Origin of the sequence: Anaeromassilibacillus senegalensis, assembly GCF_001261775.1 — a bacterium.
Lineage (GTDB): Bacteria > Bacillota > Clostridia > Oscillospirales > Acutalibacteraceae > Anaeromassilibacillus > Anaeromassilibacillus senegalensis.
On sequence record NZ_LN868536.1, the window covers coordinates 343,193 to 714,155 of the forward strand.

320 protein-coding genes, 2 tRNA genes, 2 pseudogenes and 2 other annotated features (1 of these 326 only partly in view) are annotated in these 370,963 nt (G+C 52.6%); of the genes and pseudogenes, 199 read left to right on the top strand and 125 right to left on the bottom strand.

Features of this window, described 5'->3' with window-relative positions; all coding sequences use genetic code 11:
• Both BN2106_RS03920 and BN2106_RS03925 read left to right on the top strand, forming a co-directional pair.
• Positions 1 to 1,152: the 3' portion of a phenylacetate--CoA ligase family protein gene (locus BN2106_RS03920; protein WP_050697267.1), read on the top strand. 156 nt of this gene lie to the left of the window's left edge; the window shows 1,152 of its 1,308 coding nt (coding positions 157-1,308); the start codon falls outside the window, past its left edge; it ends in the stop codon at positions 1,150 to 1,152.
• Positions 1,153 to 1,165: 13 nt separating this feature from the next.
• A complete protein-coding gene (locus BN2106_RS03925; protein ID WP_050697268.1) occupies positions 1,166 to 1,597 on the top strand; it encodes an ACT domain-containing protein in 432 nt (143 codons plus the stop codon).
• Between the two features lie 107 nt (positions 1,598 to 1,704).
• On the opposite strand, the gene BN2106_RS03930 is transcribed toward BN2106_RS03925, so the two are convergent.
• From BN2106_RS03930 to BN2106_RS03940, 3 genes are read right to left on the bottom strand one after another with little or no spacing between them, the layout of a single operon-like run.
• Positions 1,705 to 2,157, bottom strand: coding sequence for a GNAT family N-acetyltransferase (locus BN2106_RS03930; protein WP_050697269.1), 453 nt, complete (start codon positions 2,155 to 2,157; stop codon positions 1,705 to 1,707).
• A gap of 16 nt (positions 2,158 to 2,173) precedes the next feature.
• Positions 2,174 to 2,542 carry a VOC family protein gene (locus BN2106_RS03935; RefSeq protein WP_207641692.1) on the bottom strand — a complete coding sequence of 123 codons (369 nt, stop codon included), beginning with the start codon at positions 2,540 to 2,542 and terminating at the stop codon, positions 2,174 to 2,176.
• A 26-nt stretch (positions 2,543 to 2,568) separates the two neighbouring features.
• Positions 2,569 to 4,182: a peptide ABC transporter substrate-binding protein gene (locus BN2106_RS03940; RefSeq protein WP_050697271.1), complete on the bottom strand. Its 1,614-nt coding sequence runs from the start codon at positions 4,180 to 4,182 to the stop codon at positions 2,569 to 2,571.
• A gap of 1,192 nt (positions 4,183 to 5,374) precedes the next feature.
• On the opposite strand from BN2106_RS03940, the gene BN2106_RS03945 reads away from it, so the two are divergent.
• Entirely contained in the window at positions 5,375 to 5,761 is a 387-nt protein-coding gene (locus BN2106_RS03945) for a desulfoferrodoxin family protein (protein ID WP_050697272.1), read from the top strand.
• Between the two features lie 176 nt (positions 5,762 to 5,937).
• Here the strand turns inward: BN2106_RS03945 and gpmI are convergent, their stop codons facing one another.
• The 4 genes from gpmI to BN2106_RS03965 form a co-directional block, all read right to left on the bottom strand.
• The gene (gene gpmI / locus BN2106_RS03950; RefSeq protein WP_050697273.1) at positions 5,938 to 7,452 is read right to left on the bottom strand and encodes a 2,3-bisphosphoglycerate-independent phosphoglycerate mutase; all 1,515 of its coding nucleotides are present in this window, start codon (positions 7,450 to 7,452) and stop codon (positions 5,938 to 5,940) included.
• 42 nt (positions 7,453 to 7,494) lie between these two features.
• Positions 7,495 to 8,265 carry a triose-phosphate isomerase gene (tpiA, locus tag BN2106_RS03955; protein ID WP_050697274.1) on the bottom strand — a complete coding sequence of 257 codons (771 nt, stop codon included), beginning with the start codon at positions 8,263 to 8,265 and terminating at the stop codon, positions 7,495 to 7,497.
• A gap of 126 nt (positions 8,266 to 8,391) precedes the next feature.
• Entirely contained in the window at positions 8,392 to 9,588 is a 1,197-nt protein-coding gene (locus tag BN2106_RS03960) for a phosphoglycerate kinase (protein ID WP_050697275.1), read from the bottom strand.
• Positions 9,589 to 9,737: 149 nt separating this feature from the next.
• Positions 9,738 to 10,289: a tRNA (cytidine(34)-2'-O)-methyltransferase gene (locus tag BN2106_RS03965; protein WP_050697276.1), complete on the bottom strand. Its 552-nt coding sequence runs from the start codon at positions 10,287 to 10,289 to the stop codon at positions 9,738 to 9,740.
• A 201-nt stretch (positions 10,290 to 10,490) separates the two neighbouring features.
• On the opposite strand from BN2106_RS03965, the gene BN2106_RS03970 reads away from it, so the two are divergent.
• From BN2106_RS03970 to BN2106_RS15760, 18 genes are all read left to right on the top strand, one after another.
• Complete coding sequence (locus BN2106_RS03970) at positions 10,491 to 10,676, top strand: hypothetical protein (protein WP_242846242.1); 186 nt, start codon at positions 10,491 to 10,493, stop codon at positions 10,674 to 10,676.
• 254 nt (positions 10,677 to 10,930) lie between these two features.
• On the top strand, positions 10,931 to 12,637 hold the full coding sequence (locus BN2106_RS03975; RefSeq protein ID WP_050697277.1) for an MORN repeat-containing protein: 1,707 nt from the start codon (positions 10,931 to 10,933) through the stop codon (positions 12,635 to 12,637).
• Positions 12,638 to 12,654: 17 nt separating this feature from the next.
• Positions 12,655 to 13,959 (top strand): ComEC/Rec2 family competence protein, encoded by a 1,305-nt coding sequence (locus BN2106_RS03980; RefSeq protein ID WP_050697278.1) that lies wholly within the window; start codon positions 12,655 to 12,657, stop codon positions 13,957 to 13,959.
• Positions 13,960 to 14,287: 328 nt separating this feature from the next.
• Positions 14,288 to 16,978: a hypothetical protein gene (locus tag BN2106_RS03985; protein ID WP_050697279.1), complete on the top strand. Its 2,691-nt coding sequence runs from the start codon at positions 14,288 to 14,290 to the stop codon at positions 16,976 to 16,978.
• A gap of 440 nt (positions 16,979 to 17,418) precedes the next feature.
• Positions 17,419 to 19,044, top strand: coding sequence for a phosphoenolpyruvate--protein phosphotransferase (gene ptsP / locus BN2106_RS03990; protein ID WP_050697577.1), 1,626 nt, complete (start codon positions 17,419 to 17,421; stop codon positions 19,042 to 19,044).
• Between the two features lie 62 nt (positions 19,045 to 19,106).
• The gene (gene nagE, locus BN2106_RS03995) at positions 19,107 to 20,564 is read left to right on the top strand and encodes an N-acetylglucosamine-specific PTS transporter subunit IIBC (RefSeq protein WP_050697280.1); all 1,458 of its coding nucleotides are present in this window, start codon (positions 19,107 to 19,109) and stop codon (positions 20,562 to 20,564) included.
• A gap of 134 nt (positions 20,565 to 20,698) precedes the next feature.
• Entirely contained in the window at positions 20,699 to 21,175 is a 477-nt protein-coding gene (locus BN2106_RS04000; protein WP_050697281.1) for a PTS sugar transporter subunit IIA, read from the top strand.
• Positions 21,176 to 21,904: 729 nt separating this feature from the next.
• Positions 21,905 to 22,822, top strand: a complete 918-nt coding sequence (locus tag BN2106_RS04005) for an ABC transporter permease (protein WP_050697282.1) — start codon at positions 21,905 to 21,907, stop codon at positions 22,820 to 22,822.
• Positions 22,823 to 22,851: 29 nt separating this feature from the next.
• Positions 22,852 to 23,901, top strand: coding sequence for an ABC transporter permease (locus BN2106_RS04010; protein ID WP_407921739.1), 1,050 nt, complete (start codon positions 22,852 to 22,854; stop codon positions 23,899 to 23,901).
• A gap of 15 nt (positions 23,902 to 23,916) precedes the next feature.
• Positions 23,917 to 24,936, top strand: coding sequence for an ABC transporter ATP-binding protein (locus BN2106_RS04015; RefSeq protein WP_050697283.1), 1,020 nt, complete (start codon positions 23,917 to 23,919; stop codon positions 24,934 to 24,936).
• The gene (locus BN2106_RS04020; RefSeq protein WP_050697284.1) at positions 24,929 to 25,897 is read left to right on the top strand and encodes an ABC transporter ATP-binding protein; all 969 of its coding nucleotides are present in this window, start codon (positions 24,929 to 24,931) and stop codon (positions 25,895 to 25,897) included. Before BN2106_RS04015 ends, BN2106_RS04020 begins: the two co-directional genes overlap by 8 nt.
• 108 nt (positions 25,898 to 26,005) lie before the next feature.
• A complete protein-coding gene (locus BN2106_RS04025) occupies positions 26,006 to 27,667 on the top strand; it encodes a peptide ABC transporter substrate-binding protein (RefSeq protein WP_050697285.1) in 1,662 nt (553 codons plus the stop codon).
• A 524-nt stretch (positions 27,668 to 28,191) separates the two neighbouring features.
• Positions 28,192 to 29,358: an ABC transporter substrate-binding protein gene (locus tag BN2106_RS04030; protein ID WP_050697286.1), complete on the top strand. Its 1,167-nt coding sequence runs from the start codon at positions 28,192 to 28,194 to the stop codon at positions 29,356 to 29,358.
• A 90-nt stretch (positions 29,359 to 29,448) separates the two neighbouring features.
• A complete protein-coding gene (locus tag BN2106_RS04035; protein ID WP_050697287.1) occupies positions 29,449 to 30,330 on the top strand; it encodes a branched-chain amino acid ABC transporter permease in 882 nt (293 codons plus the stop codon).
• Between the two features lie 13 nt (positions 30,331 to 30,343).
• The gene (locus BN2106_RS04040) at positions 30,344 to 31,321 is read left to right on the top strand and encodes a branched-chain amino acid ABC transporter permease (protein WP_050697288.1); all 978 of its coding nucleotides are present in this window, start codon (positions 30,344 to 30,346) and stop codon (positions 31,319 to 31,321) included.
• 3 nt (positions 31,322 to 31,324) lie between these two features.
• Positions 31,325 to 32,086 carry an ABC transporter ATP-binding protein gene (locus BN2106_RS04045; protein ID WP_050697289.1) on the top strand — a complete coding sequence of 254 codons (762 nt, stop codon included), beginning with the start codon at positions 31,325 to 31,327 and terminating at the stop codon, positions 32,084 to 32,086.
• Position 32,087: 1 nt separating this feature from the next.
• Positions 32,088 to 32,798, top strand: a complete 711-nt coding sequence (locus tag BN2106_RS04050) for an ABC transporter ATP-binding protein (protein ID WP_050697290.1) — start codon at positions 32,088 to 32,090, stop codon at positions 32,796 to 32,798.
• A gap of 76 nt (positions 32,799 to 32,874) precedes the next feature.
• Positions 32,875 to 33,228: a helix-turn-helix domain-containing protein gene (locus BN2106_RS15760; RefSeq protein WP_082236353.1), complete on the top strand. Its 354-nt coding sequence runs from the start codon at positions 32,875 to 32,877 to the stop codon at positions 33,226 to 33,228.
• 166 nt (positions 33,229 to 33,394) lie between these two features.
• On the opposite strand, the gene spoIID is transcribed toward BN2106_RS15760, so the two are convergent.
• Positions 33,395 to 34,378: a stage II sporulation protein D gene (spoIID, locus tag BN2106_RS04060; RefSeq protein WP_050697291.1), complete on the bottom strand. Its 984-nt coding sequence runs from the start codon at positions 34,376 to 34,378 to the stop codon at positions 33,395 to 33,397.
• 316 nt (positions 34,379 to 34,694) lie between these two features.
• Here spoIID and BN2106_RS04065 point away from each other — a divergent pair, with 316 nt between their 5' ends.
• From BN2106_RS04065 to BN2106_RS04110, 10 genes are all read left to right on the top strand, one after another.
• Positions 34,695 to 36,059: a citrate/2-methylcitrate synthase gene (locus tag BN2106_RS04065; RefSeq protein ID WP_050697292.1), complete on the top strand. Its 1,365-nt coding sequence runs from the start codon at positions 34,695 to 34,697 to the stop codon at positions 36,057 to 36,059.
• A 189-nt stretch (positions 36,060 to 36,248) separates the two neighbouring features.
• A complete protein-coding gene (locus tag BN2106_RS04070; protein ID WP_050697293.1) occupies positions 36,249 to 37,127 on the top strand; it encodes a hypothetical protein in 879 nt (292 codons plus the stop codon).
• A gap of 129 nt (positions 37,128 to 37,256) precedes the next feature.
• Entirely contained in the window at positions 37,257 to 38,276 is a 1,020-nt protein-coding gene (gene gap / locus BN2106_RS04075) for a type I glyceraldehyde-3-phosphate dehydrogenase (protein WP_050697294.1), read from the top strand.
• Between the two features lie 137 nt (positions 38,277 to 38,413).
• Entirely contained in the window at positions 38,414 to 40,309 is a 1,896-nt protein-coding gene (locus BN2106_RS04080; protein ID WP_050697295.1) for an NACHT domain-containing protein, read from the top strand.
• Positions 40,310 to 40,640: 331 nt separating this feature from the next.
• Positions 40,641 to 42,725 (top strand): 1,4-alpha-glucan branching protein GlgB, encoded by a 2,085-nt coding sequence (glgB, locus tag BN2106_RS04085; protein WP_050697296.1) that lies wholly within the window; start codon positions 40,641 to 40,643, stop codon positions 42,723 to 42,725.
• A gap of 62 nt (positions 42,726 to 42,787) precedes the next feature.
• A complete protein-coding gene (locus BN2106_RS04090; RefSeq protein ID WP_050697297.1) occupies positions 42,788 to 44,011 on the top strand; it encodes a glucose-1-phosphate adenylyltransferase in 1,224 nt (407 codons plus the stop codon).
• A complete protein-coding gene (gene glgD / locus BN2106_RS04095; protein ID WP_242846243.1) occupies positions 44,008 to 45,126 on the top strand; it encodes a glucose-1-phosphate adenylyltransferase subunit GlgD in 1,119 nt (372 codons plus the stop codon). The genes BN2106_RS04090 and glgD overlap by 4 nt, the downstream gene beginning before the upstream one ends.
• 46 nt (positions 45,127 to 45,172) lie before the next feature.
• Positions 45,173 to 46,597, top strand: a complete 1,425-nt coding sequence (gene glgA / locus BN2106_RS04100; RefSeq protein WP_050697298.1) for a glycogen synthase GlgA — start codon at positions 45,173 to 45,175, stop codon at positions 46,595 to 46,597.
• Positions 46,598 to 46,774: 177 nt separating this feature from the next.
• Positions 46,775 to 48,028: a glycoside hydrolase family 3 protein gene (locus BN2106_RS04105; RefSeq protein ID WP_050697299.1), complete on the top strand. Its 1,254-nt coding sequence runs from the start codon at positions 46,775 to 46,777 to the stop codon at positions 48,026 to 48,028.
• Between the two features lie 39 nt (positions 48,029 to 48,067).
• Entirely contained in the window at positions 48,068 to 48,466 is a 399-nt protein-coding gene (locus BN2106_RS04110; RefSeq protein ID WP_154666422.1) for a hypothetical protein, read from the top strand.
• Here BN2106_RS04110 and BN2106_RS04115 read toward each other — a convergent pair.
• Positions 48,458 to 49,456, bottom strand: a complete 999-nt coding sequence (locus tag BN2106_RS04115; RefSeq protein ID WP_074017402.1) for a D-alanyl-D-alanine carboxypeptidase family protein — start codon at positions 49,454 to 49,456, stop codon at positions 48,458 to 48,460. The two genes, BN2106_RS04110 and BN2106_RS04115, sit on opposite strands and share 9 nt — an antisense overlap.
• 636 nt (positions 49,457 to 50,092) lie before the next feature.
• Positions 50,093 to 51,412 (bottom strand): erythromycin esterase family protein, encoded by a 1,320-nt coding sequence (locus BN2106_RS04125; protein ID WP_050697302.1) that lies wholly within the window; start codon positions 51,410 to 51,412, stop codon positions 50,093 to 50,095.
• A 227-nt stretch (positions 51,413 to 51,639) separates the two neighbouring features.
• Between BN2106_RS04125 and BN2106_RS04130 the strand changes: the two genes are divergently transcribed.
• Positions 51,640 to 52,104, top strand: coding sequence for a helix-turn-helix domain-containing protein (locus BN2106_RS04130; RefSeq protein ID WP_050697303.1), 465 nt, complete (start codon positions 51,640 to 51,642; stop codon positions 52,102 to 52,104).
• Positions 52,105 to 52,624: 520 nt separating this feature from the next.
• On the opposite strand, the gene BN2106_RS04135 is transcribed toward BN2106_RS04130, so the two are convergent.
• The gene (locus BN2106_RS04135) at positions 52,625 to 53,353 is read right to left on the bottom strand and encodes a helix-turn-helix domain-containing protein (RefSeq protein ID WP_050697304.1); all 729 of its coding nucleotides are present in this window, start codon (positions 53,351 to 53,353) and stop codon (positions 52,625 to 52,627) included.
• A 470-nt stretch (positions 53,354 to 53,823) separates the two neighbouring features.
• On the opposite strand from BN2106_RS04135, the gene BN2106_RS04140 reads away from it, so the two are divergent.
• The 5 genes from BN2106_RS04140 (at position 53,824) to BN2106_RS04160 (ending at position 58,871) form a co-directional block, all read left to right on the top strand.
• Positions 53,824 to 54,543: a histidine phosphatase family protein gene (locus BN2106_RS04140; protein ID WP_050697581.1), complete on the top strand. Its 720-nt coding sequence runs from the start codon at positions 53,824 to 53,826 to the stop codon at positions 54,541 to 54,543.
• Positions 54,544 to 54,581: 38 nt separating this feature from the next.
• Positions 54,582 to 54,809, top strand: a binding site (T-box leader).
• Between the two features lie 68 nt (positions 54,810 to 54,877).
• Entirely contained in the window at positions 54,878 to 56,587 is a 1,710-nt protein-coding gene (gene leuA / locus BN2106_RS04145) for a 2-isopropylmalate synthase (RefSeq protein ID WP_050697305.1), read from the top strand.
• Between the two features lie 104 nt (positions 56,588 to 56,691).
• Positions 56,692 to 57,765, top strand: coding sequence for a 3-isopropylmalate dehydrogenase (leuB, locus tag BN2106_RS04150; RefSeq protein ID WP_050697306.1), 1,074 nt, complete (start codon positions 56,692 to 56,694; stop codon positions 57,763 to 57,765).
• 72 nt (positions 57,766 to 57,837) lie between these two features.
• Entirely contained in the window at positions 57,838 to 58,530 is a 693-nt protein-coding gene (locus BN2106_RS04155; protein WP_050697582.1) for an AzlC family ABC transporter permease, read from the top strand.
• The gene (locus BN2106_RS04160) at positions 58,527 to 58,871 is read left to right on the top strand and encodes an AzlD domain-containing protein (RefSeq protein WP_050697307.1); all 345 of its coding nucleotides are present in this window, start codon (positions 58,527 to 58,529) and stop codon (positions 58,869 to 58,871) included. Before BN2106_RS04155 ends, BN2106_RS04160 begins: the two co-directional genes overlap by 4 nt.
• 135 nt (positions 58,872 to 59,006) lie before the next feature.
• Here BN2106_RS04160 and BN2106_RS04165 read toward each other — a convergent pair whose 3' ends face one another.
• Complete coding sequence (locus BN2106_RS04165; RefSeq protein ID WP_050697308.1) at positions 59,007 to 59,495, bottom strand: deoxycytidylate deaminase; 489 nt, start codon at positions 59,493 to 59,495, stop codon at positions 59,007 to 59,009.
• Positions 59,496 to 59,641: 146 nt separating this feature from the next.
• Between BN2106_RS04165 and rsmA the strand changes: the two genes are divergently transcribed.
• The 6 genes from rsmA to BN2106_RS04195 all read left to right on the top strand — a co-directional run bounded on the left by rsmA (position 59,642) and on the right by BN2106_RS04195 (position 62,929).
• On the top strand, positions 59,642 to 60,508 hold the full coding sequence (gene rsmA, locus BN2106_RS04170) for a 16S rRNA (adenine(1518)-N(6)/adenine(1519)-N(6))-dimethyltransferase RsmA (RefSeq protein WP_074017403.1): 867 nt from the start codon (positions 59,642 to 59,644) through the stop codon (positions 60,506 to 60,508).
• Positions 60,509 to 60,533: 25 nt separating this feature from the next.
• A complete protein-coding gene (locus BN2106_RS04175; RefSeq protein WP_050697310.1) occupies positions 60,534 to 60,857 on the top strand; it encodes a hypothetical protein in 324 nt (107 codons plus the stop codon).
• Between the two features lie 14 nt (positions 60,858 to 60,871).
• Positions 60,872 to 61,363: a hypothetical protein gene (locus tag BN2106_RS04180; protein ID WP_154666423.1), complete on the top strand. Its 492-nt coding sequence runs from the start codon at positions 60,872 to 60,874 to the stop codon at positions 61,361 to 61,363.
• Between the two features lie 170 nt (positions 61,364 to 61,533).
• Positions 61,534 to 61,710 (top strand): ribbon-helix-helix domain-containing protein, encoded by a 177-nt coding sequence (locus BN2106_RS04185; protein WP_050697312.1) that lies wholly within the window; start codon positions 61,534 to 61,536, stop codon positions 61,708 to 61,710.
• A 146-nt stretch (positions 61,711 to 61,856) separates the two neighbouring features.
• Positions 61,857 to 62,156, top strand: a complete 300-nt coding sequence (locus BN2106_RS04190; RefSeq protein WP_050697313.1) for a DUF6809 family protein — start codon at positions 61,857 to 61,859, stop codon at positions 62,154 to 62,156.
• A gap of 416 nt (positions 62,157 to 62,572) precedes the next feature.
• A complete protein-coding gene (locus tag BN2106_RS04195) occupies positions 62,573 to 62,929 on the top strand; it encodes a nuclear transport factor 2 family protein (protein ID WP_050697314.1) in 357 nt (118 codons plus the stop codon).
• Between the two features lie 952 nt (positions 62,930 to 63,881).
• Here BN2106_RS04195 and BN2106_RS04200 read toward each other — a convergent pair.
• Genes BN2106_RS04200 through BN2106_RS04220 form a run of 5 tightly spaced genes read right to left on the bottom strand, consistent with a single transcriptional unit; the run spans position 63,882 to position 69,185 of the window.
• A complete protein-coding gene (locus BN2106_RS04200; protein ID WP_050697315.1) occupies positions 63,882 to 65,108 on the bottom strand; it encodes a homocysteine S-methyltransferase family protein in 1,227 nt (408 codons plus the stop codon).
• A 29-nt stretch (positions 65,109 to 65,137) separates the two neighbouring features.
• Positions 65,138 to 66,832: an arginine--tRNA ligase gene (gene argS / locus BN2106_RS04205; protein WP_050697316.1), complete on the bottom strand. Its 1,695-nt coding sequence runs from the start codon at positions 66,830 to 66,832 to the stop codon at positions 65,138 to 65,140.
• Positions 66,801 to 67,265, bottom strand: coding sequence for a YwiB family protein (locus BN2106_RS04210; RefSeq protein ID WP_050697317.1), 465 nt, complete (start codon positions 67,263 to 67,265; stop codon positions 66,801 to 66,803). Before BN2106_RS04210 ends, argS begins: the two co-directional genes overlap by 32 nt.
• A 23-nt stretch (positions 67,266 to 67,288) precedes the next feature.
• Entirely contained in the window at positions 67,289 to 68,101 is an 813-nt protein-coding gene (murI, locus tag BN2106_RS04215; protein WP_050697318.1) for a glutamate racemase, read from the bottom strand.
• 16 nt (positions 68,102 to 68,117) lie between these two features.
• The gene (locus BN2106_RS04220) at positions 68,118 to 69,185 is read right to left on the bottom strand and encodes a D-alanine--D-alanine ligase family protein (protein WP_050697319.1); all 1,068 of its coding nucleotides are present in this window, start codon (positions 69,183 to 69,185) and stop codon (positions 68,118 to 68,120) included.
• Positions 69,186 to 69,601: 416 nt separating this feature from the next.
• On the opposite strand from BN2106_RS04220, the gene BN2106_RS04225 reads away from it, so the two are divergent.
• The 8 genes from BN2106_RS04225 to rplL all read left to right on the top strand — a co-directional run bounded on the left by BN2106_RS04225 (position 69,602) and on the right by rplL (position 74,219).
• Positions 69,602 to 70,402, top strand: a complete 801-nt coding sequence (locus BN2106_RS04225) for a DUF7674 family protein (protein ID WP_050697320.1) — start codon at positions 69,602 to 69,604, stop codon at positions 70,400 to 70,402.
• 214 nt (positions 70,403 to 70,616) lie between these two features.
• The gene (gene rpmG, locus BN2106_RS04230) at positions 70,617 to 70,766 is read left to right on the top strand and encodes a 50S ribosomal protein L33 (RefSeq protein WP_050697321.1); all 150 of its coding nucleotides are present in this window, start codon (positions 70,617 to 70,619) and stop codon (positions 70,764 to 70,766) included.
• Positions 70,767 to 70,787: 21 nt separating this feature from the next.
• Complete coding sequence (secE, locus tag BN2106_RS04235) at positions 70,788 to 71,111, top strand: preprotein translocase subunit SecE (protein ID WP_074017407.1); 324 nt, start codon at positions 70,788 to 70,790, stop codon at positions 71,109 to 71,111.
• Positions 71,112 to 71,128: 17 nt separating this feature from the next.
• The gene (gene nusG / locus BN2106_RS04240) at positions 71,129 to 71,650 is read left to right on the top strand and encodes a transcription termination/antitermination protein NusG (RefSeq protein ID WP_050697322.1); all 522 of its coding nucleotides are present in this window, start codon (positions 71,129 to 71,131) and stop codon (positions 71,648 to 71,650) included.
• 151 nt (positions 71,651 to 71,801) lie between these two features.
• Positions 71,802 to 72,227 (top strand): 50S ribosomal protein L11, encoded by a 426-nt coding sequence (gene rplK, locus BN2106_RS04245; RefSeq protein WP_050697323.1) that lies wholly within the window; start codon positions 71,802 to 71,804, stop codon positions 72,225 to 72,227.
• A 55-nt stretch (positions 72,228 to 72,282) separates the two neighbouring features.
• Positions 72,283 to 72,975: a 50S ribosomal protein L1 gene (rplA, locus tag BN2106_RS04250; RefSeq protein WP_050697324.1), complete on the top strand. Its 693-nt coding sequence runs from the start codon at positions 72,283 to 72,285 to the stop codon at positions 72,973 to 72,975.
• Between the two features lie 69 nt (positions 72,976 to 73,044).
• Positions 73,045 to 73,199 (top strand) — a sequence feature (ribosomal protein L10 leader region).
• A gap of 41 nt (positions 73,200 to 73,240) precedes the next feature.
• Positions 73,241 to 73,774: a 50S ribosomal protein L10 gene (rplJ, locus tag BN2106_RS04255; protein WP_050697325.1), complete on the top strand. Its 534-nt coding sequence runs from the start codon at positions 73,241 to 73,243 to the stop codon at positions 73,772 to 73,774.
• 67 nt (positions 73,775 to 73,841) lie between these two features.
• Positions 73,842 to 74,219, top strand: a complete 378-nt coding sequence (rplL, locus tag BN2106_RS04260; RefSeq protein WP_082236354.1) for a 50S ribosomal protein L7/L12 — start codon at positions 73,842 to 73,844, stop codon at positions 74,217 to 74,219.
• 167 nt (positions 74,220 to 74,386) lie between these two features.
• Here the strand turns inward: rplL and BN2106_RS04265 are convergent, their stop codons facing one another.
• Entirely contained in the window at positions 74,387 to 75,736 is a 1,350-nt protein-coding gene (locus BN2106_RS04265; RefSeq protein ID WP_050697327.1) for a D-alanyl-D-alanine carboxypeptidase family protein, read from the bottom strand.
• A 175-nt stretch (positions 75,737 to 75,911) separates the two neighbouring features.
• Here BN2106_RS04265 and BN2106_RS04270 point away from each other — a divergent pair, with 175 nt between their 5' ends.
• The 3 genes from BN2106_RS04270 to BN2106_RS04280 are packed head-to-tail and all read left to right on the top strand — an operon-like array spanning position 75,912 to position 80,406.
• On the top strand, positions 75,912 to 76,574 hold the full coding sequence (locus BN2106_RS04270) for a metallophosphoesterase family protein (RefSeq protein WP_050697328.1): 663 nt from the start codon (positions 75,912 to 75,914) through the stop codon (positions 76,572 to 76,574).
• Positions 76,571 to 77,704 (top strand): exonuclease SbcCD subunit D, encoded by a 1,134-nt coding sequence (locus tag BN2106_RS04275; protein WP_050697329.1) that lies wholly within the window; start codon positions 76,571 to 76,573, stop codon positions 77,702 to 77,704. Before BN2106_RS04270 ends, BN2106_RS04275 begins: the two co-directional genes overlap by 4 nt.
• A complete protein-coding gene (locus BN2106_RS04280; RefSeq protein WP_050697330.1) occupies positions 77,701 to 80,406 on the top strand; it encodes an AAA family ATPase in 2,706 nt (901 codons plus the stop codon). The genes BN2106_RS04275 and BN2106_RS04280 overlap by 4 nt, the downstream gene beginning before the upstream one ends.
• A gap of 425 nt (positions 80,407 to 80,831) precedes the next feature.
• Here the strand turns inward: BN2106_RS04280 and recG are convergent, their stop codons facing one another.
• The 6 genes from recG to rny form a co-directional block, all read right to left on the bottom strand.
• Complete coding sequence (gene recG, locus BN2106_RS04290; protein ID WP_330379777.1) at positions 80,832 to 82,871, bottom strand: ATP-dependent DNA helicase RecG; 2,040 nt, start codon at positions 82,869 to 82,871, stop codon at positions 80,832 to 80,834.
• A gap of 278 nt (positions 82,872 to 83,149) precedes the next feature.
• A complete protein-coding gene (locus tag BN2106_RS04295; protein ID WP_050697583.1) occupies positions 83,150 to 84,817 on the bottom strand; it encodes a DAK2 domain-containing protein in 1,668 nt (555 codons plus the stop codon).
• A gap of 282 nt (positions 84,818 to 85,099) precedes the next feature.
• Positions 85,100 to 85,360, bottom strand: coding sequence for a stage V sporulation protein S (locus tag BN2106_RS04300; protein WP_050697333.1), 261 nt, complete (start codon positions 85,358 to 85,360; stop codon positions 85,100 to 85,102).
• Positions 85,361 to 85,472: 112 nt separating this feature from the next.
• A complete protein-coding gene (locus tag BN2106_RS04305; protein WP_050697584.1) occupies positions 85,473 to 86,240 on the bottom strand; it encodes a TIGR00282 family metallophosphoesterase in 768 nt (255 codons plus the stop codon).
• Positions 86,241 to 86,266: 26 nt separating this feature from the next.
• A complete protein-coding gene (locus BN2106_RS04310) occupies positions 86,267 to 86,539 on the bottom strand; it encodes an acylphosphatase (RefSeq protein ID WP_050697334.1) in 273 nt (90 codons plus the stop codon).
• Between the two features lie 270 nt (positions 86,540 to 86,809).
• Positions 86,810 to 88,366: a ribonuclease Y gene (gene rny / locus BN2106_RS04315; RefSeq protein WP_242846245.1), complete on the bottom strand. Its 1,557-nt coding sequence runs from the start codon at positions 88,364 to 88,366 to the stop codon at positions 86,810 to 86,812.
• Between the two features lie 792 nt (positions 88,367 to 89,158).
• On the opposite strand from rny, the gene thrS reads away from it, so the two are divergent.
• From thrS to BN2106_RS04330, 3 genes are all read left to right on the top strand, one after another.
• A complete protein-coding gene (thrS, locus tag BN2106_RS04320) occupies positions 89,159 to 91,063 on the top strand; it encodes a threonine--tRNA ligase (protein WP_050697335.1) in 1,905 nt (634 codons plus the stop codon).
• Between the two features lie 576 nt (positions 91,064 to 91,639).
• Positions 91,640 to 91,921 carry a CD3324 family protein gene (locus BN2106_RS04325; protein ID WP_050697336.1) on the top strand — a complete coding sequence of 94 codons (282 nt, stop codon included), beginning with the start codon at positions 91,640 to 91,642 and terminating at the stop codon, positions 91,919 to 91,921.
• 248 nt (positions 91,922 to 92,169) lie between these two features.
• Positions 92,170 to 92,760 (top strand): DUF1062 domain-containing protein, encoded by a 591-nt coding sequence (locus BN2106_RS04330; protein ID WP_050697337.1) that lies wholly within the window; start codon positions 92,170 to 92,172, stop codon positions 92,758 to 92,760.
• Here the strand turns inward: BN2106_RS04330 and BN2106_RS04335 are convergent.
• The 9 genes from BN2106_RS04335 to BN2106_RS04375 all read right to left on the bottom strand — a co-directional run bounded on the left by BN2106_RS04335 (position 92,716) and on the right by BN2106_RS04375 (position 116,229).
• Entirely contained in the window at positions 92,716 to 93,147 is a 432-nt protein-coding gene (locus BN2106_RS04335; RefSeq protein WP_050697338.1) for a MarR family winged helix-turn-helix transcriptional regulator, read from the bottom strand. The two genes, BN2106_RS04330 and BN2106_RS04335, sit on opposite strands and share 45 nt — an antisense overlap.
• A 14-nt stretch (positions 93,148 to 93,161) precedes the next feature.
• The gene (locus BN2106_RS04340) at positions 93,162 to 95,027 is read right to left on the bottom strand and encodes an ABC transporter ATP-binding protein (protein ID WP_050697339.1); all 1,866 of its coding nucleotides are present in this window, start codon (positions 95,025 to 95,027) and stop codon (positions 93,162 to 93,164) included.
• Complete coding sequence (locus BN2106_RS04345) at positions 95,027 to 96,754, bottom strand: ABC transporter ATP-binding protein (RefSeq protein WP_050697340.1); 1,728 nt, start codon at positions 96,752 to 96,754, stop codon at positions 95,027 to 95,029. The genes BN2106_RS04340 and BN2106_RS04345 overlap by 1 nt, the downstream gene beginning before the upstream one ends.
• A 325-nt stretch (positions 96,755 to 97,079) precedes the next feature.
• Positions 97,080 to 103,523 carry a glycoside hydrolase family 2 TIM barrel-domain containing protein gene (locus BN2106_RS04350; RefSeq protein ID WP_050697341.1) on the bottom strand — a complete coding sequence of 2,148 codons (6,444 nt, stop codon included), beginning with the start codon at positions 103,521 to 103,523 and terminating at the stop codon, positions 97,080 to 97,082.
• Positions 103,524 to 103,899: 376 nt separating this feature from the next.
• Positions 103,900 to 105,123, bottom strand: a complete 1,224-nt coding sequence (locus BN2106_RS04355; RefSeq protein WP_050697342.1) for a GGDEF domain-containing protein — start codon at positions 105,121 to 105,123, stop codon at positions 103,900 to 103,902.
• 1 nt (position 105,124) lies between these two features.
• The gene (locus tag BN2106_RS04360; RefSeq protein WP_207641693.1) at positions 105,125 to 106,219 is read right to left on the bottom strand and encodes a GGDEF domain-containing protein; all 1,095 of its coding nucleotides are present in this window, start codon (positions 106,217 to 106,219) and stop codon (positions 105,125 to 105,127) included.
• Between the two features lie 391 nt (positions 106,220 to 106,610).
• The gene (locus BN2106_RS04365; RefSeq protein ID WP_050697344.1) at positions 106,611 to 113,009 is read right to left on the bottom strand and encodes a 3-keto-alpha-glucoside-1,2-lyase-like domain-containing protein; all 6,399 of its coding nucleotides are present in this window, start codon (positions 113,007 to 113,009) and stop codon (positions 106,611 to 106,613) included.
• Between the two features lie 495 nt (positions 113,010 to 113,504).
• Positions 113,505 to 114,332 carry a response regulator gene (locus BN2106_RS04370; RefSeq protein WP_050697345.1) on the bottom strand — a complete coding sequence of 276 codons (828 nt, stop codon included), beginning with the start codon at positions 114,330 to 114,332 and terminating at the stop codon, positions 113,505 to 113,507.
• A complete protein-coding gene (locus BN2106_RS04375; RefSeq protein ID WP_050697346.1) occupies positions 114,313 to 116,229 on the bottom strand; it encodes a sensor histidine kinase in 1,917 nt (638 codons plus the stop codon). Before BN2106_RS04375 ends, BN2106_RS04370 begins: the two co-directional genes overlap by 20 nt.
• A gap of 198 nt (positions 116,230 to 116,427) precedes the next feature.
• Between BN2106_RS04375 and BN2106_RS04380 the strand changes: the two genes are divergently transcribed.
• Positions 116,428 to 118,020, top strand: a complete 1,593-nt coding sequence (locus BN2106_RS04380) for a peptide ABC transporter substrate-binding protein (RefSeq protein ID WP_207641694.1) — start codon at positions 116,428 to 116,430, stop codon at positions 118,018 to 118,020.
• 439 nt (positions 118,021 to 118,459) lie between these two features.
• On the opposite strand, the gene BN2106_RS04385 is transcribed toward BN2106_RS04380, so the two are convergent.
• Positions 118,460 to 126,859, bottom strand: coding sequence for a glycoside hydrolase family 97 N-terminal domain-containing protein (locus tag BN2106_RS04385; protein ID WP_050697348.1), 8,400 nt, complete (start codon positions 126,857 to 126,859; stop codon positions 118,460 to 118,462).
• A 259-nt stretch (positions 126,860 to 127,118) separates the two neighbouring features.
• Positions 127,119 to 127,646 (bottom strand): putative immunity protein, encoded by a 528-nt coding sequence (locus tag BN2106_RS04390; protein WP_050697349.1) that lies wholly within the window; start codon positions 127,644 to 127,646, stop codon positions 127,119 to 127,121.
• A gap of 197 nt (positions 127,647 to 127,843) precedes the next feature.
• Between BN2106_RS04390 and BN2106_RS16590 the strand changes: the two genes are divergently transcribed.
• A complete protein-coding gene (locus BN2106_RS16590) occupies positions 127,844 to 130,144 on the top strand; it encodes a collagen-like triple helix repeat-containing protein (protein WP_050697350.1) in 2,301 nt (766 codons plus the stop codon).
• Between the two features lie 97 nt (positions 130,145 to 130,241).
• On the opposite strand, the gene BN2106_RS04400 is transcribed toward BN2106_RS16590, so the two are convergent.
• Positions 130,242 to 130,317 (bottom strand) — tRNA-Ala (locus tag BN2106_RS04400).
• A gap of 138 nt (positions 130,318 to 130,455) precedes the next feature.
• Positions 130,456 to 131,556 carry an O-antigen ligase family protein gene (locus BN2106_RS04405; RefSeq protein WP_242846256.1) on the bottom strand — a complete coding sequence of 367 codons (1,101 nt, stop codon included), beginning with the start codon at positions 131,554 to 131,556 and terminating at the stop codon, positions 130,456 to 130,458.
• A 549-nt stretch (positions 131,557 to 132,105) separates the two neighbouring features.
• On the opposite strand from BN2106_RS04405, the gene BN2106_RS04410 reads away from it, so the two are divergent.
• A complete protein-coding gene (locus BN2106_RS04410; protein WP_242846246.1) occupies positions 132,106 to 134,502 on the top strand; it encodes a cation-translocating P-type ATPase in 2,397 nt (798 codons plus the stop codon).
• A 26-nt stretch (positions 134,503 to 134,528) separates the two neighbouring features.
• Here BN2106_RS04410 and BN2106_RS04415 read toward each other — a convergent pair whose 3' ends face one another.
• Positions 134,529 to 135,575: a serine hydrolase gene (locus BN2106_RS04415; protein ID WP_050697352.1), complete on the bottom strand. Its 1,047-nt coding sequence runs from the start codon at positions 135,573 to 135,575 to the stop codon at positions 134,529 to 134,531.
• 148 nt (positions 135,576 to 135,723) lie between these two features.
• Here BN2106_RS04415 and pgeF point away from each other — a divergent pair, with 148 nt between their 5' ends.
• The 4 genes from pgeF (at position 135,724) to BN2106_RS04435 (ending at position 139,722) form a co-directional block, all read left to right on the top strand.
• Entirely contained in the window at positions 135,724 to 136,578 is an 855-nt protein-coding gene (gene pgeF / locus BN2106_RS04420) for a peptidoglycan editing factor PgeF (RefSeq protein WP_050697353.1), read from the top strand.
• Entirely contained in the window at positions 136,566 to 137,465 is a 900-nt protein-coding gene (locus BN2106_RS04425) for a radical SAM protein (protein WP_050697354.1), read from the top strand. The genes pgeF and BN2106_RS04425 overlap by 13 nt, the downstream gene beginning before the upstream one ends.
• Positions 137,466 to 137,539: 74 nt before the next feature.
• Entirely contained in the window at positions 137,540 to 138,229 is a 690-nt protein-coding gene (gene trhA, locus BN2106_RS04430) for a PAQR family membrane homeostasis protein TrhA (protein WP_082236359.1), read from the top strand.
• Positions 138,230 to 138,759: 530 nt separating this feature from the next.
• Positions 138,760 to 139,722, top strand: coding sequence for an alpha/beta fold hydrolase (locus tag BN2106_RS04435; protein WP_050697355.1), 963 nt, complete (start codon positions 138,760 to 138,762; stop codon positions 139,720 to 139,722).
• 636 nt (positions 139,723 to 140,358) lie between these two features.
• On the opposite strand, the gene BN2106_RS04440 is transcribed toward BN2106_RS04435, so the two are convergent.
• A complete protein-coding gene (locus BN2106_RS04440) occupies positions 140,359 to 141,030 on the bottom strand; it encodes a helix-turn-helix domain-containing protein (RefSeq protein ID WP_050697356.1) in 672 nt (223 codons plus the stop codon).
• A 153-nt stretch (positions 141,031 to 141,183) separates the two neighbouring features.
• Between BN2106_RS04440 and BN2106_RS04445 the strand changes: the two genes are divergently transcribed.
• From BN2106_RS04445 to BN2106_RS04460, 3 genes are all read left to right on the top strand, one after another.
• Positions 141,184 to 141,408 carry a helix-turn-helix transcriptional regulator gene (locus BN2106_RS04445; RefSeq protein ID WP_050697357.1) on the top strand — a complete coding sequence of 75 codons (225 nt, stop codon included), beginning with the start codon at positions 141,184 to 141,186 and terminating at the stop codon, positions 141,406 to 141,408.
• A 622-nt stretch (positions 141,409 to 142,030) separates the two neighbouring features.
• Positions 142,031 to 147,073 carry a glycoside hydrolase family 97 N-terminal domain-containing protein gene (locus BN2106_RS04455; RefSeq protein WP_050697359.1) on the top strand — a complete coding sequence of 1,681 codons (5,043 nt, stop codon included), beginning with the start codon at positions 142,031 to 142,033 and terminating at the stop codon, positions 147,071 to 147,073.
• A gap of 148 nt (positions 147,074 to 147,221) precedes the next feature.
• Positions 147,222 to 154,565 carry a glycoside hydrolase family 97 N-terminal domain-containing protein gene (locus BN2106_RS04460; protein ID WP_050697360.1) on the top strand — a complete coding sequence of 2,448 codons (7,344 nt, stop codon included), beginning with the start codon at positions 147,222 to 147,224 and terminating at the stop codon, positions 154,563 to 154,565.
• 69 nt (positions 154,566 to 154,634) lie between these two features.
• Here BN2106_RS04460 and BN2106_RS04465 read toward each other — a convergent pair whose 3' ends face one another.
• On the bottom strand, positions 154,635 to 154,829 hold the full coding sequence (locus BN2106_RS04465) for a hypothetical protein (RefSeq protein WP_050697361.1): 195 nt from the start codon (positions 154,827 to 154,829) through the stop codon (positions 154,635 to 154,637).
• Positions 154,830 to 155,218: 389 nt separating this feature from the next.
• Between BN2106_RS04465 and BN2106_RS04470 the strand changes: the two genes are divergently transcribed.
• Positions 155,219 to 155,845: a GNAT family N-acetyltransferase gene (locus tag BN2106_RS04470; protein WP_050697362.1), complete on the top strand. Its 627-nt coding sequence runs from the start codon at positions 155,219 to 155,221 to the stop codon at positions 155,843 to 155,845.
• A 132-nt stretch (positions 155,846 to 155,977) separates the two neighbouring features.
• Here the strand turns inward: BN2106_RS04470 and proC are convergent, their stop codons facing one another.
• Positions 155,978 to 156,784: a pyrroline-5-carboxylate reductase gene (gene proC / locus BN2106_RS04475; protein ID WP_050697363.1), complete on the bottom strand. Its 807-nt coding sequence runs from the start codon at positions 156,782 to 156,784 to the stop codon at positions 155,978 to 155,980.
• Positions 156,785 to 157,357: 573 nt separating this feature from the next.
• Here proC and BN2106_RS04480 point away from each other — a divergent pair.
• Positions 157,358 to 160,243, top strand: coding sequence for an SH3 domain-containing protein (locus tag BN2106_RS04480; protein ID WP_050697364.1), 2,886 nt, complete (start codon positions 157,358 to 157,360; stop codon positions 160,241 to 160,243).
• Between the two features lie 146 nt (positions 160,244 to 160,389).
• Here the strand turns inward: BN2106_RS04480 and BN2106_RS04485 are convergent, their stop codons facing one another.
• The 4 genes from BN2106_RS04485 to BN2106_RS04500 all read right to left on the bottom strand — a co-directional run bounded on the left by BN2106_RS04485 (position 160,390) and on the right by BN2106_RS04500 (position 165,272).
• The gene (locus BN2106_RS04485) at positions 160,390 to 161,154 is read right to left on the bottom strand and encodes a DUF4261 domain-containing protein (RefSeq protein WP_050697365.1); all 765 of its coding nucleotides are present in this window, start codon (positions 161,152 to 161,154) and stop codon (positions 160,390 to 160,392) included.
• A 107-nt stretch (positions 161,155 to 161,261) separates the two neighbouring features.
• On the bottom strand, positions 161,262 to 162,794 hold the full coding sequence (locus BN2106_RS04490; RefSeq protein ID WP_050697366.1) for a YifB family Mg chelatase-like AAA ATPase: 1,533 nt from the start codon (positions 162,792 to 162,794) through the stop codon (positions 161,262 to 161,264).
• A 102-nt stretch (positions 162,795 to 162,896) separates the two neighbouring features.
• Complete coding sequence (locus BN2106_RS04495) at positions 162,897 to 163,367, bottom strand: NADH-quinone oxidoreductase subunit NuoE family protein (protein ID WP_050697367.1); 471 nt, start codon at positions 163,365 to 163,367, stop codon at positions 162,897 to 162,899.
• Between the two features lie 1,200 nt (positions 163,368 to 164,567).
• On the bottom strand, positions 164,568 to 165,272 hold the full coding sequence (locus BN2106_RS04500) for a putative ABC transporter permease (protein WP_330379763.1): 705 nt from the start codon (positions 165,270 to 165,272) through the stop codon (positions 164,568 to 164,570).
• Between the two features lie 277 nt (positions 165,273 to 165,549).
• Here BN2106_RS04500 and BN2106_RS04505 point away from each other — a divergent pair, with 277 nt between their 5' ends.
• The 9 genes from BN2106_RS04505 to BN2106_RS04545 all read left to right on the top strand — a co-directional run bounded on the left by BN2106_RS04505 (position 165,550) and on the right by BN2106_RS04545 (position 174,665).
• Positions 165,550 to 166,146 carry a sigma-70 family RNA polymerase sigma factor gene (locus tag BN2106_RS04505; protein ID WP_050697368.1) on the top strand — a complete coding sequence of 199 codons (597 nt, stop codon included), beginning with the start codon at positions 165,550 to 165,552 and terminating at the stop codon, positions 166,144 to 166,146.
• A gap of 102 nt (positions 166,147 to 166,248) precedes the next feature.
• Positions 166,249 to 166,524 (top strand): zinc-ribbon domain containing protein, encoded by a 276-nt coding sequence (locus BN2106_RS04510; RefSeq protein WP_050697369.1) that lies wholly within the window; start codon positions 166,249 to 166,251, stop codon positions 166,522 to 166,524.
• 176 nt (positions 166,525 to 166,700) lie between these two features.
• On the top strand, positions 166,701 to 166,904 hold the full coding sequence (locus BN2106_RS04515; RefSeq protein ID WP_050697370.1) for a DUF1858 domain-containing protein: 204 nt from the start codon (positions 166,701 to 166,703) through the stop codon (positions 166,902 to 166,904).
• 72 nt (positions 166,905 to 166,976) lie between these two features.
• A complete protein-coding gene (locus BN2106_RS04520) occupies positions 166,977 to 167,684 on the top strand; it encodes a class I SAM-dependent methyltransferase (RefSeq protein ID WP_050697371.1) in 708 nt (235 codons plus the stop codon).
• Entirely contained in the window at positions 167,681 to 168,451 is a 771-nt protein-coding gene (locus tag BN2106_RS04525; RefSeq protein WP_050697372.1) for a Nif3-like dinuclear metal center hexameric protein, read from the top strand. Before BN2106_RS04520 ends, BN2106_RS04525 begins: the two co-directional genes overlap by 4 nt.
• A gap of 51 nt (positions 168,452 to 168,502) precedes the next feature.
• On the top strand, positions 168,503 to 170,257 hold the full coding sequence (locus BN2106_RS04530) for an Rqc2 family fibronectin-binding protein (protein ID WP_330379765.1): 1,755 nt from the start codon (positions 168,503 to 168,505) through the stop codon (positions 170,255 to 170,257).
• A gap of 151 nt (positions 170,258 to 170,408) precedes the next feature.
• The gene (locus tag BN2106_RS04535) at positions 170,409 to 171,968 is read left to right on the top strand and encodes an O-antigen ligase family protein (protein ID WP_050697374.1); all 1,560 of its coding nucleotides are present in this window, start codon (positions 170,409 to 170,411) and stop codon (positions 171,966 to 171,968) included.
• Positions 171,969 to 171,986: 18 nt separating this feature from the next.
• Positions 171,987 to 173,219, top strand: coding sequence for a glycosyltransferase (locus BN2106_RS16915; RefSeq protein WP_050697375.1), 1,233 nt, complete (start codon positions 171,987 to 171,989; stop codon positions 173,217 to 173,219).
• A gap of 63 nt (positions 173,220 to 173,282) precedes the next feature.
• Positions 173,283 to 174,665, top strand: coding sequence for a lipopolysaccharide biosynthesis protein (locus tag BN2106_RS04545; protein ID WP_050697376.1), 1,383 nt, complete (start codon positions 173,283 to 173,285; stop codon positions 174,663 to 174,665).
• Positions 174,666 to 174,719: 54 nt separating this feature from the next.
• On the opposite strand, the gene BN2106_RS04550 is transcribed toward BN2106_RS04545, so the two are convergent.
• Entirely contained in the window at positions 174,720 to 174,920 is a 201-nt protein-coding gene (locus tag BN2106_RS04550; RefSeq protein ID WP_050697377.1) for a hypothetical protein, read from the bottom strand.
• Between the two features lie 156 nt (positions 174,921 to 175,076).
• On the opposite strand from BN2106_RS04550, the gene BN2106_RS04555 reads away from it, so the two are divergent.
• The 11 genes and pseudogenes from BN2106_RS04555 to BN2106_RS04600 all read left to right on the top strand — a co-directional run bounded on the left by BN2106_RS04555 (position 175,077) and on the right by BN2106_RS04600 (position 184,145).
• On the top strand, positions 175,077 to 175,412 hold the full coding sequence (locus BN2106_RS04555; RefSeq protein ID WP_050697378.1) for an arsenate reductase family protein: 336 nt from the start codon (positions 175,077 to 175,079) through the stop codon (positions 175,410 to 175,412).
• Between the two features lie 5 nt (positions 175,413 to 175,417).
• Positions 175,418 to 175,786: an arsenate reductase family protein gene (locus BN2106_RS04560; protein ID WP_050697379.1), complete on the top strand. Its 369-nt coding sequence runs from the start codon at positions 175,418 to 175,420 to the stop codon at positions 175,784 to 175,786.
• Positions 175,783 to 176,136: pseudogene (locus BN2106_RS16705) on the top strand ((deoxy)nucleoside triphosphate pyrophosphohydrolase); the annotation flags it as partial. The gene BN2106_RS04560 and the pseudogene BN2106_RS16705, both read left to right, overlap by 4 nt.
• Positions 176,137 to 176,166: 30 nt before the next feature.
• On the top strand, positions 176,167 to 176,547 hold the full coding sequence (gene gloA2 / locus BN2106_RS16710) for an SMU1112c/YaeR family gloxylase I-like metalloprotein (protein ID WP_050697589.1): 381 nt from the start codon (positions 176,167 to 176,169) through the stop codon (positions 176,545 to 176,547).
• A gap of 45 nt (positions 176,548 to 176,592) precedes the next feature.
• A complete protein-coding gene (locus BN2106_RS04570) occupies positions 176,593 to 178,191 on the top strand; it encodes a peptide chain release factor 3 (protein ID WP_050697380.1) in 1,599 nt (532 codons plus the stop codon).
• A gap of 433 nt (positions 178,192 to 178,624) precedes the next feature.
• Positions 178,625 to 180,244 carry a hypothetical protein gene (locus tag BN2106_RS04575; protein WP_050697381.1) on the top strand — a complete coding sequence of 540 codons (1,620 nt, stop codon included), beginning with the start codon at positions 178,625 to 178,627 and terminating at the stop codon, positions 180,242 to 180,244.
• Positions 180,245 to 180,263: 19 nt separating this feature from the next.
• Positions 180,264 to 181,013 (top strand): SipW-dependent-type signal peptide-containing protein, encoded by a 750-nt coding sequence (locus BN2106_RS04580; protein ID WP_050697382.1) that lies wholly within the window; start codon positions 180,264 to 180,266, stop codon positions 181,011 to 181,013.
• Positions 181,014 to 181,153: 140 nt separating this feature from the next.
• A complete protein-coding gene (locus BN2106_RS04585; protein ID WP_082236363.1) occupies positions 181,154 to 181,927 on the top strand; it encodes a TasA family protein in 774 nt (257 codons plus the stop codon).
• Positions 181,928 to 182,044: 117 nt separating this feature from the next.
• Positions 182,045 to 182,611 (top strand): hypothetical protein, encoded by a 567-nt coding sequence (locus tag BN2106_RS04590; RefSeq protein WP_050697384.1) that lies wholly within the window; start codon positions 182,045 to 182,047, stop codon positions 182,609 to 182,611.
• A 35-nt stretch (positions 182,612 to 182,646) separates the two neighbouring features.
• Complete coding sequence (locus tag BN2106_RS04595; RefSeq protein ID WP_050697385.1) at positions 182,647 to 183,471, top strand: signal peptidase I; 825 nt, start codon at positions 182,647 to 182,649, stop codon at positions 183,469 to 183,471.
• A gap of 65 nt (positions 183,472 to 183,536) precedes the next feature.
• Complete coding sequence (locus BN2106_RS04600) at positions 183,537 to 184,145, top strand: hypothetical protein (RefSeq protein WP_050697386.1); 609 nt, start codon at positions 183,537 to 183,539, stop codon at positions 184,143 to 184,145.
• Positions 184,146 to 184,275: 130 nt separating this feature from the next.
• On the opposite strand, the gene BN2106_RS04605 is transcribed toward BN2106_RS04600, so the two are convergent.
• From BN2106_RS04605 to thpR, 4 genes are all read right to left on the bottom strand, one after another.
• The gene (locus tag BN2106_RS04605; RefSeq protein WP_050697387.1) at positions 184,276 to 184,620 is read right to left on the bottom strand and encodes a phenylpyruvate tautomerase MIF-related protein; all 345 of its coding nucleotides are present in this window, start codon (positions 184,618 to 184,620) and stop codon (positions 184,276 to 184,278) included.
• 27 nt (positions 184,621 to 184,647) lie between these two features.
• Positions 184,648 to 184,938: a GIY-YIG nuclease family protein gene (locus BN2106_RS04610; RefSeq protein WP_050697388.1), complete on the bottom strand. Its 291-nt coding sequence runs from the start codon at positions 184,936 to 184,938 to the stop codon at positions 184,648 to 184,650.
• Positions 184,939 to 184,957: 19 nt separating this feature from the next.
• The gene (locus BN2106_RS04615) at positions 184,958 to 185,845 is read right to left on the bottom strand and encodes an SPL family radical SAM protein (RefSeq protein ID WP_050697389.1); all 888 of its coding nucleotides are present in this window, start codon (positions 185,843 to 185,845) and stop codon (positions 184,958 to 184,960) included.
• A 61-nt stretch (positions 185,846 to 185,906) separates the two neighbouring features.
• A complete protein-coding gene (gene thpR / locus BN2106_RS04620) occupies positions 185,907 to 186,440 on the bottom strand; it encodes an RNA 2',3'-cyclic phosphodiesterase (protein ID WP_050697390.1) in 534 nt (177 codons plus the stop codon).
• Between the two features lie 527 nt (positions 186,441 to 186,967).
• On the opposite strand from thpR, the gene BN2106_RS04625 reads away from it, so the two are divergent.
• Complete coding sequence (locus BN2106_RS04625) at positions 186,968 to 188,164, top strand: aminotransferase-like domain-containing protein (protein WP_050697391.1); 1,197 nt, start codon at positions 186,968 to 186,970, stop codon at positions 188,162 to 188,164.
• A 183-nt stretch (positions 188,165 to 188,347) separates the two neighbouring features.
• On the opposite strand, the gene BN2106_RS04630 is transcribed toward BN2106_RS04625, so the two are convergent.
• Positions 188,348 to 189,175 carry an undecaprenyl-diphosphate phosphatase gene (locus tag BN2106_RS04630; protein ID WP_050697392.1) on the bottom strand — a complete coding sequence of 276 codons (828 nt, stop codon included), beginning with the start codon at positions 189,173 to 189,175 and terminating at the stop codon, positions 188,348 to 188,350.
• Positions 189,176 to 189,293: 118 nt separating this feature from the next.
• Positions 189,294 to 190,043 carry an alpha/beta hydrolase gene (locus tag BN2106_RS04635; protein ID WP_050697393.1) on the bottom strand — a complete coding sequence of 250 codons (750 nt, stop codon included), beginning with the start codon at positions 190,041 to 190,043 and terminating at the stop codon, positions 189,294 to 189,296.
• Positions 190,044 to 190,554: 511 nt separating this feature from the next.
• Here BN2106_RS04635 and BN2106_RS04640 point away from each other — a divergent pair.
• Both BN2106_RS04640 and BN2106_RS04645 read left to right on the top strand, forming a co-directional pair.
• Complete coding sequence (locus BN2106_RS04640) at positions 190,555 to 190,950, top strand: VOC family protein (protein WP_050697394.1); 396 nt, start codon at positions 190,555 to 190,557, stop codon at positions 190,948 to 190,950.
• Positions 190,951 to 191,347: 397 nt separating this feature from the next.
• Complete coding sequence (locus BN2106_RS04645; protein WP_050697395.1) at positions 191,348 to 191,611, top strand: hypothetical protein; 264 nt, start codon at positions 191,348 to 191,350, stop codon at positions 191,609 to 191,611.
• Here BN2106_RS04645 and BN2106_RS04650 read toward each other — a convergent pair.
• Positions 191,606 to 192,544, bottom strand: coding sequence for an AraC family transcriptional regulator (locus BN2106_RS04650; RefSeq protein WP_050697396.1), 939 nt, complete (start codon positions 192,542 to 192,544; stop codon positions 191,606 to 191,608). The two genes, BN2106_RS04645 and BN2106_RS04650, sit on opposite strands and share 6 nt — an antisense overlap.
• Before the next feature lie 270 nt (positions 192,545 to 192,814).
• Here BN2106_RS04650 and BN2106_RS04655 point away from each other — a divergent pair, with 270 nt between their 5' ends.
• Entirely contained in the window at positions 192,815 to 193,279 is a 465-nt protein-coding gene (locus tag BN2106_RS04655; RefSeq protein WP_050697397.1) for a pyridoxamine 5'-phosphate oxidase family protein, read from the top strand.
• 64 nt (positions 193,280 to 193,343) lie between these two features.
• Here BN2106_RS04655 and BN2106_RS04660 read toward each other — a convergent pair whose 3' ends face one another.
• From BN2106_RS04660 to BN2106_RS04680, 5 genes are all read right to left on the bottom strand, one after another.
• A complete protein-coding gene (locus BN2106_RS04660) occupies positions 193,344 to 194,261 on the bottom strand; it encodes a SufB/SufD family protein (protein WP_050697398.1) in 918 nt (305 codons plus the stop codon).
• 2 nt (positions 194,262 to 194,263) lie between these two features.
• A complete protein-coding gene (locus tag BN2106_RS04665) occupies positions 194,264 to 194,986 on the bottom strand; it encodes an ABC transporter ATP-binding protein (RefSeq protein WP_050697399.1) in 723 nt (240 codons plus the stop codon).
• Positions 194,987 to 195,220: 234 nt separating this feature from the next.
• Positions 195,221 to 195,730 (bottom strand): GNAT family N-acetyltransferase, encoded by a 510-nt coding sequence (locus tag BN2106_RS04670; RefSeq protein WP_050697400.1) that lies wholly within the window; start codon positions 195,728 to 195,730, stop codon positions 195,221 to 195,223.
• Between the two features lie 73 nt (positions 195,731 to 195,803).
• Complete coding sequence (locus BN2106_RS04675; RefSeq protein ID WP_050697401.1) at positions 195,804 to 196,013, bottom strand: hypothetical protein; 210 nt, start codon at positions 196,011 to 196,013, stop codon at positions 195,804 to 195,806.
• Positions 196,014 to 196,222: 209 nt separating this feature from the next.
• On the bottom strand, positions 196,223 to 197,287 hold the full coding sequence (locus BN2106_RS04680) for a hypothetical protein (protein ID WP_050697402.1): 1,065 nt from the start codon (positions 197,285 to 197,287) through the stop codon (positions 196,223 to 196,225).
• A 198-nt stretch (positions 197,288 to 197,485) separates the two neighbouring features.
• On the opposite strand from BN2106_RS04680, the gene BN2106_RS04685 reads away from it, so the two are divergent.
• The 37 genes from BN2106_RS04685 to htpG all read left to right on the top strand — a co-directional run bounded on the left by BN2106_RS04685 (position 197,486) and on the right by htpG (position 232,895).
• Entirely contained in the window at positions 197,486 to 197,698 is a 213-nt protein-coding gene (locus BN2106_RS04685; protein WP_050697403.1) for a YabP/YqfC family sporulation protein, read from the top strand.
• Between the two features lie 36 nt (positions 197,699 to 197,734).
• Positions 197,735 to 198,910, top strand: coding sequence for a sporulation protein YqfD (locus BN2106_RS04690; RefSeq protein WP_050697404.1), 1,176 nt, complete (start codon positions 197,735 to 197,737; stop codon positions 198,908 to 198,910).
• A gap of 128 nt (positions 198,911 to 199,038) precedes the next feature.
• Positions 199,039 to 199,998 carry a PhoH family protein gene (locus tag BN2106_RS04695; protein WP_050697405.1) on the top strand — a complete coding sequence of 320 codons (960 nt, stop codon included), beginning with the start codon at positions 199,039 to 199,041 and terminating at the stop codon, positions 199,996 to 199,998.
• Positions 199,999 to 200,007: 9 nt separating this feature from the next.
• Positions 200,008 to 200,517 (top strand): rRNA maturation RNase YbeY, encoded by a 510-nt coding sequence (ybeY, locus tag BN2106_RS04700; RefSeq protein WP_050697590.1) that lies wholly within the window; start codon positions 200,008 to 200,010, stop codon positions 200,515 to 200,517.
• A 2-nt stretch (positions 200,518 to 200,519) separates the two neighbouring features.
• Positions 200,520 to 201,005 carry a diacylglycerol kinase family protein gene (locus tag BN2106_RS04705; protein WP_050697406.1) on the top strand — a complete coding sequence of 162 codons (486 nt, stop codon included), beginning with the start codon at positions 200,520 to 200,522 and terminating at the stop codon, positions 201,003 to 201,005.
• A 13-nt stretch (positions 201,006 to 201,018) separates the two neighbouring features.
• Entirely contained in the window at positions 201,019 to 201,954 is a 936-nt protein-coding gene (gene era, locus BN2106_RS04710; protein WP_050697407.1) for a GTPase Era, read from the top strand.
• A gap of 282 nt (positions 201,955 to 202,236) precedes the next feature.
• Entirely contained in the window at positions 202,237 to 202,404 is a 168-nt protein-coding gene (locus BN2106_RS16040) for a hypothetical protein (protein ID WP_154666425.1), read from the top strand.
• Positions 202,355 to 203,116, top strand: coding sequence for a DNA repair protein RecO (gene recO / locus BN2106_RS04715; RefSeq protein ID WP_050697408.1), 762 nt, complete (start codon positions 202,355 to 202,357; stop codon positions 203,114 to 203,116). The genes BN2106_RS16040 and recO overlap by 50 nt, the downstream gene beginning before the upstream one ends.
• A 19-nt stretch (positions 203,117 to 203,135) precedes the next feature.
• Complete coding sequence (locus tag BN2106_RS04720; protein ID WP_050697409.1) at positions 203,136 to 203,579, top strand: GNAT family N-acetyltransferase; 444 nt, start codon at positions 203,136 to 203,138, stop codon at positions 203,577 to 203,579.
• Between the two features lie 26 nt (positions 203,580 to 203,605).
• On the top strand, positions 203,606 to 205,966 hold the full coding sequence (locus BN2106_RS04725) for an endonuclease MutS2 (protein ID WP_050697591.1): 2,361 nt from the start codon (positions 203,606 to 203,608) through the stop codon (positions 205,964 to 205,966).
• Between the two features lie 60 nt (positions 205,967 to 206,026).
• Positions 206,027 to 206,440, top strand: a complete 414-nt coding sequence (locus BN2106_RS04730; RefSeq protein WP_050697410.1) for an EamA family transporter — start codon at positions 206,027 to 206,029, stop codon at positions 206,438 to 206,440.
• Between the two features lie 127 nt (positions 206,441 to 206,567).
• Positions 206,568 to 207,245 carry a hypothetical protein gene (locus BN2106_RS04735; RefSeq protein WP_050697411.1) on the top strand — a complete coding sequence of 226 codons (678 nt, stop codon included), beginning with the start codon at positions 206,568 to 206,570 and terminating at the stop codon, positions 207,243 to 207,245.
• A gap of 70 nt (positions 207,246 to 207,315) precedes the next feature.
• Entirely contained in the window at positions 207,316 to 207,678 is a 363-nt protein-coding gene (gene ylxM / locus BN2106_RS04740) for a YlxM family DNA-binding protein (RefSeq protein ID WP_050697412.1), read from the top strand.
• A gap of 25 nt (positions 207,679 to 207,703) precedes the next feature.
• On the top strand, positions 207,704 to 209,014 hold the full coding sequence (ffh, locus tag BN2106_RS04745) for a signal recognition particle protein (RefSeq protein WP_050697413.1): 1,311 nt from the start codon (positions 207,704 to 207,706) through the stop codon (positions 209,012 to 209,014).
• 74 nt (positions 209,015 to 209,088) lie between these two features.
• On the top strand, positions 209,089 to 209,331 hold the full coding sequence (rpsP, locus tag BN2106_RS04750) for a 30S ribosomal protein S16 (RefSeq protein ID WP_050697414.1): 243 nt from the start codon (positions 209,089 to 209,091) through the stop codon (positions 209,329 to 209,331).
• 29 nt (positions 209,332 to 209,360) lie between these two features.
• Entirely contained in the window at positions 209,361 to 209,594 is a 234-nt protein-coding gene (locus tag BN2106_RS04755; RefSeq protein ID WP_050697415.1) for a KH domain-containing protein, read from the top strand.
• A 176-nt stretch (positions 209,595 to 209,770) separates the two neighbouring features.
• Entirely contained in the window at positions 209,771 to 210,286 is a 516-nt protein-coding gene (gene rimM / locus BN2106_RS04760; protein ID WP_050697416.1) for a ribosome maturation factor RimM, read from the top strand.
• The gene (trmD, locus tag BN2106_RS04765) at positions 210,276 to 211,016 is read left to right on the top strand and encodes a tRNA (guanosine(37)-N1)-methyltransferase TrmD (RefSeq protein WP_050697417.1); all 741 of its coding nucleotides are present in this window, start codon (positions 210,276 to 210,278) and stop codon (positions 211,014 to 211,016) included. The genes rimM and trmD overlap by 11 nt, the downstream gene beginning before the upstream one ends.
• Positions 211,017 to 211,278: 262 nt before the next feature.
• A complete protein-coding gene (locus BN2106_RS04770; protein WP_050697418.1) occupies positions 211,279 to 211,542 on the top strand; it encodes an HPr family phosphocarrier protein in 264 nt (87 codons plus the stop codon).
• Between the two features lie 82 nt (positions 211,543 to 211,624).
• Positions 211,625 to 213,523 (top strand): excinuclease ABC subunit UvrC, encoded by a 1,899-nt coding sequence (gene uvrC, locus BN2106_RS04775; RefSeq protein ID WP_050697419.1) that lies wholly within the window; start codon positions 211,625 to 211,627, stop codon positions 213,521 to 213,523.
• Positions 213,524 to 213,664: 141 nt separating this feature from the next.
• Complete coding sequence (gene rsmD, locus BN2106_RS04780) at positions 213,665 to 214,207, top strand: 16S rRNA (guanine(966)-N(2))-methyltransferase RsmD (RefSeq protein ID WP_050697420.1); 543 nt, start codon at positions 213,665 to 213,667, stop codon at positions 214,205 to 214,207.
• 72 nt (positions 214,208 to 214,279) lie between these two features.
• Positions 214,280 to 214,768 carry a pantetheine-phosphate adenylyltransferase gene (gene coaD, locus BN2106_RS04785; RefSeq protein ID WP_050697421.1) on the top strand — a complete coding sequence of 163 codons (489 nt, stop codon included), beginning with the start codon at positions 214,280 to 214,282 and terminating at the stop codon, positions 214,766 to 214,768.
• Between the two features lie 48 nt (positions 214,769 to 214,816).
• Positions 214,817 to 215,281: an ATPase gene (locus tag BN2106_RS04790; RefSeq protein WP_050697422.1), complete on the top strand. Its 465-nt coding sequence runs from the start codon at positions 214,817 to 214,819 to the stop codon at positions 215,279 to 215,281.
• A 305-nt stretch (positions 215,282 to 215,586) separates the two neighbouring features.
• The gene (mraZ, locus tag BN2106_RS04795) at positions 215,587 to 216,006 is read left to right on the top strand and encodes a division/cell wall cluster transcriptional repressor MraZ (protein ID WP_050697423.1); all 420 of its coding nucleotides are present in this window, start codon (positions 215,587 to 215,589) and stop codon (positions 216,004 to 216,006) included.
• Between the two features lie 47 nt (positions 216,007 to 216,053).
• Positions 216,054 to 216,980, top strand: a complete 927-nt coding sequence (gene rsmH, locus BN2106_RS04800) for a 16S rRNA (cytosine(1402)-N(4))-methyltransferase RsmH (protein WP_050697424.1) — start codon at positions 216,054 to 216,056, stop codon at positions 216,978 to 216,980.
• A 27-nt stretch (positions 216,981 to 217,007) separates the two neighbouring features.
• The gene (locus BN2106_RS04805) at positions 217,008 to 217,508 is read left to right on the top strand and encodes a hypothetical protein (RefSeq protein WP_050697425.1); all 501 of its coding nucleotides are present in this window, start codon (positions 217,008 to 217,010) and stop codon (positions 217,506 to 217,508) included.
• A gap of 249 nt (positions 217,509 to 217,757) precedes the next feature.
• Entirely contained in the window at positions 217,758 to 219,983 is a 2,226-nt protein-coding gene (locus BN2106_RS04810) for a penicillin-binding transpeptidase domain-containing protein (protein ID WP_050697426.1), read from the top strand.
• A 312-nt stretch (positions 219,984 to 220,295) separates the two neighbouring features.
• Positions 220,296 to 221,306 carry a phospho-N-acetylmuramoyl-pentapeptide-transferase gene (gene mraY, locus BN2106_RS04815; RefSeq protein WP_050697427.1) on the top strand — a complete coding sequence of 337 codons (1,011 nt, stop codon included), beginning with the start codon at positions 220,296 to 220,298 and terminating at the stop codon, positions 221,304 to 221,306.
• 89 nt (positions 221,307 to 221,395) lie between these two features.
• Positions 221,396 to 222,628: an FtsW/RodA/SpoVE family cell cycle protein gene (locus tag BN2106_RS04820; protein ID WP_082236364.1), complete on the top strand. Its 1,233-nt coding sequence runs from the start codon at positions 221,396 to 221,398 to the stop codon at positions 222,626 to 222,628.
• Between the two features lie 43 nt (positions 222,629 to 222,671).
• On the top strand, positions 222,672 to 223,787 hold the full coding sequence (gene murG, locus BN2106_RS04825; RefSeq protein WP_050697428.1) for an undecaprenyldiphospho-muramoylpentapeptide beta-N-acetylglucosaminyltransferase: 1,116 nt from the start codon (positions 222,672 to 222,674) through the stop codon (positions 223,785 to 223,787).
• Positions 223,788 to 223,992: 205 nt separating this feature from the next.
• Positions 223,993 to 225,303, top strand: coding sequence for a UDP-N-acetylglucosamine 1-carboxyvinyltransferase (gene murA, locus BN2106_RS04830; protein ID WP_050697429.1), 1,311 nt, complete (start codon positions 223,993 to 223,995; stop codon positions 225,301 to 225,303).
• Between the two features lie 121 nt (positions 225,304 to 225,424).
• The gene (locus BN2106_RS04835; protein WP_050697430.1) at positions 225,425 to 226,444 is read left to right on the top strand and encodes a cell division protein FtsQ/DivIB; all 1,020 of its coding nucleotides are present in this window, start codon (positions 225,425 to 225,427) and stop codon (positions 226,442 to 226,444) included.
• 137 nt (positions 226,445 to 226,581) lie between these two features.
• Complete coding sequence (ftsZ, locus tag BN2106_RS04840) at positions 226,582 to 227,718, top strand: cell division protein FtsZ (protein WP_050697431.1); 1,137 nt, start codon at positions 226,582 to 226,584, stop codon at positions 227,716 to 227,718.
• Between the two features lie 347 nt (positions 227,719 to 228,065).
• Entirely contained in the window at positions 228,066 to 228,989 is a 924-nt protein-coding gene (locus tag BN2106_RS04845) for a magnesium transporter CorA family protein (protein ID WP_050697432.1), read from the top strand.
• A gap of 57 nt (positions 228,990 to 229,046) precedes the next feature.
• Positions 229,047 to 229,577, top strand: a complete 531-nt coding sequence (locus BN2106_RS04850) for a FumA C-terminus/TtdB family hydratase beta subunit (RefSeq protein WP_050697433.1) — start codon at positions 229,047 to 229,049, stop codon at positions 229,575 to 229,577.
• A gap of 31 nt (positions 229,578 to 229,608) precedes the next feature.
• A complete protein-coding gene (locus tag BN2106_RS04855; protein ID WP_050697434.1) occupies positions 229,609 to 230,793 on the top strand; it encodes a cation diffusion facilitator family transporter in 1,185 nt (394 codons plus the stop codon).
• A 221-nt stretch (positions 230,794 to 231,014) separates the two neighbouring features.
• Entirely contained in the window at positions 231,015 to 232,895 is a 1,881-nt protein-coding gene (gene htpG / locus BN2106_RS04860) for a molecular chaperone HtpG (protein ID WP_195891790.1), read from the top strand.
• Positions 232,896 to 233,022: 127 nt separating this feature from the next.
• On the opposite strand, the gene BN2106_RS04865 is transcribed toward htpG, so the two are convergent.
• From BN2106_RS04865 to BN2106_RS04875, 3 genes are read right to left on the bottom strand one after another with little or no spacing between them, the layout of a single operon-like run.
• Positions 233,023 to 235,317 (bottom strand): transglutaminase TgpA family protein, encoded by a 2,295-nt coding sequence (locus BN2106_RS04865; protein ID WP_050697436.1) that lies wholly within the window; start codon positions 235,315 to 235,317, stop codon positions 233,023 to 233,025.
• Complete coding sequence (locus BN2106_RS04870; RefSeq protein ID WP_050697437.1) at positions 235,314 to 236,351, bottom strand: DUF58 domain-containing protein; 1,038 nt, start codon at positions 236,349 to 236,351, stop codon at positions 235,314 to 235,316. The genes BN2106_RS04865 and BN2106_RS04870 overlap by 4 nt, the downstream gene beginning before the upstream one ends.
• Positions 236,352 to 236,359: 8 nt before the next feature.
• Positions 236,360 to 237,289 (bottom strand): AAA family ATPase, encoded by a 930-nt coding sequence (locus tag BN2106_RS04875; protein ID WP_050697438.1) that lies wholly within the window; start codon positions 237,287 to 237,289, stop codon positions 236,360 to 236,362.
• A 391-nt stretch (positions 237,290 to 237,680) separates the two neighbouring features.
• Between BN2106_RS04875 and BN2106_RS04880 the strand changes: the two genes are divergently transcribed.
• Genes BN2106_RS04880 through BN2106_RS04890 form a run of 3 tightly spaced genes read left to right on the top strand, consistent with a single transcriptional unit; the run spans position 237,681 to position 239,660 of the window.
• The gene (locus tag BN2106_RS04880) at positions 237,681 to 238,373 is read left to right on the top strand and encodes a CatB-related O-acetyltransferase (protein WP_050697439.1); all 693 of its coding nucleotides are present in this window, start codon (positions 237,681 to 237,683) and stop codon (positions 238,371 to 238,373) included.
• Positions 238,374 to 238,375: 2 nt separating this feature from the next.
• Positions 238,376 to 239,104, top strand: coding sequence for an NAD-dependent protein deacylase (locus BN2106_RS04885; RefSeq protein ID WP_050697440.1), 729 nt, complete (start codon positions 238,376 to 238,378; stop codon positions 239,102 to 239,104).
• Positions 239,105 to 239,150: 46 nt separating this feature from the next.
• The gene (locus BN2106_RS04890; protein WP_050697441.1) at positions 239,151 to 239,660 is read left to right on the top strand and encodes a GyrI-like domain-containing protein; all 510 of its coding nucleotides are present in this window, start codon (positions 239,151 to 239,153) and stop codon (positions 239,658 to 239,660) included.
• Between the two features lie 96 nt (positions 239,661 to 239,756).
• Here the strand turns inward: BN2106_RS04890 and BN2106_RS04895 are convergent, their stop codons facing one another.
• The 3 genes from BN2106_RS04895 to BN2106_RS16920 form a co-directional block, all read right to left on the bottom strand.
• Entirely contained in the window at positions 239,757 to 240,086 is a 330-nt protein-coding gene (locus BN2106_RS04895; protein ID WP_050697442.1) for a DUF1540 domain-containing protein, read from the bottom strand.
• A 111-nt stretch (positions 240,087 to 240,197) separates the two neighbouring features.
• Positions 240,198 to 241,403: a bifunctional phosphopantothenoylcysteine decarboxylase/phosphopantothenate--cysteine ligase CoaBC gene (coaBC, locus tag BN2106_RS04900; protein ID WP_050697443.1), complete on the bottom strand. Its 1,206-nt coding sequence runs from the start codon at positions 241,401 to 241,403 to the stop codon at positions 240,198 to 240,200.
• Between the two features lie 77 nt (positions 241,404 to 241,480).
• Positions 241,481 to 242,020: a helix-hairpin-helix domain-containing protein gene (locus BN2106_RS16920; protein ID WP_082236366.1), complete on the bottom strand. Its 540-nt coding sequence runs from the start codon at positions 242,018 to 242,020 to the stop codon at positions 241,481 to 241,483.
• Between the two features lie 209 nt (positions 242,021 to 242,229).
• Here BN2106_RS16920 and BN2106_RS04910 point away from each other — a divergent pair, with 209 nt between their 5' ends.
• Positions 242,230 to 242,973 (top strand): ECF transporter S component, encoded by a 744-nt coding sequence (locus tag BN2106_RS04910; RefSeq protein WP_050697444.1) that lies wholly within the window; start codon positions 242,230 to 242,232, stop codon positions 242,971 to 242,973.
• Positions 242,974 to 243,007: 34 nt separating this feature from the next.
• Positions 243,008 to 243,787: a type III pantothenate kinase gene (locus BN2106_RS04915; RefSeq protein WP_050697445.1), complete on the top strand. Its 780-nt coding sequence runs from the start codon at positions 243,008 to 243,010 to the stop codon at positions 243,785 to 243,787.
• Between the two features lie 83 nt (positions 243,788 to 243,870).
• Here BN2106_RS04915 and BN2106_RS04920 read toward each other — a convergent pair whose 3' ends face one another.
• From BN2106_RS04920 to cysK, 3 genes are all read right to left on the bottom strand, one after another.
• Positions 243,871 to 245,238, bottom strand: a complete 1,368-nt coding sequence (locus BN2106_RS04920) for an MATE family efflux transporter (RefSeq protein ID WP_242846248.1) — start codon at positions 245,236 to 245,238, stop codon at positions 243,871 to 243,873.
• A 122-nt stretch (positions 245,239 to 245,360) separates the two neighbouring features.
• Positions 245,361 to 245,987: a cytidylate kinase-like family protein gene (locus tag BN2106_RS04925; protein ID WP_050697446.1), complete on the bottom strand. Its 627-nt coding sequence runs from the start codon at positions 245,985 to 245,987 to the stop codon at positions 245,361 to 245,363.
• 319 nt (positions 245,988 to 246,306) lie between these two features.
• Positions 246,307 to 247,239, bottom strand: a complete 933-nt coding sequence (gene cysK / locus BN2106_RS04930; RefSeq protein ID WP_050697447.1) for a cysteine synthase A — start codon at positions 247,237 to 247,239, stop codon at positions 246,307 to 246,309.
• Positions 247,240 to 247,431: 192 nt separating this feature from the next.
• On the opposite strand from cysK, the gene BN2106_RS04935 reads away from it, so the two are divergent.
• Both BN2106_RS04935 and BN2106_RS04940 read left to right on the top strand, forming a co-directional pair.
• Positions 247,432 to 247,872 carry an RrF2 family transcriptional regulator gene (locus BN2106_RS04935; protein ID WP_050697448.1) on the top strand — a complete coding sequence of 147 codons (441 nt, stop codon included), beginning with the start codon at positions 247,432 to 247,434 and terminating at the stop codon, positions 247,870 to 247,872.
• Complete coding sequence (locus BN2106_RS04940; protein ID WP_050697449.1) at positions 247,869 to 248,303, top strand: RrF2 family transcriptional regulator; 435 nt, start codon at positions 247,869 to 247,871, stop codon at positions 248,301 to 248,303. The genes BN2106_RS04935 and BN2106_RS04940 overlap by 4 nt, the downstream gene beginning before the upstream one ends.
• 52 nt (positions 248,304 to 248,355) lie before the next feature.
• Here BN2106_RS04940 and BN2106_RS04945 read toward each other — a convergent pair whose 3' ends face one another.
• Positions 248,356 to 248,559: a hypothetical protein gene (locus BN2106_RS04945; protein WP_050697450.1), complete on the bottom strand. Its 204-nt coding sequence runs from the start codon at positions 248,557 to 248,559 to the stop codon at positions 248,356 to 248,358.
• A 180-nt stretch (positions 248,560 to 248,739) separates the two neighbouring features.
• On the opposite strand from BN2106_RS04945, the gene BN2106_RS04950 reads away from it, so the two are divergent.
• Positions 248,740 to 249,279 carry a ferritin-like domain-containing protein gene (locus tag BN2106_RS04950; protein WP_050697451.1) on the top strand — a complete coding sequence of 180 codons (540 nt, stop codon included), beginning with the start codon at positions 248,740 to 248,742 and terminating at the stop codon, positions 249,277 to 249,279.
• Positions 249,280 to 249,433: 154 nt separating this feature from the next.
• Here BN2106_RS04950 and BN2106_RS04955 read toward each other — a convergent pair whose 3' ends face one another.
• The 4 genes from BN2106_RS04955 to BN2106_RS04970 all read right to left on the bottom strand — a co-directional run bounded on the left by BN2106_RS04955 (position 249,434) and on the right by BN2106_RS04970 (position 253,329).
• Positions 249,434 to 249,616, bottom strand: a complete 183-nt coding sequence (locus tag BN2106_RS04955) for a hypothetical protein (protein ID WP_050697452.1) — start codon at positions 249,614 to 249,616, stop codon at positions 249,434 to 249,436.
• A 300-nt stretch (positions 249,617 to 249,916) separates the two neighbouring features.
• Complete coding sequence (locus BN2106_RS04960) at positions 249,917 to 251,320, bottom strand: hypothetical protein (protein WP_050697453.1); 1,404 nt, start codon at positions 251,318 to 251,320, stop codon at positions 249,917 to 249,919.
• 14 nt (positions 251,321 to 251,334) lie between these two features.
• Entirely contained in the window at positions 251,335 to 252,963 is a 1,629-nt protein-coding gene (locus BN2106_RS04965) for a M56 family metallopeptidase (RefSeq protein WP_050697454.1), read from the bottom strand.
• Between the two features lie 6 nt (positions 252,964 to 252,969).
• Complete coding sequence (locus tag BN2106_RS04970) at positions 252,970 to 253,329, bottom strand: BlaI/MecI/CopY family transcriptional regulator (protein WP_050697455.1); 360 nt, start codon at positions 253,327 to 253,329, stop codon at positions 252,970 to 252,972.
• Positions 253,330 to 253,514: 185 nt separating this feature from the next.
• On the opposite strand from BN2106_RS04970, the gene BN2106_RS04975 reads away from it, so the two are divergent.
• Positions 253,515 to 254,882, top strand: a complete 1,368-nt coding sequence (locus BN2106_RS04975) for an aldehyde dehydrogenase (protein WP_050697456.1) — start codon at positions 253,515 to 253,517, stop codon at positions 254,880 to 254,882.
• Between the two features lie 264 nt (positions 254,883 to 255,146).
• Here the strand turns inward: BN2106_RS04975 and pepT are convergent, their stop codons facing one another.
• Both pepT and pdxR read right to left on the bottom strand, forming a co-directional pair.
• On the bottom strand, positions 255,147 to 256,364 hold the full coding sequence (gene pepT, locus BN2106_RS04980) for a peptidase T (RefSeq protein WP_050697457.1): 1,218 nt from the start codon (positions 256,362 to 256,364) through the stop codon (positions 255,147 to 255,149).
• A 77-nt stretch (positions 256,365 to 256,441) separates the two neighbouring features.
• On the bottom strand, positions 256,442 to 257,815 hold the full coding sequence (pdxR, locus tag BN2106_RS04985) for a MocR-like pyridoxine biosynthesis transcription factor PdxR (protein ID WP_050697458.1): 1,374 nt from the start codon (positions 257,813 to 257,815) through the stop codon (positions 256,442 to 256,444).
• Between the two features lie 148 nt (positions 257,816 to 257,963).
• Here pdxR and BN2106_RS04990 point away from each other — a divergent pair, with 148 nt between their 5' ends.
• The 7 genes from BN2106_RS04990 to srtB all read left to right on the top strand — a co-directional run bounded on the left by BN2106_RS04990 (position 257,964) and on the right by srtB (position 264,575).
• Positions 257,964 to 258,551 (top strand): ECF transporter S component, encoded by a 588-nt coding sequence (locus tag BN2106_RS04990; RefSeq protein ID WP_050697459.1) that lies wholly within the window; start codon positions 257,964 to 257,966, stop codon positions 258,549 to 258,551.
• Between the two features lie 348 nt (positions 258,552 to 258,899).
• Positions 258,900 to 260,225 (top strand): lipopolysaccharide biosynthesis protein, encoded by a 1,326-nt coding sequence (locus BN2106_RS04995; RefSeq protein WP_050697460.1) that lies wholly within the window; start codon positions 258,900 to 258,902, stop codon positions 260,223 to 260,225.
• A 24-nt stretch (positions 260,226 to 260,249) separates the two neighbouring features.
• The gene (locus tag BN2106_RS05000) at positions 260,250 to 261,197 is read left to right on the top strand and encodes a DUF2207 domain-containing protein (RefSeq protein WP_050697461.1); all 948 of its coding nucleotides are present in this window, start codon (positions 260,250 to 260,252) and stop codon (positions 261,195 to 261,197) included.
• Positions 261,198 to 261,209: 12 nt separating this feature from the next.
• Positions 261,210 to 261,944 (top strand): AzlC family ABC transporter permease, encoded by a 735-nt coding sequence (locus BN2106_RS05005; protein WP_407921737.1) that lies wholly within the window; start codon positions 261,210 to 261,212, stop codon positions 261,942 to 261,944.
• Entirely contained in the window at positions 261,938 to 262,267 is a 330-nt protein-coding gene (locus BN2106_RS05010) for a branched-chain amino acid transporter permease (RefSeq protein WP_050697462.1), read from the top strand. Before BN2106_RS05005 ends, BN2106_RS05010 begins: the two co-directional genes overlap by 7 nt.
• A 197-nt stretch (positions 262,268 to 262,464) precedes the next feature.
• Entirely contained in the window at positions 262,465 to 263,676 is a 1,212-nt protein-coding gene (locus BN2106_RS05015) for an AfsR/SARP family transcriptional regulator (RefSeq protein WP_050697463.1), read from the top strand.
• A 32-nt stretch (positions 263,677 to 263,708) separates the two neighbouring features.
• Positions 263,709 to 264,575, top strand: coding sequence for a class B sortase (gene srtB / locus BN2106_RS05020; RefSeq protein ID WP_050697464.1), 867 nt, complete (start codon positions 263,709 to 263,711; stop codon positions 264,573 to 264,575).
• 437 nt (positions 264,576 to 265,012) lie between these two features.
• On the opposite strand, the gene BN2106_RS05025 is transcribed toward srtB, so the two are convergent.
• From BN2106_RS05025 to BN2106_RS05045, 5 genes are all read right to left on the bottom strand, one after another.
• Positions 265,013 to 265,852, bottom strand: a complete 840-nt coding sequence (locus BN2106_RS05025) for a MetQ/NlpA family ABC transporter substrate-binding protein (protein WP_050697465.1) — start codon at positions 265,850 to 265,852, stop codon at positions 265,013 to 265,015.
• A 50-nt stretch (positions 265,853 to 265,902) separates the two neighbouring features.
• Positions 265,903 to 266,562: a methionine ABC transporter permease gene (locus BN2106_RS05030; protein WP_050697466.1), complete on the bottom strand. Its 660-nt coding sequence runs from the start codon at positions 266,560 to 266,562 to the stop codon at positions 265,903 to 265,905.
• Positions 266,552 to 267,571, bottom strand: coding sequence for a methionine ABC transporter ATP-binding protein (locus BN2106_RS05035; protein ID WP_207641696.1), 1,020 nt, complete (start codon positions 267,569 to 267,571; stop codon positions 266,552 to 266,554). The genes BN2106_RS05030 and BN2106_RS05035 overlap by 11 nt, the downstream gene beginning before the upstream one ends.
• 123 nt (positions 267,572 to 267,694) lie before the next feature.
• Positions 267,695 to 268,369: a tRNA (guanosine(46)-N7)-methyltransferase TrmB gene (gene trmB / locus BN2106_RS05040; protein WP_050697468.1), complete on the bottom strand. Its 675-nt coding sequence runs from the start codon at positions 268,367 to 268,369 to the stop codon at positions 267,695 to 267,697.
• The gene (locus tag BN2106_RS05045; RefSeq protein WP_050697469.1) at positions 268,353 to 268,853 is read right to left on the bottom strand and encodes a YbaK/EbsC family protein; all 501 of its coding nucleotides are present in this window, start codon (positions 268,851 to 268,853) and stop codon (positions 268,353 to 268,355) included. The genes trmB and BN2106_RS05045 overlap by 17 nt, the downstream gene beginning before the upstream one ends.
• A gap of 308 nt (positions 268,854 to 269,161) precedes the next feature.
• Here BN2106_RS05045 and BN2106_RS05055 point away from each other — a divergent pair, with 308 nt between their 5' ends.
• From BN2106_RS05055 to hcp, 12 genes are all read left to right on the top strand, one after another.
• A complete protein-coding gene (locus BN2106_RS05055; RefSeq protein WP_050697471.1) occupies positions 269,162 to 270,217 on the top strand; it encodes an FAD:protein FMN transferase in 1,056 nt (351 codons plus the stop codon).
• Positions 270,214 to 270,639 (top strand): NusG domain II-containing protein, encoded by a 426-nt coding sequence (locus tag BN2106_RS05060; RefSeq protein ID WP_050697472.1) that lies wholly within the window; start codon positions 270,214 to 270,216, stop codon positions 270,637 to 270,639. Before BN2106_RS05055 ends, BN2106_RS05060 begins: the two co-directional genes overlap by 4 nt.
• Entirely contained in the window at positions 270,636 to 271,181 is a 546-nt protein-coding gene (locus tag BN2106_RS05065; protein ID WP_050697473.1) for a Gx transporter family protein, read from the top strand. The genes BN2106_RS05060 and BN2106_RS05065 overlap by 4 nt, the downstream gene beginning before the upstream one ends.
• Before the next feature lie 50 nt (positions 271,182 to 271,231).
• On the top strand, positions 271,232 to 272,575 hold the full coding sequence (gene rsxC / locus BN2106_RS05070; RefSeq protein WP_050697474.1) for an electron transport complex subunit RsxC: 1,344 nt from the start codon (positions 271,232 to 271,234) through the stop codon (positions 272,573 to 272,575).
• Complete coding sequence (locus tag BN2106_RS05075) at positions 272,575 to 273,540, top strand: RnfABCDGE type electron transport complex subunit D (protein WP_050697475.1); 966 nt, start codon at positions 272,575 to 272,577, stop codon at positions 273,538 to 273,540. Before rsxC ends, BN2106_RS05075 begins: the two co-directional genes overlap by 1 nt.
• Positions 273,537 to 274,115, top strand: a complete 579-nt coding sequence (locus BN2106_RS05080; RefSeq protein ID WP_050697476.1) for an RnfABCDGE type electron transport complex subunit G — start codon at positions 273,537 to 273,539, stop codon at positions 274,113 to 274,115. The genes BN2106_RS05075 and BN2106_RS05080 overlap by 4 nt, the downstream gene beginning before the upstream one ends.
• Positions 274,116 to 274,117: 2 nt before the next feature.
• On the top strand, positions 274,118 to 274,801 hold the full coding sequence (gene rsxE, locus BN2106_RS05085) for an electron transport complex subunit RsxE (RefSeq protein WP_050697477.1): 684 nt from the start codon (positions 274,118 to 274,120) through the stop codon (positions 274,799 to 274,801).
• Positions 274,798 to 275,406 carry an electron transport complex protein RnfA gene (locus BN2106_RS05090; RefSeq protein ID WP_207641697.1) on the top strand — a complete coding sequence of 203 codons (609 nt, stop codon included), beginning with the start codon at positions 274,798 to 274,800 and terminating at the stop codon, positions 275,404 to 275,406. The genes rsxE and BN2106_RS05090 overlap by 4 nt, the downstream gene beginning before the upstream one ends.
• Before the next feature lie 15 nt (positions 275,407 to 275,421).
• Positions 275,422 to 276,216 carry an RnfABCDGE type electron transport complex subunit B gene (locus tag BN2106_RS05095; RefSeq protein ID WP_050697478.1) on the top strand — a complete coding sequence of 265 codons (795 nt, stop codon included), beginning with the start codon at positions 275,422 to 275,424 and terminating at the stop codon, positions 276,214 to 276,216.
• Positions 276,217 to 276,324: 108 nt separating this feature from the next.
• A tRNA-Leu gene (locus tag BN2106_RS05100) sits at positions 276,325 to 276,411 on the top strand.
• A 398-nt stretch (positions 276,412 to 276,809) separates the two neighbouring features.
• Positions 276,810 to 277,508: an ATP-binding protein gene (locus tag BN2106_RS05105; RefSeq protein ID WP_050697479.1), complete on the top strand. Its 699-nt coding sequence runs from the start codon at positions 276,810 to 276,812 to the stop codon at positions 277,506 to 277,508.
• Positions 277,509 to 277,528: 20 nt separating this feature from the next.
• Positions 277,529 to 279,127 carry a hydroxylamine reductase gene (gene hcp / locus BN2106_RS05110; protein WP_195891781.1) on the top strand — a complete coding sequence of 533 codons (1,599 nt, stop codon included), beginning with the start codon at positions 277,529 to 277,531 and terminating at the stop codon, positions 279,125 to 279,127.
• A gap of 126 nt (positions 279,128 to 279,253) precedes the next feature.
• On the opposite strand, the gene BN2106_RS05115 is transcribed toward hcp, so the two are convergent.
• The 3 genes from BN2106_RS05115 to BN2106_RS05120 all read right to left on the bottom strand — a co-directional run bounded on the left by BN2106_RS05115 (position 279,254) and on the right by BN2106_RS05120 (position 280,278).
• Positions 279,254 to 279,499, bottom strand: a complete 246-nt coding sequence (locus BN2106_RS05115) for a spore coat protein (RefSeq protein WP_050697480.1) — start codon at positions 279,497 to 279,499, stop codon at positions 279,254 to 279,256.
• 13 nt (positions 279,500 to 279,512) lie between these two features.
• Complete coding sequence (locus BN2106_RS16440) at positions 279,513 to 279,686, bottom strand: hypothetical protein (RefSeq protein ID WP_195891782.1); 174 nt, start codon at positions 279,684 to 279,686, stop codon at positions 279,513 to 279,515.
• A 172-nt stretch (positions 279,687 to 279,858) separates the two neighbouring features.
• Complete coding sequence (locus tag BN2106_RS05120; protein WP_050697481.1) at positions 279,859 to 280,278, bottom strand: YjdF family protein; 420 nt, start codon at positions 280,276 to 280,278, stop codon at positions 279,859 to 279,861.
• Positions 280,279 to 280,588: 310 nt separating this feature from the next.
• On the opposite strand from BN2106_RS05120, the gene BN2106_RS05125 reads away from it, so the two are divergent.
• Both BN2106_RS05125 and BN2106_RS05130 read left to right on the top strand, forming a co-directional pair.
• Entirely contained in the window at positions 280,589 to 281,257 is a 669-nt protein-coding gene (locus BN2106_RS05125) for a class I SAM-dependent methyltransferase (RefSeq protein ID WP_050697482.1), read from the top strand.
• Between the two features lie 141 nt (positions 281,258 to 281,398).
• Positions 281,399 to 281,989, top strand: coding sequence for a nitroreductase family protein (locus BN2106_RS05130; RefSeq protein ID WP_154666426.1), 591 nt, complete (start codon positions 281,399 to 281,401; stop codon positions 281,987 to 281,989).
• Positions 281,990 to 281,999: 10 nt separating this feature from the next.
• Here BN2106_RS05130 and BN2106_RS05135 read toward each other — a convergent pair whose 3' ends face one another.
• The 6 genes from BN2106_RS05135 to BN2106_RS05160 all read right to left on the bottom strand — a co-directional run bounded on the left by BN2106_RS05135 (position 282,000) and on the right by BN2106_RS05160 (position 288,031).
• Complete coding sequence (locus tag BN2106_RS05135) at positions 282,000 to 282,410, bottom strand: RrF2 family transcriptional regulator (RefSeq protein WP_050697483.1); 411 nt, start codon at positions 282,408 to 282,410, stop codon at positions 282,000 to 282,002.
• Between the two features lie 188 nt (positions 282,411 to 282,598).
• Positions 282,599 to 283,393 (bottom strand): MerR family transcriptional regulator, encoded by a 795-nt coding sequence (locus BN2106_RS05140; RefSeq protein WP_050697484.1) that lies wholly within the window; start codon positions 283,391 to 283,393, stop codon positions 282,599 to 282,601.
• An 89-nt stretch (positions 283,394 to 283,482) separates the two neighbouring features.
• A complete protein-coding gene (locus BN2106_RS05145; protein WP_050697485.1) occupies positions 283,483 to 285,459 on the bottom strand; it encodes an ABC transporter permease in 1,977 nt (658 codons plus the stop codon).
• Positions 285,452 to 286,219 (bottom strand): ABC transporter ATP-binding protein, encoded by a 768-nt coding sequence (locus tag BN2106_RS05150; RefSeq protein WP_050697486.1) that lies wholly within the window; start codon positions 286,217 to 286,219, stop codon positions 285,452 to 285,454. Before BN2106_RS05150 ends, BN2106_RS05145 begins: the two co-directional genes overlap by 8 nt.
• Before the next feature lie 126 nt (positions 286,220 to 286,345).
• On the bottom strand, positions 286,346 to 287,353 hold the full coding sequence (locus BN2106_RS05155) for a sensor histidine kinase (RefSeq protein WP_050697487.1): 1,008 nt from the start codon (positions 287,351 to 287,353) through the stop codon (positions 286,346 to 286,348).
• Positions 287,354 to 287,356: 3 nt separating this feature from the next.
• Positions 287,357 to 288,031: a response regulator transcription factor gene (locus BN2106_RS05160; RefSeq protein WP_050697488.1), complete on the bottom strand. Its 675-nt coding sequence runs from the start codon at positions 288,029 to 288,031 to the stop codon at positions 287,357 to 287,359.
• A gap of 567 nt (positions 288,032 to 288,598) precedes the next feature.
• Here BN2106_RS05160 and BN2106_RS05165 point away from each other — a divergent pair.
• Together BN2106_RS05165 and pdaA are read left to right on the top strand one after the other, a co-directional pair.
• Positions 288,599 to 296,299 (top strand): Ig-like domain-containing protein, encoded by a 7,701-nt coding sequence (locus BN2106_RS05165; protein WP_050697489.1) that lies wholly within the window; start codon positions 288,599 to 288,601, stop codon positions 296,297 to 296,299.
• Positions 296,300 to 296,452: 153 nt separating this feature from the next.
• Positions 296,453 to 297,262, top strand: coding sequence for a delta-lactam-biosynthetic de-N-acetylase (gene pdaA, locus BN2106_RS05170; RefSeq protein WP_050697490.1), 810 nt, complete (start codon positions 296,453 to 296,455; stop codon positions 297,260 to 297,262).
• A 70-nt stretch (positions 297,263 to 297,332) separates the two neighbouring features.
• Here pdaA and BN2106_RS05175 read toward each other — a convergent pair whose 3' ends face one another.
• On the bottom strand, positions 297,333 to 297,797 hold the full coding sequence (locus BN2106_RS05175) for a divergent PAP2 family protein (RefSeq protein ID WP_050697491.1): 465 nt from the start codon (positions 297,795 to 297,797) through the stop codon (positions 297,333 to 297,335).
• On the bottom strand, positions 297,798 to 298,565 hold the full coding sequence (locus tag BN2106_RS05180) for a TVP38/TMEM64 family protein (RefSeq protein ID WP_050697492.1): 768 nt from the start codon (positions 298,563 to 298,565) through the stop codon (positions 297,798 to 297,800).
• 144 nt (positions 298,566 to 298,709) lie between these two features.
• Between BN2106_RS05180 and BN2106_RS05185 the strand changes: the two genes are divergently transcribed.
• From BN2106_RS05185 to BN2106_RS05205, 5 genes and pseudogenes are all read left to right on the top strand, one after another.
• Positions 298,710 to 299,657, top strand: coding sequence for a tRNA modification radical SAM protein MnmL/YtqA (locus BN2106_RS05185; RefSeq protein WP_050697493.1), 948 nt, complete (start codon positions 298,710 to 298,712; stop codon positions 299,655 to 299,657).
• Positions 299,658 to 299,788: 131 nt separating this feature from the next.
• Complete coding sequence (locus BN2106_RS05190) at positions 299,789 to 300,010, top strand: DUF1653 domain-containing protein (RefSeq protein ID WP_050697599.1); 222 nt, start codon at positions 299,789 to 299,791, stop codon at positions 300,008 to 300,010.
• 9 nt (positions 300,011 to 300,019) lie between these two features.
• Positions 300,020 to 301,081 (top strand): alcohol dehydrogenase, encoded by a 1,062-nt coding sequence (locus BN2106_RS05195; protein ID WP_050697494.1) that lies wholly within the window; start codon positions 300,020 to 300,022, stop codon positions 301,079 to 301,081.
• An 18-nt stretch (positions 301,082 to 301,099) separates the two neighbouring features.
• A pseudogene (locus BN2106_RS05200) lies at positions 301,100 to 301,659 on the top strand (hydrolase).
• On the top strand, positions 301,656 to 302,843 hold the full coding sequence (locus tag BN2106_RS05205; protein WP_242846249.1) for an alanyl-tRNA editing protein: 1,188 nt from the start codon (positions 301,656 to 301,658) through the stop codon (positions 302,841 to 302,843). Before BN2106_RS05200 ends, BN2106_RS05205 begins: the two are co-directional and overlap by 4 nt.
• A 44-nt stretch (positions 302,844 to 302,887) precedes the next feature.
• On the opposite strand, the gene BN2106_RS05210 is transcribed toward BN2106_RS05205, so the two are convergent.
• A complete protein-coding gene (locus tag BN2106_RS05210) occupies positions 302,888 to 303,637 on the bottom strand; it encodes a hypothetical protein (protein ID WP_050697495.1) in 750 nt (249 codons plus the stop codon).
• 113 nt (positions 303,638 to 303,750) lie between these two features.
• On the bottom strand, positions 303,751 to 304,782 hold the full coding sequence (locus BN2106_RS05215) for a threonine aldolase family protein (protein WP_050697496.1): 1,032 nt from the start codon (positions 304,780 to 304,782) through the stop codon (positions 303,751 to 303,753).
• A gap of 149 nt (positions 304,783 to 304,931) precedes the next feature.
• Between BN2106_RS05215 and BN2106_RS05220 the strand changes: the two genes are divergently transcribed.
• The 4 genes from BN2106_RS05220 to BN2106_RS05235 all read left to right on the top strand — a co-directional run bounded on the left by BN2106_RS05220 (position 304,932) and on the right by BN2106_RS05235 (position 309,770).
• Entirely contained in the window at positions 304,932 to 305,366 is a 435-nt protein-coding gene (locus tag BN2106_RS05220; RefSeq protein ID WP_050697497.1) for a YaiI/YqxD family protein, read from the top strand.
• Between the two features lie 93 nt (positions 305,367 to 305,459).
• On the top strand, positions 305,460 to 306,854 hold the full coding sequence (locus BN2106_RS05225) for an MATE family efflux transporter (RefSeq protein WP_242846250.1): 1,395 nt from the start codon (positions 305,460 to 305,462) through the stop codon (positions 306,852 to 306,854).
• A 402-nt stretch (positions 306,855 to 307,256) separates the two neighbouring features.
• Positions 307,257 to 308,678, top strand: coding sequence for an NAD(P)/FAD-dependent oxidoreductase (locus tag BN2106_RS05230; protein WP_050697499.1), 1,422 nt, complete (start codon positions 307,257 to 307,259; stop codon positions 308,676 to 308,678).
• A 75-nt stretch (positions 308,679 to 308,753) separates the two neighbouring features.
• Positions 308,754 to 309,770, top strand: coding sequence for a hypothetical protein (locus tag BN2106_RS05235; RefSeq protein WP_050697500.1), 1,017 nt, complete (start codon positions 308,754 to 308,756; stop codon positions 309,768 to 309,770).
• Between the two features lie 69 nt (positions 309,771 to 309,839).
• On the opposite strand, the gene BN2106_RS05240 is transcribed toward BN2106_RS05235, so the two are convergent.
• On the bottom strand, positions 309,840 to 310,574 hold the full coding sequence (locus BN2106_RS05240) for an SGNH/GDSL hydrolase family protein (RefSeq protein ID WP_050697501.1): 735 nt from the start codon (positions 310,572 to 310,574) through the stop codon (positions 309,840 to 309,842).
• Positions 310,575 to 310,951: 377 nt separating this feature from the next.
• On the opposite strand from BN2106_RS05240, the gene BN2106_RS05245 reads away from it, so the two are divergent.
• The 4 genes from BN2106_RS05245 to BN2106_RS05265 all read left to right on the top strand — a co-directional run bounded on the left by BN2106_RS05245 (position 310,952) and on the right by BN2106_RS05265 (position 316,150).
• Positions 310,952 to 311,638, top strand: a complete 687-nt coding sequence (locus BN2106_RS05245; RefSeq protein WP_050697502.1) for a response regulator transcription factor — start codon at positions 310,952 to 310,954, stop codon at positions 311,636 to 311,638.
• Entirely contained in the window at positions 311,625 to 312,614 is a 990-nt protein-coding gene (locus BN2106_RS05250; protein WP_050697503.1) for a sensor histidine kinase, read from the top strand. Before BN2106_RS05245 ends, BN2106_RS05250 begins: the two co-directional genes overlap by 14 nt.
• A gap of 82 nt (positions 312,615 to 312,696) precedes the next feature.
• The gene (locus BN2106_RS05255; protein ID WP_050697504.1) at positions 312,697 to 313,386 is read left to right on the top strand and encodes an ABC transporter ATP-binding protein; all 690 of its coding nucleotides are present in this window, start codon (positions 312,697 to 312,699) and stop codon (positions 313,384 to 313,386) included.
• Positions 313,387 to 313,573: 187 nt separating this feature from the next.
• Complete coding sequence (locus BN2106_RS05265) at positions 313,574 to 316,150, top strand: ABC transporter permease (protein ID WP_050697506.1); 2,577 nt, start codon at positions 313,574 to 313,576, stop codon at positions 316,148 to 316,150.
• A 182-nt stretch (positions 316,151 to 316,332) separates the two neighbouring features.
• Here the strand turns inward: BN2106_RS05265 and BN2106_RS05270 are convergent, their stop codons facing one another.
• From BN2106_RS05270 to BN2106_RS05285, 4 genes are all read right to left on the bottom strand, one after another.
• Complete coding sequence (locus BN2106_RS05270) at positions 316,333 to 317,718, bottom strand: DHHW family protein (protein ID WP_050697507.1); 1,386 nt, start codon at positions 317,716 to 317,718, stop codon at positions 316,333 to 316,335.
• A 14-nt stretch (positions 317,719 to 317,732) separates the two neighbouring features.
• On the bottom strand, positions 317,733 to 319,190 hold the full coding sequence (locus tag BN2106_RS05275; protein WP_050697508.1) for an MBOAT family O-acyltransferase: 1,458 nt from the start codon (positions 319,188 to 319,190) through the stop codon (positions 317,733 to 317,735).
• Positions 319,191 to 319,431: 241 nt separating this feature from the next.
• Entirely contained in the window at positions 319,432 to 320,043 is a 612-nt protein-coding gene (locus BN2106_RS05280) for an HAD family hydrolase (protein WP_050697509.1), read from the bottom strand.
• Positions 320,044 to 320,115: 72 nt separating this feature from the next.
• Positions 320,116 to 320,544 carry a metal-dependent transcriptional regulator gene (locus BN2106_RS05285; RefSeq protein WP_050697510.1) on the bottom strand — a complete coding sequence of 143 codons (429 nt, stop codon included), beginning with the start codon at positions 320,542 to 320,544 and terminating at the stop codon, positions 320,116 to 320,118.
• A gap of 103 nt (positions 320,545 to 320,647) precedes the next feature.
• Between BN2106_RS05285 and BN2106_RS05290 the strand changes: the two genes are divergently transcribed.
• Together BN2106_RS05290 and feoB (BN2106_RS05295) are read left to right on the top strand one after the other, a co-directional pair.
• Positions 320,648 to 320,884 carry a FeoA family protein gene (locus tag BN2106_RS05290; RefSeq protein WP_050697511.1) on the top strand — a complete coding sequence of 79 codons (237 nt, stop codon included), beginning with the start codon at positions 320,648 to 320,650 and terminating at the stop codon, positions 320,882 to 320,884.
• A gap of 84 nt (positions 320,885 to 320,968) precedes the next feature.
• The gene (feoB, locus tag BN2106_RS05295; RefSeq protein WP_050697512.1) at positions 320,969 to 323,116 is read left to right on the top strand and encodes a ferrous iron transport protein B; all 2,148 of its coding nucleotides are present in this window, start codon (positions 320,969 to 320,971) and stop codon (positions 323,114 to 323,116) included.
• Positions 323,117 to 323,216: 100 nt separating this feature from the next.
• Here the strand turns inward: feoB (BN2106_RS05295) and BN2106_RS05300 are convergent, their stop codons facing one another.
• The 12 genes from BN2106_RS05300 to BN2106_RS05355 form a co-directional block, all read right to left on the bottom strand.
• The gene (locus tag BN2106_RS05300; protein ID WP_050697513.1) at positions 323,217 to 324,557 is read right to left on the bottom strand and encodes a VWA domain-containing protein; all 1,341 of its coding nucleotides are present in this window, start codon (positions 324,555 to 324,557) and stop codon (positions 323,217 to 323,219) included.
• A gap of 21 nt (positions 324,558 to 324,578) precedes the next feature.
• Positions 324,579 to 327,293 carry a calcium-translocating P-type ATPase, PMCA-type gene (locus BN2106_RS05305; RefSeq protein WP_050697514.1) on the bottom strand — a complete coding sequence of 905 codons (2,715 nt, stop codon included), beginning with the start codon at positions 327,291 to 327,293 and terminating at the stop codon, positions 324,579 to 324,581.
• A complete protein-coding gene (locus tag BN2106_RS05310; protein WP_050697515.1) occupies positions 327,280 to 328,065 on the bottom strand; it encodes a hypothetical protein in 786 nt (261 codons plus the stop codon). Before BN2106_RS05310 ends, BN2106_RS05305 begins: the two co-directional genes overlap by 14 nt.
• Complete coding sequence (locus BN2106_RS05315; protein ID WP_050697516.1) at positions 328,062 to 329,171, bottom strand: cysteine protease StiP family protein; 1,110 nt, start codon at positions 329,169 to 329,171, stop codon at positions 328,062 to 328,064. The genes BN2106_RS05310 and BN2106_RS05315 overlap by 4 nt, the downstream gene beginning before the upstream one ends.
• Complete coding sequence (locus BN2106_RS05320; RefSeq protein ID WP_050697517.1) at positions 329,168 to 330,424, bottom strand: phosphoribosyltransferase domain-containing protein; 1,257 nt, start codon at positions 330,422 to 330,424, stop codon at positions 329,168 to 329,170. The genes BN2106_RS05315 and BN2106_RS05320 overlap by 4 nt, the downstream gene beginning before the upstream one ends.
• On the bottom strand, positions 330,421 to 331,548 hold the full coding sequence (locus tag BN2106_RS05325; RefSeq protein ID WP_050697518.1) for an HpcH/HpaI aldolase/citrate lyase family protein: 1,128 nt from the start codon (positions 331,546 to 331,548) through the stop codon (positions 330,421 to 330,423). The genes BN2106_RS05320 and BN2106_RS05325 overlap by 4 nt, the downstream gene beginning before the upstream one ends.
• An 85-nt stretch (positions 331,549 to 331,633) precedes the next feature.
• On the bottom strand, positions 331,634 to 332,206 hold the full coding sequence (locus tag BN2106_RS05330; RefSeq protein WP_050697519.1) for a TerD family protein: 573 nt from the start codon (positions 332,204 to 332,206) through the stop codon (positions 331,634 to 331,636).
• A 44-nt stretch (positions 332,207 to 332,250) separates the two neighbouring features.
• Positions 332,251 to 332,859: a TerD family protein gene (locus BN2106_RS05335; protein ID WP_050697520.1), complete on the bottom strand. Its 609-nt coding sequence runs from the start codon at positions 332,857 to 332,859 to the stop codon at positions 332,251 to 332,253.
• Positions 332,860 to 332,884: 25 nt separating this feature from the next.
• A complete protein-coding gene (locus BN2106_RS05340) occupies positions 332,885 to 333,463 on the bottom strand; it encodes a TerD family protein (RefSeq protein ID WP_050697521.1) in 579 nt (192 codons plus the stop codon).
• Between the two features lie 60 nt (positions 333,464 to 333,523).
• A complete protein-coding gene (locus tag BN2106_RS05345; protein WP_050697522.1) occupies positions 333,524 to 334,660 on the bottom strand; it encodes a toxic anion resistance protein in 1,137 nt (378 codons plus the stop codon).
• Between the two features lie 3 nt (positions 334,661 to 334,663).
• On the bottom strand, positions 334,664 to 337,021 hold the full coding sequence (locus BN2106_RS05350) for a YceG family protein (RefSeq protein ID WP_050697523.1): 2,358 nt from the start codon (positions 337,019 to 337,021) through the stop codon (positions 334,664 to 334,666).
• A 159-nt stretch (positions 337,022 to 337,180) separates the two neighbouring features.
• On the bottom strand, positions 337,181 to 338,023 hold the full coding sequence (locus tag BN2106_RS05355) for an AIM24 family protein (protein WP_050697524.1): 843 nt from the start codon (positions 338,021 to 338,023) through the stop codon (positions 337,181 to 337,183).
• 174 nt (positions 338,024 to 338,197) lie between these two features.
• Between BN2106_RS05355 and BN2106_RS05360 the strand changes: the two genes are divergently transcribed.
• Together BN2106_RS05360 and BN2106_RS05365 are read left to right on the top strand one after the other, a co-directional pair.
• Complete coding sequence (locus BN2106_RS05360; RefSeq protein ID WP_050697525.1) at positions 338,198 to 338,680, top strand: GNAT family N-acetyltransferase; 483 nt, start codon at positions 338,198 to 338,200, stop codon at positions 338,678 to 338,680.
• Positions 338,681 to 338,713: 33 nt separating this feature from the next.
• The gene (locus BN2106_RS05365; RefSeq protein WP_050697526.1) at positions 338,714 to 339,241 is read left to right on the top strand and encodes a GNAT family N-acetyltransferase; all 528 of its coding nucleotides are present in this window, start codon (positions 338,714 to 338,716) and stop codon (positions 339,239 to 339,241) included.
• 62 nt (positions 339,242 to 339,303) lie between these two features.
• Here BN2106_RS05365 and BN2106_RS05370 read toward each other — a convergent pair whose 3' ends face one another.
• The 4 genes from BN2106_RS05370 to BN2106_RS05385 all read right to left on the bottom strand — a co-directional run bounded on the left by BN2106_RS05370 (position 339,304) and on the right by BN2106_RS05385 (position 343,300).
• Positions 339,304 to 339,561, bottom strand: coding sequence for an HPr family phosphocarrier protein (locus tag BN2106_RS05370; protein WP_050697527.1), 258 nt, complete (start codon positions 339,559 to 339,561; stop codon positions 339,304 to 339,306).
• A gap of 117 nt (positions 339,562 to 339,678) precedes the next feature.
• Positions 339,679 to 341,598, bottom strand: a complete 1,920-nt coding sequence (locus BN2106_RS05375; RefSeq protein ID WP_050697528.1) for a PTS fructose transporter subunit IIABC — start codon at positions 341,596 to 341,598, stop codon at positions 339,679 to 339,681.
• A 32-nt stretch (positions 341,599 to 341,630) separates the two neighbouring features.
• Positions 341,631 to 342,533, bottom strand: a complete 903-nt coding sequence (gene pfkB, locus BN2106_RS05380; protein WP_050697529.1) for a 1-phosphofructokinase — start codon at positions 342,531 to 342,533, stop codon at positions 341,631 to 341,633.
• The gene (locus tag BN2106_RS05385) at positions 342,530 to 343,300 is read right to left on the bottom strand and encodes a DeoR/GlpR family DNA-binding transcription regulator (protein WP_050697530.1); all 771 of its coding nucleotides are present in this window, start codon (positions 343,298 to 343,300) and stop codon (positions 342,530 to 342,532) included. The genes pfkB and BN2106_RS05385 overlap by 4 nt, the downstream gene beginning before the upstream one ends.
• A gap of 294 nt (positions 343,301 to 343,594) precedes the next feature.
• Between BN2106_RS05385 and BN2106_RS05390 the strand changes: the two genes are divergently transcribed.
• From BN2106_RS05390 to feoB (BN2106_RS05405), 4 genes are all read left to right on the top strand, one after another.
• Positions 343,595 to 344,836, top strand: coding sequence for an aminopeptidase (locus tag BN2106_RS05390; protein WP_050697531.1), 1,242 nt, complete (start codon positions 343,595 to 343,597; stop codon positions 344,834 to 344,836).
• 34 nt (positions 344,837 to 344,870) lie between these two features.
• The gene (locus BN2106_RS05395; RefSeq protein ID WP_050697601.1) at positions 344,871 to 345,815 is read left to right on the top strand and encodes an L-lactate dehydrogenase; all 945 of its coding nucleotides are present in this window, start codon (positions 344,871 to 344,873) and stop codon (positions 345,813 to 345,815) included.
• A gap of 166 nt (positions 345,816 to 345,981) precedes the next feature.
• Positions 345,982 to 346,212: a FeoA family protein gene (locus BN2106_RS05400; RefSeq protein WP_050697532.1), complete on the top strand. Its 231-nt coding sequence runs from the start codon at positions 345,982 to 345,984 to the stop codon at positions 346,210 to 346,212.
• The gene (gene feoB, locus BN2106_RS05405) at positions 346,209 to 348,212 is read left to right on the top strand and encodes a ferrous iron transport protein B (RefSeq protein ID WP_050697533.1); all 2,004 of its coding nucleotides are present in this window, start codon (positions 346,209 to 346,211) and stop codon (positions 348,210 to 348,212) included. Before BN2106_RS05400 ends, feoB (BN2106_RS05405) begins: the two co-directional genes overlap by 4 nt.
• Before the next feature lie 390 nt (positions 348,213 to 348,602).
• Here feoB (BN2106_RS05405) and BN2106_RS05410 read toward each other — a convergent pair whose 3' ends face one another.
• Genes BN2106_RS05410 through BN2106_RS05420 form a run of 3 tightly spaced genes read right to left on the bottom strand, consistent with a single transcriptional unit; the run spans position 348,603 to position 351,274 of the window.
• A complete protein-coding gene (locus BN2106_RS05410) occupies positions 348,603 to 349,724 on the bottom strand; it encodes a radical SAM/SPASM domain-containing protein (RefSeq protein ID WP_050697534.1) in 1,122 nt (373 codons plus the stop codon).
• Positions 349,724 to 350,503, bottom strand: coding sequence for a hypothetical protein (locus BN2106_RS05415; RefSeq protein WP_154666428.1), 780 nt, complete (start codon positions 350,501 to 350,503; stop codon positions 349,724 to 349,726). The genes BN2106_RS05410 and BN2106_RS05415 overlap by 1 nt, the downstream gene beginning before the upstream one ends.
• A gap of 39 nt (positions 350,504 to 350,542) precedes the next feature.
• Positions 350,543 to 351,274 (bottom strand): hypothetical protein, encoded by a 732-nt coding sequence (locus BN2106_RS05420; protein ID WP_050697536.1) that lies wholly within the window; start codon positions 351,272 to 351,274, stop codon positions 350,543 to 350,545.
• Positions 351,275 to 351,712: 438 nt separating this feature from the next.
• Here BN2106_RS05420 and BN2106_RS05430 point away from each other — a divergent pair, with 438 nt between their 5' ends.
• Positions 351,713 to 352,159 carry a hypothetical protein gene (locus tag BN2106_RS05430; protein ID WP_050697538.1) on the top strand — a complete coding sequence of 149 codons (447 nt, stop codon included), beginning with the start codon at positions 351,713 to 351,715 and terminating at the stop codon, positions 352,157 to 352,159.
• Positions 352,160 to 352,245: 86 nt separating this feature from the next.
• Here the strand turns inward: BN2106_RS05430 and BN2106_RS16445 are convergent, their stop codons facing one another.
• Positions 352,246 to 352,419 carry a hypothetical protein gene (locus tag BN2106_RS16445; protein ID WP_195891785.1) on the bottom strand — a complete coding sequence of 58 codons (174 nt, stop codon included), beginning with the start codon at positions 352,417 to 352,419 and terminating at the stop codon, positions 352,246 to 352,248.
• A gap of 66 nt (positions 352,420 to 352,485) precedes the next feature.
• Between BN2106_RS16445 and BN2106_RS05435 the strand changes: the two genes are divergently transcribed.
• Positions 352,486 to 352,740, top strand: coding sequence for a hypothetical protein (locus tag BN2106_RS05435; protein ID WP_050697539.1), 255 nt, complete (start codon positions 352,486 to 352,488; stop codon positions 352,738 to 352,740).
• Between the two features lie 61 nt (positions 352,741 to 352,801).
• Here BN2106_RS05435 and BN2106_RS05440 read toward each other — a convergent pair whose 3' ends face one another.
• Entirely contained in the window at positions 352,802 to 353,014 is a 213-nt protein-coding gene (locus BN2106_RS05440; RefSeq protein ID WP_050697540.1) for a hypothetical protein, read from the bottom strand.
• Positions 353,015 to 353,357: 343 nt separating this feature from the next.
• On the opposite strand from BN2106_RS05440, the gene BN2106_RS05445 reads away from it, so the two are divergent.
• On the top strand, positions 353,358 to 353,774 hold the full coding sequence (locus tag BN2106_RS05445; RefSeq protein WP_195891786.1) for an SH3 domain-containing protein: 417 nt from the start codon (positions 353,358 to 353,360) through the stop codon (positions 353,772 to 353,774).
• Between the two features lie 36 nt (positions 353,775 to 353,810).
• Here BN2106_RS05445 and BN2106_RS05450 read toward each other — a convergent pair whose 3' ends face one another.
• A complete protein-coding gene (locus BN2106_RS05450; protein WP_050697542.1) occupies positions 353,811 to 355,067 on the bottom strand; it encodes a glycosyltransferase in 1,257 nt (418 codons plus the stop codon).
• A 214-nt stretch (positions 355,068 to 355,281) separates the two neighbouring features.
• Between BN2106_RS05450 and BN2106_RS16050 the strand changes: the two genes are divergently transcribed.
• The 7 genes from BN2106_RS16050 (at position 355,282) to BN2106_RS05485 (ending at position 363,354) form a co-directional block, all read left to right on the top strand.
• Positions 355,282 to 356,436 (top strand): glycosyltransferase family protein, encoded by a 1,155-nt coding sequence (locus BN2106_RS16050; RefSeq protein WP_050697543.1) that lies wholly within the window; start codon positions 355,282 to 355,284, stop codon positions 356,434 to 356,436.
• A 26-nt stretch (positions 356,437 to 356,462) separates the two neighbouring features.
• The gene (locus BN2106_RS05460) at positions 356,463 to 357,527 is read left to right on the top strand and encodes a glycosyltransferase family 2 protein (protein WP_050697544.1); all 1,065 of its coding nucleotides are present in this window, start codon (positions 356,463 to 356,465) and stop codon (positions 357,525 to 357,527) included.
• A gap of 20 nt (positions 357,528 to 357,547) precedes the next feature.
• Positions 357,548 to 358,744, top strand: coding sequence for a glycosyltransferase (locus BN2106_RS05465; protein WP_050697545.1), 1,197 nt, complete (start codon positions 357,548 to 357,550; stop codon positions 358,742 to 358,744).
• A 63-nt stretch (positions 358,745 to 358,807) separates the two neighbouring features.
• Positions 358,808 to 360,271 (top strand): UDP-N-acetylmuramoyl-L-alanyl-D-glutamate--2,6-diaminopimelate ligase, encoded by a 1,464-nt coding sequence (locus BN2106_RS05470; RefSeq protein WP_050697546.1) that lies wholly within the window; start codon positions 358,808 to 358,810, stop codon positions 360,269 to 360,271.
• Between the two features lie 67 nt (positions 360,272 to 360,338).
• Positions 360,339 to 361,712 carry a UDP-N-acetylmuramoyl-tripeptide--D-alanyl-D-alanine ligase gene (locus BN2106_RS05475; protein WP_050697547.1) on the top strand — a complete coding sequence of 458 codons (1,374 nt, stop codon included), beginning with the start codon at positions 360,339 to 360,341 and terminating at the stop codon, positions 361,710 to 361,712.
• Between the two features lie 275 nt (positions 361,713 to 361,987).
• A complete protein-coding gene (locus BN2106_RS05480) occupies positions 361,988 to 362,665 on the top strand; it encodes a hypothetical protein (RefSeq protein ID WP_050697548.1) in 678 nt (225 codons plus the stop codon).
• A 251-nt stretch (positions 362,666 to 362,916) separates the two neighbouring features.
• Positions 362,917 to 363,354, top strand: coding sequence for a hypothetical protein (locus BN2106_RS05485; protein ID WP_050697549.1), 438 nt, complete (start codon positions 362,917 to 362,919; stop codon positions 363,352 to 363,354).
• Between the two features lie 179 nt (positions 363,355 to 363,533).
• Here BN2106_RS05485 and BN2106_RS05490 read toward each other — a convergent pair whose 3' ends face one another.
• Positions 363,534 to 363,770, bottom strand: a complete 237-nt coding sequence (locus BN2106_RS05490; protein WP_050697550.1) for a hypothetical protein — start codon at positions 363,768 to 363,770, stop codon at positions 363,534 to 363,536.
• 116 nt (positions 363,771 to 363,886) lie between these two features.
• Positions 363,887 to 364,150, bottom strand: coding sequence for a hypothetical protein (locus tag BN2106_RS05495; protein WP_050697551.1), 264 nt, complete (start codon positions 364,148 to 364,150; stop codon positions 363,887 to 363,889).
• A 292-nt stretch (positions 364,151 to 364,442) separates the two neighbouring features.
• Between BN2106_RS05495 and BN2106_RS05500 the strand changes: the two genes are divergently transcribed.
• A complete protein-coding gene (locus BN2106_RS05500) occupies positions 364,443 to 364,805 on the top strand; it encodes a LysM peptidoglycan-binding domain-containing protein (protein ID WP_050697552.1) in 363 nt (120 codons plus the stop codon).
• Positions 364,806 to 365,041: 236 nt separating this feature from the next.
• On the opposite strand, the gene BN2106_RS05505 is transcribed toward BN2106_RS05500, so the two are convergent.
• Both BN2106_RS05505 and BN2106_RS05510 read right to left on the bottom strand, forming a co-directional pair.
• Positions 365,042 to 365,713: a hypothetical protein gene (locus tag BN2106_RS05505; RefSeq protein ID WP_050697553.1), complete on the bottom strand. Its 672-nt coding sequence runs from the start codon at positions 365,711 to 365,713 to the stop codon at positions 365,042 to 365,044.
• 69 nt (positions 365,714 to 365,782) lie between these two features.
• Positions 365,783 to 367,276 (bottom strand): recombinase family protein, encoded by a 1,494-nt coding sequence (locus BN2106_RS05510; protein ID WP_074017413.1) that lies wholly within the window; start codon positions 367,274 to 367,276, stop codon positions 365,783 to 365,785.
• An 89-nt stretch (positions 367,277 to 367,365) separates the two neighbouring features.
• Between BN2106_RS05510 and BN2106_RS05515 the strand changes: the two genes are divergently transcribed.
• Both BN2106_RS05515 and BN2106_RS05520 read left to right on the top strand, forming a co-directional pair.
• On the top strand, positions 367,366 to 367,647 hold the full coding sequence (locus BN2106_RS05515; protein ID WP_050697554.1) for a type II toxin-antitoxin system RelB/DinJ family antitoxin: 282 nt from the start codon (positions 367,366 to 367,368) through the stop codon (positions 367,645 to 367,647).
• Entirely contained in the window at positions 367,637 to 367,912 is a 276-nt protein-coding gene (locus BN2106_RS05520) for a type II toxin-antitoxin system YafQ family toxin (RefSeq protein ID WP_050697555.1), read from the top strand. Before BN2106_RS05515 ends, BN2106_RS05520 begins: the two co-directional genes overlap by 11 nt.
• Before the next feature lie 304 nt (positions 367,913 to 368,216).
• Here BN2106_RS05520 and BN2106_RS05525 read toward each other — a convergent pair whose 3' ends face one another.
• On the bottom strand, positions 368,217 to 368,663 hold the full coding sequence (locus BN2106_RS05525; RefSeq protein WP_050697556.1) for a helix-turn-helix transcriptional regulator: 447 nt from the start codon (positions 368,661 to 368,663) through the stop codon (positions 368,217 to 368,219).
• Between the two features lie 146 nt (positions 368,664 to 368,809).
• Between BN2106_RS05525 and BN2106_RS05530 the strand changes: the two genes are divergently transcribed.
• The gene (locus BN2106_RS05530) at positions 368,810 to 369,034 is read left to right on the top strand and encodes a helix-turn-helix domain-containing protein (RefSeq protein WP_050697557.1); all 225 of its coding nucleotides are present in this window, start codon (positions 368,810 to 368,812) and stop codon (positions 369,032 to 369,034) included.
• 38 nt (positions 369,035 to 369,072) lie between these two features.
• Here BN2106_RS05530 and BN2106_RS05535 read toward each other — a convergent pair whose 3' ends face one another.
• Positions 369,073 to 370,086: a structural protein gene (locus BN2106_RS05535; RefSeq protein ID WP_050697558.1), complete on the bottom strand. Its 1,014-nt coding sequence runs from the start codon at positions 370,084 to 370,086 to the stop codon at positions 369,073 to 369,075.
• Between the two features lie 124 nt (positions 370,087 to 370,210).
• Between BN2106_RS05535 and BN2106_RS16055 the strand changes: the two genes are divergently transcribed.
• Together BN2106_RS16055 and BN2106_RS05540 are read left to right on the top strand one after the other, a co-directional pair.
• Entirely contained in the window at positions 370,211 to 370,357 is a 147-nt protein-coding gene (locus BN2106_RS16055; RefSeq protein ID WP_154666430.1) for a hypothetical protein, read from the top strand.
• Positions 370,358 to 370,680: 323 nt separating this feature from the next.
• Positions 370,681 to 370,902, top strand: coding sequence for a hypothetical protein (locus BN2106_RS05540; protein ID WP_050697559.1), 222 nt, complete (start codon positions 370,681 to 370,683; stop codon positions 370,900 to 370,902).
• Positions 370,903 to 370,963 lie beyond the last annotated feature (61 nt).

Sequence of the window (370,963 nt, forward strand, 5' to 3'; positions counted from 1 at the left end):
GATATCAAATCCATCGACGACATCAGCAAGCTGCCGTTTACCTATAAGGACGACCTGCGCGACAACTATCCCTTTGGCATGTTTGCGGTGCCGAAGGAGCAGCTGGTGCGCATCCACGCGTCCTCCGGCACCACCGGCAAACAGACCGTTGTGGGGTATACCAGACATGACATTGACGTGTGGGCGCGCAGCGCGGCCCGCAGCATTGTAGCGGTGGGCGGCACCAAGTCGGACTATGTACATGTTTCCTACGGCTACGGCCTGTTTACGGGCGGTATGGGACTGCACTACGGTGCGGAAAAGCTGGGCGCGACGGCAATCCCGGTTTCCACCGGCAATACCAAGCGGCAGGTGCAGATCATGCAGGATTACGGTTCTGATATCCTATGCTGTACGCCGTCTTATGCGATGTACATCGGCGAGACGGTGCGCGACATGGGGATTGATCCCAAAACACTGAAGCTGCGCGCCGGAATTTTCGGTGCGGAGCCGTGGACGGAGGAAATGCGCCGTGAAATCGAGCGATTGCTCGACATCCGTGCTTATGATATTTACGGCCTTTCAGAAATTGCCGGTCCCGGCGTTTCCTGCGAATGCCAGATGCAGGCGGGCATGCACGTCAACGAGGATATGTTCTTCCCGGAGATTATCGATCCGGAAACGGGCAAATCCCTGGCGGACGGCGAGTTCGGCGAGCTGGTCTTTACGTGCATCGGCAAAGAGGCGCTGCCGCTGATCCGTTACCGCACGCGCGATATCTGCACTTTGAACCACGAAACCTGTGAGTGCGGAAGAACCCTGGTCCGCATGGGCAAACCGCGCGGCCGCACGGACGACATGCTGATCATCCGCGGTATCAACGTATTCCCATCCCAGGTGGAAAGCGTACTGCTGGAGCTTGGCATGGCGCCCAGCTATCAGCTGGTGATCGACCGTGTCAACAATCTGGACTGCATGGAAGTGCAGGTGGAGATGACGGAGGATATGTTCAGCGACACCGTCCGCAGTTTGGAAAGCACGGAACACAAGATTGCCAACGCACTGCAGTCCACACTGAACATTGCGGCGAAGGTCCGCCTGTTGGAACCCAAGTCCATTCCGCGTTCGGAAGGCAAAGCAAAGCGCGTCATCGACAAACGAAACAAAGGTTAAAGGAGGAATTGGCATGCAGATCCAGCAGATTTCGATTTTTGTGGAAAACAAATCCGGCCGGCTGGCGGAGATCACGGAGGCGGTCGCGGAAGTGGGCGTGGATATCCGTGCGGTTTCCATTGCTGACACCAGCGATTTCGGCATTCTCCGCCTGATTGTCGACAAACCGAAGGAAGCGGTGGAAGCGCTGAAGGATAAGGGCATGACGGTATCCCTCACCAGCGTCATCGCCATGGGCATCAACGACCAGCCCGGCGAATTCGCCAAGGCGTTGCGCGTGTTGGCGGACAATACCATCGGCGTGGAATACATGTACGCCTTTGTCAGCCGCGAACACGGCAAGGCGTTTGTGATTCTCCGTGTGGACGACAGCAACCGTGCCGTGGAGGTGCTCAAAGAAAACGGCATCACCATTTTGAGTGCGGAAGAAATTTACGGAATGTAATTTTTAAAAGATTGATACAGATAGAAAATACCGCTTTGCCATGTATGTGGCAAAGCGGTATTTTTTGCAGCACAACTATATTTTTGGGGGAAGGGGAAGACATGAAATCAGCGGGATCCGTCTTTTTGCAGAAGCAGCCTTCCGCTGGAGAAGGTGTTCCGAACCCGGAATCCCAACCTGGTATACAACGCGACTGCCCTGGTGTTGGCAGTGAAGACATACAAATAGACCGGCAGATTGGTGTTCAAACAGCATTGCAGCAGAACGGCAGTTCCAATGCCTTTGTTTTGAAAGGCGGGAAGGATACACAGGTCATCCAGCTCCATTTTGCCGTTGGCAGGATGGAAATAGTAGTATCCGGCCTTTTGATTCTCATAGAGAATGCAAGTATACGCTTCGATGTGCGATTGGATTTTTTGCCGTACCCACGTCAGTGCTTTTTCGTAATCGATGGCCTGCCGGTCTTCATAGCGGTCGATCTGCTCCTTGTTCAAGAGAAAGATGGCTTCAGCATCGGCTGCGCCGGCTGGTTCGTATGTTAATGTTATAGCGTTTTTCATTTCGGCAGTCCTGTACTCAAAGATTCAGCCCATCAATTTTCTGAAATTCAACGGTGTAGCCGTTTGGATCTTCCAGAAAGAAGGAGTAAACCGGCTGGGAGAGATGCGGTGCCGGGCAGCTCTTGGTCTGGATGCCCAGCGCCAGGATGCGCTGGTATTCCGCGTCGACATCCTCTCTGCTGGCGCAATTCAGGGACAGACATAACTTGCCGGAGGCGGTCTGTCCGTCGCCATATTGGACAAATGCAAACGAGCCGTGCCCAATGCCAAAAATACGGACTGTCTCCGTGGAGAAAACCGTCTGCAGGCCAATCACCTTTGTATAAAAATCCTGTGTCTCCGCGAGGTCGAGACAGGGATAAAAAGCGACCATAGATGTAATCATATCCATTCCTTCCTTTTTGTGAACAATCATCCTTTGCCCGCGCTGATAAAATCAACTCCGCCGCCGTAGGGATGAAAGACAATGCCGGTCACGCCCGGTGCGGAGGCGAAGTAGTGGCTTTCGTAATAGAGCGGGTAAAAGATACACTGTTCGTTTAAATAGCGCTCCATGGCGGCACAGGTGGCGGCCGCTTTTACACCGCTCTGATGCTCCGCAGCGGAAAGGTGCTCGTCATATCCGGTGGAGCGCAGGCCCGCAGGATTGTTTTGGCTGCTGCTTTTAAAGAGGTTCAGAACGGCGAGCGGACCTTCCGCGTCCGGCGTAATGGAACAGATGGCAAGCTGATAATTGCCGCTGGCGACGCGGGACGCGAGTTCCCTTTTAGAAAGCGATTCCATATTAAAATAGTAGTCGAACTGGGCGTTCCATTCGGTCAGCATTTCGTTGACCATCAGGCGCACCTCCGGGTCGTCCGGGCAGAGGATGGTCACCTTGGGCAGCGTTTCCAATCCCAGCTCCTGAATACCGGCGGCAAGGTATTGCACCGCTTGCGCATCCTGTTGAAGATAAAAGGGCCCGCCCGCCTGCTCGCGGTAGTTCTTTCCCAATAGCTTGGTATCCGGCGTGATGATGTTTTCCGCCGCTGTGGTTCCGGCGGGAAGATGGGAAAGCACCCTTGCGCGGTCAAACGACTGGGTAAACGCTTTTCGGATATTCAGATTCCGCATCAGCGCGTTTTGCGTATTGAAGCAGAGCCCCCAGGTGGTGTCCTCAAAGCGGGTGATCGTGCAGCCCATCTCTTTGGCTTCTTCCACGCGTTCGGCCGGCATGGCGATTGCATCCACCGTGCCGTTTTTTAATGCGGCAATGGGGTCGGAGACATCCGCTTTTTTGCTGCCAATGCTGAATTTGATGTCGGAGGGCAATGGCTTTATGTCGCCGGAATAACCGGAGAACCGGCGCAGATTGATATAGGAGCCGTGTTCCCAGCCATAGATTCCGTCAATGGCAAACGGGCCGTTTCCGAGCAGGGTGGATTTCTCCAATCCGTAGCGGCCCTTGGTAGATTCAAAAAACGGTTCGTGGCACGGCATACAGACGGCGGAGGCGGTTAGCTTTGGGAAATCCTCATACGGATAGGCCAGCGTTACCACAAGCTTGTGTGTTCCCGCTGCGGTTATGCCCAGCTGCTCCAGGGGGAGTTCCCCATTGCGGACCGCCCGGGCGTTTTGAATGCACAGCAGCGGATCACTGGTGGTGGAGCCGGTTGCGGGATCGAGCGCCCGGCGGAACGCGTAGACAAAGTCGTCCGCGGTGACAGGCGTTTTTTCCTTGTCGTTCCATACGGCGTCCTGCCGTAGGGTAAAGGTAAATTCCGTAAAAGTATCGTTGGGAGTCCAGCTTTCTGCCACACCGGGGGTTGGATTCCCATCCGCATCCAACCGTGTCAGACCTTCAAACAGTGCCTGAATCAGGATTGTCCCCGATGTATCGTTGGCAATCTGCGGGTCGAGTGTTTTCGGTTCCGCGTCCAAATGGTATTGAAAGGATTTATTGGCGTTGCTCGGCGCTTTTTCCTCACAGGCGGTAACGCACAACAGGAGGGAGAAACAGAGCAGCACCGCCGCCAGTCGTTTCATCCGGTCAACTCCTTATCTATCTTTAAAGTCAAATGCAGCATATTTCGATCAGAGTGCTTATATTTTAACATCTTTTCCCAAGTGTTGCAATCGAGGGGGTGGAAATGTCACACAATCGTAAGGTTGCTGTGGGACTGAACTTTTGATAAAACGGAATATTTTGGGAATTCGCTTCATTGGTATCTGTTTTTTGTCCTATGGATAGGGTATAATAACCTCACGCCGTGACCGGAAGTAAAACTTCCGACGGCTGGGAGAACATTGAATCATCCTGGATTAAAGCGGTAAAGGGGCTTTGGTGGTTGTTTTTCAAGGTCACTATAGGTTTAGGATGATTGAATAACCTCACGCCGTGACCGGAAGTAAAACTTCCGACGGCTGGGAGAACATTGAATCATCCTGGATTAAAGCGGTAAAGGGGCTTTGGTGGTTGTTTTTTTAAGGTCACTTTAGGTTTAGGATGATTGAATAACCTCACGCCGTGACCGGAAGCAAAACTTCCGACGGCTGAGAGAACATTGAATCATCCTGGATTAAAGCTATAAAGGGGATTTGGTGGTTGTTTTTCTAAGCCGCCGTAAGTTTAGGATGATTGAATAACCTCACGCCGTGACCGGAAGTGAAACTTCCGACGGCTGGGAGAACATTGAATCATCCTGGATTAAAGCTGTAAAGGGGCTTTGGTGGTTGTTTTTCAAGGTCACTATAGGTTTAGAATGATTGAATAACCTCACGCCGTAACCGGAAGTAAAACTTCCGACGGCTGAGAGAACATTGAATCATCCTGGATTAAAGCTGTAAAGGGGCTTTGGTGGTTGTTTTTTAAGGTCACTATAGGTTTAGGATAATTGAATAACCTCACGCCGTGACCGGAAGTAAAACTTCCGACGGCTGAGAGAACATTGAATCATCCTGGATTAAAGCGGTAAAGGGGCTTTGGTGGTTGTTTTTCAAGGTCACTATAGGTTTAGGATGATTGAATAACCTCGCGCCGTGACCGGAAGTAAAACTTCTGACGGCTGGGAGAACATGGAATCGTATTTTACATCAGGTAAACTGATGGACCGTCTAAAACGACGGTTTGGACTGTTGCACAGTCTTTAAAATATGATATAATAAAAAAGCAGAAAGATACATTCTGTAAAAAATTTGCATGGCAATTTGCTGTGCGCAATGAACGGAGGTCAAAGAGATGGATCAGAGAGTAAAGTTTTACATCTGCAAACACTGCGGCAATATCGTGGGCTTAATCAACAACGGGGGTGTCCCAATGGTTTGCTGTGGGGAAAAGATGCATGAGCTGGTTCCCAATACATCCGAAGGCGCGACGGAGAAGCATCTCCCGGTGGTGGAGGTTGTCGACTATCTGGTGAATGTCAGCGTTGGCAGTGTGGAGCATCCGTCCACGGAGAAGCATTTTATTGCCTGGATTTATCTGGAGACCGCGCACGGCGGCCAGAGAAAAGCAATCAAACCGGGCGAGCATCCGGTGGTTTCCTTTGCATTGCAGGATGACGAGCCGATTGCCGTCTATGCGTATTGCAACCTGCACGGCCTTTGGAAAACAGAAATCCAATAATCATAGTATGTCCGCATATTCAAAATATGCATAGCACAGCAAAAGGACGGTTTCCCATCCGGGAAACCGTCCTTTTGCTGTTTGGAGGACAGATTTGCATCTAAAATATGGCGGACAAAGTCCGCTGAACAGGGCGGAAGCCTGTTTCCAACCGCCCCCTTATACACGGAGAAATTTTATTCAATAATGGAACGGCCGTCCATTTCGGCCGGCTGGGGCAGGCCCAGTATCTTCAGCATAGTCGGCGCGATATCCGCTAGCCTGCCGCCTTCGCGCAGTTTGCAGGGATATCCCACTACGCAGAACGGAACCGGATTGGTGGTGTGTGCGGTAAACGGAGAACCGTCTTCCTCGTACATCTTATCCGCGTTGCCGTGGTCGGCAGTGATCAATGCGACGCCTTCCTGCTTCTGGATCGCGTCTACAACGCGGCCCACGCAGGTGTCAACTGCTTCCACAGCTGCCTTCGCTGCCTCAAACACGCCGGTATGGCCGACCATGTCGCAGTTGGCAAAGTTCAGGATGATGACGTCGTAAGCGCCGCTTTCAATGCGTTCCACCAGCTTGTCGGTGACTTCGTAGGCGCTCATTTCCGGCTGCATGTCATAGGTTGCAACCTTCGGGGAATTGACCAGTACACGGTCTTCGCCCGGATACTGCTTTTCCACGCCGCCGTTAAAGAAGAACGTCACATGCGCGTACTTTTCCGTCTCTGCAATGCGCAGCTGGGTCAGACCCTTATCGGAGATGTATTCGCCGAAGGTGTTTTTCAGGGACTGCGGCTTAAAGGCAACCAGAACGTTCGGCATTGTCGCGTCGTACTGCGTCATGCAGACATACTTAAGCGGGAAGAAGCCCTTTTTGCGCTCAAAGCCGGTGAAGTCCGGGTCCACAAAGGTGCGGGTGATTTCACGCGCACGGTCGGGACGGAAGTTAAAGAAAATGACGGAATCATCCGGGCTGATCTCCGCGCCCTTGGCGCATACGGTCGGAACGACAAATTCGTCCGTGACATCTGCCGCGTAGGAATCCTCCACCGCCTTGACCGGGTCGGCACACTGGACGCCCTCACCGTATACCATGGCAGCGTATGCTTTTTCCACGCGTTCCCAGCGATTGTCGCGGTCCATCGCGTAGTAACGGCCCATCACTGTTGCAATTTCGCCCACACCGATTTCCTTGAGCTTTGCCGCGCATTCCGCGACAAAATCCTTGCCGGAAGACGGGGGAACATCGCGGCCGTCGAGCAGCGCATGCACATAGACCTTTTTCAGACCGCGATTTTTCGCCAGCTCTACCAGCGCATACAGATGGCTGTTGTGGCTGTGCACGCCGCCGTCAGAAAGCAGGCCGATCAGGTGCAGGGCCGTCTTCTTGGCGATGGCGTTGTCCACCGCGGAGATGAAGGCGGAATTCTCAAAGAAATCGCCGTCCTTGATGGATTTGGTGATGCGGGTCAGCTCCTGGTAAACAATGCGCCCAGCGCCGATGTTGGTATGACCGACTTCGGAATTGCCCATCTGGCCGTCCGGCAGACCGACGTCCATACCGGACGCGCCGATCTGTGTGATCGGGTTGCTGCTGAAGATGCGGTCCAGGTTCGGTTTACTGGCGGCTTTGATGGCGTTGCCGTAGTCGCCGGCAATGCCAAAACCGTCCAGAATCATTAAAATCAAAGGTTTTTTACTCATAGTATGAAAATCTCCTACTCTTATTCAAAACAGCCGGGAACATTATCCCTCTGTTGCCGCCTTGACAATTTCCGCGAAGTCCGCGGGTTTGAGGGAAGCGCCGCCGATCAGGCCGCCGTCCACATCCGGCTGTGCCAGCAGCTCCGCCGCATTGGCCGCATTCATGGAACCGCCGTACTGGATGGTCATCGCGTCCGCTGCCGCTGCATCGTACAGTTCTTTAATGGTTGCGCGGATGATGGCGCAGACCTCGTTTGCCTGCTGTGCGGTCGCTGTTTTGCCGGTGCCGATGGCCCAAACCGGCTCATACGCGATGATCACGCGGGCCAGCTCTTCCTTGCTGACGCCCTGCAGCGCGATCTTGGTCTGGAGGGCGACCAGCTCGGCGGTAATGCCCTGCTCACGCTGTTCCAGATACTCGCCGACACAGAGAATAACGGTCATGCCGTTGTCCAGCGCCGCGCGCACGCGCTTGTTGACCGTGACGTCCGTCTCGCCAAAATAGGTGCGGCGTTCGCTGTGGCCGATAATGACATAGTTTACGCCCATTGCGGTGAGCATATTCGCGGAAATTTCTCCGGTATAAGCGCCGGAGGCTTCCCAGTGGCAGTTCTCCGCGCCGACGCCGACGTTGCTGCCGGCGGTCGCTTCAAGAGCGGCGGCCAGATCCACGTAGGGGACGCATACGACAACGTCGCAGCCCGCATTGGCGACCAGCGGTTTGATGTTCTCGATCAGTTCCTTTGCCTCCGCGGGGGTTTTGTTCATTTTCCAGTTGCCGGCGATGACGGCTTTTCTCAGTGCTTTATTCATAATATGTCTGCTCCTTATCTAAAGATATATTTCAATATAAAATAAAAACGGACCCGCGGCCGGACCGGCACGGATAGAACCAGAATCTGGTTCCACGGCCGAAACCCGACCGGGGTCCGGATCAGATTATTCCTTTTCGTTCAGGCAGGCAATGCCCGGCAGCTCCAGGCCTTCCAGGAACTCCAGGGAAGCGCCGCCGCCCGTGGAGATGTGGGTCATCTTGTCGGCAAAGCCGAGCTTCTCAACCGCCGCAGCGGAGTCGCCGCCGCCGATGATGGAGATGGCGCCGCTCTCGGCAACCGCCTTCGCAACAGCAATTGTGCCGGCTGCAAAGTTATCCCACTCGGAAACGCCCATCGGTCCGTTCCAAACAACGGTTCCGGCATCCTTGACCGCCTCAGTGAAGAGGTCGCGGGTCTTCGGGCCGATGTCGAGGCCCATCCAGCCGTCCGGAATCTGATCGGACTCAACCAGCTTGTGCTCGGTGTCCGGCTTGTACTCCAGGCCGACGATGTTGTCCACCGGAATCAGGAACTTAACGCCTTTATCCTTCGCCTTGGCCATCATGTCCTTCGCCATCTCCACTTTATCGCTCTCGCAGATGGAGGTGCCGATGGAATAGCCCAGCGCGTTCATGAAGGTGTATGCCATACCGCCGCCGATGATGAGCGTGTCAACCTTATCGAGCAGGTTGGTGATGACGCCGATCTTATCGGAAACCTTCGCGCCGCCCAGGATCGCAACAAACGGACGCTTCGGGTCTGCCAGCGCGCCGCCCATGATGGAAATTTCCTTCTGGATCAGGTAGCCGCAGACAGCCGGGAGATAATCCGCAACGCCGGCGGTGGAGGCGTGCGCTCTGTGCGCGGTGCCGAACGCGTCGTTGACATAGATTTCCGCGAGGGAGGCCAGCTCTTTCGCGAATGCCGGATCGTTCTTTTCCTCTTCTTTATGGAAGCGGACGTTTTCGATCAGCTCGACTTCGCCGTCCTGCAGGGAAGCAGCGATGCTCTTCGCGCTCTCGCCGACGACATCCTTCGCCATCTTGACTTCCTGGCCGAGCGCCTGGGAAAGATAAGCGGCAACCGGAGCCAGGGAATACTTCATGTTGAACTCGCCCTTCGGACGGCCCAAGTGGGAGCAAAGGATCACCTTCGCCTTATGGTCGATCAGATATTTAATGGTCTTGAGTGCTTCATTGATGCGCTTCGGGTCGGTAATGTTGCCCTCCGCGTCAAACGGCACGTTAAAGTCACAACGGACAAGAACCTTTTTTCCGGATACGTCAATGTCCTCTACAGTTTTTTTGTTGAGGTAATTCATACTCTTTTGCGCTCCTTTATTTGAATTTTCCAGAGTCTCAAACACTGTTCCCAGTATACAATAAATGGGAGTTATTTTCAAGAGGGAAGCACGCCAATGCGCATTTTTGTCAAAAGTTAGACAATCCCCCCGAAACGCGCGGCGGCGTTTTATTCCGTTTGACCGGAAAGGCGGCTTTCATGGGCTTTTTCCGCGGATGGTTCCCAGGAGAGGCGATGCAGATTTCCTTTGCAGAGCAGCTCTGGATAGTTCCATTGGCGCAGCGTTTCATAGACGCCGACCGCGACGGAATTGGAGAGATTCAGGCTGCGCGCGTCCGGGTGGTTCAGCATGGGAATGCGCACGCAGGAATCCGGATGCTGTACCAGGAGTTCTTCCGGCAGGCCGGCGGTTTCTTTGCCAAAAACGAGATAGCAGTTGTCCGGATATGAAACCTCCGAGTGGATCTGTCTCGCCTTGGTGGTGAAGTAGAAGAAATTGCCGCTGTTGCGATTGAAAAAATCGGACAAACTATCGTAGTAGGAAATGTCCAGAAGATGCCAGTAGTCCAGACCGGCGCGCTTTAATTTTTTATCGTCAATTTTAAAGCCCATCGGCCCGACCAGATGCAGGCGCGCGCCCGTTGCGGCGCAGGTGCGGGCCACGTTGCCGGTATTCTGCGGAATTTCCGGCTCAACCAGTACGATATTGAGTGTTGCCATCTGTTTATTAACCCCGTTTCTATTTTGCACATGTTTTTCCCATTATATCACCCGTCTCGCAAAAGCACAAACCAGTCAATCTTTGACGGTTCGCCGCAATAAAACTTGGAAGCAATAATTAAAAAGAAGGAGGGGAAAATAATGCGGGGATTCTCCCTGGTGACTCTGTTGGAAAGAATAAACGGAATGTGGAGGTCGTATATGATGTACAAAGAAACAATGGGCTTTGTCAAGGGCATTGGCGCGGGCGTTGTTGCCGCTGTGGCGGTGGCTGCCGTTGGCAACCAGATGATGAAAAACAACAAGCATCTCAAACGCGATGCAAACAAGGCAATGCACGCGGTAGGCGACGTGCTGGAAAATGTGGAGCACATGTTCAAGGCGTAACACGCCAGAGGCAAAAGCAGACTGTCCGGATGGCTTTTCCGGACAGTCTGCTTTTTTGTGGGGTTGTGAAACGGACATACATATATAAGATTCCTGACAGCGGCGTTGTGGATACAGCCGGGCGGGGAGAAGTTCTTGCGGAAAAAAGGGGGAACGTGTATAATAACCCTGTATAACAGTCTATCAATATGTGCGGCCTTTGCCGCCGTGGTCAAGGCGCGGGGGAAGCCCCCTGCCGCAAGGAAGGACAGAACATGCAGAAGGACGAAGCCATTCGCATTTATCAAATATATAACCGGGCCTATGACGGCCCTTCGGCGGGGAATTCCCTGCTGAGCGCGGCGCGCCGGGAGTACTTTACGTCCGGCGGGCATGTCTCGCGCCGGGAGCGCAGCGTCGCGTCCGGAGAAAAGATCAACAGCGTCTGTAAAATCAGCAAAAACGGATTTGCATGGAGCCGCAAATGCGAAAAACAGCTCCTGCAAAAAGCGTTTATTGATGAAAGCGGTTATTATGTTGCCAGTTGGAACCGGCGCGGCGGTCTGGTCAGCAAGATGCGCTTTTCCAAGGACCACCGATGGATGAGCACTGCTTATTACGCGGAAGGCATGGAAAACACGCCGGTAACGGTCCTCAGCCCGCGGGATGACGGGGATGGGATTGCTTTGCTGGAATGGGACGCGGATACGCGCAAATACAAGCGGACGTTCCTGCAGGCCAGCCCGATGCGGCGCGGGAGTGTGGAGCAGAGTCTGGCGGACGCCCGGTTGGGCGAGCCGCAGATTTACGCGGAGACCTCCGCGGGAGATTTTTGCTACTGCACGCCGGAGGAGGCGCAGCTCCGCGAAACGCTCATGAGGGGCGCGGCAGAAACGCTGCCGGAGGACATCACCCTGCGGACGGAACATCTGGAGGAAGCGAACCCGTTTGCTTCCTTTACCTATATAGAAAACAAAAACGCATCGGAGCAGGAACCGGAAAAGGCCCCGCCCGCTGTGGAGCCGGAAGAAGCGGTGCTGACGATGGAAGCTTTTGCAGTGGACGAATCGTTCACTCCGGAGGAAAAAGCGGTCGCGTCGCGGGACTATGCGGCGGACCATGAGCTGCTCAGCATCGACCCGGGGGAAAAGGAGACGGGGAAGCTTCCTCCAATTATACCGGAACAGGAGCTGCCGCTCCCGGCGCTAAATTCCGGGCTGTCTCAGTTGTTAAAGCTGGTACAGGAAGAGCTGAAGGCGCAGCAGAGCCCCCCTGTGCGGGAGGAGCCGAAGGAGCCGCCGCAGCCAATCGTGCGGGAACCGGCGCCCGGACAGTCAGGCCGTTATTCCGTAGCGTCCAAGAATCGCCACGGCGTGGTAGTGCACGCGCCGGAGCTGGAACAGAAGTCCGCGGCGCAGGGAGAAGATCCCGGCTGGAGAGTGCCGGAGTCGCCGGCCCCATCGGTTAAGCAGATCATTATCAGCGCGGAGGAGAGCTACGCGTATTTTGGCGAATTGCTCAACGGCCTGCGCGAGGGCCAGGGCCGCACGGAGATGCAGAACGGGCATACGGCCTACGAGGGCGGCTACCGCGCGGACCAGCGGGACGGCTTTGGAACCTACTATTATAAGTCGGGCAAAATCTGTTACGTCGGGGATTGGAAACAAAACCTCCGCCACGGGCAGGGCATTTCGTTCAGTTCCCGCGACGGCTCCGTCTTTGTGGGAAAATGGAAGGACAATGTGCCGACGGGCAGCGGCACCGCCTTCGACGCCGAGGGCAACCTGATCTATACCGGCGAATGGAAGGACGGAAAGCGCAACGGCTACGGCACGGAGTACCGGGACGGCGCGGTCCGCTACGCGGGCGAATGGAAGGAAGACCGGTATCACGGGAAGGGGACGCTGACGCTGGCGAACGGAACCGTGCTGTCCGGACAGTTTGCGGACGGAAAAGCGCAGGGCCTGGAAGAACTTTTATAGAAGCGGGGGAGATCGTCTTGCAGTGGCTGGAGTTACATAATGTGGAGTACGGGGAGTGCATCGTCCTGGGCGGCGCGCATCACGATATATTGATGGTGGACTGCGGCAGCATCAATCAGAAAATCCGCGAGGGGGATGTCAGCTTTACCTCTTATGTGGACCCGGTGCTGCTGGAACGGTACGCCGGATGCTCGGGAAAAGAGTTTTTGCTCACACACTACCACCGGGACCACCTGTGCGGCCTGTACCAGATCCTTGCCAAGCGCGGCGGGTATTTTGACCGTATCTTCCTGCCGGTTTCCCCGGCGGATGCAAAGGGGAGGGCCCTGCTGTTGGAATTCGCCCTGTTCGTCTATGCGTTCCTGCCGCGCCACAGCGATTACGCGCTGGTGAACATCAGCGCGCTGCGCATTTTCAGCCGCGTTGCAAAGCTGGCGGGGGCGGACCGAGTATACCCGCTGGCTGCCGGGAGCAATTTTGCCTTTGACGGCGTGACATACGATGTTATCTGGCCGGACGCGTCCGGCTACCCGTTCAGCAGCCTGTTTGCTTCGATTGTGGAGAATCTGGACGTCTGTCTCTCGTCTCCTTTCCTGCCGGAGGTCGCGGGGCGTTTTATGGAGAAGAAGGAAGCCTTCTGCAAAGCATATGCGGAATGCTGCAAAACCGCGCCGCTGATGCCGGAGTGTATCGCCCGATTGGACGCGCTCCTGGACGATGTGGACGCGATGATCCCGGAGCTGCTGCTGCTTCCCTCCGCGCCGGATGTGGTACAGATTCTCACGGATGCCGTCACGCGTACGGCCTATTCGGACGAGCTGAATGCCGCGGGGATCATTTTCCACAACCGCCGCACCAGCGAGGCCAGCCTGGATGACATCCTGATGACCGGCGACGCCACGCCGGAGAGCCTGGACGCGGTGGCGGACCGCCTGTACAGTGATTATTACATTATAAAGGCGCCGCACCACGGGACGGCCAGCCATTGGAGCCATCTGCTCTCGGAGCTGTCATCGTCCCATATATTGATTAGCAACGGCGAGTACCAGAAGGGCGGCAAGATCGCGGAGGAATACATTGACCTGCCCGCGATTAAACACTGCACCAACTGTACGGCCTGCGGCTGGTACCAGTCCAGCGGCTGTTCCTGCAACCGGCTGGCCTGCTGCTATGAGCTTCCGCAGGGCGCGGGGCTGACGATCAAATGCCCGCGCTGCCAGAAGCGGGAAGGAAGCGCGCCGTGCGGCATCTATGTGGTTACCCACGGGGGTGAACGTTCCTGTTTGTGCGACGAGTATCCCGTAGAACCGGCGGGGGAATAGCACTTGGCGTGTGATGGCAGCTCTGCCAATATTTTAATGAAAATGCTGCCAAAACGGCAGAAAGCCAGCGCTGATGCGGCTTTTTCGGCTGATAAATGAAAAAATATTGTATTTTACGCACTTGACATTGCGAAACAAATATCTTATAATCCAAGTAAACATATGAGAGATGTGTTTGATTCGTGTTGTTCTAGCGCCATCTAGGAGGAACGCGGCGGATGCATCTTCGTCAGGGGCCATCCTGTTAACGTCCGTGACTTTTCAATATGTTGTTTTTTAAGTATTGCGTTTCAAAACGCACACGACGATTTTAAGGAGGACACAAAGGATGAGAAAAATTACAGGAAAAGCTCTGGCTACAGTGCTCGCAATGGCGCTGATTACCTCCAGCTTTTCGGGAACATTTGCTTTCGCTGCGTCTAAGACAGAGAAGGCCGGTAGCGTTGATATCAATGGTAAAGATGAAATTACTCTGGTGAAGAACACGAATAATACTTCTGTGTACGACTTTGATATGCGCGATTTTGTTGACAGTCTGAAAATGACGACTGCTGACAAGGATCAGACTGTTGAAGCTAGCGGTGAGGATCTGAGTTTCCGCCATGCAAAAGGCGATACTCTTCTTTCCATTAACAAAGATGGTAAAGCAAGAGTTAAGAGCGACAAGACCGGTACAGAAACTATCATGGTTTACGGTGAAGGTACAATTGACAGAGACGACAAAGAAGTCACTTTGAAGGGCCAGGCGGAAATTACGATTCACGTAATCAAGAGTGGCACTGTGTTTGTTGGTGTCAAGGGCACTGGCATCGAAGACAAAGTCGGCGATGAAATTCCGGATCTTGAGATGTCCAGAAATGATCTTGAAGAAAAGGAACTGGCTATTTACATGGCCAAACCGGCTCAGGATGTTGATCCTGAAAAGGGAACCTTAGAGGCGATGTTTGAGGAAACAACAAAGAATACAGATGATGAGGATCTTCGTATTGAAGCTTCCAATAGTAGCAAATTCATTATCACCCGTGCTGATGATGGAAAGTCTGTTACTAAAATTAAGAACAACAATGTGGGAACTGGTACGCTGAAGTTGACCATTAAAGGTGGTTCCAGCTTTAACAGCACTGAAGATTCCACTACGGCGACAATTCTGAAGAGAATTGATGTTACTGGTTCTGCAACAGTTTCTAAGAGTGGAAGCAGTACGAGAATTTCCGGTGATGTTGTTTCTATTGATGACAAAAAAATTAAGGATCTGAGTGTTTCTGGCTATGACATCAGATTGATTGATGCACCGGCTGCTCCTGCTGCTGAAGAAAAGAATCCGATTATTACAATCGATGAGAGTGTTAGTGTTGGCAATATTAAGAATGACAGCAAGGGTAAGATGGATGTTTCCCTTGGCGACAAAGCTAAGGCTGGCGACATCGAAGATGCTAACACTGTTTCTGTAAGCAATAGTACTGTTGGTGAAATCAAAGATGCAACTGGCACGGTTACTGTTGATGAGGGCCGTGTAGCTTCCATCAATACAGATGATGATGCTGCAGACGCAGAAATCAAGTTGAACGGCGGTACCGTTACTGGCGATGTGAAGGGTAACAAGGTTGGTATTGATGCTAGCGATGATGAAATCAACACCGTTGTTTCCGGCACAGTTGAGGCAAAAGATCTGACCATTGAAGCGACCAGCGAAGATGGTAAAGTACAGCTTGCGAACGTTGTGCTCAGAGACGATGCAGAGGCTACGATTTCCGATAGCAATATCGAGATTGCAAAGCTGAATGCTGATTATAAGGGCAATGTTAAGTTCAATAGCTTTGAAGGTAAGATTGCTAGCCTTGTAAATGCGGCGGATGTCACTGTTGACGAAGATTCTGTCGTTATTATTGAAGGCGCTGCTGATATTGAGAACCTTGATATCGCAGAAGATACTTCCATCGAGTTCAGAGATGCTGTTACAGTTGCAAGCGTTTCCGGCGATGGTAAGCTGATTGTTCCGGTTGAGAAGCTGCATGTAACGGATAATGTTTCCGGTGAAGTGAAGCTGAGACTTGCTGGCGCGAATGTAAGTGTTGGCGATAAGGCGTTTACTGCTGATAAGGATGTTGCTGATGTTGAGTCCTTTGTTGGCGACGGCTATAAGATGGAGAAGAAGTCTGTTGATAAGAACACAGATGCTTTCCTGGTAAAGAGCACTTTCTTTGCTGGCCTCGCTCTGGATAAGAACGAAGTTACGATTGCTAAGGGCTTCTCCAACACCGTTACTGTTTCCAACTATCCGGCAAGCACCTCTCTGCCGACCGGCGCTTCCGTTGTTTGGGACTTCAGCGACGCTGACAAGGATATCTTTGATATCACTGCAGACGGCGCAACCCTGAACATTGCTGTTAAGGATTACGATGATGTTTATGCAACCTCCAACAGCTTCGACCTCTATGCCACTGTTGTTGACAAAGATGGCGACGCTTTGGAAGATTACGATTCCGTCAAGTGCACTGTAACTGCGATCAAGGAAGTTCCGGTTTCCAGCGATCTCTCCGGTATCGTAGAGGTTCCGCAGGGTTCCACTAAGGACTTCGTTGTGAACTCCTCTGTTGAGGCTCCGGTAACCATCGGCACCGGCGACGTTGCGGTTCACGCTGTAAAGACTCCGTTTGCGAACGCACAGGCAACTTACACCATTAAGGCTACGGGCGCTGTCGGCACCACCGCTGGTGTCTATGCAACTGTTCCTGGCCAGGTTGCTACCAAGTTGTTCGTTATCAAGGTTACAGCTCCGGTTGTTACCTCCGATACCACTGTTGACTTTGACCTGACCGCTGGCAGCCGCTATGTCTTCAAGATCACTGCTCCGGCAGCTCCGTCCTTTACCGTCGGTAATGGCGCGGTTCTGAAGACTCAGGCTGGCAAGATCGATGGCAACGACTACTACTTCGCAGTTTATGCGCAGAACGTTGCTGGTCAGAGCACTGGCGTCTATGTCAATGGCGTGAAGGTTTGCACAGTTACTGTGAAATAAGAACCTTTTAAACAATCGAACATGACTGTGTAACGGCCGTGTTTGTTGGATGGCGGTCCAAGCGAAAGCTTGGGCCGCCATTTCTTTTTTAAATGTTCCGTCAATGTGTGGATGTACCAATCAATAGAAAAATGCAGGCATTTGTACAAAGTGACGATTCATAAACAAAATATGATAGGAAAAACGCGCATTTCCATTATCCGGCGTTCGATTTGATTGACGGTTTTTGTTTGATCAATGCTTTTTTTGTCATTTTATGGATGGAGCGCCATAGATGGCAGGGCATTTTGTACGAAAATGGACAAGATTTACCAATACGTCTGCTTTTTTTTGAAACATATTGACAATTTCGTGAAAAAGCCTTAATATAAATATTACATTAACAGAATGTTCACAGTTGTTGCATAGACCGTGAAAACGGATAGAAAGTGGTGAGCGATGTGAATACCATAAAAGGAATTGCCGCCTCAAAAGGCGTGGCAATTGGAAATTTGAAATTATGTGTGAAACTTGACGATAAAATCAGCAAGCAGTCCATTACCGATGTGGAAAAGGAATTGGAACGCGTGGACGCCGCAAAAGAAGAGGCGGTCAAGGAGCTGAATAAGATCTATTTAAAGGCTTTGAAGCGCGTAGGGGAAGAGAACTCGATGATTTTCCAGATCCACATCATGATGCTGCAGGACGACGATTTCTTCGATGCGATTCAGGACTGCATTAAGGACGAGAAGGTCAACGCGGAATATGCCGTTTGGAAAGCCGCGCAGCAGTTTTCTGAAATGTTTGCGCAGATGGATGACGAATATATGAAAGCCCGCAGCGCGGACGTCATAGATATATCCAAGAGGGTTTTAGGGTGCCTGAATCCCGCGCTGGAAAGCGGGTTGGACAGCCTGAAATCGGAAGCGATCGTTGCGGCGTCCGATTTGATGCCCAGTGAGACGGTCCAGATGGACAAAAGTATGGTGCTGGCCTTTGTGACAGAGCAGGGCTCCAAGAGCTCTCATTCTGCCATTCTGGCGCGTACCATGGGGATTCCCGCGGTGGTTGGTCTTCGCGATAGCTTTGCGGCCCTCCAGAACGGCGTGGTGACCATTGTGGACGGCAGCGAGGGTACGATTGTGATTGACCCGGACGAGGCCACCCTGAAGGCGTATGAGCAAAAGAGAGAGCAGTTCTTACAGCATCAGCAGAAGCTGCAACAGTTGAAGGGAACGAAGGCCGTTACAAAGGGCGGCGTGGAAATCGAGATTAACGCCAACATCGGCCATCCGAGCGACATTGAAATGGTATTGGACAACGACGCGGACGGTGTTGGTCTGTTCCGCAGTGAGTTCCTCTACATGGAGAGCGACGATTTCCCGACTGAGGAACAGCAGTTTGAAGCGTATAAGACAGTCCTGGAGAAGATGGACGGCAAGCGTGTGATCATCCGTACGCTGGATTTGGGCGCGGATAAACAAGTTCCTTACCTGAACATTCCCAAGGAAGAGAACCCGGCCATGGGGTATCGTGCGATCCGCATCAGCCTGGACCGCAAAGAGTTATTTGTCACACAGCTGCGCGCCCTGATTCGCGCTTCTGCCTTTGGCAAGCTGGCCATCATGTTCCCGATGATCACATCGGTGGAGCAGGTACAGGAAATCAAAGGCATGGTGGAACAGGTTAAACATGAATTGGAAGAAGAAAAGATTGCGTTTGCGCCTGATTTTGAATTGGGCATTATGATTGAAACACCCGCGTCGGCGGTTCTGAGCGACCTGCTTGCAAAAGAAGTGGATTTCTTCAGCATCGGAACCAACGACCTGACGCAGTACACCCTTGCGGTGGACCGTATGAATCCCTCCATTTCCGAGATGTACGATCCGCGTCATCCCGCGGTGCTCCGCATGATCCAGATGTCTGTGGAGAACGCGAAGAAGGCCGGCATTTGGATTGGAATCTGCGGGGAATCCGCGGCGGATACGGCGCTGACCAAATTTTATTTGGAAATCGGTGTGGATGAGCTCTCTGTTACGCCGTCCGCGGTATTGGAGCTGCGTAAGACGGTGCAGCAGCTGGATTAAGTCAAGAACCAGGCTCCGGCTTGGTTTGATATTAAATTCATTTTATTGAGGAGGTAAAACTTATGCAAAAAGTCCTTGCAAAGCTTCAAAAGCTCGGTAAAGCTTTGATGCTTCCAATCGCCTGCTTGCCTGCAGCAGGTATCCTGATGGGCATTGGTTACATGATCAGTTCGTCCGTTATGTCCGGTGTAGGCGATCCCAACCCGATTGCGTTCTTCCTGGTAAAAGCCGGTGGCGCAATCATCGACAACATGCCGATCCTGTTCGCAATTGGTGTTGCAATTGGTTTGAGCGACGACCACGAAGGCACATCCGCTCTCGCTGGCCTGGTTTCCTGGCTGATGGTTCAGCAGATTCTGAGCCCCGGCGTTGTTAGCGTATTGACAGGTGCCGAGGCAAATGCGGCTTTCGGAAAAGTAAGCAACCAGTTTATTGGTATCCTGTGTGGTGCTGTTGGCGCGATCTGCTACAATAAGTTTAAGAACACCAAGCTGCCGGAGGCGCTGTCCTTCTTCAGCGGCAAGCGTTCTGTTGCAATCGTTACCGCGCTGTTCAGTATTGTACTTGCATTGATCCTCTTCTTCATTTGGCCGTTCCTGTATACGGCGCTTACAAGCTTGGGTGAAGCAATTATCAGCTTGGGTGCGCTTGGTGCCGGCCTCTATGGTTTCTTCAACAGACTGTTAATCCCAGTTGGTCTGCACCATGCTCTGAACTCTGTGTTCTGGTTTGATGTGGCGGGGATTGATGATCTTGGTAAATTCTGGGGTACTGTTGCTGGTGGCGAATATGGCGTCACTGGTATGTATATGTCCGGTTTCTTCCCGGTCATGATGTTCGGTCTTCCGGCTGCTGCTTTGGCGATGTACCACACCGCGAAGCCCAGCAAGAAGAGCATCGCTGGCGGTCTTCTGTTCTCCGGCGCACTGTGTGCATTTGTCAGCGGCGTTACCGAGCCGTTGGAATTCGCATTCATGTTCCTTGCACCGGCTCTGTATGTGGTTCATGCGATTCTGACCGGTATTTCTATGGCGGTTGTTGCGGCTCTGCCGGTACGTGCTGGCTTTAACTTCAGCGCGGGATTCGCAGATCTCTTCTTCAGCTCCTGGGTGCCGATGGCACAGAATCCGTGGATGTTAATCCCGATCGGCCTGGTAGTCGGCGTTCTGTATTATGTTATCTTCCGTTTCTGCATTGTCAAGTTCAACCTTAAGACCCCGGGCCGTGAGGATGACGACGATGAAGAAGCAGAAGGCTTCTCCAAGCTGGTCAAAGACCAGGGCTATGACGGCCTTGCCAAGAAGTACATAGAGGCTATTGGCGGCAAAGAGAACATCAAAGAGATTGAGTCCTGCATCACCCGTATTCGTTTGGTTCTTGTCAGCAACAAGAAGATCGAAGAGAAGACCTTCAAAGCACTGGGCGCTTCCGGTGTCATGAAGGCTGGCGATCAGGTTACACAGATTATCGTTGGCACAAAGGCAGAAGCCCTTGTCGAAGCGATGAAAAAGTTCCTGTAAGAAATGAAGGGAGCCAGGTTGGCTCTTTGATGCACAGCAGTCCCCCTCATGCGAACAAGGGGGGCTGCTGTTTTCACATGGATAACCTTTTGGATTGTTGGAAAGATATTGAAAGATAAATAGGAGGTATTAGTATGGGACTGTTTGGTAAAAAAGAAAGCAAAATGATGGCTCCGCAGACAGGCAAGGCCGTACCGATTACGGAGGTGCCGGATCCGGTGTTTTCCGGAAAAATTCTGGGAGACGGCATCGCCGTGATCCCGTCCAGCAATGCAGTGCTTTCCCCGGTTTCCGGTACCATTGCGCAGGTGGCACATACCTTCCATGCGCTTGGCATCGAGACGGACGACGGTGTAGAAGTGCTTGTGCATCTGGGAATTGATACAGTCAAACTGAATGGAGAAGGGTTTACCTGCCATGTGAAAGTGGGGGACCATGTTTCCGTGGGCGATAAACTGATGGACATGGATATCGACGCCATTTCCGCAAAGGGTTTTCAGACGATTTCTCCCTGCATCATCACCAATCTTGACGACCTGAAAAGCTTTGATACGATTACCGGAGACGTCACAGCGGGGCAGACAACGGTTATGACCTATAAAAAGAAGTAAGAAAAAATGAACAGGTCCTTGGAAGGAGTTCTTTCAAGGACCTGTTTCTTGTTAAATTAATTATTTGTATAATTTGATTTTAAAATACGAATTGTATATACACTTTTTCAATTTTCCTGCATAATTGGAATTGTTTGGACGATCAGCTATGATAAAATATTCTACATCAGGATTCCGATATAGATGCTTTGCGTTGATTCGGGTAAATATTGTACAGCTTTTCATAACAAACAATGTTTTAATAATGTTAACTTGAGAAATATACAGCGGCTGTTTGCAGGCTTTCTAAAAATATCCTGCAAATTAATTTTAAATAGACAATGATTTCTGGAAAAACACACTGTTTTTCCAGAGTTTGTGAATATATTATTTGTGCTTATGAAAATCCATCATTTGCATCTTGCAAAACAGGGACGTGCTTGGTATAATAGTAACCATTGATAGGGTACGTCCGAGGATGGAGGTGCCCTATTTGGTATTATAGCAATCAATTCCTATTGAATTGCGTTTGTATCTATGCTACAATATAAAAATGTTAATATTTTATTCCATTTTTCGACATATTTTCTGTAAGATATGCTTGGTTTTACATCATCGTTTTGTACAGAATGGTTGCGGGCGGGTTTATGTCATGGCAAGACGCAGAACCGTGCGGTCTTTGACAGAGATGGAATTTTGATTTTACAGAGGGAAGAAAATGCAAAAAAATAGTTAAGGAGTGGCAAAGCATTGACTAAATATGTATGTAAGCGTATTGGTTACGCACTTTTGACCATTTTTCTGATCTCCGTCATCACATTTACTCTGATGAACCTGATTCCCGGTGGTCCGTTCATGAGTGAAAAGGCGGTGACGCCGGCCACACAGGCCGCGCTGGAGGCCAAGTACGGATTGGATGTGTCCAAGCCGCAGCAGTATGTCAACTATATGAGCGGGCTGTTGCAGGGCGACTTGGGGCTTTCCCTGAAGCAAAAGGGAAGAACCGCAAACGACATTATCTTTTCCACCTTCCCGACTTCCGCAAAGCTGGGTGGAATCTCCATTTTGCTGGCGATCGTTGCGGGAACAGCGTTGGGATCTCTGGCGGCGAGGCTGCGCGGGAAATGGGGCGACCAGCTGATTATGGTGGTTTCCACATTGGGGATCGCTGTGCCAAGCTTTGTCGTGGCGTCAACCCTGATGCGTATTTTCGGTGTAGAGTTAAAATGGCTGCCAACCATGGGCTTGTCAACGCCGATGCATTATATTTTGCCGGTCTTTACATTGGCGTTCTATCCGATGGCGTACATCACCCGTCTGATGCGGTCCAGTATGCTGGACGCGCTCAATCAGGATTATATCCGCACAGCGCGGGCGAAGGGTGTCAGCAAATTCAGCATGTTGTTCAAGCATGCGCTTCGCAACGCGATCATTCCAGTGATCACCTACGCGGGTCCGCTGCTTGCCTATACAGTGTCCGGCAGCTTTGTTGTTGAAAAGATTTTCAACATCCCCGGTTTGGGCCGTGAATTTATCAATTGTATCACCGGCCGCGATTACCCAATGGTGATGAGCACCACGATTTTCCTTGCGACTCTGCTCGTGCTGATGAACGTTGTTGTGGACATCCTTTATAAGGTTGTGGATCCGCGCATCAAGTTGAAATAAGAAGGGAGAGAACGTTTTTTATGGAAGACATGAAGCTGAAGAAGAACCCGTTGAGCTTTCATCTGGACGCGGACGATTTTCTCCCCGCAAGCGAGGATGAGAAGCAGCAGCTGGATATTATGCGGGAGAGCACCACGTTTTGGAAGGATGCGCTCAAACGCTTTTCCAAAAATAAGGTGGCGATGGTTGCCTTTGTCGTAATTATTTTGGTGATGATTCTGGCGTTTATTGTGCCGAACTTTTATCCCTATGATTACGACCAGATGGTCCGCGGAAGCGAAAACCTGTGGCCGATGCAGTATTCGCAGGCGGAACAGGCCCGGATCGACGCAGGCGAGGACGTGTTCCCGCATATCTTTGGAACGGACAAGCTGGGCCGCGATTTGGGAATTCGTGTTCTCACCGGTGCGCGCGTTTCCCTTCTGGTTGGCCTGGTGGCCAGTGCGCTGGTCTTGCTGATCGGTTCTATCTATGGCTCTGTCGCCGGTTATTTTGGCGGCAAAGTGGACTTGATTATGATGCGTATCGTAGATATTATCTATTCGGTCCCCGATATTTTGATTATTATTCTATTACAGGTTACACTAAAAGCGCCCTTACAGGCACTGTTTGACAGCAGTTCCATCTTTGACGGACTGAACCGTGTGGGCGTCGGATTAATCAGTATCTTTATTACCTTCAGTTTGCTTTACTGGGTAAGCATGGCCCGTATTGTGCGCGGCCAGATCATGACTTTGAAAGAACAGGAATTTGTCACGGCGGCGCGGGCGCTGGGCGCCAGCAACGGCAGGATTATCCGCAAGCATCTTCTGCCGAACTGCATCGGCACGCTGATCGTTACCACAACGCTGCAAATTCCTTCTGCCATATTCACGGAAGCGTTCCTGAGCTTCCTGGGCCTGGGCGTTGCCGCTCCCATGGCGAGCCTTGGTTCCCTGGCGGCGGATGCGATCAACAGCATTGCTTCCTATCCGTACCGCCTGTTTGTCCCGGCAGTTGCCATCAGCATCATCATTCTGGCGTTTAACCTGTTTGGTGACGGCCTGCGGGATGCGTTTGACCCGAAGATGAAGAAATAATAGGAGATTTTTAACATGAATACAAATTCTGATGTATTGCTCGATATAAAAGATCTCCATGTTTCCTTTTTTACACCAGCCGGCGAGGTAAAAGCGGTCACCAGTGTGACGTATACCATGGAGCACGGCGAGGTGCTTGGAATTGTTGGAGAATCCGGTAGCGGCAAAAGCGTATCCGCCTATTCCCTGATGGGAATTATTGCCGATCCCGGTAAAATTGTAGGCGGAAGTATCAATTTTAACGGCCACGAGGTCGAGAAGATGACAGAGAAGGAATTCCGCAAGATGCGTGGCAGTGAAATCAGTATCATCTTCCAGGACCCGATGACCTCTTTGAATCCGGTTTATACCATAGGCAATCAGTTGACGGAGATGCTCCGCCTGCATACCGATAAGACAAAAAAGGAATGCGAGGAACGCGCGATTGAACTGCTGGGCCTGGTTGGCATGAATGAGCCGGAAAAGCGAATGAAGCAATATCCTCATGAGTTTTCCGGCGGCATGCGGCAGAGGGTCATGATCGCAATGGCATTGGCCTGTGAGCCGAAGCTTTTGATCGCGGACGAACCGACCACCGCGTTGGATGTAACGATCCAGGCACAGATTCTGGAACTGATGGTGGCACTCAAGAAGAAGATCAACATGTCCATTATCATCATCACCCACGATCTGGGCGTCGTGTCGGATGTATGCGACCGCATCGCGGTTATGTATGCGGGCAAAATTGTGGAAATCGGTAAAACGGACGATATATTCTATAATCCGAAGCACCAATACACCGTCGGTCTGCTGAAATCGATCCCGAAGATCAACGAAGACACGCACGAGCGTTTGATTCCCATTGAAGGAACCCCGGTTGACCTGTTGAATCTGCCGGCGGGCTGCCCATTTGCCTCCCGCTGTGACAAGTGCATGAAGATATGCCTGCGCGAAATGCCGCCGTATACGGAGGTTTCCGAAGGCCACGTCAGCGCGTGCTGGTTGATTCAGAAGGAAGAGTTTGAGAAGACGCAAGGAGGGAAGCACGATGCCTGAGAAACTTTTGGAAGTGCAACACCTCCAACAATACTTCCCGGTCAAGGGGAAAATGTTTCAGAAGACCTTTGTGCAGGCGGTGGACGACGTCAATTTCCATATTGACGAAGGAGAGACTTTTGGCCTGGTGGGGGAGTCCGGTTGCGGAAAGACCACGACAGGACGTACCATTTTGCGTCTCTATGAACCGACGGATGGCAAGATTATCTACCGCGGTGAGGATATCACCCACGTTAATTTCGCACCGTACCGCAAAAAGATGCAGATCGTCTTCCAGGACCCGTATGCATCTCTGGACGCCCGTATGACCGTCGGAGACATCGTCGGTGAACCGATTGATATTCACAAGCTTGCAGGCAGCAAGAAGGAACGCCACGACATGATCATGGCGCTTCTGGAGCGTGTTGGCCTGAATTCCGAGCATGCAAACCGCTATCCTCATGAGTTCTCCGGCGGCCAGCGGCAGAGAATCGGCATTGCGCGCGCGCTTGCGGTCAATCCGGAATTTATTGTCTGTGACGAACCGATTTCCGCATTGGACGTTTCCATTCAGGCGCAGGTGGTCAACATGTTTGAAGACTTGCAGCAGGAGTTGGGGCTGACCTATCTGTTTATTGCGCATGACCTGGCGATTGTCAAACACATCAGTAACCGCATCGGTGTGATGTATCTTGGTAAGCTGGTGGAGCTGGCAGAAAGTGCTGAACTGTACAAGAACCCCTTGCATCCCTATACGCGTTCTCTGCTTTCCGCAATCCCGATCCCGGATCCAAAGGTCAGCCGCGAGAAAAAGCGTATTGTTCTGGAGGGCGACGTGCCCAGCCCGGTCAATCCGCCGTCTGGCTGCCGCTTCCGCACCCGCTGCCCCTATGCAACGGAGCAATGTGCGCTGGAGGTGCCGGAATTTAAGGATTACGGCGGCGGACATTATGCAGCGTGTCACCGAATTGGACAGGTATGACAAATTTTACCTATTTTTTTGGTGAAATTCTTTTGCTTCTTAGGGTTTTAATCTGCGCTTCAGTGGATTAAAATAGAACTATCCAAAATTAAAATGGAGGGATACTTAATGAAGAAGATACTTGCAACCATCTTGGCAGTAGCGATGCTTGCTACCACCTTCGTCGGCTGCGGCGGAGCTCCTACCGGTGAGGAAACCGGAAGTAAGAACCCGGATGCCAGCACAGACGGCGGCCAGCCGGTTGAGGCGGCAGACATCAACGCCTGTATTGGTCCGGAGCCCGAGACGCTTGATCCGGCATTGAACAAGTCCGTGGACGGCGCCTGTTATGCAATCCATGCATTTGAGGGCATCTACAAGTTTAACAATGAGAATGAATCGGTTCTCGGCCAGGCAGAAAAAGTGAATGTCAGTGAAGACGGCCTCACCTGGGACATCACCCTGCGCGACGACATCAAATGGTCCGACGGCAAAGACGTCACAGTTGACGACTTTATCTTCTCCTGGCAGCGTGCGGCTTCCCCGGAGACCGCTTCCGACTATGCAAACCTGTTCGATGTGATCGAAGGCGGTGCGGATGTCTATCAGGGTAAAGCGGATCCGTCCACCCTGGGCGTCACCAAGGTTGACGACAGAAATATGCAGATCAAACTGGCAGCTCCCTGCCCGTACTTTGACAAGCTCCTCGCATTCCCGGTTTACTATCCGGTTCGCAAGGACGTTGTGGAAGGCAACGACGGTTGGACGCAGGATGCTGCGACCTTCATCGGCAATGGCCCGATGATGCTCAAAGAGTGGAAACACAAGGAAAGCATCACCTATGTGAAGAATCCCCATTACTATGATGCTGACAAGGTTACCAACAGCGCAATCAACTTTATCCTCCTGGAGGATGACAATGCGAAGATGGCCGCGTATGACAACGGCGAGCTTGACTATGTGTTCCAGCTTCCGATCGACGAGATCGACGCGCTGAAGCAGCGTCCGGAATTCGGCACCATCAACGAGATCGGTACCTACTATCTGGCATTCCAGACGGAGAAGAAGCCGTTTGACGATCCGAGAGTCAGAAAAGCGCTGTCCTTGGCGATCGACCGCAACTATATTGTTGAGACCGTTTCCAAACAGGGTGAAATTCCGGCTACCGCAATCGTTGCGGCAAAGGTTTCTGAGAACGATAAGAGCTTCCGTGAGAACGGCGGCGACTACTATTCCATTATGCCGGAAGATTATGAGAAAAATGTTGCGGAAGCAAAGCAGCTGCTTGCCGAAGCCGGTTATCCGGACGGCCAGGGCTTCCCGACCTTTGAGTACACCACCAACACAGCAACCCTGCACCTTGGTATTGCAGAGGCGCTGCAGAACATGTGGAAAGAAAACCTCGGCATTGAGTGCAAAATTGCACAGCAGGAGTGGAACGTATTCCTGGCAACCCGTCCGGCAGGTACTTTTGAAGTTGCCCGTGACGGCTGGATTGCTGACTACGATGATCCGCTTACCTTCCTGGAAATCTTCAAGAGCGACAACGGCAACAACGACTGCCATTGGAAAAACGCTGATTTCGATAAGCTGATCGACCAGGCAAAGGCAGAACCGGATGCAGAAAAGCGTTTTGCGCTGCTCCATGAGGCAGAAGACGTTTGGGCGGAGAACATGCCCGGCGCTCCGATCTTCTACTATGCCGATACGTTCCTGAAGAGAGATACTCTCAACGGCTATTGGGATTCCCCGCTTGGCTACAAGTTCTTTATGTACTGCACAAAGGCATAATTGTAACAGGTTTTAATAAAATTAAGGCGCCCTGCATATTGCGGGGCGCCTTTTTGCTGTGTGGGGCTGTGACGCGATTGGCAGAATACATACAGACCGACGACGGTTCCTCCGCCAAATGTGGAAGGAGTTTCTCTTCATCTTTCAATTTTAACAGAGTGACGTGCTGCAAGTGCAAAATAAGTGAAGGGAAAACAGTCTTACAATGCAAGAATTTTGGCGGGCTGCTGTCCAATGGTGCGATGCGTGCGGCAGAACGCCGATTCTGTCGGGAATCGGCGCATCATTCCGATTTTCATATTGCAAATTGAATAGGCCCGTAGTATAATTTTTAATAATAAGGATTCCTATGGATCGAACGGATGCTGTGTGGACATATCTGTGCCGCTGATCATTGACAGTTTACAGAAATCTGCAGATTGTGACGCGCCCATCAGCGGACATGGCGGGACATACGGCTGTTTTTATATGATGCGGGCGGTCCGCAGACGGTTTGATCCAAAACAAATTTTGGAGGTTAGAACATGAAAAAGCGTTTATTGGCAATGTTTTTAGCAGCGGCAATGATGCTGACTGCGGTGACAGGCTGCGGCGGCGATCAGGGTGGAGCAGGCAACGGCGGTTCCGAAGACGGCGACATCAAAATCGGCGGTCTGGCACCTTTGACGGGCGATGTTTCGGTCTATGGTATTGCAGTCGACAACGGTGTGCAGATCGCAATTCACGACATTGGCGCAAATGGCGGCGTACTTGGCAGGGACATCCATTACATTATGTACGACGAAAAGGGCGATGCGACGGAAGCGGTGAATGCCTACAATAAACTGGTGCAGAGCGATAAAGTCGTAGCGATCATCGGTGATGTCACATCAAAGCCGACCCTGGCGGTTGCGCAGCAGGCGGTCAAAGATAAAATCCCCATGATTACCGCTTCCGGTACAGCGGAAAACATCACCGCGACCGGAGAAAACATTTTCCGCGCCTGCTTTATCGATCCGTTCCAGGGCGAATTGATGGCGTCTTATGCGGCGAAGAAGCTGGGCAAAAAGACAGCGGCTGTCATCTATGATATTTCCGACGATTATTCCAAGGGCTTATATGAATCCTTTGAGGCTGCTGCAAAAGATCTGGGGCTGGAGGTTGTACAGGTAGAGGGCTACAGCAAAGGAACTGTCGACTTTAAGGCGCAGCTGACTAATATCAAGAGCAAAAATCCCGATGTCATTTTCCTTCCGGTATACTATCAGGATGTTGCGCTGATTGCCGTACAGGCGAAAGAGCTGGGAATTACCGCACAGTTCCTCGGTGCGGACGGCTGGGATGGCGTTACCGGTCAGGTGGACGTGAGCAACATGGACGCGGTCAACGGCGCGTATTTTTGCAGTCAGTATTCCGCACAGAGTGACGATCCGAAGATGCAGGAATTTCTGAAGAAGTATAAAGAACTTTATGGCACTGATGCAAGCCAGTTTGCCGTTTTGGGCTATGATGCAATGATGATGCTGGCGCAGGCCATTAACGAAGCAGGTTCCACCGATTCTGCGGCAATCACAAAGGCGTTGGCAGAGATTGACTTCACCGGCCTCACTGGCCACATGGTGTTCGATGAAAAACGCAATCCGATCAAGAGTGCTGCGATTACGCAGATTCAGGATGGTGCATATCAGTTTGTTGAATACTATGAGAAATAAATCGGATTTATAAAACAGAATGTATAATTGGAAAAGAGGGCGATGCAGGTCACCCTCTTTTCCGGTTATTAGACTGAGGGAGGGGCGGTCATGGATATTTTGGCGCAGGTACTCAACGGCTTGGGCATCGGCAGCATTTACGCCCTTGTAGCGCTGGGTTACAGTATGGTTTATGGTATTGTGCAGCTGATCAACTTTGCACACGGCGATATCATCATGGTGGGCGCATATGTAACGTATGTCGGTTTGGTGATGGCGGGCGTGCCGCTTTGGGCAGCAGTTCTGATTTCTATCTTGTTCTGCGGCATTGCGGGTGTTTTGATTGAAAAACTGGCTTACAGCCGGCTTTTGAAGAAAGGCGCGCCGCGTATCTCCTTGTTGATCACGGCGATCGGCGTCAGCATTTTTCTGCAAAATTTGTCGCAGCTTTTGTTTTCTTCCAGCGCAAAATCCATGCCGGCGATGTTCCCCAACGGCATGCTGGAACTGGGAGCGCTGCAGGTCAGCTCCAATACATTGCTGAATATCGGCACGTCAATTGTCATGATGATTGCGCTGCAGCTACTGGTGAATAAGACAAAAATTGGAAAGGCGATGCGTGCGACCAGTGAGGATGCGGGTGCGGCCAAACTGATGGGGATCAGCACGAGCTCCACCATTGCCTTTACGTTTGGCGTCGGCTCCGCGCTGGCGGCTGTCGGCGCGGTACTGTATTGCAATACCTTCCACCAGATTACCCCCTACATGGGCGGTATGCTGGGCCTGAAGGCGTTTGTCGCTGCGGTGCTGGGCGGTATCGGCAGCATTCCGGGTGCGATGCTCGGCGGCTATATTCTGGGCGTTGCGGAGAGCCTGACCACGGCGGCAGGCGGTTCGCAGATTACGGATGCGATTGTGTTCGGCATCCTGATTCTTGTTCTGTTGGTCAAGCCCGCGGGCTTGTTTGGCAAGAACACAAGAGAAAAGGTATAAAGGGGGCGGCGTCATGAAAACGAAAAAGTGGATACCAAACGTGATCATCCTGGTGCTGGTGCTGGCCCTTTATGTGGTTCTTTCCGTACTGATTTCCGCCAATATCATTAACCCATATTACTCGGGCATTCTGACCATGGTGTGTATCAATGTCATTCTGGCGGTCAGCTTGAACCTTGCCACCGGATTTTTGGGACAGCTGGTGCTGGGACACGCGGGCTTTATGAGCGTGGGCGCCTATGCGGCGTCTCTGTTCACCATGTATTCCGGTTTACCGCAGATCATCAGCTTTCCGATTGCCTTGTTGGTGGGCGGCCTGGTGGCTGTGGTGTTTGGCGTCATCATCGGCGTACCGGCGCTGCGCCTGAAGGGCGACTATCTGGCAATCCTGACATTGGGCTTTGGTGAAATCATCCGTGTACTGATTCTGGCGGTGCCGTTTACAGGCGGTGCGGCAGGTTTGTCCGGAATTCCCCTGCTGACAACGTTTACTTATGTATTTATCCTTGCAATTTTAACTGTTGGTATTATTTTTGCCTTCATTCATTCCCGCCACGGCCGTGCGGTAATCGCGATTCGTGAGGATGAAATTGCGGCAGAGGCGGCGGGCATCAATACCACCTATTACAAGTTGCTGGCGTTTGTCATGGCGGCGTTCTTTGCCGGCGTGGCAGGCGGCCTGTATGCGCATCACATCGGTGTGCTGGACCCCGGCAAGTTTAATTTTAACTATTCTGTCGAAATTCTGATCATGGTCGTTCTGGGCGGCATGGGCTCCATCACCGGTTCCGTCATTGCGGCGGTGGTTCTGACACTGCTGCCGGAGGCGCTGCGCGGGTTTTCCGAATACCGTATGCTGATCTATTCCATCATTTTAATCTGTGTCATGCTGTTTAAGCCGTCAGGCCTTTTGGGACAGTATGAATTCTCTATTGCGAGAATTTTCAAAAGACTTACCCACAAAAAAGCAGATGCGGAAAAGGAGGCGTGACAGGTGGCTGTACTTGAGACAAAAAATTTGGGAATCGCGTTTGGCGGCCTGCGCGCGTTGGAGGATGTGCAGATTTCTATCGGCGAGCGGGAGATTGTCGGCCTGATCGGGCCGAACGGCGCCGGTAAAACGACCATGTTCAACCTTTTGACCGACGTCTATGTTCCGACAGAGGGGTCTATTGAACTGGAAGGAAAGAGTATTGTCGGCAAAAAGACGTATCAGATCACACAGAACGGTATTTCCCGTACCTTCCAGAATATCCGGCTGTTTAAAGATGTTTCTGTCATTGACAACGTCAAGATCGCCATGAACTTTCAGATGAAGTATTCCGTGCTCTCCGGTATTTTCCGTACACCGGCTTACCGCCGCGAGGAAAAAGAGGTGGAGGCGCGGGCGCTTGATTTGCTGAAGGTATTCCATCTGGACAGCAAAGCGGACGATATGGCGAAAAATCTGCCGTACGGCCAACAGCGAAAATTGGAAATTGCGCGGGCGCTTGCCACCAACCCGAAGGTACTGCTGTTGGATGAGCCGGCGGCGGGCATGAACCCGACGGAAACCAGGGAACTGATGGAAACCATCCAGCTCATCCGGGATCGGTTTGAAATCTCCATCTTGCTGATTGAACACGACATGAGCTTTGTAATGGGCATCTGCGAGCATATCTTTGTGCTGGACTACGGCAAAATCATCGCGGAAGGCAGCGCGGAAGAAATTCGCAACAATCCAAAGGTCATTGCGGCCTATCTGGGAGGGGAATAATATGGCAATGCTGTCCGTAAAGGATTTAGAGGTATATTATGGCTCCATCCATGCGATTAAGGGCATTTCCTTTGAAGTCAACGAAGGGGAGATTGTTACGCTGATCGGTGCGAACGGCGCGGGCAAAACCACTACGCTGCATGCAATCAGCGGGTTGGTCAAGGTGAAAAGTGGTTCAGTCGACTTCTGTGGTAACAATCTGCGTACCACGGAGCCGCATAAGATCATCCGGCTGGGTTTGGCACAGGTGCCGGAAGGCCGCCGTGTTTTTGCCAAGATGACCGTGCAGGAAAATCTGGAGATGGGGGCGTGTATCCGCAAGGATAAGGCGGCGGTGGAGGCCGATTATAAGGCGGTATTTGAACGCTTGCCGCGCTTGAAGGAACGCCGTAAGCAAATTGCCGGTACGCTTTCCGGCGGCGAACAGCAGATGCTGGCGATCGGTCGCGCGTTGATGGGAAACCCGAAAATGCTCTTGCTGGATGAGCCGTCCATGGGCTTGTCTCCCTTGCTGGTCAATGAGATTTTCAACATCATCCAGGATGTCAACAAGTCAGGCGTGACGGTGCTCCTGGTAGAGCAGAATGCGAAAAAAGCGCTGGAAATCGCTAACCGCGCCTATGTGTTGGAAACCGGCGGTATCTCGATGTCCGGCGATGCCAAGACGCTGAGCCAGGATGAGCAGGTGCGCAAGGCATATTTGGGCGGATAATAAAAACATGTAAAAGGGGCTGTTGCAGAATACAAACTGCAACGGCCCTATTCATTTATATGGGAGGGGAATGACTTTGGACTTCCTTGAAAAGTTGGACTTCTTGATGGACAGAAATAAGCTGAATAAGAGGACCCTGTCAAAAGCCTGTGGGATACCCTATACGACAATAGATGGTTGGTATAAAAAAGGGTATGAAGGGATGAAATTAACTACATTGCGTAAGTTGGCAAATTTTTTTGATACCTCTCTGGACTTTTGGGCAAGTGATCAGCCGTATGAAAATGCAATGATTGACGAAGAAATCAGGTGGTTTGTAAAGCAGTACCGCTTGTTGAGCGACGAAGATAGAGATTTGATAAAACATATGATAAGATCATTATCTGGAAAAAATGGGGAACAGCAGGCTGATGGGAATGAGCAGAAGTAGCCTGTCTTGTCTTCTGAAATTGACACATGGGTGTTGCAAGCTTAAAAAACCGTATTGGAATTTTCCCAATACGGTTTTTTAAGCTTGAGATAATACTAATAGTAATAATGATGGTGTTATATACAAATAATAAGCGCTTTTCAATCAGATTAGCAGAAAAAAGCCTTTATAAGTTGGTCAACGTGGTATTGGGATAGTACCAGGCGAGAATTTCCTCATAAGTTGCACCGTGTTCCGCCATAAACTGCGCGCCCGTCTGGCTCATACCGACGCCGTGTCCGTATCCCTTGACCAGGAAGGAGAATACACCGTCCAGATAGCTCACGGTAAAGTTGGCGGAGCGCAGGCCAAAGGCAGAGCGGGCCGCGTCGCCCTTCATCTCCTGCCCGCCGATGGCGATGGTTTCCACCGTGCCGGAATTGGTGCGCTGTGCATTGCCCACCCAGGAATAGGGATCACCAGAGAGGTCTGCCTTTGGCAATACCTTCAGAACGGCGGTTTTGAACTCTTCTGCAGAAAGGGTGACGGTGGTCTGATATCCGTTTGCCAACATGTCGCCGGGGCTGGCGACCGGAACCAGGTAATCGAGTTTTCCACCCCAGACATCCTCTGAGCTTTCCGTCTTGCCGGAGGAAATCGCAAAATAGGTCGCATCGATCAGCTCGCCGTCGTTTTCCAGGACTTTACCCGCAACGTCGTTGACAACAGTGGTGAGCTTATCGTAATAGCCCTGAAATTGATCGCCCCAGCGCTGCTGCATCTGTTCCCTGGTTACATAGACCTTCCAGTTTTGCGGGTCGGCGGTAAAATCGGAAGCGGTGTTCTTCTCCTGCGCCTGTTTCCGCAGGCGGCTGTAGTAAGTATAGGCGGCGACAGCCTGCGCCTTCAGGGCCTCCGGTTCGCTGGCGGGCCCCATCTCTGTGACGATGGCGCCGTATAGGAAGTCGGTGTCACTGACGGTTAAGACCTGCTGGGTGGATTCGTCCAGGATGCGGAACGAATCGCCCGTCGGCTGTACGGCAGGAGCGGATTCCGTTATCTTGGGTGCGTTGGGGAGCGTCTTGTCCGAAAGCTCGGCGCCGACCGATAGAAAGGGAATGAATAGCATGGCGAGGAACAGGAGCAGACACAGGATGGTTGTACCTTTCATATTTACACCTCCGCAAACGTGGTTTGCATGTTCAGTATCATGGGCGGGCTATTCCATTTTTACATGCGTTTTTCATGAATTATGCATACGGATTCCAAAATTTGCGCAATACTGCCTGAAATAGAAATAAAAATGAAATATTCAACAATTTTCACTGCATAGAGAAGCCCAAGATTGCCCAATCTGGAATTGACTTTAGCACAGTGTTCCTATAAAATATATGGTACTGTAACGAAATGGTTAAATTTGTCGCTGTAGGGCGCGCAAAAATGCGGATTGGCCCTGCGGCAGGCTGAGAAACGGAGAGTGCGTTAATATGGGAGATATGCAGCAGGATCGGCAGATTGGGTTCCAAACGCTGTGCGAGGAGTTCCGCGCCAATAACCAGATTCCGCCGGAAAAATTTGATTTGTATCAGGTCAAACGCGGCCTGCGCAATCCGGACGGAACCGGCGTCATGGCGGGCCTGACGCGCATTTGTAATGTACACGGCTATTTAATCAACGATGGGGAGCGGATTCCGGACGAGGGCAAACTGACCTACCGCGGCATCAGCGTCTCCGATATTGTGGAGGGTTGTACCAGAGAGAACCGCTTCGGCTTTGAAGAGGTGGTCTGGCTGCTTTTGTTCGGCCAGCAGCCGACCCGGCACCAGCTCGACGGTTTTAACGGGCTTTTAAACAGCTTCCGGGAGCTGCCGGAGTATTTTGCGGAAGATATGATCATCAAAGCGCCCTCCCGCAACATCATGAATAAACTGGCGCGCTCCGTTCTGGCGCTGTATTCCTATGACGACCAGCCGGATGACTCTTCCCTGGAAAACAATATGCGGCAGGCGATCCAGCTGATCGCGCGGTTGCCCACCATTATGACTTATGCTTACCAGGTAAAACGCCGGCACTTCGATAAAGAGAGTATGTTTTTCCATCCGCTCAACCCGAACCACTCCACCGCGGAGGCGATTCTCAATGCCATTCGTCCGGATCGTGTCTTTACAGATGAAGAGGCCAAGCTGCTGGATATCTGCCTGATTCTGCACGCGGAACACGGCGGCGGCAACAATTCCACCTTTACGGCGCGCGTGCTGTCCTCCACGGGCACGGATATTTATTCTTCAATCTCCGCGGCAATCGGCTCTTTAAAGGGACCCCGCCATGGCGGCGCGAACCACCGCGTCATGATGATGATGGACGACTTAATGGAGCATGTGGAGAACTGGGAGAACGAGGACGAGGTGGAAAGCTATTTGCAAAAGATCGTTCGCAAAGAGGTTGGCGACCGCTCCGGCCTGATCTATGGCATGGGGCACGCGGTGTATACGCTTTCTGACCCGCGCGCGGTTATTTTAAAGAAAAATGCCCGTGAAATGGCGGAAAAGCGTGGCCTGCTCCGTAAATTCGAGCTGTTTGAGCGTGTGGAAAAGCTGGCGCCCGACGTCTTTGCCAAAGTAAAGAACGATACAAAGGTGATTTCCGCCAATGTCGATTTTTACTCCGGCCTTGTCTATGAGATGCTGGGGATTCCCAGCGACCTGTATACGCCGATGTTCGCGGTGTCCCGTATTGCGGGCTGGTGTGCGCACCGCATAGAAGAAATGGAAACCTGCGGGCGCATCATGCGTCCAGCCTACCGTTCGCTGGCGCAGAACCGGCCTTATATGCCGATTGAGAGACGGGGCTGAGCGCGCTCTTGGACATACCAGCGGCTTCCTGTGCGCATGCGGCACGGGGAGCCGCTTTTTCGTTGGAATATTCTTATGAATATATTATATAAGAAAATTAAACAAAGTCCGATTGTGTACAATGAATAGCAGTTCGTTTTGAAAATGAATGCCAACCAACGATTTTATATAAGAAGGGGAAGTCCGATCATGTCAATCAAACACGCCTGGATTGTTTTCTGCGCCGCCCTGGCGGTTGCGTTGCCCGTGCGTCTGTACCAACTGCTTGCGCTTTTGGACGAGGATACCGGGTTTTTAAATGGCGGCACCGTTTCAACCGTCGTATTGGTAGCCGTGATGCTGGCAGCGTTCGTGGCATGCCTGATCATCAGCGCGAAGAGCAAGGATACGCCTGTGCGCTACGCGCCGCTGCAGAGCGCGCCGTGCGCGATTCTTTCCGGCTTGACGGGCGTGTTGATTCTGTTTGACTCCATTCAAAGTATCTTTGCAAATAATCAGCGGCTCGCAGAGGCTGCCAATGAGGAAAAAAATATCATGCCGATCTATGTAGTGGGGATTTTTCTGGCGGTGGTCGGGATCGCGGCGGCAATTTCCCTGCTGTTGACTGCCTACGGTTTTGGAACCGGCGGCAATCCGATGGGGAAACATCCGCTGGTTGCGCTGCTTCCCTCACTCTGGGGATGTGTCAGCCTGATTTACCTGTTCATCTCCTACACGGCAGTGGTCAACGTTTCAGAGAACGTCTACGATATGTTCTCCATGGTTCTGCTTCTGTTGTTCCTGTTTGCGCAGTCCAAGCTGTTTGCCGGAATAGAGGGCTGGAAAAGCGGCCGCCTGCTCTATGGGATGGGCCTGCCGGCAATCCTGCTTTCTCTGGTCACGTCCGTGCCGACGCTGCTGATGGCGGTGATGGGCAGGACCGTTCCCGGCTTACTGACGAACAGCATGCACCTGGTCAATCTGGCAATGGCGGGGTATATGGTTGCCTTTCTGTTGGCCGCGCGCCATCTCCCGCAGGGGGAGTGGAGCCTTTCTGCCGCGGCGGAAACCCTGAAAGAGGAAGAATAAGCCGGAAACAGGAAAATTATTTGAAAAAATGTAAGTTAAATTTATGTCAAAGTATTGTATTCTCTGGGCAAATGCTTTAGAATAATAAGTAGGACAGACTAATTATAAATTTCAGGAGGTACAAGTTCTATGTCTATTAAAATTGGCATCAATGGCTTCGGCCGCATTGGCCGCCTGGTCTTCCGCGCTGCTGTTGCACAGCCGGAAACCTTTGAGATTGTTGGCATCAACGATCCGTTCATCGATCTCGACTACATGGTTTATATGACCAAATACGATACCATGCACGGTCGTTTTGACGGCTGCGTCAAGGCGGAAGACGGCAAGCTCGTTGTCAATGGCAAGGCGATCAGCGTCTTTGCGGAAAAGGATCCTGCCAATATTCCGTGGGGCAATGTTGAGGCTGAGTATGTTGTGGAGTCCACCGGCGTGTTCTGCACCACCGAGAAGGCTTCCGCTCACATCAAGGCCGGCGCAAAGAAGGTTGTTATCTCCGCTCCTGCAAAGGATAAGGAAACGCCCACATTCGTATGCGGCGTAAACCTCGACACCTACACCAAGGACATGACCGTTGTTTCCAACGCGTCCTGCACCACCAACTGCCTGGCTCCTCTGACCAAGGTTATAAACGACAAGTTTGGCATTGTGGAAGGCCTCATGACCACCGTTCACTCCACAACTGCTACCCAGAAGACTGTTGACGGACCTTCCATGAAGGACTGGCGCGGCGGCCGTGCGGCGGCTGGCAACATCATTCCGTCCTCCACAGGCGCTGCGAAGGCTTGCGCACTGGTTATCCCGTCCGTTAAGGGCAAGCTGACCGGTATGTCCATGCGTGTTCCGACCCTGGACGTTTCTGTTGTTGACCTCACCGTGAGCCTGGCCACTCCGACCACTTACGAAGAGATCTGCAAGGCTGTGAAGGAAGCTTCCGAAGGCGAGCTGAAGGGCATCCTCGGTTACACCGATGAGGCTGTCGTTTCCTCTGACTTCCTGGGCGATCCGCACACTTCCATCTTTGATGAGAAGGCCGGCATCATGCTGAACGACCACTTTGTCAAGCTGGTTTCCTGGTACGACAATGAGTGGGGTTATAGCAACAAGGTCCTCGACCTCATCAAGCACATGGTCAAGGTGGACAACGCCTAATTTCAGCGTTTGCTGAAACGGCTTGTAAGCCATTCTTTCACTGAAATTGTATGGCGTCCCTGTTCTCCGCGAATGCGGAGGGCAGGGACGCTTTTTTATTTCTTTTGCCTTGACAGCGCTCTTTCTGATGTAGGATAATGAAAGAAAATGCGGAGGAAGGGTGGAAACAGGCGATGGCGGACAGCGGTACAGGCTTTACACAACTGGTCGATATCAATCAAATAGCGTCGGATTCTATTTCCAAGCTGGTACAGGTCTGCGCAAAGAAAATTTGTGAAACAGTTCGAGAGAAATGGAAGGACAGCGCGGCGAAATCGGAGATCGATTATCGGGACGCCTTTGTGCAGTATTTGCAGCAGGCGTTTGAAAAGTGCAGTAAGATGAAGACACTGCTGTACCGCAAGGAATCCAAATATCTGTATGATTTTTACGAGTGCGTTGGCGTGTGCATGGGTGGGAAAGAGATTTCAACCCGGCAGATCATGAATATTTTGAATCTGGGACATAATATCATTATCAGTGGGACGGGCGGCATCGGAAAGACCACTATGCTGAAGCATTTTTTTCTGGATGCGATTCAAAACACCAATCTGATTCCGATTTTTGTAGAATTGCGTTCCATCAATGAGCAGGATATGCAGCTGGATGAGTGCATCTATCGCAATATGTGTTTATTGGGCTTTCAGATGGAGAAAAAATATTTTGATTACAGCCTGGAGGCTGGGTGTTATGTGTTCCTGTTTGATGGGTATGACGAGATCAAACAGGAAAAGATGGAGGCTCTGGCCAAGGCGTTGGTTGCGCTTTCCGACCGGTACCCGGATAACTACTTCATCATTTCCTCCCGCCCCATGCGCGAATTTATCGGCTGGAACAGCTTTTTGGAATTGGAGGCGGAAAATCTGACGAAAGAACAGGCGTTGTCACTGATTCGCAAGTTGCAGTACGACGAGGAGGTCAAACAAAAATTCCTCCGGGATTTGGAACGCTCTCTGTACGACGAGCACGAGTCCTTTGCTTCCAATCCGCTGCTGCTGACAATTATGCTGTTGACCTATGAGGAGCACGCTTCTATTCCGGACCGGCTGAACGATTTTTATGAGCAGGCGTTTCTGACCCTCTTTAACAGCCACGACGCGACCAAAGGCGCGTTTGTGCGGGACATCCGGAGTCGATTGCCCTATAATGAGTTTAAAAATGTTTTTGCACATTTTTGCTTTAAAACGTATTTTAAAGGAGTCTATGAATTTACGGAGGCGCAGCTGCACGCGTTTCTCAACGAAACCCGTGCGAAATTGGGCGTGGACGGTATGGATGTGCAAAATTTCATCTACGACCTGACGCATTCGGTCTGTATGCTGATTGAAGATGGGGTCAATCTGCGCTTTTCCCACCGGTCGTTCCAGGAATATTTTGCGGCGGTGTATACGACCAGCCTTTCCGATGAAACACAGGGGAGGCTGCTGCAAAGGTGGGTGCGCGATAACAGCTACCGGATCCGGGAAGAAAATTTCCTGTTTATGCTGCACGATATGCAGGCGGAACGATGCGAACGGAACGTATTCTTACCGCTGTTGGACCAGCTTGCCAGAAAATTTGAAGCGAACGACCGTTCCTATGAGTGGCTTTTATCTTACTTTTTTGAAGGAATTACAGTGGACAGTGCGTCTGAGGATCAGGAAAGGGACGGTACTCTTTCTATTGCTTTCCTGATAAGAAGCGGACAATATACAAAAAGTGGGATGTATATCAATCTGCTTGCGATGATCAGCAAGCTGAATGGATTTCATCCGACGATACCAGAAGACTATGACAAGGCCTTTAATCGATTTGTCGATTATTTTAACCGTTATGCATTGGTAGATATGGAATGGAAAGATTTGGCGAAGTCCGAGCTGTATCCGTCAGTTCCAACGGTTTCGTACTGGTATTGCCAGCAGTTCGACCACGCAATGGCGTTTCTGCACCGAATCAAAGACCGGTGTGTGTACAATGTAAAAAAAGACTTTGATAATCTATTGGATTCCTTATAAATTGAAAAGGCGGTCCCGTTTTCCATAACAAGGAAGATGGGACTGCCTTTTCCTGTAAAATGGGGAATAGAAGAATTTCCACAGGTGATTTTCAATGTCCGGCTTCCTGTAGGGCTTGTTTACAAATTGCGACACGGGCCCTGTGCTATAATTTCCTTTGGAAATAGCGTACATTGGATCGGAAAACTTAGTCGCTTTGTAACAAAGTGACCAAAATATTTTATGTATATCCATAGAAAATCCAATTAAACAACCAAAAAGGCTTGCTATTCTGTCAATTTGTGGTATGATAAATCTAAGAAAAAAGATGTCTGAAGGGGAGCTGGTTTCAATGCCGAATGTCAATAAAACGGAAGAAAATAATTTCCCGCTTTACCTGTTCCATCAGGGGACCAATATAAAGGCCTATGAGTTCATGGGCGTGCATAAAACGGAAGTAGATGGAAAAGAGGCGATGGCGTGCCGCGTATGGGCGCCGAACGCACAGGCAGTTTCCATTGTAGGTCCTTTTAACGATTGGGATGAGACAAAGCATCCGCTGAAAAAAATCAGCGACGGCGTTTGGGAATGTTACCTGCCGTTTGCTCTCCCTGAGTTTGAAATCTATAAATTCAGTATTACCGGAAAAACCGGAAAAAAGGTTATGAAAAGCGATCCGTACGCGTATCATTTTGAGACGCGTCCCGGTAACGCGTCCCGCTATTACGATATCGAAGGCTACGCATGGAACGATGCGGCCTGGTTCCAGCACAAGAAGGAGAAGCCGCATTACAGCCAGCCGGTCAATATCTATGAATTGCAGCTGGGCTCTTGGCGGCTCTATGAGGATGGAAACGTCTTTTCGTATGAAAAGGTTGCGGAAGAGTTGATCCCCTATATCAAAGAAATGGGCTACACGCATGTGGAGCTGATGCCGATCACGGAGTACCCGTTTGACGGCTCCTGGGGCTATCAGGTGACGGGCTACTTTGCGCCGACCTCCCGCTACGGCGAGCCGAAGGATTTTATGAAATTTGTGGACCAGCTGCACGAAGCGGGAATCGGCGTCATCATGGACTGGGTCCCGGCGCATTTCCCCAAAGATGAAGTGGGACTGGCACAGTTTGACGGCACAGCCTGCTACGAATACGCCGACTGGCGCAAGGGGGAGCACAAGGACTGGGGCACGCTGGTGTTCGACTACGGCCGCAACGAGGTGGTCAGCTTCCTGATTTCCAGCGCCGTGTTCTGGCTGGAAAAGTACCACATCGACGGGATCCGTGTGGACGCCGTCGCGTCCATGCTTTATCTGGACTACAGCCGCAAAGACGGCGAGTGGGTTCCCAATAAGAACGGCGGCAAGGAGAACCTGGAGGCGGTCGCGTTCCTGCAAAAAATGAACGAGTCCATCTTTGAACTGTTCCCTGAGGTCATGATGATCGCGGAGGAATCCACCTCCTGGCCGATGGTCAGCAAACCGGTTTACTGCGGCGGCCTTGGCTTCAACTACAAGTGGAATATGGGCTGGATGAACGACATGCTGCACTACATGTCTCTGGACCCGATCTACCGCAAGTTTAATCACGATAATATCACGTTTTCCTTCTTTTATGCTTTCTCAGAGAATTTTGTCCTGCCGATCTCGCATGACGAGGTGGTGCACGGCAAATGTTCTCTTTTGAAAAAGATGCCTGGGGAGCTGGAACAGCAGTACGCCGGATTCCGGACCTTTATGTGCTATATGATGGCGCATCCGGGCAAAAAGCTGAATTTTATGGGCAACGAGTTCGCACAGGATCTGGAATGGAATTTCGAAAAGGGTTTGGACTGGGCTTGCCTCTCCGACGAGCATCACAAGCAGGCGTGGGAGTTTACCAAGGCGCTCAACCAATTTTATCTGGAAAACCCGCCCCTTTGGGAAGTGGATTTTGCTTGGGACGGTTTCTCGTGGATTTCCAACGACGACTATAACCAGAGCGTCATTGCGTTCCGCCGTATCGACAAGGAAGGCGGCGAAGTCATCGCGGTCTGTAATTTCCTGCCGGTCGAGCGGGATGCCTACTGTATCGGCGTGCCATATGCGGGCGTTTACGCGGAGGTGTTTTCCACCGACGCGGCTGCGTTCGGCGGCAGCGGCATCACAAATGGGGACAGCATTAAAACGCGGGACAAGGAGCCGATGCACGGCTGCGAACAGAGCATTAGCCTGCACCTCGCACCCATGTCCGTCATCTATCTCAAATGTAAGCGCAAGAAAGTAAAACGCACCAGAAAAGCAACCGCGGCTGCGGGAGAAACGACGAAAAAGGCGGCGGCAAAGCCAAGGAGCAAGAGCACTTCCACCCGGAAGAGCACAACAGCCAAAACAGGGGAAACAGCACCAAAGCCGAAAACCACCCGGACCCGTAAAAAGAAAACGGAGACGGAAGAGGGATAAGTCGTACTTCAGCGGACGCTTGAAAACAAATAGAAAATATTTTAAGCCAAGGAGGAATTAACATGTTGCCAAAACAAGAAGTCGTAGCGATGCTCCTTGCGGGTGGACAGGGCAGCAGACTCGGTGTGCTGACCAAAAACCTGGCAAAGCCGGCAGTGCCGTACGGAGGAAAATATAGGATTATCGATTTCCCGCTTTCAAACTGTGTAAACTCCGGTATCGAAAGTGTGGGAGTTCTTACACAGTATCAGCCCCTCCTGCTCAACGAATACATCGGCAGCGGCCAGCCGTGGGACTTGGACAGCATGAATGCCGGCGTGCGGGTGCTTCCGCCGTACCAGCGCAGCAGAAAGTCCGACTGGTACAAGGGCACGGCCAACGCCATCTATCAGAACATCAACTTTATCGAGCGTTACAATCCCGAATATGTCGTGGTGCTTTCGGGTGACCATATCTACAAGATGGACTATTCCAAGATGGTGGCATTCCATAAGGAAAACGATGCGGCCTGTACCATCGCGGTCATCGAGGTTCCCATGGAGGAAGCCTCCCGCTTCGGCATCCTGAATACCAACGAAGACGGTTCCATCTATCAGTTTGATGAGAAGCCGAAGGTTCCGAAGAGCAACAAAGCTTCGATGGGCATCTATGTGTTCACCTGGAGCAAGCTGCGCAAGTACTTGGAGGCGGACGAGGCCAATTCCAAGTCCTCAAACGACTTCGGCAAGGATGTGCTTCCCGCCATGCTGAATGCCGGCGAGCGCATGTTTGCCTATCCTTTCCAGGGGTACTGGAAGGACGTCGGCACCATTGAGAGCCTGTGGGAATCCAATATGGACCTGCTCAACCCGAATGTGGATCTCGACCTGAGCGAGGAGAGCTGGAAAATCTATTCCCGCAATCCGGTCATGCCGCCGCATTATGTGGCAAAAGACGCCAAGGTGCAGAACTCCCTTGTTGCGGAGGGCTGCAACGTCTACGGTGAGATTGATTTTGCCGTGCTGTTTGCCGGCGTGTATATCGCCCCCGGCGCGCAGGTGAAAGATTCCATCATCATGCCGGGCGCACGCATTGAGGAAAATGCAATTGTACAATACGCGATCATTGCGGAAGATGCGGTGATCGGCAAGGGCAGCGTGGTTGGCGCGCGGCCGGAAGATATTGAGAATAAGGACGAATGGGGCGTTGCGGTCGTTGGTAACGGCTGTGTGATTGCGCCGGGAACCACCGTGCCCCCCAAGGCGATGATTGATGCGGAAACGCTTGCAGAGGAGGGGACAAAATGATGCGCGGAAACAACATACTGGGACTTTTGTTTTCCAACGTCCATGAGGAAAAAATTCGTGAGCTGACGGAGAAACGCACCATGGGTTCCGTGCCGTTCGGCGGCCGGTACCGTCTGATCGATTTTCCGCTTTCCAATCTGGTAAACTCCGGCATCAACAAGGTCGGTGTCATTACCAAGGGCAACTATCAGTCCCTGATGGATCACCTTGGCTCCGGTAAAGCATGGGACCTCTCCCGCAAGAGCGCGGGCCTGTTCATGCTGCCGCCCTTTGGCCATGAGTCCACCGTCTACAACAGCCGGATCGAGTCGTTGGCCTCCGTTATGCGCTTCCTGAACAATTCTCAGGAGGAATATGTAATTCTGAGCGACTGCGACGTCATCTGTAACATCGACTACAGCGAAGTCATGACGGCGCACCTCAAAAACGGTGCGGATATTACCATTGTATACCGTTACGGCAAATTGCCGAAGATGATCAACGATCCCACGGTCTATTCGATCGATCCGGATGGCCGTGTGCGCGACCTGCTGATTAGTCCAAAGGTCAGCGGCGAGTGCAATTTTGGCATGAGCATGCTGTTGATGCGCCGCGACCTGTTGATTCAAATGGTGAACGACTGTGTCAGCCGCAACCTGTACAACTTCAAGCGCGACCTGCTGCAGCGCAACGTTGAGAATTATCGCATCTATGCCTATGAGTACACCGGCTTTGTGCAGAACATCTGCTCCATGAATTCCTATTTTGAGGCGAACATGGCGCTGATGCTGCCGAAAGTCCGCACCCAGCTGTTCGACCCCAACCGGCCAATTTACACCAAAGTGCGCGACAACATGCCCGCCAAATACGGCCTGGGCTCCAGTGTGAGCAACTCGTTGATTGCGGATGGCTGTATCATTGAGGGCACCGTCGAAAACTGTGTGCTGTTCCGCGGCGTGCGTGTGGATAAGGGCGCCAAGCTGGAAAACTGTGTTATCATGCAGGACAGTGTAATCGGCCCGAACTGTAAGCTGAATTATGTCGTCATCGATAAGGACGTTGTCATCAAGAACGACCGGTCCCTGATGGGCTTCCAGTCCTACCCGGTCTTTATCAGCAAGGGCAGCGTTGTATAAAATCTGCCGGTGTGTATGCACGGTATGAGAAAAAGGGGGAGTCAGTATGAAAGTTCTATATTGTACCAGTGAGGCCCGGCCGTTTGCAGCGACCGGCGGTTTGGCGGATGTGGCGGGTTCTCTGCCGCAGGCGCTGCGCGCGCGGCTTGTTGGCTGCCGCGTTGTAATGCCGCTGTATGAGGAGGTTCCGCAGGAACTGCGCGACAATATGCGGTTTGTCACCAGCCTTTCCGTTCCGGTGGCATGGCGCAGGCAGTATTGCGGTGTCTTTGAGGCGCGCTCCGGCGGCGTCATCTATTACCTGATCGACAATCAGTATTATTTCAAGCGCAAGGGCCTGTACGGCCACTACGACGACGCGGAGCGCTTTGCGTTCCTGTCCCGTGCGGCGCTGGAAATGCTGCCGTATATTGATTTTAAACCGGACATCATCCACTGCAACGACTGGCAGACCGCGCTGGTGCCGATTTATTACAGCATTTTCTATGCGAATAACGAGTGGTACCGCGGCATTAAGACGATCATCACCATCCATAATATTCAGTACCAGGGCAAGTATGGCAAGGAGCTGGTGGAGGACGTTCTGGGTATCCCGAAGTCCGAAAACCATATTTTGGAGTATGATGACTGCGTCAACCTGATGAAAGGCGCGATTGAGACGGCCCACAAGGTCACGACCGTCAGCCCGACCTACGCGCAGGAAATTCTGGATCCATGGTATTCCCATGAACTGGATGGGATCCTTCGCGAGCGTTCCTGGAAGCTGTGTGGTATTCTGAACGGGATCGATACCATCAGTTATGATCCGGCCACCGATAAGGATATTTACGCAAACTTTACGGCGGACGATTTCAGCAACAAGGCGGAGAATAAACGCGCATTGCAGGAGCGTCTGGGCCTTGCGCAGGACCCGAATGTGCCGCTGGTTGGTATGGTTACGCGCATGGTATCCCATAAAGGCCTTGACCTAGTCAAGGAAGCACTGGATCAGCTGATGTGGGAAACCAATATGCAGTTTGCTATTTTGGGCTCCGGCGATTTTGAATATGAGAATTTCTTCCGCGAGATGCAGAATAAGTATCCGGGCCGCCTGTGCGCCTGCTTCGGCTTTGTACCGGAGCTTTCCCGCAAGATTTACGCGGGCGCGGACATCTTCCTGATGCCCAGTAAGAGCGAGCCCTGCGGCCTGTCCCAGATGATTGCCCTGCGGTATGGCACCATTCCGGTGGTGCGTGAAACCGGCGGCCTGAAAGATTCCATTCACGACAGCGGCGACGGCAACGGAAACGGCTTTACCTTCCGTACCTACAACAGCGGCGACATGCTCCATGCGGTACACCGTGCGCTGGAAGGCTATTATAATCCGGAGGGGTGGAAGATCCTGGTGGAGCGCGCCATGCGCTGCGACAACAGCTGGGGAAAATCCGCCAACGATTATATGCGCGTTTACCGTGAGTTGGTCAAAGAATAAACAGATTTGGCGTCAATATAAGTGGCTGAACTACAATGCAGATTATCTACAGACAATTGGCAGGATAAGCGCGATTCCCCCCGTTAAAGTCGGGGGGAATCGTCAAATTCAGCCGGTTTTTGTGTGCTCTGCCCATTGTGGTCCAGCCCTTTCAAATGTATAAGGGGAAATTGGAAAATGTTTCATTTTAAAAAGGATTTTGCATGTCTGTTGGCTGCCTTGCTGCTTTGCGTCCTTTCTGCCTGCGGAACGGCGGATGTGGAAGTGGACCCCTCGGCTGCTCCATCTGCTTCCACTGTGCAGGGCAGCTCCGCACAGGCAGCAGAGCCGTCATCTGATGCGCAGCCGGAAAGTTCCAGCGGGGCGGAACAGAAAGAAGAGCAGCCGTCCTACGGCCTGTTTGCAGAGGGCTATGCGGCAGCAAAGGAAAAGCTGGATACAATGACGCTGGAGGAAAAGGTGGCGCAGATGTTTTTATTCCGTTGTCCAGCGGAAAATGCGCTGGACGCGGTCCAAAAATATCAGCCGGGCGGTTTTATGCTGTTTGCCAGGGATTTTGACGGTAAGACGGCGGAACAGGTGCGGGCGGAGCTGAATTCCTATCAGCAGGCGAGTGAGATCCCCATGCTGTTGGCGGTGGACGAGGAGGGCGGCACGGTGGTACGCGTCAGCCGGAATCCCGCGCTAGCAGAGAAGCCATTCCGCTCCCCGCAGGCGGTCTTTCAAAGCGGCGGCATGGAGGGGATTACGGAGGACACACTGCAAAAAATAAAGCTGTTGCAATCACTGGGGATCAATGCCAACTTTGCGCCGGATGCGGACGTTTCTACTAATCCGTCCGATTTTATTTATGCGCGTACCTTCGGCAAAGGGGGCAGGGAGACGGCGGATTTTGTAAAAACCTCCGTCTTGGCGTATAATAGTCAGCAGATGGCCTGTACGCTCAAGCATTTTCCCGGATATGGGAACAATGTGGATACCCATACCGGCGTGGCAGTGGACCAGCGGACCTATGAAACATTTGAGCAAACCGATTTCCTTCCATTTGCGGCGGGCATCGAGGCGGGCGCGCCGATGGTTTTGGTTTCCCACAACATTGTGGAATGTATGGATCCGGACCGGCCGGCGTCGCTTTCTTCACAGGTACATGAAGTCCTGCGGGACAAGCTGGGGTTCACCGGTTTGATTCTGACAGATGATCTCTCTATGGAGGCAATCCCGCTGTACACAGATGGGGAAAACCCCTGCCACGCGGCGGTTCTTGCGGGAAACGATCTGCTTTTGTCCTCCAATATTGAGGCGGATTACCATGCGCTGCTGACAGCGGTGCAGGACGGCACCGTCTCAGAGGAACGACTGAATGAATCGGTTCTGCGTATCCTGGCGATGAAATACAGTACGGCCTATGATCTTGAAAGGAATGTGGAATAAATGCACCTGTCAACCTTACAAAAAAAGATGCTATTAAAGATGCGTTGGGAACGATTCCCGGTGGCCCGGTTTGAACTGCGCAACGATCGGGAAGAGGATCTGGCAATGACCGCACTGGACGATGTGTGGATTCAGAAGCCGGAGGACTCGATGGAAACGGTAAAAGAGCGGAGCGCCGCGCTGCGGGAGTTGGAGGAAGCCGGTTTTATTCAGATTCACTTTGCTGTTCCGGCTGTGGTTGCCGGCGACCACATGGTCTATTATAAAAGCGAATTATATGCACTTTTGTGTAAAACGGCACTGGAAGCGGCGCAATTGCCGGATCATCTTTTTAACCTGCCGTGCCTGTGCAAGGGCTACGCTGAGCCGACCCTCCAGGGACGGCGGGCGGTCAGAAAGCTGCTGGCCCGCAGAAGGATGGAGCGTCTGTCACGATAATATGGCTTCATAGATCGTGAATGCGTCCAAAATGTGGAATGGCTCCGTGTTGTGGTCGCCCGGCGCGTCCATGGTGATGAGTATGTACTCCCTGCCGTTCTTTTCCGCCAGGCTTGCCAGGCACAGGCCGGCTTCCTCTGTGTAGCCGGTTTTACCGCCTAGAAGCTGCCCATCGGGAAAGGCAGGGGATTCCAAATCTTGAAACAGGGTGCTGTAAAAGGTAATGCCCGGATGGGTAGCGGTTTCGCGCGTGGAGCGGCGTTCAGAAGTGAAAATTGCCCGGAAATCGGGATTTTGCAGGGCGGTATATAGAAGCGTGGTCATATCCCTTGCGGTTGTGTAGTGCTCCGGATCGTGTAAGCCGGTGGTGTTGACAAAGTGCGTGCTCTCCATTCCCAAAGTATGTGCTTTCTGGTTCATCCATTCGACAAAGGCTTCCTGTGAACCGGCGGCATGGTTGGCAAGCGCGGCGGCGGCATCCGCACCGGAAGGAAGGATCAGGCCATACAGAAGGTCGCGAATCTGCACCTCCTGGTTTGACTGGAAACCGGCCATGGAAGCGTTTTGTTCGAATAGGCCGGCAAAGTCCCGATCTGTCAAAACGACAGTCTGGCTGAGGTCTGGAAAGCATTCCAGGGCGACAAGCGCCGTCATTATCTTTGTCAGAGAGGCGGGATAGGCCTTTTCTGTTCCCTGCTTGTCCAGCAGAACGGCGCCGCTCTGCAAATCCTCCAGCACAACACAGCGGCTGTACAGGGACTCCGGCTCCGCGACAGCTGGCAAAATGCCTGAAGAAATCTGGCTCGGGACGTTTTCCGCGCGATGGCCTGGAATCGTCTGAAGCGGGGGTTTGAAATCCCGTACAGTGATAAATACAATAATACACAGCATGCAGAGCAGGGCAAAAAGAAAAACCGGAGGCCGTTTCTCTTTTGGCCGTTTTCTGTAAGAAGCGGTTCTGCGGCGGTTGACATTGGATTCGTAAGACAAAAAAACACTCCCTTTCCTATTGATATTACACCATAGGACAGGAAGTGTTGTTTCATTTTTATCTGACAAAAATCTTAACAAAACCTAAAAATAAAGCAAAGCACATGTTGTAAAACAGCTCTTGCTCTAATTGTGCGGTAGGGCAAAATGCGTTATTCTGCGTTTCTGGACCTCCGGTCGGGAGCACCTACGGCGAGGAATGTTTTTATCTGCAGGTAATGACTAAAACGCGTTTTTCCGCTTTTCTGAAAAGCGGCGGGATCAAAGGGCAGGGCCCTTTGCCGTTCTCCGCAGAGAACGGACGTGCAACGTCTTTCGCGGACCTCCAGTCGGGAAGCGCCTACGGCGAAAACCATTTTTACCTCGCGGGCAATTCTCAAAATATGCCTTTCTCCGTTTCTGAAAGGCGGCGATGGTCGTTTAGAGCGTCGAGCGAGGCTTTGGCCTCAAGCGAGTGTCCCGACCGTAGGGCCTCTCTTCCTGAGAAGAGCGAGTGGGAACGAGTGATATGGTTCTTTAAAAATATTTTGTACTACCGGTGATTTCCGGGACCGTTGCGGAATACAAGCTGCAACGGCCCCTTTACTTTATACGCTCTGCTGTTTTTTGGACAGATAACAGGAATGTGTTCATGCTTTAAAAACGTGTGCGAATGACCGTAGGGTTGGTCTGTTTATAAATGAGCATTCCGTCCCATTCATTTTTTAAGATGGTTGGAAAGCGGACGGCCATCACGTCCTTGTTCCCTTCAAAGTCCAGCTCCCGGCTGTACACGGCGCCCACATTCAGAATGTAGTGTTCTTCTTCCAGATATTGCATGGCAGGGTCCTCTTCTTTGATATCGGAGAGATTCACGTACCAATTTTGGCCCGGCAGATTCGCAAAAAGCTTGATAAACGGGTGTTCCTCTTTGACGTAAAATTCTTTATAACCGCCCTGATTATAGTCAATTGCCTTTAGGGATCCTTCACAAAATGCAGTTCCAATGGAAAAATATGCGTCGCCCAGCCGATCTGCCAGAAGTTCGCCCATTGCTTTTACAGGGGGAATCCCCTCCCGGATGGCGGAACGGCGTGTTACATGAGCGTTATGCCCAGTGAGAAATACCATGTCGGCTTGGTCCAGGGTAAGAATGATTTCGGCGCGGGCCGCCATACAGGAATCCCGGAATGCACAGCCTTCGGCAAATTTCTCCAGGTCCTTTTCCGGGTCGATAAAATCAAAAGAAAGATCTGTAATAAATTCTTTTAATGCCTTGACGCACTCTTGGGCAATCTGGTAGTCGTACAGACTGCTGTTTTCTATGTATGGTTCCTGCAATTGTTCCATCTCCTCCTGTATCCGAACCAAAGCATTCGTGACAGGGGACATGTCTTTATTCTCAAATGTATAGGACGGCTCTTTCAATACGGACAGCAGCGGTTCATATTCCTCAGCCTTATCAGGGAAAACAGATCGGATATAGGTTAACAGGTACGCACTGGCGTAGGCGCTTTCCTGCATATCTACGCCATAAAAATGAATTTGTTTGTCTCTTTCCACTGTTTGATTATAATCGTGCATCCATTCTATCAGCTGCTTAAATTCGTTTGTATGATACACCCAAGATTCCAGGTATTGTATGGCTTCGCCTGCGGTAGCGGGCTCGGAACCCCCAAGGATGTATTGATTGATATACAGACAGCTTCCAAAGGAAGCTTCCAAAAGAAAAGTCCGGCAGCCGTAGGTATTCAGCAGATGAGAAAATACATCTTTGCGCATGATGTGATATTCTTTCGTCCCATGTGTGGATTCACCCAAAGCGACCACCCGAACGTTTTCCGGGATTTCAATACCGGAGATATCGGTTGTATAAGACAGGAAGCGGGCATCCTCTTCGCTTATTTCTGTGGAGCAGCCAAAGACGTTGAGGAGCATCACAAGCATACAGAAAGCAGCAATCAGCTTTCTTTTCATAACAATAAGACTTCCTTTTTGTTTAGTATTTTGTTAAATTTTACCATAATCAGACAAAGTTGTCTATTTGTTCATTTGGTTTTCTAAAATATATTTTATAACGTAACAAAAAATCCAATCGATAACAGATAGAATCCCATCGTTCCACCTGTATTCGCTCAACAGGGGATGTTATTTTCAAATTAAAAACGGTAAAATTCTTGTAAAACGGATCGGAGGAGTTCTGAATGAATCAGGTTGTAATTGGGCAATTCATCATGAAAAAGCGTAAGGAAAAAAATTTAACACAGGAACAGCTTGCTGAAAAACTCAATGTGTCAAACAAAACAATTTCAAAGTGGGAAACCGGAAAATGTATGCCTGACTATGGCGTTATTGAAGCGCTGTGCAAAGAATTGGACATGACAGTTTCTGAATTGATGGATGGAGAAAAAAAGGAAAAGAACAGTATTCGTGTTTATGACGAACAGCAAATTTTGGACCTGTTAAAACGCGTACAGAATTTAGAACAACAAAAAAATTTGTTGTTGGGGATCATGCTGGTTTGCATTGGAATTGTTTTCTACGCTGCTTCGCATTTTTACACGGGATCGATGGCCCATGATCTCATTTCGGGCCTGCTGTTAGGCTTGTCTATCGGCGAAGCATTGGCCGGCATTTATATAATTGCCCGCATGATAGGAAAAAGGTAATCTTCAATAGGTTCAGGTTTTCACCAGTAGAGCCGGCGGCCTGTTTTTACTGAAGGGACAATAAAGGGGCTGTTGCAGCTTGTATTCTGCAACAGCCCCTGAAATTCACTCAGCAACACAAAAAGTCCGTAAAGAGCCATCTCTTTCGTTCCCACTCGCTCTTTTCAGGAAGAGGACCGCCGGCCGGAACGCTCGTTTGAGGGCAAGCCCCGTTCGACGCGCTAAACGACGATCGCCGCCTTTCAAAAACGGAGAAAGGCATATTTTGAGAATTGCCCGCGAGGTAAAAATGGTTTTCGCCGTAGGCGCTTCCCGACCGTAGGCCCGCGAAAGACGTTGTACGTCCCGCTCTCTGCGGAGAACGGTAAAGGGCTCTGCCCTTTGATCCTGCCACCTTTTAGAAAGGTGGAGAAACGCATTTAATCAATAACCCACAAGGTAAACAAAACAGAGCTGTTTGCAACACACCCGTCTGATCTGCTGGTTGCATTCTGGTATTTATCTGCTATAATAAAACCATCTATTTTTTGGCTTTTGTACGCGGTGTGTTTCCCTGCTTTTTGCTGCCCATGCGGGCTTCCGCATTCTGGATCAGGTTAAACAGGGAAGAGGAGAACAACGGGTACTCGGCGGAAAGCTGTTCCGGCGAGAGCACGGGAAGCAATTCCTTGTCCAATCCCTCCATATCATCCACGTTTTCACCGCAGGAAAGCGCTTCCGCGTTGGAGATTGCCACTTCCTGCGCTGCGTTGGCGCGGCCGTTGCTCAATCGCTGTGGAATGGAAAACAGCCCCTGCGGATTCTTCCCGTTGGAGGAATACAGCAGGCGGAACGCCTTGTAGACCGCAACGCTCAAAAAGGCGGAAATCTCCGTGGTCAGGTGTTTGTTATTGCATTTTTGCAGGATGCTGTAAATGATGTTTAGGGAATTGGCAATCAGCTTTTTATTCAGTGTGGGCAGAAGGCTGCCCTTAAACACGTTTTCCTTGCCAGCGGCGTCCGGTTCCGGGAGGTCCTCAACGGTAATCATCGCGCCGGTACGGTGCGGGCTTCTGCCGAGAAGATAGTCTGTGGAAACGTTATAAAAGTCCGCAACCCGGACAACAAACTCCAGCCCGCATTCGCGGATGCCCTTTTCGTAGTGCGAAAGCAACGCTTGGGAAACGCCGAGCTGTTCTGCGGCGCTTTTCTGGCTCAAACCGCGTTCCTTGCGCAAGAGCGTAATAATCCTGGGAAAATGATGATTCATTTTCGATCCTCCACCCCGTTTGTTTGGATATTGTTACAAGCACCGCAGTCCGGCGCCCCAAAATGGGCGCACAAAGAGCAATTTCAACAAATAAGATCAACAGTTCAGCGGTCTGAAAAGGCCCGTGGCGTCGTTGTCGTCTTTGCCGGGCGGCCAGTCCGCCTGCATCTTCCGTTTTGCCACAGTCTTCCCATCTCCGCTTCCTTTACGTCCTTATTTACTGAAAATGCTCTGGGCCGCAAAAGCCTGCGGTGCGTGTCGAAATAGCAGGTAAAATGGGATAACGTACAGTAAAGTATATACTAAATACAACATTTTGTAAACCGCTAGATACAGTATGCGACAAAATTTTCAGCACAAGACTCAGCGGTTTAACTGTAAAAATAAACCATAATTTACAATCTGGAAAGGTGGTTGCAGGCGCAAGGGCAGGGAAAGGGATGTTTTTCAGCCGTTTAGCGCCGGTGTGTATGAAATCTTATACCATTCATTTGATCCGTCATGGGCTGACGGAAGGAAACCTCTTGGGACAATATGTTGGCAGAACCGATTCTCCGCTGGCACAGGAGGGAATCGACGCGTTACAGGAGTTAAAAGAAAAATACGGCTATCCGCAGGCGCAGGCATATTATACCAGCCCGCTGACGCGTTGCCGGGAGACGCTGCGCATTCTGTATCCGGACGCACAGCCGGAGATGATTGATGACTTCCGGGAGTGCGACTTTGGCGACTGGGAGGGCAAGACCGCAAAGCAGTTGGCGGAGGAAGATGAAAATTTTCTCAAGTGGATGGAGAATGGCAACAATGCCACGCCGCCCAATGGGGAAAGCACCGCGCAGCTGGTTTATCGGACCTGCAAAGCGTTTGAAAAGCTGGTGGAAGAAATGCTGCGTTCCGGCACGACCTCCGCGGTGGTGGTTGCGCACGGCGGCACGCTGATGTCGATTCTTTCTGCGTACGGCCTGCCGCGCGCCAGTTTTTATGACTGGATGACGGAGAACGGCTGCGGCTATTCCATGCGTATCACACCCGGCCTCTGGATGCGTTCCATGGTGGCGGAGGTATACGATGTTCTTCCCGAGGGATACGGGGATGAAAAGAGCGAGGAAAAGCAATTGACGGATATTGCGCGCGAGGCGGCGGACCGCGCGTTCAGCCGTTATATTGAAAAAGATGAGAAAACCCCTTGACAATTTTTGACGGCGGCGCTATTATGATAGTAACATATTAAAAGGCAATGACGGGAATAAGACAGGTTTCTTTTCTCCAGAGAGCCGGTGATGGGTGCGAACCGGTGGAAAGATGCGTGTGTATAGCTCATCCCTGAGCTGCCGGTTTGAACTCTGTGGTAGAACCGGACGCGTGGCGGCGTTACAGGCCGGGGCCTTGTTGGAGGCTTGAGGGCGCTTTGGCGCTGAATTTGGGTGGTACCGCGGATGAAATGTTCGCCCCGAACTTCTTTAGAGAAGTTCGGGGCTTTTTTGCGTGTATTCTTATGTTTTATCTTGATAGGAGGAAATTGACATGTACGAACGCTTTAAAAAGTATATTCCTTTTGAGCCGGTCGCGCTTCCGGACCGCTCATGGCCGGACAAAGTGATCACAAAGGCCCCGACCTGGTGCAGCGTGGACCTGCGCGACGGCAACCAGGCGTTGATCGACCCGATGAATCTGGAAGAAAAGCTGCTCTTTTTCCAGACACTCGTGGATATTGGGTTTAAAGAGATTGAGATTGGATTCCCGTCCGCATCCGAGACGGAATATGAAATATGCCGCACACTGATTGACCGCAACCTGATTCCGGACGACGTGACCATTCAGGTGTTGGTGCAGGCGCGTCCGCATCTGATCAAAAAGACGTTTGAAGCCATTAAAGGCGCAAAGAATGTCATTGTCCATTTTTACAATTCCACTTCCACCTTGCAGCGTAAGGTGGTCTTCAAGACCGATATGCAGGGCGTCATCGATATTGCGGTCAACGGCGCGAAGCTGATCAAGGAGCTGACCGACGAGGAAGTCGCGCGCACCGGTATGAATATCCGCTACGAGTATTCTCCGGAGAGCTTTTCCGGTACGGAGATGGATAACGCGGTTGCGATCTGTGAGGCGGTCATGGATGTCCTCCAGCCTACGCCGGAAAACAAACTGATTTTAAATCTGCCCAATACCGTCGAGATGAGCACCCCGAATCATCATGCGGATCAGATCGAATATTTCTGCCGCAAGATCAAAAACCGTGACAGCCTGATTATCAGCCTGCACCCGCACAACGACCGCGGTACGGCGACCGCCGCGACGGAGCTGGGTATTTTGGCTGGGGCGGACCGTGTGGAAGGCACGCTGTTTGGCAACGGCGAGCGCACCGGCAACGCCGATATTATGAATGTGGCGATGAACCTGTATTCCCAGGGCGTTGATCCGGAGCTGGATTTCTCCCATATCAAGGACGTCCGTGAAATTTATGAAAAGTGTACCCGCATGAAGGTACATGACCGCCATCCCTATGCGGGCAACCTGGTATTTACGGCGTTCTCCGGATCGCATCAGGATGCGATTAAGAAGGGCGTTGAGTACATGAGCCAGAGCGGAACGGAGTATTGGGAAGTGCCGTACCTGCCGATCGATCCGGCGGATGTAGGCAGAGAATACGAACCGATCATCCGGATCAACAGCCAATCCGGCAAGGGCGGCGCCGCCTTTATCATGCAGCAGAATTTTGGTTACGAGCTGCCCAAGGCGATGCACCCCGAGTTCGGCGCGATGGTCAAGGCGGCCTGCGACGAGGCGGGGCGCGAGATGCAGCCCAACGAAATCTTTGCGATTTTCCGCCGCGAGTATTTGGATCTGCGGTATCCCTACAATCTCAAAAAATACAAATTGTATGAGGAGAACGACGCGGAAGGCGAGACTGTCGTGCATTTTGAAGGCAATCTGCGCTTCATGCACGAAGACCACATCGTCAGTGCGACCGGTAACGGACCGATCGATGCATTCTTTAAGGCGCTGCGCACCGTGGGAATCAAAGATTATAAGTTCATCACCTACCGCGAGCACGCTGTTTCCGCCGGCGCGGATTCCAAGGCGATTTCCTATATTCAGCTGACAGCGCCGAACGGCGAGACGGTCTTTGGCGTCGGTATGGACGGCAACATCAGCCTGGCCTCCATCAAAGGCATCATCTGCGCCATCAACCGCGCCTGCGGCGAGCAATGCCCGCCCGCAGCCAAGGCGTAAATCAGCAGTTTGTCCGCGTGGGACGGAAATAAGATGCTCCCGGCAAAAGGAGAGGTCTCGAAGAAATCCAAGAGTACAATAGAAAAATCAGGAGGAAAAAATAGATGAATGAATATAAAATTGTATTGCTGAAGGGCGACGGAATCGGTCCGGAAATTGTGGACCAGGCGGTCAAGGTGCTGAATAAAGCGGCGGAGAAATTCGCTTTCCGCGTCAACTACGACGAAGCCCTGCTGGGCGGCAGTGCCATCGACGCGACCGGCACGCCCCTGCCACAGGAGACGATTGACAAGTGCAAAGCGGCGGATTCCACGCTGCTGGGCGCGGTCGGAGGCCCAAAGTGGGACACTCTGCCGGGCGATCAGCGTCCGGAAAAGGGGCTGCTGGGCATCCGCGGCGCACTGGGCCTGTTTGCCAATCTGCGTCCGGCGGTTATCTTTGATGAACTGCGCGACGCTTCCCCGCTGAAGGCGGAAATCATCGGCGGCAAATTGGATGTGATGGTGGTGCGCGAGCTGACCGGCGGCATCTATTTCGGTGAGCGCGGCCGCAAAGAGATCAACGGCGCGGAGGCGGCGTATGATACGGAACTGTACACCGTGCCGGAGATCGAGCGCATTGCGCGCGTGGCGTTCGACATGGCGCGCAAGCGTGGCAAGAAGCTGTGCAGCGTGGATAAAGCCAACGTGTTGGAATCCTCCCGCTTGTGGCGCGCAACCGTTGCCCGCATCGGCGCGGAGGAATTCCCGGATGTGGAGCTGAGCAACATGTATGTGGACAACTGCGCAATGCAGCTGGTACGCAACCCGCAGCAGTTCGACGTCATCGTGACCTCCAATATCTTTGGCGACATTCTCTCCGACGAGGCGTCCATGATCAGCGGCAGCATCGGTATGCTGGCCTCCGCCAGCCTGGGCGCGGACCAGTCCGGCCTGTATGAGCCGATCCATGGTTCTGCTCCGGACATCGCGGGCACCGGCAAGGCAAACCCGCTGGCGACGATTCTCTCCGTTGCGATGATGCTGCAATACTCCCTGAACCAGCCCGAAGCCGCCAAGGCGATTGAAGATGCGGTTTCCGCCGCCCTCAGGCAGGCGCGCACCGCAGATATTGCCAGGGAAGGCATGAAGACCGTGACCTGCGAAGAGATGGGAGACCTGGTCTGCAGCCTGCTGTAAAAAGAGATATTGGAGCGAAGCAAAAGAGTGGAACAATCAACATTGACCTTTCAAAAGGGGCTGAAGGACGGCATGCCGATCTGCCTGGGCTACCTCAGCGTATCCTTTGCGTTCGGCATCCTGGCGACGCAGGGCGGCCTGCCCGTATGGGTGGCGCTGCTGATCTCCATGACCAATCTGACCTCCGCGGGCCAGGTGGCGGGTACGCAGCTCATTTTGACAGGCGGTATGTACATAGAAATTGCAATTACTACGTTTATTATCAACATCCGCTATATGCTGATGTCGCTTTCCCTCTCCCAAAAGGTGGAGGCGAAAATGACGAACCTGCAACGGTGGATTCTGGCCTTTGGCATCACGGATGAAATCTTTGCCGTGGCGAGCCAGCAGAAAGAAGAGGTCAGTGCAAAATATCTGTCCGGTTTGATCGTTACTCCCTATGTGGGCTGGGCGCTGGGGACTTTCCTGGGGGCGACGGCGGCGGGCCTGCTGCCGATGTCCCTGCGCGACGCGCTTGGCATTGCGATCTATGGCATGTTTATCGCGATCATCATTCCGCCCGCCCGCAAGGCGAGGCCGGTCGCTGTGGTTGTCGTGCTGTCCATCGCGCTGAGCTGTGCGTTTAAATGGCTGCCTCTGCTGAACCAGATTTCCTCCGGCTGGGTGATTATCATCTGCGCCGTGCTGGTGTCCGCCTATGCGGCGGCGCGCTACCCGATCGATGAGGAAGCGCCGGAACCGGAAAAGGCGGGTGGGGAAGCATGATCGATTACACGCGCATCCTGCTCTCCATCGCAGTGATGGCGGTTGTCACCTATGTGATCCGCGTGTCGCCCCTGGCGATTTTTAAAAAGAAAATTCAAAACCGGTTTATCCGTTCCTTTTTGGCCTATGTGCCGTATGCGGTGCTGGCGGCCATGACCTTCCCGGCCATTCTGTTTTCCACCGCGGAAGCGGTGACGATGCAGAGTGTGCTGTGCGCCTCCATCGGGATGGTCGTTGCGCTGCTGCTGGCTTATAAGGACAAGGGGCTGCTCACCGTGGCGGTAGGGTCTACGGCGGCGGTTTTCCTCATGGAACAGATTACAAGGTTTATTTTTGTATAAGGAAAGAGTGAACGGAATGCGCGGCCCGTCCACTCTTTCCTTCCTTTTATGCAATTTTAATGCCCGGCTAAAATAACGATGGTTGCGCGGAAATTCCAGACAATTGAGCGGGTGGGCCCATTTGCTGAAATGGGTTTAATAACCGAAGATGCCCTCCAGCGATTCGTCAAAAGTGACCCAGTCCATGACGTCCACGCTGATGAACTCTGTTTTGTTCAGACGGATGACCACGCGCGCGATACCCGCGTTGATGATCTGCCGCTTGCACATGGAACAGCTGGACGGGTTTTCCACATATTCTCCGGTTTTGGCGTCCTTGCCGACCAGGTACAGGGTGGAGCCGATCATATCGCGCCGGGCGGCGCTGATGATGGCGTTGGCTTCCGCGTGCACCGCGCGGCAGACTTCGTACCGCTCTCCGCGCGGGATGCCGAGGCTTTCCCGGATGCAGATGCCGGTATCGATGCAGTTTTTCCGGCCGCGCGGCGCACCATTATAGCCGGTGGAAACGATTTCGTCGTTATGAACGATAATGGCGCCGAAATTACGGCGCAGGCAGGTGCCGCGCTCAGAGACGGTTTCGGCAATATCCAGATAGTAATTTTCTTTGTCGGTTCGCTGCATAGGTATTCCCTCTCTCCATGTCGAATTATGGTCAACATTTATGATAGAGGATTTTCGCTTTGGAATCAATGGCAAATCGGAAATTAATATGATATACTAAAACTTATACTAAATCAGCCCGATTCGGGCGTTCGGAGGTTGCCATTTTGCAGGAAACATTTAGGTTGTCCGATCCCAGCGCCATCAAGGCGCTGTTGGCCCGTCATGGGTTTACGTTTTCCAAATCACTGGGACAGAACTTTTTGATCAACCCATCAGTCTGCCCGCGCATGGCGGAGGAGTGCGGCGCGGCGCCGGGCGTGGGCGTATTGGAAGTAGGGCCCGGTATCGGCGTGCTGACCGTGGAGCTGGCGAAACGCGCGGAAAAAGTGGTATCCGTAGAGCTGGACAAGCGGCTTCTGCCGGTATTGGAAGAGACGCTAGCGCCCTATGACAATGTAAAAGTGGTCAATGACGATATTCTCAAGGTGGATCTGAAAAAGCTGCTGCGGGAGGAATTCCCGGGTATGCAGGTTGTGGTTTGCGCGAACCTGCCGTATTACATCACTTCGCCGGTCATCATGCGTCTGTTGGAGGAGCGGCTGCCCATCGCAGGTTTGACGGTGATGGTGCAGAAGGAAGCGGCCCAGCGGCTTTGCGCGCAGCCCGGCAAACGGGAGTGCGGCGCGGTGAGTGTGGCGGTGCAATATTACGCGGAGCCGCGCGTACTGTTCCAGGTTTTGCGCGGGAGCTTTCTGCCGCCGCCCAACGTGGATTCTTCAGTGATCCGGTTGGATGTGCGCCTGGAGGCCGCAATTGACATTCCAAATGAAAAGAAGTTCTTCGCATTGGTAAAAGCGGCATTTGGCCAGCGCAGGAAAACCATTCTCAACGCGGTTGCGGCGGGTTTGTCGGTTCCCAAGGAACGCATTGCCGCCGCCTGTGACGCGGCTGGAATCGCGCAGAACGCCCGGGCGGAGCAGATGACCATGGAGCAGTTTGCCGCCCTCAGCCGGGCGATGGAGAGCCTTTAAACGATCGTTTCAGGAGGGGATTACAGTGACAGATCATAAACTTTCTTTTATTTTTTATGAGGTGGGAACCATCCTCTGCGTGGTGGCGATGGTATTGGGACCGGCCGGAATCGAGAACTGGTCCGTGGCTGCTTCCATTGTTGCGGTTTTTCTGGCCTGTACCGGCATCTACCTCGCCTTTTCCAGCTGGACGGTTCCACCGCGGGGACGGCCGACCCTGGAGCAGGAGGAAACCGACGGGCTGGAATGTGTCGGACTGAAAGAGGAAGCTCCCGATACTCCAGTGGAGGGAGAGCAAATAGTAGAACCCTGTGAAGAAAAAGAAGAGGACAAAGAGCCCCTTCTTTGAAAACGGAGGAAAAAATGAAAAAGTGTGGCGTACTATTGGCGGCGCTCATACTCCTGCTTGTGATGGGGTGCAGTGCTCCGAACACGAAGAAAGCGGAAAAAGACCAGTATTATGAAGTGCTGTCCGCCGAGAGCGGCGAGATGGTTTATACCATCACAGAGGACACCGCCGTTGAAAAGATCAATGATGCGCTGGATTCTGCTTCCGACCAGACAAATGAAGACGCGGATACGCTTGGCCTGAAGGGGACGGAAGAATATGTTTATGTCTGCTATCAGGAAAAGACACTGCTGGCTGGGCAAAGTCCCGATGAGGAACGGGGATACGAAGAGATTTGCCGGACGACGACCTATGTGGATTCGTTCTACATCACGACGGCGATTCCGCCGGATATGGTGAAGAGTATGCATATCCCGCAGGAGATGATGAACTTCACCCTTAAGGTTCCGGATGAGGGGATGGAGGTATTAAGCAATCCGGGACAGTTTTTTGAAACGGAATTATAATGAGAATAAAAAGAGGACGCGATCCTGCGTCCTCTTTTTTGGTTATTAGAGATTTAAAAGATAACATTGGATATAACAGGTAAAATTATTTCACCTTGGCAAAATGAGGTTGATTTTTATGGGTCTATAAAGTATAGTGTTATTAACGGCCCATAAAAAGGAGGTGCACGATGGGCGAGAAAAAACTAGGCCGACCGACAGACAATCCAAAGGAAATTGTATTAAAAATTCGTTTGGATAAAGGTTCTGAGGAAATGCTTAAGGAATGCCGCGATCAAATGAAACTTTCAAAAGCGGAGATTATCCGACGCGGCATAAAATTGATGCACGACGGCCTCGAAAAATAAAAAAGGAAAGCGGTGCGTCGTCAGCAAACGTAATACACCACTTTCCCCACACAACAGCCCTTAACCAGACCATTGCACAAATATTGTACCATGTGCGTCCCGGTCTGGCAAGGCGTTGTGAAAAATCATGTAAAGGGATGGTACATATGGAAACAAGCTATCTGGAAGCGTTTGCGAATGGAAATCTGCAAATACAGGATCGAATCTACCGGCGCAGCTCCGCTTATGACAAGGCTTTGAAAGAGGCTTGCAGAGCGGAAGACGCGCTCCGGGAAACGCTGAACGGGGCGGAAAAGGAATTGTTTGAAAAGATGATCAGCGCGGAGGCAAGGCTCCATTCATTGTCGGAGACCGACCGCTTCATTCACGGCTACCGGCTCGGCGTGCGGATGACCATGGAGGTATTCACCGGGCGGGACGACCTGATGTTCGGCGGAGAAGCATAAAAAATAGCTGATTCCGAAGAAACCTCCGCGCGGAACGACAGGAAAGCCACAGCAGTCCATTTTTTGTTGCGCGTGGATGTCTCGGGATTTTCTATAAACGATGGGCACAATAAAAAATAGTGTTGGATTCAGTTTGTACGATTGGGTTCATGTCAAGACAACGAGGCTGGAAAGGCTGATGATTAGGGCGTTTAACGGATCTTCCCAGCTTGTGCTGCAAAATCTTTACAGGTCATGATTTGACCAAAATTCCGCCTGATTCCCGCTCTAATTTTATAAAGACTTGGCGCAATATAAGAATAGATACAGCGACTTGACAGTTTCGGCATTAGCATTTAGAGTATAAGAAACAAAAATATTGGCATTAGGCGAATAAGGCGTACTAGACAAAATCGGAATTTGGAGGAAAAGAGATTATGTTAAGGCCTAAAGAAGTAATATCTAAATGGGTAGATGCTTTTAATAACCATGATGTAGAAGAAATTACGAGTCTTTATCACGAAGATGCAACCAATCATCAAGTAGCCAATGAACCCGTTATTGGAATTGAAGCAATTCGTGCAATGTTCACTAACGAGTTTTCTATTGCGGATATGGCTTGCATTGTAGAAAATATATTTGAAGATGGACAGTGGGCAATTTTAGAATGGAAAGACCCATTAGGATTAAGAGGTTGTGGATTTTTTCATGTTGTTAATGGGAAAATTCTGTTTCAAAGAGGGTATTGGGATAAACTATCCTTTTTGAAACAGCACAATTTGTCTATCGAATAAATAGACAACTCCCGATTTGTCGGGCAGATTTGTCGTGCGCCTTATTGGCAAAAGACGTACTACCCATTTTGTTGTTTTCAATCGTGGCAAGCAGGGCACAACGGTACACACCGTTATGCGTTTGCCCATTTTCCGCTATGCGAAAACTGCTCAAACCGCTTGTTGGGAGCTACCCCCAATCCCCCGTCAAAGGGCGCTGAAAACGAGAGGTTTGACCGACTTGCTCACAGCGTCCGGTTAGGGGTGATGAAAAAGGCCCCGCTGAACATTTTCCGAGGTTTGGGTTTCAGTACCCAACAAGCGTTTTGCAGGAGTGTATATACTCTTGTTCTGCTTGCCACGATTGTTTTAAATGGAATTGGGATTCCCGCCGCACGTGAAAATAGCCCCGATATGAGACGGGGGTCAGTCTCACGCCGGGGCTGTCAAGCAGAACGATAGACCCCCTCGGTTCCGCGCCCGCAGAGCCCCGTTCTGTCAGGGTTAGGGAGCCCCTATTTTTCCGCTTTCGCAGTCGGTTCTTTACTCCGCGTCATCCCTCCCTCAGATAGGCGACGGCTTATTACATACAAAACGTCGGCGCGAGGGTTCCCATTTTGCAGGCGAGAAAATCCCGCCCAACTTCACAAAAGTATGTTGCAAGAACTTTTACCACAGAACGGAGCCGATACGCGCAAACCCGCATGAAATCAGAGGCTTTCGCATGGCGGTATAAAGTCCTATACGGTCTTTTGAGTTGTTTTTTGCTATTTGGGCAATAAAAATAGCTGATTCCGAAGAAACCTCCGCGCGGAACGACAGGAAAGCCACAGCAGTCCATTTTTTGTTGCGCGTGGATGTCTCGGGATTTTCTATAAACGATGATATAAAATAAAAGAAACCGGCGTTTCCAAAAGCTTTCAAGCTTCCGGAAACGCCGGTTTTGTATGTAATGGATACACTGTTTGGAAGCTTAATAGAGAATAGCGCCGTACTTGGAGGCCAGCGGTTCCAGCACCTCATCTTCCAGCTGGCATTCGCTGTCCACGATCAGGCGGCCCTGAAAATAGCGCAGGGCGGCTTCCAATACCGGCGCACTGTCGCAATGTACGGCGATGGGCAGGCGCGTCATACCGCTGTTTTCCGACAGGATGAGCGCGTCGTCCACGCTCTCTACCTCAACCAGCGCCGCGTTGCAGCGGTCGTCGTCCAGATCAATCAAATCCTCGTCCAGGCGGCTGGTGCAGGCCAGTGGTTCGCTGAATACGATGTCGTCGCCCAGGAAGAAGGCTTCTGTTTCGATCGCGGCGGCGTAGGAATCGGGTTCTTCCGGTACGCGCATCGGGGAGCACTCGCACAGCATTTCCGCCAGCGCGTCGATGTGCGCCGGGGTGGTGCCGCTGCATCCGCCGAAGATATGCGCACCCGCCTCCAAAAGCTGCTTTGCGTGCTCCGCGAATTGCTCGGGGGAGAGCAGCGAGCCGTCCTCCGCCAGCGCGGAGGGCTTGACGATGATGGGAACCGCGGTGTGTGCGCGCACTTCCTCCAGCTGTTCCAGCATGGGGCCGATGGGGCCGTTCAGCCCGACGGCGTCCGCGCCCATCACCTGCAAGGTGATTAAGGCGGGCAGCAGGGAACAGCCGGTCACCGTGCGGCCGCTTTCGTCCAGCGTCAGCGTGACAAAGGTGGGCAGGTTGGTCGCCCGGGCCGCGAGCACCGCCGCACGCATATCTGCCAGGGAGGTCTGCGACTCGATGGCGATGAAGTCCACGCCCGCCTCGTCCAACGCGCGGATCTGCTCGCGGTAAAGATCGTAAATGTCGTCAAAGTCGGATTCCCCAAAGGGGGGGACGAAAAGCCCGCTGGGGCAGACGTTGCCGCCCACCAGCACGCCGCGCGGCTTAGCGACGCTTTGGCTCAGCCTGACCAGCTCCGTGTTGAGCTGCGCTACCTCGTTTTCCAGCCCATACAGGGACAGGCAGGCGGCGTTTGCGGCAAAGGTCGGGGCATAAACAGCCCGCGCGCCCGCATTGATGTAAGCGCTTTGCAGCTTGGTCAGGGTCTCCGGATGTTCTAAAATCCATTGTTCCATGCCGGACCCGCCGGGCCGCCGAATGTCGGCGGGCATGCCCGCGGCGATCAGGTTGGTGTCGGTCGCGCCGTCCAGCAAAAGGGGTAACGGATAAGGGAAATCGTCCATTTTTTGTCTCCTAATGTAAAAATCAGTGGTTACATGACTTCCGGTGCGGAAATCTTGAGAAGGGACAGCACGTTGCGGATGACCGTCGCAACCGCCTTACAGAGGCAGATGCGCGCGGCGCGCAGGCCGTCCTCCGCGTCTTTGACACGGCAGGTGTTGTAGAATTTATGATAGAGCGTGGCCAGCGTAATGACGTAGCGCGTGATGCGCGCCGGATCGTAATCCTTTGCGGCGGCCACGATTTCGTCCGTGTAGGCGGACAGGTGACGGATCAGCTCGATCTCCTCCTGGGAGGTCAGCAGGGCCAGCTCCTCGTCGGTGCAAGCGCGGGGCTTGATGCCTTCGGCTTCCAGCGCCTTGAGGATGCTGCAAATGCGCGCGTGCGCGTATTGCACATAGTAGACCGGATTCTGGGAGTTCTGCTGTACCGCGAGATCAAGGTCGAAGTCCATCTGGGAGGTAGCTTCGCGCATGTTGAACAGGAAGCGCGCCGCATCGACGGGAACCTCATCCAGCAGATCCGCCAGCTGGATCGCCTTGCCGGTGCGCTTGCTCATGCGGACGACCTCGCCCGCCTTGACCAGGCGAACCAGCTGGATCAGAACCACGTCCAGCTTGCTGCCGTCCAAACCAACGGCGTCCATCGCGGCCTTCATGCGCGCCACATGGCCATGGTGGTCCGCGCCCCAGACGTCGATGCAGATGTCAAAGCCGCGCTTCGCGAATTTGTTGCGGTGATAGGCGATGTCCGCGGCAAAGTAGGTGGGATTGCCGTTCTGACGCACCAGAACCTCGTCCTTTTCCGCGCCGAAGTCGGTTGCACGGTACCAGAGCGCGCCCTCCTTCTCGTAAGTCATGCCCTTGTCTTTCAAAATCTGGATGGTCTCTTCCAGCTCGCCGTCGTTGTGAATGCGGCTTTCCAGGAACCATTCGTCGTACTGGATGCCGTATTTGGCGAGATCGGCCTGCATTTTAGCGATGTTCTTCGGCAGGGCGAAGGCTACCAGCGCCTTCTGACGCTCCGCCGGATCGGCATCCACATAGCGGTCGCCGTTTTCTTCGGCGAACTGCGCGGCGCGCTCCTTGATGTCGTCGCCGTGGTAGCCGTCCTCTGGGAATTCCACCGCGTCCTCGCCCTTGTAAATCTGAAGGTAGCGCGCCTCCAGAGAATTGCCGAATTTCTCGATCTGGTTGCCCGCGTCGTTGACGTAGAATTCACGCCAGACGGAGTACCCCGCCGCGTCCAGCACAGAGGCCAGGCAGTCGCCCAGCGCGCCGCCGCGGGCGTTGCCCATGTGCATTGGGCCGGTCGGGTTGGCGGAGACGTACTCCACCATGATCTTTTTGCCCTGCCCGTAGTCGCTGCGGCCATAGTCCGGGCCGAGCGTCTCAATGTCCTTGAGAATGTCCGAATAGAACTGGCGGTTCAGGAAAAAATTGATAAAGCCGGGGCCGGCAATTTCAAAGCGGTCAAAATAGGTGCCGTCCAGTGCCAGATTGTTGGTGATTGCCTCCGCGATTTTGCGGGGCGCCATATGGAACGCGCGCGCGCTCACCATGGCGGCGTTTGTCGCCCAGTCGCCGTGGGTGCGGTCCGCGGGAACTTCAATTGTGAAAGCCGGGGCCTCCGCTTCGGGCAGCTCGCCCTTTTCCATCGCGCGGGCGATTGCCGCGCCGATCACTTCCCGTAAATTATTGGTTGCCTGCTGCACTAATTTTGACATCTTTGTTTTCTGCCTCCTTGACGGTAATCAGTATTTCATTGGAGCTGGACAGGTTGGAGTTGATGTCCAGCGTATAACGCACTTCCAGTTTGCCGCCTTCGTCCGTCAGGCTGGAATGCAGCCTGCTGGTGAAGATGCCCACCATCATGTGGCCGTAGCCGGTGTCGTACTGGCAGAGGTGGCGCTTGCCGTTTTCCAGAACCAACCGGGTGCCGTCCGCGCCGCCGCGCATCAGCGTCACCTTTTGGGTGCCCTCAATTTTCAGCACGGAGGTGATGGGTTTGCCGTTTTCCTCGTTGTCATATTCCTTGTAGGTAATGTAGCGGTTGTTGCCCTTTTTGACATAGGAACCGAGCGTAGTCACCTGGATTTCGCCCGATTCGTCGTCCACCTTCTGGCGGCCCAGAATGTCGATCAGATAATTTTCCTGCATGTTATTCATCCTCCCTGTGGGGGTCAATAGCGGTCGATGTCGATCTGCCGGACGTCCTGGTCCACGTTGCGGCCCAGGAAAATCCCCGCAATATGCGAGAAGTTTTCCACGTGGTCGCTGACGTAGAAGGAGCAGTCTCCGGCAGTTTGCCGGTCGCAGAGCAGCCCTTGCTCCCGCAGCAGCTCGCCGCAGAAAAAGGCCGTTTCACGTCCGCTGTCAATTAACGTTACATCCCTGCCCATCACCGCGCCGATGACGCGGCTGATGATCGGGTAATGGGTGCATCCCATGATGAGCGTATCCACACCGGCATCCCGCAGTTCCGTCAGGTAGCGTTCCGCCACCATGCGCGGAACCGGGTCCTCCGGGTCGACGAATCCATTTTCCACCAGCGGGACGAACAGCGGGCAGTCGCGGTCATACACCACGATGCTGGGATCGATCTCCGCCAGCGCCCGGCGGTAGGAGCCGCTTCGGATCGTGGCGGTGGTGCCGATCACGCCGACGCGCTTGTTGCGGGTCGCCTTGGAAGCTGCCAGTGCGGTGGGATGTAATACGTCGACAAACGGCAGGCCCAGCTCCTGTCCCGCGCCGCCGATGACGGAGCTCACGGTGCCGCACGCCGCGACGATCAGCTTCACCCGGTTTTCCTTTAAAAAGTGAATGTCCTGTGCGGCGTATTTTAAAATGGTTTCCCGGCTGCGCGAGCCATACGGGACGCGCCCGGTGTCGCCGAAATAGATGATATTTTCCTGCGGCAGGATCTCCAGCAGCTCTTTGACGGCGGTCAGGCCGCCGAGGCCGGAGTCAAACACGCCGATTGGTCGGTTATCCATGCTTTCCCGCTCCTGTTTATTGGTTCTCAAAGGCCAGACCGATCAGGCGGTCCAGCAGCTCCGGAATAGAGACCCCGCAGGCTTCCCAAAGCTTGGGATACATGCTGATGGAGGTAAAGCCCGGCAGGGTGTTGATCTCGTTGAGCAGAATCTCGTCGCCGTTCCGCACAAAGAAGTCCACGCGGGCCAGGCCCGTGCAGCCCAGCATGCGGTAAGCGCGCTCCGCGGTATGGCGCAGCGTCTCGCTGACCTCCGGCGAAAGGTGCGCGGGGATGTAAAGCTGTGAAGTGCCATTTTTATATTTGTCGTCGTAGTCGTAGAAGTCGGCGGACGGTGCGATCTCTCCCACAATGGAGGCTTCCGGTTTTTCGTTGCCCAATACGGCGCACTCCACTTCCTGCCCGACAATGCATTCCTCAATGACGACCTTGTCATCCTCGTTGGCGGCCTTGGCAACTGCGTCGTCCAGTTCCGCCTCGCAGTTGACCTTGCTCACACCCACGGAGGAACCGGCGTTTGCCGGCTTGACAAACACCGGGTAGCCCAGGCGCGCTTCCACCTTCAGCTTGATCTTATCTGCGCCGGTTTTGTAATTGCAGGCGAAGAACCAGAGGTAGTTGGCCTGCTTGATGCGCGCGCCCGTCAGCAGCGTGTGGGCTACGGCTTTATCCATGCACACGGCGGAGGCCAGCGTGCGGCAGCCGACGAATGGGATGCCGGAGAGCTGGAACAGCCCCTGAATGGTGCCGTCCTCGCCGTTTTTGCCGTGCAGTGCCGGGAAGGCCGCGTCAATCCTGACAATTTCGCAGCGTCCGTCGCCGTTCAGCACCAGCAGCCCGCCGATGGAGCGGTCCGGGGAGAGGGAGGCGGAACGGTTGTTGGGATTCTGCTCCCACGCGCCGCTGGCGATGTCGTCGCTGGAGCTGTCCGTCAGCAGCCAGCGCCCGGCCTTGTCAATACCCAGGGTGAGCACCTCGTATTTATCTTTTGGAAGGTTGTCGATGATGCACTTTGCGGAGAGGCGGGAGACCTCGTGCTCGGAGGAACAGCCGCCGAAGATCACGACAATTCTGCGTTTTTCCATGGAATAGAACCTCCTGATATGTTTTTCAGATACAGTTGGCCCGGGACCCTTTTCATTTTCCTCGATACCGGCGCGGAGCGCCTTGGGGTCCTGTAAATATATATGATAACACAACACCGGAACCCGCGCAATCACTACATTTGCCAAATAATCGGGCCGCCCGGGGAAATCCGTGGGCAATATGAAAACGGGCCGGATTTCCTCTATATAATGTATGGTGACAAAAAAAGGAATATGTAGTATAATCAAAAGGACATTCTTTTCCGGCTGGCCATGAGAGGCGGCTTAGGGTGCGGGTGGCAGGATTTGACCCTGCACAGGCTGTATCCGCGCGGGCGCAGGAAAAGACGCAGCAGATGAAAACCGTTCGGGGCCCTGCAACAGCCCCGATTTTGAAAAAGCAGGAGTGATGATTTTTGGAACAAAAGGTATTTGACCTGATTGCCGGCAGGACCGGGGAGGCGCTCGCGCCGCAGGGCTTCCAGAAGGCCGGGGTATCCGCCGCGGAGGGCGTCGGCACGACGGCGCTGTTCACCGGGGAAAACCTCGCGTACAGCGTGTTTTTTGATGAAAAGAAAAAGCAGTTTGAGCTGCGCACCTGCCCAATGACGGACGAAGGCCCGGACGAGAACTGGAAAGTGATCTCCCGCTGGTTGTTCGACCCGGAACCGGGAACCAGCGGCATGTCGGAGGCGGAGAGCATCGCCAACGACTTTATAGAGACGATCGAAGGCCCCAAGCGCATTGCCGCCGTGCAGACGGCGAAGAAGCGCCGCAAGGGGGACGAAAACAACGCGGACCCGCTGTTCTTCTTTAACCGGCTGGTCGGCGTGTTCCCGGACCTGCGCGCGGAAATCGCCGAGGAGCGCGCCTGGTACGGCCTGGTGCGCGGCGTAACATTTGCCAGGGAGCACGTGCTGCCGAAGATGGACGCCCTGCTCGCGGGCGGCAATCCGGATAAACTCCGCAAGCTCTGCGAGGTGCTTGGCGACATGTATGTGGCAGGCGACATGGACGTGCGCTCCATCATTACAATTGTGCTGCTCAACGGCATGCGGGACCAGGACGGCGTGAAGGAAAAGATGGCGCCGCAGTTCCGCAAGGAGCTGGCGGAAGCGCACAAGGCGGCGCTGAAATACCGCGGCAGGGAAGTCAAACCGGAGAAAAAGAAGAAGGAAAAGAAATATTCCGCAGAGAAGCTCAACGACCTGCGGTAAACAGAGGAATCACAGCGGGGAGGGTGTGCGTTTTTCAACGAAACCGCGCACTGTTCCTTGCTTTTTTCAAATTTTCCCTTGACCAAACAGGGCGCGCTATGGTATAGTAATACTACCTCATAAAGGGGTTATTTTTTTGCGCCCTTTTCAGAGGGAGGCTGTGACTCCAAAAAAGAGAGTCTAAATATTGTTCCGTATAACGGGAGGTGCCGTCATGAGAGTGAAAATCGTATTAGCCTGCACAGCGTGCAAACAGCGCAACTACAACACCATGAAAAACAAGAAGAATGATCCGGACAGGCTGGAAATGAACAAGTACTGCCGTTTCTGCAGGAAGCACACGCTTCATAAGGAAACGAAGTAATCCGGACGGAGGGACAAAGAGATGCCAGAAAACACGGAAAAGTCAGTAAAAGATACTGAGAAATCGGTAAACGTTGCTGAGAAGCCGGCGAAAGCCGACAAAGCCGCAAAAGCTGAAAAATCCGAGAAGAAAGACAACGCTTTCGTCCGGTTTTTCAAGAACACGGCAAAGTTCCTTCGCGATGTCAAAAGTGAAATCAAGAAGATCGTGTGGCCTGCTCCGAAGAGCGTGTTTAAAAACACAGGCGTCGTGCTGGTGACCATCATCATCATTGGTCTGTTCATCTTCGGCCTGGACACCGCGTTTATGAACCTGCTTGGTCTGATCATGAACATCGCCAAGTAAGGAGCGGAGGAATTGCTATGCCCGAAGAGGGAAAATGGTACGTTGTGCATACCTATTCCGGGTATGAAAACAAGGTGGCCTCGAATCTGGAGAAAACGGTGGAAAACCGCCAGCTCCACGACCTGATCCAGGAAATCCGTGTCCCCACGGAGACGGTGACCGAGATCAAGGACAACAAAAAGCGCGAAGTCGAGCGCAAGATTTTCCCCGGCTATGTGCTGGTGAAAATGGTGATGACGGACGAGTCCTGGTATGTGGTGCGCAATATCCGCGGCTGCACCGGGTTTGTCGGCCCGTCCTCCAAACCGATTCCGCTCACCAGTGAAGAGGTGGCGAAGCTCGGCGTGGAGACGCGCGAGGTAGAGGTTTCCTACAGCGTGGGTGACTCCGTCCAAATTGTCGACGGTCCGTTGGAGGGCTTTGTCGGCACGGTGGAAGAGGTCGACCTGGAAAAGAACCGCGTCCGTGTGACTGTGAGCATGTTTGGACGCGAAACGCCGGTGGAGCTGGAGCTCGACCAGGCGGAGGCAATGGAATAAATCCGGCGGACGGCCTTCTCACAGCGTCCGGCGCGTCATGGTAACGATAATACGCGGGAGACCGCTTATTATGAGGGGCTCTGCCCCCTGTGGGAGGAACGGGTGAAACGCCCGCTCCGCCATCTACCACGAATTTTGGAGGTGCAAGTAAATGGCTCAAAAGGTTACGGGCTTGATTAAGCTCCAGATACCGGCTGGCAAAGCAACGCCGGCGCCGCCTGTTGGTCCGGCTCTCGGTCAGCATGGTGTCAACATTATGGCGTTCACAAAGGAATTCAACGAGCGCACAAAGGCAGACGCAGGTTTGATTATCCCTGTCGTCATCACGGTTTATGCAGACCGTTCTTTTACCTTTATCACAAAAACGCCGCCTGCGGCCGTTCTAATTAAGAAGGCCTGCGGAATTGAATCCGCTTCTGGCGAACCGAATAAGAAAAAGGTAGCAAAGATTACCCGTGAGCAGGTCAAGAAGATTGCGGAACAGAAAATGCCGGATCTGAATGCGGCCTCTGTGGAAACTGCGATGAGCATGATCGCGGGCACAGCGCGCAGCATGGGCATTGAAGTCGTAGATTGATCACCCGGGTGGGAGGAACAAATCCGATTTTACCACTCAATAGGGAGGAAAACCAATGAAACACGGTAAGAAATATGTCGACAGCGCCAAGCTGATTGACCGTTCAAAGTTTTATGATCCGGACGAAGCGCTTGCAACATGCGTGAAGACTTCTACCGCCAAGTTTGACGAGACCGTTGAGGTCCACGTAAAGCTGGGCGTTGACAGCCGCCATGCAGACCAGCAGGTTCGCGGCGCGATCGTTCTGCCGAACGGCACCGGTAAAACCGTGCGCGTTCTGGCAATCTGCAAGGGAGACGCTGCGAAAGACGCAGAAGCTGCCGGTGCAGAATTTGTAGGCGCAGAAGAAATGGTCCAGAAAATCCAGAGCGAAAACTGGATGGACTTTGACGTTCTGATCACAACCCCGGACATGATGGGCCTGGTCGGCCGTCTCGGTAAAATCCTCGGCCCGCGCGGCTTGATGCCGAACCCGAAGGCCGGCACCGTTACCCGCGACATCGGCAAGGCGATTACAGACGCCAAGGCCGGTAAGATCGAGTATCGTCTGGATAAGACCAACATCATTCACTGCGTCATTGGCAAGGTTTCCTTTGGTCCGGAAAAGCTCCAGCAGAACTTCGATACCCTGCTGGGCGCGATCATCAAGGCAAAGCCGGCCGCCGCGAAGGGCCAGTATATTAAGTCCTGCGTGGTTGCCACCACCATGGGCCCCGGCGTCAAGATGAACCCGAACAAGGTTGGCTAAAACCCTTGACAAGGGATTGTCCCTGTGTTATGATTAATATCGCTTTCCCGTGTAAACAGGAAAGTTCCATATTTCGCTGTTCTTTATTCAAAGACAGCAGGCGCATTGCGTAATGGGGAATCCCAGCCTGCCGAGGATAGAGCCGGAGAAACCTTCTGGATTCTTTTGATTCAGTTTGTTTTTACGCCCTTCCCGGTTTTGGGAAGGGCTTTTTATTTGCCCGGCCCGTTATGAAATGCAATTTCGGTTACGGAGGTGAATCCATTTGCCAAGCGAGAAGGTATTGGAACAAAAGAAGCAGGTCGTTACAGAACTTGCTGAGAACCTGAAAGCTGCCTGCACCGGCGTCATTGTAGATTACAAGGGCATCACGGTTGCGGATGATACAAAACTGCGTAAGCAGCTGCGCGAGGTGGGCGACTACAAGGTCGTGAAAAACACCCTGCTGAAATTGGCGTTGAAAGAAGCCGGCATCGAGGGTCTCGATTCCGTTCTGGAGGGCACCACAGCAATCGCGATCAGCAAGGAAGACTACGTTGGCAGCGCCAAGGTGCTTTCCGATTTTGCTGAGAAAAGCAAGACCTTTAAGATCAAGGCAGGCTTCGTGGACGGCAACGTCATCGACGAAGCGGGCGTTAAGAATCTTGCAAAGCTGCCTTCCAAGGAAGTGCTCATTGCACAGACGCTGGGCGGCTTGAATGCGCCGATTACCGGCTTTGTTACCGTGCTGAACGGTACCATGAAGGGCCTGGTTGTTGCGCTGAATGCAATTGCAGAGAAACAGGCTGCAAACGCATAATTGTTTTTCTACCAAACCGGCGCCGCAGGCGCACCAAAAATTACTTTAAAATTATGGAGGTATTATCATGTCTGATAAAGTTGTTAAGCTGATTGAAGATGTAAAGGCTCTCACCGTTCTGGAGCTCTCCGAGCTCGTTAAGGCTCTCGAAGAGGAATTCGGCGTTTCCGCTGCTGCTCCGGTTGCTGTTGCTGCTGCTCCGGTTGCTGGCGCTGCTCCGGCTGCTGAAGAGAAGACCGAGTTTGACGTCATCCTGAAGGGCGCTGGCGCCAACAAGATCGCTGTCATCAAGGTTGTCCGCGAGATCACCGGCCTGGGCCTGAAGGAAGCAAAGGAAGTCGTTGACGGCGCTCCGAAGGCTGTCAAGGAAGGCATTTCCAAGGACGATGCGGATGCGATCAGCAAGAAGCTGACCGATGCAGGCGCAGAAGTCGAAGTGAAATAATTCATTCCGTAACCAAAGCCCCGTCTGTGAAAACAGGCGGGGCTTTTTTGCTGCACCGGGTAAAAGTAGGATTGCCCAAAAGGGGTTCTACATCATCTGCGTAAAATGAAAGGCCGGAAACATTCCCAGCCAATGGGATGCTTCCGGCCTTTTGCATCTGCGTTTACTCACATGCGCCTGTATTTCTTTACCTTGCGCAGGTTTTTCTTTTTGCGGTTGTAAATCAGCGCTAAAACGATATAAATCAGGACCAATACCAGAATAATTCCTGCGATCACCAGGAACCAGGTGGAAGTAAAAATGGATTTGACCGTATCCACGGAGTGAAGCAGTTCGCTGCGTTCCACGGACTCCGCCGCGACCAGATCGACCGTAGCCAGCTCCTGTCCCGCATAGCTCAGGGTAGCGGTGCCGATCTTATCGCCTTTTTTGATGGGGGCTTCCACGCTCTCCGGCAGATTTTTGGTGAGAATCACGCTGGAGACGTCGACACTGTCCGGCATGATGGTGGAATAGTTTTTGGCAGGGACCAGCAGCAGCTTATCTTTGTTCCAGGCATAGTCCAGCTGGATTTCCCCGACAGAATCCTCGCTGTTGAGCACATCCTTCATTTCCAGGTTGTTGAAGGCCCATTCGTAGAGGTTCTTGCTGTCGATCATTTCGCCGCGGTTCGTAATCTTGTTGCCGTTTTCATCCACGCTGGGAGAGCCCAGCGCCACGCACATGTAGCTGTATCCGCCCTTGGTGGCGGAGGAGACAAGACAGTAGCCCGCCTGGTCATGGGAACCGGTCTTGATGCCGCGTGCGTAGCGGTAATAGAGGCTGGGGTCCAGGTTCGGGTCGATCAGCCGGTTTGTGGTGACGAGCGTGCGCTCCTGGCCGGCCTCAGGGCCGCCGGCGGGCGTGTAAGTATAGCGGGTCTGGTCGGTGATATCGGTGAAATGCGGCAGGGTCATCGCGTATTTTGTAATGAGGTACAGGTCGTGCGCAGTCGTGTAGTGGTTGTCGTCGTGCAGGCCGTGCGGATTCATAAAATGCGTGTTGACGCAGCCCAGCTCCTGCGCCTTCTGGTTCATCAGCTCCACAAAGGCGTTGGCGTTGCCGTTGCCGATGTAGTCAGCCAACACCAGTGCGGCGTCGTTGCCGGATGGGACCATCATACAGTTGAGCAGCTGCATCACGGTCAGCACATCGTTTTCTTTGATACCGGAGAGGGAGCTGCCAGTACCCAGCAGGCGGTCTACCACTTCCTTTGTCACGGTAACCTGTGTGTTTTCCAGATCCTCAATCTGTTCGCTGACAACGATGAAGCTCATGATTTTAGTGGTGGAAGCCGGCGCCCGCTTCGCGTCCGCGTTTTTCTGGTAGACGATGGTGTCCGTGTCCAGGTTGATCAGCTCAATCGCCGCGGAATTCGTTTCAAAGTCAATATTGAACGTGGCGGCGCTTGCATAGGACGGCACAAGCATACAGACCGTCAGGACCAGGCACAAAAGGGGAAAGAGCTTTTTTTTCATGGAACTTTTGCCTCCAATGTGATATGATTATAAAATATCAGATCTTTCAATACAGGGAAAGTCTTGTAAAAGTATACCAGTTATTGATGGAAAGATAAAGGTTCGTATCAAAATCTTTATCATTTCTTCAGAAAACCATTGCCTGCGGATCGGCAGGCCAAAAGGGGGATGCTCTTTGCTTTATATCACAGGGAATATGCATGGGGAAATGGCGCGCTTCGAGGATTCCCGCCTGCGGAAGCTCAAAAAGGGGGATACGCTGATTGTCTGTGGCGATTTTGGATTCCTCTGGGACGGCGGGCCAAAAGAGGAAAAGAACCTGAAAAAGCTCGGCAGTAAGAAGTACCGGATTCTGTTTGTAGACGGTACGCACGAGAATTTTGACCTGCTGGATCAGTATCCGGAGACGGACTGGAACGGCGGAAAGGTCCAACAGATCAACGACAATGTGCTGCATCTGCTGCGCGGTCAGATTTATGAGATCGAGGGGAAAAAGTTCTTTGTCTTTGGCGGCGGGGAGAGCGCCGAAAAGCAGATGTATGTGGATGCCGGGAAGTGGTGGGAACGGGAGATGCCCAGCCTGACGGAGCTGCGCGAGGCGGTGAACCACCTGCGTGAGCATGAATTTAAGGTGGATTACATCCTGACACATGAGCCCGCGCCCGGAATGCCCGCCATGAAAGTCAATCCGAAGGACAGTACCAACCAGCTGGACGCCTTTTTTGACGAGTTGGTCAAGCGCGTGGATTACGACAAATGGTTCTTTGGCTCTCTGCACATCGACCGGAAAATCACCGCCAAGACCTACTCCGTATTTAACGAGGTTGTACCGCTATGAAAATTTTGCATACTTCTGACTGGCACCTGGGGAAAATGCTGTTTGGGCGTTCCCTGCTGGAAGACCAGGCGTATTTCATCGACCGGGTGTTCCTGCCCCTTGTGGAGCGGGAGCGCCCCGATTTGCTTTTATTGGCGGGTGACATATTCGACCGGCAGATCGCGCCCACGGAGGCGATCCGCCTGTTTGACCGCTTTGTCTCGGAGGCGCACCGTTTAAATGTACCATTGGCGGCAATCAGCGGCAACCACGATGGCGCGGAGCGGATGACGCTGGGCGCGGATCTCCTGCGCCAGTGCGGCGTGACCATTGCCACAAAAATGGAAGACGCTTTTACGCCGGTCCGGTTGCCGGACCGCGTGAACCTGTACCTGCTTCCGTATTTTGATCCCGTACAGGCGCGGCAGTTCCTGGGAGAAGAAGTGCGGGGATTTCAGGAGTCGTACCAGGCGGTATTGGATAAGCTGCGCGCGTCGTTTGAGCCGGGTGCCGTCAATCTACTGGCGGCCCACTGCTTTGTGATGGGTGGCGAAACCTCCTCTTCGGAAAGTCCCACCTTTGTGGGCGGCAGCTCCGAGGTTCCGCCCGCCTGCTTCACGGATTTTTCCTATGTGGCGCTGGGGCATCTGCACCGGCCGCAGAAGGCAGGGCCTAACGGACGGTACGCCGGTTCGCCGCTCAAGTATTCCTTTGATGAGGCGGACCACAGGAAGTCGGTTACCATGGTAACCGTGGAAAACGGAGAGGTGAAAACGGAACAGTTTCCGGTGCAGCCGCTGCGCGACCTGCGCCTGCTTTCCGGCACGATGGAAACGCTTATGGCGCAGGGAAGGGAAAATCCAAGCGAGGATTACCTCTATGTGCATCTGCTGGACGAATCCCCGGTCTATATGCCGATGGACCGGCTGCGCCCGTATTTCCCCAACCTGCTGGGACTGAATTCCGAGTGGCTGGCGCGGGCGGGCAGCGGGGACAACGCAGGCCTGCGGGAACAGCTGCTGCACCGCAAGACGGACGATGCCGCCATCTTTGAGGAATTCCTCAAGCAAATCTGCGGAACGCAGGCGGACGACGAGGACCGCGCGCTGTTCCGGCGGGCGATGAACGGGAAAGAAGGTGCGGAGGAGTGAAGCCGATCACCGTGACCATGCAGTCGTTTGGCTCCTATTTGAATCGCACGGTTGTGGACTTCACCAAACTGGGCGACAACGCTATTTTTTTGATTACCGGGGCCACCGGCGGCGGAAAAACAACGATCCTGGACGCGATGTGCTTTGCATTGTACTGCAAGGCGACGGGCGGGCGCAGAAGCTGGAGCAGTATGCGCAGCGCGGCGGCGCCCATGGGTGCGGAAACGCTGGTGGAGTTTACCTTTCAGCTGGCGGGGGAGACATACCGCTTTGCCCGTTCCCAGTCTCTGTATGAGGCGCGCGGAAGCGGTGCGTTGAAAACCAGGGAGTCGCATGCCTGTTACCGGATGAAAGACGGCGAATGGGAGCTTTTGCTCTCCGGCGCGGAAGCCCGCGTGCGGGAAAAGGCGGAAGAACTGCTGGGGCTGACCTGTGAACAGTTCTCACAGGTCATTGTTCTGCCGCAGGGAGATTTTTTAAAACTGCTGCTGTCCAGTTCCCGTGATAAGACGCAGATTTTCCAAACGCTGTTTGCAACCGTCCGCTGGGAGCGCGCGACGCGCAATTTAAAAGAGCTGGCGTCATCTCTCAGCCGGGAGGCCGGAGAACTCGAGGCGGCGAAAAAATCCATTCTGGAACAGGAGGCCGTGGAAAATCTGCCGCAGCTGGAACAGAAACAAGCGGCGTTGGAAAAGCAGCTGGCACAGGTTCAAAAGGAACGGCAAGCGGCAGAGGAGACATTGCAAAAACAGAATGCGTCCGTGCGCGTGGCAGAAGCGCTCACAGAACAATTTTTATCCCTGGACAAGCTGAAAAAGCGCTGGGAGGAGCTGGAACGCCGGGCGGACGAAATGGAGAAGAACCGCACAAAGCTGGAACAGGCCCGACGTGCAGCGGGCGTCTATCCCTATTTTGCCGCCTGCCAATCGGCGCAAAAGGAGCTTGCCCTGAAACAGCGGTCCTTTCAGGCGGCGCGGGAACGGTTCCAGGCGGCAGAGAAGGCGTTGCAATCGGCGCGGCAACAGCTTCCGCTGGCAAAAGAGTGCAGGGAATGCCTGCCCCGGTTGTCCCAGAAAGAAGCGAATCTGTTGCGGGTCCGGGAAAGCGCCGTACGATATCAGGATGTCCAGAAGCGCTGCGCGGATACACAGAAACGCATCAACGAGCAGGAAAAGAAGCAGCTGGAGGCTGTTACCCGATTGCAGACAGCGGAACAACAGCTGCGGGATGGAAATACCTATATCCAGCAGGTGCAGCGGGAGATTTCCCGCATGCCGCAGCTGTTGCAGGAAGTCCAGCGGTTGATGGACACCGATGCGGCCGCCGCACTGGCGGGGCATTTGCAGGAGGGCGTACCCTGCCCGGTCTGCGGGTCGGTACATCATCCGAACCCGGCGCGTCCCAGCACGCGATTGCAGGCGGCACAGGAAGCACTGCAAAAAGCGCGGCAGTCCGCCGACCGGTTGGAGCGCGCGCAGAAGCGGCTGCAGGAGCGCCAGGAGCAGCGGGAACAGGCGCAAAGGGACTGCGACGCAGGCAGGGATGCCGTTTCCGCCCTGCGGAATATGCTGGAGGGGCAGGAGGCGACGCTGCGCGAACTGGAGCAGACGATGGGTGATTTGCGGGCACTGCCCGAGATTGACCGGCAGCTTTCAGCGGTGCGCGCGCAAAGCAGAGACAGTGCGGCGCGGGCGGAAAAGCTGGAACAAAACGCTTCGCATGCGGAAAGCGCGGCGGCAGCGGCGGAAGCGGCTTATAAAGCGACGGAAACGGCGCAAAGAGAGGCGGAGGCGGCCGTACAGGCTGCGCAAAAGCAGCTGGATGACTCCGTGCTGCAGGCCGGGCTGCATCCGGAGGAGGATTACGCGGCGCTTCTGCTCCCGCCGGAGCAGATCCAGGCATTGGAACAGATGCTGACTGCTTATAAAGCCGCACGGGAAAGCGCTTACCAACAGATTTCTGCACTGGAAACGGAACTGAAAGGAAAGGCGATGCCGGATTTGGCGGCTGTCAGGGGGGCACAGACGCAGGCGCAGAAACACGTGGGAGAATTGGCGCAATCGTTCGGTAAACTGGAACAGGGCCTTGCTTCCGCACTTCAGTCTTTGGAACGGCTGGAACGGTTGGAGCAGGAAGGGAAGCAGGTAGAACAGGCGTATGCGCGCAGCAGCCGTCTGGCAATGCTGCTCTCCGGAAAGAACGCATATAAAATCCCGCTGCAGCAGTTTGTGTTGGGCGTGATGCTGGACGATATCCTGACCTCCGCCAACCAATTTTTTGCCACGCTCAGTTCCGGGCGGTACAGTTTGAACCGCATCACCGGGCCAACGGGAGGCAATGCGCTGAGCGGGCTGGACATGCAGGTATTTGACGCCTATACCGGGGGTGCGCGTGCGGTGGAGACACTTTCCGGCGGCGAGCTGTTTCTGGCGTCCCTGTCGCTGGCGTTCGGCCTTTCCGACGTGGTGCAGAGCTATTCGGGCGGCGTGCATCTCGATTCGCTGTTTATCGACGAGGGCTTCGGGACGCTGGACCAGGAGACGCTGGATACCGCGATGAAGGCGCTGGCGCAGTTGCAGAGCATGGGACGCACCATTGGCATCATCTCCCATGTGAGTGAGTTGAAAAACCGCATCGCGGCGCAGATTGTCGTCGGCAAAGACCCGGAGGGCGGCAGCACGGCGGAGGTTCGGATGCAATAGGTTGAAACTATGAAAAATCTTTGATAAAACCTGCTGATGGAAAGCAGGAGGCCGTTACTAAATGAAATTGCGATACCAAATTATACAAAGAAACAGCTTTCTATAAGAGAAAATGCCCTTGAATTTGGCTGTGAGCCATTCAAGGGCATTTTTTATGTTTTTCCTAAGATCTATTTTACTATGTGCTTTAATCCTCAGCTTTCGCTGAGGAAGCAAAAAAGCCCCAACGAAAGATTCCTGTCTTGTAAACAGCAATATCACTCGTTCCCACTCGCTCTTCTCATAAAGAGAATCTCGTTCTCTGCGGAGAACGACCAAAGGCGCTGCCTTTGGAAACCGCCACCTTTTAGAAAGGTGGCGAAACACGTTTAAACAATAACTCACAAGGTAAACAAAGTGGGGATGTTTTGCAACAAGCCCGTCTATCATCCGCCTGCAAGCGTTTGAAAGAGCTGGTTGATCTCCGCGCGCAGACCGCGGTGTTCCGGTTTTTCCAATGTAAAATCCTGTGCCAGAATACCGCGCGCGGCCTCCTGCGCCTGCTTTAGCGTCTCCATATCCTGCGCCATGTCAGCGATTTTCATGTCTGGCAGGCCGTGCTGGCGGGAGCCGAAGAAATCGCCGGGCCCGCGCAGCTTCAGGTCCTCGTCGGCGATTTCAAAACCGTTTGAGGTGCGGCACATCACGGACAACCGTGTGAGCGCCTCCTCGTTCTGCGCGTCGGAAACCAGAATGCAGGTGGATTGCTGCGTTCCGCGCCCGACGCGTCCCCGGAGCTGGTGCAGCTGTGAAAGGCCGTAGCGCTCCGCGTTCTCGATCAGCATGACGGTCGCGTTTGGCACGTCCACGCCAACCTCCACAACGGTTGTGGAGACCAGTACGTCGATCCGTCCGGCGGCGAAGTCCCCCATGACGGCCTCTTTCTCTTTGGCTTTCATGCGGCCGTGCAGCAGACCGATGCGGCAATGGGGCATCCATTCCGTGCGGAGCTTTTCCGCGTACTGCGTCACAGAGGCCATATCGCTGTCGCTCTCATCAATCATCGGGCAGATGATATAGCACTGTTGTCCATCCGCGATGTGCTGCTGTAAAAAGCGAAAGGCGCGCGGCCGCTTGGCGCTGTCAATGGCGTATGTTTCAATCTTTTGCCGGCCCGGAGGCAGTTCGTCCAGAATAGAGAGGTCCAGGTCGCCGTAGATCATCAGCGCCAGCGTGCGGGGGATGGGCGTGGCGCTCATGACTAGCAGATGCGGATTGTCCCCCTTGGAGGCCAGTGCCGCCCGTTGAGCCACACCGAAGCGGTGCTGCTCATCTGTGACGACCAGTCCAAGCTTTTGAAAGACAACCCCTTCGGAGAGCAGGGCGTGCGTACCGATAACAAAACGGATCTCTCCCGATTGAAGCTGTTCCGTCAGTTTCCGTTTCTGTGCGGCGGGGGTGGAACCGGTCAGCAGAGCGACCGAGATGCCGGTGGGAGCGAGCATGGCGGAGAGGGAATCAAAGTGCTGGCGGGCCAGGATTTCCGTTGGCGCCATCAGCGCGGCCTGCATCCCGTTTTCCACCACACAATAACAAAGCGCCGCGGCGACCGCAGTTTTACCGGAACCGACATCGCCCTGCACCAGCCGGTTCATCGGATGGCCGCCCCGCATGTCCTCCAGGGCTTCCCGTACGGCGCGCTTTTGTGCTTGGGTAGGTGTAAAGGGGAGCAGTTGGAAAAACGCTTCTGTGCAGTCCTGTGTCAAGCGGAGGCGGTTTTCTTCCTTTTCCCGCGTCTTCATGCGGAGCAGGCCCAACTGCAAAACAAGCAGCTCCTCAAAGATCAGGCGGTAGCGCGCGGCGCGCAGCTGTTCCATTGTATCCGGAAAATGGATATGTTCCAACGCCGTCCGCAGCGGGCACAGGCCATATTGCAGGCGCAGCGGCTCCGGGATGGGGTCGCGTAGCTTCTGCGGCAGGAGAAGAAACGCGTTGCGCACCGCGTTGGATATGATGCGGGAACTGAGTCCCTGTGTCTGCCGGTAGATGGGGCAGATGGCCGGATAGGAGCCGATGGGGTAAAATTCCGGAGCGAGCATTTCGCGCTTTAAAAAGTTGGAGTGGACCTTTCCGTAAAAGAGGTAGGTTTCTCCTTCCGACAGCCGGTCCTTGACATAAGGGTTGTTAAAAAAGGTAATCTCCATATCACTCGCGCCGTCCGTGACGCGCAGCTTGCAGAGCAGCATTCCGCCGCGGATGCGCGTTTCCGACGGTGCGCGGTAGACGGTTGCGCGGATCGCACAGGGCTCATCCAGCGGTGCTTCCCGAATGGAGCAGGGATGCGACAGGTCCTCGTAAGCACGGGGGTACAGGCGCAGCAGCGCGCCGATGCTCGGCGCGCCGATTTTGGCAAACAGTTTGGCGCGCTTTTCGCCCACCCCCTTCAGTTCCCGGATGGGCCTGTTGAACAAGGACAAGAGATTCACCTCCATAGCGATGTAAAAGACAAAGCGGTGGTATTACAACACGCTTTACACAAAAGATTGACAGGGCAGAAGCGCCCGGACTTGCACCAAAATGCAGGTTCAGCGCAAAATATCAGCGGAATAAGAGCAATTCCCCCCGCCGCAGGCGGGGGGAATCATCCTCTTCAGCCGATTCTTTTTGGATCCTGCCCATTGAGGGGCAGCGGTATCGTCAAGTTCAGCCGGGTATTTGTGTAAGCTGTCAATTGTGAGACAGCCTCTGATTGTATATAGGCGTCTTATTCAACGGAAACGATAAAGTAATAGACAGGCTGGCCGCCGTTGACCAGCGTGACCTCGATGTCGCTGCTGATCTTGGTCTTGATACGGTTGTACGCGTCGTTTGCCTGTGCCTCCGTAATATCGGAACCGTAGATGATGGTGATAAAGGAAGTGCTGCGGTTGACCATGGAACGGGTCAGCTTGCTGCAGGTGTGAACGATATCCTTTTCGATCAGTTCCATTTTTCCGTTGCGCAGGCCCAGAATATCGCCCTCGCGGATTTTGTGGCCGCCGAATTCGGAATCGCGCGCCGCAAAGGTAATGGTACCGGTTTGTACGTTTCCCGCGGCTTCCATCATGGAGACAGCGTTCTGCTCGGTGGAAACGTCCGGATCAAACGCCAGCATTGCAGAAAGCCCCTGCGGGACCGTGCGGGTCGGCAGGACGATGACCTTGCGGTCCTTGATCAGCGGAACGGTCTGCTCCGCCGCCATAATGATGTTTTTATTGTTGGGCAGGACGATGACCGTCTTGGCCGGTGTGGCGCGCACCGCTTCCAGAATGTCGTTGGTGCTGGGATTCATCGTCTGTCCGCCGCTGACCACATGGGTGCAGCCGAGGTCTGTAAACAGCGTCTGCAGGCCGTCGCCCGCCGCCACCGCCACGAAGCCGATCTCTTCCGTCGGTTCAGCAGGGGCAAGGGACTTTTTTGCGGCCTTTGCCTTGGCGGCTTCATTTGCTTCCGCCGCCTTTCTGTGCTGTTCCTTCATGTTTTCGATTTTAACGGTCAGGAGCTGCCCAAAGACCAGCGCCGCCTGCAGGGCGTTGCCCGGTTCTTCCGTATGCACATGCACCTTGATGATCTCTTCGTCGTCCACAACGACGACACAATCGCCGATACCCTCCAGATACTGGCGCAGATCCTGCGGGTCCTTTACGCAATCCGGGTCGCGTCCAACAATGAACTCCGTGCAATAAGTGAAGTGGATTTCCTGGTCGAATTCCGCCGCCGCATTGCGGAAAAATTCATCCGCGGTAAGATTGGCATTGGATTCCGCCGCCGCATCGTTGAGAATGATGGTATGATCTTTAAAGACGGACATCATGCCGTCAAAGATATGGCAAAGGCCCTTGCCGCCCGCGTCCACAACGCCTGCCTTTTTCAGTACAGGAAGCAGCTCCGGAGTTTCTTCCAGCGCTTCCGCCGCGCCCTTGCAGATGGCGCTCCAAACGTAAACCGGGTCGTCATCGATCTCCGCCGCCGCCTTGCCCTTTTCGCAGGCGACACGGGAGACGGTCAGGATGGTGCCTTCTGTGGGCTTCATGACAGCCTTGTATGCGGCTTCCACGCCCATTCCAAGCGCGTTGGCCAGATCGGTTCCGCTGATGGTGCTGCAGCCCTCGATGCCTTTGGAAAAGCCGCGGAACAAAAGGGAGAGGATAACGCCGGAATTGCCTCTGGCCCCGCGCAAAAGAGCGGAAGCCGCCTTGTGTGCAATCTCACCGGCGCCGCCTTCCGCATTCTCCAATTCCCGCGCGGCAGAGGCCATTGTCATGCTCATATTGGTTCCGGTGTCTCCATCCGGCACGGGGAAAATATTCAGCTCATCGACAGAGGTTTTATACTTGGCAATATTGTTGGCGCCAGAAATCATGGCGTCCCTCAACTCAGTTCCGTTTATCACTGCGAACACTCCCTTGGTAACATTTTTCATATACGGTTCTTTTTATTTTTCCTATATGCTATTTTATCTGGACAATTTATTTGAATATTATAACATACTCTTACAGCAGATTCAATCGATATTATTGCCAGAAAAAGGGGGAGATAGTCGAAAGAATCGGCGTTTATCAAAAAAAGAGTTCCCCGCTGCAAAGAACGGGGAACCCGATGCGTTATGGAAACGTAGTGGAGGAATTGGTATTATGTGAGTGGTGGGATGGTTACTGTCAAAATTGTTTCCGTACTATCTCTGTTCGACAATCAAACGGATAGCAGTGCGTTCCTCGCCGTCGATTTCTACACTTGCAAAAGCGGGAATGCAGATGAGGTCGATTCCTGCCGGGGCAAGGTATCCCCGTGCGATGGCAACCGCTTTAATTGCCTGATTGGCGGCGCCAGCCCCAACCGCTTGGATCTCAGCGGTGCCGGACTCTCGGATGACCCCTGCAATCGCGCCGGCGACTGCATTTGGTGCGGACTTTGATGACACTTTTAAAGGTTCCATAGCCATCCCTCCTACGTCCTATGAATTTTTACACTCTAATCATAAAACATTTTGCATAGACTTGCAATATGATGCGGAAAATATATGGGAATTATCTTGCTTTCTGTCGGAATCAGGCGAGGCGCAGGCGCTCAATTTCCAGTGTTTTCCCAGTTTTTTCGTCAATATGGAACAGTGCGCAGTCCATCTCGCAGGGGCCGTCCGCGATGTCGAACCGAACAGGCATTTTGGTGCGCATTTTCTGAATCACCAGTTCCGGTTTGACGCCCAGAACGGAGTGGACCGGTCCGGTCATCCCCAGGTCGGAGAGATACCCCGTGCCGTTTTCCAGGATGCATTCATCTGCTGTCTGCACATGGGTGTGCGTACCGAATACGGCGGAAACGCGCCCATCCAGATAGTAGGCGAGGGAGCGTTTTTCCCCGGTGGCCTCCGCGTGGAAGTCCACCAGCGTGATTTTCGGCATCCCTTCGGATAAAATGCGGTCCGCGACATCAAACGGGGAATCCATGCTTTCCATGTATACAACGCCCATCAGGTTGATCACGCCCACCTGGATGCGGCCCATATCCACCACGCAGGAGCCGCGGCCCGGCGCGCCTGCTGGAAAATTGGCGGGACGCAGCAGCGATTCGCAGGAGTCGAAGAACTCATAGCTTTCTTTGCGGCGAAAAGTGTGGTTGCCCGCTGTAATCACGTCCACGCCGCTGTCAAAGAGGAAATTTGCAGAGGTGGGCGTGATCCCGTTGCCGTCCGCAGAATTTTCTCCGTTGGCAATCACAAGGTCGATCCCCTTGAATTTTTTGAGCTGGGGCAGATGGGCGCGCAGAAATTTGCAGCCGATACTGCCGACCACGTCCCCGATTGCGAGAATATTCATATTTTCATCCCTTTTTCTGTTTTCAGTCAATAGCGCACACGAAATCCCTGTTCCTCCGGAAGCTCCGGAATTTCCCGGATATCCAGGTGCTCCAGGCGGCTGTAGCCGGTTCCGCGGTGCAGGGCGGCGGAGAACGCCGAGACGGCAGGGGAATCCCCCTGTACCTCAAGCTCTACACAGCCGTCCGCCCGGTTGCGGACCCACCCGGTCAGCCCGCGTGCCTGTGCGTTCCGCTGGGCAGCCCAACGGAATCCGACGCCTTGTACTCTACCCTGCGCCAGCATGGCGTAGCGCGGCATAAAATCGCCCCCTGTATCCAGTATTGCCTGAGAACGGCATTTTAAATAAAGAGGCCGTTGCAGTTTGAATTCTGCAACGGCCCCGAAAGTTTGCCCGGCAACGCAAAAGGTCCGTAAAGGACCATATCACTCGTTTCCACTCGCTCTTCTCAGGAAAAAAAGTTTCGTTCTTTGCGGAGAACGACCAAAGGCGCTGCCTTTGGAAACCGCCGCTTTTCAGAAAAGCGGAAAAACACATTTCGCTCTACGTACAAGCAAAATAGGGTCTGTTTATTTCGCGTATTCGATCGCGCGGCTCTCGCGGATGATGTTGACCTTGATCTGGCCCGGATATTCCAGGTCGTTCTCGATCTTCTGGCAGATGTCCCGCGCCAGCAGGATCATCCGGTCGTCCGTAATGATGTCCGGTTTCACCATGATGCGGATTTCGCGGCCCGCCTGAATGGCGTAGCAGCGCTCCACACCCTCGAAGGAAGAAGCGACTCCCTCCAGCTTTTCCAGACGCTTGATGTAATTTTCCAGGTTTTCACGCCGCGCGCCCGGCCTTGCAGCCGAAATGGCGTCCGCCGCCTGTACGATGCAGGCGATGACGGTCTTGGCTTCCACATCTCCGTGGTGAGCCTGAATGGCATGGATAACCGTTTCGCTTTCCTTGTATTTGCGGGCCACATCAACGCCGATGTCGACGTGCGAGCCTTCGATTTCATGGTCAAGCGCTTTGCCGATGTCGTGCAGGAGACCTGCGCGGCGGGCAATGGTTGGGTCGAGACCCAGCTCCGACGCCATGACGCCGGACAGGTACGCGACCTCCAAAGAATGGTTCAAAACGTTCTGGCCGTAGCTGGTGCGGTAACGCAAACGACCCAGCAGCTTGACAAGCTCGGGATGAATCCCGTTTACGCCGGCCTCGATGATGGCGCGTTCGCCCTCCTGTTTGATTGTGGCGTCCACCTCGCGGCGTGCCTTTTCAATCATTTCTTCAATGCGGGCGGGATGGATTCTGCCGTCGGAAATCAGTTTCTCCAGTGCGATGCGGGCCACCTCGCGGCGGACCGGCTCAAAGCTGGACAGCGTAATGGCCTCCGGTGTATCGTCGATGATCAGGTCGACGCCGGTCATTGTCTCGATCGCGCGGATATTCCGTCCCTCGCGGCCGATGATACGGCCCTTCATCTCGTCGTTGGGCAGCGGCACAACGGAAATTGTCGCCTCCGCCACGTGGTCTGCCGCACAACGCTGAATAGCCATGGAAATGATTTCGCGCGCGGAGTTTTCCGCGTCGTCGCGTGTCTGCTGTTCAAACTCCATGAGTTTGACGGCCTTTTCATGCGTGAGTTCATCCTCCAGGTTTTTCATGAGGAAATCCTTTGCCTGTTCCACCGTGAACCCGGAAATGCGCTCCAGCATTTCAAACTGGCTCTTCTTCACAGCTTCCGCTTCTGCTAGGCGTTCGTCCGCCTGTTTGTTTTTGTTGTTGAGAATCTCGTCCTTTGCCTCTAAGCTCTCCAGCTTTTTGTCAAGTGTTTCTTCCTTTTGCTGAATGCGGCGTTCCTGCCGCTGTACTTCCTTCCGGCGTTCGTTCAGCTCTTTTTCCGCTTCCGCTCTTTGACGGTGAATTTCATCCTTGCCTTCCAAAACGGCTTCTTTTTTCTTGGCCTCCGCGGTCTTGATCGCGTCGCTCACAATCCGTTTGGCCTCCTGCTCCGCGGAGCCGATGGTAAATTCAGCAATTTTCTTCCGGTGGTTCACACCTGCCAAAAAAGCGATTACGCCAGAGATCACCGCGCACAGCAGCGCGATGATGATACATACTACAATAGGGATCAAAGTTGTTGGCACCTCCTTGTCTTGATTTTGCAAGGAAGCGCTGACGCAAACCGTGCGCAATTACGCCGGTGTCATCCGGTAAAAAAACGCGCAAAAAATAAGCCTATCCATTCTCTATATCCGTTATTTCAAGGTATTTTTAACACAAAATCCGGGGATGTAAAGCCGCCGGCGTGATTGTATGCGGGTTGTTTCAGCGTTTCCTCAGGGGATGGCCGGTGTTATAAACAGCCAAGCCCTGAAAATTTTGTAATCGTTACAATGGTATTGCGTGGGTGCGTTACGCCCACGGTGCAAAACATTTGCATCATAGAAGTAATTGTATTACGTTTTATACCTGAATGTCAAGAATTTTGAGGGCAATATGTATAAATTATGAATAAAATATTATTTTGTTATTATGTAGAATTAAATAGGGAAGAATGTTCTAATCGAGGGGAAAAAAGGGAGGGACTTTTCACTTGACAATCCGAATAACGGGTGCTAAGATTAAATTAATTTCAAAGGAAAAAGCGTTGATGAGGAAGCCGCAGGTTCCCGGCAGCAGAGAGTGCACGCATTAGCTGAAAGCGTGTGCGGCAGGGGAGTTTGCAAAGGCCACCGCCTCTGAGTGTGTGCCGCAAGCGAATGGTTCGTGTAAGGCATGCCGTCTGGCCGCGTTACAGGCCGCAATGAGGGCAGCCGTTTGCTGCCAGATCAGGGTGGAACCGCAGGAACAGCCTGCCCCTTTTGCGAGGGGTGGGCTTTTTTTATTTTATTCGGAAGATTATATGCAAGGGAGAGTATAAAAATATGGTAAAAGTATCGTTAAAAGGCGACGTCCGGGAGTATGAAGCCGGAACGACCGTCGCGGAAATTGCAAAGTCCATCGGCGCGGGCCTCTACAAAGCCGCGTGCGGCGGAAAAATCGACGGGGAAGCAGTCGACCTGCGCACCCCGGTGACGAAGGACTGCGCGCTGGAAATTCTTACGTTTGACAGCGCGGAGGGCAAGCACGCTTATTGGCATACGACTTCCCACATTATGGCGCAGGCGGTCAAGCACCTGTTCCCGGGTGCGGTCTTTGCCATCGGCCCGGCGATCGAAAACGGCTTCTATTACGATATGGATCTGCCGCGCACCCTGACGCCGGAGGACCTGGAAAAGATCGAGGCCGAGATGAAGAAGATCATCAAGGAGAACCTTCCGCTGGAGAAGTTTGAACTGACCCCGGAAGAGGCCAAAGAGATGATGGAGAAGGACGGCCAGATCTACAAGGTGGAACTGATTGAAGAGCACTCTAACAAGGGGGAGAAGATCAGTTTCTACAGGCAGGGCGACTTTACGGACCTCTGCGCCGGCCCGCATCTGATGACCACGGGCCAGGTCAAGGCAGTTAAGCTGCTCAACTGCACGGGCGCCTACTGGCGCGCAGACGCGAACAACAAGATGCTGCAGCGCGTCTATGGCATTTCCTTCCCGAAGGCATCCGAGCTGGACGAATACGTCACCATGCTGGAGGAGGCCAAGAAGCGCGACCATAGAAAGCTGGGCAAGGATCTGGAGCTGTTTACCATTATGGATGAAGGCCCGGGTTTCCCGTTCTTCTTGCCGAAGGGTATGGTGCTGAAAAACCTGCTCGTCGATTACTGGCGTCAGATTCACCGTGAGGCGGGCTATCAGGAAATTTCCAGCCCGATGATCCTGAGCCGCAAGCTTTGGGAGCGCAGCGGCCACTGGGGCCACTACCAGCAGAACATGTATACCACCATGATCGACGATGAGGATTTTGCCATCAAGCCGATGAACTGCCCGGGCGGCATCCTGGTGTATAAGACAAAGCTGCATTCCTACCGCGACCTGCCGCTGCGGATCGGCGAACTGGGCCTGGTACACCGCCACGAGCTCTCCGGCGCGCTGCACGGCCTGATGCGCGTGCGCTGCTTTACGCAGGACGATGCGCACATCTTTATGACGCCGGATCAGATCAAGGACGAGATCAAGGGCGTTGTCCGCCTGATCGACCAGGTGTACAGCACCTTTGGTTTTAAGTATCACATTGAGCTTTCCACAATGCCGGAGGACCACATGGGCGACGAGTCCGTTTGGGAAACGGCAACGGAAGCCCTGCGCAACGCCATTGTGGAGCTGGGCTACGATTACGAGGTCAACGAGGGTGACGGCGCATTCTATGGCCCGAAGCTCGACTTCCACCTGACCGACTGTATCGGCAGAACCTGGCAGTGCGGCACCATCCAGCTGGACTTCCAGCTGCCGGAGCGCTTTGAGCTGGAATACACCGGCGCGGACGGCGCGAAGCACCGCCCGATTATGATCCACCGCGTGGTGTTTGGAAGCATTGAGCGCTTTATTGGCATCCTGACAGAGCATTATGCGGGCGCATTCCCGATGTGGCTGGCCCCGGTGCAGGTCAAAATTCTGCCGATTTCCGAGCGCAACCAGGAATATGCGGAAAAGCTGGAAAAGGCGCTGGTCAGCGCTGGCCTGCGCGTGGAAAACGACCTGCGGAGCGAAAAGATCGGCTATAAAATCCGCGAGGCGCAGCTCCAAAAGGTTCCGTATATGCTGGTTGTCGGCGATAAGGAGACAGAGCAGGAGAATGTTGCGGTCCGCAGCCGCAAAGACGGCGATTTGGGCAGCATGGGTGTGAAAGAATTCATCGCCAAGGTACAGCAGGAAATTACGGACAAAGCGTAACAAAAATAGTTTTTTTATAAAAGAAGAGCGCCGGGGCATGGAAAGTGCACCTGATAAGATGAAAGTAGACACGCACAAATGTGGTGTCTACTTTTTTCACGTGTAAGACAGAGTTTAAAAAGAGTTGGAATTGCCCTGTTAAAAAGAATATTGAGTGAAAAGGTTTGGCAGGGAATATAGTATGGGCAGTAAAAGGATGACAAATAGGCTGTCTTTTTTTATGGGGCCTGTTCGAATAAAAGAGGCGTCTTTTAATATTTTTTCTCAATGTCTCTTAGACTGTATGATCGGGCAAATTCCGCGCAGGATGATATCCACATCAGGAGAGACAGGATTGAGAAACCAAGATCTTTCACATGGAGCAAAGATCGTTCATAAATAAAAATGGGGTATCTCTTCGTGCCGCATTGTGTTAAAATAAATAGCAAACGGAACGTCAGGAGGGTTGAAAATTTATGCTGAATCCGATCGTTATGGTTGCGTAAGCAGGGCTGACGTGACAATTGAAATGATAAGCAACGCGTGTTGCCGTTGGCCTGTGCTGTTCTGATCATAAAAGTATATCAGGAGCGCAAAATGAGCTATAAAAAAGCAACACAAATACTGCCTCAGGAGCTGCTGGAAAAGATTCAGGAGTATGTCGATGGGGAGTTTCTCTATATTCCCAGGATTACGGATCGCAAAAAGAGCTGGGGAGAAACAACCCGAATCCGTCAGGAGCTGCTGGACCGGAATGAACGCATCTTCGCGGACTACGTTGCCGGAGAGCGGATGGAATCCCTGGCGAATCGGTATTTTCTGTCTTTAAAAAGTATCCAGAGAATTATTGGCCAGCAAAAAAGAGAACAGAATGAATAAAAGGACCTGTATCACACTGCATGGTTTGCATCAGTTTTTGGCAAGATAAGAACGACTCCCCCGACGTCGGAGGGAATCGTCAATTGAGCCAATTCTTATGCATTCTGCCAATGTTGATACAGGCCCTTTCCTTATGTTTATTTATCAAAAGAAAATTAGGTAGGGTTTGCAGTGCTGTCTTGCTACAATGGACGCAGAGGATGCAGATCTTTTGCGTCCATTGTTTTTGAAAGCTAAGGGTTACAATAATGAAAAAAGTCACATGGAATCTGCAATATAATACCTTACCGGCCGCGATCCGATACTGCAAAAAATGCAGCGAAAAAGCGAAATTTACCTGTTCCGAACAATTTCGTGTTAATGCCCAGCGAAAATACCTGGATGTGTGGCTGATCTATAAATGTCCGCATTGCGACACCACCTGGAACGCCACGGTTTACTCCCGGGTTTCTCCACAATCCCTGCCGCCCGATCGGCTGGACCGGTTTCATTGCAACGACAAAGCGCTTGCTGAGGAATATGCCATGGATGTCGCGTTTTTGCACAAAAACGGCGCGGAGGCCGGCTTGCCCGGTTATACAGTTGTTGGGGACAGCTTTGCGATCGGGGAGAATGTGGAGCTGGAGATAAAAAGTGCCTATTCGTTTCCCATAAAGGTTTCCGCGTTAATCCGAAAAAAGCTTCTCATATCGCAGAAGGCCTATGAGAAGTTGATTGCCAAAGGAGGGCTCGTAAGTGCTTCCGGGCAGGATTTACGGAAATGCCGGCTGCACAAGGGGATCACGCTTCGGTTTTTAGAGTTCCCGGAGGTTCTGATAAATCCGCTCCAATCCGTTTAGGAGCTGTTCCATTTCATTCTCGGAAAAACCGGACCAGATTTTGTCGTCTGCTTCGTCAAACGAACGCTGGACTTCCCGGGCGGTTGACCGCCCTTTCTCGGTCAATGTGATCTGCCAGGAGCGCCGGCAGTCGGGGGCGCGCTGGCGGTTGACCAAATCCGCTTTTTCCATATGGTCCAATACGCGGGATAGGGTTGCCGCTTCCAAATGGCAGGCGTCCGCCAATTCTCTTTGTGTGACATTTTCCTGTTGCAGCAGGCTGGCCAGAATGCGGGGCTGTCCCTGTCCAAGCGTCAGGCCCAACTCGATAAAACGCGGCTGCAACAGCTTTTTCCATGCATGGCTGATGGAAAACAGCGTGTTCCGAACCTCTGAACGGTCTTTCATGTTATGCGCTCCTTTTATTCCAACTCAAACTGGCCGGTGTAAAGCTGATAATAGCGGCCTTGCTTTTGCAGCAGCTCATCGTGGCTGCCGCGCTCGATGACCCTTCCTTTTTCCAGAACGAGGATGGCTTCCGCATTGCGGACGGTGGACAGCCGGTGCGCAATGACAAAAACCGTGCGCCCGTGCATCAAGGCATCCATTCCCTTTTCTATCAGCCTTTCCGTTCGGGTGTCGACAGAACTGGTGGCTTCGTCCAGAATGAGGACCGGCGGGCGGGAAATCGCCGCGCGCGCAATGGCCAGCAGCTGCCGCTGTCCTTGGGACAGGTTTGCACCGTCGCTGTGCAGCAGCGTGTCGTAGCCGTCCGGCAAACGGCGGATAAACGAATCAGCGTTTGCAAGCTTGGCGGCTTTCACAACGTCCTCGTCGGTCGCTTTTAGCCGGCCGTAGCGGATGTTGTCCGCAATGGTGCCAGTGAAGAGATGCGTGTCTTGAATTACCATGGACAAAGAGCGGCGCAGGTCGTCTTTCTTAATGTCCCGCACGTCGATGCCGTCGTATGTGATCGTTCCGCCGTTGATTTCATAGAAGCGGTTGATCAGGTTGATGATGGTGGTCTTTCCCGCGCCTGTGGAGCCGACAAAAGCGATTTTCTGGCCGGGCTTGGCAAACAGGCTGATGTTGTCTAAAATCGTCTTGCCGGGCTTGTAGCCAAACGTAACGCCAAAGAAGCGCACGTCACCGCGCAGGGGAATCAGTTCGGTCATACCGTTGGGCAGCGGATATTTCCAGGCGAACTGGCCGGTGTGCTCCGTACATTCGCTCCGGCTGCCATCCTCGTGGATCACAACATTACAGAGAGTGGCGACGCCCTCGTCGATCTCCGGCTTTTCTGCCATCATCTCAAAAATCCGTTCCGCACCGGAGAGCGCGGAGAGCAGGAAATTGATCTGCTGGGTAAACTGGTTCAGAGGCATGGCGCTCTGACGGACATAGACCAGATAAGAGGCAAGGCCGCCCAGATCCATCATCCCGCCGAGCACGAACAAGCCACCGACGCAGGCGGAAACCGCATAGTTAAAATAGGACAGGCTGACGATGGTGGGGATCATCAGGCCGGAATAGGAGAGCGCTCTGGTGGACGCTTTGCGAAGCGCCTCATTGCGGCGGCAGAACTCGGCAAAATCCTGCTCCTCGTGGTTAAAGACCTTTTCCACCTTTTGGCCGCTAACCATTTCCTCAATAAATCCGTTGATGTCGCCCAATCGATTTTGTTGTTCCGTAAAGTGCTTTTTACTGCGCTTGCTGTTGTATTGGATAAACAGGAACATGGCGGCCAGGAACGCGACGACGATCAGGGAGAGCGGAATGTTGAGAACCAACAGCATGGCGATGGTGCCGGTGATCATGATTGCGCTCTGGATCAGCAGAGCAAAGCTGTTGTTCAGTGCCTCGGTCAAAGTATCCACATCGTTGGTGAAACGGCTCATCAATTCGCCATGCGTGTGTGCGTCGTAGTAGGAGAGGGGGAGCGTCTGCACATGGCGGAAGAGATCGCCGCGAATTTCGCTGACCACCTGTTGAGAGGTGTGAACCATCAGCTGGTTATAGCCCCAGGTGGCGAGGACGCCCACACCGTACATCGCACCCATCAGAAGAAGCGCGACGACTAAGCCGGAAATGTTGCCCGGCAGGATGTAGTCGTTGATGACGGGTTTTAAAAAGTAGGTGCCCAGGATGTTGGCGGCACTGCTGATGAACACCAGAACAGCTATGCCAGCCAGTGCGAGCTTGTGCACACCCAGATAGTGAAACAGCTGGGCCAGGGTCTTTTTGGTATCCTTCGGCCGTTTGTAGCCGTGGCTTTTCGGTGTCGCCATTATAAACCCGCTCCTTCCCGCTGTGAATGGTAGATATCCTGATAAATGGGATTGGTTTTTAACAGCTCCTCATGGGTGCCGGCCGCGTTGATTCTTCCATCATCCAGAATGAGGATCTGGTCGGCATGTGCAACGGAGGAAATGCGCTGTGCAATGATGATCTTGGTGGTTCCGGGCAGTGATTCTGCCATACCCTGGCGGATTTTCGCTTCTGTGGCGGTGTCGACAGCGCTGGTGGAATCGTCCAAAATCAGGACTTTGGGCTGTTTCAGCAGCGCGCGGGCAATACACAGCCGCTGTTTTTGTCCGCCGGAGACATTGACGCCGCCCTGTCCCAGCTCGGTTTCATATCCGTTTTCCAGACGCCCGATGAATTCGTCCACGCAGGCAATGCGGCAGGCGGCTTCGATTTCCGCATCGGTCGCGCCTTCCTTGCCCCAGCGCAGGTTATCCTTCACCGTACCGCTGAACAGCGTGTTTTTTTGCAGAACCATGGCGATTGCATCGCGCAGATGGTGCAGAGGATACTCCGCGACGGAATGACCATCGATCCGAACGGTTCCCTGCGTCGCGTCATACAGGCGCGGAATCAACTGAACCAGCGTGCTTTTGGCGGAGCCGGTGGGACCGATGATGCCCACCGTCTGGCCGGGCTTAATGTGAAAAGAAACATCGGAGAGCACATACTCTTTGGCTTCTTTTTTATATTTAAAATAGACATGGTCAAAAACAATATCGCCTTGCGTTACAGAAAGATCCTTTGCGTTTTCATCGGTCAAATCGATGGGTTCGTCCATTACTTCCAGAATGCGCTTTCCAGAGGCCAGAGAGCGGGTCAGCATCATGAAGACGCTGGAAATCATCATCAGGGAGTTTAAAACCTGTAGAACATAGCTTAAAAAGCCGGTCAACTCGCCGACCTCCATGCCGCCCACCTGGATCATTTGTCCGCCGAACCAGAGGATGCACAAAATGGTTGCATACATGACCAACTGCATGGCAGGCATGTTTAAAGCCGCCAGACGGAACGCCGTTTCTGAGGTGAAACGCAGGTTGTTGTTGCTTTCCTCAAACTTGGCAATCTCATAATCGCCGCGCACGTAGGCCTTGACTACCCGGATCGCGGTCAGATTTTCCTGAATCGTACGGTTGACCAGGTCAATGGCGCCCTGCATTTTGGAGTAGAGCGGGCGTACGTGGCGGATGATCTGGTACAGCATGACGCCGAGCAGAGGCGCCGCCACCAAAAAGATGAGCGCAAGCCGTGCGTTGATGATGAAGGAGACAATCATGGCGGTTATCATCATCATGGGCGCGCGGAACGCGGGGCGGAGGCCGGTGGCAACCGCGTTTTGAATGGTGGTGATATCGCTGGTCAGCCGGGTAATCAGCGAGGAGGTATGAAAGTGGTCGGTGTTGGCAAAGGAAAATTCCTGCAGCTTGCGGTACTCCGCTTTTCGCAGTTCCGCGCCGAGTCCCTGCCCACAGACGGCAGAAAACCGGGCGCTTCCAATTCCCAGAACCAATGCAACCAACGCACAGGCGATCATCACCCCGCCTTTTTCAAAAATGTACGTTTTGTCGCCGTACTTTACACCAACGTCGATAATGTCCGCCATAATCAGTGGAATAATCAATTCAAACATGGTTTCCGCGGCGATGCAGAAGATGGCGAGAGCCGCCTGCAGGCGGTAAGGCTTTATATAGGCGGCAATTCTTTTGATCATGGTCAAGTCCCCTTACATCATAAGTGCTCATACAATAATTGTATATACAATTATTGTATGAGCACTTATTGTGTTTGTCAACCATTTCAATCAAGTTTTGTGGAAAGCGTGCTTTGTTTCCCGGAAAAAAGGCCCGCCCGCTGTGAAATTTCACAGCGGGCGGGCCGTCTGGGATAGGATCGTTTTAGGGGAGGCCTCCGGTCAGGCAGTGCTTCCGGCGGCCCGTTTCATTAGCCTGTTTGGCTTTTCAGCCAATCGTTACCGTGCAGTGTTTCATCGGACGTACAACGTCATTCACAGCTACGGTGATTTCCGGTGTTAACAATCAGCTAATCGTTATGGTGCAATGCTTAACGGCATTCTGGCCCGGCAAGGCGGTATACACGCCGGTGCTCTGGCCCGGTGTGCCGATGGCCCAGACTCTGAAGTAGAAGTCATTGCCGATCTGTGTTACATACTGCGTTTTCAGCATACTGCCGTTGCCTACAGTAAAGCTCGGGACCAAACCGTTTCCGTTGACCACAGTCATCTTGAAGCAATATGCAGTGCCTCTTCTGACAGTGAAGTCCACCGTTGTATCCGAACGGACAAACGGGGCGGCCAAACTGGAATTGGCGGCTGCGATACCGGAAGAGCCATAGGTGTTGTTTCCGACGTTCGGCGTTCTGGTACCCGTGCCTTTGTTGGTGTTCGGCGTATTGTGGTTGCCGTTCTCCTTCAGGCCGTAAATGGCTCCGCGGAGTCCGGCTTCTGCGTTGTCCACATCCTCCTGCGTTGCATTCGGATCATCGAGCGTGTCATTGGCGATCTGCAGCATTCTCTGGAGATTCTCAACGCTTTCCCTGGTGTAGCGAGTGGTGTCGATCCGCTCAGCGTCGTCGACAAGAGACTGCAGTGCATCCTTCTTCGGAATCAAACGAAGTACGCCCATGGCTTTCGTCAGACGGTCGATCATCCGGTCCACATCGGCCTTTGTTGCCGTATCGGGATCCAGTGCTTTGGCAGCATCCAGGGCGGCGAGGAACTCTTCCTGACCGATCGGGAGGTACTGGTCCAAAATCGCTGCGACCTTTTCCGCTTCCGCGATCAACGTAAGCAAAGTATCAAAGTTGGCCTTGTACTTCAGATTGTCGGTCGCCTGGATCAATTTGTCAACGGCCTCGTTGATCTCTTTTTCCATGGCGTTTTCATCTTCATATACGCCGATTGCTTCTTCCAGGGCCTCCATCAGGACGGCCCAGGTTTCGCTGGTGTAGTCGTCTTCTTCCATCATCTCAACCGTGTCGATCTTATCCTTGAGAATGGTTTTGTCGCCCGGCTGGAAACTCAGGTACTGCATGGTCTTGATCAGCGCGCTCCAGGCGTCGTCAATTTCCTTCTGGGTCGCGTCCTTCTTGGCTTCAATATCTCCTGCTTTCTTCAGCGCATCCGCAAACTTCTGCTGCACGAGCGGCAGAGAGTCTTCCAGCTCTTTGCTGCCGACGAGCGCTTCCGCCTTTTCGATGACCGTGCGCAGGATCAGCTTGTTGACGACGGTGAATGCGAAGTTTAGGGTGGTATCCTTATTCGGCATGACGTAATCCATCGCGAACGCGTTGACGTCGAAGTCTTCGTCGACCTCAACCGCCTCACCGTTGATGGAGACACCGGCCAGCTCTCTGCCAAGCACTCTCGGGGTAAAGCTGAGAGCCACGTTGTCGTCCGCATTGACATCGGCGCTGTAAGAACCGATCAGGTTGGCAAGCTTCTGTTCCTCGCCGTCAACCGTCAGCTCCACACTCTTGCCATAGTTGACAGTCAGATTGTGAATGGAAGGCGCGTCTTTGACGAATCTGGCGTCTGCGTAGTCCAAGTAACTGTAATCTGTATAGCTGTAGCTTTGGCTGTACAGAATCAGAGAGGCGCAATTGTCGGGAATGGCAACGTCGATTTCCATTGCGTCCGCATCGTTGGTGATATAATAGCCGCCGCTGCTATAGAGCTGCGTTCTGTTTCCAGCGGCGTCCGCACTGTAAACGACATAAAATCCGTACGTGCCGGGTGTGCTCTTATCGCTTGCCGCAAGCGCGCGGAATCTGGTATAATTTTTGCCGGCAACCGGGATCGCCAGTTCCACGGTGGGGCGTTCCACATTTCCGCCGCCCTCTGTGTTGAAGGTAATACCCTTGTCAAAAGTCGTATACTGTCCGTTCACTTTGATCTGAATCTTGTCCCCGGTGGGCGCCTGATCCAGGAAGATGTATTCGGAAAGTGTCTCCGGATCCACCACATCGCTTACGTACTCGGAAACAACCCAGCGATAGTGGAGCGTATAGGTGCTTGACGCGCCGGACGGCATAACAGCCTTGATGACAACGCCGTCTTCCGTCTGCTCAATCTGTACTTCGACATTGGTGTTGGCTGCAGTGACGTCGATCACGGGCTCCTGTCCCACTTCGACTTCGACCGTGTACTCGCTGATCATCGGATCAAATCCGGCGAGGGATTTTCCATTGACCTTGATGTCGTTAATCAGATAAACGGCGATGTTGGGCGCAAAAGCGATCTTGCTTTCTGCCATCTTGTCTGTTTCTGCTACGATGGGGGAAATCTTAAAGGTATGCGTGTAGGATTTATCCGTGTCCAGACGGTACGGAGGTAGCGGAACCTGACCCATAAACGCCGTGTTGCTGAGGCCGCGCTGCTTATAATCGATACACCAGATGGTGTCTTCGCGCATCGGAACCTGATACGGATGCCTGTAGGTCGGGTTGCCATAGGTGCCGCTGTTCAGTTCTTCCGCAGTGTAATGCTGTGCGGAGGTCTCCATAACGCTGTCAGCTGTGACCAGCAGGCCGTTGCCTTTGTCATTGGTCAAGGAAGTCCAGCGCACGTCGGTGCGGTTGCCGTTTTCCTGCGGACGCATCAGCTTGTATTCAAACTGATCGTCCACGGTGCTCTGGTATACGCCGACTCTATAACCGGTCTTACGGTCGCAATAGTTTTCATCCGGGCCGCGTCCGTAGTATTCCAGATTTTCGTAGCCTTCCGCAACCTGCATACGCATGCCGACCTTCGGTAGCGCCGCCTGGTTGCCGCCTCCGGGAGCAAAGTTGCTCTTGGGCACAAACAGGTTGTTGACGACGATTTCACCGTTGCTGTAAATGTCATAGGTGACATAGTTGGAAGCGTCGACCGGCAAATCCTCAGAAATCGCGACAGAAATCATTTTGTTGGTGTTGTTCTTCTCAATTTTGACCTGTACATTGGACATATTGTCTTCCACATTTTTCAAGCCAACGGGGAAGCTGTTGGTGCTGTCATTATAGGTCTGTGCTCTCCAGTAGCTGGGAACCGGTCCCTTTTTCAGGACGGTTTCGCCGGCGACGGAATAATTGGTGATGACGCCGGACGATTTATCCATGGTGATAGAGAAGGTCTGGCCGGCGGCAGTGGTGCCTTCCATCTTCAGCTCCGTATCCGTATCCGTCACAGTGCTGAATTCTGCCATTGCGTCGAGGTCAATGCCGTCCTGCGCACCGGTTTGATAGGTCAGCGGGAGCTGATCAAAGGCAAGTTCATCGCCCGCGTTGGCCCAGGCTTTGTCTTCTTTATACTGTACGCTGAAGTCCAGCATGTAGTCAGAGCCCGGCTTCGGGGTGATGTCCGGCAGCTCCAGCTGTACTGTCTTTTCAGACAGGGCGGGGATACTGTCAGTAATAGTTCCTTCCGCAATTGCTTTTGTGTCTTCTGTCAGCTTCCAGATGATATCGTAGTCCGTCAGGTTGCTGTTTTCAAATTCATTGACAACACGCACTTCGCCGTCAATGGCCTTGCCGTCGTCGTAGAAGTTGACCTGCTGATGGACTTTGCCGACTTCGATCAGTTTCGGGCTGACAGTACGGTCCGCATAAATAATACCGTTGGCGCAGAACGCGTCGTCGTTGTAATTTTTGTCAATCCAGTCTCCGCCGAAGCCCCAATAATCGTTGCCCAGTTTATCCTGCAACCAATGATAATTGGTAGATTTGGCGACCATTTCCTCCTCGCTGAAATCCATCCAGTAAACGACGTTTTCATCGTCTCTGGTACGGTCAGCCGACTGAATTTCTTCCTTGGTCAGCGCGGTCTGATAGACGCGGACGCTGTCGATCGCACCGGTGAAAATACGGCTGGAGGCCGCGGAATCAAGGCCGAGCGTCAGTACATCGTTGGAAGCGTCAAAAGGCGCGTTGGCGGTGGTGGATTTTGCGCCGGTGTTTTCCAGCTCTTCGCCGTCCCAGTAGATATGCAGGCTCTTGTCTGCCTCTACGACGCCGACAATCTGGTGCCAGTTGCCGTCCAGGTAGTTGTCCGGCAGCGCCGCGGTTGCGGTACCCTTCTGCCAGCCGTCTACAAAGAACTCGAAGACCTTATTGGAGGTTCTGCCGTTGATCTTCAGGCCCCAGCCGTTGTCGCCGGTGGAGATATAGCCCTGGTCACCGGAGGCGGGAATATTGGCGGGCTTAATCCAGGCTTCAAGCGTCAAAGAGTCGCCCTTTGCCTTCAGGTTTGTGCCGCGGGAAATGCTGAGATAGCCGCCCTTTTCCGCCTTGGTCCCGTTGCGGCCTTCTACCCAGGTAGCGCCGCTGCTCGGGATGGCCTCTGTGCCGGTTTTTATGTCGGAAACGGCGTATGTAACGACGTCATCCGGTACCGGTGTGCCGACGGATTGGTCAATCCAGTCCCAAATGAAGCCGCCCTGTGAGTTCTCGTAGGCGCGGGTAACATCCCAGTATTCTTTAAAATTACCCAAGGCAGTGCCCATCGCGTGTGCGTATTCGGACTGAATGTACGGACACTTGTTATTGGCATTTCTCGCGTAGCTTTCAATGCTGGCAGCGGAGGGATACTGTGTGCTGTACATATCAACGATATTGCGGCTGCGCTCACTGTAATCCATCGGGTCTGCACTGTTGCTGGACTTGTAGTAATAGTGGCCATAATAGCCGCTGGACTCTCTTTCGTACTTTCTCAGACGACCCGGGTCACGTTCCAGCAGGTACTGAGAGGTTACCCAGAAGCAGTAGTTGTCGTCCAAAGGTACGGAGGTATAAGTTGCCTCGTTGCCCAGGGACCACATAATGATGGACGGGTGGTTCTTATAGCGCTCCGACATGTTGATCGTGCGGTAGAAGACCGGAGGGACCCATTCTTTGTGGCCGGAGGGAATCGCGCCGCCGGAGCTGGGAGCGAATCCGCCTCTGTGGGATTCTATGTTTGCTTCCGCGCAGACATAGAGCCCCAGCTCGTCGGACAACTCGTATAAAATCTTGTCGTTGGGATAATGGGAGGTACGGATGGCGTTGACATTGTACTGTTTCATCAACAGCAGCTCTTCAATATAGCCCTGACGGTCTACCGCATGGCCCTTTTCAATGTCCGTATCGTGGCGGTTGACGCCGCGGAGCGTGATCTTTTCGCCGTTGATCTGCATTTGCTCCTGGCCGGCTTCATTGATATTGACCTTATAGATTTCACGGAAGCCGACTCGCTGTGCAACGGTTTCCATGACGGTTCCGTCTTCTGCCTTCAACTCGATGAGCAGCAGGTAAAGGTTTGGCGTATCCGGGAACCACTTGGCGGGATTTTTCACGTCGATGGAACCCTTTGTGGTGATACCGGTGCCCGCAACCTTTGCCAGGAATGCTTCCTGTTCCATCTCTTTGCTGGAGGCGGTTGCGGGAATGGTGACGGCGGGAAGCTGTGCTTTACCAATCTGTGCGCCGTTCATGTTGAACAGCGTGGCGTCCACAGAGTAGTCGCCGTCCGCTGCGTTGTGCAGGCCGCGTACGTCCACTTCCAGATCCAGCGTGGCGTCACTGTTTACGTCTGCCCGATCGTCCAAAGTCGTTTTAACAAAGAAATCGCGGATTTCAACTGCATCCTTGGAATAGAGGTAGACGTCCCTGTAAATACCGCTCAGACGGATATAGTCCTGGTTCTCCAGGTAACTGCCGATGGACCAGCGGTGTACCTTTAATGCCAGGGTGTTTTCTTCGCCCGCGGGTTTCAAATACGGGGTCAGGTTGAAGTCGTGGGCGGTGAAGCTGTCGGTGGAATAGCCGACATACTCGCCGTTGACATACAGATAATAAGCCGATTCCACACTTTGGAAGGAGATGAAGATTTCTCTTCCATCCCAGTCTTTGGGTGTGGTGAAGGTCGTCCGGTAGTAACCGACCGGGTTGTACACCGTTGGCGCATGGGGATTGACGTAATCGATGCGCTCAAAGTTATCGGTGCCGCCCAAGCTGCCCCACGGATAGCCGTGGTTGGTATACATCGGTTCATCGTACTCAAAATTACCGTCTTCATCCTTGTAGGTCTGCCATGCCTGCGGCACATATTCCGGATTAAAATCCGCCGCTGCGGATTCATCCAATTCTGCCGCCAGGTAAGCGGCGTCCTTTTCGACCGCTTCAGCCGGCGTCTGTACCAGGGTAAAGTCCCAATCTTTTCCACTTAACAGCTGGTAGTAAGCAGAGCCTTCCTTATCGTCCAGAACAGACGCCTCATTTGCCAATGCGGTTTCTGCGTCCTCGTAAGGAATGAACTGTGCATGATACGGCTCCTGATTTTCAGCGGGCGTTTCAATTTGGTCGTACCATAATTCTCCCGCGAATGGGCTGTCCTGCGCAGCGTTTGGGGCGGTCACCGCGAGCGCCGCGCTGCAGGTGTTGAGAGTGAGCATGCCTGCCAGCACCAGAGAGAGAATATGCCGGAACGGTTTCTTTGAACTTGCTTTCAACTTTCACGCCTCCTTGCAAACTTTCTTTCACATTCCAAATCCAATTGCGATTTTAAGAGCGTCTTCCGTATGTTTTCCATAAAGAAAACAGGCGGAAAGCCTCTTGTGAACGTTGGTTCTTTTCCGAATCCATTGTTTGTCAGTGCTAATTTTATCCCCCCTTTTTTGACAAATATAGACAATGAACATGAGATAAAGACCAAGTTTATTGTGATTTTAGATTAAACGATTTTGGCGTGATTTTAGTTACTATTTAGAATATATTAGTTGTATCGTATAATATTTTTCAATTTATTTGATAACTTTTATTTATAAATTAGTAACATAAAGCATCGGTTCACAAAGTAAACCGATGCTTACGTAAAATAGATGTCTGTTATGATGGACGGCAAGACTGCGCGCTCTGTTTATGGGCATACATCCGGCTGTCTGCCAGATGCAGCAGAGTTTCCATACCATCCGCTTCCTCCCGGACGGCTACACCAAAACTAATGGATACCTCCATTTGCGGATTATGTACGGCGTAAAAGTCGGACAGTGCCCGGTTGATCTGGTCCATTCGCCGCGTGGCACTTTCAGGTGTCAATCCAAAAGAAAGAAGCAAAAACTCGTCCCCGCCAAAGCGGAACAGGTAGTCGTTCCCACGGACGAACCGCCGGAAGATGTCAGCGGCCGTCTTTAAATAGAGATCTCCTTCACCGTGCCCATATTGGTCGTTTATTCTTTTTAATCTGTCCAGATCAGCGTAGCAAAGACAGAAGTGGGACTTTGACGCCCAGATCTGTTCCAAAATCTGTTCGGCATATTTGCGGTTGTAACACCCGGTCAGTGTGTCGGTATATGTAAGTGTACGAATGGTTTCTTCCTCTTGCTTTTCCCGCAAAAGCGCTTCCCGTTCCCGTTTGTTTTGGGTTGCATATTGATTGAGCTGGCTGATGCGGACGCAGTAAACAGTTGTAAGAATCAGACCGGCTTCCACAAAGACGACGGATTTGATTCCCCACAGCTTCATGGGAAGATCGCTTCCTTCGGTGTAATAGGTCAGTAGATTTAAAGCTAGATAAACATATAAAACGCTTAGTGCCAGGACGAGAAAGCGAATACTGCCCTGGTCTGTCAAAAGAATCTGCAGTTTTTTGTGAAGTTTCCGTTTGCGGCACCAATGCAGGACCAGGCCGGTCAGGAGAAATCCCAACAGAATCGGATAGCGTTTCATATTCTCAGAAAGCAGGGTGCGGTTGTCAAAGACGGACAGGGGTTTATTTAAAACCAGAGCAAAAAGGCATCGGAATAAAATGTTCAATGCAAGACCGGTCAGCGTCCCAATGAAGGCGAAAAACGCATGTATCATTGCGTTCCGACGGTAGATACACACGATTTCCAGCAATAACGCCAGAAAAAAGAGCGACCAGTTGAGGATCAGGTGCAGCTGTGTGACAGAGCAGATAATGAATATCATATAATTGCAAAGGAACGATCCGATCACCCATGGAAGTTTTCTTTTTTGATCTAAACAATCATCAAAAAAAGAGAACAGCTGCCAATGATAGTACAAATAAGAGAGCGCGCAGCCAAAGAGGATCAAAAAATACTGAGGCATGTTAAGAAACGCCCCCTTTGCTGTTTCGGCTTTTATCGTGGTACATGGCGCGGTCAGCGTCGCGGATGATGGCGGCGGTGTCTTTATGTAAATCAGATGCTACACCGAAGCTGAAAGAAACTGAAACAGCGGGAGGCATTGGGGTTGTTAGTTCATTGCGGATGCGTGTCAGCAGCTTCTGGGCGTTTTCCTCTGAGCAGTCGGGAAGAACCAGCAAAAATTCATCGCCGCCGATACGTGCCAACAGGTCCCCGTCTCGCAGCCGTGCCCGCAGCTGTTTACTGAAATAGATCAGCAGACAGTCTCCGGCGGCGTGCCCGTCTCGATCATTGATCTTTTTAAGCCCGTCCATATCGAGAAAAGCGACGGAAAATGATTTTCCCGATGATTGGAATGCCTGAATTTTTTCATCAATAAAATGCCGGGAAAAGCAGCCGGTCAGCGCATCACACGACAGGGAACGCTGCAGTTGTTCCCTCTTGAGGTGCGCTTTTTTCCGCTCCGCAGACAGCTGTTCGTGCTCCTCTTCCAGCCAGCGCTGATGAAAGATCCACCACTTATGATGCAGGAACAGGATAAGCAGGGTCAGGAGCAAAAAATTGCCGGAGAGTACCAGCAGGGATACAGTGGTATGATAAACGTCCGACAGGCCGATAAAAGAGTCTGCGAAAACGTAGAGGACACAACCTGCCAAAAAGACGAGAAAGAAGTGATCTTCCTGCAGGTCGCGTTCCATATTGCTTGGAAAAATAAGAAAATGCCTGACAAAATCAGCTGCTGCGCCCAAAGCCAATTGAAGCAGCAGGATCATCCCCATGCGGAGCGTAAAATGCGCACTGACATCAGTCATGCTGATCCGACAGGCCAAAGATACAGCGGAAAGAAGAAATAGAGATAAAGAGGAAAATAACAAAAAGAGAATGAAACTATCTGTTAACGCGTTGCTGTTTATTTGGTAAGTGGAAACCGCACTCAGCCAACAGAATATTCCTATGCCGAGCAGGAACAAGGGCAACGGAAATCCAAACAGCGTTCCGGTTACAATCCAGACAACCTTTAAACAGCCGAGCACCAGCCTCCGTTTTTTCTCTTTCAAATGTTTTATATCTTGCAGCTTGGCCAGTTGGTATTCTGTAAAGCAGGAAACCAGAGCCAATGCGAATGTCCATAAAAAGGTCTGTATCGATATCATGTATGCCCCCATTCATTCGACCGGATGTGTTTTATAAAAAAGCCGGTGTATTTTTATAATAAACCGTGTGACAGAAAAGGTAAATACTTATAAATGAATGGATTTAATAAATTTAATTGGGAATACAGGAGATTGTATGTTATTGCTAAGATATCTGGTATATAAAGGAATAATACAAAAACAGGATAAGAAAAACGATTTTTTAGAGAATGACGGCTGAATGAAAAGAAGCCGGCTGTACATTGGCAGCCGGCTTCCTCCACAGGTTATCATAAGATATTATTGTGAAATGCTTTTATGCAATGGTAACAGTGCAGTGTTTTTGTGGTTTCTGATGCAGTAAGGCCGTATAAACGCCTGTGCTTTGGCCCGGCATGCCGACGGCCCAAACCCTGTAGTAGAAATCGCTGCCGAGCTGCGCGACAAATTGTGTTTTGAGAACCGCTCCATTGCCGACGGTAAAGCTTGGCGAAAAATCGCTTCCGTTCGCAACTGTCATTTTAAAGCAATATGCCGAACCGCGTTTCAATGTGAATTTGGAGGTGGTGTCGGAGAGAATGGATGGCGTTGCTGCTGAGGAGTCGATTCCCGCCAGAACCTTGCCTTCGTCCCCATAAAGGGAATCGTTTTGGTAAGTGCGGCCAGAAGAGCCCTTACCAGGTTTGCCGGCGTCCGGTTTGGAGGGCTCATGCGTCAGTGCGTCTTCTTTTTCGAGTGCTTCATAATATGCCATGCCGATTTCTTCCACAGAAGCGCCGCGGTTGATCAATTTTTTCAAGGCGTCAACGCTGGCGCGGTAAGCAGCATAACTCTCTGCGGTGTAGGGGTTTGAATTTATGGTTTCAAAACGTGCCAGCAGAGCGTCCAGCGCTTCCTTGTCCGGAATCCTGCGCAGGTCAGACATCGCGCTGGTCAGGCGGACCAGCATCACGTTGTAGTCTCTGTTGGTGGCGTCAACATCTGTCAGGAGTTCTCTGGCGGCCTGAAGTGTGGCGCTGAACGCCTCTTTTCCGATTTCCAGATAGTCGTCAAGATCGTAGTGATCGGCCTCGTCAACCAGATTTTGCAGGTCGCGCTTGTCCGCGGCAAACACCAGGGAAGAAATTGCCTCTTTGAGCTCCTTCACCATGGTGTCGATCTCCTCCTGCAGAGAATCCTGTGCGTCAAACATTGCCTGTGCGCATTCCCGTACCTCCAGATAGGCGTTCCAACTCTCTGTTGTGTAGTCCGCTGAATCCAGCAGGCTTCCCATATGGAGCTGAAGTTCCAGTGCGGACATATCGCCGTTTTGAAATTGCAGCAGGTGGATCACATCGATCAAATCGCTCCACGCCTTGTCAATGGCTTTCTGATCTGCGGTTTTCGCCTCTGCAACCTTGACCGCCGCCGCCAGCGCTTTGTCAAAGCGTTTTTGTACAGTCGGCATGGCGGACGCATATTCATCGCCGCTTTGCGCTTCTTGCGCATACTGGATAGCGGTGTTCAGTACCAGCTTATTTACGATCGTAAAGTCAAATTCCAATGAAACGCTCGTGCCGTCTGCGGATACCTGACAGACATACTGGCCTTTCTCAAAGAAGCTGTCTGCGCTGCCGTTTACGGAAACGCCCGCAAATTCCCTTCCCTCTGCATAGGGGGTAAAGCGCAGGCGTGCTGTGCCTCCGGCTGGGATGGTCCCTTCGCAGTAACCCGGGAAGCCGTAGCGTTCGTCCATATCTCCCGCCACGTCGAGCTTTGCACCGGCATTATAACGGACTTTCAGATACGTCGGTTCTGTCGGCACGGGGGTGCCCTTTTCTGCGACGGCGGCGCTCAGCATACTGACAGCCAGATCCAGGTCCATTTTGTGTGCGCGTACATCGGAAAGCATCTGATCGGCATAGCCGAGGGTTTCCTGCAGCCGGTCCCAGGCTTTGGCACTGTAGGCATCCTGCTTTTCTTCGGAACGGATCGTTTCAACCAGAGACATCAACGTGTCGCGCTCTTTGCCGACGTCCGAGATTGTGCCGGTTTTTACTGTGAATTCATCGGAGGTCTCCAGTTCCTTGTTTCCCTGAAGGCCGACAAGACGCACATAGTAGGTGGTATCGTTTTCCAGGCCGCTGAATGCCGTTTTGTCGGCAGCGTTCCCGCCCCCCAGTGAAGTGTTGTAAGTGACATCATAGACAGAATGCGTGTATTTGCCCGATTCGGTGCCGTACATAATTTTATAGGTACCGGCATTGCGAATCTTACTGTACTTGATTACGGCGCTTTCATATGCACCTGTGATGGTTTTCATCCCATCTCTGAATACAGTGAGGTCCTCGTCCCGCACCAGGCGGACGGAAATATTATCGGCGGAGAGGGAGGTAAGATAGGATCGGAAGCCGATTTGTCCTTTTGAATACCGGTCGTCGTAATATTTGAGGACCAGTGCATCGTCCACATAGAGCGCGATCCGGTCTTCTGAAACGACGGCCTTCAATTTGTGATCCTGTCCGATTGCAACCGGCATGGCGACGTCGCGGATATGGTGCCATTCTCCGTCTGCATAGCCGAAGGATGCGACGCCCTTGCGGATGCCAAAATAATATCCGTTGTACGCATTGGTCCCGCTTTCCGCGCCGGTTACGCGGAAGATCATGCCGGCATCGCCGCCCTCCTGATGCAGGCGGACCGTGGACTCCACAACGTAGTCGGTCCACTCCTCGCTTCCAGCGACTGCTTTGGTGTTTTCGCTCGGTGTAAAGGTCAGCTTTCCATCTGCAATAGAGATTTTGGCCGTTTCGCCAAGCAGGGACCATCTTGCCTGCGCTTCTTCCTGTTTTTCAAAATCCTCTTGGAAATCGGGGTCAATCGGCGGATCGGAGGGGGGATCGCCGATGCCAAGCGCCGCCAGCTCTTCCGGTGTGCTTTCACGCACTTTAAAATAAGAGCATTCGAATGGCTGTGTCCAGGAGCGCAGGCCGACCTTTCCAAACGACCAGTCAGAATCCTCATGGTTGATGATCAGTGTGTCGTCGATGAATACACCGATGGTTGTGCCGTTGACAACCGCTTTCAACGTATATTCCTGTCCCGGCTGGTAGGGCTTGCCCATGAACTGGTCAAACTTTTGGACATTCATTGCGAACCAGTCGTTGTTGCATTTTCCCAGGGTGGCGCTGTATACGCCGTAGTTGAAGCCAAGGCCGACATAGTAACCGCTGTATTGGTTGGAATCGCCCTCGCCGATATTGGTTGCACGAAGCATTATGCCAAAGTTGTTGCCGTTGTCAGGGCCTTTGACTTTTGCTTCCACGGTGTAATCCGTCCAGGATTCCTCGCCGGTCACAATTTTGCTGTTCTCGCTGTTGCCGGCGACGAGCTTTCCCGGTTGAATCTCGATGATGTTGTCCGGATCGTACTCCGTCCAATTTTGCGCGCTCTGTTCCGGATCGCTGAAATCGTCTTCAAAATACGTCTTGGGGCCGGACGGTTCCAGGCCCAGCGCAAGCAGCTCCTCATCAGTGGAATTACGTACCTCAAAGCTGGAGCATTCAAACGGCTGCGTCCAGGAACGCAGGCCGACTTTGCCAACCATGCAGCGGGAATCCTCGTAGGTCAGTTTCAGTTCACCGTCAACAAATACGCCGATCCGGTTGCCGTTGACCACAACCTTGAGAGTGTACGCTTGACCGGCCTGGTAATCCGGGAAGGGGACATCCTTGAGAAAATGCCAGTCCCCGTCAAGGTAGCCCAGTGTGATGTTCAGTCCGCCATTGTTTACGCCGATTCCGGCGTAATAACCGCTGTACTTGTTTCCGTTTTCCTCTGTTATATTGGTTGCACGGAACATGATGCCGTAATTGTTGCCGTTATTCTGCGGGGCTTTTACCGTTGCCTCCACCGTGTAATGTGCCCAGGATTCCTCACCGGTGACGATCTTTGTGCTGCTGCTGTTGCCCAGGACGATTTTTCCCGGCTCGATATGGATGACGTTGTCGGGATCATATTCAGTCCAGTTTTTGGTGCTCTCTTCTGGATCACTGAAATCGTCCTGAAACTGAATATCTACCGGCTGATTGGCCTGTGCGGCAATCTCGTCCGACTCCACGGTTCGGCCGTTTACAACCATGGAAATGCGGAAGTAGTAGGTGTTGCGCATATCCAAGCCAGTAATGGTGGCAATATTGGAACGGAAGCCGGAGGCCGTGTGGGTGTAATTGCCGCTTTCCGTGCCGTATTGAACTGTGTAGAACCCGTTGCTTCTGGTGACGTTGGTGTTCAGCATGACGGAATCCTTATTTACAACTGCCGAGCGGATTTCCGGCTTTTCAAAAGGGCGGACCGGGATCACTTCAATATGGTCAATGGAAACGTCCGCGTCGCCGAAGAAGCGGATAGTGTTGTAATGATCACGGGAGAAACGGAATGCCTGGTCGCCCGGCACGATATTGTACAGGTCGTCGATGACAATGGGGTTCCCGCCGCTTTGGAAGGTCAGATCTTGCTCGTATTTGCTGTTAATATTCATATGGAACTGGCCTTTGCCGGAGTAGTGGATTTTCAGCTGGTAATTTTCTGCAGGTGGTACAATGATATTGTCAAATTCTATGACCTTTTCGCCGTTCTGCTGTTTAACCTTTGCCGTTCGGATGGAACGGACGACGGTATCCTTCGCTTTGCCGACCACCGGGATCTGTGTCATCCGCAACTTTGTGCAGCCATACGGAACCAATATAATTTCTTCTGTCCGGCTTTTGTCCGGTGCAATAGGGGAGAAGGGCGGCTCCGGAACGACATTGCCGAGCATCTGCCATTCGGGTATCTCCTGGCCCTTCGCCTTGAGGGTGACCGGGGCGGTCTTTGTGGTGAACGGCTGCAACGGGATTTTATCCGCTATTGTAATTTCAAAGGAATTTCCCGGTTCCTCACGGTCCAGGTATAGTGCGTAGTTCCATTTGCTGGCGGGATAAACCTCCAGAACCGGGTATTCTTTGGGAGAGCGAAACCCACCGGCATAGGCAGCGTCATCGTCAGTTGTAACGCGCCAGTCTTCCTCAACTTTGGTCACAAAATAGAGCGGCCCTCTTTTAATTGCGGCCGTATTGTTGTACCAGGTGGAGGTTTCCAGCTCCATCGGGAAAGAAAGCTTGACCACATCCCCTGCGGTAAAGGCACGGTCAATCGTGAAGTATCCGTCCACGATCTCGCCAAAAATTTCCTCGCCGTTTACTTGAAAGACGGGCGCCTTGCACCACTGAGGAACGCGCAGGACCAGCGGGAAAGAAGCTGCTTCGCCTTCATAGGTAAGCTTGATGGAGCCTTCAAACGGATAATTGGTCTCTTGTGTGAAGACAGCGGTCCTGCCATTTGCGACCTGTGCTGTGACTCGGTTGGGACCATAGACAACAGCAGCAAGTCCATTGTCGGGCGTGGCCATCCACATGTTCTGCACCAGTTTAGGCCAGCCCATATGCATATCGCCCAGGCAGCAGGTGCCGTCCGCCGCCGTGAAGGCGGCGCTTTCACCGCCGTCGGAATCGTATTCTCCCCAGCCCTGTGTGATGGTTGCCTGGTTTTGTGACTGGAAGTAACAGCGGCGGTTAAAGTCCGGCGTCATTGACGCCGGCAAATTGTTGTATGCAACTAACTCCAGCTCATCACCGATCCAGCTGTCACCCAGAATACGGAGATTGATTTCATTGGACAGCAGGCTTTCTACCACGCCGCATGTTTCAGTTCCGCGGTAGGGCAGGTTGTCCCGTGCCTGCTCGTCTGCGCTGGCCATATTGTCAATGCGTCCATGGTCAATTCCCATATTGAAAATGCCCTCGCGCAGGGCATTGCGGTCCCTGTCGTCCCCGGTAACCTGGTAGCGGACCGCTGGCATTTTCATGGCCTGCGTGGTGTTGACCACATGGTGTCGAACTGTGGTATCGGTGAAGATGTCACTCCAGTTAAAGGTGGACTTATCCAGTTCGTGGACAAGGTCAATCAACCAGTCGCTTTGTTCCGGCTGCCGCGGATCGTAAACGCGGTTATAGTACCAGAGGACAACCTCCATATTATCCCCGCCGCGCGCCTCCGCCCAATGGTTGGACAAGGGCTTCGATGGGAGCCGCATCTCCTGGAAACGGAAGTATTTTTCAAAAAAAGGCAGGACGCGCGGGTCCGGCGTACCTTCCCGTTCCGTTGCCTCGTAATAATCGCGAATGGTGCCAATCACAACCATACGGGGCCACCAATCCCAACCGGAGGTGTTTATGCCGTCGCCGTCCTTTAAGGGGCCGAAAAATCCGTTATCTCTCTGATTGTCTAGGACCCAGTCAATCCATTTCATTGCCTTGGCCTTGAGCTCCTGGTCGTCCAACGTCCAGGCCAGTGCGGTCAGACCTCTGAAATAGTAGGGGCCGTTCTCCCAACTGTCCCCATTGCCGCCCTGCCAGGCGCTTTGGGAACCGTAATCGGTAAATGCGCCTTCAAAATCCTGCATGGCGCCGGTCAGACCGTGCTTTTGCAGCAGCAGCTGTTCCTCAATCCATGCCTCACCCTTCACAGCTCCCAAAGGAAGCTGTGCAAAAGCGGAGTCCATCAGCCGCCCCTGGTTGGTAAAGTAGTTCTGATTGCCGGTCCGCTGTGTCTCAGCGAAAGCAGTGGTGCCCATTCCGGTCAGCATGCTGCAGACTGTCGCCACAGCCAAAATGCCTGAGATCAGTCGCTTTTTCATGTCATAACTCCTCCTTGTCCTTTTTGTTTTGGAAACCCATCTGACCTGGTTTCCTATTTTAAGTCTTACCATAGACCGGCCTGAATGTATTTATGATATTCGAGCAATTTTATATGATTTTTTAACGGAATCGGTAATGTCTATGGAATGTTTGTGTATTGTGATAAATGATAACAAAAATGCCGCCTGTCCGAAAACAGGCGGCATTTTGATCTGCGTAAGCGGTTCAAAGCCTATTTAATTTGACTTGTAAATAGATGGCATTATTTTATACCACAGTTGAAAAGCTTGTACGACTTGCCTGCAAGGGTAATAAAGACACCTGTGCCGCTCCAATTGCCTTTACAGCGAATAATAAGACAGAAATTAAATATAGGAAAGAGCGTTTAAACGTAATAAAAAGGCAGCAGCTCTCGCAATGCGTGAAACAAACGCCACTTTGCAATAAAAAAACTGGGAGAAGTAAATTCTCCCAGTTTTTTTATTGCATGATAATTACACACGCGCCTGTGGATTTTTTTCCAAGATCAACTCCACCTTGCGCTGTATGTTTGGCAGCAGTTCCTCCGCCCAGGAGTATTCAAAGAGAAATTCCCCTGTAAAGGAGGCAGCCGCGCGCACGTCTCCATTGAGTACCCGAAAGTAGTCGCAGTCAAACGGTTCACAGTTGACGCCCAGCTTGCCGCGCACGGAAATCAGCGTTTCTCCAAGGCCCGCTCTTTCCAGAGCCTGACGCAGATACATGCATGCTTTGCGATACTTCCCTTTCACCTTGCTGTCGTATTGTTCCTCTTCCCAGAGCGTTCCGATGATAAAATCCATATCTGAGAGCGCACCGCTTTGGCTGATTAAGAGGGCAAACAGTTCTTTGGCCTTGTGGCTCTTAAAATCAACCGGTGTGTCGTCCACAAAAAGGCCAAAGCGGCCAAACGTGCGGATAACGGCCTTCTTTTGCTCGGTTGGCTTTGCAATGCGCCGTACCCGGTCGATGATCTTCTGAATTGCATCGCGTTCAAATGGCTTTAGAATATAGCCGTAGGCATCTTCATTAAAAGCGTCAAAAGCGTATTTTTTAAATCCCGTTACAAAAACGACCGCTATTTTTTCATTAATGGTGTGTAAACAGTGCGCCAGCTCCAATCCCTGGATGCCCGGCATTTCAATATCCAGAAAGGCAAGGTCCACGGGGTGGGTTTCCGCGTAAGAAAGTGCTTCTGTGGCGTTTAGAAATACGCCGGCAATTTCCAGACCTGCAATCTGTTCGCAGGTGTCCGCCAGCTCCTCTGCGGCCAGCGGCTCGTCGTCAACAATCAGGATCTTCATCGAAAAGCTGCGCCTCCTGTTCCGGAATTTTGATGACCTGTTTGGTCCATTTGCCAATTTCGCTCTGAATATCCAGCTCCGCATGCAGCAGCGTCTCCAGCCGGTAACGGAGGTTTTTAATGCCGATCCCGCCAAAGCTGGCGGATTGCAGCTGCTCCGTGTCAAATCCAACGCCGTCATCCGTGATCTCGATCCAGACATATCCGTCTTTTTGATAGGATTTCAGGGAGACAAACCCTCCCTCCACCTTTTGGCAGACGCCGTGCCGTACCGCATTTTCCACCAGGGGCTGCACCGTGAGAGGCGGCACCATAAAGTTGCAGAATTGAATATCCCATTCTACCCGGAGGCGGTCGCCGAACCGCACCTGTTCGATGTTGAGGTAGGCGCGAATATTTTGCAGCTCTTCCTCAAACAGAATCGGTTCCGTGCTTTCAATGGAGTTCATGTTTCCACGCAGATAGGTTGAAAAATCATATACGGCGCGCTCCGCTTTGGCGGGGTCTTTCCGGCAGAGGACCTTGATTGCAAGCAGGGCGTTGTACAGAAAGTGCGGCTGAATCTGATGAAGGGCGAGATCGGTCTGCGCTCGTTGCAGTTTTGCACGCATTTCCGCCACGAACAACGCCTCGTTTTGAATAGAGTTCATGCGTTTGCCATCCATATATTTGATTGCAATCGCCAGCAATACCAGACTGAACGGATAGGCGAAGCTGTCGCCTGAAGGAAATACCCCGGCAAGCGCCATATCGCCCAGGAATCCCCCGGTATAGAGCGCCATGCAGCCCAGATAATAAGGGAAGAAGTATGGGTTTGGAGGATTTGAATCCTTTAGGACTGGGACCAGCAGACGGAAAAAAAGGATCGGAGCCAGTAGAAGATCGGTAACAAGCCACCACCAGGAGGTGTGAAAAAACGCCCCGATTGCGATTGCGACCCCATAAACGCCGAGCATCAGTAAGCCGACAAACAGCATGCTCCGCTGTGCCTGGCGGCCTTTGGACATGCCCGGCGCAGAACACAGCAGAATGGACCATGCGGCAGCTCCGGCAATATGGAATGGCAGCAGGGCATAGTCAAAGGGGAGGGGGGACCAGTAGGCGAGCGCGGAAAAAATGGACGCGCGATAAACGCTTTTTAACAATAACAAAAGCATTAAGATCAAAATGGAGACGGAGTAACCGCTTTTCGGTTTTAGGATGAGATCCATTGTATAGAAGATGATGAAAACGATCGCAATACCGAGCAGCAGAGAGCTGAAAATCAGGTTTCTGCGCGCGTCCCGTTCAAATGCATCGTGCTCAATCAACACGGGGGTGATGCATAAACCCGGATAGGTACGGCTGGCCGTCTCAATGACCAGATCACATTCAGAGGAGCGTAAATAAAAGTTGTTATACTTGCGTATTTCCGGTTCTATCTCAATGTTGTTGAGATTTTTCAGGAGCGTACCGCTCTCGGTTACGGACTGGCCATTGATGAAAACGCGATAGGCAGACGGAAGATTTGGGACAGACACCAAAATGTCCGCTTCGGGCGGGCAGTTGATCAGGTGCAGCCGGTAGCTGGCGTAACCCTGATGAGGCAGTGATTGGCTGTCCGGATTCCATCCTGTCCAGTAACTGGGTACCTGAATCATTCCATCCGGTTTTTTATTTTCCTCATAGTCTGTGACAAGGAGCGTGTTCCAGAAGAACTCCCACTCGCCATCCAGGTAGATCGGTTCCCCGGTGCCGTAGTCGATACCGTACAGGTCCAAAACACCATTCTTTACACGAGGCGCCGCTGAATGGGATGGAGCGTACCAGACCGAGTAAACAAATACCAGGCTGATCAGGAGCAGGCACAGACCAGCGGTCAAAAAAAACTTTTTATTTTCCTTGTTGATCGATCGCATATGTCCGCCTTCTTTTCCATGTTTCCCAAAACAATTTTAGTCTATCGTAGCATGTGGAACGATAAGTTATTATTTGGAATTATTCGATGAATTTTTGCCATTTTATTTTTTGTGTCTCGTAGATACCTTGTTTGTACCATAGGTTTGTGATATGCTAACACTCAAATAAAGATTGTTGTCGGATTTTTGGTGATATATGTGAGAAAATTACTGCTGTGTGTTTTGGTGCTGTGCATTTTCATAGGAATTCCCGCCTGTGCGTCGGCTCCTGCCCCCATGGAAAATGGTACACATCCCAAAATATTCCGGTATTCGCTGCCGATGAACCCGAACACGCTGGATCCTCAGGAAACGGACGGAATACCGGAAATGACCATTGCCTACCATATATACGAGGGTTTAATGCGTACTTATCAGAACCAGCTTCGCTACGGCATTGCGGAGTCATATGAAATTTCCACGGATGGGCGGACCTATACGTTTCATTTGCGCGACGCGGTGTATGGGGATGGAACGCCTGTAAAGGCGGAGGACTTTGTCCGCGCGGTGCAGCGAATGGTTACAGAGGAGAAATCCAGCCGACCATTCTTTGCTTATCCTATTTTAAACGCCATGGAAATTCACGAAAAAGAATTGCCTGTTGAGCGTTTGGGGGTGAGGGCAATTGATGAGAAAACGCTGCAATTTGTTTTGGAAAATCCCACGCCGTATTTTTTACAGCTGTTGGCGCTGCCGCCGTTTTCTCCAGTGCGTTCGCAGAGCGACTTTTCAAAAATGGACGCTGGCCTTTGCAACGGGCCGTTTATCGTGAAAAATTGGGTTCGCAACGACTCCATCCGGTTGGAAAAAAACCCATATTATTGGGACGCAGACCGGATCAAGCTGGACGCCGTTCACATTGCCATTTCTTCCGATTTTGGTAAGCTGTATAAAATGTTTGAAAATCAGGAACTAGATATCCTTCCAACCGCCACAGATTCGATCAGCTCGAAAATGCTGCCCTATATGGAATACTATTTCAACGGCGCCAACGATTTTATCCGCTTGAATATGAGCGAGGACTGCCCGCTGCATAATAAAAATCTGCGGCTTGCGCTCAACTATGCGCTGAACCGCAATGCGTACATTGATTCTCTTGGTTCACGCACGGTGACGCCCAGCGCGCGATATGTTTTACCCATCCTTCCGGGAACCCACAAGACGTTTGGTGAGGAGTATCCTCTGGAAGCGTTTCCGCTTGATGGAGACGCACAGATTGCCCGCGATTATTTGAAAACGGCCTTAGAGGAACTGAAGATCGAAAGGGCGGAGGACCTGACGCTTGAGCTATTAATTTCGGACGATCATTGGGCTTCAAAGGAGGCAGAGATTATTCGGGATCAGTTGCAGGATACGCTCGGTATTCAGATTGCGATTTTTGCCGTTCCCTACAATACGCATATGGAGCTGGATGCCGCGCATAAATTCCAGATGTCCCTGTCCGGCTGGACGCCGGATTACCCCGACCCGGCAACCTATTTGGAGCTGTGGACTTCCAATTCTTCCTACAATTACGCGTGCTACAACAGTCCGGAGTATGACGAGTGCTTCCGCTTGGCGAACAACCAAACGGACCCGCAAAGCCGGATGAGCCTTCTTGCCCGGGCAGAAGGCATTCTTCTGCGGGACGGCGCGTTGATCCCCCTGCAGATTCGCCAGAGCGCCATGCTGAAAAATCCCAAGCTGACGGGCTTTAAAACCAACTATATTAATGTAGAGTTTCAGTATATTTACGCGGATTTTTTGCCGTAACCATAAAAAAATTATGTTTTCTCAGTTCCTGAGCGCTTTCCGATTGGATTGGGAGAAACGAATTTTTTTGTTACGTTTAAAAAAAGTAAAAAATCCAAGGATTTTCTATAAACGATGGGCGCAATAAAAAACAGGAAGCCTCCCGCCTCAGGTATTCTGCGGCAGGAGGCTTCTGTCATTTTAAAAAGGGGATTGGGGTTCGCTGTGAAGAGAACCCCAATCATTTTTTAAGACATGGATCAGCGGTCGGCACGCAGATGCGCAGTGACCATCACCTATGGTGCTATTCAGTGGAAGCTTCTTACAAAACAGAACCCTTTCGAGTTCTATTCGCCAAGCGGTGCTTCCTTTTATCGGCCGCTGGATGTTTTAGCCGATTGTGACTGTGCAGTGCTTGACCGGATTCTCCGGTCGGAGTGTACTTACAGCGGGAAGCAATTTAAGCAATTGTAATGGCACAATGCTTTTGCGGCTTCCCGTTGGGTAATTGTGTATACACGCCGGTGCTCTGGCCCGGTGTGCCGACGGCCCAGACTCTGTAATAGCAGTCATTGCCGATTTTGGCGACAAACTGCGTCTTGAGTATGCCGCCGTTGCCGACGGTGAAGCTCGGCGTCAGGTTTACACCGCCCTGCACTGTCATCTTGAAGCAGTATGCGCTGCCTCTCTTGAGGGTGAAGTTCACGGTGGTGTCGCTGACGACATACGCGCCCTGTGTGGAGACGCTTTGTGCCGCGTTGACCACAGCGGTACCGGCCGCGCCGTAGGTATGGGAGGAACCGGTGGAGCTGCCCTTGCCGCCGGACGGTTTCCGGTCAGGCTTCACGGGTGTTTCCGCCTTTTCCAGATTGTCCTTTGCGTCCACGGCGTTGTGATATGCTGTCGCAAGGGTTTCGTCGTCCGCGGTTTCGTCCGCTGCGGCTGCCTTCAGGTCGCTCAGCGCCTGAGCAAAGGTTGCCGCGCTGGCCTTGGTATAGCCGTTCAGGCTGATCTGCTCCATCTCGGCGATCAGGTCGTTCAGTTCGTCGCGGTTCGGGATTTTTCTGAGGCCCGCCATAGCCAGGGTGAGTTTTTCCGTCATCTGGTTGATTTCCTTCTGGCTGGCGCTTTCTTCCATGGCTCTGGCTTCATCCAGTGCTTTCTGGAAGGCGTCTCTGCCGGTTTCCAGATACGCGGAATCCAGGACGGCTTCGATTTCTTCCGCCTTTTCCATCAGGGAGAGGAGCTCGCTCCAGTCGGCCTTGTCCTCGAGGTCCTCCATCGCCTGGTTCAGCGATGCGCAGGCCTCCTGGATTTCCTTGTCCATGGCGTCTTCGTCGTCATAGACGGCCTGGGCTGCTTCGCAGACTTTCTGGAAAGCCTGCCAGGAAGCGCTGGTGTAAAGCTCTTCGTCCAGCATTCCCGCTGCGGCCAGCGCCTCTTCCAGCGCGGTCTTGTCGCCCTTTGCAAAGCTCAGGAACTGAATGACATGCAGCAGATCCTTCCAGGCGCCGTCGATGTCCTTCTGAGAGGCGTCTAGCTGCTTTTCAATTTCCTGTGCGTTCTTCAAAGCGGCGTCAAACTTCTTCTGTACGGAGGGAACAGCCTCCAGATATTCTTTACCGCCGTTCAGCGCTTCTGCCGCTGTCAGCACGGTGCGGAGGATCTGCTTGTTGACCACGGTGAACGCCAGGTTGTATTTGGCAACCGTCGGGAGTCCGTCGATGGTCATGGTATAGGAATCCTCGGTGAAGTCCTTCAGCGCCTCGCCGTTAACGGTGACGCCCGCGAATTCTCTTCCTTCCACTGCCGGGATAAAGGTCAGGGTGGTTTTGCCATCCGGGGTGAGTTCCGCTTTGTAGCTGCCGGTCAGGTTTGCCAGCTTCTGCTCTTCATCGTTTACAAACAGGGACGCTTGCTTGCCGCTGTAGGTTACTTCCAGCGCTTTTGCACCGGCTTTGACAAGCTTGACAACCGCGCCGCCGGTTTTCTTGACGTCGATGGACAGGGTCTGTCCCTTGGTAACCGTCATGGTTTCTGTAATGATTGCTTTTTGGCTGTCGGTATTCTTCGGATCGTCGCTGTCGCGGAAAATGTAGGCGGTATAAGCGCCGTCCTCCAGGAAGTTGAGATTGAATTCCGCGGTGCGCGCCTCGTTACAGAGGATGCCGACGTACCAGCTGTCGCCGTTTTGACGCGCCATGTTTACATAGTGGCCCGGGTCGCCGTCCACCAGAATAGAGTTGTTCCAGGTGGTGGGCAGGTTCTTAAACAGGTTTTCGTACGCTGCATGCGCACGATAGATCGCCGGCTTATCCGCCATGGTCTGAATGCCGCATTCAAAGACGATGGACTCTGCCGTCAGATGTGCCTGTGTAACGTCCTTCCTGCCGAAGGTGTTGTTGTAGGAAGCCATCGGGGTGAAGTCCGCACCGCCCACGGCAAAGCGGGTAAACGGCAGCATGCAGTTAAAGTATGCGTTGTTTACACAGCCCTCGCCGCCGGAAATCGCCTCGCGGCAGATTGCGTTCGGATAGGTTCTTCTTTCGCCGGTGGTTTTTCCTGCGCCATGGATGTTGATGAGCAGATGATTTTCCGCTGTCTCCTTGGTCAGGATGTCCAGCAGTTCGATAATCTCCTGACTCTGGGAATCAAAGAAGTCGGGTTTGACGCCCACGATACCCATTTCAGCCCATTCCTTGATGCGCTCGCGCTCCTTCGGGGTATCCAGGTCGCGCTTGTTGGCCCACACGATCAGGCCGATGCCTTTTTCCTTTGCATAGTCCAGGACCTCGGGCATCCAGTCGTAATAACCGTCGTAGAGGTCGTTGCCGCGATTGTATACGCGCGGCTGCCAGCCTTCGTCCAAGAGCTGATATTTCCAGCCCATCTCAACGGCGAAGTCAATGTATTCCTTGTAAAGTCTCGGCGCGGTTTCTTCCCATGAGGTGCCTTCCGGCAGGTTGTCGTGGCGAAGGTCGCCGTTCAGCCAGGTCCAGTCAACCGGACTCGGTTCGATCCAGCTGACATCGTCCATTTCACAGTCGGGATTCAGGGTTTCCGCCAGGGTGTTTTCCGCAATGTCCGCAATATCGCCGATGACCATGTAGCGCCACGGAGAAACAAACGGTGCGGTGGTTGTAACGTCGCTGAACTGCTCCGGAGAGAATACAACGTCCAGCATGCCGGAGTCGTGGCCGACGATCTGCCCGCCGCTGTACTGCGGGGTGAGAGCGGCCTCGGAGAGAAGCGCCCAGTCGCCGTTCGGCGTCTCATAGAGCAGCGGCATGCAGTAGCCGCCCTCCAGCTCTTCCGCTGTGTGCTGGTAGTAGAGGTCTTCGTTTGCTTTGTCGAAGTCCATCGTCTGTGCAGTGGAGCCATCCGGCATCAGGAAGCCGGTGGCTTCCGCTGAAATCGTCAGTTCCGTACCGTCCTGTCCGTCGATCGCGTAGTGGAACGCCATGCCGTCGTCATAGACGCGGCAGACAATGCGGTAGCGCACGCCGCCCTTTTCAAAGCCCATGGTGAGTTCCGTGCCGGTGGCGTCCACATGGCTCTTCTTCGCGCCGATCAAATCGTAGGAATCCTTAACGGTTTCGCGTTTGGAATCCACGTAGGTCAGTCCCGTGCGGAAGTCGCCCAGGTTGGTGACCAACCCGGTGGGGGAAGTGCCGATCACGGTGTTCCCATTGCGGGAGACCGCATAAACGACAGAGCCGTCATCGCGCTGGGTGAACAGGGCCTTTACGCTTCCATCCGGGGAAAACGCTGTCCAGGAGTTTTCCTCTCCGTTTCCAACGATTATATCAAGGGAAGCGGACTGCTTGACGCCGTCCAGTTCGACATTACAGGTGATAGAGGCCGTTCCGTCCGAAACCGCCGTGATTTTGCCGTTCTGGACCGTTGCAACAGATTCGTCGCTGCTGCTGTAGGTGATAGAGGCGTTTGTCAGGTCTGCTTTACTGTTCTGCAGCCCGCCTCTGCCGACCTGACCGATGTATCCGGTCGCGCTGATCGCGGAAGTTTCACCCTTCTGCAGCCAGGTTTCCTCGGCTCTCACGGTCACACGGGCCAAATCCTTCTGAGCCTCTTTGTCGCAGTACAGGCGTGCATCCGCCCAGGTGGCGCTGCAGCTGCCCTTTGCGTACAGGGTCAGGGTTTGTGTGCCTTCCGGGATCGCGACTTCCAGTTCTCCGTTGTCCGGGGTGATCTGGTTGCCGTCATAGGAGAGCGCCTTGGAATAAATCTGCTTGCCGTCTGCCAGCACGATAAATTCGCAATTGCCTTTGCCGGCCGGGAAGCAACCGACGGCTTTAAAGGTTTCCGCGTGCAGGCCGGTGATATTAAAGACCGCCTGCGAGGGAGCGAAGGTGCCAATGCCCTTCTCATAGATGACGGTTTCGCCGTTTTCCTTCCAGGAAATCTGCGTCTGGTTGACCGTCAAGTCCTTGCGGACCAGGAACCAGCTGTCCACCGCGTTGATCCATTCGAGGTCACTCAAATAGACCGCGTCGGGATCGGCCTTGTGGAAGTTGTCGTTGCTCTTTTGCTCTTCTACGCTCCATACGCTGGAGGGGGCGGTATCCTTTGCCAGGATGACAAGCGTGCCGTCGGCGGACGCGTCATCTTCCAGAGCGAGATAGAGGGGAGAGGCAGCGGAGGCTTTGTTCATCAGGCGATAGGTTCCATCCTGCTCCGCCGGGACAATTTTCCACCACTGCGCGTCGTTTGCCGCGTCTGTTTTACCGAAGGTCAAGGTGACGCCCTCTTCTGTTTTGGAGCCTGCCGGCATCAGGACAGTGGAGTTTGCATCTTTCAGTTGGACCATGTAATATTCGTTGTTGGCATCCGGAATCAGGCGCCAGTATTCCGCGTCGCCGTCGTAGTCCCACCACAGGTCGACGATCGCGCCTTCGCCGGAATTGTTGCTGTTGGATTCCATGCAGTGCCCGTTCAGGGCTGTTTTGATCTTGTAAAGTGCGTTTGCATTCCATTCCGGCTCCTCCGGCTGCTCGCTCGGATGGAAGCGGTCGGGAACGTTGGACCAGGCATCGGAAACCGCGGCGGTCTCCGGGTAGAGTTTCGCCAGGAACTGATACATGGTGTTGTCGTACGCCTTAAGCTCTTCACGGGTGTTTACCGGTCCGCGTACGCCGTCCCAGGAGCCGTCGGAGGACTCGGACATTGCGTTGAACCAGATCGCCGTGCAGGTTGCGAAATACTCTTCGCGGTTCGAGATGGCGTAGCTGTTCGGCCAAAGGTTCTGGCTCTTCGCCGCCTGATAGGCTGCGTCGCATTCCGCCTTCAGTTCGGGAACAGCGTCCACGCCAAGCAGCTGGACGGAGTGGCCGAACTCATGCACCAGAACGGACTCGTCCGCATAGCTGGTGTAATGCCCTGGGGAGGTTTCCTTTAGGAGACGAAGCACGTTTGCGTCATAGATGCTCGCGACCGGATTGCCCATCATGCCGCCGTAGCCTTCCACATAGTACATATCCGGGTCGTAGGTTGCCCGGTGTTCCGGAATACTGTAAGCACTTTCGCCCTTGCCGTAGACGGCGAGCGCCGCGCCGTTTGCAAGCATTGCAGAGGCGACGTCAGAGCGTTTTTCCAGCATGACGTCGATGATGTCCGCCGCTGCTTGCAGGGTGGAAGGTTCCACCGCATCACTGGACTTGACGGTGACGCCGGATTTTGCCTGCACGGACTGTGTGTAGAACGGAGCGTCGATGACGATGTAAACCGCATCTGCATCCGCGGCAACGCCCAGTTCGTTTGTCACTTCGCCGGTTACCCGTACTTGTATATTTGCGCCTTCAGCCGGAGCGTTTTTCAGTTCCAGTGTGGTCATGCGGTCAAAGTAGAGGGCGCCATTTCCGGCAGTATAGCCGTAACTGTTCAGTTCCGCCGGTTCGCCGTTGACCAGAACCGTGAAGCTGGACTTCGCGTCCGCGCCCTTGACATCCTGGTTCCATTTCAGCTCGACCAGCTTGTCAGTGATGAGGCTGGCTTTTACAATCTGCGGGGCTTCCTGTTCCACCTTGCTCTTGGGAACAAAGTGAATGGCCGCGCCGCCGCCCTGTGCGAGCGGGATGGAGAGGGAATCGGCCTTGGTGACCGTCCGGACTTCCTCAACGATGCTGCTCTTCACCGTCGCGGCATCGACAACCAGATTGCTGCCGTCGCGGTCGTGGCGGCCAAACTCGCCGTGCGCCGCGGGGCCGTCCTTGAGGACCTCCGGAGAATCTTTATAAATGTAAGCGATATACTCGCCGTCGCCGAGGAAGTTCAGGGAGAAATCCGCGTCCTGCTTCTCATTGCAGATGATTCCCTGATACCATTCGTCGCCGCTGCGCCGCGCCATGTTCACATACTGGCCCGGGTAGCCGTCCAGCAGAAGGCCTTCATCCCACTCGGAGGGCATGTTTTTGAAGTAGTGCTCATAGCCGGGATGCGCACGGTACACGTCCGGCTTGTCCGCCAGACACTGCATGCCGCACTCATAAACGACCGGCAGAGCGGTCATCTGTGCCACGGTGAAGCGGGCCGGATTGTGATTGGTCAGATTATCGTTGGCTCCGTAGGACACCATGGGGGTATAATCCATGGGGCCGACCGCGCCGCGTACAAACGGCAGGGAGCAGTTGTGGTGCGCGTTCATGATGGCGCCCCAGGTTTCCTCATTGTCAACCGCGTAGGCTTCCGCGCCGCGGACCGCTTCTCGCGCGATCGCCTGCGGCCAGGTGCGGCGTTCGCCGGTCGGTTTGCCCGCGCCGTGTACATTGATCAGCAGGTGATTTTCCGCTGTTTCGTCCATCATTTTGACGATCAGCTGGATGGTGTCCTGATCCTGCGAGTCAAAGAAGTCTGGCTTGATGCCCTTGATGCCCATGTCGGCCCATTCCTTGAACAGCTTCTGGCGGTACTCGTCATCGACGAGGTTGGCTTTTCGCGCCCAGACGATCAGTCCGACGCCCTTTTCCGCCGCATATTCAATCAGGTCCGGCATCCATTTGTAGTAGCCTTCGTATTCATGTTCGCCGGCGGGCCGGTTGCCGCGCGGCTGCCAGCCCTCGTCGAGAAGCTGATATTTCCAGCCCATTTCCACAGCGAAGTCCACATACTTTTTGTAGTATTCCAGGCCGGCTGTTTCAAAGGTGACGCCGTCCGGGAGCTGATCGTGGCGCAGATCGCCGTTGAGCCAGGTCCAGTCGGTCACGCCGGCCTCAATCCAGCTGGTATCTTCCATTTTGGAGGCGGGAGCCAGAGACTCGGCCAGGGTGTTGTTGGTGATTGCCTGCAGGTCGCCGATGACGACATAGCGCCACGGGCTGGCAAAGGGCAGGACCGTCTGAACATCGTCCGTTTGCTCCGGCGTGAAGACGATGTTCAGCAGGCCGGTTCCATCGCCCGCTATCTGCGCGCCGCAGTAAGTGCCATCCAGATCCGCTTCGGATATAAGCGCGTATATGTCGTCCGTGGTTTTGTAGAGAAGGGGCATGGAATAGCGGTAGTTGAGCTGCTTGAGAGAGGCGTGCTCGATTTCCACGTCCTCATTGGATTGGCTGTAGTTCATTGCCCAGGTGTACGCGCCCTCGGGAAGGCGCACGCCCGTGTGCTCAGAGGAAATAGACAGCGCCGTATCCGCGTCGCCGTCGACACTGTAACGGAATGCCACGCCGTCGTCAAACGCGCGCAGGATTACGTCGTAGGGGACGCCATCCTTTTCAAAACAGAAGGTTTTTTGATTGTAGGGGGCTTTCACATGCTTTACCTTTGCACCGAAGAGCTCGTACTCTTCCGTACCGCTGGTTTCCAGCACGTCCACCAGCTTCAGGCCGCTGCGGAAATCTCCTGCGCTGGTCACGATTCCCATGGGAGAAGCGGAGACCACAACGGAATCCCCCTGCATGGCGACGTAAGAGGCGGCGCCATAGGCTTCGTCATAGGCAAACAGGGCGGAAACTTCCGAATTCGGCGCTTTGAGTGGATTGATGACGCCATCAATGGGTTCTGTTCCCACGATAATCGGCGTATAACCCTCAACAATGCTTTCATCCTCTAATGTGGCGGATGCGACGATGGAGGCGACGCCGTTGGCTTTTGCTGTCACAATAATGCCTTTGTTGGTCCGTGAAACTTCCGCAACCTCCGGATTGCTGCTTCTCACTTCGTAGTCGTTGATGGTATTTTCATATTCGTCTTTTGCCGTCACCTTTAGGGAAGCGGACTCTCCCGCCTGCAAAAGAGTTTTATCGGCGGAGACATTCATGACCGGGTCGACCGGCTCCGGCGGGGCAACTTCTACCTTGCTGAGCTTCCAGCAGCTGGAAGCCGTCGTTCCGTCTGACAGGACAACGGGCGTGCCATCGTTGACGCCGTCGTCCTTGAGCGCGACGTATGCCGGTGTGCCAGGCTCGGAGGCCTTGTTCAGCAGCCGGTACTGTCCGTCAGTTTCAGCGGGGACAATTTTCCACCATTGGGAGTCATCCGCAGTATCGATGTTTCCCACTGTCAGATTGACACCGGCTTCCGCTTGGGAATCTACCGGCATGAGGACAGTAGCCGTGGTGTTTTTGGGCTGAATCCGGTAGTATTCCTGGTTCTCATCCGCAATCAGCCGCCAATACAGGGCATCCCCGTGGTAGTTCCACCACAGGTCGACTGTTGCGCCCGGACTGGTGTTTCCGCTGTAGACCTCAATGCCGGCATCTTTTAGCACGGTGAGAATCTCATACTCCGCGGAGGGATCCCAGTCCTTGGCGGATTCGCTTCTGGCAAGCGCCGGCGCCCATATGGAAAATACCATGGAAAACGCCAACACAAGAGACAGCAGCGAGCGCCATACTCTTTTTTTCATTTTCTTCTCCTCCTTTGTTTTCAGGCGGTGACCCACCTGTTCATCCGACATTGTAGCAGGTTGAGTGTTCCAAAAGTGTTCCATTATACTTTTTGTTTTTATATAATATGGATGAATTTGCCTTTGGAACAAAAAATTGCAGAGAGGATAAGAAAGAAAATTGTGCATATAAAAATCCACGCCAGACGTCTCCAATTCGTCTGGCGTAGATGATAAATCAAATGATCAAACAGGGGGATTTGAAAACAAAATGGAAAATTCAGCAGTTCCAGGTAATTCTGACCGGGTTGGGATCGTTGGGGATCAGTGCTTTTTGAAGTGATTCCACCAGTTTGTCCAATTCCGCAGAGGCCAATGCGTCGTAACGGTCCGGCGTTTCGGAGATTCCCGCCTGGCTGTAAGCGGACGCAGCGGCACCGTAAAAGACAAAACCCAAAGCGTTTGTCGGTGTCTGTACCACAGCGCAGGCGGTTGAAACAGCGCGAGCGGCGGCCTGTGCCGCCGGGGAAGCTTCCGCTTCCTGGGCGATTTGACGCGCTTGCTTTAACAGAGCCTTTACCGCAGGGAACGTTTGCTTTCCAGACAAATACATTTTTACGGACAGGATCAGTTCCCGCAGCCGCGTGTCTTCCGAATAGGCTTTTTCATAGATTGGAAGAAAGTGCGCTTCCGCGTAAGACGCGGCCCAATTGGCCAAAGTTGTTTTGTTCTGGGTTTCTATCATCTCCATCAAAGCGATGATCTGTGGATCATCCGCACGGCCCAGCATTTTTTTCAGCTTTGCCATTTCTATTTCATCCTTTCTTTGGCGGTTGTTTCCGGGCTTGCAATAAGTTGCAGCCATTAGTGGGCATTTAGCCGGAGAGACCTATGCAGGTTTCAAAATAAGATTACTATTTTGTCCAGTTGGAGCAAAATTTTGTCGGAAAAAATTGGTATGTAGGCAATTATTTGTATTTAAATCAGAAAGCAGGAGGAACATACATGATTATTTTGGAGAAGAACTGGACGTTTACAGTCGCGGAAAAGGATGCAACCCTGGGATACATAGGGGAAAATGCGGTGCAGACGCTCCAGGTAAAATTGTTGGGTACGGAATATGCGGATTGGGACATGGTTCTCGACGTGATGCAGGGGGAAATGTATAACATTTGGCCCGTGGATAAAACGGTTGCGGAAGGTAATTTAATTTTATCAATCCTGATAAAAAAGGAGTACATTTGGCAGAGCGGCGGCGTTTCCGTGCAGCTGCGCGCGACCGCCCCGGATGGGCGCATTAAAAAATCAGCGCGTTTGAATCTGCGGGTAAACAGCAGCGTAAACGCGCCGGATGTGCTTCCTTCTCCGCTCCCCGCAGTGTTTGAGGAATACGAATCGCGCATCATCAACCTGAAAAAGGAGGTGGAGCACACCGTGGAACTTGTGACCGAAAGCTGTCCCTACATCGGAGATAACGACAATTGGTATGAATGGGATGCGAAAGCAAATGTTTTTGCAGACAGCGGCGTGAGTGCGCATGGCCTGGTGGGACCGGCCGGTCCCCGGGGCACGGCAGGACCGCAGGGGCCGAAGGGAGATACCGGCCCCGCCACGGACGCGTATACGCATGCAGAATCCGACCAGTTACTGTCCGGCAAGTTGGATCAATGCTGGGGCCCTGTTTCCGGACATCCGCTGCGTATGCCGGAACATGCGGGCGGGCTGGCGCGGCATCTGATTCTTGCTGGAAACAGTGTCGTCAAAGAGGGGCGTACACAAAATGTCACGAGTCCGATTAAATTGATTTCCTGCGGGAAAAATCTGTTAAACGTTGGACCGGCCCGTGTTTTTGAGCGCGCAGGCGTTACCTTTCAGGTTTTGGAAAACGGTTCCATTGAGGTTAGTGGACAGCTGAACTCCACGGACGGGTTCAGCGACTTCTATTTTGACAACTTTGTGTTGCATCCGGGCGTTTATACAGCCAGTGAGCGAATCTATTTGCAACCGTATGGAGGCAAATGGTGCAGTGGGACGTTTACAGTAGAGGAAACCGCAAATTTCAGGGTGATGCTGCGGGCACAGAGCGGAGATAGTTCCGTGATGCGCTATCCGCAGATAGAGTTTGGGGAAAAGGAAACCGCATTTGAAGCCTATCGGGAAAATACGGTTGAAATTGCATTACTTGCGGCGGATAGAACCGCAAATCCCGATTTTTTGGAATTGCCCGACGGCGATACGATCAAAGAGACGGCAGGGGGCTATGCGATTATTAGGGCGGATGGAACCCATGTTGTGCTTTGCGAAGAGGCGCAGAAAGCGTTAAAGGAAATCCATACGTTTGAAGAAGCGACCACAGTATATCATACAAAGGCGGGTGTCATCCAGTATAACGGGGACGCCTTAATACCGGTATCGTCCATAGGCCTATCCTATCGGCAGGACTTCCGGACAAGCATTTACCTTGCATCCAAACCCAATTTTGCGCCCTGTGTTTGGGAACAGACGGAAGGCGTTGGACAGGTTTCTCTGATTGCCCCGGTTGAGCAGATCCCATTTGCAAAGCTTTCCATAGGAGGAAATCTGCTGGAAACCTTAAAAAATCCGGAAGAGATAAAAAGCCCGGAAAATCCGGCGAAAATTGACGGCATTGCACAAGACGGGAGCGTGGCGCTTTCCATGGCAGGCGTACCGTATGTAATCCCGTGCGATGTCGTCTTGTATGCGCTGCCGGATGGGGACCGGGATGAAATAACTCTCGACGGATCGTATACCAGCCGGGTGGGGAAAATCATTTTGAATGGGGCTCACACCTGGACGGGCTATCTGTCGGACGACGGACAGTATTACCAGGCGCACATTGAAGGGACCGCGTATGATTTTGGAGGAGACAATGGGAAATTTGGAGATGCGGAAAAGGTCTATTGTGTGACTGATTGCCTGCCGTGTTATGGAAACATCCACGTGATTGGGGAACATGTTACCACTTGGGAGTGGTACAACAAAAAGCCCGGATATGGCAGATTGGATCTGTCTATATCGGTCAGCCGTCTTTCCACACCGGATACGGCGGGCCTGTGTGCGTGGTTGTCGGAACATCCGGTCACCGTCTATTATAAACGACTGAAGCCAATTGTACGGGACTTGCCGTCTTCCACCAAATCCGCCTTGCGCACTGTGATGGTTCGGGTGGGGGAACTGTCCAGTCCGGATGCGCTGAAACCGTATCTCAAGGCGACCTACGCGATGGATACCAAGTCCTATATTGACCGTGCCATTGCAAATGCGGTACAATCCGTCACAGTCTGAAAAGCGATTTAGATGCGCAACTGATATCATGAAGCATATAGGGTTTTAAATAAACAAAAAAGACGTTACGAACTTTGTTCGTAACGTCTTTTTGCTATGGTGGACCTGAAGGGATTCGAACCCACGACCTCTCGGATGCGAACCGAACGCTCTCCCAGCTGAGCTACAGGCCCATGTAAAATTTTGAACAGGCTTTGCCTGACAACGGTGATTATTATAGCACGTTTTCACAGCCATTGCAACTACTAAAATAAAAAAATTTAGCAAAAAACGTCTTCTCCACGTAGAAATACGCAGGGAAGACGTTTTCTTCAGATTGCCCGTTCGTTTTTGATATAGATGGGCTGCATGCCGAGCTCAGGTGGATAATGGGGCAGCAATGCCGCCTGGGGCAGGCGCAGCTTCCATTCCAAATAGGAGGCGTGAATGCCCGTGCTGGAAAAAATCATCAGGAACAGCATGCCGGTTTGAATCCAGAATACCGTCACATCGGTCAGCCCATGCACAAGGACGGCTGTAAAAGCGGAGATCAGCAGAATATTCATATTGTTGCAAATATGATTTTTCATTCGCAGCGCCACCAATTTGCCCTGCATGTAAATATAGAAGCCCATTGCACCCGCGCCGATGAGCCCATAGTTTAAAAGGACATCCAACAGCAGGTTGTGGCTGTGGAAGGTGGGATAGGTGCCAAAGATTCCGCAGATCATCTGATAAGCCGTCGCACCCTGTCCCAGAAGCGGATGCTGCTGGATGCCGCGGATGGAGCCGGCCCAGACAGACAAGCGCTGCCCAAACGTGCTGTCAATCGCCTCAATGCGGGGAAACGCCGCCGGAAAGGCAAAACTGAGCAGTAAAAAGGAAACGGCGGCTGTCAAAAAGGCAGCCATCCAAAAATATTGCTTTTTCATCCAGAGGAAAATCATTACGGCGCAGAAAATGCCCAGACAGGCAGACATGCTGGCAGTCAGATACAGACTGGCCAGATTGATGCCGATCACGGTCATGTAGAGGGTTTTCCTCTTGGGATTGGTAAAGATACGGTACAAGGCAATTAAAACGACAAATTCAATCATCATGCCATAATAATTCGCGTTTGAAAAGTTTGACACGGGGCGGTAATCCGCAGCGGTTGGGTAAGCGGACCATTTCTGATAAAATGCAATCCCTGCACAGCCCAGGCTGGACAGGCAGGCCAGGTCCATCATTTGATGAAATACCTGCCTGGTCATGACGCTTTTTAAATAAAACGCGCAGATCACAGAGGCGAGAAGCAGAATCGCATACAGCATGCCCAGATAATTGTTATAGACGGCGGACACAAAAAACGGTACGACCAGGAACCCCAAGAGAAATTTACAGTAGGGGGATTCCAATGCGCGGGAACGCTTTTGATAGCTGATCATCGTCATCACAGCAACGGCGCTGACAGCTGCAACGGAAATGTAAAACGGAAAAAATAAGGAAATTACCAAGCCCAATGGAACCAGCCGGTCAATTTCTCTGCTGTCAACGGAAGCCTTAAAATGCGTCCAATTGGTTTTAATAACATGTGTAATCTTCTTCCTCTCCTTTCTGAAAGATTTGGCGAAATGATATACCGTGTGGAAATAATTGTAAATTAGAATCATTTATTGGACCACGGTATCTTATTATAACAGGTTTTTCTTTTTGAGCAAGGTCAATATTCCATCGAATAAAATTGACTGCTTCATTGCTTTTTAGATAATACGCTGGAAGTATGAACGCTTTTTTAACAGTTCTTACAAATACTGTTACAATATAGCATTTTGTGGAATGGAATAGTATAATAACAAGCATGGAGAGCGTGCCGATTGACCGATACAGCAAAGGAAAAAAGCCGCTTTTCTGTAAATATCTGCATAACGCGGTTCAACCGTGTAAATGATGAGGGATAGAGCGCTTGGCTCTGCGGGAGAATCAGGAGAAAAGGAGTTCCTATGAGAAAAAAGAAAGATATGGTGCAAGCGGACACAACCGATGCCGTTCAGGAATATTGTGAGCGGTTTGAGCCGGAGTATGCAACCGGATTAAATCAATTGCAGGTGCAGATGCGCCAACAGCAGGGGCTGACAAACGGAGATGGAGAAATAAAAACCAAAACCGTTGGACAGATCATCCGGGATAACCTGATTACGCCGTTTAATATTTTAAATATTATTCTGGCGTCGATGGTGTTCCTGGTTGGCTCATACAAAAACCTGCTATTTATGGGCGTTGTAATTTCCAATACGCTGATCGGTGCGTTTCAGGAAATCCGGGCCAAAAAGACGATTGACAAATTGTCGCTGATTGCAGCGCCGAAGGCGAAGGTCGTGCGCGAGGGGGAAGAGTACAGCCTGCCAGTGGAAGAGCTAGTGCTGGACGACATCCTGCTGTTGTCCGCGGGCAATCAGGTCTGTGCGGACTGCGTTGTGGCGGTGGGGGAATGCGAGGTCAACGAGTCGCTGCTGACCGGGGAGAGCGACCCGGTGGTCAAGCGCCCGGGTGACCTGCTGTACTCCGGCAGCTTCATCGTCAGCGGGGACTGCCGGGCGCAGGTGGAGCACGTCGGCGCGGATAACTACGCCTCGCAGATCACCAATAACGCCAAATACATGAAAAAGCCGAACTCGGAAATCATGACCAGCATTAACAAAATCATTAAGATTTTGGGATTTGCGATCATCCCGGTCGGCGTGGCTCTGTTTTACAAGCAATATATTTTGACCGCCCAGCCATTTGACCAGGCGGTGGTCAGCACCGTCGCGGCGCTGATCGGCATGATTCCGGAGGGGCTCGTCCTGCTGACCAGTGTCGTGCTTGCGGTCAGTGTAATCCGCCTTTCCCGTTATAATGCTTTGGTACAGGACCTGTACTCGATTGAAACGCTGGCGCGTGTGGACACCCTCTGCCTGGATAAGACGGGCACCATCACGGAAGGAACCATGCAGGTGGACGGCATTGAGCCGCTTTGTCCGATCACCCGCACGGAAACGGAGGATGCCATTGCCGCCGTGACGCACGCGCTCAACGACAGCAACCCGACCTTTATGGCGCTGAAAGAGGTCGGTTCCTCTGTGCCGGAGTGGGAATGCACCGGTCAGGTGCCGTTTTCCTCCGCACGTAAGTGGAGCGGCGCGTCGTTTGAGCGGGTCGGTACGTTTGTAATCGGCGCGGCGGAATTCGTTTTAAAAGAGCAGTTTGAAACGCTGCGTGAAAAAGTGGAAGAGTATTCGGCGCAGGGACAGCGCGTGCTGCTGCTGGCACATTCTGCTGAACCGTTCCGGGAGAAAGAGCTGCCAGAGCACCTGGCGCCGCTCGCGCTGCTCCTGCTGAGTGATAAAATCCGCGACAACGCGCGGGAAACCCTGGAATACTTTGCGGACCAGGATGTGGACATCAAGGTGATTTCGGGTGACAATGCGGTTACGGTGGCCAACATTGCCAAAAAAGCGGGCTTGCAGCGGGCGGACCACTATGTGGACGCGACGACATTAAAGACCTATGAGGATATCCAGGATGCGGCGGAAAAATATGCGGTTTTTGGACGCGTGACGCCGCAGCAGAAATTGGATCTGGTCAAAGCGCTGAAGGAAAAAAAGCACACGGTCGCGATGACCGGGGACGGCGTCAACGATGTTCTGGCGCTCAAGGAGAGCGATTGCAGCATTGCGATGGCCTCGGGCAGCGACGCGGCCCGCACGGTTTCTCAATTGGTGCTGCTGGATTCCAATTTTGCGAGCATGCCGCGCATTGTGCGGGAAGGAAGGCGCTCGATCAACAACCTGCAGCGTTCTTCCTCTTTGTTTCTGGTAAAATCCATTTTCTCTACAATCATTGCCGTTTGCTTTATCTTTTTGCAGAGCCCGTATCCGTTCCAGCCGATTCAGTTTACACTGATTAATACCTTTACCATCGGGATTCCGTCCTTTATCCTGGCGCTGGAGCCGAACAAGGAGCGGATACGCGGGAGATTTATTGTCAACGTAATCAAGAAATCCCTGCCCGGCGCGCTGACTATGGTGGCAAATATTCTGCTGTTGACAGGCGTTTCCCTGTTCCTGGGCTTTACAGACCAGCAGATCTCCACACTGGCGGTCATTCTGACCGGCTTTACAGGGCTGCTTACCTTATTAAAGGTGTGTTTGCCGTTCAACCTGCTGCGCGGCGCGCTGTATGTCTTTTTGGCCTCCGGCTTTATTTTGGCAATGCTGTTTTTCCGGCCGCTGTTCTCGTTGGTGGGGCTTACGGCCCCGATGGTCATTGTGCTGGTGCCGCTGCTCATCTTTGCCGTGTGCATGATGAGCGTTGTCCTGCATGTGGTCGAAAAAATTGTCATGCGCAATGCAGAGTAAAATGCAATAAAAAGGAGCCTGCCGGGTCATCCCGCAGGCTCCTGATTGTTTTGTGAGAAGCGTTCGATCGCTTCGGAAATCTCTGTAAAAGGAATGTAGTCTGCCTCCTGGTACGCGTTGTCGTCGCTGTGGCCTCGGTTGGTGCATACCGCGAGAATGTACGGCTCCGGCGCGTAGACAATGGCCATGTCGTGCATGGCGCCGTCCCAGGAACCGAGTTTCCGTGCCATGGGGTAATGCGACTGCAGCATGGGCTGTTCCGTATGGAGCAGGTCCTCTTTGAATTTCTTTGCGTTCGGCGCGTCGCTTTCGATGTAGGCATAGATGTTTTCCATGAGTATGCCGGCGTCGTGGGCGGTGATGCTGCCCCGGATAACCGATACTTCCATGGAGTCCACGCAGGCTTCATTTTCCAGACCCAGCGTACGGACAAATTCCAGAAAGCCGTCGATCGGATAAAATTCCCGCACCATCCGGAAGGCGGTGTTATTGCTGTAGCGAATCATAACCTCCAGCAGGTCGCCCAGGGTATAAACACGTTCATCAGACTTTTGAAACAGAATATTCTGGTCTCCCTGGTTGTAAGCCGTTTTATAAGGATAAGTTTGCGAGAGGTCGCAGAGGCCCTCGTCCGCCATCTGGTAGATGTATAAGGCATAGGGCGCTTTTACAATACTGGCGATGTAGTATTCGGAATTTGCCGCATACTCATAAACGTCCCCATGCACCAGGCTTTTATAGTAGACGGAAACGCCCCGTCCGTAGGAAGCGATCAACTCGTCCAATTCTTGCCGCTCCGCTTCAGTAAGGCTGAATATGGGAGCAGAGGAATCCTCTGACGATTCTTCCACAGGCGGATCAGAGGAGACGGCGGACGAAAGCGCATGTTCCAGCTGTTCTGTTTGCAGTTCCAAGCTGGGAATTTGGGACCGGAGCTCATTCAGAGAGTCGGTTACGGTTCCCGCCGGAACAGATTGTCTCTCCATCGCGGCAATACAGGGATAGGCCAAAAGGCAAAGCGCCGTCAAAGGAAGAAGGACCGCCAGCTTCCACCATCTATGTTTTTTGTGCATACGCTTCTCCTTTCAAACGTTTTGGCTTTTTATTTTACTCTATTTCCGCATACTTTGCAAGAAAACCGTGTCGTGTGATTGCGTTTGCTTTTGCACAGGACATGTGATAAAATGCAGACAATCTTTATTTGATTTTGGAGGAATATACATGGAATCCAGCCATGCAGAAAATATGATGCTCCGCAACAATTGCGGGGTTTCTTTTTTGACCTTTCCCAGCTTTTCCGCGTTTCCTTTTATCAACCATGCGTTTTCCACACGCGTCGGCGGCGTCAGCCAGGCGGAGTTTTCATCCATGAACCTGAGCTTTGGCCGGGGCGATGCAGAGGAAAATGTTATGAAAAATTACCGCCTCTTTTGCAATGCAGCCGGGTTTCCTTTCGACTCCCTGACAGCTTCCGCGCAGGACCATCATACAGTCGTGCGGCGTGTGACAAAAGAAGACCGCGGTGTGGGGATTTATAAACCGAAGGACAGAGCGAGCGTGGACGGCTTGCTCACAAATGAGCCGGGGGTCACGCTGGTGACCTATTACGCCGATTGCGTCCCACTCTATTTTCTGGACCCGGTGCGGCGCGCCATTGGACTGGCGCATGCCGGCTGGCGCGGAACGGTTGCCGGGATGGGCCAGAAGATGGTAGAAGCGATGCAGAGGGAATTCGGCAGCGATCCGCGGGATTTGATTGCTGCGGTAGGCCCTTCCATCGGCCCCTGTTGCTATGAGGTGGACAGTCCGGTGGCGGACGCGTTTGCAGCGCATCCGGAGTGGCAGCCCGAAACGCTGCTGAAAGATTGCGAAGCGGGGAAATACATGCTTGATCTATGGGAGGCCAACCGTCGTATTTTATGCAGTGCTGGTGTACTGCCGGAGCATATCACCGTTGCAAAGCTGTGTACCCGATGCCATGCAGACTGGCTCTACTCTCACCGGGCGAGCGGCGGAAAGCGGGGCGGCTTGGCCGCGTTTTTATGCCTGAAGGAGGATACCATATGCCGGACTTAATTGAGTCCTGCCGCGTTTGCCCGCGTGCCTGCGGGGTGCGTCGGGAAGCGGACAAGGGAAACGGCTTTTGCAGACGGGGCGCGGAACCGGAGGTTGCCCGCGCGGCGCTGCATTTTTGGGAGGAACCCTGCATCAGCGGTACGAGAGGCTCCGGGACGGTCTTTTTTACTGGTTGTTCCCTGCAGTGTGTGTACTGCCAGAATTATGAAATCAGCGCGGAACATAAAATTGGAAAAACGGTCACGGCACAGGAGCTTTCCGATCTTTTCTTCCGCCTGGTGGAGCAGGGCGCGCACAACATCAACTTGGTCAATCCCACGCATTTCGCACCGGGAATCGCGGAGGCACTTCGGTTGCGTCCGCTTCCGGTTCCAGTGGTATATAATTCCGGAGGATATGAAAGTTTGGAGACGCTCCGCATGCTGGATGGCCTGGTCGACATTTATCTGCCGGATTTTAAATATATGGATGCGGAACTGGCCGGCCGGTGGTCCGGCGCGCGCGATTACCCGGAGCGGGCGAAAGAAACCGTTCTGGAAATGGCGCGGCAGACAGGTCCGGTTGTTTTTGATGAAGATGGCATCTTGCAGCGCGGTACCATTGTCCGCCACTTGATTTTACCCGGGCACACGCGCAATTCCATTGCGGTCCTGGATTGGTTGGCGGAGAACCTGCCGGCGGGCGTTCAGGTTAGTCTGATGGCGCAATATGTGCCCTGCGGAAGAGCGGCGGAATTTCCGGAGATCAACCGGCGCATTACCCGACGGGAATATGAGAAAGTCCAGCAGCATTTGTTTCTGCTGGGACTGGACGGCTATGTGCAGGAATTGCAATCCGCAAAAAAGGATTTTATCCCGCCGTTCAATTTGGAAGGCGTATCCCCTTGACAAATTGATACGATGTGAATATGATTATATCTGGTTTTAAAAACGATGTAACACTTGGGTGAAAGGGTGATTGTATGGCAAACTGGAGTCCTGCCCGAAGAATCGAACGCAGAGTCAGAAGAAGGAAACGGCTGGAGCTGCCCAGTTACACAACGGCGGAAGAGATTTGGAACGCGATTTCCCACGGTGTCGGTGCAATTTTTGCCGTGGTGGCGCTGATTGTTCTGCTGGTACAGGCGCCGCATAACGTATTGACGATGGTCAGCGTGTCTATCTACGGCGGAACGCTGTTTTTGCTGTATACTGTTTCAACGGTCTATCATTCACTGGGAATCGGAAGAGCTAAAAAGGTGTTTCAGGTGCTGGACCACTGCACAATTTATCTGTTGATTGCGGGGACCTACACGCCGATTACGCTGCTCTGTATGGGCGGGACAATCGGATGGGTGCTGTTCTGGTTTGTCTGGGGCGTCGCGCTGTTGGGCATCCTGCTCAATGCAATTGACATGAAGCGCTTTAAAGTGATTTCCATGATCTGTTACATCGGTCTCGGCTGGTGTGTGATCTTTTTCATAAAGCCGCTGATTGAAAAGCTGGATACCGTTTCTCTGATTTTGTTAGTGATCGGCGGTGTGCTCTATACCGTGGGTGCAATTATCTACGGCAAGGGACGTACCGTAAAATACATGCATTCCGTCTGGCATTTCTTTTGCGTTGCAGGGAGTTTCTTTCATTTTTTGGTTGTTTATAACGTTGCTGTGTGAAAGCGCAGAAGATTCTTCGTTCAAAATTTACAATTCCTTTAATTATCCCCGGCTGTACTGCGGTATAATAACCTCACGGCGTTACCAAAATCGGAGATTTTGACGCCTGAGAGAACATTGTTCCGTTGTGAAGGAGGCTGCGCCTCTTTAATGGAATAATAACCTCACGGCGTTACCAAAATCGGAGATTTTGACGCCTGAGAGAACATTGTTCCGTTGTGAAGGAGGCTGCGCCTCTTAATGGAATAATAACCTCACGGCGTTACCAAAATCAGAGATTTTGACGCCTGAGAGAACATTGTTCCGTTGTGAAGGAGGCTGCGCCTCTTAATGGAATAATAACCTCACGGCGTTAGCGGAAGCAGAGCTTCCGACGCCTGAGAGAACATTGAATCATGCCAACCCGATAAAGTATGTGAAATTGCAGTGGTCCTGTAAATTGCGCAGAAGAACAGGCATGATTGAATAACCTCACGGTATGATAAAACCACAGCCCAATCGGGGATAAGTTTAGAAGGAGGTTTCCAGGGATGGAACTGTTGCAGAGAGAAATGTCCTTCGAGTCCTGTGCAGACGACGAACGCATTTTTGTACGAATTGTTGAGCCCGTCGACCGGGAAGACGTGAAAGCAGTTTTGCAAATCGCGCACGGGATGGCGGAGCACAGTCTTTTATACATGGATTTTGCCAGATATATGGCGTCAAAAGGGTTTGCCGTGGCGGTCAACGACCACTTGGGGCACGGAAAGAGCGTCTCCAAGGGCGGTTCGTACGGATACTTTGGAGAGGGTGGATATCAAAATCTTTTGACGGACATGCACAAGCTGCATGATATTATGCACCGGGATTACCCCTATGTGCCGTATTTGCTGCTGGGACACAGTATGGGATCGTTCCTGTCGCGCGCGTATTCTGTGCTGTATCCCAACGATTTGTCGGGGATTGCCTATCTTGGCACCTGCGGCAGCCAGCGGAAAAGTATGCTGGCGGGGCAGCGCACTTTTGCGGAAGCGCGAATCAAGAAGCTGGGACCAAAGGCGCACGACGCCATTTTTGCAAAGCTTTCCACCGGGCGGTTCAATCAGGCGTTTGCGCCGAACCGTACAGCCAACGACTGGCTCAGCCGGGATGAGGCGGAGGTGGACCGGTACACCAACGACCCGCTCTGCGGATTTGATCTCACGATTTCCGGTTACCGGGATATTCTGGACCTGCAAGCGCTGATTGGAACGGCAAAATGGTTCCGTGCGGTGCCGCATATTCCCATTTTGCTGATGGCGGGAGAGCAGGACCCCGTGGGAAACAACGGAAAGGGCGTCCGGCAGGTTGCGCATCGTCTTGTTAAAACCGGACACGATGTGCATCTGGTTCTGTATCCGGAGGCGCGCCACGTGGTGCTCTGCGAGAGCAACAAGCAGCAGGTATATGAAGACATTTGCGGGTTTATGGAAGCCGCGGTCCGCCAGACAAAGGCGAAAGAGAATGCGTCGTAAAAAGCGCATAACAAAGAAAATGGTTATGAATTTGAAGGGAGTATACAAAATCAGAAGGAGTGGGTGTGAAACCCCGTGATGATGGCTTTAAACCGGCGTTTTTTAGGCGTTAAAATTGGTTGCGCTTTGGAAATCGCCGGATTTTTATATTTTGTGTGCAAATTTTAAAGTCTTATATGAATCAAAAATAGAATTTTATTGGGTCTTATATTATTTTTGTAGAATGCTGTTTTAAAAGCTTTGAACCTCTGTTTTTAATTTTTTAGAAAAAGCCAATAAACCGTGTATCATCGCGGTTTATTGGCTTTTTCTATGTTTGAAATCAAGTTTAAACAGGACAAATTCTATTCTTTGCTTTTTGTGTGAAGAACGTGTTTGACGAAAAATTTGATGGGAATCACTTTCTACATAAGAATTCATGTGGATTTTGGGAGCCTTTTTGTCTATGTTGCAATCATCATGCATAGCTTAATGATTGTGTATAATACTCGTAATTTGCGCATAAGGATACATTTATAAGCCATAGCAAACTTAACATGATATCAATAAGGAACCAAATGTGTAAAGGAGCGGAAGATGATGAAAATGGCAATGTCGATCAATCCATTTAGACACACTACATATACTATTTTAGGTTTAGGCTCTGGTGGACATATCATCTAAATCTGTTTCTTTAGTGGGTGCAGGGAAAGCTGTGTCGAGAATCAACGCAGCGGATTGGAGCATACCTATTTGAATGGGGGAAATATTATCACCCTCCCCAATTCCTCTGAAAAGCAAAAATCTTGTAAATAATTGAATCTCATCGTTTGTAAATCGATCAAAAATATGACCCTCTGCTTCAGTTGCCACTGGGGCAGAGGGCTTTTTTTTTCCTGAAACCGCATTTTTGCTGTCAGCGTGTAAGGATTCAATCAGATAGTCTTTTTCAGCATCGCTGCCTTTTGTGATAGTGTATTGTAGTTCCATTAAGATATCAAAGATTAATTTTTGATGTTTAGGGTTGCATTGAGATATCCCATCAGAAAGTTTCTTCAATACAAATGAAAAAGAATCACGCACTGCATCAACTGATTCTTCGTCATCCCATTTAAATGGCGGTTCAATTTGATTCGCTTCCCCTCTCAAATAAGTTCCAGATACGCCAAAATAATCTTCTAAAGCCGTCATTGCTTTAGAATTTGGTTCGCGTCGTCCACTTTCATAACTAGAAATACTATGGACAGAGATTCCGGTAGCTTCAGCTAATTGTTGACGAGAAATATTTTTATTCTTTCTCAATTCTTTGAGAGTATCAGAAAACGGCATATATATTACCCCCTATTTCGCATTTGTTTTATTATACCAAGATAAAGGTACAAATGTACAGGGTAGATTCAATTTTCCACTTGACACGTACTTTTGTACAGAGTATAATTACAAAAAGTACAACTGTACACGATTTGGAAAGGAGGATCAGATATGTATTTGCTTGCAGATGCCCAAAGGTTAAAGGACTATAGGATGGCTGCAGGACTAAGTATGAAGGGTCTTTCTAAACTTGCAGGACTGCCAGATAATGCTGTGTTACGTATTGAAAACGGAAAAACGAAACGAGTCAATCACTTGCGAGCAAAAGAAATAGCAAAAGTTCTGCGCTGTAAGGTAGACGATATTTTTATTATTGACAAACCGAAAGGAGCCTAATCGTTGAAACGAGATGCAAGTATTCAGAGACAGCGAATTTTAAAAACTTACAGGAAACAATGAAGCCCCCTATTTCCTGGCTACAGCTCATGCAAAAGTATCGGGCTATATATCCTGCCGATGCAAATACCGCATTTTTGCAAAAGATTGGCAAAATGCCGAGCTCTTACAAACGGTGGAAGCTAGGAACGAAATTTATTACGGAGGACGACCTCTTGAATCTGCCTCCTAAAACCAAGCGTCATAAAATACATCGTTCCATCGGTCATCTTGATGATGGTACGCGGGAAGAAGTAAAGTGAATGATCTTGCTAATGAAATATACCTTGTATAATGTTGTGGACTGCATGGGAGAGTGCGGGATTAAAATCAGCGTGCAGTCTGTCAATTGTCATGCACAATTGTGCTCTTGAATGACAAAGTCTTTTTTTGCTGTGTGGATTTTTTTGCGGCGAAAAAGAAAAGTTGTAATCTGGGAATTCACATGATACGATATAAAAGAAAAGGATTTTGTGTTAGAATTTTATTCAAAAGTACAAACAATCATCTTGGGTGATTGTTTGAGAAAGAAAGGAGGCAAGAGGTGAGAGCCCTTTTATTTTAAATTTAGGAGGAGTTGCACATGAAAAGGAGTACATGGCGTTCATTTTTGGCAATGGCACTGGCAATTCAAATGGCCGCGTCGGGATCCGCGCTGACTTTTGCACAGGCGGTACAGATGGAGGTCCGTCCCTCCGCTGCGATTTCAGAGGTGGCCGAGGAGGAAGGCGTCTACATCAGCGATTTGCAGTGGGCTTCTGCAACGACGGCATGGGGACAGCCACAAAAGGACCAGGGGTTGGACAATAAGCCGCTGCGATTCCGCGACGGAGCGGGCGGCCATATCTTCTACGAAAAGGGAATCTGTATCCATGCTCCATCCAAGCTGGTCTATGATATTGAGGGGATGGGCGCGGAGGAATTTACTTCCTGGGTCGGTATCCACGACGGAGAAAATAACGATAAGAAAGAGAAAAGTTCCTGCGAGTTTGTCGTCGAGATCGACGGGGAAGAGGTTTACCGAAGCGATGTGCGCAGGATGGACAGCGGCCCGCTGCAAATCAGCGTAGCCATTCCAGAGGGGGCCAAGACGTTGTCGCTGATTACGACGGACGGCGGCGACGGGGACAAGCAGGGGGACCACAGCACGTGGGCCGACGCAAAGCTGCTGCTGAATGAAGCGGTTTTGAAGAGCCTGAAGTCTGTTTCAGTCCGCGCGGAAAAAAATATGCTGGATGTCGGCGAGAATGTTCCGTTAACCGTAGCCGGTACGTTGGTGGATGGGACGGCCGCGGCCTTTGAGGAAGGCGACCTTGTGTTCAGCAGCAGCGATTCGGCGGTTGCTTCAGTTTCAGATGCTGGCGTTGTGACCGCGTTGGCCAATGGTATTGCGGAGATCACCTGTGAGGCGACCCTTGGCGGAGTAACGAAGACTGCGTCCGTGGAAATTGTTGTAGGACAGGAAGTAGAGGGCCGCGTCTGGTCCCTGCAATCGCCCGACCAGTCGGTGCAGACCATTCTCCGCCTCAGTGAGTCCGGCGCGCTTTCCTACACGGTGCTGCGGGAGGACAAGACTGTCCTCGACTGGGCGGCATTGGGAATGGAAACAAACCTTGCCAATTTCTCGGAAGGGCTGGAATATGCCGGTGTTTCCGATGTGGTAAAGATCGATGAAACCTATACGGTGCCATCCCACAAAAAGGCGGCGTATGTCAACCGCGCAGAGGAGCGCACGGTCTCCTTTACCAAGGACGGCGCGCGGTTTGACGTAATCGTCCGCGCGTATGACGACGGCATCGCGGTCCGTTACGGGATTTCAGGCGATGCGGACGCGCTTTCCATCACCGGAGAAAATACCGCGTTTCAGGTACCGGCGGGTTCCACCGCATGGGCCATGCCGTATACCGGCAGCGGCTTCTCCTATGAGGCCTCCTTCTCAGAGGTAGCCATTGAGAAGCTGAACGGCAATCAATCGATCCCGCTTTTGATCAAGACGCCGGACGATGTGTACGCGCTGCTCACTGAGGCGGACCTCAGCGGAGCATATTCCGGTTCCATGGTCAAAACGGACGGCACCGGCCTGTTACAGATCACGCCTTCCGTCGAGCAGGGCTCCAGGCCGATCGAGACAGGCGCACCGTTCCTGTCGCCGTGGCGCACGGCGATCATCGGCACGCTGAGCGATATCGTGGAAAATACGATGGTGGAAAACCTCAGCCCCGATCCGGACCCGGAGGTACAGGACGACTATTCCTGGGTTAAGCCCGGCGTTTCCTCCTGGACCTGGCTGGTGGGCGGCTTCAATATGCAGAGCGATACCACTGCCATCAAGGAATACATCGACTTTGCAGCTGAAATGGGTTGGGAGTATTTCATTATGGACCGCGGCTGGCAGCCGGAGGCGCCGAACCCGGATCATCAGCGCTATGCATACGAAGGCTATTTTGACTGGTACGACGAAATCCAGGCATATGCGGACGAAAAGGGCGTCGGCCTGATCGCGTGGGTCATCTGTGACGATCTCAACACGCCGGAGAAGCGCGCCGCGCGCCTGCCGGATTGGGCGGCGAAGGGTATCAAGGGGATCAAGGTCGATTTCTTTGACAGCGAGGCCCAGAGCCGGATGCAGTTGTACGACGATATCTACAAAGACTGTGCAAAGTACGGCCTGGTTGTCAACGCGCATGGCGCGAATAAGCCGACCGGCGAAGTGCGCACCTACCCGAACGTGTTGACGCGTGAGGCGGTCCGCGGCGAGGAGCATTCCCTTACGCCGTTCCAGTATTCCGTCATTCCGTTCACACGCGCCGCGGTTGGGCCGGCGGATGTGACGGAGCAAATCTATCCGCGCGGCAGCAACCCGACTACCACCGGTTTCCAGGCGGCGCTCTCCGTGCTGGTGCAGAGCGGCATGCACTGTCTGGCCAGCAGTATTGCGGATTACCGCAGCAGCCCGGCTTACTCCCTCTACCAGAATATGCCGGTGGTATGGGACGACACGAAGCTGCTCGACGGCGAGGTGGGCGACTTTACCACCATGGTGCGCCGCAGCGGCGAGGACTGGTACGGCGCCTGTGTTTCCGTTGACGCCCGCAACGCGGAGTTCCCGCTGGACTTCCTGGGCGACGGTTCCTATTATGCATTGATTTACCGCGACGGCTCCGGCGACAAGCGCAGCATGGCGTTTGAGGCAAAGGAAGTGACCAGTGCGGATACGCTTTCGATCCCGGTCAAAGCGGGCGGCGGCTGCGCGGTTAAGATTTTGAAAGAGAAACCCTCCAGCATTACGTCCGTCGTATTGGATCAGACGGAGATGACGCTGCAGCAGGGCCAGTCGGCGACCATTACGGCGACCTTCCAGCCGGAAGACGCGCTGCTCCGCGATTTGGTGTGGTCTTCCAGCGATGAGACGGTTGCTTCCGTTTCCGCGGGGAAGGTCACGGCGCTGCAGCCCGGCACTGCGATCATTACGGTGGCGTCTGCATTGAGCCCGGATGTCAAGGCGGAATGCGTGGTCACCGTTAAGGCAAAGCCGTATCTGGTTAACGATGCGGTATGGGGCGTCAGGCGTGAGAATCCGGGGGCCCTGCAGTACAATTCCGAAAATTCCATCACAGTTACTTCCCAATACGGCGATGTGTCGCAGACCACCGGGGACCGCACCATAAAGAATATGATGCTGACGGTGCCTGCAGATGAAGACTTTACCGCAACGGTCAAGGTAACCGGCGATTTTAACGCGTCGTTCCAAACCGGTGCGCTGGCTGCCATGACGGATGAAACCCACCTGATTGCCACCATGCGCCGTTTCCATGAAAAATTTGGCGGCAATTGCTTTGACTTTATGAAGTACGAGAATGGTTATAAAGAGTTGACGGCGCCCGATACCCAGAACGGGAAACCGGCCTGGCTGAAGCTGACAAAGAAAGGGACGACCTTTACCTCCTCTTACAGCTACGATAACCAGACCTGGGTCAGCTTGGGCGAGCAGGTCTGTACATCGGTTGGAAATGCGGGCAAAGAGAATATCAAGCTGGGCGTAATGGCGTTCAACGGCGGCCGTGAGATCAGCACGGATGTCACCTTTGAGGACTTCACCTATTATCCGGGCGACAGCACAGAAGGAACTGTCCTTCCGTTTGGCGTTGTCAATCCGGCGGCGCAGCCAAGTGAGCTCAGCGTCAACTACGGCAAGAATGTAACGCTGAAGGTAAACGGCGAAGAGCAGAAACTGGCGGACCTGATCGGCAGGTATACCCAGAAGGATGTGGACAGCGGCACGAAGCTGCAACTGGCGTTCGCGCCGCGGCTTGAAAACGAGCTGTTCCGCTCTGTCTCCGTGAACGGCGCGGAACCGACGGTCATCAGCGGCAGAGAATACCGGTATGATTTCACAATGGGCATGGATGCGGCAAACCTGCAATTTGTCTTTGAGACGGTCAACAAGACCACGCTGGACCAGGTGGTCGCCTATGCAAAAGCGCGCATCGATGCGGGTGAAATAAAAGGTTTGATCCCGGTGGTGCAGGAGAAGTTCATGGCGGCGTACGACGCGGCGGTCGCGGTGCAGAAGGATGCGGCGGCGACACAGGGCGAGATCAACACCGCGTGGAAAGACCTGATGAATATGCTCCACTATCTGGAGTTCAAACCGGGCGACAAGAAGGATCTCGACCATTGGATTACCGTGGCAGAGAGCATGAACGCGGACCTGTTCACAGAGGCGAGCTGGGCAGTCGTCGCAAACGCATTGGCAGAAGCCAAGGGCGTGATGGCAGACGAAAATGCGCTGCAGGGCGATATTACAAAGGCGCGGGATACCCTGTATGACGCGATTATGGCTCTGGTGGACAAGGTAGACCGCACAGAGCTGGATGCGTTCATTGCGGAAGGCACGAGAATCGAAGGCATTCTGGATACCGATTACCTGCCGGTTGGACAGGAAGCGTTCAAGGCGGCATTGAAAGCGGCGAGAGAGCTGCCGGCGGATGCAGACCAGGCGGCGGTCAACGCAGCGGCGCTGCGGCTGGTAGAAGCCATGTCGGGCCTGCGCCTGATCCCGACCAAAGAAGCGCTGAAAGAACAGATCGACGACGCAGAGAGCATCGACCGCAGCCTGTACACAGCTTCCAGCCTGATGACTCTGGATGAGAAGATTGCGGCGGCGAAGGATGTATATGGAAGAGAAGCGTTACCGGAAGAGATCACAAAAGCGTTTGACGAGCTGGTGGACGCACAGGAGAAGCTGACGAAGAGACAGGAAAATGGCAAAACAAGCTCCGGCAGCAGCACCAGAGTTGCGGACAACAGCTACGGTTCCGCGGGCACGGCGGTTGCCGGCGCGCAGAACACGGCGGCCTATGTACGCTCGGATACGACGATGAACTTTGCGCTGAAGAGAGGGCAGGCGTACTGCTTCAAGATGACGGTGGTCAACGGCAATGGCCTGGCGCCGAACTTCACGGTTGGCGACGGCAGCGTGCTGAAGACGCAGTTTGTGGCGCAGATCGGCAACGATTACTACTTCAGAGTGTGGGCGATTGGCGCGCCGGGCACAAGTGCGGGCGTGTATACTTCCCTGAACGGTAAGGAAGCTGTCAAACACTGCACGGTTTCAATTGCTTGATTCGTGTCATGGAAAAGCACTTCAAGAGATAAAAGAATGCTTTGTTTTTAGCAGGTGTTTTCAATGGCGGGCGCCGTCGGCACGACTTGGCCGAACGTCCGCCATTGGCCTGCGGACAAAGGGATCGTGGAATGGAGGAGAAAAAGTAGTGGAGAAAAGAAAAAGAGTTCTGTCGCTGGCGCTGAGTGCCGCGATGCTGTTGACGGCGGTTTTCCCCGGTCCGGGCGCATTTGCTGCGCGGCAAAAGGCGGCGCCGTCCATCCCGGAGGATGCCGAGAGGGTGCAGTCGCAGGACGGTTCCGTTGAGGCCGGATTCTGGCTGGATGAGAACGGGAAACCCATGTATGCCGTCCAGTACAAGGATAAGCTGGTGGTGGAGCCGTCCGCCATGGGAATGGAGCTGACCTTCCTGGATGCGTCGCTTTCCGGTACGTACGATACCGGTTTTACCCTGTTGGGAACCGAACTGCGCGAGGATGTGGACGAATCCTGGATCAACCATTTTGGAGATCGAAAGGAAGTCCCCAACGTTTACGATGAACTGACGCTGCAATACGAGGCGGAAAACGGGGTAGAGATTGACGTCGTGTGCCGTGTATCCGACGAGGGCGCGGCGTTTCGCTATGAGTTCCCGCAGAGCGATGCGGCGCCGGAATTCCAGATTGATCAGGAGCGGACCTATTTCAATCTGGACAACAGCGCGACCGCGTATGTACATGTCAACCGCAATCAGACCGAGGTACAGAAAATCCCCGTCGATGAGCTGGCAGCGGTGAAAAACGGGTATTTCCGCCCGCTGACTGTGATTGGCAGCGGCTATGCCATGACCGTCACCGAGGCAAACCAGGTGGACTACACCCGGGTACACTTTACGCAGGACGGCGAGGACGGCACGCTGCGCACAATGTTCAATGGCACGTCGGATAACTCCGACCTGGTGCCGGAACATAAGGTGGACCCTGTGACAGTGGATGTGTCGACAGATAAGTTTGCGACCTCTTGGCGCACCTTCGTTTTAGGCGACCACGAGGGCCAGCTGCTGGAACACAGCTATCTGGTAAAAAATCTCAATCCAGAATGCGCGCTGGACGATACCAGCTGGATTGAGCCGGGAACGGTGCTGCGCTCCGGCCTGTCCGAGGAGCGGGCAAAGGCGGCAATTGACTTTGCCGCCGGTCACAACGTCCCGTATGTACATTTTGACGCAGGCTGGTACGGCCCGGAAGGCAATATGAACAGCGACCCGTGGGAATGCATCAAATTTGACTTTTCCACCGTCCGCGACTACGCGGAGGAGCACGGCGTCAAATTGATGGTGTATGTCAATTACCGCCATTTGGAAGATCAGTACAATCGGGGCCAACTGGATGCGCTGTTCCAGCATTATGTGGACGATTTCGGCATTTCGGGCATCAAGTTCGGCTTTGTGCCGGTTGGCTCGCAGGCTTCCACCAAAATGGTTTATGAGTGGGTCAAAATCGCGGCGGAAAACCACCTGATCGTGGACATCCACGACGAGATGCTGCCCACCGGCTACGAGCGTACCTATCCGAACCTTTTGAGCATGGAGGCCATCCACGGCGACGAGGAAAACCCGTATGCGGAGGAGGATCTCGGCTATCTGTTTACCCGCTCCATCGCGGGTCAGGCAGACCATACCTGGTGCTACAACCAGACCAAGAACACCACCAAGGCGTTCAAATTTGCGGGCTCCATCGCATTCTTCTCACCGCTGGTTTTCCCGTACTGGTACGATGACGGCGCGATTGACCGCATTGACACCAAGCCGCTCGGCCTGTGGGACAACCTGCCCACCGTATGGGATGATACAAAGGTTTTGGAAGCGTCCATTGAAAAGTATGCGACCATCGCCCGGCGTTCCGGAGAGCAGTGGTTCCTTGCCAGCCTTTCCGCGGATGATGGGAAAACACTGGAGCTTCCGCTGGATTTTCTCGACCCGGATACGACGTACAAGGCGGAGTTCTTTACGAATGATCCCCAAAACGACCGCAATGTGGCGCTGTTCACCTATCTGGTGGACGCGGATACCTTCCTGAAAAACCGCACGCCCTACAACGCCGGCTATTCGGTGATGATGACCCCGGCCACTGCGGAGGAAGAGGAGACCCTGCCGGTCTATTCTGCCTCTTTTGACGATGCAGAGGCTGTGATTGAAAAAATTGCCGGTGTCGGAGACGTTACGGTGGAGAATGCAGAGGAAAAACAGCCGCTGCTTCAGGAGATCCGCGTCGCATACGATGCGCTCAATACCGCGCAGAAACTGTATGTGACAAATTACCAGTCGTTTGTGGAAAAGGAATCCTATCTGGATACCCTGTACAACCATCCGCTGCGCGCTCTTACCGTCAACGGCGAGTCGTTTGCGGATTTTGACCCGGATACATTCAGCTACAACGTGGTGCTGCAGGGCGGCGCGGACGTCCCGGAAATCGGCGGCGTCGCGGAGGATGGCAGCGAGGTCACGGCGGTTTCCCAGGTGAAAACCCTGCCTGGTTCCGCAACGATTACGGCGGCCAACCGCTTTGCGGAAAAAACGTATACCGTAAATTTTGCCATCCCGGATGAGGAACTTTCCGTTTACGCAGGCGACATGCCCACACCGGCGCTGGATGGAAGAAAAGAATATAAGATCAATACCAACCGCGGCGGCGGAGCCCTCACCCTGTACGATGGCGGCGGGCAAAAGAAAACGTTCCCAAAGGGCATTGGCACCCACGCCAATACGAACATTACCTATTCCATCGAGGGCATGGGCATCACGCGCTTCCAGGCGTTCTGCGGCGTGAGCGCGGACAACGGCAAGGATAACAATAAAGTCAAATGCCAGGTCTATGTGGACAATACCCTTGCCTTTGATTCCGGCGTCATCATGCAGAAAACGCCCTATCAGAGCATTGACATTGATGTCAGCGGGGCCAAAACGGTCAAGCTGGTGGCCAACGACGGCGGCGACGGCATCTCCAACGACCACGTCAACTGGTGCGAGGCGAAATTCATCATTGGTGAAATCTTTACCACACCGATCACGCACATGGTTGAGAAGGCGGAAACCTGCCTTGCCACTCTGACCGACGAGGCCCAAAAAGCGGAGCTGCAGCAGGCAATCGACGCGGCAAACGCCGTGAAGAACCTGCCGCAGGAAGAACTGACGTATACAAAGGTTTACGACGCGGCAATCGCTTTGCGCGATGTGCTGGAGAACATCCAGGGCGGTGCGGTAAAGGATATCGTGATTCCGCAGGCGCAGATGTCCGCCGCGTCCACCAGCCAGAGCGGCAGCGACCCGGCCTCCAACGCCATAGACGGCAATCCGGCGACCAAATGGCACACCGCGTGGGACGGCACATACAAGCCGCTCCCGCAGTCCATCACGATCGACCTTGGCGAGACCTACGACGACGTGTACCGTCTGCGCTATCTGCCCCGCCAGGACAATAAAGTCAACGGCGAACCGGACTGGAACGGCACAATCCTGTCCTATGAAATCTCGGTCAGTGTGGACGGCGAGCACTTTACCGATATCGCGAAGGGCGTTTGGGCGGCCACCAAGGATGAAAAATCCGTTTCCTTTACACCGGCCCAGGCGAGATATGTCCGCTTAACCGCGCTCACCTCCAAGAGCAATACCGGCAGCGAGAGCAAGCAGTTTGCCTCCGCGGCGGAGATCAACGTGGTGCGCAACGCGGCGTTCCGTGTGAATACGGCTTATCTTGCCGCGGCAATTGCCGATGCACAGTCGTATATCGAAAAGCATCCGAATGCGGAGGACCTTGACACGCTGAAAAAACTGATTGCGGACAGCGCTGCGCTCCTGGATGCGCCTTTGGTGACGCAGGAGGACGTGAATGCCGCGCGGGCGGCGATTGAAAAAGAACTGGACCGCCTGGAAGGCCAGGAGCCGGAGGGGGATTTTACCAGTTTCACGCCGGGACAGGTGTGGAATGACACCGACGGCGTGCCGATTCAGGCACACGGCGGCGGCGTGATCTGGGATGAGAATACCCAGAAGTATTACTGGTACGGCGAGCACAAAGGCGAGCAGAATATTGCGAGTGGACGTGTTTCCGCAATCGGCGTATCGGTTTATTCCTCTACGGACCTCTACAACTGGAAGAACGAGGGCGTGGCCCTTCCAGTCTTCAACAACCCGGCGTTTACAGACGCGGACGCGCAGATTACCGGCGACACGCCGCTTTATCTGGCGGAGTCCTCGCAATCCTATCAGGATGCGGTCGCGGCGGGCGGCACGGCTTCCCCACACCGGACGCTGGAGAAATACAACAAGGCAACCTATATTGAAAAGCTGAACGCACTCTATGAGGATGAGACGGCAGCGGAGAAAAAAGCGCTTTACAACATGCTGAACTGGAACAAAGTTCTGGAGCGGCCGAAGGTAATCTACAACGAAAAGACCGGAAAATATGTGATGTGGTTCCACCGCGACGGTCCGAACGCGACGGACAACGCCTACAGCGATGCACAGGCGGGCGTAGCGGTCAGCGATTCACCGACCGGCCCCTTCAAATTCCTGGGCAGCAGCCGTCCGAACGGCGCGATGAGCCGCGACATGACTCTCTTTAAGGATGACGATGGCACGGCGTACCTGGTCCACTCCTCCGAGAGCAACTGGACCCTGTATATCCAGAAGCTGGATGAAACGTATACGAAAGTCACCGGCGAATACACCCGCAATTACACCAAGCATACCAATGTAGAGGTGGACGGCCGTGAGGCGCCCGCCATGTTCAAGCACGACGGGCGATATTATATCGTCTCTTCCGGCTGCACCGGTTGGCGCGCCAATGTGGCGGGGTATTCCTCCACGGAGCTGGATCTGATGACAACCATGGCCGACCCGTATGACGCAAACGCTCTTGCCGGGCCGTTTACCAACGACGACCTGAAAAATCCGTGTACCGGCAGCGGCGCGGCGCAGACCTTCCAGGGACAGAGCACCTGCGTGTTCCCTGTGCAGGGCAAGGATGGCATGTTCATCTTTATGGCGGACAAGTGGAACGCGAACGACCTGCGTGACTCCCGCTATCTGTGGCTGCCCGTCCAAATCGACGACGAGGCGAACGAACTGACCATTGCATGGACGGATGAGTGGACGCTGGACGATTGGGATCAACTCGAAGCGGGCAGCCGCGACGCGTTCAACCGGGCGGTCAAGCAGGCGGCGGACATGACGCAGGCGGAATACGGCGCGGACAAGGACGCGTGGGAAACCATGCAGAGCCTGCTCCAGCGGGCGTATGTGCTCCCGTACAGCGCATCGGCAGAAGAAGTTGCGGCGATTGCGGAACCGCTTCAAAAGGTCATTGACCGCCTGCGGCTGCGGGGCAGCCTGAACGCGGCGCTCTCTGAGGCAGCAAAGCTGTTCGAGGCGGAGTACACCCCGGAAAGCTGGTCTGCTTTGGCGGCGGCGCTCGCACAGGCGGACGCGCTGCCGGATGACGCAGCCAAGGAAACCATCGATGCGGTAGAGGCGGCGATTCGCGACGCGATTGCAAAACTGGTTCCTGTGGAGGCGGCAGAGACAGAAAAGGTCACAATTGTGCAGGCGGCCGCAGGCAGCGCGCAGTCCGGAAACGAGGCTTCCAAGGCGATTGACGGCGATACAAATACCCACTGGCATACCCGCTGGGGGACCGGCTGGCAGCCCCTGCCGCAGGGAATTATCCTGGACCTCGGTTCTGTACAGAATAACCTTTGCGAGCTGCGCTATCTGCCGCGGCAGGACAAGGATTGGAACGGTACCATCCTCGGCTTTGAGCTGTATGCGAGTGCGTCTGATAAAGCGATCAATGAGCTGACAGACGCCGATTTCACCAAACTCCTTTCCGCACAGTGGGAGAGCACCAAGGACGAAAAGCGCGCGCCCTTCAGGCCCGTTTCCGCCCGTTATCTCAAGCTGGTGGCGCTCAGTTCCGTTGGAAACAGAGAAAGCGACAACAACCAGTTTGCTTCCGCTTCTGAGATCAATGTTTACGCGGCAAAGGATGCTGTCCCCAAGGATTTGACTGTCAACTACGGCAAGAATGTAACGCTGAAGGTAAACGGCGAAGAGCAGAAACTGGCGGACCTGATCGGCAGGTATACCCAGAAGGATGTGGACAGCGGCACGAAGCTGCAGCTGGCGTTCGCGCCGCGGCTTGAGAACGAGCTGTTCCGCTCCGTCTCCGTGAACGGCGTGGAACCGACGATCATCAGCGGCAGAGAATACCGGTATGATTTCACAATGGGTATGGATGCGGCAAACCTGCAATTTGTCTTTGAGACGGTCAACAAGACCACGCTGGACCAGGTGGTCGCCTATGCAAAAGCGCGCATCGATGCGGGTGAAATAAAAGGTTTGATCCCGGTGGTGCAGGAGAAGTTCATGGCGGCGTACGACGCGGCGGTCGCGGTGCAGAAGGATGCGGCGGCGACACAGGGCGAGATCAACACCGCGTGGAAAGACCTGATGAATATGCTCCACTATCTGGAGTTCAAACCGGGCGACAAGAAGGATCTCGACCATTGGATTACCGTGGCAGAGAGCATGAACGCGGACCTGTTCACAGAGGCGAGCTGGGCAGTCGTCGCAAACGCATTGGCAGAAGCCAAGGGCGTGATGGCGGACGAAAATGCGCTGCAGGGCGATATTACAAAGGCGCGGGATACCCTGTATGACGCGATTATGGCCCTGGTGGACAAAGTAGACCGCACAGAGCTGGATGCGTTCATTGCGGAAGGCACGAGGATCGAAGGCATTCTGGATACCGATTACCTGCCGGTTGGACAGGAAGCGTTCAAGGCGGCATTGAAAGCGGCGAGAGAGCTGCCGGCGGATGCAGACCAGGCGGCGGTCAACGCTGCGGCGCTGCGGCTAGTAGAAGCCATGTCGGGCCTGCGCCTGATCCCGACCAGAGAAGCGCTGAAAGAACAGATCGACGCGGCAGAGAGCATCGACCGCAGCCTGTACACAGATTCCAGCCTGATGATTCTGGACGAGAAGATTGCCGCGGCGAAGGATGCGTACGAAAATGCGGAGACGCAGGAAGAGATCACAAAAGCGTTTGACGAGCTGGTGGACGCACAGGAGAAGCTGACGAAGAGACAGGAAAATGGCAAGACGAGCTCCGGCAGCAGCACCAGAGTTGCGGACAACAGCTACGGTTCCGCGGGTACGGCGGTTGCCGGCGCGCAGAACACGGCGGCCTATGTACGCTCGGATACAACAATGAACTTTGCGCTGAAGAGAGGGCAGGCGTACTGCTTCAAGATGACGGTGTTCAACGGCAATGGCCTGGCGCCGAACTTCACGGTTGGCGACGGCAGCGTGCTGAAGACGCAGTTTGTGGCGCAGATCGGCAACGATTACTACTTCAGAGTGTGGGCGATTGGCGCGCCGGGCACAAGCGCGGGCGTGTATACCTCTCTGAACGGCAAGAAAGCTGTTAAGCATTGTACGGTTTCGATCGGCTGATCAGATTGTAAAAAGGAGCCTTCCACCCATGCGGGTGGAAGGCTCCTTTGCTGTTTTTATATGGGACCTTTACAGACTTTGTACAAAGTCCTTAACGTCTCCCAATTCTTCCAGCAGCGGCGCACCGATCACCTTGGAGAGCGCCTGGTTCAGCTCCGAATACTGGTTGCCGGTAATGACGATCTGGTCGTTCTGATGTTCGCGCAGCAAATCCATGCGGCGATCCAGCTCTGCGATAATCTGCTTTTTCATATCCTTTGCCATGGTAACACATCCTTTTACGCTGTTTGAAATTCCATTGGAACGCAAAATGAATTGCGTGCGTTCCGCAGATGTGTTTAGTGTTTACATGGGAAAAACGATTATACCGTTTTTATCATATTTGTGATTGCAAGAGATAAACGGAGAAAACAGGAGATAATAAAAGATTATATCGCGCCTGCCCGAGGGAAAACAAAAATGGATTCTTTTGCGGCGCTTTATGTGAGAAGCTGCGGTTTGCCTGAAATACGCTGTCCCGCGTATAATAGAAGCATCCAAAACACAGCAGATCCCGGCCGGACACAATAGGGGTGGGATTATGCCATAACAATACTTGCCTGAATCAACTGTCTTACATTCTTTTTGAAAACTGATAAAAGGTGAGTGAAATCGTGAATACCAGAAGCCTGTACAGGCTTGATAAAAATGACTCGGAAAAACTTTCTCTTCTGCTGACGGAATGCTTTCAACAGGACCCGCTGTACTGTGAACTGATTCCGCAGAAAGACAAACGAAACAAATTATTGCCGGAAATTTTCAGCTGTGACTTGGATGAAATGTTTGAAAATTGCGAGGTATACGCGGACAGCGAAGCGGTCAACGGCATTATCGTGGTTTCAGATGAAACGGAGCCCTACAATCCGCTGCGCTATGCGGTTTCCCAGTGCTTTTACACGTTAAAAACGCTGCTGTACCTTGTTAAGGAAGACTGGTCCCTGCAGACCCTGAGCAATTTCATCAAAGGCAGGGAATACCTGAATGAAGAATGGGTGGAGGATCTCCACCAGGAAAAACGGATCCACATCGTCTATTTTGCCGTGCGCCCGTCGATGCGGGGCAGAGGCGTTGCAAGCAAGCTGATGAAAGCGGTATTGCATTACGCCGACGACCACGACCTGATGGCCTCGCTGGAAACGCACAATGTGAAAAACGTGCGCATGTATGAACACTACGGCTTCCGTCTGTTCAGCACCATGCAAAAGCATTTTACCTTAAAACAGTTCTGTATGGTTCGCTGAAGAAGCGTGCCTGTATTGCAAAGCAGGTTTTACAAAGATATTGGCAAAAAACAGCGCTTCCCCCTCTGCTTTCGGCAGAGGGGGAAGCGCTGTTTTGTATCTTCAGTCAACGGTGAGACGGCCCTGGTTTTGTCATTTACTCATCGCGTTGGATTTTTTGGTACATACGTCGACGGCCCGGATAACCGCCGCGCGCATGCCGTCCCGCTCCAGGCTGGCGACCGACTCGATGGTGGTTCCGCCGGGGGAGCAGACCATATCTTTTAATTCACCGGGGTGCTTGCCGGTTTCCAGTACCATACGGGCGGAACCGAGCACCGCCTGCGCCGCAAACGTATATGCCTGCTGGCGCGGCATCCCGTGTAATACGGCGCCGTCGGCCAGCGCTTCAATGAACATATAGACATAGGCGGGGGAAGAACCGCTTACGCCCGCAACCACGTCCATCATCGCTTCGCTGACAAATTCCGCTTTGCCGAAGCTCTCAAAGATTTCGCGGATTTCTTCCTTTTCCTCTTCTCCGACCAGACTATTACAGCACAGCGCCGCCATGCCCTCCCCGACGAGCGCGGGGGTGTTCGGCATCGCCCGGACGAGTTTGATTTCGCGGCCGAACCGTGCTTCGTTTGCGGTAATGGTCTGGCCCGCGGCGATCATTACAATGACGACGCCCGGCTTTACCGTATCTTTTATCTCTTCGATCACGTCGGCGTACAGGTACGGTTTGACAGAAAGTACGAGAATGTCGCTCATTTTGGCGGGGATGCAGTTGTCCTGTGTGATGTGGATCCCGTATGTATTGTGTACGATTTCAAGATTCTTTGCGGAAGGGTCGGAAACATAAACCTGTTCCGGACGAACCAGTCCGGACCGGATGATCCCGCCGATCATGGCCTGTCCCATATTGCCGCAGCCGATAAACCCAATTTTTTTATCCATAAAGCTCAGCTCCTTTTTCTTTTTATTTTATCCCGTTATCGTGTGAAAGACAAGACGTCCCGTGCGCAGCGTGGCAATATTTTGCCGGGACTGGCATGCGTGGCGCTTTTTTGCATAAAAATGAAGGGATTGAATGGCGGAACTTTTGCGGCTTTTTCAAAAAATGTTTCCAAACCTTTCAAAGCTGCGTCAGCAAACCGTCACATTCCGCCGGTATACTAAGACCATCGAAAACAAAGGAGATGATCGTAGAAAACGTGAGAATATCACCAAGAATAATAAAGTTTTAAATATTTACTGCTGTTGAAGTCTATCGAGTGGATGGAATACCAGCTCGATAGACGGGACAGACCAAATGGACTCATGCAATGCATGGGCTTTTTTTATGCCATTTTTCAATTTGAAGAAGCAGAAATAAAATGCAAAGATTATGTCAACATAATTACCGCATTACCTTGCAGAATCTCTGCTTTTAGGGTATAATCGAACCATATTTTAAAAAATTTGGCTGCTTTTGGGGCGCTTTTTAACATCCGGCGGGTTGGCCGGAGATTGAAATTGGAGTGAATCATTTTGAAAGATCAGCATCGGCGAATCTGGTCCGCGGCGGTTGCCCTGCTTTGCTCTGCCTCTCTGGCGGTGACGATGCTGCCGGGGACGGCGTACGCAGTGCGTACGGCGAAAACCACGGACTATCTGAATCTGCGCACCGGCGCGGGCGCGACATATCCGGTGATTTTGACAATGCCGACGGGGACGGAACTCACCATCCTGGATGATTCCCAGGAGGAGTGGGCGCAGGTGAAAACCGCTTCCGGACAGGTGGGCTACTGCAGCAAAACGTATCTGGCGGATCGCGGCCTTACCACCAATACCCATGCGGCTGCCGGCAATACAGCGGTTACCACCGGGAATCTGAATGTGCGTACAGGCATCGGCACCAGCTACGGAATTGTAACCACCTTAGCACAGGGCGCGACTGTGACCATTCTGGACAACTCCCATGCCACTTGGGCGAAGGTCCGCACCGCCTCCGGGCAGGAGGGCTATTGTTTAAAAGAGTATTTACAATTCAGTGACGGCGGCACGGCAAATTCCGGCACGGCGCAGACGGGGAATACGGCGGTAACCAAAGATTACCTGAATGTGCGCAAGGGGCCGGGTACCACTTACGACCGCCTGATGACGCTGGCGGCCGGTGTGACCGTGACCATAACGGATCATTCCAATGCGGAGTGGGTGAAAATCCGCACCAGCTCCGGCGTAGAGGGCTATTGCAGCCGGGAGTACCTGGAGATTTCTGCCGGTGCGTCGTCCGGCGGAGCATCTTCGGGAGGAACCTCTTCCGGAACCACAGCTCCGCCAGCTGGAACCGGCTCTGAAATCACGGCAACCGTAACGGATAACCTGAATCTGCGTGAAGGCGCGGGCCCAAGCTATGCCATCATGCGGACCATGCCGAAGGGGACGGTTCTTACGGTCATAGACAATTCGCATGCCACCTGGGCCAAAGTCCGCCTGGCGGACGGCACCGTCGGCTGCTGCGTCAAGGAATTTCTGAATATCCAGACGCCCACTGCGCCGCCCACACAGACAACGCCTCCGGCAGCCAGTACGCCGGGAGACGGCAAGACCTATATCGGTATTGTGAAGGAAAGCCTGGCGCTGCGCAAGGGGGCGGGCACCAGTTATGATGTAATCCGCGTGTTAATGCCGGAAGAGCAGCTCACCATTACGGATAATACGCATGCCACCTGGGCGAAGGTCAAAACCGCCGATGGAACAGAGGGCTGCTGTATGAAGGAATTTTTGGAGATTCGGGAGGAAGGTGCAAACGAGACGCCTCCCAGCGGCGGAGATCCGCAGACAATTACAGGCGCGACGGTCACAGCGGATGCGTTACGGATGCGCAGCGGCCCCGGCACCACCTATGAGATTGTTACCACGCTGATGAAGGGGACTTCCTTGACGGTTCTGGATACCTCCAACGCGGAATGGACAAAGGTGCAGGCCGGCAGCCAGAGTGGATATGTCAGCACGGAGTACATACAGTTCCAATGCAACGGCAATACCAATACCAACATTCCCGCCAACGGACTGACGATTTCCCGTACGACAGGGACTGTCTCCGCAGGAAAAACACTCTACATCAAGGCGACTCCGAATCCCAGCACGGCAACTGTAACCTGGAGCAGCAGCAATACGGCAGTTGCCACAGTCAGCAACGGATATATTTACGCGGTTTCCCCGGGCACGGCGGTCATCACTGCTTCTTCCGGTTCCCAGTCCAAGACCTGCACTGTCACGGTGACGGCGGCGGAAGCGGTCAAAACAGCGTATACAACCCCCAATCTGGCGGGGGTTGGTTCCACCGTCACCTTCGTTGCGGTCACGGATACCAGCCGCGACGCCGTACGGTTTACTGTACAGGGGCCGAACGGCGCGGCACAGACGGTTTATGCCAGCAGCAGCGCCTCGGAGTCGGTGGAGCAGACCTACACCAAGGTATGGAAGGCGACAATGAACCTTTCCGATCCGGGAACCTATAAGATCACGGCAAACGCCGCGCAGGGAGGCGTGTATAGCACAACCGGGTTTACCACCAGCGCCTATGTGGTTTCCTCGCAGGATTTTACGGTGACAACAAATGAGGAGCGGCGCGTCAGCGATCAGATGCTGAATTTGATTGCCAACTGGGAGGGCTATGCCTCCACTGTTTATGCGGACAAGCTCAGTTCCACCAGTGTGCCGACCGTCGGTTACGGCTTTACCTTTAAGGAGGGGGATACCTTCTATAACAACCTGACCAAGACGGAAGCGTGGTCCCTGCTGGTCAATACGGTGAATAATGCCTCTTACACGACGGAAGTAAACAAGTTCATTAAAAACAACAATCTGCGGATGAATCAAAATCAATTTGACAGTCTGGTCAGCTTTGGTTATAATGTGGGCGCTGCTTACTGGAATAACAGCAGTTCGGAGATCGACCTGCGCCGCATCATTTTGAACGCGGTGGTACCGCCGGACTTTGGTTCCGGCATCTCCGGGACCGTCAGCAAGGCGACGGCAGTGCGCAGCGAGCCGAACAATTCCGCCGCCCAAACGTGTGAGGTCGCAAAGGGTACGGTGCTGACCGCGCTCTCCGCAAATTTTGCCAATCCAAAGGACGGCTGGTATATGGTAAATCTGACGGATGGGACAACCGGCTGGATCAATTCTGCCTATGTGACATTGAACAGTCCAAACCTGGTGCACGATCTGAACTATACCAACGCCTACGCGTTTGGCACGGATATGCTGCGTTGGAACCAGGCGGGCGGCAAGAGTTATGCAGGCCTGCTGTATCGGCGCCTGGGTGAAGCGAACGTTTACAACTACAACGATTACAGCGCTTCCCGCGTCAATTCACATGGGTATACATATCCGTCGGCGCTTGCGTATCTGGATGTACAATCCTAATTAAAAAAATTTCAGGCTTATTCTTCCGATAAATACGGGAGAATAAGCCTGTTTTTTTTGAGCTTGTTTGCGCCACTGCCAAAGGGAAGCGGCTCGATTACCACCAGATGGGAATTCTATGTCTGAAGCTCATTTAGTATTTGTGTTCAAAAACCGATTTTTAATGTTTTGCCATCCAGGGCCTGTCCTTCAGATTTTTGAATCGGCAATTTCTGCTCTTCCGAGAACCCAATGGTTTCGCCGTCCTGCAACAGCACATCTTCCTCAATTACATAACTGGCGATACCCGTCAGCAGTTCCATCACTTCCTGTGCGGGGTGCGGGCTGTCGAGAATTTCGATTTCGTCCTTGCAAAAGCAATGCATTCCATAGGTGTATGCACAAACAGTCTTTCCTTTGTCCCGGCTGTATAAACCGAAGAACACCAAATTCATGATGGGGAACAGGCTGTTGTTCAGGTATCCTTCTGCAAAATCAATGTAAAAATCAGGCGCCAACACGCTTCCCAGGGTGTTGATGGCCGTGGCGTTTTTTTGTTTGAGACAGGAGGAACCCAGTTTTACCATAACAATGCCCGCTTGGGCCAGAGATTGCCCTTGCGGCAGTACGGCCACCAGCAGGTGAGCCCTGTGCGCCTCTGCCACGGATACCGCTTCCGGCCAGCGAAAATTGGTCCTGGCATTCTCGACAGCTTCCTCATTGGGAACAGGCGCGGGCATGAGGCTCACGGTGGCCGTCATGCCGTCGATCGTGCAGACGACCGTGTCGTTTTCCCATGTGAGGTCGTCGTCCGCGACATCGATTCCCCAGTCGTTTTTTAAGTCGGAAAGCAGCTTTTCCATGTCAAAAGCGACGCTGTTTAACAGAATAAAGCTTACAAAGGGTCCGCCTTCCCTGTGTTCGTTTTTCATATGGCACACTCCTGTAGAAAGTTTGTATCGCTCACGATAAAGGATTTGCATCCAGTTTACCGTGGATCCTTTCCCTTGTCAAATAGCGGTGGGATGTTGTGCCAGTTTTACAGCTCCCGCATCCAATACTTCCGGTCTAAACTGCGGTACTGAACGGCTTCTGCCGCGTGAATGACGTCGATTACTTCGCTGCGGTCCAGATCCGCGATGGTACGTGCCACTTTGAGCACACGGTCGTAGGCGCGGGCGGAAAGCCCCATGGTATCGAACGCCTTTTTCAGGAGCCGCCGGGCGGCGTCGCTCAATGGGCAGAAAGTGTGCAGGAGGTCCGGGGTGATTCGGGCATTGCAGGGGATGCCGGTTCCCTGAAAGCGCTCGTTTTGAATTTGGCGCGCCGCATTGACGCGGGCCTGAATCGCAGCAGAGGATTCTGCTCTTTCATCGGAATCTAATGCGTCAAATTCCACGGCGGGAACCTCAATATGTAAATCCAGCCGGTCCAGCAGAGGTCCGCTGACCCGCGAGAGATAGCGGGAAACGGCACTGGAACTGCAGATGCACGGCTTGGAGGGGTGGCCAAAATATCCGCAGGGGCAGGGGTTCATTGCGGCGACCAGCATCACGCTGCACGGGTAGGATACGGAGCCTGTAGCGCGGGAAATGGAAACCCGGCCGTCTTCTATGGGCTGCCGCAGGACCTCCATAGCGCTCCGGGAAAATTCCGGCAGTTCGTCCAAAAACAGAACGCCGTTATGTGCCAATGAAAGCTCGCCGGGGCGGGGGATGCGTCCACCGCCGGAGAGCCCGGCAGGTGAGACGGTGTGGTGTGGCGAACGGAATGGACGGGTCTGTACCATGGAGGAGCCGCCGGGCAGAGCGCCGGCGATGGAGTGGATTTTGGTCGTTTCAATGCACTCGTCAAAGGTCATGTCCGGCAGGATGGAGGGAAGGCGTTTGGCAAGCATGCTTTTGCCGGAGCCGGGCGGCCCAATTAGAATCGCGTTATGCATACCGGCTGCCGCGATTTCCAGCGCGCGCTTGGCGTCTTCCTGTCCGCGGACGTCTGCAAAATCCGGGCGGACAAAGGTGCCTTCTGCCGAAGGCTGCTGTGGGCGCGCGGGAATCAGCTGGATTTGTCCGGTTAAATGAGAAAGTAAGGAAGAAAGATCGCGGACAGGGTAGACCTCCAATCCCTGGACCACCGCACCCTCCGCGGCGTTCTTTTCCGGGACATAGAATCGGCGGAATCCGGCTTCCCGCGCGTGGATCGCCATGGGAAGGATGCCCTTTACGGGGCGTACTTCGCCGGAGAGAGAAAGCTCGCCAATGAATGCGCTGTCTTCTACATTGGCATCCAATTGGCCGGAGGCACGCAGCAGTGCGATCATCAGCGGCAGGTCGTAGAGCGTCCCTTCCTTCCGTTTGTCCGCAGGAGCCAGATTGACGGTAATGCGGCTGACGGGAAACCGGAACCCCATGTTTTTCAATGCGGCACGTACCCGGTCGCGGGCTTCCCGCACGGCGGCATCCGGCAGGCCGACAATCTCAAACGCGGGCAGGCCGGAGGAAAGATCTGCTTCCGCCTCCACCACAAAGGCATCCATCCCGTACAGGCCCATGCTGTATACTTTTGAAACCATATCTTGACTTACCAACTTTCTCCATTTCTTGCGTTTTGATTATACTACAGGCACGGCATGATCACGCAAAAAGGCGGAGAAAATTCACCTGATTGGAGAGACTCAGGAATATTTTTTTAAAATCTGCGGAATGTCCACGGGTTTTAAGCTCGGATACAAAACACCGTCGATCGTGGCGTTGGGTGCGGTGCCACACTTTTTCAGGCAGTTTTGCGTACGCAGACGGAATCTTCCGTCTTCAGTTGTCTCACCGGGATGAATATGAAGCGCATCTTCAAAAGACTGTAAAACACGCGCGCCATTTTTGGCGGAACAGCGTGGACCGGTGCATACGACGATTTCATGCCGGGCAGCGGATTCCTTTAATCCCGGAATCCGCTTGACCAACGCCGCGATCAGGGACAGCGGCGTCCCGGCAAGGGCCGCGATCTCCTCCTGTTTTTCCTTTGGAATATATCCATAGATTTCCTGTGTTTCCCGCAGGAAGGCGATCAGGGTTTGCTGGTCGCCGGGCGTGAGCGCGGATTGGTAATATTGTACGGCTTTCTGAAAAGCGCATTCTTGTTCGTTCATTGAGAGCTCCTTTATCAAGAAATGTTTGTTTAATGATGTAGAAATAAAATGCAGGTGGAAATATAAATTATATATCTGAATTAATTTAGGAACCGGGCCGCAATAAAAACGGCGGTTATCCGATACCTGATGCGAAACTGTTTTATGAGCTGGATACGGTAGCCTTTGCAGGGGATGGATCAGAAGGGGATCTTTTCCAGATCACCAGCGTCTCCGGCTTAAAGGAACTGGCGTGCAAAATCAATAGCTGTAATAGGACACGAGTGGAAAATACTTTCGGCGTGACAACGAATATTGTGCTCACCAGTGAAAACAACCATACGCCGATCGTAGCGAGGAGAAAAATTTCGAGGCATGTTTGATCGCGGTTTTCACACCATGCGGGCATGCTCATTGATACGACAGGGATAACACAGGGCCTGTTCGGATTTGCGGGAGCGGCACCTTGAAAATGCGGACGTTGTTGGTGCATAGACCAAGTGAGATTGCGCGGCGTCCCAGAAGATTGCAGAATGTCTGTTTAAAAAGAATGTACGAAAACAGCGTTTATGACCGGAAGAAATGCTTGTCTAAGAGCGTTGCTTTCCCATTTTAAATGGTTTGCTTTAAGTAGTCTATTATATATCGGATACTACAACAGACTTTTCTTTGTGTTTCCTGAATCAAACTTGGATACGAAGAGACAGTGCGAATCGAAAGCGTACACAAAATTCCCAGGAGATTCGCACTTGGAAACAGCGTTTTCCGCTATCATTAAAGTTGCATTTTCACATGGATTAAGATAAGATAAAATATATAAAAATACATTTTTGCAAGAGTTGTACAAGTTTTTGCAGTTTGTATTTGGTGTATTTTGCTGTCAGCGTCCATGCGACGCTGTGGGTTGAAATTATCGTGTAGATGCGCTTGCCGTCCGGGATGGTGGGTCAGCGTCCGTGCGACGCTGTGGGTTGAAATGAGTTGGCAAAGGAGGAAGCACGGTGGATTTTTGTCAGCGTCCGTGCGACGCTGTGGGTTGAAATGGAGCGTTTGAATCGTTAAAATGTTAGGTGCAGAGGTCAGCGTCCGTGCGACGCTATGGATCGAAATCGGCCTGACGTAGTTTACCCCATGGTGTCAGGCCAGTATACTCATTGACGCCACAACATAGAGAACCCCCGCTCCATATGTTCTTACACAACAGAGCGGGGGTCCTATCATCTATCCGGCCAGCTGCATATTGGGATAGACCTTTTTTAAATAGTCGTCCGTATAGTGTTCATCCAGAAAAGCGGAGACCGGATTGCTGGCGGGTATCCCCAAATGGCGGTTGGTTTGCCGGCGCACAGCCGCGGCGGAAATCACAATGTCGAAAATCATAAAGGCGATCAGCACCCACGCGATTGCTTTTCCCGGCCGGTTTGGAATTTTTTCAATCAGGTTGGTCAGGAAGGGAAGGGTATGCGTCAAGAATATCAGCCCTAAAATGCCCCAGCATACGGAATAAAAAACATTGGTCCGCCCGTGTATATTCAGCGGGGAGTCACTGTACTCCCAGGAGACGGTACCAAAGAGCACCTGTTGCAGCAGCGAGCAGACGTATTCAAATGTGCCGCCGATTACACCGCTTGCAATAAAGATAACAAAACTGCTGGAATGGCGGAATCGGTAGAGCAATACGGTAAAGATAATGGCTCCCATTCCGTAAACCGGGCTGAACGGACCGTAAATCAGGCCCTGGCGGCTTTCAAAATAACCCAGCCGCAGGTAACACCACAGCATTTCCACACAATAGCCGACGATACAGCCGATGATAAAAATAAACGCGAGTTTATAGAAATTGAGTCCATGTGCAAAAGAATCTTTACGGCCTTCCATTTGTGCACGGCCGTGTACTTTTTCTTCTTTCGTTCCAAACCGTTTCATGAAGCACCTCTTTCTGCGTCAATTTTCCAAAATCCAATATGAAATTCATCATAGCATAAAAACAATGCAGTTGCAAAGCATGCGAAGAATTAAATGCAGCGAATCATAAACAGCCCAAAAACTGGCTGAGAGGGAGGCGAAAAATAAAAGAACAGGTCGCATTGACGAAATAAAACAAATATATTTTTTTCATATGTAAAATATTTGTTGACTTCACAGAGAGAATGCGGTATGATATAGGAGTCATAAAAAACGTAGGTTTCATGAGGTGTTTGGTTTGACGGAAGAAGTCCATATGCAGTCGTTGGAAGAGTATACGGACGGTCAGCTGATTTCTCTCATGAAGAATGGAAATTCCGATGCGTTTCTGGAGTTGACAACCCGCTATATGTCTTTAATCAGGACAAAAGCGGCGCCGTTTCACAGCACGATGCTGGAGGCTGACGATCTGTGTCAGGAAGGCCTGATGGGCCTGCTGGATGCAGCGCAGAGCTATCAGGAAAACGGTGGGGCAAGTTTCCGCACCTATGCGGGAGTTTGCATTGGCAACCGGATTATTATGGCATACCGGTGGGCTGCCGGGAGAAAGAACCTTCCTTTGAATAACTTTGTCTCTCTCAGTGAGAAAGGTGGAGTAGAGGAAATTTCTTTACAGGCGGCGGATAATCCGGAAGAAAAGCTGATGAATCACGAGCGGTTTCAACTGCTCAAGCAGTACATTGGCCGCAACTTATCTAAAATGGAACACCAGGTGCTTATGCTTTATTTGGGCGGTTACAGTTATCATGAGATTGCCGAATCTCTTCACATTACCTCAAAAGCTGCAGATAACGCCCTGCAACGTGTGCGCCGCAAATTGAAAGAACCGTTTTAGTTAGTCCATATGCCCAGCTCAAGAGGAGCGTTGTTCATTACAAAGGCGCGGTGCAAATCCGGCAAGGGCAAAATATCTATAATCTGAAGCGAGGTATATCAAATGTACGAAGACAAGACTCTCATCTGCAAAGAATGTGGCGCTGAATTCGTTTTCACCGCTGGCGAACAGGAATTCTATGCTTCCAAGGGATTCGTTAACGAGCCCCAGAGATGCAAATCCTGCCGTGATGCCCGTAAAAATGCTGCAAAACCTGAGCGCGAAATGTACACTGCTACTTGCGCCAGCTGCGGCTGTGAGGCAAAGGTTCCCTTTAAGCCCCGTGAAGACCGTCCTGTATATTGCAGCGAGTGCTTTGCAAAGATGAGGGAAGAATAATATAATTCTTTACGTATGAGACGCAGGTGCTCCGGAGTGATCCGGGGCACCTTTCTTTATATCTATGCGGCGCAGAGGCGCTTCATTTGTAAATTTATGTCCGTTCTTCGTATTGCATTCTATCTGGCTGGGTATTATAATAAAAACATCAATTTATGCGGACGGAGGAACGTTTCATGGCTGCAATTACAAAAGAGACAATTATTGGGGATATTCTGGATATGGACAAGACCACAGCTCCTTTCTTTTTGGAAATGGGCATGCATTGCCTGGGTTGTCCGGCTTCCCGTGGGGAATCCTTGGAGCAGGCCTGCATGGTGCATGGTGTTAACGTGGACGAAATGGTCCAAAAGTTGAACGCGCATCTGGCCGGCAAATAAATAAACCCTGTGTGCGCCGCCCGTCAACCTATTTGGCGGGCGGCAATTTCATTTTCTGAAGGAGGTACGGCGATGCCGCACCCACTGTTTTCATTGGGAGCCCGTCTGGCGCTTTGTGCGTCCATGGTGCGTCCCGGGGTCAAGCTCGCGGATATCGGAACAGATCATGCGTATTTACCCATCTGGCTGGCGAGGCAGGGAATGATTTCCCGCGCGATCGCGGCGGATGTGCGGCTGGACCCGCTTCGTTCCGCCGAACGCAATATCCGCAAATACCATGTGGAGGACACGGTTTCCGCACGGCTGTCCGACGGACTGAGCGTGATCTTTCCCCATGAGGCGGACGACATCGTAATGGCCGGCATGGGCGGAGAGCTGATGATACGTCTGATTGAAACGGCTCCATGGCTGAAAAATGAAGAAAAGCGGTTGATTTTGCAGCCAATGACCTCTGCGGAGGATTTGCGCCGGTCTCTCGAGCGGGAAGGGTATGCTGTTTTACAGGAAAAGGCGGTCGAAGAGGACGGCCATGTGTACTCGGTGATGCAGGCCATGTATGATCCGGCGCAGGCCGGCGGCGGTCCGCTCTATCCTTATATTGGAAAATTGCAGGCGGATACGGAAGCGGCGCGGACCTACATAGCCAAATGTGCCGCACGGCTGTCCAAGAAGGCGGACGGTATGGCGATTTCCGGCCAGGTACAGACGGCGGCGCAATTGCGGGAAGTTTTGCACGGGCTGAATGCCCTGCTCGACCAATCAAAAGGAGGGTCACAATGATTACTGTCGGCGATTTTTATGATTTTATAGATGGGTTTGCCCCGTTCCACACGGCAATGGGGTTTGACAATCCCGGCCTGCTGGTGGGGGGCCGCGGCGCTTCCGTGCGCAAAGTTTTGTTTGCTCTGGATATTACGCCGGAGGTGGTGCATGAAGCTGTTGCAATGGATGCGCAGCTGATCGTCAGCCATCACCCGGTCATTTTTGAACCGCTGAAAAGCCTGGCTTTTGGTTCCGCTCCGTATCTGCTGGCGCAGAATGGAATTGCGGCGATCTGTGCGCATACCAACCTCGACATGGCGCAGGGCGGCGTCAATACCTGCCTGGCGGAACGGTTACAGTTGAAAAACGTGCGTATGCTGAAGGAATACGAGCACAGCGGTCTTCCAGAGGGCTTGGTTGGGGAGACCGACCGTCCCTATTCGCCGGAGGAATTCGCGGCCTTTGTCAAACAGGCGCTGGGGTGTGATGGGTTGAAATATACGGACGGAGGCCGGGAAATCACCACAGTGGGCCTCTGCGGCGGTTCCGGCGCTTACCTGTTCCCAGAGGCGGCGGTAAAGGGCGCACAGGCGATGGTTACCGCGGATACCAAGCACAACCAGCTTCTGGAGGCGGAGGACATGGGGATGACGCTTGTGGACGCGGGACATTTTTATACGGAGGACGTGGTGATCCAGCCGCTGCTGGAGCGGATGCAGGCGGCTTTCCCGGGCGTTGAAATGAATAAATCCGTGCGGATGCACAGCCCGGCAAAATTCCTGTAACAGCCCGTCCCATATGAAAGGACTGATCAAATGGCTCTGGATGGAGCATTTTTGAGACATATTAAAAAAGAAATTGAAGAGGCGGCAATTGGTGCGCGTGTGGATAAAATCTATCAGCCCAACCGGGAAGAGATGGTCTTTGCATTGCGTACCCGCACCGATTCTTACAAGCTGCTGCTTTCCGCGCGCGCCAACAGCGCCCGCATTCATTTTACCCGCTTTGTGCCGGAGAACCCCAAGGTGCCTCCCATGCTCTGCATGCTGCTGCGCAAGCGCCTATCCGGCGCGAAGCTGGCGGCGGTGCGCCAGCCCGCATTGGAGCGTCTGCTGCTGCTGGATTTTGACGCGGTCAATGAGTTGGGGGACGAGGTGCGTCTCACACTGGCAGTTGAGATCATGGGCCGCTACAGCAATATCATCCTGGTGGATGAGAACGGAAAAATTGTCGATGCCCTCAAACGCGTCGACGCGGAAATGTCTTCCGAGCGGCTGGTGCTGCCGGGGTTGACTTATCTGCTGCCTCCGCCGCAAAATAAGCTCTGTCTGTTAGAGGTGGAACCGCAGGCGGTTTTGGACCGGCTGCATGCACTGCCTGCCAATACGGCGCTTTCCAAGGCGCTGCTTTCCGCGATGCAGGGCGTGTCTCCCGTGGTCTGCCGGGAGATCGAGCATGTGACAGGGCGCGGCTTGGATTTGTGCACACAGGATATGACGGAGGAGCAATGGGACCGGCTGCGGTTCTTTTTAAACCGCATGGCGGAGACCGTCCAAAACAGCGGCGGCGCGCCGTATATGGTGACCAGCCTGGAGCATAAGCCGATGGATTTTTCCTTTATGAATATCACGCAGTACGGCACCGCGGCGGTGGTTACCAGGCAGGAACATTTTTCGGAATTGCTGGACGCCTTCTACGCGGGCAGGGACCGGTTGGAGCGCATGCGGGCGCGTTCGCAGGATTTGCTGCGTGTGCTGTCCAATGCGTCGGACCGTCTGAGCCGGAAGATCAACCTGCAGCGCGCGGAGCTGGAGCGCTGCGCGGAACGCGATCATCTGCGTGTCTGCGGCGACCTGATCAGCGCCAGCATGTACCAGATTGAAAAAGGACAGACCAGCGTGGAGCTGCAAAACTTTTACGATGAAGCGGCTCCGATACTGAAAATCAAGCTGGACCCGGCACTGACGCCCGCTCAGAACGCGCAGAAGTACTACAAGGCGTACCGCAAGGCGCGCACGGCGGAGGAAAAACTGACGGAGCAGATACAGCAGGCGCAGCAGGAGCTGGAATATCTGGATACCGTATTTGAGGAGTTGAGCCGCGCGTCGGTGGAACGCGATCTTTCCGAAATTCGCCTGGAGCTGGTGGAACAGGGGTATATCCGTGCACAAAAGAGCAGGCAAAAGCCGCCTGCCGCCGCCGCTCCCCTGGAGTTTACCTCCAGTGACGGGTTCCGTATTTTAGTAGGCCGCAACAATCGTCAAAACGACCGGCTGACCATGAAGGAAGCCAATAACAACGATCTGTGGCTGCACACCAAAAATATTCCAGGCTCCCATACGATTCTGGTGACGGAGGGGCGCGAGCCGAGCGAAACCGCAATCCGGGAAGCGGCGCTGTTAGCAGCCGCGCACAGCCGGGGCAGGGAGTCCTCCCAGGTGCCGGTGGATTACACACAGGTGCGCCATGTCAGCAAGCCCTCCGGCGCGAAGCCCGGCATGGTGATCTATGTCGATTACAATACCATCTATGTGACGCCGGACCGCGACTTTGTGGAGCATTTGAAACAGGAAGAAGCCAAACGCCGTTGACGCGGATTTTCCTCTATTTGACAGGATTTGCGGGTAGATGCTATAATTGCATTCATATTTGCGGCAAAAAAAGCGGCGACGCTGTGGGCCGTTCTGGCGCATAGCAGCGCGGCGGTTTACAGGAGAACGCATAGGAACTTGGAGGATACTTATGAGCAATCAGAGTGAAAGAACCGGCAACATACTGGAGAAGGCCGCCGATGTGGTTGCCGACCTGATGCAGAGCATTTTTTTATTTCTATTAAAACCCTTTGTACCGCTTGCGCGCAGGATGAGCGACAAAGTAAAGGGTTTTTTAATCAGCGCTTCTTTTTTTATCATGATGGTTATCATATATCTGGAACATACCAACATCACCAATTTGATTTTGGGGGCGCTGCCGCTGCCGTCCATTATTAAATACGTCTTTTTTGACCTGGTCTGCTGTGTGCTGATGGCGGTCATTGCAGTGGCGTCCATCCGGGGCCCCTTGCAGAAAAAGCGCTGCAATGCGATGATGACGCTGCTTTGGACGGGCATGTGTGTGTTCTTTTTGGTTTCCGCGATTTACACTTCCTTGGATTGGGCGGCGATCAGCATTATCTTTGCGTTTGTATTCCCCTGCGTCTTCTTTATTTGGAATAACCGGGGGGATTACGGCACGCTGTTTTCTCTGTTTACGCGCGGCGTGGTGGTTTTCAATATGATCTTTTTTGTGGCCAGTATTCTGCTGAGCCCGATCACAGGCAGCCAGTACCGCGCCATGTTCACCAATTCCAATTCGCTGGGGCAGTACCTGTCCTTCACCATGCCGCTGTTTCTGATTCAGTACACGCTGGCTTGGAAGAAGGACGAACAGCGGACCTTTACCCCGGCGCCAGAAGGTCTGCACATCAAGCACCCGATCATGACGCTGAATTTTGTGGCGCTCTATCTGCATGAGCGCAGCGAGCGCGTCTGGTCGCTGATCGGCCTCGGCACGGCAGCGGCTTTTGTGCTGTTCAGCCGTTCCCGTACGGCATTTATTGCCTTTATCGTGTCTTTTGCCCTGTGGTTTGTTCTCCATTTTCTGGTGGAACACGGCAGGGAAGGGCTGAAGGCCGTTAGCAAAATGATCCTGCGCCGGGTTCTGCCCATTGTTCTGGTTGTGGTGATCTGTGTGCCGGTGACGTTTGGTCTGGTTAAGTGCGGAACGTTTGCGGTCTATGCGTACGCCGCGACGAATCATCTGCTGCCGGACGAATACCAGTATTTAAATCCTTTTTTGAATCGAACCAAGCTGGATGATACAATTAATGACTTTAACGATCGTCTGGATATGGAGGGAAAAGACGCGGACCAGGTGAGCACCCACCGCACGACAATCTGGAACGCGTTTTTGAATCGCATCGAGCCGTTTGGTCATGAGCGCGGAAAAATCTATGTGCATGACTATGGGATTGCGGCGACAACGCACAACTGTATTATCCAGATTTTGTACGACAGCGGCATCTTTACAGCGCTGTTCTATTTTGCCATCAATGTGGCGGCAGGGTTCCGCGCGCTGCTGTATTTTCTGCGGCGTAGAAAAGGCGACCCGTATGCCATGTTCCCGGTGCTGATGATGCCGGGCTTTTTGGTGACGTCGCTGCTGGCCTCGTCCTATCCGCCGTTCGCTTACGGGGTCGCGCTGGCTTATTGGCTGGTTATGGTGCCGCTGTTTGAAAAAAAGATTGAGAAACTGGAAGGCTGATTGCTACAGGAGCGAATGATGAAAAAACTGGTTCTGATCACGGATCATTTTCCCTTTACGCGCGGGGAAATGCCTTTTGTCCTGCCGGAACTGGCGGTGACAGCGCAGCGGTTTGACATTACGCTGGTCTGCAAAAGCCCGGTGGAAAAGCAGGAATTTACATTGCCGGAGCGCATTCACGTCCGGCGTTACCATCGGGATGCAACGGCAGCGGATAAAATAAAAAACCTGTTGGGCTGCCTGTTCGATCGGGAGTATTACCGCAGCGTGTTTGGAAATAACCATGCGGAGGGAAGCTTCCGCGCGAGAGAAGCCGAAGTGCGCACCTTTCGCCTGTCGGCGCGCCTTTTCCAGCGGTATCTGGAGGAAGAGGGCTTTTTTACGGATGTCGAACATACCATATATTATTCCTACTGGTACAACTATGGCGCGCTGGCGCTTGCATTGGAAAAGAAAAAGCGTCCTGGTATGAAACTGATCACACGTACACATGGATACGACCTGTACCGGGAGCGTTCTCCGGGAGGTGTCCAGCCGTACAAGACGTTTATGGACGGCCAGATGGACGCGGTGTTTTTTGTCGCCCGTAAAGCGCGCGACTACTATCTGGAGCATTTTGCCACACAGAGCAAAGAACACTACAAGCTGGCGTATCTCGGCGTACCGGACAACGGCCTCAACCCGCCAGAAGAGGGGGAACCGGTCAGCCTTTTTTCCTGTTCCAACGTGATTCCGCTCAAGCGTATTTTTCTTTTGATTGAGGCGCTGGCGCTGCTGCCGGGCCGGAAAATCCGCTGGGTACACGCGGGCGGCGGTACGCAGGAAGAGGAAATGAAAACGCTGGCCAAACAGCGGCTGGGTGGCAACCCGAATATTTCCTACGCTTTTCTGGGTGCGGTGCAGAACCAGGAGATCATCCGATACTATCAGGAGCACCATGTGGACCTGTTTTTGACGGCTTCCCAGACGGAGGGCGGTTCTCCGGTTTCCATTATGGAGGCCTTTTCCTTCGGCGTGCCCGCGGTGGGAACCAGCGTGGGCGGTATTCCGGAGATGATCAACGCGGGAACGGGGTACCTGTTGGGCGAGAATCCCACCGCTCAGGAGATCGCAGACGCCATCTCCGCATATGCGGACGCGCCCGCGTCCAAGAAGACGGAACTGCGTTCCAATGCGCGCCAGATGTGGCATGCCTCATTTTATGATAAAGTCAACCATACGAAATTTGCAAAGGAATTGGAAAAGCTGTAATCGATCCGGGGCGTCCCGGCTTCAATCCGTATCCTGTTTGGGAACGAAAATACAGGAGGAAACGTGGATAAGTATAAGAAGCTCATATCCAATACCGTAATTTTTGCAATCGGCACCTTCAGTTCCAAGGTGCTGGTTTTCCTGTTGATGCCCTTGTATACCCGTGTTCTGACCAACGCGGAATACGGCGTCACCGACCTGATCATACAGACCGGGAACCTGCTGCTTCCATTGGTTTCTTTGGGCATTGTCAACGCAGTGCTTCGGTTCGGCCTGGAAAGGACTTCGCGCAAGAACGACGTGTTTACCACCGGCCTGCTGACCATCATGGGCGGGTTCGTCATCCTGCTGCTGTTCTGGCCGCTGCTGGACCGGCTGGAATTTATCTCCGGGCACACAGGGCTGATTTATATGTTTGTGCTGATGTCCACCCTGCGTTCCCTCTGCTCACAGTTTGTCCGCGCACGGGGACAGGTGCGGCTGTTTGCGGTGGACGGGATTCTCAGCACTGTGACGACCATCCTGTTTAATCTGCTGTTTCTGCTGGGGTTGCAATGGGGCGTATTCGGCTATGTACTGGCTATCGTCTGTTCCGACGCGCTCTCCGTGCTGTTCCTTTCCGTAAACGCGACCCTGTGGAAATATGTCCACATCCGCAGCATCCGGTGGCCCACGTCCCTGGCGATGCTGAAATATTCCGTCCCCTTGATTCCCAATACCATGCTTTGGTGGATCACCAACGTATCGGACCGCTATATCGTATCCTATATGCTGGGCAACGATGCGAACGGTCTTTATGCGGTCGCCTACAAGGTGCCTTCCATTGTGGTACTGGTGTCCGGTATCTTTATGGATGCATGGCAGATGTCCGCTGTCACAGAAACAAAGGGGCGGGAACGGTTCTTTACCAAAGTATTCCGCTGCTATTGTTCCCTGCTCTTTATAGTGGGTTCCGGCATTATTTTATTCTGCAAAGTGATTACAAAACTGCTGGTTTCCGACGCGTTCTATTCTTCGTGGAAGTACATTCCGTTTCTGGTGTTGGCAACGGTGTTTACCTGTATTGTAAATTTCCTCGGCAGCATCTATATGGTGGAGAAGAAGAGCATGCTGTCGCTGGCGACGACGACAGTGGGCGCGGCGAGCAATGTGGTGCTCAATTTTCTGCTGATCCCGCAATTTGGCGTCAATGGCGCGGCAGTTGCCACCTTTATCAGTTACTTGCTGGTATTTTTAATCCGTGCATGGGATACGCGGCGCTTTGTCAAGCTGCGGTACAGCGGCCTGCGATTGACGGTGAACACGGTACTATTGCTCCTGCAAAGTATCGTGATGATCTGGGAGGCGCCCTTCTGGATCGCCATCGAAATTTTCCTGACGGCGCTGATGATTGCAGCGAACGCAAATGAAATCTTAATCAACATTAAAAAGCTGCTGCGGCGGTAAAAAACCGGGCATGCTGGCGCATACCCGGTCCGGATGAGAAAAAGTACAGAGGAATTACGTGTGCTGCAAGCCGTCCGGCTGATTGTTTTCCGGCTGCGGAATAGCGTAGATGTCGGTGTACGCTTCCGCCTCAAAATCGTCTTCCGGTGCGAAGGGGATCAGGCCGGTGCAGTCCATATTGGAAGCGACGTTGTCGGTGCTGAAGAGAAACTCTTCCTTCGACAGGGGAGGCAGCTGTTTGTTTCTCGGTTCCATTGTTCTCGCTCCTTTCCGCGGGTAAATGTGCATTTGCGTTGTCGGAACGAATTTCAAAAGGACAATTTTTGAAAGGCCTTCCGGCCCCATTAGTTTGTCGCAAACGGCGGAAAAAATACGGTTCTGTATGGAAGACCGCCGGTCACAGGAGGAAACATGAACATACAAATTTTTGGAAAAGCAAAATGCTTTGATACGAAAAAAGCGGAACGCTATTTTAAAGAACGCAAAATCAAATACCAGCTGATCGATTTGCCGCGGTTCGGTATGAGCAAGGGAGAGCTTTCCAGTGTGAAAACGGCTGTGGGCGGGCTGGAAGCGCTGATTGACCCAAAGGCGAAGGACGCCGCGCTGATCCGCTATCTGGCATACGACAGTGCGAAAGAAGAAAAGCTGTTGGAAAACCCGGCTTGCTTCCGTACCCCGATCATTCGCAACGGACGGCAGGCAACAGTGGGATATTGTCCGGAAATCTGGAAAACATGGGAGTGAAGCAAATGCGCTATCTATTTATTGAGTACCCCAAGTGCAGTACCTGTCAGAAAGCTAAAAAATGGTTGGAGGAACATCATGTGGATTTTGAAGACCGACACATTGTAGAGCAGAATCCTACCGCAGAGGAACTGGCAGACTGGCAGGCGCGCAGCGGACTGGAATTGAAACGCTTTTTTAATACCAGCGGGCTGGTGTATAAATCGATGAACCTGAAGGAAAAGCTTCCCGCGATGACGTCTGAGGAGCAGTTTGCGCTGCTGGCGACCAATGGTATGCTGGTGAAGCGCCCGCTTTTAATCGGTGAAGATGTTGTTTTGGTAGGATTCCGCCCCGCGGAATGGGAAGAGCGGCTGAGTGGGGCGGTGCTATGACGGAAGTATCGGCGGCGATCCTGCGTCAAAACGGAAAAATATTGATCTGTCAACGCGGCGAGGGCGGCAATTGCTCCCTGCTGTGGGAATTCCCGGGAGGAAAGCGCGAAGCGGGAGAGACAATGGAGCAATGCGTGGTGCGGGAGTGCCGGGAAGAGCTGGGGCTGGAAATCGCCTTGCAGGGTCTGTATGCAAAGGAATCGTATCAATATGGGGACGAACCCTTTGCTTTTGCTTTTTATAACGCGGCGATCCGCGCCGGCAGTTTGAAGAAAAATGTGCATCAGGATGTGCGCTGGGTAAAACCGGAGGAACTGCGGGAATACACATTCTGTCCGGCGGACCGGGCGCTGGTGCAAAAGCTCTCCGAAGAAAAACCTCTGTTGCGGGCGGTGCATCATGTGGCAGTCATTGTCTCGGATTATCAAAAATCGAAGGAATTCTATCTGGAAAAGCTGGGACTGGAACTGATCCGTGAAAATTATCGAGCCGACCGGGATTCTTATAAGCTGGATCTGAAAATCGGGGACTGCGAGTTGGAGCTCTTTTCCTTTCCGGACAGTCCCGCGCGCCCGACCCGTCCGGAGGCCTGCGGCCTGCGCCATTTGGCTTTCCGTGTGGAAGATGTGCGTGCGGCAGCGGCGGAGCTGGAACGCCGGGGCATCGAGGTGGAGCCGGTGCGTATCGATGAGTATACCGGGCAGGAGTATACGTTTTTTATGGACCCGGACGGGCTTCCCTTGGAACTGAAACCGCTTTGATTCCCTTGAGGGATGACATATATCTGAATTTGTGGAGGAACGGCTTTGGCAAGTTACGTAAAAGAAATTGAAAAAAGAAGGACGTTTGCGATCATTTCCCACCCGGATGCCGGTAAAACGACGTTGACGGAAAAGTTTCTGCTCTACGGCGGGGCGATCACATTGGCCGGCGCGGTAAAAGGGAAGAAGGCGGCGCGGCACGCGGTTTCTGACTGGATGGAAATCGAGAAGCAGAGAGGAATTTCCGTCACTTCTTCCGTCATGCAGTTCAATTACGACGGCTACTGTATCAATATTCTGGATACGCCCGGTCACCAGGATTTCTCCGAGGACACGTATCGTACCTTAATGGCGGCTGATTCCGCCGTGATGGTCATCGACGCGGCAAAGGGTGTGGAGCCGCAGACGCGCAAGCTGTTCAAGGTTTGCCTGCTGCGGGATATCCCCATTTTTACGTTTATTAACAAGATGGACCGCGAGGCGCGCAACCCGTATGACCTGCTGGATGAAATCGAATATGAGCTGGGTATTAAAACCTATCCGATGAACTGGCCCATCGGCTGCGGCAAGGAGTTCAAGGGTGTTTACGACCGCAACAAAAAGGAGATCATTGCATTCCGGGCCAACGATGAACTGGCAAACGGACAGCGTCAGGTGACGGCGATTGAGGCAGACCTGAGCGATCCCAACCTGGCGGAGCTGATCGGAGAGGACCACCGCCAGACGCTGGTGGACGATGTGGAGTTGTTGGATGGCGCCGGCGGCGAGTTTGACTTGGAAGCGGTCCGGCATGGAAAGCTTTCACCGGTCTTTTTTGGTTCCGCTCTGACGAATTTTGGTGTGGAGCCGTTCCTGGAAGAGTTCCTTCGCATGACCACCCCTCCATTGCCCAGAAAGTCCGACGCCGGCGAGATCGATCCGTTTGACGATGATTTCTCTGCGTTTGTCTTCAAGATCCAGGCCAATATGAACAAGGCGCACCGCGACAGAATTGCCTTTATGCGAATTTGTTCCGGCAAATTTGAAAAGGGTACGGAAGTCCTGCATGTGCAGGGCGGCAAGCGGCTCAAGCTGTCCCAGCCGCAGCAGCTGATGGCCCAGGATCGTGAAATTGTGGAAGAGGCCTACGCAGGGGACATCATCGGCGTCTTTGATCCGGGTATTTTTTCCATCGGCGACACCATCAGTATGCCCTCGAAAAAGTTCCAGTTTGAGGGCATTCCCACTTTTGCGCCGGAACACTTCGCTTTGGTCCGGCAGATGGATACCATGAAGCGCAAGCAGTTTGTAAAAGGAATTTCACAGATTGCGCAGGAGGGCGCCATTCAGATCTTTCAGGAGCTGGGCGGCGGTATGGAAGAAGTTATCGTCGGCGTGGTCGGTACGCTGCAATTTGAGGTGCTGGAATATCGCCTGAAAAATGAATATAATGTCGACATCCGCTTGGATACGCTGCCATATGAGCATATCCGGTGGATCGAAAACGAGGAGATTGATCCCAAAACCTTGAATCTGACATCTGACACAAAGCGGATTCAGGACCTGAAGGGAAGGTATTTATTGATCTTCGCCAACAGTTGGAGTATTAACTGGGCGTTGGAACACAATGAAGGCTTACAGCTGTCGGAGTTTGGCAGAACGTAATGAAAAACCATGCATTCTGAAAAAGGGTGCATGGTCTTTTTGCGCCGTTTTTCAGGGTGAATTTTTCGAGCGGCAGTAAATTTGGTTAAACAAGATACTATGTTTGGTATAATTTACCTGTCACTTTACCTGTCACACCTTGAAATTCGGGATTTTTAGAATTATACTTACATTAATTCCTAAAAGAAGTCACGAAAAAAGAAGAAAGTCACAAACCTATTCGTTTTTTAATGCGAATTAGAGATGAAAAATATTGTATATTTGCTTAAATGCAGTTTACAAATACCATATAATGGTATAATATTTACCATCAGGTAGTGTATGCTGTGCTTTTAGGCATTGTGTCCCGATGGCGGCTATGCGTCTGGCAATGATTTTTATCTGCCAGAAGACCTGTGTTTCATTGCGAAAATGATGCAGGGAGGGGTACGCATTGAAAAAACGAGCGTTCTTCGTTTTTCTTTCGCTTACGATTCTGTTCAGTGCAATATCTGCCTATCTGACGCAGGCGGCGGCGGAACAATTTTTGAGTGCAGGCGCGTGGCTGACGGATAAAGATGGAAACCTGGAGCAGCAGGACGGATATTATGTCTATACCATTAAAGAAGGCGATATCAAGGATGGTCTTGCGCAGGTTCGTTTTGATCCGATTGCGTCTCCGGAGGTTCTAATTGAAAATCGTTTTCATCCGGGGACAAATACAGAAGTAAAAGTGAAATTGGTCAATGGGACCGATAAGAAACTGATCTTGCAGCCGTCCGATTATACATTTACAACGGTAAACGCCTATCAGGTGGGTGGGCCGATTCCCGTTACAATCGACCAGTACACAGGTTTTAAAACTGTGGAGTACGGGGAAAAGCGAAAGGTCCAGCTGCAGTATGGTACAGCTTATCAATCCAATCCAAACTCTTTTCATGTAAAGGGTTTTGATGATACCTATATTCGATTTAACCTGGCGCCGGTTCGGACAAGCAATATGCCGATGGCGCGCTTGTTTGACAAAGAAGACCCCTACGATGTCACACTGACGGAGGCTGTTCAGGCGGAGGAAAAGATTCAGGGCGCATTTACATTTCTTGATGCAAAGGGACAGCAGCGCAATATCCCGGCGGATGCGGACAGAACATATGCAGACTACATAAAACTTTACTATCAGGTAGATTCTCTGGAAGCTTTAACGGATTCGCAGAAGGAGGATGTGCTCGGCGGGGAGATGGAGTTTAAGAGCTTTTCTGCCGACCAGACAGAGGCTTTCCAGCCGGATACAGCGGATGAGAAGTTTGACCAATTCAAATTGTTTGGAATTATAAAGCCCGGCAACCATTATCAGATACTGGAGACAGACCCGGAACTTCTGCAAATGGGGTACCAGTATCTTTACGGCAATTGTATGCGCTTTACCTTTGACGATGAAACGGCGCCAATCGATGGAATCGCTGTCAGTGCCAAAGGAATGAGCATTGCGGATTTCATGGAAAAAGATCCGGACTCCGCGGCGACAAAGAGCGCAAAAACCATCCTTTCCGGCAAGGAGCTTGCTCCGTCCGGTACTTTAGCATTTGACCACATGGCGTTCAGTTACCAGGCGCCTAACGCCTTTAACTGGCTGCCGCATTGTGTTGATTTTAATGTAACTCTTTCTTTTAAAGTGGAAGACGGCGGTTCTTCCTCCAGTTCCTCTTCCTCCGGCGGTGGAAGCCATAACAGCGGCGGAGGTGGTGGACATGATTCGGGGCGTTCAAGTTCTACCCCGGAGAGTTCCAGTTCTTCCTCCGAGCCCGGTGTTGTTCCGCCAGGTGGGACCTCCGGACAAACCGGCGGGACCGTTGATCCAACGGTATCTACAGACGTGGCAGTTCCGGTAGGAGAAAACGAGCAGGGGGCACAGACCGGAGACAGCGGTGCAGACCAGTCCGGTAGAACGCCTAAGACGGGGGACTATACGATTCCCATGCTTTGTGTTTCCGCTTCCCTTGCGGTTGGGTCTGGCATCCTTTGTCTGCTTTGCAGGGATAAAAAGCAGAACAAAGGCAAGTATGCCCAAAAGTGAGGAGAGGAGGGGAAAGCCGATGAGACGTCGTAAGAACAATTTGATTTTATCTATGGTTGCCGTATTGACGGTGGCCTCGCTTTTAGCCGGTGCGACAGCTGCATGGTTCACCGATACAAAGAAAGTCTCAGCCGATTTTGAGGCGGGAATTCTGGACGTGGAACTCAGCGGCTTGGAGCAGGATCCGGCGGGTACGGAAGTGGCGGTGGAAGAACTGTCCTTTAAAAACCTCCGTCCCATGCAGTTGGAAGCTTTTAACGCGCTGGTGAAGGACCAGGCTGCAGAGAGTGATTCCAGGCAGTTTCAGAAGATTCAAGTTACCAACGCAGGGTCCCTTCCCGTTTATCTCGCGTTCCAGTTGGAAGAGCAGACGCCTCCTGAGGGGGAGCTGCTCTCCGTTTGCCCCAACGAACATGGGGGCGTTCAGAAGCCCGATGAAGAGCATCCGGCGCTTCTTTGCCACAATGATCTGAAAGATCGGTTGCAGGTTCTGTTGTATACCGAAGAGGGCGAGCAGATTGCAGATGTGGACTTGATGCAGGCGCCGTTTGGAAAAGAAGCAGCAGAGCGGATTCTGATTCCAGCGGGTGAAAGCAAGATCTATTATTTAGGCGGCTATCTTCCGGAGGATACTCCCAATTATGTGGAGTTGCCGGAGGGAGATAATGGTTACAAAATGTACAACGGCGGGCATTATCATGCAAAACTGGTTGCAGTTGCCTGGCAGGTGGATGCAGAACAAGCATCTTCGCCGTCCCTGCCTGATTAACCGGCTTTCAGTAGAGTGGATTTTTCAGACGCCTCTGTTGTACCGGCAAACATTTTCCTGGCCGCGCGGGCTTGCTTTTTACACCAAAAGCAAGTTCATAAACCCCATACATATTAAAAAGATTTAGGAGGAAAAAAATCATGACAGCGAAAAGAAAACTAGCGATGTCCGGTGTAGCGATCATCACAGTCCTGACCCTCGTGGCGGGCGCCACAATGGCATGGTTCACTGACACAGAGAAGGTGGACGCAAACTTCAGCGCAGGTGTGCTGGATATCACCGCAGGTGATGAAAATGGAACGCCTCTCGATTTTGAAAACCTTCGCCCGATGGCGGATAAAAAGGCCTATTTGGATGAGGTCAATGCAGTTCTGGATGATCCGGATTATTATGAGGGTAAGGGCTATGATCCGGCTCCGGTTTATGTGCAGGAGTTTGCAATCTCCAATAAGGGTACTCTTCCAGTTAATCTGATGCTTAAGATTGATGACAGAAATCCCGATGCTGACGATATGATTCCCTGGATTGTTGATAATGGAGTCGGCGGCGTAATGCGTATGGGTGAGGATGTCGCCTGTAACAATGAGCTTGGAAAAGCTTACACGGATGAAAATGGTTTTGCTGATGCAAATAACGAGCACTTTAACTTTGTTCTGCTTCAAAAGAGCGATGATGGAAATGATTGGGTAGAGGTTCAGGAGTTGTCCATTGAGGATTTGAAAAAGGGCCATCAGTTGCTGGGCGAAGATGGTAAAGTGCTGGTTCTGCCGGCTGGCGAAACCGTGAAGAACACCTATGCTCTGGGTGCATATCTTGACAGCGATACTGGCAACATGTATCAGGGCAAAGAGTATCATGTCACCATGAGCGTCATGGCTTCTCAGACAGATGAAGGCGCAACTTTTGCAGAATAATTGAATTTTCTTAGTTTACAGTGTACAATGATACTGTAAATGAAATGATTACCGGCGTGCCGGGGCAAACCGCCCCGGCATACCGGCTTATCGTGTTTATGAAGGGGGAGGGGCAAATTGACTAAATTACTGAAGGAATCCTGGCTAAGCCTCACACTGGTTTTCGTCATTCTGGCGACGGTGTGTGCGGCGACTTTTGCGTGGAGAGAAGATATTGAGCAGACAAACCTCACAGCGGAAGCGGCAACCTTAAATGTAAAACTGGATTTTGCCAATGAAGAACCCGACCCAGGCCTGTTAAACCTGACTGCTTTGCAGGAAGGCCAGATCGTGCAAATCCCGTTTTTTATGGAGAATAATTCGGACGTTCCGGCAAAAGTGTATTTTACGGTTAACAGCGACCAGGCGGATCTTTTGGATCAGCTGGATTTTTCCATTGAAGCGAACGGTGAAGCACTGGAAGAGACAGAGGATGGCAGCTTCTTTGTAGCAGAGATTGAAAAGGCGGAAAGGGATGCAGATCCCTTGGCGTATACACTGGTTGTAACGGCGAAAGACGGTGCGGATTTAACCGAATGGAGCATGGATACCATACAGCTTTTTATTACAGCGGATGTGCAGTTTACTGACGTTTCGGCTCCCACTGTAAAGGACTTATACAGCATAAAGAACTCGGAAGAGTAATTTCTGCAAAATCATCAGAATGAAGAGGCTTTTCCATGATGGCAAACTTGAAAAAAATTGGTTCTGTAGTTCTTAAAATATTAAACGCTTTTTTCCTGGTTTTGCTGGTGGTCCTTCTGGTGGTTTTGATTTATTTGGCAGTTGGTTCGCGAAGCTCCGGATTGCCGTTTTTGCAGAGTTTTAAAATTTTTACGGTCATGAGCGGAAGTATGGAACCGACGCTGAATGTCGGCGGCGTCATCCTGGTAGAAAAAGTGGACACCTCCGAATTGCAGGAAGGGGATATTATCACCTTCCTTTCCAACGACACGGCTTTAAACGGTAAGGTGGTCAGCCATCGAATTATCCAGGTGGTTGAGAACGATAATCTTACCATGTATATTACGAAGGGCGACGCGAATGAATCGCGGGACGACGCGGCTGCCATTCCAGAGAATGTCATTGGCCGCGTAATATTCCATGTGCCCTATTTGGGTTATCTTTTAAACTTTATGAAAACCAAACAGGGGTTTTTCTGTATTCTGCTTTTACCGTGTATGATTATCCTGTTGATTGAAACGATCGGTTTGATGAAAAACTTCTGGGCGTATATGGATGAACGGAAAGCTTTAAAGGAACAAAACGGAGAAGCGCCGGAAGAGAAGAAAGATACCTCTGCGTCAAAAGCGGACGAAGGCGAAGAAGAGAACCAAGCGGAAACAGAGGAGCTGCCGGAGCTGCCAGTGAAATCTATGGAGGCAGAGACGGAATCCTCTGAGGCCTTATCACCGGAACCGCTTGCACCAGATACGGGGAACTCGGCGGAACCGCATAATGTGTTCGTTGAAGACGAACAACCAAAAGAAGAAAATAACCTTTAATTTTTACTTAAAGGTGCGATAGATTTGGGTAACCCAAAATCAGGTATATGAGGAGTGTGGTCACCATGAGAAGGAAAACAATTAAGTTGTCGGCTGCCGTTGTGCTGAGCGCGGGTATTCTGCTTTCGCTTGCTGCGGGTATCACGTATGCAACGGAGACAGAACCGGAACCCTATGGGGACCATCAGGAACTGCAGATACCGGTCTATGAAGATAGCACCGACGTTTGGGCCGATTGCGTGGAACCTATAGATTTGGATGAGTCAAAGGAAGCGGCTAAGAATTCAGAAGTAGCAGCTTATGTGGAACCGGCAAATTTAGACGAGTTTAAGGAAGCGGTTAAGAATCCAGAAACAGCGGCGATTTCTGTAAATGCGGAGACGATCACCAGCGCTGTTTCAGTCAAAAGGCCGGTCCATTTGGACGTGCTTGGATATGACGAACTTTCTTCATCAAAACAAAAGGATGTCAAAATAAAGCTGGATCTATCTGAAAAGGTTGGTGGCTTTATGGTCATTCGCGGATTGCCAAGGGAGAAGGTCGAAATCATCGACCAGGGAACGACCGTCCTCTATTGGGAGCAGCAATCCAATGTGCCATTGGAAGAAGAGCCCGTGTCATCGGCAGCAAATGCGGAGACGGAAGCGGCTGCATCTTCAGAAGCAGCAGAATAAATGGTATTTGACACTTAAAAATGATAAGCCGTCTGTCCTTCTAATTGGGACAGACGGCTTTATTGTGTCTTTGTAATATTGATGGGAAAAGAACAAACGGAAGATTTTGCGATGAGTAATATTCGTTTGTTTAAAAATTGTTTCCATTCCATCCCCAATAAGCGGTTTCCTCGTATTTTATGTAGATGCGGGACGGTTCGATTTGCAGATGCTGGTTAAAAATATCGGTTATAGCGGCAGTCATTTTTTGATAGACTTCGCTGTTTGTTTTACCGTAGATTTTAACTTCCACAAAAGCGGCAGGAATTTCGCCGTTTCCCTGAAAATAAATACTGCAATTGTCTTCAAAGGTGAGCATCAGCCAATTTTTGCTTTTCCCGGGAATGAGGCTGATTGCTTTTCCAAGTTCCGTTTTTAAGACTTCTTTTTGCTCCGCCGAAAGTGGCACATTGACTTTTGTTTGAATGCAAGGCATAAAACACCCTCCAGTTTCTTGTTTTTGTCAGTATACCATATTTTTTCCAACAGATTCAAGGGGCGGTGTAATTCGCTTTTTGCTTTTTACCAGTTGTTCCTTTTGGGCATGGGTCAGTCGCTTTATTTGGGCTTCCCGGCGCAGCGCCTCGGATCGATTTTCTGCTGTTTCCCAATAGATCAGTTTTACCGGCAGGCGAGCGCGCGTATATTTTGCACCCTTTCCAATGCAATGTATCCGCAGCCGGTTTTGCAGGTTGGTGGTCCAACCGGTGTAGAATGAGCCGTCCGCGCATTGCAGGATATAGACAAAGTTCACGGTCAGATCCCTCTCTAAGTTAAAAAAATGTCAGCTGACTGTTGGCGTAGCCTTGTTTATAGGCGGAAATAATGTCCCGCATGCGGTAGAGAATTCCCGCTCGGTCGCACGCATCCGCAAATTTGTGATACAGCGCGGCAGCCCGCGGACTGGTGCAGCGGTAACGATCCCCATATTGTTTCATATAGCGCTCTTTCAGGTTTTGCCCGGGAAACTGTTCGTCCAACTTCTGATAATACCAATCCCGCTGATTCTGCCGCAGCGTCATGCCAAAAGCAGGATAGATAAAGCGAACGCCGCTCTCTTGAGCCAGCCGCACAATGGAAAGCACGTTTTCTTCGTTGTCCTCAAGAAAAGGCAAGACCGGCATCAAAAGGATCCCGCAGAAGATTCCGTTTTGTGCAATGGTTTGCAGTGCGGCAAACCGCTGAGAGGAAGGACAGACGCCGGGCTCAATCTGTTTGCAGAGCTTGTCGTCTGAAGTGGTAATGGTCATTTTAATCAGAACTGGAGACTGCTCCTGTATTTCTTTTAAAATGTCGAGATCGCGCAGAATTAAGTTGCTTTTTGTGGCGATGGCACTGCCAAAGCCATAGGCGCTGAGCAACTCCAAAGCGTGGCGCGTCAGTTGCAGTTCCTCTTCAAACGGATTGTATGGATCGCTCATGGCACCCGTTCCCACTATGCCGCTGCGCACTTTCCGGCGAAGATCATTCCGAATCGTTTGTAAGGCATTTTCTTTGGCGCGTACCCGGTCAAACTGATCGATCCGATAGCATTCGCTTCGGCTGTCACAATAGATGCATCCATGGCAGCAGCCTCGGTAAATATTCATGTTATAATCCAGGCCGAACCAATTTGGATCTTTGGTCCGGGTAACAATGGTTTTAGCGGGAACGTATTCCATACGGTTTCTCCTGACATTTTGATTTGTCAATATCTTATCATGAAAGCTGGACATCTTGGCGTCATATTTGCAAAGATTTAACGTAAATTTCCGTATAGACTGGCCGGCCATCTTTTTGTTCCGACTTCATCAGGTGGATGGTCTGAATGATTGCCTGTGTGGATGGGATGGAGTCAGAAAAGTTTTGAAAGTCAAACGACTCATTGACAATGACCTTTCGTCCCAGCGTCAGATGTGGTTTGAAAGGTCGGTCTTCAAAATTGAAACCGTTTGCGCGGAGCGCGCAAAGCAGTTGTCTGTGCAGGGAAGAGAGAGCGGCACTTTCCTGTATGCCTGCCCAGTACAAGACGTCGTCCTCCTGCTGAAATTTTCCTGCACCTTGAAGCGTTATGGAAAACGATGGCGCCTGCACAGTTTCCATTGCCTGGATGACATCCGCAGTACGGTCTGTTTCTCCAAGAAAGGCCAGCGTGAGATGCAGATTTTCTCTGCGTGTAAAATTGCCGGAGCAGGAAACTTCCTTGAGAGATTGGACAGTGGCACAAAGTGTGTCCAACATGGAAGAATTCAATAAAAGTGCAATAAACAGACGCATATCGGTCCCTCCGTAAATTTTTCATTGACATAATTTGTATTCTCTGTTATATTAATGAAAACTACATAGCATAAAAGCACAGACGAGGAGTAGTACAGGTCCTACCAAAGCACAGAGAGAAGATGGTTGGTGAAAATCTTCCTGAGGGGGACGCGGCGAAACTGCCGCAGGACGGATTGTCTTTTGGAAGTAGCCTCCGAGCTTTGGACCGAACGGGTTTTCTTAGTAGGCTTCAACGGGTTCCCCCGTTATAGGGATACGGTATCGGAGTTTTCCTGTACCGGAGAGTGCAGAGAATTTCTGAATTTAGGTGGTACCACGGATCATACTTGTCCGCCCTAAGCTGATCATCAGCTTAGGGCGTTTTTTATTATATCAAGGAAATCGCGGAAGCTTCGGCCTATAAATGTTATGAAAATTCGTTTCTGACACACTTAACCGATAAGCGCTCATAAACGGAGAAACGCAACGGTATTTTATTTGTAAACCCGCCTTAGAATAAGGCAGACAATAAAGGAGATGGTAAGATGAACTGGAAGCTTGCAAAAAGAATGGATCATTTAAAGGCCTCTGAAATCCGGGAAATTTTAAAGGTAACAGAAAACCCGGAGATTATATCGTTTGCGGGTGGACTGCCCGCGCCAGAACTCTTTCCGGTTAAGGAGATCGGCCAAATCGCGCAGCTCACGCTGGAACAGTATGGCGCACAGGCGTTGCAGTATACCACCACGGAAGGCTTCCTGCCGCTGCGCAAGTGGATTGCCGAGCGCATGAATCAGCGGTTGCAGACCTGTTTTGGACCTGATCATATTTTGATCACCCATGGTTCGCAGCAGTCCCTGGACTTGTCCGGAAAGGTTTTTCTGGACGAAGGGGACGTCGTTCTGTGTGAGTGTCCGACCTATTTGGCGGCGATCAGCGCGTTTCGAGCTTATGGCTGTACGTTTATCGAGGTGCCGACCGACGATGAGGGCATGTTGCCGGAGGCGCTGGAACAGATTCTGTCCACAACGCCCCGCGCAAAACTGATTTACGCAATTCCGGATTTCCAGAATCCTACAGGAAGAACCTGGAGCCTGGAGCGGAGAAAAGCGCTTGCCGCCCTTTCGGAAAAATATCAGGTTCCGGTTCTCGAAGACAATCCATATGGAGAACTGCGGTATGAAGGCGCATTCTATCCGTCGATTAAAGCGTTTGACCAGGCGGGGTCTATTCTATGCTGCGGGACCTTCTCCAAAATATTTTGTCCCGGATATCGAATCGGTTGGATTGCCGGAGACCAAGAAATGATTCGGAAATTTGTGTTGGTGAAACAGGGGACGGATTTACAGTGCAATACGCTGGCACAGATGGAGATTTACACTTATCTGCAACAGTATGATATCGATGCTCATATTGCCAAGATTCAAACAGTTTATAAACGCCGCCGGGATTTGACCATTCAATTAATGGAAGAATGTTTCCCGTCGAATGTACAGTTTACACGTCCGCAGGGCGGTTTGTTTTGCTGGATTGTACTCCCGGAGGGAACCAGTGCCCGCGAACTGCTGACAAAATGTCTTGCACAAAAGGTCGCGTTTGTACCCGGCGATTCGTTCTATCCCAATACCGGACGGGAGAATACATTCCGTATCAATTTTTCCAATATGCCGGAAGAGCGCATTCAGCAGGGCATTCAAATTTTGGGCCGGGTTCTGTGCCAGGAGCTTGGAGAGGTAAAATGAAAGATGGCCGGTTGTATGGAATGAAACGCTAACGATATTCTGCATTCTGGTATGCTCTCCTGCTGTCTCAACCGCCGGAGAATGTGCTTGCGTTGACGGCATGAGGTCAGGTATCATAAAAATAGATTGTAAAATAAAAAATCAGAGGGTGCAAAATGCACTCTCTGACTTTTAACGGATCCGTTACCGGGCGAAAACCAGGAAGTATAAGAGTACCAGGGCGCCCAGGCCAATCCGATAGTAGCCAAACGCTTTGAAATCGTGCTTCTTGATATATCCCATCAGGAACTTGATCGCAAGGATGGAGACAATGAAAGCGACGGCCATACCGGTAATCAGAACGGCAATCTCCATGCCGGTGTAGACGAATCCGAATTTTACGATTTTCAAGAGGCTTGCACCGAACATCACAGGAATTGCCAGGAAGAACGTGAATTCCGCCGCGACGGTGCGGGAGGTGCCGATTAGAATCGCGCCCAGAATGGTTGCTCCGGAGCGGGATGTCCCGGGAATCAGCGATAAAACCTGAAACAGGCCGATCATCAGGGCGGTCTGATAGGTCAGATCCGGAAGGCTTTGAATGCGCGGCTTTTTGTTGCGGTTCCGGTTTTCGACAACGATGAACAGAATGCCATACAGAATCAGCGTTACGGCTACTGTGACGTAATTGTAAAACAGTTCGTCAATTTTATCGTCAAACAATATGCCGATGACAGCTGCGGGCAGGCAGGCGACGATTACTTTTGCCCAGAGAGACCAGGTTTCACTCTTTTGCAGCTTGGTCTTTTTGGGAGACAAAGGATTCAGCTTGTGAAAGTACAGGACAACGACCGCTAAGATCGCGCCCAGTTGGATGACCACCCGGAACATCTCCATAAAAGCGGGGGAGACGTTCATTTTAATAAATTCTTCTGCCAGAATCATGTGTCCGGTGCTGCTGATGGGCAGCCATTCGGTAATTCCTTCGATGATACCCAGGAAAGCGGCTTTTAGAATTTCCAATAAATCCATTTTGTTTCCTCCTGAATTGTGATGTACAACAGCAAAACCGCTGTTTATGGCGCGTTACGAAACTATAGAAAAATATGCGGTGATTTCACACAACATGCGGCCTTTTCGCAAACGGGAGTTACGGCGATGGGAAAAAGAATTGCATGGCGCGATGAACCGCCTGATTCCAGAAATACCATTCGTGATTGCCCTCGAACTCTTCATACTGGTAAGCAAAGCCCTGGGTTTGCATTGCTTTTGAGAAACGACGGTTCATATCCAGTAAAAAATCCTGTGTGCCGCAGGCCGCATAAAATTTTGCCTGTGGAGACTGCCGGGCCGCCGTGCCGATAATTTGAAATAGATCATGCTGGGCAATGTCTTCGTAGTTTACGCCAAATAAGCCTTGCAGCTCCGCGTTGTTTTGCCCGGCTACCTCCACCAGCTTGTATATATCGCAGCATCCGGAGAAGGAACCGCAAAAGCCGAAAACGTCCGGCCGCAGTAAGCCGCATTCCAAAGCGCCGTAACCGCCCATGGAGAGTCCGAACACGCCGGTCTCTTCCCTGGATGGGGAGAGCCGAAGAAGATTGCGGGCGAGTCCGGGAAGTTCTTCAGAAAGAAACGTAAAGTACTGTTGACCATATTTCATATTGATGTAAAAGCTGCGCCCACCATCGGGAAGAATGAAGACCGTCTGGTACTGTTCTGCAAGAAGGGAAAGCTGTGCATTGTATGCCCAGCTGCTGTTGTTGTCCGTCAGGCCGTGCAGCATATAGATGGTGCGGTAGGGCCGGTCGGTCAGAAGCTTTTTTCGTGGGGAAATAATGGTGACGGACGTGTCCATTCCCAATATGTGCGAGTAAAAATTTCCCGTCAATGTCGCCAAATAAACGCCTCCTTACAATGAGACAGTGTAAACAGTTGTGTTTTGTGAGGACACTCGGCCTCTATTATACTATGGACAAGTAAAAAAATGAATAAACAAAATAAAAAATAGTTGTGTTTTCTTAGTTCCTGAGTGTTTTCCCATTGGTTTGGCAGAAATTTTTTTTGTTACGTTTAGAAGTGGATAGTCTGAGGATTTTCTTGATGTAAAAAAAACAGCGGTAGATTTCGTTTTGACGATCTGCTATAGGCGCATGGAATGGCGGTAGAAAAGCCAATGCGTCGGGCGCTCCTGAAACTTTTCCAGCTAAATATTTTGTAGTGCTTACCGGTTAGAAGCTTTCCCAATCACGCTCGGGTGTTACAAGGCCCAAGAGCGCAACGTAAAACATATGGAATTCCTTGACAGATTCATCGTTTTTCATTTAGAGTATAGAACAAGAGGCTCATCTTTGGTGTTAAGATGAATTTGCTAGATAGAAATTTGTTGTGAATAAGAGTGGAGGTATTAAATGATGGCACTTAATCTTGTGGGATGGAATGTTGTCTTGGATTCCGATCATGCGGACGAGCTGTCTGCATTTTACGAAAGATTGCTTGGCTGGACGCGGTTCAAAGGTGAAGAATATACAGTCTTGACAAATTTAGAGCAAAAGGGATTGCCAACCTGGATTACCTTTCAACAGGTGGATGATTATGTGCCGCCTGTTTGGCCTGCGGCACTGGATGAGCAACAACAGATGGCGCATTTAGATTTCCATGTTGAAAATGTGGAAGATGGGGTAAAGCACGCGCTGTTATGTGGCGCAACCATGTCTGAAATCCAATTCGACGATCGTTGGCGGGTCATGCTCGACCCCGCGGGGCATCCGTTCTGTATACTGCCTCCCATCATGCCTTGGATGTAAGGACTTAAAGTCCGTTCAATTTCAGCTTACCGAGGGAATGAAATACGCCTTATTCAGGAAAGGGCGCACGACTCATTTGTTGTTTTTGACAGCAGCAGACAGGGCACAGCGATACACACGCTGCGCTTTCTGATTGGGGGCAAGTTCCGGAACCCTCTATGAATACTCCATACAGGAGCATTGATCGCTCTTTTAAAAGCTAAAAATAAGTCCATTTCATGCGCGGACTTATGGCAATACAATAAATAAAGGGCGCTTTGCTGCTTGTATTCTGCAACGGTCCCAGAAAGCACTCGGTAGTACAAAATATCCGTAAAGAACCATATCACTCGTTCCCACTCGCTCTTCTCAGGAAGAGAGTCCCGTTCTCTGCGGAGAACGGCCAAAGGCTCTGCCTTTGGAAACCGCCGCTTTTCAAAAAAGCGGAAAAACGCATTTTGCCCTACGTCACAATCAGAACAAAGGCTGTATTGCAACGCGCCCTTCACAACTGTTTGAATTCATTGATGGTCCGGTTTTCCCGGCCTCTGTGTGCGTTCCGATTGACTTGACGGAAGCGGATTATTTGTTACGTCCAGAGGCGGAACGTCTGGCGATTCTCTTCGACATAATAAAAATCCCTTTCAGTTTAAAAACCGAGAGGGATTTTATACGTTTATGATGCAGAAATATGCGGTTCTGGTTCCAATTCCTCCGATGGCGAAAGGTCTTCCGCGCGTATTTTGACGGAGGAGGCATATTCGGTAGGCGTCATCCCGGTAACCGCTTTAAAACGCCGCGAGAAATAATGGATGGTGGAGAAGCCCAGATTGTGCGCAATTTCTGTAAAGTTGTGCCTTCCTTCCCGAATCTGCTGTTTGGCAGCTTCGATTTTCAGCCCGCAAAAGTATTCCATTACGCCGCCGCCGGTCTTGGCACGGAACATTTTTTGCAGGTTGGAACGCCCAATCAAATTATCCTGACAGACGTCGTCCAGCGTGAGGCTTCGGTTGACGTTGTTTTCCAGGTAAGTAATGATCTTGGTCAATATGTCCTGATTGGCCTTTTCCCGGATGGAAGAGGTGATTTTTACATTGGCGTTGATAATATTGCCCTTGCGGATCAAAGCGATCAGCATCTGTTCCAGGCTAATTTTAATCAGCTGTTCCGCTCCAAAGGGGACGTTTTCCCGGCGTTCTAAACGGTTGATGTAGGGATCGTTCAGAGGGCTCGCGTAGGTATTCCGCGCTTCCCGAATCACACTGGCCAGCAGCATGCTCTCCGTATCGCTGACGCGCAGAATTTTTTGCTCAAAAAAACGCATGGCAGGGGAATGGCAGGCAAAATCGATGACAATGAGATTGGGCGCACTGGTTCCATTTGCCCACAAACTATGGAATTCCATCGGCTTGTGAAAGATAATGTCCCCTTTTTTGAGAAGGTAAGTGGAGGGGCCCGCGGTTACCTCAACTTCCCCTTTGTCCACATAAAGCAGCTCCCAAAAATCGTGCACTTCTCCCGCGAAAAAGAAATCGCGTGTGTATTCAAAATAATGAATGGATACAAACTCATCAATTACAAGTTCCCGCGTAATCTGCGCGTTAAGATACTCCATGGCAATCACCGGTTCCCTACTGTTCAAGATTTGAAATAAAAATGGGATTAGGTGCACAGTTGTATAAATGTATTTATATTTTAGACTAAAAATAAAATGAAATCAAGGGCTTATTATAGAAAATAACAGGACATTGTGGGATATCGTGCAAGTTAATGCATTCATTGGATGACTGATAAAGACAGACGGACGGAAAAACGATTCCATTTTCCAACATTTTGTATTATGATAGAAAATATTACAGGAAAATAAGAAAAGAGGAATTTTAATATGACGCCTGAAGAAAGAGAAAATGAGCGGTATCATTTGGCGCTTTCCGTACTGGAGCAATGCGAATATGCCGTTTTGGCCACTGTAGATCCGGAGGGGAACCCGTATTGTATTCCGGTTTCTCCGGCCTGCCTGAACGGTGCAGTCTATTTTCACTGTGGATTAAAGGGGCAAAAGCTGGATCATATCCAAAACTGCCCGCAGGTCTGTCTGACGGGGGCCACACATGTGTGCCAGGTACAGGATAAATATACCATGGACTTTGACTCTTTTGTTCTGCGCGGGACGGCGGAAATGATCGAGGACAGAGAAGAAAAGACAGCCGCGCTTCGTGCGATATCGGAGCGCTATGCTCCGGACCGCCTGGATTTGTTTGAAACCGTTCTGGCGCGTTCTCTGGATAAAACCGGTGTTTGTAAAATTACGCCGGTCAAGCTGACCGGAAGGCATAAAAGAACGAAATGAGAGTGCGTACAAAGGACCCTTATCCCGCGTTTGCCGGGATAAGGGTCCTTTGTACGCTTCATTATTATTCCAGGAATCCTTCAACAATGCGATTTTCCGCTTCTTTTTCCGTTAAGCCGAGTGTCATCAGCTTGATGAGCTGTTCACCGGCGATTTTGCCGATGGCGGCTTCATGGATCAAAGCCGCATCCACGCAATTTGCGCTGATCTCCGGAATGGCACTGACCGAACCATCTCCCATAATGATGGCGTCACATTCGGAGTGGCCCGCGCATTTTGCGTTGCCGTTGACCTTGGAAAGAAAAAGCTGCTTGGAGGAGTCCTTGGCAACAGAACGCGAAATCAGGTGCGCGCTGGAATCTTTACCGTTTAAATCCACCTCAAAGCTGGTTTCCGCATACTGATTGCCGTGCGTCATGATTTTTTCCTTAATGACCAGCTTGGCGCCGTCCTGCAATACCGCTTTGGAAAAGCGCTTGGTAGAATCTACCCCCTTGATCTGGGTGGTTTCCATCTCCATATAGCTGTTTTCATCAGCCTCAATGTAGGTCTGTGGGTTGATAATGCGCTGTCCGTCGCCTTCGCCGATGCCGATGTGCTTTTCCACATAGAGCACGCGGGCACCCTTTTCCAGAAAGAAACGATGGATGCCGTCGTGTTCAGCAGTACCACAGCCGTCAGAATGGACGCCGCAGCCCGCGATGATGGTCACATCTGCATTTTCTCCGATGTAGAAATCGTTATAAACCAGGTCTGTCACATCGCTGTGTGTGACCAGCGCTGGAATGTAGATTTTTTCATTTTTTGTATTCTTCTTTACGATAATATCAATGCCGGGTTTATCGGTTTTGGATTCAATCCGGACATTTTCCGTGGATTGGCGTCCGGCACATCCGCTGTTTTCACGGATATTAAACGCACCCTGCGGATCGCCCCTCCAGTCGGCAACCAGCTCCAAAAGTTTTTTTGCAATGTGATCCATTATCAGCCTACCTCCTTCGGACAAAAACGGCAGGTGTCTGTGCCGCCGAGCAGCTTTGGCAGAACCTCTTCGCGCGGGCCCTGCGTCAGGACTTTTCCATCGGAAAGCACAACAATTTCGTCGGCAATTTCCATGATGCGTTCCTGATGCGAAATGATAATAATGGACGAACCCTGAATGCCGTTATGCAGTTTACGGAATACCTCGATCAGGTTCTGGAAACTCCAGAGGTCAATTCCTGCCTCTGGCTCATCAAAAATGGAAAGCTGGGTGCCGCGCGCCATAACCATGGCGATTTCGATGCGCTTGATCTCGCCGCCGGACAGGCTCGCGTTGACCTCGCGGTCGACATAATCGCGTGCGCAGAGGCCGACCTCGGATAAATATTCGCATACCCCGGCGGTGGTCAGTTCCCGGCCCGCCGCGAGTGTGATCAGGTCGCGCACCTTGATGCCCTTAAAACGGACCGGCTGCTGGAATGCATAGCTGATTCCGAGGCGGGCGCGGTCGGTGATGCTGCTCTGTGTGATGTTCTGTCCGTTAAAATAAATCTGGCCGGATGTGGGGGAAAGGATTCCTGCCGCCACCTTGGCCAGGGTGGATTTACCGCCGCCGTTCGGTCCGGTGATGACGACAAATTTGCCGTCGCCAACGGTCAGGGAGACGTCATTCAGAATGTCTTTGCTGTTCTCTACATTCAAAGAAATATTTTTAAGTTCTAGCATGGTAACCTCCTCAAAGCCTGTAAAATTACGGCTTTGTATGCCTTGATCTTTGTACGCAGACGGTTAAATATGGCCTAATTGTACCTTCAGCCGCCGGAAGATTTGCTTCCGGCTTATTATACCATGATCTGCCATAAAAGCAACGCGCCATCATTTAAAATATACAAATTTGGTATATTTAATAGTAAGCCAAATGAAACAGATGGAAAGTCTGTGCGAAAGGTAAATCCTCTTTTAGTGTGTAGAACCTTCCGCAGCGGCTTGCAGTGTTTCTCCGGCCAGGCGGTAAATGGTCCAGTCGCTCATGGGAACGGCGCCCATTGAACGGTAAAAGTCAATGCTGGGTTGGTTCCAATCCAGGCAGCACCACTCCAGCCGCCCGCAGCCGCGCTCCACGGCGATAGCAGCCAGCTTTTGCAGCAGAGCCTTGCCGATGCCAAGCCCACGCTTGTCCGGCAGCACAAAGAGATCTTCCAAATGGAGGCCGGCACGCCCTAAAAAGGTGGAGAAATTGTGGAAGAACAGGGAGAATCCGGCAGGTTCCCCGGCGTATTCCGCGATGAGCACTTCCGCCTTGTGTTTTTCGAACAGCCATTCCTTCAGGAGTGCTTCCGTTGCAACCACCTGGTCGCTCATCTTTTCGTATTCCGCCAGGCCTTTGATAAACCAGAGGATGACGGGAATATCCGATTCTTCCGCACAGCGCAGGACCAGAGCGGAGTCGTTTGATTGCTGTTTGTCCATATGGAACGCTTCCTTTCCTGACAAAAAGTAAGGCCGACTGCAGAAATTGTTCTTCTGCAGCAGCCTTTTGTGTTTACAGTTTGAAGTCATCCGGGTCATACGCGCGCAGGGGAGGCAGGTTTTGCGGCGTGCGTTTCAACGGGTCGTAGGAGAAGCTGCGGCATTCGCCCTCCGGGGTCAGATATTTGCCCAGCTGGCAGACACAGGCGCCGTCAAAATCGGAGCTGTGCGCGCAGTATTCGCACCGCACTTCTATATCCTTGCGGAAAAACTTTTTGATCATTCCCTTCAAGTCTGCTTCTGTCCTTTCTTTGATGAAATCTTTCTTATGTGATTATAGCAGAGGCGTTTTCAAAACGCCATACCCTGGAGCAATTTCAGCAAATAAGATCGACAGTTCAGCGGTCCGGGAAGGGTGTGGCATCGCTGGTTCCTGCCGCAGCCTCCCCGTCCATAGTTCCTCGGCGGTCCTTATTCATGAATTGCAATCGATTAAACGTTTCCGCGTGCCGGGATGGAGTCTTTCTTTGTTTGAAACAGCAGCAGGATGCAAAGCGCCAGAATGGCAATGGCAGCAGGCACAGAGCCAGCCAGAGACGCATGCAACGGCGCGCTGGTATTGCTGAAAACCGAAACGCTCGCCGGGAACAGCTGGCAAAGCCCAAAGGTAATGCTTCCCGCAAGAAGACCGTGGAACAGGCGGAACAGCATGAAGCGGGGCAGGCCAATTGGGATGCCGGAGATGGAAGAAAGGATTTGGAAATGCACGCAGATTCCGCCCCAGCCGATGGCAAAGGAAAAGATCCACAGGGGGAATTGCAGGCTGGCGGCGTCGCTGCATCCGCCGGTTACTTCCAGCAGGGCGGAAAGGAAACCGGAGGCGCAGGGGTCGGTGACAAAAATACGCAGTAAGGCGAGTAGGACGGCAAACAGGACGACAAAGCAGCACATGGAGAGCATGGAGCGCGCCGCGTCCGACGCGGAGCAAATCAGTGCTTCCGCCGCGCCCATGCGGTTTCCGCGGCTCTTTTTTGTTGAGAAATCCCGCTTGACGCCGATGCTGCACAAAACGCCCAGGAGAAGGGAGGCCAGCAGCTGGGAAACAAGCAGGATGATCCCGGCTTCCGTACTGTGCAGCAGGCTTGCGCCGACGACGCTCAGGACAAACGCCGGCCCTGCGTTGACACAGAAGCAGAGCATACGCGCCGCCTGTTCCGGTGTGATTTCCCCTTCCTGGCAGAGGGCGGCGATGGCGCGCGCGCCGACGGGATAACCACCCACCATGCTCATCACAATGGCTGCTGCCGTGCAGCCCGGCAGCCCGAACAAAAGCTGGCAGGGCTTAGCCGTCAATCGTCCAATCGAGGCTGCAAGGCCGGATTTTACCACAAAGACAGAGAGCGCCATAAAGGGAAACAGGGAGGGAATCAGAATATCGATGCAGGTACTGATGCCTTTTTTAGCGCCAGCGGCGGCCTGGGCAGGATAAAACAGCAGCAGGGCGGCAACGCACAGGACGCCCAGAGGCAGGAAAAAGCGCAGCAAGCGTTTCTTCATGGAAATCCATCCTTTCAAGGGAAATGAGAAACAGTCGGACTGTTTTTCTTTCGTACTACCGCATATATATTATCGGTGGGCAGGTATTATTTGTTTTCCTGTCTGCATACCCTTGTTAAGTAATCAATGAGGAACTTGAGGTGAGTCGGATTGGCGGAAAAAAATTCGGAGAGACGGTTAACTCGCAGGCTCAACAGCATGCAGATGCCCACCCATATGGAGATCAACGGAAACCGTGAGGTGATTATGGAAGGGTGCCGCGGCGTGCTGGAATATGACACCGATGTGGTGCGCATCCGCACCAACCGCATGACGGTTCGCTTCACCGGGCGCAGCCTGGTCATCAAATGCCTGACGGTGGATTCCCTGGTGGTGGAGGGGTTTATTACAGGAATCGAATTCCTGCCATAGAGCTGGGACGGAGAAAAAACGGGGAGGTCTGCAAAAATGTATATTTTACGGGTCCTGCGTTGGATTATGGGCTATGTGCGTTTTTCCATCAGCGGTTCGCCTGAGCGGTTTTTGAACCAGTGTGCCCGGAGCGGCGTCAGCCTGTGGGACATCCGGAAAGCAGACGGCTTCAGCGCCTGCATTGCCGCGGGCGGATACCGCGACCTTCTGAGCTGTGCGTTTAAATCGAAGACGGTCCTGCGCGTCCAAGAGCGGCACGGCCTGCCGTTCCGCGCCGCTTTCCTGCGCAAACGCAGGGGGCTTGTGGCAGGAGCCGTACTGGCGCTTGTTTTGATGCAGTTTTTTTCCCTGCATTTCTGGAGCATCGACGTTGTGGGCAACGCGGCCATCCCGACGGAGCAGATCGAAGCCAGTATCTATGAGATGGGCCTGAAACCCGGCGTATGGAAAAAAGACGTGGACCCGCAGCTGTTGCAGCAGCAGATCATGGCGGCGTTTCCACAGATCAGCTGGCTTTCTGTCAATACAGCGGGATGTACCGTTACCGTGCAGTTGCAGGAGCGCGTGGCAAAGCCGGACATCGACGCACGCAATCAAGTCTGCAATGTAACGGCGAAAACCACGGGCCAGATCATCTATATGGACGTCTATTCCGGAACGCCGGAGGTCAAGGAGGGCGACGCGGTCGTCGAGGGACAGCTGCTTATCAACGCCGTGGTGGAGGATACCAACGGCGGCAGTACGCTCAAACACGCGGCGGGAAAAATCGTTGCCGCGACGACCCGTTCCTTTGCAGCGGAAACACCGATGACCAAAGAGGTCGCGGAGCCGACGGGGCATGTGGTTGTCCGCCGCAGCGCCACGTTGTTTGGTATCCGTCTGCCGTTGAGCTTTACTGGCAAACCGGACGGCGTTTACCGGCTGGATACGGAGCAGGTAAAAATCCGGCTGATGAACGCACTTCTGCCGGTTTCCCTTTATACGGAGACTTGGACGGAGGAAAATCGGCGCACTGTGCCGGTGACGCAGGAGGAAGCCCTCTCCAACGCCAGGCAGGATGTTGCGCGCCAGCAGAAAGAGCAGATGGGAGAAGCAAAGATTACGGCGGAGCGGGAACAATTCCGCGTACAGGACGGCAAACTGCTTTATACCGTGGAGGTGGACTGCGAGGAGGAGATTGGCGTCGAGACAGAACTTTTTTTGGAATCATGATTTTTTTATGAATTTTGCGGTCAAATTAATGACGAACGTTTTTTTGTATGCTATAATCATTTTAATCAGATAGACGGCGCAGATGCCCCGGCAGGGCAATTTCTTGCTGCGCTCATGGAGCGAAAAGGATGTTTGAACAAAGAATCAATATAGACCGTATGGAGCAGGCCGTGGCACTATTCGGCAGCTTCGATGAAAATATCAAACTGATCGAGCACGAGTACGCGGTCGGCGTCATCGGGCGCGGTTCGGAAATCAAGGTGAACGGGGAGCCGGAGAATGTGGCGAAGGCCGTCCGGGTGATTGAAAGCCTGCTGTCCCTGATCAACCGCGGAGAGGCCCTGAGCGAACAGAATGTGCGTTACTGCATTTCACTGGTCAACGAGGGCACGGAGGAAAAGATTGAGACGCTGGCGGGGGACTGCATCTGTGTGACCTCCAAGGGCAAACCGGTAAAGCCCAAGACGTTGGGACAGAAAAAGTACTGCAACGCCATCAAAAAGAATACCATCACCATCGGCGTCGGCCCGGCGGGAACCGGAAAGACGTATCTGGCTGTTGCGCTGGCGGTCACGGCGTTCCGGGCACAGCAGGTAAACCGGATCATTCTGACGCGGCCTGCGGTAGAAGCCGGCGAAAAGCTGGGCTTCCTGCCTGGCGACCTGCAGCAGAAAGTAGACCCGTACCTGCGCCCCCTGTATGATGCGCTGTTTGACATGCTCGGTGCAGAGACCTACCAGAAGTATGTGGAGCGCGGCAATATTGAGGTTGCGCCGCTGGCATACATGCGCGGCAGAACGTTGGATGACAGCTTTATCATCCTGGACGAGGCGCAGAACACCACGCCGGAGCAGATGAAGATGTTTTTAACCCGTCTTGGCTTTGGCTCCAAAATGGTGATCACGGGAGACATTACGCAGATCGACCTGCCGGACGGACGCCATTCCGGTCTGAAGGAGGCCGTTCGGGTTTTGCGTAATATTGAAGATATTGAGCAGGTTACCTTTAACGAAAAAGATGTGGTGCGCCACAGGCTGGTGCAGGACATCATCAAAGCATATGAGAAATTTCAGGAAGGCAGGCGTTAATTGAAGAACATGGAAAAGGTAAGAGTCGTCATTGACAACAGACAAAAAGAAGTAAAGATCCCAACAGGCCTGCGCATGCTTGTGCGCCGCTGCTGCAATGCGGTGCTGCGGATGGAAGAATTCAAGGAGCCTGCGGAAATCAGCGTGACGTTTGTGGACAACAAACAGATTCAGGAGCTGAATAAACAATACCGCGGCAAAGATATGCCCACGGATGTGCTTTCTTTCCCGATGGGTGATAACGGCGTGTATGATGAGAACCATGCCACGGGCGCAAAGATCCTGGGCGATATCGTCATTTCAATGGAAAAGGCAGTGGAGCAGGCGTCGTGTTACGGCCATGGGCTGGACCGTGAGGTCGGCTATCTGACGGCGCATTCCATGCTGCATCTGCTCGGTTACGACCATGAGAACGGCGGCATCGAGCGTGTCCATATGCGCGAAAAGGAAGAGCAGGTCATGACCCAGTTGGGACTGCCTGCCTCCAGCAGTTATGTTCTGGATGAGGATGAGGAGTAAGATTGCGTTTTATTAAAAGCCTGAAATACGCTTTTAGAGGAATCGTCTACTGTATCAATAACGAGCGGAACATGCGGATACATACGGTGGCAGCGCTGTATGTGTTCGTCTTTTCGCTCTTTTTTGAATTGTCACGGGAGCGGTATGCCCTGTTGTTCATTACCTTTGCGCTGGTGATGATGGCGGAGGTGTTCAACACGGTCGCCGAGGAAATTTCCGACTTGATGGCGCCGAGTTTTCATCCCGTGGTGCGCATCGTCAAGGATATGGCGGCCGGCAGTGTTTTGATCTGCGCCGGTTTTTCCGTAGGCGTCGGCATTTGCCTTTTTTGGCAGCCCGCCGTTTTCCTTCAAATCTGGCGCTTTTTTGCGGACAACCCTGTCATGCTCGTCCTGCTGGTGCTGGCAACGGCGCTGGCGCTGGTGTACATAATCGCCGGGCCGATGGGAATCCGCGATTTCTTCAAGAAAAAACATGTGATCAAGTGAGAGGGATACAATTTTGAGCGAGTTAAAAAATATTGAGATCCGTACGGATGACAAAACCGCGTTTGTCGCGATTGTAGGCCGGCCCAATGTGGGCAAAAGCTCCCTGCTGAACCGCATGCTGGGGCAGAAGGTGGCGATTGTTTCCAGCAAGCCGCAGACGACGCGCACGCGCATCATGGGCGTTTTGACGGAGGAAGCCGTGCAGCTGGTCTTTATTGACACGCCCGGTTTGATGAAGCCGCGCAACCGGCTGGGCGATTTTATGGTGCGTTCTGTCTCAGAGTCTGTTTCCGGCGTGGACGCCTGCCTGCTGGTGGTGGAAGCCGGACAGCGGATTTCCCCGGCAGACGAAGAGCTGATCAAAAAATTCCGGTCGATGGACATGCCCGCCGTGCTGGCAATCAATAAAATCGACCTGCTGCAGGATAAAACCGTCCTGATGGCACAGATCGCGGCGCTTTCCGCACAATATAATTTTGCGGCGGTGGTGCCGGTTTCCGCACAGACGGGCGACGGTATGCGCGATCTGGTAGACGAGCTGGAGAAGCTCGCCATGCCGGGCGGGCACTTTTTTGACGACGATACCCTGACCGATCAGCCGGAGCGCGTGCTGGCGGGGGAGATCGTCCGCGAGAAGCTGCTGCGCCTGCTGGATAAGGAAATTCCGCACGGCGTGGCTGTTGCGGTAGAGCGCATGCGCGAGCAGGACAACGGGACGACGGAAATACACGCTACGATTTTCTGCGAGCGGGATTCGCACAAGGGCATTATCATTGGAAAGAACGGCTCTATGCTGAAAAAAGTGGGAACGTATGCCCGGCAGGATATGGAAGCGTTTTTCGGCTGCAAAATCAATTTGCAGCTTTGGGTCAAGGTGAAAGAGGGCTGGCGCGACAGCGAGGCCGTTTTGCGCAGTCTGGGGTATGACAGCAACAGCTTTGACGCGTAAACCGTTCATTCATCTTGAAAAAGTGGGCATTCTCCCATCTCCCGCTGGCAGTAGACGGGAGAATCCGGGCGGCCGGATCAGGAAGCGTTGTTATGGTGTCCTTTTCATGTCCTGTTGAAAATCAGGATGTGAATGAAAATCATGGAGGCATATACAGATATTACCGTTCATACCCTCGCACTCTTTTGCGAATAGTAAAAGGGAACAGATTCCGAAATTGTTTGTATGATGGAACAGAGGAATCGGGTGGACCTTTACGGGTCGGAAAAGGGGCGAATTGGTATGAATGAACATGACGAACAGGCGGCGTGGTCCTGTTTTGCACAGACAGGGCGCGTGCAGGATTATTTAATTTACAGCCAGTGTAAACAGCAGAACACTGTGCTGCAGGAGGAACCCGATGGTAATCAATACGGACGGCCTGGTGATTACGGAGCGGCAGGTGGGTGAGAGCGACCGGCTTGTCACCGTCCTTACCCGGGAAGAAGGCGTGCTGCGCGCCTTTGCACGGAAAGCAAAGCTGCTGAAAAGCAGCAAGCTTTCCGCCACGCAGCTGTTCTGCTATTCCCGCTTCTCTATTTATAAGGGGCGGGAAAAATATATGATCGACGACGCACAGCCGATTGAGGTCTTCTTCGACTTGCGGCGGGATATCGGGCGCCTTTCCCTTGCCCAGTATTTCTGTGAGCTGGCCGGCGTGCTCGCTCCGCAGGAGGCCGCGGCGGGGGATTTTTTGCGTCTGTTGCTCAATGCGATGCATTTTCTGGCGGCGGATTCCCGTCCGCAGCTGTTGTTAAAGGCCATTGTGGAGATGCGGATGCTTTCTCTGGCGGGATATATGCCCAATTTGATCTGCTGCGCGGAATGCGCCTGCTATGAGGCGGAAGAGATGTATTTCCTGCCGCGCAGCGGCAAGCTGCTCTGCGGGAACTGCAACCGGCAGAGCCCCGAGGCTGCGGTGCGGCTTTCCCCCGGAACGGTTACGGCGCTGCGTCACACGATTTACGCCGAATTTGAAAAGCTGTTCGCCTTTCGTTTGCCGGAATCCGGGCAGAAGGAGCTGGCGCGCGCCAGCGAGCAATATGTATTGCAGACGCTGGAACGCAGCTTCGCCACGCTGGAGTTTTACCGGCAGATGAGTGGTGGAGGCGGACAAGTTTAAAGGAGATTGGCTATAAAGAATGATTACATACAAACAAACCCTGGGATTGGACGAAAACCCGGAGGCAAAGAAGATCCGGCAGACGGTTTTTGTGGAGGAACAGGGCTTTCAAAATGAGTTTGACGAGATTGATCCGGTTGCCCGCCATGTGGTGGCATGGGAGGACGGCAGACCGATAGCAACCGGGCGCGTATTTCCCAAGGATGGCGCAAAAGAAACCTGGATCATTGGCCGTGTGGCGGTTTTGCCGCCGTACCGGGGAAAAGGAATCGGCGCGCTGATTGTACATCAGCTGGAACAGGTTGCGCTGCATTGCGGCGCAAGGGAATGGACGCTGTCCGCCCAGCTTCGCGCGAAGGGCTTTTATGAAAATCTGGGCTATACGGCCCATGGGAATGTTTATCAGGATGAGTTTTGTCCGCATGTCGCAATGTGTAAACGTGCGGATGATGAGACAGACTAAATGAGGAAACAATGATGAGTGAAACAATGCAGAGGCACTATCGTGCCTTGGAACTGGATAAAATTTTACATCTGCTGGCGGAGGAAACCTCCTGTGACGCGGCGGCGGAGCTTGCCCTGGCACTGCGCCCGGTCTCGTCGCTGGCGGAGGTACAGCGGCTGCTGGCGGAGACGGATGAAGCTCACACCATGATGGCGCGGTTTGGTGTGCCGTCCTTTGGCGGGCTGAAGGACGTATCAAACTCCCTGCGCCGCGCGGAGGCCGGCGGCACACTGAACATGGTGGAGCTGCTGCGGGTCGCTATGGTTTTGCGCACGCTGCGCGGCATCATGGATTGGCGCAGCAAGAGCGAGGGCGTGAAAAGCATGCTGGATTGGCGCTTTGAGCAGATCATGCCGAATAAGTATCTGGAAGACCGCATCAACAACGCGATTCTGTCGGAGGAAGAAATGGCAGATAATGCGTCCCCGGAGCTGGCGGCGATTCGCCGGAAAATCCGTTCGGCGTCCTCCCGCGCCAGGGAACAGCTGGAAAAGATGGTGCGTTCCCAGACGACGCAGAAATATTTGCAGGACCCCATCATCACCATGCGCGACGGGCGTTTTGTGGTGCCGGTCAAAGCGGAGTGCCGCGGCGATGTGCCCGGCCTGGTACATGATACCTCGTCTTCCGGCGCGACGGTCTTCGTGGAGCCGATGGCGGTGGTCGAAGCGAACAACGAGGTGCGCGTACTGCTCTCCCGGGAACAGGTGGAGATCGAGCGCATCCTGGCGGAGCTTTCCGCGGAAGCGGGCAATTTTGCAAGCGGGATTATCTCCGGCTACCGGGCCGCGGTGGAGTTAAACCTGATTTTTGCCAAGGCCAATTTGGGCTATAAGATGAAGGCCAGCATGCCGCTGGTCAACGACGAGGGACGGATTGAGCTGAAAAAAGCCCGTCACCCGCTGATCGATAAAAATAAGGTGGTGCCGACGGATATCGAGCTGGGCATACACTTCGACACGCTGGTCATCACGGGCCCGAATACGGGCGGTAAAACAGTCTCCTTAAAAACGGTCGGCCTGCTGACGCTGATGGCAATGTGCGGCCTGCTGCTGCCGGTTGCGGACAACAGCCAGATTTCCGTCTTTCAAAACGTGCTGGCGGACATCGGGGACGAGCAGAGTATTGAGCAGTCGCTCTCCACCTTTTCCGCGCACATGACGAATATCATCAAAATTTTTGATCAGGCGGACGCTTGCAGTTTGGTCCTGCTGGACGAGCTGGGGGCGGGTACGGACCCGGTCGAGGGTGCGGCACTGGCAATGTCCATTCTGGAAGCCATTCGCAACAAGGGCGCGCGCATCGCGGCGACGACGCATTATGCGGAACTGAAAGCCTATGCGCTGCAAACGCCCGGCGTGGAAAACGCCTGCTGCGAGTTCGACGTGACCACCCTGCGGCCCACCTACCGTCTGCTGATCGGCGTCCCAGGCCGTTCCAACGCGTTTGCAATTTCCCTGCGGCTGGGGATGGCCCCGGAGATTGTGGAACACGCGAAGGCGCTGGTATCCAGCGAGAACACCCGCTTTGAAGATGTGGTACAGAGCTTGGAAACCAGCCGCCAGAAGCTGGAAGCGGAGCGCAAAGAGGCGGAACGCCAGCGCATGGCGGCCGAGGAGGCCAGCCGTGCGGCGAAAGAGCGCCGGGAATCCATTGACGCGGAAGCGGATAAAGAGATGGAGCGCGCGCGCCAGCGGGCAGCGGAGCTGATTGCCCGCACCCGTGGCCAGATCGACGCCATGCTCAACGAGATGGAGGAGCTGCGCAAGAAGCAGAATAAAATTCTGACAGCGGAACAAAAGGCGAAGCTGAAGTCCGGCCTGCGCAAGCTGGAGGATGAGGCGGACCCGGTCAACCGGAAGGAAGGCGAGGACTATGTGCTGCCCCGCCCGCTGAAAAAGGGCGATACAGTTTTGATCTACGACATTGACAAAAAGGGAACGGTGCTGCAGCCGCCGGAAAAGGACGGCAAAACGGCGCTGGTACAGGCCGGGATCATACAGACGCGCGTGCCGGTGTCCAACCTGCGTCTGATCAGTGAAAAACAGGCGAAGAAACAGCAGGGGACGGTGACGCGCAGCATCAACCGCTCCAATGTGCGGGCCGCGATGGAGCTCGATCTGCGCGGTCAGATGTCGGACGAAGCGATCATCAATGTGGACCAGTTTATCGATTCCGCGCTTCTGGCGGGAATCAGCCAGCTCACCATAATTCACGGCAAGGGCACGGGCGCTCTGCGCGCGGCGGTACAAACGCATTTGCGGCGCCATCCCAGCGTCAAGAACTTCCGGCTCGGCACCTTTGGCGAGGGGGAAGCGGGCGTCACCATTGTGGAATTAAAATAAAAAGTAAAATGGAGATAAAAACGGGGTGTTATTGTGACACGTGAGAAGGGGAAGAAACAGATGTGGGTACTGTTTGCGATCGGTTCGGCGGTATTTGCGGCGCTGACCTCTATTTTGGCAAAGATCGGCATCGAAGGGATCAATTCCAACCTCGCCACAGCAATCCGCACGGTGGTGGTATTGCTGCTGGCCTGGGGAATTGTATTTGCAACGGGCTCTCAGGCGGGAATTGCCAATATTTCCGGGCGCAGCTTTCTGTTTTTGATCCTGTCCGGGTTGGCGACGGGGCTTTCCTGGATGTGTTACTACCATGCCATTCAAATTGGGCCGGTATCCAAGGTGGTGCCCATCGACAAATTCAGTGTGGTCATTACGATGGTGCTGGCGTTCCTGTTTCTGCATGAAAAAATGGATTTAAAAACCGTCATTGGCGGACTTTTGATTACGGCGGGAACCTTTGTCATGATCCTGTAGGCCGTATAAAGCGGACGGGCGTTTCATAAAAATAACATGAGCGGGAGGCTCAGGCGGCAATGTACTGCCTGAGCCTTTCTTTACAAGCAAATAGAATTCCAGGTTATGGAAAGAAGGGGAACGAAAAATGGAAGAGAAAAAGAAGAGCCGAAAAGGACTGGCCGCTGTGTTGATTGTTTTGGCGATATTGGTCGGTGGGATCGCCGCCGTCGCCGGTCTGGCGCTGAACGATCCATATACGGATGCTGTCAGCGCCGGCGTGCAGCCGGATACGACGGTGCGCAAGCTGATGGATGCCGTTTTGACAGGCGATCCGGTGACGTTCACCCGAGAGGAGGTCAATGGTCTGATAGCGGAAAAGTTGGCCGAGCTGCCGGCAGGAGACATACAACTGCTGGATTTGCAATGTGTCACTACAAAAGAGGGCAGTGCGGAATTTTATGCGCCGATTTCCTTCCGCGGCCTGCGCCTGCCGCTCAGCGCGCAGCTGGAACTTGGGTGTGACGGAGAAGAACTCTGGGCAAAGGTGCAATCCGTCCACCTCGGTCGTCTGCCGGTTCCAACGCAGTGGATGCTTGCAGCGGTAAAAAGCGTTGCTCCGCCGGAGGTCTCCATTCTGGAAGAAAAGATTTCCATGCCATCGTCCTTTTTTGATGAAAACATCCTTGGCGGCAGTGTTGGGCTGACGGTGCAGTCGCTTTCTGTCACGGATACAGGCTTTTTAGTCGATGTGACCGGAAACCTCGACCGCCTGGAGGAGGGAATTCGTCAAAAGCTGAGCGATTTTCTGCGCGGCAGCTATTGACAATTTTCTGGAAGTGTTGTATAATTGCCAACTGTAAAGCAAATAACTTTACAGACAAGGAGGGCAGGACGTGGCGAAGAATCTGGAGATCTCCCTGTTGCTGGACTTCTACGGCGAAATGCTGACGGAAAAACAGCGCGAGGTAATCGAGTTCTATTACAACGACGACCTGTCTCTTTCTGAGATCGCGGACAACGAAGGCATTACGCGCCAGGGCGTGCGCGACTCGATCAAGCGGGCGGAATACCAGCTTCTGGAGATGGAAGCGCGCCTCGGATTGGCGAAGCGGTTCCGCGAGGTGCGGGACGGCTTGGAGCGCATCAGCGATTCGGCCCGCCGCATTCAGGACTATAACAAACAGCATGTGTATTCCCGCGACATCGAGGAGAATACACGGATGATATTGGAGCTTGCACAGCAGTTGTGCGAATAACCTTGCAGGCGAGAGGAGATTTGCTTTGGCATTCGAAGGATTGGCAGATAAACTTTCCGCGGCCTTTAAACGGCTGAAGTCGAAGGGCAAGCTGAGCGAAGCCGATGTAAAAGAGGCGATGCGAGAAGTGCGCCTGGCGCTTCTGGAGGCCGACGTCAACTATAAGGTTGCAAAAGAATTCACAAAGAAGATTACGGACCGTGCCATCGGCGCAGAGGTGATGGAAAGCCTGACGCCCGCGCAGATGGTGGTCAAAATTGTAGATGAAGAGCTGACGGCCCTGATGGGCGGCGGCGAAACGCGTTTGGTATCCCCGGCCAGCCCGCCTGCCATCATCATGATGTGCGGCCTGCAGGGCGCTGGTAAAACGACGCACGCCGGCAAGCTGGCAAAGATGCTGAAAAGCCAGGGGCATCGCCCCCTGCTGGTTGCGGGAGATATCTACCGCCCGGCGGCGATCAAGCAGCTGCAGGTGGTTGGTTCAAAGGCGGGCGTGCCCGTTTTTGAAATGGGCACCGAAAAGCCGGTGAAAATCTGTAAAGAGGCGATCAAGCGGGCGAAGGATTACGGCAACGACTATGTCATTATCGATACAGCGGGCCGGTTGCAGATTGATGAAGTGCTGATGGACGAGCTGAAGAACATTCAGGAGGCCGTCAATCCCTCGGACATTCTGCTGGTGGTCGATGCCATGACCGGTCAGGAAGCCGTCAACGTGGCCAAGACATTTGATGAGAAGCTGTCCATCACCGGCGTAATTCTCACCAAGCTGGACGGCGACACCCGCGGCGGCGCGGCGCTCTCCGTGCGCGCGGTGACAGGCAAGCCGATCAAGTTTGCAGGCACAGGCGAAAAGCTGGAGGATCTGGAGGTTTTCCACCCGGACCGCATGGCCTCGCGAATCCTCGGCATGGGCGATGTGCTCACGCTGATCGAGGACGCGCAAAGCAAAATGGACCAGAAAGCGGCGGAAAAGGTTTCCCGCCGGATGCTGGAAAATAAAATGGACCTCAATGACCTGCTTGACCAGTTTACGCAGATCAAGCGCATGGGTCCGCTGAAATCCGTTCTCAGCAAGATGCCGGGCATGGAGAAACAGCTCAAGGATGTGGACATCGACGACCGCGACATGGACCGCATGGCGGCGATCATTCTTTCCATGACGAAGGAGGAGCGCGAAAAGCCGTCGGTTATCAACCCGTCCCGCAAGCGCCGCATCGCGGCGGGCAGCGGCATGCGGGTGGAGGATGTCAACCGCCTGCTGCGCCAGTTTGAGCAGATGCAGAAGATGATGAAGCAGCTGCGCGGCAAGGGCAAGAGGCGTTTCGGCTTCTAAAATCCGGATATCTTACACCGAGGGAATTCCCTTGTTTAAGATCATACAAACAATTTGTTATGGAGGTGAAAATTATGGCAGTTAAGATCAGACTGCGCAGAATGGGTGCCAAGAGAGCTCCGTTCTACCGCATTGTTGTTGCAGATTCCCGTTATCCGCGCGATGGCCGCTTCATTGAAGAAATCGGCACATACGATCCGATGCAGGAGCCGTCCGTTGTGAAAGTCGACGCTGAGAAGGCGAAGAAGTGGATTTCCAACGGCGCACAGCCCACCGATACCGTGAAGGCTCTGTTCAAGAAGAACGGCGTTCTTTAATTGGCTATGTGTTGCACACGGAGGTTAACATGAAGGAATTGCTGACTGCAATCGCTCAGGGCCTTGTAGAAGATCCGTCCGCCGTTTCCGTCGATGTCGACGAGCCCGGACAGGACGGTTCCGTTGTTTATCATCTGCATGTTGCGGAAAACGACATGGGTCGGGTAATCGGCAAGCAGGGACGCATCGCAAAGGCGATCCGCGTCGTAATGCGTGCTGCTGCGACCCGTACCAACGGGAAGATTTCTGTCGAAATCGACTGAGCATAAAGGGGGGCTGACGTTTGTCCGCCCTCTCTTTTTTATTACATCAAGAAAATCCTTGGATTTTCCACTTTTAAGTATAACAAAAAATGGACTGCTGTGGCTTTCCTATCGTTTCGCGCGGAAGTTTTTTCGGAATCAGCTATTTTTTATATAAGCAAACCAGGAGGGATAAAATGCGGAATCAATATTTGGAAGCAGGCCGGATTGTGGGGACACATGGCGTCCGCGGGGAGCTGCGCGTGGAGCCGTGGTGCGACTCCGCCGCGTTTCTGGCGAAGCTGCGCAATCTATACGGGGAGCGCGGAGCGGAAAAACTGAAAGTGGTTTCCTCCCGCGTGCACAAGAGTTTGCTGCTGCTTCAGCTGGAGGGCGTGGATACCGTGGAACAGGCGGATGCGCTGCGCGGTAAAATTCTCTACCTGGACCGCGCGGACGTGAAGCTGCCAAAGGGCCAGTATTTTATGCAGGATATGATCGGCCTGACCGTCCTGGACGCGGATACAGGGAAGCGTTACGGCCTGCTGACCGAGGTGATGCGGACCGGCGCCAACGATGTATACCAGGTGACCGGGGAGGACAAGGTAAACTACCTGGTCCCCGCCATTCCGGATGTGGTCCGGGAGGTGGATATTGACGGCGGCGTGTTGAAAATCCGGCCGCTGAGGGGGATTTTTGAAGATGCGGATTGACATCCTCACGCTCTTTCCGGAGATGTGCGAAACTGTGATGGCGGAGAGCATCATTGGCCGCGCGCGTCGGCGCGGCGCGGTCCAGGTGTGCTGTCACCAAATCCGTAATTTTGCGTATGATAAACATAACCGGGTAGACGATACGCTCTTCGGCGGCGGGATGGGAATGCTGCTGATGGCGGAGCCGATCGCGCTGTGTATGGACAACGTGATTGAGCAGCTCGGGGAAAAACCGCATGTACTCTATATGTCCCCACAGGGAAGCGTGCTGACGCAGGAAAAAGTAAAAGAATTGGCAGGATTTGAGAATATTGCCATTCTATGTGGGCATTATGAAGGTGTGGACGAGCGCGTGCTGGACGCGTACGTCGACGAAGAAATTTCCATTGGGGACTATGTGCTCACAGGCGGCGAGCTGCCAGCCATGGTGGTAGCGGACGCCGTATGCCGTATGAAGGACGGTGTGCTCTCCGGCGACGAATGCTTTGAGGAGGAGAGCCACTACAATGGCCTGCTGGAATATCCACAGTATACAAGGCCGGCTGTCTGGCGTGGAAGAGAAGTCCCTCCGGTCCTGCTGACAGGACACCATGCCAATATTTCCCAATGGAGAAGACAACAGTCACTTTTGCGCACTTTGCACAAAAGACCTGATCTGCTGGCGCGGGCAGAGCTTACAAAAGCGGACAAAAAGTTTCTTTCTTCGTTGGAAACTCATGTGGAAAAATAATAAATCCCTGTACATTTTGCCTGATTTTGTCAGGCGGTCCATCAAGAAGATATGGTATACGGTACAAAAGTTTTCAACAATTACGTTAAGTTGCACAAAGGAGCGGGGGACATAAAAGGTACGATTCGGTTATCAATCCAAAGTTTTTCAAATTTGTTGACGGCATTCCGAATTGTGATATAATAACTAGCAAGATAGAGTTTAGTAGGTTGTGTTGTTTTGCTTTGATTTTTGATTATGATTTTTTTAGGAGTGGATTAAAATGTGCGTAAAAGAGGTATTGGTTCAGAATCAGGTGGGACTGCATGCGCGTCCGGCAACGTTCTTTATCCAGAAAGCAAATGAGTATAAATCCTCAATTTGGGTGGAAAAGGAAGAAAGACGCGTCAATGCGAAAAGTCTGTTGGGCGTACTGTCCCTCGGTATCGTTGGCGGTACATCCATCCGCATCATTGCTGACGGCGCTGATGAGGAAGAAGCTGTAAACAGCTTGGTCGATTTGGTCAAGTCCGGTTTTGCAGAATAAGTCGCTCACCAGACAGCACCGCTTTCACAGGCGGTGCTGTTTTTGTTTGCAGGGAACATAAAAGAAAAAGGAGGGCGCGTCCATGGAGGAACAAAAAGAACATATCAAAGAGCTGCGCAAAAAAGCGATGCGCCTGCCGCTGCATCCCGGTGTGTATATCATGCGCGACAAGACCGGGAAGATTATCTATATTGGCAAAGCGAAAGCATTGAAAAACCGCGTCAGTCAGTATTTTGGCAGCGAAAAAAACCACGATGATAAGGTTCGCCGCATGGTCAGCAATGTGGAGGACTTTGAATATATTCTGACGGACAGTGAATTTGAGGCGCTGGTGCTGGAATGCAGCCTCATCAAGCAGCACACGCCCAAGTATAACATCCTGTTGAAGGACGATAAGGGCTACCATTATATTAAGGTGACCAAAGGCCCGTGGCCGCGGATTTCGCAGGCCAAGCAGATGCTGAACGACGGCGCGGAATACCTGGGACCGTACGTCAGCTCCTGGGCGACCAAGGAGTCCGTTGACGAGGCGTTGAAGATTTTCCGCCTGCCGTCGTGCTCCCGCAAATTCCCACAGGATATCGGCAAGGGGCGGCCCTGCCTGAACTATTTTATTAAACAGTGCAGCGCGCCCTGCCGGGGCAGGCTGTCGGAAAAAGAGTACAACGAGGCTGTAAAGGATGCACTTGAATTCTTGCGGGGTGGCAGCGCGGCATGTGTGAAGGAATTAACAAGAAAGATGGAAGATGCGGCAGAAAACCTGGAGTTTGAGCGCGCGGCGCACATCCGGGACCGCCTGGCGGCAATCAAGCGCATGAGCGACCGCCAAAAGGTGGTGGCGCTGAAGGTTCCAGAACAGGATATTATCGCATTGGCGCAGGGGGCGGAAAAGAACTGCTTCGAGGTGTTCCGCTTTATGAATGGCCGCCTGTGCGACCGGGAAACCTACTTGATGGGCGAAATCGGTGAGGCAGGCGCGGCGCGCAGCGAATTTATCGAGCGGTACTACTCGATGCGCGACCGGATCCCGCCCCGTGTGACGCTGGACGGGCCGGCGACGGATACCGCTCTGCTTTCCGAGTGGCTGAGCCGGAAGGCGGGCCGAAAGGTGACTGTGTCCATTCCACAGAAGGGCGAACAGGCCCATCTGGTGGAAATGTGCCGCAGCAATGCCGCTGAGCAGCTTGCGCAGTCCATGGGGCGCACCGGGCGGGAGGCCTCTGCGCTGGACGAACTGGGACGGCTCTTGGGCCTGGCGCATCCGCCTGCTTATATCGAGGCATACGACATCAGCAACCTGGCTGGCGGCGACAATGTGGCGGGCATGGTGGTGTTTGAGAATGGACGGCCGCTCAAGAGCGCCTACCGGAAGTTCCAGATCAAAACGGTGGACGGGCAGGACGATTACGGTTCCATGCGGGAGGTCATTGGACGCCGCCTGCGGGAATATCAGGAAAACCAGGATAGCGGGGAGGGCTTCGGACGCTTGCCGGACCTGATCCTGTTGGACGGCGGCAAGGGCCATGTGGCGGCGGTGCAGCCCATTTTGGATTCGTTCCAGTTAAACATCCCTCTATTCGGCATGGTAAAGGACGACAAACACCGTACGCGCGCCATCGCGGCGAATGGTGGGGAAATCGCCATTCAGCCGAACCGCAAAGCGTTTACACTGGTAGGCGCGATTCAGGAAGAAGTACACCGTTTTGCAATCGGCTACCACCGGCAGACCCGGAAGAAAAATACACTCAGCACGTCCCTGACTTCGATTGAGGGAATCGGCCAATCCCGTGCGCGGGCACTGCTCAAACATTTCCGCACCATTACCGCGATCCGGGAAGCCGATCTGGAAGAACTGGAGAACGCGCCCGGGATGACAAAACCGTCCGCGCTTGCCGTGTACCGGCATTTTCACGCGTTAAACGAAACCGGTTCGCCAGGAAACGAAGAACAGAATAACCAACCAATCGAACCGGGCGAGTAGAAAAAGAAAACAGGGATCATCCAGGGCTTCCACCGAAGAAGCCGTACCTCTGCGGGCGGCAGGTTCTTGACAGATGGGCGGGATGATGGGATAATAGAAGGCATCTAAAGCGATGGATGCGAGAAAATAAGGAGTTACAATATGCGGATTATCACAGGTTCGGCCCGCGGCAGGCGTTTGATTACGCTGGAAGGTGCAAGTGTGCGCCCCACGCCGGAACGGGTCAAGGAGGCACTGTTCAGCATCCTCCAGTTTCAGATGGAAGGCCGCCGGGTGCTCGACCTGTTTGCAGGTTCCGGCCAGCTTGGCATAGAAGCGCTCAGCCGCGGTGCAAAGGAAGCCGTGTTTGTGGATGCGGGAAAAGAACCCGTTTCCGTTGTTACAAAAAATTTGGAGAGTACCGGCTTGGCAGACCGTGCGCAGGTGATGCATATGGATTTTTCCGCGTTTTTGCTGCGCCGGAACGAGCCGTTTGATATTGCGTTTCTCGATCCGCCCTACCGGACCGGCTTACTGGAGCGCGCACTGCCCATGGTGGCTGCGGTGATGAATCCGGGCGGGACGATCATATGTGAGCATCCCTCTGACGAAAAGCTGCCGGAGACGGCGGGAGACTTTGTCAAAGGAAAGGATTACCGGTACGGTAAAATCCTGCTGACGCTGTATCGTCATAAAGAACTGTAAAAACGTGAAATAGACCTGGAAACCGCTGCGGAGGACGCCTTTGCAGAAGGGTCTTGGAAAGGAATCAACGTTATGAAAACAGCAATCTGTCCGGGCAGTTTTGATCCCGTTACGATCGGCCATCTCGATATCATCGGGCGTGCCCGCAAAATTTTTGACCACGTCATTGTGGCGGTTATGGTCAATCCCAAAAAGAACACGCTGTTTACCGCGGAAGAGCGGGTGACTCTGATTCAAAAATGTATTGGAAATATGGACGATGTGGAAGTTGTCTGTTTTGACGGCCTGCTGGCGGACTATGCCCGCATACGCAGCGCCGACGCAATTGTAAAAGGCCTGCGCGCGCTGTCCGACTTTGAATATGAGTTCCAGCAGGCGCTGACCAATAAGAAGCTGAACCCCCAGCTGGAGACGATGTTTCTGATCACACGGTCGGAAAATATGTTTCTCAGCTCCAGTATTGTCAAACAGATCGCCGGTTTTGGCGGCGATATATCCAACTTTGTCCCGGCCTGTATTCTGGAGGACATTAAAGAAAGAATTTACGCCTCAAAAGGGTAAGGTGCGCGGATTGTTCCCGCGGCTCTCTGAAAGGAATGGTCAAATACAATGAATGTTGAAGAATTGATTGACGAACTGTACGAAATGGTGGAGAAGGCGTGGAACCTTCCGCTGAGCCGCGGACGCGCGGTCCTCGATGGGGATGAGGTACGGCAGATTCTGGACGAGATCCGGGAGAACCTTCCCAAAGAGCTGCGCCAGGCGAAGGCGATTGTGGCAGACCGCGCGCAGATTATCAGCGATGCCAAGCGGGAAGCGGAGACCATTGTCCGCGTGGCGGAAGAGCGTTCCAAAGCGATGGTCAACCAGGATGAGATTGTCCGCGCCGCACAGCAGAAGGCAAACGATCTGGTGACGCAGGCCCAATTAAAAGCGCGGGAGATGCGCAAAGCGTCCAACGACTATGTGGAAGACCTGATGAAGCGCACGGACGACGCGTTGGCGGCAAATCTTGCGGAGCTGCGTAAAACCCGCCAGAACATTAAAGCAACCCAGCGTTCCGGACAAAACTAAACCATTGATTTTTGTGCGTTTTGTACATGCATTTCCTGAAGTTTTTGGGAACAATCTAAGGAAATTGGAAAAAATTAGGAGACCCAACACAAGATCTTGTGGTGGGTCTCCTTTTTTATATCTATATACGGAAAATTGGCACTTATAATTCCTGAAAAATACTATTTTGGTTGACATAAATGCAATGAAATGGTTGCAATTTTGTTATCTATAGAGTATAATCAGATCATTAAGTGGGGGAAGGTGGGGCAAAGTAGTGCGCTGTGGTTGACATAGCCAGCATTTGCCCTGAAAAAGGCACGATTATGTTGATTGGCGAATACCAACATAATATCGACCAGAAAGGCCGCGTGATTGTACCCGCTCGGTTCCGGGAGGATTTGGGCGAGCGTTTTTATGTCACGAAGGGAATGGATGGTTGTCTGTTCGTTCTCCCTCCCGCTGAATGGCAAAAACTTCAGGAAAAGGTTCTGGCAATGCCCATGAGCAAGGCGAGAAAGATTCAGCTGTTTTTCTTTGCCGGTGCGATGGAGGCGGAGCCGGACAAGCAGGGACGCATCCTGCTGCCGCAGCCACTGCGGGAGTATGCGGGCCTGACCAAAGATGTCACATTTATTGGCGCTATGAACCGGGGAGAAATTTGGGACGCGCAGAAGTGGACAGATTTTAATGCCGGTTTGAACAGCGACAACGTCACCCAGATTATGGAGGATGTGGACTTTTAAAATGGCCTTCGGCGCGGTGTTTGCCGAGTGCGGCCGGAGGAGATAGCATGGAGTTTCACCACAAGCCGGTGTTGTTCGATGAAGCGATTGAATCGCTTGCGATCCACCCGGATGGAGTTTACATAGACGGGACTGCCGGAGGCGGCGGCCATTCCAGAGCAATCGCAGAACGGCTGACCACAGGAAAGCTGCTCTCAATTGATCAGGACCCCGACGCCATCGAGGTGGTGCGGGAACGGCTGCGCTCGTATTCCTGTTCGGTTTTGGCACGCGCCAATTTTTCAGAGATGGACCGCGTGGCGAGGGACTTGGATTTGCCCCCGGTGGACGGTGTGTTGCTGGATATCGGCGTATCCTCCCACCAGCTGGACACCCCGGAGCGGGGCTTTTCTTACCACACCGACGCGCCGCTCGACATGCGCATGAGCCAGCAGGGGCCGAGTGCCAGGGATTTGGTCAACACGCTGACCTGGCAGGAGTTGGCGCGCATCATCAGCCAATACGGCGAGGACCGCAATGCGAAGAGCATTGCAAAGGGAATTGTCAAGGCGCGGGAAAGCGCGCCAATTGAAACAACCGTGCAGCTCGCGGAGATTATCAAGGCTTCCGTGCCAGCCGCGGTGCGCAGGGAGCAGGGGCATCCCGCCCGGAAAACCTTTCAGGCGCTGCGAATTGAGGTTAACGGGGAGCTGGATTGCCTTTCCAAAGGGCTGGACGCCGCGTTTTCCCTGTTAAAGCCGGGCGGACGCTTGGCGGTTATCACCTTCCATTCGCTGGAGGACCGCATGGTCAAGCAGCGTATGGCGTCCTGGTGCCAGGGCTGCACCTGTCCGCCGGATTTTCCGGTATGCGTGTGCGGTAAGCAGCCAAAGGCAGAATTGTTATACAAAAAGGGACTGGCCCCCAGTGAAGCAGAATTGGAGTATAACCCCCGGAGCCGCAGTGCGCGGCTGCGGGTTTGCATAAAACGTTAAAAAAGAAACGGAAAGAAGGGTCTGTGGATGGCGACACACCGCAAAGGCGAAGCGTATGATTTTGAACTTTTTGAGCCGAAGAGACAACTGGAACAGGAGCAGCAGCAAAAAAATAATATCATACGTCTTCCGCAGGAACAACTGGAAAAGAACCGCCGTCCAAAGCACAGGGGGCTGAAGGTTATTTCTATGAGCCTGTTTTTACTGGCCATGATGACCATTGCCGGTTCACTGGTGTATGGGCAGGTCCGTCTGACAGAATTGACTGAGGACATCAACACCTATTCGACCGTTTTGGAAGAGCAGCAGAGTGTCTATGTACAGTTAAAAATGAAGTCGGACGCCAAACTTTCCCTGCAGACCGTTGAAGATTATGCGGAGAACAACCTTGGGATGCGAAAGATCGAACAGAGCCAGGTGGAATATATCAGCCTGTCGAAGGGAGACAAGAGCCAGGTGGTGGAAGAGGAGCAGTCTCAAAATCTGCTGACTTCCATATGGGATTTTATCCAGCAGCTGTTGTCATAAAAAGAACCTTGTTTCAATAGATATGGAATGAACAGTATCAGAACAGTTGCAGTGAATCAATTCAAAAAGGAGACGAGGACGGGAAGAATGTGGCGACAAAGCTGCAATTTTTCCGGACCGCCAAATGGTTGAAAACATTTGCTACAATTGCTCTGTGGCCGGTCTATTGAGGAAAAGGTGCGGATCAATACCAGAACGGGAGAGTTAAGAGAATTCTTGACTCTCCGTTTTATAATTTGGAGGTTGCAGATGGCAAAGGGGACAACAATCAGGATGTGGCATCGGACGATCTTTATGCTGATCGTCATGATTGTCATCGGTTTTGGCGCGGTTGCCGTCAGTCTGTTCCGGCTGCAGATCGTGCAGGGGGAAGAGCTGCAAACGCGCGCGGTAGACCAGTATTTGAAGGATACGTCAATCAATGCAAAGCGCGGAACGATCTATGACTGCAATATGAAGGTACTTGCGGAGAGCGCCAATGTCTGGAAAGTCGTATTAGAACCGGCTTATATTACGGATAAGAACCGGGACCTGATCTGTACCGGCCTTGCAGAGATACTGGATTTGGACAAGAACGAGCTGCTGGAGCGCAGTCAGAAAAAAACATATTACGATGTGGTAAAGGGCAAAGTAGAAACAGAAATCAAGGATGAAATTGTCAAATTTAAAAAGGACAATCAAATCGGCAACGGCATCCGGTTGATTGAAGACTACAAGCGCTACTACCCGTATGGAAAGTTTGCGTCCTCTGTGCTGGGATTTACCGGTTCCGACAGCCAGGGATTGGCTGGTATAGAAGCGCAGTATGATGCCACCCTGACGGGTGTTTCCGGCCGGCTGGTGACGGCGAAAAACGCGCTGGGCACGGATATGTCCTTTGATTATGAGCAGCGGGTGGAGCCGCAGAACGGCTACAGCCTGGTGTTGACGCTGGATGAGGTGGTGCAGCACTTCCTGGAAAAATACCTGGAGGAAGGCGTTGTGAACAGCGGCGCGCGCAACCGCGCCTGCGGCATCGTCATGAATGTCAAAACCGGTGCGATCCTCGGCATGGCGGTCAAGGGGGACTTTGACCCGAACGACCCATTTACACTTGCCGATCCCACTGAAAAGGCGGCGGTAGACGCCTTGCAGGGAGAGGAGCGGAAAAAGGCGCTGAACGAAGCGCGTCAGAAGCAATGGAGAAATAAATGCGTCAGCGATACCTATTATCCCGGTTCTGTTTTTAAGATGGTTACTTCGTCCATGGGCTTTGAGGAAGGCGTTATTAATGAAAATTCGCCGTTTTCCTGCCCTGGCTATTATATAGTGGCGGACCGCCGCATCAGCTGCTGGAAAACAGCGGGACACGGCGGCGAAACCTTTTCACAGGGACTGTGCAATTCCTGCAACCCGGTTTTTATCCAGGTTGGCGAACGGCTGGGACCGAAAACCTTCTTTAAATATTTTGAGGCCTTTGGGTTTACACAGAAGACGGGCATTGATCTGCCCGGCGAATCCCGCAGCATTTACTACGATGAAAACATGGGCCCGGTTGAATTGGCGACAGAGTCCTTTGGACAGAACTTCAGTATTACGCCGATCCAGATGATCACCGGCGCGGCTGCGGTTGCCAACGGCGGCTATCTGGTACAGCCGCATGTGGTGGCACAGGTTATCGACGACGACGGCAATATCATCCGCACGACGGATACCACCGTCAAACGCCAGGTAATTTCCAATGATACCTCCCAGCGCGTCAGCGCCATTCTGCAGCAGACCGCTACCACCGGCACGGCGAAAAACGGTTACATTGCCGGATACCGTGTGGCGGGAAAAACCGGTACGTCGGAAAAAATTGCGGAGTGGATCGCGCAGGGCAAACAGGGAGAAAAGAAATATATCGCCTCTTATTGCGGCTATGCGCCGGCGGACGATCCGCAGGTTGCCATGCTGGTGTTCTTTGACGAACCGCTCCGCCAAAACGGGCAGGTGTTCGGCAGTGCGATCGCGGGACCGCCGTTTGCAAAGACCATGAGCGAAATCCTTCCGTATCTGGGCATTGAGGCGAAATACACGGAAGAGGAGCTTGCCAAGCTGGATACAACCACGCCGGATGTGCGCGGCAAGAGCGTACAGGAGGCGCAGAATACCATTCAGACCGCGGAACTGGAAGCAAAGGTTTACGGCAACGGCGCCACAGTAGTTTCCCAGGTGCCGGAACCGGGCAAGAGCATCCCGAAGAACGGGCAGATGGTGCTGTTTACTGACGAGGAGAGCGCATCGAAGACGGTCAAGGTGCCAAAGCTGACCGGGCTGACCTTGTCACAGGCCAATGCGGCAGCAACAAACGCCGGCATCAATATCAGCATTTCCGGTGCGGCGCTTACTGGGAAGAATGCGGTATCCAACCTGCAAAGTATTCCGGAGGGAAGCGATGTGCCGCCGGGCACCATTGTCACGGTAGACTTTGTCGAACTCGACTCGGTAGAATAAGATGTGAATTTGGAAAATGAAACAAGAATAGAACCGGTTCTAATTAGGGAATGGTAAAATTTACCGTTCATCTGAATTAGAAGAATATGGTATAATAACCTCACGCCGTGTCCGGAAGCAGAGCTTCTGGCGGCTGGGAGAACATTGAATCATGCCGGATGGAAAAGTTCGTTAGCCTGTGGCACGATGCGGGCGGCGTTGTGTGAAGGGCATGATGGAGTAACCGCATAGTATTCCTAAAATTATAGATTTAACAAAAACAGCAGGTTTCCACGCGGTGGGGCATGAATATCAGAAGAGGGGATTTTGCATATGGCGGACGGAATGTGGACACTCGCGGCGGCTGCGATTGCATTTGCAGTGACGGGACTTTTGGGAAAATGGATGGTTCCGTTTCTGCATAAGATCAATTTTGGGCAGACCATTCGAGAGGAAGGCCCCAAATGGCATCAGAAGAAGAGTGGAACGCCGACTATGGGCGGGTTCATGTTCATTGTTGGCATCTTTGTATCAGCGGCGCTCTGCCTGTACCTGTTTTATAAAAACAGCGGCCAGAACCCCACCGATATGAATTTGCATGTCAAACTGATCGGCGGCATGCTGATGGCGCTGGGATTTGGCGGCGTCGGTTTCCTCGACGATTACATCAAGGTTGTGAAAAAACGCAACCTGGGGCTTAACGAGCGCCAGAAGCTGATTCTGCAATTCCTTGTGGCCGGCGGATATCTCGCGTCGCTGTACCTGTCCGGCGCGTCCAGTGTCACGCTGATCCCGTTCTTCGGCGGTGTGGATTTGGGAATTGCCTATTGGGTTCTCGCACTTTTGGGAATTGTCGCAATGGTCAACGCGGTGAATTTTACGGACGGTATCGACGGCCTCAACGCTTCCGTAACATTTTTTGTTTCGCTGGCGTTCATGGTGATTGCCGGAATTGTCGGAATCAACGGCATGAGCATCTTGTCGGCTGCCTGTGCAGGCGGCTGCCTCGGCTTCTTGATCTGGAATTTCAACCCGGCCAAGGTTTTCATGGGCGACACGGGTTCCCTGTTTTTGGGAGGCATGGTGTGTGCGCTCGCCTTTGGGCTGAATATGCCGGTCCTGCTTCTGCCGGCTGGTATCATATATATTTGTGAAATCGCCTCCGTTGTGTTGCAGGTGACCTATTTCAAAGCGACACACGGCAAACGACTGTTTAAAATGAGCCCCATCCACCACCATTTTGAAATGTGCGGATGGAGCGAAGTGAAAATTTGCACCGTGTTCAGCATGGTGACGCTGTTGTTTGGCGCGCTTGGCGCGGCAGCCGTATGGTTTGGGCTATAACCGGCCTGATAAAGTGACATTTTTGGCGGGTAAATTGTGGTTAAATGAATGGGACCCCGCAAGATATGCGGCAGAAAGGAGGCGGTTTGATGGCGACAAGGGCGGATACCAAAAAGGGCGCCCCAGTGAGACGCCCTCCATCCGCGAGGAAAGAAGATACACAGGAGCTAACCCAGAGTTCGTCTCTGGTCAAGCGGATGCGCAAAAAATTTCGTCTGTTTTCTGTACGCGCCGGCATGGATCTGCCGTTCTTTTTCCTGGTATTGACGCTGTTGGTTATCGGCCTGGTCATGCTGTTTTCCGCCAGCTATGCCTACGCCTACTATTATTATGGGAACAGCTACTATTTCATCGCCCGTCAGGCGGGATTTGCGCTGGCTGGCGTTGCGGCGATGGTGGCGATCTCCTATTTTGACTATCATCACCTGCATAAATTGGCTGTTCCTATCCTTATGGTCACGTATCTGCTGCTGGTTCTGGTGTTGTTCCTGCCGGAGAGAAACGGTGTTAAACGGTGGATCGTCTTTGGCCCCGTCAATTTCCAGCCTTCAGAGATTGCAAAGTTTGCCCTTATTTTGATCTTTGCGCATCTGATCTCCATCAACTTTAAACGGATGGGGACTTTCCGATACGGTGTTCTGCCTTATCTGCTGATTCTGGGTTCCATCGCGGTTCTCGTTATTTTGGAAAAGCACGTTTCCGCCACGCTGATTTTGGTTATGCTGGCGGGCGTCATGCTCTTTATCGGGGGCATACAGTTGCGATGGTTTGGTATTGCGTTCAGCGCCTTGGGCGCTGCGGTGGCGTATATCGTCCTCTTCAGCGCGAAATTTGGCTATGCGAACGACCGCATCGCCGGCTGGCTGGATCCGTTTGGCACCACGGTAGATACCTGGCAGACCAGGCAGTCATTGATGTCCATCGGCTCGGGCGGTCTCCTGGGACTGGGCCTCGGCCAGTCGCGTCAAAAGTACCTGTATCTGCCGGAACCACAAAACGATTTTATCTTTGCGATTGTGTGTGAGGAACTGGGCTTTATCGGCGCGCTGCTGGTGATCATCCTGTTTGCCATGCTGGTCTGGCGCGGCATCACGGTATCCCTGAAGGCGAAGGATAAGTTCGGTATGCTGCTCGGCATCGGCCTGACCGTACAGGTGGGCCTGCAGGTGATCCTGAACATCGCTGTTGTGACGAATACGATTCCGAATACCGGAATCAGCTTGCCGTTCTTCAGCGCCGGAGGTACGTCGCTGATGATTTTATTGGCGGAAATGGGCGTTGTCCTGTCGATCTCACGAACGTCGATGATTGAGAAGACGTAGCGCGCCCGGCAGAGCGAAGTAAGCGATTAAAGGAGACAGCGGTATGAAAGTCTTGTTTGCCGGCGGCGGCACCGCCGGCCATATCAATCCCGCGCTGGCGATTGCCGGATATCTGCGGGAGCGTGAACCGGATACGGAAATTCTTTATGTAGGCGCAAAGGGCGGGATGGAAGAACGCCTCGTCCCAGCGGCGGGTTTTTCCTTTAAAAGTATTACGATTTCCGGATTTCAGCGCAAGCTGAGTTGGGCAAACGTCAAAAAAAATGCTCAAACTGTCGTGCGCATGTTTACCTCCAGCAGGGAGGCGCGCGGGATTATCCGGGAATTCCAGCCGGATATCTGCATCGGTACCGGCGGTTATGTCAGCGGTCCGGTCATCCGCGACGCGATCAAAATGGGCATTCCCTCGCTGATACATGAGCAGAACGCCTATCCGGGCGTGACCAATAAAACCCTGAGCAAGCACGCCAGCCGAACCATGCTGGCGGTGGCGGACGCGCAAAAGCATCTGGATCCGTCGGCGCACTGTGTACTGACCGGCAACCCTGTGCGGCAGGAGATCATCCGTACGCGCAGGGAGGAGGCTCGCCGGAAGCTGGGGCTGGATGAACGCCCGATGATTCTTTCCTTTGGCGGAAGCCTGGGGGCGCGTAAGATCAATGAAGCCGTCGCGGACCTGTTGGTTTGGAGCGCGCAGAAGGACAGGTTCCAGCATATACACGCCTACGGACAGTGGGGGACCTGGTTCCCGGACCTGTTAAAAGAAAAAGGACTGGACCTGGGCAAACATCCGCAGATGGATATTCGGGAATATATCAACGATATGCCGGACTGCCTGGCAGCGGCGGATTTGGTGATCTGCCGGGCGGGCGCCATCACGCTGAGCGAATTGCAGGCGCAGGGGCGCGCATCGATCCTGATCCCATCTCCCAATGTGGCGGAAAACCACCAATACCACAACGCCATGGCACTTGTCAACCGCAAAGCCGCCGCCATTTTGGAGGAAAAGGATTTGAGCGGTGAAACCCTGTGCAGGAAGGTGGAGGAGCTTTTTGCAAGCCCGTCCACGATCCCGCATCTGGCGGAGAATGCCAGGAAGATGGCAATTTTAAACGCCAATGAACGCATTTATCATATTATAAAAGAAGTATTGGCCTGATACCACCTGCAGCCGCATGCACAGGGTTTGCCCCATCCGCATAGTATGGTGCAAAATCAAGGAAACACTGATTTCATTGCAGCGCACGGCCTGCCGGCTCAAATCGGCGGGCGGCGGTGCGTTTTTTCCATTTTGCCGCAGAAGAATACGGCAACCGGTCAACCGCAGTCTGCTCAGTGTTCCCTAAGGTAAAAGGGGTGCGGCTATGTCGAAGCTATTGATTCAGGGACCAGGCCGATTGGAAGGAGAGTTGCGCGTCCACGGGGCGAAAAACAGCACACTGCCGCTGATGGCGGCGGCTCTGCTTTGCGGCAGTGAATGTATCCTACATAACTGTCCGGATCTGTCGGATGTAGATACCTCGGTGCGGATTCTGCGCCACTTGGGCTGCAGGACGGAACGCTCCGGTTCAGATGTACTGGTGGACCCGCGCGGCGCGGCGCATTGGGACATTCCGGAGACGCTGATGCGGGAGATGCGCTCTTCCATCGTGTTTTTGGGCGCAATCGTTTCTAAAATGGGAAAAGCAACGTTGTCTTTTCCCGGCGGATGTGAATTGGGTCCCCGCCCGATCGACCTGCATCTTTCCGCATTGCGGAAGCTGGGCGTTTCCATTCAGGAGGACCACGGATGCCTGCGGTGCAGTGCTGAGCAGGGATTGAAGGGAACAAATATCGCGTTTTCATTTCCCAGCGTGGGTGCAACGGAAAACGTGTTGCTTGCCGCCTGCTGTGCGAAGGGGACCACGGTTATTACAAATGCGGCAAGAGAGCCGGAGATTTGTGATCTGGCTGACTTCCTGAATGCCTGCGGCGGTAAAATTTGCGGCGCGGGCGACAGTACCATTGTTGTGGAAGGCGTCAAGAAACTGGACGGGTGTGAGCACAGGGTCATTCCGGACCGCATCGCCGCGGCAACGTATCTGGCGGCGGCGGCGGTTACCGGAAGCACGCTGACGCTGACGCATGTACTGCCCGCACATATGGCGCCGGTACTGCCGGTGTTTGAGGAAACCGGCTGCCAAATTGACGTGGATGGAGAAACCATGCGCATTGTGGCGCCAAAACGGCTGAGCCGCATGAAAAACGTGCGCACGATGCCGTATCCGGGTTTTCCAACGGACGCACAGGCGCCGGTGATGACGATGGCGGCCGTTGCGGAGGGCACCAGCATTTTTGTGGAGAACATCTTTGAGAGCCGTTACAAGCACGTGGGCGAGCTGCTTCGCCTGGGAGCCAACATCAAAGTAGAAGGCCGTGTGGCGGTCGTGGAGGGCGTTCAGCGCTTTTCCGGTGCGCCGGTAGAGGCGGCGGACCTACGCGGCGGCGCGGCGCTTGTGGTGGCGGGACTCGCAGCGCAGGGGGAAACCCTTGTGAGCGGCGTCAAACATATTGACCGCGGTTATGAGAGTATCGAAAAGAGCCTGCGCAGCCTGGGGGCACGCGTCATCCGCATCCCGGAGGAGCCTGCCGGAAAAGTACCGATCTGCCGGGCCGCGGTATATCAGGAAGGATAACAACTGAGGAAGGAAGTGAAACAGCATGGGGACAACGCAGAACCGCGGGCGCGCAGGACCGCCGAACCGGAGGCCGCCGCAACAGCCTCCGCGCCGCAACTGAGGAAGGAAGTGAAACAGCATGGGGACAACGCAGAACCGCGGGCGCGCAGGACCGCCGAACCGGAGGCCGCCGCAACAGCCTCCGCGCCGGCCGGAACCGGAGCCGCAGAAGCGCCGGAAACGGGTGGCAGAGGGGACCGCACAGCGTGCGGAGCAGCGACGACGGCGAAAGCGCAGGCGGCTGATCCTGTTTTACATCGTGATGTTTCTGGTGGTTGTCATCGGTGCTGTTACACTTTCCCTGACGGTACTGTTTAAAATAGATACCATACAGGTGACTGGCACTTCCCGCTATACCGCGCAGGAAATTGTCAACACGGCGGGCATTCCAAAGGGTGAAAACCTTTTTTTGGCGAAGACGAAGGAAGCCGGAACCGCGATTGAGAAAAAGCTGCCTTACATAAAAACGGCAAAGGTGTCCCGGCGGTTTCCGGCGAAAATCGTGATCGACGTTGTAGAAGACACTGTTTCCGGCGTCATTGTATATGAGGACCGGTATGCGGTGCTGGGGGAAAACGGCAAGGTGCTGGATTTTCCGGAAGTCATTCCGGAAGGGGTTCCGGTAATTAAGGGCCTGATGCTCTCTAAAGTAGAACTGGGTGAGCCGATTGCCTTTCAGGAAAACGACACGGAAAGCGAAGCGTCGGAGGAAGCTTCTTCGTCCGCGCTGCAAGCCGCGGGTGCGGAAGAGAAGTCAGAAGAGGCTGCAAGCGAAGAACCGGTGCAGCAGCGCAACCAGGAGACCTATGAAACCCTGATGCAGGCGATAACGGATAATGGGTTGGATAAAATTTCAGAAATCGACCTGACTGATCCGTATAATTTAAAAATTCTGTATGATAACCGGATTACCATGGTGCTGGGACTTCCCACGGACCTGGACTATAAAATCCATTACGCAAAGGGCATCCTGGATGAGGGCGGCATTCAGGAAAATGAGCGCGGCGTGCTGAACCTGGCCGACGCCGTGAATAATAAAGTGCCGTTTGCGCCGGACTATACCGGTGGAACAACGGAGAGCGAGGCTCCTTCCGGTTAAAAACAGTCCAATCCGCCAAAAGTTGGAGCCGCAAGCAAATACTTGTTGAAATTATTTCGTAAAAGTGTTAAATTAGTACTATGCATAGGCAACGGTTGCCGGTATAAATAAAAGGACGTTTAAGGGGGACGCAGCACATGCCTTTTGAGATTGATAATGACTTTGACAATATTGTTCAGATAAAAGTGATCGGTGTTGGCGGCGGCGGCGGAAACGCGGTCGACCGCATGGTAACCATGGGTGTACAGGGCGTAGAGTTTATTTCCGTCAATACGGATAAGCAGGCGCTTTACCGCTCCAAGGCGACGCAGAAAATCCAGATCGGCGAGAAGGTCACGCACGGAAAAGGCGCGGGATCGAAGCCGGAAATGGGCCAGAAGGCGGGCGAAGAGAGCCGTGAAGCGATTGCGACGGCAATCCGCGGCAGCGATATGGTCTTTATCACCGCGGGCATGGGCGGCGGCACCGGTACGGGCGCAGCGCCGATCGTGGCGGAGGTAGCCCGTGACATGGGCGTCCTGACAGTAGGCATTGTGACAAAACCCTTTGCGTTTGAAGGCAGGCGGCGTATGGAGCAGGCCGAAAACGGCATTTCCGCCCTGCGTGAGCATGTGGATTCCCTGGTTGTGATCCCCAACGAGCGTCTGAAGCTGGTCAGCGAGCAGCGCATTACGCTGGTCAACGCGTTCTCCATTGCGGACGACGTGCTGCGCCAGGGCGTACAGAGTATCTCCGACTTGATTAAGCTGCCTGGACTGGTCAACCTGGACTTTGCCGATGTGACCGCGATCATGAAGGACGCGGGTTATGCGCACATGGGCGTTGGCAGAGCCTCCGGCAAGGACAAAGCGGAGCAGGCCGCCAATATGGCGATTTCCAGCCCGCTGCTCGAAACGGCGATTAACGGTGCAAAGGGTGTTATCGTAAATATCACCTCTTCTCCGGATATCGGACTTGACGAAATCGAGACGGCCTCCGCGATGATCGCTTCTCAGGCACATGAGGATGCGAACATCATCTGGGGCGCCGCGTTTGATGAAAATATGGATGACGAAATGAGCGTCACGGTGATTGCCACCGGTTTTGCCACGCACGACGGCAGTGATCAGCCGGCCAGGGAGGAGCGCAGGAGCAGTTCCGCACAGAGCGCTTATTCTCACAGCAGCGCGCCGGCGCGTGAATCCAGAGAAAGCGCTTCCCGTGCACAAAGTTCTCCCTCTTTGGACGACGACGATACATTTACCGATATTATGTCGATTTTTAACAGAAAATAACATACAACACAACCTGGAAAGGGCCCGGTTCTGCCGGGCCTTTTCTGCATGTTTTTTTCATTTGATACGGGTGCAAAAAGGCGATGTAAGGCGAATTTAGCCCGTGTAGGGCACTGCGGAGCAAATTGACTGGAATATAACACGAAAATATAAGCCGCACTCTTGTAATCTCCCGTTTCTGTGCTATAATAACCAGTGTAATACAAAATCAGCCTGTGCGCAGTTGTCTGGCACAGGCCATTTATTTGACAGTCCGCCATGTGAAGCGGACAGAGGAGGTGGCATTGTGAAACCGGACCCTTTATGCAGTGGGGACAAACGAAACAATCATAAGGGAGATGAAAGCAATGCTGTCTTATTACAAAACCATAGACGGCCAAATGACCCATCTGGAAGCCTGTGAGCCTGGGTGCTGGATCAATTGTATAGCGCCCACGGACGCGGAGATCAACGGAATGATCGCGGACTTCAAGGTGGAGCCGGATTTCTTCCGCGCCGCGATGGACGAGGAGGAATCCTCCCATATTGACAGCGAGGACGACAGCACGTTAATCATCATTGACATGCCGGTTGCGGAAAAGACGGGCGGTAACATCACATACACCACAACGCCGCTGGGCATCATCATTACGGAGAAAAACGTGATCACTGTTGCCACCAAGAATAACCCCGTGCTGGACGAGTTCACCGACAACGTGGTCCGCGGGGTGCAGACCAACCTGAAGACGCGTTTTATCCTGCATTTAATGCTGCGGATCGCCACGCGCTACTTGCAGTACCTGAAGCAGATTGATAAAATCAGCAGCCATGTGGAACGCGAGCTGCGGAAGTCCATGAAGAACTCCGAGCTGATTCAGCTGTTGGATATTGAGAAATCATTGGTGTATTTTTCCTCTTCCCTGAAGGGCAGTGAGATCACCATTGAAAAGATTATGCGCGGGCGTGTGGTCAAGCTCTACGAGGAGGACCAGGACCTGCTGGAAGATGTGCTGATCGAGGTGCGCCAGGCCATTGAGATGTCCAGTATTTATCTGAACATCCTCTCCGGCACAATGGATGCGTTTGCGTCCGTGATCAGCAACAACCTGAATATTGTGATGAAGGTTTTGGCTTCTATCACGCTGCTGATTTCCATTCCGACGGTCATTTCGAGTTTTTATGGAATGAATGTGGACGGGCTGCCTTTGCCGTATTTTTGGTTCCCGCTGGTATTGGCGGTCGTCAGTATGGGCGTCGCGTATTTTATCCTGCGGAAGAAGGATATGTTTTAAACAGGTAAAAGGGGAACTGCGACGGCAGCTCCCTTTCTTTATGGAGGGAAAAAGAGTATGGAACGCATTCGGATTCACACGAGCGAACTGCCTGTAAAGGCGAAAGACCTGCGTGCCGGAGATCAGATTTTATTGAGCGGCACCATTTACACCGCGCGCGACGCGGCGCATAAGCGGATTTGCGCCCTGCTGGATGAGGGAAAGGAACCGCCGTTTCCACTGGAAGGCGCTTCGGTCTATTACGCGGGGCCGACACCCGCGCCGGAGGGGCTTCCCATCGGCTCCTGCGGGCCGACGACCTCTTCGCGGATGGATGTCTTTGCGCCGCGTCTGCTAGACCTGGGATTGAAGTGTATGATCGGCAAAGGGAACCGCGCCCCAGCGGTTGCAGAAGCCATTCAGCGCAATGGGGCGGTGTACCTGTGCGCCATCGGCGGAGCGGGCGCGCTGGCTGCGAAATGTGTGCGCTCCCTCAGGGTCATCGCATTTGAAGACCTCGGCTGTGAATCGGTCAAGGAGCTGCAAATTGAGGACTTTCCCCTGTTTGTGGCGATTGATGCCACGGGAGGCAGCCTCTTTGCAAAATAAGCCGGGATAGCAATGGAATGGGAGGGATCATATGACGAACCTGTTGGTGCGTCTTTTTATCAAGGACTATCAGAATGTAAAGGACAGCCGGGTGCGGGAGCAGTACGGGAAGTTTGCGGGGGTTGTTGGGATCGTGACCAACCTGCTGCTGTCCGTGATCAAGGCGCTTGCGGGCTTTTTGTTCCACAGCGTGGCCATTCTTGCGGACGCGGTGAACAACCTGTCCGATTCCGCTTCGTCCATTGTGACGCTGGTGGGATTTAAACTGTCCGCCAAGCCGGCCGACAAAGAGCATCCGTACGGGCATGCGCGCATTGAATACATCAGCGGGCTGATCGTGTCCCTGGTCATCCTGCTGCTGGGCTTCCAGCTGGTGCAGTCCTCGATAGGAAAGATTTTGCAGCCGGAGGAAACGGAAATCAGCCTGTTGGCGGTCGCTGTTTTGGTGGTTTCCATGCTGATCAAGCTCTGGCAGTTTTTCTTTTACCGGAAGCTTGGCAGGCGGATTGCCTCCACTACGCTGGAAGCGACGGCTGCCGACAGCCGCAACGATGTAATCAGCACGGGAGCAATCCTGATTGGCATGGGGATTACCAGGCTGACAGGGTATAATCTGGACGGCTGGATGGGTCTGGTGGTGGCGATCCTCGTCATCGTCGGCGGAGTCAAGCTGATTATGGAAACCAGCGATCCACTGCTGGGCATTGCACCGTCCAAGGAGCTGGTGGACGGCGTTTATCAGAAGATACTGAGCTACAAAGGCGTTCTGGGACTGCATGACCTGAGTGTACACAACTACGGGCCGGGCCGGTGTTTTGCCTCTGTGCATTGCGAAGTGCCGGCGGAACAGGACGTCATGGTCAGCCACGATATTATAGACAACATTGAGCGCGACTTTTTGCAGGATATGAACATCCATCTGGTGATCCATATGGACCCGGTCGTCACGGACGACGAACGCACCAATACGCTGAAGCAGCAGGTGGTGCAGAAGCTGCGGACGCTTTCCACAGAGATCGATATGCACGATTTCCGCGTGGTGTGGGGGAATACCCATACCAATCTGATTTTCGACGTGTGCGTGCCGTTCGGCTTCCAGTGGAGCGACAGCGAGCTTTTGCAGCGCGTGGAGGAAACAATAAAAGAGCTGGATTCGCACTATTTTACGGTTGTTACCGTAGATCACGATTATGTTCCGCATTTTGTGGAAAAATAGAATTCCGAACTCCCGCGCAGGCATGGAAATTGTCGTCTGCGTGGGATTTTTTTCGTATTTCCCGGGAAACAGGAAATACGCGCCAGCAGCTCGCCTGTAAGCACCTTGACGTGTTCATAATTTGTTCATTGCATTTTTGAAAAGAATGTACTACAATAGTTTTAGCACTTGATCTAATTGAGTGCTAAAACTAAAGATATAAGAGGTTGATTGCAGTGGCAATGAAACAGTTTAAGGCAGAATCCAAACGTCTTTTGGACCTGATGATCAATTCCATTTACACCCATCGGGAGATCTTTCTCCGTGAGCTGATCTCCAATGCAAGCGACGCCATCGACAAGCTGTACTATCGTGCGCTGACCGACGGCGACACCGGCCTTTCCCGCGACGACTTTGCGATTGACATTGCACTGGACAAGGACGCGCGCACGCTCACAATTGCCGACAATGGCTGCGGCATGACGAAGGAAGAGCTGGAAAATAATCTGGGCACCATCGCGAAGAGCGGCTCTTTGAATTTTAAGAAAGACAACGAGCAGAAAGAGGATATCGAGATTATCGGCCAGTTTGGCGTCGGTTTCTATTCCGCGTTTATGGTCAGCGAACAGGTGACCGTTTACAGCCGTGCATACGGAAGCGACGAGGCCTGGAAATGGTCCAGTAAGGGTGCAGAAGGCTATACGATGGAACCGTGTGAAATGGAAGGCCATGGTTCTAAAATTGTGCTGGATATCAAACCCAACACCGATGAAAACAACTACGACGAATTCCTGGAGACTTACACCATCAAGAACCTGGTGAAAAAATATTCCGACTATATCCGCTATCCCATCCGTATGGACGTGGAAAAGAGCCGCATGAAGGAAGGCACGGAGGAAAAGCCGGAATACGAATCCTACACAGAGAATGAAACGTTGAACAGCATGGTGCCGCTGTGGCGCAAGAATAAAAATGAGATTACAGAAGAGGAATACGACCGCTTCTATCAGGAAAAGTTCTTTGACTTTGAAAAGCCCGCAAAGATCATCCACAGCAGCACAGAGGGCACCGCGACCTATAATGCGCTGCTCTTTATCCCCGGCAGGGCGCCTTACGACTACTATACCCGCGACTATGAAAAGGGCTTGCAGCTGTATTCCAACGGCGTGCTGATTATGGAAAAGTGCCCGGATTTGCTGCCTGACTATTTCAGCTTTGTCAAGGGCCTGGTGGATTCGCAGGATCTCTCTTTGAATATCTCCCGCGAAATGCTGCAGCATGACCGTCAGCTGAAGATCATTGCTTCCCGTTTGGAAAAGAAGATTAAATCCGAGCTGGAAAGTATGCTGCTCAACGAACGTGAAAAATACGAAGAGTTCTTTAAGAACTTCGGCTTGCAGTTGAAGTATGGCGCAAATGCCGATTACGGTGCGCATAAGGATGTTTTGAAGGATCTGCTGCTGTTCTATTCCTCCAGTGAAAAGAAGCTGGTGACGCTCAAGGAATACGTGGAACGCATGAAGGAGGACCAGAAGTATATCTATTATGCCTGCGGCCAGACTGTAGATAAGATCGAACTGCTGCCGCAGACGGAGGCACTCAAGGAAAAAGGCTTTGAAATCCTTTATCTGACCGACGATGTGGATGAATTTGCCCTGCGCATGATGATGCAGTATGACGATAAGGCGTTTAAATCCGTTTCTGCGGATGATCTGGACCTGGAGACGGAAGAGGAGAAGCAGGAAGCCGCCAAGAAGGTAGAGGAAAACAAGGACCTGCTGGGCGCCATGAAAGAGGCGCTTGACGGCAAGGTCAAGCAGGTGATCCTCTCCCAGAAGCTGAAGACCCATCCGGTGTGCATGTCCTCCGAAGGTGCGATTTCCATTGAGATGGAAAAGGTCCTCAACTCCATGCCGAGCGGCGAAAAAGTGCAGGCACAGCGCGTTTTGGAGATCAATGCCAATCACCCGATCTTTACAAAACTGCAAGACCTGTATGCGAATGATCCGGACAAGCTGAAGGAATACGCTGCCCTGCTGTATGACCAGGCGCTGTTGATCGAAGGCGTTTCCATCGAGGATCCGGTGGCGTTCTCCAACCGTGTTTGCAATTTGATGGTGTAATGGAGTTTGTTGTGAAACGCCATACGCAAACAGAACCATCGTAAAACGAAAAAAGCGTTCCTGACCGGCTGAGACAGCTGTCAGGAACGCTTTTTTTTAAAAGGCTGTTTGGAAATACGCCCTATGCTCAGATCAGACATTTCCAGAATTTAAAAAGCAGCTTTTGCAAGGCGTTTAGCCCTTCGTAAGCACGCCGCCCAGCGGTATCGGAAACGTTTTGCAGATAACCGATTTCATCATCAGAAAGCCTGTGCGGGCTGAATTTTGCTTTGAGCGCCAATTCCTCCGCGCGCTTGTCCATTGGCTCGCCAAAATCGGTCAATTGTGTCAGATACTGGTACAGATACAGCGCGCGCCGGTTGACATCGGGCGCCGTAAAGCCCTTTTTTCGACGCCACAGGAGGAAGGCACGCCGCAGAAGCAGCAGAAGAATGCATCCGCCGGCGATAACGATGGGCAGGAGCACAGGCGCTGCCGTATGAAAGGAGCTGCCCTCTGTAACCTCCGGCAAAGAAGAATATGGTTCGCTTTCTAGTGAGCTGGAATTTTCCGTCTCATGTTCCGGTTCGCTGCTGGCTTCCGGTTCGCTCTCCGCTTCGCTTTCCGGCTCGCTGCTGGGCGTGCTTTCCAGCGTGTTGTCCGGCTCGTTCATCTGTCCGGCGGAAAGGTGAACGCCGGGAGTGGCTTCCACCGGCTGCCAGCCGAGACCGGGCGTATAGACCTCTGCCCATGCGTGGGAGCGCCGGTCCGGAATATCGGCCCAGCCGTCCACGCCGTAGTCGGCTGCCGTGACGGCGTATCCCTCAGCATAGCGGGCCGGAATCCCCTGTGCGCGCAGCATGGCGACGGCGGAGCTGGCAAAATGGACGCAATACCCCTTGTGGTTTTCAAATAGAAAATAGTCGACAAAGTCGCGTCCCACCGGGGTCGTGCCGGGGGAAAGCGTGTATGTGCCGCTGGAGCGGACATACTCCACAACGGCGTTTACCACCTCCGATTGGGTGGCGCTTTGTGCATTGGGAATGCCGACCTGCTCGCACAGCCAACGCAGCTTCATTTTGATTTCCTGCGGCAGCTGTGTGTAATGGGTGTTGGCAAATGACCGGTACGCCTGCTCGGAGACCGTGAACGGAGCGTCCGATTCCAGTGAGACGGAACGGGAATAGCCCGGCACATTCCAGGCCTGCAGGCTGTAGTTCCTGGAACCGAACAGGGAACTGGATTGAATATAAGAATCGTTTACAAATGCGCCGCCGGAGAGTTCCTCTGGCCGGGTCGCAAGTCCATAGGGGGCGAAGATACATTTTTTGTTTGCGCCTATGTTTTCGATCTCCACTTCCATAAAGAGCGCTTCCCGCTCCTCCGGCTGTGCATAGAGGGAGAAAAACTGTCCCGCCATGTTCTGCGGGTTGAAATAGAGCGCCTGCTCTAACTCTTCATAAGCGGAGTCGGGGAGAGGTTCCCAACTGGTTCCGGTATAGACGCTGCTGGAAAACGCATGCAGATAGATCGGTGTTTTTTGTGGGTTCCTGACCCGTAAAACAGTTTTCCCGGTGTATTGCAGGTTGCCGGACCGGCTCAGGCTTGTACGTCCCAGTTCCGAATCTGCCGAACCGGGGTTTAACAGCGGAGATTGATAAATGCCGGCTTCCAATTCCGTGCGCAGCGATTCAATCGAAGGCGGACGTACATAGTCCTCCTGCGGGACAAAAACGTTCAGAAGCAGAAGACTGAGGATGACGGCGGGCAGGGCCAATAGAGACACTTTTCCGGCTGCGGCGGTGCGCCCAAAGGAACTGTTGGCGGACAACCGGCTCAGCAGCAGTGTGGCCCAGAAGGCCAGCAGCATGAGGACGGACGGCCAGGCGGGCATGATGGTAAAGCCGAGCGGAACCAGCAGGAATGGGGCCGTCCCCGCAAGGGAAAGCCAGAAGCTGTGCCTGCGCCGAATCGCCCAGCTCAGGAAACAAGAAAGAAAAAACAGTAGGAAGATCAAAAAGATGGTGCAGGCTTCCTCATAGTCGCCCCGCGGTAGGTCGACCCGGTACAGCGGAAATATAAACCGGGAATGTGAACCGAGCTCCGACATGATGCGGTTGGTCGTGATGATAAATCCCTGCAAAAAGTATGTGCGGAGCCAGTAGGCTGTACCACAGTAGACCGCCGCCAGCAAGAGTAAAACGGGCAGGATGAAGCGCTTCATGGAGAATATGCCGATGAACATGCCTGCAAACAACACGATACTGGCAGTCAGAATCAGGCGGTCGGCGGGCAGGGAAAACGCGGTCACAAAGCACTGCGCCACGCCAAATAAGCCCAGCAGCAGCAAAAGGACGTCGGCAAGAAGGACTGAAAGTGTATTGCGGGAGGCAGGTTTCCAAACAGGCTTGTCTATTTGGAGCCCCTGCTGCAAATTTGTCATATCGCTCCCTCCCAAACCGTGCTGTCAGAGAGGTCCTCGATGCGCTGCGGCGTTACATAAAACAAATAGGGAACGTCCTTTGCCTCCCCCAACCGCTGCCGGCATTCCGGTGCGGGAATGCCGGCAGTGGGGGCGGGTTTATCCAGCACGATATTCATGAGAGACAGGAAATCATCCGGAGATGCGATGGGCCAGCTCCGCAGCGCAATTTCATCCGCGTCGTACCACATGATCTCGTGCGGCATCTGGTTGTCCAGCAGATAATAGCAGAGGGAACTGAGATGGTCCAACGTGCGGTCCAGGTCCTCCGTTGTTCCAAACAGGTCGAAAAGAACCAGCACGGCGTTGCTGATGGGCAGGCTAAATTCTTTCACCATCAGCTCATCCATGCGGGAGGAGAGTTTCCAGTGGACGCTCCGCATAAGGTCGCCTTCCCGGTAAGGGCGGATATCAAAGATTTCCGATGGGTCACTGCCCGGCCGGTTGGAAGAAAAAAGCTCGCTTTCCGGATCGGGCGCGGGTGCGGCCTGCAGAGGAAGCTCCAACGCTTCTGCATCCGGAAGGATAAACAGGCTGATTCCCTCCGGACGCTTGTGGCGGCAGGAAAACAGTCCCATGAAATCATAGCAGCGGATTTCGTCCAATTGCATGCTGAGTTTACCGCAGTGCAGGGCGACGGCGCGGCGTTCCACCCTCTGAACACCGTGCGGGCCGGGAAGAAAAAGCGTTTCCGCGTATTTTTCTCCACTGAACAGGTTTTGATAGCGCATGCGCAGACGGACGCGCGCGGCCGGCAGATGCGACCGGTTCTGTATTTGCAGGTATACAGGAAACGGCTTGCCGCGGGATGCGGCGGCAGGGGCCTGCAAAACGGCGCGCACACAGCACATGCCCGGCAGGCTCAGAGCGAGCGATAAAATCGGGAGCAGCAACGCGAACAAAAGGATGTAATAGGAAAGATACCCATTAAAAAAGATGTAAAAGAGCACGGCGCCCACCAGCGCAAACAAGTAGGTCAAACGGCATTTCAGCATGGCTCACCTCATTTGACGGCAGGCGCGGGAACCTGATTCATGATCTTCTCCAGCAGTGCATCCACAGATAAATTGCCCATCTTGGCCTGCGGGCTGAGAACGATACGGTGTGCGATGACGTCCGCAAAGATCAGCTGGATGTCGCGCGGAATGACATAGTCGCGCCCGCTCAAATAGGCGGAGGCCTGTGCCATCCGCGTGACGGCGATGGAACCGCGCGGGCTGGCCCCCAGCCGGATCATCGGGTCCTTACGCGTGGCGGCGGTCAGCCGGGCAATGTATTCATAGAGGCTGTCCGCCAGAAAGACCTGGTTGACCTCCTGCTGCATGGTCAGAATATTTTGGCTGTTTGCCACCTGCTGGACATTTTCCAGCGGATCACCGCCCTGTTTGCGCCGCAGAATTTCCACTTCGTCCTTTAATTTGGGATAACCCATCGTCAGGCAGACCATAAAGCGGTCCATTTGGGATTCCGGCAGCAGCTGCGTACCGGCGGACCCGACGGGATTCTGCGTGGCAATTACGGTAAACGGCTTTGGGGTCTCACGCGTAATGCCGTCCACCGTGATGCGCCCTTCTTCCATGACCTCCAGCAGCGCCGCCTGCGTTTTGCTGGAGGTGCGGTTGATCTCATCCGCGAGGTACAGGTTGCAGAGCGCGGCGCCGGGCTTGTAGTCCAGCTTGCCGGTGGCTTTGTTGTAGACGGAGAAACCGGTCACGTCCGTTGGCATGACATCCGGCGTGAACTGTGTCCGGCGGTAATCCAGTGCCATCGCCTTGGAAAAGGCGAGCGCCATCGTCGTTTTGCCCACGCCGGGGATATCTTCCAGCAAAATGTGTCCCTGCGCTAAAATGGCCATCAGTGTTTTGGTAATGACCGCATCTTTGCCAACCACGGCCTTTTTGACTTCGTGTATAATTTCTAAAGCGTGTTGCATGTATGTTCTCCCTTTATCATTCGGTGTGTCGTTCTTCTGGAAAAAGTATTTCTCTGTATCTGGATCAATAATCTATTTTATTATAAAAAAAGCCAGACTGTATTGCAACCGATGCGGGCAATCGTTTATAAAACATTCAAATTTATGGAAGGCTTCCGTGTGCTGTAAATGAACCTTTTCCCAACCGGATGGTTTGACATTTACACTGGTTGATACTAGAATTATAAAGAAACAACCGCTGTGTGTTCCGAATCGCGGACAAACGATGAATCAGCCATAGAAAATGGGGGAGAGCGGATCATGAAAAAGATACGTCAGAAAAGGGCGGTAGCCACGGAGTTAAAAAATATGTTTGGAGGTGGTGAAAATTAAGATAGAATAGGAGATTTTTATGAATAGCATTCCAAATCCCAACGAGGTTTTTCCAAACGAATATCGAACATCCTGCTTCTTGAAAAATGTAATTACAGCGCCCAATATTTTTGTGGGGGATTACACCTATTACGACGATCCGGTTGATCCAACCGCGTTTGAGCGCAACAATGTATTATTTAACTGGCCGGAGTTTGGAGATTGCCTGCGTATTGGCAAGTTCTGTGCAATCGCCAGCGGTGTCCGATTTATCATGGGAAGCGCCAATCACCGGATCAGCAGTATCAGCACCTACCCGTTTCATGTCTTTGGCGGCGCTTGGGCGGAGAACACCCCGCCGCATCTGTCCCAGCTCCCTTTTAAAGGGGATACAGTTGTTGGCAACGATGTGTGGATTGGGCGGGAAAGCGTCATCATGCCCGGTGTGAAGATTGGGAATGGAGCGATCATCGCCGCATATTCCGTGGTGGCAAAGGATGTGGACCCGTATACCGTTGTGGGCGGCAATCCGGCCAGACCGATAAAAAAGCGTTTTGACGAAGAATTGATTTCGTTGCTGCTGGCGCTCCGGTGGTGGGACTTTACACCGGAAAAGCTGACAAATTTTCTGCCGGTTCTTTGTGACGACAATTTAGAGGTGGTGCGGGGAAAGCTGAAGCAGATGTTAAAACATAGAGAAATATCAAATGAATCAAAAGCCGGGAGGCGTTAATGATGGATGTTAATCAAATAGAGGAATTGCAGCGGATGGTAGACGAAAGCCGCCGCATCGTCTTTTTTGGCGGCGCGGGGGTTTCAACGGAGAGCGGGATTCCGGATTTCCGCAGTGTGGATGGGCTGTACCATCAGCATTACAAATATCCGCCGGAGACCATTCTGAGCCATAGCTTTTATATGGCGCATACGGACGAGTTTTACAAATTTTACCGGGCAAAGATGCTGTGTCTGGATGCAGAGCCGAACGCCGCCCATAAGAAACTGGCGGAGCTGGAGGCGGCGGGAAAGCTGACCGCTATTGTGACGCAAAATATCGATGGCCTGCATCAGAAGGCGGGCAGCCAAGCGGTCTATGAGCTGCACGGCTCGGTCCATCGCAACTATTGCCAACGGTGCCGCAAAGCCTATGACGCGGCGTATATCTTGCACAGTACCGGTATTCCTGTATGCGATTGCGGTGGGACGATTAAGCCGGATGTGGTGTTGTATGAGGAGAGCCTGGACCAGCGGACGCTGACCGGGGCGCTGACTGCGATTGAAAACGCCGACATGCTGATAATCGGCGGAACTTCGCTTGCTGTCTATCCGGCCTCCGGGCTGGTGCATTATTACAATGGGGATCGATTGGTATTGATCAACAAATCCGCGACTCCGATGGACGGCAGTGCGGATTTATGCATCCAGGGTAGTATCGGAGCTGTTTTGGGACAAATTAAAGTGGGATGAAACATCCAATTGTTTCTAAAAAATAAATGGATCGGAGAAAAGGTACATGGAAATCGTCAAGGTTTACAAGGAAAGTTTTCCTGCTGTTAAGTTGGTGGGAAAACGCTACACCAATGCGGACCGGGATGAAATGGGAACATTTGCATATCATTGGCAGCAGGCATACCGGGAAGGGTGGTTTGAAAAACTCAGACAATGCAAAAGCATCCCCGGTGTAAGTGAAGATGATCTGGGTGTGATGCGCGTCACGGATTCTGGCAGCACGTTTGCATATTGGATCGGCGTTTTTTTGGCGCCGGATGCGGACGTGCCGGACGGCTTTATGTCGGTGGAGATCCCGGCCGGGGAAGTGGGCGTGTGCTGGCTCCGCGGCAATGCACAAAATGGAGAGCTGTACAGCGCGGGGGCATCCGACCTTTGTGTGGAGGCCATGGCTCAGAAGGGATGGGGTTTTTCTCAGGACGGCTGGTTCTTTGAGCGGTATCATTGTTCCCGTTTTACCAAGCCGGATGAAAAAGGCAATGTCATCCTCGATATCTGTGCGTATTTAGCTTGAGCAGGAATCTGTATTTTTTATGTTCTTGAAGTAACAATAAAAATAGAAAAAGAGTGTTTCCAAAGTAAATTGGAAACACTCTTTTGTTGTGGCAGCTTATTTCATTTTAAAAGTTGCACACTCGGTCTGGCTCTTGCAGTCCGGTTTGCCGCAGGAACCGCAGGCAACATGAATATTGCTCGCGTCGCAGTCGCCGTTTGCATTGTAAACGCAGTTGTGCGCCTCGCAGCGGACATGCAGTGCTTCGTTCGGAATATCTGTGTCGCAGGAGGAATTGGAAGCGGAACCGGTCTTGTCCGCAAAGTCGGCGCAGCAGGTCTGCTCGCAGTCGCAGGCACATGCGCCTGCTACCTTGATGTCAGGGCGGCAGCAGCACTCCTTGGCATTGTTCACGCAGTTGGTGACTGTACATTTCAAGCTTGTCATAATCAGCACTTCTTTCTTAATGAGAATAGCATTCCCGACTGTCGTGCTGATTTGGAACAATCGGCACGACAGAGCAGAATGCATCTCTATTTTGTACCGATCTGTTCCTTTTTATACTTGCGGTTGGGTGCGCAATGCCAGAATCTGGTCAAAAATACGCGCGGCGGTTTCCTCTTTGGAAAGCTGCGGCAGCGCGATTTCCTGGTCTTTGGTGATCAGCGTGACAACGTTTGTATCCGTACCAAATCCCGCGCCGGAGACTTTCAAATTGTTGGCGACGATCATGTCCGCCTGCTTTTTTAAAAGTTTTTTACGCGAGTTTTCCAGCATATCGCGCGTTTCCATGGAGAAGCCGCACAAAAATTGATGCGCCGGTTTATGCTCTCCCAGATACTGCAAAATATCTGCCGTCCGAACCAACGGAACAGAGCTGTCGCCGTCCTGCTTTTTGATTTTATCGCCGCTGACTTCCACCGGACGGTAATCCGCGACTGCGGCGGCCTTGACAATGATATCCTGCTGTTCGCTGCGCATTGTGACAGCCTCAAACATATCCTGTGCACTGCAAACGGGGACCACATCCACAAAGGCCGGCGGCTGAAGGGCGGTAGGGCCTGTCACCAGTGTGACAGACGCGCCGCGCCGGGCAGCGTTCTGTGCGAGCGCATAGCCCATTTTACCTGTGGAATGATTGGTGATATAGCGGACCGGGTCGATCGCCTCCTGTGTGGGGCCAGCGGTTACCAGGACGCGCAGGCCCTGCATGTCCTTTTCCCAGCAGAGTTCCTGATAAACATATTCCAGAATGACCTCCGGGTCTGGAAATTTGCCCGCCCCGGTGTCACCGCAGGCCAGATAGCCCATCTCTGGCTCAATGACGGTAAAACCGTAGTGGCGCAATCGGTCCAGATTGTCCTGGGTAATGGGATTTTCATACATGCGGGTATTCATGGCGGGGGAAACCAGTTTTTTGCATTTACAGGCCAGTACGGTGGTGGTCAGCATATCGTCGGCCAATCCGTGCGCCATCTTGGCAATCACATTGGCGGTGGCTGGAGCGATCAGGCAGAGGTCCGCCGCTTTTGCCAGCGCGACATGCTCCACGTTGAATTCAAAATTGCGGTCAAAGGTATCCACCAGGCATTTGTGTCCGGTCAGGCTTTCAAATGTGATGGGATTGATAAAATGAGTGGCGTTTGCGGTCATCAGCACATGGACCTCGCAGCCCTGCTTATGCAGCGCGCTTGCCAGGTACGCCGCTTTATAGGCGGCAATGCCGCCTGTGACGCCCAATAAAATGGTTTTTCCTTTTAACACATGCGGTCCCTCTTTTCCACAGGTTTTTTACATTGTGCACACAGTATACCAGAGTTCCGAGTACCCGTAAATACCGGTTATGTACGATCCTTCCAGTTCCACCATTTTAATTGATCTGGATCGTGTGTTTCATTTTCCGCGAAGTAAACCGCCAGTCGGAAGACATACAGCAGGCATCGGTCCTCCTGGAAGCCTTTATATGCGCAGTCCTTTGCATACAGCTCCTCCGGGTCTTTTCCGCGCAGAGAGGCGACGGTTGGACAGCCGATGTTTATCAAGTTTTCAGCGATGGTTTTTCCAACGCCCGGTATTTGGAGCAAATCGCTTTCTTTCAAGGTGCGTTGGTACAGTGCTTTGATGCGCGCCTGAAGGGATTCCTGAAATGCTTCCTCGTTTTGCGCGGGATCGCGCAGCGTCCGCCAGATGTCGCAGGGGAGCTCTGTACAAAACCCGCAGTGTGCCAATCCTTTGCTTTTCGCGCATCGATAGATGGAGCAGCAGTCGATGTCGAGGGCTGGGGTCCAGCACACGCGGCCCTTCAGCGCCGCACAGCCGGGACACGCCGCGCCAAATTGAGAACAGGCGCTGCAATCCAGTCCGCAGACACATTCCTTCATACAAAACACACCCTTCCGCAAAAGAAGCTTTTCTTTAGCATACCACATTTTTCGCGCTTTCGGCGGAAAAATAAAACCAAAATGCTATTTTTCTGAAAAATCCTGCATTGCATTGTTGATTTTTTAACGATGTGCGCTTATAATGTAGAGGAAAATTTGCGCTGTATCCTTTCTAAGTATAAAGGAGCAGCAGCAGGAGGGTATGAAAAATGAATAAACAATCCGCAAAGTACCGCGACTTCGTCCTGTTGGCCCTGTTTGCAGCAATCATCTTGCTGCTGGCATTCACACCGATTGGCTTTATCCAGCTGCCGCTGATCAAAGCCACAATCGTGCATGTGCCGGTCATTATCGGTTCCATTTTGCTTGGCCCCAAAAAGGGCGCGATTCTGGGAGGGCTGTTCGGCCTGACCAGCCTGATCAGCAATACCATGACGCCGACGCTGCTGTCGTTTGCCTTTTCTCCGGCGATCCCGGCGCCGGGTACAACGAGCGGAAACTGGCTGAGCTTGGTGATCACGTTCATTCCGCGTATTTTGGTGGGCATTGTGCCGTACTATGTCTTTGTTTTATTGCAGAAACTAATGAAGAAGAACACTGCGGCGAGGCTTGTGGCTCGGACAGCTGCCACTTTAGAGGGCCGTGAGGCCAAGACCCTTTTGATGGAAAAGAATACGTCATCGAAGTTCGTCGCGTTGACATCGGAAATCATTTCCTTGGCGGTTGCCGCTTTGCTCGGTTCCTTTACCAACACGGTTTTTGTCATGGGCACCATGTTCCTGCTGTTTAAGGACGCCTACGCGGCGGCGAAGGGGATCCCGGTGGACGCCGTGCTGGGCGCGGTCCTTGCGGTTGTGGGGACTAACGGCGTGCCGGAGGCGATTGCCGCCGTTGTGCTGACGGTTTCGATCGGCAAGGCGCTCTTGGCGCTGCAGAGAAAATCACTCGCCTGATCCCAAGACTATATAAAGGGGAGAATACACCGGTATGATTCTTGCCATTGACGTTGGAAATACCAATATTGTGCTGGGCGGCATTGATGAAGAAACCATTCACTTTACCGCGCGGCTTTCCACTGACCGCTTTAAAACAGGCGACGAATACGCCGTACTGATGAAGAACCTGCTGGAGCTGAACGGGCAAAAGCCCTCCGACATGGAGGGGGGGATTATCTCAACCGTGGTGCCCGCGCTGGCGATGCCTCTGCGCAGTGCGGTGGAAAAGATCACCGGCAAACGCTGCATGGTGGTGGGAAGCGGATTGAAGACGGGATTGAATATTCTGATTGACAATCCGGCGCAGTTGGGCAGCGACCTTGTTGTGGATGCGGTGGCGGCCATTGCGGAGTATCCAAAACCGATCATGATTTTTGACCTCGGCACGGCGACGACCCTTTCCGTTGTGGATCGGAACGGCGGTTATATGGGCGGTATGATTATGCCCGGCGTTATTTTGGGAATGGAAGCGTTGGCCAGCCGGACCTCTCAGCTTCCGCATATCGGATTGGAACCGCCGAAAAAGCTGGTGGGCACCAATACCATCGACTGCATGAAAAGCGGCACCCTGTATGGAAACGCCGCCATGCTGGACGGCATTGTGGATCGCGTAGCGGAACAGCTGGGCGAGGAACCCACGGTGATTGCAACGGGCGGGCTGGCGCGTGTCATTGTGCCGAATTGCCGGAAAAAGATTATCTGTGACGACAGCCTGATGCTAAAAGGGCTGTGGATCCTCTATCAAAAAAACCAAAAGAACACAGAGAAATAATGTTGATGGAATAAAAAGCGGCTCCCCCTGCCTTCGCAGGGGGAGCCGTCAATTTTCAACGGTTTTTTATGCGTACAGCCGGTTTATGATGCTGTTTTGGGAGTAATAATGCTTTTCTTTTTCCATCCGCCCTGCAGGTAGTAGATCAATACGATCACAACGCCGAGCGCCCAGCTGACCGGATAGGAGTAGTAAATAAAATCTTTTCCAAATTGGCCGGCGATCCAGTAGGCGATGGGAATACGGGCAATCCACAGGGAAATCAAACTGGCGGCCATCGGAACCACCATGGATCCCGCTCCGCGCAGTACGGCGCTGAGGATAAACAGGACCGCACACAAAAAATAGAACGGCAGCAGGGAATGCAGGTAGCTCACGCCCGCGGAAATCACGTCCGGGCTTTGACTGAACATCCGCATCAGCAGCGCGCTGAGCGGATAGACCAATCCGCTGATCAACAGGCTGCCGCAGACGCCGAGCACCAGTCCGGCCTTGGTGCCTCGCCTGACGCGGTCCAACCGGGCGGCGCCGACGTTCTGTCCCACATACGTGGTGACGGCGCTGGAAATGCTCTGGATGGGCAGGAATACAAAGGTATCAATTTTGTTGGAGCCGTTAAAGCCTGCAATGAAAGAGGACCCATAACTGTTGACCAGCGCCTGCATCGCCATGATTCCGACGGAAAACAGCGCCTGCTGAATGCCGGACGGCACACCCAGCCGGATGGCTTTGTTGAACAGCGAACGGTTAAACTGAAATTTAAACAGGCTGATATGCAGAAAGGTATAGTGCTTGTTGATGAAATATACGCCGAACAGCCACGAGGAAACCTGTGCAATGATCGTCGCAAGCGCCACGCCGAACACGCCCATGCCGCAGAAGGTGAAGACCAGGTCCAGTACAATGTTGATGATTGCGGCCACGGCAAGAAACAACAGAGAAGTGCGGCTGTCTCCAAAGCCCTGTAAAATACCGGCGTTGATATTAAAGCCCAGATTGCCGATCATGCCGATGAAAATCACCAGCATGTAGATTTTGGCCATTTCAAGCGTGCCGTCGTCCGGGACGTTCATCAGCCGCAGGAGCGGTTCGCTGCTCAGAATGCCGATGACGGTCAGAGGAATGATGCCCACCATGGTGGCGGTGTAGATCGTGTTAACGGTACCGCGTACGTTTTCCATATCTTTTGCGCCGTAGTACTGGGAAATCATGATCGTGGCGCCGACGCTCAGGCCCATAAAGAGAGAGCTGAGCATAAAGATGATGGGGAACCCGGTTCCAACGGCGGCCAGCGCCTGCTCTCCGATGAAATTGCCCACCACCATGCTGTCCACCATGTTGTAGAGCTGTTGAAACACGTTGCCAAGCAGCAGCGGCGCGGTGAAAAGTAAAATAAGCCGGTAAGGATTGCCGGATGTCATGTCCGTGATGCCGGCAGTTTTCTGTTTCACAAAAATGCTCCTTTATCCAAAAAATAGGCCCTTTCCAAAAGCGCACGCCGCCGCCATTCCTCACAGGGAATGATACCGGGGCACGTTTGAAAGGGCCGGCAGAAGATACGGTTAGACAGTGCTTATCGGACGTTTTCTTTCATTTCGACGGCGCTGCGAATTAAATCGACAGAATTCTCAATGCCGAAAGCGGAAGAATCCACCATCAGGTGATAGTTGTCCTTGCTGCCCCACTTCTGGTTGGAATAAAAATTATAATAATTTGCCCTTTGTTTATCCTGTTTGACGAGGGTATCCGCCGCTTTGGCCGGGTCCACGTCATATTTGTTGATAATGCGTTCCATGCGGGAAAATTTATCCGCATAGACAAAGACATGCATACAAGCTTTGTGCTCACGAAGGATATAATCCGCACAGCGGCCCACGATTACACACGGCCCTTTTTCCGCCACTTCACGAATGATATTGGTCTGAATCAGGAAAAGTTTGTCGTTGATTGGCATTTCATTGACGGTGGAAATATGGCCGCCAAGGGAATAGTTGCCCATCATCAGGGAGTACAGCAGACTGTTGGCCGCTTTTTCGTCAGCCCGTTCAAAAACCTCTTCGCTCATGCCGCTCTGCTTTGCCGCCATGGCAATCAGGTCCTTGTCATAAAAAGGGATACCCATCTTTTTAGCGACCTTCTCGCCGATTTCTCTGCCACCGCTTCCGTACTGGCGGGCAATGGTAATAATTGTGTGGCTCATGCTTACACTCCTCACTTTGTCATAGAAGATGAGGTCCTTTCCGCAACGTACAGAAAAAACCTCTTAAAATCAACAAAAAATTGAAAAATAGATTCCATATGATTTTACATCCCAAGATCCGGTTTGTCAAACCTGTTCCTGTAAAAACAGCTGTGTTTTACCGGCTTTTTAGGCGTTTTTCGGTTGACCGGCAGAAACAGATTTTGGTTACGTTTGTAGATGGAAAATCTGTCGGCTTTCCTGATGTAATAAAAAATTCCCCGGCCATTGACCGGGGAATTTTTAAAAGAGATATATCAAATGTGCATGTAAGCGTTTGTTATTCCGCGTCAAAGACGCCGGTGGAAAGATAGCGCTCGCCAGTGTCGGGCAACAGAACCACAATCAGTTTCCCTTTATTTTCCGGCCGCTTTGCCAGCTGGGTCGCTGCGTAAACTGCCGCACCCGCGGAGATGCCCACCAGCAGACCCTCGGTTTTGGCAAGGGTTTTCGTTGTGGTAAAGGCGGCTTCATTGCTGACAGTCACAATCTCGTCCAGAATATCGGTATTCAGAATATCCGGTACAAAGCCTGCGCCGATGCCCTGAATTTTATGCGGCCCGGCTTTTCCCTGAGAAATAACGGGGGAATCCGTGGGTTCTACAGCAACAACCTTTACATTTGGGTTGTGTGCCTTAAGCCCTTCGCCAACGCCGGTGATCGTACCGCCGGTGCCGATCCCTGCAACGAAAATATCCACCTTGCCGTCGGTATCGTTCCAGATTTCCTGTGCAGTGGTTTTACGATGCATGGCCGGGTTGGCCGGGTTGACAAACTGGCCGGGAATAAAGGAATTCGGAATTTCTTTTGCAAGCTCTTCCGCCTTGGCAATTGCACCCTTCATCCCTTTGGCGCCCTCCGTCAGGATCAGCTCTGCGCCCAGGGCGGAAACGAGGCGGCGGCGTTCCAGGCTCATAGTTTCCGGCATGGTCAAAATCAGACGGTAGCCGCGCGATGCAGCGACAAAGGCAAGGCCGACGCCGGTATTGCCGCTGGTCGGTTCAATGATGGTGGTACCCTGGTTGATCAGCCCACGTTCTTCTGCGTCCTGAATCAGTGCGAATCCCACGCGGTCCTTGACGGAAGAAAGCGGATTAAAATATTCCAGCTTTGCCGCCACGGTTGCCTCCAGGCCATTCTGTGCTTCATAGTTGGATAACTCCAGCAGAGGGGTGTTGCCAATCAGGTCCGTCAATTTCTTTGCCATTTTCATCGTTGCATCGCTCCGTTTCTCAAAATGTATCGGAAATCTAATTCCTAGTAAAATAGTAATGTTTAGTTCGTGCCTCTATTATAGGCCCTATTCCATACAAAGTCAATAGGAAAACTTAACTTTTGTATTGCATCTGAAAAAAACTCATAGTATCATTATGATAAAGCCACTTGATTTAGATCGGAGGACGAAATGAAACTTTCTACAAAAAGCCGCTATGCACTGGAGGGCCTGTTCTATATGGCAGTTGCAGGCCGCGAAGATGCGGTGAATATAAAGGAAATAGCAAAGGAAACCAATTTGTCCGCCGCCTATTTGGAGCAGATTTTTTTCAAGCTCAAACAGGCGGGGATTGTACGCACAAGGCGCGGCGCGAAGGGCGGGTTTGTGTTTGACCGGCCGCTGGCGGACATTTCTGTGGGGCAGGTGATCCGTGCGGTGGAGGGCAGTCTGGTGCCGGTAAAATGTGTAGAGTCCCTTTCCGCCTGTAAAAGCAAGGTGCGCTATTCCTGCGTCAGCCGGCAGGTATGGGTGGAGCTGTCCAATGCCATTGCGCGGACGGCGGACCGCATTACCTTGGAGCAGCTCCAAAAGGAATGGTATGAGGAACAGAAAGGAGGGAGCAGCCGATGAAGATATCCACCAGAGGGCGCTATGGGCTGCGTGCCATAATCGATCTGGCGATGCATATGGGAGAAGGCCGCGTATCCCTGGGGGGGATTTCTGAGCGGCAGGATTTATCGCTAAACTATCTGGAAAGCATTTTTGCCGTTTTAAAACGCGCTGGAATCGTTTCTGGCATGGCGGGTGCGCAGGGCGGGTATCTTTTGGCGGTGCCGCCGGAACAGATTACACTGCAGCAGATTTTGGAGACCCTGGAAGGATCGCTTTCCGTAGGGGAGGAACAGGAAGGAGAGGAAACCGACCTGCGGCGCTTTTTGCGAGAACATGTCTGGAACGCCATCGACGCGGCGGTCGAAGAAGCGTTGTGCAGCACGACGCTGGCAGACATGGTAGAACGCATCGACTTGAAACACCGATCCACAGACAGCGCCTATTTATAAAGAGAGAAACGGAACCGATCCCGTTGGGATGAGGTTCCGTTTTTGCATCTCACTATACATACCGCTGCGGTTCTTCCCCGAATGGGAAGACAAGCTCTTGCTCCATTTCGTTTTTCAAAGTATGGCGGTACTCCCGCAGTTCAGGATTCGGCTGGCTCTCCCATTCCCGGTCAATATTGCGGTCCTGTTCAAAGTATTGCATGGCTTCCGGACATTGGATCATGGCCATGCCGAAGCCAAGCGGCGTTTCATCCATTATAATCACCCCGGATTAGTGTTAACGGACACGGTAAAAACATACATACAGCGGTTGGCTGTCATCCGATCAGAAGTGCCTTGGCGGGCTGAACAAAATTTACAGGGTATAACGCTGCCGCCGGGCGCATATGTATTGATGAAGTAATTCGCAAATGGGGGATTTACTGTGGATCGTTCTATGAATAAAAAAGAACCCAACGCTAACATAGATATTGGCCCAACCTTTCAGTCGCCGGAGCCGTATCCGCCGATTCAAGTGGAGGGAAAAAACAAGCTGTACGCAGGCTTGATGCATGGGAATCTGGTTGCGTCGGCAAGTGAAATGACGGCAGTCTGCCAATACCTGTACGACGGCTGGATTCTGGAACCGCAGCGCCCGGACGCGGCAAAAACAATGCATGCGATCGCCAAGGTAGAAATGCACCATCTGGATATCTTTGGAAATCTGGTGCGGGAATTGGGTGGAGACCCGACGTATGCGGTACAGTTCCGGCAGAGGAAGCAGGTTTGGAACGGCAGCTATGTTTCCAACCATAAAAACTTTTTTCACCTGATGCAGCGCAATTTGCTTGCGGAGCAGGACACGATTGCCAAGTATCTGCGTCAGGCGTCCATGATTCAGGACCCAAATATCTCAGCGATTTTGCGCCGCATCGTCCTGGATGAACAGGTGCATGTACAAATCTTTCGCAAATTTTTAGACGAATGTATCCAATGACGCAAAATACCGCGGAATGGGAAAGCCCATTCCGCGGTATTTTTTTATTACATCAAGAAAATTTCCAGACGGTTCACCTATGAGCAAAATAAAAATCCTTTTTCTAACACGTTACTTGAAAAACGCTCAGAAACTGGAGGAATGCAACTGCTTTTTATTCCTGATTGTAATTTTTCTTCGTCAGGTTTTCTGCGCACTGGTGCAGTTCGGTTTCAGAGCTTGCGCCGACGCCGGTCTGCATGATGCTTTCCTGTACAAAATACGGCTGGCAGGAAAAGAACTTCTGCATCTTTTCATTATCCTGCAGCGGTGCATTGTGCGTTTGGTTATTCGGCATAGTAATCACCTCCGGAATTAGTTTTGACAAATCCCGCGAAAATACCGGAGGAAATTGCTGCTGAATTTTTTGTGTTTTTTATGACATCGGGAGGATCACAAAATTTTCTACCTTGGAATAGAAGAAAAACCCTTTGTTGCCAGCCCCACTGAAAAGCACTTTAAAACCAGTAAAACGCAGCTGCTTTTTTATTACATTCAGAAAATTCTTAGATTTTCCGCTTCTAAACGTAACCGAAAATCCTTTTCTGCCAATCCAATCGGAAAGCGCTCAGAAACCAAGAGAACACAACTACTTTTATCAGCGGTAGGAATCAAAACTATAAATCTCACAGCCGGTAAACTTGATCCGTTCGTTGCTTGCGGATTTGCCTGCCGCTTCCAGCCCGGCTTTAAAGTCTGCTTCCGTGATGCTGCCGCGATTCAGTTTGTTTTTTAAATAGTCCTGTGCGCCCTTTTCAACAGCGGTCAGGAATTGATTCCGTTCCCGCACAGTGAGCTGATTTGGTTCCAGGATCCGGTAAGTGAAGGAATAATCGGCCTCCGCACAATCGGTCTGAACCAGGTCGCCAAAGACATCCTCTTCCTTGTAGCTGTAGCTGCGCCCGGAAAACTCCGGGTCCGCCGGTTTGCCGGAGAAAATCTCCCGGGTTTTTGCACGATATTCCTCTAACGAGCAAGGAACGGTTAAACGGAAAAACGTCTCATTCGGATCGTCATCCGGAAGATGGCAGGTGACCATTTCATAGGCAAAATTCAGACTTTTTGCATAGTCTTCTTCCTCGTCATTCATAAAAGCAGCATTGATTTTCCGGTCAAATTCCGCAATCGGCATGTTTTCATAATTGGAAAATTGCAAAGAGCGAAGTGCGAGATCGTATTGCTCTTTGGTATAGGTGTCGGTGGATGGATCAGAAGAGGCACTTTCAGAATTCGACTTATTGTTTCCTTTTTCCATGTTTGAATCCCAATCATAGCCTACATCACACTTGGCCGCATATACCAGACCATTGTTCAGTTTCCCCAAAATCTGTTTCAGCTCGGCAAGCAGAGCTTTTTCCATGGACTTTTCATCCTTTAAAGCGTTTTCTGTCTGGCTGTCCAAAAATTTTTGCATCTCTTTGTCTACGCTTTGCAGGGAGGTGTCCCGCTGAGCAACGGTCAGCGCCGTGCCGTCAGGAATGGCATAATCAAACCAGTAATCTGCATATCCGCCCGTTAACACCACCTGATCGCCGAAAATATCTCCAAACGTTTCGCGCTTGGCGGAGCCGCTGTAAGAGGGATTGCGCTCCTGCTCACAGAGGTTATAATGCTTTGTGCGGCATTCGTTCCAGGTGTAGGTCAGCGTAGTGAAAATAAAATCAGCGTTGGGGTCCTCTTCCGGCAGCGTCCAGAGGAGGCGTTGCAGGGATTTCTCTGTTTTGTGAAACGCGTCCTCATTTTCCCAATCCAGAACGCTGCGGTTAAACGCGTCTACCGTCAATTCTTTGTAATTGTCCGATTGAAAGGACAGTGCCAGGTCGTAATCGGCTTTGGTATATTGGGAATCGCTGTTGGAAAAGTGGAACCGGCTGTATGTGCCGGGCCTGTCCACATGGGTGGGAGCAGGCTCCGGTACATTGGTGGCACAGGCGGAACAGACAATGGCAATACAGAGCGACAGAATGGAAACAGAGGCGGTTAACCAGGTTTTATGTATCATAATAAAATCCCCTTTTAGTCTGATTCCAGATAATTAATTTTGCATCCGGTAAATGAAATATGATCTGTGGAAGCAGTCTTTCCGATTTCCCGCAATGCTGTGTTGAAAAGTTCTTCCGCATTGGCGCTGTTGAAAAATTCTTGTGCCCGGTCGGTGATCACTTGCTGCGCGCCCTGCATCACATTTTGCAGGAACTGGTCGCGCGCCGCGACCGTCAGCTTGTCCTGGTCCAGGATACGATAGGTAAATTCGTATTCCGCATCCACATAGTGAACGGGAATGGTGTCTCCAAAAACATCTTCGTTGCTGACGTATCTGGCGGAACCGGAGAAGCTGGGGTCTTCCGGCATCCCGGAACGGACCTCGTTTAAACGGGTATTGTATTCCCGATAAGAGGCTTGGACAGTGTTGCGAAAAAACGATGCGTTTGGGTCTGTGTCGGGCAGATTTTGCAAAACCATTTCGTATGCATAGTGAATGCCGTTTCTGCCCCAATCCTCATCCTGCATGAACGCGGCGTTGATTTTTCGGTTAAACTCGGAAATGGACATGTTTTCGTAGCCGTCAAGTTTTAAGTTGTGAAGCAGCAGGTTGTACTGTTCCTGTGTGTAGGAAGAATTTTCTTCCCAGTCTGCGGAATCGATCCGGTTCTGCGCCTGTTCCAGGGTATCCGCTGTACTCGCGGTCGGAAGATAGGGAACGACAGGCGGTTTACGCTTCAGGGAAGGCGCGGAGGTGGCGAAGACGCCGATCACGACGACGATCAGCACAGAGGCCGCCGTAATGCTGATGACGGACGTTTTCCGGGACTTCATGATGGCGGTGATCCGTTCCTTCATTGCGTTTTTGCTGAAGCTGCTGGAAAGGGGAGCAAAATGTGAACGGTGCTCTTCCAGATCAACTAAGGTAAGGGCATATGGCGCGCGGGACTGCATACCGTACTGACGGACGACAGACGCGTCACAGGAAAGCTCCAGGTCCCGATTGGCCAGCACATACATCACCCAAACCAGCGGATTAAACCAGTGAATACACAGAGTGGCCGCCAGCAGCCATTTGCTCAGTGCGTCAAAGCGACGGATGTGTGCCATTTCGTGTGCCAATATGTACGAGAGCTGGACCTCGTCGGACCAGTCCAACGATTTAGGCAGAAGGATAACAGGCCAGAGAATCCCATATGTGAGGGGTGTTTCAATCTGATCAGAATACCGCACCTGCACCGGCCGGCGCAGGCGATGCGCTTCCAGCCAGCTTTTGACATAGGGATGCTCCAGCGGCAGGGACGCTCTGTAATCGCGGCGGGAACGCAAGTGGGAGAAGATAAAGAAACCCGCGAACAACACAAACAGAACGAACCAGAGGATTGACAGAGGCGCAATCCCGGCGGAGGCTTCTGCGACGGACACAACATTGTTGCCCTGCAACACGCCGGGGCGGCGAACGATGCTGCCGATGGGCTCCGCCGTGCGGTAAATGCTGGCGGGAGAGGGGACGTCAAACGGAAGCAGCAGGCGGCAGAGTGCGGCGGCCCACAACACCAGAAAGGCATTTTTGGGCAGATGATGGATGGCCAGTGCCCGAAGAATGACGATTGCCACGATAAGAATGCCGCCATAAACGCTCATTTCCAGAAGGGACAGCATGTTCCATCACTCCCATTCCTCAATCAATTTTTTTAAGTTGGAAATTTCATTGGAGGAGAGTTTTTTGCGCCCCAGCAGGGAGGCGACCAGCAGGTCGGCGGAACCGCCGTAGTTGCGCTGGATCAGCTCGTTGGTCTCCTGCTCGCGGACATCCTCCCGGCTGACCAACGCATGGCAGAGGAACCCGGGATCGATCCGCTGCACGGCGTTTTTATCGATACATTTTTTGATGACGGTATACGTAGTCGTTTTGCTCCATCCGACCTGTGCCCCCAAACGGGCGGCCAGCTCTTTTGCGGAGAGATCGCCCGCGTCCCACAGGCATTCCATGACGCGGCGTTCCGAGTCAAATAATTTTACTTCCATATTTATTCCGTCCTTTCTGTTCTATTGCAATAGAATCTATATGCATTCTACTGCGATAGAACACGGATGTCAAGCGGTTTTCATAAAATGGTACAGAATATTTTTGCATCCTACAAAATTTGCTTGCGCTCCCAAAATCCAGCTTCTATAATAGGAGAAAAACGGACGGGCAGGGAGGTATGAAAATGGAGGTATGGGAACTGGTCAGCCGCCAGCGCGCTTTTTTTGAGGAAGGAAGAACCAGGCAGGTTGCGTTCCGCCTGGTGGCACTCAATAAACTATACAATGAAATCGCTGTGCGGGAACGGCAGATTTGCCGCGCACTGCGTGCGGATCTGAATAAATCCGATTTTGAAAGCTATATGACGGAAGTGGGGCTGGTTCTCAGCGAACTTCGTTATGCAATGGCACATTTGGAAAAATGGGCCAAAGTCCAGCCGGTTCCCACGCCGCTGGCGCAGATGCCTGCAAAGAGCTTTCGCTTTGCGGAGCCATACGGCGTGGCGCTGGTAATGGCGCCATGGAACTATCCATTCCTGCTCAGCATGGAGCCGCTGATTGGCGCACTTGCGGCGGGAAATACCGTGGTACTCAAACCCTCCGCCTATGCGCCGCATACGGCGAAGGTGCTGGAAATACTGCTTCGGGCCTGTTTCCCACAGAGCTATGTGGCGGTCGTACAGGGCGGACGGGAAGAGAACGAGGCGCTGTTGGATCAACGGTTTGACAAAATCTTCTTTACCGGCGGCGTAACGGTCGGCCGCTTGGTGATGGAACGCGCGGCAAAGCATCTGACGCCGGTCACACTGGAGCTGGGAGGAAAAAGCCCCTGCATCGTGGACCGGACGGCCAATGTGAAAACGGCGGCAAAGCGCATTGTATTTGGTAAATTTCTCAATGCCGGACAGACCTGCGTCGCGCCGGATTACCTGCTGGTGCACCGCGATGTGAAGAACCAGCTGGTGGCCTATATGAAGCAGTTTATCCGCCTGTTTTACGGATCTGTACCGCTGGAAAACCCGGATTACCCTAAAATCATCAATGAGAAGCACTTTCTTCGTTTGAAGGGGCTTTTGGAGAAGCAGACGATCCTGGCGGGCGGGGAAGACAATGGGGTGGATCGCATCGCGCCCACGCTCTTAGGAGCGGTTTCCCCGGAATCTCCTGTGATGCAAGAGGAAATCTTCGGGCCGATTCTGCCTGTTCTGACCTATACCAACCTGGAGGAAGCGATTCGGTTTGTACAGGGGCGGGAAAAGCCGCTGGCGCTGTACCTGTTTACAACGGACCGCTCCGTCGAGCGCCGGGTTATGCGGGAGGTTTCCTTTGGCGGGGGCTGCGTCAACGATACGGTAGTGCATCTGGCCTCTCCGCACCTGAGCTTCGGCGGCGTGGGGAACAGCGGCATGGGCGCTTATCACGGCAAATACAGTTTTGACGCGTTCAGCCACTATAAAAGCGTTTTAAAGCGTCCGAGCCGTCTGGAGGTTCCGGTGCGGTATTTCCCGGCTGAACCATATAAAAAGAAACTTGTGCGCCTGTTGCTTCGATAAACAATCAGGCGTCTGGGTCAAAATACGTGATCACACAAAAATGCAGGCTTATTCTCCCCGCGAAAGGCGAGGGGAATAAGCCTGCTTTGTTGTAGTTGGAAAAATGTGACAGAGCCTTTTTTCGCGTGCGCCGCAGTTCAGCAATGCCCTCCCATCCGCGCCGCGGTCTGGAAACCAATGTATCGTGAGAGGAATGCATTTAATAAAAACAAAATGAGACCAGAGCGGGTTGTGCGTGTTTTATTTTTATAGGCTCAAAGGCGCTTATTTCATCCGCACAAGATTGAGGAGTACTTCCACCATGGAGTCCATGCTCTGTACGGGGATATACTCAAACCGGCCGTGGAAGTTGTGTCCGCCCGTGGAGAGATTGGGGCAGGGAAGGCCCATGTAAGAGAGGCGTGCGCCGTCTGTGCCGCCGCGGATGGGAACGACCAGCGGGTCCACGCCCGCCTCGCGCATTGCCTGCTCCGCATCCCGAATCAGGAAAATATGCGGCTCAATCTGTTCCTTCATATTGTAATACGAGTCCACCATTTTCAGGACGATTGTATCGGCGCCGTATTTGTCGTTCAGGTAATCGGCAATCTTTTGGAACCGGGCTTTTTTCTGCTCAAATTTTTCACGGTCATGGTCGCGGATGATGTAATGCAGGCTGGTCTGCTCTTCGTGCCCCTGAATGCCTTCCAAATGGCTGAAGCCCTCATAGCCCTCTGTGAACGCCGGATTTTCAAAGACCGGAAGCATGGAGTGAAATTCCATCGCCATCAGGATGGCGTTTTTCATCTTCATTTTGGAATCGCCGGGATGCACGCTGACGCCGTTGACCGTGACCTTTGCGTCCGCGGCGTTGAAATTTTCATACTCGATTTCACCCAGTTTGCCTCCGTCTACTGTATAGGCGTAATCCGCGCCGAATCTCTTGACGTCAAAATGGTCCGCGCCCCGCCCGGTTTCCTCGTCCGGCGTAATGCCGACCTTGATGGTTCCGTGCGGGATGTTCTCCTGGATCAGACGTTCCAGAGCGGTGAATATTTCTGCAATGCCCGCTTTGTCGTCGCCGCCCAGCAGCGTAGTACCGTCTGTGACAATCAGGTCCTGGCCCTTGTAGTCGAGCAGGCTGGGAAATTCTTTGGGCCGCATAACGACGTTCTTTTCCGCGTTCAAAACAATATCGCCGCCGTCATATTGTTCCACAATGCGTGGCCGGACATTTTCTCCGCTTGCGGCGGGAGAGGTATCCATATGGGCAATCAGACCCAGAACAGGGCGATTCGTTTCACAGTTGGCCGGGAGTGTGCCGTAGACATAGCCGTAATCGTCCATATGCGCGTTGGTCAGCCCCAAGGCGCGCAGTTCTTCTGCCAGCGCCTGGCCCAGCAGTCTCTGCCGGTCCGTGGTGGGGCATTTGTCCTCCGGCGCGTTATCGTCGGAGGTGGTGTGGTACGCAACGTATTTCAACAGCCGTTCGTAAGCTCTCATGGTGTCAACTTCCTTTCCTATCAAAGAGATTCTTTCTTCCATCATACGACAAATTGAGGCAAAGTACAATGGAGGATTTATGAAAGCAGAGGGGCCCAGGCGGTTTTTAAAAGCTCCACAGCCGGTTGAATTTCCTCCAGCGGAATGCCTGCAAAGCCGAGCGTGACACTGCCCGCTTCTTTGGCGGGCAGGACGCGGACGCCCTGTTCCTGCGCCGCTTGGCAGAGTGCTTCAGAAGAGGCGCGGCAAGGCAGAGAAACAACCAGGCAGAGTGCAGTTTCCCGCAGAAAGATCGTACATTTTTTCCCAAAGGCCTGTTTAACGGCGCGGATCAAAGTTTCGCTTTTGGCGGCATAGAGCTTGCGCAGGCGGCGGAGGTGCCGTTCCAGCTGGCCGCTTTGTACGTAGCCGCTCAAAGCCAGCTGTTCGATTTTGGACGCCGTCTGGTTGTAATCTTTGGCACGTTCCCGGTAATCCGCAAGAAAAGCGGGCGGGAGGGCTGTATAGCCGATACGGACAGAGGGCAGCAGCAGTTTGGAAAAGGAGCCGAGGTAGATGACGTTTCCGCCGTCTCCGATGCCCTGCATGGCAGGGATTGGACGGGCATTATAGCGAAGTTCACCGTTATAATCATCTTCAAGGATGACGGCGTTATTTGCCTTGGCCCATTCCAGCAGGGCATACCGGCGGCTCATCGGCATGGCGGTGCCGTTTTGGACGCTGTGGGAGGGGCGCACCAGTACGGCCTTCACACCGCTTTGCTCCAGTGTATCCGTGCGAATACCGTCTCCGTCCGCCGGCAGGCGCAGGACTTGAAACCCGCAGTCCGCAAAGACGCGCTCCGCCTGCGGGAATCCGCGCTCGTCAATCGCGACGCGCTTTTCTTTTAACAGGCCGCACAGCAAATATAAGAGCGGCTGCGTCCCCGCGCCCACGACAATCTGTTCCGGTTTGGCTGTTACGCCGCGCACGCCGAAGCTGTAGGCGGAGAGCGCGGCGCGCAGAGCCGGTTCTCCCTGCGGGTCGCCGTAGGAGGCAATAACCTCCTGCCGGTTCAGGACGTCGCGGATATGCCGCCGCCAGATTTTGATGTCTGTGCAGCTGCTGTCCACGGAATCCGTGCCGAATTGATACTGGTACTGCGGGACGGCACTGGGAGCGGAAATCGAAAATGCGGAACTTGCGGTGCGAGGGAGGGAAACCGTTCCAGTGGCAACAAAAAAGCCGCTCTGCGGGCGGGTTTTAACGTAGCCCTCCACACAGAGCTGCTGATATGCCGCCTCCACGGTGGTACGGCTCAGGTGCAAATCTTCGGAGAGCTTGCGGATGGACGGCAGCTTTTCGCCCTTGGGAAAGTGCCCGTTTTCAATCGACTGTCGGATGGAAGCATACAGCTGCTGGTAGAGCGGTGTTCCGGAGTTGGGGTTCAACGTCAGATAATCGTATGTCATGGAGCATCCTCCTTTAAACTGTCTTGATCATATTTTTATAAACTGTGCATTTCTAAATGAACAGTTCAGAGGTATTATAGTACACAATGAAGGGCAAACGCAAGCGGCGGCAGCGGTTGCCAAAACATTCCAGAGGGGGATTTGCTTTATGAATTTTAATGGAAACAAACGCGGAACCACGGTCAACTTGGCGCTGACCGGTCTGATGGCGGCGCTGGTGCTGGTGGCAACGATGTTTTTCAAGGTGCAGATTCCGGTCGGACCGGATAAAACCATGATCGGCTTTGCCAATGTGTTCTGCATCCTGGCGGGTTTGCTGCTCGGCCCGGTTTACGGCGGCTTGGCGGCGGGAATCGGCTCCTGTATTTTTGACCTGATCGGCGGCTGGGCGGATAGTGCGCCCACCACGCTGTTGTTTAAATTTATGATGGCATTTGTGTGCGGCCTGATTGCCTGGGGTGGGGATAAAACCGCGCAGAAGGTTTCCCGCGTGATCACCGGCGCCGTCAGCGGTTCGCTGGTATATTGTGTATTGTACCTCGGTTACTCTGCGCTTAAGCTGATTTTACTGGGTTCCGCACCGGAGGCGGCGTTGATCGCTATGACGACAAAGCTCGGTGCGACGCTGACCAATGCAATTATAGCCGATGTGATTGCGGTGCCGTTCTTCTTCGCGATTCGGAAGGCGCTGGACCGCGCACACCTTCCCGTTGGCGGCAGATTGCGCCACAGCTAAAAAGAAAGAGGAAAACGCGCTCCACGGTTCGCCGTGGGGCGCGTTTTTGCGTAAAAGAAGAAGAAATCCAGAAAATCCCTTGTGAAACATTGCGCCGGGATGCTATAATGACCTCACGCCGTTAGCGGAAGCAGAGCTTCCGACGGCTGAGAGACATAGTATCGTTTTGGTAGAGGCTGCGCCTCTTTGTGTGATAATAACCGCACGGCGTTAGCAAAATCAGAGATTTTGACGCCTGCGCAAACATTGTACCGTTGTACTGGAGATTTCGCCTTTTTATGGTATAATAAATTTTATGGTTTTAGAAAGCTTATGCGGGCATTGCCCCGGGATAGGAGCATTTATAAGATGAAGGACACGGAAAAAAAGCCGAAAAAGGTTCGTAGTGATATTGTAAGGGACAGCATCAACACGTTTGGCACAAACGCGATTGGCTCCCTGCTCTCTATCATCTCGGCCTTTTTTGTTTTGGGCGTTCTGGACCCCGGCGTAAAGGGGCAATATAATCAGGTGCAGTTGGTTGGCAACGGATTATTTACGCTGTTTGGCTTCAGCATCAATGCCGCCATGATTTATTTTGTTTCCCGTTTTAAGATTAAAAATACGGTTTCAGCCATACGCAAGCTGACCATTGCGATGTCCGTACTGATTTTGGTGGCAGGCACAGCGGCTGTCGTGTTTATGAAGGAAATCTTTTTTCCCGGCAGTACGGCGTTTTATTGCTGGGCGGCAGTCATTTACGGATTGTTTTCTTTCCTGCTGAACGTCTGCCTGGCAATTCTGCGCGGGGAAAATAAGTTTAAATCGTTTAATACGATCAATCTGCTGCAAAAGGTTTTGTTGACGGCGTTTATGTTTTCCATGTTGGTATTCCCCAGTGCGTGGCTGCTCGTCACATCGATGATTGGTATTCAGATTCTGATGATCGCATTCGCTATCTACAGCATTATCCGTTGGAACGGCAAAGAGCTAGCCCCCGCGCCGGAGGACGACCTGCCGGTGCAGACCAGTGCGATGTTCCGATACAGCTTAAAATCCCATGTGTCCAATGTGATGACGTATATCAATTCCTATTTGGGTTCCTATATTGTCAACGCGGTGTATTCGCTTTCCACGTTTGGTATCTACAACGCCGCCGTCACCATGATGCAGCAGGTATGGCTGCTGCCGGATGCGGTCAGTCAGGTCATCATGAGCCGCATTGCGGCAATGCGTGAAAAAGAGGACAAGGTCCGCCTGACGCTGATGTCCTGTAAAGTGGTCACCTATATTACCATTGTGTGCGCGGTGCTGTTGGTCGTTGTCGCGCAGATTTTTGTGCCAATTGTGTTCCCAAAATACGTGGACGCCATCGCGCCGCTGCGGTATTTAATCATCGGTTCTATTTTTATCTGCTATGCAAAGGTGTTGGCAAACTCCATCGCTGCATATGGAAAACCGGAACTGAATATCCTGCCGACGATTGTCGGCATCATTGTCAACCTGGCGCTGGTGCTCTATTTGATTCCCCTGATGGGCGTCAACGGCATTGCGCTGGCTACTTCGGCCTCCCTGACGGTGCAGGGGCTGACCTCCATGATCATCTTCTGTGTATTTACCAGGACGCCGTTTTACCGGCTGCTGATTCCCAATGGAGAGGAAATCCGCACGGTTGCACAGATCTTCAAAAAATAACCAATGCTGAAGGAGATAGAAAAGATGAAAAAAATCCTTTCCCTGCTGTTGGCGCTGCTTGTGGCGCTGTCCTGTACGGCGGTTGCATTTGCCGAGGACGAAGAGGTGTCGGACGAGCTCAAGGCGCTGGGAGAAAAGATATTGAACAACCAAAAGATGGCGATGGAATGGGCCATTGAGGGCTTTACCTGCCAGTCGGAAAAGGTGGAGGCGGAGCTTCTGCCGGACGGCACGGTGAACATCACGGAGTACTGGACGTTTTCCTGTAAGAATTATCAGAAGATGACGCAGTTTGACCGAACAATTAAAAAGTCGGACGACTATGAGGTTTCCAATATCAGCGTCAAGATGGGCAGCCAGACATTGGAACGTAAATACGACATCGACGATGTGGTGCGCAAAGAACGCGAGTATATGATGGAGGAGTCAGATTCTGGTTATGATCTGTCCGTTTATTTTGAAAACTGGAATGCTACTACAACGATTAAGGTTCTTTACACGGTAAAAGGCGCTGTGCAGTTCCACAACGACATTATGGAGTTCAATTGGGAAATGATTGGCGACGACATTCCCTATGACGCGAAGCTTTTTACCGGTTACGTGATCCTGCCGTACGGTGCGGAGCGCAAGGAGGTCAAGGCCTGGACGCACGACCAGGAAAATGCAGAGATCATCATTGAGAGTGGAGAACTGGTGAGCATGCGGATTGAAGAGGTCCCGGAGCACCATCCGATTGCCCTGCGCGTGACAGCCCCGCTTTATTTGTTTCCCACTGCGGCGGCAGAATACAAAACGGGCCAGGATGCATATCGCGAAATCCTGACGGAAGAAAACGATCCCGACAAAGATCCGGCCAACGCGGCGCGGGAAGCGAAAAAGGATCGGGTCATCCAGACCGCGGTTCCGGCTGTGCTGCTGGTTGGCGCGGCTCTGATTATCTTCTTTTCCCATCGTAAGAAGAAACATGCGTAAGGAGGGGCCGCATTGCGAGCGGGAGAAATAAAACAAAAAGGCGTACTGAAAACAGCATGCCGCGCGGCGCTTCCCTGTACCGTCCCCGTGATGGTAGGATACCTGTTTTTGGGGGCGGCATTCGGCATCTTGCTGGAAAGCAAAGGGTATGGGTTCGGCTGGGCTGCTCTGATGAGTTTTCTGGTCTACGCCGGGTCCATGCAGTTCGTGGCGGTCAGCCTGCTGGTTCCCGGCGTCCAACTGATACAGGTCGCTTTTATGACGCTGATGGTCAACATACGCCATATCTTTTACGGGATTTCCATGCTGGAAAAATTTCAGGATATGGGGCGCAAAAAGCCGTACATGATTTTTTCCCTGACGGACGAGACGTTTTCTCTGCTGTGTTCCGCACAACCGCCGGAAGGCGTGGACCGAAACTGGTTTCTGTTTTTTATCTCTTTATTCAATCAGGCGTACTGGGTGATCGGTTCCGTTGCCGGCGGATTGCTGGGCGCGACGTTTTCCTTTAACACGCAGGGGATCGACTTTGCGATGACCGCTCTGTTCGTTGTCATTTTTGTCAATCAATGGCGTGAGGCAAAAAGCCATATTCCCGCGCTCGCGGGATTGGCGTGTTCTGTTGTGTGCCTGCTCTTCTTTGGGCCATCTAATTTTATATTGCCGTCGATGATTGGAATGACGGTGTTTTTAATTGGCTTTCGTAAGAAGTTGGACTGCAAAGAAGAGGAGGAACCGATTTGCTGAGCGCACAGGAAACTTTCCTGGTGATTGTTGTAATTGCGGTCGTCACTTTTTTAACAAGGTTGCTGCCGTTTGCACTTTTCCCCGGAAAATCGGAGAAGCCCGCATGGGTTCTGTACCTGGGACGGGTTTTGCCATATGCAATTGTCGCAATGCTGGTTGTATACTGCCTCAAAGGTGTGTCGGTGCAGGCGTGGCCGTTCGGATTGCCGGAGCTGATTGCAGTGGCCGCAGTAGTGGCATTGCATGTCTGGAAGAAAAATACGCTGTTGAGCATTGGCGCCGGCACGGTTCTTTATATGGTTCTGATTCAGTTTGTTTTCTAACGCCAGTGAAGTCCGGAAAGAAAATAACAGAATCCCTGAAATTTATAGAAAATTTGAGATAAAACTGATAATTCTGCGGTTTGAATTGATGTTTTAAGTCGTCTGTGATAAAATAAGGCAAATATACCCGTGTGTCTGCTAAAAAGAGCAGGCGGAGATTCCAGCTGAGGGATATGGGACAAAGAAAGGTGAGGGCTATGGAACGACAGGATCATGAAAAACTATATATCCGCATGTTGGGAGAATTCTCGATTCACCGGGGAGACAGCGAGATTGTCAAAAAGGGAAACCGTTCTAAGAAAATATGGCTGTTGATCGGTATTTTACTGACGGAGCGCGGTAAATATCTTTCGCAGAATCAATTGATTGAGCTTTTGTGGCGCAATGGCGACGAGTGCATTGACCCGGCAAATTCATTAAAGAATCTGGTGTACCGCGCGAGAATGCTGCTGGAGGATTTGAACGGCGATGAGGACACGGAGTATATCCGGTATGCGCAAGGTGCGTATGCTTGGAATACAGATATCCCCTGCGAGCTGGATACGGACACGATGGTGCTTCTGTCGAATAACAGTCGTGATGATTCCGAAACATTAGAAAGCCGCATCGCGCGCTATGCGCAGGCTATTTCCCTCTACCGTGGAGAATTTCTTCCCAATCTGGCGGAGGAAGAGTGGATCTTTTCAAAGCGCGGCTATTATGAAAGTCTTTATGTCAATTGTGTTCTGCGGTTGTGCCGTCTGTATAACGAGACGGAGCAGTACAATCTGATTATTCCGGTCTGTGAGCAGGCGATTCAACATTGCCCGTTTCAGGAGGATATTCACCGCGTTTTGCTGAAAGCCTATGTCAGCACGGATCAAAACGCAAAAGCGTTGGTGCATTACGAGAGTATGGCGGAATCGTTTAACCGGGAACTGGGCGTTGGGCTCTCCAATTCCATCCGTATGGTGTACGAGGAGATTTTAAAAGGAATCCATAGTGTGGAAACGGATTTGTTTGAAATCAAACGAGAGCTGTTAAAATCGGATGGCGACGGGAATCGGGCGTTCTTTTGTGAATTCCCTGTATTCCGGGAGATTTGCCGTGTCCAAATGCGCATGCAGGAACGCAGCGGTCAGGAAGAAATTCTGGTTTTGCTCACTGTGGTTGACAAAAACGAGGAGTGCCCGCCGCTGGAAAAGTTAAAGAATGTGATGGAAATTCTAAAAGATTGTATTCTGGATACCTTGCGCAGAAACGACATTGTCGCAAGATTCAGTCCATCCCAATTTATTCTGGGATTGGCGGTTACCAGCAAAGATAACGCACAGGTCATTTCGGAGCGTATTCATTCCGTTTTTGAAAGCAGGTACCGCAGGAAAGAAATTCACCTGACGGAACAGGTGGTCAGTTTGCGTCAGGACTGATCCGTCATAAGATACAGAGTGGAGGCGTGTAGATGAGAAAGATGCGTAAGATAATGTTTGCCGCTGCACTCTGTGTTTTTTTGCTTTCCACAGGTTTTTTAGCGTATGAGCTGCTGATTCTTCCCAACCAGAACCGCGGTGCCATTGAATCGGTGCAAGAGATGTACTATCACGCGGAAACGTCTTCTGGTGTGCCAGACAAAGCCATCCTGCCGGTTGCGGAGGAGCAGAAGGAAAATGGATACGCCGCGCTGAAAGAGAAGAACAACGATGTGATTGGGTGGATCAAAATCCCCAACACCGTGGTGGACTATCCGGTGATGCAGTCCAGCCTGCAAAGCCCGGAGTATTATCTGCGGCGCGGATATGATCAAAAGTATTCCAAATACGGCTGCATTTTTCTGGATGCGCGCTGTACGCCGCCGGAAGAAACGTCCAACCTTACTTTATATGGGCACAATATGACGGACGGGCAGATGTTTGCATCGATTCTAAAGTATACCGACCTGGATTTTTACAAGAGCGCTCCGGTAATAGATTTCGATATAGAGGGCAAAGCGGGGAAGTGGAAAGTTTTTTCTGTTTTCAGGATTAATACATTGCCAGAGCAGGGGACGCTTTTCCTTTATACACAGCCGGCGTTTGAAGAGGAAGGCGCGTATGCGGAGTTTCTGGAACAGGCAAAAAGCCGCTCTCTGTTAAGCCTTCCGGTGGATGTGAATACGGACGACCAGATATTGACGCTTTCCACCTGTTCCTATGAGTTTGAGGAATTCCGCACCGTGGTAATGGCGCGGCGTGTACGCGATGGGGAGGAGCCGACGGTGGCGTTGGACCGTGCGGCGTATAACCCGCATCCGGTGTATCCGGACTGCTGGATACAAAAGTATGGAACCTGAAATCAGCGTAAAATAAAAAGAGCTTGTATCACAACATAAGTTTTACATAAAATTTTGGCAGGATAAGAGTGATCCCCCCGCCACAGGCGGGGGGAACATCAATTCAACCGATTTTTATGCATTCTGTCAATTGTGATACAGGCTTTTTTTCACAGCGCAGGGTTTATTCGGCCGGGAGGACCGCGCCCTCGTAGGTGTCGTTGATATACTGGCGCACCTTATCGCTCTTCCGGGCTGCGAGCAGTGCTTTGGGGTCCTCAAGTATGGACCCTAAAAACAGCAAAAAAAAAAAAGAGTTTTTACCAAAAAAAAATTTTTAAAAAAATTTTGGGAAGAAAAAGGGTTATCCCCCCGCCACAGGCGGGGGGATCATCAATTCAACCGATTTTTATGCATTCTGTCAATTGTGATACAGGCTTTTTTACACAGCGCAGGTTTTATTCGGCCGGAAGGACCGCGCCTTCGTAGGTGTCGTTGATATACTGGCGCACCTTATCGCTCTTCAGGGCTGCGAGCAGTGCTTTGAGGTCCTCGCGGTTTTCATCCCCTTTGCGGATGGCAACGACGTTTGCATAGGTGGCTGCAGCGACGGAATCGCTGGCTTCCACAGCCAGCGCGTCGCTGACCTTCAAGCCGCCGTCGATCGCGTAGTTGCCGTTGATAACGGCGACGTCGACGTCGGGAAGCGCACGGACCAGCTGTGCCGCTTCAATTTCCTTAAATTTGAGGTTCTTCGGATTCTCTGCAATATCCTTCGGTGTCGCGGCCAGGCCGGCGTCGTCCTTAACCTTGATCAGCCCCTGGTCCTGCAGGAGCAACAGCGCACGGGCCTCGTTGGTCGTGTCGTTCGGGACGGCGATGGTCGCGCCGTCTGCGAGATCCGCCAGGGAAGCGGTTTTGCCTGCGTATACGCCGAACGGCTCATAATGGATGGCCCCGATGGAAACCAGATCGGTCTGATTCTCTACGTTAAAGTCGTCCAGGTAGGGCTTATGTTGGAAGTAGTTGGCGTCCAGATTACCGTCCTGCAGCGCCAGATTGGGCTGTACATAATCGGAGAATTCCATAATTTTCAGTTCATAGCCCTGGTCCTTCAGAACTTCACCGGCAATTTTTAAAATTTCCGCGTGCGGCGCAGGGGAGGCGCCAACGGTAATCACTTTGGTTTCTCCGCCCGCGGCAGCGCCGCCGGAAGCGGTATTGCCCTCCTGCTGGCATCCTGCCAATAAGGAAACAGAGAGAATGGCTGTCAATAAAAATGCGATAATTTTTTTCATGAAGATCATCCTTTCGTTGGTCCAAAACAGACCATTTATGAAAACGAAACTTATTTGCGCCGGTCGGAATGCTTGGCGATGTTCATAATAATGCCCTGCAGAATTTGCACGACTACAATAATGAGCACGACAGTGACGAACATCACTTCGTCCTCGTAGCGGTAGTAGCCAAAGCGAATGGCGATGTCACCCAGTCCGCCCGCGCCGACGATGCCCGCCATAGCCGTATAGCCGAGAATGGTGACAGAGGCGATCGCGCAGTTGACGATCAGGGAAGGCCGGGCCTCCGGCAGCATGACCTTCCAGATGATCTGAAGAGTGGACGCGCCCATCGACTGGGAGGCTTCAATGACACCGACGTCCACTTCCTGAATGGAGCTTTCCACCAGGCGGGCCACGAACGGTGCGGCGGAGAGTGTCAGCGGCACGATTGCCGCAGTGGAGCCGAGCGTGGTGCCGACGACCCAGCGGGTGAATGGGATAATTGCCATCAGTAAGATGATAAAGGGAATGGAACGTGTAAGGTTTACAATGACGTCCAATACCTTGTATAGCACCGGATGCGGGCGGATCCCGCCCTTTGCAAATGCGACCAGAGCGATGCCGAGCGGCAGTCCGATCACGTAGGCGAACAGTGTGGACACCAGGGTCATATACAGGGTTTCACCAATGCCCTGCAGCAGCATCCAAAGCATGGCTTCATCCCACATTTCCGCTCACCTCCTCCACCGTTAAGCCGCGGCTGTCCAGATAGGACATCATTTTATCCGCAAGCATCTGGTTTTCCGGCAGTTGGAGCACCATTTGCCCAAACGCCTTGCCTTCTATATTTTTGGTGTCTGCAAACATAATGTTCACAGGCGACTGGAATGCCAGTACCATGTTGGCAATGACCGGCTCGAATGAGGAGGTACCGTCGAACACGATGCGCACCGAACGCCTGCCGGTAAAATGATCCGTCGTATGCTTCCCTTCCGGGAAGACCAGGCGCTGTGCCGCCTCTGTCTTCGGATGAGAAAAAATCTCTGCCACGCTACCGGATTCGGCAATCCGGCTGTCGCTGATGATTGCCACACGGTTGCAGATCTCTTCTATTACGCTCATTTCATGCGTAATAATGACAATGGTGATGCCCAGACGTTTGTTAATATCTTTCAGCAGCGCCAGAATCGAAGAGGTGGTGTTTGGGTCCAGTGCGGAGGTTGCCTCGTCGCAGAGCAGCACCTTCGGATTAGTGGCGAGCGCCCGCGCAATGGCGATGCGCTGCTTCTGTCCGCCGGACAGCTGGGACGGGTAGGCATTTGCTTTATCGGTCAGGCCAACCAGGTCCAGCAGTTCTTTTGCGCGCTTTTTTGCTGTGTCTTTGTCCACGCCGGAGATTTCCAGGGGGAAGCGAATATTTCCCTCTGCGGTCCGCTGCATCAGCAGATTAAACTGCTGGAAAATCATGCCGATGGAGTGGCGCGCTTGCCGTAGCTGAGCATCGCTCAGATTGGCAAGGTCCAAACCGTCCAGGAGGACGGAACCTTCTGTGGGCTTTTCCAGCATGTTCATACAGCGCACCAGCGTGCTCTTGCCGGCGCCGCTCATGCCGATGATGCCGAAAATATCTCCCTTTTCGATCTGGAGATCAATATTCCGCAGAGCGTGCACTTCCGCATTTTTGGTTTGAAAGGTTTTGCTGAGAGACCGTATTTGGATCATAGGTTTTCCAACCACGTCTGCGCCCTCCTCTTTCCTTACATATATAGTCGATAGAATGGACGTTCCTGCCGCAAAATAAATCTAATTAATTTACTGGGAATTATAGCTTTCTTTTGCGGGCTTGTCAAGAATTCTTTTTTAAGCGTTCTTTTCCCGCATGCGCGCCACAAGCGCCTTGATCGGGATCCCTTTTTCTGTAAACATCCGCTCGTGCTCCGTGGGGGCATCCTGTGCGAAGAAGCCCGGTGCGGCGTGCAGGTCGTCTGTCCGGCGGACCAGGGCAAAACCGCCCGCCTCCAGATACTCCAGCGTGTCTGCAAATAACGCGTCGTCGTCCGTTTTAAACCAAAGCTCCCCGTCCGGCTGCAAAAACTGCCGGTAGCTGTTCAGCTGGCGCGGGTGCGTCAGGCGGCGCTTGTGGTGTTTGGCGCGCGGCCATGGGTTGCAGAAATTGATGCAGACGCGCTGTACATTGTCCTCCGGTTTGATGATGTTGCAGATTTGCTCGACATTGTAGGCGGTCAGTGCGGCGTTATCAACAGGGCGTCCGACTTCCTCGTAAGCGGCTTCAATGATTCGCTTGGCGGGGGCGAGCACGACGTCCTTGAGATCGACGCCGATGTAATTGATTGCCGGGTTTTGCGGGGCAAGCCCCGCGATGTACCACCCCTTGCCGCATCCCAGCTCCAAATGGATGGGCTGTTTGTGAGCGAACCAGTCCTGCCATTTGCCCGCGACCGGTTCGGCGCGGCGCACAAAAAACGGGCATGCGTTCAGTTCCGGTGTGGCCCAGGGTTTATTGCGCATCCGCATGCTGTGTTCCTCCCGCTTCCCAGTTTTTGCAGACGTCCACCCATTTCAGACTGTGGGAGCAGCGTTCCAGTTCTTCACAGGACAGTTCAATGGCGGAATTTGCGGTGCCGCAGGCGGGAAATACCGTGGCAAAACGGTGCAGGGATTCGTCGCAGTAGACCTTTGCCATGTCCGGGTTGCCGAACGGGCACACGCCGCCCACCGGGTAGCCGGTCAACGGAAGTACCTCGTCCGCGGACAGCATTTTTGCTTTCATATGAAATTCCGCTTTGAATTTGCTGTTATCTATTTTCGCATCACCGGCGGCAACGACCAGAACGCAGCCTTCGTCCGCCTTCAAAGAAATGGTTTTGGCGATGCGGGCGGGCTCCACACCCACGGCCTGTGCCGCCAGTTCCACGGTGGCGCTGGAAACATCGAATTCCTGTACACGGTCCGCAACGCCGAACGGCCGCAGGTATTCCTTAACTGCTTCAATCGACATGTTTCTTCCTCCCAAACCGGCTGAAAAAGCCGGTGTTTTACTGAATATGACTGAAATTAAATTTAAGTATACCATACGAAAGGAGAATGAAAAATACTTGCAGAATATTTTGTGTATTGCGACAAAAAGTTTTTTCCCAATTTGCGCTTTCTGGTTGAGATTTTGTGAAATAGACCAGCCGACAAAATACGACCGGAGGGTTAAAAATTCGGACAAAAAAATGCGCGTTTAATTTGCGATGGGGTAACAAGTTGTGCTATACTAGGAAAGCAATTGAGGCAGCCGGTTTTATCACAATGGAGGCATACATGGATAAAAGTAAAAAAATCGCGTCCGGCCTGATGGTTGTTCTGCTTTTGATCATTGCAACGCTGGTGTTTTTATGGAAACAAACGGGTGCGCTGCAGGAGGAACCGTTTACCAGTACGTCGTTTGCAATGGGAACCTACGTGCAGCAGACGGTGTACGGAGAAAACGGCGAGCAGGCCGCACAAGAGGGCGACCGTGCGGTACAGGAGCTGGAGAACAAGATTTCCTGGCGTGTGGAAAGCGCCGACGTCGCCCGCTTAAACGCTGCCGCCGGCACGGACTGGATCGACATTGCGCCGGAAACGGCGTCAATTTTGCAGGATGCCCTGGATGTGGCGGAACGCTCCAACGGCGCGTTTGACCCCACCATCCTGCCGATCAGCTCCCTCTGGGATTTTGGCGGAGAAAACCAGCATTTCCCCGGCGACGCGGAGCTGCAGCGGTTCCTGCCGTTTGTGGATTACCGCAATGTCCGCGTGGATGCGGAACAATCGAAAGCGTCGATCAAAATACGCGGTGCGGCGGTTGACCTCGGCGCCATTGGCAAGGGCGCCGCCTGCGACCAGATGGTGCGGGCCTATCAGGAAGCAAGTGCAAAAGCCGGCGTGGCGGCGGTGGGCGGCAGCATCGGCCTGTACGGGACAAAGCCCGGCGGCGGCGCCTGGCGGCTTGCCATACGGGACCCGGACAGCGGGAACGATAAGGCGGTTGAAATGGGTACGCTGGATTTGAAAGAAGGTTTTATTTCTACCTCCGGGTCGTATGAAAAAACCTTTGAAGAGGATGGGCGCACCTATCATCATTTGCTGGATCCGAAAACCGGGTATCCGGCGGATAACGGCCTGGTTTCCGTAACTGTGGTGTATCAAAATGGCGCGATGAGCGACGCGCTCTCCACAGCGGCGTTTGTCCTGGGGCTGGAGCAGGGCAGGGCGCTGTTGGAGGAATACGGGGCGGGCGGCGTGTTCATCGACCGGGATCACCGCGTGACCGTTACAGAAAATCTGAAGGATGCGTTCCAGATTGTGTCGGACGCATATGCGTTGGCGGAATGAGCGGACGCAGGGAAACAGTGCGTACCTTCCAGAAGCAGGATTTGCTTTTAATCGTCTTTGCCGTTCTGCTGGCCGCGGCGGCATTTTCGTGGTTCCAGCTGCAGCCGTCGCGGGGACTGGTTGCGGTTGTGGAGCAGGAAGGGAATGTACTGTACCGGATTGATTTGGACCAACAGGCGCAAACGGAAATCCTCGATCTGGGCGGTCCATACCATGTGACGCTCGCGGTGGAGCCGGGGGCTGTCGCGTTTCAACATTCCGGCTGTCCGGATCAGACCTGTGTGCGTGTCGGGAAGCTGACCCGCGCGGGCCAGGCGGCGGTTTGCCTGCCTGCGCGGATTTCTGTCCGCCTGGAAGCGGCAGATGGGGAACAGGCCTTTGACGCGTATACCGGCGCGGTGCAATGGGGGAAGGGACCATGAAAAAGGACAGGCTGAATCTTTCCCACAGCACCCGTTTTGTGGCGTTTAACGGGCTGCTGGCGGCGCTGGCGCTGGCGCTCTCCGCGCTGGAAGGCATGCTGCCGCCGATTCCCATGCTGCCTCCCGGGGCAAAGCTTGGGATTTCCAATTTGGCGACCATGTACGCGGCCGGCGCGGTGGGGCTGGGACCCGCGCTGTGCATCGCGGTGCTCAAAGGCCTGTTTGCGGGGATGACCCGCGGAGTGACTGCCATGCTGATGAGCCTTTCCGGCGGCGTGCTCAGCACGCTGGTGATGTGGCTCCTGTTACATAAAAAAGGAAAGCCCTTTGGCATGGTGGGGCTGGGCGTCGCGGGGGCGCTTTCCCACAACGCGGCGCAGCTCTGTATAGCGGCGCTGCTGACAACGCCCGCTGTTGCGTGGTATATTCCCTGGCTGATCGTTTTTGGTGTTGTCTCCGGCATTCTCACGGGTCTGGTGCTCCGTGCGGTTATGCCGTTTTTGGACAGATTGGGTCCCGGCAGTGAGGGCGCCGGTTTTTAACGGGCGCTTGCCGTTTGATAAAGGAACTCTGAAAAAATGGAGGGAAAATAATGGAGTTAACGTTTCCGGAAAAGCCATTTCATTCGCACGGCGGCGCGCATGTGCCGCACAGAAAGAACACGGCGCAGATGGAATCCGCCGTCATGCCGCCTCCCGCACAGGTGATGATCCCAATGCAGCAGCATTTGGGCGCGCCATGTGTACCGACCGTCAAGGTGGGCGACCTTGTGCAGGTGGGACAGAAGATCGCGGACAGCACCGCGTTTGTCAGTGCGCCCATTCATGCCAGTGTTTCCGGCAAGGTGAGCGCCGTGAAGCAGGTCATGCTTTCGGGCGGGCAGTACGTGGATGCGCTGGTGATCGATTCCGACGGGGAGATGACGGTTTCACCAGAAGTTAAGCCGCCGGAGGTCAATACGAAAGAAGACTTTATCCAGGCGGTCCGGGAATCCGGTCTGGTTGGTCTGGGCGGCGCGGGCTTTCCGGCGCACGTCAAGCTGAACGTGCCAGAGGATAAGAATATTGACACGCTGATCATCAATGCCGCAGAGTGCGAACCTTACATAACGGCTGATCATCGGGAAGCCATTGAAAATTCCTGGGCGGTGCTTTCCGGCGTCTATGCGGTGAAGGAGATGCTGGGCATCGACCGCATGATCATTGCGGTGGAGAACAACAAACCCGACGTCATCGAAACGCTGAACAAGATTGCCTACGATGACAAGCGGGATCCGGAAAACCATGTGCGGGTTCTTCCCCTGCAGGCCAGCTACCCGCAGGGCGCGGAAAAGGTGCTGATCAAGTCCTGTACGGACCGCGAAGTGCCCATGGGCAAGCTGCCGGCGGACGTCGGCTGTGTGGTCATGAACATTACGTCTGTCGCGTTTTTGGCGGATTACCTGAAGACCGGCATGCCGCTGGTCAAAAAGCGCGTGACAATCGACGGTTCCGCGGTGCAGTATCCCAAGAATGTCATTGTGCCGATCGGCACGCCGATCGAAGAAGTGATTCGCTTCTGCGGCGGCTATAAAGTCCCCCCCAAGAAGATCCTGATGGGCGGTCCGATGATGGGCATCGCCATCACGGACGACAGCCTGCCCATTATTAAGCAAAACAACGGCATCATCTGTCTGGATGAAAAAGAGGCGCGCAGCCTTGAGCCAACCGCCTGTATTCGGTGCGGACGCTGTGTCAGTGGATGCCCGATGAGGCTGGTGCCGACCATGCTGGAAAAGTACGCGGAAAAGAAGATGGTGGAGGAGCTGCAGGAATACAGCATCATGGACTGCATGGAGTGCGGCACCTGCGCGTATAACTGCCCGGCGGGCCGTCCGCTGGTACAGGCCATCCGTCTCGGCAAGGCATTGATCCGAAACGCAGGAGGGAAGAAGTAATGGATACGAAGTTGATTGTATCATCGTCTCCGCATTTGAAAAGTGGGGCGACCACACAGAAAATCATGCTGGATGTGATCATTGCCCTGGTTCCGGCGGCGATCGCCTCCTGCTTCATCTTTGGATTGCAGGCGCTGCTGCTTATTTTAACCTGTGTGGTATCCTGTGTGCTGTGCGAGTTTCTTTCCCGTAAAGTAATGAAGCGCGACAATACCATTCTCGACCTGAGCGCCGTCGTAACGGGCCTGCTGCTGGCATTCAATCTGCCGGTGACGATCAGCCCGGTGATCGCCGTATTCGGCAGCGTGGTTGCGATTGTGGTGGTCAAGCAGATGTTCGGCGGCATTGGCCAAAACTTTGTCAATCCGGCGCTGACAGCGCGCATCGTGCTGATGGCATCCTTCCCGGCAAAGATGAGCAATTGGGTGGTGCCCTTCTGGTACCGCAGCGCCCATCCGGACGCGGTCACGACGGCTTCTCCGCTCGGTTTACTCAAGCAGGGCGCGGCGGATCAGATTCCCAGCCATCTCGATATGCTGCTGGGTGCCCGTGCGGGCTGCCTGGGTGAAACCTGTGCGGTTGCCCTGATTTTGGGCGGCATCTATCTGGTGGCGCGCAAGGTGATCAGCCCGGTCATCCCGCTGTGTTACCTCGGCACGGTTTCCGTGTTCTCTCTGCTTGCGGGACGCGATGTCATTCTGGACCTGCTGTCCGGCGGCCTGCTGCTCGGCGCGATTTTTATGGCGACCGATTACACGACCTCTCCCATTCATTTTAAGGGACGGATCGTGTTTGCTGTTGGCTGCGGCATTCTGACCATGCTGATCCGTATGTTTGGTTCACTGCCGGAAGGCGTGTCTTTCTCCATTATTATTATGAACATTCTGGTACCGCTGATTGAGCGGGTGACGCGCCCGCGGCCCTTCGGTGTGAAAAAAGAAAAGAAGGAGGGCGCGCAGGGATGAAACTGAATCCAAAAGAAATTATCCGCCCTGCTGTAATGCTGACTGTGATCTGTCTGGTGGTAACCGCGCTTCTGGCGGGAACCAACCTGCTGACCAAGGATCAGATTGAGCGGCAGAAACAGGAGGCGGCCAGAACCTCCCGCGAGCTGGTGCTGCCCGGTGTGACGGAATTTGAAGAGGCGAAAACAACCGGTGCGGAGGGCGAAGAAGTCAGCTACTACATCGGGAAAAACGGCGGAGAAATCGCCGGCTATGTCTTTACGACGACCGCCAGCTCCTACGGCGGGCAGATCCAGGTCATGACCGGTATCCAGGCGGACGGTGCGGTCACCGGCGTGGAGCTCCTGAGCATCAACGACACGCCCGGCCTCGGTATGAACGCGCAGAAAGAGGACTTTCGTGCGCAGTACCATCAGGCAATCCCGGAATCCGGCCAGTTCTCCGTGATTAAATCCGGCGATCAGCAGGACGGCGAAATCATGGCGATGACCGGCGCAACGATTACCAGCCAGGGCGTGACGGATGCGGTAAACAGCGCCATAGCGCTGTATCAGACAGTGAAAGGCGGTGCATGAGGATGGAAAAAAGATCGCTTTTAAAAGAATTTACCAAGGGTATCATTAAAGAAAACCCGGTGCTTCGCCTTGTGCTTGGCTGCTGTGCAACGCTGGCGGTCAGTACTTCTGCGAGCAACGCCATCGGCATGGGCCTTGCCACCACCTTTGTGTTGGTTTGCTCCAACGCGGTGATTTCCCTGCTCCGCAAGGTCATCCCGGATAAGGTCCGGATCCCGGCCTTCATCACGGTGATCGCGGGCTTTGTCTCCGTGGTACAGATGCTGATCAAAGCGTATTCTCCCGAACTTGATACGGCGCTGGGCATCTTCCTGCCGCTGATTGTGGTAAACTGTATTATTCTCGGCCGCGCAGAGATGTTTGCAAGCAAGAATAAAATCCTGCCCTCCATCGTGGATGGGCTTGGCATGGGTGTTGGCTTTACGGCGACGCTGCTGGTCATGGGCATGATCCGCGAGTTCTTCGGCGCGGGCACGCTGTTTGGATTCCCCATCACAGCGGGTATCATCGATCCGATTATCGTATTTATTCTGCCTCCCGGCGGCTTCTTTGTCTTTGGAATTCTGATTGCCGTTGCGAATAAAATGGCGGGCGAGGGCGGACGGAAAGCCGAGCTGGGCTGCCAGGGCTGTCCGCTTGCGGCAAGCTGCTCGAAAATCAAGGAAAAGGAGGCTGCTGAAAAATGATCAAAAGCCTTGTTGCCATCTTTTTGGCGGCCATTCTGACGGAAAACTATGTATTAAATAAGTTCCTTGGCATCTGCCCGTTCCTTGGCGTTTCCAAAAAGCTGAACACGGCGACCGGTATGAGCGTGGCGGTTACCTTTGTCATGGTCATCGCGACGGCGGTCACCTGGCCGATCTATACCTACGTTCTGATTCCAAATAGTCTGGAATATCTGCAAACCATCGTGTTTATCCTGATCATCGCGGCACTGGTACAGCTGATCGAGATCGCCCTGCGCAAATTTATGCCGCCGCTTTACAATGCGTTGGGGATTTACCTGCCGCTGATTACCACAAACTGCGCTGTTTTGGGCGTGACCATGCTGGTGATTGAAAAAGGCGCGGCGGATCCGACCTTCGGCTATTTACAGTCGCTGGTCAATGCGTTTGGTTCCGGTATCGGCTTCCTGGTGGCGATGGTGTTGTTTGCCGGCGTGCGCGAGCGCCTGGAAACAAACGATATTCCGGAATTCCTCAAAGGCCTGCCGATTACCCTGATTGCGGCCTCCCTTGTGGCGGTGTCCTTCCTTGGGTTCCAGGGCCTTGTCGACGGCCTTCTGGGTTAATGGGAGGGAAAGAACATGAATGAAATTTTATTTCCCGTGCTGATTGTGGCGGGGATCGGTCTGATTGCGGGCCTTGGCCTGGCCATTGCCTCGATTGTGATGGCGGTACCAAAGGACGAAAAAGCGGAAGCAATCGCGGAGATGCTGCCGGGCGCCAACTGCGGTGCCTGCGGTTATTCGGGCTGTTCCGGTTATGCGAAGGCGCTGGCGCATGGAGAAGCGCCGGTGGGCCTGTGCGCGCCGGGCGGCGCAGCGGTATCCAAAGCGGTATCCGGATATCTCGGCCTTGCGGATGCTGGCGTAGAAGCGAAGGTTGCGGTGGTTAACTGCCTGGGAAGTTATGACAACACGACCGATAAAATGGAATACGAAGGCATACAGAGTTGTTCAGCTGCGGCGCAGCTGGCGGGCGGTATCTCCAGCTGCCGCTATGGCTGCATGGGGCTGGGCGATTGCTTGCGCGCCTGCCAGTACGGCGCAATCGATATTTGCAACGGCATGGCGCATATTGAGCCGTCCCGCTGCAAGGGCTGTTCCATGTGTGTAAAGGCATGCCCAAAGGGCTTGATTACGCTGGTCCCTGCAAAGAAGCAGGCGGTGGTGCTCTGTGGTAACTGTGACCGTGGCGCGATGACCAACAAAATTTGTAAGGTTGGCTGCATCGGCTGCATGAAATGCCAGAAGACCTGCGAGGTGGGAGCGATCAAGGTGGATCACTTTAATGCGACAGTGGACCCGGAAAAGTGCATTGGCTGCGGCAAATGTGCGGAAGCATGCCCGCGCCATTGCATTACCATGATGGAAGTTTGACAGCCTTTTTGTATGGCCCCGGTATCAATAGCGGAGTTTGTGCATGTTTTTTTAAGAAACCAGTTGCTTTTTGGTGGAGTTTATTGTATAATAATCTGCAGTTCCTTCGCCGGTGTGATGGAATTGGCAGACGTAGTGGACTCAAAATCCACCGGTAGCGATACCGTGCCGGTTCGAGTCCGGCCACCGGCACCAGCGGCAAATCGCCGCAGACAAGAAGCGCATCCCATTTTGTGGGATGCGCTTTGTTTTATGCCCGTATTCAATCGGGATTTGTCCTGTAAAAGCCAAGATCAAACAGACGCGTCACTACGCTTGTTTGATCTTGGCTTTTTATTGTGTGATTCACTGCGAAATAGACGTACCCCGAGCTTGTCCTCCCACAACCTCTGGTAGGCCCTTTCAAAACGGCAAATCAGTCCGTGTTTTGCGATAAAAGCGTTCTATACTTTTTCTTTAATTCTTGCATTCTTGTTGTAAAAACAACATACAAACGGATTCCCATAGAGTACAATTCATTCAGAAGAACAGGGCGGGGCGGTAGGTAAGGAGAAAAGCCCCAGAAGAGAACTGAAATTCGGGAGGACAGAAGAATGAAACGCAGAATGATTAATATTAACAAAGAAAAATGCAATGGCTGTGGTCTTTGCGCGGCAGCATGCCACGAAGGCGCGATCGGTATGGTAGACGGCAAAGCGGAGCTGTTGCGGGAGGATTACTGTGATGGTTTGGGCGATTGCCTGCCCGTTTGTCCCACAGGTGCAATCACGTTTGAAGAACGCGAAGCGCCTGCGTATGATCACGCGGCAGTACAGGCGGCCAAGGAAAAAAGTGTTTCCAAGCCATTGCCCTGTGGCTGCCCCGGCACCCGGAGCAAACGAATAGCCCGACAGACCGAATCTGTTCCGGGGCCGATGGAATCCGGCAGCATGCTTTCTCAATGGCCGGTACAAATAAAACTGGTTCCGGTCAATGCGCCTTATTTTTACGGGGCGGACTTGTTAATCGCAGCTGACTGTACCGCTTACGCCTACGCGGGATTCCATCAAAAGTTTATTCGGGGCCGGGTAACGCTGATTGGCTGCCCTAAGCTGGATGAGGGAGACTATGCGGAAAAGTTGACGGATATCATCATGCAAAATCCTATACGCAGCGTCACGGTTGTGCGAATGGAAGTTCCCTGCTGTGGAGGAATTGAAAATGCGGTTAAAAAGGCGCTTCAAGCAAGTGGGAAGTTCCTGCCGTGGCATGTCGTGGTGGTTTCGACCGACGGACGGATTCTTTCGGAATAAACAGAATGGAGGATTTACCGATGAAAGAGACAATGTATTGTTATCAATGCGAGCAGACGGCAGGCTGTACGGGATGCACAGGGAAAGCAGGTGTCTGCGGCAAAAGCGCGGCCGTATCCGCTTTACACGATGAGCTGACCGGTGCGCTGATTGGATTGGCCCGCGCGTCAGATGGCAACCATGCGACGGAGTCGACCCACCGGGCGATGATGGAAGGACTATTTGCCACACTCACCAACGTCAGTTTTGATGACACGGCGCTGCAAAGGCAGATTCAAACGGTTCATGAAGAAAAGAGCAAGTTGATCCCAAGATGCGGCGTCTGTGCGAGTCCCTGTTCGCGCAACGATGACTATGCCATGTCCCAGCTTTGGGAGGAGCCAAATGCGGATATCAAGTCGCTGAAGTCCCTGCTGTTGTTTGGACTGCGCGGAATGGCTGCGTATGCATATCATGCGATGGTGCTGGGTTATATGGATGAGGAAGTGAATGAGTTCTTTTACCGTGGCCTTTTTGCAGTAGGAGAAGCGTTCGGCACAGACGATCTTCTTTCGCGCGTGTTGGAGTGCGGGCGGATCAACCTGCGCTGTATGGAATTGCTGGATCAGGCGAATACAGAAATGTATGGGACGCCGACTCCTGCCACAGTTCCTTTGGCAGTTGAAAAAGGGCCGTTCATCGTTGTTTCCGGCCATGATCTGCGGTGCTTGCAACTCCTGCTGGAGCAGACGGAAAACAAGGGGATTCAGGTTTATACCCATGGGGAAATGCTTCCCGCTCACGGGTATCCAAAACTGCGGGCGTACAAGCACCTGAAGGGTAATTTTGGAACTGCCTGGCAAAACCAGCAAAAGGAATTTGATCACATTCCCGCGCCGGTTCTCTTTACGACCAACTGCTTAATGCCGCCAAAAGCCTCCTATGCTGACCGCGTTTTTACCACGGAAGTGGTGGCTTATCCTGGAATGGTCCACATTGGGGAGGATCAGGATTTCACACCTGTGATTGAAAAAGCGCTTGAATTGAGCGGATATCGGGAAGAACATTCGATGACGGGGATAAATGGCGGCACGCACGTAACGACCGGTTATGGCCACGGAACAATTTTATCGGTGGCGGACCAGGTTGTAGATGCGGTAAAGGCTGGCGCAATACGACACTTTTTCCTGGTTGGCGGCTGTGACGGAGCCCGGGCCGGCCGCAATTACTATACGGAACTGGTAAAACAGGCCCCGGCCGATACCGTGATTTTAACGCTGGCCTGTGGTAAATACCGCTTTAACGACCTTGATCTGGGAGAGATCGGCGGACTTCCGCGGCTGATGGATGTAGGACAATGCAATGACGCATTCGGGGCGATCAAAGTCGCATTGGCCCTTTCGGAAGCGTTTGGATGTGGTGTTAACGAGCTGCCGCTCTCGCTGGTACTTTCCTGGTATGAGCAAAAGGCGGTCTGCATCTTGCTTTCACTCCTGTATTTGGGTGTAAAAAATATTCATATCGGGCCGACGCTGCCGGCGTTTATCTCTCCAGGCGTTCTCAAAATTCTTGTGGAAAATTATGCGCTGACGCCGATCACTTCTGCGGAGGAAGACCTGAAGAAAATGCTGTCCCGTTGAATCCTCTTGACAGCGTGGCAAATAAATTGCATCCTATCAATACGCATGTAGCGATGTGATAAAACACTTGGACCAATAAAAAACGCAGACTGCTTTCAGCAGTTCTGCGTTTTTTACATGGCCTATTTACTGAGCAAGGAATTTTTGCTTAACAGTATTGATCTTGTTCTGCTCCACTTGCTCGGTGGGATACCAGCCTTTTTCCATCATTTTGTCGTAAATGGTGTCCTGCATGCACAAAGAATCGTTCAGTGCGGTACAGAAGGCCTGGTGCACGTTATCGGTGCCGGACTCGATTGCTCCGTGCATAAACAGGTCGCAGACGCCCTTTTCCAGCAGGAGGATATTTTCCATCATATTTTTGTCATCCATGTTCTTTCCCTCCTCACAGCAAACCGTAGAAGCTCTGGAAAAGCTGCTGGTGCTTTTTTTCCATCTGCTCTACATACGCTTTTAAATCGGCGTCCTGTAATTGGCCAGCCACTTCTTTGCACTTGGTCTGAAAATATTTTTCATGTCCCAGCGCGTCTTCGACATACAAAAGTTCTTTTGAAGTCATTATCATCACCTCAAAGGTATTATGAGGAAAAAACGGTACTGTTATGCGTGAAATTGCGCTTTTTATAAATCTTGATCCGTAATAGAAAATATCCCCGCAAAAAAAAGAGGCTGTCGCAGATTTGTCCTTTTGAACACAATCTGCGACAGCCTGATTCTAGATAAATTTTGCGTTAGTGTCCCCTGTGCTTTTCTTTGCGCTTTTCCTGCCGCAGGGTAAATTGCCGCTCTTTCTCAGCTTCCCGCTGTTCCCGGGATCGAACCTTACGCGCTGTTTTTCCCTGCACCTGCTGGAGTTTTAACGCCTGCTGCGCTTTGGTTCCAATGCCGGTGTGTTCCGTCTGCTGTTTTGCGAGGCGCTGCATGCGTTTGGGATTCATCCGTTTTTCAACGAGCGCGGCAGCTTCCATGGACGGACTGAACCGAAGCCTTTTCCAATTCTTCAGCATGAAATCGTAAACCTGATACTCTTTTGGTTCTGCTCCAAATGTGATTTTGCTGACTTCGTACTTGCCGGAATCTTCCCGCTCGTAAAGGCCAATCCAAAAAGGGTCCTCAAACAGAACGGTGAGTTTAGACGCAATTTTGCCCATAAATGCTTCCTCCTTTAATGTGTTCTGCGCCGCAAAGAACGGACAACCAAAGGAGGCAGGTTACTGACAACAAATTGTTGCTTCCGGACTACCAACCGGAATGTGTTTTTATCTTTGCGCTTCTTATTTTACAGGAATTCCGGAGGGTGTCAAGCCGTTGCCCTGTGGAAAACGGAAGGATGGGAGAAAAGCGAATGAATTCATCGAGACAAGGGGTTAAATACGGCTTTTTCATCCGTTTCAATTGCCGGATATTTTATCATTTGCTATAATCATAGCGGATCAATAAAAGCAGAAAGGGGGATGAAGCGTGGCAGGAAATGTTTCCGCGTTTTGTGCGGAGGAATACGACGAAGAAATCCGGCGTGCGCTCCCGTACTATGAGGAGTTTTACAGACAAGCCATCGATGTGGTGCAGGCCTGTCAAACGGGAGCGCTGGTATGGCTGGACGTGGGCTGCGGCACGGGGAAAATGGCGGAGCTGGCATTTGAAACGGTCAAGCTAAAAAGATTCGTATGTTTGGATTCCTCCTCTGAAATGATACAACTGGCGCGTGCCCGTTTTGCTTCACCATGCGCGGAGTTCCAAGTTGCAGATGTGCGGGAATGGGACTATGACAACGAGTTTGACGTTGTGACCGCCATACAGGTCAATCATTATTTGCAGAAGGAAGAACGAAGGAAGTCGCTTCAAAATTGCTGGAAAGCCTTGAAGACAGGCGGCGTTTTCATAAGTTTTGAGAACTTTGCGCCAAACAGCCGTATTTTGCAGCAGCTCTATCTGGAACGATGGAAAACATATCAATTACGGCAAGGAAAAGACATGGAAGAGTGTGAACGGCATATCGCAAGATATGGCAAAGCGTATTTCCCGATTACTCTGTCGGAACAGCTTGCTGCCATAAAAAACTGCGGCTTTCAGGAGGCGGAACTGCTGTGGCTTTCCGGCATGCAGGCGGGGTTCCTGGGGATAAAATAGGTTGGACCATTCTCGGCTTTTATGGCGTGGAGAGCAATAAAAAACCTGTGCTGTTCTTTCTTTGAGAAAGAAACCGCACAGGGCGACGTTCTTTTTTGTCTTGCAATGTCCAATGGTTCAAAATGTGAGAAGGAGTATGCTATGATTTCTGCTATTTTACGGCGAAGAAGCATTAGAAAGTACAGGGGAGACGCAATACCCAAAGACACCGTTGAACAAATTCTGCGCGCGGGGATGCTGGCGCCGTCCTCCAAAAACAGGCAACCGTGGAAGTTTGTCGTAGCGGGCGGAAAAGCAAAGGAAGAAGCGCTTTTTGCCATGCGGGAAGGCTTGCTGCGGGAAAAAAGGGAGGCGATTCTGCCGGGCAGCAAGCAGCATTTAGGAGGAGCCGAGTACACGCTGCAAATCATGCAGCAGGCCCCTGTGGTGGTATTTGTCGTCAGCCCTCTGGGACAGGATCTCTTTCGCCCGCTTACGGCGGAAGAGCGTATCTATGAAATTTGCAATGCGCAGTCCGTTGGAGCCGCCATGGAGAACATGACCCTGGAGGCAACAGAGCTGGGACTGGGAAGTCTGTGGATTTGTGATACCTATTTTGCCTATCCGGAGCTTTGCAGCTGGCTGCACATGGAGGGAGAGCTGCTTGCTGCCATGGCATTGGGCGCAGCGGATGAAACGCCGCCGCCAAGGCCGAGGAAGCAGCTGACGGAAATTGTGGATTGGCGGATCTAGGGGATGGCGCTCAATTGTCCCCCAGAAGCATCTGATACAGAGTATGCGCGCGCAGCTCGTCATCCAGGGCCTTTTGGATATGGACTAGGCGGTTGTGGACGGCGCATTCTGTACGATGTGTGATGCGCCATTCACATAGATGCCCTGGTTTCATGCAGGCGTTGATCTGTGTTTCCGCTCCCACTGCCGTCATCAGATCGTACAGAGTTACCGTCTTCAAGTCGACGTTTAACCGGCAGTGCTCCGATGTGCCGCGTGAAATTTGGATCAATCCGCCTTTTTCCAGCCTTTTAAGAACAGATTCCCCAAGCAGAGCAGGAATCATTTCTCTTTCGCAAATTTTTTCTGCCTCTGCCGACTCTCCATTGGACAGTGTGCGGAGAATCCGCAGGGCGTAATCCATTTCCCTTGTAATCAGCAATCTTTCCACCTATCCTTCTAAATGATACATTTTGACAAAAGTATAGTCAGTTCGCGCGGTTCTGTCAAGATGATATTGTCCAAAAAGAAATAGATGAGATTGGTGAAAAAGCGTAAATATGTAAACGGCGCCCACTCGACCCATACATGTGTCGAGTGGGCGCCGTCTTTTTTGTTCTTTGGGGATGGTTAAACCCGTTTTACAGGAAACAGAATGCCGGTTTCCAATTCTTCCGGGCTGTTTACCATTCCCTCGTCTTTCAGATAGCGTTCGATTGCCGGGCCGCACACCTGATATTCCGGATGCTGTGCAAACCAGGAGCGAAGCGCCTCATACGCGCATGTGGTCGTTTCATACGGACCGATGTGCGTGGTTGCAACGCAGGTCATTGCCGGAATCGTCTGAATCTCCGGCCCGTCCGCGTTGACAACCGCCTGTGCCTCCACATCCATGCTTTCATAAGAAAACGTCTCGCTGTGACAGATCAGCTGTGTTGCGCCGGTGCGCCTTAAACCGCGTGCCTCCATCTCACGATGCAGCTGGGCGAACAGTTCGTGCACCTCGCTGATTGAGATGGTTCTGCGAATGCCAAAGACCTTTTGCTCCGGCACTTCCATTACAATAACCGCGTATTTTTCCATTGCCATACCGATTCCCTCCATACGGATGATGTCATCTTCCATCAGACGAATCGACCGGCGCATGTCGTTCAGCTCTTTATAAGCGTGGACCCTGCGCGCGTAAATCCGCTGTGCCAGCTCCTGTTGAGGAAGAGGCAGCAGTCCGGCAATTTCCGCGAGCGTAAAACCATAGTTTTTCAGCGTTTCAATCTGTTTGAGACTGGAAAGCTGGGCCGGGTCGTAATAGCGGTAGCCGTTTTCCGCGCCGATATGAGCGGGACGAAGCAGCCCAATTGCGTCGTAATGCCGCAGCATGCGCGTTGAAATGTGCCCAAGAACGGAAAATTCGCCGATGGTGAGCATGACAGACCTCCTTTTGATTTTCTGAACCGGTTCTATCATAAGGATACACCTTCACACAATGGTAAGGTCAAGAGGGTTTGAAACATTTTTTAATTCATGTTCTGCACAATACGGTAATAGGTGCGGGCTGTCCGATGATACACAATGAAGTACAGGATTGCAAACAAAAGAATGGTGACGATGGTGCAGATGAAAAACAGTGAGGTGTCTGTCATGCTGAATGCCGTCATGATCTTACACAGAACGGGGTAGGCGACGATCATGTGCAGCACCGCCATACCCAAAGGCAGGAAGAATACCATCAGCACCTGCTTTTGAATGGTGCGGCGAACTTCCCGGTCGCTCATACCGACTTTCTGCATGATCTGGAAGCGGTCGTGGTCGTCGAACCCCTCCGTAATCTGCTTATAGTAAATGATCAGCACGGTGGCGATCAGAAACAATGCGACAAAGAAGATGCCCACAAACAGGAAACTGCCGTAAAGCTGGTAAAATTCATCACGCGTGTCGTCTATATTTTGGATATAGGAGAGATGCGGCACAGTCTTGTTGAAACCGTCCCGAAGGTTTTCATAAAACGCGGGAAGCTGATTTTGATCGCCCTGCACATCAAAATAGTAATGGTATCGGATGATGCGCTGGTAGGAAGTGTTGGAATTGATCTCTGCCAGAAGATGATTCATGTCTTCCAGTGCCGGCATAATCACGTAAGCGCGTGACATGCCGATGGTATTGTTAAAAAGGTCGGGGGAGGGGATGCTCTTTTTAACCCGGTAGGTCAGATCCCCAATCTGGATGCTGTCCATTTTCTCTGTGCTGTCAGAATCGTAATACAAGACCTCGCCGGAAGCAAGCGATTCGTTGGAGCCGGTGATAGCATTGTAATCGCCCAGCGGAATGCAGGAGATGCTGTAATATGGTCCTGAAAAACCGTCGTCGGAGGTTTGGAACCGGCTGCCGTTTTTTACGGTGGCGAACTCCAGTGCAGCGTATCCAAACGGGTTTTCAACGGTAAAGCCGTAGGATTTTGCATAATCCTGTGCGGTCTGATCCATCAGAGCGCCGCTGGCTTCGTCCGCGTCCGTGCAGGTCACATGGATTTGCCGGGGGAACTGCGAGCGGAGCGTATCCTCCTCCCCGATAAACAGGCTGACAGTAAAGGACAGCGTCGTCAGCACACAGGTGGATAAAATACAGATGGTCGCCAGGCCGGCCGCATTTTGTTTCATCCGGTAAATCATGCCGGAGACGGAGATGAAGTTCTGCGGCTTATAATAGAATTTGCGGTTTTTGCGCATCAGCTTCAACGCGGCGACACTGCCGGCAATAAACAGCAGGTACGTGCCGATGATGACCAGCATGACACAGGGGAAAAACATGAGCAGCGCGTCCGCCGGATTTCCCACGATGCACGCCAAAACGTATCCGCCGCCCAGGGTCAGGACGCCGCCCAATGCGAGCAGCCAGCGGGCCTTTGGTTCCCGCTCGCCCTCCTTGCTGCTGTGCAGCAGATCGATCGGATTAGTGCGGCAGATGCTGACGATGTCGTACAGCAGGATGAATGCAAAGATGTATAAAAAGAGCACAACGGTCATGGAGACAGCATCCAGCGGGATGCTGAAGGTAAGCGGGGAGGGAATACCGACGATATAGAGCAGCAGCAGGAACATCAGCTGGCTTAACAGCGCGCCGCCCAGAATACCGACGACAAGGCTCAGCAGACCGGTGAACAGCACCTCAAAAAAGATCACAATGGAGATATGCCGTTTTTCCATTCCCAGGATGCTATACAGGCCGAATTCCTTTTTCCTCCGCTTCATCACGAAGCTGTTGATGTACAACAGGATCATAATGGCGATTGTGGCAAAAATCCAGAAGCTGAGCCCCAGGATAAAGGACATATAATCTGCGCCCTTTGCGCCGCTCCGTTCGACCATGATGGTAACGGAACGCAGGATATAGCATAAGCCGACGATCAGGGTGCTGGCCATCAAATAGGGCAGATAAATGCTTTTGTTTTTCTTGATGTTTGTAAAAGCAAGGCGCGAATAGAATAACTTACTCATGGAGTTCGCCCCCTGTTGCAAGCACCGTCAGCGTGTCAGAAATTTTCTGGTACAGCTCGCCGTTGCTTTGGTTGCCGCGGTAGATCTGGTGGTAGACCAGACCGTCTTTGATGAACAGCACGCGTCCCGCGTGGCTTGCGGCGCGTGTGCTGTGGGTAACCATCAGGATGGTCTGCCCCTCCCGGTTGATCTCCTCAAAGACCCGCAAAAGGCTTTCCGTCGCTTTGGAGTCCAGCGCGCCCGTGGGTTCGTCGGCAAAGACAATATTCGGCTGTGTGATTAAAGCGCGGGCGACCGCTGCGCGCTGTTTCTGTCCGCCGGAGACCTCATAGGGATATTTGTTCAACAGGTCGCCGATGCCGAGCCTCTGTGCGATGGGAGCAATGCGTTGTTCCATCTCCCGGTATTCCTTGCGGGCCAGAACCAGCGGAAGGAAAATGTTGTCTTTTAAGGAAAAGGTATCGAGAAGATTGAAATCCTGAAATACAAAGCCCATGTGGCTGCGCCGGAACGCCGCCATCTGCCCTTCCGGGATCGCCGCGATATTTTTGCCGTTGAGCAGCACTTCACCGCCGGTCGGCTTGTCGAGCGCCGCGAGGATATTCAGCAGCGTGGTTTTCCCGGAGCCGGATTCGCCCATAATGGCAACGAATTCGCCTTCCTCCACGGAAAAATTGACATCCGACAAAGCCTGCACCAGGCTGCCGCCCAGGCGGCTGGCATAAATTTTCTTTAAATGGTTGACCTGCAAAAGGGTCATAATAAGCTCCTCCTTTTGGAACGATCCATAGTTATTATTCACTTCTCTCATAGTATAAAAAAGATCGGACCGTTCTTCCATCGGATTGGCTTACGTTTTCGGCCGGTTTCTTACATTGCTGTAAGGTTACTCGACCTCCAGTGTTTGGCGGGAGAGATCCAGGAGTACCCGGGTCCCTTTTCCCACCTCGGAAGTGATCCGAATGGAGTGCCCCAGCATGGTCAGCGCCTGACGGCAGAGACTCAGCCCAACACCAGTGGAGCGCTTGTCCAATCGTCCGTTATAGCCGGTATATCCCCATTCGAATACCCGGGGCAGGTCCTCCGGACGGATGCCAATGCCGGTGTCTTCAATCACAAGCGTTGCGGGCGTATCCGGCTGCAAATAGATGGAGACAGCCCCCTTCGGCGTGTATTTGACGGCATTGGTCAACAGCTGCTCCAATATAAAGACCAGCCACTTTTCGTCGGTAATCACCCGGCAGGAAACGGATGTGAAATTTAGAGAAATCTTTTTATGGATAAAGAGTGTGGCCGTCTTTTTTATGGCCTGCCGAATTAAAAAGTCCAGTGAGTATTCCTGAAACAGCAGATCCATCGGGCCTTTTCCCAGACGCTGATATTGCAGAACCATTTCCACGTATTGTTCGGTTTTAAAAAGCTCCTGTTCCAGCGCGCTGCAATCCGGCGTTTCCTCACGCAAAAGCAGCCGCATGGCGGCAAGAGGCGTTTTAATCTGATGGGACCAGAGCGTGTAGTATTCTTTAGCGTTTTCAGTCGACTGGCGCGCATGTTCTTCCGCGTCCTGGCAGCGCTTTTCCAGCAGGTGTAAAAGCTCCTGATAGGCGCGCTCCTGTTTGTCTGCCGCAATGGGAAGCGCACCCAGGTGCGTAGGCGCCTGCTTGCGCAAAAAATACAGGTGCTGCTGCCGCTGCCGGTAATGCCTGAAATCCCAAAAGCTGAACAGGATCAGGGCGACAGTGAACAAAAGCGCCGTGTAGAAGGCCGGTCCCCAGGGCAGTCCGTACAGGCCGTACACGGTGAAAAGGACCGTGAGAAACAGAAGAAACAGGAAAAGCGTTCTCCAATGCCTCTGGATATATCCCAAAGTATCGGTTAGAAATTGTTTTCCCATTTTTTATGCCTCCACCAGATAGCCCATGCCTTTTTTGGTGTGGATCAAATGATCCAGCCCAATGCCCTCCAGCTTTTTGCGCAGGCGCGTCATGTTGACCGTCAGGGTGTTGTCATCGATGAAGCTTTCCGTTTCCCAGAGCTTTTGCATCAGGTGTTCGCGCGGTACGGTGTTGCCCCGGTTTTCCAGTAAGACCTGCATGATTTTAAATTCGTTTTTGGTGAGTTCCACCTGCTGCCCCTGATAAGAAATCGTCGCGTCCCCCAGATTAAATACCATACCGTTGTGTTCCACAATGTTGAAATCCGCCCCGAAGGAATAAGTGCGCCGCAGGACGGCCTGAATCTTTGCGGTCACAATGTCCAGATCAAACGGCTTGGCGATGAAATCGTCCGCTCCCAGGTTGATTGCCATCACAAGGCTCATGTTGTCCTTTGCAGAAGAAATAAAAATGATGGGCGCCTGGCTGACTTTGCGTATTTCCGTACACCAATGGTATCCGTTGAAGAAGGGCAGAGAGATGTCCAGCAGGACCAGGTGCGGCTGGCTATCCTGAAATTGCTTTAAAACCGTCCCAAAGTCCGTGACCGTCTGTACCTGATAACTCCACTTTTCCAGATGGCGGGATAAAACGCCGGCAATGGTGAGATCGTCTTCCACAATCATAATTTTATACATAAACTGTGCACATCCTCAATTCTGTTAATGTTTTGCAGCAGGTTTCATCATAACATGGATTGCGCCGCTCCACAATCATTGATCTCTTCTAAAAAGCAGGATGACGCCAAAAGCTGTCAAGTTGAAATGATCGTTTTATCCATATTTGTACATTTTGGCTTTTTCCAGTAAACTGGAAACTATTTTGGCATGTTTTAAATATTACGCCGTGTAAGAATAAGGCTGGTAAATGTTTTCATTCAGTAGCGGAACCATGGTGCATAATTGAGGAATTAATTGTCATTTTCGTCCACACCCCATGGACAATGCTTGATAAAATTTTCCATATAATGTTATAATACAAAGGATATAAATACTACAAAACTTATCTGTAAATTGAATGGAAAACCATTGTAAATTGACAAATACTGGACCGCAGGTTTGTAAATAAGCATTCATTTTGAATAAATGGTAGAGCATGATGCAGTCAATGAGAAGGAGGGATGGCGCGGGAAAGGAGAAATGGCGGACGTGGTTGTCCGCCGGAAGGATATCTTGGAAACGTGAAGAAGGAGGTAAAGGAAAGAAATGAGACAAAAACGTTCAACAAAGCTTCTGTCGTTGTTTCTGTCGCTGACACTGCTCTTGAGTACCTTTACGGGTACCATGGCGTTTGCGGCAAAAGACACGGGAGCATCCGCCTTTGCGGGCGGAGCCGGAACGGTGGAAGACCCGTATGAGATCACAACGGTCGCGCAGCTGAATGCGGTCCGCAATGATCTGGAGGCGTCTTACCGCCTGGGCAAAAGCCTGACGCTGCCGGAGGGCAATTGGGAACCCATCGGCAAAATAGACGCCGAATTCAAAGGCACCTTTGACGGCGCCAGCCATACCATCAGCGGGCTGACGCAGGACGACCGGCTTGGGAGCAAACTGGGCCTGTTTGGGTACATGAGGGATGCGTCTGTCAGCAATCTGCTTGTGGAGGTCAACTTCATCAGCGGTAAAAACGAGGTGGGTGGCATCGCCGGTTATGTGGTTGGCGGTGCAATTCTGAATTCCGGCGTGGTGGGAATGGACGCGGACAGCTACATTTCCGGCACGAATACCGATCTCGGCGGTCTGGTGGGCGAAGCAAACCGCACGGTCATCGATGGCTGCTTCACATCCATCGACGTGCTGGGCAATGTCAGCTGCAGCCCGGTTGGCGGCTTGGTGGGAATCTATCAAGGCGAGAAAACCAACACGGAATACGACACGGAGGACGCAATTAAGAATTGCTTCACCACGGGCGACGTGCGCAGCGGAAGCAGTAGCGCAGGCGGTCTGGTCGGCGCGCTGAACGGCGCCAGCCTGTATAACAGCTTTGCCACGGGCAACATCAGCACAAGAGGCAGCAGTTCCCAATTTATCGGCGGCTTGGTCGGTTCCATGAAGAGCGACAACGTCGGAGCTACAGGCTACAAGCATGCCGGAACAGTGGAAAATTGTTATTTTGCGGGCACTGTGCAGGAAGGCGGCGCGGGCGCGATTGCGTATCTCTCCGGAGAGGGCACCGGCGCGGGCGTCAACTATTACAGCGATGCCATTGAAAATGGATTCAATCTGGCAAGCAAGTGCGATGAACCCACGGATCTGACTCCGAAATCCATGGAAGAAATGCAGAGCGAGGCGTTTGTGGATGACATGAACAGCACCACGGACGCAAGTTGGATCGATTGGACTTACAATGAGAGCGGATTCCCGACGCTGTTTGGCGTGGGAGAAGGCTTTGATTCTTCTACAGATCCTGAACCGACACTGGATTCCTATTCGCATTACAGCGAGTGGAAGACGGACGGCAACAACGACGGCCCGGTCTGGTTCTACCAGAAGCGGGTCAAAGCAGACCAGAGCTGGGCGGACTTTACCAACTGGAATACGTCTGAATCGGCTTGGGCGGAAACGACCTTCGGTAGCAACACGGATTGGGGCAAAATCGGACAGGATATCATGGTATCCCTGTTTGGCGCCAACTCCAGCTATGACGGCGTGGCGTATGCATGGAAAGCGCCGCAGGCCGGTCGCATCCGTATTTCCTTTGAGACTGAAATCACGGCGACCAAACCCAATGAAGCGCTGGTGCAGATTTCCAAGGGAACCCAAAGTGCGGTGGAGGAAGTCCTGCGCACCTATACGGTTAAGAGCGGTGCCCCGACCACCACGGCAACCACCGATCTGACGGTTGCGGAAGTCGCGGCAGGGGATTACATTCGCATCGCACAGTTTGGCAATGTGGACAACGACGTGAAAACTGTGCGCCCGGTTATTTTTTATCTGGCGGACGACGATGCAACGTACGAGCAGGCCATTTTGGGACAGCTCTGCGACCAGGCAGAAGCACTGCTGAGCGGCGATTACACGGCTGAGTCCCTCGCGGCGCTGCGGGACGAGCTGGCTGCGGCCCGTACCGTTCAGGAGAACAGTTTTGCAACGGCGGCGGAGTATCTGGCAGCGTATGATGCACTGCAGGCTGCGATCGACGCACTGGTTGCCATCCCGTATACCAAGCTGGACCAGGCGCCGATGGCCGCGACAGTTGTGGCGGACAGCGAGCACACCACCAGCGGTTCCTCCGGAGACGGTCCGGCAAGATGGGCTTTTGATGGCAGACAGGATACCTGGTGGCATTCCCACTGGACACAGAATGTTCAGCCGAATCACTGGATTGCGTGGGGTCTGAGCAATAATTTGTCCGAATCTTACTATGTGGCAAAAGTGGAGTACCAGCCCAGAACTTCCGGCGGCAGCCCCAACGGACGGTTTGGCCAGTATGTCCTGGAAGTAAACAACGATGCTACCTCGGTTGCAGATACGCCCGACAGCGCGTGGACGCAGGTGGCGAGCGGTACTTGGGCAAACGACGCAGCACTCAAGACGATTGTGCTCGAGACGCCGGTGCAGGCAAACAAGATTCGTTTGAGAAGCCTGACAACCTACGGTGACCCGGCCAACAGCTTCGGCAGTGCGCAGGAGATCAACGTATATGCGACAGATGAGCCGACGCCGCCTTCCGTAAATAAGGATGCGCTGCAGGAGCTCTATAACATTCATAAGGATAAAGAACAGGGCGAGTATACGCAGTCCTCCTGGCAGGCTTTTGTCACGGCGCTTGAAGCCGCCGGACTGGTGCTGGCAAACGACAATGCGACCCAGCAGCAGGTTGACGATGCCAAGAAAGCGCTGGAGGATGCGGTCATCGGTTTGACAACACCGTCAGGCGAGACCCGGACGTATATCTTCCATCCGTACGCTTTGAAAAACTGCATGCAGCTTGTTGTCCCGGTGGGAGAAAATGCCGTTGTCAAGTGGGTGTGGGTTCAGGAGCAGAACGGATATGTGCCGACAATCAACGGCTCCATGCTGCGGGACGACCTGACGTTTGACGCGGCGGCGATTGCGCCGGTAATTGCGATGCCGGTCAGTGGCGACAGGCAAGTGGTCGGCGGACTGCAGAAGGTCCGTGCCATTCCGGATCCGGCGGAATATACCCTTTCCCCAACGGCAGAAACTCCGGCGGAGACGGATATTCAGACAAACAGTAAGTCACCGGATGTTCCCTTTACCGTCCAATATGTGGACCAAAACGGTGAAATTCTTGGAACCATTCAGAAGGTAGCGGGTCTTTATGACGATGAGTTCACTGTCAGCGCAACGCTCAATGATATTCCCGAGTACAAGGATAAGGGCGCAAAACTGAGCGGAAAGACCTATACAACAATCAATGTGACCAGGGATGCGGATGGAAACGATGTTGCCATTCCGTCCACTGTCAGCTTTACAGTAACGATTCCGGAGCAGACCAAAGAAGTTACGATTCAGTACACCCTGAACAACGAAGTGGTGAGCACTGCGACGGAGACCCTGTATCTGGGCGACCCGGCGAAGACGATCACGGCGGTCAGTCCGTCCGATGCGTATCTGCTTAACCCGGCGGTTCAGACTGCCACGGCGGAATATACGATGGCTGGCAATGTTAAAATTAACGGTAAGACCGTAACCGGTGCGCCGGTCATCACCTTCACTTTGAAGAGAGTGCCGCCTCCCAAGGCCTATTATGACTTTGTTGTCAACGGCGAAAAGGCGTTTACCCTCGGTTTGGAAGAAGGCAAAACAGCAACGGTACAGTGGAAAAAGTATCAGCCGCCGTACATTGACGGACAACCCACACCGGATCCATATTTCCGGCTGGAAATCCGTATTCCCAGCGGAAAAAGCTTTTATCCGACCTATTTGACGGAGTTGGATGGTACCAAGTACAATGGCTTTAAGTTTGATGAAGGCGAACTTAAAAGAGCGGGCTTTGATGTAACAGGCGCTTACAACCTGCCGGATATTGTCCGCAGCGTTCCGCTTGATCAGACGATTACACCGATCGCGCTGGATCTGGCCCCGGTTTCCGGAGACGCGGCACTGTATCCGTTCGGTACCCCAAAGGCGCTGGAAATTACCATCGGTGAAATTCAGCCGGAAGTAACCGCCGTCAAGGTGACCCATCCGAGCGAAAAGATCGAGAAGGGTACGACAGAACAGTTCCTGGCGACCGTAGAGGGAACCAATGTGACGCAGAACGTCACCTGGAGCATTGTCGGCGCGCATCCGGACAGCAAAACGTCTATCGACGAAAATGGCTTGCTGACAGTTGATGAGAACGAACCGTACGATATCTTTACCGTGCGTGCGACCTCTGTGGATGATCCGACCAAGTACGGAGATGCACATATTACAATGACGCCGGCCGGTATGCCGAAGGGCTCCGGTACGGAGGAAGACCCGTACATGATCACCACAGCAAAAGAACTGAACGCAATCCGGAACTTGTCCAGCACCTATTCTCCGAAGTACTTTAAGATTGTCAACGATATTGACCTTTCCGACTATGCGGAGACTTGGACGCCGATCGGCGTGGACCGCAACAGACCGTTTGGCGGTATTATTGACGGCAACAACAAGACCATCCGTGGCCTGAAGGTGGATACCGGCGATGCAATGTACGCTGGACTCTTTGGATACACCAGGGGCACGACCATCCGGAACCTGACGGTGGAAGTCGTTAGTGTGAAGGGAAAAACCTACGTTGGTGGCCTGATCGGTTATGCCAACGAAACGACCCTCATTGGCTGTGGTGTCAAAGCGGCCAACGCGGACAGCAAGGTCGTGGGCACCGGCAGCGAAATCGGCGGTTTGGCGGGCGTCGCGCTTTCCACCACGCTGAAGAACTGCTATGCGGAAATCCCGGTGCAGGGCATTGCAAAGCTGGGCGGCCTGGTCGGCAGCTACAGCGGCAACAGCAAGACCGAGATCACCAACTGCTATGCGACCGGCGATGTGACCTCTACGAATACAAACGTTGAAAGTCATATTCACACCGGCGGTTTGGTTGGCAACGCACAGAAGGCAAAGATCAGCAACAGCTTTGCAACCGGTACGGTTACAGCCACTGGCAAACGCATCGGCGGTTTGACCGGTACGATCAACGGTTCCTCCGGCGGCGAAAAGGGCTGGCTCAGCAACAGCTTTGCTTCCGGCGTGGTCAACGCGGGCGAAGGCTCTGAATGGGTTGGCGGTTTGACCGGTACCCTCGAAGGCGGCGGAACGGCGATCGTCAACGGTTATTACAACAATGCGACCGCTCTTGGCTGTGGATCTGTTTCTTCCAGCCTGACCGACACGTCCGTTGGGAAAACGACGGAAGAGCTGAAGAGCCATGCGTTTGCATTGGAACTGAATACCAACGCTTCCAGCCATTCCAATTGGGCAAAGTGGGGCTTTGACTCCACAATTAACAATGGGCATCCGGTTCTGTGCGAAGTCGGCGTCGGCGAAGGCGTGGACGAAGTCACAGACCAGCCGGTTGATCAATATGTCCATTATGTTGTCATGCTGAGCAACGTGGGCGGCCTGCTGCAAACAAGCTTTGAAGTGGATGTGAAGGTAGGAGACAGCCTGCAGTTCGGCTACGAGTACGGCAAGAAGTGGGGAAGCGGCTCGACCAGCGACTACGGCTATTGGCTGACGGTCAACGGCAAGAAGGTCAGCTGCGACAACTACGGCAAGTGCAAATTCATCTACAATGGCGAAGAGGTCAAGGTCGGCACGAATATCGGCTGTATCACCTCCAAACTGCCGCCGGTGGATATCCCGGCAATTGTCCCGACAGCGGACATGATTGGAAGAGATCAGACATTGGTTCTGCCGCTGCGCGACTTCACGGAGAATGTGATTACGATTCCGATCGTAGCGCAAAACCTGGAGAGGCAGGAAATCGGCTCCTTCACCTTCACGGTGGATTCCTACACGGATTCCAGCCGGTTCCAGGTGAAGGACCTGACACAGCGCAACATCAAGGTGACGATGAACAGCGGTTATGAAGTGGAAGACTGCACACCGGTGCAGATGATGAACTACGCGGTCCTGCTGGGCGCAGACGGCGTGGCAAAGCTCGGCACGAGCGCCGAGTGGATGGGCCAGTTCGCCGTGGTCGTAAAGACTGTGGCTGTGACGGGCGTCACGCTGGACAAGACGAACCTGACTCTGGAAGAGGGCACAACGGATACATTGACCGCGACGGTCCTGCCGGAGAATGCGACGAACAAGAACGTCACATGGACGTCCGAAGACCCGACGGTTGCAACCGTGGAGGACGGCGTTGTCACAGCGAAGAAATCCGGAACCACGGTGGTCACCGTTCGCACAGTGGACGGCGATCACAGCGCAACCTGTAATGTGACCGTGAAAGCGGCCGGACCGGAAGAGCCGCAAGCTCTGACGGTGACCTACGGCTCCAATGTGACGCTGAAGGTCAATGGAGAAGCACAGCCGATTGCGGATAAGATCGGCAGATACCAGGTGCAGAAGGCGGAAGAGGGAACAGCGTACCGGTTCACCTTTGAGCCGCGTCTCAGCGGCCGGATGTTCCGCTCCGTCACAGTGGGCGATGCGGAGTCGGCAATGATCAGCGGCAGCACCTACAACTATGATTTCACCATGGGCAAAGAAGAGACCGCACTAAACTTCACATTTGAAGTGACGGACAAGAGCGTCCTGGGCCTGATTGTCGATTACGCGAAGGAGCGCATCGACGCGGGCGACGTGGAAGTTCTGGTGCCGGATGTGAAGACGCAGTTCATGGCGGCGTACAACACAGCAAAGGCTGTGAATGAGGACGCGACCGCGACACAGGCGGAGATCAACAAGGCGTGGAGCGACCTGCTGCACATGATCCATTACCTGGAATTCCGTGCGGGCGACAAGGAAGACCTGCGCGACATGATCGCGGTTGCGGAAGGCCTCCAGGAGGCGAACTACACCGCGGCAAGCTGGGCGGCCATGCAGGCAAAGCTGAGCGAAGCCAAGGCTGTGGAGCAGGACAAGAACGCGCTGGAGAACGACGTCAAGACAGCGACAGAAGCCCTGTATGACGCGATCATGGAGTTGAAGCTTGTAACGACGAACTGGAGCGGGCTCCAGAAGCTTCTGGAAGAGGCGGAGAGAATCGAAAGCGTACTTGACAGCGAGTATCTGCCGATTGGACAGGATGCCTTCAAGGAAGCGCTGAAGGCGGCAAAAGAACTGCCGGCGGACGCAACACAGGCACAGATCGACGCGGCGGCGAAGACGCTGACCGTAGCGATTGCCAACCTGCAGAAGATTCCGAACAAGGATGCGCTGAAGGCGATCCTGGATCGCACGGCGAATGTGGACCTGAGCGGCTATCCGGCGGAGAAAGTGGCATATTACGAGGCCAGACGCGCCATCGCGGAGAATGCTATGAACAATCCGCAGGCGACGCAGGCAGACGTGGACAGCGCGTGTGAAGGATTGCAGGATGCGTGGGACAAGCTGCATGACAACCACAACAGCAGCAAGCCGTCCGGCGGTAATTCCGGCTCTTCCGGCAACAGCTACGGCGGCGCGGGCACAGCGTCGGCACAGACCTCCCCACTGGTAGCGGCGGCGCAGGGCGTAACCGCACAGGCGAGCGTCCGTTCCGACACAACGCTTCCGTTTGTACTGAAGAGAGGCAGCGCGTACTGCTTCAAGATGACGGTGGTCAACGGCAATGCAAATACGGTACCGAGCTTCACCGTAGGCAATGGTGGCGTATTGAAGACGCAGTTTGTAGCGAAGATCGGCAACGATTACTACTACAGAGTGTGGGCGACCGGCAAGCCGGGCGAGAGCACGGGCGTGTACACGACTCTGCCGGGCCAGAATCCGCAGAAGCATTGTGTGGTAACCATCGGCTGAGTTTCCAGACGAATCGATTGACAACCTGAACAACAGGACCGCACCCTTGGCAACAGCTGAGGGTGCGGTCCTTTTTGTTGAGCAGAATAGCATATACGGAAGCAGCGGTGCATATTTTATGTTGACGACTGAGAAAAGTGACGGTGAGAATTTATGATTATTGTAATTAAAAAGAAACAGATTATCGCAGCGATCCTGTGCCTGCTGCTCCTGCTGGCAGTACCATTGGCGTTTCGTAAGCTTTCACCCGCAAGTGTAGCGGCGTCCGCATCTGCCAACACCAACTGGGGATTGAGTTTTCAGGAAGAGGGAAAAACGCCGGTTGGAAATGCCTCTGCAGATTTCCTGAAGCAGTACGATGCATATTATGCGGGGGATCCGTCTAAAAAAGTGCTCTATCTGACCTTCGATGCGGGATATGAAAACGGCTATACACCAGCGATCCTGGACGCGTTGAAAAAGCACAATGTAAAAGCGACTTTTTTCGTAGTGGGCAACTACATAGAAACCAGCCCGGATCTGATTAAACGCATGGTAGCGGAAGGCCATATTGTCGGCAACCACACCTACCATCATCCAGATATGTCTAAAATCTCCGATATGGAGTCCTTTAAAAAGGAAATCAACGATCTGGAGCAGCTTTATAAGGAGACGACCGGCCAGGAAATGCAAAAGTTTTACCGGCCTCCACAGGGAAAATACAGCGAAAGCAATTTGAAACAGGCACAGGAGCTGGGGTATAAAACGATATTCTGGAGCCTTGCATATGTTGATTGGTATGTGGATAAACAGCCGACCAAAGAAGAAGCTTACAGCAAGCTGCTGCCGCGCATCCATCCGGGCGCCATTGTGCTGCTGCACAGCACCTCCAAGACCAATGCAGAGATACTGGATGAGCTTTTAGGCAAATGGGAAGCGGAAGGGTATACCTTCGGCACGCTGAACGACCTGTGCACGGGATGATCTGATGATATACATAAAAGGCGGCCTGTTTCCGGTCAACGGAAACAGGCCGCCTTTATTTTTGCATTTTCTAAGCCGAAAGCAGCGCCACACAGATGCCGAGCAGCGCCCCGCAGAGGACCTCGAAGGGCGTATGCCCCAAAGAGATTTCCAATGTACCGATGGATTCTCTCAAAGAGGCTGCTTTTCCGGAGGAATCGTTTTCTTCCAGATAGTCCGTGATCTGGTTAATGGCCTTCGCCTGTTCTCCGGCGGCACGCCGTACCCCCATTGCGTCATACATGATGACCGCCGCAAATGTCAAAACAATGGCGGACATGGGGGAGACAAAGCCCATTTCCTGTACGGTCGCAATGGCGACGGAACAGCCCAGTGCGGAATGTGCGCTTGGCATTCCACCCGATTCAGACAGCCGTTTAATGTTGAATTTCCGGTTTTGCAGAAGGTAAATCCCTGTTTTAATCAGCTGGGAAAGCATCCAGGAGATGAACCCAACATTAATGATTCGGTTGCTGATCAGGAGCTGCCAATTCATTTATTTTCCTTCTTTCTGTTTCTGTAAGGTGATTCTTCGGTAGAGCAACAGGCCTGCCGCACTGATCACTCCCGTCACAACAAAGACAAGTACAGCAAACGGATAATTTTGCTCGCCAAGCGCCGCTCCTCCAATGGTGGAGGTGATAACGGACGGAATCCTGGCAATGCTGGAGAGGATCAGGAAGGTCTTGAGTTTCATCGGCGTCAGGCCAACCAGATAAGTTAAAATGTCCTTGGGGGAACCCGGAATAAAAAAGAGAATAAAAATTAATAGATTCAGCCGGCTGGCATCCTGTAAAAATTGAAGGGACTGGATTTTTTCCCGGGAGACAAAGGCCTCCACCACACGAATACCAAACCATTTGGTAAACCCGTAGATAATAGCGGAACCAATAGCCGCGCCGATCAGGCAGAGGAACATTCCTTCCACTGCGCCAAAGGCGTAGCCCGCGCCAATTTCCACAACCTCGCCGGGGATGATGGCGACGACTACCTGTAAAGTCATAATGCCGATCAAAGCCAATGGGCCAAGAATCCCCTGCTGTTCCACCCACTGTTGAAATGCTTTTCCATCGGAAATAAACTCGATCATTTTCTGCCCCGCGGTTGCAGCAAAAACAACGGAAAGCACCAGAAAAACGATGAGAGAAAACAGGCTGACCAATCTTTTCCGGCGCAGGTATGCCGGATCGTTGACCGGTTCACCGGCCGTTTTCGCAGAACGATGGGTGGTCTTGCTGAAACAAAGTTGTCCTTCTTTTGTCATATCATAACGCCCCTTGCACTTTTTTGTTCTGCGTGTTATTCTACAAGTAAAATCTTACAAGTCTGCGCATCTATTTCTTAAAGAAATCTTACAATGATCTTCTTTGCCAAAATAGAAATACGCCGCAGAAAAAGAAGGGCAGTTATGAAGAATCCGTTTCCCTATGCGGATGATAATAAACGATATCACACGCTTGCCTATCACCTGAAAGAGGTGTTTGGGCGGCGTGTTTTCAAGGCGGTTATCGATGCTGGAATGACCTGTCCCAATTTGGACGGGACCAAAGGGACGGGGGGCTGTACGTATTGCCAGGGCGGCAGCGGCGCATTTACGCATGGCCCGCTGCTTAGCGTACCGGAACAAATACAAAAGGAACAGGAGCGTATCCATAGAAAGTGGAAGGACGCGCCGGTAATCGCCTATTTTCAGGCACATACCAACACCTATGCGCCGCTCCCGGTTTTACGCTGCCTGTTTGAAGAGGCGCTGGCGGTTCCGGGGGTTTGCGGTTTGAGTATTGCGACCAGAGCAGATGCTTTGGAGCCGGAGACCGTTTCGTATTTACAGGAGTTGTCCCGTCGCACCTATCTGACAGTGGAGCTCGGGCTGCAAACGGTTCACGACCGCACCGCGGAGCGCATCAATCGAGGACATACCTATCCCGAATTTCTCAATGCCTATGATGCGCTGCAAAAGCATGGCATACGCACCTGCGTCCATCTGATCGATGGATTGCCGGGAGAGGATACCGGTATGATGCTGGAAACAGCGCGTGTTGTCGGTCTGCTGCGGCCCGGCGCTGTAAAAATTCATTTGCTTCACATCTTAAAAGGAACACCGCTCGCGGCGGACTTGGTCGCCGGAAAAATAGAACCTATGACGCGCGATGCATACATACAGACGGTTTGTTCCCAACTGGAACTGTTTCCGCCGCAAACCGTCGTGGAGCGGATAACCGGCGATGGGGAACGTGCCATGCTTCTCGCACCGCTTTGGAGCATTGATAAAATCGCGGTACTCGGCGGGATTGACAGGGAGCTTGCTCGCCGGGAAACCTGTCAGGGGGCCCGCTTTCACGAGACATCCGTTTAAAAGTGTACGAGGGTTCGGGGAAAAAGTCAAGCAGACTGGAAAAGAAAAGCAAAAAACTCCTCCAAGGGCCAATGGATACAGGGGTGAAAAACACACTAAAAGAGATTTTTTTGAAGGAAGAGGAGAAGTTGATGCAGGAATTACCAATACGCCCGGGGCGGTACCGGCATTTTAAGGGCGGCGAATACCGTGTGCTGTATTTGGCGCGGCATTCAGAAACACAGGAATGGATGGTGGTCTATCAGGCCTTATATGGAGAACACGGAATCTGGGTGCGCCCCGCCGCCATGTGGGAGGAGATCGTGGAACGCGATGGATATACGGGCAAACGTTTTACCTATATTGGAGAATAGAGGGATGAAATGAAACGTACTATGTTGGCTGCGGTATGCCATGGAAGCGGACAAATTTCTCTGGAGGAACGTCCAATTCCCCAAATTCAACAGCCGGAGGATGCAATTGTCAAGGTGACGCTTTCCACCATCTGTACAAGCGACCTGCATATTCTGCACGGCGCGGTTCCGCGGGCGGTGCCGCATACCGTGTTGGGGCATGAGTTTGTGGGAGAAATCGTTTCAGTTGGGTCCGGTGTGAAACACCGGAAAACGGGCGAGCGCGTCGCCGCCAATTGCATCACATTCTGTGGGGACTGCTGGTTCTGCCGGCAGGGATTTATTAACAACTGTGCGCATGGCGGGTGGGAGTTAGGATGCCGGATCGATGGATGCCAGGCGGAGTATGTGCGCGTTCCCTATGCGGATATGGGCCTGACGCGCATTCCCGACACGGTAACCGATGAGAATGCGCTCTTTTTGGGCGACATCCTTTCCAGCGGCTATTTTGGCGCGGAGCTGGCGGAAATCAGGCCGGGAGATACGGTGGCGGTGATCGGAGCGGGTCCGGTGGGGCTTTGCGCTGCCATGTGTGCAAAGCTGTTCGGCGCGGGCAAAATCGTTCTTTTGGACGTTGACGAAACCCGTCTGCAGCTCGGAAAGCAACAGGGGCTTGCAACGCAGATTGTCAATCCCGCCAAGGAAGATGCGTCGGCATGCATTTGGGCCTTGACCAATGGGCGCGGCGCGGACGCGGTCATTGAAGCGGCGGGCGGTGACGGCACGTTCCAGCTGGCGTGGCAGATTGCAAGGCCCAACGCGGTGGTCGCTTTGGTTGCCATGTATGAGGAAGCGCAATCGCTTCCGCTGCACCAGATGTACGGGAAAAATCTGATTTTCAAGACCGGCGGTGTGGATGCTGTTCATTGCGACCGGCTGATGGAGCTGATTGCCTGTGGAAGGCTGAACACCGATTTTCTGATTACCCACCGCGCGCCTCTGGAAGAAATATTGGAGGGATACCGGGTTTTTGCAAACAAATTGGACGGATGTATCAAATGGGCGGTTACGCCGCCTGTTCATCATATTTAAGAGAAAGGATGAAATACCTTGGGTAAAATACCAACCTTGGGGGAAGCGCAAGCGTTACTGGAACAATATAATCAGGAGGAATTTCATTTAAAGCACGCCCAAATTGTCTCCGGCGTCATGGGCTGGTTTGCGCAGGAGCTGGACCCGGAGCAGGTGGACTTCTGGAAAGTCGTTGGACTGCTGCACGATCTGGATTATGAGCAGTTCCCGGAACAGCCTGCATAAAAAGTCAGGAGATCATGCGGGAGAAGGAGATAGATGAACGGATTATCCGCGCTACGGCAAGCCACTCCTATCCCATGGTAGATAGTAAGCCGGAGCACATCATGGAAAAGGTTTTGTATGCGACGGATGAGCTGACCGGCTTGATCGGCGCGGTCGCGCTGATGCGGCCTTCTAAAAGTGTATCCGATCTGGAAGTGAAGTCAGTAAAAAAGAAATTTAAAACGCCGAGCTTTGCGGCGGGCTGTTCTCGCGATGTGATCCAGGCAGGCGCGGACATGCTTGGCTGGACGTTGGAAGACCTGATGGAAAAGACCATTTTAGCCATGCGCAGCCTGACTCAGGAAACAGAATGAAAAAAGCGGAGGAAATGTCCATGGAGCAGACGACGACGGAGCGGCTGTATTACGCCGATCCGTATCAAAAGGAGTTTACAGCAAAGGTAACGGGATGTACTCCGTGCAAACAGGGGTATGCCGTCACGCTGGACCGCACCATTTTTTATCCAGAGGGCGGCGGGCAGCCTGCCGACACCGGTGTGCTGGGCTGTGTTAAGGTGTTGGATGTGCAGGAAATAAACGGGAACATTCTACATATGGCGGACGGACCTTTGGAGATTGGCGTGGAGGTGCAAGGGAAAATTAATTGGGCGCACCGCTTTTTGCTGATGCAGCAGCACACCGGTGAGCATATCCTCTCCGGCATCACCAACCGTCTTTACCAACTGGACAATGTAGGATTCCATATGGGGGCAAAGGCGGTCACAGTCGATTTTAACGGCGAGCTTTCCACAGAGCAATTGCAGAACATTGAAAAGCTGGCAAACGAGGCGGTTTACGCCGATCTTCCAGTTTTAGCGGCGTGCCCGACGAGGGAAGAATTAAAAAATATTTCCTATCGCAGCAAGAAAGAGCTGGACGGTGAGGTGCGGATTGTAACGGTTCCGGGCTACGACAGCTGCGCATGCTGCGGGCTGCATACCGCCAGGACGGGGGAAGTCGGCGTTATCAAGGTGGTTGCCTCCCAGCGCTACAAGGGCGGTATGCGTATTACGCTTCAATTGGGGAGCCGTGCATTGGAGGACTACGACGAAAAGACAAAGCAGGTGGCGGCCCTTTCCAATTTGCTTTCTGCAAAACCGGAAGAGGTGGTTTTGGCGGTGGAGCGGTTGCTCATGGACCGCGACGCTTTAAAACAACAGGTGGGACAAATGCGCGCGCAAATTTTTGCGCAAAAGGCGGCTTCCCTGCCGGAGGGGCAGGAAAAAGCCTGTGTTTTTGAAGAAGGGCTTTCGCCGGCCGACCTGCGCACATTTTGTTTGATGCTTTGTGCGCGTGTGCCACTGGCTGCCGTTTTTTCCGGAGATGAGCGGCAGGGGTGGAAGTATGCCATTGCCGGTAAAGAGGATGTGCGGCCGATGGGCAAGGCGTTAAACCAAACATTTTCCGGAAGGGGCGGCGGTACGCCGGAGCTGGTGCAGGGATCTTTGCAGGGAGACCGGGAGGCTCTTGAACAGTGGATGCAATCATACGGAAAATAAAAAGGAGCGGCCAGCGAGCCGCTCCTTTTACTTGCAATGCAAATTTATTGAGAAACTTTTTCAACTTTAGAAACAACAACGCCGGACGTATCCGTCCCCTCGATGGAGCCGCTGTAATAAACGCGCAGCCGGTCGCCGATGATCAAACCGTCCGGGGCGTTGACTTCTGCCCCTTCTTTGTCAAAGAGCAATTCTTTTCCGTCGTCTGTTTTAATGGTGATGGTATTGATGGTTCCGTCCTCCAAAATGCCCTCCATATAGGAACTCTCCGTTTTGGAAGAAGAGGGGGAAGCCGTCACGGTAAAGCCGTTTGTTACCTCGTCCGCAGAAATGGCCATGGACTGATACAGCTCCAGTTCCTCGTCCGGAACCGTTGGATTTTCCGGCAGTACGGCCAGGTAAACAATATCGCCCTGTTCCTGCAGCAGGGTGGGCAAAGCCGCACCAACGGAAATCTGGTCGTCCCACCAGGCTTTGGGAGCCGCCCATAACGAGAGTAGCGGAAGGTCGGCGTTTCCTTTAAAGAGGAAATCAACCTTGTCGTATTCCACTTCCTGCCCGTCCATGACGGCGTCCTTGGTTACTTTGACCGTATAATTTTCCTTGCTCCAGCGGGCAGGAATGGTGAAAGAAAAGTCTATCCCGTCAAACGTAAGCGTCTGTGGCACGCTGCTGACTGTAGAAGACGGTGTTTCGCTGGAAGAAGAGGAAGATTCCTCAGACGTATTGGTGCAGGCACAGGCTGCAACAGCCAACACAGCTGCCATGAATAATGCCATCGCTTTTTTCATCATATTGTATTCCTCCTTATTAGGACGATCGCTTAAGTCGCATCTATTTTAACGCTTTTCGTCCAAAAAAGAAAGAAACATTTTGTGAATTATTGTTACAGACTTGTTGCCAATTTTCATAAAGCCTGTACATGAAGGTGCAGGTCGCGCACAAATTCCCGTGCGGCTTCCTCCGGCGTGGCCCAGGAGGTGACCAGGCGGATCGCGGTATGGTCCGCGTCGACGGCTTCCCGAACCTCAAAGGCGTAGTCCCGTGCAAGGGACTCAATCAACGCATTCGGGAGAATGGGGAAGAGCTGATTGGTGGGGGAATCCGCCAGGAACGGCAGGCCCTCTGCCCGGAATCCATCCTTGAGGAGTTCCGCCGTTTGGTTGGCATGCTCCGCAAGCGTATAATAGAGGCCGTCCGTAAACAGCGCTTCAAACTGCGCGCCGAGCGCGAGCCCTTTTGCCAGCATGCCGCCGCGCTGTTTTAAAATGTAACGGAAATCCGGTTTCAATGCATCATTGCAAATGACCAGTGCTTCTCCAAACAGCGCACCGTTTTTGGTTCCGCCGATGTAAAAGGCATCCGTCAGCGTGGCGATGTCCGTCAGTGTTAAGTCGCTGGCGCAAAGCGCGCAGCCCAGACGTGCACCATCCAAAAAGAGATACAGGTCATGTTCTTTACAGCAGACGCTTAACGCCTGCAGCTCTGCTTTGGAATAGACCGTGCCAAGTTCCGTCGAATCGGAGAGATACACCAGTTTGGGCTTGACCATATGCTCGTCCGGATGTGCGGCCAATACGCCTGTAATGGCTTCCGGTGTCAGTTTTCCCTCTTTTCCCAGAGCGGTGCACACCTTATGGCCCGTCGCCTCAATGGAGCCGCTCTCATGCCCGGCGATGTGTCCGGTCTCTGCCGCAATTGCCGCCTCATGCGGACGCAGAAAAGCGGTCATGGCGGTAAGATTCGCCTGTGTGCCGCCCTCCAGAAAGTGTACGTCAATATCCATCCTGCCTGTTTCCCGCCGGATGCGGTCAGCGGCATTTTTGCAGTGGACATCGTTTCCATATCCCTCGTTTTGTTTGGAGCCTGCCAGCTGTAAGGCTTCCAGAAGCTTTGGATGCGCGCCCTCGCTGTAGTCATTTTTAAAGCTGTACTTCAATCCGATTCCCGTCCTTTTCCAAAAGATTTATTAAAACCAGTATAGCACATTTTGTCGGAGAAAAGAAGGCGTCCGGCGTCTTTCCATTTGCAATGGTTTGCTATATAATAGTTAAGATATGAAAATAGTTTAGGCGGTGAGAAAGACAGATGCAGATTTTAGTGGATGCAGATGCCTGTCCGGTGAAGGAGATCATTGTGCGGCAGGCAAAAAAGAGAAGCCTGCCGGTTGTGATGCTGCTGGATACCAGCCATGTATGGAACGACGGGTACAGCACGGTGATCACAGTGGATAAAGGGCGGGACAGCGCGGATATCCGCCTGGCAAACCTGTTGCAGCCGGGAGACCTTGTGGTAACACAGGACTACGGCGTTGCCGCAATGGCACTGGGCAAAGGCGCGCGGGCGATGAATCAAAATGGAATGCATTATGACAGCGGAAATATGGACCAATTGCTTTTTGAACGCCATTTGGGGCAGAAAGTCCGCCGTGCGGGTGGAAGAACCACCGGTGCGAAAAAGCGAACCAGGCAGGATGACGAGGCGTTTGAGGCAGCGCTGGTGCAGCTTTTGGATGATAGATAGTTGCATTTCTCCAAAAAGGATTTTTGTTACGCTCAAGAGTGGAACATTTAAAGATCGTTTGATGCAATTGAAGAAATAAAGGAGATGCTTTTCTTGGCACAAAAAACAGCAAACAACCTGGGTGAGGACCGGATTGGCAGCTTACTATTTAAACTGGCGCTTCCTGCCATCACGGCGCAGATCATCAATGCGCTGTACAATATTGTAGACCGCATCTATATTGGGCATATCCCGGAGATTGGTGCAAAGGCCCTGACGGGCGTGGGCGTCACATTCCCGATCATCATGCTGATCGCGGCATTCAGCTCTCTGATCGGCATGGGCGGCGGGCCGCGCGCCTCCATTAAAATGGGAGAGGGGGACAACGACGGAGCGGAAAAAATCATGAGCAACTGCTTTGTCAGCCTGATCGGTATTTCCATTGTTCTGACAGCTGTCTTTCTGCTGTTTCAAAGGCCGCTTCTGCTGATGTTCGGCGCAAGCGGCGACACGCTGCCCTATGCGATGGATTATATGACGATCTATGTCAGCGGGACCATTTTTGTACAGATGGCCTTGGGGCTGAATAGCTTTATTACTACGCAGGGCTTTGCCAAAACCAGTATGATGACGGTCGTAATCGGCGCGGTATTAAATATTGTCCTTGACCCAATCTTCATTTTTGTGTTTGGGATGGGCGTGCAGGGCGCGGCGTTTGCGACAATTCTCTCGCAGGCGGTTTCTTCCATTTGGGTGCTGCGCTTTCTGTTCGGCAAGCGAACGATCTTGCGCATTCGCAAAAAGTATTTGAAGCTGGAAGCAAAGGTTATTTTGCCGGTATTGGCGTTGGGACTGTCTCCGTTTATCATGCAGGGAACAGAGAGTGCGGTCAACATCGTGTTAAATTCTTCCTTGCAGCGCTATGGCGGAGACTTAGCGGTGGGCGCTATGACCATTTGCAGCAGCGTCATGCAGGTGGCTTTCATGCCGCTGATGGGGCTTGCGCAGGGTGCGCAGCCGATCGCCAGTTTTAATTTTGGCGCAAAGAAAAACGACCGCGTAAAAAAGGTATTCCATTTGCTTTTTAATTGCTGTCTGTTTTTTTCCACCGCCTTCTGGATCGCATTGATGCTGTTTCCGCATGTGTTTGTGCGGCTGTTCACGCCGGAATCGGAGCTGGCGGAATTTACGTCCTGGGCACTGCGTATTTACATGGCGGCAGGATTTATGCTGGGGATTCAATCTTCCTGCCAGCAGACGTTTGTATCCATTGGGCAGGCGAAGACATCGCTGTTTCTCGCGCTGCTGCGCAAGGTCATTTTGCTGATTCCACTGATCCTGATTCTGCCGCAATTCTTTGCCAATCCGGTTCTGGGCGTTTTTATCGCGGAGCCGATCGCTGATTTTCTGGCGGCATCTGCAACGGGCGTGGTGTTCCTGTGTGAATTCCGAAGGATTCTGGCTAAAAACCAGCCGCTGCAAACACTGCAGAACCAAATGGAACCCTAGCTGTGGCTTGTGTTACAACGCTTATTTTAATAAAGATTGAAAGGGTAAAATTGGGCCTGTTGCAGAACGGCCCATTGGAAAAAAGCTGTATCAAACCGCCGTTGAATCTGGTCGTAAAAGGCCATTTTCAACGGCGGTTTCTTTTGTTACCATCGGTTCCTTTGTGCAAGTTGCCATCGCAAATTCATTTTGCAACGCGCCCTATTCAATTTGTTGCGTGTTTTGCCAGTTTGGAGACAGCACAGCTCTTTTACGGAAATGGTAAATTGTGTAATAAAATATTTAACTTTCATTGATTTTTTGTAAAATTGCGCTTAAAAAGCTTGACAGGACCAAAAAGCATGGTATAATACGATTGTTTTGCCTGAAACCTACGACGATAAGAAATGAGGATTATCAGTTATGTATGATTATGACCTGATTGTCATTGGAGCGGGTCCGGCCGGTATCTTTACCGCGTTGGAAATGAATAAACTGGCGCCGGAAAAGAAAGTCCTGGTGGTGGATTCCGGCAGCAGCATCGATCACCGCGCCTGTCCGGCGCGCACAAGCGGGCAGTGCGCCCACTGTAAAACGTGCAGCATTATGAACGGTTGGGCCGGCGCCGGCGCATTCTCGGACGGCAAGCTTTCCCTCTGTGAGGAGGTTGGCGGGAACGTAACGGATTACCTGCCGGTAGACGAAGTGCGCGCATTGATCCAGTACGCGGATGAAATTTATCTGCAATTCGGAGCGCCAAAAAAAATCTATGGAAAAAGCAATAAATTTGCCGAGCAGGTTTCCTATCAGGCGCATAAAGAAAATATCAAACTGATTCCCTGTCCGGTCCGCCATATGGGGACGGAGTATTCGTTTGAGGTTCTGCGCGCCATGTACGATTATCTTTCTGCCTGCCCCAACTTCACCTTTATGGAGCATACCACGGCGGATACCATCCTGGTGGAGGATGGTAAGGCACAGGGAGCATGGCTGGTCAATCGAAAGGGGGAACGCACGCTGGTGCGCGCCCCGTATGTGATTGCGGCGCCGGGCCGCGGCGGCGCGGAGTGGCTGCATGGAATCGCGCAGCAGAATGGACTGTCCACCACGAACAACGCGGTGGATATCGGCGTCCGCGTGGAGGTTCCCAATGCGGTGATGGATCATCTGACAAAAAATCTCTATGAGGCGAAGCTGGTCTATTACTCTGATACCTTTGAGAACAAGGTGCGCACCTTCTGTATGAATCCGGGCGGTATCGTCAGCGAGGAACACTACGACACGCCGGAGGGCGGCATTGCGGTGGTTAACGGACACTCCTACGCGGATGAGGACAAGCGCACGGAGAACACCAACTTTGCTATGCTGGTATCCACAACCTTTACGGAGCCGTTCAACCAGCCGATCGAATACGGCCGCTATATCGCGCAGCTTGGCAACATGCTGACGGGCGGCGGTATCATGGTGCAGCGCCTGGGCGACCTGCTTTTGGGCCGCCGTACCGATCTGGGCCGCCTGAAAAAATCCACCACGGTGCCGACACTGAAAAACGCGGTGCCGGGCGATCTCTCCTTTGTGCTGCCGCACCGCCATCTGACCAGTATTGTCGAGTCCCTGCGGGCGTTCGACAAGCTTGCGCCCGGGCTGTATTCTAAAAATACGCTGCTCTATGGCGTGGAGGTAAAGTTCTACTCCTCCAAAGTTGCGGTTAAAAATAATTTTGAGACGGAGATTGACCAGTTGTACGCCATTGGGGACGGCGCGGGCATCACGCGCGGCCTGATGCAGGCTTCTGTGACCGGCGTTGTAGTGGCACGGGATATCGCCGCGAAAATGAACAAATAAGAAGCATGAAATCCCCTTTCCCGCAATATAATAGGAAGTGGAAACGCTGCCTGTTGATAGGGAAAGGGGATTTTTATGCGAAATCAAGTGTTGCATTATTTTGTGGATACAAACAGTTCACGCGGAGCGGTGAACTTTTACGACTCCAATTTTCAGCCGCTGCAGCATACGGTACAGCTGCATGCGTATCCTCCGGCACTGCTGGCAAATCTGTTGAGCGGGATCTGCAGCCGGGCGGAGGAAGAAAAGCTGGATGTAGAGTGCATCCACAACTGCTTGGACAACTCTTTGGAGGGCATTGTTGTGCCGGAACTTTCTGCCGGCGTCATCAACATTCCGTCTTACCGGGAATACAATGCCCTGAACCTGTTGGAGGATCACAATATCAAGCAGGTTTTGGAGGCACTGGAACAATCCCACCAATTTTTCCGCGCGGCATTGAAGGTACATGACGCGTGGGAAAAGGTGTATATTGATCAGATGGACTTTGCAGCAGCCAACCAGTTGACCGAGAAAACCATTGACCGCCTGATTGGGGATCAGCGATTGGAAAAGCAGGGCACAGAGGTCCATCGCTTTTTCGGTGCGGCAACGATCAACGGCGCCTTTGACCACATTGCCAACATCACCCAATGTTTGGGCAAACGGTATTTCATCAAGGGCCGCCCAGGTACCGGCAAGTCAACTTTCCTGAAAAAGATCGCGCAAAAAGCGGTGGAAGCGGGCTTCCGCGTAGAAATCTACCACTGTGCGTTCGATCCGCAGAGCCTGGATATGATCGTGTTGAGAGAACTGGATTTCTGCCTGTTTGACAGCACATCCCCGCATGAATATTTCCCGTCTCTTCCCACGGACGAAGTAATCGATATCTATGAGGCGGCGGTAACGCCCGGCACAGATGAAGCAAATGCGGCGGCTCTGGTGGATTTTGCAAAAGGCTATAAGGCGGAGGTGGCAAAGGCCACGGAGAAGCTCCGGCTGGCAAAAGAATTATACGACCGGTTCCAGCAGACGCATTTGTCGCGTATCAGCGAGGAGGCGCTCAGAGACGTTTCCGCACGAATTGAAAACGAGATATTTCAAAAATCATAAACAAAGGGCAGGCACTTCTTGGGTGCCTGCCCTTTATGCAAGAAAGAGGGAGTCTCTCGTATTTGAGGGTTATCCACATGCCAATGTTTTGGATGCGGCGTGGATGTGTACGACATTGTTTTCTTCTTGCTCCGCAATAAAGTCCTCAATGGCCTTTGCGATGATCGCATGCCCTTTTTCGTTGGGATGAATTCCGTCGTCGCAGATGCAGGATTGATAGTTTACCATTTCCAAAAAACGGGTGGTAATGTCAATCAGCGGTACATTTTCCGTCTGCGCGATGCGGCAAACCGCCATATTGTACATCTCGTGCCAGCGGTAGATGTGTTCCTTGTCTCCCAGAAACTGTAAAATACGGCCAGCGTCCAGTCCCTGGGAAATCCAGTCGAAGTACCGCTGTGCGTCGATGGGAGGAAGGGAAAGGAGTACCGGATGCCCGCCGTTTGTGCGGATGGTGCGGATCATTTCCGTGTAAGAGCGTTCGAATTCTTCAAGCGGCGTTTTGCAGAGGTGCGGCACGGCAGGATCCTTTGCGACCTCCGCCCAGTCAAAATCGCAGTCATTGCCGCCAAACTCCAGCACAATGTAGTCGTATTTGGAAACGCTGCTTAGATGTTTTTTTAAAAGCTCCAACCCCTTGGAAACGGTGCAGCCGAATTTGGAATAGTTGGTTACCGCGATTTCAAACCCGCTTTGCAGCCGGTTGACAAAGCTGTCCTTCAAGAGCGTGTATTTATTTTTGATGTTGTCGAGGATGACACCTTTTGCCACGGAATCCCCATAAATGCAGGCTGTATCTGCCATACTTGACACCTCCGTAATTTATCTAGTTTTTAATACTATATATTATGATTGCGATAATGTCAATATATACAGAAGAAAATTATTATCTTGTTAACATTATTCTATGTTTTCTTAGGGAAAACATACATAAAAAATGTAAAATGAATCAACAAACGGCGGTTCAAACAGTCTATATCATTTATTTTGAGCCTCCGCTTGTACATTTTAATAATAAAAAATATAATAGAGCTATGAAGATGTTATATGTGAAGGATACAGCAATCCTAGAGAAGCCCCCTGTTTCGTTGGTTTGCCGGGCAGATACAGGAAGTGAACAGCCGGGCGCTGCAGGGGGGCACATGGTGGAAAATAAAAACAGAAAAGGATCGTGAGGATACATGAAACGAATTTTCTTGGTTGAAGACGATCAGGCGATTGCCAAGAATCTAATCCTGCTGCTCCGCTCGGAAGGATTTACCGTCATCCATGCCCACACGCGCGGTGAAGCGCTTGCCGCGCTTGCTGACAATCCATTTGATCTGGCATTGGTGGATATTTCCCTGCCGGATGGAAATGGCTTTACGGTCTGCACGGAGATCAAAGCAGCCAGGAATATTCCCGTGATCTTTTTGACCGCTTCCGGCGATGAATCCAGCGTTGTGACCGGGCTGAACATGGGGGCGGACGACTACATCACCAAGCCTTTTCGTCCGCGCGAATTGATTGCGAGAATCGGAAGCGCGCTGCGGAAAAGCGGGCATTCCGGATCGGCTTTTGAAATTTTTGGGCTTCAGGTCGATACTGCAAGCGGCGTTGTGAAAAAAAATGGCGATGAGGTGTTTCTTTCACCGTTGGAATACCGCCTGCTTTTGGTGTTTGTCAACAATCCCAAAAGCATTATCACCAGGAGCAGGCTGCTTGACGAATTGTGGGACGCAGCGGGCGAATTTGTCAATGACAATACGTTGACCGTGTACATCAAACGGCTTCGGGAAAAGATTGAGGACAACCCGGCAAACCCGCAAATCATACGGACGGTTCGCGGTACGGGATATCGATTGGGGGACGGGTATGCTTCGAAATAAGGAAGTTCGGCAATTTGCCGTTTGGTTCATCCTGATAGCGGCTGTCTCAATCACATTGGGTTTTGTCATTCATGCAGCGGCGGGAATGCTTGCCCTTGCTTCTGCCGCCGCCTTCGGCACAGCATTTTTTGTGTTTACCAGAGCCCGGTATCAAAGCATTGCACGCATTTCCAATCAAATCGATCTGGTGCTTCATTATGCCGACCGTCTGTATATCGGCGAATCAGATGAGGGCGAACTTTCCATTCTGAACAGTGAAATTACCAAGATGACGCTGCGAATCCGGGAGCAGAACGACGCGCTGAAAAAAGAAAAAGAACACCTTGCCGACTCGCTGGCCGATATTGCCCATCAGCTCCGCACGCCCCTCACGTCCGCGAATCTGATCCTGTCCTTGCTGGAGAATACGCCTGACGAAAACGAGCGGAAAGCTTTTTTGCGGGAAACAGAGGCATTGCTAGTGCGGATGGATTGGCTGCTGACCTCTTTGCTGAAGCTCTCGCGCCTGGATGCGGGCATCGTGGTGTTCCAAAGAGAACGGGTCAATGTAAATAACCTGTTGCGCGCTGCCCTGCGTCCGCTTTTGATTCCCATGGAATTACACAACGTTGACGTACAGATAGAGGTGCCGGTAGGAATAGAGATTTTCGGCGATTTCAGCTGGCTTTCGGAGGCAATTCAGAATATCCTGAAAAACTGTATGGAAAGTACGGGCGATAACGGGCGGATTGAGATGGTCTGTACGGATAACCCATTGTTTACCGAAATTGCGATCCATGACAATGGCGCAGGGTTTGACAAAGAAGATTACCCCAACCTGTTTAACAGATTCTACCGGGGGAAAAGCGCAAATGCGACGGGATACGGGATTGGACTGGCCCTCTGCAAGAAAATTATTGTCCGGCAGGGAGGGACAATCACCGCAAAAAATCACCCCAAAGGCGGCGCGCTGTTCGCCATCCGTTTTCCAAAGTGACAAATCTCTCACCTGAATGTCACCGGGTTGTAAGCGGGATGCTCTATTATATAGGTAATCCATCAAGAAAGGAGCTCATATAATGGAGCTTTTACGAATTGAAAATTTATGTAAGATCTATGGTAAGGGCGAAAACAGAGTGACCGCGCTTGACCGTGTTTCGCTGACCATCGAAAAGGGGGAATTTACCGCAATCATCGGTTCTTCCGGTTCCGGCAAGTCCACTTTGCTTCATATGGTCGGCGGCGTGGATGTACCGACGGGCGGTAAGGTGTATTTGGATGGGCAGGATGTGTATGCCCAAAACAATGAAAAACTGGCTGTTTTTCGCAGACGGCAGGTCGGACTGATTTACCAGTTCCACAACCTCATTCCGACGTTGAATGTGGTAGAGAATATCACCCTGCCGATTTTGATGGACAAGCGGAAGGTCAATGAGGAACGGCTGAATGACCTGTTGGATTTGCTGGGTCTGAAAGAGCGCAGAACACATTTACCCAATCAGCTTTCAGGTGGACAGCAGCAGCGCGTCGCGATTGGGCGCGCGTTGATGAACGCACCGGCGGTTATGCTGGCAGATGAACCCACCGGCAGTTTAGACAGCCACAACGGACAGGAAATCATCCGATTATTGAAAGAAAGCAATCAAAAGTATGGGCAGACCCTGCTCCTTGTCACCCATGACGAAAACATTGCCCTGCAGGCAGACCGTATTATCACAATCGCGGATGGAAAAGTGGTACGGGATGAGAGGCAGGTGGCACAGCCATGAGCAGCTTCCGGCATATGATTCTGCAAAACATAAGAAACAGCCGCACACAAACGGTCGTAACGGTGGCTGGAATCCTTCTCTCGGTCTCTATCATTGCGGCGGTTGTTAACTTTCTGATTGTCACATATGATGCCCCTGCGGCTTTTCTTTCGGATGGCAGCGCTGTGCGGAGCGCGGAGGTGCGGCCATGAACATTTTTCATAAAGTGACCCTGCAAAGCATGAAGAGAAACCGGACCCGGACCATTGTTACAATCATCGGAGTGGTTTTATCCGCAGCGATGATCACAGCTGTCGCTACCTTTGGTACTTCTTTGCTGAACTTTCTGGTGAACGGTTCCATTGCAAAATATGGCGGCTGGCATGTGGCCTTTTTGGATGTGGATGCCTCTGTCGTTCAGGAACAAATACAAGACGATGCGGTTGCGGGCGCCGCGTCGTTTGAGAATATCGGCTACGCTATGCTTGACGGCGGAAAAAGTCCCGAAAAGCCCTATCTTTTTCTCGCCGGGTTCAACGACAAAACGTTTGATACGTTGCCCGTAACCCTGATCTCCGGCAGATTGCCAGCCAACAGTGAAGAAGTTCTGGTCCCTTCCCATTTGGCAATCAAAAGCGGCGTTCGATTCAAAGTAGGGGATCCACTTTCTCTTGCAGTGGGAAACCGCATGGACGAAAATAAGACGCTCAATCAACATGACCCTTACCGCTCCGGGGAAGAATCGCTTGTGCCGGAAGAGGAGAAAACCTATACGGTTGTAGGGATCTGTGAAAGGCCTGGTTTCGAGGAGCACTCCGCGCCGGGATATACCTTAATTACCAGAGCAGATGCAGGAAAACAGACGGACAGCTTCAGCCTGTTTGTCACACTGCATAACCCGCGTCAGGTAAAGACTTACGCAAATGGGATTGCCGAAGCGGGGACGTATATCCTGAATAACAATGTGCTGCGCTTCATGGGGATTTCGGACGATCAGCTGTTTAACACGTTTTTGTATGTGGTTGGCGGCATCCTGGTCGCCATCATCATGATCGGTTCGGTCTTTCTGATTTATAATTCGTTTAACATTTCAATGAATGAACGTATGCGTCAGTTTGGCATCCTCTCATCGGTGGGCGCCACAGCAAAACAACTGCGGAATTCGGTGCTTTTTGAGGGGCTTTGCATCGGTGCGGTGGGCATTCCCATTGGCGTGCTGGTTGGAATAGGCAGTACCGGGCTTGTCATCCCGCTTGTTGCCGGAAATTTTGGCAACATTGTTCCCACCGCCGTGCCTTTAACTTTATCGGTATTTCCTCCGGCGATTGTTGCAGCTGCGGTGGTCAGCTTAGTGACCATCTTGATTTCAGCCTATATTCCAGCCAGAAAAGCCGCAAAAACGCCTGTAATGGAGTGTATTCGCCAGACCAATGAAATCAAAGTTGAGCCAAAAGCGGTAAAGACGTCCAAGCTTGCGCAGCGCATCTATGGCCTAGAAGGGGTTCTTGCGCTAAAGAATTTTAAAAGAAATAAAAAACGCTACCGCAGCATCGTATTGTCCCTTACACTAAGTGTTGTGCTGTTTGTTTCAGGAAGCGCCTTTGGAACAACGTTAGAACGGCTTTCAGAGAGAATGATTATGGATATCGACTACGACCTTCTTTTTTATGCAGAAGATATGGACGTCAGCGAAGCGCTGCCGCTCTACGACAGGCTAAAAACCGCAGGAGGGATTTATGAGAGCACGTACCAGGCGGTTTTAGCATATTCCTGCACGGTGAGTGCGGACGATCTTTCAGATCGCTACCGGGAATATGCGGGATATGATGTGCCGGGTGAAACCGTTCCGCTGTCCATCGATCTTCAGTTTATTGAAGACAGCGCATATCTGCGCTTTCTCAAGGAGTTAAACTTGCCTGCGGAGGAATATACCGGACAAAATGCGAAGCTGCCTGCCGTTGCCAAAAAGCGGATAACCGGGATGGACGGGCCGAGCGAAGTGTTCGACCTGTTCGCGCAGCGTTCCGGGACCTTCCATATCGCTCCCCAAACAGGTGGCGGAGCAATGACGGAACAGGGGCAAAGCGTCAGTTTTACCTTTGTGGACACGTATCCGATCGATCCGCCCCCGAAGGAAACACTCAAATCTGAGAAGGATCCACTCATTTTTATGGTGGTGGCGCCCTATTCACTGATAGATCGTTTTCAAACGCCAGACGTCCATACGACAATCGGCCTGTCCTTCCGGTCGAAAACCCCTTCGCAATCGGAGACGGAAATGGAAGCGATCATTCAGGATGAGGGGAGTACGTCCGCATATACCATCTACAATGTACATGCAACGTTGGAGCAAAACCGCAGCATAACCTTTGTGATCGATGTGTTTACCTATATCTTTGTCATTATGATTTCATTGATTGCGGTTGCCAATGTGTTTAACACAATTTCTACGAATATCAAGCTGCGCAGGCGGGAATTTGCCATGCTTCGCTCTGTGGGAATGTCCGACCGCTCGTTCAATAAAATGATGAATTTTGAGTGCGCCTTCTATGGGATGAGGACGCTGCTATTTGGACTTCCTATCGCGGGAATCTTTTCATGGTTGATTTACAAAGTAATTGTAAGTGTTGAACAACTTGACGACTTTACCTATCTATTCCCGTGGGGCAGTATGGCAATCAGTGTATTCAGTGTGCTTTTTATCGTATTTATTACCATGTTGTATGCCATTCATAAAATCAAAAAGGAAAATATTATTGACGCGCTTCGGGACGATATGACCTGACGTAAAGTGGATTTTTCAAAAGAATTTTTATTGCAGAGGCCTATATTATCCTGGACGTTTTGCGGAAAATTTTGGCAGTATACGCGCAATTCCCCTCCCTCGCCAAAGGCGAGGGAGGGGAATTGTCTGTTAAGCCTTTTTTGTATATACCGCCAATTACGATCCAGTCCCTGCTACTCAGCTTATCCAATTAAGCTGTCCATTTTGCCGACCAGAGAAGCGTTTCTGGTGGCGGAAACGTTATTCAGGAACAGGACGTTTTGAATGCCCTGCGCTTTCACAAAGTCCGGAATACTTCCTTTCCAATAGCGGTAATCGATGACATGAACCGTCTGATACTGCGACGCAAGGAACGGAACGAATGCGTTTCCGTAGGATTCCTTGATGATCAGGCAGGAGGACCCGTCTGTGAGATCCGCATTTTTAATAATCGTATAGGGATTGTCTCCGCCGATAAAGGTGCTGTATTTGGAAGAGGCGGCCCAGCTGGAAACATCGGAAATCAACGGCCAATCGTACTCGGTTCCCTTTTTATCCGTAAAGGTCATGGAAATATCCCCCGGAGGGACGTAGGCTGTTACGGTATCCGGATTTTTGGTGAGTGCCGGATTCTTTTTGGTATCCGAGTAAAAAGCGCCTAAGAAACCGGGGAAATCCTTCGCTTCGTATTGGGAAAGCTCCAGCGGCGTAAAACCGGTCTGCTTGGCAAATTCGCTGTATGCATAGTAGGCGCCCAGGGCGGTCCAATGGTGGTCGGTCCGGTAATAGATATACTCATCCGCGTGCGCCTTTAAAATATCATACACGTTGACGCTGTGTACCTGCGGAGAAAGAGAGCCATACATATACTGAATGGCGTCCTTTTGGGAAGAGGTGTTGAGCCCCTGGCGGAAGCTTTCAGGCAATATAATGTCCATGCTGGTGGGAACGACCATGTCATAAACTTTGGCTGTACCGTCCAGTTTCTGTGCGGCCCGGTTGAGCAGGCCGATGTATTGATCGGCGGTTTCACGGTTGAAATTGTAATATTCATAGCCGCTGTCTCCCACAATCAATACCGCGCCCAGGCTCTGCGTCACCTCGCCGGTCACGTCAATCTCCGGTGCAGGAGGCGGCGTTTCAGAGGAACCGGAGGAAGACGGTTCTGATTCGGCGGGCGGTTCGCTGGAAGGCGTCTCAGAAACGGAGCTTTCCGGCGCAGAGGGCGGATTGGCAGGTGCGGACGGAATAACGTCTCCCTCTTCGACGTTGCCGCTGACCTGCACAGGCTGGATGCCATAAAGCTGCTTGATATAACTGTTCGCGGTAATAAAGGTATCCCGGAAGGGGAATGTATCGGAAAACCACAGGTCGATGTTGCTGAAATAACTGCCGTCAAACAGGGATTGAACGCTGAATGCCGGGAACTGCGTCAGATCGCGTTTTTCAAAGTCGGAATAGGAGGGGCGGAGCGGCAAAATAAAGGAAGTGACAAAGAACACGGCCAGCGTCAGCAGAAAAGCGATGATGCGTTCCGCCTGAAAGTTTTTTTGCCGTTTCCGGCGCATGATTTTTGGTTGATGTTTCATGGATAGCCTCTCTTTTAAAACTGAAAATACAGGAACGGATTGTAGCTGTTGCCCACCAGTGCGGCGGTGGAAAGCAACAGCAGAACCGGCGGTACAAAAATCTGCACAAAGTTATATGTCCTGGCAGTGGGAAGACGGCTGGATAAATGTTCCCCCAGATATTTCACCGCAGGGGTGGAAGCGATGAGCGCGGCGACCAGGAAGAACAGATAGTTCAGGAAAATGGTACCGGATTCAAAGTTGGACAGAGGATTTCCGTTCATTCCAAACATTCCGCCGAGAACGGTAAAGAACAGAACCGGCTGTTTAAAGCGGAAAATCGCCCAGCCGAAAAACACAACGACCAACAGATAAATATGGGAAAAAACCGCCGGGATGCGGTCCAGGAATTTTTGCAGAAAAAGCCTCTCAATGGCGATGAAGACGAAGAAATACAGTCCCCACAGCACAAAGTTCCAACTTGCCCCATGCCAAAGCCCGGTCAGGAACCAGACAATGAACAGGTTGGCAATCGTACGGGGAACGCCCTGCCGGTTGCCGCCCAACGGAATATACACGTAGTCCCGGAAAAAAGAGCCGAGGGAAATGTGCCAGCGCCGCCAGAATTCGGACACGGAACGGGATAAGTAGGGGTAGTCAAAGTTTTCTTTGTAGTGAAAGCCGATCATCAGTCCCATACCGATCGCCATATCGGAATAAGCGGAAAAATCCAGATAAATTTGCAGCATGAAGGCGAGTACGCCCAGCCACAGAGAAAGGACGGGACGCGCCTGCAAGACAGCGGCGTTCTGTGCCAGAGAAGCCGCACTGGAAGCTGCCGCGTCAGAGAGCAGCAGGGTGTCGGCCAGGAAGCCGCAGGTATTGGCCAGCAGCGCCTTCTTGGCGAGGCCGGTACAGAAGCGGCTGACGCCCCGGTTGATTTCCTCCCGGCTTGCGGAGCGGTTCAATATCTCCCGGTTGACGTCCTGATACCGTACGATTGGGCCCGCGATACATTGGTGGAACAGACTGACGTACATCAGCAGGAGCCAGAATTTGTCCTGTGCGTCCACCTCGCCGCGGTAAACGTCCACCACATAGGAAATCAACTGGAAGGTGTAGAAGGAAATGCCGATGGGCAGGGCAATCTGTGGAATCGTCGGGGGAAATCCAGTGAGCTGGTGCAGCATATCCGCAAAAAATCCCGTATACTTAAAAGTGCCCAGCAGACCAAGACTGACCACCAGCGCGCCGATCAGCGCCAGTTTTGCCGCGGGCCGGCCGCGGTTTCGCTGAATGGCCAGAGAAAACAGCCAGTCGGCAAACGCCATGCCGACGAGCAGCAGTACATAAACCGGTTCTCCCCAGGCGTAGAAGAACAGGGAAAAAATCAGCATGACAATGTTTTTAGCCCGGGTGGATTTTACCAGCGTGTAGCAAAGCAGATTGAGCGGCAGGAACACAAACAGAAAGAACAAATTGGAAAAGACCATGTACGCAAACCTCAACTTATTATGAAATGGAATCTATGGATAACACAAGAATAGACGCCTGAAACTTGCAAAAAGACGGACGCTCCGAGTGAAAAATACAAATATTTTCCGAAACCAGGATGCAATGGAGTCCGTTTGTTATTCTATCATACTTTTGACCAATTAGAACACTGCGAACACACATTTATCAAATAAAAATGGAACGATGCCGCACGCTCTTGCAGCTTCGTTCCATTTTGTTTTATTTAAAGGCAACGCCTGCTTCCAAAAGCGCGGCGGTCAGGCGTTCCGTGTCCATTTGATAACAGTAACCAGACATCCCGCATTGCTGCGCCGCCTGAACGTTCTCCAGCCTGTCGTCTATAAAATAACATTCCTCAGGCCGTAGATGATAGCGGCTGCACAGTAGCTGGTAAATGGCAGGCGAGGGCTTGACGATCTTTTCGTCCGCCGAAACGATACAGCCGTCCAACAGCGAAAAAATGGGAATCCGCTTTTCATACAGGTGAAAGCTGTAAGCTGCATTGGAGAGGATGTAGATGGCATACCCGGCATGCTTCAGCCTGCGGGCCAGCTCATTCATCCCCTGAATCGGTTCTATAAAGTCAAACCAGTGCAGGAACAGCTCTTTTGCGGCGGAATGCATGGCCTTCGGCAGCCGTGTGCACACGCTTGCGATGGCATCTTCCGGTTCCATGATTCCTTCGTCCAGCTTTAACCATTCAGGGCCTGAAAAAAGTTCCCTGTAAACCAGCTGTACCTCCGATTCGTCTGAAAAAAACTGTTTTGCGTAGGACAGCGGCTGGTAGTCAATCAAAACATTTCCCATATCAAAAACGATATTGCGTATCATGAAGATTCTCCTTTCACATTGCGGATTGTCTCCATTATACCGTTCCTCTTCGGAAAAAGAAAGGGAAAATCTCTATTTACCGGCTTCCAACTGCTCCACCAGAACAGCGATGTTCCGTATGGTGCGTTCGTCAATAAAATGCTCGATGCGCTCCACCTGTTCCAGTTCGCTTTCTGTATGGTTCAGCAGGCATAAAAAGCGGTTGAGCAGGCTGTGGCGGTACAGCAGATATTTGCCGAGCGCCAGACCCGTTTCTGTGGGGCTGATGCAGCCGTATTTTTCCGCGTCTACAAGACCGAGCTCTTTTAAATGGTCCGACATTTTGGAGGCAGAGGAGGGCTTTACATTTAAATGCTGCGCCAATAAATGGACGCGGGTGTACCCCTCGTCCTCGCACAGGCGGCAGATCATTTCCAGGTAATCCTCCATGGCGGCGGTCAGCTGGTTCTGTGCTGCCAGCTCGTAGCCCTTTTGCGTGTGAAAATCCGAAAAACTGCTCATTCTCAGCCCTCCCATGGGGAACACATCGTCCCATATCGCATATATTAGCAGCAGGAAAGAAAGTTTCCCCGTCCTAAATACTTATTTTGAGGAGATCATTTTTATGAATCAGATATATTCTCTTACCAGCCTGAAAGAAGGGGAGCGCGCACGCGTATCCACCTTGCTGTCCAACGGAAGCATGCGCAGAAGGTTGCAGGATATCGGCCTGATCGAAGGAACCGAAGTGGAATGCGTACAGAAGAGCCCGGCGGGAGATCCGGTGGCTTACATGATCCGCGGCGCACTGATTGCTCTGCGCTCCGAAGATTCTGCCAACGTTCTTGTCGCCTGCCGCTAAACCGTCGTTGATATTTGTTTTTACAGCCGGGAGGCGGGGCGCAATGCGTTTCGCTTCCCATATTTTTAGATAGAGGTGATTCATTTGGGATTGACCAGCGGTTCAACAGGAATTAAAGCGGTGGATATGGGATTGGTCGTCAAAAAACAGACCGAGGACGATAAAGTGATTGCCCTTGCCGGGAACCCAAACGTGGGAAAGAGCACGGTGTTTAATGCATTGACAGGAATGAATCAACATACAGGAAACTGGCCCGGAAAGACCGTCACCAACGCGCAGGGATATTGTACATACAATGACAGGCATTTTGTCATGGTGGATATCCCCGGCTGCTATTCCCTGATGGCGCATTCCGCGGAGGAGGAGGTTGCACGCGACTTTGTCTGCTTTGGAAATCCCGACGCGGTAGTTGTGGTGTGCGACGCCACCTGCCTGGAACGCAACATGAATCTTGTGCTGCAAACGGTTGAGATTACGCCCAACGTCGTGGTGTGCGTCAACCTGATGGATGAGGCGGAACGCAAAGGCATTCGGCTCGATCTGGATCAGGTGGCGCAACGGCTGGGAGTGCCGGTGATTCCCGCGGCGGCGAGAAGCGGAAAAGGACTGGATGAACTGATGCAGGCGGTCTGTGACCGGTTGGACGAAGAGGAAAAAGGAGAGACCATCCAAATCCGGTACATCCGACCCATTGAAGATGCGATTGCCACCCTGCAGCCCGCGGTGGAAACCGTCTGCGGAGAAACCGTCAACGCACGCTGGCTGGCACTCAAGCTGTTGGACTACGATGCGTCGCTGATTCATGCGTTGAACGAATCGCTTGGCTTTGATGTCACCGGAGACGCGTTGGTCCAGGAAAAGCTGGAGGAAGCAAAGCAAATCATGCAAAGCCGAGGCATCTCCCTGGAGGAATTGCGAGACAAGATTGTTTCGTGCATCGTCCTCACCGCGGAGGATATCTGCAACGACGTGGTACATCATGAACGCACCAAGCGGGAGATTCGGGATCGGAAGATTGACCGCATCCTGACCAGCAAATGGACCGGGTTTCCCATTATGCTGCTGTTGCTGGGAATCATATTCTGGTTGACCATCACGGGGGCCAACTATCCCTCGCAGCTGCTCTCCGACGGCCTGTTCTGGATTCAGGACCGTTTGATGGATCTGTTTGTTATGATGGGCGCGCCGGTCTGGCTGCGCAGTATGCTGGTGGAGGGCGTCTACCGTGTGCTGGCGTGGGTGGTGTCTGTTATGCTGCCGCCAATGGCGATTTTCTTCCCGCTCTTTACCCTGCTGGAAGACCTGGGCTACCTGCCGCGTGTGGCGTTTAATTTGGATAAGTATTTTAAAAAGGCGCGTGCCTGCGGAAAACAGGCGCTGACTATGTGTATGGGCTTCGGCTGCAATGCAGCAGGGATCGTCGGGTGCCGAATTATAGATTCCCCGCGGGAACGGCTTATCGCCATGATCACCAACAACTTTGTTCCCTGCAACGGCAGGTACCCCACATTGATTGCCATCATCACCATGTTTTTTATCGGTACGGCAGGAATGGGCGCTTCCTTCCTCTCCACCCTGATCCTGACGGGCGTGATCGTACTAGGCATTGTAATGACGTTCCTGGTGTCCCGGCTGCTGTCGGCAACCATCCTGAAGGGCGTCCCCTCTTCCTTTACCCTGGAGCTGCCGCCCTACCGCCGTCCGCAAATTGGAAAGGTGATCGTCCGTTCCATCTTTGACCGGACGCTGTTTGTTTTGGGAAGAGCGGCGGCAGTGGCCGCGCCCGCCGGACTGATCATCTGGGTGATGGCAAATGTATTTGTGGGGGATGCCAGCCTGCTTGCGCATTGCGCCGCGTTTCTGGACCCCTTTGCGCAGCTGATTGGTTTGGACGGCGTGATCCTGCTGGCCTTTATACTGGGCTTCCCGGCAAATGAAATCGTCGTTCCCATCATCATCATGGCTTACATGGCAACGGGAAGTCTGACCGACATGAGCGACCTGACGCAGCTGCATACGCTGCTGGTCAACAACGGCTGGACCTGGCTGACCGCCGTTTGCACGATGCTGTTTTCCCTGATGCACTGGCCTTGTTCGACGACCTGTATGACCATCAAAAAGGAGACGCAAAGCCTGAAATGGACACTGATCTCCTTCGCGGTTCCCACAGGGATCGGAATTATCGTCTGCTTCCTGGTGGCAAGCGCTGCCCGGCTGTTTGGACTCGTGTAAAAGACGGAAATATCGTGCAAAACGAAAAAAGCGTTCCTGACCGGCAGTCTGGCCGTCAGGAACGCTTTTGTATGCTGTTTTTTGTAAATGCGCCCCGTTTTTATGAGGTTTGTTGCTCCCACAGCCGCTTGCGTGAGGCCTCCTCCATCCAGTTGCACATGGCGACCAGCAGACGGCTGTATAAAGCGCTGTCCGTAATATCGTCGATGTCGTTGACACGGAAGAAGCTGGCGTTGTTGCAGTGGCGGCCGTCAATTTCCTCCAGATGCTCCAGAATGCCGTATTCCTCACCGTGGACGCCGACAAACTGCCAGAAGATCGGATAGCGGGAAGTCTTGATCAGAATTTCCTCAATCTCCCAATCGGAGCTGAGACGGCCGTCGGTGAGAAACAGAACGACGGTCGGCGCGTTTCTGCCGCCGTAAATCATCATGATATCCCGCATCGCTTCCGGTTCGTTGTTGTACTGGTAGTTCAGCATGCTCATCCAGCGTTCAAATCCGCCGCCGGTATCAAAGGAGTAGGTGCGGACGTTGTCCATGGTGACAGGCTCAAACTGGCGGCTTTTTGCCGCAAACGCCCAGAAATCCATGCTGCAGGAGGGATGCAGGACAGACGCGAAGGCGAAGAATTTATCGATGATGCGCTGCACGCGCCCGTTGCGGTACATGTCAAACATAGAACCGGAGTTGTCCGCCGCCATCACCACACGGACGGGCTGGCTGACGGACTGCGGCAGCAGGTTGATACCCGCATAGAGGCTGCGGTACAGTGGCAGCAGGTAGTCATTTTCTCGTTTCGCGCGCTCCGTCAGTTCGTTCATCCGCTTGACGACGTCCGGCGGAATCAGGCTGGTGACGGTAACGTCGCCCGAAGGAGCGGCAACCGGAGCGGCTGGAGCCGGGGAACGGGCCTCCCGCGTCACAATGCCGCCGTAGCTTTCGATCAGCGCCTTAAGCCCGCCGTTAAAACCGCGTCCCACCGCGTTTATGCGCCAATCGCCGTTTTTCCGGTAGAGCTCACAGATGACCAGCGCACGCTCGCCGGCGAATTCCGCGCCGCTGTAACGGTACCGCGCGCATTCGGTTTCTCCGGCTTTCAGCCGCACAAAGCCCTGCGTCAGCTCCCGCATGCAGTTGACGCCGTCAATGGCGCAAGTAAAGGACAGGCGGTCGATTTTGGCCGGGAGCTTATCCAGCTGAACGGCAAACCGTACGGCGCCGTCCAACGCTGGAGGGAGCAGACAGACTGCCTGCTCCGGGGATTCCTTGTGGTTGTAGAAGATAAAATATTGGTCGTCTGCCAGTTTTCCGGCGGCATCCAGGCCAAAGCAGGAGCAGTCGATTTCCATAGGGGACTTGTGAAAGAGTTCTACCGTCAGAGAAAGACCGCCGCACAGCTTAGAGATGGAATCCTTTTGGCCCCGTTTCATTTCAAGCATGCCTGCAAAGCCTCTCTTTCTTTACTGGTGTTTTTCCCTCATGGGAAAGATCAGTTTGCGAAGGGTGCCGATCGGCAAAATCACAAGGGAGAAAAGGACGACCCAGCCCCATTCGGAGATGGTCAGCGGCGCGGTGCGCAGGATAGGGCCGCCGATGAAGGTCATCAAAACCTGCACCACGGCGATCAGGAGCATGACGTAAATAAAGTTGCGATTTTCGCCGATATGTTCAAAGATGTTGACTTTATCCGTGCGCGCGTTGAAGCCGTTAAACATGGCGCTCAGCACATAGAAGCAGAAGAATCCGGTCATGAAGTACATATCCATGCCGGGGTAGATTTCCGGCCCGTCCAGGCGGAACAGGGAGCGGAAGAACGGATGCAGCAGAAACAGCAGACTTGCGGCGGTCAGGTATGCGCCAACCGTCAAAACGGAAGACCACATGTTCTTGCTGATAATGGATTCATCCCTGCGCTTGGGCCGTTCGTCCATATACCGGGCGAGCGGCGGCTCTCCTCCGAGTGCCAGAGCGGCCAGCGTGTCCATAACGATATTGACCCAGAGCATCTGTGTGACGGACAGGGGGGTGCCAAGGCCGATGAACGGGCCAATGAAGGCGATCAATACGGCGCTGACATTGATGGTGAGCTGGAATACGATGAACTTGCGGATGTTGTTATAAATCGTACGGCCATAAAGAACCGTCTTGACAAGGGAATTGAAGTTGTCGTCCAGAATGGTGATATCCGCGGCCTCCTTGGAGACCTCCGTGCCGGAGCCCATTGCAAAGCCGACGTCCGCTTTTTTGAGCGCGGGTGCGTCGTTGACGCCATCGCCGGTCATGCCGACCACCAGATTGAGTTCCTGAGAAACGCGCACCAGACGGCTCTTGTCCGTCGGCAGCGCGCGGGCGACCACGCGCAGGCGGGGCAGGATCTTTTTCAACTCGTCATCGCTCATGGCGTTCAAATCGTCGCTGGTCAATGCGATATCATCGCCGGTTTCGATCAGCTTGGCGTCGCGAGCAATGGCGGCGGCGGTTTCCTTCTTGTCGCCGGTGACCATGACCACCTGGATACCGGCCTTTTTAGCCGTGCGGATGGCTTCCACCGCCTCCGGGCGAAGCTCGTCGCGGATACCGACAATACCGACAAACGTCAGGTCTTCCAGAAGGTACTCGCCGATCGGGTTGGCGGAGGTGGCAAACGCGAGGACGCGCATCGCCTTGTTGGCGAGTACCGCCATACGCTCGTCCAGCCGGGTGCGGATGGCGTCGGTCAGCGGCTGAACCTCCATATTCTCATCGTAATAATACTTGCAGTTCTTCAGGAGCTTTTCCGGCGCACCCTTGATCACAGCGCGGTTGAAAGGCCCCTTGATCTCGTTGGCGGAATACTTGTTGGCGCTGTTGAACATCAGGGATTCGCCGGTTTCCAGCTTTGCCGCCTCGTAATCCAGCGTGCCCTGTACGCCGACAAACTCATGCAGTGCGCGCTCCGTAATATTGCCGCCGGTGACCTGTAATTTGCCATTGTTGACCAAACAAACCGCATTGGTGTTTCCGCAGATGTTGACCAGCAGCATCTTCTGCATTTTCTCCGGAATGGCGTTAAAGCTGTTGTACTCCTTGTCTTCCGCGGAGAAATAGTTGACGACCTGTAAGGCGCCCTTGGTGATGGTGCCGGTTTTGTCGGAGAACAGGATATTCAGGCTGCCCGCCGTCTCTGCACCGTCAATTTTACGGATCAGAATATTATCCTTCAGGAGCTTTTTCATGTTGAGGCCGGATACCAGTGCGATCATCATGGGCAGGCCCTCCGGTACAGCGACCACGATGATGACGATGGCCAATGTGATCGAGGAGACCAGATCGCGGAAAATCTGCATCAGATTGGCGGCGGAAAGGTAGGTTTCCGCGCCGGGAAGCAGGGTCGGGTTAAAGAAGATGCAGTTGATCATGAACGCAACGGCGATCAGTGTGCCGCCGATGTAGCCGAATTTGGAGATCGCGTCCGCGACCTTGCCCAGCTTCAGCTTCAACGGGGATTCGCGGTCGTCCTCTTCCTTCAGTTCCTGCGCCAAACGGCCGAACTGCGACTGGTCACCCACACATTTGACCAGCATGATTGCCTCTCCGCTGGTGACAACGGAGCCTCTGTAGAGCTTGTGCTCGTTTAAGAAGTCGATTTCCTCCGGGTTGAACACAAAGTCTTCGTCCGCCGGACGCTTGGAGGCCTCTTCGCTTTCGCCATTCAGGCTGGCCTGGTTGACTTTGATAAACCCGTCCACGATCACACCATCCGCCGGAATTTTATCGCCCGCCTGCAAAAGGACATAGTCGCCGGTGACAATATTGTCCGTCTGGATGTCGCATACCTGCACGGAGCCTTCCCGCTTGCGGAAAACCTTGCATACAATTCTGGAATACTCGTCCTGAAGCTTTTGAAAGAGCTGGTTGTTGGAATACTCGCTGTATGTAGATACCGTGGTGGCGAGGACAACGGCGATGGCGATGCCGACGGCTTCCAGCCAGTCGCCAAGTCCCAGAAAAGCGAAAATCAATGTGATGATGAGCGCTACAGTAAGGATGCGAATGAGTGCGTCGCCGCGGAAATTATCCCACAGCGCGGCCCAGAAGGAGGTTTGCTCCGGTGGGGTCAGCATATTGCTGCCGTACTTTTTCCGGCTTTCCTCGGCCTCTTGCTCGGTCAATGCTTTCAATTCATGCTTTAACATTTTTTAACTCCTGTACAATTTCAGATAATATTTCTTCCGTACCCGCCTGTGCGGGAGAGCGGGAAAAGGTGATGGGAAAGCCCCAGTCGATTCCGTCCAGCTCGCAGCCGCACAGAGAGTAGCGCGCATCACAGCGGGACAGCATGGGCAGGTCAAACCAGGAATCACCGAATCCAACCGCCCGGTCCTGCCCGCAGCAGGCGCGCGCATATTGTAAAACAGACCCCTTGTCAATCGCAAGGGGGGAGAGGTAAAGTTTTTTGCGCTGGCGGTAAAACTCCCAGCCGCGCGCGGCGAAATGATGTTGCAGCTGTTTGTATACAGTTTCGTCAAACGCGTCCGCGTCCACAAAAAAGACCGCCAGATACTCGTATTGCTTAGACAGGCATGTAATGCCGCCCTGCTCGCGCAGGACCGTTTGAATCCCGCTGGACAAGTCCTGCGGGAGGCTGCGGACCGTCTGTTCCACCTTTTGTGCCCAGACCGGGTCCAGAACGCCATCCCGGTAGAGGTACAGGCCGTTCTGTGTGCTGAGATAGGCGCAGCCGCCGTCTCCGACAAACTGCACCCGCTTGGCCTGTTCCTCGCCCCGCAGGGTATTGATGAAAAAAACGGACCGCTTTTGAATTTCCCGCAGGTTCTGGTAGGCGCATGCGGTCATAAAACCGAAGGGTTCCCCATAGCGGAACTCGACTGCGGTAACAGGCGGTTCCGGCAGGATCCGGCGCTGAGAGAACAGCAGGGTTCCGTCCAGATCGGCACAGAAAATCATATGTCCGCCCCTTTCTGGTTGGAAATCAGTCCGCAGCACAGGTAAGGCATGTCACGGTATTCCACAACCGGAACGCCCTTTTCCTGTGCCAGCAGGCAAATATGGACCAGGTCGGGATGGTTCAGACTTTGTACCAGGACACGGTCCGGAACACGCCGCAGTAAAACACGCGTCGTTTCCCCGATGCTGGGCTTGATCCGGTTGATGTCGTGAATACCAAAGGTTTCCCCGATTTGACGGACCGCCCGCATGCCGGACCAATCCGGCGTTCGGTCTTCAGAAGAACGCCGCTCGTACAGAGAAAGTATTTCCTGCTGCAAAGGGACAAATTGCGCCGTGATGGAATCCAGATAAAATTGCGTCAGGTCGATCCCGGTAAACTCGCGGTACACGCGAACACCGTGAAACTCGTCTGCACCGATGATGCAGGGATTGTGTACGGTACGGCTGATGAGCCCGCAGATTGTACTGTTCAGGCAGCAGGAGGGATTGATAAAATCTTCGCGCGTGGCGTACAGCTCGGTGCAGTGCGCCGGGTCTGCCAGCACCGCGAGAATGGGCTTTACATCCGTGTGGTTTTCCCGGTTAAAGGCTTCACAGGACTCTTGCAGCTGGGTGGCGATCATGCCCTTGCCGGTCCAGCCGTCCACAAAGATGAGTTGGGAATTGGGATGCCGTTTAAGAATCTCGCGCAGGGCATTTTGGTCGAATCCCTTGCCGCGGATGATGCTGATCCCATAGTGGGGAATATCGCGTCCCAGCTCCCGGCGCGCATAACGGCGCATCAATACGCCGCAGGGAACGCCGGCCCGTACCAGTGAAATAAAAACCGGATTGGGATACTGGGAGAGAACCAGACGCGTCAGCGCGCCGGTATACAGAGCGACCCGGCGGCAGCCAGTTTCCATCAGATCATGAAAAACTTTGAGATATGCTTCGCTGGGGACCTGCTCGATCGGCAGGTTCTCGGAATAGTGCCGGCCCGCCTGGATTTCCTTTTCCCGGACCGCGACGTCCCGCTCTTCCACCAGACCGGTCACATCTTTTAACAGAAGGACCACGTCGTCCGGACGAAAGCTGCCGGGAGGCTGTAACCCAATGTTCATAGGCTGACCACCGTCACTTTCCGGATGCCGCGGCTGTTTAAAAACGCGGTAAGCTGCCGGAGTCCGGCTGCCTGCTGCGTCTCCTGTTCTGAGAAGATGACCGCCTGTTGAAATGCGCCCGCTGGAATGTTGTATACATAACCGGTTGCGCTGTAGCAATCGGGTGCGTGAAAATGCGCGCCGCTTACAATGGCGGAGCCTTCCAACGGAATCACGGGGCTTTGCGTGGTGGAATGGAAGGACTGCCCGCCGCAGAACCCCGCAAGCAGCATGGGCGCATAGATGCATTCTCCGGTGCCGAGGAACAGCGTCCGTTCCGGAGAGAGGTGCAGGGCAGTTGCAAGCAGTTGGCTGTACGTTGCTTGCCGGTGCAGTTCTATTCCGGTAAAGGCAGTACGGCCGGGGGAAAAAGCGCCGGAAGGACAGGAAAGCAGCGCGCCCGCACGGACGGTCTGGTAATCCGCCCCAGCATGATCGCTGTATTCTTCCGGTTCAAAATCCGGCTGTGCACTTTCTACTTCTAAAATATGTCCTTTGACCAGAGAGATAACCTCAATGGAAATGTGCAGTTCCCGCTCCAATTCCCGGCGCTGCTCCGGCGTACTCCAGTCCAGGAGCGTATAAATGGCATATTTTTGGATGCCATATACCCGGTGCAGTTCCCGGATCAGATTCAAAGAGGTATTCCCGGTGGTCAACTCGTCGTCAATCAAAACGACGCGCCGGCAGCGCTTCATGAAATCGGCGATCCGGTCCAGATAGAGAAAATGCTCTGACGCGTGGGAATGCACCTCTTGGAATTGCAGGGAGCGCATTCCAGGGATCTCCATGCGGGTGGTGGAGGCATAGCAGAAATCTCCGTCGAAGCAGTCTGCGACCGCCTGCGCCAGTCCGGTGGCCGTTTCAGCAAAGCCGATCAACAGCGTGCTTTCCGGAACAATTGTCCGGCTGGAGACGACGGAACGGTAAAGAGAGGGAAAAGAGGGTTCCGCGGTTTGATTGACTGTGTCTGTGTACAGAGTGTCTGGCGTGGTGCCGGTATCGGCACAGGCCAGCAGTTTTGCCGCCGCGCTCAGAACAGCGGGCCTGATTGCCAGATGCTTTCCCAACACCTTGCTGACGAACAGAAAACCGCGTTTCTGGTTCCGGCGAACTGCCGGGAAAAATAAGGCGTCCGGGTCGAGCCCGAATCGGATGGTGTCAAAAGATAAAGTGAGTCGAAGGGCATTTGCAATGGAATACGTTTTGGTCATACGTTCATTTCTCCGTGATAAGCGAGTTGTATCAGATCGGCGTACGTTTTATCTTTGCGGTATACGCCGTAAATATGCGCGCGCGCCAATGTTTTAACCGCCCAGCGCTCATGCGGTTTCAACTCGTTCATTTTGTTTCCCGCCTCGCTGGAAAGGACGCCCTTGTTCGCGCTGTTTTCCGCGAGGATTCCGGAAGCGTCCTGAAATGCTTCGTACGGGACGGCGTGCAGCGCCTGTATAGGAAGAAGCTGCGTGGGGTGAATAGCTGCTTTTCCCATCAGGCCGTTCTGTAAATCCAGCGAGCACTCCTGCAGCAAGCCCTGAATTTCCTTGGGAAGCGGCGTTTGTCCCGGATCGCCAAAGTATTCCCAGACCGGCGCGCTGATGGTGTAGCGGTCCCGCAGGCCGAAGGTGCGTACAATGTCTCCGATGCAGCCGCTGACGGCGGCGATGGAGTAAATGGGCGTTTCCGGCTGCCGGCGGATCCCGAACAGCCCGCTGAAATCGGTTGCGCCGATCCGGATATTTAAAATGTAGGAATAATATGGGTCGATGCGCTCGCGCAGGGTATTTAACAGGCGCATGCGATGGGTGGAGGTAATGATTTCTTCTGACTCCAGAATGGGCAGCGCATAGACGGTATGTTCGCTGCGCCAGTTGATTTCCTCAATCCGGGGCAGGTATTCACGCAGGTTGGCGACCGTCACCTTGGGCAGAATCACACCGGTCACCACGTCGGACCGGCGGATCAAGAAGTCCTGCATTTCTTCCAGCATGGCATAATCCCGGATGCGAATAAACAGGAGGGGAAGGTCATTCTGTGAAATCGTTCCGTCCTTCAGGGCTGCCGCGATCTGGTCCACCTGCTCCATCACATTATGGATGCAGAAAGCGCGGTCCACGTCGCCCACGGAGTCCTCCAGACAGATCGCCGCGGAAACCAGCCCTTTGATTTTACCGGACAGGATGGTTTCTGCAATGCGGGTGCCTGTGGACGGCATATACAAAAGTGGTCCTAACGCGCGGCGCAGCTCCTCGCGGGAAGAAGCGCGGCTGAATGCTTTTGGGTTGCGGAAGAAAAGGGAAGCCTTTTCTTCCTCCGTTAAAAATTGAAAATACTGCATGGGCTGATTTTGATTCCTCCGGTTACAAATGGCGGCCCGCACACCATATGGCATACGGGCCTGACCAGATGAAAGATGGGCCCGATTAGACGTCCAGGCCGTATTTTTTACAAAGTGCTTCCAAACCGCCGTTAAAGCCGGAACCCACGGCGGAGAATTTCCACTCGCCGTTGTAGCGGTAGATTTCCGCAAAGACAATGGCTGTCTCTGTGGAATAGTCCTCGCCCAGGTCATAGCGGAGCAGCTCGGTGCCGCTGTCTACATCCAACAGGCGGACGTAGGCGTTCTGCACCTGTCCAAAGTTTTGGCCGCGCGCCGGCGCGTCGTAGATGGTCACGGTGACGGCGATGCGGTCCACGGACTGCGGAACCTTGTCGAACTCGATGGTAATGGCTTCGTCGTCGCCTTCCCCTTCTCCGGTGCGGTTATCGCCGGAGTGGGTCACGCCGTTGCTGGAAAGGTTGTTGTAGAAAACAAAGTCCGTATCGTGTGCGCATTTGCCGCTTGCATCCAGCAGAAACACGGATGCGTCCAGATCGAAATCTGCGCCGCCGTCATACTGCTTGGTATCCCATCCCAGGCCGATCAGAGCTACTTTCAGGTTCGGCGCTTCTTTGCTCAGGCTGATTTTTTGTCCTTTGGAAAGATTGATAGGCATGTTACATGTCCTCCCTTATATAAAATGATGCGTTTTGAATGCGCTTATGAGTACTTTTTCACGAGTTCGCCCAGCCCGCCCTCGTAGGAAGCCTGGCCGATCGCATTAAATTTCCACTGACCGTTGTGGCGGTAGATTTCTCCCACCGTCATGGCGGTTTTGCCGGAGTAATCCTCCGTCAGGTTGTAGCTGGCAATGGTCTCGTTGGAGCCTTTGTCCACAATGCGGATATAGGCGTTTTCCACCATGCCGAAATGCTGTTTGCGGCGAACGCAGTCATAGATGTTGACCACGAACACGATGCGTTCAATCTGCGCGGGAACGCGCGCCAGATCGATCAAAATCTGCTCGGAATCGTCCATGCCGCCCATTTTGCCGCCCACCAAGTTGTCGCCGCAGTGATGGACGCAGCCGGTGGAATGGTCTTTGTTGCCAAAGTAGATGATATTTTCATTTGCGTGGAGCTTACCGTCGGCGCCGAGCATCAGCACGGAGGCGTCGATATCCACATCCTGCTTCGCCTTAAACAGCCCCATGAAGCCGCCGCCCTGCTGCATTTCCTTCCAGCCGAGTCCAACCATCAGGTTGGTGAGCTGGCTGCCGTCTTTTTTGGTCAGATCAATCTTTTGGCCCTTTTGAAGAGAAATTGCCATATTGTCACATTCTTTCTTTAAAAATTTAAACGTCCAATCCGAAGTTACGGCACAGCGCCGCAAGACCGCCCTGGAAGCCGGAGCCGACCGCTGCAAATTTCCACTCGCCGCCGTGGCGGTAAATTTCCGCGACGACAATCGCGGTCTCAATGGAATAATCCTCACCCAGATCGTACCGGAGCAGCTCCTCATTCTTGGCCGTATCCACCACGCGGATATAGGCGTTCTGCACCTGGCCGAAGTTCTGGCCGCGCTCGTCCGCCTCGTGGATGGTGACGGTAAAGGAAATCTTCTGAATGTCCGCCGGGACCTTGCTCAGGATGATGTTGACGGTTTCGTCGTCGCCTTCGCCCTCGCCGGTGCGGTTGTCGCCGCCGTAAATCACGCTGCCGGCCGCATCCTGTGTATTGTTGTAGAAAATAAAATCGGTATCCTTTGCCACGCGGCCCTGTGCGTCCGTCATGAAGACGGAAACATCCAGATCGAATTCGCTGCCGCCGTCATATTTATTGGTGTCCCAGCCCAATCCCGCCAGGATTTTGTCCAGACCGGCGTTGCCTTTAGTAAGATCGACTTTTTGACCCTTGGAAAGATTGATAGGCATATGTTTGTCCTCTTTTCATTGTTTTTTCTATGCAAACAGCATCTGCTGTTGCTTATGTCGTTACATATGGATTTTGCTGCGGAAATCCTCTTTCATTGCCTCCAGCTTCTTGGCGTCTTCCTGACGCTTTGCGCTGGCCTGTTCCTGAATCCGGCGGGTTTCTTCGATGCCATTGACGATGGTCTGCCAGGTCTTTTCCAGCGTTTCCACCTTGATGGAGCTGGAAGAAGCGAGCTGCGCGGTCAGTTTGGACTGGTCCGCGGTATTCTGCGCATTTTTCAGCAGCATCTCATTGGTGCGCTCGTCCAGCGCCTGCATGGCGTCCGCCTGAATTTTCTGCCGCTTCAGAAGAACCGCCTGTGTCAGCGCCTGCTTGAATACCGGCAGGGTGATGATGAAGGCGGAGTTGATTTTGCGGATCAGGTTCAGGTTGCCGAACTGCATGGACTGGATCATGGGGATGGACTGCATCGCCACATTTTCTGCAATGCGCAGATCCTGCACGCGCTGTTCCAGGATGATTTTGGCCTGTTCCATGGCGTTCAAGTCAAGCTGCAGCATGCTGTCCTGCGTCTTTTCATAATCGGCGCGCAGCTGGCCGAGATACTGGTCGATTTCCTTCAAGCCCTGCTCACCGGCCAGAATATATTTGACAAGCTCCTGGTAGTAGCCGACGTTGGCCTCAAACATGGCTTGCAGTTTCTTGTTGGATTCCATGATTTCCACTTCATACTGCTTGAGCTGGATATAGATTTTGTCCACCTCTTCGCCCATGGTGTGGTATTTGGCAAGAATCTGCTCGATCTGTTTTTGAATGTTGTTGAAAAACTTAGAGAACAGGCCGCGCTTTTCATCGGCGGCGATCTCCTGGATATCAAATTTATCCATAATATTGCCGAGCGTGGTCAGCATAGTGCCCGCATCGTTGATCTGCGCCATGTTGACGCTGTTCAGGATGGTGTCGGAACACTTGGCGATTTCCTCCGCGGCCTTGGCGCCAAAAGTGACAATGGTTTGCGGCTCGTTGATGCAGATGGTGGAAACCAGATCGTCCACCTCTTTGGAGTTGACCAGCTTTTCCGTCATCTCTTTGCGCTGTACGGAAACGTCGTACACCTCGATTTCCTTTGGCTCAGCGGCCTCCGGTGCGGCTGCGGCCGGCTGTGCGGCGCGCGTCGGCTGATATTGCAGTCCCATACATTAATTCCTGCCTTTCCCAAATAATTTGCTGAGCCATGCGGAGGAACCGCCGGCCCGCTTTCTGTTTCTCAAATCGGGCGCTGTCTGATGGAAGACAAAATCGCCCGCCTGGTAAATTTCAAAGCTGTCTTCGTTGATATAGGTTTCCAGATTCCGGTATCCGGTCGGAGTAAAGACGGCAATGTCAAAGCCGACCAGATTCAAAAACGCGGTCAGAATGCAGTCCTCCAGAGAGAATACATTTTCCGTGGTGTCGATGATCATCAGCTTGGGAATGTGCTGCGTAAAATCAAAGGCCTGGATCGTCTGCAGCAGTGCCTGGTTCAGATTCAGCAGCACCGCCAGAGCGGCGATGGGGAGGTCCTTTCCGGGACTTTTTAAAATTTCGCAGTCGATCATCATCTGGATTTTTTCCAATATATAATCCTGGGTATCCTCAGGTAAATACGCGTATTGATAAATACTGGCGCGCTTGAGCTGTGTGGGGTCAATTTTGCCGTTGTGCACAAACTGCCGCAACCGGTCCGGACTGGCCGCTTTTGTGCCGCAAAGCTGGCTGAAAAAGGGAACGCGGTCCACAAGGAAGGTTTTGTCCGTGATCATATCCTGAATGCGGTCCCAGTACGATTCCATATCGCCGCCGTCGACGCCGCAGATTTTGGCAAAGATATTCGGCACCTTTACGGCCCCGCTTTCCGTTTCAAAACAGGGGCGGAACTGCGCCTGCTCCTTCCACAGGATGCCGACTTCGTCGATGGTCGTTTTCAGTGTGACCGGCACGGAACGGGTAAACTGCCGGTTGCGGAACATCCCGGTGTCCGTATAAAGAATCTGGTCCAGCTCCTGGGAGGCCTTATAAGCGACGGTCGCGGCCCGCACCCGTTCCTCGTGCTGCGGAAAGGGCTCCACCGGAAGGGTATTGGGCAGTACAATGGTCCTGGCGTCCTGAATCAGCGGATTGGTCCCCAGCGTCGCCTGAACGGACAGGTCGGGGCAGAAGTAAAGCACGTCGGTTCCCATGGAAGCCATGGCCCATAGAAGCGAGAGTTCGTGGGTATTGATGGTTCCATAGTACAGGAAAACAGGCTGCAGATCAGCCCGATAGCCGGCAAACAGTTTTTCCCCGTATCGCCGCATCCAGCAGGCAAGGCGAACGCCCTGATTGTATAATTTTCCAGAATCTGTTTCATTCAAACGGTCCATGGCGGACAGGAACGCCCGCTGCGCCAGCATGGTCGGCAGTTTTCCGCACGGCAGCAACAGCCGGGAAGCCAGCTGTTCCGCCAATGCGTCGGCAGGCAAGCTGCGGTTGCAGTCACGGAACAGGGCAATTTCCTCATTGGTGGGCGGGGGAATGCGGTTTTCCACCAGTCCCCAGGTTTTGCCGCTGGACGCCAGACGGTTTTTCAGAGAGAACAGCCGGTTCCGGTATTCCTCGCGCGATTGCGCGCCCAGTGTAAAGACAAACAGATTGCAAATCGCGGGCGGCTGTGTGGTGGAACGCCGGCTGTTTGGCAGAAGTACCGCTTCAAATGGGTCCGCGTCCTTGGCCCAGCCGTTGATGTTGACCGTTTGGCCCATTCCCTGCAGGCTGTGGCGCAGATTTCCAGCCCCGGTTGACGGAACAGTACCGGGCCGCGTCAGAGATATCCGGGGCCGCACCGGTACTGCGTTTGAAACCGGGGCCGGAATTGGTCTGGCTGCGGGTGAAGGAACCGCTTTCGCCGGTTCCGTACGGATTTCATTGTAAACAGGAGTGGAAAACGCAGAATGCGGGTCCGCTTTTAAATAGGTTTCGTCAGACGTCCAGTTTAAAAACACGACGTCGCAGCCCGCAAGGTGCAGCAGGTGCAGCAAATACACCTCGTATTTGGAAATGGTTCCCTCGTAGAGAACCTTTGGGGCCAGATGTTCGGAAAAATGCATCAGAACGCGGCTGCAGGTTTCACGCATCCAACACATCAGTTTGATATAGGTGTTGCGGATAATCGTATCGTTAGCGTGGTTCTGCTTGCGCAGAGCTTCCAGCGTTGCCTCCATCGCATGCGCGACTTTTTCACGCTGTGCCGGGCGGAGCTGTCCCATCCAGACGGTCAAGTGCCGGACCGCAAGCTGCGGCGTTGGAGAAAAGTTCGTTCCGATGGTGTCGTAAAATTTCTGGATCTGCGCTTCCGGCGGATTGGACAGAGGGGTATGAAAATACAGACCCTCCCGTGTGGCTTCCGTACGGTAGCGGTCGATGAAGCGATCAATTGCGCCCTCTTTATCCCTTCCAATGATGCGATAAAACAGCGGGCGGGGAGGGGTGCGTTTATCCAGATCGAGAAAAAAGATTTGAAGTGGATCGGGTCCAGTCATTTTGTGATACTCTCCAGTATGCAGCACCCGGGAAGGGGCTGCTCAGGTTTTTGCAAAGGGTATTTTGTTAAAAATTATACTACAAAAAGACGAAAATCTCAACAAGATCGCATGTTTGTCACTAAAAAGTAAGAAAAGTTAACAAATTATACATTTTTGTCAGCTGTGGCTGGTGTTCATATTCATCGCCTTGGTGCTGCCGGTTCCCATGGCGCGGGCCTGAGAAATCGTATTGTAGATTTTAATGGTGGGCGCCAGCCAGACAGAGCCGGTCCCACGGTACACGTTGACGAGGCCTTCCCCGCTGACGGCGGAACCGATCAGGGTTTTGGCGGAGCGCTCCACGGTAAACTGCAGATTTCCGGTGCGGAGCACGGCAAAATTGCCGTCTACCTTGAGGATATCGTTTTCAAGTTCGACAATATCGATTTCGCAGGATGGGACCAGGCATTCCAACACCACCAGGCCGGAACCGGACAGGGAAATCTGGAACAGACCCTCTCCGCCCGCCATGGCGGAGGAAACATTGCGCTGCATGATGGGTTTTACCGTTACGCTGCCCTGCGCACAGTAAAACATGCCCTTGTCTACAATGATTTCCTCTTTGTCGAGCTGCAAAATCAGGAAATGATTAAAGGAGGGTTCCAGCACCAGCATGCCGTTGCCCCGGTACTCCGGCTGTGCAACGCCTTCTCCCGTGACCATGCTGGAAAACATGCGGCCCAGAGCGTTGCCTACTGTGACGCCGGAGACCATCTCCAGATTCCCACGGAAATAGCTCATGGCGCCCGGTTCGATGGTGACCATGTCGTTATTCAGATAAACCGCGACCTGACGGGCACGGATATTTTGCTTTTCCATGAAATACATGTCCATGGCGGCGTATGTATTGGTGGAGCCCAGCAGGTGCTGGTATTCCATGACCTCCACCCGCATATTGCCATATTCGGCTGTGTCGATGATTTTAATGTTTTCTCTGGTGCCAATTGCGCTGACCGGCATATAAATGCCCTCCTTTATATTGAAATGTATAGACCTTATAAATTGCAGTATACTGCTTTGTTCGACAAAAAGCCAGCGAAACCCAGAAGATTTTATATATCGTGAACAGCTTTCACTTGGCTTTTGTAAGAATACCGCCTATAATAAACATATTCAGAGGAACGGGGGAAGCAGATGTCCATTCAAATACGGGTATTTCAAGCAGGTGACGCGGAGGAGATCGTGCGTCTGATCCGCCGCAACCTGCGGGAGGTCAACAGCCGGGACTATCCGGCGGAAGAAGTGGAGCGGCTTGTACGGGAACATACGCCGGAAGTTGTCTGCGCGATGGCTGGGCAGGGACGGATGTTTGTCGCGCTGCTCGAGAATGTTCTGGTGGGCGTGCTCTGTGTGCTTCCCTCCTGGGAGAAGGAGCGGGAATACTGGCTGCGGACGGTTTTTGTTTCACCGGAGCTTCATGGAAAAGGAATTGGCAGTATGCTTGTAGAAGCGGGGGAAGCATATGCCCGCGAAGTGGGCGCGGTGATCCTGCGCCTTTGCGCCTCACAGACCGCACATGGCTTTTATCTAAAACTGGGGTATCGCGATCTGGCGCAGGACGCGGATGCCGACGGGCTGTATCCGATGGAGAAGTACTGTGATACGGCAGTGATGTGATTGCCGTGATGCAGAAACAGGAAAAGGGACAAGATGAAACTGTTATTTGAAAAAGGGACAAAGGCGGATATTGACGAACTGGAAAAGCTCTATGATGCCTTAAATGACTACCTGGCCTGCCATACGAATTTTCCCGGCTGGATCAAAGGTGTTTATCCCGTCCGAAAAACGGCGGAGGATGGAATAGAAGAAGGAACTCTGTTTGTAGCCAGAAGCGGCGGTCGAATTGCCGGGACGGTCATCCTGCGCCATGAGCCGGAAGCAGGGTATTCCCAGGCCGACTGGCATATCCAGCTGGAGGAGGCAGAAGTTTTTGTGGTTTATACTTTTGCCGTCCATCCGCAGTACCTGGGCAAGGGTGTTGGGAAAGCGCTGCTGGAGTTTGCCGTCCGGTACAGTGTGGAACAGAAAGCCAAAGCGATACGGCTGGATGTTTACGAGCACAACACCCCCGCGATTGGCCTGTATAAAAAGTGCGGGTTTCAATATGTAGATACAGTGGATCTGGGATATTCGAATTACGGGCTGGACCGGTTTGAGCTGTACCAAAAAGGATTATAATGTAAAAATGGGGCGGGTATGCACATCGCATATCCGCCCCATTGCTTCTATGAAAATTCAGCTTATAAATTTTCCTTGAAAAACGCTTCCAATGCGGGAGCCGCAGTGTCTTCGTCCGCACCGTCGACGGTGACGACGATTTCCTCGCCCTTTTTGGCTGCAAGGCCCATCACAGAGAAGATCTTTTTGGCGTCGCCGGACTGCTCTCCCTTTTTGAGAGTGATGGCGCTTGCAAATTCCTTTGCTTTTTTGACCAACAGGCCGGCCGGTCTGGCGTGGATTCCTTCATTGTCGGTAATTACATACTTAAATTCCTTCATTGTTCCTATCTCCTTGCATTTTGATGGCGTCCCGGCAGAACCGGGGCGGTTATAAATTCCCCACAGGGAAATGCGCTTATCCTTATTATAGGAGGAAAATTCTGGCGGGTCAATAGATCAGGCCGTTTCCTTGACCGGCTTTTTCAGAATTGCCAGCAGAATCATGGCGATCACGGAACCAATTAAGAGAGAGAGCAAATACATGGGCCAGTTTTGCACCACCGCAAAGACGAAGATACCGCCGTGGGGCGCAGGCAGTGTGCAGCCAAACAACATAGAGAGTGCGCCGGCTACAGCGGAGCCGACGACGCAGGAGGGAATGACGCGCAGCGGGTCGGCGGCGGCGAACGGAATCACGCCTTCCGTGATGAAGGAGAAGCCCATGATATAGTTGGTCAGCGTGGTCTGGCGCTCCTTGACCGTAAAACGATTTTTAAAGAAGGTCGTACACAGTGCGATGGCGAGCGGGGGCACCATGCCGCCGATCATGACGGCCGCCATGACGCCGGAAGAAACCGGATCACCCGCGGCGCTGATCAGGGAAGCGGTGCCGAATACATAGGCCGCCTTGTTGACCGGGCCGCCCATGTCGACGCTCATCATGCCGCCGACCAGCGCGCCGAGCAGAACGCCGCTGGCTTCGTTCATACTCGCCAGAGAATTGCTGATCCAAAGATTCAGCATGGAAACCGGCGGATTCACAATAAAGGTGATGATTGCGCCGATGGCCAGAATGCCGACAACGGGGTAGATCAGTACCGGTTTGGTGCCCTCCAGCGATTTGGGCAGACGGCCGCAGAGCTTTTCCAGGCCCAGCATCAGGTATCCCGCGATGAAACCCGCGATCAGCGCGCCCAGGAAGCCGGAACCGCCTGCATTGGCAAGCGCGCCGCCTACAAAGCCGACCGCCAGTCCCGGGCGGTCCGCAATGCTGCTGGCGATAAAGCCTGCGAGGATCGGGAGCATAAAGCCAAATGCCGCGTTGCCGACCGTCTTAAAGAATGCGGCGGCGGGGGAGTTCATACCGAAGTTTGCGGGATCCGCGCCGGGAGCCAGAATGGTATCGAGCAGGAAGGCGATCGCGATCAGGATGCCGCCGCCAATGACGAAGGGCAGCATGTTGGAGACGCCGTTCATCAGGTGCTTGTAGATTTGATGGCCGATGCCCTCCTTGCTTTCTTCAACAACGGCCTGCTTGCCGCCTTCCGTGTGGTAAATGGGCGCATTGCCATTTAAAATTGTTTCGATCAATTCCTTGGGGCGGGAGATGCCATCCGAAACCCTGGTCTGAATCACCGGCTTGCCATCAAAGCGGGGCATATCCACCTTGGTATCCGCTGCGATGATGACGCCGTCCGCCGCGGCAATTTCCGCGCGGGTCAGCACATTCTTTTTGCCGCCGGAACCGTTGGTTTCCACTTTTATAGTGACGCCCATCTCTTTGGCCTTCTCTTCCAGACTCTCCGCTGCCATGTAGGTGTGTGCGATGCCGGTGGGGCAGGCGGTGACGGCCAGGATGCGGTATGCGCCTGGCGCGGCCTGTTTTGCCGCTGCTTCCTTTTGTCTGGTTTCCGCCAGCTTTTTATTTTCCGCCTCGTTGATCAGGCGGAAAAAGGCGTCTTTGTCTTTTGCGTCCATCAGGCTTTGGCGGAACGCGTCGTCCATCAGGAGGACGCTCAGCCGGCCCAATACGTCCAGATGAATATTTTCTTCCGTATCCGGCGCGGCGATCAGGAAGAACAGGCGCGCGGGCTCTCCGTCCAGCGTGTCAAAATCCACGCCGTCCGGTGCGACCATCACGCTCAGGCCGGCCTTTTTGACCGCTCTGGTTTTAGCGTGCGGGATGGCGACGCCCTCTCCGATGCCGGTGGAACCGGTGGTCTCGCGCTTGAAAACGCAATCTTCATAGGTTTTCCGGTCGAGAATATTGCCGGATTTCATCATCAGGTCGACCAGGTGGTGGATGGCGTCTTCCTTGTTTTTGGGGGCGGCATGCAGGTCCATCGCGTCTTTGTTTAACAGCTCGGTGATGCGCATATTGTATTCCTCCTCATATCTGACAAATGTCCTCAAAGCGTTTGTAAAAGGGCGCGAACGTCGTCTCCGGACGCCAGCCATTCCTGGAAGGCGGAGGCACTGCCGGCTGCGAGCCCCGTTTTAAAAGCGGTCCGGTAGTCGCCGGACTGCAAATATCCGGCGAGAAAACCCGCCACCATGGAGTCGCCTGCGCCGACGGAATTGACAACCTTGCCGCACGGCGGCAGGCTTTTGCAGATGGACCCGTTTTCGTCCACCAGGATTGCGCCGTTGCCCGCCATGGAGATTAGGACGTTGCGCGCGCCCTGTTCCTGCAGCTTTTTGGCATGCAGGATGATTTCTTCGTCCGTTTCCAGTACTTTACCAAAGAGCTCGCCCAGTTCATGGTTGTTTGGCTTGATCAGGAAGGGCCGGTACTTCAGAACATTTTTTAAGAGGTCCCCAGTCGCATCCACCACCACAAGGATGTTTCTGTTTTGGAGACGCTCCAGAATCTTCTCGTAAACGTCCGGCGGCAGCGTGTTGGGAATACTACCCGCCAGCACCAGGATGTCGTTTTCGTTGAGTTGGTTCAGCTTTTGATACAGCGCCGACAGATCGGCGGCAGAAAGATGCGGCCCCTGCCCGTTGATCTCGCTTTCCTGCTCCGCTTTGATTTTCACATTGATGCGGGAAAAGCCGTCCGCAACGCGGATGAAATCGGTGTGGCATCCGTTTTGGTCCAGCAGGCGGCTGATTTCCGTCCCGGTAAAGCCCGAGATAAAACCCAGCGCGGTACTTTCAACGCCGAGGTTTCGCAGCATAATGGATACGTTAATTCCCTTACCGCCGGGATAGAGCTCCTCTTTTTCCGTACGATTGACGCTGCCGAGCGCCAAAGAGGGGAGGTGCACGATATAATCGAGGGATGGATTGAATGTCACGGTGTAAATCATGTGGAGATAGTCTCCTTTCCGGGGATGGTTTCAATGACCTTGGTGCGCGTGCCGAATTGCTTTTCGGAGAGGGTAGTGGTGATGATCTCCGCGCTGGACAGCTCCGCAAAGGTCACGGAAAACAGTTGGTTGAATTTGGACGCATCTGCCAAAACAAAGCAGCGGTTGCTGTGCAGCATGGCTTCGGTTTTAACGCGGGCTTCGTCGATGTCCGGCGTGGTATAGCCTGCCTGCAAGCTGACGCCGTTTGTCCCAAAGAATCCGACCGAGAAGCGGAAGCGCTGCAGGCTGTGGACCGCCTCCGTGCCGATGATTGCTTCGGTCACCGCTTTGATGGTTCCGGCGATCACATGTGTTTTCATGCCCTTTTGTGCCAGCTTGCGCGCATGGACAATGCCGTTTGTCACATAAACCGCATTTTGTTCTGTCAGGTAGTCGATCATCAATTCTGTGGTTGTTCCGGCGTCCAGGAAGACAAAATCGTTTTTATTGACCAGGGACGCGGCATACTGCGCGATGCTGTGCTTATCCTCAACGTGAAGGCTGTGTTTGACAGCGGTTTCGTCCTCCGTCACTTTCAGAATACCGCTGATGGCGGTTGCCCCGCCGTGTACTTTGTTCAGCCGGCCCATCCGGTGCAGCATGGTCAGATCGCGCCGGATGGTGGATTCTGAGGTGTGCAGCAGCTCTGTCAGTTCTATCACGGAGACCGCCTTTTTTTCCTCCAGCATTTTTAAAATGGCCGCATGCCGTTCTTCTGTCAGCATGGTATCACTTCCTTTGACTTTATAATACAGCCAAAAACAGTCATAGTCAATCAAATTCAATCAGAAAAGTGACGAAAATCGGTCATGAGCTTTGTGTAAAACAGCAGATCCCTTGCTTTGTTATCTGCATTTTGGTTAGTATGACGGAAAGTGATTTGCCAATGACTGATTATGACCGGAAAAGACGGGAGATATACAAAGTTTTCTGCACGTCGGTTGTATTTTTACCAGAAATCGGATATGATAAGCAGGAATGAAGCAGATGACTCTGCGGCGGAAAAGAGGTAGATTGCAATGATTTCACAAAAGTTGTTGAGAAAATATGCGGAGCTGGCGGTACGCGTCGGCGTCAATGTGCAAAAGGGCCAGCTGATGGTTTTGAATACCCCTGTAGACTGCGCGGAATTTGCGCGTTTGTGCGTGGAAGAAGCATACCGTGCCGGTGCGGGGGAAGTACAGGTCAACTGGATGGATGAGCAGACCGACCGGCTCCGTTATGAATATGAAGAGCAGGATACGCTGACGGAAATCGCTCCCTGGCGGGTGGAACAAAAACAGAATAATATTGATAGAAAATGCTGTTTTCTGCACATAAAATCCAGTACACCCGGCCTGCTGGGACATATCCCCGGCGAAAAACTGCAGGCGGTGCGCATCGCGCAGGAGCACGCCTTTGAAAAGTTTGAAGCCTATACCATGGCAAACCATGGACAATGGAGTATTGTTGCGGTCCCCACAGCCGCATGGGCGCAAAAGGTTTTTCCGGAGTTGAAAGAGGCGGACGCCGTCGACGCACTTTGGAAGGCGATACTGGCGGGGGTTCGCATATCCGAGGACAACGACCCGGTTGCCGAGTGGCGCGCCCATGAGGACAGCCTGATGGATCACAGCCGCAGGCTGAATCAGTTTCACTTCCGTGCGCTGCATTTTACCAATGGAAAGGGAACCGATCTGACCGTCGGACTTGCGCCAAAGCATGTCTGGCAAGGGGGCTGTTCCAAAGCGGACAACGGCGCGGTCTTTGCGCCGAATATGCCTACGGAAGAGGTGTTTACCGCGCCCGACAAATACCATGTGGACGGAAAAGTATATGCCACGAAACCGCTGAACTATCAGGGCAAAATGGTTGAAAACTTCTGGTTTGCCTTTGAAAATGGCAAGGTGGTGGACTATGGTGCGGAAAAAGGCGTGGATGCGCTCAAAAACCTGGTGGAGTTTGACGAGGGCAGCGCGTACCTGGGTGAGGTTGCGCTGGTGCCCTATGATTCCCCGATTTCCCGTTCCGGCATCCTGTTCCTGACAACGCTCTTCGATGAAAACGCATCTTGCCACCTGGCATTGGGGGCGTCCTATCCGGAAAACATCGAGGGCAGCGCATCAATGGATCGGAAAGAGCTGGAATCGGCTGGCGCGAATGCTTCCAAAGAGCACTGCGACTTTATGTTTGGCAGTGAAGATATGCAGATTGCCGGAATTTTGCCCGACGGCGGAGAAATACCGGTGTTCCGGAACGGGAACTTTGCGCTTCCGGAATGATAAAAAGAAGCAAAGAAGAAGGAGTGAAACGATGATGGTCAATATTCAAAAAGCGGCAATGATCGGTTGTGGCGCGGTCGGTGCGACGTCGGCCTTCAGCCTGGTGCAGAGCGGGCTGTTTTCCGAACTGGTTTTAATCGACGCCAATCAGGAAAAGGCGGAAGGGGAGGCGATGGACCTCAACCACGGACTTCCTTTTGCACGGCCGATGAAGGTTTACGCCGGTACCTACGACGATCTGGCGGATTGTTTTTTAATTATCATCACAGCGGGCGCGGCGCAAAAGCCGGATGAAACCCGCATCGATCTGGTTAATAAAAATGTGGCGATTTTTAAAAGCATTATCCCGGAGATTGTCAAGCGCAACACAGAGGGAATTCTGCTGGTGGTTTCCAATCCTGTAGATATTCTCACCTATGTGACACTGAAGCTTTCCGGGTTCCCGGCGAACCGGGTCATTGGCTCCGGCACGGTGCTGGATACAGCGCGCCTGAAATACCTGCTGGGCGAGCATCTGCATGTGGACAGCCGCAGCATCCACGCGTTCATCATCGGCGAGCACGGAGACAGCGAGCTGGCCGTATGGAGCAGCGCGAACGTCTCCGGCGTGGACCTGAACCACTTCTGTGAGCTGCGCGGCCACTACAACCACATGGAGGCGATGGAGCGTATCTATACCGACGTACGCGACAGTGCTTATGAGATCATCGAAAAGAAAGGCGCCACTTATTATGGCATTGCTATGGCAGTGCGGCGCATCTGCGAAAGTATTGTGCGCGACGAGCACTCCATTCTGCCGGTTTCCAGCCTGATCTGTGGCCACTATGGGCTGGGAGACGTCTGTATGGGCGTGCCCACCGTGGTGGGGCGCAACGGCGCGGAAACGGTGTTGGACATTCCGCTCAGCGGATTGGAGCAGCGCAAGCTGATGGCTTCGGCAGAAGCATTGCGCAAGGTTCTGGATGGAATTGAGCTGTAAGATAGTAATGCAGTCATATTTGAAACACCCTCTCAGTATCTTTCTGAGAGGGTGTTTTTGTTTGCAAAGGCTAACTTGTTCTTGACAAAATATGGGGGCGGGTCTATAATACCGATAGATAGCATAGGCTAACTTTTGGCGGCTTTGAGGAAGGGGATTTTGGGAAATGACGCTTGACGAAGTAAAAATCGGTCACAGAACAAAGATTATAGCGGTTAACGGACAGGGCGCACTGCGCCGCCGTCTGTTGGATATGGGGCTGACGCCTCACACGGAGGTTATGGTGCGCAAGGTGGCGCCGATGGGAGACCCGATCGAGCTGCATCTGCGCGGTTATGAATTGACGCTTCGCGCCGACGATGCGAGGAACATAGAAGTGGAGGAAGAATCGCTATGATGTTTGCGCTGGCGGGCAACCAAAATTGCGGAAAGACGACGCTGTTCAATCAGCTGACCGGTTCCAACCAGCACGTGGGGAACTTTCCGGGCGTTACGGTGGAGAGCAAGGAGGGCGTGATTCGTGGTTATAAAGACGACACGGTCGTGGACCTTCCGGGCATTTACTCCCTTTCTCCGTATACGAATGAGGAGATCGTCACGCGGGACTTTCTGTTAAACCAGAATCCGGACGGCATTATCAACATCGTTGATGCGACCAACATCGAGCGCAACCTCTATCTGAGCATGCAGCTGATCGAACTCAATATCCCCATGGTAATCGCGCTGAATATGATGGACGAGGTACGCGCCAACGGCGGCACCATTAAAATTGCCGATCTCCAAAATGAATTGGGTGTGCCGGTGGTGCCGATCTCTGCCAGCAAAAACGAAGGCATCGACGAGCTGATTGAAATCGCCGTCAAAACGGCGCGCCACAGGCAACGGCCCCGAAGGCAGGATTTCTGCTCCGGTGCGGTACATAGAGCGATCCACTCCATCGCGCATCTGGTGGAGGATCACGCAGACCGCATCCATGTACCACCGCGCTTCGCGGCGACGAAGCTGGTGGAAGGCGATTTGCCGATGCTGGAAAAGCTGCAGCTTTCTGAAAACGAAAAGGACATGGTGGAGCACAGCGTCACGGAGATGGAACAGGAACTGGGCACAGACCGCGAGGCGGCATTAGCCGATATGCGGTATACGTTCATCGATCGCCTGTGCGCGGACTCCGTGGTCAAAAGCGGGGAGAGCAAGGAGCATGCCCGCAGCGTCCGGATCGACAATCTCCTGACGCATAAATATCTGGCGATTCCTATATTCCTGGCGATTATGATGTTGATTTTCTGGCTGACCTTCGGTGTGATCGGTGCGTTTCTCAGCGATCTGCTTTCAGAGGGGATTGCCCTTGTGACCGATGCGACCAGCGCGGCGCTGACCGCCTATGGGATCAATCCGGTGGTGCATTCTCTGCTGATCGACGGCGTGTTTGCAGGCGTCGGCAGTGTGCTCTCTTTTTTGCCGACAATTGTCGTTCTGTTTTTCTTTCTCTCCATCCTGGAGGACAGTGGTTACATGGCGCGCGTCGCCTTTGTAATGGACAAGCTGCTGCGCAAAATCGGGCTTTCCGGACGCAGCTTTGTGCCGATGCTGATTGGCTTTGGCTGTTCGGTGCCCGCCATCATGGCAACCCGAACTCTTTCCAGTGAGCGCGACCGCAAAATGACTATTTTGCTGACGCCGTTTATGAGCTGTTCCGCTAAACTGCCGATCTACGGCATGTTCACCATGGCGTTTTTTCCAAAATACCGCGCGCTGGTGATGATCGGCCTGTATGTCTTTGGCATGTTGATGGGGATTGTCAGCGGCCTGATTCTCAAAGGAACGCTGTTTCATGGAAAACCGGTCCCGTTTGTAATGGAACTGCCCAATTACCGGCTGCCCAGCCCCAAAAGTGTCTGTATGCTGCTGTGGGATAAGGCGAAGGACTTTTTGACCCGTGCATTTACGGTGATCTTTGTGGCGACCATCATCATCTGGTTTCTGCAGAGCTTCGACACCCGGCTCAATCCGGTGACAAATGGAGACGCCGGTATGTTGGCTGGCATCGGCCGGTTTATCGCACCAGTTTTCGCGCCGCTTGGCTTTGGTGATTGGCGGGCTTCCACAGCGCTGCTGACAGGCTTTACCGCTAAGGAAGCGGTCGTGAGCACCTTTGCAGTCCTCACAGGCACCAACACGGCGAATTTACCCGTTGCACTGGCGGGAATCTTTTCTCCGCTGGCGGCGTTGTCGTTTCTTGTTTTCACGCTGCTTTACACGCCCTGTGTGGCGGCGGTCAGTGCAGTGCGTCGGGAGATGAACAGCGGAAAAGCGGCGCTGGCAGTCGCCTTTTTCCAATCGGCGGTTGCATGGGTTGCAGCGTTTTTGGTTTATCAGATCGGTTCCCTGTTTGTGTAAGAAAGGATTTGTTTATGCAGGCTTTGGATTATGGGATTCTGGCGGTTTTATTCACGGCGGCTTTCTTTGCGGCACGGTATTCGTGGCGTCACAGGGGTTCCTGCGGCGGCTGTTCCGGCTGTGAAGGCTGCGCAAAAAAGGGCGCCTGTAAGAACTGTGACAAGCATACGCTTTCAAAATAAACTGGAAAAGCCCGGCCTTTAAGCCGGGCTTTTTAAATGGGATTGGCAGCACGGCGTAAAACCTGTGCTTTTTTTCATTTGTATGCGCTTGTATCCGTGTTAGCATTCTGTTGCATCGAGAAGATCGCTGGATTTTTCGTCTCTGAATGTAATAAGAGTTTTTTTTGCTATATTGGCTGAAAGGCACTTAGAAACTGAGAGCGCAAATCTATTTTTGATAAAACAGCTTGTCTTCGGCAAGGGACAACAATGGAAACATATCATTGTATTGCTTTTGAATAAACATAGCGGCCCGTTTTTTATACAGCTTTTCTGCAAGCCGGTCCGCAATCGGCGTTAAAATGCGCTCATGGGCGCAGAGTACCGGAGAAACGGTTTGAAAGCTGCCGGTGGCCTGTTTGTTCAGACAGGCGCAATGATGGTTGCAGCGGTCCCGGATTGCGCAGCCGGAACAGGGTTCGCGCTCCTCTTCGTTGAGCAGATAGAGATTTTGTCTGCGTGCTTCGTCAATTCCACTGAAAACGTTGCCGATGCAGTACGCTTCTTCCCCCACAAACTGAACGCAGGGATAGAGTGTTCCGTCCGGCGCGACGGAAATTTGCTTTTTACCAAGCTCGCACCGCTCAGCGCGGTAGTGCGTCCGGTGAATCCACGAAGAGATTTTTACTTCAAATGGAGAAAGATAGAATTTTTCTTCTGCAAGTGTTTTTTCTCGATACCATTTGGCAAGCAATTGATATTGACGTTCCAATTCCTCCAATGTGTCTTTGGTCCACGCGCCCGCATAGTCGATGGTACAGATTAAATAGCGAAATCCAAGGTTGTAAAGGTATTCCACGCCTTCCAGATAATGGGATACAGCGTTTGGCGGCACTGTCATCATGACCGGTGCATATGGGCGGTATTGGAGCAATAGTTTTGCCCTTGCCTCCAAATCGGCAAACGTGCCTGTCCCATCCGAATGAACACGGTTTAAATCATGAGCGGGCTGTATCCCATCGTGGGACAATGCAATAAATATCTCGTGCTCCGCCGAGTAGCGTAGGAAGCTCTCATCAAGGAGCGTACCGTTTGTAGTGATTTTGTAATGAAAAGGGCCTTTTCCGTCCTTCTGCAGACCTTCCGCATAACGGACCGTCTCAACGATTCGCTCCCGGCACAAAAGCGGTTCGCCGCCGAAAAAGATGATGCCGCAGTGACTGCCGGTTCCGGCCGCCAGATTGACGGCCGCGCGCGCGACCTCTTCGCTCATGTAGTGTGTGTCCTGTTTGACATAGCAGTAACGGCAGGCAAGATTGCATGCATCGGTGAGATGAAGGGTAAAATGCATCAGATCACTCCTTCTCCCGCAAGCCAGGTGAGGAAGTCGCGGACCTGCTCGCGTAGCTGATCTTTCATTTGTTCTTTTTGCTCCGCTTCAAATTGTGCGAGGTATTCCTGATACTGTTCAGTATCCATTCCTACCTGGCTCCAATCAAAGTCTTTGAACTCATCAGTGGGATCATAGAACACGGCGACATCAGAAACCATACCGGACATTCGCTCTGCGGTGCCCTTCAGATCATAACTTCCAATTGTAGCTACGGGGTGCTTGTCTTCCGACCAGGCGCTGAAGTCCTGTTCGGAGACATATTCAAAACCGATTCCAATCTGTGAGTCGTATCCGTCCAAGTCCAGAGTACCATTCCAAGTACCGGGGGCGGGGCGATTTTCCCTAAAGCTGTAGAAGCTGGTTGCGGGGAACTCTCCGTGGATGGTTTTACTTCCTGAAAAATCCACGCCCTGTAAAATTGCTTCCTCACGGATAACCTGGGCGGCTTCCTCTTCAGAAAGGAACACGGGCGGAGAGACGCTATCACATCCAAAGGAACTGCGTCCGTCGCCGTGCTCGAAGACCGGGATTTGCAGCCCGGGACCTTCACTGCGATCCATGCAGGCGCATAGCCCGCTCGTGATCGTAAAGGCCAGCGCCATACACATGACGGGTTTTGCACGCCAATGCTTTGGCAGCGCTTTCAGCAAGTTGGGAGAACGCACCGCTTCTTCCTGAACAGGATATCCAGGGATGCGATATGATTTTACGGCTGTTATTTTTATTTCCTGATCCATAACATTCTCCTTTCCGAGGATTTTCATCCGGCTTTTTTCTTAAATAATCCCTTCTCCCGCAAGCCAAGTGAGGAAGTCGCGGACCTGCTCGCGCAGCTGTTCCTTCATTTGTTCTTTTAGCTCATCCCGGCTCATACTGCTGTCGAAATCTTCTGCAGCGGTGGGATCGTAAAATACAGCGACGTTATCGACGGCGTCGGCTAACCGTTCCGCTGTACCCTTTATATCGTAGCCCTCCACGCTGGCTTTGGCCGTGTCGTCCTTCTGCCAGTCGATCACGTCCTGTTTGGAAACATATTCAAAGCCGATTCCCAGTGCCTCATCGTATCCGTCCAATTCCAGCGTGCCCCTCCAGGTGCCGGGGTCTGGCTCCTCTTCCAGGAAGCTGTATAGGCTGGTTGCGGGAAATTCCCCACAAATGGATTTGCTTCCGGAAAAATCCACTCCTTGCAGCAGTGCTTCTTCACGAATGACCTGCGCTGCTTCCTCTTCCGAAAGAAACACCGGCGCGGCGACGCTTACGCATCCAAAGGAACCGCGTCCGCTGCCATGCTCAAAAATGGGAGCCGCTGCATAGGGACGCTGAATCTCTGAGCAGGCGCAAAGCCCGCTGGCAGCGGTAAAAGCGAGCAGGATACAGAGAATGGGCTTTGCATGCCAACGCTTTGGCAATGCCTTTAGCAGATCAGGTGAGCACATTGCTTCTTCTTTGAAGGGATATTCGGGTTTCCCATACGTTTTCACTGCGACGAGTTCCATTTCCTTATCCATGATTTGCTCCTTTCCCAGACAAGTGCATCAGGTTTTCCCAACATGGACCGTAGAAAAGACTGAAATTACAATTCTATTGTAGCTGAATATAGGGCGTTTTCTGTGTAGAGTTTGTTAAGAGTTGTATGTATTTGTTGAGAAGATTTATATCTTTTAGAAAATTATACCACTATTTTGGATTGCAGCAATATTTAGACAAAATATTTCACATGATAATTTTGACAGAGATGGCAGCAGATGATGTGCAGACCTTTTTCGGAGGTGTCCGGCGAAGGGGACAGTTTCCGGTTTCGGATGGATTGTCCGGAAAAAAGCTTATTAAACCGGGCTTTTTTGAGGAAAAAGTTCGTGCCGGATGAAGAAAGAGGACTTGAAGATTTTACCAAAATCCTGTATAATGTTGACTTGTTAAACTCATAACAGGAAAGGGTTGTTATTGTGGACGAGATTGAGAGTGTCTATTCTGGAGAGGTATACCGGCCGTTTTTGATCTACTGTGAGCGGCATCATTACAAGGTCATGGCGGATTTGGCGCGGTGCAAATTCGATCAGCTGGCTGCCGCGGAAGGGCTGCCGCCCCGATTGGTCAGCCGGATTAAGACGATGTTTCTGATGTATGTCAAGCAGCATACGGACGCGTTTTTAATCAGCCGGAAGGTCAATCAGGCACAGGCACAAAAAAACAGCGCGCCGGCAGCGAATCTGGAAGCGCAGTTGAGGGATTTCTTTGAGCATAATCCAGACCGGTTGATCCGTATGGCGGAGGTCACCAAGGCTATCGGCGGCAAGGTCAAACGCAACGATGTGCTGGATGTGCTGGAGCGCTCCGCATGGTGTAAGGTGGTTGACGGTACGACATTCTTTTACTCTTCCAAGGAGCAGTAAGCTCTGTTTTATAAAAGAGAGCTTATCGCTCTCTATTTTTTTACAAAAAAGTACCGCCCTAAAATAGGGCGGTATAGGGTGCGTGCTTATTCCGGCCGTGCGGGGGGAATCATACTGGGAAAGAAAGAATCGGGGGATTCCTTGAACTGTTTTACCAGATCGTCCTGTTGTGGCATCGCAATTTTTGGCCGGCGCATCCATTGCGGGTTGGGATTTTCCTCCGGATTCATGCAGTGATAGATGTTCATTTTGACGACCATGTCCACACCTCCTGGCGTTATCAAAATTCAGTATGTTCGAGCCTTAATTTGGAAAGGAGCAGTTACATGAAGCGTTTATTTTTCCGGGACGAAAAGCGGGTTGCTGCCGCCCGTATCCTCTTTGGAGAAGAAGAGGACTTCCATCCGCAAGCATATGAAAAATACACGGAACTGGAAGTGGTCGTACAGGACGACGGCAGATATTCGGTTTGGGGGAATTTTCCGGATGACGCGGACCTGTTGCAGGATACCCGCAGAGATTCTCAAAACAAGACGGCGGAGCTGGAACCGTTGGCGGACACATGTGCAGAAGAGGACTGACGGGGCTGCTCTTATTTCTATTTTATGCATGGGACATTTGATGTGACAATAGAATTTTCAGTTATGAGAAATCTTTTTGCAGAGCCTTTACTTTAAATAAGGTGGTACGGTAGCGATCCAGACTTTTTTGCAGCAGCTCCTGCTCCAGGCGCGCGTTCTGGTCGCCGGTAGTTTGGATCATGTCTTCAATCAGATGAAGGTTTCTTGCGCATCGGAATTCCATCTGTTCCAACGCCTCACAAATATTATTAAGATCTGCCGGGTTTAAATCCATAGCGATCTTCCTTTCTGTCATGGTGTTTTTCTTTATATTGTCCGCATATCTGTGCAAAATATCAATAAAGATGGCAGAAGAGCAGAATTTATCCACAAATCCTGTTGCACTTGGACGGAAATAAGTGGTATAATAACCTCACGGCGTTAGCGGAAGCAGAGCTTCCGACGCCTGAGAGAACATTGTTCCGTTGTGACGGAGGCTGTGCCTCTTTAATGGAATAATAACCTCACGGCGTTAGCGGAAGCAGAGCTTCCGACGCCTGAAAGAGCATTGTTCCGTTGTAATGGAGGCTGCGCCTCTTTATGGAATGACAATAAAAATTAAAATGGGGAGGGATTTCATGAAGAGATTCCTTTGTGTAATAATGGCGTTCAGCCTGTTGTTGCTTTCCGGATGCTTTGGCAAACCGGAGGATGACAGCAGTGCTTCTTCCGGATCGGAGTCCTCCCAGGTGTCGGAACAGCCGGAATCCTCGGAACCGGAATCGTCCGGGCCGATAGAAGTCAATTTGAATCAAACGCCGCCGCCGCTTCCTGCCGTGCCAATCTGTATTGGACAGGTGGTCAACATTGTGGAGGGAAGCTATGCCAATGTGAGAAGTGGCCCAGGACAGGATAATGAAGTGATCGGGCGCGCCCAGCAGTCGGACAAGTACTATGTGGACAAAGCGGGCAGCAGCGAAGAGTGGGTAAAAATTTCTTACAACGGGCAGGACGGTTATATTTATAAAGACTATTTTTCAATTGTTTTTGGATGATAAAAGCCCCGGAGAGTTGCGCTCTCCGGGGCTTTTTTATGCGGATGGCTGAATTTTGGCGGCGAAATGCGTGAAATTGGTTTCTCCGCAAAAATGTTCCTGCCAAGTACGGCGGCAGTTTTGGCGCAGGGTATCCTGTTCGGCTTTAGACATCTGGGAAAACGAAAGAATTCGATCAGCCAGTTCCTGCGGGGAAAAATCGCAGTCCAGCAGATAGCCGGTTTCGCCCTGGCGGATGAGTTCCGATGTGCCGCCGACATCTGTTGCGATACTGGGAATGCCAAAGGAACACGCTTCCATAATGCTGACCGGGAGCCCCTCCGAACTGCTGGTGTTGATAAAAAGGTCCACGGGATGTGTTTGATAATACGTCATCAGCTCTGTGTTTTTTACAGCGCCTGCGAACGCAGCGTCCATAAAGGAAAGATGCTCGGCAGCATAAGCTTTCAGCGATTCCAGACCGTCTCCGCCGCCAAAATGCGTCCACTGCAGCGCAAGGCCGCTGTCCTTCAAAAGTGCCAGGGACTGTGCCAGCAGCTCCACGCGTTTAACGGGTGAGATATGGCAGCAGCTGACAATGCGGAGCGGCTGACCTGTTGGAGCGGGTGCGGCGCCAAAATCCCGGGTGCCGAGATAAGCGGTTTCGATTTTGAACTGGTATTCAGGGTAGAGGTTTCGCAGGTACCGGCGTCCGTCCTCGGAACAGGGATAAACTTTGTCAATCTGCTGTAAAAGATATGGACGGAGCGGCAGATAATTTAACGCATTGCGGTCGGCATATAAGTCGTACCGATGCGCGCGGCTGACTGCTTTTTTACTCTTATTCGTGCACTCGTCCCGGAGCCGGATTGCCGCAAGGGCCGTATCATAAAACCAGTAGCTGTAAAAAGTAACGCCGTCATATGCGCTCAGATCACAACCGGTTAAAAGCGTTCTGGCTTCCCGATACACGGCTTCCGCCTTAGCAGTGAAATAGGCAAGATACGCCCGCTTTTTCAGGGCGCCGTGAATGGCTTTCTGCTCGTTTTGCTCCGCGTACCCGCGAAAATTAGTAAAGGGGACATACGGCAGGGCGGCGCTGAACAGGCGGCGCTTGACCGCGGCGGCGCGGATGTGCAGCACCGTCACGTTTTCCGGTGTTTTCCGGGTTTGCACCGGCGTGGAGGCCGTACTGGTTGCAATCAGATAGATGTGCGAAAAAGCGTTTGCAAGAACAGGGACCTCGTCTTCTATGAATTCCTCTCCCTTGTCAAAAGGGTATGTCTTTGTTAAAAGAACCAGACAGTTTTTCATGGAGGCGCCTCCGTTTTCGTTCCCAGTGTGTGGGAATCCTAGTGTTTTGGTATTAAGGATACCATAGCGGCCCATACTTTTCAAGAAAGAACCGGCAGGGCAGTTTTCACTTGCCCTGTGTGTGGTGCAATGGTATAATTTGTATAGAAAAATTTGTGTAAAGTGGGAATCACAAGGCAATAGAAAGCCTTGGGGAAAGAGGGCTTTTACCGATATGAATTTGCTCTATTTGACATTTCAGGAGGATGCGCCGCTGTATCTCGGCGTCACCCGGAAGATACGCGGCCAGGCGGCAGCCTTTCAAAAGCTGGGCCATACCGTGACCTATACACTTTGGCGTGAAACGGCTATGCAGTTTTTCGGGGCCTATCCCCAGACGAAACAAATTGGCCCAGGGCCTAAAATGAAGCAGTTTTTTCAAATTGCGGAGGAATATGTTTCTTCTCACAATGTCGATATCCTCTATATCCGGCTGGATCGGATCAGTTCAGATTCCGTTCGCCTCTGCAAAGCTGCCCGGCGGAATGGGACGCGACACATTGGGATTGAAATCCCGAATTTTCCCTATCTCCGGGATTATGCCCGCAATATTCAATATGCCAAAGGGCTCAAGGCACAGCTGGTGACGGCGGCAAAGATCGCGGTCAACGTGGCGGACGACCGCCTTTCCGGCCGTTCGCTGAAAGGGCTTGTGGATGGCGTCGTCCTGTACGGAAACCATGCGGAACAGTTCTACGGCGTAAAGGCGATGAATGCCGACAATGGCATTGATACAGATATGATTCCGGTGGTGCCGCCCAAGCCGAAGGGCAGTCCCATTACGCTTTTGGGCGTTGCCGGGACACTCTGGTGGCAGGGATACGACCGGGTGCTGCAGGGAATGCGCAATTATCGGAAAAACGGAGGCAAACGGTCTCTTCGTTTTGTCCTGGTGGGCGGCGACCGGACGGAAATGCCGGATTTTCTGGCACAGGTGGAAAAGTTGGGCTTAAAGGATGAAGTGCTTTGTCCCGGATTTCAGACGGGAAAAGAGCTCAATCAGACCTATCAGGCGGCAGATGTGGGTGTATCCACGCTGGGCTGCTACCGGCGTGGGCTGACACGCTGCTCCTCATTAAAGGCCCGGGAATACGCTGCAGCGGGACTGCCGTTCCTCTATGCGTATGACGACGACAGCCTGGATGGCAGGGAGCCGTTTGCGCTGCGCGTTCCCAACGACGACAGCCCGGTCGATATGGAAGAGCTGGTTGCATTTGTGGACCAGTGCCGCGGAGACCCGCAATGCTGCGCGCAGGAGCGCCTGTTCGCGGAGGAGCACTACGACTGGAAAGCGATGATGCATCGCATTTTGGTTTTTATCGGCGCGTAATTTGGCCGAAAGAAAGGGGCTTGGCTTTGCCTAAGGTAAGTGTGATCGTACCGGTCTATAACGTAGAAGCGTATCTGGATCAGTGCGTTAATAGTATTTTGACCCAAACCCTGCAGGATATTGAACTGTTGCTCATAAATGACGCTTCGACCGATCGTTCCTTGGAGCTGGCGCGCGCGTATGAGACAGATCCGCGTGTAAAAGTGCTGGACAAGCCACACAGCGGTTTGGGATACACCCGCAATTATGGTGTGGAACATGCGACTGGAGAGTATCTGTCCTTTGTGGATTCCGACGACTGGATCGACGCCGGCGCGCTGGAAGCGTTATATGAAGCAGCCTCTGCGCAGAGGGCTGATTTGGTTGTGTTCAATTATGTGCGGGAAAATTTGATCGATGGGGAAAGCCGTGTCTGTACGCTTCCATTAGAGGATGGAATTTCCAATGACGAGGCGAACAGGCTGCTGCTGGCGGAGTTGATCGGTCCGGACGCGGCGGGCGGCGTATGGCGCGGTGTGGAAATGCTGGGCTGCGCCTGGCGCAGGCTATACCGCCGTGAGTGGTATTTGCAGAATCGATTGTCGTACTACAACGAACAGGAAATCATGCTGGAGGATCTTCCGGTGTCCATCCAGGCGCATGCGTTGGCGCAGCGCGTACTGTTTTTGGAAGGGGCGTATTATCATTACCGCTACAATCCAGTTTCCCTCAGCACGCGTTACCGTCCCCGTAAAATGGAGATGATGACGGAATGTTTTCATGTTGTGGATACATTCCTGAAACAGCAGGGATTGTATGATGTGTATGGCGAGCGCCATCTGGCGTGGCTGCTGCGCAGTGCGGCGCATTCCGCGCTGGTCAACTGTTTCAGCCCGCACAATCCAGCTGCGGCCAAACAGCGCAGGGCGGAAGTGCGTGGCATTCTGGAAAATCCATTATTAAAGGAAGCTGCCGCATCCGGCTATTTGGCGAATGGTTCCCGGGCGGACCGCTTGGTGCTGCGCATCATTCGGACGGGAAATCCGGCGGTGGTTTATCTATTTTACCGTTTTTATTCCCGCATGCTGTTCCGCAACGTGCGGAAAAAATAATCTGCCGGGAGGAATTAAAAATGCCCCAGAAGAAGCGGGTGCTGTTTATCAATTACAGCCTGCACAGCGGCGGAATTGAAAAGAGCCTGGTCACGCTGCTTTCGCTGTTTGACTTTACAAAATATGAGGTTGACCTTCAGTTGTTTGCAAACGAGGGATTGTTTCTGGAACGCGTACCAAGGGAGGTCAACCTGCTTCCTCCGCTGTTTCCAGCAGAATATAAATACAATATCCGCCAGGCGCTGCCCGCGCTTCTCAAAAAGGGGCACCTGCTGACGTCTTTGTGCCGCCTGTTGGTGTCGTTTGCAGGAAAGACGCCCGGCGGGATGGGGGACCGTCTGGCACGCATGTGGCAGGTTGAAAAACAGTTTGTTCGGCCTGCGCGCGGCACGTATGACGCGGTTGTCGCGTTTATGGAGGGACAGCCGATCTATTATGCCGTGACTAAGGTGCAGGCAAAACGGAAAATCGGCTTCATCCACGGCGATTATACGGCCATGGGCTTAAACAGTGCGTTCGACCGGCCGTATGTGGAACAGTTGGACGCGCTCTGCACGGTTTCCGAGGGGTGCCGGGTGGCATTGGAACAGAATTTTCCGGACTGTAAAGAGAAATTCCATGTCATCTACAATATTATTTCTGCGACGTTTATGCGCAGAATGGCGGAGGAACCGGCGGATTTTGGAGATACATTCCATGGAAAACGCGTGCTTTCCATCGCACGGCTGTCTCATCAGAAAGGGCTGGATTTGGCAATACCCGCTGTGGCAGCGCTTCGGAAGAAAGGCCTTCCTTTTCGATGGTATATCATAGGAGTCGGCCCGGAGGAAGCCGCCCTGCGCGAACAGGTGCGTGCACTTGGGATCGAGGAAGACGTCCGTTTTCTGGGAGAACAGCCGAACCCGTATCCGTTTCTGAAGGAATGCGATCTTTATCTGCAGCCATCCCGGTTTGAAGGAAAATCCATTGCGGTAGATGAGGCAATGGTCCTGTGCTGTCCCATTCTGCTGACGGACTTTTCCACGGCAAAAGATCAGATTACATCAGGCGTCAACGGATTAATTGTTCCCATGACCTCCGACGGGATCGAGGACGGGCTGGAAAAGCTGCTGCGGGATGATTTGCTGTGCAGCGGTTACCGTGCCGCGCTCTCTGCATGTGATTATACCAATGAAAACGAGATCAACAAGTTATATTCTCTCTTGGAAGCGGAATAAAAATGAAGAATAAAAGTGTTCCCCAAAAAAAAAGAGTCTGCGCGGGAATACGGGAGGTTTGCTATGGTTTTAAAAGAGTTGCTGGAAGGCCTGGACTATACCTGTTCCGGAGATGTGGAACAGGAGATCACAAGCCTGGTTTATGATTCCCGCAAGGTGCAGCCGGGGGCGGTGTTTGTCTGCCTCAGCGGTTCGCAGGTGGATGGTCATATTTATGCGGAAAAAGCAGTGGAAGCAGGCGCCGCAGCGTTGGTGGTGCAGCGGGAAGTGCCGGTGGAGGGTGTGCCGGTTGTACGGGTAAAGAATACCCGGTATGCGCTTGCCGTACTGTCCGCGGCGTTTTTTGGGCACCCGGCGAAAGAGTTAAAGGTGATCGGCCTGACGGGAACAAAGGGAAAAACGACGACCTCCTATATGATCCGCTCCATTTTGGAAAGCGCAGGCATCAAAACCGGCTTGATCGGTACCATCGGCACGGTGATCGGCGATCAGGTCATTAAGACGGAAAATACCACGCCGGAATCTTATGAGGTGCAGAGCTACCTGCGCCGGATGGCGGACGAGGGATGCAAGGCGGCGGTGATCGAGGCGTCTTCCATCGGACTCCGGGACCACCGGGTTTCCGGCTTTATCTTTGCAATTGGCTTGTTTACCAATTTCTCGCCGGATCACATTGGGGGAAATGAGCATCAGTCGCTGGAGGAATACCGTCAGTGCAAGGCGATGTTGTTCCGCCAGTGCGAAACCGGAATCATCAACATTGACGACGAAAGCTGGCAAGGCATTGTAGAGGGCCATACCTGCCGTTTGGAGACCTACGGCTTTCATGAGGAAGCCGAATTGCGCGCAAAAGAGGAGCGGCTGGTTTCCCGGCCCGGCTATCTGGGGGTACATTTTGAGCTGGAAGGTCCCTGTGCGTTCGGTGTAGATGTGGATATTCCCGGCCATTTCAGTGTCTACAATGCGCTGGCGGCAATTGCCGTGTGCCGTCATTTCGGCGTGAGCGAGCAAAGTATTCGGGACGGCCTGAACCGGGTACACGTAAAAGGGCGTGTGGAACCGGTCAAGGTGCCCGGCAATTATACGCTGTTGATCGACTATGCACACAACGCGGTCAGTATGGAGAATATCTTGGAAACCCTCCGGGAATACCGTCCCAACCGCCTGGTTTGTATGTTTGGCGCGGGTGGAAACCGCGCACGGTCCCGCCGCTACGAGATGGGGGAAGTGAGCGGCCGGATGGCGGACCTCTCCGTCATTACCGCGGATAATTCCCGTTTTGAGGACGTAATGGATATCATTGCAGACATCGAGGTAGGGCTGCATAAAACGAGCGGGAAATATATTGTGATCCCGGACCGCAAAGAAGCAATCAAATACTGCATGGATACCGCACAGGACGGGGATATCATCGTGTTGGCCGGAAAGGGGCACGAGGATTATCAGGAAATCAAAGGCGTCAAGTACCATCTGGACGAACGAGAGGTCATCGCTGATATCTTAAAAGAGGAAGGGCTCTCTGTCTGATGGGGATGTGGAACAAACGGCGGGAGGGACTTCCGGCCGATTATCAAATGGAAAAGGAGGCAGGAAAATGAGAATGACAGTGGGAGAAATTCTGAAAGCGTGCGGGGGAGAGCTGCTCTGCGGGGACGTAGAGACGGTGGTGACCTCCGTCAGCACGGACAGCCGCCAGATCGAGCCGGGCGCGCTGTTTGTACCGATCAAGGGGGAGCGCACGGATGCGCACACATACATTGATGCAACCTTTGCAGCGGGCGCCGTTGCCTCCCTGACGGAAGAACATGCACGGATGGAGGATACCCATGCCTGGATTCGTGTACCCAGCACACAGACAGCCCTGCAGCTGATTGCGACGGCCTACCGGACGCAATTTGCGATTCCGGTTGTCGGTGTAACCGGCAGTGTCGGTAAGACGACGACAAAGGAAATGATTGCTTTGGCCCTTTCCGCGGGTAAGAACATTATGAAAACGGAAGGAAATTTCAACAGCCAGATCGGCCTGCCGCTGACGCTGTTTCGATTGGAACCGCAGAACGAGGCCGCTGTGGTGGAAATGGGCATGAGCGATTTTGGGGAAATGAGCCGTCTGGCGCAGATCGCCGCGCCGAATGTTGCAGTTGTCACGAACATAGGAATTTCACATATCCAGCAGCTCAAAACGCAGCAGAATATTATGGAGGAAAAGCTGCATATCATCGACCGTTTTACGTCGGAATCAATCTTATTTTTAAATGGCGACGATCCCATGCTTGCGGGATTGAGGGGCCGGATGCAGGTGCGTATGCGGTATTTTGGTATGCAGCCATGGTGCGATTACCGGGCGGAGCAGATTGAGTTTCATCCCAATGGCGTCCGCTTTGTTTTTTGTGCGGATGAAGTCCGCCAACAGGTGGAATTGCCTGTTTTAGGGTTGCATAACGTTACCAATGCGCTTGCCAGCCTGGCGGTCTCTCAGGTGCTGGGGGTGGATTTACAGGCAGCGGCAGAGGCGTTAAAGGAGTACCGTCCGCTTGCCATGCGGCAACAGATTCACCGGCGGAGTGGGATAACCATTATAGACGATTCCTATAACGCCAGCCCGGACGCCATTAAAAGCAGCCTGGACGTCCTGCAGACGCTTCGCGAGCAGGACGGACGCTGTATCGCGGTACTCGCCGACATGTTGGAGCTGGGCGCACTGGAGGACCGCGCGCATTACGAGGTTGGCGCTTATGCTGCGCGCACGGGAATTGATGCGCTGGTAACCGCCGGAGAGCGGGCAAAGCGGATAGCAGAGGGCGCAGGGGAGATCACACCGAAACTGCCCTGCTTTGTCTGCGCCACCAACGACGAAGCGGTGGCGGCGTTAAAGGGATATTTACAGCGCGGAGACGTGGTGCTTGTGAAGGGTTCGCGCGGTATGCATACGGACGAAATCGTCAAGCGCGTGCTGGCAAATTTGTAATCTTTGTAAAATGGAAAAAGGGTGCGGAAGAAAGCCTTTCAGAGGCAGATATTCCGCGCCCTTTCTGTATTTTAGTGTGAATTGTTTTGATTTGCCTTGAAAAACTGTTACAAATTGTAATTATTTTCTCTTAAAGGCTTGTCAACCTCTCCACTGGTATGTTATACTGTAACCAATTTGTTACAAGTTGTAATTTGATTGTAATGAATGTTACAGAAATGCATAAAAGGACAAGCCGTACCGGGCTTGCCGACGCTATATTTCGGGAGGTTACAATGAAACGGAAATTTCTTCTTTTATTTACGCTGGTTTTCGCAGCGCTGATGCTGACCACAAATTTTGGACAAAGCGTTGCGGCGAAAGCGGCGGAGGAAAAGACGGGTGTTGGATTGGCGAATCATGTGCTGCTGGCGTATAAAAACGGCTGGAAGTACAGAAGCGGCTGCTACGGACAATTTGTTGGGGACAAGCGTGCCAGCGACTGTTCCGGTCTGATCAAGTCCTATATCTGGTGGCAGGGAGAGGGAAAAAATCCAAAACCGGGTTCCGCTTCTGTGGCGGGCAGCTCTTCTGCAATGTTAAAAAGCGCGGAAGTTTCCGGAAATATCGATTACAATGATAAGTCTTCGTTACCGAGAATACACGGTTTAATTCTTTATCAACCCGGTCATGTGGGGGTTTATGTTGGTAACAATATGGCGGTGGACAACCGCAGTACAGGCGAAGATATGAAATATGAGCAGGTCTTTGGACGGAAGAATATTAAGTGGACCAAATGGTTTAAATTGCCTCAGGTTACATACCCGACAACCGGTTGGGCGACCTATGATGGGGAGCAGTATTATTATGAAGATGGACAGTACGTCGTCAATACAAAAAGAGTGATTGACGGGATTACATATACGTTCGGCGAAGACGGCCGGATTACAGAGCAGGTTCAGGCAGTAGCATAATGAAATATAGTAGACCTCTTCCAGGCGGGAATGCTTGGAAGAGGTCTTTTTTATGTCTGTATTTTAAAGTGCTCTAAATGAATGATTTGTAAAATAATGCTACATGAGAGTTAAAAAAGCTATATTTTAATCTAAAAAGGATTAATAAAAAAATTTTTAAGTTTTTTTAAAGTTTTTTTCAAAAAGTTGTCCCCTTTTTCCATTTTTTTACGTTCTAGTTAATGTAAAACATTTTAAGGAGGGCATTTTTAATGCTGAAAAAAACACTCGCGCTTGTTTGTACTTTTTGTTTACTGTTCGCAATGGGGACGCAGGCAATGGCCACTACATCTGTGGAGTTGGATATTGATTCGACCGTTGCGGATCAGATTCAGCCGCGTTATACCGACATTATGGATTTATATGCGGAACTGACGATCAACGGCAATAGTGCTGATGTTTACGTTTATGCAGTGGGCAGCAGCAACGTAACAAAGATTACTATCCAGGCGACTTTGCAGAAGGAGTCTTCCAGCGGTAAGTGGTCCACGGTAAAGAGCTGGAGCCAGACGTTCAGTGGAAATATTGCTGAACTGGAAAAAAGTTATCCGGTGTCTTCCGGTACATATCGTGTGTCCGCCACAGCGACCTTCTATACTTCCTCCGGTAAAGAAGTTGGGAGCGATACCAGTGGCACAGAAAGCTGCTAAAAACTGCAGCTTTCCAGCAAATTCTCCTTTTTACTTTTGATTATAAGATCTCATATACAACCCACTCCCTTTAAAAGCCGCCTGCTTACCCTCAGGCGGCTTCGTTCTATTTTAAAGCAAAATAGAGAAAACCCACCGCTGATCTTATCAACGGTGGGTTTGTTTTGGTGGGAAATTTGTCAGTTGCCGATCATGTAATCCAGGAACATGGACTCATCCTCGGGATCCTCTACCTTCAGCTCAGCGGAAACAGTAGAACTTTTTGCGCTGTCCAACAGGGAGCGCACACCATAGAGCTGGCACAGTTTGCTCTTCAGGTTCAAGGTGTTTCCATCCTCTGTCACCAGATAAACGTTACCCTTTGCCTTGTCCAGAAGATCCAGTAATTTTTGAATATCAATGTCGTACAGTTTCATTGGTTCGTCTCCTCCTATCATTCTTTCAACTGATACTTAATTATACCATGTAAACTACATTAACACAATTATCCATTAGGAACAAGGGATGAAAGAAAAACAATTTTTAACAACTTTTATTCACACCAACCACTGGCCTTTGCACATCGGCTCATCCAATAAGCCGCAAACATTTTTTCATCCTCTTCATTCTCAAATTCGATTTCTGGAGAGATCCGGTTGCTTCCGGATTTTTCTACCAGCGTTTTGATGCAGTAAAGCTGTGCCAACTTACTGTTCAGGCAGAAAGAGATTCCCTCGCCAGTCGTGAGAAACACATTGCCTCTTGCATGTTCAAGCAGGTTTACAAATTCACCCACACTGATGTTATACAGTTTCATATATACCTCCTTGTAGTTTACATAAAAGATTATATCATATATATTGCACAATTACAAGTGTTTTGATTTGTGCAATATTTAAAATCTTGTAAAAATTTGGTTTTGAAATTAGATAAGAGTGCGAAAAAATTTCTTCTATACCTATTTTTGGCATACTTTTCACAGCTTATGCGGAACGCTTTAAGAATGCGTACAAAAACGAGACTTTATTGCCAAACAGATGCACTTCCCCCCGCTTGGAAACATATATTGGGAATAATACTTGATCAAGCAGACAAGGAGTGACATGTTTATGGAAACCATTATCTATACCATTGTTCCGGGGGATACGCTTTGGAACATTGCGCAGAGATATAATACCTCGGTGAATGACCTGGCTCGTTACAACGGAATCATTGATGTAGACCGTATTTATCCGGGACAAACGCTGCGGATTGCCGTTGCAGATCGTCCGGTTGTCCCAGTGCCGCCTGTGGTGGACGATGAGATCATTGGGGATACCACCCTGCCGGCCTGGTATGTCGTCCGTCCGGGGGATACGCTGAGCGCTCTTGCCAATCGCTTCGGCACCAGCGTAGAAATGCTCGTTTGGCTGAATGACATTCCGGATCCCGACCGGATATTTCCGGGCCAGCGCCTCAGAATGCGTCCGTGATATAAGGAAACCTGTAGAGGCAGCCTTAACAGGCTGCCTTTTTCTTTTGCTTGTAAAGGAAACGCCCCATACCCGTGTAACCGGCTATGGGGCGTTGTATAGACCGGAGGCCAACTTTCGCCTTCCGGCCTATACGACAGTGTAAGGGAGGGTTGGAACTCCGTTTCTACGCATTCAATTTTGATACCGCAGATCGGGCGCAAAGCAGGATAGAGCGCTTTGCGGAGAAACTAGCCTTAATCGCAGCACCTTGGTTTATGGCAATGCTCGTCACAGCCGCATTCTCCTACCTTCGGAGGGAAGAATTCATTTGTGGGGAACTCAATACGGCGGAACATGTCGCAGGGATTATCACTGGTTGTTACGCATTCCTTTTCCGGAATACAGAAATCATAAGCCGGAATCAGCATCTGCACATTGCGCACGATCTGCACAATGGTAAACAGGCCGATGGTTACATAGATATTGCGGCAGGTATTCGTCTCAAAATTACCGCCAAAGCGCTGGCAGATGCAGTCCGGAATCCGGCAGCAGGGATCGCAGCACGTCATCGGACGGTCGCAGATGCGCGCGGACAGGCCGATCGGCTCGGCTACCTGCACGGTTGCTTTGGGGAGCACTCTGCCAGAGGTAATTTGCGGGTCAACGTCGTCGCAGGCAAGGTCGGAACTGAACATTTTGACATTGCCTTCACTGCCGAACAGGATCACTTTCTTGTTAAAGACAGCGATACCGCTTACGATCACGGGGCCGCCAGCCGGGAGGGAGTATACATCCAGGCAGACGTCAAAGAAAAAGGTCATATCAACGGAGTAGAATCCCTTATTAAAGGGAACGGGCTCCAGGTCTAGGTATACCGTGATCACTTCCACGTTCCGGATTCGGACGTTCGTGGCCTGCTCAATCAAATCGTGCTTATCGGGTGTGAAGTAAACGCGGAGGTCCTCCAGGCAGTCTTTATCAGAAGACTGATCACTCTATAAATATATGGGTAAAAGATAGAGTTCCAGTTCAAATTCTGCGGGCCGTGCGCCCTTTGTTTTCCGGTAGATGATCTTATCAATGATGGACTTTAAAAAGTCGTTGCGCGCCTGCGGAGGCGAATCTTGATACATATCCAGGAGCGATTGAATCCGTGCCTGCATGGCAGGAATGTTGAGCCGGGGTTCCGGGTCTGCAATGCGTGCTTTCTGGTCCTCCAGCTTGGCGATCCTGCCCAGCAGCAATCTGTGTCGCTCCATGAAGGTTTCCGTGTCATATACACCCTGTTCCAGCAGATCGTGCAGACGGCTGTCCTGCTGCCTGGCGGTTTTGATTTCCTGATCAATTGATTTTCGCAGTTCGTCGTGATTGTCGGAGGCCTTGCGTTCCTCCGCTTTCCCTTGTGCCGACAGCGCGTTCATTTCGTCCCGCAGCATCCGGACAAGTGCCTGCTCAACGAGCTCCAGACGGCTGGACACAATGCAGCCGCGCTTTTGACACAGGAGGATGGGACCACCGGCGCAGGCCTGCCGCTGCATGTGCGCGCCGCAGTTGCCGCAGATGACCAAACCGGCGAGAGGGTTTTCCACCACACCCTTAAAACTGGGGGAATGATAACGGCCTGCAAAGATTTGCTGGACGCGCTGGAAGAGCTCCTCGTCGATGATGGCCGGATGCATCCCGTCGGTGACGGACCACTTTTCGGGTGGATTGTAAATCGTGACGGTCTTCTTATTCCCCCGGCTGCCCGGCCGGATGTGCGTCTTCTGGTTCCAGACGATTTTGCCGGTGTACGTTGGACTCTTCAAAATCTGCCGGATGGTGGTGCGGCCGAACTGCTCTGTGCGGTGCGGTTTTGCTCCCATGCTGTTCACGGCGTCCGCGATCTGCTGGCAGCCCATCCCTTTGTTGGCGTACATATCAAACATCATTCGGACAAACTTTGCTTCTTCCTCGCAGATCTGCAACGTCGGCCGTTTACCGATCTTGGTTTTGGTGTAGCCAAAGGGTGCGTTGGCGATGTAACCACCGTCGTCAATGGTCTTCTGGATGCCGCGGCGCAGGCGCTTCTTGATCATCTTCAACTCCTGACGACCCATGAAGGCTTCAAATTCCGTGTAGGTCTCGTCGGAGTCATCCTCTAGGTTGTAGGTTTTGTTGGGAGTAATGATCTGCGTACCGGAGTATTTGAAGGCATCCAGGATAACGCCCTGATCGGTCATGGAGCCTCTGCCCAGACGCTGAATGTCCATGCAAAGCACACCTGCGTATCTTTGGGCCTCCACAGCCTCTAGGAGCCGCAGCATTTGAGGACGGGCGTAGAGACTGTCTCCCGATACAACCTCCTCGTAGACATCCTCAGGGGTGATTACGAGGCTATGCTCTACGGCATACTTTATTAGTATCTCTTTATGCTTTTTTAAAGTCTCTTCCAGCGGCTCGCCGGGATCGTCTGCGCGGCTTTTGCGCAGGTAAAGAGCGTAGGTCATAGGATTACCTCGGTTTCTTTTCGGAATTGACAAATGTATTTAATTGTAATATAATAGTATTACAAAATAATGCTTGGAGGTTGCTGTTTATGGCTAGAAATACATTAATTCAGGTAAGGGTAGAGGATACCTTAAAAAAAGACGCAGACTCTTTGTTTGCTGATTTAGGACTTGATACTCCTACTGCTATCCGGATTTTTTTAAAGCAGGCCATCAAAAAGCAAGGCCTGCCGTTTGATGTTGTCCAGTCTGTGCCTAACGCAGAGACAATTGCCGCAATGGAAGAGGCAAATCGGATCAGCCGCGATCCTGCAACAAAAAAATACAAGGACTTTTCTGAACTTTTAGCGGAGGTACAGAATGAAGTATGAAATTGAATCAACTGGGCGTTTTAAAAAAGACTTAAAAACCATTTTAAAACGCGGGTATAACATGGAATTGTTACAAAAAATTATTGATCTTTTGTGTATGGGGGAGTCCTTGCCAGAAAAATGCAAAGATCATGCTCTTTCAGGGAATTGGGCAAATTACAGGGAGTGCCATGTTGCTCCTGACTGGCTTTTGATTTATAAAATTGAAGAGGATATTTTAATCCTGACTTTAACCCGCACAGGTTCACATAGCGATTTGTTTTAAATATTCTTTTAAATTGCCGTTCAGAGTTCGCTGCTCTGGACGGCTTTTTTATTTAGCTGAATGTAACGTTAAGAAAAATAAAAATACCAAATTTTAACATGTCGCCTTTTGCATTCCCCAATCGTGACATTTATAGGGGGGGAATTCCTCCCCGAAAAATAAGGGGTTTCAATCCACAGGCCTATGTAGGCCTGACAAATGAAAATATGATAGGGGAGTGGGAAGGATGAGTAAGCAATATTTATGCCCTCAAGAGTCGGTTGATATGGTGAGACAACTCCTGCGCGGCGCGAGGCCGGAGGAATCACCCAACATTTTCAGCATCGACCTGTATCGCGGGAGCCGGGTAGACCGAGTTGACAACCTCCAAAATACTGGCAAAAAATCTTGCCTGGCTGGGGGTGAAATTATCCCCCTCTTTCAGGTATCCCCGCTCAATCAAAAAACTATAAAATAAATCATATGCGCTTTTAGGAGTACCTAATTTATCAACCCTTGGATCATCTTCCTCCGCTTCGGATTCTTCCGGGGCGGGGGAGTTTTTTTGGGCAAACCCAAAAGCAACATCAACAGTAGTTCCACAAAGGGCACACATAGTAAATAATGTGTTTGCATCAGGCTGAGATTGCCCAGTTTCCCAAGACGCAATAGTTTGCTGTTTTTTTCCCAGTTGTTCGGCCATTTCTTTTTGTGTCAGGCCGTAATTCACACGCATGGATTTTATAATATTTGCTATTTCTGTTTTTGTCATGTTCTCACCTCGTGACATTAGAGTATATCAATCATAGCTAAAAGTCAATATAAAAACCGAAAAAATCAGTAATAGACTATTGACAACTGAATATTTCGGTGCTAATATGTGGGTGTACCGAATAATTCAGTAAGGAGGTGGTCGGGGTGTTTGACGTCAGAGATGGAATAAATTTAGCAATTAATGAAAGCGGGCTTAGGAGAAACGTTGTTGCACAAAGGGCAAATTTAACTCCACAACAATTATGCGATATAGCAAATAAGCGCAGAAGGCTTGATGCAAACGAAATGTTTAAAATTTGCGAAGCATTAGGAATTACTCCCAATGATCTGTTAGCCTGGGCTGTTGTACAGCCGTCAAAACCCGCATAAAAAGCCGCCCGTTTATACGGGCGGCTGACAATGAAATGTTATTCAATATTTCGACCATGCTTTTTTGCTTCGATAACAATTTTTTTAAAATTTTCAGTTTGAGCTTTTTGCATTCGCCTATACGCAGAAAAGGATTTTGGGCATAGTTCTGGCATGAATTCCCACAGCCAATTGTAATCTGTACGCGACCTTTCGCGTATTGCGTCGTCGGTTTGCTTTTGTCTAATCTCTTCCATATCGCGAAGTTCATCTGGTGTTCGATCGTCAATGAAGGGTCGGTTACTGTACTTGATGATGCGCTGGCCATGTAGGTCTTTTCCATCTCTAGTTTGCATACTGCTAACCCCGTCAATGAAAGGAAAGAGTAATATACCACAATCATGGTTACCGTAAAGTAGGGCATCAGGCAATTTCGGGAAACGCCTATCTTGTCCAGATAAACTATAAACGCGCTCTCTATATTGGGCGCACTCAGCGCAACAGCAGCGGATGTAGGTTGCCTCTACAAGATCAGTTCCGAGTTCGCGCATGTCGAAAAACAGCTTTCTGTTTCGACGCTCAAGCCATCCTTGTTCTTCTATTACTTGATGTTTTTTTTCACCAAATAAAGCGTCTATTTCAGCTTCCTCTATACGGGCTTCTTCAAACCGGCGTAATTTTCTAAGATACCGAGGTAAACGTACATAAGATTCATATGAATAAATCGTTGAAGACATTGGCATGAGCTGATTTGCTTTTCTGTAGCACGCAAGAGCGAGTTCGACTTGTCCGTCTTTCTCGTACTGTCCCCCTTTTATCATAAGGTAGTATTCAATTTTTCCGGTTACGCTGGGAATTCCTCTGGTTGGTTGTTCCTTTCGCTTTGGAACAGGGATCGCCATTATTCCTTCGACAGTAGATAAATCATATTTGCGTTCTAAAAAATCAATCTCCTTTTGGCGTTTGTGCTGGTATTCCTCATTGCTGATAGGCTCTGGGGCCTGAAAAGTAGTACCGCCATATGTCATTGTTTTCTCAGCTCGACGCTTTTTAAAAAAACCAAACAATCCCATAAAAGAACCCCCTTTTTCCAGATTATAACATTCTTTATAGGAAGGTACAACGACAAATTTCTACAAAGAAAAAGCCGCAAAACAAAAGCCGCCCCCGAAGGAGCGGCGAGGAGGTGAGAGAGGTATGGAGAGCTATAGAGATCTAGAGAAAATACTCTTCCAGCAAATTGAGTTGCTAAAAAAACGTTCTGTAAAAGCCAAGCCCAAGGAGTTGGTAATGATCTCGATTGCCATGGTCCAATTGGCTCAGGCGATCGCAAGTATGCCTTAAACGCGGCTTTTGCTCCGGGAAAGAAGTCATAGGACATGCCGCAAAAATAATAGAAATGAATCGAGGTGATTTACATGTTAGACGCCCGTGGGCGGGATATTGGAGAACCGATTTTACATAAGCGATATATACCGGCGACGCCGGAGCTCGTAGAAAGGACACGCCGGAACCTCGAACGGGCGTCGTCAAATATGGGCAAAGCACATTTCGGCATTCCCATCACCATTACGGTTGATTATGGGGAGAAGCCTGAGTGGTATGGTCAAGATACTTGACCTTCACCACGCAGTAAAAATGGACAAGCTCCAAAAGGAGGACAAGCCATGAACAAAGAGATCCCGTACATAAAACACAGCCGGCTGGGCGTGATCCTATTTGTTGCCGGCCTGATCGGGGCCTTCATGACGGCAATGGCGTCAGACAGCGGTATGTTGACCATCTGGCAAGTGCTGATCCTAGCGACGGCAGAGAGTCTGGCCATGGGGATTGGCGGGTTGCTGCGTGATAAAGATTCACAGAATGGAGGTCGAGAAAAACAAAAATGAAAAGCTGTATGGAGAGAATGAAGGAGAATCACACAGACGAGAAAATCGCTTCGTTTCGGGT

Excerpts from the sequence above, each read along its gene's own strand:
- BN2106_RS03960 (WP_050697275.1), bottom strand. The coding sequence starts at position 9,588 with ATGAATTACCTCAACAAAAAAACTGTAGAGGACATTGACGTATCCGGA.
- BN2106_RS04180 (WP_154666423.1), top strand. The coding sequence starts at position 60,872 with ATGAAAAAGTGTGGCGTACTATTGGCGGCGCTCATACTCCTGCTTGTG.
- BN2106_RS04660 (WP_050697398.1), bottom strand. The coding sequence starts at position 194,261 with ATGGATCACATTGCAAAAAAACTTTTGGAGCTGGTTGCCGACTGGAGG.
- pepT (WP_050697457.1), bottom strand. The coding sequence starts at position 256,364 with ATGAGAGCTTACGAACGGCTGTTGAAATACGTTGCGTACCACACCACC.
- BN2106_RS05180 (WP_050697492.1), bottom strand. The coding sequence starts at position 298,565 with ATGACAAAAGAAGGACAACTTTGTTTCAGCAAGACCACCCATCGTTCT.
- BN2106_RS04210 (WP_050697317.1), bottom strand. The coding sequence starts at position 67,265 with ATGCAGGAAAATTATCTGATCGACATTCTGGGCCGCCAGAAGGTGGAC.
- BN2106_RS04605 (WP_050697387.1), bottom strand. The coding sequence starts at position 184,620 with ATGCCTTGCATTCAAACAAAAGTCAATGTGCCACTTTCGGCGGAGCAA.
- BN2106_RS04070 (WP_050697293.1), top strand. The coding sequence starts at position 36,249 with ATGTCAATCAAACACGCCTGGATTGTTTTCTGCGCCGCCCTGGCGGTT.
- BN2106_RS03965 (WP_050697276.1), bottom strand. The coding sequence starts at position 10,289 with ATGGCAACACTCAATATCGTACTGGTTGAGCCGGAAATTCCGCAGAAT.
- BN2106_RS04960 (WP_050697453.1), bottom strand. The coding sequence starts at position 251,320 with ATGATACATAAAACCTGGTTAACCGCCTCTGTTTCCATTCTGTCGCTC.
- BN2106_RS04895 (WP_050697442.1), bottom strand. The coding sequence starts at position 240,086 with ATGACAAGCTTGAAATGTACAGTCACCAACTGCGTGAACAATGCCAAG.
- BN2106_RS04160 (WP_050697307.1), top strand. The coding sequence starts at position 58,527 with ATGATCGATTACACGCGCATCCTGCTCTCCATCGCAGTGATGGCGGTT.
- BN2106_RS05375 (WP_050697528.1), bottom strand. The coding sequence starts at position 341,598 with ATGCGCATCACCGAGCTGTTAAACAAAGACGCGATGGACCTGCATGCC.
- BN2106_RS04410 (WP_242846246.1), top strand. The coding sequence starts at position 132,106 with ATGAGAAAAAAGAAAGATATGGTGCAAGCGGACACAACCGATGCCGTT.
- BN2106_RS04510 (WP_050697369.1), top strand. The coding sequence starts at position 166,249 with ATGTACGAAGACAAGACTCTCATCTGCAAAGAATGTGGCGCTGAATTC.
- BN2106_RS04855 (WP_050697434.1), top strand. The coding sequence starts at position 229,609 with ATGACGAACCTGTTGGTGCGTCTTTTTATCAAGGACTATCAGAATGTA.
- BN2106_RS05045 (WP_050697469.1), bottom strand. The coding sequence starts at position 268,853 with ATGTCGATTGAAGCAGTTAAGGAATACCTGCGGCCGTTCGGCGTTGCG.
- BN2106_RS03940 (WP_050697271.1), bottom strand. The coding sequence starts at position 4,182 with ATGAAACGACTGGCGGCGGTGCTGCTCTGTTTCTCCCTCCTGTTGTGC.
- BN2106_RS04880 (WP_050697439.1), top strand. The coding sequence starts at position 237,681 with ATGAATAGCATTCCAAATCCCAACGAGGTTTTTCCAAACGAATATCGA.
- BN2106_RS04730 (WP_050697410.1), top strand. The coding sequence starts at position 206,027 with ATGTGGGTACTGTTTGCGATCGGTTCGGCGGTATTTGCGGCGCTGACC.
- hcp (WP_195891781.1), top strand. The coding sequence starts at position 277,529 with ATGAAAGAGACAATGTATTGTTATCAATGCGAGCAGACGGCAGGCTGT.
- BN2106_RS04335 (WP_050697338.1), bottom strand. The coding sequence starts at position 93,147 with ATGAAAGACCGTTCAGAGGTTCGGAACACGCTGTTTTCCATCAGCCAT.
- BN2106_RS05175 (WP_050697491.1), bottom strand. The coding sequence starts at position 297,797 with ATGAATTGGCAGCTCCTGATCAGCAACCGAATCATTAATGTTGGGTTC.
- coaD (WP_050697421.1), top strand. The coding sequence starts at position 214,280 with ATGAAAACAGCAATCTGTCCGGGCAGTTTTGATCCCGTTACGATCGGC.
- spoIID (WP_050697291.1), bottom strand. The coding sequence starts at position 34,378 with ATGAAAGGTACAACCATCCTGTGTCTGCTCCTGTTCCTCGCCATGCTA.
- murI (WP_050697318.1), bottom strand. The coding sequence starts at position 68,101 with ATGGATAACCGACCAATCGGCGTGTTTGACTCCGGCCTCGGCGGCCTG.
- BN2106_RS05305 (WP_050697514.1), bottom strand. The coding sequence starts at position 327,293 with ATGTTAAAGCATGAATTGAAAGCATTGACCGAGCAAGAGGCCGAGGAA.
- BN2106_RS05065 (WP_050697473.1), top strand. The coding sequence starts at position 270,636 with ATGAAAAAGGACAGGCTGAATCTTTCCCACAGCACCCGTTTTGTGGCG.
- srtB (WP_050697464.1), top strand. The coding sequence starts at position 263,709 with ATGAGAAAGATGCGTAAGATAATGTTTGCCGCTGCACTCTGTGTTTTT.
- BN2106_RS04485 (WP_050697365.1), bottom strand. The coding sequence starts at position 161,154 with ATGAAAAACGAACACAGGGAAGGCGGACCCTTTGTAAGCTTTATTCTG.
- BN2106_RS04435 (WP_050697355.1), top strand. The coding sequence starts at position 138,760 with ATGGAACTGTTGCAGAGAGAAATGTCCTTCGAGTCCTGTGCAGACGAC.
- BN2106_RS16040 (WP_154666425.1), top strand. The coding sequence starts at position 202,237 with ATGAATGAACATGACGAACAGGCGGCGTGGTCCTGTTTTGCACAGACA.
- BN2106_RS04625 (WP_050697391.1), top strand. The coding sequence starts at position 186,968 with ATGAACTGGAAGCTTGCAAAAAGAATGGATCATTTAAAGGCCTCTGAA.
- BN2106_RS04025 (WP_050697285.1), top strand. The coding sequence starts at position 26,006 with ATGAAGAAGATACTTGCAACCATCTTGGCAGTAGCGATGCTTGCTACC.
- rsxC (WP_050697474.1), top strand. The coding sequence starts at position 271,232 with ATGGAGTTAACGTTTCCGGAAAAGCCATTTCATTCGCACGGCGGCGCG.
- nusG (WP_050697322.1), top strand. The coding sequence starts at position 71,129 with ATGCCCGAAGAGGGAAAATGGTACGTTGTGCATACCTATTCCGGGTAT.
- glgB (WP_050697296.1), top strand. The coding sequence starts at position 40,641 with ATGCCGAATGTCAATAAAACGGAAGAAAATAATTTCCCGCTTTACCTG.
- leuB (WP_050697306.1), top strand. The coding sequence starts at position 56,692 with ATGAATGAATATAAAATTGTATTGCTGAAGGGCGACGGAATCGGTCCG.
- pdaA (WP_050697490.1), top strand. The coding sequence starts at position 296,453 with ATGATTATTGTAATTAAAAAGAAACAGATTATCGCAGCGATCCTGTGC.
- BN2106_RS16055 (WP_154666430.1), top strand. The coding sequence starts at position 370,211 with ATGGAGAGCTATAGAGATCTAGAGAAAATACTCTTCCAGCAAATTGAG.
- BN2106_RS04090 (WP_050697297.1), top strand. The coding sequence starts at position 42,788 with ATGTTGCCAAAACAAGAAGTCGTAGCGATGCTCCTTGCGGGTGGACAG.
- BN2106_RS05415 (WP_154666428.1), bottom strand. The coding sequence starts at position 350,503 with ATGGATCAGGAAATAAAAATAACAGCCGTAAAATCATATCGCATCCCT.
- BN2106_RS04155 (WP_050697582.1), top strand. The coding sequence starts at position 57,838 with ATGCCGATCTGCCTGGGCTACCTCAGCGTATCCTTTGCGTTCGGCATC.
- BN2106_RS04000 (WP_050697281.1), top strand. The coding sequence starts at position 20,699 with ATGGGACTGTTTGGTAAAAAAGAAAGCAAAATGATGGCTCCGCAGACA.
- BN2106_RS05230 (WP_050697499.1), top strand. The coding sequence starts at position 307,257 with ATGTATGATTATGACCTGATTGTCATTGGAGCGGGTCCGGCCGGTATC.
- BN2106_RS05300 (WP_050697513.1), bottom strand. The coding sequence starts at position 324,557 with ATGCTTGAAATGAAACGGGGCCAAAAGGATTCCATCTCTAAGCTGTGC.
- BN2106_RS04820 (WP_082236364.1), top strand. The coding sequence starts at position 221,396 with ATGGCGACAAGGGCGGATACCAAAAAGGGCGCCCCAGTGAGACGCCCT.
- recO (WP_050697408.1), top strand. The coding sequence starts at position 202,355 with ATGGTAATCAATACGGACGGCCTGGTGATTACGGAGCGGCAGGTGGGT.
- thpR (WP_050697390.1), bottom strand. The coding sequence starts at position 186,440 with ATGCGTCTGTTTATTGCACTTTTATTGAATTCTTCCATGTTGGACACA.
- BN2106_RS04950 (WP_050697451.1), top strand. The coding sequence starts at position 248,740 with ATGAATAAAAAAGAACCCAACGCTAACATAGATATTGGCCCAACCTTT.
- rimM (WP_050697416.1), top strand. The coding sequence starts at position 209,771 with ATGCGGAATCAATATTTGGAAGCAGGCCGGATTGTGGGGACACATGGC.
- BN2106_RS05290 (WP_050697511.1), top strand. The coding sequence starts at position 320,648 with ATGAATCAGATATATTCTCTTACCAGCCTGAAAGAAGGGGAGCGCGCA.
- BN2106_RS04910 (WP_050697444.1), top strand. The coding sequence starts at position 242,230 with ATGAATAAACAATCCGCAAAGTACCGCGACTTCGTCCTGTTGGCCCTG.
- BN2106_RS05190 (WP_050697599.1), top strand. The coding sequence starts at position 299,789 with ATGCAGGAATTACCAATACGCCCGGGGCGGTACCGGCATTTTAAGGGC.
- trhA (WP_082236359.1), top strand. The coding sequence starts at position 137,540 with ATGGCAAACTGGAGTCCTGCCCGAAGAATCGAACGCAGAGTCAGAAGA.
- BN2106_RS05470 (WP_050697546.1), top strand. The coding sequence starts at position 358,808 with ATGGTTTTAAAAGAGTTGCTGGAAGGCCTGGACTATACCTGTTCCGGA.
- BN2106_RS04955 (WP_050697452.1), bottom strand. The coding sequence starts at position 249,616 with ATGCCGAATAACCAAACGCACAATGCACCGCTGCAGGATAATGAAAAG.
- BN2106_RS04140 (WP_050697581.1), top strand. The coding sequence starts at position 53,824 with ATGAAATCTTATACCATTCATTTGATCCGTCATGGGCTGACGGAAGGA.
- BN2106_RS04990 (WP_050697459.1), top strand. The coding sequence starts at position 257,964 with ATGAATTTTAATGGAAACAAACGCGGAACCACGGTCAACTTGGCGCTG.
- BN2106_RS04110 (WP_154666422.1), top strand. The coding sequence starts at position 48,068 with ATGCGTTGGGAACGATTCCCGGTGGCCCGGTTTGAACTGCGCAACGAT.
- BN2106_RS04720 (WP_050697409.1), top strand. The coding sequence starts at position 203,136 with ATGATTACATACAAACAAACCCTGGGATTGGACGAAAACCCGGAGGCA.
- BN2106_RS04670 (WP_050697400.1), bottom strand. The coding sequence starts at position 195,730 with ATGGACAAACAGCAATCAAACGACTCCGCTCTGGTCCTGCGCTGTGCG.
- mraY (WP_050697427.1), top strand. The coding sequence starts at position 220,296 with ATGGCGGACGGAATGTGGACACTCGCGGCGGCTGCGATTGCATTTGCA.
- BN2106_RS04030 (WP_050697286.1), top strand. The coding sequence starts at position 28,192 with ATGAAAAAGCGTTTATTGGCAATGTTTTTAGCAGCGGCAATGATGCTG.
- BN2106_RS03925 (WP_050697268.1), top strand. The coding sequence starts at position 1,166 with ATGCAGATCCAGCAGATTTCGATTTTTGTGGAAAACAAATCCGGCCGG.
- BN2106_RS04615 (WP_050697389.1), bottom strand. The coding sequence starts at position 185,845 with ATGGAATACGTTCCCGCTAAAACCATTGTTACCCGGACCAAAGATCCA.
- BN2106_RS05445 (WP_195891786.1), top strand. The coding sequence starts at position 353,358 with ATGAAGAGATTCCTTTGTGTAATAATGGCGTTCAGCCTGTTGTTGCTT.
- BN2106_RS05095 (WP_050697478.1), top strand. The coding sequence starts at position 275,422 with ATGAATGAAATTTTATTTCCCGTGCTGATTGTGGCGGGGATCGGTCTG.
- gpmI (WP_050697273.1), bottom strand. The coding sequence starts at position 7,452 with ATGAGTAAAAAACCTTTGATTTTAATGATTCTGGACGGTTTTGGCATT.
- BN2106_RS04490 (WP_050697366.1), bottom strand. The coding sequence starts at position 162,794 with ATGGTTTCAAAAGTATACAGCATGGGCCTGTACGGGATGGATGCCTTT.
- BN2106_RS04935 (WP_050697448.1), top strand. The coding sequence starts at position 247,432 with ATGAAACTTTCTACAAAAAGCCGCTATGCACTGGAGGGCCTGTTCTAT.
- BN2106_RS05340 (WP_050697521.1), bottom strand. The coding sequence starts at position 333,463 with ATGCCTATCAATCTTTCCAAGGGTCAAAAAGTCGATCTTACTAAAGGC.
- BN2106_RS04535 (WP_050697374.1), top strand. The coding sequence starts at position 170,409 with ATGAGCAATCAGAGTGAAAGAACCGGCAACATACTGGAGAAGGCCGCC.
- BN2106_RS05395 (WP_050697601.1), top strand. The coding sequence starts at position 344,871 with ATGGTCAATATTCAAAAAGCGGCAATGATCGGTTGTGGCGCGGTCGGT.
- BN2106_RS04865 (WP_050697436.1), bottom strand. The coding sequence starts at position 235,317 with ATGACAAATTTGCAGCAGGGGCTCCAAATAGACAAGCCTGTTTGGAAA.
- BN2106_RS05155 (WP_050697487.1), bottom strand. The coding sequence starts at position 287,353 with ATGGGAAAACAATTTCTAACCGATACTTTGGGATATATCCAGAGGCAT.
- BN2106_RS04885 (WP_050697440.1), top strand. The coding sequence starts at position 238,376 with ATGGATGTTAATCAAATAGAGGAATTGCAGCGGATGGTAGACGAAAGC.
- BN2106_RS05435 (WP_050697539.1), top strand. The coding sequence starts at position 352,486 with ATGAAGCGTTTATTTTTCCGGGACGAAAAGCGGGTTGCTGCCGCCCGT.
- BN2106_RS05055 (WP_050697471.1), top strand. The coding sequence starts at position 269,162 with ATGGATAAAAGTAAAAAAATCGCGTCCGGCCTGATGGTTGTTCTGCTT.
- BN2106_RS16445 (WP_195891785.1), bottom strand. The coding sequence starts at position 352,419 with ATGGTCGTCAAAATGAACATCTATCACTGCATGAATCCGGAGGAAAAT.
- gap (WP_050697294.1), top strand. The coding sequence starts at position 37,257 with ATGTCTATTAAAATTGGCATCAATGGCTTCGGCCGCATTGGCCGCCTG.
- BN2106_RS03945 (WP_050697272.1), top strand. The coding sequence starts at position 5,375 with ATGGATCAGAGAGTAAAGTTTTACATCTGCAAACACTGCGGCAATATC.
- trmB (WP_050697468.1), bottom strand. The coding sequence starts at position 268,369 with ATGCGGATGCGCAATAAACCCTGGGCCACACCGGAACTGAACGCATGC.
- BN2106_RS04650 (WP_050697396.1), bottom strand. The coding sequence starts at position 192,544 with ATGGAGTATCTTAACGCGCAGATTACGCGGGAACTTGTAATTGATGAG.
- BN2106_RS03935 (WP_207641692.1), bottom strand. The coding sequence starts at position 2,542 with ATGATTACATCTATGGTCGCTTTTTATCCCTGTCTCGACCTCGCGGAG.
- BN2106_RS04010 (WP_407921739.1), top strand. The coding sequence starts at position 22,852 with ATGAAGCTGAAGAAGAACCCGTTGAGCTTTCATCTGGACGCGGACGAT.
- BN2106_RS04310 (WP_050697334.1), bottom strand. The coding sequence starts at position 86,539 with ATGCCGCGCTACGCCATGCTGGCGCAGGGTAGAGTACAAGGCGTCGGA.
- rplK (WP_050697323.1), top strand. The coding sequence starts at position 71,802 with ATGGCTCAAAAGGTTACGGGCTTGATTAAGCTCCAGATACCGGCTGGC.
- BN2106_RS04040 (WP_050697288.1), top strand. The coding sequence starts at position 30,344 with ATGAAAACGAAAAAGTGGATACCAAACGTGATCATCCTGGTGCTGGTG.
- cysK (WP_050697447.1), bottom strand. The coding sequence starts at position 247,239 with ATGAAAATGGCAAAGAAATTGACGGACCTGATTGGCAACACCCCTCTG.
- BN2106_RS04585 (WP_082236363.1), top strand. The coding sequence starts at position 181,154 with ATGACAGCGAAAAGAAAACTAGCGATGTCCGGTGTAGCGATCATCACA.
- BN2106_RS05160 (WP_050697488.1), bottom strand. The coding sequence starts at position 288,031 with ATGTATAAAATTATGATTGTGGAAGACGATCTCACCATTGCCGGCGTT.
- BN2106_RS04340 (WP_050697339.1), bottom strand. The coding sequence starts at position 95,027 with ATGGCGACACCGAAAAGCCACGGCTACAAACGGCCGAAGGATACCAAA.
- BN2106_RS04345 (WP_050697340.1), bottom strand. The coding sequence starts at position 96,754 with ATGATCAAAAGAATTGCCGCCTATATAAAGCCTTACCGCCTGCAGGCG.
- BN2106_RS16915 (WP_050697375.1), top strand. The coding sequence starts at position 171,987 with ATGAAAAAACTGGTTCTGATCACGGATCATTTTCCCTTTACGCGCGGG.
- BN2106_RS05015 (WP_050697463.1), top strand. The coding sequence starts at position 262,465 with ATGGAACGACAGGATCATGAAAAACTATATATCCGCATGTTGGGAGAA.
- BN2106_RS04915 (WP_050697445.1), top strand. The coding sequence starts at position 243,008 with ATGATTCTTGCCATTGACGTTGGAAATACCAATATTGTGCTGGGCGGC.
- BN2106_RS05325 (WP_050697518.1), bottom strand. The coding sequence starts at position 331,548 with ATGCAGTATTTTCAATTTTTAACGGAGGAAGAAAAGGCTTCCCTTTTC.
- BN2106_RS04305 (WP_050697584.1), bottom strand. The coding sequence starts at position 86,240 with ATGAATATTCTCGCAATCGGGGACGTGGTCGGCAGTATCGGCTGCAAA.
- BN2106_RS05515 (WP_050697554.1), top strand. The coding sequence starts at position 367,366 with ATGGCTAGAAATACATTAATTCAGGTAAGGGTAGAGGATACCTTAAAA.
- BN2106_RS05500 (WP_050697552.1), top strand. The coding sequence starts at position 364,443 with ATGGAAACCATTATCTATACCATTGTTCCGGGGGATACGCTTTGGAAC.
- BN2106_RS04805 (WP_050697425.1), top strand. The coding sequence starts at position 217,008 with ATGGCGACACACCGCAAAGGCGAAGCGTATGATTTTGAACTTTTTGAG.
- BN2106_RS04185 (WP_050697312.1), top strand. The coding sequence starts at position 61,534 with ATGGGCGAGAAAAAACTAGGCCGACCGACAGACAATCCAAAGGAAATT.
- BN2106_RS04555 (WP_050697378.1), top strand. The coding sequence starts at position 175,077 with ATGAACATACAAATTTTTGGAAAAGCAAAATGCTTTGATACGAAAAAA.
- BN2106_RS05495 (WP_050697551.1), bottom strand. The coding sequence starts at position 364,150 with ATGAAACTGTATAACATCAGTGTGGGTGAATTTGTAAACCTGCTTGAA.
- BN2106_RS04445 (WP_050697357.1), top strand. The coding sequence starts at position 141,184 with ATGTATTTGCTTGCAGATGCCCAAAGGTTAAAGGACTATAGGATGGCT.
- BN2106_RS16050 (WP_050697543.1), top strand. The coding sequence starts at position 355,282 with ATGAATTTGCTCTATTTGACATTTCAGGAGGATGCGCCGCTGTATCTC.
- BN2106_RS05280 (WP_050697509.1), bottom strand. The coding sequence starts at position 320,043 with ATGATACGCAATATCGTTTTTGATATGGGAAATGTTTTGATTGACTAC.
- BN2106_RS04165 (WP_050697308.1), bottom strand. The coding sequence starts at position 59,495 with ATGCAGCGAACCGACAAAGAAAATTACTATCTGGATATTGCCGAAACC.
- BN2106_RS04415 (WP_050697352.1), bottom strand. The coding sequence starts at position 135,575 with ATGCACAAAAAACATAGATGGTGGAAGCTGGCGGTCCTTCTTCCTTTG.
- BN2106_RS16590 (WP_050697350.1), top strand. The coding sequence starts at position 127,844 with ATGATTATTTTGGAGAAGAACTGGACGTTTACAGTCGCGGAAAAGGAT.
- BN2106_RS05370 (WP_050697527.1), bottom strand. The coding sequence starts at position 339,561 with ATGAAGGAATTTAAGTATGTAATTACCGACAATGAAGGAATCCACGCC.
- BN2106_RS04020 (WP_050697284.1), top strand. The coding sequence starts at position 24,929 with ATGCCTGAGAAACTTTTGGAAGTGCAACACCTCCAACAATACTTCCCG.
- BN2106_RS05150 (WP_050697486.1), bottom strand. The coding sequence starts at position 286,219 with ATGACCCTTTTGCAGGTCAACCATTTAAAGAAAATTTATGCCAGCCGC.
- BN2106_RS05255 (WP_050697504.1), top strand. The coding sequence starts at position 312,697 with ATGGAGCTTTTACGAATTGAAAATTTATGTAAGATCTATGGTAAGGGC.
- BN2106_RS04065 (WP_050697292.1), top strand. The coding sequence starts at position 34,695 with ATGGGAGATATGCAGCAGGATCGGCAGATTGGGTTCCAAACGCTGTGC.
- BN2106_RS04945 (WP_050697450.1), bottom strand. The coding sequence starts at position 248,559 with ATGGATGAAACGCCGCTTGGCTTCGGCATGGCCATGATCCAATGTCCG.
- BN2106_RS05220 (WP_050697497.1), top strand. The coding sequence starts at position 304,932 with ATGCAGATTTTAGTGGATGCAGATGCCTGTCCGGTGAAGGAGATCATT.
- BN2106_RS04050 (WP_050697290.1), top strand. The coding sequence starts at position 32,088 with ATGGCAATGCTGTCCGTAAAGGATTTAGAGGTATATTATGGCTCCATC.
- BN2106_RS04125 (WP_050697302.1), bottom strand. The coding sequence starts at position 51,412 with ATGAAAAGAAAGCTGATTGCTGCTTTCTGTATGCTTGTGATGCTCCTC.
- BN2106_RS05080 (WP_050697476.1), top strand. The coding sequence starts at position 273,537 with ATGAAACTGAATCCAAAAGAAATTATCCGCCCTGCTGTAATGCTGACT.
- BN2106_RS04015 (WP_050697283.1), top strand. The coding sequence starts at position 23,917 with ATGAATACAAATTCTGATGTATTGCTCGATATAAAAGATCTCCATGTT.
- BN2106_RS05210 (WP_050697495.1), bottom strand. The coding sequence starts at position 303,637 with ATGATGAAAAAAGCGATGGCATTATTCATGGCAGCTGTGTTGGCTGTT.
- rpmG (WP_050697321.1), top strand. The coding sequence starts at position 70,617 with ATGAGAGTGAAAATCGTATTAGCCTGCACAGCGTGCAAACAGCGCAAC.
- rsmH (WP_050697424.1), top strand. The coding sequence starts at position 216,054 with ATGGAGTTTCACCACAAGCCGGTGTTGTTCGATGAAGCGATTGAATCG.
- BN2106_RS04845 (WP_050697432.1), top strand. The coding sequence starts at position 228,066 with ATGCTGTCTTATTACAAAACCATAGACGGCCAAATGACCCATCTGGAA.
- BN2106_RS04385 (WP_050697348.1), bottom strand. The coding sequence starts at position 126,859 with ATGAAAAAAAGAGTATGGCGCTCGCTGCTGTCTCTTGTGTTGGCGTTT.
- BN2106_RS05310 (WP_050697515.1), bottom strand. The coding sequence starts at position 328,065 with ATGATTTTCTGTGCCGATCTGGACGGAACCCTGCTGTTCTCTCAGCGC.
- glgA (WP_050697298.1), top strand. The coding sequence starts at position 45,173 with ATGAAAGTTCTATATTGTACCAGTGAGGCCCGGCCGTTTGCAGCGACC.
- BN2106_RS04200 (WP_050697315.1), bottom strand. The coding sequence starts at position 65,108 with ATGGACGATTTCCCTTATCCGTTACCCCTTTTGCTGGACGGCGCGACC.
- BN2106_RS04355 (WP_050697342.1), bottom strand. The coding sequence starts at position 105,123 with ATGCCTCAGTATTTTTTGATCCTCTTTGGCTGCGCGCTCTCTTATTTG.
- BN2106_RS05140 (WP_050697484.1), bottom strand. The coding sequence starts at position 283,393 with ATGCTCACCATCGGCGAATTTTCCGTTCTTGGGCACATTTCAACGCGC.
- feoB (WP_050697533.1), top strand. The coding sequence starts at position 346,209 with ATGATGTTTGCGCTGGCGGGCAACCAAAATTGCGGAAAGACGACGCTG.
- BN2106_RS05185 (WP_050697493.1), top strand. The coding sequence starts at position 298,710 with ATGAAGAATCCGTTTCCCTATGCGGATGATAATAAACGATATCACACG.
- BN2106_RS04940 (WP_050697449.1), top strand. The coding sequence starts at position 247,869 with ATGAAGATATCCACCAGAGGGCGCTATGGGCTGCGTGCCATAATCGAT.
- BN2106_RS04870 (WP_050697437.1), bottom strand. The coding sequence starts at position 236,351 with ATGCTGAAATGCCGTTTGACCTACTTGTTTGCGCTGGTGGGCGCCGTG.
- BN2106_RS05480 (WP_050697548.1), top strand. The coding sequence starts at position 361,988 with ATGAAACGGAAATTTCTTCTTTTATTTACGCTGGTTTTCGCAGCGCTG.
- BN2106_RS05145 (WP_050697485.1), bottom strand. The coding sequence starts at position 285,459 with ATGAGTAAGTTATTCTATTCGCGCCTTGCTTTTACAAACATCAAGAAA.
- thrS (WP_050697335.1), top strand. The coding sequence starts at position 89,159 with ATGGTAAAAGTATCGTTAAAAGGCGACGTCCGGGAGTATGAAGCCGGA.
- BN2106_RS05490 (WP_050697550.1), bottom strand. The coding sequence starts at position 363,770 with ATGAAACTGTACGACATTGATATTCAAAAATTACTGGATCTTCTGGAC.
- uvrC (WP_050697419.1), top strand. The coding sequence starts at position 211,625 with ATGGAGGAACAAAAAGAACATATCAAAGAGCTGCGCAAAAAAGCGATG.
- BN2106_RS05285 (WP_050697510.1), bottom strand. The coding sequence starts at position 320,544 with ATGAGCAGTTTTTCGGATTTTCACACGCAAAAGGGCTACGAGCTGGCA.
- argS (WP_050697316.1), bottom strand. The coding sequence starts at position 66,832 with ATGTCAAAATTAGTGCAGCAGGCAACCAATAATTTACGGGAAGTGATC.
- BN2106_RS04630 (WP_050697392.1), bottom strand. The coding sequence starts at position 189,175 with ATGGATTTATTGGAAATTCTAAAAGCCGCTTTCCTGGGTATCATCGAA.
- BN2106_RS05450 (WP_050697542.1), bottom strand. The coding sequence starts at position 355,067 with ATGAAAAACTGTCTGGTTCTTTTAACAAAGACATACCCTTTTGACAAG.
- BN2106_RS04330 (WP_050697337.1), top strand. The coding sequence starts at position 92,170 with ATGAAAAAAGTCACATGGAATCTGCAATATAATACCTTACCGGCCGCG.
- BN2106_RS05440 (WP_050697540.1), bottom strand. The coding sequence starts at position 353,014 with ATGGATTTAAACCCGGCAGATCTTAATAATATTTGTGAGGCGTTGGAA.
- trmD (WP_050697417.1), top strand. The coding sequence starts at position 210,276 with ATGCGGATTGACATCCTCACGCTCTTTCCGGAGATGTGCGAAACTGTG.
- BN2106_RS04520 (WP_050697371.1), top strand. The coding sequence starts at position 166,977 with ATGCCGCACCCACTGTTTTCATTGGGAGCCCGTCTGGCGCTTTGTGCG.
- BN2106_RS04265 (WP_050697327.1), bottom strand. The coding sequence starts at position 75,736 with ATGAAAAAAAAGCTCTTTCCCCTTTTGTGCCTGGTCCTGACGGTCTGT.
- BN2106_RS04495 (WP_050697367.1), bottom strand. The coding sequence starts at position 163,367 with ATGAACGAACAAGAATGCGCTTTTCAGAAAGCCGTACAATATTACCAA.
- tpiA (WP_050697274.1), bottom strand. The coding sequence starts at position 8,265 with ATGAATAAAGCACTGAGAAAAGCCGTCATCGCCGGCAACTGGAAAATG.
- BN2106_RS04190 (WP_050697313.1), top strand. The coding sequence starts at position 61,857 with ATGGAAACAAGCTATCTGGAAGCGTTTGCGAATGGAAATCTGCAAATA.
- rsmD (WP_050697420.1), top strand. The coding sequence starts at position 213,665 with ATGCGGATTATCACAGGTTCGGCCCGCGGCAGGCGTTTGATTACGCTG.
- BN2106_RS05385 (WP_050697530.1), bottom strand. The coding sequence starts at position 343,300 with ATGCTGACAGAAGAACGGCATGCGGCCATTTTAAAAATGCTGGAGGAA.
- BN2106_RS04770 (WP_050697418.1), top strand. The coding sequence starts at position 211,279 with ATGTGCGTAAAAGAGGTATTGGTTCAGAATCAGGTGGGACTGCATGCG.
- BN2106_RS04970 (WP_050697455.1), bottom strand. The coding sequence starts at position 253,329 with ATGGAAGTAAAATTATTTGACTCGGAACGCCGCGTCATGGAATGCCTG.
- BN2106_RS04375 (WP_050697346.1), bottom strand. The coding sequence starts at position 116,229 with ATGCGATCGATCAACAAGGAAAATAAAAAGTTTTTTTTGACCGCTGGT.
- BN2106_RS03970 (WP_242846242.1), top strand. The coding sequence starts at position 10,491 with ATGATGTACAAAGAAACAATGGGCTTTGTCAAGGGCATTGGCGCGGGC.
- BN2106_RS04525 (WP_050697372.1), top strand. The coding sequence starts at position 167,681 with ATGATTACTGTCGGCGATTTTTATGATTTTATAGATGGGTTTGCCCCG.
- BN2106_RS04560 (WP_050697379.1), top strand. The coding sequence starts at position 175,418 with ATGCGCTATCTATTTATTGAGTACCCCAAGTGCAGTACCTGTCAGAAA.
- BN2106_RS05320 (WP_050697517.1), bottom strand. The coding sequence starts at position 330,424 with ATGACCAAAACGTATTCCATTGCAAATGCCCTTCGACTCACTTTATCT.
- BN2106_RS05420 (WP_050697536.1), bottom strand. The coding sequence starts at position 351,274 with ATGGATAAGGAAATGGAACTCGTCGCAGTGAAAACGTATGGGAAACCC.
- BN2106_RS04690 (WP_050697404.1), top strand. The coding sequence starts at position 197,735 with ATGTATATTTTACGGGTCCTGCGTTGGATTATGGGCTATGTGCGTTTT.
- mraZ (WP_050697423.1), top strand. The coding sequence starts at position 215,587 with ATGTTGATTGGCGAATACCAACATAATATCGACCAGAAAGGCCGCGTG.
- BN2106_RS05390 (WP_050697531.1), top strand. The coding sequence starts at position 343,595 with ATGATTTCACAAAAGTTGTTGAGAAAATATGCGGAGCTGGCGGTACGC.
- BN2106_RS04515 (WP_050697370.1), top strand. The coding sequence starts at position 166,701 with ATGGCTGCAATTACAAAAGAGACAATTATTGGGGATATTCTGGATATG.
- BN2106_RS04550 (WP_050697377.1), bottom strand. The coding sequence starts at position 174,920 with ATGGAACCGAGAAACAAACAGCTGCCTCCCCTGTCGAAGGAAGAGTTT.
- BN2106_RS04755 (WP_050697415.1), top strand. The coding sequence starts at position 209,361 with ATGAAGGAATTGCTGACTGCAATCGCTCAGGGCCTTGTAGAAGATCCG.
- proC (WP_050697363.1), bottom strand. The coding sequence starts at position 156,784 with ATGGATAAAAAAATTGGGTTTATCGGCTGCGGCAATATGGGACAGGCC.
- ftsZ (WP_050697431.1), top strand. The coding sequence starts at position 226,582 with ATGCCTTTTGAGATTGATAATGACTTTGACAATATTGTTCAGATAAAA.
- secE (WP_074017407.1), top strand. The coding sequence starts at position 70,788 with ATGCCAGAAAACACGGAAAAGTCAGTAAAAGATACTGAGAAATCGGTA.
- BN2106_RS05410 (WP_050697534.1), bottom strand. The coding sequence starts at position 349,724 with ATGCATTTTACCCTTCATCTCACCGATGCATGCAATCTTGCCTGCCGT.
- BN2106_RS04975 (WP_050697456.1), top strand. The coding sequence starts at position 253,515 with ATGGAGGTATGGGAACTGGTCAGCCGCCAGCGCGCTTTTTTTGAGGAA.
- BN2106_RS05330 (WP_050697519.1), bottom strand. The coding sequence starts at position 332,206 with ATGCCTATCAATCTTTCCAAAGGACAAAAAATCAGCCTGAGCAAAGAA.
- BN2106_RS16920 (WP_082236366.1), bottom strand. The coding sequence starts at position 242,020 with ATGAAGGAATGTGTCTGCGGACTGGATTGCAGCGCCTGTTCTCAATTT.
- pfkB (WP_050697529.1), bottom strand. The coding sequence starts at position 342,533 with ATGATTTACACCGTGACATTCAATCCATCCCTCGATTATATCGTGCAC.
- BN2106_RS04665 (WP_050697399.1), bottom strand. The coding sequence starts at position 194,986 with ATGCTAGAACTTAAAAATATTTCTTTGAATGTAGAGAACAGCAAAGAC.
- BN2106_RS05025 (WP_050697465.1), bottom strand. The coding sequence starts at position 265,852 with ATGAAAAAAATTATCGCATTTTTATTGACAGCCATTCTCTCTGTTTCC.
- BN2106_RS04595 (WP_050697385.1), top strand. The coding sequence starts at position 182,647 with ATGATGGCAAACTTGAAAAAAATTGGTTCTGTAGTTCTTAAAATATTA.
- BN2106_RS04640 (WP_050697394.1), top strand. The coding sequence starts at position 190,555 with ATGATGGCACTTAATCTTGTGGGATGGAATGTTGTCTTGGATTCCGAT.
- BN2106_RS04655 (WP_050697397.1), top strand. The coding sequence starts at position 192,815 with ATGACGCCTGAAGAAAGAGAAAATGAGCGGTATCATTTGGCGCTTTCC.
- BN2106_RS04925 (WP_050697446.1), bottom strand. The coding sequence starts at position 245,987 with ATGAGCCACACAATTATTACCATTGCCCGCCAGTACGGAAGCGGTGGC.
- BN2106_RS05540 (WP_050697559.1), top strand. The coding sequence starts at position 370,681 with ATGAACAAAGAGATCCCGTACATAAAACACAGCCGGCTGGGCGTGATC.
- BN2106_RS05535 (WP_050697558.1), bottom strand. The coding sequence starts at position 370,086 with ATGGGATTGTTTGGTTTTTTTAAAAAGCGTCGAGCTGAGAAAACAATG.
- BN2106_RS04195 (WP_050697314.1), top strand. The coding sequence starts at position 62,573 with ATGTTAAGGCCTAAAGAAGTAATATCTAAATGGGTAGATGCTTTTAAT.
- BN2106_RS04220 (WP_050697319.1), bottom strand. The coding sequence starts at position 69,185 with ATGGAAAAACGCAGAATTGTCGTGATCTTCGGCGGCTGTTCCTCCGAG.
- BN2106_RS05525 (WP_050697556.1), bottom strand. The coding sequence starts at position 368,663 with ATGACAAAAACAGAAATAGCAAATATTATAAAATCCATGCGTGTGAAT.
- nagE (WP_050697280.1), top strand. The coding sequence starts at position 19,107 with ATGCAAAAAGTCCTTGCAAAGCTTCAAAAGCTCGGTAAAGCTTTGATG.
- BN2106_RS05075 (WP_050697475.1), top strand. The coding sequence starts at position 272,575 with ATGGATACGAAGTTGATTGTATCATCGTCTCCGCATTTGAAAAGTGGG.
- BN2106_RS04600 (WP_050697386.1), top strand. The coding sequence starts at position 183,537 with ATGAGAAGGAAAACAATTAAGTTGTCGGCTGCCGTTGTGCTGAGCGCG.
- BN2106_RS05130 (WP_154666426.1), top strand. The coding sequence starts at position 281,399 with ATGATTTCTGCTATTTTACGGCGAAGAAGCATTAGAAAGTACAGGGGA.
- BN2106_RS04875 (WP_050697438.1), bottom strand. The coding sequence starts at position 237,289 with ATGCAACACGCTTTAGAAATTATACACGAAGTCAAAAAGGCCGTGGTT.
- BN2106_RS04130 (WP_050697303.1), top strand. The coding sequence starts at position 51,640 with ATGAATCAGGTTGTAATTGGGCAATTCATCATGAAAAAGCGTAAGGAA.
- BN2106_RS05270 (WP_050697507.1), bottom strand. The coding sequence starts at position 317,718 with ATGAAACATCAACCAAAAATCATGCGCCGGAAACGGCAAAAAAACTTT.
- rpsP (WP_050697414.1), top strand. The coding sequence starts at position 209,089 with ATGGCAGTTAAGATCAGACTGCGCAGAATGGGTGCCAAGAGAGCTCCG.
- BN2106_RS05335 (WP_050697520.1), bottom strand. The coding sequence starts at position 332,859 with ATGGCAATTTCTCTTCAAAAGGGCCAAAAGATTGATCTGACCAAAAAA.
- BN2106_RS04685 (WP_050697403.1), top strand. The coding sequence starts at position 197,486 with ATGCAGATGCCCACCCATATGGAGATCAACGGAAACCGTGAGGTGATT.
- BN2106_RS04835 (WP_050697430.1), top strand. The coding sequence starts at position 225,425 with ATGGGGACAACGCAGAACCGCGGGCGCGCAGGACCGCCGAACCGGAGG.
- BN2106_RS04850 (WP_050697433.1), top strand. The coding sequence starts at position 229,047 with ATGGAACGCATTCGGATTCACACGAGCGAACTGCCTGTAAAGGCGAAA.
- BN2106_RS04695 (WP_050697405.1), top strand. The coding sequence starts at position 199,039 with ATGTTTGAACAAAGAATCAATATAGACCGTATGGAGCAGGCCGTGGCA.
- BN2106_RS05355 (WP_050697524.1), bottom strand. The coding sequence starts at position 338,023 with ATGCCGGTCAGCGCAATTGGCACCAGAGAAAACATTAAAATCATCGAC.
- BN2106_RS04365 (WP_050697344.1), bottom strand. The coding sequence starts at position 113,009 with ATGAAAAAGCGACTGATCTCAGGCATTTTGGCTGTGGCGACAGTCTGC.
- pgeF (WP_050697353.1), top strand. The coding sequence starts at position 135,724 with ATGGAATCCAGCCATGCAGAAAATATGATGCTCCGCAACAATTGCGGG.
- BN2106_RS05400 (WP_050697532.1), top strand. The coding sequence starts at position 345,982 with ATGACGCTTGACGAAGTAAAAATCGGTCACAGAACAAAGATTATAGCG.
- BN2106_RS05120 (WP_050697481.1), bottom strand. The coding sequence starts at position 280,278 with ATGGGCAAAATTGCGTCTAAACTCACCGTTCTGTTTGAGGACCCTTTT.
- BN2106_RS05245 (WP_050697502.1), top strand. The coding sequence starts at position 310,952 with ATGAAACGAATTTTCTTGGTTGAAGACGATCAGGCGATTGCCAAGAAT.
- BN2106_RS04500 (WP_330379763.1), bottom strand. The coding sequence starts at position 165,272 with ATGAAACGGTTTGGAACGAAAGAAGAAAAAGTACACGGCCGTGCACAA.
- BN2106_RS05030 (WP_050697466.1), bottom strand. The coding sequence starts at position 266,562 with ATGTGGGATGAAGCCATGCTTTGGATGCTGCTGCAGGGCATTGGTGAA.
- BN2106_RS03975 (WP_050697277.1), top strand. The coding sequence starts at position 10,931 with ATGCAGAAGGACGAAGCCATTCGCATTTATCAAATATATAACCGGGCC.
- BN2106_RS04580 (WP_050697382.1), top strand. The coding sequence starts at position 180,264 with ATGAGACGTCGTAAGAACAATTTGATTTTATCTATGGTTGCCGTATTG.
- BN2106_RS05090 (WP_207641697.1), top strand. The coding sequence starts at position 274,798 with ATGATCAAAAGCCTTGTTGCCATCTTTTTGGCGGCCATTCTGACGGAA.
- BN2106_RS05250 (WP_050697503.1), top strand. The coding sequence starts at position 311,625 with ATGCTTCGAAATAAGGAAGTTCGGCAATTTGCCGTTTGGTTCATCCTG.
- BN2106_RS04035 (WP_050697287.1), top strand. The coding sequence starts at position 29,449 with ATGGATATTTTGGCGCAGGTACTCAACGGCTTGGGCATCGGCAGCATT.
- BN2106_RS05520 (WP_050697555.1), top strand. The coding sequence starts at position 367,637 with ATGAAGTATGAAATTGAATCAACTGGGCGTTTTAAAAAAGACTTAAAA.
- BN2106_RS05060 (WP_050697472.1), top strand. The coding sequence starts at position 270,214 with ATGAGCGGACGCAGGGAAACAGTGCGTACCTTCCAGAAGCAGGATTTG.
- BN2106_RS05235 (WP_050697500.1), top strand. The coding sequence starts at position 308,754 with ATGCGAAATCAAGTGTTGCATTATTTTGTGGATACAAACAGTTCACGC.
- BN2106_RS05275 (WP_050697508.1), bottom strand. The coding sequence starts at position 319,190 with ATGGTCTTTTCCAATTTGTTCTTTCTGTTTGTGTTCCTGCCGCTCAAT.
- BN2106_RS05365 (WP_050697526.1), top strand. The coding sequence starts at position 338,714 with ATGAAACTGTTATTTGAAAAAGGGACAAAGGCGGATATTGACGAACTG.
- BN2106_RS05465 (WP_050697545.1), top strand. The coding sequence starts at position 357,548 with ATGCCCCAGAAGAAGCGGGTGCTGTTTATCAATTACAGCCTGCACAGC.
- BN2106_RS05485 (WP_050697549.1), top strand. The coding sequence starts at position 362,917 with ATGCTGAAAAAAACACTCGCGCTTGTTTGTACTTTTTGTTTACTGTTC.
- BN2106_RS16440 (WP_195891782.1), bottom strand. The coding sequence starts at position 279,686 with ATGACTTCAAAAGAACTTTTGTATGTCGAAGACGCGCTGGGACATGAA.
- BN2106_RS04300 (WP_050697333.1), bottom strand. The coding sequence starts at position 85,360 with ATGGAACCTTTAAAAGTGTCATCAAAGTCCGCACCAAATGCAGTCGCC.
- BN2106_RS03930 (WP_050697269.1), bottom strand. The coding sequence starts at position 2,157 with ATGAAAAACGCTATAACATTAACATACGAACCAGCCGGCGCAGCCGAT.
- BN2106_RS04455 (WP_050697359.1), top strand. The coding sequence starts at position 142,031 with ATGAAAAGGAGTACATGGCGTTCATTTTTGGCAATGGCACTGGCAATT.
- BN2106_RS05345 (WP_050697522.1), bottom strand. The coding sequence starts at position 334,660 with ATGGGACTGCAATATCAGCCGACGCGCGCCGCACAGCCGGCCGCAGCC.
- murA (WP_050697429.1), top strand. The coding sequence starts at position 223,993 with ATGTCGAAGCTATTGATTCAGGGACCAGGCCGATTGGAAGGAGAGTTG.
- BN2106_RS05165 (WP_050697489.1), top strand. The coding sequence starts at position 288,599 with ATGAGACAAAAACGTTCAACAAAGCTTCTGTCGTTGTTTCTGTCGCTG.
- rsxE (WP_050697477.1), top strand. The coding sequence starts at position 274,118 with ATGGAAAAAAGATCGCTTTTAAAAGAATTTACCAAGGGTATCATTAAA.
- BN2106_RS04325 (WP_050697336.1), top strand. The coding sequence starts at position 91,640 with ATGAGCTATAAAAAAGCAACACAAATACTGCCTCAGGAGCTGCTGGAA.
- BN2106_RS03985 (WP_050697279.1), top strand. The coding sequence starts at position 14,288 with ATGAGAAAAATTACAGGAAAAGCTCTGGCTACAGTGCTCGCAATGGCG.
- BN2106_RS04790 (WP_050697422.1), top strand. The coding sequence starts at position 214,817 with ATGAATGTTGAAGAATTGATTGACGAACTGTACGAAATGGTGGAGAAG.
- BN2106_RS04995 (WP_050697460.1), top strand. The coding sequence starts at position 258,900 with ATGAAGGACACGGAAAAAAAGCCGAAAAAGGTTCGTAGTGATATTGTA.
- BN2106_RS04675 (WP_050697401.1), bottom strand. The coding sequence starts at position 196,013 with ATGATCAAAAAGTTTTTCCGCAAGGATATAGAAGTGCGGTGCGAATAC.
- ybeY (WP_050697590.1), top strand. The coding sequence starts at position 200,008 with ATGGAAAAGGTAAGAGTCGTCATTGACAACAGACAAAAAGAAGTAAAG.
- BN2106_RS04465 (WP_050697361.1), bottom strand. The coding sequence starts at position 154,829 with ATGGCAAAGGATATGAAAAAGCAGATTATCGCAGAGCTGGATCGCCGC.
- BN2106_RS04890 (WP_050697441.1), top strand. The coding sequence starts at position 239,151 with ATGGAAATCGTCAAGGTTTACAAGGAAAGTTTTCCTGCTGTTAAGTTG.
- leuA (WP_050697305.1), top strand. The coding sequence starts at position 54,878 with ATGTACGAACGCTTTAAAAAGTATATTCCTTTTGAGCCGGTCGCGCTT.
- glgD (WP_242846243.1), top strand. The coding sequence starts at position 44,008 with ATGATGCGCGGAAACAACATACTGGGACTTTTGTTTTCCAACGTCCAT.
- BN2106_RS05195 (WP_050697494.1), top strand. The coding sequence starts at position 300,020 with ATGAAACGTACTATGTTGGCTGCGGTATGCCATGGAAGCGGACAAATT.
- BN2106_RS04965 (WP_050697454.1), bottom strand. The coding sequence starts at position 252,963 with ATGCTGTCCCTTCTGGAAATGAGCGTTTATGGCGGCATTCTTATCGTG.
- rplA (WP_050697324.1), top strand. The coding sequence starts at position 72,283 with ATGAAACACGGTAAGAAATATGTCGACAGCGCCAAGCTGATTGACCGT.
- BN2106_RS05240 (WP_050697501.1), bottom strand. The coding sequence starts at position 310,574 with ATGGCAGATACAGCCTGCATTTATGGGGATTCCGTGGCAAAAGGTGTC.
- BN2106_RS05105 (WP_050697479.1), top strand. The coding sequence starts at position 276,810 with ATGAAACGCAGAATGATTAATATTAACAAAGAAAAATGCAATGGCTGT.
- BN2106_RS04080 (WP_050697295.1), top strand. The coding sequence starts at position 38,414 with ATGAAAGAAAATGCGGAGGAAGGGTGGAAACAGGCGATGGCGGACAGC.
- pdxR (WP_050697458.1), bottom strand. The coding sequence starts at position 257,815 with ATGACATACGATTATCTGACGTTGAACCCCAACTCCGGAACACCGCTC.
- BN2106_RS05115 (WP_050697480.1), bottom strand. The coding sequence starts at position 279,499 with ATGGATGACAAAAATATGATGGAAAATATCCTCCTGCTGGAAAAGGGC.
- BN2106_RS04370 (WP_050697345.1), bottom strand. The coding sequence starts at position 114,332 with ATGAAGATCCTGATTGTTGACGACGAGCCGCTGGCCGCAGAGGAGCTG.
- BN2106_RS04725 (WP_050697591.1), top strand. The coding sequence starts at position 203,606 with ATGCAGAGGCACTATCGTGCCTTGGAACTGGATAAAATTTTACATCTG.
- BN2106_RS04135 (WP_050697304.1), bottom strand. The coding sequence starts at position 53,353 with ATGAATCATCATTTTCCCAGGATTATTACGCTCTTGCGCAAGGAACGC.
- BN2106_RS05265 (WP_050697506.1), top strand. The coding sequence starts at position 313,574 with ATGAACATTTTTCATAAAGTGACCCTGCAAAGCATGAAGAGAAACCGG.
- BN2106_RS04735 (WP_050697411.1), top strand. The coding sequence starts at position 206,568 with ATGGAAGAGAAAAAGAAGAGCCGAAAAGGACTGGCCGCTGTGTTGATT.
- BN2106_RS05360 (WP_050697525.1), top strand. The coding sequence starts at position 338,198 with ATGTCCATTCAAATACGGGTATTTCAAGCAGGTGACGCGGAGGAGATC.
- BN2106_RS04105 (WP_050697299.1), top strand. The coding sequence starts at position 46,775 with ATGTTTCATTTTAAAAAGGATTTTGCATGTCTGTTGGCTGCCTTGCTG.
- BN2106_RS05350 (WP_050697523.1), bottom strand. The coding sequence starts at position 337,021 with ATGACTGGACCCGATCCACTTCAAATCTTTTTTCTCGATCTGGATAAA.
- murG (WP_050697428.1), top strand. The coding sequence starts at position 222,672 with ATGAAAGTCTTGTTTGCCGGCGGCGGCACCGCCGGCCATATCAATCCC.
- BN2106_RS05475 (WP_050697547.1), top strand. The coding sequence starts at position 360,339 with ATGAGAATGACAGTGGGAGAAATTCTGAAAGCGTGCGGGGGAGAGCTG.
- BN2106_RS05315 (WP_050697516.1), bottom strand. The coding sequence starts at position 329,171 with ATGAACATTGGGTTACAGCCTCCCGGCAGCTTTCGTCCGGACGACGTG.
- BN2106_RS04810 (WP_050697426.1), top strand. The coding sequence starts at position 217,758 with ATGGCAAAGGGGACAACAATCAGGATGTGGCATCGGACGATCTTTATG.
- htpG (WP_195891790.1), top strand. The coding sequence starts at position 231,015 with ATGAAACAGTTTAAGGCAGAATCCAAACGTCTTTTGGACCTGATGATC.
- rplL (WP_082236354.1), top strand. The coding sequence starts at position 73,842 with ATGTCTGATAAAGTTGTTAAGCTGATTGAAGATGTAAAGGCTCTCACC.
- BN2106_RS05510 (WP_074017413.1), bottom strand. The coding sequence starts at position 367,276 with ATGACCTACGCTCTTTACCTGCGCAAAAGCCGCGCAGACGATCCCGGC.
- BN2106_RS05000 (WP_050697461.1), top strand. The coding sequence starts at position 260,250 with ATGAAAAAAATCCTTTCCCTGCTGTTGGCGCTGCTTGTGGCGCTGTCC.
- BN2106_RS04425 (WP_050697354.1), top strand. The coding sequence starts at position 136,566 with ATGCCGGACTTAATTGAGTCCTGCCGCGTTTGCCCGCGTGCCTGCGGG.
- BN2106_RS04390 (WP_050697349.1), bottom strand. The coding sequence starts at position 127,646 with ATGGCAAAGCTGAAAAAAATGCTGGGCCGTGCGGATGATCCACAGATC.
- BN2106_RS04405 (WP_242846256.1), bottom strand. The coding sequence starts at position 131,556 with ATGACGATGATCAGCTATCAAAAGCGTTCCCGCGCATTGGAATCCCCC.
- BN2106_RS04440 (WP_050697356.1), bottom strand. The coding sequence starts at position 141,030 with ATGCCGTTTTCTGATACTCTCAAAGAATTGAGAAAGAATAAAAATATT.
- BN2106_RS04680 (WP_050697402.1), bottom strand. The coding sequence starts at position 197,287 with ATGAAGAAACGCTTGCTGCGCTTTTTCCTGCCTCTGGGCGTCCTGTGC.
- BN2106_RS04275 (WP_050697329.1), top strand. The coding sequence starts at position 76,571 with ATGAAAATTTTGCATACTTCTGACTGGCACCTGGGGAAAATGCTGTTT.
- BN2106_RS05205 (WP_242846249.1), top strand. The coding sequence starts at position 301,656 with ATGAAAAAAGCGGAGGAAATGTCCATGGAGCAGACGACGACGGAGCGG.